This window comes from Pseudomonas sp. P2S-1 (assembly GCF_057197725.1).
The window spans coordinates 734,724-1,196,096 of the sequence record NZ_CM170068.1 but is presented as its reverse complement, the minus strand read 5'-3'; the positions used below and the strand labels follow the sequence as shown (position 1 = coordinate 1,196,096).

The window sequence follows — 461,373 nt, the reverse complement described above, 5'->3', positions numbered from 1 at the left end:
CCTGGTGAGTGTCGGGCATCGGGCGACGTTGGCGGGGTTCCATAGCCATCATCTGATGCTGGATGGGAAAGGTGGGTGGGAGGTGGCTGAAAACTGAGGAGCACATTCGTACTCTTCAGTGTTCTTCAGGGGCCTCATCGCTGGCAAGCCAGCTCCCACAGGGACCGCGTAACCTGTGGGAGCTGGCTTGCCAGCGATGAGGCCCTCAAGCCCTACCCCGGCTGCCGCAGCCACTCGATAAAACAGGCAAACAACTCCGACTGCGAGTTGATCTCCAGCTTCAGGTACAGGTTCTTCCTGTGCATGCGCACCGTCTCCGGCGAGATCCCCAGCTCGATGGCCGTGGATTTCACCGAGTGCCCGCGCAGGATCATATGGGCCACTTCCCGCTCCCGGTCGGTCAGCACCTGGCAACCGAAGCTGTCGAACGCCGCCTGCAACCCGCCCTGCTCCATGCCCGCGCCGGCCGCTGCCAAGCCGTGCCGGCGCAGCAGTTCGCGCACCATGGGTTCGACGGCCCGCAGCAGATCCAGTTGCGCCGCATTCAGCCGGCTGCCGCTGCAGCCCTGGAACAGGCTCAGCGACACCTTGCGGTCCTCACCCAGGTCGGCAATGAAATAGCTGTCTTCACTGCACCCGGTGGCCAGGTAGTAGGTCTTGTAGTAGTCGCTGTCGAAGAAGTGGTCCGGGGCGATTTCGGCCAGGTGATAGAAGCCTTCGGCAAGACCGTTCTCCACCGCCAGGCAGAACGGATCGAGCAGATACCCCGCCGCGAAATAGCGCTGCAGCACGGCATCCCGATGCTGCTCGGGAATGCCCTGCTGGTACAGCAGTTGCGGCGCCCGGCCACGGCATTCGAGGCTGATCATCATCGATTCCACCGAGACCAGCTCGCCGATGGCCAGCGCCAGGTGCGCCAGGGCATCGGCGCTTTCGCTGTGCAGGAAGGCCACCCGCAGCGCGTCGTGCCAGCGCTGCAGGGTGCCGAAGGACAGGGTGACGGGAGTATCGGGAGAGGCCTGGGTCATGCCCGGCAGTCTAGCCTGCCGGGCCTTGTCGCGAACAGCTCCGCGCAGGCTGCTCATAGGCCGTGGTACAGGCCTTCGGCGCGCAGCTCGGCGGCGGTGTCGAGGATGCACTGGCGCAGGATCCCGACGATCTCGTCGACCTGGGCATGGGTGATCACCAGGGGCGGCGACATCACGTTCAGGTGCATGATCGGCCGCACCAGCAAGCCCCGGGCCTGGGCCTTGCGGTGGATACGCTCGCCGATGTTCACCGCATCGTCGAACAGCGCCTTGCTGGTCTTGTCCGCCACGAACTCGACGCAGGCCATCAGCTTCATGCAGCGCACATCTCCCACCAGCGGCAGCTCGCGCAGCGTGTCCAGGCGCTGCTCCAGGTAGCCGCCAACGTCCTGGACATGGGCCAGCAGGTTTTCCCGCTCGATGATCTCGATGTTCTTCAGCGCCGCCGTGCAGCACACCGGATGGCCGCTGTAGGTGAAGCCGTGGGTGAAGCAACGGCCCTTGCCCGGCTCGGCGATGACCTTCCAGATACGGTCGGAGAAGATGCACGCGCCCAGCGGCAGGTAGGCCGAGGTCAGGCCCTTGGCGGTGGTGATGATGTCCGGCTGCACGCCGAACAGCTCCTCGCTGGCGAAGAAGGTGCCGAGGCGGCCGAAGGACGTCACCACTTCATCGGCGACGAAGAGGATGTCGTAGGTCTGGCACAGCTCCCACATGCGCTTGAAATAACCCTGCGGCGGAATGATCACCCCGCCCGAGCCCATGATCGGCTCGGCGAAGAAGGCCGCCACCTTGTCCGGGCCCAGGGAATGGATCTTGTCCTCGAACTCGGCCACCAGGAAGTCGAGGAATTCCGCCTCGTCCATATCGTCCGGGGCGCGGTACGGGTTGGGGTTGGAGACGTGGTGGATCAGCTCGTTGAAGTAGTCGAACTCCGGCACCCGGTCGGCCGCCTTGTTGCCGATCGACATGGTCAGGGTGGTGGAGCCGTGGTAGGCGTTGTAGCGGGCGATGATGTGCTTCTTCTCCGGCTTGCCGCGGCAGTTCTGGTAGTACTGGATCAGGCGGTAGGCGGTATCCACCGCGGTGGAGCCACCGGTGGTGAGGAACACATGGTCGAGGTCGCCCGGGGCCAGTTGCGCGAGCTTCTGGCACAGGTTGATGGCGACATCGTTGGCCATGTCCGAGAACGGGTTGGAATAGGCCAGGCGACGGACCTGGTCGGCGATCGCCAGGGCCATTTCCTCGCGACCCAGGCCGATATTGGTGCACCACATGCCGCCGACGGCATCGAGGAAGCGATTGCCCTCGGTGTCGCGGATGTAGGCGCCCTCCCCGGCGACGATATTCAGCGCACCCTGTTCGGCGTGTTCGTCGAACATATGGTAGCCGTGCATGTAGTGGGCCTTGTCGGCTTCCACCAGGGGATCGCGGGCGAACGCGGGGACTGCTTTGCTGGGCATGCTCATGGGGCAGCTCCTTGCGGTACGGAACGAGAAAGGGAAATCAGTAGCCGGTCTTGACCGTGTTCCACACCCGGGTGATGGCGCGCATATCCCGGGCGGACTGGGTTTTCTGGGCAAACAGGCGCTGGCGCGTGGCGTCGTCGGGGTAGATGGTCGGGTCGTCGCGGATCTCCGCCTTCACCAGCGCGGTCGAGGCGCCATTGCTGTTGGCGTAGTGAATCAGGTTGGTGACCCCGGCCATGTTCTGCGGCTGCAGCAGGAACTCGATGAACTTGTGCGCATTGGCCACATGGGGCGCGTCCTTCGGCAGATACAGGTTGTCGAACCAGATCAGCGAGCCCTCGCTGGGGATGAAGAACTGCAGGCGGATATCCTTCTTCGCTTCCTCGGCGCGGGCCTGGGCGGTGGCGTAGTCGCCGGACCAGGTCAGGGCCAGGCAGACATCGCCGTTGGGCAGGCTGGTCAGGTAGTTCACCGAATCGAACTTGCGGATATAGGGGCGGATATCCAGCAGCAGCTTCTGCGCCGCGTCGAGGTCGGCCTGGGCGGCGCTGCGCGGGTCCTTGCCGAGGTATTGCAGGGCCAGGGGGATGACCTCGCTGGGTGCGTCCATCAGGGTCACGCCGCAGTCGGCAAAGCGCGAGACGATCTTCGGATCGAAGAGCATGGTCAGGGAGCCGATGGGCGCATCGGGCATGCGTGCCTTGATCTTGTCGACGTTATAGGTCACCCCGGAGCTGCCCCAGGTGTAGGGCGCGGAGAATTTCAGGCCGGGATCGTAGCCTTGCAGGTCGGCCAGCACTTTCGGGTCGAGGTTGTTCCAGCTGGGCAGTTGCTGCTTGTCCAGGGGCTGGAACACCCCGGCCTTGATCAGCGGCGGCACCAGGGAGGCGTTGAGCATCACCAGGTCGTAACCGGAGCGGCCGGTGAGCAATTTGGTCTGCACGGTTTCATAGCCGTCGAAGGTGTCGTAGATCACCTTGATGCCGGTGGCCTTCTCGAAATCGGCCAGGGTGGTTTCGCCGATATAGTCGGTCCAGTTGTACAGCCGGAGCGTATTGCCGGTGTCCGCTTCGCCGGCCAGGGCGATGCCCGCCATGCCTGCCAACAGAAGACTGCCGATCACCTTTGGTGCCTTGCCCATAGCAACTCCATCGTGTGACTGCTCGGAATGAGCCGGTGCGTTCACTATCGGGAGATTTGGCGGGCGGGGACATAACCCGAATGGGTGGGGGGTCGTTTTTGGGTATGTCTGGGGGATTGTGGTGGTTGTACCGGCCCAATCGCTGGCAAGCCAGCTCCCACAGGTCCAGCGGTGCACGCGATACCTGTGGGAGCTGGCTTGCCAGCGATTGGGGGCACCTCTATTTCAATGGATACACCGCTCAATCGAGTCGCGATCGAGAGATAAAGCCTTTTCCTGCAAATCACTCAGAACAGTCCTACATACCCCGCCAAATATCCGCCCCATCCTCTGCCGGTCGGCCTGCATACCCTCGGAACAACGGAAGGTCATCGCAGACCCTTACCCGTCATCGAGTACGACTCGATTACCCAGTCCAGAGGAAACGCAGTAATGGATGGACATTTCATACGCCGTGGAGACAAGACCAGTTGCGCATGCATGGGTGGCGACTACATTCTCTACTCTGACGTTCTCTGGAAGAAAACCGACAAAGTCATTTACCTGGGCGAAGCATCGTGAGATCCGTCTGGAACGCCTCAATTTTACTGGCCATCATCACGTCAGGGCTTCGGTTCGCTTCCGAATGGTGGGAAAAAGGCTTCGCCTCTCCCACGGGAGAGGCGCGATCAAGTCCTAATGGGTGCTCCACCCTTCGAGCATCCAAGCCATTCTGGCTTTTACCCAACCTATTTCACCGTGAGTACCCGCCTAACGAGACGGCGTCGCAAAATGGTTTCCTGCATGGGAAGAGCCCGGTTTTTTCCGCTTATATGACAACCACAACGGCCAGATTATCGGAGAGACTGTCATCTACGACCTTGCGTTTTCTGGAGGCGGTCTGGACTGGGATCTTGGTGGAGGAGTCTGGGTTGGAATGACTTATGTCGGCCCAAGCATCCGGGACTGTATCGGGGCCATTGCTGTTGAACACTGATGTAAGCACGCCCAATTGCAAACTCATTTCAGAGGCTACTGATCTGGACGTACAGCCTTGACCTCCATTTGGAAAAAAACAGCTGCCATCGCAGCCTTTAGTTTCGGAGTCTGGTCAGCTTCTGAGTGGTGGGAAAAAGGCCTTGCCTCTCCATCGGGAGAACCCGTTATCAGTCCCGATGGATGCACTCGCGTACAGGCCTTCGAGCCATTCTGGCTACTGCCCGACATATTCCACGTTGAGTACCCTCCGAATGACGATGGCAAAGGTCGATGGTTCTCCTTCTGGGAGGCACCCGGTTTCTTTCGTCTGTATAACCATCAGAGCGGCGAGCTGATTGGTGAGACGGTTATTTACGACCTCGCATTTTCGGGAGGCCCCTTGAGGTGGTACCAGTCCGGAGAGGTCTGGGTCGGGATGACCTATCTGGGAAAGAGGGTCGAAAACTGCTCTTCCGTCCAGCCTGAGCACAAGTAAACAATTCAAAAACTCTTCGCAACAATGATAGTCAAGCTGGCCATCCGGCCAGCTTGACGGAGCCATCTACTTCAACGGATACAACCCCTCATCAAACTGCCCCAACTTCGGAAACTCCAGCGGCAGATCATCCGACAACTGCTCCAGCCTCACCCGATAATCCTCCAGAAACCCCTTGCGCGCCTCGTCGCTGATATACGGCACATGCCAGGCCACGAACGGCGCCAGCACCTCGAAACCGACATAGGCCAGGGTCCCGCGCAGAATCGGCCGCAACATGTCCTCCAGCGGCCCATGGATCGCCCCCTCGCCGAACATATGCTCGCGCCCGCCCAGGGTCACCGTGACCAGCGCCCGCTTGCCCGCCAGCCCGCCCTGGTCATAGAAGCGCTTGCCGCCATAACACACCCCCGACACCAGCACCCGGTCGATCCAGCCCTTGAGCATGGCCGGGGCGGAGAACCAGAAGATCGGGAAGTTGAGCACCAGCAGGTCGGCCCAGAGCAGCTTGTCCAGCTCCTGCTGGATATCCGCGGCGATGGAGCCGCTTTTCACGCCGAGGCGCTGTTCCAGGGCATAGACCAGGTATTCCGGATTCTCCCGGTGACCGAAATCGGCCGCACTGGCCACCGGGTTCCAGCCCATGGCATAGAGGTCGCTGACCTGGACCTCATGGCCCTGGTCGGTAAAGGTCCGCAGCGCCTGGTCACGCAGGGCGGCAGTAAAGGATTGCGGCTCGGGATGAGCATGGACGATCAGTACTTTCATGAAATAACCCTTGAGTCAGACCTGCACGGCCTTGATTTCGACGAATTCCGCCAGCCCTTCCTCGCCCCATTCGCGGCCATTGCCGGACTGCTTGTAGCCGCCAAACGGCGCGCGGTAGCTGAAGCCGGCACCATTGACGAAGCACTGTCCGGCACGCATCTGCCGCGCCAGTTCCAGCCCGCGCTCGCGACTGCCGGCCCAGACCGCGCTGGACAGGCCGAACGGCGAGTCATTGGCCAGGGCGATGCCCTGGGCTTCGTCGGCATAGGGGATCAGGCACAGCACCGGCCCGAAGATTTCCTCCTGGGCAATGCGCATGCGGTTGTCGACCTCGGCGAACACCGTCGGCGCGACATAGAAACCGCGCTCGAAGCCCGGCGCCTGCTGGCCGCCACAGACCAGCCGGGCGCCCTCCACCTCACCAATGCCGATGAACTCGCGCACCGTGCGCCGCTGCGCCGCCGAACACATCGGCCCAAGGAAGCTGGCCGGATCCCGGGGGTCACCCATCACCAGCGCCCGCGCCTCGGCCACGGCGATTTCCACCGCCTCCGCATAACGCTGCGCCGGCAGCAGCATCCGGGTCAGCGCGGTGCAGGTTTGCCCGGAGTTGATCATCACGTCCTGCACGCCATGGCGCACCGCCGCCGCCAGGTCGGCATCGGCGGCGACCAGCAGCGGCGACTTGCCGCCCAGTTCCAGGCACACACGCTTGACCGTCGGTGCTGCCGCTTGAGCCACCCGCACTCCGGCACCGGTAGAACCAGTGAAGGACACCATGTCCACCTGCGGATGCCGGGACAACGCCTCGCCAACTTTCGAGCCCGGCCCGCTGACCAGGTTGAACACCCCCGACGGCAGGCCGATCGCATCGATCATTTCCGCGAGCAGGAAGGCATGCAGTGGCGTTTCCTGACTCGGCTTGACCACCACCGTGCAACCGGCAGCCAGCGCCGGAGCCAGCTTGCCGATCAGCTGGTGCAGCGGGTAATTCCACGGATTGATAAAGGCACAGACCCCGACCGCCTCGCGGTACACCAGCGAATTCCCGACCTCATGCACCCGGTCCATCAGCCCGGCCAGCTCGACATACTGCTCCAGCCCCTCGATCGGCCCTTCCACCTGCACGCTCTGGCACCACTGCACCGGCATGCCCAGCTCGGCGGTGATCACATCGGCCATCTTGCCGGCCCGGGCTTTCAGTTGCTCGGCCAGTGCCCGGATATACCCGGCGCGCACGCTGGAGGCCGTCCGCGACCACTCGGCAAAGGCCCGCCGTGCCGCCATGACGGCACGCTCGACATCCTGCTCGTTGCCCAGCGGCACCCGGCCAATTACGCTTTCACTGGCCGGGTCGATCACCTCGGCCATGCCCTGCCCGCCCGGTGTCTGCCAGGCGCCGTCGATATACAGCCGCGAATACTCACGCATGGGCCTTGTGCTCCACCAATGCTGCGGCGCAGCGCGCGATACGCCGGCAGGCGTCGTCCAGCTTCGCGGCTTCAAGCACCAGCCCGAGACGGATATGCCCCGCCGCACTGGGGCCGAAGGCTTCCCCGGCCAGTACCGACACCCCTTCACTCTCCAGCAGATGACTGGAAAACGCCTGGGCGCTGAGCCCGGTGGCACGGATATCGACCATCACGAACATCCCGCCATCGGGCTTCACCACCTTCAGGCCGGGGCTGGCAGACAACTGATCGCAGACCAGGTCACGGCGCTGCCGATAGGTCTCGCGCATCGCCTCCAGCTCCGGCAGCTCGGTTTCCAGCGCGACCACAGCGGCATCCTGGATAAAGTCCGGCAGGCCATAGAGCATGCACAGCGCCAGGTTCTCCAGATGCCCGGCCAGCTCGCGGGAGCCGACCACCCAGCCAACCCGCCAGCCGGTCATGGCATGGGACTTGGACAGGCTGTTGAGGGTGGCGGTACGTTCAGCCATGCCCGGCAGGTTGGCCGGGCTGATGTGCTCGCCCTGGTAGAGCAGCTCGCTGTAGACCTCGTCGGAGATCAGCCACAGGTCATGGGCGATGCACAGTTCGGCCAGCGCGTCCCAGGTAGCACGTGGCAAAGAGGCGCCGGATGGATTGTGTGGACTGTTCAATGCAAGGGCGCGGGTACGCGGGGTAATGCGCGTGGCGACATCCGCCGGATCGACGCGAAAACCGTTTTCCGCCCGCGCCGGCACGGTGACGATGGTCGCGCCGCAGGCACCGAACACCGCTTCGTAGGTGACATACATCGGCTCGGGCACGATCACTTCGTCTCCCGGCTCCAGCACGCACTGGGCCACGCAGAACAGCGCACACTGGGCGCCGGCCAGCACCGTGACCTGGTCGGCACCCACCACCTGGCCGCTACGCTGCCCGTGGCGCCGGGCGATGGCCTGGCGCAGGGCCTGCTTGCCACGGATATCCGAGTAATGGGTATGCCCGCCGCGCAGGCTGGCGACGGCCGCATCGACCACAGGCCGGGGCGTATCGAAATCCGGATCGCCCACCGACAGCAGCAACACATCCTTGCCCTCGGCCTGCATGGCCAGAGCGCGGTAATGGATCTCCCAGGCCGCGGCACCGTCACCGGCGATGCGCTGGGTCAGACTGGAAAAACGCATGTCGTTCACTCCTTTTCAGCGGGCACAGGCGTGCTTGAGTTCGATCAAGGTCACGCCATTGCGGGCGAACCCGGCGCGCAACGCCACTTGCAACTCGTCCAGGCTCGACGGCTGCGCCACGCTGCAACCGAAGGCGCGGCCAAGGCCGGCGAAATCCGGGTTGCGCGGCAGCACGCCGATGGGCTCGATATCCAGCCCGAGCATGTCGTCGCGGATCTGCCCGAGGGCATCGTTGTTCCACAGCAGCACCACCAGCGGCCGGTCCAGTTCCTCCACGGCAGTAGCCAGTTCCTGGGCGGTATAGAGGAAGCCGCCATCGCCCACCAGCACCAGGCCCGGACGGTCGTCACCGCCGACCATCGCGCCGATTCCCGCCGGCAGGCCGTAGCCGAGGGTGCCGTAGCCGGTCGGGTGCAACCAACTGCGCGGCGCCCGGCTGGCGAAGGCGTAGTTACCGGTATAGGCCAGTTGGGTCATATCGGTACTGATGAAAGCGTTGGCCGGCAGCTCGGCGGCGATGCGGTCGAGGATCGCCTGGTGAATGCCCTGCAGCGCGCCATGGCTCTCGCGAATGGCCTGGCGCAAGCCGGCCACCGCCTCGATGGCCGCTCCCGCTTCGCGGCAGGTATCCGGCAGGTGGTCGAGAATCCCTGCCAGGGTCTGCCGGGCATCGCCATGCAAAGCCAGCGCGCAGGGATAGAAATCGTTGAACTTGCGCGGATCGATATCCACCCGCAGCAGCTCGCCGTTCAGCGGCAGACGTTCGCGCCAGAAGTCGGTATCGGCCATCTCGGTGCCCACCGCCAGGACCACATCGGCCTCGGCGATCAGTTTCCAGCCCGGCTCGACGCACAGGCTGGACCCGGCATTCAGCGGCGCGTCCGGCGGCAGCAGGCCCTTGCCGGCGACGCTGGTGAAGACCGGTGCGGCCAGACGCGTGCTCAGTTGTTCCAGCACTGCCGCCGCCTCGAGGGCCCCACCTCCGGCAATGATCATCGGACGCTTCGCGGCGGCCAAACGCGCGGCGGCTTGATCCAGCAGCTCTCGCGCCGGCACCCCGCGGCCCGGGCGGCGCACGACTTCAGCACTCCAGTCCCGGGCTACAGGCGCTGCCAGTACATCCAGTGGCACGGAAATATGTACCGGCCGTGGCCGCTCGCTATCGAACACCGCCCAGGCCCGGGCGATCAGTTGCGGCAGGTCTTCGGCGCTCAGGGCAACGGCGGAAAACGCGGTGATCGGCGCGGTCATGGCGCGCTGATCCTGGGTTTCATGCAGGCAGCCCCAGCCTTTGCCAAGGCTGGCGGTGTGGTTGACGCTGGAAATCACCAGCATCGGTACCGAGTCGGCGTAGGCCTGGCCAATGGCAGTGGCGGCATTGGTCACGCCGGGGCCGGTGATGACGAAGCATACGCCCGGCTTGCCACTGACCCGGGCATAGCCGTCGGCCATGAAGCCGGCGCCCTGCTCGTGCCGGGTCAGGACATGGCGGATACCACTGCCGGGCAGGCCGCGATACAGCTCCAGGGTGTGTACGCCGGGAATGCCGAATACCGTGTCGACGCCGTAGTTGGCCAGCAAACGGACCAGGGCCTGGCCGCCGGTCAGGGGACGTTCATGCATGTCGATCTCCTTGCTCCTGGCCGAGGCGGATCAGCGCGTCGACCGCGGTGGTGCCTTGGGCACCGACCATCAATGGGTTTACATCCAGCTCCAGCAGGCGCCCGGCGTTTTCGCAGGCGTAGTCGGCCACGGCGCGAATCGCCGCGACCAGGGCGTCGAGGTCTGCGGCGGGACGGCCACGGAAGCCCTGCAACAGCGCAGCGCTGCGCAGGCCGAGCACGGCCTGGCGGATCGCGCCGTCGGTGGTGGGCAGCAGCAGGCTGGTGCTGTCCTTGAGCACTTCCACCAGCACACCACCGGCGCCGATCACCAGGGCCAGGGCGAAATCGTTCTCGCGCTTGATGCCGACGATCAGCTCGGCCAGCGGGGCTTCGGCCATGGGCTCCAGCAACACCTGGTCGAACGCCACGTGCGGGGCGAAGGCCTTGATCCGCTCGCGCATCGCGGCCACGGCGGACTCCACGGAAGCGGCGTCCTTCAGGTTCAAGGCCACGGCCCCAGCCTCGGTCTTGTGCGGGAGTTGCGCGCTGACCGCCTTCAGCACCAGCGGATAGGCGACAGCCTGGTGCGCCGCCCTCTCCGGAGTCGTCAGCACGCCTGCCGGTACCGGCAGACCGAATGCGCGCAAGGCCTGCTTGGAGTGCCACTCATCCAGCACCTGTCCTTCACCATCCAGCGCACGCGGGCACAGCGGCACCAGTGCCGACTCACCCAGCTCCAGCAGCTGTTGCCGGTTCTGCTGCCAGGCGACGATCCGCCCCCAGGCCGCCAGACCGTCCTCGACGCCCTGCAAGGCGGCGATGCCCTGGGCATGCAGGCGCTCGCGGGCATGGGCCGGCAGCAGCTCCGGCAGCGCCGAGGTAACGAAACCGCGCTTGCCGTGACGTTGCAGCGCCGCGCTGAACAGCTCCAGCAACAGGTCGCATTCCTTGCGCTCCCCCGTGAACTCGGCGGGATAGTCCAGCACCAGCATGGCGGCATCGGCCTCGCTGGTGAGGGCGGCGTCGAGCATGGTCCGCAATGCGCTCTCGTCGCCCCAGATGGCGGTGGTGAAATCCAGCGGATTGACCAGGTTGGCGTAGGCCGGCAGCACCTCGCCGAGTTGCGCCACCTGCCCCGCGGTCAGCTTGGGCAGGCCAAGGTGATTGCGTTCGGCGTAGTCGGCGATCAGGCCGGCGTCGCCACCGGAACAGGCCAGGGCTACCAGTCGGTCTCCCGTCGGCAGATGCCCGCAGGCCGCAGCTTTCAGGGTTTCGATAAAGCTCACCGGGCCACTGACCCGGATCACCCCGAGGCGCTGGAACAGGCTGTCGTACAGGGCATCGGAACCGGACAGCGAGCTGGTATGACTGAGCGCCAGTTCAGCGCCGATCTGCGACACACCGGTCTTCAGCGCCACGACCGGAATGCCCTTTTCCAGCGCCTTGTGCGCGGCGCGGGCAAAGCCCGGCACGTTCTTCAGGCCCTCCAGGTGCAGGCCGATGGCGGTGACCCGGGGGTCGTCAAGCAGCACGTCCATCAGTTCGGCCACGCCCAACTGGGCCTGGTTGCCTACCGACGCCATGTAGGCCACCGGCAGCGAGCGGTCGCTCATGGACAGGTTGTAGGCGAAGTTGCCGCTCTGGGTCAGCACCGCCACGCCCTTCTCCACCTTGCGTCCGCCATGGGCCACCGGCCACAGGGCCGAGCCATGCAGGTAGTCGAGCAGGCCGTAGCAGTTGGGCCCGAGCAAAGCCATGTTGCCGGCGGCGTCCAGCAGTTGCCGTTGCAGGCGCTGGCCTTCCTCGCCGGTTTCGGCGAAGCCCGAGGCATAGCAGATCGCGCCGCCGGCGCCGCGGGCGGCCAGCCCGACAACCGCTTGCAGGGTCAGCTCGCGGTTGGTGGCGATGAACACGGCATCGGGGGCACAAGGCAGCTCCGCCACGCTGGCGACACAGGGCACGCCATCGATGTTCGAATACTGCGGATTGACGAGCCACATTTCGCCGGCAAAACCGCCCTCGGCGCAGCGCCGCAGGGCCCGGGCCATGCTGCGCCCGCCGATGAAGGCCAGGTGCCGGGGCGCCAGCAGACGCTTGAGGTTGTCACGAATGGCTTGGGACATGGGACCTCTCCTGGGCGCTCAGCGCAGCAATGGCCGCAGCAGCTCGCGGGAAATGATGTGGCGCTGGATTTCCGAAGTGCCTTCCCAGATCCGCTCGATCCGCGCATTGCGCCAGATCCGCTCAACCGGCCCTTCGTCCATCAGCCCCATGCCACCGAAGATCTGCACCGCCTCGTCGGCCACCTTGCCCAGCACTTCGCTGGCGAACAGCTTGGCCATGCCGGCCTCGCCGTCGGTCATGCTGCCCTGGTCCATCTTCCAGGCGGTGTGCAGGGTCAGCAGTTCGGCGGCGCGGATCTGCGTAGCCATGTCGGCCAGCTTGAACGACACCCCCTGGTAGCTGCCGATGGCCTGGCCGAACTGCTTGCGGTCCGCCGCCCATTGCAGCGACAGGTCCATGGCGCGCTGGGCCTGACCGACGCAGTTGGCGGCAACCATCACCCGCCCGGCAGTGAGCCAGGCATTGGCCACTTCCCAGCCCTTGTCCACTTCACCCAGGACCTTGCTCGCCGGCACCCGGCAGTCGTCGAAGAACAGCTCGTAGGTGTGGTAACCGCGGTTGCTCACGCATTTCGGGCCACGGCGCACGGTCATGCCCGGGGTGCCACGGTCGACCAGGAAGGCGGTGACTGCGTTGCGCTTGCGGCCGTTGTGCTCGTAGGTATCGGTGACGGCGAAGACGATGGCGAAGTCGGCATGCCCGGCATGGCTGATGAAGTGCTTGCTGCCATTGATGACGAAATCGTCGCCCTCACGCACGGCGCGGGTCTTGATCGCGTTGGCATCGGAGCCGGCGCCGGGTTCGGTCAGGGCGAAGCAATCGGTCTTCTCGCCCTGCACGCAAGGGATCAGGTAATCGTCGATCTGTTGGCCCTTGCAGGCCATAAGGATCTTCGACGGCCGGGCGACGAACACATGCAGGGCCCAGGAAACCTTGGACAGCTCGCGCTCGACCAGGGCCTGGGAGAGGTAGTCGAGGCCGCCGCCACCGACTTCCTCGGGCATGTTGAAGGCGTAGAAACCGGCGGCGATGGCCTTGCCACGGATCTGCGCGGCCAGCTCCGGCGACACCGCATCGGCGCGGTCCACTTCTTCCTCATGGGGCAACAGCTCACGGCTGACGAAACTGCGTACCGCATCCACCAACATTTCTTGTTCTTGGGTCAGTTGGAAATTCATTGCGAAACGTCCTGAATAAAGTGATGTAAGTACTTCATTTACCAGCGAATACAGGTGCTCTACGTTCGACCGAAGCGCGCAAGGCTTCCACCCCGTCGGCGCTGCGTCCGCAGAGCAGGCCGGCGGCAAGTTCCTCGTGCAGTTGCTCGGCCAGGGTGCGCTGGGCGCCGTCGCGGATCAGGCGCTTGGTCTGGGCGTAGGCGAAGGTCGGGCCCTGGGCCAGGCGGGCGGCCAGTTCGGCCACGGTGCTTGCCAGTTGCTCGTCGGCCACCACGTCGCCGACCAGCCCGACGGCCAGGGCGCGCTCGGCATTCCAGAGTTCGTCGAGGAACAGCAGGCGCTTGGCCTGCTCGGCGCCGATCAGCCGCGGCAGATGCCAGCTGGCGCCAGCGTCGGGGCTGTAGCCCATGGCGGTGTAGCCGGCCTTGAAACGCGCCGATGCCGCAGCCACGCGCAGGTCGCAGCACAGCGCCAGGTCCATGCCACCGCCGACCGCCGTGCCGTTGACGGCGGCGATGGTGGGTTTGTCGAGGCTGTGCAGGCGCTGCATCAGGGCATGGGCGTTCTCGGTCCAGCCGTAGCTTTCCAGCACGCCACGGGCTTCGGCATCGGCCCACTCGGCAAGGTCGGCACCGGCGCAGAAGCTGCGGCCGCTGCCGGTGAGGACCACCACGCGCACCGCCGGGTCGGCGTTGAGTTCTTCAAGCAAGGCGTGGAAACGCTGGAGGGTCGGGATGTCCAGGGCATTGCGCTGTTCCGGACGGTTGAGGGTGATCCGCGCAACACCGGCTTCGACTTGGCTCAACAGGGACGACGGGCTGGTCATGGGAGGCCTCGGTTTTTGTTGGGGTTGGGGTGAGGTATGAGGGAGATACTAAACGAGTGTTCAACAAGACGACAATCGAGGTGAATATCTGATGTAACAGGTGAAATGAATCACCTATCATATTATTTTTATTGATTTTTATTTCAGTTAAAGGAGATTCTCAGGTGGGGACTGTTACAACTTTGTACAACTCAGAATGGAGGGTGCTTTTGGGGGCCCTATCGCTGGCAAGCCAGCTCCCACAGGGTCGGTGTGGGAGCTGGCTTGCCGGCGATGAGGCCGTCAGCATCAATAGAAATCAGGCGCCAGGCGCACTCGGCAGCAACGCCCCCGACCGCTTGCGGTTCACCACGAAATACGCCGCATAGCACAGCGCAATGAAGCCAAAGCCCCAGTACAGCGAAGGCCGCTGCGTCTCATCCAGCGCCAGGAACACGAACAGCGAGCTGCACAAGGTGATGCACAGCAGCGGCACCAGCGGATACAGCGGCGCGCGGTACTTGAGATCTTCCAGCTTGCCGCCCTCACGCAGAAACGCCTTGCGGAAGCGATACTGGGCCAGGGCGATGACGATCCAGGTCACGGTGCCGGACATGCCGCTCACCGCCATCAGCACCATGAACAGGGTGTCTGCCGCGACGAAACTGGTCATCAGCGAGACCAGGGCAAAGCACAGGGTGATGCACAGCGCCCGCAGCGGCACGCCACGGCTGCTCAGCGGCGACAGGCTGCGCGGCGCCATGCCGGTTTTCGACATGGCCCAGAGGATCCGTGTCGAGGCATACAGCCCGGAGTTGCCCACCGAGAGAATCGCGGTGAGGATCACGAAGTTCATCACGTCGGCGGCAAACGGAATGCCGACCATGTCGAACACCTGCACGAACGGGCTTTCCATCAGCCCGGCCTGCTGCCACGGGACGATGGCCGAGAGCACCAGGATCGCCAGGACATAGAAGATCAGCACACGGAACACCACGTTGCGCACGGCGCGGGGAATGCTCTTCTCCGGCTGGTCGGTCTCGCCGGCCGCCACGCCCATGATTTCGCAGCCCTGGAAGGCATAGACCACGGTCATCATCACCGCGAACACCGCCGACAGGCCGTTGGGGAACAGCGAATCACCGATCAGGTTGTTCAACCCCGGCGCCGGTGCACCGCTGGACAGCGGGATACCACCGAACATCACCAGGACGCCGATCACAATAAAGCCGAGGATGGTCGCCACCTTGATCCCCGAAAACCAATACTCCGCCTCGCCAAAGGCCCGGGTCGCCAGGGCATTGAGACCGAACAGGACCACCACGAACAGCGCCGACCAGTACCAGATCGGCACCTCGGGAAACCAGCGGGTCATCAGCATGCCGGCGGCGGTGAATTCCAGGCCGACGGTGGTGGCCCAGCTCATCCAGTAAACCCAGCCGATCATGAAGCCGGTGGCCGGCCCGATATAGCGCGTGGCGTGGGCCTGGAACGAGCCCGAGACCGGCATCTGCACCGACAGCTCGCCGAGGCAGACCATCACCAGGTACATCAGGAAGCCGGCAACCAGATAGGCGAGCACCGCACCCACCGGCCCGCCCTGGTTGATGGTCACCCCCGAGCCCATGAACAGCCCGGTGCCGATCACCCCGCCGAGGGACAGCATGAAGATATGCCGGCTTTTCAGGGCCCGGGTCAGGTGGATGCCCTGACGCTGCGTGGAATCAGTCATTGCGGCCACCTCGCGGCGAGATGCCCGGGGTGTTCGAATCAGCTTTACGGCCTTTCATTATTGTTATCTCCAATAAGCCTGACGGACCGCGCCATGCACGGTTGCCGTCGATTATTGGAAAGGGATGTAAGGCGCCGTTGTCGGCCAGGATCGAAGATGTAAAAAGTCGTAAGGTTTTTGTACGTCAGCGCTGGATCAGCTGTTTCAGGGTGGTGCGGGCCTGTTCGACCTGCTCGCGCAAGGGGTCGGTCAAGCCGTTCAGGGCGGCTTCATCGTGCTCGCGGGCAGCGGTTTCCAGTTCGCCAAGGACCGCCGCCAGCCCACGGAAACCAAGGGAATCGCTGCTGCCCGCCAGACGGTGGGCCTGATGGGCGATTTCCGTACAGTCACCTGCCTGCAGGGCTTCGCACAAGGTCGGGTAGTGCTGCTCCAACGACTGGCGCAACACACCGAGCAAGCCCTGGACTTTCTGCTCGCCCAGCAAGGCCCGGTGGGTTTCCAGCAGCGACCAGTCCATCTGTGTTTCAGAGCGCTCCTGCACGCCCGCTGGAGACCGGGCCAGCGCCTGCCGCAAGGTTTCAAGCCGCAACGGCTTGGCCAGCACGCCCTGCATGCCAGCCTCCAGATAACACGACACCTGCGCCGGCTGCACCCCGGCAGTCAGCGCGAGCATGCGTGTCTCGCGGTTCGGCCCCGGCGTGGCGCGGATCCGCCGGCACAGTTCGACACCGCTCATGCCTGGCAAGTGAACGTCCAGCAGGATCAGGTCGAAACGCCTCTGCCTGCAGACGGCCATGGCCTGCCCCGCCTCCTCGGCAAAGCTGACCCGATGTCCGTCACGCTCCAGCAGGCCGGCGGCGACCTCGCGGTTCAGGGCCATGTCCTCGACTACCAGGATCTCCAGGCTCTCCCTTGGTGCTTGCGCGGTCGGCACCTCGCGCCCCGCGCCCTCCAGCAACTCCAGTTCGAACCAGAAACAGCTGCCCTGCCCCTCGACGCTGTTCACGCCAATCCGCCCGCCCAGCCGCTCGACCAGATGCTTGCAAATGGCAAGGCCCAACCCGGTGCCGCCATAACGCCGTGCCACGGCCTCGCTGGCCTGGGTGAAGCGCTCGAAGATCCGCGCCTGCACCTGCGGGGCAATGCCGATGCCATCGTCGCTGACCGTGATCCGCAGGCGCTGGCCGCCGGGCAGATCGTCAAGTACCTGAACCTCAAGGGTGACCTCGCCGTGCTCGGTGAACTTGATCGCATTGGCCAGCAGGTTGCTCAGCACCTGTCGCAGATACTGCTCGGCGCCCTGCTGGCCCTCGGCCAGGCGTGGATCGAGGTGGCACACCAACTGGTCATGATTGGCCGTGGCCCGGGGTTCGAGCAGGGTCATGACCTCGCGACACAGCTGCCGCAGGGAGAAATCCACCTGCTCCGGGTGGCTCTCACCTTCCTCCAGGCGGGCGAAGTACAACACTTCCTCAAGAATCGCCAACAGGCCCTCGCCCGCCTTGTACAACGCCTCCAGCCGCTGGCGGTCGCGACCTGCCGGGAGGACGCCGCGCAGCAGCTCGGCCATGCCGAGAATGCCGTTGAGCGGCGTGCGCAGTTCATGGCTCATGGTCGCCAGGAAGCGCGATTTGGCCAGGTTGGCCGCCTCCGCCTCGTCCTTGGCCCGGGCCAGGCTGGCGGTGCGGCGCTCGACCATGGCCTGGAGTTCATCACGCTTGTCCTGCAGGGCCACGCGGTCCAGTTCGCGGCGCTCGATATCCGTGAGAATGGCCCGGCGCATGTCGTCGAGGGCACGGGCCACGGTGTCGATTTCATCGTCGGCAGGACGCCGGTCCAGGCGCAGCGGCTCCTGCCACTGCCCGGCGCCGACACGTCGGGCGAATTCGGCCATGACTTGCAGGTGGCGAGTCACCAGGCGGTAGAACAACCCCGACAGCACCACCGCCAGACCACAGAGGAACACGCCCATCCACAGCAGGCTGGTCAGCCCGGTGGCGAACAGCCGCTGGTGCACCGCGCCGAGATCGATGCTCACCTCCAGCTCACCCAGATGTCGCAGCGGCCCGGACGGAGGCTGATAGTCCAGGGCGAAGCGCTCGATCCGCAGCGGTCCCTTGGGTTCGGCTTCACCGCGCAGCAGGTTGAAGTCGTTGCTGCTCAGACGCACCCGGGCCACATCGGAAAAGTCCACCAGGCCGCGTAACTGGGTATTCAACTGGGCCTCGTCCAGGTCCCACAGGCTGCGTTCCAGGCTCGCCAGGTAACCAACCCGGATCAGCGCCATGCGCGACTCGATATCGCGCATCTCCCGGCGGTATTCGAAATACAGCTGCACCGAGCTGGCCAGTACGGTGAAGCACAGGCTGAACAGCAGGATATACAGCAGCAGCCGGCGCAACAGGCCATCGGCGCGCCAGCGGATCATCGGGCACCTGCCGGCAGGCGGACCATGTCGCGGTAGGTCACTTCGCTTTGCTCCAGCCAGCGCGTGATTTCGCCCGCGTCAGCCATGCGCCTCAGCTCGCGGTCGATATCGGCCATGCGTGCGCTCAACGGCGAGCGACGCGACACCGCGACCCGCAGGTAGTCGACGCTCAGGGCCCGGGGCAAGGCGACGATGTCCTGTGCTCCCGGCAGGTTCTCGACGAACAGTTCGCCGGTACGCCGCTCCTGGACCACGAAATCGATGCGCCCGCGGATCAGCTTGCCGAAGTTCTGCCGGCTGGAAGACACCCATTCGATGTTCTGGTGGCGGGCGACGAAGCGGTCGAAGGCCTGGCCGTAGCTTTCGCCGAACAACAGGCCGCCGCGGTAACTGGCCAGATCGTCGAGACCCTCGAAGTGCAGCGGGCGCTGGCGATTGACGAACACCGCCACTTCCTCGCGCATCACCGGCTCCGTCGAGAAGCGCATGCCGAGGTCGCGCTGGTCGCTGTCGTAGGCCAGCACCACATCCACCCGGCCCTCGGCGGCATCCAGCAGGCAGCGTTTCCAGTTGCCCAGCACGACGATCTCGGTCTCGTAGCCCAGGCGCCGGAACAGCTCGCGCACCACGGTCGGGGCCATGCCACGCACCTGGCGGCCATCGCTCCAGGACACTGGTGGGTACACCGGGTAATCGCAATAGCGCACCGGCTCGGCGGCCATGGCCGGCAGGCCGGCGAGCAGCACAAGCAAGGCCAGCAGCCGGCGCACGGGCTTCAGGCCGCCACGCTGGCGGTGAACAGGTAGCCGGTGCCGTGGATGGTGATGATCAGTTGCGGCTCGGCCGGGTCGTCGTGCAGCTTGCGCCGCAGGCGGCCCACCAGCACATCGATGGAGCGGTCGTTGGGGACCCATTCGCGGTTGCGGATCTGGTCCATCAACTGGTCGCGGGTCAGGGTATGGCCGCTGTTGCGCAGGAACACGCTGAGCAACTGGAACTCGCCATGGGTCAGCAGGGTTTCGCCACCGCGTGGGTCGATCAGGCGGCGGCGGTCACTGTCCAGGGCCCAGTCGGCGAACTGCTTGAGGGCGTGGCTGGTGTTTTTCGGCTGGTTGGCCTGGGCGCAACGGACCCGGCGCACCAGGTTCTTGGCACGGGACACCAGTTCACGGGGATTGAGAGGCTTGATCACATAGTCGTCGGCGCCGCATTCGAGGCCGACGATACGGTCGATATCGTCGTTGCGCCCGGTGATCAGGATGATGCCGACTTCCGAGCGCACCCGCAGTTCACGGGTCAGGGTCAGGCCGTCCTTGCCCGGCAGGCGGATATCCAGCAGCACCAGGTCGACCACATGGCTGCCCAGGAAGGCCTCGGCGCCTTCGGCGGTATCGGCACAGTGGACGTCATAACCTTCCTGGGACAGGTAGGCGTGCAGCAGGTCGCGAATCAACGGATCGTCGTCGACGATCAGTACCCGAGGCGTCATTGCGGTTGTCTCTTGTTATGGCTGTAGGACTTTTCACACGCGCTGGCAGCGTACTCGCTGTTGAACGGGTGATCAACTAGCCTTCGGGCAAGGTGAAGCGTCGGCGTCCGCCGGCTTGCAGGCCGTCGACCCAGGCTTCGCAGATCTGCACGCCCTGCTCCGGGGTGAAGGTCCCGGGGTTCAGCCCGGACTCCAGCCACAAGCCGTCGAGCAAGGCGCTCAGGCTGATGGCCGCGAGGTCGGCGTCGAAGCGTTCCCAGTTGTCTTCCCGGGCCAGTTCGCCCAGTGCGCGGCTGAGGGTGCCGCGGTACTCACCGTAGGAATGATCGTGCACCTGGTTGATTGCCTCGGCGGTCTTCACCGCGCCCCAGAAGGCCAGCCAGGCATCCAGCAGTTGCGGGTCGAGCAGTTCCTCGCAGAAGGACGCCTGGAAGAACGCCGACAAGCGCTCCCGGGCATTCGGCGCAGCCCGGTCCATGGCCTCGCGCAGCAGGCCCATGACCCGGCCGGTCACGGCCAGGTAGGCCTCGGCCACCAATTCGTCCTTCCCCGAATAGTGATGGCTGATCAACCCCACCGAGACGCCGGCCTCGGCGGAAATCTTGCGGATCGACGCCCCCTGGAAGCCATGCTGCTTGAGGCAGGCCAGGGTCGCCTCGACCAGATTGGCCTTGCGGGCTTCGGGGAGCATGCGTTGGTAGCGGGCTTCCTGGTTCATCGGTGCTCTCGTTGTTGTGCCGGACTGAACGACTGTACAGCAAGGCGAACCCCGTGATAAACCGTGCCGGGCAAATGCCCCCACAACGACAAGAAGCGCCTGCCATGACTGACCTGATTCTCCACGCCCTCGACCAGGGTTTGCTGACCCTCACCCTGAACCGCCCCGACAAGCTCAATGCCCTGAATGCCGAGATGTATCGCCAGCTTGGCGAGCGGCTGATGGCGGCTGAGCAGGATCCGCAGATCGAGATCATCCTGATTACCGGCGGCAGCAGTTGTTTCAGTGCTGGCAATGACTTGCATGACTTTCTTGATAGTCCGCCCGAGGATCGCGAGCACCCGGTGTTCCGCCTGATGCGCGTGGTGCTGGGCTTGCGCAAGCCACTGATTGCAGCGGTGAACGGGCCGGCGATCGGGATCGGCACCACCTTGCTGCTGCATTGCGATCAGGTGGTGGTGTCGAAAGGAGCGAAGCTGCGGATGCCGTTTGCGCCATTGGGATTGTGTCCTGAGTTCGGCTCCAGCCTGTTGCTGCCACGTCTGCTCGGGCATGTGCGGGCAGCGCGGCTGCTGCTGGGCAATGAGGCGTTGAATGGCCAGCAGGCGGTGGATTGGGGGCTGGCCAGCGAGGTGCATGAAGATGGCGACGCCTGCCTGGAAGCGGCCCGGGCCCTGGCCAGGCGTTGGCAACGGATGCCGCAGGAGGCGCTGCGGATCAGCAAGGAGTTGCTCAAGGCGGGGGATCGTGAGGTGCTGGCGGCGGTGGTCGAGCGGGAGAGCCGGTGCTTTATCGAGCGGCTGAAGACGGTGGAGGCCCGGGCGGCGTTGCAGGCCTTGGTACAGCGTTGACAGTTCCGGCCCTATCGCCGGCAACGCCGGCTCCCACAAGGACCGCGTGCACCGCAGGACCTGTGGGAGCTGGCTTGCCAGCGATGAGGCCGGGAGCAGCAACCAACGAATCAAGGCAGATCGAACAGCACCGAGCGCCCCTCGACCGAAGGCAGCACACACTCCACCCGATGCCCGCACCCCGGCACCACCAGCATCCGCCGCTGCACCTTCAGCACTTCCCGCTCATAGGCCTGGAACCCCAGCCCGCGCTGTAACCTGAACGGCCCCTGCAGCATCGCCCCGCAGGACTTGTCGAGCACCGGATAGGCCGCGCCCTTGCTCGCGCTGCTGTCCAACCCGCCTTCCAGATAATCCACCCGCGCCGCCGCATATCGCGCCCGGGCCTGCGCGGCATCCCCGGGCAACCAGCCGGGCAAGGCTTCGGTGCCGTATTTCCAGGCGTTGTAGCCCGCGCACACCTCCGTCGGTACGGCCATGACAAAGCCGCTACCCTGTGCCACCGGCCGCAGCGGATCGAAATACAGCCAGCTTCCCGGGTCGGCGATCACATAACGCAAGCCAACCCCGGCCGGCGGCTCGGCGGCAAAAGCAATGCTGTGCTGGAGCATCTGCGCCCCGGCGGAAAACCCGGCCAGCGTGACATTGCGCACCTGCGGAAATTGCCGGACCAGCTCGACCAGCAGAGCATCCAGCGCGGCAAAGGCACTGATCGGATGCGCTCCCAGCGAAGGTTCGCCGGCCAGCCAGCTACCACAGGTCCACAGCGCATCCCCCGGCTGCGCCGGAGGCTCACCCGGCGAGCTGCAATGACGCGCATCCTCGACCTGGTACAGCGGCGCTACCACCAGGGTGTCCTGCAGCCGCCCCGCCATCCGCGCAGCCTGCAAGCCGGCGGCGAAACTGCGACCGGCATCCCGCGGGTGACCATGCATCACCAGCAGCACCGTTCGCACACTGTCATCACCCGCCGGACGCGACGCGTAGTAATGCAGCGCACCCGCCTCATCCGGCAGCTCGAATGTGCGCAGGTCAGCGGCAAGTGCGCCACGGGCGAGGGTCAGCAGGAGGAGCAGGCAAACAGAAAATTTCATCCGGGCTCTCTTGTTGTCATTTGAACATCGATGAACTTGGGTTCATATTCGCAAGCATGCTAAGCAATTGAGCCGATTAAAACCCCTGTCAACATGCGTGCCAGAACAACAACATGAGATTAATTTAATAATTCCCCTCCCGGGCAACTTTCCAGTGGCCTGATTAACTTTATTTCACTGAAATGACGCTGCTGTTTAATTGCCATCCTGGCTTTCCCCGGAGATTATGGCTCGCCCTTGTCACTCCCGTGCAAGGCACATTCCACAAGGCATCCCGCCCATCCACCACGCCCGAGAACCCGCGTGGAGGATAACCGCATGCTGCCAGAAAGTTCGCCGTCATCGACAACCCAGGTTAATCCAGAAGTTCCGGCACGAGGCCTTGAAACATGGGTAACCCACTCTTTGCAGGACACCTGTGACTATGCAAGCCGCTCCTATCGCTATTGAAGAACGCATTCTGCTGACCGGTGCCACCGGATTCCTCGGCGGCTCGGTGACCGCGCAGCTGCTTGCCGAGGGCCTTGGCGACAACCTGTCGTTCCTGGTGCGTGCCGACTCCCGCGAACAGGGCCTTGAGCGCCTGCGCGACAACCTGCGCCAACACGGTGTCGGCGAGTGCGCCCTGCAGTTCCTGCACGCCGAGCAGATCATCTGCGGCGACTTCCTCGATACCACCTGGCTACCCCGGGAAACCCCACGCCTGATGCAGATCGAGCGGGTGATCAACTGCGCTGCCGTGGCCTCGTTCTCGAAGAACCCGACCATCTGGCCGGTCAACGTCGAGGGCACCTTTGCCTTTGCCGAAGTGATGAGCCGCTCCAAGCGGCTCAAGCGTTTCCTGCATGTCGGCACCGCCATGTGCTGCGGTCCGCAGCAGGAATCGCCGATCAGCGAATCCTGGAACTTCCCCGACGGCGCCGAGCAACTGGTGGACTACACCGCCTCCAAGGCGGAAATCGAGCGGCGCATGAGCGAAGACCTGCCGGGCCTGCCGCTGGTGGTGGCGCGCCCGTCCATCGTGGTGGGCCACCGCACCCTGGGTTGCCAGGCTTCGGGCAGCATCTTCTGGGTGTTCCGCATGGGCTTCGCCCTGGAAAGCTTCACCTGCGGCCTGGAAGAGCAGATCGACGTGATCCCGGTGGATTACTGCGCCGAGGCGCTGATCGGCCTGGCCCTGAAGCCGCAACTGCGGCACAACCTCTACCACATTTCCGCCGGTCATCATGCCGCCTGCACGTTCGCCGAGATCGACGAAGCCTTTGCCAGCGCCAACGGCGCCACGCCGGTCGGCGCGCGCTATCGCAAGATCGGCGTGGACGACCTCAAGGAACTGGCCGGCAGCTTCGAATCGCGCATCGGCCCGGCCAACCCGCGCCTGGTCCTGCGTGCCCTGCGCCTGTACAGCGGCTTCGCCGACCTCAACTACCTGTTCGACAACAGCCGCCTGATCGAGGAAGGCATCGCCCTGCCACCGCGTTTCACCGACTACCTGGATGTCTGTGTCAGGTCCTCCAGCGGGGTCAGCATCGCCACGCAAATGCAATGGGATTTCAAATAGTTAGCCTTTCGGCTGATTCGGGCGGCTGGCGGATGAATTGCGCTGGCCGCTGCTGTACCCTCAGCCGCGAAACCCGCCAGATACCGCCGACCTTGAATACTCCAGCACTGACACCCCGTGAGGCTTACCAGATTCTCCGCGACATCGCCCAGGGCATCCGTCCCATGCGGCGAATCGGCGAGCAGGGCTGGAGCGATGTGCGCAATGGACTGCTGACGGTGGAAGTGGATGGCTGGGTCTTCACCCTCTACAACGATGGCGATGCCCTGGGCCATTGCGACCGCTGCTATAGCCCTGAGGGTGCCGCCTATATCTTCGATGCCGGGCATCCCTACGGGACCAATCCCGTGGAGTTCATGAGCCAGTGGGAACGCCAGCGGGTCGAGGAGATGCTTCAGGTTATCTAGATCTTTCAAGGCGCGGCCCGGGTCTCTGGCGGGTGCTGCTGCAAAGAATCTCTCCACCAGGCAACCTTCCACCTATCCTCAGGGTCCATAACTAGATCGAACCTAAATCTGCCAGGGAAATCTCCGATGCGTTTGCCCGACGAACCCCAACGGACACGGCACCTCCTGCAAGGCGCGCAGTTGGGCGACTCCATCGCCGCCCACCTCGACAGCCTCAAGCGCCTGCAAGCCCAGGTCAGCTACATGACCCGCGCGGCAGAACTGCTGGACCTGCACCTGAGCAGCATCGAGAACGACCTCGACCAGGTTCGTGCACAACTCGCCGCCCGCCCGCGACTTTGAGCCCTGCACGGCGATTTATGCGGTAAAGTTCCGCCCTTGCGCCAGGAAGGCAGCAGCTTGGCTGTCTGAATTTTCACTGGTCGGCCTTCAAGTGTCAGCAGAGCACCGATAAATGAACAAACCCGACGAGACGCTACAGGCCCGGACGCCCTACACCTCGCTCCCCTCTTTCCTGGCCTTCCCCATCGTCGGCCTGGGCGCCTCCGCTGGCGGCCTGGCCGCGCTGCTGCATTTTTTCGAGGAAATGCCCAACGAGAGCGGCATGGCCTTCGTGGTGGTGATGCACCTCTCCGCCGAACACGAAAGCAGCGCCGACCGTATCCTGCAGAAAGTCACCGGCATGCCGGTGCAACAGGTGACCAAGCCGACGCCAGTGGAGGCCAACCACGTCTACCTGATTTCCCCGGCCATGCAGCTGGAAATGCTCGACGGCTACCTACGTGTCACCGAACGCCCAAGCGGCCGACCGCGGCATATCGCCATCGATGTGTTCTTCCGCACCATGGCCGATGCCCATCGCCATCGCAGCATCGGCATCGTCCTCTCCGGCGCCGGCAACGACGGCAGCGCCGGACTGGTGCGGGTCAAGGAACAGGGGGGCATGACCCTCGCCCAGTCCCTCGACGACGCCGAATACGAAAGCATGCCGCGCAACGCCATCGCCACCGGCCAGGTGGACTTCGTTCTGCCGGTGGTGGACATGCCGCAGAAGCTGGTGGAACTGTGGGACAACATGCGCAAGATCGAACTGCCCCTGGGCGACGAGATCGAGCCGCCGCTGCACAACCCCGACACCGCCGAGGACGAACGCGCCGCCGATGCCGCCCTGCGGGAAATCATCGTCATCCTGCGCACCCGTACCGGCCACGATTTCAAGCACTACAAGCGCGCCACCGTGCTGCGCCGCATCGAGCGGCGCATGCAGGTCAACCGGGTCAGCGACCTGCCGGCCTATCGCGACTTCCTCAACGCCAACTCCGACGAAGCCAGCGCCCTGCTCGACGACATGCTGATCGGCGTGACCAATTTCTTCCGCGACCGCGAGGCCTTCGAGGCACTGGAACGGGAGATCGTCCCGCGCCTGTTCGAGCTGCCCGGCGAAGGCGACCCCACGGTACGCGCCTGGTCGGCGGGCTGTTCTTCCGGCGAGGAGGCCTATTCCATCGCCATGCTGCTGGCCGACCACCTGGATTTCAGCCACAGCACCCACAAGTTCCAGGTGTTCGCCACCGATATCGACGAGCACGCCATCGGCGTCGGTCGTGCCGGGGTCTATCCCGAGGCAGTGGTCACCGATATTCCGCCGGCCCGCCTGCGGCAGCATTTCGCCAAGGAACAGACGCATTTCCGGGTGAAGAAGGAGATCCGCGAGCGGGTCCTGTTCGCCCTGCACAACCTGCTGCGCGACCCGCCGTTTTCCAAGCTGCACCTGATCAGTTGCCGCAACCTGCTGATCTACCTCGACCGCCAGGTACAGGCGGACATCCTGCAGATGTTCCACTTTGCCCTGGCCCCGGGCGGCTACCTGTTCCTCGGCAGTTCCGAGTCGGCGGACGTGTGCCTGGACCTGTTCACTCCGGTGGACAAGAAGAACCGCATCTACCGGGCCAAGGCCAGTTCCAGCCTCGGGCGGCCGACCCCTACCCTGCCCCTCAACGCCTTCACCGGGTTTTCCCTGCCCAACGTCGAGCGCAACCTGGAGCGGCGCAAGGTGTCCTTCGCCGAGGTCCACCAGCGCGTGCTGGAGCAGTACGGCCCGCCGAGCGTGGTGGTCAACCAGGACTCGGACATCGTGCACATGTCCGACCGCGCCGGGCGTTTCCTGCGCTATGTCGGCGGCGAGCCCTCGCACAACCTGCTGGTGCAGGTCCTGCCGGAGCTGCGCCTGGAGCTACGTACCGCGCTGTTCCAGGCCTTCCAGACCGGCAAGAGCATCGAGGCGCGGCGCGTGCAACTGGAGCGTGACGGGCGCAACTATTACGTGAACATGGTGGCCCGACCGTTCCGTGACCTGGACGCCGACTTCGTCCTGGTGCTCTTCGACGAGGTCGAGGAAACCATGAGCGCCGAGGTCAAGGGGCCGCGCGACAACGGCAAGGACAGCGTGCTGTCGCAGCTCGAAGGCGAGTTGCAACGGACCAAGGAACAGTTGCAGGCCACCGTGGAGCAGTCCGAGACCTCCACCGAGGAACTGAAGGCCTCCAACGAAGAGCTGCAGGCGATCAACGAGGAACTGCGCTCCACCACCGAGGAACTGGAAACCAGCAAGGAAGAGCTGCAGTCGATCAACGAAGAGCTGATCACGGTCAACCAGGAGCTCAAGAGCAAGGTCGAGGAAACCGGCAAGATCAACGACGACCTGCAGAACCTGATCGCCTCCACCGATATCGCCACGGTGTTCGTCGACCGGCGCATGCGCATCAAGTCCTATACCCCGCGGGCCACCGAGATCTTCAGCATCATTCCTTCGGACACCGGGCGCTCGCTGCTGGATATCACCCATCGCCTCGATTACCCGGGCATGGCCGATGACGCCGTGGCCGCCTTCGAGTCGCTGCGCATCATCGAGTGCGAAGTGCCGAGCAACGATGGCCGCTGGTATATCGCCCGGCTGCTGCCGTACCGCACCACCGAGGACCTGATCGATGGCGCGGTGCTGACCTTCATCGACATCAGCGAGCGGCGCCAGGCCGAGGAGCAGGTCCGCGAAGGCGAGGAACGCCTGCGCCTGGCAGCGGAAAGCACCCAGGACTTCATCATCCTGACCATGGACGCTCAAGGCCTGATCACCACCTGGAACCGCGGCGCCGAGCGTACCTTCGGTTACCGCGAGGAGGAAGTGCTGGGCCGCAGCGCCGAACTGATCTTCCTGCCCGAAGACCGCGACAACGACGTGCTCCAGGAAGAATTGCGCCTGGCCCGCCGGGATGGCCGCGCCGACGACGAGCGCTGGTTGCAGCGCAAGGACGGCAGCCGCTTCTTCTGCAGCGGGGTGACCACCGCGCTGCACAACGGCCAGCACGGTTTCGCGAAAATCGGCCGGGATATCACCGACAAGAAACGCCAGGAGTCCGAGCAGGTCTGGCAACTGCAACAGAGCCGCACCAGCAGCAAGCTCAAGGACGAATTCTTTGCGGTCATGTCCCACGAGCTCAAGCACCCGCTCAACCTGATCCAGCTCAACGGCGAGCTGATGACCCGCCTGCCCCAGGTGCGCGGCAATGCCGTGGCCGGGCGCGCAGTGGACACCATCCTCGGCGCGGTGCGCAGCCAGGCGCGGATCATCGATGACCTGCTCGACCTGTCGCGGATCAACACCGGCAAGCTCAAGCTCAACCGCGGGCCGGTGTTGCTGCAGCAACTGCTCGGCGATATCGCCAGCGTGGCCCGGGGCGATGCGGCCAACGAGCAGATCCAGGTCGAACTGGAGCTGCCCGACGACAGCCACGAGCCGCTGGTGATCGATGCCGACCCGGTGCGTGTCGAACAGATCATCTGGAACCTGCTGAACAATGCCCTCAAGTTCACCGATGCCGGCGGACGTGTGTGCCTGCGCCTGGTGGATGAAGGCAACCAGGTGCGCCTCGATGTGCAGGACAACGGCCAGGGCATCGCGGTCGAATCGCTGCCGCTGATCTTCGACATGTTCGGCCAGGTGCCGGAGCACCGGCATGGGCAAAACCGTGGTGGGCTGGGGATCGGCCTGGCCTTGGTACGCGAGTTGGTGGAGGCTCATCACGGCCGGGTCGAGGCGAAATCCGCCGGGCTGGGGCGTGGCGCGACCTTCAGTGTGTGGTTGCCGCACTACAGTCGCGAGCAGGTGCCGGTGATTACCGAACTGGACGAAACGCCGGGGAATTTCCTCGGGCTCAAGGTGCTGATCGTCGATGACTCCGAGGACATCCTCGAGATCATGACGGCGCTGATGGAACTGGAAGGTGCCGAAGTCACCGTGGCCGGCAACGGTGCCCAGGCGCTGGAGCGGCTGGAGGAAGGCGTAGTGTTCGACCTGGTCCTGTCGGACCTGGGCATGCCGGTGATGAATGGCCTGGAGTTGATCGCGCGGTTACGCAGTGACGAGCGTTTCCGCAGCCTGCCGGTGGTGGCCTTGACCGGGTTTGGCGCCAGTCAGGACAAGGCTGAGGCGCTGAAGGCCGGGTTTAACGCCCATGTCGACAAGCCGGTGGCGTTCGAGGTGTTGCAGGAGACGGTGAGGACGGTGCTGGGCCGTTAACCTTGCTGTGTTCTTTAGGGCCCTATCGCTGGCAAGCCAGCTCCCACAGGTATCGCATGCACCGCTGAACCTGTGGGAGCTGGCTTGCCAGCGATAGGGCCATCAGCAGCCCCGATAATCTATGGCTTGGTGGTTTCCGAATGGTCTTTCGGAGTAGTCGGCACCCCACCAGGCCCCGGCACCACCGGATCCACCGCATCCCGGGTGGTAGCGCCCGGCCCTACCGAACTCCCGCCATGGGCCGCAGCCAGCTGGCGAGCCTTCTCCAGATGCGCCTTCAAAGTCGGCAGCGTCTCCTGGGCAAATGCCTTCAGTTCCGCATCCTTGCCATCCTTCGCATAGTCATCGAACAGCTTGATCGCCGCCTCATGGGCATTGACCTGATTGTTGGCATAGGCCTGGTCGAACGACTTGGCCCCGCGCAGTTCCAGGATCATCGCCTTGGCCTTGTCGATCAGGTCGGCATCGGTCGAGACTTCCAGCTTCTTGCTCGCCGCCAGCGCCTTGAGCTTCTCGTTGGCTGCGCCGTGGTCCTTGAGCATCATCGCGGAGAAGGTCTTCACATCCGCCGCCGTGCCTTTCTCCTGCGCCAGTTTGGCCGCTTCCACTTCGGCCACGCCCTTGGCCGAGGCGTCCTCGACGAAGTCGTCGGCATCCTGGGCGGCATGCACCGCGCCCGCCAGGGTGAAGGCCAGGGCAAAGCCCGCGCTACGCAACAGTGTGTTCATCATTGAATCCTCGGGTCAGTTCCGGTTCTGGTGTCACTAGTTGTTCTGAGCCGGGCACCGGGACCGAGGTTCATCTTTTTTGCGAGGAAAGGTTGGCGCTGGTTTAGGAGCTCCTGAAAGAAATCCTGCCTTTGAGGCCTGCACCGTACCCTGTGGGAGCTGGCTTGCCAGCGATGAGGTCGGCACTGGCAATGATGTTGTCAGATAGGGCCAAATCGCTGGCAAGCCAGCTCCCACAGGGGACGATGCAGGGTTTCAATATGGTTCAGGGCAACGGATTGCCCCCCGTCACTCCAAACACCTCCCCGGTGATATAGCTCGACTCCTGCGAAGCCAGCAGCACATACAACGGCGCGCACTCCGCCGGCTGCCCCGGCCGCTTCATCGGTACCTGCTCGCCAAAGTGCGGGATCTTTTCCGAAGGCTGCCCGCCGCTAGGCTGCAGCACCGTCCAGATCGGCCCCGGCGCCACGGCATTGACCCGGATCCCGCGCTCCACCACCTGCTTGGCCAGCGCCTTGGTGAAGGCCACGATCGCCGCCTTGGTGGTCGCATAGTCCAGCAAGGTCGCCGATGGCTGGTACGACTGGATCGAAGCGGTATTGATGATGGTCGCCCCCGCCGGCATCAACGGCACCGCCGCCTGGCACAGCCAGAACAACGCATAGACATTGGTCTTCATGGTCGCGTCGAACTGCTCGCTGCTGACCTGCCCCACGTCCTTGCGCGCCACCTGCTTGCCAGCGACGTTGACCAGGATATCCAGCCCGCCCAGTTGCTCATGGGCCTGGTCCACCAGTTCCTTGCAGAAGCGCTCGTCCTTGAGGTCACCAGGAATGGCGACAGCCCGACGCCCCTCGGCCTCGATCAGTTTCACCACCTCCCGTGCGTCAGCCTGCTCGATGGGCAGGTAGTTGAGCGCGATATCTGCCCCTTCGCGAGCAAAGGCGATGGCCACGGCGCGCCCGATACCCGAGTCGGCACCGGTGATCAGCGCCTTGCGCCCGGCCAGGCGACCGAAGCCCTTGTAGGTGGTCTCACCATGGTCCGGCTCCGGGTTCATGTGCGCATCCAGCCCCGGCGCCGTCTGGCCCTGGGCCGGAAACGGCGGCTGCGGGTACTGGGTCAGCGGGTTCTGCATGCTGAACTGGTCGTGTTTTTTCGTCGACATCGGAACACCTCCACGGAACGGAAAACTTCAGGCTCGTGGAGGTGAGAGAGGATGCGGTCCGGGAAGGTTTGTCCGGGCCGGGCTCAGGGCCGACAGGCGGTCAGTCCGCGGCTTTGCGCCATTCGCGGATCTGGTCGATGGACGCCGTGACACCGCCGCAGACCACTACCAGCACGCGCTGATACTGACGCAGGGCTTCGCTCGGGGCGTAGGCCAGGGCCAGGGCGGCACCGCAGGCCGGCTCCACCAGCACGCGATGGTCGGAGAGAAAACGCTCACAGGCATCCAGCGCCTCGGCATCGCTGACCACATGGCTGACCACGTTCATCTGCTGGCTGATGCGGAAGGCCTCGTCGCAAACGCGTTTGGCCCCAAGCGAGGTGGCCACCGTAGCGATGCTGTCGATGGTGACCAGCTCACCCTCGGCCACCGCCGCCGCCAGCGAGGCTGCTCCCAGGGTCTCCACGGCGAAAACCGGGAGATCAGACCAGCCATTGCGCTGCAGCCCTTGCGCGACGCCCGACAGCAGGCCGCCGCCGCCGACTGCCACGACCACGGCGTCGGGCTTGATCCCGGCCGCAGCCACTTCATCCACCAGGATGGCATGGCCTTGCCATAGCAGCGGATTGTCGAAGGGATGGATGAACGCGTCGTCGGCACCTACCAGCGACAGTGCCAGCTCATTGGCCTCCTGCCACACCTTGCCGTGAACGATAACCTCGGCGTTTTCCTGGCGAATCAACTGGCGTGCGCGTTCGGTGGTGGTTTCCGGAACCACCACAGTGACCGGCAAACCGAGACAGCGCCCGGCATAGGCCACCGCGATACCGGCATTGCCGCCGGAGGACGAGACGAAGCGACGCTTGCCCTGTTGGGCGAAGTGCTCACAGGCCAGGCCGACGCCGCGCAGCTTGAACGAACCGCAAGGCTGCAGGGCGTCCATCTTCAGCCAGACGTCCTGCCCGGTCGCGAGGCTCAGCGGCCGCGACGCCAGCAACGGCGTATCCAGATGCAGGCTCATGCGCGCTCTCCCAGGTACAAGGTGCCGCGCATATACAGCGCACCTCTGCCGCTGATGATCACCCGGCCATTGCCCGGCAGTTCGCAGTGCAACTGGCCACGCCGCGCGCCACCCTGGCGGGCACTCAGGCGGGTCTTGCCAAGGCGCCGGGACCAGTAGGTCGCCAGCGAGGTATGCGCCGAGCCGGTCACCGGATCTTCATTGACCCCGACCTGCGGCCCGAACCAGCGTGAGACGAAGTCGAACTCGCCCGTGCCCGGCGCAGTGACGGCGACACCGCGCACGTCGTAGCGGCTCAGGGCCGCGAAGTCCGGTTGCAGGCCTTCGATCACGGCGGCGCTTTCCACTACGGCGATGTAGTCGTCACTGCGCTGCAGTTCGAGAATCTCGCAGCCCAGGGCTTCGGCCAATCCCTCCGGCATTGGCGCCGGTTGCGGATGCTTGAGCGGGAAGTCCAGCGCCAGGCGTTCGCCATCGCGACTTACCCGCAGCTCACCGCTGCGGGTAAAAAAGCGCAGGGTCTGATCGGTCGCACCGAGCTCGTTGAACAGCACCCAGGCCGACGCCAGGGTGGCATGCCCGCACAGGTCCACTTCCATGCCCGGGGTGAACCAGCGCAGCCGGTAGCCTTCGCCCTCTGCCACGAAATAGGCGGTTTCCGAAAGGTTGTTCTCTTCGGCGATGCGTTGCAGGGTCGCGTCGTCCAGCCAGCTGTCCAGCGGGCACACGGCGGCCGGGTTGCCGCCAAAGATGCCGTCGCTGAAGGCATCGACCTGATAGATCGGAAGTTGCATGGGGGTTCCTCAACCGTTGCGGATTTCTTCGAGATAGTTGTAGACGGTGTAGCGACTCACCCCGAGGGCGGCCGCGGCCTTCTCCACCGCACCCTTGACGATGAACAGGCCGCCGTCGTGCATCTGCCGTACCGCTTCGAGCTTCTGCGCCTTGCCGAAGCGCACGCCCTGGGCGCGGGCGTCCAGCAGGGCACCGTCGATGATGCGGGTCATGAGCTGTTCCAGGTCCGGGGTGGGTTCCGGGGCGGGGGCCGGGGCTTCGGAGGTGGCCAGCAATTGTTCGAGACAGGCCTGGGCGGCAGCGATGCCACTCAGGTCGGTATTGACGCAAAGACTGGCGAACGGCTCGCCGGCCGCATCGCGGAACACGGCGGTGGCGCTGCGGAAGGTTTTGCCGTCGTGGCCCTGGGTCGGGTAGTTGCCGATCACTACCGGGGTCTGGCTGCCCTTCTCCAGCGCAGCGTGGAGCACAGCGTCGAAACCACGGTCATGCCGCAGGCCGGCGAGGATCGGGCTGCCAACCTGGCGGCCGCTGATATGGCCGTTGACGATGGCCAGCACCGAGTGTTCGGGTCGGGTCAGGTCGTGCAGGACCACTTCGGTGTTGCGGCCGAGGACGGTACCGAGCATGCGCACGGTGGCCTGGAGGACGTCGAGGACGAGCTGGCGTTCGGGGGGCATGGGGGCTGTCCGTCAGAATCGGACAGGAAAAATATCAACATAAAGTTGAATATTCAACAGAAAGCCAGATTTCTTGTTGTTCTCTGGTCAGTCATCGCTGGCAAGCCAGCTCTCACAGGGTTCGCGGCGCTGCACAATCCTGTGGGAGCTGGCTTGCCAGCGATGAGGCCCTCAAGGCTGCTCTACATCCAGCGCCTCACCAATGGCATAGAAATGCCCACCCGCCACATAGTGCACGCTGCGCAACGCCGGATCGGCCTTTTCGAACACCCAGTGCCCCTCCTCGAACACGCGCTCGTCCGCCCAGGCAGCCACCACCTCGGCAATGAACAGGTCATAGGTGTTCTGGTTATGCGGTTCGTCGATCACCCGGCACATCAGCCAGGCTGAGCAGCCTGCCACCAGCGGCGCAGGATAGCCCTCGACGCGGAACAGTTCGACGCCAGCCCGGGCCAGCTTGTCCGGCGCTTCCGCCAAGCTGTGGCTGCCAACCTGGTGAGTCAGTTGCAATTGCCCGGCATTGGGCACCTGCAGCACCATCCAGCCGCTGTTTTCCACCAGCGCGCGGGTGCGGGTGATCTTGTCGATGACCACCGTGACCTTGGGCGGGTCGAAATCCAGGGCGCAGGCCCAGGCGGCAGCCATGACGTTGTCGACGCCGGCGTGGCTGGCGGAGACCAGCACGGTCGGGCCATGGTTGAGCAGGCGGTAGGCTTTTTTCAGGTCGACAGGCTTGAAGTGGGGAGACATGGTTACCTCGGGAGTAATGGGGCTGCAAACGCGGCCCCAATACTGACTCACCCGCGGTAGAGAATCACCCGGTCATTGACCGGCCCCGGCGGACGCTACTTCTCCGCTTCGATCACCTGGTTCAGCACTTTCCCGTCGATGGTCAGCGACGCGGTGTTGAACATGTTCTCGACATAGGCCTTGGCCGCCTGCTCCTGGCGCTGGGCGCGCAGGGCATCACGCAGTTGCCCGCGCATTTCGTCGAAGGTCGCCACCCGCGCCGGCAGCAGCTCGGTCAGCTTGATGATGTGCAGCCCCAGCGAGCTTTGCAGCGGCTCGCTGACGTTCCCCACCTTCATCTTCGCCACGGTACCGCGCACTTCCGGCAACAGCTGGTTCAGCGGTTGCAGGCCGGTGTCGCCACCGCGGTTGTTGCTACCGGCGTCCTGCGAGTAGGAGCGCGCCAGTTCGGCGAAGTCCGCATCGCTGGCCTGGGCGCGCTTGGCCAGGCTTTGCGCCTGCTTGCGCACCGACTCCAGGGCACCCTCATCCGGCACGGCGAGGAAGATCTGGCTGACCCGATACAGCGCCGGCACCTGGAAGCCTGCCTTGCCGTTCTCGTAGGCCTGTTTCAGCTCGTCGTCGCTGGGAAAGTCCTTGGGCACTTCGGTCACGCTGTTCAGGTAGCTGCGCAACACGATCTGCTCGGTGGCCGCGCGGGTCTGGGCTTCCACGTCGGGACGCTTGGACCAGCCCTTGGCCTCGGCCTGCTGGTACAGGGCCTTTTCCGCAAGACGGGCACGGATCCAGGTTTCCAGGGCCGAACGGTCGTTACGCAGTTGCTGGCGCGCCTGCACCGGCAGTTGCGCGAACAGCGCCTTGAGCTCGTCGGCATCGACCTTTTGTTCACCGAGGCTGGCCAGGGCGGTACCGCTGGCCGTGGCTTCCGGCACCGCACGGCTGGCCGCGACCGGGTCGGCACCCGGACGCAGGGCCAGCCCTACCGCCACCGCAAGGATGGCCAGCGCACCCGCGCCGGCCCACAGTTTGCGACTCACGAGGCGTTGGCCTCTGCGGCAGCTTGTGCGGCAGCGAGGTTACGGCTGAAGTCGCGCAGGTAGATGACGAACTCCTGCAGCACGCGATCCCACAGGACCAGCGAGCCCAGCAGGTTTTTCGGGCTGACGCCGTCGGCGACCACGACGTCCTGTTCCAGCACCAGGAATTCGCCCTGGGACGACAGGCGCGCGAAGCGACGGGAGATGTTCCACTGGTTGACCAGGTTTTCCGGGATCTCGCCCTGGACACGCAGGGCGCAGCTGTAGGTGAAGTCGAGGAACTCGCCCTGCTCCCTGGCGTGGTTACCGAAGCGTACGGAGTAACCGATGCCCTGGCTGGCGGTCTGCAGCTGAACGACCTGGTTCTGCTCGATGCGGTTGACGCGGCAACCGGCGTCCTGCAGCAGAGTGGTCATGGAATCGGCGGTTACGACTTCGATCAGGGTGGCTTCAGTCATGAATCTACTTCCTTGTGCAGTTAATAGTTTGAAGTACAAGGCAAAATTTGTAGCACATTGATAGTAGCCGGTATAGCGCGTACGCAAACCTTCTTCGCAACGATCGGGCTACCGTTCATCCGTTCCGTGCGCTACTGCCGAGGCGCCTGAGCAGTTCTTCCGCGCTCAGCAGCGGCGCGAAATACCGCCCCTGGCCCAGGGTGCAGCCCATGTCCATCAGCAGCAAATGCTGCTCGGGGCTTTCCACACCGGTCACGGTGATTCCGAGACCCAGGCTGCGGGCGATGCCCAGGCAGCCACGCAAGACCGCACGATGGCGTGGCTGCTGCTCCAGTTCGTGCATGAACCGCGCGCTGGTGCGCACCTCGTTGAACGGCAACTGGCACAGGCGCTGCAGCGAGCCGGCGTGGGAGCCGAATTCGCCGAGGGCCAGGGCGCAACCCAGCAGGCGCAGGCGAACCAGGCTTTCCAGGTGAATGACCGTGGGTTGCACCGGCTCGGCGAAGCTCAGCTCGAAGGCGACGCCCTGCCCCATCGAGCGCTGGAACTGCATCAGCGACTTGATCCGCCGGGTCAGGCCGCGGCGGCCCAGTTGCTCCAGATGCAGGGCAAAGGACATGCGCAGCATCTGGCCGCTGGAGAACAGCTCGCGCTGCAGTTCAAGGCCCTGTTCGAGCAGCGTCAGCAGCAGGTCGTCGAGCAGAGCGGTGTTCTCCAGCACCGGCATGAAGCGGTTCTGCTCGAGCGGGCCAAGGTGCGGATGGTGCCAGCGGGCAAGCACATCGACACCGCGGACTTCGCCATTGCCCAGGTCGCAGCGCGGCAGATAACAGGCAACGAATTCGTTGCAGGCCAACCCGCGGCGGATATCCGCTGCGCTGACCCCGCAGGCCGGGGCCGGCGCCGGCAGCGCCAGGACCACCGGCTGGCGGCTGCCTTCAAGGGCCAGGCGCATGCTGTCCAGGTGCAGCGGCTTGCCGACATCGCCCAGGAACGCGATCCCCAGCCCGTTGACCCATTGCGCCATCGCCCGGCGCACCTCCGCATGCAGGCCGCTGCTGACGATCACCCCGCCGATCAGTGCCGCCCGCGCGGCACGATGAATGAATTCCAGTCCGTCCATACCTTCCATGCGCACGTCGCACACCACTACATCGACCCGGCCGATACGGTCGAGCAAGGCCAGCGCCCCGGTGCCGTCACAGGCTTCGAATACCTCGCGACAGCCCAACTGGCCGAGGATCTTCACTGCAATCGCACGCTGGAACGACTGGTTTTCGAGAATCAATACACGCAAAAACTTGGCAGGCACATCCACTTCCCTCGCAAAGGTCGAAACGTCATGGTGCTACCGCTTCGCTGCGGATAAATCAGGAGACTTCCCAGCCAGCGACGGAATTCTCCGACGGCTACCAGCGGTACTGGCTCAGGCCCGGCAGACCTGCTCCAGGCGCTGGGCCAGGGTCGCCATGGCCAGGCGCAGGTCAGCCACCAGGGGCTCGATGGGCTGCGTCTTGCGCGGCCCGTGAACCGCCTGCTCGATGTTCTCGCAGGCCCGCAGCAGCCAGCGCGCCTTGATGATTCGCGCGCCGCCCTTGACCCGATGGGCCAGGTCGGCCAGCCCGCCGAGGTCCTCGGGGTGCAGCTCGGCCAGGCGCGCGAGGTCGTCGCGGTTGCTCAGCAACAGGTCGCGCAGCAGGTCCTTGATCGCCTGGTCATCGCCGCCGGTGAGCTGGCGCAGGCTGGACAGGTCATGGCCCTCGCCCAGTACGCCAGCAGCGCCGGGCTCGACCGCCAGGCGCTCTTGCGCGCGGGGCGCCAGCCTGGCGGCCAGCGCCGTCAGGTCCAGGGGTTTGAACAGGCAGTCATCCATGCCTGCCCGCAGGCAACGCACGCGCTCCTCGGCCTGGGCGTTGGCCGTGCAGCCGAGCAGCAGCACCGAGGACTTGCCCTTGCGCCGTTCATCCTCGCGTACCGCCCGGGTCAGGGCGTAGCCGTTCATACCGGGCATGTTGCAGTCGGTGATCAGCACATCGAAGTGCTGGCGCAACCAGGTGCGCAGGCCCTCATGGCCGTTGGCCGCAGTGACCACACGATGGCCGAGGTAGCTCAGTTGCTGTTGCAACAGCAGGCGATTGGCCGGGTAGTCATCCACCACCAGGATGTCCAGCGCAGCCATCTCCCCGGCCTCGGGTTGAGGCAGGCTGGCCAGGGTCTCTGCGCAGGGCGTCAGCCGCGGCAGGTCGAGGCGCAATTGCGCCCGCGTGCCGACGCCCAGGGTGCTGTCCAGGTGCATCTCGCCGCCCATCATGGCGCACAGCGCATGGCTGATGCTCAGGCCCAGGCCCGTGCCGCTGCGCGCGCCCTGCAGGTTGTTGCTGGCCTGGCGGAACGGCCGGCCCAGTTGGCTCAGTTCGTCGGCCGGAATACCGACCCCGGTGTCTTCCACGGCCAGGTGCAGGCCAACCCGTTCGGCGCCGAGCTCCAGGCTCAGGGTGACGCATACCAGGCCTTCGTCGGTGAACTTGATGGCATTGCTGATCAGGTTCGACAGCACCTGCTGGAAGCGCAGCGGGTCGAGCAGCACCTGCACCGGCCCGTGGCCCTCCATGTCCAGTTTCAGTTGCAGGCGCTTTTGCCGGGCCTGGCCTTCGAACAGACGCACCGTGCTTTCCACTTCGCGATACAGGTCCACCTGCTGTGGCGCCAGGGTCAAATGGCCTGATTCGATGCGGGTGATATCGAGGATATCGCCGACCAGGTCACGCAGCCCCCGCGCTGCGCCGGAGGCGACCTCCAGGGCCAGGCGGTCGAGCACACCCTCGCCGGACTTGCGCAGGGCCAGCTCGAGCATGCCCAGCAGGGCGTTGAGCGGGTTGCGGATCTCATGGCTCATGGTCGCGAGGAAGTGGGTCTTGGCCCGGTTGGCCGCCTCGGCCTCGTCCTTGGCCTGTTGCAGGGCATGGTAGAGCTGCTGGCGTTCGGAAATGTCGATCCAGCCACCGATCAGGCCCTTCACCGCACCGTCGCTGCCACGATACGGCAGCATCCAGTGATAGATGGTGATGCGCCGGCCGCCGAGCACCAGCTCGCGGTCCTCCACCAGTTTCTGGCCGAGGGCAATGACCTGGCGCGAGGCTTCGCGACAGTGGCGGCTCTGGGCTGCGCCGATCAACCATTCCGGCAGCGCCTGGTCGATCACCGACTCGAAGGTGACGCCCAGGGCATCCAGGTAACTGACATTGCAGGTGATCAGCCGCCCGCGGCGGTCGCGCACGTAGATCGGGTTCGGCGTGCCATCGATCATCACCCGCATGAACTCCACCTGCTCGTTCAGCGCCTTTTCCGCTGTCTGGCGCCGGCGTACCTGGCGGCGCAGACTGCGAATCCAGTACACCGCGAGAAACATCAAGGCCACGGCCATGAGGAAGGTCTGCAGGATCATCCCGCGGTACTTGCGCCAATAGGTGTCGGCGATGATGACCTCGCTGCGCCAGCGACTGGTCAGGTCGTCCATTTCCTGCGGGCTGATGCTCAGCAGCACCTTGTTGAGGATCGACATCAGCTCGCTGGCGTCACGGCGCCCGGCAAAGGCGAAATGCAGGGCCGGCAGGGGCAGCGCGGCGCTGATGTGCAATTGGCCGCGGTAAAAGCGCGCGATGCTGTAGCGCGCGCCGATCAGGCTCACCACTGCGGCATGCGCCTCGCCGCTGACGACCCGCTCCAGGGCTTGCAGCGGGCCGTCGCTCCACAGCGGACGGATACCCGGGTGCTGTTCGCGCAGGTAGTCCTCGATCACGCTGCCCTCGACCAGCGCCAGGCGCTTGCCGTCCAGTTGCTCGAGGCTGTCGAAGCGGACGTTGTCGCGGGTCACCAGGACCAGGCCGTTGCTCAACCAGGAGCGGCTGAAGGCAACCTGTTGCTGACGGTCCTGGCTGAACGGCAGCGCGGCCAGCAGATCGACCTCGTCGGCCTCCAGGCGCCGGGTCATCTCGTTGAAGCCCGCGCGTTCGACAATGTCGAACGCCAGCCCGCTGCGCTGGCTGATGATCTCCAGCAGATCGGCGCTGATGCCGCGGAACGCGCCGTTGTCGTCGCGGTAGGTGACCGGCGGGAACTGCTCGTCGATGGCCACCCTGATTCGCGGATTGCGCTGCAGCCATGCCTCCTCGTCCGGCGTCAGGTCCAGCCGCTGGGGCTCGACGAAACCGGCCCTGCCGGCGTTCCAGCGGCGCAGGATGTCCTGGCGGGTCTGCTCGGGAATCTGTTCCAGGGCCTGGTCGACCAGCGCCTTGAGGCGCCGGTTGGCCGGGCTCAGGGCAAAACCGTAGTGGCCATCCTGGAAGCGTTCGGCGGCGCTCAGTTGCAGGGCGCTCAGATAGCTTTTTTGCAGCAGGTAGCGCGACCCCAGGGCGTCACCGATAAACAGATCGGCCTGGCCGAAGGCCACGGCGCCCAGGGCGTTGAGTACCGACGGGTAGACCACCGGCACGGCCTGGGGAAACAGCTGGTGCACACGCTCGGTGGACAGATAGCCCTCGCGCAGGGCCAGGCGCACACCGGGCTGGTGCGGGTCCGCTGGCGTCGCGCGGTCATTGCGGCTGACCAGTACCGGGAGGTTTTCCGCATAGGGCTGCGACAGCAGCAGGCCGCTGCGCAACGCCTCGTCGGCGTTGGAGGTGCCGAGCAGATCGATTTCGCCGCGGGCCAGGGCGTCCAATGCCGCGTTGCGGCTGGCATAGCGGCGCACCCGCAGGTCCAGGCCGAGCAATTCGCCGAGCAGGCCGGCATAGTCCGCCGTCAGGCCCTCGTAATCGCGCCCGATGGTGGTGATGTCGAACGGCACCCGGTCCGGACGGCTGACCCCCAGCCAGAGCGTGCGCCGCGCCCACAGCCATCGGCGGTCGTCATCCTCGAGCTGCAGCGGCAGTTGGTCGCCGAGGCTGGAGCGGGCCAGCAGGCTCGGCGCCTCGCCCCAGGCCAGGGCGGCGCCCAGCCACAGGCAGGGCCCGAGCAGGAGCAGCAGGCGGACGAGGCGCTTCAGCGGCCAGCGCCGCTCAGATAAGGTCATGACGCCTGGCCAGGTCGGCCAGGTCAACCTGGGAATCGACCCGCAGTTTCTCCAGCAAGCGGGTCTTGTAGGTACTGATGGTCTTGTTGCTCAGCAGCATGGTCTCGCCAATGACCTTGTTGCTCAGGCCACGCGCCAGTTGCTGAAGGATCAGCAGCTCGCGGTCGGTCAGGCGCTCGATGCGCTGCGCCTCGGTGGCCTGGCAGTCGTAGCGGTTCACCGAACTCAGCGACACCTCGGGAAAATAGGTATAGCCCGACAGCACCGCCATGACCGCCTTGCGCAGCTCGGTGAGGTCGTCGTTCTTCGAAACGAAGCCCGAGGCCCCGAGGCGCATGCAACGCATGGAGAAATAACCAGGCACCTGGGAGGTCAGCACGAGCATTTTCATCCGCATGTTCGCCGACTTGACCCGGGTGATGATCTCCAGGCCGTCCATGCGCGGAATGGAAATGTCGAGGATGGCGATATCCGGCTCGTGCTCGCGCATCATGCGCAAGGCATCCACGCCGTTGTCGGCCTCGGCGACGATGTTGATGTTCTCCTGGCGCAGCAGCATGCGCACGCTGGCACGAATGAATGGGTGATCGTCGACGATCAAGGCTGTGTACATGTGTCCCTCACTCTCTGGGTGACATACCTGTCGGCGGGCAGTGCTGAATCGCAACCAGTCGCAATAGCGTCAAAGTGCCACTACCTTGTGGCACGCAGTATCGGTTGCCGGACGGGCACATGTGCATCAGACATTTCCTGTGTCGGCGCAGGAAATTTCCCAGCGTTAGCTTCAACCCTTGATTTCGACGCGTCGTCGCTCTCCTCCCTCGATCAGTTCGAAGCGGTACACCCGCCCTGACAAGCGGGCGAACAGCCGGGAGACGCCGGGGCGGATATGGTGCTTGGTGGCCACGGCACAGTGCTTGCCGCTGCTGTCGCAGTCATTGAAATGATCGAGGACCACGGTGGAGCTGCCCTGGTTGCTGACCCGGAACTGGCCGTCCAGCTCGCTGATCCCGGTGTCGAAGCGGGTGTCCTGTGGGCGGATGAACAGCAGCGAGCCATAGCCGGCAAGGATGTTCACCCCGGCCTTGAGCTCCTGCTCGTAGCGCTCGGCTTCTTCGTCGCTGATGGCGAAGCCGTCACCGTGCTCGGGCAGCACCGGCACGAACCGCAGGCGGAAATAACGTTCACCACCCCGCTCGCCGCGGTACAGCAGGCGCACCGCCTGCATGCCGCCGGCCGGGACGATCAGCCGTGCCGGGCTGGCAATCAGCGGCCGCTCGGCCACCGGCAGGTCATCATGGGACACCTCGCGGGGCGCGCTCTGCCCGTCATGGATCAACTCGACCACGCTGACCTTGACGAAGGCAGTAGTGTCGCCCAGGTTGCGCACGCGCTTGAGCAAGGTGCTGGATCCACCGTCGAGGTAGTCGTAGAGGCCGCCGACATTGATTTGCGGGCCGGCCTGCGCAGTGCCGGCCAACAGGCCCAGGCACAGCGCGAACAACAGGGTTTTCATGGTGCAGCTCCTGAAGAACACTTAGAAATCGGCATCGAATACCACCGTGACATCACCTTCGTAGCGCGCCCCGGGGTAGCGGGTCATTTCACTCACGGCGTGCTTGTCCACCTGGAAATGCAGGCTGCCGCCGCGGTTCAACGCCGGTTGCGTGGCCTCCAGTTCGATGGCGGTAGCCTCGCCAACCGGTAACGGCAGGCGGGTGACCGGTTGACCGTTGTGCAGGATGACGCTGGGCAGGGTCAGGGCGACCTGGACCGGCACCTGGTGGTCATTGGCGTCGTTGCGGATGGCGCACTGGCTGCCCAGCGGGTACTCGCAGCGGGTATGCACGGTGAACGGCCCCGACGACCAGATGCGCAGCGGCAGATCGCGGTACAGGCGCTCGGGCAGGCGCTTGTTGTTCAGCCATTGCGTCCAGCCACCCGGCGGCTCCAGCACCACCCGCTCGGAACCGGCCGGGAAGTCGATAACGAAGGCGTGCACCACGTCCAGTTCGAAGTTGATGGTCAGGTTGCTGGTGTTGAGGTTGCTGACGTCGTTGCCGAAGTCGAAATCGGCACCGGGGCCGACCTGGTAGGTGGTCTGGCCGCGGTACATGCCCTGCTTCATGCGCAGGGGCGACGGGGTTACCAGGCGGTAGGCAACGCCGAAATCACGAGTCTCCACATCGCGTTCCATCCCTGGCGTACCCGGACTACCGATGGGATAGCAGTAATCAGGGTTGCCCGGGCTTTTCACGCTCCACAGGTAGGACGCCCAGGCCCCGGTGCCCAGGGTGTACAGATAGCCGCACCCCCCGCGGACATACAAGGTGTACACCGGGCTGTTGCTGGTCGTGCTTACATACTGGCTGATAGCGAAGATTTCAAAGGTCAGTTGGTAGCTCTCGCCGGTCAGATCGTGGGTCACCGTCACCGTGCGCCGGCCTGGAACCTTGATGTAGAACAGGTCGCGATGGTCCGGCGCACTGTGGGTGGTCTTCTTGCTGTAGGTGATGGGTATGCCCACCGTTTCCACGCCGTTGCAGTAATGCGGCCAGCGTCCGCAAAACGCGGCCTGGGGCGTGGTGTTGATGAACTCGTTGCCACCGCCGCGGTATTCGGCGGTGATGGTGACCTCCTCCGCCACCGCCGGCAGCGACAGGAGCAAGGCCAACAGGGCGAGGCCGATCAGCAGGCTTCGGGTCATGATGATTTCCTTGCGTGGCATCAGGCGTCACCTCCCTGGGTGCGCGGGTGGCGGACGGCGAGGCTGTCCGGCGAGCAGACCTGGTCGCCCACCAGCAGCACATCCTCCTGGCGCTGTACGCCGGGATCGAGGCTGAGCAGGCAGAGGCGCTGGCCGCCCTGGCGGATTTCCAGGGTCGGGGTCGATTCGCTCATTTCCACGGCGAAGAAGCCGTCGGCTTCGCTGACGCTGCGGCTGGCGTGGTTGATGACCATGGCCCCGCGCAGTGGCTGGCCGTTGTGGTCGAGCAGGCGGCCGAGCACGGTGACCGTGCGCATGACCCGCAGCACCCGGTAATCCACGCCCCCGCGGTTGAGGTGATAGGTCAGTGACGACGGCTGGATCACCGCCGCAGGCACACGGCCGTCCTCGAAGTCGAGTTGCACGCTGCCGGACTTGTAGGCGCTCACCGGAATCACGTTGCGCCCCGGGCGCAGCACGCTGGCATGGCCGTCGAGGTCATCGACCCGCAGCTTGAGGTCGGGGTAGTCCGACTCCACGTCGACGATCAGCCCGGCCTCGTACGGCAGGTACTGGCCACTCAGGGCGGCCTTGCCGCCGCCGATGGCCAGGGTGCTTTCCAGGTTGAGGCCGCCGCTGACCTGATTGTTGTACGAGGAGTTCTGCACATAGGCATCGCCATGCAGCGCGCGGTTCTCGAATTGCGCGTTGGCGGCGAACGCCGCGCCATAGCGGTCACCGTTGATAGTGCCACCGACGGTGCGCAGGGTGCTGTCCTCGATATCCTGCTGGTAGGTCAGCGAGGTATTCAGGTCGCGGCCGCCGTCGCGGGAGGTGCGGGTGCCAAGGCTGCCGGACAGGCGCCGGCCCGGCCCGCCGAGGCTCATGCTCAGGCTCAGGTTGACCCCACGGTTGCGCTGGTTGCCGCTGCTGGAGTTGCCGGGGCGATCGAACAGCGCGACCCGCCAGTTGGCATCCGAGCCCATCAACTGGCCGTGTTGCGACCAGCCCAGGTCCAGGGCCACGCCGCTATTGCCGTAGCCGCCATCGCTGTGGCTGAGGCGCAGGGTCGCCGTGCTTTTGCGGGTGATGCGCTGGCTGACCGACAGGGACGACTGACGCATCTCGTGACTGCCGGGCTGCTGGCGGTAGTCGTCATCGTTGTAGTCGTAGCCGTCCAGACGGCGCTGGCGCGGGTATTCGATCCACGAACGGTTGTGGCTGAGGACCACGCTCCCCGACTCATGGTGCCAGACACCTTGCAGGTCATAGCCATTGCCACGCTGGTCGGTATGGAACACATTGCCGAACACCTTGAGGCGGTCCAGGGCATCCCAGTCCAGCGAGGTGCCGTACTGCATCTGCCCGTCGATGCGCTGGGCCGAGGCCCCGGCCACCAGGCGCGGGTGCAGCAGGTAATTGGTGATGACCCCGGCGGCCAGCCCGCCGTAGTCCTCGTCGTCCCAGTTGCTGAGCAGTTCGCTCTGCTTGCCCAGGTACAGGTTGTAGCGCCAGGGTGAGGCGTTGTTGCTCCAATTGTTGGGCTTGTAGATGAACTCTTCGTTGCGCGAAGTGACCTGGCCGTCCTCGATCAGGCGCACCTCCACCTCGTAGATGCCGCCAGGCAGGACCCGGGTGTCGATGGCCTGCAGGCCGGGTTGTACCGGCTGGCTGTTGATCAACTGGCCATTGCGGTAAATCTCGACGAGCCCCGGGCGGTTGGGGGTGACATAGATCGGCGTGGCGCTGGCCTTGCCGTTGTCGATCGCCAGGCTGTCGCTGCTGCCGAACATCAGCCCCAGGGTGGTATCCGGGCTGTTGCCGAGCAGGCGCGGCTGGCGGCTCATGGCCTGGGCGCCAGGGGTGAAATAGCCGAGGCGGAAGAAGTTGTCCTGGTGCACGCGCTCGGCGAACAGCTCGTCGACCCGGTGCCGGGTCTGTGGACGGTCCTCGTTGCTGCGGTCGACCTGGGCCTCCGCCACGGTGGTCCAGTTGCCGACGCTGCCCTGCCCGCGCAAGGCGTAGCGGCCGACGGTTTCCTCGCCGTCACGGCTGAGGTTGAGCTGGTTGCGCAGGATCACGCCCTGGCTGCCCTGCTCGGGCAATGGGTGCCAGGCGGCCTGCTGGTCGCGTTCGGCGTTGCGGGTGAGGATCGACAGTTGCGAGTTGGCCAGGCTGTAGTGCACCGCCAGCAGGTCCTGGGGGCAGGCCTTGATGCAATTGCCCAGGGCCTGGCCGGCCCGCAGCACCTCGCCCCAGCGCTGGCGCACGGTATCCGGCTCCCGGCTTTCGTGGGTATCGGTGAACTCCAGCAGCTGGACCCGCTCGTCACGGCTGAGTACCACCATGGCTTCACCGAGCAGGCGACCGTCGAGGTCGATGCGCACGGCCAGGGGTACGTCGAAAAAGTGCTCGTCGAATTCCTTCGGCAATCCTTCGGCCTGCCGCAGGATGCCAAGCTGACTGGTATTCCCCGTCTCTTCCCTGGCGCTGACCTCGGTCAGCCAGGCGGCGGCCACGCAGCAGCCCACCGCCATTCGTATGGATGTCGCAAGAGACATGTGTGATTGCTCGTCGCGGATGGAGGCAACTCCAACCACCCCCGGCCCGGCATGGGGAGCGCCGGACCGGGGACGATTGGAAAAGGGAGGGACTGGCCCGGATTTACTCGGCGGTGGTTTCGAACATCATGTTGACCACGCCCAGGTAGTTGCCCGGGGTGTAGCCACCGGTGCCTGCGGCCTTGGCGGCCACTTCGAAGCCGACGATGGCGCCGGGGGCGGCCTGTTCCTGGCTGATGACCTCGGCGGAGGTCAGGGTCAGGGACTTGCCGGCGACGCTGACATCGAGGCCGATGGTGTCGGCGCCGCTGGTGATGGTCGCCGGGTTGGTCAGGTAGGCCGAGATCGGTCCGGTGGTGCTGCGTACCTGGAGTTGCTTGCGGATCGGTTGCAGGGTTTGCTGGAACGAGTTCCAGGCCATGTCCTGCGGCTCGTTCATCCAGTTGCCGCCTACCGGCTCGACGTAGAAGCTTTCGGTCGGGATGGTGGCGGTCACGGTGACCTGTTTCTCGATCGGGTCGGCCGCCACGGCGGTACCGGCCGCCATCATCAGTGCCAGTGGGAGTGCGAGAACGCTGTATTTCATGACCAATTTCCTTGTTGGGTGGCAAATTTTCCGGTAGTCCGGCAATGGCGCCGGACGGAGCGGATTATTCGCTAACAGGGGAAATGGCTTACATCAGACATATCCCAGCGAGACGAGGAAATTTCCCACCGTCGTCCGCTGAAAGGTGATTGGAGACTACCCGTGGGGTGGTAGGACATACGGATACCGCGATCCGTGTAGGAGCTGGTTTACCTGCGATGGACCGCGTTAGCGGTCCCAAAACCTGCCACTCCGAGCATCTGGAGGAATGCCATTCGAAAGTTGCTGTGAATCCAGGATTTCACATGACACCGACTCGTGCGGGATGGTTTTGGGACCGCTACGCGGTCCATCGCAGGTAAACCAGCTCCTACACCGACCGAGTGGGATTCAGTTCAGTGTTTTGGCAGGAAGATGCTGAAACGCGCCCCGCCCAGCGCCGACTGCCCGACCGTCAACAGCCCGCCCTGGCTCTCGATCACCCGTCGGCTGATCGCCAGCCCCAGGCCAAAGCCGCCAGTGGCCCGGTCGCGACTGCGATCCAGGCGGTAGAACGGCTGGAAGATCTGCTCGCGCTCCTGCTCGGGAATGCCGATGCCGTCATCCTCCACGGTGATCAGGCAGTTGCCCTGCCCGTCCAGGCTCAGCTCGAGGACCAGGCGCCGGTGGCAATAGCGCATGGCATTGCGGATCAGGTTCTGCACCGCGCGGGCGGTCATGCGTGGATCGAGGGCGAAGCGCTGCTCGCCGCCACCGCGTACTTCCCAGCAGATATCCCGGCTGTCCAGTTCTTCGGCAAAGCTGCCGAGGATGCTGTCGACGAACTCCAGCAGCGACACCTCGACCCGCTCGACGCTCTGTCCCGGCGTCTGCAACCGGCTATAGGACAGCAGCTCGAGTACCAGCTCATCCAGTTCGCGCACATGCCCGACCAGTTGCATCAAACGCTTGCGGCTGGCCGCCGGCAGTTCGTCGTAGAGCAGCACCAGGCCGAAATCCAGGCGGGTCAACGGCGTGCGCAATTCATGGGAGACCGCATTGAGCAGCTCGCGCTGTTGGGTCAGCAAGTGCTCCAGGTCCTGGGCCATGGTGTCGAACACCGCCGCCAGCGCACCGATGTTGGAGCGCGGCGAGATCAGGGTGCGCTCGGAGAGCTGGCCTTGGCCGAGCAGTTGCGCGGTGGCCTTGAGCCGTTGCAGGTCGCGCCAGTGCGGCCACAGCCAGAGCAGCAGGCAGCCGAGCAGCGCAGCACCGATCAGGACAGTGATGCCCCACGACAGCAGGTTGATATCGAACGGATCCGGCGGATTGCGCAAGGCGACCAGCCACTGACCACCGAGGGGCGCAATGGCGGTGTCGTAGTAGCCCCAGTCGCCCAGGCGCACCACGTTGTGACCGGCGTCGAGACGCTCGCGCTCTTCATCGTTCAGGTCCAGTTGCTCGCGGGTGCGCAGTTCGATGGCCAGGGGCGCGAAGTCCGCCGCCAGCGCCTCTGCCACCCGCGGCCATTCATTCTCCGGCGCCTGGCGGAACTGCTTGACGATCAGGCTCTGCACGCCCCGGGCCTGATCGAGGTTGTAGGCCACGTAACGGTCGTTGAACAGATGCAGGATCGCGTCCGGGATCAGGAAGATGCCGCCGGCATAGGCGATGATGGTCAGCAGGTACAGGCGAATCAGGATCTTCAGCATGGCCCGTCCTCAGACTTCCCATTCCACGCGACTGAACAGATAGCCCTTGCCCCACACCGTCTTGATCTTGCGCGCTTCGCCGGCATTGTCGTCGAACTTGCGGCGCAGCTTGGAGATGGCCACGTCCACCGAACGGTCGGTGCCGTTGAACTCGATGCCGCGCAGGTGCTGGAGGATGTGGTCGCGGCTGAGCACCGTGCCGGCGTTCTTCGCCAGCACCACCAGCAGGTTGAACTCGCCGCTGGACAGCTCCACCGGCAGGCCGCGCCAGGTCACAGTGCGTTCGGCCAGGTCGATGGACAACCCGCCGACCAGCAGGCGGTCGCTCTCCAGGTGCGGCTCGGCGATGCTGCTGCGGCGCAGCAAGGTGCGCACCCGGGCCAGCAGAACACGGGGCTCGCAGGGTTTGCTGACGTAATCGTCGGCGCCCATTTCCAGGCCGAGGACCTGGTCATGGCTATCGTCGCGGGCGGTGAGCATCAGGATCGGCAGGGTCTGCGATTCGGCGCGCAACAGCCGGCACACCTGCAATCCATCGAGACCCGGCAGCATCAGGTCGAGGATCACCAGGTCAGGCCTGTCCCGGCGCACCTGCTCCAGCACCTGGTCGCCGCGGGCAATGACGCTCACGGTGAAACCATTGCGTTGCAGGTAGCTGGCAATCAGCTCGGACAGGGCGCAGTCGTCTTCGACCAGAAGGATGTTGGGCATGGTTTGGCTTGATCGGGTGGGCAGGAAAAGTCGGCAGGATATAGAACCCGGAAAGGTAAGAAGTTATTTCTTCACACTTTTTAACAGACGTTCTACAGAGCTTCACAGCCCGATGCCGGGCGGCTGCGTACCATGCGACGGTCATTTATGGAAGATCCCTATGTTTCCTTCAAGTCCCGTCCGTCTGCGCCTGCTGCCCCTCGCCGCCGCCTTTCTCCTGCTTGCCGCCTGTGGTGATGAACAGGCCGGCGAAGAGGCCCAAATGCCCACGCCCAATGTCTCGGTGGAGACCGTGCAGGTCCAGGCGCTGGCGATCAGCAGCGAACTGTCCGGTCGCATCCAGGCGCCGCGTATCGCCGAGGTGCGGGCGCGGGTCGCCGGGGTCGTGCTCAAGCGTGAATACCGTGAAGGCAGCGATGTGAAACAGGGCGACGTGCTGTTCCGCATCGACCCGGCACCCTTCCAGGCCGACTACGACAGTGCCCGCGCGACCTTGGCCAAGGCCGAGGCGACCCGCTACCAGGCGAAGCTGCAGGATGAGCGCTACGCCGAGCTGATCGCGATCAATGCCGTCAGCCGCCAGGACCGCGACAACGCCCGTGCCGCCGCGATGCAAGCGGATGCCGATGTCGCGGCGGCCAAGGCTGCCGTGGAGCGGGCGCGCCTGAACCTCGGCTATGCCACGGTCACCGCGCCGATTTCCGGGCGCATTGGCCGTGCCCTGGTCACCGAGGGCGCACTGGTCGGACAGAACGAAACCACGGCCCTGGCGACCATCCAGCAACTCGACCCTATCCACGCCGACGTGACCCAGTCGACCCGCGAGATCAACGCCCTGCGCCGTTCATTGCGGGCTGGCGAGTTGCAGCAGGTCGGCCGGGACCAGGCCAAGGTCACCCTGATCCAGGATGACGGCACGCCCTACCCGCTGCCCGGCAAGCTGCTGTTCTCGGATATCGCCGTGGACCAGAGCACCGGGCAGATCACCCTGCGCAGCGAGTTCCCCAACCCGGACCTCGACCTGCTGCCAGGCAGCTTTATCCGCGTGCGCGTCGAGCAGGCAGTGCAGCCCAAGGGCATCAGCGTGCCGCAACAGGCGATCCTGCGCGACAGCGCCGGGCAGCCGCGGGTATTGGTGGTGGATGGCGAGCAGCGCATCGTCGAGCGCCCGGTGCTGCTCGGTGCCGCGCAGAACAACCGCTGGATCGTCAGCGACGGCCTGAACCCGGGCGAACGCGTGGTCACCGAGGGCCTGCAACACGTCAAGGCCGGTGATCAGGTGCAGGTCACGCCCGCCGCCGGAGCCCGGCAGCCCATCGTCCAGACTTCCGGCCAGTGAGGGCCTGATCCATGCCACGGTTTTTCATTGATCGCCCGGTGTTCGCCTGGGTGGTCGCCCTGTTCATCCTTCTCGCCGGCGCCCTGGCCCTGCCCAAGCTGCCGGTAGCCCAGTACCCCAACGTTGCGCCGCCGCAGGTGGAAATCTACGCGGTGTACCCCGGCGCTTCGGCGCAAACCATGGACGACAGCGTGGTCAGCCTGATCGAGCAGGAGCTCAACGGTGCCGACCACCTGCTGTATTTCCAGTCCCAGAGCAGCCTGGGCAGCGCCACCATCACCGCCACCTTCGAGCCCGGGACCAACCCGGAACTGGCCCAGGTGGATGTGCAGAACCGCCTGAAGATCGTCGAGTCGCGCCTGCCCCGGGCCGTGACCCAGCAAGGCTTGCAGGTGGAGAAAGTGTCCACCGGCTTCCTCCTGCTGGTGACCCTGGCCTCCGAGGACCCGCGCCTGGACGAAACCGCGCTGAGTGATTTTCTGGCGCGCAACGTGATGAACGAGATCCGCCGCCTGCCCGGCGTCGGCAAGGCGCAGTTGTATGGTTCGGAGCGGGCCATGCGCATCTGGATCGATCCGCAGAAGCTGATTGCGTTCAACCTCACGCCTGAGGACGTCAATACCGCTGTTGCGGCGCAGAACGCCCAGGTCGCTCCGGGCAGCATCGGCGACCTGCCCGGCCGCCCGGGTCAGGAAATCACCGCCAACGTGCTGGTCAAGGGGCAACTGTCGAGCCCGGAAGAGTTCGCCGCCATCGTCCTGCGCGCCAATCCGGACGGTTCCAGCGTGACCATCGGCGATGTCGCCCGGGTCGAGATCGGCGCCCAGGAATACCAGTTCGGCACCCGCCTCAACGGCAAGGCCGCCACCGCCTTCAGCGTGCAACTGGCACCCGGCGCCAACGCCATGCAGACCGCGACCCTGGTCCGCGAGAAGATGGACGACCTGTCGCGCTACTTCCCGCCCGGCGCGAAGTACGACATCCCCTATGACACCTCGCCCTTCGTCAAGGTCTCCATTACCCAGGTGATCCACACCCTGGGCGAGGCCATGGTCCTGGTGTTCCTGGTGATGCTGCTGTTCCTGCAGAACATCCGCTACACCCTGATCCCGACCCTGGTGGTGCCGGTCGCGCTGATGGGCACCTTCGCCGCCATGCTCGCCCTGGGCTTTTCGATCAATGTCCTGACCCTGTTCGGCATGGTCCTGGCCATCGGCATCCTGGTGGACGACGCCATCGTCGTGGTGGAGAACGTCGAGCGGATCATGATGGAGGAAGGCCTCCCGCCGAAAGAAGCCACGCGCAAGGCCATGGGCCAGATCAGCGGCGCCATCGTCGGCATTACCGTGGTGCTGGTGGCGGTATTCCTGCCGATGGCCTTCATGAGCGGTTCGGTGGGGGTGATCTACCAGCAGTTCTCCATGTCCATGGCGGTGTCGATCCTGTTCTCGGCGTTCCTCGCCCTGAGCCTGACCCCGGCCCTGTGCGCCACCCTGCTCAAGCCGGTGGCCAAGGGCGAGCACCATGAACGGCGCGGCCTGTATGGCTGGTTCAACCGCCGCTTCGAGGCGATGAGCAACGGCTACCAGCGCTGGGTGGTGCACGCGATCGCGCGCAGCGGGCGCTACCTGCTGGTCTATGCCGTGCTGTTCGGCGCATTGATCTTCAGCTTTGGCCAGTTGCCGTCGTCGTTCCTGCCGACCGAGGACCAGGGCTACACCATTACCGACGTACAGTTGCCGCCGGGGGCCAGCCGTGAGCGGACCGAACAGGTGGCGGCGCAGATCGAAGAACACAACGCGGCGGAGCCGGGTGTCGGCAATACCACGGTGATCCTTGGCTTCAGCTTCTCCGGTAACGGGCAGAACGCGGCGCTGGTGTTCACCACGCTCAAGGACTGGTCGGAACGGGCCGCCGATGACGCCGCCGCGGCGATTGCCGAGCGCGCCACCATCGCCTTCAGCCAGTTCAAGAACGCCATTGCCTACTCGGTGCTGCCGCCGCCGGTGGACGGCCTGGGCACCTCGACCGGCTTCGAGTTCCGTCTGCAGGACCGTGGCGGCCTGGGCTATGCCCGGCTGATGGCGGCCCGCGACCAGTTGCTCGCCGCTGCGGAAAAAAGCCCGGTGCTGGTCAACGTGCGCGAAAGCGCCCTGGCGGAAAGCCCGCAGGTGCAGCTGGAAATCGACCGCAAGCAGGCCAATGCCCTGGGCGTGTCCTTCGCCGATATCGGCACAGTGCTGAATACCGCAGTGGGTTCCAGCTACGTCAACGACTTCCCCAACCAGGGGCGCATGCAGCGGGTGGTGGTGCAGGCCGAAGGCGACAGCCGCAGCCAGGTCGAGGACCTGCTGAAGATCCATGTGCGCAACAGCAGCGGCAAGATGGTCCCGCTGGCGGCTTTCGCCAAGGCGCAGTGGGTGTCCGGGCCGGTGCAACTGACCCGCTACAACGGCTATCCGGCGATTGCCGTCAGCGGCGAGCCCGCTGCGGGCCACAGCTCGGGTGAAGCCATGACGGAAATCGAGCGCCTGGTAAGTGAGCTGCCATTGGGCTTCGGCCTGGAATGGACCGGTCTGTCCTTGCAGGAGCGTTTGTCCGGCAGCCAGGCGCCGCTGTTGATGGGCCTGTCGTTGCTGGTGGTGTTCCTCTGCCTGGCGGCGCTGTATGAAAGCTGGTCGATCCCGACTTCGGTGCTGCTGGTGGTGCCGCTGGGGATTCTCGGGGCGGTGCTGGCAGTGACTCTGCGCGGCCTGCCTAACGATGTGTTCTTCAAGGTTGGCCTGATCACCTTGATTGGTCTCTCGGCCAAGAACGCCATCCTGATCATCGAGTTCGCCAAGAGCCTGGTGGATGAAGGTCATGACCTGGTGGATGCGACGGTGCGGGCAGCGCGCCTGCGCTTGCGGCCGATCGTGATGACGTCGCTGGCGTTCATTCTCGGCGTGGTGCCGTTGGCCATCGCTACCGGGGCCAGTTCGGCGAGCCAGCAGGCGATTGGTACCGGTGTGGTCGGCGGGATGCTCACTGCGACCCTGGCGGTGGTGTTCGTGCCGGTGTTCTTCGTGGTGGTGATGCGGGTGACCGGGTATCAGAAGAAGAAGGCCGCAGCCGAGGTGAATGCCTGAAAAGGTGAGGCTGGTTGTACCGGCCTCATCGCTGGCAAGCCAGCTCCCACAGGGTCCTGCAGCGACTCGGCCCCTGTGGGAGCTGGCTTGCCAGCGATGAGGCCCTCAAGAACAACACAGTTGAAACCTGCCATCTCCCATGGGATGGTGCCAGCCTTGACCCGCTGGAACTCCTACCCATGAGCAACACCCTCCCCCCCTGCTCCATCCTCATCCTCGCCGGTGGCCGCGGCCAGCGCATGGGCGGGCGGGACAAGGGGTTGCTGGAGTGGCGCGGCGAGCCGATGGTCGCCCATCTGCATCGCACCCTGCGCCCACTGACCGACGACCTGATCATTTCCTGCAACCGCAACCTCGAGGCCTACCGCCCCTACGCCGACACGCTGGTGCAGGATGCCGAAGGCGACTTTCCCGGCCCTTTCGCGGGGGTATTGGCCGGCCTGGCGGTAGCCCGGCATGACTGGCTGCTGGTGCTGGCCTGCGATGCACCGAAGGTCGATCGAGCGTTGCTGGAGTCGCTGCTGAAGCTGGCCAGCGACGCCCATGCTCCGGCCATGGTCCGCCAGGGCAGCCATTGGCAGCCCATGTTCAGCCTGATCCCGCGCACACTCACAGCCACACTTTCAGCCGCCTGGGAAAGTGGCGAACGTAGTCTGTCGTGGGTGTTGCGCGGCGGGCCCTTGCTGGCTCTGGAATGTGCCGAAGACGATCCCCGGCTGGCCAACTTCAATACGCCCGATTACCTGGACGATCCTGCTTCAGCGCAGCCGTGAGCGGATTTGCTGGCAGGTGTCGAGCATCTGCTGCATGTTGCCCGGCTCCAGGCCCAGCTTGCCGTTCATGCAGTCGAGCAGTTGCGCGGCCTCGAGCTTGAGCGCCTTGCCCTTCTCGGTCAGCAGCACCTTGCGCCGGCGCCGGTCGCCGGGGTCGAGGTAGACGGTGATGAAGCCCGCGTCGGTCAGACGACGGATGATCGGCGTCAACGTGCCGAGGTCGAACAGGGTCACCGCACTGAGGGAACTGATGGACATGTCGTCCTCGCCCCAGAGGCCAATCAGCACCAGCAACTGCGGGTAGGTCACGCCATGCCGGCGCAACGGCTCGCCATAATCGCGGACCATGGCATTGGCGGTGGAATACAGGGTGAAGCACAGCATTCTGTCGAAATCGAAGGTTGGTTCTTCCATAGGCGTCTCTCGTGCGGTGCTCATGCAGCCACCGCGGCTTGCTCGTTGCGTGCCCGGTCCTGCGGCAGAGTGCGTGTGCCGGGCATGGTATTTTTCTTCGGTGTCCAAACCCCATACGCAAGCATCGGGCCAGCGCAGCACTTGACCGTAATCAGGCCGTGCGGAGTCAGGAAAATAGTGTTGGAAAGCAGACGGTTCATCCTTGAATACCTGGGGCGCCAGGCCCCGGGATCGGCGTGGCGCCAGTCGCTACGACCTTGCGCACCCGGTACAGGCCTTGGTGGGCGGACAATGGCAGGCGATACGGGAGGTTGTCAGTGACTTCACGGGCCAGATTAGTGCGTAACGAGTCCAGTACAGGGACGCTCTCCATGGGAGCCCTTATTGGTTTGTGCAAAAAGTAAAGAGGCAGTTGGTCGGAAATGTCTTGAAATGTGAACTGCTTCCGGTTTTTGCCAAGATTGCCGTATTCGAACGAATATAGCCAGTTGCTAGTGCGGCGAATAAATGGCGTCAAAAAACGGCAAAATGCCCGTACCAGACGGGCATTTTCAGGGGATCGTGAACGATAGAGGGGAAATGTTGCAGTCTCGGGTTTCAGCCCAAATCATGCCAATTGCGTTTGTCTTTATTCAGCAAATCGTTCGCGGCTGCCGGGCCATCTTCCCCGGCGGCATATTCATGCACCACGCCACCCTCCTTCCAGGCATCGAGGAACGGCTGCACCGCACGCCAGCCGTTTTCGATGTTGTCGGCGCGCTGGAACAGGGTCTGGTCGCCGGTCAGGCAGTCGTAGATCAGGGTTTCGTAACCGGTGGCCGGCTGCATCTTGAAGAAGTCCTTGTAGGCGAAACCCAGGGCGATGGTTTCCATCTCCAGGGCGGGCCCGGGACGCTTGGCCTGCAGGTCGAACCACATGCCTTCGTTGGGCTGGATCTGGATCTTCAGGTAGTTGGGCTTGGGCCGCTCGGCATCGCTGTCGCGGAACTGCGCATACGGCGCCGGCTTGAAGCAGATGGCGATCTCGGTATCGCGCACGCTCATGCGCTTGCCGGTACGCAGGTAGAACGGCACGCCGACCCAGCGCCAGTTGTCGATCATCACCTTGAGCGCGACGTAGGTTTCGGTCTGGCTGTCCGGTTCGACCCGCGGCTCCTGGCGATAGCCCTTGAGCTTCCTGCGGCCCTGCTTGCCCTCGGTGTACTGGCCACGTACCGAGCTCTTCAAGGCCATGGCCTTCGACCAGGGCCGGATCGCACCGATGACCTTGGCCTTCTCGCTGCGCACCGCATCGGCGCCGAATGCGGCCGGTGGCTCCATGGCAACCATCGCCAGCAACTGGAACAGGTGGTTGGGGACCATGTCGCGCAATGCGCCGGTGTGGTCGTAGAAAGCTGCGCGCTCCTCGACGCCGACGGTTTCCGCTGCGGTGATCTGCACATGGTCGATGTAGTGGTTGTTCCAGAACGACTCGAACAGACCGTTGGAAAACCGGCTGACCAGGATGTTCTGCACGGTCTCCTTGCCCAGGTAATGGTCGATCCGGTAGATCTGCTTTTCGCTCATGACCCGCAGCAGGCTGGCGTTGAGCATCTCGGCGCTGGCCAAGTCCGAACCGAACGGCTTTTCGATCACCACCCGCCGAAAACCCTCGGTTTCATTCAACAGGCCGGCTGCGCCGAGACGCTGCACCACGTCGGAGAAAAACCGCGGCGCGGTGGCCAGGTAGAAGATCGCGTTGCCATTGCGTGACCTGCCGATGTGCTTGCCGATGGCCTGGTAGGTGTCGGCGTCGAGGAAATCACCGGTCAGGTAGTCGATGCGCTTGGCCAGGCGTGCCCAGCGCTTCGGGTCGAGGCATGCCGCGCCCTCTGCGGCACCCTTGTCGCGCTCGCGCATGAAGCTTTCCAGGCGCGCGGCAAACTCGGCGCCGGTGGCCTGGTTGTGATCGACCCCGACGATGCGCAGGTTGTTGTCCAGCAGGCCGTCACGGCTGAGGTTGTAAAGCGCCGGCATCAGCAGGCGCTTGACCAGGTCGCCGCTGGCGCCGAACAGGAACAGGGTGCAGGGTGGCGCGGTTTCCACGTTGTATTGATTCATTCGGGACGCTCGACATGGCCGCCGAAACCGAAACGCATGGCCGACAGCAGCTTGTCACCGTAGGTGCCCTGCTGCTCCCGCGAGCGGAAGCGGGCGAACAATGCGCTGCTCAACACCGGCACCGGCACCGCCTGTTCCACGGCGGCGTCGATGGTCCAGCGGCCCTCGCCACTGTCGGCGACGGCGCCGCTGTAATGATTGAGTTGCGGGTCCTGCGCCAGGGCGTCCGCGGTCAGATCCAGCAGCCAGGAGGTGACCACACTGCCGCGCCGCCAGACCTCGGCGATCTGTGCCAGGTCCAGATCAAAGCGCTGGTCCGCCGGTAGTGCGTCGCTGGCCTTGCCACGCAGGATGTCGAAGCCTTCGGCGTAAGCCTGCATCAGGCCATATTCGATGCCGTTGTGGATCATCTTGACGAAGTGTCCGGAACCGGCCGGGCCGGCGTGGATATACCCCTGCTCGGCGCGGCTTGGCTGGCCTTCGCGACCGTGGGTGCGGGGGATGCTGCCGACTCCGGGTGCCAGGCTGGCGAACAGCGGATCGAGGCGCTCGATGATCGCCTGCTCGCCGCCGATCATCATGCAATAGCCGCGTTCCAGGCCCCAGACGCCACCCGAGGTGCCCACGTCGACGTAGTGCAGCTGGCGTTTCTGCAGCTCGCCGGCGCGGCGGATGTCGTCCTTGTAGAAACTGTTGCCACCGTCGATCAGGACGTCGTCGGCGCCCAGCAGGTCGGCCAGTTGCGCCAGGGTCTGCTCGGTCGGTTCGCCGGCCGGCAGCATCACCCAGATCGCCCGGGGCTTGCTCATCTGCTTGACCAGCGCCGGCAGGTCCTTGGCGCCTTGCGCGCCCTCCGCCACCAGCGCGTCGATCGCCGCCTGATTGCGGTCATTCACTACCACTTGATGCCCGTCTCGCATCAAGCGCCTTGCAATATTGCCGCCCATGCGGCCCAGCCCCACGATTCCCAGTTGCATGTGCCGATGCTCCAGTCGATGGAAGAAGTCCTCAAGGTTAGTCCAGTGGACAGGAGCGATGGTTTCACGACGAACGGCGAGACAGTGCCCAATAAAAAAGTTCCCTCCATGGAAAAAAGAATTCAGAATCGCGCCCCGTCAAGCGTCTACGCTTCAGTTGTGTGACACGCCATTAGTGAGGTCCCCTATGCAAACCCTGATCTCGGCAGCCCCGCCCCAGACGCTCTACGTCTCGATCCGCCGCGACGAACTGCAACGCCTGAAGCAGGAGCGCGACCAGCTCCAGGAGCAGGTGGCGCGCCTCAACCTGCTGCTCCAGCAGGCCCAGTTGAACAACCACGAAATGTCCCGCTGATTCAGCCCAGCAATACGCGGCACCAGTAGATCACCCCCACTGCCGCCAGCAGCAACAGCATCCACGCTGACAGCCGCGACACCCACGCCCTGCAGCGTTGCGCCAGGGCGTGACGCATCAGGCCGATGTACAGCGCCAGGATGCCCAGGTCCACCACCAGCCACAGCAGGGCCAGCAGGCCGATACTGGTACCGAAGGACTCGGTCACCGGGATGAACTGTGGAAACAGGGCGACGAAGAACAGGATGTCCTTGGGGTTGGCAATCCCGATCAGGAAACCCTGCCACCAGCCGTTGGCTTTTTTCGCCGTGCCCTCCTCGCCCGCGCCACTGTCGCGCAAGCCACTGAACCCCAGCCAGCCGATGAACAGGCAGCCTGCCAGCGCGCCCCATTGCAGCACCTGCGGGCTCAGCGCCAGCGTCCCGGCCAGCACCGCCGCCGCCGCGGCCACCAGGATCAGCGACGCCGCATTGGCGCCAAGGGCCGTGCGCACGGCGCTCGCGGTACCGGAACGGCTGGCGGCATCCAGGACCAGCAGCACCACCGGCCCCGGGGTAGCGATCAACAGGATGACAGTGCCCAGGTAGGCGATCAGCAGCGGTGTGTTCATTTCTACCCCCTCGAAGCGTTCAGTCCGCGCATTCTGGGGTGTACCTGGCACCTTGAAAAACGCAAAAAGCGCTGGCCTACTATGACTCCAACTCATGATGAGCATGCCCGCCATGGCCGATCGCCTGCCTCCGCTCTATGCCTTGCGCGCCTTCGAGGTCGCCGCTCGCTCCTGTTCCTTTACCCGCGCCGCCGATGAACTGGCCCTGACCCAAAGCGCGATCAGCCGGCATATCCGCAGCCTGGAAAGCCATCTGGGCTGTCGCCTGTTCGAGCGCAATGGACCGCGCCTGCGCCTGACTGATGTCGGGCAGCAGTTGGCCAGGCAACTGAATGCCGGCTTCAGCCTGATCGAACAGGCTTGCCAGCCATTTCGCGAAGGCGCCCGGCAACTGCGCCTGAAAGCCCCGTCGACCCTGACCATGCATTGGCTGCTGGCGTGCCTTGAGCGGTTTTGCCAGGCGCCGGAGAGCATCGCCGTGCAGTTGGCCAGCGTGTGGATGGACCAGGACCATGTGGATTTTTCCAGCGAGCCCTATGACTGCGCCGTGCTGCTGGGCAATGGACAGTTCGGTGAGCAGGTTGAATGCCGCAAGCTGTTCGAGGAGTGGCTGATACCCATCTGTGCGCCGTCGCTGCTGGGGGACGGCAGCTGGGATGCGTCGCGTCTTGCCCGGGTTGCGCTGGTGCATCCCTCTGCCGATCGCCGGGACTGGAAGCGCTGGCTGCAGGGCAGCGGCCTGTCGGGGCAAGTCGAGCTGGACCGGGGCATTTGTTTCGACACTCTGGACCAGGGCATGGGGGCAGCGATGGCCGGGCATGGCGTGTCGATCGGCGATCTGGCGCTGGTTGCCGGGCATGTGCGCGATGGCCGGCTGGCGCTGCCGTTCCGCCAGGCCGTGGCGACCGGTGATGGCTACTACCTGGTCTGGCCGCGAGGGAGTACCTGGGAGCAAGGGGTCGGGCGGCTGGGGGATTTTCTGATGACGCATCGGCCAATGCTGGCACTTCCCGGGATGGATGTTATTCCCCGACACCTCGCGTAAAGTTTTCCTACGCGCTCATGGATTACCGCCCTACCGATGGACAAATACGCCCCCCGCCAGTGGCTCCCCCACGAGAAACCCACCCTGCCCGGCTCGCCCTCGACGCCGCTGCATGCACCGGGCAAGCGCCTGGCTTATGGCGCGGTCGGCCTGCTGGTGGCGATCACCGGCGGCCTGGGCAATGCCCTGGTTACCGCCAACCTGACCTTTCTCCAGGGCGCCCTCGGCGCCACCAGCGCCGAGATGGCCTGGCTGCCCGCCGCCTTCGTCATGACCAACGTGTCGATGAACCTGCTGCTGGTGAAATTCCGCCAGGAATTTGGCCTGCGCGCGTTCACCGAGGTGTTTCTGGTGCTCTACGCGCTGGTCACCTTCGCCCACCTGTTCGTCAACGACCTCAACTCGGCGATCGCGGTGCGCGCCGCCCATGGCATGGTCGGCGCGGCCCTCAGTTCCCTGGGCCTGTATTACATGATCCAGGCCTTTCCGGCGCAGTGGCGGCTCAAGGCCATGGTCCTCGGCCTGGGCGCCTCGCAACTGGCAGTGCCGCTGGCCCGGGTATTCTCCGAAGACCTGCTGCAGATCGCCGAATGGCGCGGCCTGTACCTGTTCGAACTGGGCCTGACCCTGGCTGCGCTGGGCTGCGTATTGATGCTCAAGCTGCCTCCCGGCGATCGTTTCAAGACCTTCGAACCCCTGGATTTCCTGACCTTCTCGCTGATGGCCAGCGGCACCGCCCTGCTCTGCGCGGTGCTGTCCCTCGGGCGTATCGACTGGTGGCTGGATGCGCCGTGGATCGGCGTCGCCCTGGCGTCGTCCATTGCCCTGGTCTGCAGCGGCCTGGCCATCGAGCACAACCGCAGCAACCCGTTGCTGATGACCCGCTGGCTGGGCAGCGGCGCGATTGTGCGCCTGGCCCTGTGCGTGGTGTTGATCCGCATGGTCACCTCGGAGCAGTCCACCGGCGCGGTGGGCTTCCTGCAGGCGCTGAACATGGGCAGCGAGCAGATGCGCCAGTTGTACTGGATCATGCTCCTCGGCGCCGCGGCGGGCCTGGCCACCAGCGCCCTGACCATCAATCCGCAGCATCTGGTCCTGCCGCTGTTCATCTCCCTCGCGGCCATGGCCATCGGGGCCTTCATGGACAGTTCGTCGAGCAACCTGACGCGCCCGGCGCAGATGTATTTCAGCCAGTTCCTCCTGGCCTTCGGCAGCACCTTCTTCCTCGGCCCGAGCATGGCCCTGGGCATCGGCCATGTGCGCGCCAACCCACGCAACCTGGTGAGCTTCTCGGTGATGTTCGGGATCTGCAACAACCTCGGCGGCCTGCTGGGCGCGGCGCTGCTCGGCACGTTCCAGACCGTGCGGGAGAAATTCCACTCCAGTCACCTGGTGGAAAACCTCAGCTACCTGGAACCCCTGGTCAACGCCAGGATCCAGAGTGGGGGCGCCGGCTACGCCGGGGTCATCGCCGACCCGGCCCTGCGCAGCGAAGCCGGCATGCGCCTGCTGGCCAGCGCCGCCACCCGCGAGGCCACTATCCTGGCCTATAACGATGTCTTCATGCTGATCGGCAGCATCGCCGTGCTGACCATGATCTGGATCTTCATCCGCAGCCTGCGCTTGCGCTATCTCGCCCGCCAGGCCGCGGCCACCACCACTCCAAGCGACGCGCCGAGCCGATGACCCAGGAAACGCCCTCGACCACCACCACCGCCATCGCCGAAACCCCGGAAGGCGTCACCCCGCCCAGCGAACCGACCAGCCCGGCACGCACGCGCCGGGTGCACTGGCTGGCAACCCTGAGTTTTGCCGCCGTGGCCATCACCGGGATTCTCGTGGTGCTCTACGCCTGGCGCCTGCCGCCGTTCGGCAGCGCCATCGAAAGCACCGAGAACGCCATGGTGCGTGGTCAGGTGACCATCATCGGCCCGCAACTGGCCGGCTATATCGTCGAAGTGCCGGTGCACGACTTCCAGTTCGTCAAGGCCGGCGACCTGCTGGTGCGCCTCGACGACCGCATCTACACCCAGCGCCTGGCCCAGGCCACGGCGCAGTTGCAACAGCAACGGGCGGCCCTGGCCAACAACCTGCAGCAACGCAACAGTGCCGAAGCGGTGATCGCCCAGCGCCAGGCGGCCATCGACGACGCTGCGGCCCAGGCCACGCGCAACCAGGCCGACCTGCGCCGCAACCAGGCGCTGGCCAGCGATGGTTCGGTCTCCCGTCGCGAGCTGGACCTGAGCCGCGCCAGCCACGCCGCCGCTGTCGCCAGCCTGGCCCAGGCGAAAGCCGCACTGGAGATCGCCCGCCAGGACCGCGAGACGGTGATCGTCAACCGCGCCGCCCTCGAAGCCGCCGTGGAGAACGCCAAGGCTGCGCTGGAACTGGCGCGCATCGACCTGGACAACACCCGGGTCACCGCACCGCGGGACGGCCAGCTCGGGCAGATCGGCACCCGGCTCGGCGCCTACGTCAACTCGGGCGCGCAACTGATGGCGCTGGTGCCGGAGGTCAAATGGGTGATCGCCAACATGAAGGAAACCCAGATGGCCAACGTGCGTATCGGCCAGCCGGTGACCTTCACCGTGGATGCCCTGAACCATCTCAGGCTGCACGGCCATGTACAGCAGATCGCCCCGGCTACCGGCTCGGAGTTCGCCTTGCTGCAGGCTGACAATGCCACGGGCAACTTCGTCAAGATTGCCCAGCGGATTCCGGTGCGGATTACCGTGGACGAGGATCAGCCGGAGGCGCGGCATCTGCGGCCGGGGATGTCGGTGGTGGTGAGTATCGATACCCGCGACGAACGCTGATTCACACGCCCAGGCCGTCCACCAGGGTCTGGGTCAGCTTGCGGATGCGCCGCTCGTGGGCCTCCAGGTCCGGCACATCGTCCTGCACCAGGCGCATGAACAGGGTCGAGCTGTAGTCGTTGAGGAATTCAGCGACGAACGCCACATCGAACGACGCCTTGAGCAACCCGCGCCCCTGCAACTCCCGCAGCAGTTCCGCCACCTCGTCGATCAGCCGCCGGTTCAGGTGCGAGGCGGCCTCCGGTCTCGGGGTCAGCAGCCCCAGCGGCAGCAGTTCGCGCCAGATCGCCGCCGGCAAGGCTTCCAGCTCGCGGCGGATGATCCGCGACTCCAGGTGACACATGGCATCCACGGCATTGTCGAAGGCCGGCATCTGTTCCCGCGAATCGGACAGGGCACGCTGGTCGGCACGCTCCATCAGGGCCAGGAGAATGTCCTGCTTGGTACCGAAGTAGTTGAACACCGTCGGCGTGGAAACCCCCACCTGCCCGGCGATCTGTTCCACCGTGGTGGCGTTGAAGCCTTGCGTCTCGAACAGCCCCAGGGCCGCCTCGAGAATCGCCTCGCGGCGCAGTTCCTTTTGCTTCTGGCGTAGTCCGCTCACTCGTCTTCCTCGGCAGTCTGTGCAAGGTGCTGATTCTAGTAAATTTTCAATTCAAATGAAATATTTTATTTGACTATAAAATTTAACGAATATAAAAACTTGCCATCACCACCGCAGAGAGCAGTTCATGAGCAACGAGTTCACCGAGGCGCTACGCAGTGCCTATCGTGCCGGCAATCCAGCCGCCGTGCCGTTGATGCAGGGGTTTCCACCGCCCCCGGAACAACGGGTGACCTGGCACAACTTCATGACCCCGCCGCACAACCGCTGGGCCTTCCAGAACATGGAGCGGATCCGTCCGGGTATCGTCATCGAACGCGGCAGCCAGCCGGTCAGGGCGCTGCCTGCCGCCGCCAATCACCTGGAGGACTTCAGTTTCGAAAGCGCTTCGGGCGACATCCTGAGCCTGCACGAGCACCTCAAGGCCACCCACACCGATGGCTGGCTGGTGCTCAAGGATGGCCAGTTGGTGCAGGAGCTGTACGCCCTGCACCACCAGCCCCGGCAGCGGCACATCATGTTCTCGGTGACCAAGTCGCTGATCGGGATGCATGCCGAAGAGCTGGTGCAGGGCGGCGTACTGGATGACCGTCTGCCGGCCCTGCATTACGTCCCGGAATTCGCCGGCAGTGCCTTCGCCGATGCCAGCGTGCGCCAACTGATGGATATGGCGGTAGGCATCGACTACGACGAGGTCTACGACGACCCGGACTCCGGCAGCTCGCACTTCGGCTACGCCTGCGGTCTGACCCCGGCGCCCGAAGGTATCCACGTCTGTGCCTCGCTCTATGAATACCTGCCGGGGATGCGCAAGCGCGGCGAGCATGGCGGCTTCTTTCACTACGTCACCGCCGTCACCGAAGCCCTCGGCTGGGTGATGGAACAGGCCAGCGGGCGCAGTTGCGCGCAGATGGTCGAGGCAGTCTGGCGCGAGCTGGGTTGCGAGCGCGACGCGTTCTTCGTCGCCGATCCCTGGGGGCGCAATGTCACCGGCTGCGGCTTCAACGCAACGCTCCGGGACATGGCGCGCTACGGCCAGTTGCTGCTGGACCGCGGCGAGTGCAATGGCCGCCAGCTGATTGCCCCGGCGGCCATCGATGCCGTATTGGCCGGCGCCGACCCGGCGATCTACGCGACCAACGAAGGCTTCGCCCAGTGGAGCCCTGGCGCCACCTACAAGAGCCAGTGGTACGTCTACCCCGACGAGGCGCTGCTTGCCGTGGGGATTCACGGGCAGATCCTCTATGTCGACTTCCAGCGCCGGGTGGTGATGGTCAAGCAGTCCTCGCAGCCGGAGGCCGAGAGCATCCTGGACATCGACACCCTGCGCCTGATCCGCGCCCTTGCTGTCTCACTACAAGAATAAGGACGAGCCATGCACCTTCGACACCTTGCCAGCGCCCTGCTCCTCGGCGGCAGCAGCCTGCTGGCCCAGGCCGACCCTTTGGGCGGCGAGCTGCGCATCTACAACTGGATCGAGTACCTGCCCAAGGATGTCCTGCAGGACTTCCAGCAGCAGACCGGAATCCAGGTCACCTACGACGTCTTCGATAGCCCGCAGACCCTGGAAGCGCGCCTGCTCACCGGCACGGCCGGCTACGACCTGGCCTTCCCGAGCAGCAGCCAGGTGCCCAACCTGATCGGCGCCGGCGCAGTGATCCCGCTGGACCGGGCGAAACTGCCGCACTGGAACCAGCTCGACCCGCTGTTCATGGAAGAACGCGACCGCCTCGATCCCGGCAACCGCTATACGGTGCCCTATCTGTGGGGCAGTACCCTGATCGGCTACAACCAGGCCAAGGTCGAGGCGGTGCTGGGCCAGGGCGTGGACATGCGCAACTACGACCTGCTGTTCAAGCCAGAAAACATCGAGAAGCTCAGCCAGTGCGGCGTGGCGATGCTCGACAGCCCGACCGAAGTGGTGCCGATCGCCCTGCACTACCTGGGCCTCAACCCCGACAGCACACGCCAGGTCGACTACGACAGGGCCGAGGCCCTGCTCAAGTCGATCCGCCCTTACGTGCGCTACTTCAACTCGGCCAAGTACCCGCAGGACCTGGCCAACGGCGATATCTGCGTGGCCCTGGGCTGGTCCGGCGGCATGCTCGCGGCGCGCAACATGGCCCTGGCCGCCGGCAATGGCCAGGACATCCGCCTGGCCCTGCCACGCCAGGGCACCTTGATGTGGTCGGACGACATGGTCATTCCCAAGGGCGCGAAAAACCTCGACCAGGCCCACGCCTTCATCGACTTCCTCCTGCAGCCAGAGGTGATCGCCCGGGTCAGCAACCAGATTGGCTACCCCAACCCGACCCCGGCGAGCAAGGCACTGATCGACCCGCAACTGCTGAACGATCACAACCTGTTCGTCCCTGACGAAGAACGCCGCCTGTTGTTCCAGACCGAGCCGCCACAACGCCAGGTCCTGCGCATGCTCACCCGTATGTGGAACCGCATCCGCTCCAACGTCTGAGCGCCTCTTCACCCTGAATGCCCCGAGGTTCGCCCCGTGCCGAGCCTGCGGCCCCGGCTTGCCCGGAAAACCCATAACAACCAGCAGTACGCAACGCCCTTCTCTGCCAAAGCAATCACAACAATGGAGCAGATGCAATGAAGCAGTTTGCACTTCGTGGCCTGGCCAGCGCCTTGCTCGGCCTGTCCGCCACCGCCCAGGCCCTCGACCTGACCCCGGAAACCTTGCTCGATATCAATATCGGCCTGGCCAGCGACTACCGCGTCGGCGGTTTTTCCCTGAACCAGGATGACGGCCCCGTGCTGCTCACCTCGGCAACCCTGGTACACAAGCTCAGCGGCCTGTATGCCGGGGTGTTCACCGCCAACGTCGACATGGGCACCCAGAGCAATCGGGAATGGGACTACTACGTCGGCATCGCCCGGCCGATCACCGAGAACACCCGGTTCTCACTCTCCTACGTACGTTACGAATACCCCGGTGACAGCTGGATCAACTTCGGCGAGTTCATCGGCACCTTCGGTTATCGCAACGCCACGGTTGGCTTCAAGTACGCCAACGACCTGCGCAACCCGCCGGCCCGGGCGGCGGCGGCGGCCCAGGTGGATCAGCTGATCCAGTGGGGCGTGCTGCCGGCGGATGCGGCCATCAGCAAGCGCGACAGCCACCGGCTGATCAGCTGGGCCGAGTACGACTTCTACCTGCCCTGGCAGACCAAGCTCAACCTGCGCTACGGCCATACCTCGACCCCTGATGAGCAGGCCTGGCTGTCCGCCAGCGGGCACTACCGCAGCGACTACAACGACTGGCAGGTGACGTTGAGCAAGCGGGCATTCGGGCTGGAGTGGAAGGCGGCGTACATCGACACCGACCTGTCCGAGGCGGAGTGCCGCAACAACTTCGGCAAGGGCGGGGACTGCTCGGCGACGGTGGTGTTTTCCGCCAACCGGCGGTTCTGACACCCCGCGCCCCCAGCCCTGCACAGGCCCCTGTGGGAGCTGGCTTGCCAGCGATAGGGCCCGACCAGACAACCACTTTGTTCCTGCTGACCTCATCGCTGCAAGCCAGCTCCCACAGGTCCGCGCAGTGCCATTCAAACGGGATAACCCATGTACTTCAAACACGCGCTATACCTCACCCTGGCCCTCACCCTCGGCGCCTGCGCCACCCCGCCGCCGCCCGAGGGCATGCCCCCTTCCGACCGCAGCTTCCAGCCCTTCTGGGCCAAGCGCGTCACCGGCTACATCAGCGCCGACGACGGCACCGAGCTGCGCTACTCGGTGCTCCTGCCCAAGGGCGAAGGCAGGTTCCCGGTGCTGATCCGCTACAGCGGCTATGACTCCGGCAGCATCGGCGGTTCCGCCTACCTGGAGGACAACGAAACCTTCTCCGTGGCCATGGACAAGGACCTGGTCGAACGCGGTTACGCGGTAATGGGCGTGCAGGCCCGGGGCACCGGTTGCTCCCAGGGCACCTTCGATTTCCTCGGTCGCGAATACGGCACCGACGGGCGCAACGCCGTGGAATTCGCCGCCACACAGCAATGGTCCAATGGCAGCGTCGGCATGTTCGGCTGGTCCTGGGCCGGCATGTCGCAACTGATGACCGCCTCCGAACGCCCGCAAGGCCTCAAGGCCATCGCCCCGGGCATGATCCTCGGCGACGCCTACACCGACAGCTGGTCCCAGGGCGGTGTGCCGAACCAGGAGTTCACCACTACCTGGCACTGGTTCGTCGACCAGCGCTGGGAGGCGGTCAAGGCCAGCGCGAAGAGCGAGGGCGACCAGCGCTGCCTGGCCCAGGTCGCGGAAAACCAGGGTAAGGTCGGCAAGACCTCCCTGATGTACCAGATGCTCCGTCATCCGCAGCACGATGAATGGATGAAGCAGCGCGCGCCAAGGGATCGCGCTGACCAGGTGCAGGTCCCGGTGCTGTCGATGCAGGCCTGGCAGGACGAGGCGGTGCTGGCCCGGGAAGGCTTCTACCAGGAACGTCTCGATCCGCAGCGCCTGTGGATGGTGCAAAGCAGCGGCGGCCACAACCTCTACGAGTCGGAGCGCTTCCGCCAGAAGCTCTATGCCTTCCTCGACCACTTCGTCAAAGGCATCGGCAACGGCTTCGAACGCACGCCGCATCTGGAAATCTGGCAGGAAACCGTGGCCGACCAGCGCGAAGGCCGCCATCAGCCCAACGAAACCGCACGGCCGGGCTGGACCATCGAACGCCACCAGTACCCGCTGCCGGTCAAGCCGGTGAGCTTTGCCTTGAGTGAAGACGGCGAGCTGATCGAAAACGGCCAGGGCACGGGCAAGCCGGACGCCTACCTTTATCCGATCCCCGGACCGGATGTGAACACCTACCTGAAGGACCATGCCTGGGGCTGGCAGCATCCGCTATGGCGCCAGGGCAGCGTGGCCTATACCAGTGCGGCCTTCGAACGGGACTTCCTCAGTTATGGCAGCGCCAGCGCGGATATCTGGCTGTCGACCTTCCTTGCGCCGGACACCGATGTGCAGGTGACCATCACCGAGGTGCGGCCGGACGACAAGGAGGTGTTCGTGCAGCGCGGGTGGTTGCGCATGTCCAACCGGGCACTGGATCAGGGCAAGTCCACGGAACTGCGGCCGGTACAGCTCAACGAGCCGGATGCGCTGCAGCCGATGCAGCCCAATGTGCCGGCACTGGGCCGAGTGGAGATCCCGCCGTTTTCCCATCCGTTCCGCAAGGGTTCGAAGCTGCGGATCTGGATCGATGCGCCGTCGCGGACCGGGGGGTATGGGTTTGCCTATTACGCGCTGCAAAGCCGCAATTCGGTGTTCCACGATGCACAGCATCCGTCGCGGCTGGTGTTGGGGGAGTTGACCGGAGTGACGGTTCCGGAGGATCTGCCGGAGTGCAACTCGGTGCTGAAGCAGCCTTGCCGGCATGATCCGTTGTCTTCGTGGCCGCCGTTTTGACCACTGATCTGTAGTGCCTCTACTGGCCTCATCGCTGGCAAGCCAGCTCCCACAGGTTCAGCGGTGCACGCGATCCCTGTGGGAGCTGGCTTGCCAGCGATGAGGCCGGTAAAAGCACAGAAAGACTATGGCTTAGCGCCGAAACTCCACCGTCCGCTTCTCCCGCTCATCCACCACCAGCGAAAACACATCCGGCCGCGCGTAGTGCCCGACCACATCGAAGTCATACCGCGCCCGCACCAGTTCCTCCAGATCGATCTGCGCCGTCAGCAAACCCTCCTCGCCACGCAGAGGCCCCGCCAGCACCTCGCCCAGCGGCCCGACGATCACGCTGTTGCCCTGGATCAGCGGCCGCTCGCCGTCCCAGTGCGGCACCTCGATCCCCAGCGCCTTCGGCGACGGCTGCACCTGACAGGCACTGACCAGGAACAGGCGCCCCTCATGCGCGATATGGCGCATCGACGCCTGCCACACATCGCGCTCGTCCACCGTCGGCGCACACCAGACCTGCACGCCCTTGGCGTACATCGCCGTGCGCAGCAGCGGCATATGGTTTTCCCAGCAGATCGCCGCGCCGAGCTTGCCCACGGGTGTGTCCAGCACAGGCAAGGTCGAGCCGTCGCCCTGGCCCCAGATCAGGCGCTCGGTGCCGGTGGGCATCAGCTTACGGTGCTTGCCGACCAGGCCCTCTTCTGGCGAGAAGAACAGCGCGGTGCAGAACAGCGTATTGCCCGAGCGCTCGATCACCCCGATCACCAGATGAGCACCGGTGCGCTGGGCCAGGCCGGCCAGTTCATCGGTCTCGGCACCAGGCACATCGATGGCGTTCTCGTAGTAACGCTGGAAGGCCTCGCGGCCCTCGGGCAGGCGGTAGCCGAGGTAGGTGCCGAAGGTCTCGCCTTTCGGGTAGCCGCCCAGCAGGGCCTCGGGCATGACCACCAGGCCGGCGCCGGAGGCCTTGATGCGTTCTTCGTAGGCGAGTACCGCCTCGAGGGTGGCGGCCTTGCCCTCGGGGCGTGAACCGATCTGCAGCGCGGCAACGATGGAAGTTGGCATGGGTCTGTCTCGCTTGTCGTGGGTGGATTGAGGCATAGTCGCCAGCGCCGCGTTATCAATCAATTCAGTGCAGGCACCATCTGATATGAGCCAAATCGATATCTGGTCGCTCGACCTCAACCTGCTGAAAGTCTTCGAGGCCCTGTACGAGGAAGGCGGCGCCGGGCGTGCGGCGATCCGCCTGGGGATTACCCAGTCGGCGGTGAGTGCCGCCCTCGCCCGTTTGCGCCTGGTCTACGGCGACCACCTGTTCGAGCGCACCGGGCGCGGGTTGCGGCCGACGGCGAAGAGCGAGGAACTGCGCCCGATCATTGCCGCCGGGCTGGAGAAGTGCCGGCAGAGCCTGTTGCTGGTCAACGGCGCGGGTGCCGCGTTTCATGGACGGACCGTGGCCCTCGGGCTATCGGACGATCATGAACTGGCCATCGGCCGGGCGTTGATCGACCTGGCCAGGGAGCGTGCGCCCGGCTTGCGCCTGCTGTTCAAGCAGACCCACAGCATGCTCGCGGCGGATGCGTTGATGAGCCGGCAGATCGATCTGGCGCTGACAGCCGGGGCCATTGCTTCCCGGACGCTGGGGCGGCAGGTGCTGGCGAGCGGTGGCTACAGTTGCCTCAGCGCCGTGCCGGGTGAACTGGGGCTTGAGGATTTTCTCCGGCGCGGGCATGTGCTGGTGTCGTCCGGGGGTTATGTCGGGGTGGTGGACGAAGCGCTGGCAGCGCTGGGACAGAGCCGGCGGGTCGAGGCGTCGACCACGCATTTCGCGGCATTGCCGGCGTTGTTGCAGGGGAGCGAGAGCATTGCCACGCTGCCGACCCATGCGGCGCTGGCGTTGGCGCGGTTGTCCGGGTTGGTTTGCCTGCCGTGTCCGATCGGGTTGCCGCGGTATTCCGTGGAATTGGGCTGGCGGGGGGACAGTGCGCGGGATCCGGTGATCCAGGTGGTAATGGAGATGGTGCGTGAGGTGGTCAAGCAGATGGAATGATGCGGATTTTCTTTGCTCTCACGGGCCTCATCGCCGGCAACGCCGGCTCCCACAGGGTGCGGCGGTGCACGCGGACCTTGTGGGAGCCGGCGTTGCCGGCGATGAGGCCAGTAAGGACACTCTATTGCTCGACCCGTGCCATGGCCGCCTGCTCATACCGCGGATACAGATGGCTAACACTGCGAATCAACTCATACTTGCCCAGCTTCACCATCGCGAACCGCTCGGGAATCGGCGTGGCGATCACCTCGTTCATCTCCAGCCCGTTCGCCGCGCTGTCACGCAGCAGGTCATCCAGCCAGCCCAGGTAATCCACCATCTGCTCGAACGGCCCACGATCCTGGCTGGCCGGCCCGTGCCCCGGCACCAGCACCTTCCACGGCAGGCCCTGCAACTGCTGCAGATCATCCACCCACTGCGCCAGCCCCGGACTGTGCGGGGTGGTCAGCGCGCGCTGGTAGAACAGCAGGTCGCCGGCAAACAGCACCCCGGTCTTTTCATCCAGCACCGCCAGGTCGGCGCCGCTGTGCCCGGTGAAGGCCAGCAAGCGCAGCGGGTGTGAACCAAAGGTCTTCACCCCCGGCTCCAGCGTCTGCTCCGGCAAGCGCACCGGGGTCCCGCGCATCCAGTCGCCGACCATGCGGTACATGTTCTCCGCCAGGGCATCGCCCTCCTTCGCCAACTGCGCCTTCGTCCCCGGCAAGGCGCCGATGGGCACATCGGCAAAGGCCTGGCTGCCCAAGGCATGATCAGGATGGTGATGGGTGATCAGCACCTGCACCACCGGTTTGTCGGTGACCTTGCCGATCGCCTCGCGCAGGGCCTGGCCATAGCGCAGCGAAGGACCGCTGTCGATCACCACCACACCGGCCTCGCTGACGATAAACCCGGTATTGACGATATTGCCGCCATTGTCCCGGGAGAAATTCTCGGTGCTGCCCTCCAGCACCCAGGTGTCGGCGGCGATCTGGCGGGGTTCGAGACGGTAGTCCAGGTCGGCCAGGCTCGGCAGACTGACAAGGCTCAACAGGCACAGCAAGGCTCGCATCCGGGACCTCATTCGATGGCGGCGTCGAAGGCATTGCCGTTGTTGTCACGCAGGCTCAGGCGTACCGGGCCCGGGCGGCGCAGATCGAACGACAGGCTGGGGTTTTCGCTCACGGCCGGCCACAGTTCAAGGGTCGCCAGGGACTGGCCAGCGGCGTCGAACAGTTCGGCGTGCTCGATGAAAAATTCCGGAATCCCGGCCATCAGGCCGTTATCCATGGGGTGCGAAACCGACAGGCGCAAGCGGCTGAAGTCCTCGCGGGGGTAGCGCCCGCCCAGCACCTGGCCGAGCCGCTCCTCCCAGCCCGGCTGGCTGCGCACCACGCTGGGCGCGGTACAGCCACCGCCGGCGGCGTCGATCAGGGTCGAACCGACATGCCAGACACCGTCCTCGGTCTGCACGGCGGCCCGCAGCGGCGTGGCCTGTTCGATGCGGATACGGATCGCCAGCCATGGCAGCACCTGCGGCCCCGGGGCGAAGTCGACGATCCGCGGCAGCGGGTTCAACTCGGCCCAGACCAGCATGCGCTTCACCGTACCCGGCAGCTCGCGGGCATCCACCTGCAGCGGCACCTGCCGGGCGTCCTCGGCGAACGGCGGCGCGACGACCTTGACCCGCTGGTCGAAGCGGTAAGGTTCATCGCCAATCCATTGCTTGCGGTAGAACTCCCACATCACCGAGGGCACCGGGTCGGGGCCCGGATCCAGGGCGTAGGCCGGGGCGCCCATGCATAACGCCAGCAACAGCAACGGCACCCGGGTCATGGCATCACTCCGTGACGTGGACGCTGTCCAGGTAGGTGCGCACGGCCCAGAGCGCTTCCTGGCTCAGGTAGTCGGCCATCTTCGGCATGTACACGCGCCCGTCGCGCACCGAGCCGTGGCGGACCCGCTCGACGAACCACTCGTCCCCGGCAGCGCCTTCATCGAGCATGCGCAGGTCCGGGGCGATACCGCCGGACTTGGCTTCCAGGCCGTGGCAGGCCGCGCAGTTCTGGTTGTAGGCCGAAGCGCCGATGGTCACCGCCTCGTCATGCTGCGGGCTGTTGCGGTAGGGGTTTTCGGTGCGCCATTCCTCACCGAGCTTTTCCAGGTTGCCGGTATTGACCGCGGTCGGCGTGACGTTGCCATGGGCCAGGACCGCCCCTGCACTCACCAGGCCAGCCAGGAAAATGGCACTCAGGCAGGCGTTCTTCACTCTTGTCATTGTTTTGCCCTCGACTACTTCAGGTTGCACGATTTGCACGCGAAAACCTCTCTGGAGAAAGGTTCTGCCGGCCATCTTAGGAAGCACCCGGAGCAGTCCCCATGCTGCTTTGGTGGTCGCGGTCTACTCCGTTGGTAGTAGGGCTTGTGGGGCAATGCCAAGTCATGCCCGGCCTGGGAAGTTTTCCCGGCAAGGGCGGGAGTTTTTCCGTATCCGGGGTGAAGCTGGCGTTCCAGTCTATGCAGGCCAAAACCTCCATTGGGAAACACCAACATGACAATAAGATCGTTACCCGCCGCTCTCTCTCCTATCTCCCTGGCTGTGCAGGCCGTGCTGCTGGTCGGCACCCTGGCCATGGCGCCTGCCCATGCCAAGCCGGTGACCTGGGAAGACATCGCCGACGACCACAAGACCACCAACAACGTGCTGCAATACGGCATGGGCACCAATGCCCAGCGCTGGAGCACGCTGAACGCGGTCAACGACAAGAACGTCTTCAAGCTGACCCCGGCCTGGTCGTTCTCCTTCGGCGACGAGAAGCAGCGGGGACAGGAGTCGCAAGCGATCGTCAGCGACGGCGTGGTCTACGTGACCGGTTCCTACTCGCGGGTGTTCGCCCTCGACGCCAAGACCGGCAAGCGCCTGTGGACCTACAACCACCGCCTGCCGGACAACATTCGCCCGTGCTGCGACGTGGTCAACCGCGGTGCGGCGATCTTCGGCGACAAGATCTACTTCGGCACCCTCGACGCCCGCGTAATCGCCCTGAACAAGGACACCGGCAAGGTGGTGTGGAACAAGAAGTTCGGCGATCACTCCGCCGGCTACACCATGACCGGCGCGCCGACCCTGATCAAGGACGGCAAGACCGGCAAGGTCCTGCTGATCCACGGCAGCTCCGGCGACGAATTCGGCGTGGTCGGCCAGCTCTATGCCCGCGACCCGGACACCGGTGAGGAAGTGTGGATGCGTCCGTTCGTGGAAGGCCATATGGGCCGCCTGAACGGCAAGGACAGCACCCCGACCGGCGACGTGAAAGCGCCGTCCTGGCCGGATGATCCGACCACCGAGACCGGCAAGGTCGAGGCCTGGAGCCACGGCGGCGGGGCCCCCTGGCAGAGCGCGAGCTTCGATGCCGAAACCAACACCATCATCGTCGGCGCCGGCAACCCGGGCCCGTGGAACACCTGGGCACGCACCTCGAAGGACGGCAACCCGCACGACTACGACAGCCTCTACACCTCCGGCCAGGTCGGCGTCGACCCGAGCACCGGCGAGGTCAAGTGGTTCTACCAGCACACTCCGAACGATGCCTGGGACTTCTCCGGCAACAACGAACTGGTGCTGTTCGACTACAAGGACAAGGACGGCAAGCAGTACAAGGCCACCGCCCACGCCGACCGCAACGGCTTCTTCTACGTGGTCGACCGCACCAACGGCAAGCTGAAGAACGCCTTCCCGTTCGCCGACAACATCACCTGGGCCAGCCATATCGACCTGAAGACCGGGCGTCCGGTGGAAAACGAAGGCCAGCGTCCGCCCAAGCCTGCCCCGGGTGAAACCAAGGGCAAGTCGGTGGAAGTCTCGCCGCCGTTCCTCGGTGGCAAGAACTGGAACCCGATGGCCTACAGCCAGGACACCGGCCTGTTCTACGTGCCGTCCAACCAATGGAAAGAGGAATACTGGGCCGAGGAGGTCAACTACAAGAAGGGCTCGGCGTACCTGGGCATGGGCTTCCGCATCAAGCGCATGTACGAGGACCACGTCGGTTCGCTGCGGGCCATGGACCCGACCACCGGCAAGATGGTCTGGGAACACAAGGAGCGCCTGCCACTCTGGGCTGGGGTGCTGGCGACCAAGGGCAACCTGGTGTTCACCGGTACTGGTGATGGTTTCTTCAAGGCCTTCAACGCCAAGACCGGCGAAGAACTGTGGAAATTCCAGACCGGCAGCGGCATCGTCTCCCCGCCCATCACCTGGGAACAGGATGGCGAGCAGTACATCGGCGTGACCGTCGGCTACGGCGGCGCGGTACCGCTGTGGGGCGGCGACATGGCCGAGCTGACCAAGCCGGTGGCACAGGGCGGTTCGTTCTGGGTGTTCAAGATCCCGAGCTGGGATACCAAGACTGCGCAGCGTTGATCTGAAACAGGTCAAAGGGGGGTGATAGCCCCTTTGACCTGGCTTGCACAATCCCTGTGGGAGCTGGCTTGCCAGCGATAGGGCCAGACCTCACAACATCACTGTTCCTGCCGGCCTCATCGCTGGCAAGCCAGCTCCCACAGGGTATTGCGCTGACCTCTAATGACGGAGCTATCCATGAAATACCTCCCGCTACTCCTGACCCTCGCCATTACCCCTGCCTTCGCCGTGATCGCCGACGATGGCGACGACCAGCCACTGATCGTCAACGGTTGCGTGATCCAGCCGGAAAGCCAGTGCCCGAATGCCAACCTCGCCGGCGCCGACCTGAACAACCAGGACATGACCAAGATGAACCTGGCCGGTGCCAACCTCAAGGGTGCCGACCTGCGGCATGCCATCCTCGACCTGGCCAACCTGGAAAAGGCCCAGCTGCAAGGTGCCAACCTCAACCGTGCCAGCCTGCAACAGACCAACCTGCGCATCGCTGACCTCACCGGTGCCAGCCTGATTGCTACCCAGGCCTGGGGCATGTTCGCCCAGGGCGCCAAATTCAATGACGCCAACCTGAGCGGCGCCTACCTGGAATTCGCCCGCCTGTCCGGGGCCAAGCTGCACAACAGCAACCTGCAGGCCGCCGACCTGGAAATGACCTGGCTGAGCCGCGCCGACCTGCTCGGGGCGAACCTGTCGGATGCCAACCTGCAGGAAGCCAAGTTCGGTGAAAGCAATCTGGAAAAGGCCGATCTGCGGGGAACCCGCAAGCATTATGCGAATTTCCAGGATGCCAACATGGAGGGGTGTGAGGGCTGTCCCAAGACCTGGGACTGACACCAACTCCTGTAGGAGCGTGGCTTGCCCGCGAAGGACCGCACAGCGGTCCCAAAATCGTGTTGTCGCTGCAAATTTGGGACCGCTGCGCGGTCCTTCGCGGGCAAGCCACGCTCCTACGGGCAAGCTGCGTTCAGGCAGCTATTCGCAGCAACCCCGTCTCGATCGCCAGATGCACCAGCTCCGCATGGGAACTGACCTGCAACTTGCTCTTCAACACCGTCAGGTAGTTCGACACGGTCTTCCCGCTCAAACACAGATGCTCGGCAATCATGCGCATCGGCGTGCCCTTGGCCAGCATCAGGAAGATCTCGGTCTCACGCTGGGTCAGCCCGCCCAAGCGGGCATCCTTGTCCTCGGCCCGGTGTGGCTGGGTGGCCAGTTGCGTGGCCAGCGCCTGCTCGATATAGGCATGCCCCGCCAGCACCCGGCGCACCGCTTCCAGCAGGGTCGCCGCCGCCACCGACTTGGAGAGGAAGCCACAGGCCCCCGCATCCAGCGCCTGGCGCACCAGCCCCAATTCGGTGTGTTCGCTGAAGAACAGCACACGCAACTGCGGCAGGCGCTGGCGCAAGCGCCGGGTGGTCTCCAGCCCGCTGATACCAGGCAGGTCGAAATCCATCAGGACCAAGCCCGGCACCTGCTCCTGCACACGCAACAGGGCTTCTTCACCGGAGGCGGCTTCGCGCACCGGCAGTTCTTCGGCAAGCACGGCGCTCAGGCCCAGGCGCAGCATGGGATGGTCGTCGACCAGCAGGATGTCCATCGGCGTTTTCTCTTTTGTTATCGCCACAGCCCCATGCTAGAGCGCTGCCCAAGCTCTCTGCCTACTACTTTGGTAGCGCTTTTGCTGTCGATGGTCGCATTCACAAAGCCCCGGCACTGACCTGTAATACCGGCATAACAAAAACGAGACTGACGACCATGCTGCCCCGTGTCCTGTCCGCCCTCTCCTGCCTGGCCCTGTCCGGCCTGCTTGCCGGCAATGCCCTGGCCGAAGCGCCGCCGTTTTCCGCCGATGGCTACCGCAACGGCCTGTACCGCAGCCCGACGCCAGCCACTGCCGAATCCGCGAAAACCGTCGATACCGCCCAGGTCCAGGCCTTGCTCCAGCAGCAACCGCCGGCCCTGCTCATCGACGTGTACAAGCGTCAGTTCCTCAATGGCCAATTCATCGCCAGTGAGCCCCACGCCAACCTGCCCGGCAGCCACTGGCTGGCCAATACCGGTGACGGCGAACTGGATGCGCAATGGAACCGGTACTTCAGCCGTCACCTGGAACGCCTGAGCGATGGCAACCGCCAGCGTGCCATCGTCTTCTACTGCCGTTCCGATTGCTGGCTGAGCTGGAACGCGGTCAAGCGCGCCACGGCGCTGGGCTACACGCAGCTGTACTGGTACCGTGATGGTCTCGATGCCTGGGAAAATGCCGGCCTGCCCGTGGTCGCCGCCACCCCCGAAGCCTTTCCCTGAACCAGCTGTTCCTTGCGGTCAAAACCAAAACAATAAGGTGCAAACGCCATGTACAAGATTCTGATCGCCGACGACCATCCGCTGTTTCGTGAAGCCATCCATAACGTCATCAGCGACGGCTTCCCCGGAAGCGAAGTGATGGAAACCGCCGACCTGGACAGCGCCCTGGCGCTGACCGGCGAGCACGACGATCTCGACCTGATCCTGCTCGACCTGAACATGCCCGGCATGCACGGCCTCGGCGGGCTGATCAACCTGCGCAACGAGGCACCGACCATTCCGGTGGTGATCGTCTCCGCCGAGCAGGACAAGCAGATTGTCCTCCAGGCCATCACCTACGGCGCGGTGGGCTTTATCACCAAGTCCTCGCCGCGCTCGCAGATGACCGAGGCCATCGAGCAGATCCTCAATGGCAACGTGTACCTGCCGCCGGACATCATCCGCACCCAGAAGAGCGGCAGCCGCCGCAGCCAGAGCGAGGCCCAGGGCTTTGCGCCCGAGCTGTTGCAGGCCCTGACCCGCAAGCAACTGCTGGTGCTGGAACGCATGACCAAGGGCGAATCCAACAAGCAGATCGCCTACAACCTGGATATCGCCGAGACCACGGTAAAGGCCCACGTGTCGGCGATCCTGCGCAAGCTCAACGTGCATAACCGGGTGCAGGCGATCCTCAGTGCGGGGGATATCGACTTCACGGCCTATCTGCGTCGTTAGGAATAATTAATCGTTACGATGGAAATTAATCGTTGAAACACGCAGTTACGCTGAAGTAAGCTCGAACGCATTCAACTGGAGCAGCACATGAACCACACCACTCACCTCCACGCACAGCAAGCCGGTCGCCCAGCGCGTTCCGTTGCGTCCGTGGCTGCCTGTGGTTCCGTTGCTCCAGCCGCATTTTATTTTGGGTATTGGTTTAGCCACAGGCGCCGCTGATACCCACACCGGCGCCCACTCAACAGGGCCGCCGAACACGAGAACTCTCGAACCCCCGGACGGCCCAGCCCTCCGGGGGTTTTGTTTTTTGCGCCGTCACCACCAGACACCATTGAGGAATCGACACATGAACTACGCCACCTACTACCGCTACCAAAGCTCTGCCTGGCGATTTAGCCACTGCCGTTCGGGCCAGCCAGCCGCCTCCGACCGGTCCGTTGCGGGTGGCATCAACACACATTCAAGTATCTGTCGAACACAACGATAGGGCCGAAGGCGCGGGACAGAACCCGCCTTCCGCCCAGGGAATTCCGAACATGCAAGCGACTACCCAGGCACTGCCACTGAACACCCCTGCCGCAGCCAACACTTGCGTGAGCCTGCGTCTGCCCAGCCCCGTGCAACTCAAGCAGCAGTTGCCGCTCTCTGCGGCCCTCGCGGCCCAGGTCCAGCAGCACCGTGACGCGGTGAAACAGATTCTCGACGGTCACGACCCGCGCCTGCTCGTGGTGGTCGGCCCCTGCTCCCTGCACGACCCGCGCTCCGCCCTCGAATACGCCGACCGCCTGGCCGCACTGGCCCGCGAACTGGATGACCAGTTGCTCCTGGTGATGCGCGCCTACGTGGAAAAGCCCCGCACCACCGTCGGCTGGAAAGGCCTGGCCTACGACCCGCAGCTGGACGGCAGCGACGATATGCACGGTGGCTTGCGCCTGTCCCGGGAACTGATGCTGGGCATGCTCGAACGCGGCCTGCCGGTGGCCACCGAGCTGCTGCAACCCATGGCCGCCGGCTACTTCGATGATGTGCTGAGCTGGGCGGCGATCGGTGCGCGCACCACCGAATCGCAGATCCACCGCGAGATGGTCAGCGGCCTCGGTCTGCCGGTGGGCTTCAAGAACGGTACTGATGGCGGTGTCGGTATCGCCTGTGACGCGATCCGCAGTGCAGCCCATCCGCACCGGCATTTCGGCCTGGACGCCCAGGGCCACCCGGCCATTGTCGAGACCCTTGGCAACCCGGATACCCACCTGGTCCTGCGGGGCGGGCACAAGGGCCCGAACCATGACGCGGACAGTGTCGCCATGGCCCGCCAAGGGCTGGCCAAGGCCGGCATCGCCGCGCGGATCATGGTCGATTGCAGCCATGCCAACAGCGGCAAGGACCCGCTCAAGCAACCGGCGGTGCTGCGCGATGTGATCGATCAGCGGGTCGCGGGTGATCGCTCGCTGGTGGGGGTGATGATCGAGAGCCATCTGTTCGACGGCTGCCAGGTGCTGGGCAAGGGGCCGTTGAAGTACGGGGTGTCGATTACCGATGGTTGCCTGGGCTGGGACGGGACCGAGGCGATGTTGCGTGGGGCGGCTGGTCGGCTGCGCAAGGAGCGGGATTTTTCGTGATCTCTCGGGCCCTATCGCCGGCAACGCCGGCTCCCACAGGATTCGGCGGTGCACGCGGATACTTGTGGGAGCCGGCGTTGCCGGCGATAGGGCCCTCAAGAACACGGCAAACTTCCTACAAGGTTTCAGGAGAAATCACCCACCAATTCCGGTAGGCTCTGGCTTTTCTCAACAGGAGTACGTCCCCATGGCCCGAGCCACTGCCCGCCACATCCTCGTCAGCAGCGAAGACAAGTGCAACGAACTGAAAGCACAGATCGAAGCCGGCGCGGACTTCGCCGAAGTTGCCAAAGCCAACTCCACCTGCCCGTCCAGCCGCCAGGGCGGTGACCTGGGTTCCTTCGGCCCAGGCCAGATGGTCAAGGAATTCGACACCGTGGTGTTCAGCGCCCCGATCAACGTGGTACAGGGTCCGGTCAAGACCCAGTTCGGCTACCACCTGCTGGAAGTCACCAGCCGCCAGGACTGATCGGTCTTGATGCGCAAGGCCATCCTGGTCTTTGGGGGCTGCCTGGCAGCCCTTCTTGGGTTCAGCGCCCAGGCCGCCCCCACCCATGCCCTCACCGTCTACGGCGAGGCGCCACGCTACCCGCAGCACTTCCAGCACTTCCAGTACACCAACCCTGACGCCCCCAAGGGCGGCAGCCTGCGTCGTTCGGCCATCGAGATCGGCCAGTTCGACCATATCCTTCCCTATATCGACAAGGGCATCGGCGTCAGCGAAATCGATGGCTGGCTGTACGCGCCCCTGGCCGTGCGCTCGCTGGACGAGCCCTACACCGTCTACGGCCTGGTCGCCCGGCGCATGGAACGGGCCGACGATGGCCTGTGGCTGCGCTTCTACCTTGACCCCAAGGCACGCTTCGCCGACGGCAAGCCGATCCGCGCCGAAGACGTGCGCTTCACCTACGACCTGCTGCTGCGCGACGGCAGCCTGAAGTACCGCACCCAGTTCGCCGATGTCGCCGACGTGGTGGTCGAATCGCCGACCCAGGTGCGCTTCGACTTCAAGACCAACCAGAACCGCACCCTGCCCCTGGACCTCGCCTCACTGCCGGTGCTCCCGGAACACTGGTGGCGCGGCCGCGATTTCGCCAATGGCGGCGGCTTCGAGGCACCGCTGGGCAGCGGGCCGTACAAGGTCGGGCGGATCGACAACGGTCGCAGCATCACCTTCGAACGCGACCGCGACTGGTGGGGCAAGGACCTGCCGGTCAACCGCGGACGCTACAACTTCGACCAGATGCGCATCGAGTACTTCGGCGACACCGACGTGGCACGCCAGGTGTTGCGCGGCGGCGGCTACGACTACAACCGCGAGTTCTCCGCCACCGGCTACACCATCGGCTACGCCGGGCCCGCCCTTGACGACGGCCGCCTGCAACGCGCCCATCTGGCGAAAGAAGCCCCGCAGAACGCCCAGGGCTACGTGTTCAACCTGCAACGTCCGATGTTCCAGGACCGTCGCGTGCGCCAGGCCATCGCCCTGCTCTGGGACTTCGAATGGAGCAACCGGCGGATGATGCGCGATATGTATATCCGCCAGCAGAGCTACTTCGCCAATAGCCCGTTGGCGGCCCGGGAATTGCCGGATGCCGAAGAGCTGAAGATCCTCGAACCGTTGCGCGGGCAGATCCCCGACGAGGTCTTCACCCAGGTCTTCGAAGCACCGCGTACCGACGGCTCGGGGATCATCCGCGACAAGCAGCTGCACGCCCTGGCCCTGCTGGCCGAAGCCGGCTGGCACCCGGACGGCGATCGCCTGGTCAACGCCCAGGGCGAACCGCTGAGCTTCACCTTCCTCAACGGCCAGAACGGCATGGAGCGCCTGCTGCTGCCGTGGAAGCGCACCCTGGCGCAGATCGGCATCGACATGCAGATCCGCCGGGTCGACTCGGCGCAGTACGTCAACCGCCTGATGGCACGGGACTACGACATGATCGTCACCGGCTACCCGGTCACCACCTCGCCGGGGCTGGAGCTGTACAGCTATTTCGGCTCGGCGGCGGCCAAGGACCCGGGCTCGAACAACTTCATGGCCCTGCAAAGCACGGTGGTGGACCAACTGATCGACGGCCTGGTGCGTGCCGACACCCAGGCCGGCATGCAGCGCCATGCCCATGCGCTGGACCGGGTGCTGCAATGGAATTACTACTGGATTCCCAACTACTACCCGCCAGGCACCTCCAGCGTGTGGTGGAACCGCTTCGGCCTGCCGAAGATCCCGGCGGCCAATGACCCGGCGCTGGACACCTGGTGGGAAATCAGCCCCACCGCGCTGACCAACGACCAGATGGCCGAACGTACCAAGGGCAAGCCATGACCGCCTATATCCTGCGGCGCCTGCTGCTGATCATCCCGACCTTGCTGGTGATCCTGCTGGTCAACTTCGTGATCGTCCAGGCCGCACCGGGTGGACCGGTCGAACAAGCCGTTGCACGCTTGCAAGGTATTGGCGGCGGCGCGCCGGGCGCGTCCTCGATGCAGCTCGATTCCCGAGCCAGCCGCGGCCTCGACCCGGCCCTGCTGGAAACCATCAAGAAACAATACGGCTTCGACAAGTCCGCGCCCGAGCGCCTGTGGCTGATGCTCGGCAACTACGCCCGGCTGGACTTCGGCGAAAGCTTCTTCCGCGGCGCCAAGGTCACCGACCTGATCCTCGACAAACTGCCGGTGACCCTGTCCCTGGGCTTCTGGGCCACCTTCATCACCTACCTGGTGTCGATCCCCCTGGGCATCCGCAAGGCGGTACGCCATGGCAGCGCGTTCGATGCCTGGAGCAGCAGCCTGATCGTGATCGGCTACGCCCTGCCCTCGTTCCTCTTCGCCCTGCTGCTGATCGTGCTGTTCGCCGGCGGCACCTCGCTGAACTGGTTCCCGGTGCGCGGGCTGGTCTCGGAGAACTTCGCCGAGCTGAGCTTCATCGGCAAGGTCGCCGACTATTTCTGGCATCTGGTGCTGCCGGTGGGCGCCCTGGTGATCGGCGGTTTCGCCACCCTGACGTTGCTGACCAAGAACGCCTTCCTCAACGAGATCACCCGCCAGTACGTGGTCACTGCCAAGGCCAAGGGCCTGACCGAGCGCCGGGTGCTCTACGGCCATGTGTTCCGCAACGCCATCCTGCTGGTGGTGGCCGGCCTGCCCCAGGCGCTGATCACGGTGTTCTTCGCCGGCTCGCTGATGATCGAGGTGATCTTCTCCCTCGATGGCCTCGGGCGCATGAGCTATGACGCGGCGGTAAGCCGGGATTATCCGGTGGTGTTCGGCACCCTGTTCATCTTCACCCTGTTCGGCCTGCTGATCCGCCTGGCGGGCGATATCGCCTACACCCTGGTGGACCCCCGCATCGACTTTTCCACGAGGGCGCACTGATGTTCTGCCTGTCGCCCATCAGCCAGCGGCGCTGGCAGCGCTTTCGCAAGAACCGCCGTGGCTGGTTCTCGCTCTGGGCCTTCGCCGCCCTGCTCACCCTGAGCCTCGGCGCCGAGCTGATCGCCAATGACAAGCCGCTGGTCCTGAAGTACGACGGCAGCCTGTATTTCCCGGCGTTCAAGCGCTACACCGAGCAGCAGTTCGGCGGCCAGTTGCCGTTCCAGGCGGACTACCGCAGTCAATACGTGCGCGAGCTGATCGAGGGCAAGGGTGGCTGGATGCTGTTCCCGCCGATTCCGTTCAGCGCCGATACGCCCAACTATGACCTCCAGGTGCCGGCACCGAGCCCGCCGACCGCAAGCAACTGGCTGGGCACCGATGACCAGGCCCGGGATGTGCTGGCCCGGGTGATCTATGGCACCCGGGTCTCGATCCTGTTCGCCCTGGCCCTGACCGTCATCAGCACGATCATCGGCGTCACGGCCGGGGCCCTGCAGGGCTACCACGGCGGCTGGGTCGACCTGATCGGGCAGCGCCTGCTGGAAGTCTGGTCGGGGCTGCCGGTGCTGTACCTGCTGATTATCCTCAGCGGCTTCGTCGAGCCGAACTTCTGGTGGCTGCTGGGGATCATGGCGCTGTTTTCCTGGCTGGCCCTGGTGGACGTGGTACGCGCCGAATTCCTCCGCGGGCGCAACCTGGAGTATGTCCAGGCCGCCCGGGCCATGGGCCTGCCGGACCGCCTAGTGATCGTCCGGCATATCCTGCCCAACGCGATGAACGCCACCCTGACCTACCTGCCGTTCATCCTCACCGGGGCCATCTCCACGCTTACCGCCCTGGACTTCCTCGGCTTCGGCATGCCCGCCGGCAGCGCCTCGCTCGGCGAGCTGGTCAACCAGGGCAAGCAGAACCTGCAGGCGCCCTGGCTGGGCTTTACCGCCTTCTTCGCCCTGGCGCTGATCCTCACCCTGCTGGTGTTCATCGGCGACGCCTTGCGTGAAGCCTTCGACCCCCGGGCCTGACTTTCCCTGACGGAATACCCCATGCAAGACGACAGCCTCAAGGACTACCAGCGGGTGCGCCGCCTGGCGATCAAATCGCTGTTCGAGATCATCGAGCAATCCAGCGAGGGCACGGTGATCGTCGATCGCGAGGCGCGGATCGTCTGGATGAACGAGCGCTATGCCCGGCGCTTCGGCCTGGCCGATGCCAGCGCCGCCATCGGCCAGCCCTGCGAGCAGGTGATCCCCGGCAGCCTGATGCGCGAGGTGGTCAGCCAGGGGCGGCCGATCCTCCTGGACATGCTCGACACGCCCAAGGAACCGCTGGTGGTGATGCGCCTGCCGATCCAGGACGCCGGTGGCGAGGTGATCGGCGCCATCGGCTTCGCCCTGTTCGACGAGTTGCGCAGCCTGTCGCCGCTGCTCAAGCGCTATTCCAGCATGCAGCAGGAACTGGCCTCGACCCGCTCGCTGCTCAAGGCGCGCCAGGCCAAGTACAGCTTCAACCAGTTCATCGGCACCAGCCCGGCCAGCCTGGAAGTGAAGCGCCGGGCGCGGCGTGGGGCGAGCAGTGATTCGCCGGTCCTGTTGCTGGGCGAGACCGGCACCGGCAAGGAGTTGCTGGCCCATGCCATCCATGCCGCTTCGCCACGGGCGCACAAGGCCTTCGTCAGCATCAACAGCGCGGCGATTCCGGAAACCTTGCTGGAGGCCGAGTTCTTCGGGACTGCGCCCGGGGCCTTCACCGGTGCCGAACGCAAGGGCCGCGCTGGCAAGCTGCAACTGGCCGAGGGCGGCACGCTGTTTCTCGACGAGATCGGCGATATGCCCCTGCCCTTGCAAAGCAAGCTGCTGCGGGTGTTGCAGGAGAAGGAATACGAGCCGGTAGGTTCGAACCAGATGCTGCAGAGCGATGTGCGGGTGATTGCCGCGACCTCCCGGGATTTGCAGGCGGCCATGGCCCGCGGGGAGTTTCGTGCCGACCTGTATTACCGGCTGAATGTGCTGCCCATCGAGGTGCCGGCGTTGCGTGAACGGATCGAGGATCTGCCGGCGCTGACCGAGGCGATCCTCGAAGACCTGGGCAGTCGGCATGAGCTGGAGGATGAGGCCCTGGCCCTGCTGGGGCGGCATGCCTGGCCGGGGAATATCCGTGAGTTGAGGAATGTGCTGGAGCGGGCGACCCTGCTGGCGGACCGGGCGCGCTTGGGGCTTGAGGATATTCGCGAGGCGCTGGGGACCTTGATGCCCCGGGCGGTTGAGGAGACCGCGCCGGTCATGGGGTATCGGGAGGCGTGCGAGGCGTTCGAGCGGCAGCTGTTGCGGGAGGCGCTGGAGCGCTGTGGCGGGAATGTGCCGGAAGCGGCGCGGCAGTTGGGGTTGGGGCGGTCGACTCTGTACAAGAAGTTGGTGGCTTTGGGGATTCAGTCTCAATAAAGAGACTTTCATCTTCCAATAGAGATTGTGCTCTTGAGGGCCTCATCGCTGGCAAGCCAGCTCCCACAGGTTCAACGGCGCACGCGATACCTGTGGGAGCTGGCTTGCCAGCGATGAGGCCCTTGAGCTCAACAGAAGTCTCAGATCAGAGACAAAATCGACCAAACAATTCAAATAAACAGAATTTATCCTTGTAAATCAGCCACTTGAGCATTTGGCACAATCCCTGCTATCTCCTTGCCACCAACAAAAACAAGATTCACCAAGGAGACACTCGATGAGTGTGATCATCGCCCTGGCAGCCCTGGCGCTGCTGATGCTCGCCGCCTACCGTGGTTACAGCGTCATTCTGTTTGCCCCCATCGCCGCCCTCGGCGCGGTACTGCTCACCGACCCGTCCGCCGTGGCGCCCGCCTTCACCGGGGTGTTCATGGAAAAAATGGTCGGCTTCATCAAGCTCTACTTCCCGGTGTTCCTGCTCGGTGCGGTGTTCGGCAAGCTGATCGAGCTGTCGGGCTTCTCGCGCTCCATCGTCGCCGCCGCCATCCGCCTGCTCGGCACCCGCCAGGCCATGCTGGTGATCGTGCTGGTCTGCGCCCTGCTGACCTACGGCGGCGTGTCGCTGTTCGTCGTGGTGTTCGCGGTCTACCCATTCGCCGCCGAAATGTTCCGCCAGAGCAACATCCCTAAGCGCCTGATTCCGGCAACCATCGCCCTCGGCGCATTTTCCTTCACCATGGACGCCCTGCCCGGCACCCCGCAGATCCAGAACATCATCCCCAGCACCTTCTTCAACACCACCGCCTGGGCCGCGCCCTGGCTGGGGCTGATCGGCACCCTGTTCGTCTTCTGCACCGGCATGCTCTACCTGCAACGCCAGCGCAACAAGGCCCTGCGCGCCGGCGAAGGCTATGGCACCGAGCTGCGCAACGAGCCGGAAACCGCCGATGACCTGAAACTGCCCAACCCGTGGCTGGCCCTGTCGCCGCTGCTGCTGGTAGGCATCATGAACCTGCTGTTCACCCACTGGATTCCCGAGTGGTACGGCAAGAGCCACAGCCTGCAACTGCCGGGCATGGCCGCGCCGGTGCAGACCGATATCGCCAAGCTCACCGCCATCTGGGCCGTGGAAGCGGCGCTATTGCTGGGCATCCTGCTGGTGCTGGTCAGTGGCTACAGGGCGATCAAGACGCGCCTGGCCGATGGCACCAAGGCCGCCGTCGGCGGCGCCTTGCTGGCGGCAATGAACACCGCTTCGGAATACGGTTTCGGCGCGGTGATCGCCTCGTTGCCGGGCTTCCTGGTGCTGGCCGATGCCCTGCGCGCAATCCCCAATCCACTGGTCAACGAAGCGATCACCGTCACCCTGCTGGCGGGCATCACCGGCTCGGCGTCCGGCGGCATGAGCATCGCCCTGGCGGCCATGTCCGAAACCTTCATCAGCGCGGCCAACGCCGCCAACATCCCGCTGGAAGTGCTGCACCGCGTCGCCGCCATGGCCAGCGGCGGCATGGACACCCTGCCGCACAACGGCGCGGTCATCACCTTGCTGGCCGTCACCGGCCTGACCCACCGTGAGGCCTACAAGGATATTTTCGGTATTACCCTGATCAAGACCCTGGCGGTGTTCGTCGTGATCGCCACCTTCTACGCCACCGGCATCGTTTGAGGATCGGACCTGTATGAAGCTTTCCGGAAAAACCGCACTGATCACCGGCTCCACCAGCGGCATCGGCCTGGGCATCGCCCGGGTCCTGGCCGAGGCCGGTGCCGATATCCTGCTCAACGGCTTCGGCGACCCGGCGGCAGCGCTGGCGGAAGTCGGCCAGTTCGGCGGCAAGGTCGCCCACCATCCTGCCGACCTGGGCGATGTAGCCCAGCTCGACGCCTTGTTCGCCTACGCACAGCGGGAATTCGGCGGGGTCGATATCCTCGTCAACAACGCCGGGATCCAGCATGTGGCGCCGGTGGACGAATTCCCGGTGGAACGCTGGGATTCGATCATCGCCCTGAACCTGTCGGCGGTGTTCCATTGCACGCGCCTTGCCCTGCCGGGAATGAAGCGCAGCGGCTGGGGGCGGATCGTCAATATCGCCTCCGTGCATGGCCAGGTGGGGTCGGTGGGCAAGGCGGCTTACGTGGCGGCCAAGCATGGCGTGATCGGGTTGACCAAAGTGGTCGCGCTGGAGACCGCGACCACGGCGATCACCTGCAACGCCATCTGCCCCGGCTGGGTCCTGACGCCGCTGGTGCAGAAGCAGATCGATGCGCGCATCGCCGAGGGTATAGAGCCGCAGCAGGCGCAGCATGATCTGCTGGCGGAGAAACAGCCTTCGCTGGCGTTCGTTACGCCGGGGCATCTGGGGGAGTTGGTGGCGTTCCTGTGCGGCGAGGCCGGGAGCCAGGTGCGGGGGGCGGCGTGGAATGTGGATGGGGGGTGGCTGGCGCAGTAGATGTGTTGGGTTGCTCATGGCCTCATCGCTGGCAAGCCAGCTCCCACAGGGATCGCGTGGAAAGGGCCATCGGCGGCACCATAAAAGCTAGACTCAGGACATTGACAGACCACCAGGAAGAACCCCGCATGAACGATGTGCTCTGGCGCCCGGACGCGGCGCGTATTCAGGCCAGCCGGATGGAGCGTTTCCGGCATGCGATCAATCAGCGTTTCAACCTCGAACTGACGGACTACGCCGCGCTGCACCAGTGGAGCATCGACCAGCGCCCAGCCTTCTGGCAGGCCCTGGCCGACGAGTTCGAGGTCATCTGGCACACAGCGCCCAGCCGTGTGCTCGAAGAAGGCCCACACATGCCCGATGCGCGCTGGTTCCCTGGCGCGACCCTGAACGTCGCCGAACACCTGCTGCGGCGCCGCGATCAAGGCACCGCCCTGGTCGCAGTCCGCGAGGACGGCCAGCGCCGCACCTTGAGCCATGCCCAGCTGGCCGCCGAGGTAGCCGGGTTGCAACGGGCCTTCAAGGCCGCCGGCATCGGCGTCGGCGACCGGGTTGCCGCGTGCATGCCCAACACCTGGCAAACCCTGGTCGCCATGCTCGCCGCCACCAGCCTGGGCGCGATCTGGTCCAGTTCCTCGCCGGAATTCGGCACCCAGGGCATCGTCGAACGCTTCGGCCAGATCGAGCCGAAGCTGCTGCTGGTCTGCGCCGGCTACCAGTACGCCGGCAAGTCACTGTCCCAGGTCGACAAGATCAACGAAGTGCTGGCCGACCTGCCGACCCTCGATCACCTGTTGGTGGTGCCCCACGGCGACACCCGCACCGACGCCTTCCACACCCCGGCCACCACCTGCCTGTGGGACGATTTCTACCAGCCCGGCGGCGAACCCGAATTCGTCGCCCTGCCTTTCGATCACCCGCTGTACATTCTCTATTCCAGCGGCACCACCGGGGTACCCAAGTGCATCGTCCACAGCGCTGGCGGCGTGCTCCTGCAACACCTCAAGGAACACGGCCTGCACAACGACCTGGGCAAGGACGACTGCCTGTTCTACTACACCACCTGCGGCTGGATGATGTGGAACTGGCTGGTCAGCGGCCTGGCCCTCGGCGCGACCCTAGTGTTGTACGACGGCTCGCCGTTCCATCCCGGCCCCGAGCGCCTGCTGGACCTGATCGACGCCGAAGGCATCAGCGTATTCGGCACCAGTGCCAAGTACCTCGCGGCACTGGAACAGGCCGGCCTGCGACCGCGCCATAGCCACCGCCTGGAGCGCCTGCGCCTGCTGCTGTCCACCGGTTCGCCGCTGTCGCCGCACAGCTACGACTATGTCTATCGCGAGATGAAAAGCGAGGTGTGCCTGGTGTCGATGTCCGGCGGCACCGATATCGTCTCCTGCTTCGTCCTCGGCAACCCGACCCTGCCGGTGCGTCGCGGGGTCATCCAGTGCAAGGGCCTGGGCATGGCCGTCGAGGTGTGGAACGACCAGGGCCGGGCGGTGCTCGAGGAAAAAGGCGAGCTGGTCTGCACCCGGCATTTCCCGGCAATGCCCCTGGGCTTCTGGCACGACCCGGACGGCGAGCGCTTCAGCGCCGCCTATTTCAGCCAGTTTCCCGGTGTCTGGTGCCAGGGCGACTATGCCGAGGCGTTCGCCGACGGCAGCCTGGCGATCCATGGCCGCTCGGATGCCGTGCTCAATCCCGGCGGTGTGCGCATCGGCACCGCAGAGATCTACCGCCAGGTGGAAAAGCTCGGCGAGGTGCTGGACAGCGTCGCCATCGGCCAGCAATGGCAACACGACGTGCGCGTGGTGCTGTTCGTCCGCCTGGCCGACGGCGTGGAACTGGACGATACCCTGCAGGCGCGGATCCGCAAGGTCATCCGCGACAACACCAGCGCCCGCCATGTGCCGGCGGTGATCCTCCAGGTGGCGGACATCCCGCGGACCATCAGCGGCAAGATCGTCGAGCTGGCGGTACGCAACGTGGTGCACGGCTTGCCGGTGAAAAACACCGACGCCCTGGCCAATCCGCAGGCGCTGGAGCATTTTCGTGACCGCATCGAGCTGCGCGATCAGGCATAATCGCCGGCTTTTACCCGCAACCCCGAGGCACCCGCATCATGAAAGCACAGGCCCGTCACATCCTGGTCAAGACCGCCGAAGAGGCCGAGCAGCTCAAGCAGCGTATCGCCAAGGGCGAGGCCTTCGACGTGCTGGCGAAGAAATACTCCACCTGTCCGTCGGGCAAGCGCGGTGGCGATCTGGGCGAGATCCGCCCGGGGCAGATGGTCGGCACGATCGACCAGGTGATCTTCAAGAAACCGCTGCGCACGGTGCATGGGCCGATCAAGAGCAAGTTCGGCTATCACCTGGTGCAGACGTTCTATCGGGATTGAGGATTTGTGTTGCTGCTGAAGGCCTCATCGCTGGCAAGCCAGCTCCCACAGGGTTCAGCAGCGCCGCCGACACTGTGGGAGCTGGCTTGCCAGCGATGAGGCCCTCAAGAACAACCCATGATCTAGCCGGCATCCCGCAACGGCTGCTTATCCAGCAACTCACAACGCAACTTGCTGACCAGGCTGGCGATCGCCCGGCTGTCGAGCTGTTCCGCGCGGATTCCGGTGACCTGCAGGTCGTGATGGGGGGAACCGCGATTGAATAACTGCACGGTCAGTGACTGGTCCGCCGCCTGGGTGCAGCGGCAGCGAACCGGCAAGAAACTCTTCTCGATGATATCGCGCAGTTCCAGCGTAGATAGCATGTCCATGACTCCAGGGCAGTTGAGGGACTGCAGCTCCGTGCTTGCAGTGCGTTCTCAAGCGTAGGCCAGTCGCCGCGAGGCAATAAGATCATTTCCCGATAAGCCGCAAGGTTTTTCTCTGTTCTCGGATCGATAGCTCACGCCCGCCGGGCTGCCAGCAGCCCCAGCCCCGCGCAACTCAGCAACCCCGCACTCACCCGATTGAACAAGCGTCGCGGCCCCGGCTGGTTGAACCAGCGTTGCAGGTACGCGCCGAGCCAGGCGTAGATGGCGATGGCGAACCACTCCAGCAGCAGGAACATCACCCCCAGCCAGAGGAATTGCTCGCCTACCGGCACGGCGCTGTTCATCGAGACGAACTGCGGCAGAAACGCCGTGAATATGAGTATTGCCTTCGGATTTCCTGCAGCTACGAAAAACTCCTGCCGCGCCAGCTTCAGCACCCCGCCCTTGCGCTCGACGACCGCCCCACCCTCGCCCACCGGCGCACGCCAGAGTTGCCAGGCGATATAGAAGAGGTAGAACGCACCGATGACCTTGATCGCCAGGAACAGGTATTCGCTGGTGTGCAGGACCACGGCCAGGCCGAGGGCGGCCAGGAGGATCATCCCGGCGAAGGCGAACAAGCGGCCGATACCGGCCACGCAGGCGGTGCGCAGGCCGTAGCGGCTGGCATTGTTCAGCGACAGCAGGTTGTTCGGACCGGGGGCCATGTTGAGGGCGAAGCAGGCAGGGATGAAGAGTGCGAGGGTGGACAGGTCCATGGCGGGCTCCTTGGGCAAGGAAGCTAGAGTGGGTGGCGGTGGTGGGCGGCGTCAAGATCGATGAATAGTCGGCGCGGCCAAGGGCCTCATCGCTGGCAACGCCAGCTCCCACAGAGTCCGAGTCGGGCATCAACCCTGCTGCTGACTCAGGACCCTGTGGGAGCTGGCGTTGCCAGCGATGAGGCCATCAGCAACAGCAGAAATCCATTGCTGATTCGGGGGTTCGGGCCCCCTTACCAGTCGTGGCTATACCCCACCGTCAACACCGTCCCCGGCGCCGGCAGATGGCTGGTATTGGTACTGCTACGCATCAACTGGCTGTACAGCGGGTAGTAGTCACGGTTGAACAGGTTCTGGATGCCCAGGCTGACCCGGTCATTGGCCGTGACCCGGTACTGGCTGACCAGATCCACCGTGGCATAACCATCCACCTTGCGCCGGCCAAAGCTGGCGACGCCATCCAGGCGATAGTCGTGGCCATCGAACCAGGTGAGCTGGGCACGGTGGCTCCAGTCTTCATCCGGTTTGTATTCCACGTATCCAGTGACCTTGAGCGGCGGGATGCGGTAGCCGGTCATGTCCTGCCAGTCGCCGTTGTCCGGCTTTTCGCGCCCCTTGAGCCAACTGAAGGTACCACCCGCGCCCCAACGCTCATCGACGCTGAGCCAGTCGGCACTGCCCTCGATACCGTAGATGCGCTCCTGGGTACGGGTGAGGATCAGGCCATTGTTGAAGCTCTGCACGTCACCCAGCTTGGAGGTGGTGTAGAACACTGCCAGGGTCGCGAGGGTCTGCTCGCCCACCGCGCCGCGCCAGCCCAGCTCATAGTTGTTGGTTTTCACCGGTTCCAGGTTCGACGAGTCGATATCGAACCCGCGCCGGGCATTGCGCACCTGGACACCGATATCCGGCAACTGGAAGCCCTGGCTGAAGGCCGCATACAGCTCCTGCCCGCTGACCGGCGACCAGGTCAGGCTGATATTCGAGAGCAGCGCATCGTAGTTGACCTCGCCTCCAGCCACGGTTGCGGGTGAGACTGCCGTGGACTCCGACAGCGGCACGAAGTCGTCATAACGCGCCGTGGCGTACTCGTAGCGCACCCCGCCTTCCATCGACCATTGCTCGTTGAAACGGTGCTGTAGCTGGGCAAAACCGCCGAGGCTGCGCGTGGTCAGGTCGGGCATGTAGGTGAGCCGGCCGATCTTGTCGTAGACCCGTCCGCCACTGGCGTCGTACTGGCGCGGGTCGAAGATGTCGATGGGCATGTCGCTGCGTTCCTGGTTGAAGTCCGCGCCCCACAGCAGCTCGGTATCGCCCGCCGTGCCCAGCGGCGTGCGCAGGGTCACGCGGCTGCCGAACACCTCGCTGTTCTGCATCACCTGGTCGACATTGCGTCCGCGGGTGGCCACCCCCCGGGCATCGAACGGGGTGAAACGGGTGAAGTAGTCGCGGTAGTAGAGCTGCGCATTGAGGGAGCTGCCGAACACATCGGCATGCGCATACTCCAGGTTGACCAGGGTGTTCTTGATCTGGTTCTGCTCGTCGAGGGACAACCCCGACAGCGCCTGGGCCGGCACCGATCCCGGCGGCAGGCGGGCGACACTCGGGTCGGAGGTGTAGTCGCTGTCCTGGTCGGCGTTGTAGTGGCTGGCGGAGAGCTGGATGCGTTGCGCGTCGTCGATGCGCAGGCCGAGCTTGCCGCCGATATTGTAGGTATTGGAGTCGAACAGGTCGCCCTGGCTCGGCTCCGGGGCAATGCGATGGCCCTTGGCGTCATAGGAGGCGCCAATATGCCGGGCACCGAAATCGAGGGCGTAGTCGACCTTGCCCTCGGAACCGGAGAAATGCTGCTGCAACTGCCCGCCCAGGCCATCGTTGCCCAGCTTGCTCAGGGGCGATTCGGCCTTGAGGGAGGTCTGCGCACGGTTTTCACCGCCCGCCGGACGGGTGGTGATGGAGATGATCCCGCCGGTAGCGCCAGCGCCGTAGATCGCACTGCTGCCGCGAATCACCTCGACCCGCTCGATCAGCGCCGGGTCGATATTGGCCAGGTTGCGCGAGGAGTCGCGGTTGGTGTTGAGCGGCACACCATCGACCAGCACCAGCATGGTCCGTCCACGCAGGGTCTGGCCGTAGTCGGTGATGGTGCGGCTGGAGTCGGCCATGCCCGGCACGCTCTTGGCCAGCACCGTGGCCAGGCTGTCGGAGCCTTCACGCAACTGTTCCAACTGCTCGCGCTCGATCACATTGACCTGACGGGCCGGCGGCACCAGGTTGCTGCTGGTGCGCGACGAGGTGATTTCCAGGCTGGACAGTTCCATGACCTCGGGCTCGGTAGCCGGCGCCACTGCTGCAGCCGGCACCACCACGAAGGTCTGCTCGCCACGCTCTTCGACACTCAGCCCGCTATTGCCCAGCAACCGTTGCAGGGCCTGCTCCAGGGTGTAGCGGCCTTTCAGCGCCGGCGCCTGCTTGCCGGTGGTGATATCGCTGGCAAAGAGGATCTGCGCCTTGGCCTGACGGGCCAGGGCATTCAGGGATTGTTCAAGCGACGCAGCAGGGACATCGAATTCCTGCGGCGCCGACTGGGCCAGGGCGATCGAACTCGACAGCAGGCCGGCGGCCAGCAACGACAGGGACAACGGGGACTGACTCACGCAAGGCGCTCCATGAAATGAAAGGGTCATGGAGATAGCCGCCCGCCGACCCGCGCAACCCTACCCTGATAGTGAAATTATTTTTTCCCGCGGGGGCTGATCAACACGGCGCCCTCGGCGCCAGTGTTCAACTGCACCGGCAGGATGCTCGGCAGCAACGCCAGCAGACGCTCGACATGGGCGCTGTCGAATACCCCGGACACCGGCAGCGTGCCGAGCCTGGCGTCCTGCAGGCGCACGGGCTTGTCCTGGTAACGCTGGATCACCGCGAGCACTTCGCTGAGCGGTGTCCGTTCGAAGACCAGTTGTCCGCTGCGCCAGGCGCCGACACCGCCGGCATCCACCGCCGTCACGGTGCCGGGCTGACCGTTGCCGAGGCGTACTTGCTGACCCGGCGCCAGCTCACGGTCCGCACCGCCCGCCTTCACCGCCACGCGGCCCTCGGCCACGCTGACCCGAACCTCACCGGCCTGTCGATCGACGTTGAAGCGTGTGCCGACCACCCGGATCGAAGCCTCGCCGGCATCCACCAGGAATGGCCGGTAGACCCGCGGCGCCACCTCGAACAGGGCCTGACCGCCCAGCAGTTCGGTGCGTCGGCTGAACAGATGCCAACTGACGCCGAGTTCGCTGGCACCGTCGAGGGTTACCTGGGAGCCATCGCTCAAGTCCAGGGTCTGTCGCTCGCCGACCTGGGTCCGGTAGTGCTCGCTGCGGTAGGCCGGATCGACCCACACCAAGGTGCCCAGCAGCGCCAGGGACAGCAGCCCCGCAGCCGTCACACCGACGCGCTTCTTGCGCGGCTTCGGCTCGGGCATGGGAAAGCGCTGCTTGAGCTCTTCGCGCAGGCGGGCAATGGCCTGGTCTTCGTCGGCGTATTTGCCGGGCCGTGTAGTGCGTTCGCTCATGCCAGGTACTCGCGGCAGGCGGCCATACCGAGGCGCAGGTGCTTTTCCACGGTTTTCAGGGAGATCCCCAGACGCTCGGCGACCTCGGCCTGGGGCAGTTCGTGGATCTTGTGCATGACGAACACCATCTGGCAGCGCGGCGGCAGGCCTTCGACGGCGCGGACCAGACGTTCGAGCGTCTGGCTGGCATCGAGCTGGCGCTCCTGGCTGGGGATATGCGCCTCCACTTCCGGCAGCTCGGGTACCGCCACGATCCAGCGCTGCCGACGGCGTTCGCCACGGTAGCGGCTGACGGCGTTGTCATGGGTGATCTTGCGCAGCAGGGCCAAGGGCGTGCGTACACCGTCCTTTTCCTGTTTTTCCAGAAGTTGCACGCAGACGTCGTGGACCACCTCGCGGGCGAAGCCGCGCTCACCGAATCGGCGGCGGATATGTTCCACCAGTTCGTCGTAATGACGAACCAGGGTGGACAGCAGCGAGGGCTTCGGAGGATCGGCCTGCACAGTACTCTGCCTGGAAAAGTGCCTGGGAAGGAATGCTGGGGCCGGAGTGTAAATGAGAATCCATTTTATTTGAAACAAGTTTTGATGGCGCTGCAACGGGCCTCATCGCTGCATGGGGATCTACACAACCTGGGCTGAAGGCTGACGCAATTCTGGTAGGAGCGTGGCTTGTCGGACCGCCGAACCGCCGCGAAGGGCCGCGCAGCGGCCCCAAAACCTGCCACGCCGAGCATCTGGAATACAGAAGTCGAGCAGGCGCCGAATCCAGAAAATCGCTCCCCAACTGCTCGTGCTGGATGGTTTTGGGGCCGCTGCGCGGCCCTTCGCGGGCAAGCCACGCTCCTACAGATTCTGCGTTGACCCGCCATCCGAGCCTAGGCGAGAGATGTGCAGATACCCCTACTCATCGCTGGCAAGCCAGCTCCCACAGGGGCCGCGGTGTTCTCGACTCATGGATTCAACCAGGGCGCCTGCGGCTCGAACCGCCCCTCGATCCACTGCTTGAACGCCAGCACCGTCGCCGCCGGGAAGCGTGCCGAAGGCCGCACCAGGTAAACGCCTCCGGTTGGGTCCAGTTGCCATTGCGGCAGCACCCGCACCAGCCGACCCGCAGCCAGGTCCTGGCTCATCAGCCATTCCCCGGCACCGAGAATCCCGGCGCCGGCCCGGGCAGCCGCCAGCAACGATTCGCTGTCATTGGCAGTAAGGTTGCCCTTGGGCGTGACCGTGCACTGCGCTTCCCCTGCGTACAGGCGCCATTGCGGAAAAGACGCCAGGCCACTGAAGCGCAGGCAATTGTGCTGCTGCAGGTCGTGAGGCTGCTGCGGCACACCCCGGCGTTCGAGGTAGTCCGGTGAAGCACAAAGAATCCGCCGGTGATCGCAGAGTTTTTTCGCGATCAGCCGGTTGTCCTCCAGCTCGCCGATACGAATGGCGATGTCGAAGCCTTCGTCGATGATGTCCACCAGCCGTTCGCTGTAGTCGGCAACGATGGATACCTGCGGCCAGGCCTCGAGAAACTCCGGCAGCATGGGCCCGATGCACAGGCGTCCCATCGCCGCCGGCAACGCCAGGCGCAACACCCCGCGCACCTCGGCAGCCCCGGAAATCGCCTGCTGCTCGGCCTCGGCGATCATGCCCAGGGCGGCGCGCAGGCGTTGCTCCAGCCTTTCGCCGGTCGGAGTGACCCGCACCTGACGGGTCGAACGCTCGATCAGGCGCACGCCGAGGCGCTTTTCCATCGCCGCCACGCGCTTGGAAATCACCGTGGGATGGCGCTCCAGCAAGCGCCCGGCGGCGACGAAGGAGCCTTGCGCAGCCACGGCAAGAAAGGCAGCTATTTCATCGCTGTGGGGGTTGTCCAGCAGGTCGAGGTTCATGGTGTGAGAATGATCGCTCCCGAGGATCGTCCGGATTCCAGGTCGGCGTGGGCCAGGGCGGCATCAGCCAGCGGGTAGCGAGCCCAGATGCGCGGACTGATGATACCCGCCTGCAGCGCTCCCAGCACATCCGCGGCACGTGCCTGGTACTCCTCGCTGCTGGCCGTATGGGCCGCGAGCGACGGGCGGGTGATGAACAGCGAGCCCTTGCCATTGAGGGTGGCCATTTCAACCGGCGTCGGGGCACCACTCGAGGCGCCGAAGGACACCATCAGGCCGCGAGGGCGCAGGCTGTCCAGGGACGCTTCGAAGGACGCCTTGCCGATCGGGTCGTAGACCACGTCCACCTTGCGGCCCTGGGTAATCCGCGCAACGTCTGCCGCCAGGGTCTGCGGATCGAACACCAGCACCGCGTCACAGCCCAGGGCACGGGCCTTGTCGACGCTGGACTGGCGCGATACCACGCCGATGACGAAGGCACCAAGATGCTTGGCCCAGGGCGCCATGATCGAGCCCAGCCCGCCCGCCACTCCGTACAGCAGAACGGTGGTTCCCGGCCCTACCGCATAGGTGGAGGTGAGCAGGTACTGGGCGGTGATGCCCTTGAACAACAGCGCCGCAGCGTCTTGCGCACTCACCGAATCCGGCAGCTTCACCAGGCGCTCGGCGGGAAACAGCCGGGCACTGGCATAACCGCCCAAGGGACCTGTGGCGTAGGCGACGCGATCACCCGGGGCGACATTGCTCACCCCTGCCCCCACCCGCACCACCCGACCCGCACCTTCCAGCCCGAGCCCGCCCGGCAAAGGCACGGGTACCGCGCCCTTGCGCTGGGTGATATCGAGGTAGTTGACGCCGATGGCTTCCTGCTCCAGCCAGACTTCGCCGGGACCGGGAGCCAGGTCATCCACGGCCTGCAGCTCGAGGACATCCGGCGCACCGGGTTCGCTGAAACGTATTGCGTGAGCCATTGCCATTCTCCTTGCCTGTTCAGGCAACTGGTTGCGGTATGACCCGCAGTATGGGTATCACCTCCTACACCAACAATACGGGCTATGCGCACTTCACTGCTGCACTAGTTGCAGCAATCTGCTGAATGGATGGACATCACAACCTGGCACCATGGTTCCGTTACGGATTGTCACATCTGTCGCGGTTTGTTATTCATCAAGCACTTGGACATGAATCTGGAAGCCCGTATGTCGTCGCCCGTCAGTGCAGAAGCGGTATGGATCGAAACCCCTTATGGCCAGCTGTTCGCCCGACGCTGGTTTCCGGCGCAGCTGGACAGCACCCGGCCGGTGATCGTGCTGTTCCATGATTCACTCGGTTGCGTGGCGCTCTGGCGGGATTTTCCCGAGCAGTTGTGTGCCCGCACCGGGTTGCAGGTGGTGGCCTATGACCGGCTGGGATTCGGGCAGTCAGCCCCCTGGCCTCGACCCCTGCCGCTGGACTTCATCGAGGACGAGGCGCGGCGTTTCTTCCCGCTGCTGCGCGATGCCTTGGGTATCGGTCGCTTCATTGCCTTTGGCCACAGTGTCGGCGGCGCCATGGCCAGCGCGTGCGCAGCGCACTATGGCGAGGCGTGTCAGGCGCTGATCACCGAATCCGCCCAGGCCTTTGTCGAGGACCGCACGCTGGAAGGCATTCGCACAGCGAAGGCGCAGTTCCGGGAGCCCGCTCAACTGGAGCGCCTGGCCCGTTATCACGGCGACAAGGCCCGCTGGGTACTGGATGCCTGGACCGAGACCTGGCTGTCGGAGGCGTTCGCCCACTGGACGCTGGAGAGCATCGTCGGGCGCCTGCACTGTCCGCTGCTGGCCCTTCACGGTGAGCTGGATGAGTACGGCTCGACCCTGCACCCCCAGCGGATTGCCGCACTGGCCGGGGATCGGGGTGAGGCGGTGATCCTGGAGGGCCATCATCATGTGCCGCACCGGGAGGACGCAGCGCTGGTGCTGGACAAGGTGGCGGATTACCTGAAGCACGCCACGTAACCTGTGGGAGCTGGCTTGCCAGCGATAGCTGTAGTGAATTCACCGACGTCATCGCTGGCAAGCCAGCTCCCACAGGGTACGCCGTCGTTCCTATGTAGCTAGGCAGGCTCCAGCGTCGCCAGATCCAGCAAGGTGAAATGCCCCTTGGTCCAGCCTCCGGTGTCGATGTGCCAGACATTCCCCAACACCTTCACCTCGGTCACCGGGGTATGCCCGACCAGCAACGCCCGCAGGTCCGCTACACCGCTTTCGTTACCGTCCTTCAGGCGCAGTCGCGACCACTGGCATACTTCACGGATCTTCTCCGGTACCGGAGACGCCTCGAGCAAGGGCCGCAGGTCGCGCCAACGGCTCACCGGGCAGTCGGCATGCAGCAGTCCTACAGGTCCGCGTTCGGTCTCGACCTGCAGGGCCAGCGGCAGTCGCTCGAAAACCTCGGCAAAACGCAGTTGTTCAGCGTCCGGCAGATCCAGGAACCAGTCACCCCCTGCCGCGAGGTACATCCGATAGTCGAGCCACTCACCGCGCACATGGGCAATCGCCAACGCCTCATGATTACCCTGCACCGCATGGAACCAGGGCTGGGCCAGCCAGTCCGGCGCTTCTTCGCATTCCGGGCCGCGGTCCACCAGGTCGCCGACGCTGAACAGGCGGTCCCGGGTCGGATCGAACGCCACCCGCTCCAATGCCTCGCGCAGGCGGGAAAAGTGCCCGTGAATATCGCCGACCGCCAGGTCGCGCCCGTGCAGATTGCGGCTCAGATACATCACCTTGCTCATGGCTTCGCTCCTGCTCTGCATTGCGCCTTTGCGGGCGTACAATAGCAATTTGCGCGGTTATCGTTTCCAGAGGTCAATCATGCGCCTGCCCACGAAACTTGCCATCCTTGGTGTGCTTTTCTTCACCAGCGTGGTACAGGCGGCTACCCCAGCCGTCGAGGTCACCTACATCCACCCGGAAAAATTCCGCGATGCCAGCCTGCGCGGTGAGGGGTATGCCCGCGGCGCCGACGAACAGGTGCTCAAGCAGATCCGCGCCTACCTGGAAACCCTCGGCAAACGCTATCTGGGTGAAGGCCAGAGCCTGCACATCGATATCCGCGATATCGACCTGGCCGGGCGCTACGAGCCCTGGCAGCCGCAGGCGAACTCGGTGCGCTTCATGCGCGATATCACCTGGCCGAGCATCGACCTGCACTACCGCCTGGAACAGCGCGGTCAGGTCCTGAAACAGGCCGATGTACGGGTCGACGACAAGTTCTACCTGCAACGCCCGGGACGCCTGGGCAACAACGACTCGCTGTACTCGGAAAAAGCCATGCTCAACGACTGGTTCCGCGAACTGGTAAAACCCTGAGGCAACCGTTCCTTTTTCCAGGCGCTGCTACACTGAAATCGCTTACAGGAGGAACGAGTCATGTCCGACAAAGACATTCAAACCCTGCTCACCCTCATCAACCACCGCCAGGACCGCCTGGCCAGTGCCTGCAAGGACATCGCCGACTGGATCGACAGCCAGGGCGACCTGCCCGCCGCCGGCAGGATCCGCGAAAGCCTGCGGGCGGTGGAGGCCGATGAAGCGCTGGTGAAGCGCACCCTCACCACCCTCAACCTGGACAGGCCGCTACCGCGCTTCCGCCACTAGGCTGGATGTTGAGGATCAGTCGTCCAGATGGTCGTCGTGGTCCTCGTCGTCCAGCACATCCAGGCCGTATTCCTCGTCTTCATCCTCGACGTCATCGAACATCGGGTCGGCGTACTGTTCGCCCTCCTCGTCATCGTGAAATTCGTGGTCAAGAAGATGATCGTGCTCCGGTTCGTGGAGTTCGTCTTCGTCGTGCATGGGCGGTTTCCTGCGTGCTCAAGGGATATGACCGCGCCTGTATAGGGCGTCGTCCGCGCGGCGTCAACGGTCAGAGGCGCTGGTGCATCTGGACCAGGGCTACCCGCTGGCCATTCTGGTCCTGGCGTTCCTCGATGCCGAAGGGCACGAAACCCAGTTTCGGATACAGCAACAGGCCAGCGGTATTGTGGTTGAAGCAGGACACCTTCATCTCCCGGGCCTGATGACGCTGGCGGGCCACCTCCATCATCTGCTCCACCAGATAGCGCGCCACCCCACGGCCTCGGGCGTTGGGCGACACCAGCACATTGCCGAGGGAACAGGTACCGCCCTGCTCCCACTGGTAGAAGTTGGCGAACGCCAGCACCTCGTCGCCCTCCACCACCACGCTGGAATCACTGCGTTGCGCAACGGCGGCGGCCAGTTGCTCCGGGGTCAGCGGCCAGGTGCATTTGGGAAAGAAGAAGAACGCCTCATCTGCAGATTGGGCGAAGGTGCAGACGACGGGAATATCGCCAGGCTGGGCGGTACGGAAACTCAGGGTCACGGGATTCACCTTTACTGGGTGGCGGTCGATCAGTTAACTACACGGACTCCGAGGCCGCAAATGATGCTGGCGCTTTCACCTCGAACGCTCTATCACGGCTCATATAGCGTTAAAGTAAGACTTTGTGCGAATACCATTGGACCTTTTCAAATGATAATATTTCGCAACTCTGAGTCATCGCCCAGGGAAGGGACATGCAGGACAAGTACGAGATCCACTATGTGAAGAACGGCCTGAAGAAGGTCGTGGTGACCAATCGCAACGGCATGAACTGGCTGGAAGCCTGGAAGGCAGCGCTATTGATCGACGGCACCTGTGCCGGCGCGACGGTGGGCCTGCGCTGCATCGACGACGCCATGGCCCGGGCCGGGGAAAGCGGCATCAGCAAGGTGCGCTGGAACAAGGCGAGCCATATCGTCTCCTGGAGCGAGCGGGCCAGGCTGGATGAAAGCCGGTTGCTGGTGACGCAGATCGACTGAAGCTCAGGCCGGCTGGAGATTGCGCAAGGGCACCCAGCCGCTTTTCAACTCAGTGCCAACCTTGTGGGAGCTGGCGTTGCCGGCGATGAGGCCCTCAGGCTCGACACATGAACACCAGACCCAGCCATTCATCTGCCGCGCCCCGAAAACCCTCTGCCCTGAATCCACATCCAGCTCCCGAGCCGTGTAATCCTCCAGCGCCACCCCCTGCCCCGCTGCCAGTATCCTGATCACCTGCCCCGGCACCCAACCGCCCTGCTGTCCGGGCACGTCGCAGAAGTACCAGTTGTCCCAGCCCTCGTCGCCCTCATAGCGCTCGCCCACCGCCAAGGGTGTGTGCTTGACGAAGCTGATGGGCTCGGGAAATTCGCTGCGGTGGGGTTCGATAACCAGATAAAGCATAGGGTGCTCCTTGCATGACCGGGCCGTCTATCCTGAGCAGCAAAGCGTGAGATTGCTACAACGTCGTTATGAAGTGGCAGAAGTCGCGCGGCGGTGGCGGGATCCTGGTCTACCCAAGGCCGAAGCCGAGCAAATTGCCCTGCACCTTGGCGAGGGGCCCGAGACCTTCGAGGTGACCCCGGGTCGCTTGTCGACAGACCGCATGCCGGCCACCAGGCGCAAGCCGACAGATCTTCAGCGTTATCCAGATCGAGCGCCGTGCGGACGGCGCTCGATCTCAAGGGCGCCAGAAAAGTCATGACAAGCACCTGTCAGCCCTGATGCGATCTGCTGACGGGGCTTTAGATACCCACGCTGCGATGAGGCAGCCCTCCCGCCGTACACATTCCCCACAACACCGTCATACAACTCCCCTGCAAGCTGTGCGACAATGCGCGCCAAAATCCGGCCTCACCCCGCCTTCACTCCCCGACAGCCCGGTCCTGACGTGCCTTCCGTGCACGGCGGACGAGCACGTCTGCCCCGGGCTGCAAGGCGTCACCCAAGTTACTGATAGGTAAGCATTTTGATTTCCACCGCGAATATAACCATGCAGTTTGGCGCCAAGCCGCTGTTCGAGAACGTTTCCGTCAAGTTCAACAACGGCAACCGCTACGGCCTGATCGGTGCCAACGGTTGCGGCAAGTCGACCTTCATGAAGATCCTCGGCGGCGATCTGGAGCCGAGCGCCGGGCAGGTCATGCTCGAGCCGAACACCCGCCTCGGCAAGCTGCGCCAGGATCAGTTCGCCTACGAGCAGTTCACCGTGATCGACACGGTGATCATGGGCCACGAGGAGCTGTGGAAGGTCAAGGCCGAGCGCGATCGCATCTATTCGCTGCCGGAAATGACCGAGGAAGACGGCATGGCCGTCGCCGAGCTGGAAACCGAGTTCGCCGAGATGGACGGCTATACCGCCGAATCCCGCGCCGGCGAACTGCTGCTGGGCCTGGGTATCCCGCTGGAACAGCATTTCGGCCCGATGAGCGAAGTCGCTCCCGGCTGGAAACTCCGCGTGCTGCTGGCCCAGGCGCTGTTCTCCGACCCGGAAGTGCTGCTCCTCGACGAGCCGACCAACCACCTGGATATCAACACCATCCGCTGGCTGGAAAACATCCTCACGGCGCGTAACAGCACCATGATCATCATTTCCCACGACCGTCACTTCCTGAACTCGGTCTGCACCCATATGGCCGACCTGGACTACGGCGAGCTGCGCCTGTTCCCGGGCAACTACGACGAGTACATGACCGCCGCGACCCAGTCCCGCGAGCAGTTGCTGGCCGACAACGCCAAGAAGAAAGCCCAGATCGCCGAGCTGCAGACCTTCGTCAGCCGCTTCTCGGCCAACGCCTCGAAAGCCAAGCAGGCCACCTCCCGCGCCAAGCAGATCGACAAGATCCAGCTGGCCGAAGTCAAGCCGTCGAGCCGGGTCAGCCCGTTCATCCGCTTCGAGCAGACCAAGAAGCTGCACCGCCAGGCGGTGACCCTGGAGAAAGTCTCCAAGGGCTTCGAAGACAAGCAACTGTTCAAGAACTTCAGCTTCACCGTCGAAGCCGGCGAGCGCGTCGCGGTGATCGGCCCGAACGGTATCGGCAAGACCACCCTGCTGCGCATGCTGGTCGGCGAAATGGCCGCTGACGCCGGTAGCGTGAAGTGGACCGAAAGCGCCGAGGTCGGTTACTACGCCCAGGACCACGCCCACGACTTCGAGGACGACGTCAGCCTGTTCGACTGGATGGGCCAGTGGACCCAGGGCGAACAGGTGATCCGCGGCACCCTCGGGCGCATGCTGTTCTCCAACGACGAGATCCTCAAGTCGGTGAAGGTGATCTCCGGTGGTGAGCAAGGCCGCATGCTGTTCGGCAAGCTGATCCTGCAAAAGCCCAACGTACTGGTGATGGACGAACCGACCAACCACCTGGACATGGAATCCATCGAGGCGCTCAACCTGGCCCTGGAAAACTACCCGGGCACCCTGATCTTCGTCAGCCACGACCGTGAATTCGTGTCGTCCTTGGCCACCCGCATCATCGAGCTGAGCCCGGATGGCGTGGTGGACTTCAGCGGCACCTACGACGATTACCTGCGTAGCCAGGGCGTCGTGGTCTGATAAACAGGTCGGCCCGGTCCCATATGTTGGGACTGGGCCGGTTGCTGATCGATTAATTCGTTAGCCTGCTTTCTTTTATTTCCGCACGCAGCCATGATGTAAGCCTTCAACCGCTTGCCTGCGAACGAAACCCCATGCCCGCCGCACCCTCCGCTTCGCCCTCGTCGCTGTCTGTCACCCTGCAGATCCTTTCCATCGTCTTCTACACATTCATTGCCTTTATCTGCATCGGCCTGCCGATCGCGGTACTGCCCAGCCATGTGCATGACGTGCTCGGCTACAGCGCAGTGGTGGCGGGCCTGGTGATCGGCATCCAGTACCTCTCGACCCTGCTCAGCCGGCCCATGGCCGGGCGCCTGGCCGACAGCCTGGGGACCCGCCGGACCATCGCCTACGGCCTGTTCGGCATTGCCTTTGCCGGGTTGCTGACCTGGGCGTCAGCCTTGGTGATCAGCCTGCCGCTGCTGAGCCTGATGCTGTTGCTGGTCGGCCGGGTGCTGCTGGGCATCGCCCAGGGCCTGATCGGCGTCGGTACCTTGAGCTGGGGTATCGGCCAGGTGGGCGCCGAACACACCGCGCGGGTGATCAGCTGGAACGGCATCGCGTCCTACGGTGCCATCGCCATCGGTGCGCCGGTCGGGGTGATCCTGGCCGGCGAGACCGGCTTCTGGAGCATCGGCCTGGCCCTGACCGCCCTGGCGGTGATCGCCCTGCTGGTGATCCGCAGCCAGCCATCGCTGCCGGTGGTGCGCGGCGAGCGCCTGCCGTTCTGGGCCGCCTTCGGCCGCGTCGCGCCCTGCGGCCTGGCACTGACCCTGGCCTCCATCGGCTACGGCACCCTGACCACCTTCGTCACCCTGTTCTATCTGGAGCGCGGCTGGAGCGGCGCCGCCTGGTGCCTGACCGCCTTCGGCCTCTGCTTCATCGTCTCGCGCCTGCTATTCGTCAACGCGGTCAACCAATGGGGCGGCTACCGCGTGGCGATCGCCTGCATGGCCGTGGAAACCCTCGGCCTGGCCTTCCTGTGGCTGGCCCCGTCACCGGCCCTGGCCCTGGTCGGTGCCGGACTGACCGGCTTCGGCCTGTCGCTGGTCTATCCGGCACTGGGTGTGGAGGCGATCAAGCAGGTGCCGCCCACCAGTCGCGGGGCCGGGCTCGGTGCCTATGCGGTGTTCTTCGACCTGGCCCTGGCGATCGCCGGGCCGGTGATGGGCTTTGTTGCCGCCCACCTGGGTTACGCCTGGATCTTCTGCGTCGCGGCGCTGTTGTCGCTGGTCGGCGTGGGACTGGTGCTGGTCCTGCTGCGCCGTTCAGTTGCCGGCGGTGTGTAGGCCAGCGCGACTGGACACACCCAATGCCTTGTTGAAGAAGTGCGAGGCTTCCGACTGCAGCGACAGATGGATGCCCAGGCGGTCGACGCCCTCGGCATCGTTGCACAGCGCCGGCATCCGCGCCCGTTGCACGTCATCGCAAGGCGACATGAAGACGAAGTGCCCCGCCCCTTCCAGGCGGCGATAGTTGGGGGTGACCGGCAACTTGCGGGCCAGGGCCTCGGCATTTTTGTCCACGGCCAGCAACTGGTCGTGGTCACCGCTGTAGATCAGCGACGGCACCTTCACATCGGACAATGCCTGACGCCCGAAACTCAGGCTCAAGGGCGCCATCAGCAGCAACGCGCGAATCCGCGGATCAGCTTCCGGCAGCAGGTCGGCGCGATCGGCGACCAGCTCGCCGTGGCGGGTGCAGGCATCGGCGTCCAGCGGGCGTTCCTGGCAGTAACGTCGCAGGCGCTGCAGGTCAGGCCGTGCCCCGGACAGAATCAACGCCGTCTCGGCACCGGCCGAATAGCCGATCATGCCGACCTGCTCGGGGCTGACTTCGGGCGCCAGCAGCGGGTCGTCGAGGGCGGCGGTGATCGCCGCGCTGATCTGCAAGGGACGCCCATACAGATTGCTCAGGGTGCCAAGGCGGCTATGGTCCTTGTTGTTGTCGCCCGGGTGCACCGCCGCGACCACCACGAAACCGCGCCGCGCCAGGGCACTGGCCAGGTCGTGCAGGGCCATCGGCGTGCCGGTATTGCCGTGGGACAGGGCCAGCAGCGGGAAGCGCCCCATCACGACCGGGCCCTCGGCGGCCACATTCAGTCGATAGCCGTCGATGCGCCGGACATGGGGCTGGCCACTGGAGGGATAGAACGCCAGCACCTGCATGGGCTGGCCATCCAGCGGATCGGGGATGCTCATGCGGTGCAGGCCGACGCTCCAGTGCTGCGCGGGCTCGGCCTGCACCAGCAGGCTGCAACCGAGCACCGAAAGCACCAACAATGTCCGTAAGACCCGCATTCTGTTTCACCTTGACCCAAACGGCGATGACCCGCTCCATGCAAAGCATAGAGCGGGCCAAAACGCAGCGGATGAAAGCTGGATGAAACTCCTGACAGCCGGATCAGGCGGCGACGAACAGCTCGTTGGCGATCTGCGCCTGGGCGGCCTGCATCGCGTTGTTGCGCGGTTCTTCGCCATAGGCCAGGCCGTGGGCGCGAACGAACTCGACGTCGGTGATGCCGATGAAGCCGAGGAACACCTTGAGGAAATCTTCATGACCCACGCCGGTCGGCTGGCCAACGTGCAGGCCACCGGCGGTGGACACCACGATCACCTTCTTGTTGCCGCACAGGCCTTCCGGGCCGGCTTCGGTGTAGCGGAAGGTCTTGCCGGCGACGGCGATGCGGTCGATCCAGGCTTTCAGTTGGCTGGCGATGCTGAAGTTGTACATCGGCGCGCCGATGACCACGGCGTCGGCCTCGAGGAACTCTTGCAGGGTTTCGGCGGTGAGCCTGGCTTCATGGGCCAGGGCGGCATCGCGCACCTCTTCCGGGGTGCCGGCGGCCAGCAGGGTCGCCGAAGAGAAGTGGCTGATGGCGTCGGCAGCCAGGTCGCGGTAGATCACTTCAACGCCCGCTTCGGCAGCTTGCCAGGCCTGGACCACTTGCTGGCTCAGTTGGCGCGAAGCCGAGTTGTCGCCGAGGATGCTGGAATCGATATGCAAGAGTTTCATGGGGTTCTCCCTGATTTGAGGACCGCTGGTCGGCGGTGACGATGGGGTGAATCCTACCGATAGGATCAATGAGTGATAAGATCCCGAATTCGCGTTAGTTCGTCCCACTGATGGAACAATCATGCAAGACCTCAATGACCTGTTCTACTTCGCCCGCGTGGTCGAGGCCGGGGGCTTCGCCGCCGCCGGGCGCCAGCTGGGCATTCCCAAGTCGCGGCTGTCGCGGCGCATCGCCGAGCTGGAGGAGCGCCTCGGCACCCGCCTGCTGCAACGCACCACCCGGCAACTGAAGCTGACGGCGGTGGGCGAGCGTTACCTGCGGCACTGCCAGGCCATGTTGCTGGAGGCGGAAATGGCCGACGAGGCCGTGGCCAGCATGACCAGCGAACCTCGCGGGCGCCTGCGGGTATCCAGCCCGGTCGGGCTGGCCCATGCCTTCCTGCCGGTGGTCATCACCCGCTTCCTGGCGCTCTACCCGCAGGTGCAACTGGAGATGGTCCTGGTCAACCGGCGCGTCGACCTGATCAACGAAGGCATCGACGTGGCCCTGCGCGTGCGCGATGTCGGGGACGAAGACCCGGCGCTGGTCACCCGCCGCCTCAACCGGGCGCAGATGCAACTGGTGGCGTCGCCGGATTTTGCCCGTGCGCACCCGCTGCAGCACCCGTCGGAACTGGCCGGGCTGCCGGTGCTGGGCGCGGTGGAGGCTGATCGCCTGGTGCACCTGCGCCTGCTGGATGCCGACGGCAAGCGCGAGGAACTGGCTCTGGAAGCCCGCCTGGCCATCGACGACTTCGTCGTGCGCAAGGCCGCCGCCCTCGCCGGCCTGGGCTTCACCGCGCTGCCCCTGTTGCACTGCGAGGAAGAACTGGCCCGGGGCGAACTGGTCAACCTGTTGCCGGACTGGTCGATGCCCAGCGGCTTCCTGCAGGCGGTCTACCCTCATCGACGCGGTGTGTTGCCGGCGGTGCGGGCGTGGATCGACCATCTGGTGGCATCGTTCGAGGAATGTGGAGAGCGTTATGTCTGAGCGGCAGTTGAATGAAGAACAGGTCGCGGCCTTCTGCCTGGGCTTGCCCGGGGCCCGGGAAGACTACAAATGGGGCGGCGTGCGGGTGTTCTCCGTGGCCGGGAACAAGATGTTCGCGGTGATGGACCTGGCGGGTGCGGGGTTGTCGTTCAAGGTCGACAAGGATCTGTTCGTGGGTTACGTGGATATGCCGGGGATCAGGCCGGCGCCGTATCTGGCGCGGGCGCACTGGATCAGCGTGGCCCGCCCCTATGCCCTGGGGCGCGAGGCGCTGGAGGATCTGTTGCAGCGTTCACACCAGTTGGTGGTGGGCAAGTTGCCGAAGGCACTGCGGGTGGGGTTGTTGCTCGACTGAGGCGCTGGCCTTGTGTGTGGGCTGATGGCCGACGCGGTTCAGGGAGGAGCGTGGCTTGCCCGCGAAGGCATGGGTATCTACATATCTCTCAGTGCCATACTGAGTGCTTTGGCTTTGGCTCTGGCTCTGGCTCTGGCTTTGGCTTTGGCTCTGGCTCTGGCTCTGGCTCTGGCTCTTGATCTTGATCTTGATCTTGATTGTCCCGGCCTTCAGGAGGCTGAGTGGAGCGCTGATGTAGGGGGTGGAGGCCCATGGATGGGCCGGAAAGCGCCATAGGGCAGGAGCCCGTATGGCGCGGCCCCCGGAATCAGTGCGGAAGGAAGGGACCCGGAGCGAAGCGTAGGGCCGGATGCGGGCCGGTGTACGGATCACCCACATGGGTTACAAAAAAGTGCACTCACATAGGTAACACTTGAAGTGTCACATAGCCATCAATGGCATCTCTTTCATCGATCCTCCCAAGGATGATTGGGCCGAAGATAACATCCCAGACTCCATCCCCGACTCGCTCCAGTCCAATGGCCTGATGCTTGAGCACGCAGCCGACATAGATCCTCAGGCCACGACGGTTGACGATGCCTGAACAGTCCGCGTGGAGGCTATCGATATGACTTGGGTAGGTCATCTCCGGTAGCTTCTCAGGATATGGGCGGGTAGAAGGTTTATAGCAGGACGCGGGTGTTTTCTGCTTCAACGCCTCATGTACACGCTCGTGGTTGTAGTGCTGCATAAAGCGATCAAAGTGCTTCTGTTGAGCCTCCCACGCTACTGCTGGTGGCGACGGGAGCGTACTTTTCAACGTTCGATGCATGCGCTCATGTCGACCATTTTGTTCCGGCCTACCTGGAGCTATCCGCTCAGGAATGATCCCGAGACGCAACCACCAGATGGACAACTGTGAGAGCCCGGCTCACCCCTTGCTCGCAAACGGAACACCGTTATCGGTACGAATGCGCTCCGGCAGACCATATTCACGAAACACCTGAGTGAAAACCGCCTGGGTTTCCTGAAAGTTAGTGTTAGCCATGCTGTGGCAGGCAAGTAGGAAGCGACTGGCATGGTCCATGATCGTCAATGGATAGCACCAGACGCCCGAACCTGTCAGGTACTGGCCCTTGTAATCGGCGCTAAACAGCTGGTTGGGCGACTCTGCTTTCTGTAATGGCCTGGGATAAACCGCCACGCGCTGACGCAATCGTCGAGGCTTAACCAGTTCGGCTTTCTTCAGGATGTTGTAGATAGACGTCTTTGATGGCGGCGCCTGGTCAGGGAAACGCTCAAGCAAAGCGGCCTGGATTTTCTTGGGTCCAGGCTCTGTTTCACCCCGGCCGCGCAGTTCAATGATCGCTTCACGGACAGCAAGAGGCACCACCCACTCCTGGGTAAGTCGACGACGACTATGCTCCTCCAGCCCTGCTGGCCCCTCCTTCTCATACCGCTCAACCCATTTATAGCCAGTCTTGCGACTGATCTCATAGGCTTGGCAAAGCGCACTGAAGCTAGGCGGGCCTTTGATGTAGTCCGCGATGAACAGCAGTTTGAGGTCCATAGGTTTTAGCTCTCGCCAAGGCATAGTCAGATCCTCGAAAACCGACCCTGCCAGTTAAAAACTGTTACCTATGTGAGTGAACTGATTTGTAACCCATGTGGGTGAGTCATACCCCCGGGAGGCCTTTTGCTTCCTTTTGGGCCTTTCCAAAAGGGAGTCGCCGTAAGGGCGAAAAGGTGACTAAATGTCACCATCATGAATGGATATGCTCGCAAAATCAGGACCTGAGCACGAAGCGACGGGTGCAGAAATCGGGGGCATATCCATTACACGCAGCGCCCCCGAATCACCCTTCCGCCCTTACGGCGGCTTACTTTTGGAAAAGGCCCAAAAGTAAGCAAAAGGCCTCTGCTCCTGCATCCGGCCCTTCGCTTCGCTACGGGTTCCTTCCTTCCGCACTGCTTCCGGGGGCCGCGCCATACGGGCTCCTGCCCTATGGCGCTTTCCGGCCCATCCATGGCCCTCCACCCCCTACATCAGCGCTCCACTCAGCCTCCTGAAGTCGCGGTAGATCAAAAGCCAGATCAAAAGCAGATCACAAGCAAGAGCAAGAGCAAGAGCAAGAGCAAGAGCAAGAGCAAGAGCAAGAGCAAGAGCAAGAGCAAGAGCAAGAGCAAGAGCAAGAGCAAGAGCAAGAGCAAGAGCAAGAGCAAGAGCAAGAGCAAGAGCAAGAGCAAGAGCGCTCAGCATGGGGCTGAAAGTTGTGTAGATACCTAAGCCGCGAAGGGCCGCGCAGCGGCCCCGAAACCTGCCATTCCAGAGCATCTGGAGTACAGAAATCAAGTTGGCACTGAATCCGGAAGGGCGCTCCCCAACTAGCTCGTGCTGGATGGTTTTGGGGCCGCTTTGCGGCCCTTCGCGGCGGTTCGGCGGCCCGACAAGCCACGCTCAGATCCTGCGTGCCCCGCCCGGGGCTTCAGAAAATGTGCTTCCACTGCCCGAGAAACAGCCAGTCCACCCAGATGGCCTGGTGGATCAGCACGATCATCCAGAACACCAACTGGTAGGAAACCTTGCGCGTCTTGTGCCGCCAGAGCTGTTGCCCCACCAGCGCCCCCGGCCAGCCACCCAGCAGCTCGACCAGGTGCAGCAGCTTTTCCGGGATCCGCTGCCCCTGCACCTGCGCCTGGCGCTTGTCATGCCAATAGAGCCCGGCACACACCAGGCTCATCAGCAGGTAGACCAGCGCCGGCAGCCAGGACTGCCCCGCCAGCCCGACCTTCAGCACGGCGCCTGCAGGCAGCAGGCACAGTACCACGAAGGCCGCCAGCTTCAGGCGCGGGTAACGCATCAACCCTGCGCCACCGACCAGTCGACCCAGCCAAACACCCAGGTCGCGAGGATCAGCAGGCCGAAACCGATGCGGTACCAGGCGAACACCGCGTAGCTATGGCTGGCGATGAACTTGAGCAGGCCGCGCACGGCGATCATGGCGAAGATGAACGAGACCACGAAGCCGATGGCGAAGACCATGAAGTCATCCGGCTGGAACAGGTCCCGGTATTTGTAGCCCGAGTAGACGGCGGCACCGACCATGGTCGGCATGGCGAGGAAGAAGGAGAACTCGGTGGCCGCCTTGCGCGACAGGCCGAACAGCAGGCCGCCGATGATGGTCGAGCCGGATCGGGACGTCCCCGGAATCATCGCCAGGCACTGGGCACAGCCGATCTTCAGGGCGTCGGTCCAGCGCATGTCGTCCACTTCCTGGACGCGGATCACATGCTCGCGGCGCTCGGCCCAGAGCATGATCACCCCGCCCACCACCAGCGCCACGGCCACGGTGATCGGGTTGAACAGGTAATGGTGGATCAGGTCGGCGAAGGCCACGCCGAGGATGACCGCCGGGAAGAAGGCGATCAGCAGGTTGACGGTGAAGCGCTGGGCCTGGCGCTGCCTGGGCAAGCCCACCACCACGTCGAGGATCTTGCGCCGGAACTCCCACACCACCGCCAGGATCGCGCCGAGCTGGATGATGATATTGAAGGCCATTGCCCGCTCACCGCCGAAGTTGATCAGGTCGGCCACGACGATCTGGTGGCCGGTACTGGAGATCGGCAAAAACTCTGTCAGACCCTCGACGATACCGAGAATCACTGCCTGCATGGCGGTCCAAAAATCCATCATTCCCCCCGTGAAGCGATGCTCGCGGCATGCCCCTTTTTAATGTTCATTACTTGGTTTCGAGATCCAGACATGTCGCTGCAGCGCAAATAAAGCCGGCGCGCCCTTCAGGTTTGGCTCAGGAAGGCCGAAATCCTATCAGACCCGTCGGTGAAACGCTGCCCGGTCGTACGCAACGGAGCCTGCCGAATCAATCACTTATCCATTGGTCGAGTAGGTGGAAGCGGCAAAGCGTGCTTGGATGCTCGTGACAATAACAAGAACTCGAGGCCACCTTTATGAAGACTTTACGCGGTATGTCGATCAGTCGGCGCCTGTGGCTCATCCTTGTGCTCGCCGTGGCGATGCTGGTGACCCTCGGACTGCTCATGCTCAACCAGATCCACACCGACCTGTACAAGGCCAAGGCCGAGAAGACCCGCCATGTGGTCGAGACTGCCGCCGGGGTCCTGGCCTATTACCAGGGCCTTGAAAGCGCCGGCAGCCTGAGCCGCGAGGCCGCGCAGCAGCAGGCCCTGAGCGCGGTGCGCGGGCTGCGCTATGACAACAACGATTACTTCTGGATCAACGACCTGGGTCCGAAGATGATCATGCACCCGACCAATCCCAAGCTCGAAGGCCAGGACCTGTCCGCCATCCGCGACCCGGACGGTTTCGCCCTGTTCAACGAAATGGTGCTGCTGGCCAAAGCCAAGGGCGCCGGCAGCATCGACTACCGCTGGCCCAAGCCCGGCGCCAGCGAGCCGGTGGAAAAGACCTCGTATATCCAGCTGTTCCAGCCCTGGGGCTGGGTGATTGGCTCGGGCATCTATATCGATGACATGCAGGCCGAGTTCGCTCGCCAGTTGCGCGATGCCTCGCTGGTCGGCGCCAGCATTGCGCTGGTCCTCGCCCTGCTGGTGATCATGATCGCCCGCAGCATCGTGCGCCCCTTGCGCGAAGCCGAAGACGCCATGGCCACCATCGCCAGCGGCGAGGCCGACCTGACCCGCCGCCTCGACACCCACGGCAATGACGAGATCACCCGCCTCGGCCAGCACTTCAACAGCTTTACCGGGCAGTTGCAGCAGGTGGTCAGCCGCCTGCGCGCCGCCGCCCACGAGCTGGACGGTTCCGCCAGTACGGTGGGCAGCACGGCCGAGCAGACCCGCCAGTGCAGCGAACAGCAATCGCAGCAGATGGAGCAGGTGGCCACGGCGATCAATGAAGTCAGCTACGCGGTGCAGGACGTGGCCAAGCATGCCGAGCAGGCGTCCAGCGAAACCAGCGCCGCCCAGGGCTGCGCGCGCCAGGGCCAGCAAAGCATTCACGGCAGCCTGCGCAAGATCGACCAACTCTCGAGCACGATCGACGAGGCGGTCCAGGTGATCCAGGCCCTGGCCAGCCAGAGCACGCGGATCGGCAGCGTGCTGGAGGTGATCCGCTCCATCGCCGAGCAGACCAACCTGCTGGCCCTCAACGCCGCCATCGAGGCAGCCCGGGCCGGGGAACAGGGCCGTGGTTTCGCCGTGGTCGCCGACGAGGTACGCCTGCTGGCCCAGCGCACCCAGCAGTCCACCGCCGAGATCCAGGCGATGATCGAGCACCTGCAGGGCCAGTCGGAAGCGGCGGTCAAGGCCATCGACGCCAGCAGCCAGGCTTCGCGGGAGACCGTCGAGCAGGCCAGCGAAGCCGGGGCCAGCCTGGATGCCATCAGCCAGGCGCTACACAACCTCACCGCGCTCAATGCGTCGATCGCCAGCGCCACCTTGCAGCAGTCCCATGTGGTGGAAGAGATCAACCGCAATGTCACCGAAACCGCCGGACTGTCCCGCGAGACCGCCCTCGCCGCCCAGCATTCCAGCGAGTCGGGGCGTGCGCTGAATCGGCTGAGTGCGCATCTGGAGCAGGTATTGGGGCAGTTCAGGGTGTGAAAAAAAGCCGCCGATATCCGGGGGATATCGGCGGCACGAGGGTTTCAGATCACTTGAAGTTGCACTGTGCGGCCTCGGCCTGCGCCGCACTGACACCGTTCGGGCGGATCGATTCGATATTCCAGGTGGCCTTGTCCCTGTGCAGCTTGATCAGGCAAGCCGTCTGGCGCCGCATCGAATCATCCTTGGCCCCCCAGTACTCCGCGCCACGCTTGTCCGCTGCCAGGGCTTTCTTCTTGATTTCCGCCATCATCCTGTCGGTCTGGTCGGGGCCAATCTTGCGACCGCAGTCAGTCGGCGTCACTTCCAGCGACATGATCGTCTTGTCACCGTATTCGGCAAACTTGCGCGGCACCCATTTGACCGAGCTGACATATTGCGTGCACTGCGGCGAACCTTCTGGCCCCCAGCCACCGATTTTGCCGTCGTCCGTGAGTGGCGGGTTACAGCCATCCGCCAGGGACTGGTCATGGGAGACTTCGGAACGGACTGGCTCGAGGTTGTATTCGCGTTTGTACCGGACGGGCAGGCCATTTTCCACCAGAGCAATATGACAAACGAACTGGCGTCGTAGCGTACCGTCACGTTGATTCCATTTGCTCGCGCCACCCGGCAAGGCGGTTGCCTTCTGCTTCAGTTCGGCGAACGCCTTGTCAGTCTGGTCCGGGCCTATTTCCCGACCGCAATCGGTCGGAATGACCGAGACCGAATCGACATGGCGACCAAGATAGTAATCCCAGCGATTGATCCAGGTGACTTCCTGGATATAGCTGGCGCATTGCTTCGGATCGTCGCCGGTGCCCCAGCCACCGGCAGCCACCTCGGCGGGACTGGTAGACGGTGACGGTACCGGTGCCGGTCCGGGGGCAGGTTTGGCATCGCAGGAGAAGGTCATCTTGTCGCCCTTGTTTTGCGGGAACCCGACCTGCACGATCGGTACATCCTTGCCGGTGACCTGCTTGTATTCCTGCTGGTTTTTCAACGCAGACTCACGACCCGCAGCATCGGTATAGAAGAACGCCTTGACTGCCGCATTACCACTTTTCGGATTGGTGATCCGAACTTCCGGATAGGTGTTGAAAGCGGTGTTCGAACTCGGATCATCCTGCATGGCCCTGCGTGCCCTGAGGAATTGGAGAAACGCGTCGCTACTCTTCTGGTTGTCCAGTGTCCTCATGTCGAAAGCGCAGGACTTCCCGCCGATGTACTGCGTTTCGCCATTCTTGTAGGGATCGTAGTATTTACCCTTCCAGGTATTGCCATCGATGCCCTGGGCAGCACAGGACGGCCCTTCGTCTTCCGCCGTCTTCGTATTGTCGCCGCAGCCTTGGTCAGAGCGATCGTACGCCCACATGTCGGATGGGGCAGCGCAGGCAGGGAACGACTTGTCCTCGTCGTTGGCAACGTCCCAGGCCGACTCCAGAATGTAGCCATCATTGAAGTTCGTCCATTCGTCGCCCATCACAGTGAAGTCCTTGAACCCTATGTCGGCGCGGACATAGGTGGCTGCGGTGGTACCGACAGCCTGGGCGTTGGGGCTGGTTTGCCAGGGGTAGAACGACCCTGCTGGCTGTCCGAAATGCTCGGGGCGCTTGGTACCCCGCATAACCCAGCCGGAGCAGAACAGGGCTGCTTGCGGTTCGCCATTGGCGCCCGGACACGTGTCCACTACCTTGTTGTAGCTCTGCTCGATCTCCTGCACCGTCTGGTCACAGGTCTCCGCCCCGGCAAGCGTCGTTTGCGCCAACAACGGCAAGGCCATGAGCAGTGTCCAACCTTCGATACGCCTTTTCATCATCCCGTCTCCAGGAACTGCAGAAGCAGTTCATCAATGAGTGATCCGACGCAACAACGACTGGACAGCCACAACAAGACGCCGCACACACAATCTGCCTTCAATTCCTGCGGGGCGAAACTGGCAAAAATGTCAGTTCCGCCCCACAGGCTGCCCCCCCCTCAGTAAGGAACGTTGCAGCGGTGCTTCAGGGACTCTTCATGGGTGACCCAGGAACGGATCGGCTCCAGGTTGAACTCGTGCTTGTCCCTGCCGATGTACGCGCCGTCAACGTAGGAGAGGTGGCACACCAGTTGGCGACGCATGGTCGAGGTGCGGTCGCCCCAGTAGCTGGCGCCGTTCGGCTGGGCCTTGGCCTTGCTTTCCATTTCGGCAAGCATCCTGTCGGTCTGGTCTTCGCCGATCTGCCGGCCGCAATCGGTGGGCACCACCGAGGCGGACCAGATGTCCTTCTTGAAGCCAGGGTCGTAGCGCTTGATCCAGGTGACCGACTGGATGTACTGGGAGCACTGCCGGGAACCACCGGGGCCCCAGCCACCTGCCGCACCGCCCGCGCCCCCTCCCGCAGGGCCGCCCGGCCCGCTGTCGGAGGCCGAGTCACAGCTGAAACTGGCCTGCTGGCGGGGCTGGTCCGGGAACTGGATGCGGATGACCGGTATGTGCTTGCCGGTGGCCTTGAAGAAATCGGCCTGGTTCTTCAAGGCGTCCTCGCGGCTGCTGTCCTTGGTGTAGAAGAACGCCAGGATGGGCAGCTTGCGCGGGTCCTTGGGGTTGTAGTAGCGAACTTCGGTCTGGGTGTTGAACGCGGTCCGGCTGCCCTCGATGGACCTGCGCGCCGCCATGAAGTCCTTGAATGCCTGGGTCCGATCCGCATTGCGCATATCGAAGGTGCACAGCTGGCGGTTTCGCCTTTTGGCAGCTTCCAGCTCGTTCTCATTGAACGGGTCGTACTGCGTCTGCTTCCAGTTGGTCCCGTTGACCCGCGCCTCCTGGCAGGAGGTCTCGACCCTGTCGGCGGTGAAGCTGGAGTCGCCGCAACCCCGGGCGGCGCGCCAGTCGCTCCAGAAATCCAGGGGGCTGGAGCAGGCCAGGTGGAGTTTTTCTTCATCCCCACCCACCTCGTCGATGGGCTTGAGCAGGTAGCCGTTGTCGTGATTGACCCCCGGGTCGGCGTAGTTGATATCCTCGCGCATCCAGGAAGCCGCGGAGGTTCCCAGTTCCTGGGCTTTCGGGCTGGCCTCCCAGACGTTGTAGGCACCCGCTGGCAGCGGCGGCTTTGACTTTTCGGGGCGGGTCGTACCCCTGACGAGCAGCCCGGAACAGTCCGAGGCCGGGTCGCCGTTACACTCCTCGACCTTGTTCTGATAGAGCCGCTGGACCACTTTCAGGGTGTCTGCGCAGGACTCCGCCAGTGCCAGCCCGCCGGGCAGCATCAATGGCAACACCAGCAACGGGATGAATCTATCGCTACGCCGCGTCATCGTCGTGTCTCCTCGACCAGTCAATGGATTGCGTCGACGTAACATCGGCCTGACAGTCACTACTCACCGTCGCACGGCTAATCTGCCTGCAATTGATCTGCGGCGAAACTGACAGAAATACCAGGTCTGGAGCGTTCAAACGCGGGCTGCCTGCCGGTCGCAAGACCCCGGCAGGCAGCCGCAGCGCCTGCCTACCGGCCTGCGTCCGATGGCAATGAGTTGCAGGCATAGGGCAGCGTGGTCGCTGCGGAGAGGGAAAGGTTCACCCGTTTTGGCTCCAGGTTCCATTGCGGCTTGTCGCGCACGGTGATGGCATGGCAGACCAGCTGGGTGTACATGGTGCCGGCCGTGCCACTCTCGTCCCAGCGCGGATCGTTGCCGTATTTCCTGACCAGCTCGCTGTACATTGCCGCGTTGTCGTCTGCGCGGATCTGCCGGCCGCACGCGGTCGGAGTGACGCTCAGGGACCAGATCCTGCCGTAGCCCACTTCGTCCCTTTGCACCCAGGTCGCGCTTTCTATGTACTGGGTGCAGCGCTGCGGGCTGGGGACGGGCACATTGCCGGTGCCGGGCACCTGGCCTTGCTGGACCACGCCTGCGGCCTGCAGCGCCTGGGCTGACTGGGCTTGAGCCGTGGCGCTGGCGGGCGTGCCAACCGGCGTTCCGAAGCCGGGGGTGGGCGCCTTGCCCGCCTTGCAGAAGCCTGGCGAGCGGCTCGAGCCGCGGAAGGCCATCTGCTGATCGTCACAGAAGAGCTGCGCCTTCGTGCCTTGGGTGCGAGGCAACTGGACCCGCACCACCGGGCGGTATTCACCGGTCCTGGCGAGGTAGTCCGCCTGGTTCTTCAGGGCATCGACACGTCCGGAGGCATCGCTGTAGAAAAACGCCAGGATATTCGGGTCGACGTTGTTGGAGACCATCAGCTCGTTGGGTATCTGGAACTCGCTGGCATTGCTCAGGCGACGGGCGTCGAGAAAGTCCTTGAAGGCCTCCGCCCGCCCCGCCTGGCCGCGGCCCCTGGACATATCGAAGCCGCACTGGGTCCGCAGCTGGTTGCCAGCCGCCTTCGCACGGCCACGGAAATCGCTGATCCAGGCCGCTCCGGTCGTGATCCCGAGGTTCTGGCAATGGTCCTCGCGCCCGACGGTTGCCTTATTGTCGCCACAGCCCCGGTCGCCACGCTCCCAGGTCCAGCCATCCTGGGGGAAGGCACATTGGACATAGGACGGCTGCTGGCCCTGGCACAGGTTCTCGGTGGGGGCAATGATGAAGCCGTTGGTGGTCTGGACGGCAAGCGCAGGGAAGTTGATGTCCGCACGCAGGTAGGAATACGACGATGCGCCCTTGGCCACCGTCTGCGGGTTGGGCTTCCATATGTCCCAGCTCTGCCCCAGGGCCGGGTTGGCGCGTTGGGTGCCCCTTAACATGATGCCCGAGCAGCTGGAGGCCGGTTCGCCGCTGGGGCAGACATCGACGGTACGGTTGTAGAGTTCCTGGAGGAACTGCACGGTTTGCCCGCAGGTTTCCGCGCGGGCGGCGGACCAGGGCACCAGAAGCACGGCCAGTGAAAACAGCAAGGTCAATGGCGACAGGGCTTTATCGGTAGAAGTTCGCATGGCAGGGGTCTCCGTGACCTGCGGGGTGGGCTTCACCGGCAACAGGAGAACCGCGAACCACTAACCAGCGCCTCGCCCGAAAGCCTGACAGAAAGCCCGGCAGCCGGTAACTGACAAAAATGCCAGGTCGCGACGGTCACCAGCGCTGTAAGAAAACCGCCACACAGGTACAATCCGCCCCCTCTCTCCCGCCTGTATTAAGGAGCGCCGATGTCCGGCCTCGAATGGCTCGCTGTGGCCTTCAGCGCTTTCTCCGTATGGCTGACCGTCAAACAGAACCTCTGGTGCTGGCCGGTGGGCCTGGTCGGCGTGGTGCTGTTCGGCTGGCTGCTGCGTGATAACCATCTGTATTCGCAGATGGCCCTGCAGGGCGTGTACGCCGTGCTGCAAGTCTATGGCTGGTGGCAATGGACCCGCCCGGACAGCGTGCGCGAGGCGCGCAAGGTCACCCTGCTGGCACCGGCGCAGATCCGCCTTGGCCTGCTGGTGGGCCTGCTGGTGAGTGCCGCCCTCGGTGCCGCCATGAGCACCTGGACCGATGGCGAGCAACCCTGGATCGACGCCACCATCACCGGTTTCAGCCTGGTGGCGCAGTGGTGGATGGCGCAGAAGCGCGTGCAGTGCTGGGCGTTGTGGATAGTGGTCGATCTGGTCAGCCTGTGCCTGTTCCTCTGGCAGGGCCTGTACCTCGCCGCCGGCCTCTACGCCCTGTTCACCCTGCTGGCGATCCAGGGCCTGCGCGAATGGCGGCGTGACCCGGCCTTGGTGGCGGCAGTATGAAGGTCCTGGTACTGGCCGGCCCGGAATCCAGCGGCAAGAGCTGGCTGGGCGCAGAAATCCAGGCGCATTTCGGTGGCGAACTGGTGGGCGAGTATGTCCGCCACTTCATCGATGAACAGCAGCGCGACACCTGCTACGCCGACGTCGCCACCATCGCTGCCGGGCAACTGGCCTGGGAAGACGCTGCCCGGCGCCGCCAACCGCCGCTGCTGATCCTCGACACCCATCTGCTGAGCAACATGCTGTGGAGCCAGGTGCTGTTCCACGACTGCCCGGACTGGATCGAGCCGGCCCTGCTCGCCCGCCGCTACGACCTGCACCTGCTGCTCAGCCCCGATGGCGTGCCGTGGATCGCCGACGGCCAGCGCAGCCAGCCGGCACTGGACGATCGCCGGGTGTTCTTCGACGACAGCCGCCAATGGCTGGAGCAGCACCGGCAACCGCTGCAGATCATCGAGGGCGACTGGTCCAGCCGCCGCGCCACGGTGCTGGCGGCCGTGCAACGCCTGCTCGATGACAAACCGGCAGACTGCGCCACCGAGTGTTAAGCCACTGAAACAACCCGGGGCAGGCCATCCCGCGAAACAGAGCCCGCCCCGCCCTTTCCTCCGCGACTGTTACACCACTGATACATCACCGTCCGATAGGCCCACGGCAGGCCTTCGCGGCTGTTTGCGCGGTGCTCGCCGCGTGCCTGTATCAGCGGCTTAACACCGGTCGCGACAGAATGTCGTCACAGTCAGCCAAGCCCTTGATTCCCCTGAACAAATACAAATTGGCACAGCCCCTGCTATCTCTCTCGCAACGCTGAACAGGGCCAGCGACCAGAAGAAGGGATAGCCGTCATGGGGAATCACAATAAAAGCCTGCTTCACCTCGTGCTAGCCGGATGCGCACTCGGTGCCTCCTTGCTCGCCGCCCAGGCCCAGGCCGAAGGTAACGGCGTCGTGGTGCTGACCCGCGATGTAAAGGCCCGGCCGGCCATACGCCAGGAACGTCCCGACCCCAACCCCACCACCGTGAACACCAACGCCTCGGCCCGCATCGTCGGCCAGACCAGCAACGAACTGAGCGATGGTGATTTCGCCAGCGTAGCAAGCGGTTCGACGGTCAATCGGGTACTGCTGCCGGACGCCGGTGGGGTACGCGGCCTGAACGCCATGCCCAACACACTGCCGGGCGTCGGCGGTGTCAACGGTCTCGGTGGCAGCGCCGGTGGTGCCGGCGCAGGCGCCGGTGCCGGCATCTCCAACCGGGTAGGCGGGGCCATCAGCACCGGACTCGCTCCCCTGCAGATGCTCACCGGGAGTAAATAGGATGAAGGCCAGCCTGCTCTACCTCGCCCTGTTCTGCGCCACCGGAGCCCTTGCCGCCTCGCCAGTTCAGGACAACGCCAGCATCGACAGCAGCGCACAGGGCTACAAGGGCAACCTGTCGATCAACCAGGCAGCCGGCGACCAGCAGCAACAGACCAACAGCCGAGCCATCGCCATCGGCCATGAAGCCCAGGCGACCACCCACATAATCCAGCGCATCGACACGCCAGCCAGCCGCGCGGTCGATGCCAACGCCAGTATCAGTGGCAACGCTTTCAGCAACGGCAACGGCGTATTGGGCATAAACCAGTCCGCAGGCGCCGGCACACAACAAGCCAACGCGGTGCGCATCAGCATCAGCGCCGTACCGCAAAGCATCGATGACAGCGTCCTGCTCCAGCAGAACGTGGCGCTGTCCAACAGCTCCGATCCAACGGGCCCCGCCCCCGGCAGCCGCCAGGTCAGTACCAGTGACCAGGCCTTCAGCGGCAGCCGTGGCGTCGTCCAGTTGAATCAGAGCGCAGGGGTGGGAAACCGAATGGCCAACACCCTTAGCGTACGGGTCGCCGACTGACCCGAAACCGGCAACACAACACTTAACAATCCTATAAAGATAATGCGGAGAAACACCATGAAACCACAAATGGCACTCAAGCCTCTGGTATTCGCACTCGCAGCGGTCATGGCAGTTGCTGCACAAGCGGGCGGACGCGGAAATGACAACCACCACGGCGGTCACGGTGGTCACGACAATGACAACACCAGCTACCTGCTGAGCCTGTTGGTCAACGCCGGCGCCGCAGCCACCGTCATCGACACCCAAAGCAACAGCGGCAACTGGGTGAAAAACGAGGCGACCCGCAACGACGCCAAGATGGACAACTCGGCCAACGGCTCGCAGGGCAACCTGGGCGCCAACACCGCCGCCGGTGACGGCAACCAGCAAGACAACGTCGCCGCCATCGCCACCGCCGACGAGAACTTCATCTTCGGCAGCGCCATGGCTGTCTCCAGTGCTACCCAGAACAACGTGGGCAACACTGTGAAGAACTACTCCACCCGCAACAACGCGACCCTCAACAGCTCGGCCAACGGCAGCTCCGGCAACATCGGCGTCAACGTTACCGCCGGCGACTTCAACCAACAGAAAAACAACCTCGCCATCGCCGTGTCCGGCGGCCGGGTGGCCGTGGCCAGTGCCGCAGCCAACCAGTCCACTACCGGCCTGAAAGTGACCAACGAGGCTGACCGCACCTACGACACCAAAACCCTCCATTCCAGCTTCGCTGCCTACGGCAAGTACGAAGGCAACGGCTGGGGCTATGTGGAAGACGAAAGCAGCAACGGTGGCGGTCATGGTGGCGGTCATGGCAATGACAATGATCGTGGCGGCGGCCGTACCGACAAGGATCCGCTGAAGTTCCACGAGGAAGGCGACTTCGCGCTGTTCGGCGTAGCCTCCTACCAAGTGCTGACCCCAAGCGGCTGGGTCAACCCTGTAACCAACAATGCTTCGCTGACCAACTCGCTGAACGGGGTATCGGGCAACGTCGGTGCCAACGTCTCGGCCGGTTCGGGCAACCAGCAGAGCAACTCGCTGTCCATCGCCGCAGGCTGCCGCGCCTGCACCGGCCTGTAAGGGCCGATTCGATCGGGGCCCTTCGGGGCCCCTTTCCTTGCATTCGAGGGGCCTTCAAGGGGTGGGGAAGATCATGCGCGCGTCCTTGCTGCCACTGTTGCCGCTGCTGATGGTCCTGGGGTTGCACGCTGGCCAGGCCAGTGCCGTACAGCGCATGGCGGTCGCCGCCCTGCCGGGTGGCACGGTGATCTACAAGCCGGTGCAAAGTATCCGCGAGCGTCGCTTCGCCAACATCGTGCAACAGAAGACCGACTTCAGTTGCGGCGCTGCCGCCCTCGCCACCATCCTCAAGCAGGCCTATTGGCTGGATGTAGATGAAGCCCACATCATCGAAGGAATGCTCGACCACTCCGACCAGGACCAGGTCCGTGTCCAGGGCTTTTCCATGCTCGACATGAAACGCTATGTCGAAAGCCTGGGTATGCGTGCCCGCGGCTACCGGATTCCTCCGGAGAGCCTGCAAAGCGTGAGCATCCCGGTGGTAGTGCTGATGGATATCCGCGGTTACAAGCACTTCGTGGTGCTGCAACGCACGGAAAAGGACTGGGTCTACGTCGGCGACCCGGTACTGGGCAACAAGCGCTACAAGTTCGACGACTTCGTCAAAGGCTGGAACGGCATCATTTTCGCCGTCATCGGCCCCGGCTACGACAAGGCCAATGCCCTCCTCGCTCCACCGGAGCCATTGACCGCCAAACGCCGCCTCGACAATTTCCAACCCATCGACGATGCCCAGTTGATGGAGTTCGGTTTCATACAGAGCGACTTCTTCTAATCAAAGAACAGCGAGCATGGAGCTCCAAGGAGCACGCGATGAAGACTTCAAGCTGGCTGGTGGCCCTTTGCGTGGTGGCCAGTCTTCCTCTGCCTGTCTACGCGCAGTTCAAGCCCATCGAGGTCAAGGACCAGGAGCTTGCGCAACTGCGCGGTCGCTATGTGATGCCGGGAAGGATCATCAGCTTCGGCGTGGTCATGAGCAGCACCTGGCAGAACGCCAACGGCGACCGCATCGGAGCCACTGCCTCCCTGCAGGTCCAGCAATCATCCTTCAAGCCGCAGTTCTACGTCTCCACTACCAGCGAAGCCGGTAGCGGCGCCTCCACCGCCCAGGGTTACGGAACCGTCAACGGCGGCGCCGGCCTTGCCAATGGCCAGGGCGTCACCCAGGTAACCCGCGCGGCTGGCGACTACAACGCCTCCTACAACGATGTGCAGATCAACGTCAAGGAAGCCACCCAGGCGCCAGCCATGGACCCTGTACAGGGCCAGGCCCTCCCCGGCGCAGGCGTCATAACCGCCAGCAACAACGCCGGACTGGTGAGCGTTTCATCAGCAGCCGGCGGTATCCAGATGGGCATCCAGGCCGCCAACGGCCAGGGCGCCAGCCTGCAGCGCATTGCCGACGGCGGCGTACTGCAGTCCACTACCCTGCTGGGCGGCAGGAATGCCGTGAGCAACGTGACCCAACTCAATGTCGTGCTGCGCAGCAATATGCCGACCACAGGCCAATTGAACTGCAATCTGGACCAGCTCAAGGGACTTCGTATTTCCGGATATTGATCTACGCTCTGTTTCAACTTATTGCGCAGTTGGAAAGGATGGCTGACCTATGCACCGCTCGTTGTCATTCAATGCCGTTGTTTGTCTGAGCACTTTAGTCCCCTCGTCGCTGCTTTATGCAGCTCAGGATCCCCAGGTAGAGGCACTGAAACAGGAGTTGCAGGCCCTCAAGCAGCGCTACGAACAGCAGCAGCAGGCACTGATGGTGCTCGAGCAGCGCGTACGCCAGGTCGAAGACCAGCCTGCGGCTCCCCAGCCCAAACGCCTGGTGCGTTCGCCGGCGGCCAGGCCGGCGCAACCCCAGGCCGCTGCAGGCGGGCAGGCCGTTGCGGCGGCTGGCAGTTCCTACGGCGAATCGCTGAAGGACGACTCGGAACCGGCGCAAAGCGTCTCCAACCTGTACGACGAAGCCAGCGGCTTCTTCGGTGGCGGCAAGTTCAGCTTCGAGACCGGCCTGACCTACGCCCGCTACGACACCAAGCAACTGACCCTCAATGGCTTCCTCGCGCTGGACTCGATCTTCCTGGGCGATATCAACCTGGACCGGATCAAATCCGATACCTGGACCCTGGACCTGACCGGGCGCTACAACTTCGACCAGCGTTGGCAGGTTGATGTCAACGTACCAGTGGTTTACCGCGAAACCACCTACCAGTCCGGGGGCGCTGGCGGCACACCAGACCCGTCGGGCGGCCCGGCGGGAGGGTCGGCCAGTACCCTGTCGGACAAGACCGTGACCCGCGACCCGACCATCGGTGATATGAGCGTCGGCCTGGCGTACAAGTTCATGGACGAGTCGGAATACGCCCCGGACGCCGTGCTCACCCTGCGGGTCAAGGCGCCTACCGGCAAGGACCCGTTCGGCATCAAACTGCGCCGCGACCCGGTCAACAGCAGCCTGGTCTACCCCGAGAGCCTGCCCACCGGCAATGGCGTATGGTCGATCAGCCCGGGGATTTCGCTGGTGAAAACCTTCGATCCGGCCGTGTTGTTCGGCAGCCTGAGCTACACCTACAACATGGAGGAATCCTTCAGCGACATCAGCTCCGCCGAAGGCCAGAAAGTGGCCGGCAAGGTCAAGCTGGGTGACAGCTTCCAGATAGGCGCGGGTGTGGCTTTCGCCCTCAACGAGAAGATGAGCATGTCGTTCTCGCTCTCCGACCTTATCGTCCGGCGCTCGAAGACCAAGGCCGACGGCGAAGACTGGAGTACCGTGGTCGGCAGCGACGCCAACGCCGCCTACTTCAACGTCGGCATGACCCTGGCCGCCAGCGACAAGCTGACCATCGTGCCGAACCTGTCGATCGGCCTCACCGACGATGCGCCGGACTTTACCTTCAGCCTGAAATTCCCGTACTACTTCTAAAACGCTTGCATAAAGCACTGCGGCCTCTGTGGGAGCGGGTTTATCGGCGATTGCGGTGGTGAGGTCACTACCGCTATCGCTGGCAAGCCAGCTCCCACAGGTTTCTGCAGCGACTCGCAATGAGCTGGCCCGCGATGAGGCCCTGAAGGTCAGAGCAGATCCAGGATCAGAACGCCGCCTTGAACACCGCCTCGATCTCCGCCTGGCTGGCTGGCCGCGGATTGGTCAGACCGCAGGCATCCTTCAGCGCATTGCTCGCCAGGATCGGCACGTCCTCGACCTTGACCCCAAGCACCGCCAGCCCCGGTGGAATCTCGATATCCCGGCTCAACTGCTCGATCGCCGCAATGGCTGCGGCCGCACCCTGCTCCGCGCCCAGCTCACGCACATCGACACCCAGCGCCCCCGCCACATCCCGCAAACGAGCGGCGCTGACCTTGGCGTTGAAGCGCTGCACATGGGGCAACAGCACCGCATTGCACACCCCGTGCGGCAGGTCATAGAAGCCGCCCAACTGGTGCGCCATGGCATGCACGTAACCCAGCGAGGCGTTGTTGAAAGCCATCCCCGCGAGGAACTGGGCATAAGCCATGGCCTCCCGCGCCGGCATGTCCTCACCGTTGGCAACAGCCTGGCGCAGATTGCTGCTGATCAGCTCGATGGCCTTCAACGCGCAGGCATCGGTGATGGGCGTCGCCGCCGTCGACACATAGGCTTCCACCGCATGGGTCAGGGCATCCATGCCCGTGGCCGCGGTCAGCGACTTGGGCATGCCGACCATCAGCGCCGGGTCGTTGACCGACAGAATCGGTGTGACGTTGCGGTCGACGATGGCCATTTTCACGTGCCGCGCCTCGTCAGTGATGATGCAGAAACGGGTCATTTCGCTGGCCGTACCGGCCGTGGTGTTGATCGCCACCAGCGGCAACTGCGGCCTGGACGACCGATCGACGCCTTCATAGTCGGCGATCCTGCCGCCATTGGTGGCGCACAGGGCGATGCCCTTGGCGCAGTCATGGGGCGAACCACCACCGAGGGAGATGACGAAGTCGCACTTCTCCCGCTGCAACAGCGCCAGGCCCTGCTCCACGTTGGCGATGCTCGGGTTGGGTTTGGCCCCGTCGAATATCCGCGAATCGATATCGCGCACGGCCAGTTGCTCGGCGATCCGCTGTGCGACGCCAGCCTTGGCCAGCCCGACGTCGGTCACGATCAGCGCCTTGCGCAAGCCGTAACCGACAATCGCGGTCATGGCCTCGTCGAGGCAGCCGATGCCCATGATGTTCACCGCCGGAATGAAAAACGTGCTGCTCATGGATAATCCCTCAATGGCTCTATCTCGGTGCTTTCAGCATCCGCCCGCCATGGGCCGCACGTGTTGATCCAGGACAACCTCAGCCAAGGAACAGGCGATATGCCGGATTATCGGTCTCGTCCCAGTAGCGATACCCCATCGCATCCAGCAGGCCCGGCAGGTCGGCACGCTCGTCCGCCGGCACTTCCAGGGCGGCGAACACCCGGGCATCGGCGGCGCCGTGGTTGCGGTAGTGGAACAGGCTGATATTCCAGCGCTTGCCCAGGCTCTCCAGGAAGCCCAGCAGCGCCCCCGGCCGCTCGGGGAACTCGAAACGCAGCACGCGCTCCTCCGCGCCAGGCCCGGCATGCCCGCCGACGGTGTGGCGGATATGCAGCTTGGCCAGTTCGTTGTCAGTCAGGTCGAGCACTTCGTAGCCCTGCTCACGCAGGCTGGCGATCAGGGCCTCGCGCGGGTCGGTCACGGGGTGGGTCTGCACGCCGACGAACAGCCTTGCTTCCTTGCCTGGGTAGTAGCGGTAGTTGAACTCGGTGATCTGCCGCCGTCCCAGGGCCTGACAGAAGGCACGGAAGCTGCCCGGACGCTCGGGGATGGTCACGGCGATCACCGCCTCGCGCTGCTCGCCCAGTTCGGCACGTTCGGCGACATGGCGCAGGCGGTCGAAGTTGACGTTGGCCCCGGAATCGATAGCCACCAGGGTCTGGCCCTTGACCCCGCGCGCGGCCACGTACTTCTTGATCCCGGCCACCGCCAGGGCGCCGGAAGGCTCGGTGATGGAACGGGTGTCGTCGTAGATGTCCTTGATCGCCGCGCAGAGTTCGTCGCTGCTGACGGTGATCACTTCATCCACGTAATGCCGGCAGATATCGAAGCAATGGGCGCCGATCTGCGCCACCGCCACGCCGTCGGCGAAGGTCCCGACCTGAGGCAGCACCACGCGCTCGCCGGCGGCCAGCGCGGCTTGCAGGCAGTTGGAATCCTGCGGTTCGACGCCGATCACCTTGACCTCGGGACGCAGGTATTTGACGTAGGCGGCGATCCCCGAGATCAACCCGCCACCGCCCACCGGGACGAAGATCGCGTCCAGCGCACCGGGTTGCTGGCGCAGGATCTCCATGGCCACGGTGCCCTGCCCGGCGATCACATCCGGGTCGTCGAACGGCGGAACGAAGGTCGCACTGTCGCGCTGGGCCATTTGCAGGGCATGGGCCAGGGCGCGGGGGAAGGCGTCGCCATGCAGCACCACATTGCCACCACGGGAGCGCACGCCTTCGACCTTCAGCGCCGGGGTGGTCTCGGGCATGACGATGGTCGCCACGATCCCCAGCTCGCGAGCGGCCAGGGCCACGCCCTGGGCATGGTTGCCGGCGGACGCGGTGATTACCCCACGGGCACGCTGTTCGGGCGTCAGGCGGCTGAGGCGGTTGTAGGCGCCACGGATCTTGAAGGAGAAGGTCGGCTGCAGGTCCTCGCGCTTGAGCAGGACCTGGTTGTCCAGTTGTGCGGACAGGGCGCGGGCGGGTTGCAGCGGGGTCTCAATGGCCAGGTCGTACACCGGTGCGGACAGGATGCGGCGCACGTAGTCCGAGAGCAGGTTCGGGGCGCCGAGGCTGGTATGAGGGCTAACGGTGAGGCTGGTCATCGATGACTCCTGGCTTTTTTGCAAAGGGCCCAGGAGTCGAGAAAGAAAAAACCCGCCTCCAGGGCGGGTTAGGTGCAGCTGCCAGCTAGCCCGCCAATCTGATAATGGCGGTAATAATGCTGTGGGCTGGCAAGTGCAGGAATGTGTTCATGCCAGCGAAACTAGCGAAACGATTCTGGCAAGTCAACGATTGATTCGAAAGATTGCCAGCAGCCTTGCAGATCCCCCGCCCCGAATTGGACAACCCTCCACTCCCCTGCTTGTATCAAGGTCCTGCACCCATGCACGCCCCTGTATGACTCAACCCTCTGAGGGATCGGACCATGAGCCAAGGAATGCCCTACAAAGTCATGATGGTGTTCGGCACCCGCCCGGAAGCGATCAAGATGGCGCCACTGGCCCGGGTCCTGCGTGAATGGCCGGATATCGACCTGAGCATCTGCTCCACCGGCCAGCACCGCGAGATGCTCCAGCAGGTGCTCGACGACTTCGGCCTGCACGTCGACGAAGACCTGCAGGTGATGACCCGGAACCAGACCCTCAACAGCCTGTCCCAGCAACTGCTGGCCCACATCGATGCCGCCTACGAAAGGATCAGGCCACGCATCGTGCTGGTCCATGGCGACACCACCACCAGCTTCATCGCCGCCCTCGCCGCCTTCAACCGGCAGATTCCCATCGCCCATGTCGAGGCCGGCCTGCGCACCGGCAACCTGCGCCAGCCCTGGCCGGAAGAAGCCAACCGGCGCCTCACCGGGGTGATCGCCGACCTGCATTTCCCACCGACCAAGGATTCCCGTGACAACCTGTTGCGCGAGGGCGTACCCCTGGAACACCTGGAGGTCACCGGCAATACGGTGATCGACGCCCTGCTGTGGATGCGCGACCACCTCAAGCACAGCCAGTGGCACCCCGCCCCCGACTCGCCGCTGACGACACTGCGCGACGACCAGCGCCTGATCCTGATTACCGGCCACCGCCGCGAGAACTTCGGCCCCGGCTTCGAGCGCATCTGCCTGGCCCTGGCCGAACTGGCCCTGCGCTACCCGGACGTGCAGTTCGTCTACCCGGTGCACCTCAACCCGCAGGTGCAGCAGGCCGTGTACTCGGTACTGTCCAACCAGCCCAACATCCACCTGATCGCCCCGCAGGACTACCAGCACTTCGTCTGGCTGATGGACCGTGCCTATCTGATCCTCACCGACTCCGGCGGCGTCCAGGAGGAAGCCCCGGCCCTGGGCAAACCGGTCCTGGTACTGCGCAAGGTCACCGAGCGCCCGGCCGTGCTGGAAGGCGGCACGGTGATCCTGGTCGGTACCCAGACCGAACGCATCGTCAAGGAAACCGCGCAGTTGCTCGACGACCCGGCCACCTACCAACGCATGAGCAAGGTGTTCTTCCCGGTGGGTGACGGCCATGCCAGCGAGCGCATCGCCGAACGACTGAGCCGCTGGCTCGAGGACAACGCCAACGGGCGTGACGACTCATGAGCCTGTTCTGGGTCGACGTCCTCACCTACGTCCTCTATGGCCTGAAGTGGCTGGCGATCATCCTCGCCACCCTGATGTTCATCCTCGGCCTGGATGACCTGTTCATCGATATCGTCTACTGGGTGCGCAAGCTGGTGCGCAGCTTCCGGGTCTATGCCAAGCACGAGCATGCCGACGAGAAGCGCCTGTTCGAGGTGCCGGAAAAGCCCCTGGCAATCATGGTCCCGGCCTGGAACGAAGTCGGCGTGGTCGGCGAGATGGCGCGCCTGGCCGCCTCTACCCTCGACTACGAGAACTACCAGATCTTCGTCGGCACCTACCCCAACGACCCGCAGACCCAGGCCGATGTCGACGCCGTGTGCCTGCACTACCCCAACGTGCACAAGGTGGTCTGCGCCCGCCCCGGCCCGACCAGCAAGGCCGACTGCCTGAACAACGTGATCGACGCCATCCTGCGTTTCGAGCGGGACGCGCGCATCGAGTTCGCCGGTTTCATCCTGCATGACGCCGAAGACGTCATCTCGCCCATGGAACTGCGCCTGTTCAACTACCTGTTGCCGGCCAAGGACATGATCCAGATCCCGGTCTATCCCTTCGCCCCGGAGTGGCGCGGCTTCACCGCCGGGCACTATGTCGACGAGTTCGCCGAAAACCACGGCAAGGACGTGATCGTGCGCGAGGCACTGACCGGCCAGGTGCCCAGCGCCGGGGTCGGCACCTGCTTCAGCCGCCGCGCCATCGGCGCCCTGCTGGAAGACGGCGACGGCATCGCCTTCGACGTGCAGAGCCTGACCGAGGACTACGACATCGGCTTCCGCCTCAAGCAGAAAGGCATGAAGTGCATCTTCGCCCGCTACTCCATCAGCGATCCGGAACTGGCCCTGGAGCGGATCTGGGCGCCCGGCATGAGCAAGGCCTTCGCCCAGGTGATCTGCGTGCGCGAGCACTTCCCCCGGGACTGGCAGCACGCGATCCGGCAGAAGTCGCGGTGGATCGTCGGCATCGTCTTCCAGGGCACCAGCAACCTCGGCTGGAGCCGCAAGGGCGCCCTCAACTACTTCCTCTGGCGCGACCGCCGCGGCCTGTTCGCCTACCTGTTGAGCTTCCTGGTCAACCTGCTGTTGCTGGTGCTGCTGACCATGTGGCTGATCACCTGGTTCTTCCCCGAGGCCTGGCGCTTCCCGTCGATCCTCGAAGGCAGCCAGTTGCTCAGCACCCTGCTCTGGCTCAACGGTTTCCTCCTGCTCAACCGCCTGTTCCAGCGTGGCTGGTTCGTCACCCGCTACTACGGGATCTTCGAAGGGCTGCTCTCGGCGCCACGGATGATGTGGAGCAACTTCGTCAACTTCTTCGCCAATATCCGTGCCCTGCGCCAGGTCCTGGAAATGGGCGACTCGCGGCGGGTGGCCTGGGACAAGACCACCCATGAGTTCCCGGCCCTCGCTGCGCCAGCGCGGACCCCGCTGGGCCGGCGCCTGATCGAGAAAGGCCTGATCAGCGAAGAGCAACTGCAAGCCGCGATCACCGCCCCGGAGCGCCGCCGTCTTGGCCGCGAACTGCTGGTGCGCGGGCTGATCAGCAGCGAGCAACTGGTGGAAACCCTCGCCGAACAGCTTGACCTGCCCTGGGCGCCGCTGGACCCGTTCCGCATCGACCCGCACCTGATCGCCCAGTTGCCGCGCAAGATTGCCATGCACTACGGCGTACTGCCGGTGGAAGAGCACGGCCAGACCCTGGTCCTGGCCAGCGAGAGCCCGGTCAGCCAGGTTTCCCTCGGCGCCATCGCCCGTCAACTGAAGCGCCCGGTCAGTTGCCGCCTGGCGCCCCAGGGGCGGGTCACCCTCGGCCTGCGCTACCACTACCCCAGCCCGTGGCAGAAGGAGGAAACCCGGCAGATGCTGGAAATCCTGGAACGGCACAAGGACGATGCCGAGCTGATCGAACGGGTCAGCCATCACCAGGTGCTGCTCGGCACCCTCCTGCAAACCCGCGGCATGGTGCCGGCCACCCTGTTCAACCAGGTGATGATTGACTTCGACCCGGAACAGGCCAGCCTCGGCGACTACCTGATCGAACGCGGGATCATCAGCGAGCAGATCCTCAAGGAAGCCCTGGCCGAACAGGCGAGCGAACAGCAAGCGGCCTTCAACATCGTCCGGGAGGTGGCATGAAGCAGCCCGTTCCATTGCTCCTGACCTGCCTGCTGGCCTGCAGCGCCAGTGTCGCCGCGCCGATGAGCGATTTCGAGCGTTTCCGCAGTTTCCCCTACATGGACCGCAGCTACCGCGAAGCGAAGAACGACAACTGGCCCGAGGTGGAGCGCCTGACCCGCTACCTGCTGGACAAGGTGCCGAACAACGACGAGGCGCGCAGCCTGCTGATCCAGGCCCTGGCCCACCAGAAGCGCTATGAGGAGGCCGAACGGATGGCCGCCGCCCAGGGCAAGGACAGCGACCAGTTACTGGAACTGCGCCTGATCCGCATCGAGGAAAACCCGCCCGAGGCTGCGGTGGTCGAAGGCTGGATGAACGACAGCCAGATCAATCAGCGCATCCGCCTGCGCCAGGCCTACAGCCTGAGCCTGGGCAAGCACTATGGCCCGCAGAAGGCCCTGGACTGGCTGAACCAGCTGCGTCCGGCCGGCGACGACAATATCCTCCGTCAGTCCCGGGCCAACTGGGCCGAGCAGGTCGGCGACTGGGACGAAACCGTGCAACAACTCGCCCCGCTGGCGGCCAGGGGGCAACTCGAGGCCGATGACTGGCAGCGCCTGGCCAACGCCTATGTGCAGCGGCTCGACGAGGCGCCCCTGGAACAACTGCTGCAACAAGCGCCTTCGCCGCAGGCCGCGCACAAGACCCGCCTGGCCATGGTCGATCGCGCCTTCGCCGAGGGTCACGAGCAACAGGCCCGGCGCTGGCTGCAAAGCCTGCCGGAGGCCGACCGCGCCCTGCCGCAGTATCGCCAGCAACTGCTCGAGCTGGCCCGGCAAGGCGACGACGGTGCGCTGGTGCGCGAACTCAGCAACGACCTGAACAAACCCTGCCTGGAAACCGCCGAATGGCTGTCGCGCAACGATCCGCCACATGCCCTGGAACAGTTGCGCCAGTGCCGTGCCGAGGACGACCCGAAAACCTGGCTGATCCTCGCCCAGCGCCTGCACGCCGATGACCTGTTGCAAAACCAGCGCCTGCCCCAGCCCTGGGACAGCCAGCGCCAGCAGCGCCTGCTGGAAGTCTGGCGCGAACAAGGCAAGACCAGGCAGGTCATGGACTGGCTGGCCGCCCAGCCGCAGACCCCGGCGATTCTCCAGCAACGCGCCGGGTTGCTCGGCAAGGGGCGTGATGCCAGCGCCGCCTGGGAAAGCCTCTATCGCCAGACCGGCAGCCTGGATGCGCTGAACCAGGCCACCTACCTGATGCTCAACGCCGGGCGCAAGCGCGAAGCGCTGGGCCTGCTGGAACAGGCTTATGACCGCCATCAGGGCCGTCTTTCCGCCCCGCTGCTGCAACGCCTGGCCGGGCTCTACAGCCAGGCCGATACACCACTGGACAGCCGCCGCGCCGTCGCCCTGATCCCCCGGGTCGATGCCGCCAGCCGTGGCCTGCTGCTGGGGCGCCTGGCCGAGAGCGGCCAGTGCGACGCGGTGCGCGCGGCGATTCCCGGCGACCCGACGGAGCCGGGCCAACTGCGTGCCCTGGGCCGCTGCGCGATGCCCGGGCATCCCGGCGAAGCGGTGGTCTACTACCAGGCCGCCGAGCGCCTTGGCGACCGCGGCAGCCGCCTGCCCCTGGCCTATGCCCTCGAAGCCGGCGGCGATGCAGCCGGCGCCCAGCGGATCTTCGACAGCCTGACGCCTGCCGAATGGACCGACAACGCCCGGCTGACCGCCGCGCAAAGCGCCCTGAACGCCGGCAACCCCGAACGTGCCGAACAGCACTGGAGCCGCGCCGCCCATCCCGCCGCCGATGACTGGGCCCTGGGCGCGACCATCGCCGAACGCCGCGGCGACCTGCCCCAGTCCCTGGAGCGGCGCCGTCAGGCCCTGCAGCACCAGCCTCGCGCCGAGCACTACTACGACGCCTCGATCACCGCGCAGAAAGCCGGCGACATGGCCCAAAGCACCGCCTGGCTGGCCGAAGCCGTGCGCCTGGCCCCGGACCATCCGCGCTACCGCGCCGACTACGGCATGCGCCTGGCCGGCAGCGACGACAAGGCGGTGCGCCGCCAGTCCATCCCCTACCTGGAGCAGGCCACCCGCAGCTTCCCCGAGGACTATCGCCTCGGCGAGACCCTGGCCTGGCGCTACGACGAAGTGGAAAACAGCGCCGCCGCCCGCAAGGAGCTGCGCCGGGTGCTGGATGTGGAGCAGGACCTGGTGGACGGCGACGACGAATACGGCAGCCTGGAAGCGCGCAAATTCCGCCAGCGCCGTGCCCATGAGACCCTGTCGCGGCGCGACACCGTGACCCTGACCAGTACCTGGTCACCGGCCGGCGTCTCGACCAACGACAACTTCCGCAGCGGCGACACGGCACAGCGCCGGGCGCAATCGCAAAACGTGCAAATGGCCATGTGGGACCACGCCCTTGGTGACGAACCAAGCCGCAACGGCAGCAGCTTCTCGGTCTACGGCCGCGTGCTGTTCGGCGGCACCGGGCGCAGCGACTACGCGCAAAGCATGGGCACCGGCGTCGGCCTGCGCTGGAAGCCGCTGGGCGACGCCAACCTCAACCTGTACAGCGAGCTGTATCACCAGCGCCAGATCGACGACAGCCACTACGACGGCCTCAGCCTCGGCCAGTTGTTCAGCCCGTCGAAGGTCGGGCGCAACTGGCGCGACCTGCGCAGCCACGCCGACAGCAGCAACGACCTGCTGCTGCGGGCCACCGCCTCGTTCTTCGACCAGGGCGACTACCGCGCCGACTGGCGGGTCGACGAGGACGACTGGAACGAACGCTTCCTCTACCTCGACGCCGCCTGGTGGACCCGCGCCGGCGATCACCAGTGGCTGTCGCGCTACCAGCAGGGCCACACCTGGAAGCTCGACACCCGTTCGCCGCAGACCGTCATGCCCTACGGCTTCCTCGAGTTCGGCAGCCAGGACCCGGGCAACGACTGGCGCCAGGACCTGCGCGCCGGTATCGGCCTGCGCTGGCAATGGTGGTTCGATGACGACAAGTACAACGCCTACCGTGGTTCGCTGAAAGTACGTACCGAGTACCAGCAGGGCCTGGGTGGCAACCTGTATGAACGCGCCAATGGCGTGTTGCTGGGCGTGGAGCTGACCTTCTGATGCGCCGGATCCTGATCCTCCTCCTGCTGGTGTGCCTGCCGGTCGCTGCCGACCAGCGGGTGATCTATCAACCCCAGAGCCGCGACGCCGTGCTCAGCGCCGGGCAATGGCGCCAGCTGTGGCAAGACACAGTGCGCAATGGCGGCAAGACGTTGATCGTGCAATGGACTCGCTACGGTGATGAACGCTTCGGCGGGACCAAGGGCTGGCTCGCAGCCAGCCTGAAGGAGGCCCATGCCCAAGGGCTGGAGCTGGTGGTCGGCCTGTACCTGGACAGTGCCTATTACACCCGGATCAGCGAACTGGATACCGGCGGGCTGGCGGCCTACTGGAAATCACAGCTGGGTGACTCCCTGGCCCAGCAGCGCGAAGTGCGCCGCTGGGGCCTGCCGGTGGTGGGCTGGTACCTGCCGATGGAGCTGGATGACCTGCATTTCCAGACGGCGGAGCGGCGTGATGCGCTGTTTGTCCAGTTGCAGGAATTCAATCGCAAGCTGGATGCGCCGTTGCACCTGAGTGCGTTCAGCACCGGCAAGCTGGCCCCCGGCGTGCAGGCTGCCTGGTTCGCGGGGCTGGCGGGACTGAATCTGAAGCTGTGGTGGCAGGACGGCAACGGCACCGGGCGTTTGCCGGCGCTGGTGCGCGACAGTTATGCCAAGGCCCTGCCCTGCCAGGTGGGGATCATTCGCGAGGCGTTTCGCCAGGTCAGTGCCGAGGGGCAGCCGTTTCGTGCGGTGCCGCAGCAGCCGTTGATGCAGGACGGCTGTCATGAGCAAGCGGTGTTTGCCTTGAATTACCGGCCTTGGGCCAAGATCCTGCCCAGTGCACCTTGATTTCCTTGTTGCTCTTGAGGGCCCTATCGCTGGCAAGCCTGCTCCCACAGATGCTGCGGTGCACGCGATCCCTGTGGGAGCTGGCTTGCCAGCGATAGGGCCCTGACGACCACCACAAAAAGCCAGGCCATGTACAAAACCATCGAAAACCAGATCCGCCACCACCCGCCGCCGCAATCGGTGCGCGCCGAATTCCGCCAGCACGACTTCGAGCGCCTGCGGCATTTCTGCATCCTGGTGTTCTGGCTCAGCATCGGCATCTGGATCCTCTTCGACGTGCTGGTCAGCTTCATCGGCCACCAGGGTTTTTCCTGGCGCTCGATGGTACTGATCTGCGCCATGGCCATCCTCGCGGTGATCCTGCTGTTTGTGCGCAAGGCCGAGCATTTCAGCTGGCTCAACCTGCTGTTCGTCAGCCTGATGGCCTTCGCCGTGCGCCTGGTGGTCGACGGCACGCCGGAGGACCATCAGCCGGCCTGGCTGATCATGGCGGCCTCGAGCACCCTTTACTCCGTGTCGATCCTGCCGGTGCGGCGCTGGTCGTTCTTTGCCTCGGCACTGATCACCTGGCTGCTGCTCAACCCCTTCCAGGCCGAGGGCACCGAGCTCTTCGACCTGCGCGGCTGCATGATCATCAGCTACGCCGCCTTCATCACCGGCCTGACCTTCTACAGCTACATCGTCCAGCGCCAGGCCAAATTGCAGAATTTCCACATGTCGCGCCTGCTGCTGGACCAGGCCTATATCGATGTACTCACCGAAATCCCCAACCGCCGCTCGTTCGTGGCCCAGGCCGAGCGGCATATGCACGACGACAATTCAGGTGCGGGACGCTACCTGGCGATGATCGACGTGGACAATTTCAAGAAGGTCAACGACCAGTACGGCCACGACAGCGGCGACGTGGTGCTCAAGCGCATCGCCGCCAATATCCGCGCCAGCATGGGTGAGTTCGTGTATGCGCGGCTGGGTGGCGAGGAGTTCGTGATCTACCTGTGGGGGCTGGACCAGGCCGCCACCGAGGCGCGGGTCGCAGCGCTGTGCACGCTGGTGCGGGAAACGCCCGGGGAGCATCCGGTAACGGTGAGCATCGGCCTGACCCGCATGGACGCCGCGGACAGCCTGGGCAATGCCCTGGGGCGAGCGGATGCGGCGCTGTACGAGGCCAAGCGGACGGGGAAGGATCGGTATGTGCTTTGGCAGCCGACACAGTCCGTGTAGGGGCGTGGCAATTTAACCCAGACCACCAAACCGCTTGTAGAACCCCTCACTGACTGCCGGCAACGGCCCGTCCGCGGTTTCCATTGCCGCTTCCAGCCATTGCTCTGCTGGCCCCTGGACCAGCCGATAGATATTGCGGCACAACTGCCGCGCCGCCCGCCCTTCCCAATCCCCCGGGAGCAATTCGTCCGGCAGTTGCGGGTCACGCAGCAGCAGCTTGCGGTATTCGTGGATCAACAGCACCCGCGCCAGGAAGCAGGCCTTGGGGTCCAGTTGTGCCTGCTCCTTGAGGCTCTGCCATAAAGGCCGGAACAGCTGGATGAACTCGCTGTAGTGAGCCGCCAGTTCATCGATCTTCCAGCTTTCGCGCACCTGCATGCGCAACGCCTTGGAAGCCAGCACATCCTGGGCGGTGGTTTCGAAGAGGATGGTTTCCTCCAGGGCACCCAGGTCCTGCAGGGTGGCGTTGATGTCGGCACGATCGCAGCGCGGGCAACCGAGCACGCCCGGGGAGATGGCGCCGAAGCCCTGCCATTCCAGCTCTTCACGGACCTGCTTGCGCTTGTCCTGGGGCAACTGGGTCAGCACCGCCAGGCACCAGGAACCGTCCCAGGCCGGTGGGTTGGCCGCATAGACACGCTTGAACGCCTTCTCGAAACGCCGCCGGCCGGTGCCGGTCAGGCTGTAGTAGCTGCGCCGCCCGACCTTTTCCGCGGTCAGCCAGTTTTCCTTGGTCAGGCGGAAGATCGAGGTGCGGATCAGCCGCTCGTTGATGCCCATGGGCTCCAGCAACTGGATCAGGCTGCCAAGCCAGACGGTACCGCCGCGGGGTTCGATGGCGTCGCCGTAGAGGGTGATGATCAGGGAACTGGCGCGGATCGGGGTCTGCTGCTGGAAACGCTCGATCAGGTGGTCCAGGGGAGTGAGGGACGACATAGGCGATCCGCTTGAAAAAGAAAGGAATATACCCGCGCGCCCGCAGCATGACCATGCTCCGGGCGCGCCCACAGGCTCAGGCGCCACCGGGCAGTTTCGGGCGGACGGCATCGTCACGATAACGGCCACGACCGGCTTCGATCCCGGTCAGTGGCTGGCACTCGTGCATGGTTTCCAGGCAGCGCCGGGTCAGTTGCTGGTAGGCACGGGTACCGGTCTGCTTCCAGGAAACCTCGTCATCGCTCAGGCGCCGGGTGACTTTCGCCGGCGAGCCGAGCACCAGGGACTGTGCCTCGCACTGGAAGCCGGCCTTGACCAGGGCCCCGGCCGACACGATACAGCGCGGCGCGATCCGCGCATTGTCGAGAATCACCGCATTCATGCCGATCAGCGCATCCTCGCCGACCACGCAGCCATGCAGCACCGCACCGTGGCCGACATGGCCGTTGCGCTCGACCACCGTGTCGCTGGCGGGAAAGCCGTGCATCACGCAGGTGTCCTGCAGGTTGGCGCCCTCCTCCAGGACGATCCGCCCGAAATCACCGCGCAAGGCGGCCAAAGGCCCGACATAGCAGTGCGGGCCGATGATCACGTCGCCGATCAGAACCGCCGAGGGATGCACATAGGCGGTCGGATCAATCACCGGGGTCAGGCCATCGATACTGTAACAAGTCATGACGATTTTCCTCGAAAACGATACGCATCAGGCAAGCAGGAAGAATTCCGTATCACTGGTAAAACCCAGTAAACACGGTGCACCGGCACAAACACACCGATTTATTAGACACATTTATTATTCGACAGTGTTGTTTTTCTGTATCGCATTATGCCTATACTTTGGCGAAAGGGCCAACGAGCCCGTCCAATAAAAAACGCCGGCCCCCGAGGCCAGGCGAGCCTTGCGAGGATCGACGTCATGCCGCACACCCTTGAGGTGCAGGCGCATCAGGCGGTAACCCTGATCACCCTGCATCGTCCGCAAGCACTGAATGCCCTGACCACCGAGCTGCTGGGCGAGCTGGCGGCAGAATTGCAGCGCTGCGCTGCGGATTCGGCCGTGCGCGCCGTGGTCATCACCGGCAGCCGCAAGGCCTTCGCCGCAGGCGCCGACCTCAACGAGATGGCCGAGCGCGACCTGGTCGGCATGCTCGACGACCCGCGCCAGCAGCACTGGCAACGGATCACCCGCTTCCCCAAACCACTGATTGCCGCCGTCAACGGCTATGCCCTGGGCGGCGGCTGCGAACTGGCGATGCATGCCGACATCCTGATCGCCGGCAACGACGCCCAGTTCGGCCAGCCGGAAATCAACCTCGGGATCATGCCCGGCGCCGGCGGTACCCAGCGCCTGCTGCATGCCGTGGGCAAGTCGCTGGCGATGCAGATGGTCCTGGCCGGCGAAGCCATCAGCGCCCGCCGCGCCCTCGAGGCCGGACTGGTCAGCGAGATCACCCAACCGGAATTCACCGTCGAGCGCGCTTTGCAGATTGCCCAACGCATCGCCGACAAGGCGCCGCTGGCGGTGCGCCTGGCCAAGGAAGCCGTGCTCAAGGCCCAGGACCTCGACCTTGCCAGCGGCCTGCGCTTCGAACGTCACGCTTTCACCCTGCTGGCCGGCACCGCCGACCGCAACGAAGGCATCCGCGCCTTCCAGGAAAAACGCCGCGCCGACTTCCACGGCCGCTAAGCCCTTTCGCCACCGAGGACAGCCCCATGAGCTTCCAGCACATCCTGTTTTCCATCGAGGCCGGGGTCGCCACCCTGTGCCTGAACCGCCCCGAGCAACTGAACAGCTTCAACACCCTGATGCACCAGGAAGTGCGCGAGGCGCTGAAGATCGTGCAGAACGATGCCGCTGTCCGCGTCCTGCTGCTGACCGGCGAAGGCCGCGGCTTCTGCGCCGGCCAGGACCTCAGCGACCGCAATGTCGCCCCCGGCGCCGAGATGCCCGACCTGGGCCTGTCCATCGAGCGCTTCTACAACCCGCTGATCCGCACCCTGCGCGAACTGCCGATCCCGGTGATCTGCGCGGTCAATGGCGTGGCCGCCGGGGCCGGAGCGAATATCCCGCTGGCCTGCGACCTGGTCCTCGCCGCCCGCTCCGCCAGTTTTATCCAGGCCTTCTGCAAGATTGGCCTGATCCCCGATTCCGCCGGCACCTGGGCATTGCCACGCCTGGTCGGCATGGCCCGGGCCAAGGCCCTGACCCTGCTGGGCGAGCGCCTGAGCGCCGAGCAGGCGCTGGAATGGGGCCTGATCTACAAGGTGGTGGACGACGCCGAACTGCGCGACCAGGCCATCGCCCTCGCCCGCCAGCTGGCGACCCAGCCCACCTACGGCCTGGGCCTGATCAAGCGCAGCCTGCACGCCAGCCTGGACAACCGCTTCGAGGAGCAACTGACCCTGGAGCGCGACCTGCAACGCCTGGCCGGGCGCAGCGAGGATTACCGCGAGGGCGTCGCCGCCTTCATGGAAAAACGCACGCCGGCGTTCAAGGGGTACTGAGGCGATGAGCGCATTGAACAAGAACATCACCGTGGCAGTGATCGGCGCCGGGGCCATGGGCGCCGGAATCGCCCAGGTCGCGGCGAGTGCCGGGCACCGGGTCTGGCTGCATGACAACCGTCCGGGCGCCGCCGCCCAGGCCATCGAAGGCATCGGCAGGCAACTGGGCAAGCGCGTCGCCAACGGCAAGCTCAGCGCCGAGGCCCGGGAGGCCTGCCTGTCCGCCCTGCTGCCGGCCGACAGCCTGGAACAACTGGCGGACGCCGGACTGGTGATCGAAGCCATCGTCGAGAACCTGGAGATCAAGCAGGCGCTGCTGACCCAGCTGGAAGCCCTGTGCGCTCCGGACTGCATTCTCGCCAGCAACACCTCGTCGCTCTCCATCACCCGCCTCGGCGCAGGGATGCAGCGACCTGAGCGGCTGGTCGGCATGCACTTCTTCAACCCGGCACCGGTGATGCAACTGGTGGAAGTGATCCAGGGCCTGGCCAGTGACGCCAATGTGGTCGCCACGGTGCTCGCCACCGCCCAGGCCTGGGGCAAGCAGCCAGTGCTGGCGCGCTCGACGCCCGGTTTCATCGTCAATCGCGTGGCCCGGCCTTTCTATGCCGAAAGCCTGCGCCTGCTGCAGGAAGGCGCCGCCGATTGCGCCAGCCTCGACGCCCTGCTGCGCGAGGCCGGCGGTTTCGCCATGGGCGCCTTCGAGCTGACCGACCTGATCGGCCATGACGTCAACTACGCGGTGACCTGCTCGGTGTTCGACGCCTATTACCAGGACATGCGCTTCCAGCCCTCGCAGATCCAGAAGGAGCTGGTGGATGCCGGGCACTTCGGGCGCAAGAGCGGGCGCGGCTTCTATGACTACCGCGAAGGCGCGCAGCGGCCGCAGCCGGTGAGCCTGGGCAGCACGTCAACTGTGCCGGAGGTGATCGTCGAAGGCGATGCCGGGTTGTTGCAGCCATTGCTGGAGCGTTTGGCCGAACACCAGGTGAAGATCCATCGGCGTGCCGGTCGTGGCCTGCTGCGCATCGGCGAGGCCACGGTGGCCTTGAGCGACGGTCGCCTGGCCAGCCAGCGCAGTGCCGACGAAGGACTGGGCCAACTGGTGCTGCTGGACCTGGCGCTGGACTATCGCACCTGCAGTCGGCTCGCCATTAGCTGGTCGGCCGGCACCTCACGCGAGGCGGTGAGCCCGATCGTCGCGCTGCTGAACAAAGCCGGCATCGCCGTCACCCCGCTGCGCGACAGCCCGGCCCTGTGCGTGCTGCGCACCGTGGCCATGCTCGCCAACGAAGCCGCCGATGCCCTGCTGCAAGGCGTGGCCTCGGCGGCGGATATCGACCTGGCGATGCGCGCCGGGGTCAATTACCCGCTGGGGCCGCTGGCCTGGGCCGACCAGCTGGGCGCCGCCACCCTGGTGCGGGTCCTCGACCACCTGCAAGCCGCCTATGGCGAAGAACGCTACCGCCCTTCCCTGCAACTGCGTCGGCAACTGGCCGAAGGAGTGCCTTTTCATGAATGACCGTCTGGATCTGGCCAGCCGCTGCGCCCAGGCCCTGTATGACCGTGACGCCGCCAGCCAGGGCCTGTGCATGCGCCTGCTGGCCAGCGGGCCGGGCAGCGCCACGGTGGGCATGAGCGTGCGCGCCGATATGCTCCAGGGCCACGCCACCTGCCACGGCGGCTTCCTGTTCGCCCTGGCCGATTCGGCCTTCGCCTTCGCCTGCAACAGCCATAACGACGCCACCGTCGCCCAGGGCTGCAGCATCGACTACCTCGCCCCGGCCCTTGCCGGCGACACCCTGACCGCCACCTGCAACGAACTGAGCCGGGGCAAGCGCACCGGGGTCTACGACGTGCGCATCGAAAACCAGCACGGCAAGCTGATCGCCGTGTTTCGCGGCAAGTCCTACCAGATACGCGGCAGCGTGCTGCCCGAGGAAACCCTGAAATGAAAGATGCCCTGATCATCGATGCCGTGCGCACGCCCATTGGCCGTTATGCCGGCGCCCTGAGCGGCGTGCGTGCCGACGACCTCGGCGCCATCCCCCTGCGCGCCTTGATGGAACGCCATCCGCAGGTGGACTGGAGCCAGGTCGACGAAGTGGTCTACGGCTGCGCCAACCAGGCCGGCGAGGACAACCGCAACGTGGCGCGCATGTCCTCGCTGCTGGCCGGGCTGCCGGTCAGCGTGCCCGGGGTCACCCTCAACCGTCTCTGCGCTTCCGGGCTGGAAGCGGTGGGCGCGGCGGCGCGGGCGATCCGTTGCGGCGAGGCCGGGCTGGTGCTGGCCGGCGGCGTCGAATCCATGTCCCGGGCGCCGCTGGTCATGGGCAAGGCCGAGACTGCGTTTTCCCGTCAGGCCGAGCTGTTCGACACCACCATCGGCTGGCGCTTCGTCAATCCGCTGATGCAGCGCGCATACGGCATCGACAGCATGCCGGAGACCGCCGAGAACGTCGCCGAGCAGTTCAACATCAGCCGCGCCGACCAGGACACCTTTGCCCTGCGCAGCCAGCAGCGTGCCGGCGCAGCCCAGGCCAATGGGCGTCTGGCCGAGGAAATCGTTGCGGTGCGGATTGCCCAGCGCAAGGGGCCGGACAAGGTGGTCGAGCAGGACGAGCACCCGCGTGGCGATACCACCCTGGAACAGTTGCAACGCCTGGGCACGCCGTTCCGTGAGGGCGGCAGCATCACCGCCGGCAATGCCTCGGGCGTCAACGACGGCGCCTGCGCCCTGCTCCTGGCCAGCCCGGAAGCCGCCAAGCGCTACGGTCTGAAAGCCCGTGGTCGGGTCGTGGGCATGGCCAGCGCCGGGGTCGAGCCGCGGATCATGGGCATCGGCCCGGTGCCGGCGACGCGCAAGGTCCTGGAACTGACCGGCCTGGCCCTGGCCGACATGGACGTGATCGAACTCAACGAAGCCTTCGCCGCCCAGGGCCTGGCCGTGCTGCGGGAACTGGGGCTGGCCGACGACGATGCGCGGGTCAACCCCAATGGCGGCGCCATCGCCCTCGGCCACCCGCTGGGCATGAGCGGCGCGCGCCTGGTCACCACCGCGCTGCACGAACTGGAACGGCGCCAGGGGCGTTACGCCCTGTGCACCCTGTGCATCGGGGTCGGCCAGGGCCTGGCGCTGATCATCGAACGACTCGACCACTGAATACAGAACGCTCAGCGGCGCCGGGTTATGCTTGGCGCCATGCACTCACAAGAACAACATGCAGAGTGAACCCATGAACATGCAGCTTGCCCCCGCCTCCGTGCTCGACCCGATGGAAACCGCTAGCATCGACCAACTCCGCGCCCATCAGCTGGAGCGTCTGCGCTGGAGCCTGGACCATGCCTATCAGAACGTGCCGATGTACCGCCAGCGCTTCGACGAGCTGGGCGTACATCCGTCCGACCTGAAGGATTTCGCCGACCTGGCGAAATTCCCCTTCACCGTGAAGAACGACTTGCGCGACAACTACCCCTTCGGCCTGTTCGCCGTGCCCCAGCACGACATCGTGCGCCTGCATGCCTCCAGCGGCACCACCGGCAAACCTACGGTGGTCGGCTACACGCAGAAGGACATCGACACCTGGGCCGACCTGGTGGCCCGCTCGATCCGCGCGGCCGGCGGGCGCAAGGGCGACAAGGTGCATGTGTCCTATGGCTACGGCCTGTTCACCGGCGGGCTGGGTGCGCACTACGGTGCCGAGCGCCTGGGCTGCACGGTGATCCCCATGTCCGGCGGGCAGACCGAGAAGCAGGTGCAACTGATCCGTGATTTCCAGCCGGACATCATCATGGTCACGCCGTCGTACATGCTCAACCTGGCCGACGAGATCGAGCGCCAGGGCATCGACCCGCACAAACTGGCCCTGCGCCTGGGGATCTTCGGTGCCGAGCCATGGACCCCGGAGCTGCGCGCCTCGATCGAAGCGCGCATGGGCATCACCGCCCTGGACATCTATGGGCTCTCGGAAATCATGGGGCCGGGCGTGGCCATGGAGTGCGCGGAAAGCCGCGACGGGCCGACGGTGTGGGAAGACCATTTCTTCCCGGAAATCATCGATCCGGTGACGGGTGAAGTGCTGCCGGATGGCGAGCTGGGCGAACTGGTGTTCACCACCCTCAGCAAGGAAGCGCTGCCGATGGTGCGCTACCGCACCCGCGACCTGACCCGCCTGCTGCCGGGCACGGCGCGGCCGATGCGGCGTATCGACAAGATCACCGGGCGCAGCGACGACATGCTGATCATCCGCGGGGTCAACGTGTTCCCGACCCAGGTCGAGGAGCAGGTGCTCAAGGTCAAGCAGCTCGCTGAATGCTACGAGATCCACCTGTACCGCAATGGCAACCTGGACAGCATCGATATCCATGTCGAGCTACGCGGCGAGCACCAGCAGTTGGGAGAGGCGCAGCAGAAAGACGTGTGCTCGGAGCTGAGCCGGCATATCAAGACCCATATCGGCATCAGCTCGCGGATCGTGTTGCAGCCGGCGTATTCGATCAAAAGGTCGGAGGGGAAGGCTTGTCATGTGTATGACAAGAGAAAGCAGGCTGTTTGAAGACTGAGGCCTGTCTTTCGGGCCTCATCGCTGGCAAGCCAGCGATTGGCCCTCACTGGCGATGAAACTCTCAGCTCCTGCTCACCAGACTCACAATCAGCTCGAACAACTCCCCCCGCGCCTGCTCATCCCCGATCTCCCCGGCCACCGCCGCGCCGGACAGGGCATCGGCGGCCCCGAGCATCCCCCATAACCCCGCCGTCGACAGCGCCCCGGCAAAGGGCCCGAGCACCGCCCGGCATTTGCCCAGGAACTCCAGCTGACACTCGCGCTTCAACCGCGCCAGCTCCGGCGAGCCCTCAAGCGCTGCCAGCACACCGGGAATCTCCCGCCCCTCAGCCAACACACAATCCACATAACTCTCGGCAATCGCCCGCGCCTTGCCCTCCAGCGTGGCCTCGCCCGCCGCCATCGCGCCGTCGATCAACAGGTTCTGCCGCACCTCGAAATCCCGGTACAACGCCGTCAGCAACCCTTCCCGGGTGCCGAAATGGTCATACACCGTCGGCTTGGTGATCCCCGCCGCTTCCGCCAGGCGCCCGAGGCTCAGGGCATCGGTGCCCTCTTCGGCAATCACTCGCCGGGCCACCTCCAGCAATTGCTCCAGGCGTTGCTCGCGGGTCAGCCGCTTGCGGGTATCACTCATGCCTCAGGTCCTCTTGGCGAACAGCTCGCGACCCAGGCGCCGTGCCGTCTCGATATGCCCCTGGGGGAAATCCTCGTCGGCCTGGGTCAAAAGCACCGAGGATGCCACCCGCGCGCCGCAATAGCCAAAGATCCCGTGCTCGATCTGCGTATGCATGGCCACCGAGTAGCCGTGCTTGTCGTAGGTGCGCGGGCCGGCGCCGGCAAGTGCCACGAGGTGAATCGGCAGGCGCTGCAGCAGTCCTTGCTCGGCCTGGTCATAGGCCCAGCCGCCACTGAAGACCCGGTCGATCCAGCCCTTGAGCAGACCGGGGAACGACCACCAGTACACCGGGAACACCAGCACCAGCGCGTCGGCGCGGTCGATGCGCGCCTGCTCGGCAAGCACGTCTGCCGGGACCGGGGACTGATCGCGGAACAGCGCCAGGTCATCCGGATTGAAGCGCGGATCGAACCCTTCGGCGTGCAGATCGGCGATCTCGAAGCCATGGGGCTGGCTGATATTCGCCGCCAGCTCGGCGGCGACACGCTGGGTCAGGGACTGCGGGTCCGGATGGGAAACCACGATCAAGGCATGCATGGAACGAGCTCCTGCGAGGGCTAAGTTGATGTACCAAAGGTATATACTATTGGTACATCTGACAATCCCCCACCCGTCACCGCGCAATGCGATACAAAAACCAATTGCGACACGTATTTTTGTGTTTGATATTTGGTTTTGTATCACTTATAACTGTGTCCACGCCCCAAAGCCCCCACGACAAAAAGGCGGGAGACACACATGTACGCACAATTGGTCGAAACCGGCGTCAAGCGCCTGAAGACCCAGGACGAGATGTCTGAACAGGAACGCGCCTTCCAGGAACGCATCGATGCCGAGATCAAGATCGAGGCCAGGAACTGGATGCCGGAAGCCTATCGGCAAACGCTGATCCGGCAGATTTCCCAGCACGCCCACTCCGAGATCGTCGGCATGCTGCCGGAAGGCAACTGGGTCACCCGCGCCCCGTCGCTCAAGCGCAAGCTGCAACTGATGGCGAAGATCCAGGACGAAGCCGGGCACGGTCTGTACCTGTACAGCGCCATGGAAACCCTGGGCGCTGATCGTGATACGGAAATAGACAAACTACACAGCGGAAAAGCAAAATATTCCAGCATCTTCAACTACCCGACCCTGAGCTGGGCCGATGTCGGCGCGGTGGGCTGGCTGGTGGATGGTGCAGCGATCGTCAACCAGGTGGTGCTCCAGCGCACCAGCTACGGCCCGTACTCGCGGGCGATGATCCGCATCTGCAAGGAAGAAAGTTTTCACCAGCGCCAGGGCTACGAAATCCTCCTGACCATGATGCGCGAGGGCAACCAGGCGCAGAAGGACATGGTCCAGGACGCGATCAACCGCCTGTGGTGGCCGTCGCTGATGATGTTCGGCCCGAGCGACGAGCACTCGCCCAACAGCGCCCAGTCCATGGCCTGGAAGATCAAGCGCCAGAGCAACGACGAACTGCGCCAGCGCTTCATCGACCAGACCGTGCCGCAACTGGAACTGCTCGGCTGCACCGCCCCGGACCCTGAGCTGAAGTGGAACGCCGAGCGCGGCCACTACGACTTCGGCCAGATCCAGTGGGACGAGTTCTACGAAGTGCTCAAGGGCAATGGCCCGTGCAACCAGGAGCGCGTCGCGACTCGCCGCCAGGCCATCGAGGACGGTGCCTGGGTGCGCGCGGCCGCGGTCGCCCACGCCAAGAAAAAAGCCAATAAAAACGCCGCCTGAGCGCCGCCCGAGGAGATATCGCCATGTCCGAATGGACCCTGTTCGAAGTGTTCGTGCGCAGCAAGCACGGGCTCAACCACAAGCATGTCGGCAGCGTGCATGCCGCCGACGCCGCCATGGCCATCGAGAATGCCCGCGAGCTGTACACCCGGCGCAACGAGGGCGTGAGCCTGTGGGTGGTGCCCTCGGCGCTGATCACCGCCTCTTCGCCCGACGAGAAGGACCCGCTGTTCGCCCCGTCGGAAGACAAGATCTACCGCCACGCCAGCTTCTACGAGCTGCCGGCTGAAGTGGGGCACATGTAATGAACCAGGATCTGATCCAGTACCTGCTGCGCCTGGGCGACAGTGCCATGGTCCAGGCCCAGCGCCTGTGCCAGTGGTGCGGCCGTGCCCCGGCGCTGGAAGAAGAGCTGGCGCTGATGAACGTCGGCCTCGACCTGGTCGGCCAGGCGCGCAACTGGCTGGAATACGCGGCGGAGCTTGCCGATGACGGCCGCGACGCCGATCACCTGGCCTTCCGCCGTGACGAACGCGCCTACCGCAACCTGCTGCTGGTGGAGCAACCCAACGGCGACTACGCGGTGACCATCCTCAAGCAGTTCTTCTACGACGCCTGGCATTTCGCCGTGCTGCAAGGCCTGGTCCGTTCCAGCGACGCGCGTATCCAGGGCATCGCGGCCAAGGCGCTGAAGGAAGTCACCTATCACCTGCGCCGTTCCGGCGAGTGGGTTGAGCGCCTGGGCGACGGCACCGAGGAAAGCCGCCAGCGCATGATCGCCGCCCTGCCCCTGGTCTGGCGCTACACCGTCGAGCTGGTGGATGCCGATGCCGTCGAGCAGCGCCTGTTCCAGGCCGGGGTGATCGGCAATCCGCAGCAGATCGCGCTGGACTGGCAGGCGCAGGTCGAAGCCACCTTCGAGCGCGCCACCCTGCCGGTACCGCAAGCGGCCAGCCACTTCTATCTCAGCGGACGCCAGGGCGTGCACAGCGAACACCTGGGCCTGCTGCTGGCGGAGATGCAATCCCTGCCGCGAGCCTATCCCGATGCGACCTGGTGAGCTGATCGCCAGCGACCGCGGCGCCCGCGCTTCGCGGCCCGATGACCTGCGCCAGGCCTGGACGGTGCTGGAACAGGTCATGGACCCGGAGGTGCCGGTGGTCAGCGTGGTCGACCTGGGCATCGTGCGCGGGCTGGGCTGGGCCGACGGGCACCTGCAGGTGACGGTGACCCCGACCTACTCCGGCTGCCCGGCCACCGAGGTGATCGAGCAGGACATCCGCGCCGCCCTGGAGCAAGCCGGTTTCCCGGCTCCGGCGCTGAACCGCCAGCTCAGCCCGGCCTGGACCACCGACTGGATCAGCGCCACCGGCCGCGAACGCCTGCGCGCCTATGGCATCGCCGCGCCGCTGGGCAGCACGAACAAGCGCAGCCTGCTGGGCGAGCCCGACGTGATCGCCTGCCCGCAATGCGGCAGTACCCACACCGAAGTGCTCAGCGAGTTCGGCTCCACTGCGTGCAAGGCCCTGTACCGCTGCTGCGACTGCCGCGAGCCCTTCGATTATTTCAAGTGCATCTGAGCGCTTGCTGGAGATTTCCCATGAGCCAGTTCCATAGCCTGACCGTCAAGCAAGTGCGCAATGAAACCCGCGATGCCGTGTCGATCCTCTTCGATGTGCCGCGGGAGCTGGGCGAGACCTTCCGTTTCACCCAGGGCCAGTACCTGGTGCTGCGCACCCATCTGGATGATGAAGAAGTGCGCCGCTCCTACTCGATCTGCACCGGGGTCAACGACGGTGAACTGCGGGTAGCGGTGAAGAAAGTCCTCGGCGGGCGTTTTTCCGCGTTCGCCAACGAGGTGCTGGCGGCCGGTGACGTGATCGACGTGATGCCGCCGTCCGGCAGCTTCCATACCGCGCTGGACCCGGCGCGTCACGCTCACTACCTGTCGGTGGCGGCCGGCAGCGGCATCACGCCGATCCTGTCCATCGTCAAGACCACCCTGGAAGCCGAGCCGAACAGCCGCTTCACCCTCCTCTACGGCAACCGCGCCAGTGGTTCGGCGCTGTTTCGCGAGCAACTGGAAGACCTGAAGAACCGCTACCTGCAGCGTCTCAACCTGATCTTCGTGTTCAGCCGCGAGCAGCAGGACATCGACCTGTACAACGGGCGTATCGATGCCGGCAAATGCGAGCAACTGTTCAGCCGCTGGCTGCAGGTGCCGCAACTGGAGGCGGCGTTTATCTGTGGCCCGCAGGCGATGACCGAGACCGTGCGCGATGCCCTGAAGGCCCGCGGGATGGCGGCGGAAAAGATCCACTTCGAACTGTTTGCCGCCGCCGGCAGCGACGAGCGCCGCCAGGCCCGGGAAGCGGCGCGCCAGGTGGACTCGGCGACCAGCCAGATCACCGTGATCAGCGATGGCCGGGCGCTGTCCTTCGAGCTGCCGCGCAATACCCGGAGCGTGCTGGATGCCGGCAATGCCATCGGCGCCGAACTGCCCTACTCGTGCAAGGCCGGGGTCTGCTCGACCTGCAAGTGCAAGGTGATCGAGGGCGAGGTGGAAATGGACAGCAATCATACCCTGGAGGACTACGAGGTGGCGGCCGGGTATGTGCTGTCGTGCCAGAGCTATCCGCTGAGTGAGCGGGTGGTGCTCGATTTCGATCAACTCTAAGGAATTTTTCGCCTGTACCGGCCCTATCGCTGGCAAGCCAGCTCCCACAGGGTCGGCGTCGATCAGCGGATCCAGGTTTGACACAAAAACCTGTGGGAGCTGGCTTGCCAGCGATAGGGCCCTGAATGACACCCACAGGCCCGGCGGTACAGGCGATCCCTGTGGGAGCTGGCTTGCCAGCGATGAGGCCCGAAAGAACACAGCAACACCCCAAGCGTGAACGACACAACAACTACAACAAGATCAAGAGAGCGCCCACCCATGACCCCCAGTCATATCGAATCCATCAGCAACCACCCCGACTTCCAGCAACTGGTGCGGCGCAAGCGCCGTCTCAACGGCAGCCTCACCGCCGCCATGCTGGTGATCTACTACGGCTTCGTCCTGCTCGTGGCCTTTTCCCCCAGCACCCTCGGCCAGTCCCTCAGCGGCGGGGTGACCAGCGTCGGCATGCTGGTGGGCGTGCTGATCGTGCTGCTGTCCTTTGCCCTCACCGGCATCTACGTGTACCGCGCCAACAACGTTCTCGATCCGCTCAACGACAAGGTCAAGCAGGAGTGCGCAGAATGAACTGGACCGCCATCGGCATGTTCCTGCTGTTCGTCGTCTTCACCCTCGGGGTCACCCGCTGGGCCGCCCTGCGCACCCGCTCGGCCAGCGATTTCTATACCGCCGGCGGCGGCCTGACCGGGATGCAGAATGGCCTGGCGATCGCCGGCGACATGATCAGCGCCGCGTCCTTCCTCGGCATCTCGGCGATGATGTTCCTCAACGGCTACGACGGCCTGCTCTACGCCCTGGGCGTCCTGGCCGGCTGGCCGATCATCCTGTTCCTGATCGCCGAGCGCCTGCGCAACCTGGGCAAGTACACCTTCGCCGACGTGGTCTCCTACCGCCTGGCACAAACCCCGGTGCGCCTGACCTCGGCCTTCGGCACCCTGACCGTGGCCCTGCTCTACCTGGTGGCGCAGATGGTCGGCGCCGGCAAGCTGATCGAGCTGCTGTTCGGCATCAGCTACCTGTACGCAGTAATGCTGGTTGGCGTGCTGATGGTGTTCTACGTGACCTTCGGCGGCATGCTCGCCACCACCTGGGTACAGATCATCAAGGCGGTGATGCTGCTGTCGGGCACCACCTTCATGGCCTTCATGGTGCTCAAGCACTTCGGCTTCAGCACCGAGGCGATGTTCGCCAGCGCGGCCGCCGTGCACGCCAAGGGCACGGCGATCATGGCCCCGGGCGGCCTGCTGTCGAACCCGGTGGATGCGATTTCCCTCGGCCTGGGCATGATGTTCGGCACCGCCGGCCTGCCCCATATCCTGATGCGCTTCTTCACCGTCAGCGATGCCAAGGAAGCGCGTAAATCGGTGTTCTACGCCACCGGCTTCATCGGCTACTTCTACCTGCTGCTGATCGTCATCGGCTTCGGCGCCATCGTCATGGTCGGCACCGAGCCGGCGTACCGAGATGCAAGCGGCGCGATCATCGGCGGCGGCAACATGATCGCCGTGCACCTGGCCCAGGCCGTGGGCGGCAACCTGTTCCTCGGCTTCATCTCGGCCGTGGCCTTCGCCACCATCCTTGCAGTGGTTGCCGGCCTGGCCCTGTCCGGCGCCTCGGCGGTGTCCCATGACATCTATGCCTGCGTGGTGCGCAAGGGCAAGGCGAGCGAGCAGGAGGAGATCCGCGTATCCCGCGTCGCCACCCTGGTGATCGGCGTGCTGGCGATCATCCTCGGCCTGATGTTCGAGTCGCAGAACATCGCCTTCCTCTCCGGCCTGGTGCTGGCCATCGCCGCCTCGGTCAACTTCCCGGTGCTGTTCCTTTCCATGTTCTGGAAAGGCCTGACCACTCGCGGCGCCGTGGCCGGCAGCCTGGCCGGCCTGGCCTCGGCGGTGATCCTGCTGGTGCTGAGCCCGGTGGTGTGGGTCAACGTGCTGCATCACGACAAGGCGCTGTTCCCCTACTCCAACCCGGCGCTGTTCTCCATGAGCGCGGCCTTCCTGGCGGCCTGGGCGTTCTCGGTCACCGACCGCTCGGCCCAGGCCAGCGAGGAGCGCGGCCGCTACCTGGCCCAGTTCATCCGCTCCATGACCGGAATCGGCGCTGCCGGCGCCAGCAAACACTAATCACGCAAACGACGACTCGGGAATAACAACAATGAACCCCATTCGCCTTCTGGCCGGACTCACCCTGCCCCTCGCCTGCACCCCGGCCCTGGCCGGCTTCATCGAGGACAGCCACGCCAAGATCGAACTGCGCAACCACTACATCAACCGCGATTTCCGCCAGGACAACGCGCCGCAATCCAAGGCCGAGGAATGGGCCCAGGGCTTCACCGCCAAGCTGGAGTCCGGCTTTACCGACGGCACCCTGGGCTTCGGCGTCGATGCCATGGGCCAGCTGGGCATCAAGCTGGACTCCAGCCGCGACCGCCGCAACACCGGCCTGCTGCCCTATGGCCGCAACAGCCTGGAGCCGGCGGACGACTACAGCGAACTGGGCGTGACCGCCAAGGTACGCCTGTCGAAAAGCGTGCTGCGCCTCGGCACCCTGCAACCGCTGCTGCCGGTGGTCACCTACAACGACACTCGCCTGTTGGCGTCCACCTTCAAGGGCGGCCTGCTGACCAGTCAGGATATCGACGGCCTGACCGTGAACGGCGGGCGCCTGACCAAGGCCAACCTGCGCGACTCGTCGAGCAACGACGATATCGGCTACGGCGCGGCCACCAGCGACCACTTCGATTTCGGCGGCGGCACTTATGCCTTCAACCCGCAACTGGCGGTGAGTTACTACTACGCCAAGCTCGAAGACATCTATCGCCAGCAATACGTCGGCCTGGTCCACACCCTGCCGCTGGCCGAGGGCATGAGCCTGCGCAGCGACCTGCGCTGGTTCGACAGCCGTGGCGACGGTGCCGAGCGCGCCGGACGCATCGACAACCGCAACTTCAACGGCATGTTCACCCTGGCAGTGGGCGCGCACAAGTTCAGCGGCACCTTCCAGCAGATGTCCGGCGACAGCGCCTTCCCCTTCCTCAACGGCGGCGACCCGTACACCGTCAACCTGGTGACCTACAACACCTTCACCCGCGCCGGGCTGGATTCCTGGCAGGCGCGCTACGACTACGACTTCGCCGCCCTGGGCATCCCCGGCCTGAGCTTCATGACCCGCTACACCGACGGTCGCCACGCCAAGGCGGCGGGCATCGACAACGGCCGCGAGCGTGAACGCGACACCGATATCGCCTACGTGATCCAGAGCGGCCCGCTGAAGAACGTCAGCCTGCGCTGGCGCAACGTCACCTTCCGTTCCGGCAATGGCCTGACCAATGCCCTGGACGAGAACCGCCTGATCGTCGGCTACACCCTGGCGCTGTGGTAACAGCGCCTCTTACAAGAATTGGAGGACACACCGATGTCTGCTGCCCCTACCTTGCAAAGCTTTATCGCCGGTCGCTGGATCGGCCAGCACGGCGCCCAGTCCCTGCGCAGCGCCATCGACGGCCATGTGCTCGGCTACAGCCATGAAGAGCGCCCGGACTTCGCCGAGGCCCTGGCCTGGGGTCGCCAGCAGGGCCGCGCCGGCCTGATGGCCCTGGACTTCCAGCAGCGCGCCGCGCGGCTCAAGGCCCTGGCCCTGTACCTCGCCGAGCGCAAGGAGCAGCTCTACGCCCTGTCCCACCACAGCGGCGCGACCCGTGCCGACAGCTGGATCGATATCGAGGGCGGCAATGCCACGCTGTTCTCCTACGCCGGCATCGGCGCCCGGGAATTGCCCTCGGGCAACCTGGTGCACGAAGGCCCGGCGATCCCGCTGGGCAAGCAGGGCCGTTTTGCCGGCAGCCATATCCTCGTGCCCCGGGCCGGGGTCGCGGTGCATATCAACGCCTTCAACTTCCCGATCTGGGGGATGCTGGAGAAGTTCGCCCCGACCTTCCTCGCCGGCATGCCGTGCATCGTCAAGCCGGCTACCGCCACCAGCTACCTGACCGAAGCCGTGGTACGCCTGATCGATGAATCCGGCCTGCTGCCGCCGGGTGCCCTGCAACTGGTGATCGGCGGTACTGGCGACCTGCTGGAGCGCCTGGATGGCCAGGACCTGGTGACCTTCACCGGCTCGGCGGATACCGCCGCGAAACTGCGGGTTACGCCGAACCTGATCCGCAACTCGGTGCCCTTCACCGCCGAGGCCGACTCGTTGAACTGCTCGATCCTCGGCCCGGACGTCAGCCCGGACAGCGAGGAGTTCGAGTTGTATATCAAGGAAGTCGCCCGGGAAATGACCACCAAGGCCGGGCAGAAATGCACGGCGATTCGCCGGGCCATCGTGCCGGCCAAGCATCTGGATGCGGTGGCAACCCGGCTGCGGGATCGCCTGAACAAGGTGGTGGTGGGTGATCCCTCGGTGGAAGGCGTGCGCATGGGCGCGTTGGCGTCCCATGCGCAGCAGGCGGATGTCGGCGAGCGGGTCGAGCAACTACTGCAAAGCTGCGACCTGCTGTTCGGCGCCCGTGACGGTTTCGAGCCGCGAGGCGAAGGTGTCGCCAACGGTGCCTTCTTCGCCCCGACCCTGCTGCTGGCCCGGGATGCCCATGCCGAAGGTGGCGCCCACGATATAGAGGCGTTCGGACCGGTCAGCACCTTGATGACCTATGAAGACCTGGATGAAGCGCTGGACCTGGCCGCGCGCGGCAAGGGCAGCCTGGTGGCGAGCCTGATCACCGCTGACCGCGCCGTTGCGGCCAAGGCCGTGCCGGTCGCGGCGGCCTGGCATGGCCGGCTGCTGGTGCTGGATGCCGAAGCCGCCGCCGAATCCACCGGCCATGGCTCGCCATTGCCGCAACTCAAGCACGGCGGCCCGGGTCGGGCTGGCGGCGGCGAGGAACTGGGCGGGCTGCGTGCCGTGAAGCACTACCTGCAACGTGCTGCGGTGCAGGGCTCGCCCAGCATGCTGATGGCGGTGACCGGCGAGTATGTGCGCGGCGCCGAGGTGATCGAAACCGAAGTGCACCCGTTCCGCCGGCATTTCGAAGAGCTGCGCATTGGCGAGTCGCTGCTGACTCATCGGCGCACGGTGACCGAAGCGGACCTGGTCAACTTCGGCTGTCTGTCCGGGGATCACTTCTATATGCACTTCGACGAGATCGCCGCGCGGGAGTCGCAGTTCGGCAAGCGGATTGCCCACGGGTATTTCGTGCTGTCGGCGGCGGCGGGGTTGTTCGTCAGCCCGGCACCGGGGCCGGTGTTGGCCAACTACGGGCTGGATAATTTGCGCTTTATCAATCCGGTGGGAATTGGTGACACCATCCAGGCGCGGCTGACCTGCAAACGCAAGATCGACCAGGGCAAGAAGAGCCCGCAGGGGATCCCGCAAGGGGTGGTGGCCTGGGATGTGGAGGTGACCAACCAGCTTGGGGAGTTGGTGGCGAGTTATGACATCCTGACCCTGGTGGTCAAAAAAGAGGGCTGACGCCTTCGTTGCGCTTGCCGGCCTCATCGCCGGCAACGCCGCTGACCGCTTGGCAGCCGCTCACTTGTCACGCCCCTCCAGCGCCAGCCAGCGCACCCCATACAGGTAGCCCCCGACGATCAGCGGCAGCGCCAGCACTCGGTTCCAGTACCACGGCGACTCCGGTTGCATGTCCCCGCTCCAGAACAGCATCACCAGGCCGAAACCCGTGGCGAGGCACAGCAGCACTAGAAGCACCCAGCGAACCGTGCTGAGGAGCTCCGGCGAACCACGCTCAACCTGGGTGTCCGCTGCAGGCCGACCGTCGACTTTTCTCATGGTTGTTGTCCCGACGAAAATTTCCAGGCCCGCACAGTAAAACATCCGACTTGTGGAATTCGAGTCTCAAACCCACGAAAGGAAGTTTCCCCACAACTTTGCGAAACTTCCGAGCCCAAAGGTTATGCCTTGGTTAGCCGGAAGCCTCGCCACTGCTGCCTGCGCAACCATTGCTGCTGTAGCAACAGGGATTCACCAGCCCCCTGCTGCCTGCCTAGCACAGCCGCCCTGTGAAATCCGCTTTTCCAAGCAAAATCAACCACTTGAAAACATGGCACAAACCCTGCTCTAGCCCTGTATCTGCAACGCTCGGGGAGAAGCAGCATGTTCCAGATCAATCCAATCACCAGGGGCATCGGCCTCAGTCTTCTATTGGCCGGCCAGTATCAGTTGGCTCACGCCGATGACGACACCAGCACCACGCCCGCCCTGAAAACCGTGACCGTCACCGCCCAGCACCGGGAAGAAACCCTGCAAGAGGTTCCGGTGGCCGTTTCGGCGGTCCAGGGCACCAGCCTGACCGCCGACGGCGTGCGCGCCATGGGCGATATCACCACCTTCATTCCCAACGCCTCGGCGAAGAACCCGGACGGCGACGGCCGCCCGCGCTGGTATATCCGCGGCCTGGGTACCGGGGATACCGGCGCGGCTACCGTGTACCCGGTGGGCATCTATGCCGACGACGTTTACCTCAACGCCCCGGTGGCCGGCGGCGGGCCGCTGTTCGACCTGGAGCGCATCGAGATCCTGCGGGGCCCGCAAGGCACCCTGTACGGCAAGAACACCACCGCCGGCGCGGTCAACGTGATCTCGAAGAAGCCGACCTTCGATACCGACGGCTACGGCACCATCGGCTTCGGTAGCAAGAGCGAACGCATCCTCAACGGCGCCATCGGCGGCTCGCTGGTGGACGATCGCCTGGCCGGCCGGGTGTCGCTGTATTCCGAGGAGCGTGACGGTTTCACCCATAACCTGAGCAACGACCAGACCTACGGCGACGTGAACAAGAAGGCCGTGCGCGTGCAGTTCCTGGCCAAGCTCAACGAGGATCTGGAAGCCCTGCTGAAGATCCACGGCCGCGAGTTCAAGGGCGATGGCAGCAGCGGCTCGCTGACCCTGGGGCGCTATTACAACGTTGGCTACCAGCGTCCGGCCGGCCGCAAGATCGAACTCAATACCGACGAGGACTACAAGCTCGACCACAGCGGCACCTCGCTGACCCTGAACTGGAACCTCGGTGACTACACCCTCACGTCGATCACCGCCTACGACCATATCCGCAACCAGTCGCTGACCGACGCCGACTACACGCCCTACGAGGTCAACGGCGCCAGCGACAACGACAGCCTCTACGACCAGTACTCCCAGGAGTTCCGCCTGGCCTCCTCGCCCCAGGAAACCCTGCGCTGGATGCTCGGCACCCATTACTTCCACGAGACCCTGGACAACAGCACGGTACGCAGCATCATCCCGGGCCCGACGCCCAATGGCACCGGCTCCAACCAGACCGGTGGCGCCGTGGATTATCGTAACCTCGACTACACCCACCGCACTGATAGCTACGCGCTGTTCGGCAACCTGGCCTATGACTTCACCGATAACCTGACGGTCACCGGCGGCCTGCGCTGGACCACCGAGAAGAAGGATATCGACCTCGACCTGACCCAACTGACCCGCGCCACCGCCAACGGCCCGCTGATCCCGCTGGCCGCCGCCGGCAGCAACGGCAACCGCGAGGAAAGCAAGCGCTGGGATGCCTGGACCTACGACCTGACGCCGGAATACCGGATCAACGACAATCTGCGGGTGTTCTTCCGCTACGCCCACGGCTTCCGCTCCGGCGGCTTCAACACCGGGTTGTCCACCAGCCTGGCGCAGTTGACCACGGTGGATCCGGAAGAACTGGATGCCTATGAGCTGGGCCTGAAGTCGGAGTGGTTCGACCATCGCCTGACGGTCAACGCCAACGTCTTCTACTACGACTACCAGGACATCCAGGTGAACCTGCTGACGGTCAACAGCGGCATCCTCACCACCGCCCTGACCAACGGCGCCAAGGGCAAGGTCAAGGGTGCGGAACTGGAGATCGAGGGCCAGCCCACCGATCGCCTGCACCTGCGCGGCGCGCTGTCGTTCCTCGATACCGAATACACCGACTTCAAGAACACCAACCCCAACACCGGTGCGGTCACCGCCGACTACAGCGGCAACAGCTTCGTGCGTTCGCCGCGCTACGTGGTGTCCCTCGGCGCCGACTACACCTTGCCGCTGGATATCCCCGGCAAGCTGGTGGCCGGTGGCGATGTCAGCTTCCGCGACAAGGAATATTTCCTCGCCGACCGTCAAAGCAGCGCCGATGCGCCGCTCAACCAGCCCCACTACACCCTGGCCAACAGCCGCCTGACCTGGTTCAGCGCCGACGAAAAACTCAGCGTCACCGGCTTCGTCAACAACCTCACCGATCGCCGCTACCAGGTCCACGGCCGGCCCAACGGCACCGCCGGGCAGTACGTGATCACCTATGGCGACCCACGCACCGTCGGCCTGAGCGTTACCAGCCGGTTCTGACCCCCGTTTTCCGGCGATCCAGCGGGTCGCCGGCCCCTCTTGCGTGTTACAGGAGTAGTCCCCCATGTTCCGTCCCGATCCCTTGGCCGGCGCCATCGCGCTGGTCATCGGCAGCCTTGCCGTGCCCGTCGTCCAGGCCCAGGAGCCCGCCAGTGGCGCCGCTGCGAAGAACGACAAACTCGATACCGTGGTCGTGGTCGGCACCCGCCGCAGCGATGTCACCGCCCTGGAAAGCGCCGCGCCGGTCGATGTGCTCAGCGCCGAGAAGCTTGAGGAAACCGGAGCCAAGGACCTGTCTGGTGCCCTCACCGCCCTGTCGCCATCGTTCAGCTTCCCGCAGTCGCCCCAGGGCGCCTTCGCCGGTTCCATTGCCCAGGGCGCTTCATTGCGCGGCCTGGCATCGGACCAGGTGCTGGTGCTGGTCAATGGCAAGCGCCGCCACAGCAGCGCCAACGTCACCCGCCAGAGCCTGGCCAATGGCCGTGGCGCAGCGGCAGTGGACCTGAGCCTGATTCCGCTGAGCGCGGTGTCGCGGGTGGAAATCCTGCGTGACGGCGCCGCCGCCCAGTACGGCTCGGATGCGATTGCCGGGGTGATCAATATCGTCCTCAAGGAAAACGACGACGGCGGCAGCATCGGCTACCGCTTCGGCGGCTACGACAAGGGCGACGGCCTGCAGCGCAAGCTCAGTGGCTGGAAGGGCTTTGCCCTGCCCAACGACGGCTTCCTGACCCTGTCCTTCGACGCCGGCAACCAGGACCCGGCCAGCGATACCCGCCCGGACAACCGCATCTTCTATCCCGGCGACACCAGCGTGAACACGCCCCGCGAGCAGAACAACCGCTACCGTACCTGGAACTGGGGCTCGGGCGCGGTCAGCGACCAATACAACCTGGTGGCCAACAGCGAAATCGGCGTCGGCGACGGCCTGACCGCCTACGGCTTCGCCACCTACTCGCACAAGAACACCGATGCCGAAGGTTTCTTCGATCCGCCCACCACCCTGCGCAGCAACTACGGCAGCGTGGCCCTGTCGCGCTACCCGGACGGACGCCTGCCGATCACCCGCTATGCCCTGGAGGACTACGCGGTTACCGGCGGCGTGCGTTACGAAGACGAGCAACTGGGCAAGTTCGACCTGGCGGCCAACTACGGCAATGACACGCTGAAATCCACCGATCGCGACGCGATCAACCCGAGTTGGGGCGTAAACAGCCCGTACAACATCTACACAGGCGAAAGGGAGAACGAGCAGACCAACCTGACCCTGGACTGGGTCCGCGACTTCCCCACCGACCTGCTGGCCAAGCCGCTGACCGTTTCGGCAGGCCTGGCCTGGCGCAAGGAAAACTACACCCTGACCGCTGGCGAAGCGGCGGGCTGGCAGAACGGTGCGCTGTTCAACACCCTTGATCCGCTCACCGGGCGTCGTCTGCCCGGCTATTACTCGGGGATCACCAACGTCGACGCCGCCTCGCTGGAGCGCAAGGTATTCGGCGCCTACCTGGACCTCGAAGGGCAGATCACCGACAAGTTCCAGGCCGGCCTGGCAGTGCGTTCCGAGCACTATTCGGACTTTGGCGACACCACCAACGGCAAGCTCTCGCTGCGCTATGACTTCACCCCGCAGATCGCTGCGCGAGGCAGTATCAGCAGTGGCTACCGGGCGCCGTCGCTGGTGCAGAGCGGCTTGTCGTCGTTCAGCGTGCAGGTGGTGGAGCAGCCATCGGGCAGTGGCAACTGGGTCGAGGTGCAGCAGCGCACCCTGCGTGCCGACAGCCCGGAAGCGGCGCTGCTGGGTGGTCGGGCGCTGAAGCCGGAGGAGTCGACCAATTACTCCCTGGGGCTGGTCTGGCGGCCATTGACCAATGCCTCGCTGAGCATCGACGCCTACCGCATCGATATCGACAACCGCATCACCCTCTCCGACCAGTTGCCGTCCAGCGTGGTCGGGCCGATCTTCGCCGGCACGCCCTACGCCACTATCCAGAGCGCGGCGTTCTACACCAATATCGCCGACACCCGCACCGATGGCATCGAGCTGAGCGGCCAGTATCAACTGGACCTGGCGGCCTATGGCCGGCTGGACCTGAATGCCGGTTTCGCCAAGACCCGCACGCGGATCACCGACCTGCGGGATGTCGGCGGGATCAGTGGCGAACAGATCGTCGGGCGCGCGACCCAGGGCCTGATCGAGCACGGCACGCCGGACAACAAGCTGACCTTCAGCGCCAACTGGCTGTATGAGAACTGGGGGCTGACCGTCACCCAACGCCGCTATGGCGAATGGAAAAGCCTGAACGCCAGCAACCCGGCGCTGGACCAGACCTTCAGCCCGCAATGGGTCACCGATCTGGACCTGAGCTATCGTTTCGACCTGGGGCTGAAGCTGTCGGTGGGCGCGATCAACCTGTTCGACAGCCATCCGGACAAGCTGAAAGGCGCGCAGTTGTATGGGGTGCCGAAGTATTCGATCACGTCGCCTGAGGGGGCGCAGGGGGCGTTTTATTACACCAGTGTGAGTTACGACTTTTAAACGAGGATGATCGAGAGCCGCGCTTGCGGCTCTTCTTGGCTGTCTCTGTCACATCTGCCTCAATCCTGGGGGCTGTGGCATAAGTCGCCATGCCTCTCGAGCCAAGCAGGACATCCATGGTCACTCGCAGAACCATCATTCCCGACCCGGTCGAGAACTCCATCGAAGAGCTGCAGCCCAGGCAACTGGACGCACTACGTGCCAGCACCTTGATCGGTGTCATGCAACTCGATGCTGGGGAGTTTGATGAAGTCGACCTTGAAGACCTGGAGCACTACCTGAGAGGGCTGTGAAATCATGTATTGATGTGGCGCACCAGTTGTCACACCAATAGCATAAACGACGCGGACCCTGTGGGAGCTGGCTTGCCAGCGATGAGGCCAGACCTGACAACATCGTTGTCAATGCCGACCAAATCGCTGGCAAGCCAGCTCCCACAGGGTTCGCGTCGTTCTCTCGCCTGCCTGGTGACTGCCAGGGGCGTAGGGGCCATTAACCAATAAGGGGCCGCTCAGTTACGCCGTCCCGGCACAGGCCTGGCCCCTGCCCTCGAGCGCCCCGGGGCCGGGGCTGGCTCAGGTTCGTCGTATTCAGCTTCGTGGGCCCACTTGTCTTTGGGCGCGACGAACAACATATGCAACGTCGCCACCAGGTTCTTCGCGCCATAGCAACGCAAGGTGAACTCGCCATGGACATGGCGCACGACGACGATGCCGGTGAACCAGCCGAAGCGGTACTCGACCGAGACGATATCGGCCGTCGGGATATGCACTTCGCTGACATCCCCCACCGCTACCCGGTTGATCATGTTGGCGCCGAACCAGAGCAGGTCCTCGGTGACTTCAAGTGTGCCACCGACCCACTGCGCCGTGCCCATGGGCACGATGCCGTTGACCGGGCCGCCGAACGTGGAGGCGCTGTAGAGGTAGCCGTTGGCGAATTTGCGGATGCGAAGTGGCTGCATGTCGTCCCTGATAGTGCTTGAATGCGGAGGTCGACATCATATTGCCATACCACAAAAAACAAAACGACGCGGACCTTGTGGGAGCGGGTTCACCCGCGATTACGATAGTGAATGCACCATCGCAATCGCGGGTGAACCCGCTCCCACAAGGTCCGCGTCGCTGCTTACGCTTACTTAGTAGTAGGCGTTTTCTTTCTGGGTGTGGTCGGTCACGTCACGCACGCCCTTCAGCTCCGGAATGCGCTCGAGCAGGGTGCGCTCGATGCCGTCCTTCAGGGTCACGTCGGCCTGGCCGCAGCCCTGGCAGCCGCCGCCGAACTGCAGCACGGCGATGCCGTCCTCGACCACGTCGATCAGGCTGACCTGGCCGCCGTGGCTGGCGAGGCCCGGGTTGATCTCGGTTTGCAGGTAGTAGTTGATGCGCTCGTTGATCGGGCTGTCATCGTTGACCATCGGCACCTTGGCGTTCGGCGCCTTGATGGTCAGCTGGCCGCCCATGCGGTCGGTGGCGTAGTCGACGACGGCGTCATCGAGAAAGGGTTCGCTCACGGCATCGATGTAGGCGGTAAAGCTTTTCAGACCCAGCGCGGTATCTTCCGGCTTTTCTTCACCTGGCTTGCAGTAGGCAATGCAGGTCTCGGCATATTGGGTGCCGGGTTGGGTGATGAAAACGCGAATACCGATACCCGGGGTGTTCTGCTTGGAGAGCAGATCGGCCAGGTAATCGTGCGCGGCGTCGGTAATGGTTATGGCGCTCATGGAATTTCCTCACAGACTTGTCCGCAGTCTACGCCATGCGCGGCGGCGAACAAAGTCCTAGCAATTAGGTCGGGATAGAAAAGCCACAAGCTTCAAGCTTTAAGCGGCAAGAGAAAGCAGTCTGCGGCGGCCCCGCCCTTTCTTGCAGCTTGAAGCTTATGGCTTGCGGCTCTAAAGGTTCTCGTAGCGGTTCATATCCAGCACCCCAGCCTCCACCGGCTCGGTCTCCTTGATGTAGCTGTTCAGGTCATGGAAGTACTGCCAGAACTGCGGATGACTGCGCCGCACGCCCCAGCGCATGACGATGCGCTCGAAGCGCGCCTTGTCGTCCCGCGCCGCTTCCATGTCCTCGACGAACTCCGGCACATCGCTGGCCGGAACGTTGAACATGAAGTTCGGATAGCTGCTCATCACTCCCGGATAAAGGGTCAGGGTGTCCAGCCCCGGCTGGTAGCGGTACGCCTCGCCGAGCATGAAGGCGACGTTACTGTGCGCGCGGTTGCGCAGCATGCTGTAGACCTGCCGTTTGCCATCCTGCCCTTCGATGCGCAGCATGGTCGCCTCGGGCAACTGGCCGATCACCTTGAGCCCCGCCGCCGGCCGCGACGCCAGGCGGCTCAGCGACTGCTCGACATCGCGGAACTCTTCGTTCATCTGCGGCCGCGAGCAGTAGGCGCCCGTGCAGCGGTTGATCGGGTCGGGTGCTGCATTCAGGCTGCCGCTGCGCTCGATCAGCTTGAGGCCGAAATCCCGCACCGAATGATGCGGATCGAGCTTGAGCGCGCTCGGTGTGTCGGTGTCGATGTCCTCGTAGTCCATCCACATCTTCACCTTGCCGCTGTTCTGGTACCAGTTGCTGAGGATCGCGCCACGCTTGTCCGCCGGCATCAGGCGCAGGAAGTTGACCTCGGCGCCGTTGCGGATCAGGTCGAAGTACAGGCGGGTCTGGGCCTGGTGCGAGACGTTGCCATACACGTCGAAGTTGACCGCCAACTGGTAATAGGTGCGCTCCAGCAGCGGGTAGTCGAACAGCCACATGGTCAGCGGCACGTCGCCGATCAGGCCCTTGGTCACCGAGGCGCTGTCGAAGTGGCGGAAGATGCTCAGCAGCGCGTTGTCATTGCCGGCCCAGAGGGTCGACCAGCTCGGCGGCGGCATCTCGGCATAGGTGTCGCGGCGCAGGCTTTCATAGTCGTTGCGCTTGTCGCGGTAGGCATGCCAGAGGCTGAGGATGCTGCCGACGTCGTCGATCTGCCCGGGCATGGCCAGCAGCGGCGTGGCCTCGGCGCGGTATTTGGCATCGGTGATATAGCGATCGTGGGCCGGCTCCTGGAACAGCGCCCAGAAGTTGTCGCGGATCACGTCGGTGGCGATCTGGCCACGGCACACCGGGCCGCGGATGAAGGTGCGGACGAAGTATTCGGCGTTATCCAGCATGAACTGGTAGCGCGCCACCGCCGGGATCGCTTCGAAGGTCTCGAACGGGTTGGAACGGTGGCGCGGGCCGTAGCCCGGCAGCGAGGTGGCGTGCCAGTCACCGCTGTAGAACAGCTGCTTGACCCGCTTGAGCTTGTTGGGCCCCATCGGGTAGGTGATGTGGGTCTTGTGCACGATCACGCCCTGCACCGGCAACAGGCGGTAATAGAAGTCGGTGCCGGGCGGGTCGTTGGGGCGGCGGGTGGCGATCAGGTCGATCGGCTGGCCGCTTGGCGTGCGCGAACGCACCCACTGGAAGAAATGCCCCGGCTCGCCGCCGACGAAATGCACATGGGCGAGGAACAGGTGCTCGTACAGCCAGCGCCCCACCAGGGCTTCGCTGGAGCCGGGACGGTTGAGCAGCGCTTCCCAGTCGGCGATCTGCGCCGCTTCATTGGCGCTCGGCCTGATCGGGTTCTGCTCCACCGGCGCGCCCTGGGCCAGCCAGCGTTGCAGGGTCCGGTACTGGGCATCGGTCAGCCCGGTGACCGCCAGCGGCATGCCTTCCTGCGGATGGGCCTTGGCATAGGCATCGAATTCGCCGGGCAGCGGGCACATGTTCTCGCGGTTCAGGCCGAGGACGATGTTGTCGGGGATCTTCTCGTTGGGCACCAGTGGCTTGGCGTGGCCCAGCTCCAGCATCCGTGCCATGAGCGCGGCCTGGCTGCCACGGCTGTCCAGCACCGAGCTGAAGCCCAGCTTGTTCCACGCGGCAGGGCCGCTGGCGTCGTAGAACAGCCGGGTCGGGGCCACCGCCTGGCTGCGGTCGCCCTGGTAGACGGGAATTTTCGAGGCGCCGCGGCTGGCGCCCTCGGCGCTGCCGAGGTTGAGCTGGCAGGCGGCGTCGTTGCAGGCGTGGCAGGCCACGCATTTCTCGGTGAAGATCGGCTGGATGTCCCGGGTATAGGAGATCGCTGCAGTGTTCTGGGGTCCCTGCCCCAACGCCGCGCCACTGATGAACAGTGCGAAGGCGGCGGCAATCAAGCGATGCACCATGTGCCGTATGTCCTGGTTTCAAAAGGCTTTTCACAGTCTACCGGTGGGCCGCGGTGCCAACATGAATGAAATTCATGCAAATGTGCCACGCATCAAAAAACCGCGCAGCTTTGTTATCATCCCGCAACTTTCGTCTTTGTCTGACCCAGGTAGTTCCAATGTCTGACCGCAGCGCTCGTTTACAAGCACTTCAGCAAGCACTCAAAGAGCGCATCCTGATTCTAGATGGCGGCATGGGTACTATGATCCAAAGCTACCGTCTGGAGGAAGGCGACTATCGTGGCACGCGCTTCGCCGACTGGCCGAGCGACGTCAAGGGCAACAACGACCTGCTCCTGCTCAGCCGTCCGGACGTGATCGCAGCCATCGAAAAGGCCTACCTGGACGCCGGCGCCGACATTCTCGAAACCAACACTTTCAACGCCACGCAGATTTCCCAGGCCGACTACGGCATGGAAGAACTGGTCTACGAGCTGAACGTCGAAGGCGCACGCATCGCCCGCCAGGTGGCCGACGCCAAGACCCTGGAAACCCCGGACAAGCCGCGCTTTGTTGCTGGCGTGCTCGGCCCGACCAGCCGGACCTGCTCGATCTCCCCGGACGTCAACGATCCCGGCTACCGCAACGTCACCTTCGACGAACTGGTGGAAAACTACATCGAGGCGACCCGCGGCCTGATCGAAGGCGGCGCCGACCTGATCCTGATCGAGACCATCTTCGACACCCTCAACGCCAAGGCGGCGATCTTCGCCGTACAGCAGGTGTTCGAGGACGACGGCATTGAACTGCCGATCATGATCTCCGGGACCATCACCGACGCCTCCGGCCGTACCCTGTCGGGCCAGACCACCGAAGCCTTCTGGAACTCGGTGCGCCACGCCAACCCGATCTCCGTCGGCCTGAACTGCGCCCTGGGTGCCAAGGACCTGCGTCCGTACCTGGAAGAGCTGTCGAACAAGGCCGGCACCCACGTGTCCGCCCACCCCAACGCCGGCCTGCCCAACGCCTTCGGCGAATACGACGAGACCCCGGCGGAAATGGCCGTGGTGGTCGAGGAGTTCGCCGCCAGCGGTTTCCTCAACATCATCGGCGGCTGCTGCGGTACCACCCCGGGGCATATCCAGGCGATCGCCGAGGCGGTGGCCAAGTACAAGCCGCGGGCGATTCCGGACATTCCGAAAGCCTGCCGCCTGTCCGGTCTCGAGCCGTTCACCATCGATCGCCAGTCGCTGTTCGTCAACGTCGGCGAGCGCACCAACATCACCGGCTCGGCCAAGTTCGCCCGGCTGATCCGCGAAGAGAACTACACCGAAGCCCTGGAAGTCGCCCTGCAGCAGGTCGAGGCCGGCGCCCAGGTGATCGACATCAACATGGACGAAGGGATGCTCGACTCCCAGGCCGCCATGGTCCGCTTCCTCAACCTGATCGCCGGCGAGCCGGACATTTCCCGGGTGCCGATCATGATCGACTCCTCCAAGTGGGAAGTGATCGAGGCCGGCCTGAAGTGCATCCAGGGCAAGGGCATCGTCAACTCGATCTCGATGAAGGAAGGCGTCGAGGCCTTCAAGCATCACGCCAAGCTGTGCAAGCGCTACGGCGCCGCCGTGGTGGTGATGGCCTTCGACGAGGTCGGCCAGGCCGATACCGCCGCGCGCAAACGCGAAATCTGCCAGCGCAGCTACGACATCCTGGTCAATGAAGTGGGCTTCCCGCCGGAAGACATCATCTTCGACCCGAACATCTTCGCCGTCGCCACCGGTATCGAAGAGCACAACAACTATGCCGTGGACTTCATCGAAGCCTGCGCCTATATCCGCGACCACCTGCCCTATGCCCTGTCGAGCGGCGGCGTGTCCAACGTGTCGTTCTCCTTCCGTGGCAACAACCCGGTGCGCGAGGCGATCCACTCGGTCTTCCTTTATCACGCGATCCAGAACGGCCTGACCATGGGTATCGTCAACGCCGGCCAGCTGGAGATCTATGACGAGATCCCGGCCGCGCTGCGCGAGAAGGTCGAGGACGTGGTGCTCAACCGCACCCCGGAAGGCACCGACGCCCTCCTCGCCATCGCCGACGACTACAAGGGTGGCGGCGCGACCAAGGAAGTGGAAAACGAAGAATGGCGCTCGCTGCCGGTGGAAAAACGCCTGGAGCATGCGCTGGTCAAGGGCATCACCGCCTATATCGTCGAGGACACCGAGCTGTGCCGCCAGCAATGCGCGCGGCCGATCGAAGTCATCGAAGGCCCGCTGATGAGCGGCATGAACGTGGTCGGCGACCTGTTCGGCGCGGGCAAGATGTTCCTGCCGCAAGTGGTCAAGTCGGCGCGGGTGATGAAGCAGGCCGTGGCCCACCTGATTCCCTTCATCGAGGAAGAGAAAGGCGACAAGCCGGAAGCCAAGGGCAAGATCCTCATGGCCACGGTCAAGGGCGACGTGCACGACATCGGCAAGAACATCGTCGGCGTGGTCCTGGGCTGTAACGGCTATGACATCGTCGACCTCGGCGTGATGGTCCCGGCGGAGAAGATCCTCCAGGTCGCCCGCGACGAGAAATGCGACATCATCGGCCTGTCCGGGCTGATCACCCCGTCGCTGGACGAAATGGTCCATGTCGCCCGCGAGATGCAGCGCCAGGACTTCCACCTGCCGCTGATGATCGGTGGCGCGACCACCTCCAAGGCGCACACGGCGGTGAAGATCGAGCCGCGCTACAGCAACGATGCGGTGGTCTACGTGACCGATGCCTCCCGTGCGGTGGGCGTGGCCACGCAATTGCTGTCGAAGGAGCTGAAGCCAGGCTTCGTCGAGAGGACCCGTGCCGACTACGTCGAAGTGCGTGAGCGCACCGCCAACCGCAGTGCCCGCACCGAGCGCCTGAGCTATGCCCAGGCCATCGCCGCCAAGCCGCAGTACGACTGGGCGAACTATCAGGCTGCGGTACCGAGCTTCACCGGCGTGAAAGTGCTGGAGAACATCGACCTCAAGGTGCTGGCCGAGTACATCGACTGGACGCCGTTCTTCATTTCCTGGGACCTGGCCGGCAAGTTCCCGCGCATCCTCAGCGACGAAGTCGTGGGTGAAGCGGCGACCGCGCTGTACCAGGACGCCCAGGAAATGCTCGCCAAACTGATCGACGAGAAGCTGATCAGCGCCCGCGCGGTGTTCGGCTTCTGGCCGGCCAACCAGGTGGCGGACGACGATATCGAGGTCTACGGTGACGACGGTAAGCCGCTGGCGCGCCTGCATCACCTGCGCCAGCAGACCATCAAGCCGGACAACAAGCCGAACTTCTCCCTGGCCGACTTCGTCGCGCCGAAGGACAGCGGCGTCACCGACTATGTCGGCGGCTTCATCACCACCGCCGGCATCGGCGCCGAGGAAGTGGCCAAGGCCTACCAGGACAAGGGCGACGACTACAGCTCGATCATGGTCAAGGCCCTGGCCGACCGTCTGGCCGAGGCCTGTGCCGAATGGCTGCACGAGCAGGTGCGTAAAGAGCACTGGGGCTATGCCAAGGACGAGCACCTGGACAACGAGGCGCTGATCAAGGAGCAGTACGCGGGTATCCGCCCTGCCCCGGGCTATCCGGCGTGCCCGGACCACACCGAGAAGGCCACGCTGTTCCGCCTGCTCGATGGCACCGCGATCGGCGAGACCGGGCCGAGCGGCGTGTTCCTCACCGAGCACTTCGCCATGTTCCCGGCGGCGGCGGTCAGCGGCTGGTACTTCGCCCATCCGCAGGCGCAGTACTTTGCCGTGGGCAAGGTGGAGAAGGACCAGATCCAGAGCTACAGCGCGCGTAAAGAGCAGGATGTGGCGGTGAGCGAGCGGTGGTTGGCGCCTAACCTCGGGTACGAGAACTGAGATCGGCTTAGCGGCTGAAGGCCTCATCGCTGGCAAGCCAGCTCCCACAGGTACTGCACATGCCTCAAGATATGCAGTGACCCTGTGGGAGCTGGCTTGCCAGCGATAAGGCCAGTACAAGCAACCTCATAACCACAGGCTAGACTCTGGGACACAACCACCCGGAGAGCCCAGCCCATGGAAGACCCTCAAGGCAAGCCCCCGACCTTCTGGCAGCTCCTGCACAGCGTCCTCGCCGCCGCCTTCGGCGTGCAGTCCGGGAAGAACCGCGCCCGCGACTTCACCCACGGCAAGCCCTCGCATTTCATTGCCATGGGCACCGCCTTCACCCTGGTGTTCATCCTGATCCTCTACGGGCTGGTGCAACTGGCCATGCACTTAACAGCACGCTGAAAACAAAACCGCCCGCGGGGTCCATGCCGCGGGCGGTTTCGTTGATTGCTGATCACGGTATTTTCAGCCACTGCGCTCCGTCACTGATGGCTGACCCAGTACACGGCGGTTACGACCACGAGCACGATCAGGCAGAGGATTGCCCACGCGTCGACACTGCTGTCGGTCTTGCCGGTTTTGGTCGGGTTTCCCATTGCATCGCCTCTTTTGTAGTGGTTATGGGAATGCACACCTCCAGCAGTTAAGTCGAGCAATGCCCATTGCTCAAGCAGGGACTTTTACCGCCCGGCGGATGGTCAAATCCGCTTACAAACGACAGCCAGTCTCACTTAGTCCGTTTCGTTCTTTTCATATGCAAAAACATCACTTTTTCACATAAATACAACCTGCTATCTTTCCCCGGCTCCGCATCCGGAGTGCGCGGCCGTGCGCGCGATTAGCTGCAAGCAGCTTGAGAACAGGACCCCTATGTACGTATACGACGAGTACGATCAGCGGATCATCGAGGACCGCGTCAAGCAGTTCCGGGATCAGACCCGCCGCTACCTGGCCGGCGAGCTGAGCGAAGAAGAATTCCGCCCTCTGCGCCTGCAGAACGGCCTCTATATCCAACGTTTTGCCCCGATGCTGCGTGTCGCCGTGCCGTATGGCCAGCTGACCTCGCGCCAGACCCGCATGCTGGCCAAGATCGCGCGCGACTACGACAAGGGCTACGCGCACATCAGCACCCGGCAGAACGTGCAGTACAACTGGCCGGCTCTGGAAGACATCCCGGAGATCCTCGCCGAACTGGCCACCGTGCAGATGCACGCGATCCAGACCAGCGGCAACTGCCTGCGCAACGTGACCACCGACCAGTTCGCCGGCGTCGCCGCCGATGAGCTGATCGATCCGCGCCCATGGTGCGAGATCGTCCGCCAGTGGACCACCTTCCACCCGGAATTCGCCTACCTGCCGCGCAAGTTCAAGATCGCCATCAACGGCTCGAAGAGCGACCGTGCGGCCATCGAAGTGCACGATATCGGCCTGGAGCCGGTGCACAACGAAGCCGGCGAACTGGGCTTCCGCGTCCTGGTCGGTGGCGGCCTGGGCCGTACCCCGGTGGTCGGCGCCTTCATCAACGAGTTCCTGCCCTGGCAGGACCTGCTCAGCTACCTGGACGCCATCCTGCGCGTGTACAACCGTTACGGTCGCCGTGACAACAAGTACAAGGCGCGGATCAAGATCCTGGTCAAGGCACTGACCCCTGAAGTCTTCGCCGAGAAGGTCGAGGCCGAGATGGTCCACCTGCGCGGCGGCCAGACCACCCTGACCGACGCCGAAGTGCAGCGCGTTGCCAAGCACTTCGTCGACCCGGACTACAAGGCCCTGGACAACCTCGACGGGCAACTGGCCGAGCTCGACCAGCAGCACCCGGGCTTCGCCCGCTGGCGCGTGCGCAACACCCTGGCGCACAAGAAGCCGGGCTACGTCGCCGTGACCCTGTCGCTCAAGCCCACCGGCGTCGCCCCGGGCGACCTGACCGACAAGCAACTGGACAAGGTCGCCGACCTCGCCGAGCGCTACAGCTTCGGCCAGCTGCGCACCTCCCACGAGCAGAACATCATCCTCGCCGACGTCGAGCAGAGCGAGTTGCACGCGCTCTGGCTGGAACTGCGCGAGCATGGCTTCGCCACCCCGAACATCGGCCTGCTGACCGACATCATCTGCTGCCCTGGCGGTGATTTCTGCTCCCTGGCCAACGCCAAGTCGATCCCGATCGCCGAATCCATCCAGCGCCGTTTCGACGACCTGGACTACCTGTTCGACATCGGCGAACTGGACCTGAACATCTCGGGTTGCATGAACGCCTGCGGTCACCACCACGTCGGCCACATCGGCATTCTCGGCGTGGACAAGAAGGGTGAAGAGTTCTACCAGGTCTCCCTGGGTGGCAGCGCCAGCCGCGACGCCAGCCTCGGCAAGATCCTCGGCCCGTCCTTCGCCCAGGACGCCATGCCGGACGTGATCGAGAAGCTGATCTCCGTGTACGTGGAAAAGCGTACCGAAGACGAGCGTTTCATCGACACCTACCAGCGTATCGGCATCGACCCCTTCAAGGAGCGCGTCTATGCAGCGAATCATTAAGAACAACCAGATCGTCGACGAAACCTGGCACCTGCTGCCCAAGGAAGTCACCCTCGACGAGCTGACCAACTGCGACGACTACATCGTGCCGCTGCAACTCTGGCGCGAACACGCCCATGCCCTGAAAGCCCGTGATGGCGGCCTGGGCGTGTGGCTGGACAGCGACGAGGAAGCCGAGGAAATCGGTGAAGACGTCGCGCATTTCCAGGTCATCGCCCTGAACTTCCCGGCCTTCACCGACGGGCGCAACTACTCCAATGCGCGCCTGCTGCGTGACCGCTACAAGTTCACCGGCGAGCTGCGTGCCATTGGCGACGTGCTGCGCGACCAGCTGTTCTACATGGCCCGTTGCGGTTTCGACGCCTTCGCCATCCGGGCCGACAAGAGCCCGGAAGACGCGCTGGAAAGCCTGAAGGACTTCTCGGTGACGTACCAGGCGGCGACTGACGAGCCGCTGCCGTTGTTCCGTCGGCGTTGATCGTTCGACCGCTGAAATGAAAAAGCCCCGTCAATCTGACGGGGCTTTTTCGTTCTTGAGGGCCCTATCGCTGCATAGGTATCTACACAACTCCCATCATGGTCTATAAAAGAACCGCATGGATTCGAAATGACCGGGCTCGATGCCCGACTGATCAAGCGGTACGACGAGTTAGTGATGGGACATACCAACGCACTGGCGGGCTTGGCCGCCGGAATGAAGGCCCTGCCGCGTAGCGACAGGGCCTTTTCGCAAACACAGGCCATGTGGCGGTTTCTGGGAAACGACCGGGTTAAACCCAGTGATCTGGTGAAACCCTTGCTGGCATTGGCTCATGAGGGATGCAGCGAGGATTGCGATGAGTACGCACTGGTCATGCATGACTGGTCGCGTATCAATTTCATGCACCACCACAGCAAGACTGATCGCCTGCAGATGACCCATAAGGGCGATGTCGGTTACGAACTGCAAAGCAGCCTGCTGGTGAGTGATCGTGATGGATCACCCATCTGCACACCCGCTCAAAACCTGTCGTTCAAGGATGGAATACTCAGCACCCGGACTGATGAACTCATTGCTCATGGCAAGCACATGGACGAGTTGGTGGACCGTGCTGCATGGCTTGAACAGCAAGGCTTTGCCAAACCTTTGGTGCATATCGTCGATCGAGAAGCAGACTCGGTGGGGCATCTGAGGCAACTGCAAGCTGGCAACCATCTTTGGCTGGTGCGAGCCAGGATGAACTCCACGGCTAAGTACCAGGATCGATCGCGCTCAGTGAAGCTCATCGCTGAAGACCTGTCCTTTAGAGCCGCTCGGGACGTCGTTTTCAAGGGAAAGCCGGCGATACAGTGGGTCGCAGAAACAGACGTAGTGCTGACCCGAAAAGCCCAACCAACTGCCAAAAGCAGGGCAGAACGATTCAAGCTCCGCCAGCCAGGAGATCCTCTTCCTGCGCGCCTGGTTGTCAGCCGGGTCATGAGCGAATCGGGAGAACTCTTAGCCACTTGGTATCTGCTGAGCAATGTGGGCGGGAAAGCCAGTGCTGAGCAGATTGCGCTTTGGTACTACTGGCGGTGGCGAATCGAGTCCTACTTCAAACTGCTCAAGGAAGGTGGGCAACAGCTGGAAAGCTGGCAGCAGGAAAGTGGTGAGGCTGTGTTCAAACGACTGCTTATCGCAAGTCAGGCCTGTGCAGTGGCTTGGCGATTGATGCGTGCCGAGGGTCAGTTTGCCGAGCAAACCCGAACATTCCTGGTGCGATTATCTGGCCGCCAGATGAAACGATCCCAGCCTGTGACTGCTTCAGCGTTATTGGCAGGGCTGTACATGCTGTTAGCCATGACAGAAACGCTGGAGCAGTACAGTCCTCAGGAGCTTGCCGCGTTTGCAAATGAAGCTGTTGGCTGGCTACCGAGGCAAAGGCGTTAGAGATGTGTAGATACCCATGCCTATCGCTGGCAAGCCAGCTCCCACAGGGTTAGCGGTGCACGCGGACCTTGTGGGAGCTGGCTTGCCAGCGATGAGGCCCGAAAGGTCACCGCCAACGACTGATCCTGCTCCAGATCCCCAGCACGGTATTCTCCACCGCCCCACTGGCCGCCAGCCCTACCCGCTCCTGCAAACTCTTGCGCTCGGCAAAATGCAGGTGATACAGGTTCGACTCCCGGGCTCGCTCGCTCAGGTATTCATCACTGGTCTTCAGTTCATCCACCAGTTGCTTGTTCAATGCCGCCACACCCAACCACACCTCGCCGGTCGCCACATCATCGATATGCAACTGCGGCCGATAGCGCGAAACGAAGTCCTTGAACAGCTGGTGAGTCACGTCCAGGTCTTCCTGGAACTTCTCCCGGCCCTTCTCGGTGTTTTCGCCGAACACCGTCAGGGTGCGCTTGTACTCACCGGCGGTCAGCACCTCGAAATCGATATCGTGCTTCTTCAGCAGCCGGTTGACGTTGGGCAACTGCGCCACCACGCCGATCGAACCAAGAATGGCGAACGGCGCACTGACGATACGCTCGCCGATGCAGGCCATCATGTAGCCGCCGCTGGCCGCGACCTTGTCGATGCACACGGTCAGCGGCACACCGGCCTGGCGAATGCGCGCCAGTTGCGAAGCGGCCAGGCCATAGCTGTGAACCATGCCGCCACCGCTTTCCAGACGCAGTACCACTTCGTCACGCGGGGTCGCCAGGGTCAGCAGCGCGGTGATCTCGTTACGCAGGCTCTCGGTGGCCGAGGCCTTGATATCGCCGTCGAAATCCAGCACGAAGACCCGCGGTTTTTCATCGGCGGGCGCCTTCTTCAGCTTCTTCTGCTCCTTGGCCTGCTGCTTGCGCAGGGCCTTGAGCTGGTGCTTTTCCAGCAGCCCCGACTCCAGGCGCTCGCGCAGGTCCTTGTAGAACTCGTTGAGCCGGGTGACCTGCAACTGCCCACCGGCCTTGCGCCGGCCCTTGCCGCGCATGCCGGCGATGGCCGACAGCACGACCAGCACGGCGATCACCAGGGTGGCGGTCTTGGCGAGAAAGCTTGCGTACTCTGCAAGGAACTCCACGATTACTCCTTCTTGGACTGCGCATCAGGCGCTAAAAAAACGAAAGTGAAGCATACCGGCGTCAATCCGCTGTCGCCAGCGTAGGAAATGTCTGGCACCACAGTTCAAACGCTCTTTTCAAACGCTTGTATGTTTTTTCGTTGACACCGAAAGGATGGCAACCTAACCTCGCCAGATCCAATTTCCCGGGCAGACGACGTGGGCAGCATCTACCTGATACGACATGGCCAGGCCTCTTTCGGTTGCGACGACTACGACGTACTTTCGTCGGTCGGCATGCGCCAGAGCGAAGCCCTCGGCGCCCACCTGGTCCAGCTCGGGCTCAAGCTCGACCGTTGCGTCGCCGGCGACCTGCGCCGCCAGCAGGACACGGCTTTCCTGACCCTCGGCGCCATGCAGGCCAGTGGCGTGAAGGTCCCGGATGTGGAAACCGACGCCGCCTTCAATGAATTCGACGCCGACGCCGTCATCCGCGCCCTGCTCCCCGCGCTGCTCCCGGAAGAACCCGAAGCCCTGAACGTGCTGCGCAATGCCCGCGAACACCGTGCCGAATTCCAGCGCCTGTTCGCCCTGCTGGTCGAGCGCTGGCACGGCGGCCAGCACGATCGCGACGGCATCGAGAGCTGGGCGGCCTTTGTCCAGCGTACCGGCGAAGGCCTGCAGCGCGTCCTGGAGCAAGCCGCCGGCGGCGACAATATCGCCATCTTCACCTCGGGCGGTACCATCACCGCCCTGCTCCACCGCATCACCGGCATCAGCCCCAGCCAGGCCTTCGAGCTGAACTGGCAGATCATCAACACCTCGCTCAGCCAGCTGAAATTCCGCGGCAGCGAGGTGACCCTGGCCTCCTTCAACAGCCAAGCCCATGTGCGGCTGCTGAGGGTGCCGGAACTCGTCACCTGGCGATGAATCCGGCGCATAACGACCCTGCGTAACCGAAACCACTCAATAAGGAAAACACCATGAGCGAAGTCGCCAAAGCCGTTGAAGCCATGAAAGCCAAATTCAACCCAAGCGCCGCCGCCGGCCTGGACCTGATCTTCGGTTTCAACATCACCGACGAAAACAAGCACTACGCGCTGATCGTCAAGGATGGCACCTGCGACCTGCAGGAAGGTGAAAACGCCGACGCCAACTGCACCCTGGTGATGGACAGCGAAACCCTGAAAGGCATCGTCAGTGGCGAGACCGACGGCATGCAGGCCTTCATGGGCGGCAAGCTGCGCGTCGAAGGCGACATGATGCTGTCGATGAAGCTCAGCGAGCTGTTCCCGGCGTAATTTCCGCGCCCGTGACGAAGAAACCGAAGCGTTTGTCCGCTTCGGTTTTTTTTCGCCCGCAGCCGGCATCAGGAGCGCTTATCGACCCGCAACACCCGCGCCAATAAGGCATGGCAGTGCTTGGCAGGTCTGCATGCGATCATTAGATTAGCCAATGTTCCATGGCTACCAAAATAAGGAAAAGGCATGTCGCTCACCGATCAGTCCACCCAGGTCCGCCCCGGCGAGGAGCTCGACTCCGCCCTGATCGACCCGTACCTCAAGGCGCATATCGCCGGCCTCGAGGGCACGCCGGTGATCAGCCAGTTCCCGGGCGGCGCCTCGAACCTGACCTACCTGGTCAGCTACCCGCAGCGCGAGTTCGTCCTGCGTCGCCCACCCTTCGGCAGCAAAGCCAGGTCCGCCCATGACATGGGCCGCGAATTCCGCATCCTCAACCAGCTGAATGCCGGCTTCCCCTACTGCCCCAAGGCCTACGTGCATTGCACCGACGAGTCGCTGATCGGCGGCGAGTTCTACGTGATGGAGCGGGTCAAGGGCATCATCCTGCGCTCTGACCTGCCACCGGAGCTGGGCTTCGACGCGGCGCGCACCGAGGCCCTGTGCAAGAGCTTCATCGACCGCCTGGTGGAACTGCACCAGGTCGACTACCACGCCGTCGGCCTGGCCGACCTGGGCAAGCCGGACGGCTACGTGCAGCGGCAGATCGAAGGCTGGGCCGGGCGCTACGAGAAAGCCCTGACCCCGGACGCGCCGCGCTGGGAAGCGGTGATCGCCTGGCTGCGCGAGAAGATGCCGGCGGACCACCCACGCCCGGGCATCATCCATAACGACTACCGCTTCGACAACGTGATCCTCGATGCGGAAAACCCGATGCGCATCATCGGCGTGCTGGACTGGGAAATGACCACCATCGGCGACCCGCTGATGGACCTGGGCAACACCCTCGCCTACTGGATCGAGGCAGCGGACCCTGCGCCGGTGCAACTGATGCGCCGCCAGCCGTCCAACGCCCCGGGCATGCTTACCCGCCGCCAGTTCGTCGACTACTACGCCGAGCGCTCCGGGATCGAGATCGCCAATTTCGACTTCTACTACACCTACGGCCTGTTTCGCCTGGCCGGGATCGTCCAGCAGATCTACTACCGCTTCTACCACGGCCAGACCCAGGACAAGCGCTTCGCCCAGTTCATCCACATGAACACGCTGCTGGAGCGCATGAGCCTCAAGGTCATCGACGCGTCCAGTCTCTGAAACTACAAAAGGAACCTGCCATGCCCAAGACCCAACTGTTCGACCTCGACGGCAAGATCGCCTTCGTTTCCGGGGCCAGCCGCGGTATCGGCGAGGCCATCGCCCACCTGCTGGCCCAGCAGGGTGCCCATGTGATCGTCTCCAGCCGCAAGCTGGACGGCTGCCAGCAGGTCGCCGACGCCATTGTCGCGGCCGGCGGCAAGGCCACGGCGGTTGCCTGCCATATTGGCGAGATGGAGCAGATCACTGCGGTCTTCGCGCGCATCCGCGAAGAGTTCGGGCGCCTGGACATCCTGGTCAACAACGCCGCGACCAACCCGCAGTTCTGCAATGTGCTGGATACCGACCTGGGCGCGTTCCAGAAGACCGTGGACGTGAATATCCGCGGCTACTTCTTCATGTCGGTGGAAGCCGGCAAGCTGATGCGCGAGCACGGTGGCGGCAGCATCATCAACGTGGCGTCGATCAACGGGGTCTCGCCGGGCGTGTTCCAGGGCATCTACTCGGTGACCAAGGCGGCGGTGATCAACATGACCAAGGTCTTCGCCAAGGAATGCGCGGCGTTCGGCATTCGCTGCAACGCGCTGTTGCCGGGGCTGACCGACACCAAGTTCGCCTCGGCGCTGGTGAAGAACGATGCGATCCTGAACACCGCCCTGCAGCAGATCCCGCTGAAGCGGGTGGCCGATCCGAAGGAAATGGCGGGGGCCGTGCTGTACCTGGCCAGCGATGCGTCCAGCTATACCACCGGAGTGGCGTTGAATGTGGATGGGGGCTTCCTGTCCTGATTCTCCGCTGAACTTGAGGCCTCATCGCTGGCAAGCCAGCTCCCACAGGTCCGGCGGTGCACGCGATCACTGTGGGAGCTGGCTTGCCAGCGATGAGGCCCTCAAGAAACACACAAATCCCGACGACAGGCGTACCATATCCCGCTTCCGGCGAGCCCTTCTCGCCAGCCCCTGTCGCACAAGAAATCCCCCATGCCTTTCGAACTCAGCGTTGACCTCACCACCCTCGCCATCCTCGCCGCGGTTGCCTTCGTCGCCGGTTTCATCGATGCCATCGCCGGTGGCGGCGGCCTGCTGACCACCCCAGCCCTGCTCACCGCCGGGATGCCGCCCCACCTGGTCCTGGGCACCAACAAGCTCAGTTCCACCTTCGGCTCGGCCACCGCCGGCTTCACCTACTACCGGCGCAAGCTGTTCCACCCGGCGCAGTGGAAACACGCGCTGGTCGGCACCCTGGTCGGCGCCCTGATCGGCGCGGTGGTCGCCCACTACCTGCCAGCGGAATGGCTGAACAAGATGCTCCCGGTGATCGTCTTCGCCTGCGGCGTCTACCTGCTGTTCGGCGGCACGCCCAAGGCACCGCTGGACGCCGACGTACCGATCAAGAAGAAATGGCAGTTCCCCCAGGGCTTCACCCTCGGCTTCTACGACGGCGTCGCCGGGCCCGGCACCGGCGCCTTCTGGACGGTCAGCACCCTGCTGATCTACCCCATCGACCTGGTCAAGGCCAGCGGCGTGGCACGCAGCATGAACTTCGTCAGCAACGCCGCAGCGCTGACGGTGTTCATCTTCTCGGGTCAGGTGGATTGGCTGGTCGGCCTGTCGATGGGTTCGGCCTTGATGGTCGGCGCCTTCTTCGGCGCCCGAACCGCCATCAGCGGCGGTTCGAAGTTCATTCGCCCGGTGTTCATCACCGTGGTCCTGGCGCTGACCGTGCGCCTAGCGTGGCAGCACTGGTTCGGCCAGGCCTAAACGGCGCGCCACGTACAGGTCGATCAGGTAACGGGCGATGGAACGCCCGGCGGGCAGCGGCGGCAAGGCGTCGACGCGGAACCACTGGGCATCCTCGATCTCGTCCGGCTGCATGACGATCTCCCCACCCGCGTACTCGGCATGGAAGCCGAGCATCATCGAATGCGGGAACGGCCAGCACTGGCTGCCGACGTACTGGATGTTCTGCACCTCCAGGGCCACCTCCTCGCGCACCTCCCGGACCAGGCAATCCTCCGCCGACTCCCCCGGCTCGGCAAAGCCCGCCAGGGTGCTGTAGACGCCGGTGACGAAGCGCGGTGAACGGGCCAGGAGGATCTCGTCGCCACGGGTGATCAGCACGATCATGCTCGGCGAGATGCGCGGGTAGCTGCGCAGGTCGCAGGGCTGGCAGTACATCGCCCGCTCCCGCGGCACCTGGGTCATCGCCTGGCCGCAGCTGCCGCAGAAGCGGTGCTCACGGGCCCAGGTGGCGATCTGCGCGGCATAGCCGAGGATCTTGTAGGTGTCGTAATCCCCTTCCAGCATGAACTGGCGCAGCCCGCGCCAGCTGCAGCCCGGCAGCGCCTGGGCGCCGTGCAGCTCGATCAGGTAGACCGGCTGCCCGTCGTAGTGACCGATGCCGTGCTCGAAGCGGATATCCGGCTCCTGGCGCTTGAACCAGTCGCGAGGGAACAGCGCGCCATTGGCGTCCACCATGAATCCTTCGGCGCTGCGCACGACCACCAGGCCGCCGCTGACATTCGTATCCAGTACCGCAGTGGTCCAACGCGCTGACATGTCCCTTTCCTTAGCGGAGCTTCGTGACGCTCAGTCGGCGAACTCCGGCTTCTGTTTGCTCATATGGGCGGCCACAGCCACCCGCAGATCGGTGGATTGCAGCATGGCGGCGTTCCAGGTGGCGATGTACTCGAGCCCGTCGTCGATCCGGTGATCGCGCATGTAGCTGAGCATCTCCTTGGTGCCGGCCACGGCAATCGGGGATTTTCCCGCAATTTCGGCTGCGATGGCAAAGACTCCGTCGAGCAGCGCGCCGTGGTCGTCGTAGCTACGGTTGACCAGGCCGATGCGCTGCGCCTCTTCGGCACCGATGGTGCGCCCGGTATAGGCCAGTTCGCGCAGCACGCCGTCGCCGATGATACGCGGCAGACGTTGCAATGTGCCGACGTCGGCGGCCATGCCCATGTCGATTTCCTTGATCGAGAACTGTGCGTCGCTGGCCGCGTAGCGCATGTCACAGGCGGCGATCAGGTCGATGGCGCCGCCGATGCAGTAGCCCTGGATCGCCGCCAGTACCGGCTTGCGGCAGTTGTCCACGGCATTGAACGAGGCTTGCATCTCGAGGATCTTGCGCCGCAGCAGGCGCGCATTGCGCCCGACGTCCTTGCCCAGTTCGTTGGCCAGCGACGCCAGCATCATCAGGTCGATGCCCGAGGAGAAATGCTTGCCGGCACCGCTGATCACCACCACCCGCGCTTCGTCGGTCTCGTCGATCCACTGGAAGATCTCGACGATCTCGCGCCAGAACGCAGCGTTCATGGCGTTGATCTTTTCCGGGCGGTTGATCTGCACGTGGGCGATATGGTTCGACAGCTCGACCTTGAACGCGGTGTAGTCGGTCACGGCGACACTCCTTGAGCGGCGGATGTAGGAAGCTTCGGACTATATCCCACCCGGCACACCGTGCTTGTGCCAAAAGCGGGACTGGCGCTGTTGATCTTATGGGGCACTTGCGGCACCGTGCGCAGGCCCTTGAATCATTAGGAAACATTTCATGCCCCGCTCCCTGCCCGGCGCCCTGATTCACAACTTCCTTGGCCAGTCCCCACGCTGGTACAAGGCCACGGTCGGCCTGTTCCTTGTCCTCAACCCACTGCTGCTGGCAACCCTTGGCCCGGTGGTCACCGGCTGGGTGCTGGTGGTGCAGTTCATCTTCTTCCTCGGCATGGCCCTCAAGTGCTATCCGTTGATGCCCGGCGGCCTGCTGCTGGTCGAGGCCCTGCTGCTGGGGCTGACCACTCCTCAAGCGCTTTATGAAGAACTGCAGCACAACTTCCCGGTGATCCTGCTGCTGATGTTCATGGTGGCGGGGATCTACTTCATGAAGGACCTGCTGCTGTTTTCCTTCTCGCGTATCTTGTTAGGAATTCGATCCAAGGCTGTGTTATCACTGGCTTTTTGCTTTCTGTCCGCCTTCCTGTCGGCGTTCCTCGATGCCTTGACCGTGACCGCCGTGATCATCAGTGCAGCGGTTGGCTTCTATGGTGTCTATCACCGCGTCGCCTCCGGCAGCGACCCGCGCAGCGAGACACAGATCGACACCGACCACCAGCTTCCCGACCTGGCGCGGGAAGACCTCAACCAGTTCCGCGCCTTCCTGCGCAGCCTGCTGATGCATGGCGCCGTGGGCACCGCCCTGGGCGGCGTCTGCACCCTGGTGGGCGAGCCGCAGAACCTGCTGATCGGCCATGAGATGGGCTGGCACTTCCAGGACTTCTTCCTCAAGGTCGCCCCGGTGTCGCTGCCGGTGCTGGTAGCCGGCCTGGTCACCTGCATGTTGCTGGAGAAGCTGCGCTGGTTCGGCTACGGCACCCTGCTGCCGGACAACGTGCGCCGGGTGCTGGCCGCCTACAGCGCCGAGGACGACGCCCAGCGCACTGCGCAGCAGCGTGCAGCGCTAATGGTGCAGGGCATCGCCGCGCTGATCCTGATCGTCTGCCTGGGGCTGCATGTAGCCGAGGTGGGGCTGATCGGGCTGATGGTGATCGTGCTGATCACCTCGTTCACCGGGATCACCGACGAGCACCGACTGGGCCGGGCGTTCCAGGACGCCATGCCGTTTACCTCGCTGCTGGTGGTGTTCTTCGCCGTGGTCGCGGTGATTCACCAGCAGCAGCTGTTCACCCCGCTGATCCAGTGGGTGCTGGCCCTGCCGGCGGAGCAGCAGCCGGGGATGCTGTTCATTGCCAACGGTTTGCTGTCGGCGATCAGCGACAACGTGTTCGTCGCCACCATCTACATCACCGAAGTGAAGCAGGCGTTCCTCAATGGCGGGATGAGCCGTGAGCATTTCGAGACGCTGGCGGTGGCGATCAATACCGGGACCAATCTGCCGAGCGTGGCGACGCCCAATGGGCAGGCGGCGTTCCTGTTCCTGCTGACCTCGGCGATTGCGCCGTTGGTGCGGTTGTCCTATGGGCGGATGGTGTGGATGGCGTTGCCTTACACCGTGGTCATGGGTGGATTGGGGTGGTGGGCAGTGACCTACTGGCTGTGAAACCCTGATGGCCTCATCGCTGGCAAGCCAGCTCCCACAGGGTACGCAGCGCCTGTGGGAGCTGGCTTGCCAGCGATAGGGCCCTCACTGCCCGCGCAAATCCTCGAAGAACGCCTTCTTCCCATCAACCTGCACCGAAGCCCTCGGCTGCCCCGCCTGCTCCGCCCCCGGCTTCTCCACATGCCAGTAGCAGTACCGCACCGCCCGGGTAATCGCCACATAAGCCAGACGCAGGATCTCCTCCTTCTGCGCCGTATCGAACGCCTCCGGATCCCCGCTCTTGCCCAGCCCGGCCAGGCGATACACCTGGTTCTTGTACGGCGAACGGGTCACGTACTGGCAATCCCCAAGCATGAACACGGCATCCGCCTGCAGCCCCTTGGCACTGTGATAGGTCAGTTGCTTCAGCCGCCGCTGCCCGGAAGGCAAGCTAGAATCCACATTAACAACGGAATGAATATGTTCTGAAATCAGTGACTTATCGACACTTCTTCGAAACAGGATCATGACCGAATCACCCCGGTTGTAATGCTCGATCACTTGCTGGGCCAGCGCCGCCTCATCCCGCTCCTGCACCTGCACCGGCCAGCACTCCTCGGCCACCGGCCCCATCGCCTTGGCCTTCTTCCCGGCAATCGACGGCGCCGAGCGGACAATATGCTCCGCCGCGTCGATGATGTGCTGGTGGCTGCGGTAGTTGTCGGTGAGCATCACCCGGGTGGTCGATGGCGCGACAAAGGCCTTGGCGAACTCCATGAAGTACTTCGGCGAACTGCCCCGCCAGCCATAGATCGACTGCCAGTCATCGCCCACGCAGAGCAGCGAGGAATGCTGCGCCGCACGGCCGACATGCATGTCCGAGCCGCGACGACGGATCTCCCGCAGGCTGGCGCGGATCCACGAGACGATCTGCGGCGAGACATCCTGGAACTCGTCGATCATCAGGTGCGCCATGGGCCGCAGCAGCGGGTCCGGAAGCAGGCGCAGGTTCTCCGGGTTGTTCTCGCCGAACAGGGCGAACATGCGGTTGTAGGTCATCACCGGCGGTGACTGGTCCAGCATGTGCTCCTCCAGGGCCTTCCAGTACAGGCTCAGGGCCTCGAAGAACAGCGCGTCGGTATCGCCCTGCGGGAAGCTCATGCCCTTCACCGCGACGCTGACATCCAGCCCGAGGTTCTCGATAAAGCCCGCCGCACCGACAAAGGCATCCAGCAACGGCATAGCCGCCAGCTCGCCCTTGACCTTGTAGTCGAAGCCCGGGCCGGCCACCGCGTCGCCAGCCAGGGAAGCGGTGAGACGTCTTGCCTCTGCATAATTTCCCAGCCAGATCACAGGTTTATCGCAGAAAGCTTGAAACAGGGTGCGCTTGATCACCCACTCCGCCCACACCGGCAGCTTGGCCCCGGGGCGCTTGTAGTTCTGGTTCTCGCCCGGGTCGAAGCCAAGCACCACCCAGGCATCCAGCTCGGCGATATGGCCGTGGAAATGGAATTGGCTGCCATTGATCTCGACGGTCTCGCGGCTCGGCTCGATGCCCTTGATCGGCCAGGCGCCGGCCCTGAACCACAGGTCCTCGATGGTATCGCAGAGCTCTTCGTCCCTCGTGGCGGAGAGCTGGGTCACGGCGACACGCTTCTGCACGTCGGGGTGATCCTTCTCCAGTGCCTTGAGCTGCACCGCCTCGCGGCGCAGGCCGCCGATCAGCTCGGCGAAGCGCGGACTGGCGCGCAGCAGGTCGCGGTAGCAGAGGTTGAGCTGCTGGCGCTGGGCGTCGTTGATGCGCAGGTCGAAGGGGTTGCTCTCGGCATCGGCCTCCGCCCCCGCCGGCAACTCGCTGCCCAGGGTCTCGAAGGCCCGTACCTGGATGAAGCCCGGCAGGCTGCGCACCAGCGGCAGGATCCGCGAGTGGAAGGTGCGTACCAGATCCCGCGCCTGCACCGGGGTCAGCGGCACCTGCCACTGGCTGAACACCTGCAACAGCCGATTGATGAAGTCCTTGCGCGACTCGCGGGTGAAGGTCACCACGGTCATGGCGTCCAGCTCGTAGCCCAGGTACTGGCGCAGCAGGAGGATGCGCAGCACCAGCGAGGTCGACTTGCCCGCCCCTGCACCGGCGATCACGCAGGTGGACGGGGTCTCGCTGAAGATCATCTTCCACTGCGCTGCACTTGGCTGGGCATGGGCCGGCAGGCGCTGGGCTACGTCGGCCTTGAAGCGTTTCTTCAGCTCCGCCGTCAGTGGCAGGCGCCAGTCGTCGAACAGGGCGTCGTCGAGGCCCGGCACGCCGTGCTCCTCGGCGCGGGTATCGCGGATCACCAGGACCTGGCGGCCAGCCTCGTAACCCAGCGCATGGCCCTCATCGAAGCCTTCGCGCAGGCCCTCGGCATGGCCGGTACGCTGGCCGGTGGCGTGGCCGAGGAACCAGGAATCACGATGCTGCGCCCGCAGGCGGTTCAGACCACGACCGAGCAGACGCGCGGTCAGACGCCTGAGCCATGGAAGCTGGGCGGGCGGGGTAAGGTCCTGGGGTTGCGGGGGAAGCTTGTCTGACACACCGACTCCGGCTGAACGAACACACAAGCCGGAAGTTGTACCCCATTCGAGCCTGATGGGACAGGGCTGATTGTCTGTTGAATCAGAGGATTAGCGCACACAGCGGAGAAACCCCGACAGATCAGGCGCGGCCCTTGAGCAAGCCGTGGTTGACCAGCAGGGTACGCACGGCATTGCGCGTGATACCGAGCAGTTCGGCGGTGCGCAGCTGGTTGAAGCCACAGTGGGCAAAGGCCTCGCGCACGATCAGGTCTTCGATATCGTTGAGCAGCGAATCGCCAGGCGTTTCGAACAGCCTCAACAGCTGTTCGCGGATCACTTCCTGCGGCAGTTTGTTCACGCTGCCTGATGCAGCGGACAAGGCGCTGAGCCCCGCCGAGAACTTCAGGTGCTCGGGGCGGATCGGCTTGTCACCGGCCACCAGCAAGGCCAGGTGCACGACGTTTTCCAGCTCGCGGATGTTCCCCGGCCACGGATAGTCCAGCAGCGCCTGGGCCGCAGACTCCGAGAGCATCGGTTCGGCGATCTTCAGGCGTGCGCTATAAAGGGCGCGGAAGTGCTCCACCAGCGGCAGGATGTCCAGTGGCCGCTCACGCAGCGGCAGCACCGCGACCTGGGCGACATTGATGCGGTAGAACAGGTCAAGGCGGAAATTCCCTGCCTCCACCGCCTGCTCCAGGTTGACGTTGGTGGCCGTGACCAGGCGGATATCGATCTTCACCGGCTTGCGCGAGCCGACCCGGACCACCTCCTGCTCCTGAAGCACTCGCAGCAGCTTGACCTGCAACGGCAAGGGCAGGTCGCCGATCTCGTCGAGGAACAGGGTGCCGCCGTCCGCCTCCTCGAACCAGCCAGCGCGGCGGCCCGTGGCACCGGAGAAGGACCCGGACTCGTGACCGAAGAATTCGCTTTCGGCAAGGGTTTCGCTGATGGCCCCGCAATTCACCGCGACGAAGGCGCCGCTGCGCCCGCTGGCAGCATGGATGTAGCGTGCGACCAGTTCCTTGCCGGTACCCGTCTCGCCATTGATCAACACCGGCGCCTCGCTCGGGCCGACCCGCTGCAGGTACTCCAGCAACTGGCGCGAGCGCGGGTCAGCGAAGACCAGCGCCTTGGCGCGGATCGACAGCGGGTCCTTGGCGCCATTGGGCAAGGTCAGAATCGGGTTCGGCTGTCCCTGAAAACCACTCATGGCAAATACGTCCCGGTGTCGGCAGTGAGAAAGCCATCACTCTACCGTTCGCTCGCTTATAGCCAGAAATATTAAAAAAGCATTAGAAAATAACCGTTTATCCAGAATGCTGGTTCTGCAACAACCTGCTCGGGCCACTGCTGGATATCCACCGCAACACAGGTGCAGCGCGCGCCAGCTGTCACGAAAGCGTAATAAATCCGGGCGTTTCGAGTGATGGCACAACGCTTGCTATCGCCCTGCCTGCTTACTCTTCACAGAGCGGCCCTTATTCGCATTTTCCAAGGGACACCCGCCATGCGCACAACACTTCGCAACAGCCTTCCATTCGGTCGTCACGCCTTGTTCGCCAGCGCCTCGTTGCTGGCCAGCGCCGTCGCCCAGGCCGCCGAACAACCCACCACGGCCCTGGCCTCGGTCACCGTCACCGCCCAGCGCCACGAGGAATCGGCCCAGGACATCGGTCTCGCCGTCACCGCACTCAGCGGTGAAGCCCTGCAGGAAAAAGGCGTGACCAACGTCAACCAGTTGCAGAACTACGTCCCCAACCTGGATATCGCGCCGCAGTACGGCAGCGGCAACCCGCTGTTCCGCATCCGCGGTGTGGGCCTCAAGGACTACGGCAGCAACAACACCTCCACCGTCGGCGTGTACCTCGACCAGGTGGCGCTGCCCTACCCGATCCAGACCCAGGGCCAGCTCTTCGACCTGGAGCGGGTCGAGGTGCTGCGCGGTCCGCAGGGCACCCTGTACGGGCGCAACAGCACCGCCGGAGCGATAAATTTCATCACCAACAAGCCGACCCGCGAGCTGCATGGCGGCATCACCACCAACTACGGTTCCTATGACGCCGGCAGCGTCGAAGGCTTCATCTCCGGCCCCTTCAGCGACACCCTGCGCGGGCGCCTGGCCTTCATCACCGAACAAGGCGGCGCCTGGCAGGACAACCGCGACACCGGGCAAAGCCTCGGCGACAAGGACACCACCTCGCTGCGCGGCCAGCTGGACTGGGACGCAAGCGACGCGATCAACTTCAACCTCAGCGTACATGGCGGCAAGGATCAGTCCGACAGCCGCGGCTCGTACCTGTACCAGGGCCTCAAGCCCAACGCCACCTATGGCTCGCGCTACAGCACCATCGCCCCGGAGAGCAACGGCAAGAACACCGGCTGGGGCCTGACCCAGGGCTTCGCCAACCTCACCGGCCTGTCGCTCAAGGACAAGCCGCACCGCGACAACGACAACACCGGCTTCGCCCTCACCGGCACCTTCGACCTGGATGATCACCTGAGCATCACCAGCATCACCTCATCGGACCACTTCCGCCGCCGCGAATACATCGACTGGGACGCCTCGGTGATCCCGCAATCCGACGAGTATTTCGACTCCCAGGTCGAGGTGTTCTCCCAGGAACTGCGCCTGGCTTCCCACGACAACGAGCGTTTCAACTGGCAGACCGGCCTGTACTTCGCCAAGGACCGGCTCGACGAGGAGTTCTATTCCGACTTCAGTGCCAACCTCGGCTACGGCACCTACACCTCCTACCAGCAGCGTTCGCAGACCTGGGGTGTGTTCGCCCAGGGCGACTATCGCCTGACCGACGACCTCAAGCTGATCGTCGGCCTGCGCCAGGAAAAGGAAAAGCGCGAGCTGGATGACTTCAGCACCCGGCGCATCCTGGTCAACAACGGCGCCTACAGCCTTGGCGCCAACACCTTCCCCGCTGCCGACAGCGACCTGGACAGCAACTCCACCTCGTGGAAGCTGGGCCTCGAGTACCAGCTGACGCCATCGACCCTGCTCTACTCGACGGTCAGCCGCGGTATCAAGTCGGGTGGCTTCACCGCCTACAACTCCAGCTACGTCGAGCAGATCGCCCCGGTCAAGCCGGAGAAACTGCTGGCCTACGAAGTGGGCTTCAAGAGCGACCTGAGCGACACCCTGCGCCTCAACGCAGCGGCCTTCTACTACGACTACCGCGACCAGCAGTACCAGTCCCAGGTATGGATCAGCCAGCAGGTCGGCAACGTCGGGCGCCTGGTCAACATTCCCAAGTCGAAGATCTACGGCTACGAGCTGGAGCTGCAATGGCAGCCACTTGCCGGCCTGACCATCGGCCAGTACTTCGGGACCAAGAAGGGCAAGTACATCGACTACCAGGGCCTGAACAGCACCGCCACCCGCGCCGTGGGCTTCGCCTATCCGGTGTACACCGACTTTTCCGGTTCCAGCCTGACCAACTTCCCCGAGACCAGCTACGGCGGCCAAGTCGAATATGCCTGGGAGATTCCCGGCTTCGTCCTCAGTGCGCAGAGCGACTACTCCTACCACGACAGCATCGCCGGCAGTAACGGCACCACCACCGAAGCCTACTGGCTGGCCAACGCCCGTCTCGGCCTGACCCCGGTGAATGGCAACTGGTCGGTGGCGCTGTGGGCACGCAACCTGTTCGACAAGAAATACGACCTGTACCACGGCTCGTTCCTCTCCAACGCCCAGATGGCTACGCCCGGCGACCCGCGTACCGTGGGCGTCCAGGCCAGCTACAAGTTCTGAGGAGCGCCCATGACCTCCGACTTCAACCGCCGTCAGGCCCTGCGCCTGCTGGCGGGTGTAGCCGCAGCGCCGCTGCTGCTGCGCTACGGCCGCGCCCTGGGCGCAATCGCCACGCCCTTCCTGCTCGGGGTCGCCAGCGGCGATCCCTGGCCAGACGGTTTCGTTATCTGGACCCGGCTCAGTGCCGGCCTGCCTTACCCCGGCCATGAGCTGGAACTGCCAGCCAGCGTGCCGGTGGACTGGGAAGTCGGCCTCGACCCGGGCTTTCGGCGTATCGCCCAGCGCGGCCGCACCCAGGCCCTGGCCGTCAATGGCCATGCCGTGCACGTGGAACTGCGGGGCCTGGCCCCCGGCCGTGAGTACTGGTACCGCTTCATCGCCCTGGGCGAGCGCAGCGAAGCCGGACGCAGCCTGACCCTGCCGGCGCTCTACGCCCGCCCGGAGCGCCTGCGCCTTGGCGTCGCCTCCTGCGCCCACTACGAGCGTGGCCTGTTCAGCGCTTACCGGCATATGGCGGACGAGCATCCGGACCTGGTGCTGTTTCTTGGCGACTACATCTACGAATACAGCAATGCCCCGGACACCCCGGGGCTGGCCCGTGCCTACAACGCTCCGGAAGCCACCGACCTGGCCGGCTACCGCTACCGTTACGCCCTGCACCGCACCGACCCGGACCTGCGCCGCCTGCATGCCGCCGCCCCGTGGATCGCCACCTGGGATGACCATGAGGTACAGGACGACTATTCCCAGGTCTATTCCAAGGATCCGAAGATCAGCGTCGAGCGCTTTCGCCTGCGCCGGGCAGCAGCCTACCAGGCCTTCCTGGAAAACATGCCGCTGCGCCGCCCGCACATGGGCAGCAATGGCGGACCGCAGATCTACCGGCGCTTCCGTTATGGCGACCTCGCCGCGCTACCGGTGCTGGACGGTCGTCAATACCGCTCCAGGCAGCCCTGCTACCAGGCGCCGGTGTTCGGCAAGGGGCATATGGAAGGGGAAAGCTGCGTCGACCTGCGTGACCCGAAGCGTACCCTGCTCGGTTTCGAGCAGGAGCGCTGGCTCTACGACGGGCTGCGCCGTGGTGACAGCCGCTGGAACCTGATCGCCCAGGACCTGCTGGTCGCACCGTTGCGGGCGCAACGTCCCGGTGACGACGAGGCCCGCTACTGGACCGACACCTGGGACGGCTACCAGGCGGCCCGCGGGCGCCTGCTGGATAACCTGCGTGACAGCCGGGTGGCCAATCCGGTGGTTCTCAGTGGCGACTACCACTCCTTCTGGGCCAATCACCTGCACGAGCGGCCCGAGGACCCGGACTCGCAGTTGGTAGCAGCGGAGTTCGTCGGGACCTCCATCACCTCCAACGGTCCGAGCTATGAAGCGGTGCAATCGATCCTGCCGGACAACCCGCAGATCCGCTTCTATGACAGTCGTCCGCGCGGGTACCTGGCGCTGGATCTGCAGAGGGACCGGCTGGAGGTACGGATGCAGGCGATCTCGGACCGGATGGACCCGGCGGCCAGTGTGTCGACCTTGAAGCGCCTGGTGGTGGAGAGTGGGAGTTCGCGGATCCAGGAAGCCTGAGGACCTCGCGGCATGGGTATCTACACATCTTTTGAGGTAAGAAGGTCCGGTAAATCGCATCAGGGCTGGCAGGTGCTTGTCATGCCTTTTTCGGCGCCCTTGAGATCGAGCGCCGCCCGCGCGGCGCATCGCTGTGCATGACGATGTTCTTGCAGCGGCCTCAAGATCGAGCGCCGCCCGCGCGGCGCATCGCTGGCAAGCCAGCTCCCACATTTGTTGCAACGTGCCTATGCCTGTCAGGCCATGGTTGACCGCCTTGTTCGGACGCCGCGATACCGCGTCGAGCCCAACAGCCTCCCCGCAGTAGATCGCCGAACATCCAAAGGCTAGCAACGGATATTTCATAGGCCATGGCACGTTGCAACAAATGTGGGAGCTGGCTTGCCAGCGATGCGCCGCGCGGGCGGCGCTCGATCTCAAGGTCGCTGAAGATCTCCCGGCTTGCACCTGGCGGCCATAACGCGGTTCTATGACGGGCAGTCACCTAGATCACCGGCGCAGACTCAAACGTCCTCAACCCTGCCACCAGCCCCTCGAACGCCGCCAACACCTCCTGCGGTTTCTCCAGCATCAACTGATGCCCACACCGCGCCAGCACCCGGAACTGCGCCTGTGGCAGCTGCCGGGCCAGTTCCTCGCCGCCGCTGGCCGGGGTCAGGCCGTCGCGGTCCCCGGCCAGCACCGAGATCGGCACTTCCAGCCGCGCCAATGCCGCGGCGTCCGGCCATTGCGCATGGGCAACCAGGGCCTTGAACACCTGCAACGAGTTCCCCTGGGCCAGCCCGTCTTCATAGTCCACCAGCGCCGGGTCCGCCTCGGGATGCCAGGCCGCCTCGCGGAAACCCCGAGCCAGGCGCGGCCTCAACAATTCCAGGACCCATACCGGCAGGTTCAACAGGCCCTTGCGCTTCAACGGCCGGTGCAACTGGCTGCCCAGCAGCAGGGCCGCGTCGACCCTCACCGCAGGCCCCGCCAACAGTGCGCTCAAGGCCAGCCCGGTGCCGAACGAATGGGCAACGATGATATTGCGCGCCCCGCCGAATCGCCGCAGGACCTCCAGCTCATCCGCCACCAGTTCGTCCCACGCGTAGGCCCGGGCATCCCGGGGCCAGTCACTGGCACCATGCCCCAGCAGGTCCCAGGCCACCAGGCTGTAGCCTCGCGCCCCCAGGTCCCGCCACAGCTCGCGCCATTGGTCCTTGTTGCCACCGCCGCCATGCCCGAAAAACACCACGGTATCGCCGCCGGCCTGGTAGGCCACGCTCAGATGCCGGCCCGGACGGATCTCCAGGCGTTCGCCACGCACTCGCGGCAGTTGGGAAAAGTCAGCCATGGGCCGTCTGTACCTCTGTTGATTGCGAAGGAACGGGGCGGGAAAGCCCCAGGTGATCACGCAGGGTCCGCCCCTGATAGCTGCGACGGAACAGTCCACGACGTTGCAACTCGGGGACCACCCGCTCGACGAAGGCGTCCAGCCCGCCAGGCAGGTACGGCGGCATGACATTGAAGCCATCCGCCGCCCCCTCGACGTACCACTGCTCGAGGCAATCGGCGATACACTGCGCATCGCCGACCACCACCAGATGCCCGCGCGCGGCGGCCATGCGCAGGTACAGCTGGCGGATGCTCAGGCCTTCACGGCGGGCCACGGCGATCAGCAGGTCGCGCCGGCTGACCCCGGAGTTGGTCGCCGGCAACTGCGGCAGCGGGCCGTCCAGCGGATACCCGGACAGATCCGTACCGCCCGCGATATCCGCCAGCAACGACAAGCCCACCTCGGGCTGCACCAGCGCCTGCAACCGCTCGAACAGCGCCTCGGCCTCGGCGTTGCTGGCTGCCACGACGGGCAGCACTCCCGGCATGATCTTCAGTTGATCCGGACGACGTCCGTAGCGCGGCAGCAGGCCTTTCAGCTCGCGGTAGAACGCCTTGGCCCCGGCCAGCTCGGGCTGCGCGGTAAACACCATGTCGGCATGGGCCGCCGCCAGCTCGCAGCCGGCGTTCGAGGCGCCGGCCAGGACCTGCACCGGCGCCACGCCGCTGGCCGCCCAGCGCGCCCTGACCTGTTCCAGGAAACCCCGTGCCAGCCCATAGCGCCGGGCATGTTCGAAGTGGGTTTCCCGGCCGAAATTGAAGGCTTCCCCGGCATTGCTCGAGGTCACCAGGTTCCAGCCCGTGCGTCCGCCACTCAGGCGCTCCAGCGAGGTGAAGGCCCGAGCCACGCTGTCGACACTGTTGTAGGAAGTGGTCGCGGTCGCCACCAGACCGATCCGCTCGGTCACCGCCGCAAGCCCGGCCAGCAAGGTCAGCGGTTCGAAATGCTCGGTGCGCGACATCCGGCCCAGGGCTTCCAGGCTGCCGGGCAGCATGGCCAGGGTGTCGGACAGGAAGATCGCATCGAAACAACCGCGCTCGGCGGTCTGCGCCAGTTGCCGGTAATGCTGGAAATCCAGGCCGCCATCGGCCTGGGCGTCGGGATGACGCCAGCCGGCCACATGATGACCGGTGGCCATGAGGAAGGCGTTGAGGCTCAGCATGCCGCCACCTCCGCCGCCGACGCCGAACTGCGTCTGAAGCCGCCAAGCAGCCTGCGGGTATAGGGATGTTGCGGCTGGTCGAGCACCTGCGCCGTCTCGCCGGTCTCCACGACCTGGCCGCCTTTCATCACAGCGATGCGGTCACACAGCCGTGCGGCCACCCGCAGGTCGTGGGTGATGAACACGATGCTCAGTTTCAGCCGGCGCTGCAGCGACTCCAGCAATTCCAGGATCTGCACCTGGATCAGCGCATCCAGGGCCGAGACGCATTCATCAGCGATCAGGATCCTTGGCCGCACCGCCAGGGCCCGGGCGATGCCGATGCGCTGGCGCTGGCCGCCGGAAAACTCATGGGGAAAACGCTGCAATGCCGTGGCCGGCAGGCCCACCAGTTCCAGCACCTCCCGCGCCCGCCGCGCCGCTTCCTCGCGCTCGACGCCTTGGGCCAGCGGCCCGGTCATAAGCTGGGTCTCGATGCGCTGGCGCGGGTTCAGTGAAGCGAACGGGTCCTGGAAGATCATCTGCACCGCACCGCGCAAACCTCGCAGGCGCGACTGGGACAACCCGGCCACCTCGCGGCCCTGCCACTGGATGCTGCCGCCATCCACCGCGAGCAGGCGCACCAGGGCCCGACCCAAGGTGGACTTGCCCGACCCCGACTCGCCGACGATTCCCAGGGTCTCGCCTTCGACCAGGCGCAGGTCGACCTGGTCCAGCGCCTGCGTACTGCGTCGCCCCCACCAACCGGCGCGGCGGCTGAAGCTTTTGGCCAACTGACGTGCCTCCAGCACGGCCTCGCGCCCGTGCAACGCCGGGCGCGGATGCAGGGCGCTGGCGCTGACCGCCGCGAGCAATTGCCGGGTGTAGTCCTGCTGGGGCTGCTGCAATACCTGCTGCGCACTGCCCTGCTCCACCAGATGGCCCTTTTCCAGGACCAGCACGCGGTCGGCAATGGCTTCGACCACCGCGAAATCATGGGTGATGAACAGCATGGCCATGCCCTTTTCCCGCTGGATCCGCCGCAACAGCGCGAGGATCTGTGCCTGGGTGGTAACGTCCAGCGCCGAGGTCGGCTCGTCGGCGATCAGCAGGAGCGGATCGAAGGCCAGGGCCATGGCGATCACCACCCGCTGGCGCTGGCCGCCGGACAGTTCGAACGGCAGCGCATGCTGCAGGCGCCCGGGATCGGGCAGGCCGACATAGCCAAGCAGATCGAGGATCCGCTGGCGCCGTTGCTCCCTGCCCCTGACGCCATGGGCCTGCAGCGTCTCGTCGATCTGCCGGCCGACGCTGAGCAGCGGGTTGAGCGCGCTCATCGGCTCCTGAAAGACCATGCTGACAGCACGACCACGCAACTGGCGCATCGCCTCCTCCCCCAGTCCGGCCAGGTCCTCGCCACGGAAGCGGATACGCCCGCCCTCCACCCGTGGCCCGGCCGGCAACAGGCGCAACAGGGCCTTGGCCAGCATGGACTTGCCCGAGCCGGACTCGCCGACCACGCACAGGCATTGCCCGGCCTCCAGGGTCAGCGACAGGTCATGCAGGGCATGGCTGCGGTCGGCACCGGCCGGCAAGGCGATGCGCAGGTGTTCGATATTCAACAAGGCACTCATAGGGAATCTCCTGGTCGGCGGGCCGCATCGAAGGCAACCCGCAGGCCTTCACCGACGCGGTTGACCGCCAGCACGCTAAACAGGATCGCCAGGCCCGGCAGCAGGCCCATCCACCAGGTGTCGCGCAACAGGCCACGGGAGGCGTTGATCATGTAGCCCCAGCTCATCGCATCCGGATCGCCGAGGCCGAGGAAGGCCAGGGCGGCCTCGGTGAGGATCGCCGTGGCCATGACGAAGGTCAGGATCACCAACAGTGGCGCCAGGGCATTGGGCAGGATCTGCCGGAAGACGATGGCCAGCGGCGATTGCCCGAGCACCCGGGCAGCCTGGACGAACTCGCGCTGGCGCAGGCTGAGGAACTCGGCGCGCACCAGGCGTGCCACCGCCGGCCAGGCCACCAGGGCGATGGCCAGCACGATGGAGAACAGCGAAGGCTCAAGGATCGCCACCAGTATTACCGCCAGTACCAATTGCGGAATGATCTGGAAGAACTCGGCGATGCGCATCAGCAGGCCGTCCAGCCAGCCGCCGAAGTAACCGGCGATGGCGCCGACCAGCAGGCCGGTAAACAGGGTCGCGAGGCTGGCGAGCAGCGCCACCGACAGGGACACCCGGGCCCCGTACACCAGGCCGGCGCCGAGGTCACGGCCGAGCAGGTCGGTGCCCAGCCAGTGGTTGCCATCCTGCAGGGGCCCGAGCAGCGGCTGCGCGGCCATTTCCCAGGGGTCGCCCTGGCTGAGCCACGGCGCGGCCAGGGCCAGTAGACCCAACAGCAGCAGCCATATCAGGCCGAGCAACGCCGAGCGCTGGGCAAGAAAACGTCGCCATGGGGAAAAAGCTCTCATGCGCCCTGCCCTCCGGCACCGATCCGCGGGTCCAGCCAGCGGCACAGCAGATCGGTGAGCAGGTTGAAGCCCACCACCAACAGCGAGATCAGCAGGAAGCCGCCCATCAGCACGCCGTAGTCCCGTTGCGCCAGGGCGTCGTACATCAGCCGGCCGATACCGGGCCAGGAATACACCACCTCCACCAGCAAGGCCCCGCTGGCCAGCTGGCCCAGTTGCAGCCCGGCGAAGGTCACCACCGGCAGCAAGGCATTGCGCAGCACATGGCCGAACAGGATGCGCCGCGCACGCAAGCCCTTGGCCCGGGCGGTGTAGACGTATTCCTGGTGCAGGGCTTCAAGGGTGGCGGCGCGGGTCAGGTGGATATACAGGGCCAGGAACAGGAAGCTCAGGGACAGGCACGGCAGCAGCAAGTGCCGCAGGCGGTCACCCAGCCAGGCCGCGCCGTGCAGGTCGAGGGCAACGCTCTCCATGCCGAACGCCGGCAACCAGTCCAGATGCACCGAGAACAGCAGGATCAGCAGCATCGCCAGCCAGAAGGTCGGCACGGCGTAGAGCAGCAGCGCGCCCTGGGAAATCACCCCGTCCAGCCAGTGCCGGCGCTGCCGCGCACGGGCGGCGATCACCCCGAGGGTGATCCCCAGCAGCGACGAGAGCACGAAGGCCGAGCCCATCAGGCTCAGGGTCGCCGGCAGGCGCTCGGCCAGCAGCGCCCAGACGCTGGTCTGGTTGCGATAGGAGTAGCCCAGGTCCAGGTGCGCCACCTGGCCGAGGTAGCGCAGCAACTGCTGGAGCAGCGGCTGGTCCAGGCCCATCTGCTGGCGCAGGTTGGCGATAAAGGCCGGATCGTCGACCCCGGCCTCCCCGGCCATCAGCAGCGCCGGATCACCCGGCGCCAGGCGGATCAGCAGGAAGCTCAGGACCAGCACCCCGATCACCATCAGGCCGGCACGCCCCAGGCGCGCACCGAGGAACACCAGGCCATTCATGGCGTCGGTGCGTCGAGGTAGACGCTCTCGTAGTCTTCATTGAGGCTGGTGGCGGTGCGCAGCAGGTTGTGCACCTGCTTGTGGTACAGGGTCGGATAACGCATCTCGAAGATCGGCGCGATCGGCAGATCCTGGTTCAGCAGGTTTTCCAGTTCGCTGTAGAGCTTCTGCCGCTGCGGACCTTCGGCGGTGTCGGCGACCTGGTTCCACAGGCGGTCGGCCTCGGGATTGTTGTAGCCACTGACATTGGCGAAGGGCGAGGTCTTGAGGATGTAGTCGGAGCGGTACAGGTAGGCGTTGGTCAGGTACGGATCGCCGATCTGGAAGATGAAGTTGTAGGTCAGGTCGAAGTCCCAGTCGCTGACCCGCTGGAACCAGGTCGCGGCGTCCGAGGTGACTACCTGGACCTTGAAGCCCAGTGGCTGCAGGGCCTGCTTGGTGTATTCGGCCAGGCGCTCCCAGGCGCCGCCCTTCTCACCGTTGAGCAGGCGGATGCGCACTGCGCTGACGTCCACCCCGGATTCGGCGATCAGCGCCTTGGCCTTCTTCAGGTCGTAGGCGTACTGCGGCAGCTGCGGGTCGTGGTACGGCGAACTGGACACGAACGGCCCCTGGGACACCCGCCCGGCGCCGAAGAAGATGTTGTCGACGATGAACTGGCGGTTCAGCGCCGTGAGGATGGCCTGGCGTACCTTGGGGTTGTCCAGCGGCGGCTTGCGCGTATTGATCTGCAGGAAGGCCAGCCCGGCATACAGTTCGTAGCCCTGCTCCGAGGCCACCACGTCAGGCAGCGCGCCGAGGCGCTTGAGGTCGGAGTAGTCGGCATCGCCAGCGCGCAGCACCTGCACGTCGTTGCGTTCGAAGGCGGCGGAGCGGGACGAACCGTCGGGGATCACGTGGAAGATCACTCCGTCCAGGTGCGGCAGGCCCTGTTTCCAGTAGTGCGGGTTCTTCGCCAGCTTGATGTAGGCGCCGCGTTTCCACTCCTGGAAGACGAAGGGCCCGGTGCCGACCGGCTTGAGGTTGTAGGGGTTGGCACGGAAATCACTGCCCTCGTACAGGTGCTTCGGCACGATCGGCCGCAACCCGCTGCCCAGGGACGACAACAACGGCGCGAAGGGTTTCTTCAGGTGGAACGTGACCTGCAGCGGCTTGCTCGAATCGATGGCGGCGACGAACTGTTCGAAGATCGAACCGATGCGCTTGTCCACCTCGGGATAGAAGGTGTTGAAGCTGAACAGCACGTCCTGTTCGGTGAAAGGCTTGCCGTCGTGCCAGGTCACACCCGGTTGCAGGTCGAACGTGTAGGTCAGGCCGTCAGGAGAGACGGTCCAGCTCTTCGCCAGCACCGGCTGCGGCTTGAGGTCGGTATCGAAGGTCAGCAGCCCTTGCAGGACCTTGCCGCTGACGTATTGGGTGGACACATGGGTGACGACCCCGTGCATCAAGGATGGCGGCTCGGGCTGGGCGATCAGGCTGAGGATGCCGCCGTCCTGCGGCGCGGCCTGGGCGGTGCTGCCGAACAGCGCTGCACAGGTGAGCACGGCGAGTCCCAGCCTTTTCAAAGCGTGACGCGGGGGGTGTTGGGGCGCTGGCATGGTGACTCCTTGGCAAATGGTCTGCCGGGGATTTTGCAAGCGCTATGCCATGGGTCTGCTGCACCGTGTATACGGGGGCGAGGCGCAGGAATACCGGCCGTGGCTGGTGAAAAAGCCACAGCGCGGTGGCGGGAATGTGGAAAAAGCAGCAGCGGGATCAAGGCCATGGCCCGCTTTCAGGGGCTGCGCGGCGCTGGCACAGGGTTTGCCCTCCAATGCTCAACACGCTCATTCGACCTTTTCGCGGACTGTTCCCATGCCCCTTGACTACCTCGGCAACCCTCTCGACACCGACGACCAGCACGCCCGCCAAGGCCTGGACGATTTCATCGGCGGCTTCATCGGTTACCACCCTCGCGCCGAAGCCATCCTGCCGACCGCCGACCGCCATCCACAATCGGCACTGAGCAACGCCCTGGCGGGGATCCTGCTGATGTTCAGCGAATCCCCCGAAGGCCCGCTGCTGGCCGGAAAATACCGACAACGTGCCGCCGCGGTCGCCACCCGCCACCCCCGGGCCGCACTCTACCTGGCCTTGCTCGATGCCTGGATCGACGACGACCTGGACCGGGCCCTGACCCTGGGCGAGCAGCTCCTCAAGGCTTATCCGCGCGACCTGTTCGCCGCCAAGCTGACCCAGTACATCGAATTCAACCGTGGTAACTGGCCGGCCCTGCTGCGCATCGGCCTCAAGGCCGTCGAAGCGGCCCCGGAGATCGCCCAGAGCCACGCCATGCTGGCTTTCGCCTACGAGCAATGCCATCTGCTGGAAGAAGCCGAAGCCAGTGCGCGCCAGGCCCTGGTGATCCAGGCCGACGAGCCCTGGGCCCAGCACGCCCTGGCCCACGTGATGCTGACCGAAGGCCGGATCGAGGAAGGCATCGCCTTCCTGCAGGAGGTCAGCGGGCACTGGGACGGCCTGAACTCGTTCATGTACACCCACAACTGGTGGCACCTGGCGCTGTTCCACCTGGCCCGGGGCGACGAGGCGCGGGTGCTGGAAATCTACGACCGGCATGTGTGGGGGATCCTGCCGCAGTACTCCCAGGACCAGATCGGCGCGGTATCGCTACTGGCCCGCCTGGAGGTCGCCGGGGTCGATGTCGGACAGCGCTGGCAGGCCCTGGCGCCGTACCTGCAGCTGCGCCAGGGCGATACCGTGCAACCGTTCCTCAGCCTGCAATACCTGTACGGCCTGGCGCGCGCCGACAAACTCGAAGCGAATCTGCTGTTCGCCGCCCTCGTCGAACGCAGCCAGCAGGCTCCGGACTTCAGCCGCGCCGTCTGGGCCGAGGTCACCCTGCCCCTGGCCGAAGGCTTGCTGGCCCACGCCCGCGGCGAGCACCCCCGCGCGGCACGCCTGCTGGCCGCCAGCCTGCCCCGCCTGAACGAGATCGGCGGCAGCCATGCGCAGCGCGACCTGTTCGCCCAGATCGAACTGGATGCGCGGCTACGCAGCGGGGATTGGGCGGTCGCCCAGCAGTTGCTGGAACTGCGCCGGCGCTACGACGGCCTGGATGTGCCGAGCAACCGCCATCTGCAACGGGTGTATGCCGAACTGGGCCTGCCGGACCTGGCACGGCAGGCCGGACAGCGGGTCGAACAGGTGCTGCTCAACCGCGCGCAGCGTGCACACCCCGGGCAATAGCCCGGGCCACGCAATCGGCGGCAGCGGAACCGATGCTGCCGATACTGACCTGGCGCCGGGCACCAGCGCCCAGCTCCACCGTTCCGGTGGCCAGGGCGAACACGCTATCGCCATCGAACGGCAGATGCGCCGGACGCACCGCCCGGGCAATGCCGTCCTGGGCCATGATCGCCACGCGCTTGCACTCGGCGGTGCTCAGTTGCGCGGTACTGGCAACCACGACCAGGGTGGTGTTGGCCCCGGCCTGCAGGCGCCCCATGGAGTCCAGGCGCGACAGTTCGGGGATCGGATCGCTGCAATCCTGGTCGCCGGTCGGCCGCGCGCCGCCGAACTCCCCGGCGATCTCCCAGGGCCAGGCCCAGAAGGTGCGGCCATCAGGCATGTACACCGAGCCGATGGGGTTGGCCACCACGAGCGCGGCGACCAGCAGGCCGTCGCCAAGATCCAGCGATGCCGTTCCCAGCCCGCCCTTGAGTACCCCGGCCATGGCCCCGCGACCGGCACCGACCGCGCCCTGGGCGATGTCCGTGCCGGCATTGGCCAGGGCCTCGAAGCCAAGGCGCCGGTAAGGCGGCTCCAGGCCCCACTGCTTGTCGCCGCCGTTGGCCAGGTCATGCAGCACCGCCGAGGGCACGATGGGGATCGCCGGGGCGCCAGCCTTCAGGTGCAGGCCGACACCCTCGGCGGACAGCGCCGCCGCCACGGCATCGGCAGCGCCCAGGCCGAACACCGAACCGCCGGCAAAGACCAGGGCATGCAACTGGCCGACCATGTTCTCCGGCTCCAGCGCCGCCGACTCGCGCCCGCCGGGGCCGCCGCCGCGGATATCGACGCTGGCGGTACAGACGCGGGCAGCGCGGATCACCGTGACCCCGGTATCGACCCGGGGATCGGTGGCATGGCCGACGGTCAGGCCGGGGATATCGGTAAGGGCGTTGCGGGGACCGGGGAGCGGCATACGGGTAATCCTGGTGGGTGGTGGTACGGGGTGGTCAGCAAGTGATGTGCCAGGCAGATGATTGATGTGGGTTTTCATGGCCTTATCGCTGGCAAGCCAGCTCCCACAGGGTCCACAGCGACTTGCCAGCGGTTGGGCCGGCAAAACCACCGCCGCCCCGACTGTAGAAAAACCAGCAGCCTGCCCCCGGCATCGCTGAAAAATCACCAGCCAACTCCGCCACCAAGCTCCAACCCACTGTTTTGAAAGCCTTTTCGCGCCTGGCACAGGCCTTGCTCTTATCCCTACACCAGAGCTTGCCCCAACAAGCCGACCCTCTACCGACCTTTCCGGAGTAAGCCCTTATGCGTTCCTCGATCCGCACGGCCTTGCGGCCCCCACACAAAGCCTTTGCCTACAGCCTGCTGTTTCTCGCCTTGGCCGAAGCGGCACCGGTGCTGGCCGCCGACAACCCGCTGGACACCGTGGTGGTCATCGGCAACCGCGGCCAGGCCCGGACCCTGGCGGAAAGCCCGGCGCCAGTCGATGTGATCTCGTCGAAGCAACTGCTCGCCACCGGCCAGGGCGACCTGACCCGGGCCCTGAGCCGGGTCCTGCCCTCCCTCAACCAGCCAGCCTCGTCCGGCTTCGGCTCGACCTCGGTGGTGCGCCCCATCAGCCTGCGCGGCCTCAACGGCGACCAGGTACTGGTGCTGGTCAACGGCAAGCGCCGGCACAACAGCGCCCTGCTCAACAACGGCACCTACCTCAACTCCGGCTCGCAGCCGGTGGACCTGGACATGATCCCCACCGCCCTGGTGGACCATGTCGAAGTCCTGCGCGACGGCGCCTCGGCCCAGTACGGCTCCGATGCCATCGGTGGCGTGGTCAACATCGTGCTGAAGCAGACCGACCATGGCGGCAGCGTCTCCACCACCTACGGCCAGAACTATGAAAACGGTGACGGCGAGACCAACCGCCAGACCGGCAACATCGGCCTGGCCCTGCCCAACGACGGGTTCATCAACCTGGCCCTGGACGTCAAGCAGCAGAAGGTCTCCGATCGCTCCGACAAGGCGCCGTACACCGACAGTGCCGGCAACACCAGCCTGCAGCACACCTACTACGGCACCGGCCTTCCGGAAGCACGTAACTTCAGCCTCGGCTACAACGCTGAACTGCCGGTCAACGACAGCCTGAGCCTTTATTCCTTCTCCACCTACACCCGGCGCAATTCCGAAAAACCCCTGGCCTTCCACCAGCCGGCCAGCTTCGACGGCATCGCCACGCCCTTCCCGGAAGGCGTGGAAGACACCCTGCGCTTTATCGAAAACGACTTCCAGGTGGCCTTCGGTGGCAAGGGCACGGCACTGGGCTGGGACTATGACCTGTCCACCACCTACGGCCAGGACCATGCCGAGGCGACCCTGCGCCACACCTACAACCTCAGCTACGGTGCCGACTCGCCGACCTCGGTGGACACCGGGGTGAAGACCTTCAGCCAGTGGACCAACAACCTCGACCTGACCCGTGCCTTCGACCTCGGCCTGACCAGGCCGACCCAGGTTTCCTGGGGTCTCGAGCAGCGCTACGAGAACTACAAGATCGGCAAGGGCGACTACGCCTCCTACGCCAGCGGCCCCTTCACCACCGGGGCCAGCGGCAACCCGATCGCGCCGGGGACCATCTCCGGCGCCGGCACCACCCCGGCCGACGCCGCCGAAAAAGGCCGTACCAGCGTCGGCGCCTACGCGGAAATCGGCCAGGACCTTACCGAGAAGTGGCACGTGGACCTCGCCGGACGCTACGAGGACTACAACGATGGCTCCGGCACCACCAGCAACGGCAAGTTCTCCACCCGCTACCAGTTGACCCCGATCCTCGCCGTGCGCGGTACCTTCAGCACCGGCTTCCGCGCGCCGTCCCTGGCCCAGCAGATCTACAGCTCGACCTCACAGAGCAATGTCAACGGCAACCTGATCGACTACCGCAACGTCGCGGTGGACTCGGCCGTGGCCAAGGCCCTCGGTGCCACCACCCTGAAACCGGAGAAATCCACCAACTTCGGTCTCGGCCTGACCCTGCAACCGAGCGACAACACCTCGATCACCCTCGATGCGTACCAGATCAAGATCAAGGATCGCATCGCCCAGACCGGCTACCTCGGCGGCACCCCGCAGATCAACGCGATCCTCGCTGCCGCAGGCCTGGCCACCAACCAGTCAGTGACCTACTTCACCAACGCCCTCGACACCACCACCCGCGGCATCGACCTGGTCGGCGACTACCGCCAGGACCTCGGCGCCTGGGGTGGCGTGCGCTACAACCTGGGCTTCAACTGGAACACCACCGAGATCGACGATATCCACGCCTCCTCCGTGGCCCAGCAAGCCCTCGGCCCGACCGGCGGCTACGACCGCCAGCGTCAGGGCAACCTCAAGCATGGCCTGCCGGAATCCAAGCTGCTGCTCGGCGCCACCTGGACCTTCCAGCAACTGGAGCTGAGCCTGAACCTGACCCGCTACGGCGAGTACACCCAGTACGGCACCCTGGAAACCTACGACCGCACCTTCTCCCCGGCCTGGATCACCGACCTCAACCTGGACTACCACCTGACCAAGGACCTGACCCTCACCGCCGGGGCCAACAACCTGTTCAACAAGTACCCGGAGCGCACCCACCTGGCGAGCACCTCGGGTGGCTTCCCCTATGGCAACTTCTCGCCCTACGGCACCACCGGCGGTTACTGGTACACCGGCCTGAGCTACAACTTCTGACCCGCGGCCCTGCCGGCCGCGTGGCTGGCAGGGCTTTCGCCTGACCTACGGGAGTACTGTCCATGACCCGTCGCACCGATCAACTCAAGCTGGGGGCCTTTCTCGCCAACAGCGGTCACCATGTCGCCGCCTGGCGTCACCCCCTGGCCCAGGCCGATGCCAGCCTGGACTTCGAGCATTTCAAGGCGATTGCCCGCAGCGCCGAGCGCGGCCGCTTCGATGCGCTGTTCGTCGCCGATGTGGTCGCCCTCTGGGGCCATCACCTCGACGCCCTGAGCCGCACCGCCCGCGGCGAGCATTTCGAGCCGCTGACCCTGATGGCTGCCCTGGCGGCGGTGACCGAGCACATCGGCCTGATCGCCACCGCCACCACCAGTTACAACGAGCCGTACCATATCGCCCGCAAGTTTGCCTCCCTCGACCACCTGTCCAAAGGCCGCGCGGCGTGGAACCTGGTGACCTCGGTGGTTTCGGACGAAGCCTGGAACTTCGGCCGCGAAAGCCATATCGAGCATGCCGACCGCTACCAGCGCGCCGAAGAGTTCCACGATGTGGTCAAGGGCCTGTGGGACAGCTGGGACGACGACGCCTTCCCCCGGGACAAGGCCAGCGGCCAGTACTTCGACCCGGACAAGCTGCATACCCTGAACCACCGCGGCCAGCACTTCGCCGTACGCGGCCCGCTGAACGTGGCCCGTCCGCCCCAGGGCCATCCGGTGCTGGTTCAGGCCGGCGCCTCGGAGCCGGGCAAGGCCCTGGCGGCACGGGTCGCCGAAGTGATCTTCGCCTCGCACCACGAACTGCCGGCGGCCCAGGCTTTCTACCAGGACATCAAGCAACGCGCCGCCGCCCTCGGCCGCGACCCGGACCATATCAAGATCCTCCCCGGCGTCACGCCCTTCATCGGGGAAACCCGCGAGCAGGCCCAGGCGTTGTTCGACGAGTTCCAGGCGCTGATCGACCCGGTATTGGGCCTGCGCCTGCTGGCCGACACCCTGGGCGAGGATATCGACCTGTCCGGCCACGACCTCGACGGCCCGCTGCCGGAAACGCCGGCGGGCCAGCGGGGCAGCCGTCGCGACCAGGTCCTGGAAGTGGCCCGACGCGACAACCTGAGCATCCGCCAGCTGTACCTGCGCCTGGCCGGCGGCAACCCGGTGATCGGTACGCCGGAGGACATCGCCGACACCTTCGAAGCCTGGTTCCAGGGGCGTGCCTGCGACGGGTTCAACGTGTTCTTCCCGTATTTCCCGGGTTCCATCGACACCTTCGTCGACCAAGTGATCCCGCTGCTGCAGGCGCGCGGGCTGTTCCGCCGTGAGTACGAGGGCCGCACCCTGCGCGAAAACCTCGGCCTGCCGCGTCCGGCCAACCGCTTCAGCGCCAGGGAGGAGGCCCGCGCATGAAGACATTGCCCGGCCTGCTCCTGGCCCTGGGCTGCCTGGCCGCCAGCCCGGCCTTTGCCCTGAACATCCTGCTGAGCAACGACGACGGCTACCAGCATCCGAATATCCGTGCGCTCTACACCACCCTCAAAGCGGCCGGGCACGAAGTGAGGATCGCCGCACCGCAAAGCGAACAAAGTGCCCGTGGCGGCGCCTTCCTCTATGGTCGCGAAGTCAAGATAGGACGCGACAGCGACCCGGCCTACCCCGACAGCTATTACATAAGCACCCATGAAACCGGCGTGTGCAGCAGCCCGGCCTGCGCCGGCCAGCCGGTGCAGATCGAGATCAGCGGCACGCCGGTCATGGCCTTGCTGATGGGTCTGAAAAAGGTCCAGCCGAACCCGGACCTGGTCATCGTCGGGCCCAACCCCGGCAACAACGTCGGCGCCATCAACAGCGCGTCGGGCACCTTCAATGCCGCCAGCTTCGCCGTGCGCGCCGGCTATCCGACCCTGGCGGTGAGTACCGACCTCAAGGACAAGGACCCGCAACGCATCGCCCGCCAGGTGCTGGGCCTGGTGGACGCCCTCGACCGGCATCGCCAGCCCGATGGCAGGCTATTGCCCGCCGGCCTCGGCCTGAACATCAACTTCCCCGCCGACAGCGCCGCACTCAAGGGCGTGCGCCTGACCCGCATCGGCAGCTACGTCGGCTTCGACACCCTGTACACCGACGATCTCGGCCCGCTGTTCCCGGCCCAGGCCGGCAAGCCGGGGATCAGCTTCCAGCACAGCGCCCCGGCAACGCCGGCGCAACAGGACGATGAAGCCGTGTGGCTGGCCAAGGGTTACCTGACCATCAGCCCGTTCAACGGCCAGCTGCAATCCAGCGACCAGGCCGGCGCCGCCCGTGCCCTGACCGCCCTGCCCCTGATCAGCGAGGACAAACGACCATGAGCGGCGGATTCTCCCTCGGCTTTCTCAGCCGGGTGTACCAGACCGAGTACAACCCCCGGGTCTACCGGGAAACCCTGGAGCTGTTCGAAGCCGCCGAGGCACTGGGCTTCGACACGGGCTGGGTGGCGCAGCATCACTTCGCCAGCGAACAGGGCCGCCTGCCCTCGCCGTTGGTGCTGCTCTCGGCGATCGCCCAGCGCACCCGGCGCATCGGCCTGGGCAGCGGAATCATCGTGCTGCCGCAGGAGCCGGCCCTGCGCCTGGCGGAAGACGCCGCAGTGCTCGACCTGCTGAGCAACGGGCGCCTGGAACTGGGGCTGGGCGCAGGATTCGACCCGGACACCTTCAACGCCTTCGGCCTGGCCCACGACCAGCGCCATCGCGACTACGAGAGCAACCTGCAACGTCTGCAGACCGCTCTTGGCAACGGCCCCCTGAACCACGACGGCCTGCGCCTGCAGCCACTGGCACCGGGCCTGGGCGGGCGTCTCTGGGAAGCCACCTCGCGGGTGGAACTGGTGGCGGCCCGGGGTAACGGCCTGATCATGGCGCCCAATCCACACCTGCCACCCCAGGCCGGCATCGAGCTGGTCCAGCGCTACCGCGACGCCTGGACCGGCGACAACGGCACCCCGGCGCGTATCGCCCGGGTCCAGGGCGTGTTTCCCCTGGCCCACACGGCGGCCTTGCGCGAGGACATCCAGCGCTACCTCGCACGGCAGAAAAGCATCGGGGTCTACCAGGGCCCATTGGACGGCGACTTCGAGGACACCCTGCGACGCCTCGGTGTGCTGCATGGCGCGCCCGAAACGATCATCGAAGGCCTGGGGGACGGGCCGCGCCTGGGTCGTCACGACCACCTGATCGTCCAGGTACAGAGCGCCAGCACGCCGCTGCGCGACGCCATCCGCGCCCTGCAGATCATCGCCGAAGACGTGGCCCCGGCCCTGGGCTGGCGCCCTGCCCTGGCCCGCACCGCGAAGGAGTTTTCCCTGTCATGAGCACTGCCACTTCCCGCCCGCCGTTCAAACTGGGTTTTCTCACCCACGCGTTCGGCGAGGACGCGCAACAGACCTACCGTGACCTGCTGGAGCAGTTCGAAGTCGCCGAAGCCCTCGGCTTCGACGGTGGCTGGATCGCCCAGCATCACCTGAGCAACGGTTTCGGCCGCCTGCCCTCGCCGCTGCTGGCCCTGGCCGCAGTGGCCGAGCGCACCCGGCATATCGGGCTGGGCACGGCGGTGACCGTACTGCCCTTCGAGGACCCGGTGCGCCTGGCCGAGGATGCCAGCGTGCTCGATCAGCTAAGCGGTGGTCGGGTGCAACTGGGCCTGGGCAGCGGTGGCGCCAACCTGGACAGTTTCACGGTGTTCGAACGGGACGCCGGGCAACGTCAGCAACGCTTCACCGAGGACCAGCAGCGCCTGCAGGGGCTGCTCAACGGTGACGCGCTGTTCCCCGGCAGCGCACTGACCCTGCAACCGCCTGCCCCCGGCCTGGCCCGCCGTCTCTGGCATTCGCACGGCAGCCTGGAGGGCGCACGCTATACCGCCAGCCAGGGCAACGGTTTTCTCCTCGGTACCGCGACCCATGATCCGCTGACCGTGCAGAAGCCCTTGGCCGAGGCCTATCTCGCGGCCTGGAAACACCCGACGGAGCCGCCGCGCATCGGCGTGGTCCGTGCCGTCTTCCCCGCCGCCGACCGCGCCACCGCGCAGGCCGAGCTGGCGGTGGATATCGAGCGCCATGTGCCACGCCTGCAACGGGAGGGCCTGATCGAACAGGCGATCGACCTGGAAGAACACCTGCGCCTGCTCAATGTCCATCACGGCCATCCCGACGAGGTCATCCGCGGCCTGCGCGAGGATCCCTCGCTGCTGCCCTATGCCGACTACCTGATCGTGGTGGTGCAGGCCGAGAGTTCGAGCCAGGAGCAGGTCCTGCAGCGCCTGCGCATCGTCGCCGAAACCATCGCCCCGGCCCTCGGCTGGCGGCCCCGGCCTGTCCAGCCGGAGGCGGCGGTGGGATGATGGTCTTTCCCCTGTTCGTACTCGCTGCGGAGCCTGTACATGGCCCTTGAACTCAGTTGGCAATTGCCGCTTTGCACCCCGACGCCCACGCCGGGCCAGTGGATCCAGCTGGCCCAGGCCGTGGAATACGCAGGGCTCGACGGCCTGTGGATCCCCGGCGGTGCGCCCTGCGCCGACAGCCTCGGGGTAGCCGCCGCGCTCTGTGCCCATACCCGGCACCTGCGCCTGAATATCAGCGTACCGCCGGAAGTGGTACTGCCCGCCGCACTGGCCAGCACCCTGCAAAGCCTGCAGTCGATCAGTGCCAACCGGGTCCGCCTGCACCTGCCCGATGGCGACCGCGACAGCTTGCGCCAGGCGTTCGGCGAATGGCTCAACCGCGACCAGCGCAACGAACGTATCGGCGAATACCTGGAGATCCTGCAACGCCTGCTGCGAGGAGAAGACGGCGGTTTCAACTACACCGGCCGCTATTTCCAACTGGAAAATGCCGGCTTCGCCCGCCGCGCCTTGCCCGCCCCGCCGCTGATCCTCGACGACAGCCACGACGCCAGCCTGATCGCCGGCCATGCCGACCTGTGCCTGCTACGGTCGGCGCCTCCGGCCTGGCTGGAGCAGGAAATCCGCCGCCTGCAAGGGCGCACGGGCTTCGTCTGCAGTTTCGGCCTGATCCTCGGCGACACCGAGGAACTGGCCTGGGAGGCCGCCGCACGGCGTTTCCCGGCGCCTGCCGAGCCCTTCGCCAATGCGGCGGTACGGCGCCTGACCCGTGACCGCCAGTTGGAGGTCCATCCCAACCTGCTGCAACCGGGGCCCGGGCAGCCGCTGTACCTGGTGGGCAACGCGCAGCAGATCGCCACCCGCCTCGGCGAGCTGCATGGCCTGGGCATCGAGCATATCGTGATCCAGGATCAGCCGGCGGTAGCCGAAGTCCTGCGGTTCGGTGAACGGATACTACCCCTGCTCCAGGAGCTGGGCCTGCGCAAGGAGCGCCAGCGTCATGCCCGCTGAACCGCGTCATCCCATCGAACTGAACTGGTTCCTGCCCACCAATGGCGACGGCCATCACCTGACCAGCAGCGGCCTGCCCAAGGTCGGCCTGTTCCAGCAGGGCGAGCGCGAGCCGAACCTCGACTACCTGCGGCAGATCGTGCGGGCCGCCGAACTGTCGAACTTCGACGGCATCATGGTGCCCACCGCCAGCGGCTTCGAAGACCCCTGGCTGATCACGGCGGTACTGGCCCAGGAAGTGCGGCGCCTGCGTTTTCTCCTCACCCTGCGCCCCGGCCTCGAACTGCCGGCCTGGAGCGCTCATCGCGCAGCGACCTTGCAACTGCTCAGCGACAACCGTCTGGACCTCCACATGGTCAGCGGCTCCAGCCGTTTCGAACAGCGTTCGCTGGGGGATTACCTGGAACATGACGAACGCTATGCGCGCACCGGGGAATTTCTCGAAGCCTTCCAGGCGGTGTGGTCGGGGCGGCGCCAGCCTCATCACGGACGCTACTACCGCTGCGCCGGGGAGACGCCGATCGACACGCGGGCACGGATGCCGGCGATCTACTTCGGCGGGGCGTCCAGCGCTGCCGAGCAGGTCGGTGCGGCCCATGCCCAGACCTGCCTGATGTGGTGCGAGCCTCCGGCGATGATTGCCGAGCGGATCCAGCGCATGCGCGAACTGGCGGCGGCGCGGGGGCGGACCTTGCGCTTCGGTTTGCGCGTCCATGTGTTCGCGGCGGCCACCGATGATGCGGCCTGGAGCCATGTGCAGCGTTTGCTGGACGAGATCCCCAAGGACGCCATCGAGCGTGCGCAATCGCAACTGGCCAGTTATGAGTCGGTGGGGCAATCGCGGCAGAGCGGGCTGGTCAAAGGACGTGGCCGGCAGGCGCGGGAGCTGGAGGTGTCGGCCAATCTCTGGGCCGGGGTGGGCCTGGTCCGTGGCGGGGCCGGGACGGCGCTGGTGGGGAGCTACCAGCAGGTGGCGGAGCGGGTCGAGGAGTATTACCAGCTTGGGGTGGACTGCTTCATTCTTTCCGGGTTTCCCCATCTGGAGGAAGCGATTCATCTGGGCGCGGAGTTGTTGCCGCAGTTGCGCCGGCTGGGGCGCGAGGATCCGGGGCAGGCCCAGGATACCTATCTTTCCTGAGGGCCTCATCGCTGGCAAGCCAGCTCCCACAGGTCCGGCGGTGTACGCGGTCACTGTGGGAGCTGGCTTGCCAGCGATGAGGCCCTCAAGCCATCAGGCGATCGCCTTGTCCACCAGTTCCTGTGCCTCGCCCACCAGACGCTGCAGATGCGCATCGTCGATAAAGCTCTCGGCGTAGATCTTGTAGATGTCCTCGGTGCCCGACGGCCGCGCGGCGAACCAGCCGTTGGCGGTCATGACCTTCAAGCCACCGATGGCCTGGTCGTTACCCGGCGCATGGCTGAGGATCTGCTGGATCGGCTCGCCGGCCAGCTCGGTGGACTTCACCTGCTCCGGCGCCAGCTTGCTCAACAGCGCCTTCTGCTGTGGATTGGCCTTGGCCTCGACGCGGGTGGCGAACGGTTCGCCCAGCTCGGCGGTCAGGGCCGCATAGGCTTCTGCCGGGTTGCGACCGGTGCGGGCGGTCATTTCAGCGGCCAACAGCGCCGGAATCAGGCCGTCCTTGTCGGTGGCCCAGACGCTGCCATCCAGACGCAGGAAGGACGCACCGGCACTCTCCTCGCCGCCAAAGCCCAGGGAGCCGTCAAACAGACCGTCGGCGAAGAACTTGAAGCCCACCGGCACTTCGTACAGGCGACGGCCCAGACGCGCGGTGACGCGGTCGATCAGGCCGCTGCTGACCACGGTCTTGCCCACGGCGGCATCGGCGCGCCATTGCGGACGGTTCTGGAACAGGTAGTCGATGGCCACCGCCAGGTAGTTGTTCGGCGCCAGCAGGCCGGACGGGGTGACGATGCCGTGGCGGTCATGGTCCGGGTCGCAGGCGAAGGCCACGTCGAAACGCTCGCGCAGGCCGATCAGGCCCTGCATGGCATACGGCGACGATGGGTCCATGCGGATCTGGCCGTCCCAGTCCACCGACATGAAGCGGAAGGTCGGATCGACCTCGCTGTTGACCACTTCCAGGTTGAGCTTGTAGTGCTCGGCAATCGCCGACCAGTAGCGCACCCCGGCGCCGCCCAGCGGGTCCACGCCCAGGCGCAGGTTGGCGCCGCGAATGGCGTCGAAGTCGATGACGTTGACCAGGTCGGCGACATAGGTGCCGACGTAGTCATGGCGATGGGTGGTGGCAGCCTTCAGCGCCTGCTCGTACGGCATGCGCTTGATGCCCTTGAGGCCCTCGGCCAGCAGTTCGTTGGCCTTGGCCTCGATCCACTTGGTCACATGGCTGTCGGCCGGGCCGCCATTGGGCGGGTTGTACTTGAAGCCACCGCTTTGCGGCGGGTTGTGCGACGGGGTGATGACGATGCCGTCAGCCAGGCCCGAGGTGCGGCCACGGTTGTAGCAGAGGATGGCGTGGGACACCGCCGGGGTCGGGGTGTACTCGTCGTCCTTCGACAGCATCACCTCGACGCCGTTGGCCGCCAGCACTTCCAGGGCGCTGGCCAGGGCCGGGGTGGACAGGGCGTGGGTGTCGGCGCCGATGAACAGCGGGCCGTCGATGCCCTGGGCCTGGCGGTACAGGCAGATGGCCTGGCTGATGGCGAGGACATGGTGCTCGTTGAAACTCAGGTCCAGGGAACTGCCGCGATGCCCGGAGGTGCCGAAGGCCACACGCTGGGTGGCGACGGCAGCATCGGGCTGGCCGGTGTAGTAGGCGGTCAGCAGGCGCGGAATATCGACCAGGATGGAGGCCGGGGCCGGTTTGCCTGCCAGAGGACTGAGCTTCATGCAAAACCTCAAGAATTGAGTTTCAGGGTGATGAAAACACGACAGTTTACTGGCACTTCGACTGTCTGGCGATGACGAAGATTCCCGCGCCTGGCTAATTGCTTTCCGGTGCCCACCAGCTTGGAAACATGCGGCGCACCCGGTCTTCGGCGAAGCGGTCGTCGATCAGCATGACCGTACCGCGGTCTTCGGTGCCGCGGATCACCCGCCCCGCTGCCTGGATCACCTTGCGCACGCCAGGGTAGAGATAGGTGTAGTCAAAGCCGGCGCTGAACAAGGCGCCCATGCGCTGCTTGAGCTGTTCGTTGACCGGATTGACCTGGGGCAAGCCAAGGGTGGCGATGAAGGCACCGATCAAGCGCGTGCCCGGCAGGTCGACCCCTTCGGCAAACGCACCGCCCAGCACGGCGAAGCCGACACCCTGCCCGCCCTCGACGAAACGCTCGAGAAAGCCCTGGCGCTGCTCTTCGTCCATCCCCGGCGATTGCGACCACTGGACGATGTCCGGATAACGCTCGACCAGCAGTGCAGACACCTGCTGCTGGTAATCGAAGCTGCTGAAAAACGCCAGATAGTTGCCCGGCTGCTCGTGGTATTGCCCGGCGATCAGCTCGACGATGGGTGCCAGCGAGGCCTGGCGGTGCTGATAGCGGGTGGAGACCCGGCTAACGATGCGCACCCGCAATTGCTCGGCCACGAACGGCGACTGCACTTCCAGCCAGGCGGTGTCGGCCGGCATGCCCAGCAGGTCGGCGTAGAAATGCCGGGGGTTGAGGGTCGCGGAAAACAGCGTGACGCTGCGCGCCGCCGCCATGCGCGGGCCGATCAGCGGTGCCGGCACCACATTGCGCAGGCACAGGCTGGCCAGGCGCTTGCGCCCTGCCCCGCGCAGGCTGATATCGAACAGGAAGTGCTCATCGAACACCTCGCTCAGGCGCACGAACTGCAAGGCCTGGAAGAAGAACTGCAACAGCGGCGGGTCCACGGCTTGTGGGGTACGGTTCATCAGGTCCTGGACCAGCCCGACCACCCGCAGCAGCGCCTTGATAAAGGCGGCCGGCAACTCGCTGCTGGCTTGATAAGGTGCCAACTGATCCTTGTACAGGCGGTTCCACTCACGGTTGAGGCCTTGCAGGGCACTGGCCATGCCGGCCGGCGGCTCCCGACGCAGGGCCTGCAACTGGAACTGGTCGAGGCTGGCGCTGTACATCTGCCGCGCCCGCTCCACCAGGTTGTGCGCCTCGTCCACCGCCACGGCCAGGCGCCACTGATCGGTCTGGGCCAGGCCAAAGAGCAAGGCGTTCTGGTCGAAGTAGTAGTTGTAGTCCGCCACCAGCACATCGACCCAGCGCGCCAGCTCCTGGGCCAGGTAATACGGGCAGACCTGGTGGGCCAGGGCCAGCTCGCGGACCTGCGCCTTGTCCAGCATCGGCACCTGCATTGCCGCCGCCCGGGCTGCCGGCAGGCGATCGTAGAAACCCTTCGCCAGGGGACAGGCCTCGCCATGGCAGGCCGTGCCGGGGTATTCGCAGGCCTTGTCGCGGGCCACCAGTTCCAGGCTGCGCAGGGCCAGCTCGGGGATGGCGGTCATGACCTGGCGCAGTGCATCGAGCGCCAGGCCACGCCCGGGAGTCTTGGCGGTGAGAAAGAGGATCTTGTCCAACGGCTGCTTCGCCATGGCCTTGAGCAGGGGAAACAGGGTGCCGAGGGTCTTGCCGATGCCGGTGGTGGCCTGGGCCATCAGGCAGCGCCCGGTACTGACCGCCTTGTACACGGTTTCCGCCAGTTCGCGCTGGCCCTTGCGAAAGGATGGCCAGGGGAAGGCCAACGCACCCAGGCCCGCATCGCGCAGGCTCAAGCGCCGGGATTGCGCCTCGGCCCATTGCATGAAGCGGCCGCATTGCTCGTCGAAGTACGCCTCAAGCTCGGCAGCGCTGGCAGTGATCTCGAAACGGGTTTCCTGGTCGCTGTCGACATCCAGGTAGACCAGCGCCAGGTTGATCGACGCCAGCCCGCGCTGCTGGCACATCAGCCAGCCATAGACCTTCGCCTGCGCCCAGTGCAGTTGCCGATGGTTGTCCGGCTGGCTGGCCAGGTCGCCGCGGTGGGTCTTGATCTCTTCCAGGCAGTTGCGCGCCGGGAGATAGCCGTCGGCGCGACCGCGCACCTCCAGTTCACCGAATCGCCCTTCCAGCGCCACTTCCGCCTCGTAGCCCTCGCCCCGCCGCGAGACCACCCGCCGGTGCCCGGCAATACCCTCCTGGGCCGTGGGTGACGGGGTGAAGCGCAGGTCAAGGTCGCCGACCTTGGCGGTGAACTCGCACAGGGTGCGCACCGCGACCTTGTAGCTCATGCCGCGGCCCATTGCACATGGCAGACATCCACGGGCAAGCCGTGAAGGGTGCAGAACTCAATCCAGCGCAGTTGGTTGTCCTGCAGGCGGTCACCGGGGCCCTTCACCTCGATCATCCGGTAGCGCTTTTCTGTCGGCCAGAACTGGATCAGGTCGGGCATGCCGGCGCGGTTGGCCTGGATATCTTCCAGCAGGCGCAGGAAACACTGCTTCAGGTGCTCGGGGGGCAGGCAATCGATGGCCAGCTCCAGCAGTTCCGGGCTGAGCAGCTCCCAGTACACGAAGGGCGATTGCAGGCCGTGCTTGGCGGTGTAGGTTTCGCGCAGGGTCTGGCGGTAGCGGCCGTCGTCGAGCTGACCCAGGCACTCGGCAAACAGCTCGGCGCGGCGGTTATGGAAGCCAGCGTCGAGCAGGTCCTGCGGGCCGCTCTGGAACGGGTGAAAGAAGGCGCCCGGCAGCGGCGCGAAGATCGCCTGCCAGCACAACAGCCCGAACAGACTGTTGAACAGGGTGTTCTCGACGTAATGCACCGGGGCATCGGTGCTTTCAAAATGCACCAGCACCGCCTGTTCGACGCCGAGGGCAGACCAGTCGGCCGGCAAGGTCAGGTCGAGACGGCTGATGGCCTGGGCCTTGCGCCGGGACTGGGGCGGGCCACCGAGCTTGCGTTTCAGGCGCGGCAGGATGCGACCCAGGGCCTGGGCTTCGGCAGCATTGCCGGGGCGTTCGGCGGCCTGGGTCGCCAGGTCGAAGGCCGACTGGTACTCGCCGCTGTTCTCCAGCACGCGGATATGCCGCTCGCGGGCCTGGGGGTGGGCGCAGGCGGAATAGATCGACAGCGCCCGATCCAGGTGGCCGGCCCGCTCGCACAGGTAGGCGAGCTGGTAATGCAGCTTGGCCCGGCGCCGTTGCAGCCAAGGGTTCTCGGTATTCAGGCCGTCCAGCCGGGCGAGCAGCAGATCGACGTCCACCTCGCCTTCCAGTTGCTCGGCGCAGGCATGCAGGGCCAGGCACAACTCGATGTCGCCGCGCTCGCGCAGGGCCCGGGAGTCGGCGCTGAACTCCACCTGTTCATAGCGCAGCAGGCCGAGGTCGGCGAGGACGAATTCCGACCAGTCCTGGTACAGGTTGCCGAAGAACAGCAGGCGCAAGCGGTCGCACACCGCCTGCTGGCGCAGGGCGTAGATCGGTTCGGGGGACTCGGGCCACCACTCGTGCAGCGTGCGGGCCTCCGGGAACAGCTCGCTCAATTGCTCGTAAAGCTCGTGCTTGGCGGCTTTCGGGTGGGTCAGGTGGGTGGCGAAGCAGCGGGCGATCTCGTCCTTGAGGAGGATCTGGAACAGCTCGTCGAGGGCCAGCGGCGCCTCGCTGTCGACCCAGCCCAGTTCCAGCAGGGGTGCCATGGCCGGCAGCGTCGGGCCGATCTCGGCATAGCTCAGGCGCCGCTCGCGGAACAGCAGGCCCTTGCGCATCACCATGCGCACCAGCAGCGCCTGGCTCGGCTGGGGCAGCAGGCGGAAGCCCTCGATGAAACCCCGTTCCTCGGCGTCCAGCAGATCGGCGTAGCGCAGGTGCAGCCAGTCCAGTACCTGGCGGAAGTTGTGCAGGTAGTAGAAGGGGTCGTTGCGGGAGTCGGCGATCACGGGCGGGCAATACCTGGGGAAATCTGGCACTGGTTATACATACAGATAGTAGCGGCTGGCAATCACCGTGGATCGGATCGAGGCAAGCCCATGCCCATTCGGTGCCTCTACTGGCCCTATCGCTGGCAAGCCAGCTCCCACAGGTTCTGTGTGCGCCGCGAACCCTGTGGGAGCTGGCTTGCCAGCGATAGGGCCAGCAGGCGCAATGAAGAACCTGCGACGAGCGCCATGTCCATTACAGCTTCGTTAACAAACCTTAAACAAATAACTGCCATTTTCTTTCAGCCCGTCCACCAAGGATCCGCCCCACTCCATGCCCGTCCTCGTCACCGGCGCTGCCGGCTTCATCGGTTTCCATCTGGCCCGTCGCCTGTGCGAAGCGGGTCTGGAGGTGTTCGGCATCGACAACCTCACCCCCTATTACAGCGTCGAACTCAAGCAGGCGCGCCTGCAGCAGTTGGCGCAGTACCCGGCTTTTCGCTTCCAGCCGCTGGACATCGCCAACCCGACGGAACTGCTGGCCCTGTTCGCCAGGTTCAACTTCAGCGAGGTCTTCCACCTGGCCGCCCAGGCCGGGGTGCGTTACTCGCTGGACAACCCCGGCGCCTACGGCCAGGCCAACCTGGTCGGCTTCCTCAACATCCTCGAAGCCTGCCGCCAGCACCCGCCACAGCATCTGGTCTACGCCTCCAGCAGCTCGGTCTACGGCGCCAACGCCAAGCTGCCGTTCGCCGAGGCAGACCCGGTGGAGCAACCGGTGTCCCTGTACGCCGCGAGCAAGCGCGCCAACGAACTGATGGCCCACAGCTACGCCCATCTCTATGGCCTGCCGATGACCGGCCTGCGCTTCTTCACCGTCTATGGCCCCTGGGGCCGTCCGGACATGGCGCTGTTCAAGTTCACCGAAGCGATGCTCGCCGGCCGCCCCATCGATATCTACAACCATGGCCTGATGGGCCGCGACTTCACCTATATCGACGATATCGTCGAGAGCCTGCTGCGCCTGCGCCTGAAGCCGCCAATCGCCAGGGCCGGCGAAGCGCCTTGGCAACTGTTCAATATCGGCCGCGGCCAGCCGGTGCGCCTGCTGGAGTTCGTCGACTGCCTGGAAAACGCCCTGGGTATCGAGGCCCGGCGCAATTACCTGCCACTGCAACCCGGCGATGTCCTGGAGACCTGGGCGGACGTGTCGTCCCTGGCGCGCTGGATCGATTTCTCCCCAGGCATTTCCCTCGAGCACGGCGTCAGCCGGTTCGTCAGCTGGTACCGCGGGTTCTACCGCGCCCAGCCCACCCCAACAGCCTTCAGGTAGCCCCGATGATCGATCTTTCGGTACTGATTCCGGCGAAGAACGAAGCCGAAAACCTGCCGTCCCTGCTCAGCGAGATCCGCAACGCCCTCACCGACCAACGCTATGAAGTGCTGGTGGTCGACGATGGCAGCGACGACCAGACCCTGGCCGTGCTGCAGCGCCTCAAGGCCCAGGGTTTCGAGCAGTTGCGCATCCTTCACCACGACCGCTCCCTCGGCCAGAGCACCTCGCTCTGGCACGCCGCGCAGGCGGCCCGTGGCCAATGGCTGGCGACCCTGGACGGCGACGGCCAGAACGACCCGGCGGATATCCCCGGCATGCTCCGCCTGGTCCGCGCCACCCCCGGCCTGCAACTGGTAGCCGGGCACCGGGTCAACCGCCGCGACAGCGCCAGCAAGCGCTGGGCCTCGCGCCTCGCCAACGGCCTGCGCCGGCGCCTGCTCAAGGACGCCACCCCGGACACCGGCTGCGGCCTCAAGCTGATCGAGCGCGCCGCCTTCCTGCGCCTGCCCTACTTCGACCATATGCACCGCTATATCCCGGCGCTGATCCTGCGCCACAACGGGCGCATGCAGGTGCACCCGGTCAACCACCGGCACCGCCAGGCCGGCACGTCCAAGTACGGCAATATCGACCGCGCCCTGGTCGGCATCCTCGACCTGGTCGGGGTCTGGTGGCTGATCCGCCGGACCCGCCTGAACACCCTGCCCCAGGAGATCGAAGGATGACCCGGGAAACCCTCTGGCTGATCGTCGGCTTCGCCGGCCAGGCGGTGTTCACCGGCCGCTTCGTCCTGCAATGGCTGTACAGCGAGTTCAAGCGGCGCAGCGTGATCCCGGTGGGCTTCTGGTACCTGAGCATGCTCGGCAGCGCCCTGCTGCTGGCCTACGCCATCTACCGCGAAGACCCGGTATTCATCATCGGCCAGTCCTTCGGTTTCCTGGTCTACCTGCGCAACCTGCAGTTGATCGCACGCAACAAGCCGCAGGAGCAATAGCCGATGTTCAGGTTCGCAAGCGCCAGGCGCGAAGGCCTGGCCCTGGTTGTCCTCGCCGTACTGCTGGTGGCCGCCGGGATCGGCTGGCGCCAGCCGATGAACGTCGACGAAGAACGGTTCCTCGGCGTCGCCCTGGAAATGCTGCAGAACGGCAACTGGTTCATCCCCCACCGTGCCGGGGAGATCTACGGCGACAAGCCGCCGTTGTTCATGTGGACGGTGGCGTTGTTCACGGTACTGACCGGGCTGCCCAAGGTCGCCCTGTATATCCCCGGCCTGCTCTCGGCGGCGACCATCACCGCGGTGCTCTACGACCTTGGCCGGCGCCTGTGGAACCGCCGCGTGGGGCGGATCGCCGCGCTGCTGTTCCTTGCCACCTACCAGACCTACAGCATCCTGCGGACCGGACAGATCGACAGCTTTCTCTGTCTCTGGGTCGCGCTGGGCTTCTACGGGCTGATCCGCCATCTGCTGCTGGGGCCCGCGTGGGGCTGGTTCTATGCCGGCTGTGCGGCGATGGGACTGGGCATCATCAGCAAGGGCGTGGGTTTCCTGCCGGCACTGATGCTGCTGCCCTATGCCTGGGCCGTGCATCGACGCTGGTCCGACGTGGCCGTCATGCCGGGCCAGGGCTGGCGCTGGAGCCTGGGACTGCTCTGCGTGCTGGCAGGATGCGCCTTCTGGCTGCTGCCGCTGCTTGTGTCGATTGCCCATGGCGGCGGCGCGGCGGAGATCGCCTACCTCAAGGAAATCCTCCTGCGCCAGACCGCCGCCCGCTACACCAACGCCTGGGACCATCGCGAGCCATTCTGGTACTTCTTCAGCGACGTGATCCCCAAGTACTGGCTGCCGCTGCTGCTGGTCCTGCCGTGGATGGTGCCGGCGTGGCGGCGTCAGTTGCGCAAGCAGGACGGGCGTTTCCTTGTCCTGCTCGGCTGGGTAGCGCTGGTGCTGCTGTTCTTCAGCATCAGCAGCGGCAAGCGCAAGCTGTACATCTTCCCCGCCCTGCCCGGCCTGGTGCTGGCCATCGCGCCGTTGCTGCCGTGGTTGCTCAAACGCTGGTTCCTGGCACGTCCGCTCCGGCGCAAGGTGTTCTTTGCGGTGGCGGTGGTGTGGTTCAGCCTGTGGTTCGTGCGCGGGGTGGTCGAGCCCTTCAAGGAGGGTCGCAACCCCCATGAGACCCTGATGGCCGAGGCGGCGGAGGCTACCGGCGGTGCCGACCTGGCCTTGGTGCAATGGCGCGAAGGCCACTGGCTGTTCGCCCGCCAGCCGATCGTGCATTTCGGTTTTTCCCGCTCCAACACCAGCGATGCGCTGTTCTGGATGCGCCAGCACCCGGGGACCTTCGCCCTGGTGCCGGAGACCGAGCTGGAGCGCTGTTTCGATGCCGGCAGGGCGCGCAAGCTGGGGGATACCTCGCGGGCGGAGTGGTATGTGGTGGGAGCGGATGCGGATAACGGGAAATGCGAGGCCAGGACCCCGGATCGAGTCTATCGGTTCGCCTGGAACTGAACGGCCGACACGACCACCGTGGAGAGCCGTCTCACCCGCTTCCCACCGTCCACATCCCAAGTGCTATCGAGCACCACCCAACAATGGCGAACGCCGGTACAACGCTTGCAAGCTTTCCATCGGCAAGCCCGTGGTCCCGGTCAGCCATTGCTTCACCGGGTCGGTCGCCGACTGCCCCTGCAACGCCTTGTGCAGGTACGGCAGGGCCACCAGCATGCCCGGGTGGCACCGGCGCAGGAAGTCCTCCAGGCGCCGGCCCTGCTCGATGATCGGGGCAAACAGCAGGCTGACCAGTTGCGCCTCGCTGATGCCCCAGGCCTGGGACGCGAAGTCTCCGGCCAGGCGGCGCACCTGCTGCAGGTCCTCTCCCCCTTGCCAGGGCCCAAGCAAATGCTCGCGCAGGACCGCTGGCAGCGCGTCGGCCTGCATGCCCGCCTCGCTGCGCTGCAAGCAGAGCGCCAGGCCGTCCTGGTAGCTGCCGTCCTCGATGAATTCCCGGCGCAGCCCGAACAGGTGCGCGCGCAGCATGGGATTGCCGACCTCGCAGCGGGAGAAGCCGAAGGCCCAAGGGTCATGCTCGAAGCGCAGCAGCTCGGCGAGCAGGCTGGTGTGACCGCAGACCGGGTCGTAGGTCAGGTCGTCGATGGCGATAAAGCGCGGCATGCGCAGACGCGTGTCGAAACCCTTGCTCTCGGCCGTACTGTCCTGTGGCTGGGGCATGCGGTACTCGTCGCGGATCGCCGCGACCACCTCGAACAGCGCCTGGGGAAACGCTTCGACCGGCCGCACCCGCGGTATCCCCGCCGCCCGCATCATGCGCAGGGCGGTAGCCATGAAGCGCTTGCGCTGGCGCCCCGGCTCGCCACTGATCAGGACGTCCACCCCACCGTTCCAGGCAGCACCGAGGCGATGCAGATCGGCAAGGTCCAGATAGTGCCGGTGGCCCAGGGCCATGCGCACGTCGCCGCCGGTCAGGTGCCCGGCCATCAGCACGGCATGCCGGTCGGCCTGCTGCTGGGCGCGGCAGATCGGCTGACGCACATCGAAGTCACGAACCTGGCCATCTTCCAGCATCAGCAACTCGACCCGGGGATCGTCATGCACCACCAATCCCGCAAAGGCGCGCTCGATATTGCTCAGCACCACCGCCGGCATATCGCTGTGCCGCGCAGTGGCGACGCGCAGGTTGAAGGTCGCGGGCGACCGCGCGGCCAGGGTCAGTTGCGCGGCGCGGAGAAAAGCCAGGCTCTGGGTGCTGTCCGGGCTTCCCGTGTGCACCAGCATCACCTTGAGCCCGCTGATGCACTCCAGGCCACCGGCGATCACCAGCAAGCGCTGGATCAGCAACTGCAAGGAAGCGCGCTGACCCTGGGTCATGCGCTCCAGCACCCGCTGCAGCACCTGCTGATAGACATATTGCATGGCCTGGTCGTGAATCGCGCCCATATTCAATTCCCTGATAATTATCGCAACCATTGAAAACTTGATGCCCGCCCATAAAAGTGCACATGCGAAGTTCTCTCGAAGTTCTGCATGGACATCACGGACGAAGCAGCGTCTATATTGAAGGAAACTTCCTACATACTTACCGCATCACTTCACAAGTTGTGAGGCGCCACGGCGCAGGCGTCCAGCCAACGGCTGCCGGCCTTGTGGCCGGGGCGTCGGTCCGACCGGGTATTTCGACGTACATATCTCGCTCCTTGAGACGACAACAGGAAGAACACTTTTCTGGTAGGCGGAGAAGTACAAGCCAGGCAGAGACCGGAGATTTCCGCACCGCTCCAGGTAACGCTACAGACGCTGCAGTACCTTTATTCCGACAGCAACAACATAGCCCATGCGATGTCCTTAGTCCCCATAAGACTAATAGGAAATTTCTGAAATTTAAGAAGGTAAAATTCACAAAAAAGCCCGAGCGATCGCTCGGGCCTGGCAGGAGGGCACAGCAGTGGTGATCAGGCGTCCGGCAATTGCAACACGACACGTCCGCCACAAGGACATTCGTCCATATGTCGGTGCGCCTCCACCACCTGCTCGAACGGATAGACCTGGATGATCTGGGTCTGCAACTGGCGATCAGCCGTGAACTGGTTGATATCGCGCAAGGCACGGTGCAGGGCGACCTGGTCCTGGGTGATGCCCAGCTCCGGCTTGCCGGTGAAGTTGCTGATGCAGTGCACGAAGAACTGGATGTTCTTCTGGAACGCCGCGCAAGCCGGGAACGGTGTCTGGTTACCGCCCTGCAAGCCGTACAGCACCAGGCTGCCGCGGGGCGCCAGGACATCGCCGAGCAGCGACATCTGCGGCCCGCCGAGCCCGTCGAGGACCATATCGACGCCACGGTTGTCGGTGTACTTGTTGATCTGCATGAGCAGATCCTGCTCCTCGGTGACGATCACCTTGTCGGCGCCCAGCTTGAGCAGCGGCTCACGCTCGTCGGCCTCGCGGGTCGCGGCGATCACCTTCAGCCCCAGGGCCTTGCCCAGTTGCACGAAGGACGGCCCGGCGCAGTGGCTGGCGTCGGTGATCAGCGCGGTCTGCCCGGCCTTGGCCCGGGCCAGGTCGACATAGGCAAAGTAGGCCATGAGGAACGGCGTGTAGTGCACGCTGGCCTCGACCGGGCTGAGGATATCCGGGTAACGGGTCAGCGCCGTGCGTGGCAGCACGATGATCTCGCCGTAGACGGGATGGTCGTTGGGACTGGTGGCCGGGAAGCTGGCGACCTTGTCGCCGACGGCCAGGTCATCGACGCCCTCGCCCAAGGCCGTCACCACGCCCGCCATCTCGTGGCCGATACCGGCCGGCAGGCGCGCCTGGGACGGTGCCAGATTCTGCCGCCAGAGCACGTCGTACCAACTGACGCCAATCGCCTGGACACGAATCTGCACTTCCCCGGCAGCCGGCGCAGGCGTAGGCAGCTCCTCTATCTTGAGCACCTCGGACTGGCCGAACTTGTGGAAACGGATCATGCGGGACATCGCAAACCTCGCCTAGTGAACCTCTAATGCCCTGAACTCTATCGGGGCTTTCAGTGTTAGACCATCAGTGGTCATTAATAGTCGACATGCTTGTCATCGATTGGGCTCATGCTACGGGGCTTGCCGTAGAATGGCACGCAGCCATAATCTGTGCCGCAGGGTAACAGCCTTTACCCGCAAGAATCACCCCTCGCCCCACCCGCCAACGAAGCGAAGCCCGATGAACCGAAACGACCTGCGCCGCGTCGATCTCAATCTGTTGATCGTCTTCGAGACCCTGATGCACGAACGTAGCGTCACCCGGGCGGCGGAAAAGCTGTTTCTCGGGCAGCCAGCGATCAGTGCGGCGTTGTCGCGGTTGCGCACGCTGTTCGATGACCCGCTGTTCGTGCGGACCGGACGCAGCATGGAGCCTTCGGCGCGGGCGACGGAGATCTTTGCCCTGCTCTCGCCGGCACTGGACTCCATCTCTACTGCGGTCAGTCGGGCTGCGGATTTCGATCCGGCGACCAGTACTTCGGTGTTTCGGATCGGGCTGTCCGACGACGCGGAGTTCGCCTTGCTGCCCCTGCTGCTCAAGCGCGTGCGCGCCGAAGCCCCGGGGGTGGTGCTGGTGGTACGGCGGGTCAACTACCTGTTGATGCCGGGTTTGCTCGCCTCCGGGGAAATCTCGGTTGGCGTCAGCTACACCGACGACCTGCCGGCCAATGCCAAGCGCAAGGTGCTGCGGCGCAGCAAGCCGAAGCTGCTGCGAGCGGACAGCGTACCGGGCTCGTTGAGCCTGGATGACTTCTGCAAGCGGCCCCATGCGCTGGTGTCGTTTGCCGGGGATCTGAGCGGGTTTATCGATGAGGAGCTGGCGAAGCTTGGGCGGGAAAGGCATGTGGTGCTGGCGGTGCCGCAGTTCAATGGGTTGGGGAGTTTGTTGACGGGGACGGATATTGTGGCGACGGTGCCGGACTATACCGCCGATATCCTGACGGCTGCTGGGGGATTGCGGGCTGAAGAGTTGCCGCTGGAGACCAGGACGTTCGAGCTGCATATGGCCTGGCGGGGGGCGCAGGATAATGATCCGGGGGAGAAATGGTTGCGGTCGAGGATCAGTATGTTCTTTGGCGACCCTGAGAGCCTATGATCCACGCGTCGAGACCATAATTGTTATGTATCTAAAACAATCCCTCTCGGCATTCACCTGCAGGTGTCGGCCGCCGTCATCCCCCTTCGCACCACGGTGTGAAGACCTGTTATCGTAGCCCGCATGCAATCCATTCGCCCGGTCCTGCCATGACAATCCTCTATTCCACCGCTGAACTCGGCGCCAGGGAACGCTTCGACTACTGGCAGGATGTCGTCGGCGCAAACTTCGTCCCCACGGCCAACCGGCAACTGAGCGACGACTGGTTCGACGGTTCGCTCAGCACGGTCGCAAAAGGCAGCGTGTCATTCTCGCGGATTCGCTCACTCCCCATCGAGTACACCCGCGAGCGGCGGGACGCCGAGATCGACCAGTTCTTCATTTCCCTGAGCTTCTGCACCGAAGCCCACGTGCAGCAAGGCAACCTGCTGTCCCGACAGGGCCCTGGCGACATCGTGCTGTACGACGGCGCCCGCCCCTTCACTGCGTCCTTTCCCAAGGGCGACGATCAAATCGTGTTGAGCGTGCCACGGGCGCTGGTGCTGCGCCACCTGCCGCAGGTGGAGCGCTACCTCAACCGGACGCTCGAAAGCCAGACGCCCCTCGGCAGTCTGGCCCGCACCCTGCTGATGGAAACCTGCACCAGCCCGGCAATGCCGGCCCCGATCAGCGAGCGTCTCAACGGCGCCTTGCTCGACGTGTTGTCGGGTGCCTATGAAGCGGCCTTCGGCAGCAAAGGCCCAGCGACCGAACTGCGCCGCGAACAGCAGGTGGAGCGGGTCAAGCGCTACCTGCTGGCGAACCTCGCACGGACCGATCTGACGGTCGACAGCATCGCCGCAGCGACCCACCTGTCCGCGAGAACCCTGAGCCGGATCTTCTCCGCCGAAGACTCGACGGTCATGCGCTGGCTCTGGCAACAGCGCCTCGCCGCCTGCCATGAGGGGCTGGCCAGCGGACGGTTCCAACAGGTCAGCGTGGCGGCGTTGACGTTCGGTTTCAGCAACCTCTCGCACTTCAGCAAGGCCTTCAGACAGGCCTACGGCATCGCGCCGCAACAGTTGCTGCGTAACGCCTGATCCTCGACTGGCGTACGCGGCACATCACCTGGCGAGACCAGCAAAGCAGCCTCCTCCTTCACGGCGCAGCATGAACTGCCCGTGCCCGCGCCTGTACCTCCCATAAAAACCAGCACTCGCCGGGGCGGGGTCGTATTCCTTTCGTAGCTGCCATAACACCAACAATCGAGGTCCGACCATGAACCGAGGCTACGTCTACGTATTGCTTTGCTATCTCCTTATCGGCATCAGCTACCCCATTGCCAAGGACGCCATGACCCAGATTCCGATCTGGCTGTTCACCTGCATCACCTTCGCCATCGCCTTCACGCTGCTCATGCCCTTCGTTCATTTTGGCGACAAGCTCGCCCTGCACCGCCTCGGCCTGCGCGCCTGGCTGGCGATCTGCACGCAGGCGCTGCTGGGGGCGGTGCTCTACACGGTGTTCCTGCTCTACGGCTTCGCCTCGGCCACGGCGATTGTCGCGTCGGTGTTCAGCAGCCTGGCGCCGGCCGCCGTGCTCACCCTCGCCTCGCTGGTGCTCAAGGAAAGGCTGAGCGCCCGAAAAGTCCTGGCGATCCTCCTGGCCATCGCCGGGGTGCTGGTGCTGACCCTGCCCGCCTCCGACGACAGTGGCCATACCACCCTGGCCGGCGTGGTGTTCCTGCTGCTGTCGACGCTGTCCACCGCCGGCGCGGTCGTCGCCGCGAAGAAGATCGATGTCGATCTTCCGCCCGCGACGCTGGCGGCCGGCGTCTGCCTGGCCGGCACCCTGTTCACCCTGCCGATGGCCGTGGACCAAGGGCTGAGCTTCGACTGGCCTCAACTGGGCCTGAGCAACGGCCTGGTGATGCTCTATTACGGCGCCCTGGTCTGGGCGGTGCCTTACCTGCTTTATTTCAAAGGCGTGCCGCGCATCCCCGCAAGTGCGACAGGGATGGCGATTGCAGTCATCCCGATCGCCGCCAGCTTCTTTTCGATCCTGTTCTACGGCGAGCGAATGCACCTCAGCGATGCGCTCGCCCTGATTCTCGTGACCCTGTCGATCATTGCCGCCGAAGCCCGCGAGACGCGCAAGGCGGTGCAGGCAAGCCCCGCCTGACGAACCGTTAACCCCCAAACCGATGGTGACTTGATGAGCACTGCCCACGACAAAACCCTGCGCCTGCTGTTTCCCCAATGGCAGGGCGGCAACAACCCACCCTACTTCTTCGGCGCACAACTGCTCGCCTGGCTGGCGCCTGCCGCCCAGGGGCCGGTCGAGGAAGTACCGGTGATCGAACCCGACGGCCAGCCGCTGCCCCTTGAAGACGGCATCGTTGGGCGCGCGGCGTTGCTCCGGCAACTGCGCGGCGCCCGCCAACTGATCGACAAACACCAACCTGACCGCCTCGTCGTGCTGGGCGGCGACTGCCTCGTGGACCTGGCACCCTTCGCCTACCTGAACGAGCGCTATGACGGGGACCTGGCGGTGCTGTGGGTCGATGCTCACCCGGACGTCATGACCCCGGACGATTTCCGCCATGCTCACGCCATGGTGCTGGGCAACCTGCTGGGCGAAGGCGACCGCGACTTTGCCGACACCGTGCCGGTGCCGCTGAAACCGTCGAACGTCATGTACGCCGGGTTGCAGCAAACCCTGGCGGTGGAAACCGCGACCTTGCAGCGCCTTGGCCTGCGCAGCGCAGGGCCTGCCGAACTGGCCACCACCAGCGAGCCAGTCCTGCAATGGCTGCGCGAGACGGGCGCCAAGCGTCTGGCCATCCACCTCGACCTCGATGTACTGGACCCAACCCTGTTCCGTTCGTTGCTGTTCGCCGAGCCCAACATCGCCCCCGACACCTACGACGGTGTGGCCCAAGGGAAGATGAGCCTGGACCAGGTCATTCGCCTGCTGACCGATGTCGCCGGGGTCGTCGATGTGGTGGGCATCGGCATTGCCGAGCACCTGCCGTGGGATGCCCTGGCGATGAAGAACATGCTGGCGAAACTGCCGCTGCTCGGTAACCCGCAGGGCTGATCCCCTACCTCACCCTTCCCTTCGAGCGCTCTCGGGTTGATCCGCGAGCGCTTTGCTGTTTTCACCTGCCTGGATCTGAACCATGAAAGCACTCGTAGCGACCCGCTTCGGCACACACCCCGAAATGGCGATCGAAGATCGCCCCATGCCCACGCTCAAACCCGGCCACAGCCTTGTAAATATCCACGCCGCGACCGTCAACCCGCTCTCCCATCAGGTACGCTCGGGCATCGTTGCGGCCGCGCGAGCACCGCGGGTGTTGAGCAATGATGGCGCGGGCACCGTCGAAGCCAGCACGACCTTCGCACGCGGTACGCGAGTCGCCCTGTACGGCGGCGCCCAGCTGGGCATCAGCGAAGACGGCCTGCAACAACAATGGGTGGTCGTGGAAGACAAGCGCTTGATCGAACTGCCGCAGCAGCTCGACCTCGACGAGGGCGCGGCGCTGCCCATCAATTACGTCACCGCGTATCAGGCACTGACGCGCGTCGGCCAGGTGGTCGCGGGCCAGCGGGTATTGGTCTCGGGCGCCTCGGGAGCGCTGGGCCACGCACTGATCCAGACCGCCCTGGCATTGGGCGCGGTGCCCATCGGTGTCGTTTCCAGTAGCCGGAAAGTGGAATTCGCCCGGCGCTCCGGGGCGGTCGAGGTCATCGACCTCGCCACGCAGCCGCTGAAGGAAAGGGTGTTGGCAATTACCGACGGCAAGGGCGCGGACCTGGCCTTCGATCCGGTGGGTGGCGAACTGTTGGGGCATCTGGTTGGCGCATTGCGCACCCGCGGGGCACTGGTGTCGATCGGCTTCGTGGGCGGTACCTCGGCCCGCATTGACGTCACGGATGTGGTGATCGAGGAAAAACGCATCCTCGGCTATGACGCCTGGCTGGAAACGGACGCCGATGTGGCGGCGGCCTTTGCGGCGATTCGCGGCTTCATCGGCAAAGGGCTGCTGCGACCGGTCATCGACAGCAGCTACTCGATCGAAGAACACGCGAGTGCCTATGCACGCCTCGCCTCTCGTGAAGCGACGGGCAGCATCCTGCTGCGGCCTTGAGGCGCCTCACGCCTCGACGACGGTGTGCGCGTTCACGGCCAGGGTCACCATGCTGGAGAAATCGATGAAGCGCTCACTGTCCTCGACGACCGCGACCCGCTGGGTAGTAAACACCGCATCCGCTTCGCAATGGTAGGTGTAGATCGACAGCGCGTCGTAGGTCGTGGCGCCGGCGTTGCAGACAATGCCGCCGACATCGGCGACGGCGCGGGTCGGGTACTGCACATAGCTGACCAGCCCGCGAGACTCGCGGGTCATGACCTCGCGGTGGGCTTCGTACAAGGCGTCGAAGGTTTCACGGCTGAGGCCCGGCTTGCGGCGGAACATGAAGGCGACGGTAAACATGGCTGCACTCTCCAACAGGTAGATCGGAATGCAAGACGCCGCCGGCTGGCGGGGGCGCCTTGCAGCGGTCAGAAGGCGTGAACGAATCGAACCCTGGCGCCTCGGGTTTCGAAAGCGTTATCCACCTTGATGTCCTGGATGTACTCGACCTGCACCTGGTCCTGCCGGGTCACCTGCTTGGCGAGCCCGAAGGCCAGGGTCTGGACCTTCGACTTGTCGTTCTGGCTGACCTCGCCCAACTCCGTCTCGCCGCCGCTGGCCCAGGTGTACTTGGCCGAGGCCCAGAGCGTCGGGGTAAGGTTGTAGGCGTAGATGGCCTGGGCGCTCCAGACCTTGTCTTTCTTCTGGGTCTGGCCGAAGTAGTCGTCGTTGCGGCCGAAGAAATCGACCGCGGCAATCAGGTCGAGGGTGGTGTTCTCGCCAAAGCCCTTGGTCATGCCGAACTCGGCGGTGTAGCTCCAGCGGTTGCTGCCCAGGCTGGTGCCGGGACGTTCGTCGTTGTAGTTGCCGGTGGGCACCGTGACGTAGGGCGTGAAGGCGATCCAGGTCTTGTTGGCCGGGTCGTTCACGAACCAGAACGAGCTGAGCAGGATCATGTCGCCCATGCTGCTGCGCCGGTCATCCACGGCGCCGGGCAGGTTCACGTTCAACTGGCCCATGGGCAGGATGATCTGCGGGTCGATGATCATGCCGCCGACTTCCATGAAGTGGACGTAGCGGGCCACCAGCAGGTCGGACGAGAAGTCCGCGCCGATGTCCTTGCCATTGGCAACATAGGTGTTGGCCTGCTTGTGGGTGTAGTAACCGACGGCGAGGTCCACGCCCGCCGGGGCGGCGATGTAGTCCCGGGCCATGGCGTCGCCAGCGGCCTGGGCGTGAATGGACAGGGACAGCGACAGCGCGAGCGTGGAGATCTGGAGGAACGTCTTGGTCATAGGGCACTTTTATTGTTTTTGAGGTAAGCCGTCGCCCTGGCGGGCACCGCAGTGCCAACCTTCCGGGCAAATGAATGAACGATCTGAGGTAGTGCGCCGGGCGTCAGGTCTCGGCCTGGCCGGAAGCGAAGGTGGCGCGCGCCGAGGCGCTGCGTTTGCGCCGGTGGTCGTACAGCCAGGCGCCGGCGAAGAACACCACGACGACCAGCGGCAGGAAGGACGCCGTGTGGAAGATCGATCCCGCCGCATCGACCATGACCTGGTTATGCGCCGCCGTCCCCTCCTTGAGCGCTTCGAACGCCGCGCTGCCGCCCGCACTGGCGATCTTGGCCTGGTCGAACAGCTTGCCGAACGCCGGCATCAGCACGTAGGTGGAGAGCATTCCGGCGGAAGCGGTGATGCCGATCGCCAGCGACCCGCCCTGCGGAAAGCGCTCCGAGGTGCTCGCCAGCATGGTCGGCCACAGCACACTGGTGCCCATCCCGAACAGCAAGGCGGCGAACAAGCCCGACCCCGGGCTCGTCGCCTGGCTGAGCAGCGCAAGCCCAACGAAGGAGAACAGGCAGCCGAAGAACAGAATGCCGCTGGAACCGATGTGGCGGTACATCACCCCCGTGAACAGCCGCACGACGATCTGCACCGTATAGATGAACGCCACCAGCCAGAAGCCCTGGATGCCCACGATGCGGGTCAGGGTAAGGTCGATCCAGCTACTGGGCACCAGCTCCGTGGCCGACGTGAGGAACATCGCGCACAGGAACAGATAGAACGCCGGCCGGGTCAGGGTGTGGCGGAACATGCCGGAGAACGACACGCCCTGGGCTACCCGCTCGCTGGGCGGATACTTGACCTGGGCGATCATCACCAGCGCCAGCGTCGCCGGAATCGCGACCAGCACCAGTTGAGGCTTCCAGCCCAGCGCAAGCTTTTCCACCATCACACAGGCCGGCGCTGCGACCAGCATGCCCAGCGCGAACGCAGCATGGAACAGGTTGAGCCTGTGCACCTTTCGCGTCGGATAGATCGATACCACCAGCGGATTGAGCGCTGCCTCGATGGAGCCCCAGGCCAGGCCCTGGAGTAGCGAACCGCCCCACAGCAACTGATAGGCCCAGGGGGACTCGGGAGACGCCGACGTCACCGTGAACGTACCCACCAGGTACACCAGGATGCTCAGCACGTGGGTGCGGCGCAGGCCGATGGCGTCCACCAGCGGGGCCATGAAGAAGTTGGCGATGGCAAAGCCTAGGAACAGCACCCCCAGCACTTCGCCGATCATGGCGCCGGAAGTCAGCGGGTTGGTGGCATCGAAAAAGTCATGCTTGATCGAACTAGCGGCATTGAGCCGCAGCAGCACCTCGAAGCCCATGCAGAACTGGGTGATGAAGGCGGCAATGAAAATCCGCGTGACGGGGATGCCTTGCAGGTAGGCGGGCAGGCCCGCAGGTGTTTTTTGCATGATGCTGTGCTCCTTCACCGACGCGATGCGGTGAATGCAGGTTGTTGTTTTTATCTGTCTGGATCGAAGCGGTTGGCAAGGCGTGCTGGTCGGTGATGAAATTCCTCGATTAGTGTCTGTCGTGCCGGAACGGACGCTGTGGGAGCGGCTTCAGCCACCATTACAGCGGTGAATTCACCAACTGATCGTGGTCAAGCCCGCGCCCGCAAAGCCCGCCGATCAACGCACCTGGGCCTCGCGGATGAACGCCGCCGCGCGCTCGGCGATCATCACCGTCGGCGCCGTGGTGTTGCCGCGCACGATCACCGGCATCACGGAGGCGTCGGCGATCCGCAAACCGTCGATGCCCCGCACCCGCAACTGCGGATCGACCACCGCATCGGGCCCTGTGCCCATCGCGCAGGTGCCGACCGGGTGAAACGCGTTCTGCGCATGGCCGCGCACGTAGGCTTCCAGCGACGCGTCGTCATCCCCCACTGCCCTGCCCGGCATCAGCTCGCCGTCGACGAAGCGCGCCAGCGACGGTGCCCGCAGAAAACGCCGGGCGACCCGCACGCCATTCATCAGGTTGCGCACATCGCGCGGATCGCTGAGGAAGTTGGCATTGATCAGCGGCGCGTCTTCGGGGTCCCGGCTGCGCAGGCGAATCTGCCCTCGGGAGTGGCTGGTCAGGCAGCACGGCGCAACGGAGTAACCGTGGGACGGTTCGCCGTCCGCCAGCTTGCCCCAGGCGGTGGAGGCCATCGCCAGGGTGTGAATCTGGACTTCGGGACGACCATCGCCGTCCAGGTCCATGAAGCCGCCTGCCTCCACCAGGCAGGAGCTGAGAATGCCGCTACGGAAAAGACTCCACTCCAGGCCGTGACGCAGGGCATTCAGGCCTTTGTCCTGGCCCAACAGGCTGATCGGGGCCTTGAGCTTGCCGTCTACCGGTGCAACCAGGTGGTCCTGGAAGTTCTCGCCCACGCCGGGCAAGTCCACTTGCGGCTCGATGCCATGCTCGCGCAGATGCGCCGCCGGCCCGATGCCGGACAGCATCAGCAACTTGGGCGTGACCAGGGTGCCGGCGCACAGGATCACCTCCCGGCGCGCGCGGATGACCTGCTCCTTGCCCCCGCGACGGACGACGATACCGGTTGCCCGCGCGCCCTCGATCACCACGCGCGACACCCGTGCGCTGGTCTGGACGGTCAGGTTGGAGCGGTGTTGCGCCGCCTTCAGGTAGGTGCGGGCCGAACTGCCCCGCTCGCCGCGCTGGCTGGTGATCTGGTAGTAGCCGAAGCCATGCTGCCGTTCGCCGTTGAAGTCGTCGTTGTAGCCGAACAGATTGCCGTCATCGTCACGAGTCTCCTGGGCGGCCTTCACGAAGGCTTCGCTGAGTGCATCGCGATGAGGGTTGTCGGACACCACCAGCGGACCGTCGTTGCCATGCAGCGGCCCCGCGAAACGTCGATTGCCCTCGGCCTTGCGAAAGTACGGCAACACCTCGTCGAACGACCAGCCGTCGCAGCCGGCAGCTGCCCAGCCATCGTAGTCCTCGCGCTGGCCACGGACATAGAGCATGGCGTTGATCGAATGCCCGCCACCGAGGGTTTTGGCCTGCATGATCTGGATCGGCCGCCCCGCCACATGGGCGCACGGCTCGGCGTGGTAAGTGCGGGTGCGCTCGCTGCCCATCATCCTGAAGTAGCCGCCATTCATGCGGATGAACAGGTTCTGGTCGTCAGGCCCTTCTTCGACGAGCAGCACGTTGTTGCGGGAATCTTCACTGAGGCGCGCAGCCATTACACAGCCACCTGCGCCGCCACCAACGACTATGTAGTCGTAAGCCTGGGTACTCATGTCATCACCGTATCGCTGTTGTATTTGTTGGAAGCGGTCGATGACATGCTAGGTTTTCGCGCCCCGCCCTGACTTGGACGGTGGCGCCAGTGTTTGGCCTGCTCGCGCCAGTGTCGCGCCTACTGGCGCAGCAATTGGTTGGGCGTGACCCCGTAGGCTTTCTTGAAGGTGCGGCTGAAGTGGGACAAGTCGTTGAAGCCACAGTCCAGCGCGGCCTCGCTGACTTGCCGGACGCTTTTCCCGGTCAATGCCTTGTAGCTGGCTTCGAGCCGTTGCTGCCAGAGCCAGCGGTTGGCGCTGAGCCCTTCGGCGGCGAACAGCCGATTGAGCGTGCGCAAGGAGACGTTGTGCTTGCTGGCCACCTCGCCCAGCGACAACTCCGGATCGCCCAGGTGCGTGTGCATGTAGCGCTTGATCTGCTCCAGCGGACTCCGGCGTGGGCTGCCGGCGCTCAGGCCCGCCGCGTTCTCGAAGGCGAAGCACATGACGTCGAGCATGCCACTGGGCAGGCGTGCATCATCGGCGCCGCCCCTCTCCAGGCTCCAGGCCAGCGACTCGCGCATCATGCTGCCGAGCATCGCGCCGAACGGCGAGCTGGCCTTCAGCGACAGGGCCAGCGCCTGCTCGTCACAGGCAATACGGCTGAGCACGCTGGCCCGTGGAATCTTCACCGCGATCGTTCTGGAACCGCCCGGATAGGCGATGGAAGACGGCGCCGTCGCGGTGTAGAGCGCCACGTCGCCAGGCAGCATCACCGCTTGCCGGCCGTGCTGCTGCAACAGGCCGGTGCCGCAGACTTGCAACACCAGCTGAAAGTGCTCCTCGTGGTGCAATTTCAATTGGGAAAGCTCACGGCGGTATTCCATCGGCGGGGAAACCACGTCGATCAGGTCCAGCCCGCCCAGGTGACACCCCTTCATTTCACCGTGGAAATCACTGCCAGGCTGCTGCCGGCAATCGACTGCCAGGAAGGTCTCACAGATGGCTTCGGTCCAGTAGGCAAGGCGCTGGAGCTGGTCAATCGAGGACGTGTTGAAGGCATTGAACATGGTCTGCGGCCTCGCGATCGGTGATTTGTCGTTATTTTATTAACAAGTTAACTACCGCCCTTTTTGCCGTCAACGCGCCTGCCGCTTCCATTCGTCGATTGGCGCGCCCGATCCAATCGCTGGCGCGCCGAACCAAGCGTGACAACAGCGGCCTTCGTAGCCTGTGAGCAAGCACAAAAACAACAAGGCGTTTTCGATATGCACATTGCCAATGGTCCTGCCGGCCAGAACAGTTTCGACTACATCGTGGTGGGAGGTGGTGCGGCGGGTTGCGTGGTCGCTGCCCGGCTCAGCGAAGACCCCGCCAACCGTGTACTGCTGCTCGAAGCCGGCCCTCACGCACGTCATCCATTGATCAAGATGGCGGGGGGCTACTTCAAGATCCACGGTACCGCACGCACCTACCTCTTCAAGAGCGAGCCGACGCCCGGTGCCAATGGCCGGCAAATGCCGCTGCTGCAAGGCAAGACCCTCGGCGGCGGCACCGCCATCAACGCCATGTGCTACAGCCGTGGACAGAAAGAGGACTACGACGGCTGGGCAGCGGCCGGCTGCACCGGCTGGAGCTATGACGAGGTGCTGCCGTTCTTCAAACGCGCGGAGCACAACAGCCGCCTTGCCGGCAAATACCACGGCACCGAAGGGCCCCTGCGAGTATCGGACGGTGTCCACCGCCATCCGCTCAGTGATGCCTTCGTCGTGGCCGCACAGCAAGCGGCCGGCGCACCGGGTCTGCCCGCCGCGTTCAACCACGACTTCAACGGCGACAAACAGGCGGGCGTGGGCTTCTACCAGACCATGAGCTATCGCGGCGAGCGCAGCAGCAGCTACATCGCCTACATCGAGAAGGCGCAGAAACGCCCCAACCTGACGGTCTGGACCGACGCGGCCGTGCTCAAGGTGCTGCTCGACGGCACCCGCGCCACCGGTGTTCGCGTTCGCCAGGACGGCCAGGCACGGGAGGTGAGTGCCGCGCGGGAAGTCATTCTCTCGGCAGGCGCCTTCATGTCGCCCAAGTTGCTCATGCTCTCCGGCATCGGCCCCGCCGCGCACCTGCGCGAGCACGGCATCGAGCCGGTCGTGGACCTGCCCGGCGTCGGCGAAAATTACCAGGACCATGTGCTGGTCCCGGTGGATGCCGATCTCAAGCAACCCATCAGCTTGATGGGGCAGGATCGTGGCTGGCGCGCGGTCTCCAATGGCCTGCAATGGATGCTGTTTCGCAGCGGCGTGCTGACCTCGAACATCGTCGAGTGCGGCGCCTTTTTCGACACCGACGGCGATGGCCGCTCGGAGATCCAGCTCAACGCACTGGCGGCGTCCTCCTGCGGCTGGGGCGATCCGATTCCCCAGGTCCACCGTTTCTCCCTCGCACCACTTTGTAACACCTGCCATTCACGCGGGCAGGTGCGCCTGCGCAGTGCCGATCCCGACGACATGCCACGCGTACTCGGTAACTACCTGGGGGCCCAGGAGGACGTGGACAACCTGGTCAAAGGCATCCGCCTCGCCCGCAAGATCATGGCGGCGCCGGCACTGGCGACGCTGCTCAAGGGCGAGTCGCTGCCAGGTCCGAGCGTCGGTGACAGCGATGCCGAACTGGAAGCCTATGTGCGTGCCCGCACCGGTACGGCGCTGCACCCCGTCGGCACCTGCGCGATGGGCGACGGCGCCGAGGCCGTGGTGGACACCCAGTTGCGGGTCCACGGCATCCAGGGCCTGCGGGTCGCGGACGCCTCGATCATGCCGACCATCGTGCGCGGCAACACCGCGGCGCCGACGATCATGATCGCCGAGCGCGCCGCCGAGTTCATTCGTCAGCAAACCGCCGTCGTGCCACAGCAAGCGTCGGCCTAGAGGTCCAGCATGAGCCAGATATTCCAGCCACTGACCCTGCGCGGGGTCACCTTGAAAAACCGCATCGTCATGGCGCCGATGCTGATGTACGCGGGCCAGGAGGACGGCAAGGTCAACGACCTGCACCTGGCCCACTACGCTGCCCGGGCGCTGGGCGGGGTCGGCCTGATTACCTCGGAAGTGGTGGCGGTATTGCCACAAGGTCGCATCAGCCATACCGACCTGGGGCTCTGGGAGGATGTGCAGATCGCCGGCCTCGCACGGCTGGCGCAGATGATCCGGACCTGCGGCGCGCACAGCACGCTGCAACTGGCCCACGCCGGGCGCAAATCGATGGTGCAAGGCACGATCGTCGCGCCTTCAGCGCTGCCCCACAGTGAACAACAACGCACCCCCGAAGCGCTGACGCTCGCCCAGATCGAAACGATCGTGCAGGCATTCGCCCGCGCCGCCGAGCGGGCCATCGACACCGGTTTCGACTGCCTGGAAATCCATGCCGCCCACGGCTACCTGCTCCACGAATTCCTCTCGCCGTTAAGCAACCACCGGACAGACCGCTACGGCGGCTCCGAGGAGAATCGCAGCCGCCTGCTGCTGGAAATCGTCGAGGTCGTCAGGCAGGTCTGGCCGCAGGACCGGCCCCTGATCGTGCGCCTGTCGGCCGAAGACAAGGCTGGCCCTGGCGGCAACCATGTGGAAGTCACCGAGCGTCTGGCGGTGAAGCTCAAGGCATTGGGCGTCGACCTGCTGGGCATCTCCGCCGGCGGCCTGTCGCCCACCTTCGAGGGCGAAATCGTACCGGGCTACCAGGTGCCCTACGCCGCCCGCATCCGCGAGCAGGTCTGCATTGCGGTCGGCTGCAACGGCTCGATCACCTCCAGCGAGCTGGCCGAGTCCATCCTGTTTTCCGGCGCCGCCGATCTGATCTATATCGGTCGCGAGCTGCTGCGCAACCCGTTCTGGCTGCTGGACGTGGCCCGCCGTGCCGGTGTCGAGCCAGCGCTGGCGATCCCCACCTACGCCCGCGCGACGGGGCCTTATGTCCGTGGCCACTGATAACCGGAGCACCCCGATGTTCAACGACTTGCAACAACAAGCCGCTCGGCACGAAATCCTGCAACGCCTACACGAATACTGCTGGGGCTATGACAGCAACGACATGGCCCTGCTGGGCAGTGTCTTCACCGAACAGGCCAGCAGCGGCGGCATCGTCGCCGACACCAACCTGTCGTGGGGCACTTGGCACGGCAAAGCGGCCATCGTCGAGGCCCTCTCGGCAATTCGCGACTCGCAGCCCGACCGACGCCGCCATGTCATCGACACCTGCGTCTTCGAGCAACTCGACGCTAGCCAAGCCAGCGCACGGGTCTACGTCAACATCTTCTCCTACGCCAACGGCAGGCCGCCGCACCTGGTCACCGTCGGCGAATACAGCTTGAGCGCTCGCCACGGCAACGACGGCTGGCGCCTCGATCGCCTCGACGAAGTGCTGGACAGCGCGTTCTGAGCCCCTCTTCCGACCCAAGGAACTCACCCCATGAACACCTCAAACGACGGATTCGACTGGAGCCAGGCGCAAGCCGTTCTCGACACCCTGCACCGCTATGGGTGGGGCTATGACAGCTTCGACATGGAACTGATGGGCGCAGCCTTCGCCGAAGACGCGACCACAGGTGGCGTTGTCAGCAACTCCACCAGCGGCTGGGGCCCCTGGACGGGCCGCGCGGCCATCGTCGCCGGGCTGTCGGCGATCCATGCAAGCCAGCCCGACCGGCGCCGCCATGTGATCACCACCCCGATGTTCCTCAGCCTCACCCCTGAGCAGGCGGAGCTCAAGGCGTTGCTGACCTGCTATTCCATCCTGCCGGGCGCGCAACCGGTACTGGCGACCACCGGCGAGTACCACGCCCGACTCTCGCGCACGAACGGCAACTGGGCCATCGACCGACTCGATGCCGTCCTCGACGGCGAATTCTGAGAGACCACCATGACTGCATTACTTGAACGCTACCGCCTGGGCGACCTGGAGTTGCCCAACCGCCTCATCATGTCGCCCCTGACCCGTGCCCGCGCCACTGCCGAGGGCGTGCCGACCGCGCTGATGGCCGAGTACTACGGGCAGCGGGCGTCCGCCGGCCTGCTGGTGTCCGAGGCTACCAACGTCAGCCCGCTATCCTGCCCGTTCGAGCGCGCTCCCGGCCTGTACACCGCCGGGCAGGTCGAGGGTTGGAAACAAGTGACCCAGCGCGTCCACCACGCCGGCGGACGAATCTTCGCCCAGCTCTGGCATGGCGGACGCATTGGTGCCATGGGCACCCTGAACTGGGCCGAACCGCTGTCGCCGTCAGGCTTCAACGACGACGTCGACCACCTCCACGTCTGGGCACTGCTGCACAACCACAACTACGTGCGCATCAGCGCAACGCCGTCACGGGCCATGACCCTGGACGAAGTCCGGGGCACCATCGCCGAGTACCGCGAAGCGGCACGCAATGCGATCGCTGCCGGTTTCGACGGGGTCGAGATTCATGCTGCCAACGGCTACCTGCCGCATCAGTTCCTGTCGGCGCGGGTCAATCACCGCACCGACGAATACGGCGGCTCCATCGCCAACCGGGCGCGCTTTCTCGAAGAGATCATCGACGCCGTTGCCGAAGAGATGCCGCTCAATCGGGTGGGCGTACGCCTCTCGCCCTTCACCACCTACAACAACGCCAACGACGACTTCGCCGCCGACACCTATGCCTGGGTCGGACGGATGTTGCAGGACAAGGGGGTAGGTTACATCCATATCGCCGACGTCAACGGCTGGTTCGGCGCCCCCGATCTGGAGCGGATACTGGAGATTTTCGAGGGCAACTTTGAAGGCGCCCTGATCGCCAACGGCGGGCTCGATATTCCACGAGCGCAGACACTGGTCCGCGAAGGACGCGTGCCGCTAGTGGGCTTCGGGCGATACTTTATGGCCAACCCTGACCTGGCCGAGCGCATCCGCGACAACGCCCCGCTCAACGCGCTGGCAGAGCGTGGTCAGTACGCAGGAGGTGAAGAGGGTTACACTGATTATCCACGGTATCGCTGACGGGGTGATCCCACGCTGTTTGACCACAGGTTGCGGGGACGCTGCCCTCTCAATTGCATTGAAAGAGTCGCTCCCCGTTATCGGAGCCCCGCGCAGGGCAAATATCAAAGAATTGCTCAGCCCAGAAAGTCGTTATGGCTAGCGTGGCGGCGAAAGCCTGGTGATTCAGTTCCACCAGGCGCAGCCGCCCTAGCTGCTGCTTACATGCATTGCCTGTATTCGAAGTCGTGCTTTAAGCGCTACAGAGCCCTCGCCCCGCCTATGCTTGATCAGTATAAAGCCAAGAACCAAGTGAAGATTGTTCCTTACTATTCATTCAACATATCCGGGGGAAAGCTCATGCCTGCCATCCACGAAATCGCCACGTTGACCTCGAAGGGGCAAGTCACACTGCCCAAATCCGTTCGCCAGCTGCTGGGCATTGACACCGGTGGCAAGATTGCATTCGAAGTACGCGGGGGTGAAATCGTAGTCAGCCGCGTAGAAACCACCCACGAGGACCCTGCCATCGGTGCATTCCTGGGTTTGCTGGAGGCTGATTTCCGAAGCGGCCGCAACCTCACCACCCTACCGGAAGGCTTGGCGCAAACCATGCTCGCCAACGCAAACCACCCTGTAAACCTGGACGAAGATATCGACGGCGAGGTCGCGATCTGATGGTGCGATATGGCTAGACACCTTTCTTCCATGAAGGTGTGACTCTACAGCTACACAAACTGCAAGAAGCCGCCGCCCGAGCCGAGCAGAACGACTCGCAAAGTTTTTAGAGCAACGCCAACGTCAAGCTATTTCGGGCATTGAGTCATCTGATCATAGAGGCTGTGCCTGCCGACCCGGGCCGTGATGAGTTGCACCAAGGCAACACCCTGGGCACCACCTACCGACACTGGCGGCGGGCAAAAATCGGCAGGAGCTTTCGGCTGTTCTTTCGCTACGACTCAAAATCCAAGATCATCGTCTATGCATGGGTCAACGACGAAAATACCTTACGATCCGCAGGCATCAAATCCGATCCCTACGCCGTATTCGAGAAGATGCTGGGCCGCAGCAACCCTCTTGATGACTGGGATGCGCTGACGGCTGCGACGCGTAGCGACTGGGACAGGCCCAAAGCATAAGCTGCGCGACTGGGTGAGGGATTGCACGTTTGAAACCGCCCCCTCGTTGCGTCCACTGAAGTCCACTCGTAGCTGCTGTTAAAAGGGGTACATCTGGGGGTACAAAACCAATTCCCCATTCATAACCTTTTGATTTATATGAATGCCCAAATGTTCTTTGGTGATCCCGATAGCCTGTGAAGATTGAGGTCTCTTAATGCCTGCCCTGCCCTCTTTGCGGACTACCGCCATGACGTACAATCCCCCGACCACTCCCCCCGAGGTCCAGGATGCCCCACCACTCCCTCTCCCCCAACACCCTGCCCGACTACAGCCGAGCCCTCCTCTACACCCTCGCGCTCTCCTTCCCCGGCAAGGGCAAAACCTCGCTGCTCAAACTCCTGCGAACCATGGGCGTCTGTGACGAAAGCGACAAGCTGCTTGACGTCACTACATTGCCCGTCTTGCTGGAATCGCTACAGGCGCAGGGCTGGGTCGAGACGGAGCAGCGCAGGGAGGGACAATACTTAGTCGTCCCTGCACAGCGCCGCAACAGCGTGCTGCTCAGCCTGCTGCACGCCCCCGACGGCATGCTGCGCCTGCAACAGATCAACGACAGCCTGCCTGCACTCAACCAGTGGCAAGCCCCCAGCAAGCCTAGGGCGCTGCAGGAGCTCTGGCTGAACGTGCTGGGCAGCACCGGCGAGCGAGTGGAGTATTTCCTGCGCGACACGGGCAGATTGTTCAGCACGAATGACTGGGCGCCCCAGCACCCCATGCAACTGCTGCAATCCGACCCGGACGGCCTGAAAGTGTTTGGCCAACTGAGCCCGGACGTCCGCGAAGTCCTGCTGGAAGATCATCTGTGCCTGAGCAACTGCCTGCCTGGCCCGATGAGCACGAGTTACGACCTGGCGTTGGGCCAGATGGGGCACCGCCCGTCCCGGGCACTGGGCCAGCAGTTGCTGGAACAAGCCCTGTGGCGGGGTGACTGGGAAACGCTGGAGCTGTGTGGCGAATTTGCCCCACTGACTGTCGGGCTTCTGCATTTGATGCTGCACGGTGAGATCGACGAGGCCCTGGTGGTCTTGCGCAGCTGGCTCACCGAACAGCGCAGGCAAACCAAAAAGCGCAAGATCGACCCGCCGCCACTACTAAACGCCCTGCACTGCCTGGCGCTTATCGCTGAAAACGACAGCCAGCACCACGCGGCGCTGAAGCAGGCGCTGGTGCTCGGCGGCAAGGAAAACTACGGCGGAGCTTATTACGTCCTCAATAAACTGTACGAGCGACTGCAAGGCAATGCACCGGACCTGTCTGACCTGAGAGCCAGGGAACCGGTTGGTCTTGATGGCCTGCTCCATGCTCTCGCCGTGTACTGGCTGGATGCTCCGTTCGCACGGGAGCAGGCGTGGTGCACGATGCTGCAGGACTACCGGACCCAACTCCATCAATGGGGTTACGCCTGGCTGGCCGCCGAGTTCGATGCCTTGATCAGTGCGCAATTCGGTGTGCCACGGCACCTGCCCGATCTGCACCAGGAGACAGGGCTGAAACCACTATTCGAGCTGCGCCAGCGCCGGGAAGCCTGGCAGCACGCACTCGATGCACTGAGCCAGCTCAAGACCACCAGCGCGCCGGCCAGCCCCGCGGCCAAGAAGAGCTCTCGCCTGGCCTGGCTCTTGAACCCCCACCACTGGTCCACCCAACTTGAGCCGCGCGAGCAGAAATTGGGGGCCAAGGGACAGTGGAGCAAAGGTCGTCCGGTCGCGCTTCGGCGCCTCATGGATGAGGTCGACAGCCTGGACTTTCTCTGTGAACAGGACCGGCAAGCGATCAGCCTGATCCAGGAAAGCCAGTCCTACTATTCCCACGCCGAGTACCAGTTGCCTTTTGGTGTAGCCCTGCAGAAGCTGGTCGGCCATCCGGCGCTGTTCTGGCACGACGCCACGGACGTGCGCCTGGAGCTTGAGTCCGGCCACGCCAGCCTGCACCTCGAAGCTGGAGACGGGCAGATTCAACTGCGCCTCGAACCGCAGGGCATCGGCCCTGACGACACCTACTACTTGGACCGGCAGACGCCCACCCGCCTGCAGATATTTTCGGTCAACGCCGACCTGCGCCAGATCGCCAGGATCATCGGCAAAGGCCTGAGCGTACCGCAGTCAGGCAAGGCGCAACTGCTTGAGGCCATCAGCGCTATCGCCCCGCTGGTGCCTGTCCATTCGGACCTGCCCGAACTGGCGGCACAAGTCGACCACGAACAGGCCGATACCCGCCTGTACGCCCACTTGCTGCCACTTGCCGAAGGCTTACGCCTGCAATTGCTGGTGCGTCCCCTGGCCGAAAGCAGCTGGTTCCGCCCGGGCCACGGCGCCCAGAACGTACTCGGCGAACGCGATGGCAAGCCGTTGCAGGTATCCCGTGACCTGGCCGGCGAGCGCCAGGCCCTGCAACAGGTGCTGATGGCCTGCCCCGGCTTGGCCGCCGCCAACAGCGATGGCCAGGAATGGCAACTCGATCAGCCTCAGGACGCCTTGCAGGTACTCGGCGAATTGCAGGCGCTGGACGGCAACCAGTTGCACTGCGTGTGGCCGGAAGGCGAACGTATGCGCCTCAAAGGCCGGCTGGACCTGAACGGACTCAAGCTGGGCGTGCGCAAACAGGGCGAATGGTTCGTCCTGCAGGGCGAGGTGGCGTTCGATGACGGCAAGGTGCTGCAACTGCGCCAGCTTCTGGAACTGATCAAGGCCAGCCCCGGACGTTTCCTCAAGCTCGACGAACGCGACTGGCTGGCGCTCGACGATACCTTGCGCAAGCGCTTGGATGAGCTGGCGCACCTGGCTGACAAGGTCACGGACCAGGGCCTGCGCCTCAGCCCGTTGACCGCACCGATACTGGCCGGCCTGGCAGCAGAAGTCGGCGAATTCACGGCCGATAAAAACTGGCAGACACTCCTGAAAAAGCTGCAATCGCTGCGCGATTACCAGCCGCAACTGCCGCGTACCCTGCAAGCCGATCTGCGCGCCTATCAGCATGAGGGCTTCATCTGGTTGTCGCGCCTGGCGCAATGGGGTGTCGGTGCCTGCCTGGCCGACGACATGGGGCTGGGCAAGACGGTGCAGATCCTGGCCCTGCTGCTGCAGCGCGCCGCCGAGGGTCCGCAACTGGTCGTGGCGCCGACGTCGGTCACCCTTAACTGGCAAGCGGAAAGCCGGCGCTTCGCTCCTCAGTTGAAGCTGCGCCTGTACCATCAGGAGCGCAACCTCGATGACCTCGGCCCCGGCGACCTGGTCATCACCAGCTACGGCCTCCTGCAGCAGGACAGCGCCGCCTTCGCCGCGCGCCACTGGCACAGCGTCGTGCTGGACGAAGCCCAGGCCATCAAGAATGCCCAGACCAAACGGGCCCAGGCAGTCATGGCGCTGCAGGCGGATTTCCGTGTAGTCGCCACCGGCACGCCATTGGAAAACCACCTGGGCGAGTTGTGGAGCCTGTTCCACTTTATCAACCCGAGCCTGCTCGGCAGCCAGGAAAGCTTCACCAAGCGCTTCACCAACCCTATCGAGCAGGGCGATGCGGCAGCCCGGCGGTCGTTAAAGGCCCTGATCCAGCCCTTCATCCTGCGCCGCCTGAAGAGCCAGGTGCTCGACGAGTTGCCTGCCCGCACCGAGATTACCTACAAGGTCCCGCTGTCCGAGGAAGAAGCTCACCTCTACGAAGCCCTGCGCCAGGAAGCGGTGAGCAACGTTTCCGACTCGGCGCCGGGAGCCGCCAGGTCATTCCGGATACTCACGGAAATCACCCGCTTGCGCCGTTTCTGCTGCCACCCAAGCCTGGTCATGCCGGAATCGACCCTGCCGGGGAGCAAGCTCCAGGCCTTCACCTCCTTGGTCGAAGAACTGCTGGAGAATGGACACAGAGCCCTGGTGTTCAGCCAGTACGTCGATCACCTGAGCATCGTGCGTACCTTGCTCGATGAAAAGCGCATCGCCTACCAGTACCTCGACGGCAGCGTCCCCGCCAAGGAGCGGGAGCACCGGGTGAATGCCTTCCAGGCGGGCATCGGCGAGATCTTCCTGATCAGCCTGAAGGCCGGCGGCAGCGGCCTGAACCTGACCGCCGCCGACTATGTGATCCACCTGGACCCGTGGTGGAACCCGGCGGTGGAAGACCAGGCCAGTGACCGGGCCTACCGCATCGGTCAGCAGCGCCCGGTGACCATCTACCGGCTGGTCGCCGAAAACAGCATCGAAGAGCAGATCGTCGGCTTGCACGCGCGCAAGCGGGACCTGGCCGACAGCCTGCTGGAAGGCGGTGAAGTAAGCGCCAAGCTGGATGCCGACGCACTACTGGCCCTGCTGGGTGGCGGAGCGCCCTGACAGCCACGCGGTTGCGGGTCTCCCGGCCCGCATGATAGCTTCACGAGATTTTCCAGCCCAATCACCAGCTCCAAGTCACAAGCCGTTGGTACTCAAAGCTTTTTGTCAGCGTTGTGGCCTGGATGCGCCGTGCGCCCGTTCCTACCCCGCCCCACCTGATAAGAAGCAATTACGCCCAGGAAGGCTTTTGAAGTGCGACCCTCACCATGAAAACCGTCTATCTGCTGAACAACGTCCAGAACGGTGGGAAAACCTACCTGGAATACCTGGTGCCCGCCCTGAACGCTCTCCGCCACCGATACGAGTGCAGGGTCCTCAATACGAAGATCACCGGCGTGAGCCGGGCCGAAGCGGAACAGGCGCTGGGCTACCCGGTCGAGGACGTCGAGGTGGACTTCATCGTCGGCCTGCGCTCGCAAGTCATCATCTCCAACGATGCCTTCATCGGCCGGGCGATCGACGAGTCCAACTTTGCGGTGTTCATCGCCCACGGCAACGTCGGCATGCCAGTCCGGGACAGGCACTACACCTCCAGCCTGGTGTCGCTGTTCGATGCGATCGTCGCACCCTCCCGCTCGTACTTCGCCCTGCTGAAAAACGGCATGCAACTGTACCGGCAGGAGCGCCATGAGTCCCTGCCCTTCCCGTTCGCGACCTTACGCTCGGACCTGCGCCGCACCAGTGCGATCTCCACCCTGCCGGTGAAGATCCCGGCGATCCTGGACACCCCACCCGACTTCCCGCGCAGCCCCGACCGCTACGTCGTCGGCATCCTCCCGACGCAGAAAGGCATCTGCCCGGACGGCGCGTCGCTGTTCGAGAACATGGTGGAGGTCATCAATGCGGTGAAGACCCAGGTGCCCCACGCGAGCATTCTCCTGCGCCCGTACATGACCGACTTCGAACATCCCTTCATCCAGGAGATGTGCGAACAGCTCGCGCGCTACCCGTGGATCACGATTGACGAAACCAAGGGCCGCAGCGACGACTTCTACCGGCGCTGCGACACGATCATCACCGACGCCTCGAGCGGCGGTGTTTCGTTCATGCTCAATACCTGCCGCCTGCCGGTCTATTACGTGCCGGCCGACAGCGCCAGCCATCCGGTGGTCAACGCCTGGTTGCAGCAGATGGAAAACCACCTGCCCATCGCCCGCAACGGCGAGGAACTCAAGGAGCTGCTGCACGGCTTCTCGCTGCTGACCCCGGATCAGCATTACGCCATCTACCGCAAGTTCCATGAGTCCGAATTCGGCGGCTTCCAGCACCCCGAGGAAGTCTTCCAGGAACTCGTGGAAATGCAGCACGACTCCAGGTTCCGCTATTTTGAAATGGCAGCCGACGGCGCAGTCGTCGAGGGCCCGACGACACCTGCAGCGAGTCACTCATGAGCCTTGCATGGACAGCGCCGGCATGAACATTGAAAACACCGGACACGTAGTGTGGATCACCGGGTTGTCGGGTGCGGGAAAATCCACCCTGGCCCGGGAATTCGCCGACGGGCTCAGGCGCCAGGGTCGCCCGGTCATCCTGCTGGACGGGGATGAGCTGCGCGAGGTGTTCGGCACCACCAGCGACCAGCCGCTCAACTACGGCCGGGACGGTCGCTTGAGCCTGGCCATGCGCTACGCGCACCTGTGCCACGTCATCGCGGCCCAGGGGCATACCGTGGTGATCGCCACCATCTCGCTGTTTCACGAAGTCCATGCCTGGAACCGCGCGAACCTGCCGGGCTACTTCGAAATCTACCTGAAGGTGCCGCTGGAAGAACTGCGTCGCCGGGACCCGAAACACCTCTATAAACGCTTCGACGCGGGTGAGTTGCACAACGTCGCAGGGCTCGACCTGCCGATAGATGAACCGGACGCCCCCGACTGGGTGGTGGAATTCGAACCCGAGCGCTCGGCAAGGACGTTGGCTGACGACTTGCTGCACCGTTTTAATCAAAGGAAACCCGCATGAAAACCGAATGGGACTACACCATCCTGGCTGACGCTTACCTGAAGCGTCCCGACTACGCCGATGCGGCAATCGACGCTATGCTGTCCATCGCCGGCGCCGAGCAAGGCGACCGTTTCTGCGACGTCGGCGCGGGCGTGGCGCACCTGACCCTGATGCTGGCCGCGCGCGGCCTGGACGTCATGGCCGTGGAACCCAACGACGCCATGCGCGGCAATGGCATCAAGCGCACCGCCGACCTGGGCAACGTCGCCTGGTACGAAGGCACCGGCGAGGCCACCGGGCAGGCCGCCGAAGCCTTCGACATGGTCACCTTCGGCAGTTCCTTCAATGTCTGCGACCGCCAGCAGGCGCTCAAGGAAACCGCACGCATCCTCAAACCCCGCGGCTGGTTCGCCTGCATGTGGAACCATCGCCATCTCGATGATCCGATCCAGGCGCGGATCGAAGCCATCATCAAGGAACGTGTCGAGGGCTATGGCTACGGCACCCGCCGCGAAGACCAGACCGCCGTCATCGACGCCAGCGGCCTGTTCGGCCCGGTGGTGCATCTCGATGCCCGTGTCACCCACGAGCAGACCCTCGCGGAGTGCCTGGAAGCCTGGCGCTCCCACGCGACGCTCGAACGTCAGGCCGGGGCGAAATTCGCCGAGGTAATCAGTGCCATCGACGAGTACCTGCAAAGCCTCGGCACGCCGTCGATCAAGGTGCCGTACTCGACCAATATCTGGGTGGCCCAACTGAGATAACGCCGATGGCGCTGCATTTCTCCACCAAGGCGGGAACCCTGGCCAGCCTGCAGGGCCGTCTCGGCTCGGCGTGCATCGCGCCCCTGCTGTCGTTCACCGTGGGCGACTGGCAGGCAGGGCGGCAAGCGTGCTTGCGCGATACCCGTGGGCGACTCGGCGACGCTCCCTGGATCGTGCGCTCCAGTTGCCTGCGTGAAGACGGTACGCACACCTCGGGGGCCGGGGCCTTCCTGTCGCTCGCCGATGTCGACGAGGCGGGCCTGGAGTCCGCAATCGAACAGGTGATTGCCAGCTACGGCGATGCACAGCCGGCGGACGAGGTGCTGATCCAGCCGATGCTGCAGAATGTGCTGCGCGCCGGCGTGGCCTTTTCCCACGACCCGAATACCTGTGCGCCGTACCGGGTGGTCAACTGGTCCGAAGGCGGCGACACCGCCTCCGTCACCGGCGGCATGGGCGGACGCTTGTGGCAGCAGGCGGCGCTTAGCGAAGTTCAGCCTCCGCCACACCTCGCGCCCATCGTCGGGCTGCTGGAAGAGTTGCTGGCGCTGTTCGGCGCCATGCCGGTCGATTGCGAGTTCGCCGTCACCCGGGAAGCCGAGGGTGAAACCCTGTGGTTACTGCAGGCACGACCGCTGATCCTGCCAGCGGCGGCAGAGCCCGAAGCGGACCAGGCCGCCCGGCTGGACACCATCCAGCGCAAGGTGGCCAGGGGCATGCAACCGCACCCTTTCCTGATGGGCCAGCGCACTGTCTATGGCGTGATGCCGGACTGGAACCCCGCCGAGATCATCGGCGTACGTCCCAAGCCCCTGGCCCTCTCGCTGTATCGTGAGCTGGTGACCGATTCGATCTGGGCCTACCAGCGTCACAACTACGGTTATCGCAACCTGCGCAGCTTCCCGTTGATGCCGCATTTCTTCGGGCTGCCCTATATCGATGTGCGCCTGTCGTTCAACTCGTTCATCCCGGCGGACCTCGACGAGGGCCTGGCCGGGCGACTGGTCGACCATTACATCGACCGGCTGCTGGCCGAACCGGCCCTCCACGACAAGGTGGAGTTCGAGGTGGTGTTCTCCTGCTACACCCTGGACCTGGCGCAACGCCTGGAGCGCCTGGCCGATGCCGGTTTCCAGGCGCACGAACTGGAAGCCATCAGCAGCAGCCTGCGCACCCTGACCAACCGCATCGTCCATCCCAAGGACGGGCTGTGGCGGGCCGATGCCGCCAAGCTGGAAACGCTCCAGGCACGCCGTGAAGAGCTGCTGGCGTCCAACGCCGATCCGCTGGAGCGCATCTACTGGCTCCTGGAGGATGCCAAGCGCTATGGCACCCTGCCCTTCGCTGGCCTGGCGCGGGCCGGCTTCGTCGCGGTGCAGATGCTCAAGTCGCTGGTCACGGTCGGGGTGTTCTCCCAGGCCGACTACGACTGTTTCATGGGCGGTGTCTCGACCGTCAGTGGCCAGTTGGCGCGGGATCGCGCCACCCTGGACAAGGCGACCTTCCTGGCCCGCTACGGCCACCTGCGTCCGGGCACCTATGACATCCTCTCGCCACGCTACGACGAGGCGCCGGAGCAGTATTTCGACTGGAGCCAGCGCCCTGCCGTGCCCGAGCCAGCCAAACCCTTCTCGCTGACCCTGCCGCAGATGCGCGAAATCGTCCGGCAACTGGAGGCACACGGGCTACAGCCCGACCCGGTCGGCCTGCTGGACTTCATGCAAAGCGGGATAGAACTGCGCGAGCTGGCCAAGTTCCACTTCACCCGCAACCTCTCCGACGCCCTGGCGCTGATTGCCGAAGTAGGCGCCCAGCACGGTATCAGCCGTGAAGACATGGCCTATTGCGACATCAATGCGCTGAAGGAAATGCACGTCGCGGCAACGGACCCCAAGGCGCTGCTGTTGCACAGCATCGAGCAGGGCAAGGACCGTTACCAACGGACCCTCAGGCTGTCGCTGCCCCCCGTGATTACCTGTCCGGAAGACATCTGGTCCTTCGAATGGCCGGAAACCGCGCCCAATTTCATCACCCAGAAGCAGGTGACCGCGCACGTGGTCGGCAGTGATGACCGGGACAAGCTGGCCGGGGCGATTGTCTGCATCCCCAACGCCGATCCCGGATTCGACTGGTTGTTCGCCTACCCGATCGCCGGCCTGGTCACCGCCTGGGGCGGCGCCAACTCGCATATGGCGATCCGTGCGGGCGAACTGGGCCTGCCGGCAGTCATTGGTACCGGCGAAGTCCTTTATCGCCGCTGCTCGGCAGCACAACGCCTGCACCTGGACTGCGCCGGGCGCCTGGTGGAGGTACTGGCGTGAAGGTGGTCGCGGTCAGCCAGCGCGTGGATGTGCTTGCCGAGCGCGGCGAAACCCGCGACGCACTCGACCAGCGCTTGGTGGACTTCCTCCTGACGGGCGGGTTCCTGCCGGTGCCGGTACCCAATACCCTGTCCGCAACAGCGGATGCCCTGCAGACCTGGCTCGACCGCCTGGCACCGCAGGCCATCGTGCTGTCGGGCGGCAATGACCTTGGCGAGCAGCCGGCTCGAGACATGACCGAAGCCCGGTTGCTCGAGCATGCCCGGGCCAACCATCTGCCGGTCCTCGGCATTTGCCGGGGCATGCAGATGCTCGGGCACTGGGCCGGCAGCCGCCTGAAACCGGTGAGCGGCCATGTCCGCACCCGGCATCGGCTGTCAGGCCGGATCGTCGCCGAAGTGAACAGCTATCATGGCCTTGCCTTGGCCGATTGCCCGGAGGATTTCGACGTGCTGGCCCGCAGCGAAGACGGTGAAATCGAAGCCATCGGCCACCGCAGCCTGCCCTGGGAAGGCTGGATGTGGCACCCCGAACGGGAACAGGTGTTCGCCGTCCATGACCTCGCCCGACTGCGAGCCCTGTTCGGCGAATGAAGATCCCCGGGCGTACCCTGCGCTCATTCGAATTTCACGAGGTGAAACAGCTGTGAAAGCCATTATCCTGGCTGCCGGACGAGGCAGCCGCATGAAAAGCCTCACCGACGAACGCCCCAAGTGCATGGTCGAGCTGCGTGGCCAGACATTGCTGGCGTGGCAGCTTGCAGCGCTGCGCGAGGCGGGGATCGACGAAATCGCCATCGTCACCGGCTACAAACGCGAATTGCTGGCGGACCAGGGCCTGCTGGAGTTCCACAACCCGCGCTGGGCACAGACCAACATGGTCTCGTCCCTGGCCTGCGCCGAATCCTGGCTGCAGCACGAACCCTGCATCGTCAGCTACTCCGACATCTTCTACAGCCCGGCGGCGGTGCGCTCGCTGATGGACAGTAGCGACGCCCTGGCAATTACCTACGACCCGAACTGGCTGGCCCTGTGGACCGAGCGCTTCGGCGATCCCTTGCTCGATGCCGAGACCTTCCGCCTGACGCCTGCCGGCCACCTGGCCGAGATCGGCAACAAGCCGGTCTCGGTAGACGACGTCCAGGGCCAGTACATGGGCCTGCTGCGCTTCACCCCCGAAGGCTGGGCGGAAATCACCCGGCTACGTGCCGCCCTGCCCCCGGAACTACGGGACAAGGCGCACATGACCGGCACCCTGCAGCAAGTGCTGGATGCCGGACGGGTGCCGGTGCGGGCGTTCGCCTATACCGGCGAATGGGGCGAGGTGGACTCTGGCGAGGATTTGCACCTTTACCAATAGAGCCACTCAGCCCTGCCTGAGCTCCTCGATGCTGATCTCGCGCATCCGGAACTTCTGCACCTTCCCCGTCACCGTCATCGGGAACTCCTCGACGAAGCGGAAATAGCGCGGCGTCTTGAAGTGGGCAATGCGGCTCTTGCACCAGGCCTGCAGCTCCACATCGGTGGCGCTGTGCCCCGGATGGAACTTGATCCAGGCGACGATCTCCTCGCCGTAGCGCTCGTCGGGAATACCGATCACCTGCACATCCGCCACCGCCGGGTGGGTGAAGAAGAACTCCTCCAGCTCCCGCGGATAGATGTTCTCGCCGCCACGAATGATCATGTCCTTGTTGCGCCCGGCGATGCACACGTAGCCCTGCCCGTCCATGCTCGCCAGGTCGCCGGTGTGCATCCAGCCCGCCGGGTCGATGGCTTCGGCGGTCGCGGAAGGATTGCCCCAGTAACCGAGCATCACGCTGTAGCCCCGGGTGCACAGCTCGCCGATCTGCCCGCGCGGGACCACGCAGCCATGCTCGTCGACGATCTTGCTTTCCAGTTGCGGCTGGGTCCGCCCGACGGTGGTCACGCGCAGCTCCAGTTCGTCGTCCGGGCCGGTCTGCAGCGATACCGGGCTGGTCTCGGTCATGCCGTAGGCGATCTGCACTTCGCTCATGTGCAGCTCGCTGATCACCCGGCGCATCACCTCAATCGGGCAAATGGCCCCGGCCATGATCCCGGTGCGCAGGCACGACAGGTCATAGTCGGCACGCTGCGGCTGGTCGAGCACGGCGATGAACATGGTCGGCACGCCATACAACGCGGTGGCGCGTTCCTCGGCCACGGCCTGCAGGGTCAGGGCCGGGTCGAAGGCGTCGTTGGGGTAGATCATGGTGCTGCCATGGGTCATGCAGCCAAGGTTGCCCATGACCATGCCGAAGCAGTGGTACAGCGGCACCGGGATCACCATGCGGTCATGCTCGGTGAGGCCCAGGCTCTCGCCGACCATGTAGCCGTTGTTGAGGATGTTGTAGTGGCTGAGGGTGGCGCCCTTGGGGAAGCCGGTGGTGCCGGAGGTGTACTGGATATTCACCGCCTGGTCGAACTGCAGGCTGCTCTGCCGGGCGTGATAGTCGTCGGCTCCGACCTTGTCGCCCCACTCCCCCAGTCCGTCCCAGGCAAGGAAGCCCGCTGGCGGCGCGCTGGCCAGGCTGATCACCCCGCGCAGGTCCGGCAGGCGCTCGCAGTTGAACTGCCCCGGCGCCTGGTGCGCCATCTCCGGCAGGAGCTCGGCGAGCATGGCGTGGTAATCCGAACTCTTGAAAGCTCCGGCACAGATCAGCCACTGGCAGCCGGACTGCTTGAGCGCGTATTCCAGCTCGCTGGTGCGATAGGCCGGGTTGATATTGACCAGGATGATCCCGGCCTTGGCGCTGGCGAACTGGGCAATGCACCACTGCGCACAGTTGGGCGCCCAGATGCCGAGACGGTCGCCGCTCTTCAGGCCCAGGGCCATGAAAGCGCGGGCATGCAGGTCGACGGCGGCAGCCAGTTCGGCCCAGGTGTAGCGCAGCTGCTGATGGCGGACCACCAGCGCCTCGCGCTCGCCGAAGCGCGCCACGGTACGGTCGAAGGCCTGGCCGATGGTCATGGCCAGCAAGGGCTTGTCCTGGCGACCCTGGGTGTAGCTCGGTTGATTCATGGCGTTCCCTTTTTGTGTTTGTTCTGGGAGCTGATCGGGGCGGGAACTACTCTCGCCTAAATTAACGTTAACGTAAAGGTCACCTTGACGATTGACAGGCCACCAGCGCAGGTTTACGTTAACGTAAAGGTGAAATACACAGTGCGGCTAGAATCACTGGTCGCCACCCCTGCTACTCCGCCCCATCCAAGAACAAACAATAGAAGGTGCCCGAGCATGCTTTATCCCTCCCTGAACTTCGCCCTTGGTGAAACCATCGACATGCTGCGCGAGCAGGTGCAGGCCTTCGTCGCCAGCGAACTGGCGCCCCGCGCCGCGCAGATCGACCACGACAACCTGTTCCCCGCCGACATGTGGCGCAAGTTCGGCGACATGGGCCTGCTCGGCGTGACCGTCAGCGAAGAATACGGCGGTGCCGGCCTGGGCTACCTGGCCCACGTAGTGGCGATGGAAGAAATCAGCCGTGGCTCGGCCTCGGTCGCCCTCTCCTACGGCGCCCATTCCAACCTCTGCGTGAACCAGATCAACCGCAACGGCACCCATGAACAGAAAGCCAAATACCTGCCGAAACTGATCAGCGGCGAGCATATCGGCGCCCTGGCCATGAGCGAGCCGAATGCCGGCTCCGACGTAGTCTCGATGAAGCTGCGCGCCGACAAGCGTGGCGACCGCTTCGTCCTCAATGGCAGCAAGACCTGGATCACCAACGGTCCGGACGCCAACACCTACGTGATCTACGCCAAGACCGACCTGGAGAAAGGCCCCCACGGCATCACCGCCTTTATCGTCGAGCGTGACTGGAAGGGCTTCAGCCGCAGCAACAAGTTCGACAAGCTGGGCATGCGCGGTTCCAACACCTGCGAGCTGTTCTTCGACGATGTCGAGGTGCCGGAAGAGAACATCCTCGGCAAGCTCAATGGCGGCGTGAAGGTGCTGATGAGCGGCCTGGACTACGAGCGTGTGGTGCTCTCCGGCGGCCCTACCGGGATCATGCAATCCTGCATGGACCTCGTCGTGCCCTATATCCACGACCGCAAGCAGTTCGGCCAGAGCATCGGCGAGTTCCAGCTGATCCAGGGCAAGATCGCCGACATGTACACCCAGCTCAACGCCAGCCGCGCCTACCTGTACGCCGTGGCCCAGGCTTGCGACCGTGGCGAGACCACGCGCAAGGACGCCGCCGGGGTGATCCTCTACACCGCCGAGCGCGCCACGCAGATGGCCCTGGAAGCGATCCAGATCCTCGGCGGCAACGGCTACATCAACGAATTCCCGGCCGGCCGCCTGCTGCGTGACGCCAAGCTCTACGAGATCGGCGCCGGCACCAGCGAGATCCGTCGCATGCTGATCGGCCGCGAACTGTTCAACGAGACCCGCTAGGGGCAGCTGCAAGCTTCAAGCGCCAAGCTGCAAGAAAAAAGCGGCTTGCATCCGATCCACTCTTGCAGCTTGAAGCTTATGGCTTGAAGCTGCCAAAGGACCTCCGATGATTCTGAAGTCTCAGTTGAACACCCGCGCGCCGGATTTTGCCGTCAACAGCGCGACCATGCTGGAACAGGTCAACAGCCTGCGCAGCCTCCTCGCCCAGGTGCACCAGGGTGGCGGAGCCAAGGCCCAGGAACGCCACACCTCGCGCGGCAAGCTGCTGCCCCGCGATCGTATCGATCGCCTGCTCGACCCGGGCTCGCCTTTCCTGGAGATCGGCCAACTGGCCGCCCATGAGGTCTACGGCGAAGACGTCCCCGCCGCTGGCGTGATCGCCGGTATCGGTCGGGTCGAAGGTGTCGAATGCATGATCGTGGCCAACGATGCCACGGTGAAAGGCGGCTCCTACTACCCGCTGACCGTGAAAAAGCACCTGCGCGCCCAGGCCATCGCCCAGCAGAACCGCCTGCCCTGCCTGTACCTGGTGGACTCCGGCGGCGCCAACCTGCCGCGCCAGGACGAAGTCTTCCCCGACCGCGAGCACTTCGGGCGGATCTTCTTCAACCAGGCCAACATGAGCGCCCAGGGCATCCCGCAGATCGCCGTGGTCATGGGCTCGTGCACCGCTGGCGGCGCCTATGTGCCGGCGATGTCCGACGAGACCATCATGGTCCGCCAGCAGGCCACCATCTTCCTCGCCGGCCCGCCGCTGGTGAAGGCCGCCACCGGTGAAGTGGTCAGCGCCGAGGACCTGGGCGGTGCCGATGTGCACTGCAAGACCAGCGGCGTGGCCGACCATTACGCCGACAACGACGAGCACGCCCTGGCCATCGCCCGGCGCTGCGTCGCCAACCTGAACTGGCACAAGCAGGGCGAGCTGCAACTGCGCACGCCGATCGCCCCGCTGTACGACACCGACGAGCTGTACGGCGTGGTCCCGGCCGATGCCAAGCAGCCGTTCGATGTGCGCGAGATCATCGCCCGGCTGGTGGACGGCTCGGTGTTCGATGAATTCAAGGCGCTGTTCGGCACCACCCTGGTGTGCGGCTTTGCCCACCTGCATGGCTACCCGATCGCGATCCTGGCCAACAACGGTATCCTCTTCGCCGAAGCCGCGCAGAAAGGCGCGCACTTCATCGAACTGGCCTGTCAGCGCGGCATTCCGTTGCTGTTCCTGCAGAACATCACCGGCTTCATGGTCGGGCAGAAATACGAAGCCGGTGGCATCGCCAAGCACGGCGCCAAGCTGGTCACCGCGGTGGCCTGCGCCAAGGTGCCGAAATTCACCGTGATCATCGGCGGCAGCTTCGGCGCCGGTAACTATGGGATGTGCGGGCGCGCCTATGACCCGCGCTTCCTGTGGATGTGGCCGAACGCGCGGATCGGCGTGATGGGCGCCGAACAGGCTGCCGGGGTGCTGGCCCAGGTCAAGCGCGAGCAGAGCGAGCGCAGCGGCCAGGCCTTCAGCGCCGAGGACGAAGCGAAGCTCAAGCAGCCGATTCTCGACCAGTACGAGCACCAGGGTCACCCCTACTATTCCAGCGCCCGGCTCTGGGACGACGGCGTCATCGACCCGGCGCAGACCCGCGAGATCCTCGGCCTGGCCCTGTCCGCTTCGCTCAACGCACCGATCGAAGCTACCCGCTTCGGCATTTTCCGGATGTGACCGATGACCGACTTCAGCACCCTCGAACTGATCAAGGATCCCCGCGGCTTCGCCACCCTGTGGTTGAGCCGTGCGGACAAGAACAACGCCTTCAACGCCGAAATGATCCGCGAGCTGATCGTTGCCCTCGATGAACTGGCGGCCGATACCCGCCTGCGCTTCGTCATCCTGCGTGGCCGTGGCCGGCATTTCAGCGCCGGTGCAGACCTGGCCTGGATGCAGCAGAGCGCGGCGCTCGACTTGCAGAGCAACCTGGACGACGCCCACGAGCTGGCGAAGCTGATGTACAACCTGGCGCAGCTCCGCCTGCCGACCCTGGCCGTGGTCCAGGGCGCGGCCTTCGGTGGCGCCCTCGGCCTGATCGCCTGCTGCGACATGGCGATCGGCGCCGAAGATGCCCAGCTGTGCCTGTCGGAAGTGCGCATCGGCCTGGCCCCGGCGGTGATCAGCCCGTTCGTGGTACAGGCCATGGGCGAACGTGCCGCGCGTCGCTATGCCCTGACCGCCGAGCGTTTCAGCGGCCTGCGGGCCCGCGAGCTGGGGATGCTGGCGGAGGCTTACCCGGCGGCGGAACTGGAGCAGCGCCTGGAAGACTGGATCGCCAACCTGCTGCAGAACAGCCCGCAAGCCATGTGCGCCAGCAAGGAACTGCTGCGTGAAGTCGGCGCGGGAGAACCGACCGCAGCCATCCGCAGCTACTGCGAGAACGCCATTGCCCGCATCCGCGTCAGCGCGGAAGGCCAGGAGGGCCTGCATGCCTTCCTGGAAAAACGCCAACCGGCCTGGCTGGCCGACTCGTCCAACAAGGAACCTCGCCCATGAGCCGTCCCGAGCTGACCACCCTGCTGGTCGCCAACCGTGGCGAGATCGCCTGCCGGGTGATGCGCACCGCCAAATCCCTGGGCCTGACCACCGTCGCCGTGCACAGTGCGGTGGACCGTGAGGCACGCCATAGTCGTGAAGCCGATATCCGTGTCGACCTGGGCGGCGCCAAGCCGGCCGAGAGCTACCTGGTCATCGACAAGCTGATCGCTGCGGCCAAGGCCAGCGGCGCCCAGGCGATCCACCCGGGCTATGGCTTCCTGTCCGAGAACGCCGGTTTCGCCAAGGCCATCGAGGACGCCGGGCTGATCTTTCTCGGCCCGCCGGCCAGCGCCATCGAGGCCATGGGCAGCAAGTCGGCGGCCAAGGCCCTGATGGAAACCGCCGGGGTGCCGCTGGTACCGGGTTACCACGGCGAGGCCCAGGACCTGGAGACCTTCCGCGCCGCCGCCGAGAAGATCGGCTATCCGGTACTGCTCAAGGCCACTGCTGGTGGTGGTGGCAAGGGCATGAAGGTGGTCGAGCAGGAAAGCCAGCTGGGTGAAGCCCTGGCCTCGGCGCAGCGTGAAGCGCAATCCTCGTTCGGCGACTCGCGGATGCTGGTGGAAAAGTACGTCCTCAAGCCGCGCCATGTGGAGATCCAGGTGTTCGCCGACCAGCACGGCAACTGCCTGTACCTCAACGAGCGCGACTGCTCGATCCAGCGCCGGCACCAGAAGGTGGTCGAGGAAGCGCCGGCACCGGGGCTGAGCGTCGAACAGCGCCGGGCCATGGGTGAAGCCGCGGTGCGTGCGGCCCAGGCCATCGGCTATGTCGGCGCCGGCACCGTGGAATTCCTGCTCGATGCCCGTGGCGAGTTCTTCTTCATGGAGATGAACACGCGCCTGCAGGTCGAGCACCCGGTCACCGAGGCGATCACCGGGCTGGACCTGGTGGCCTGGCAGATCCGCGTGGCCCGTGGCGAAGCCTTGCCGATCACCCAGGAGCAGGTGCCGCTGATCGGCCATGCCATCGAGGTGCGGCTGTATGCGGAAGATCCGGCCAATGACTTTCTGCCGGCGACCGGCAAGCTGGCGCTGTATCGGGAAAGCACTGCAGGCGACGGGCGTCGGGTCGACAGCGGGGTGGCCGAGGGCGACGAGGTGTCGCCGTTCTACGACCCGATGCTGGGCAAGCTGATCGCCTGGGGCGAAGACCGTGAACAGGCGCGTCTGCGGCTGCTGGCGATGCTCGATGAATTCGCCATTGGTGGGGTGAAGACCAATATCAGCTTCCTGCGGCGCATCCTCGCCCATCCGGCGTTTGCGGCCGCAGAGCTGGATACCGGCTTTATCCCGCGCTACCACGACGAACTGCTGCCGGCGCCGAGCGCCCTGCCCGCCGGATTCTGGCAAGCGGCGGCGCAAGCGTGGATACAAGGCCTGCCCCTGGCCTCGCGCGGCGACGATGCCGCCTCGCCCTGGGCTTCGCGCCAAGGCTTCCGGGCAGGGCTGCCAGCGCATATCAGCCTGCATCTGAGCAGCAACGGCGAGCAGCAGGCACTGAGCCTGGAGCGTTGCGCGCAATCAGCGTTCAGGCTGGACGGGGAAATGCTGCGGGTCGATGACAATGGCGTGCGTCATCAGCATCAGGCGATCCGTCGTGGTGACAGCCTCTATCTGCGCTGGAACGGCGAACTGCATGCCGTCACGGCATTCGACCCGATCGCCGAAGCCGAAGCCGGCCACGGCCATCAGGGCGGCCTGACGGCGCCCATGAACGGCAGCATCGTGCGGGTGCTGGTGGAACCGGGCCAGGTGGTCGAGGCCGGGACCCAGCTGGTGGTGCTGGAGGCGATGAAGATGGAACACAGCATCCGTGCGCCCCATGCCGGGACAGTTTCGGCGCTGTACTGCCAGGAAGGTGAGATGGTCAGCGAAGGGAGTGTGCTGGTGGCGCTGGAGGAGTGAGCTCCAAGCTTTAAGCTTCAAGCTGCAAGAAACAGCAGGTTGCGTCGCTGCCGCTTTTTCTTGTGGCTTGCAGCTTGCGGCTTGAAGCTGAAAAACAGAAACGGCGCCCTCGGGCGCCGTTTTTAGTTGGTATGGGCTCAGAAACGAATCCCGGCCTGGATAGCCACCCCAAGCAACTCGCAGTCCTCACCGCAGAGCATGATCGGGTAGGTCGGATTGAGTGGTTTGAGAAAGCGCTGCCCGCCCTCCACCACCAACTGCCGCAACAGGCCCTGGGGATTACCCGGCACCCGGGCCAGCACCAGGCGCCCGACCTCGGCCTCGACGCCAGGATCGACCAGGACCAGCATACCGGCGGAAATGCTCAAACCGCTCGGCGCGGTCATCGCATCGCCCTCGATCCGCAGCCAGAAGGCCTTGCCCAGCGCCTTGTAGTCGGTGATCTCCTCGGCACCCTCCGCATCATCAGCGAAGTCCGTCAGCGCCACCCAGTCCGACAAGGGATAGCGGAAGGTCGTGGGCAGGCCATAGTTGGCCGGCTCCTCCTCGGTGTCCGGAGTAGGCTTCATGCTCATGTGCGGCAGCTCCAGGCATACCAGCACATGATTCATGCGCGTCAGGGTGAGCTCGCGCTCGCCACGCAGCCACAAACCGACGCAGCCCTGGGTCACCCCGACACGTTCGGCCAGTTTCTCTTGCGTGAGCTTGAGCTCACCCATCCGTCTTTTGACTAGTGCGATCCATTTTTCCATCGCAGGCACGATACGGACTGCTCATTCTCGCTCAATACACAAATTGTAGTATTTAAAATCCTGAAAGAAATACGCTAGGTACTATATTTCCCCATGCCTCTCAACTGCCCTCAGGGAAGACCCTCTACATGACTGCAAGCACCTCCAGCCACCTGCACAGCGACTCCGTACAACGTGCTCTCGACCACTACTTCAACCCGGCGCCGGAGCACTCCCCCGGGCTGAAAGACATGCAACTGGTGGTCGCCCGCGACGATCTTTCGCCCCAGGCCGCCGCCGAACAGGCCATCTGGCTGCTGCGCTGCGCTTCGTCCACCGCCTACGAGGCGGCGCAACACTTGCGCGACAAGACCCAGGACCAGGTGCTGGTGAGCATGCACCTGATCAATCTCGCGCGCGCGATGCTTGACCGCAGCCACAGCCAGGTCAGGAAAGACGAGGAAAACGCAGGGAAGAAATGAACGTCAGGAAGGAATAACAACAGCGTGAAGGCCCGGACTGCCTGGGTTCCAGGCACGGGAAGAAAGAATTTTCGTAAAATTACCGAAAATTCATTTGACTTGAAAATGAGAACGATTATTATTGATCGCAACTGGTCGCGAGACTGGTTGGATAACCCGGAGCCCTTAGGTCGGACTCCAGATTATCTCCTCATCAGGCTAATCACGGTTTTTGACCCGGCTTTTTGCCGGGTCTTTTTTTTGGGCTCTTCAGGCTAATGAAGGCGGTGTGTTACTTAATGTGGCAATGATATCAAAGGACTATCGTCGCCGTAACCCCGTAACAAAGCTTTGCTGAAATTAGCACTTGAGAATCAATCTCGTTACGATTAAGCTCTCAACCGCGTCAAGGAAGATGCCCCCTACTCGCCTCCTCCGTTTCCACCGCAAGGAGCTGGAACCATGACCCGTCTGTTGCTGCCGCTGGACCATCGCGCCGACGCTGCCGACGCCGCCGAACTGGCGCTGCTGCACCGCCTGAAAGAGCTGCCGCGCCGGGTACAACAGGTGTTCCTGCTCAATCGCCTCGATCAACTCACCCTTGCCGTCATCGCCAAGCGCCTGGACCTGCCCGACGCCACGGTCGAGCGGCAGATGAACCAGGTACTGCAAGCGTCCCTGCCCTCTTCCACCCCGCTCGCCCGTGCCGCCGGCCAATGGTATGTGCGCCTGCAAAGCCCGCAGATCACCGCCAGCGAACGCATCGACTTCCGCCGCTGGCTGGACGCCGACCCGGAGCACCTGGCGGCCTTCCACGCCACCGAACTGCGCTGGCGCAGCCTGCTGGCCCCGGCCCGGGTACTGGGCGAAAACCTCTGGTACCGGCAGAGCCGCGCCGCCTTCTCCCTGGGCGGCTGCACCGTGGCCATGGGCCTGGGTCTTGCCGCATTGCTGGCGTTGGGTTTCTGGTCCTGACCGGGTTGTGTAGAGTTGTCGCCCATAACAACTCTGCACAGGACCCAGGCCATGACCGCATTGAGCATCGACTGCGACTTCGACTCCGGCAACATCCTCGTTCGGGATGCCAGCAATCCCGCCCAGGTGCGCCTGGCGATCCGCCCCGACACGGCCAGCGCTCATTTCCAGTGGTTCCACTTCAAGGCCAGCGGCCTGACACCCGGCCAGACCCACACCTTCACCCTGGAGAATGCCGGCGAGTCTTCCTACAACAAGGCCTGGGACGGCTATCACGCCGTGGCCTCCTACGACCAGCAGAACTGGTTCCGCGTGCCCTCCCGCTTCGATGGCAAGGCCCTGCACTTCAGCCTTGAAGCCAGCGAGCCGCAAGCCTGGTTCGCCTATTTCGAGCCCTACTCCCGTGCCCGCCACAATCAGTTGATCGAACGTGCCCGGCACCTGCCCGGCGTGACCCTGCTGGCCACCGGGCGTAGCGTGGAAGGGCGCGATATTCCGCTGCTGCGGGTCGGTGACGGCGCGGCAGGCAAGCGCAAGGTGTGGATCATTGCCCAGCAGCATCCCGGCGAGCATATGGCCGAGTGGTTCATGGAAGGCGTGATCGAGCGCATCGAAGGCAACGACGCCACGCTGCAGCAACTGCTGGCAGCCGCCGACCTGTACCTGATCCCCAACATGAACCCCGATGGCGCCTTCCGCGGCCACCTGCGCACCAACGCCAGGGGCTTCGACCTGAATCGTGCCTGGCAGGATGCGAGCAGCGAGCAGACTCCGGAAGTGCTGTTCGCCCAGCAGCAGATGAAGCTGCATGGCGTCGACCTGTTCCTCGATGCCCATGGCGACGAGGAGATTCCCCATGTGTTCACCGCTGCCTGCGAAGGCAACCCGGGCTATACACCGCGCATTGCCGGGCTTGAGGAGCGCTTCCGCAAGACCCTCTGCGGGCTGACCCGGGACTTCCAGGATGTCCACGGCTACCCGCGCAGCGCCCCGAGCCAGGCCAACATGACCCTGGCCTGCAATGCCGTCGGCCAGGCCCATGACTGCCTGTCGCTGACCCTGGAGATGCCGTTCAAGGACCATGACGATGCACCGAATCCGGCGACCGGGTGGTCGGGCAAGCGCTCGAAGGAACTGGCCTCGGCGGTGCTGGATACGATTGGGCAGATGGTCAACGAATTGCGCTGATCCAAAGCACGACACAAACCTTGTGGGAGCTGGCTTGCCAGCGATGAGGCCGGCAGGAGCAATGATGTTGTCCGGTCGGGCCTAATCGCTGGCAAGCCAGCTCCCACAGGGGTCAGCGTCGTTCTAGAAGGCCACATCCAGGATCACACTGTCCTGATAAGCCCCCGCCGGCGGCGTGGCCTGGTCGGTGTAGACCCTGGCGTTGTAGTTGAACACCTGGCTCCCGGTCCCGGTGCCGTTCCCCGGATTGATGTCCGCATCACTGCTCGCACGCCGCGCCGTGGTCAACGAGCCCCAGCGCACCGCTCCCGCGCTTTTGAAAATGTCGTAGGCCAGGTAGTTGTTGGCCGCCGACTTCATCCGCCGCCGCCCGCCCGACACATACAAACCATCATTCAAGCCCACGGTATAGGCACTGCCCTTGGTGCAACTGAGGCTGACGCTCTGGCTCACCGTGGAGAAACCGCTGACCACCGGCGCCGTGCCGAAGTTGATCGTCGGCGTGGTGATCTGGCAGTCGGCGGTGACCGTCAGGGTCACGGTCATGGTGGTGCTGCCGCTGGTGGTCTGGCGCCCGAGGCACAAGCCACCGACACCGATGCCATAGCAGTAGTCCCAGTTCCAGAACACGGTGAAGGTTTCCGAGTAGTTGCCGGCGGCGACGTTGCTGCCGGTCAGGGTGCGTACATACACCGGGATGGTCGCGGGTACCACGCTGCCGAGAAGCCCCAGCAGATCGATGATGCCATTGCGCGCGAAGTCGAAGGGCTGGCCGCGGGTGATCGGGTGTGAGGTGGTGTTGTCGGCATACAGCGTGTACTGGATAACGTCGCCGGTGGGCCCGACCAGCCCGGTGGTGTTTCCGGTCGGGGTGAAGGTGGCCTTGAAGAAGTCATCGCTGCGCAGCAAGGTCAGCAGCGACCCGCTGCAGCGCAGGCCGGCGTTGCCGCTGGAAGAGGTCTGCACGGTGGAGGCCACCGTGGTCGACGCCACGCTGCCGAACGCCGCATTGGTCGCCTGTACTACCGCGCACTGCGCCTCTACCCGCTGGGCGACGAACGCCAGCATCAGCACCAGAAACAGGCGCTTCATTTGCACACCAGCGGGCCAAGCAGCGGCACATCGTCCTGCCCGGCTTCGAGGCTGAACTGGACCATGCATTTGCCAGCGTTGGCGATCTGCACTTCCAGGGTGTTCTGCTCGGCCAGCCCTTCGATGTAGACCAGGCCATCCCAGCCCACCACCGCTGCGCTACCGGTCTGCAGATGGCGGACCTGACTGCCCAGGGGCAGGTCCTTGTGGCTGGCATCGACCAGCTCGATGCTCGCCGCCCGTACCCGATTCAGGGAAAAGTTCAGCAGATACCCGGCGCCGCGGCGTACCGCGACGCGCTGCTCGACATTGTCCGAACGTACGTTGGCCGGCAATTCCAGGGTGTCGATCTCGTACTTGGCGCGGTAATAGGCGCTGCTCCAGGGCACCAGCAGATGGCCCTTGCTGTCGGTCCGTCCGACCATCTGGTTCTCGTAGCGCACCGGTACATCGGCGAAGCCGTCGGTGCTGACCACGACGAAGGCATCATCGATGCGGTTGGCGGCGAACACCCCGGCGTCCATCCACACCAGCGAGCCGCTGGCATCGGCCCAGCGGGTCATGGCCTGGCTGGTGCCGTAGGTGCCGGCCTGCAGTTGTACCGATTGCAGGCGCCAGGTCAGGTCGGCCTGGCGATAGGCGTCCTGGTCGCCGCCGGTGGCATAGCCGAGGTTGTAGCCCAGCCCGCCATCGCTGGGCACGGCGCGGCTGTAGTTGACCCGCTGGATATTCTCGCCGGTCTGGTTGCGCTCGGTGCTCAGGCTGAGGGTGCCGTGCAGGTCGAAGGGGATCACCAGTTGCGCCTGGGCCGCCCACTGCTCGCCGCCAATCTCCCGGTTGGCCGAGAGGTACAGGCTGGTATTGGCCCACAGCGACTTGCTCCAGCTCAGGTTGACCAGCCGGGTGCGCGAATTGTCGCCGGCACGCACGTCGAAATAACCGGCGCCAAGGCTGCCGTAGCGCTCCATGTTGAGGCTGACCGTGACCTGCTCGCTGCGCTGGCTGAGGCGCAGGTAGGGGCTCTCCAGCAGCGAGGCGTCGGCATAGTCGCCGTAACGTTCCAGGCGCTGGTAATTGAAGCCGATGCGCTGGCTGTTGTACTGGTAGCCGAGGCTTAGTTGCTGGCCGCTGCGGCTGTCGAAGCTGCTCTGGCTGACCGCCGCGTTGACCACGCCGAAGGTGCCCACCAGCAGGTTGCCGCCAACGCCACCGAGGGCCAGGGACTCGGCCGCCTCGCCGTGGGTCTCCAGGGTGAAGCTGTCGCTGACGCCGTAACGCAGGCTGGCCGAGGTCAGGCCCTTGCCGTAGGAAAAGTCGCTGATCCCGTAGTTGCGGCGCAGGGCACCGGCGGCCACGGAGAAATCACTCATGCCCTTCTGCAACAGGGTGCTGGTGACATAGAACGGCAGCGTGGTGGACACCTGCCGGCCCAGTGCATCGGTGGTCACTACCACCGCGTCCCCGGCGCCGTTGATATAGGGCACGTTGGTCAGGGTGTAGGGCCCGGGTTGCAGGTCGGCACTGGCGCTCTTGTAGCCGTTGATGAACAGGTCCACCGAGGACGGCACCGCCGCCTCGCCGGCAAAGGCCGGCAGCGGATAGGTGACCAGGTCCGGGCGTACCGAGAAGTCCCGCGAGACCAGGACGCCGCCCAGGCGCACCGAGCTGGTCCAGGGCAGCGCACCGCTGATCACGTCACCCGCCTCGAAGGTCAGCAGGCGCTCTTCGTCGGTGTAGCGGAAGGTGGTGTCGTAGCGCAGGAACCCGCGCTGGTTTTCCGCGTAGTTGCGCCCGCTGATCTGCTGGCGCCACTGCCCGGTGGTGGAAAAGGTGCCCCAACTGTCGAACACCCGCAGCTCGTTCCACACCGACAGGCTGCTGCCGATATCGTCGGTGTCGTTGAGGTAGGCATCGTAGTTGAGCAAGGCCCCGAAGCTGCTGTGGGCCTCGCCGCCCGGGCCCAGGGCGCGGTTGCCGATGCGCTGGTTCGGCAGCCAGCCCGGCGGCACCTGCAGGTTCAGGCGCTGGGCCTGGCTGTCGTAGTCGCTGTGCAGGCCGCTGACGCTGTCGAGGGGCACCTCTTCCGGTACCGCCACGGGAAACTCGATACCCACCGCACGCAGGTCGCTGGCGGCCACATAGAAACGACCGGAGCGCTGGTGCACGACCACCACGTTACCGCTGCTCATCTGGTTGACCACCAGTTCCAGGTACAACTCTGCATCGCTGATCGCCTCCTGCCCGGAGGGCGGCGGCGGCAGTTCGCCCGCCCACAGCGGGCTGACCACGAACAACGCCATGCCGCCCGCCAACACCAGCGGACAGGTACCGTAGAGAAATCCCTTCACGCACCGTGTCCCACCATCGTCGGGTCCTCCCTGGCCCCTGGTTCATCCTTTATCCGTTCAGCTCATTGGCCCTGACCTATGGTCTGCGCCGTGTCGCCGCCATTGATTCGTCCCTTCAACACCGTCCCGGCCGAGGCCTGCAATGGCGCCGGCCAGCGCATGGTCGCCCCCGGCAACACATAGCCGAGCAAACCCTCCACCACCGGACGGTTCTGCCCGCCCTGCTGCATCACCACATCGGTCAGGCGCGCATGCACCGGGCCGGTGTTGCGGATTTCCACGTAGTTGCGCCCTTGCGCCGAGACCTGGCGCCAGCTCAGTTGCGGCTTGCCGACCCCGGCATCGCTGCGCTGTCCGGTGGGATCGACCTTGCCCCACAGGCCCTGGCCATAGACGAACAGCGGCACCGAATAACGCATCTGGAAGCGCACCGCCGCCTGCGGCTTGTCGGCGTTGTCCGGCGGCAGGGCCGGCGGGATCTCGTCGATGATGATGCGGTAGGCCTGTTCCTGGCCGACCGGCGAGGTGCCGGTACGGGTCAGGCGAATCAACTGTTTCTGCCCCGGGGCGATCTTCGCCAGCGGCGGGCTGCCGATGATCTCGCGCTGGTTCTGGTACTGGTCGTCGAACTCGCCCTGGCGCCAGGCGAAAATGCGGATCTGCAGGTTCGCCTCTTCATCACCGCGGTTTTCCAGCCACAGTGCGCCGGCCTTCTGCTCGGCCTCGATCACCGGATCGATCGGCCAGATCAGCACCGATGTCGCCGCCTGCGTCACTCCGGCCCACAGCAGCAATGCCGCCAACGCCAGCTTCGCCCTGTCCCTGACCATGCAGCTCTCCTTCATGGTGTTTTTGTTATTGCGGCCTTTACGCCGTCAAAAGGTCAACGTCACTTGCAGTACGTCGCTGTAGTTCCCCGCCGGCAGCGTCCCGGTCAGTTGTGCCCGGGCATACACTGGCAACTTGATCGCCGTGGGATCGGAGTAGCTGACGGTCACCGTCTGGTCGATGCCCAGTACCTGACTGAAGGCGGCGTCGCTGTACAGTTGGTAGGCCACCAGGTTGCTGCCGGTGCTGCGCTTGAGGTTGCGCACGCCGTTGTTGTTCTGCCCGCCACCGATCTTCATGCTCAGGGCCACCCCCGGCGTGCATTGCAGGGTCACCGTGGTGCCGCTCAACTGGGTGGTCACGGCAGACGTCGACAGGGCCGAGAAGGTACCGAACGCCAGGTTGCCGTAGGTGGTCACCCCGCCCACCACCAGGCACCCCGCCTGGATCGTCGCATTGACCAGGAAGGTGCTGGTGGTGGCCGCATCCAGCGGCACCGGCGCTGCTGCCGCGAGCAGCGCCAGGCCTAGTGCCAGGCGCACGTGCATGGCTCAGAAACTCAGCTCGACCGCCACGATATCGGTGTAGGTACCCGGCGGCAGCCCGGCCTTGCCCGTTGCCTTACCGTAAAGATTCACGGTTTGCGCAGCGCCGGTACTGGTCGGCAAGGTGATGGTGCCGTTGATCGGGATCACCGTGGTGAGCCCGGAGTCGGAATAGAAGTCGTAGGGCACCGAGTTGCCGGAGCCATCGGCCAAGGCCCGGGTGCCGCCAGCGGACGCTCCGTCATGGGCGCCAGCGCCGATCTTGATCACCGGGATCGCGCCATTGGAGCAAAGGATGCTCATGGCCCCGCCACCGCCCGCCAGCACCTGGGCGCCGGCCGTGGTGAACAGCGCGGTCTGGGTACCGAAGTTCAAGGCACCGAAGTTGGCCCCGGTGGTGGCCGTGGAGCCATTGACCTGGCAACTGGAGATCAGCACCAGCGAGGCGTTGATGGTTCCGGTGACCGTGGCCGCCTGGGCCTGGGATGCCAGCAACAGCCCTACGCTGGCGAAGAGGAAACGGGAGAGAGTCGGTTTCATGGGTTCACTCCTTGATGGCTGTTACCAGTCCAGCGTCACCGTCAGGGTGTCGCGATAAACGCCCGCAGGCAGGGCTTTGGGGTTGGCTACGACAACGCCGTAGATGGGGATGGGGATCTGCTGCGCGCTGCTCACGGTGAAGTTGAGCTGCTGGCCGATCCCGTAGTTGCTGCGGCCGGCCGGGTCGGTGGAGAGCTGATAGGGAATCAGCACGCCGCCGTTGCTCAGCCGGCGGGTGGCACCGTCGGGGTTGGCGCCGCCATTGATGGTCACGGTGAAGGCGCGCACCTGGGGGTTGCAACTGATCTGCAGGTTGCCGCTGCCGCCCGGATCGTCGATGGCGGCGCGCAGGGTCTGGTTCCACAGCGGGCCCTGCTGGCCGAAGTCGAGGACGCCGCCGCCTTCAGCCGGAGCGGTGACGCTCGGGTCGTTGCTGATCTGGCACGCCGAGGTGATCACCAGGCGTGCCTCGATGTGTCCGCTGACCGCGCCGTCTACGGCGGGGCTGAGCAGGAGCGGTCCCAGGCTCAACAGAAGAATGCGTGATGTCTGCATGTTGCTCGCTCCCTAAGCAATGCTACCTTCGGCCGTCACCAGGTGACGGTCACCTTCACCAAGTCCGAATAGCGCCCCGTCCGTGGAAGCTCGGTCTGTGTGTCGATACGTGCGTACAAGGGAAGTTCCACTGTTCCGCTGTCCGGTACCCGGGCGTGCTGGGCGATGTTCACCGACAGCGGCACGCGCCAGGCGGGATCCTGGAACAGGCGGTAGGGAATGGGTTTGGCTCGCGGATCGCTGGATACCAGGTAGCGCACATCACCCGTGCCGCCATGCAGGCCGCCATCGACCTGGACCTGGTAGGCAGTGTCCGGGTTGCATTCCAGCCGGGGTGGCCGCTGGGCGAGCAACTGGCTGCTCAGCGGACCGGCGGGGTCGTCCAGGCGCGGGCTCTGGCCAAAATCCAGCACGCCCAAAGCCTCAGCGGCCGCCGAGCGAGGCTCGTGAATCAGCAGGCAGCCGCGCTGTACGTCGATGCGCACTTCGACGAGGAAATCCGTGGCAGCAACGCCTTGGGCCGCGCAGAGCCCGAACAGCGCTACCAGTGATCGTCCCTTCACCTTCCCTCCCTGTCCTTGCAGGAATTGACCTGGAGTTCAGGGTAGCAGCCGAGGAAAATGCTGCCAGCTGATCAGGAAATGTACAGCTCCTGTACAGGAATTTTCCGACGAACACGGAAGTCTCGACTGGCAGCGCTTTTCACTATCTGGTTAATATTGCCGCCGCTCGTCGCCTGCCTGTCATGAGGAACACCGCTTGCCTGCCTGGATCCGCTCGCCCCTGCGCGCCTTGCGCCAACACCTGACCGCCGCCCCTGCTCCGCAGCCCGGTGTCGCCAGCGGGATCCAGCGCTTCTTCGCCGACAAGGCGCGGCAGCAGGGCTACACCCTCAGCCAGGGCCAGCAGCGGGTGATCACAGCCATGGCCGAACAGGCTGCCCGGCTGCAAGGCGGCCAGGCGCGCAGCCTGTACCTGTACGGCGAGGTCGGGCGCGGCAAGAGCTGGCTGCTCGATGGGTTCTTCAACGCGCTGGACAATATTCCCAAGCGCCGCCTGCACTTTCACGATTTCTTCGCCCGTCTGCACCAAGGCATGTTCGAACACCGCCGGGAAGAAGATGCCCTCGCGGTGACCCTCGACGGGTTGCTCGGTGATTGTCAGGTGCTGTGCTTCGATGAATTCCATGTTCACGATATCGGCGACGCCATGCTTCTCACGCGGTTGTACAAGGCGTTGTTCGCGCGCGGCATCTTCGTCCTCGTCACCTCCAACTACCCGCCCAGGGGGCTGTTGCCCAATCCGCTCTATCACCAGCGTTTCGAGCCGGTGATCCACCTGATCGAGGCGCGCATGGAGGTGCTCGAGGTCGGCGGCGAGCAGGACTACCGCGCCCTCCCCGACGCCGGCCGCCAGCAGCGTTTTACCCAGGGGCACTATGTCTGGCCCGGGACGGCGGAGCAGTTGCAGCGACTGGGCTTTGCCACGGCGAGCCACGAAGAAGTGCTGGAGGTGAACAAGCGGGAGTTGCCTGCCCGGGTGCGGGATGAGCGCAGCGTGGTGTTCGACTTTGCTGCCATCTGCGAGCAGGCCACCGCGGTGATCGACTATCTGGAACTGATCCAGCGATTTGAACATTGGACCATCGAAGGCCTGCCGGACCTGGAAGACTGCACCATCGCCGCCCAGCAGCGCTTTATCAACCTGATCGACGTGCTGTATGACCGCGACAAACAGCTGCTGCTGGTCGGCGAGCGACCATTGGCAGAGAGCCTGAACGGCAGTGTTGCCGATCTGGCGAGGACGCGGAGCCGGTTGGGGCAGCTTCAGCAGGTTGGGCCTGAGTGATGTGTTGTTGCTGATGGCCTCATCGCTGGCAAGCCAGCTCCCACAGGTATCGCGTAACCTGTGGGATCTGGCTTGCCAGCGATGAGGCCGGCAAAGCCAACCACTACCTGTCAGGCACTCCTGGCAAGCCCAGCCAACACCTCCTCGATCTCCACCAGCACCGCCGGATCATCCAGGGTCGACGGCGCCACATACGGCTGTTGGTCGGCGATCTTGCGCAACACCGCGCGCAAGATCTTCCCCGATCGCGTCTTGGGCAAGCGCTTGACCACCCGCACCCGGTTGAAACAGGCCAGCGCGCCGATCTGCTCGCGCACCGTGGCCACCAGTTCGGCCTGCAACTGCGCCTCGCTGCTGTCCACGCCATCCTTCAGCACCAGCAACGCCAGCGGCACCTGGCCCTTGATCTCGTCGCGCACACCCACCACGGCGCATTCCGCCACCGCCGGATGCCGCGCCACCAGGTCTTCCATTTCCCCCGTGGACAGGCGATGCCCGGAGACGTTTATCACATCGTCGGTACGCCCCATGATGTAGACGAAGCCATCCTCGTCCAGATAGCCGCCGTCCCCGGTGTGGTAATACCCCGGATAGGCTTGCAGGTACGATTCCAGATAGCGCGGATGATCGCCCCACAGGGTCTGGCTGCACCCCGGCGGCAACGGCAGGGCAATCACGATCGCGCCCTGCTGGTCGGCCCCGAGTACCTGCCCGTCCTCATCCAGCACCTGCACGTGGTAACCCGGGACTGCGCGGTTGCTCGAGCCCGCACGCCCGCCACTGCCCTGCAGGCCAAGGCACGGCGCAGTCACCGGCCAGCCGGTTTCGGTCTGCCACCAGTGATCGTGGACAGTCTTGCCGCTGACGCTTTCCAGCCATTGATGGGTACTGGAATCGAGACGCTCGCCGGCAAGGAACAACTGGCGCAGCGAGCTCAGGTCGTAGCGGCGCAGCAACAGCCCATCCGGGTCTTCCTTGCGGATCGCGCGCATCGCGGTCGGTGCGCAGAACAGGCCATTGACCCGGTACTGCTCGACCACGCGCCAATAGGCCCCGGCATCCGGGGTGCGAATCGGCTTGCCCTCGTAGAACACCGTGGTGCAGCCATTCATCAGCGGGCCGTAGACGATCAGCGAATGGCCCACTACCCAGCCGACATCGGAAATGCCCCACCACACGTCCCCAGCCTGCATGCCATAGATGTTCTTCATCGCAAAGCGCAGGGCCACGGCATTGCCGCCGTTCTCGCGGACAATGCCCTTGGGTTTGCCGGTGGTTCCGGAGGTGTACATGATGTACAGCGGATCGGCGGCGCGCAGCTCCACCGGCGGCACCGGCGTGGCGTTTTCCAGCGCGGCCTGCCAGTCGAGGTCACGGCCTTCTACCAGGCTGGCGCGGGCCTGCGGCCGTTGCAGGACGAGGACCTTGCGCGGCTGATGGTTGGCCTGTTCCAGGGCCCGGTCGACCAGCGGCTTGTACTCGATGACCTTGTCGAATTCCAGGCCGCAGGAGGCGGTGAGCAGCAGGGTCGGCCGCGCATCGTCGATACGCAGGGCCAGCTCGTGCGGGGCGAAGCCGCCGAACACCACCGAATGCACCGCGCCGATCCGCGCGCAGGCAAGCATGGCCATCGCCGCCTGGGGCACCATTGGCATGTAGATCACCACGCCGTCGCCCTGCTCGACCCCAAGCTCGCGCAACAGCCCGGCGAGGCGCGCCACTTCGTCGTGCATCTGCTTGAAGGTGAAGGTCTGCTGGCTGCCGGTGACCGGCGAATCGTAGATCAGGGCGGGCTGGTCACCGCGGCCCTCCTCGATCTGCAGGTCGAGGGCCAGGTAGCAGCTGTTCAGGCGGCCGTCGGCGAACCACTGGTGAGTGCCGTCGGGATTGTTGCGCAGGATTTCCGTGGGCTTGTGGAACCACGCCAGCTCGGCGGCCTGCTCGGCCCAGAAATCGGCGGGCGCGGCGATGGAGCGGTCATAGCACTGCTGATAACTCATCGATGGATAACCCTGTGTTTGTTGTTATTAAGAGGGCGAACATCGAGTATGGCCCGTCGCAGCCGGCCCGCTATCGAACTTAAGTCGCATGGGCGGCGGGCTTTGCCGCTATCATGGCGGCCTTTTTTTCCACGGCAGCGCCTATGCATTCTCTCGACGACCTCAAGGCCGGCCGCCTGGCAGGCACCGCACGCCTCGACCTGGCCTGCGGCCTTGAGCGGTTCCCGGCGGAAATCTTCGACCTGGCCGACAGCCTCGAAGTGCTCAACCTCACCGGCAACCAACTGACCAGCCTGCCCGACGACCTCGGGCGCCTGTACAAGCTGAAAGTGCTGTTCTGTTCGGAGAATCGCTTAAGCGAATTGCCGGTGGGCGTCGGTAGCTGCGCGCAATTGCAGGTGGTCGGGGTCAAGAGCAACTGCATCACCCGGGTTCCCGCCGCCGCCCTGCCACCGCGCCTGCGCTCCCTGGTGCTGACCGACAACCTGATCGAGGAACTGCCCGAGGCCCTCGGCGACTGTGCCGGGCTGCAAAAGCTCATGCTGTCCGGCAACCGCCTGCGCCGTCTGCCGGACAGCCTGCAACGCTGCGAGAAGCTGGAACTGCTGCGCATGGCCGCTAACCGTCTCGAACGGTTGCCCGAGTGGCTGCTGCGCATGCCCAACCTGGCGTGGCTGGCCTATGCCGGCAATCCGCTGCCCGAGGGCCTGCGCACACCGCCAGCGCCATCGTCCTTCACGCGCATTGCCTGGGCCGATCTCCAGCTTGGGCAACGTCTTGGCCAGGGTGCTTCGGGCGTTATCCATCGGGCCCATGTCGCCGGTCGCGAGGAGGCGGTGGCGATCAAGCTGTACAAGGGCGAGATCACCAGCGATGGCACGCCACTGGATGAAATGACCGCGTGCATGCTGGCCGGCAACCATGGGCACCTGATCCCGCTGCTCGGGCGGGTCGATGATCATCCCCAGGGCATTCCGGCACTGGTCATGGAACTGATCGACCCGGCCTGGTTCAACCTTGCCGGGCCGCCGAGCCTGGACAGTTGCACCCGGGATATCTACCCCGCCGAACGCACGCTGGACGCTGCCGGTGTGCAGCGCCTGGCGCGGTCCATTGCCGAAGTCGCGGCGCATCTGCATGGGCAGGGGCTCAGCCATGGCGATTTGTACGGGCACAACATTCTGTGCGATGAGCGCGGACACAGCTTGCTCGGGGACTTTGGCGCGGCGTCGTTCCATCCGCGGGATGGGGGTGTCGAGGCGCGGTTGCTGGAGCGCATCGAGGTGCGGGCGTTCGGGGTGCTGCTGGGGGAATTGCTGGAGCGGTGCGGGGAGGAATTGGTGGGGATGAGGGGGTTGCAGCAGGCTTGTGTGCGGGCCGAGGTGCTGGAGAGGCCGAGGTTTGGTGAGATCCTGAATCTTCTGTGATGCTGATGGCCTCATCGCTGGCAAGCCAGCTCCCACAGGTATCGCGTAACCTGTGGGAGCTGGCTTGCCAGCGATGAGGCCGGAACAGACACCCAAAAAAGAAAGGGACCGCATGCGGTCCCTTCTTCACATCAGTCGCTATCAGCCCGCCAGGCCCACATAGACGTTCTGCACGTCATCATGCCCGTCGATGGCATCGAGGAAGGCTTCGACCTCGGCCAGCTCCTCGGCGCTCAGGCTCGCCGCGCTGACCGGGTTCTTCGGGGTGTAGCCGATCTTCGCCGAGGTCACGGTGAAGCCTTGGGCCGGCAGGGCCTTCTGCACGCTGTCCAGGTCGGTGGTTTCAGTGATGAACAGGGTCGCGCCCTCTTCAGCCGGCTCGAAGTCCTGGGCACCGGCTTCGATCGCTGCCAGTTCCGGGTCGGCATCGGCGCTGTCCGGGGTGGCTTCGATCAGGCCGACGTGGTTGAAGTCCCACGACACCGAACCCTCGGCGCCCAACTGGCCCTTGCGGAACAGCACGCGGACTTCGGCGACGGTGCGGTTGACGTTGTCGGTCAGGCACTCGACGATCAGCGGCACCTGGTTCGGGGCGAAGCCTTCGTACTTCACCGCGTGGTACTGCACCTGGTCGCCCAGCAGGCCGGCGCCCTTCTTGATGGCGCGTTCGAGAGTCTCACGGGTCATGGAGGCCTTCTTGGCCTGCTCGACCACCAGGCGCAGACGCGGGTTCATGTCCGGGTCGGCACCGCTGCGCGCGGCGATCTGAATTTCCTTGGCCAGCTTGCCCATGATCTTGCCCTTGGCGTTGCTGGCTGCTTCTTTATGCTTGGCTTTCCACTGTGCGCCCATTTCGACTCTCTTGTTTCAGGTGCCGGTTCAGGAAGCGACCGACAAAGTGGCAGGCAGTTTATACGCGCCGGGGCGGGCAATCGACAAAAAATGTCAAAAGGCCCCCGGGGGCTCGGGAAGGGCAGTTTTCTTCAATACCGGGCCAGGACTGCATCGATACAGTCCTGCCCTCGTTCCCCTGCAAGAGAAACACCCATGAGCCTGACCCTGTCCATGGCCGCCTTCGCGCTGGCCGCCTCCATTTCCCCCGGCCCGGTCAACCTGGTCGCCCTCGCCGCCGGCGCGCGCCATGGCCTGCGCCCGGCGCTGCGACATGTCACCGGGGCAACCCTGGGTTTCTGCCTGCTGCTGATGCTGGTCGGCCTCGGCCTGCATGCGGTCATGCTGCGCTGGCCGGGCCTGACCGAAGCGCTGCGCTGGGCCGGGATCCTGTTCCTGCTGTACATGGCCTGGAAACTGGCCGCCGACAACGGCCGCCTGAGCGACGGCGATGCGCACAAGGCTCCGGGCTTTTTCTACGGCGCGCTGATGCAGTGGCTCAACCCCAAGGCCTGGCTGGCCTGCGTCGCCGGGGTCGGGGCCTTCGTTGGCGAGGGCGAAACCGCGCTGCTGTGGCGCTTCACCCTGATCTACCTGGTGATCTGCTACCTGTCGGTGGGCTGCTGGGCCTGGGCCGGCACGGTGATCCGCCGCCATCTCGAAGAGCCGCGACGCATGCGCCTGTTCAATCGCGCCCTGGCTGCGCTGCTGGCCGCCAGCGCCGGCTACCTGCTACTGGGCTGAGCGGTAATGCCCGGGGGTCGCCGCCAGGTGCTGCTTGAACGCCCGTTGCAGATGGGCCTGATCGGCGAAACCGGCCTCGTGGGCGACCTCGGCGATCAACCGGCCGCGGCGCAACTGCGCGCGGGCATAGCGCACCCGCTGATCGAGCAGGTAACCGTGGGGCGTCAGGCCGAAGTGTTGCTTGAAGGCGCGGATCAGGTAGGACGTCGATAAACCCGCCGCGACGCCGATATCCTCAAGTTTGAGCGGTTCGGTGCAGTGTCGGCGGATGTAGTCCGCCGCCCGCTGCAAGCGCTCGCTGCCCTGCCCCGCGGTCTGCGGAGCCACTTCGATCTGCTCGCGCAACTGGCCGAAAAAGACTTCGGCGGCAAGGCGTTTGTCGTCGCTGGCGCAACCGCTGTCGGTCAGGCGCTGGTACAGCGCCAGCAAGGCGCGATACAGCCCCGGCGAGGTGCTCAGGGTCTGCGCCAGCGGCTCGAAACCCTGCGCCCGCAGCCACGGCATATCGACGTAGAGCATCAGGTAGGACCAGGGCTGGTCGGCGATCGGGTTGCAGGCATGCACCACCCCCGGGTTCATCATCACCACGGTGCCGGCATCCACCTCGTGCCAGCGTTGTCCGTCGAAGTAGGTGCTGCGCCCGGCGGTGATCGCACCGATGGAAAAGCCCTCGTGGGAATGTCGCGAATAACAGACCTTGCGTCCGTCGGCGACACCCCGGGCCTCGATGAACCCCAGCGCCGGATCGCGCCAGAAAGTCGAACCAGTGTTCATCGATAATTCTCCCGGGGTTGTGCGGAAACGATGACGAGCCTATCACCCACCGGGAGCCGCTGCCAGTCGCTGGTCGCTGGTCGCTGGGCAGATCGCGGTCGAGCACGGGCTGGAGCAAGGCCATCAGGTCCTGGTACAGGGCCAGCGGCCCAGCGTTGCGGCTACGGTCGAACAGCGCCAGCAACCGAGCGCCGACGCTGCCCTCGGCCAGCGGCTCGTAGCGCGCCGCCAGGTACAGGGTCTCGAACAGCGAATGGTAGCCATTGCGCAGCCAGAAGGCGCTGTTGGCCAACTGGAAACGCCAGTAGTCCGGCAGCGTCGGCAGGCCGTCGAAGAGCTGGGGCAGGTCGCGGCACAAGGCTTCGGTGGTGACGCTGATACCGCCGATGAAAGGCGCGTCCAGGTCGTCCATGTAGGCCGTGGCCGGATGCTGCGGATCGGGGGCCCATTGATGGGCGCCACGGTACTTGTCCTCGGCGATCAGCCAGCGATTGTCGCCACCCGCCAGCCACTGCGGGCGGGCATTGAGGATCAGCCAGGGATCGGGACGGGACAGCGCATTGCCCGCACGCAACGAATGCGCATGGACTTCGCCATGGCCGCCACCGAGCTGACCGGCGCGGATCCACAACACCTGGAACAGCACCTGCCGACGCAGGCTGCGGGGTGCTTCGTGCTCGGCGAGCAGCCACTTGAGCAAGCGCAGATCACGGGCGCGATGGGGCATCGGCTCCAGTTCGTCAGCCCGGAGTTGCGCTGCCTGGGCCAAGGTAGCCTGCAGGTAGGGATCATCCAGCAGCTTCTGCACGCCACCAAGCGCGTGCAGGCGCAAGGCCATGTCCGAAAGCAGCGTATCGAGCGCCGGCCATTGCCAGATACGCTCGGCGAACGCCCGCTCCCACCGCACCTTGCCCAAGGCATTGCCCTGGCCGTCGCGCTGGCTGTCCCGCGGCCTGTCCGGCACCGCCAGCAAGGCCCCCGGCGTGAGGTGATTGCGGTCCAGCAAGCGTTGCCAGTGAGCCAGGAACAGCGTGCGCTCGCGCGGGCTGTTGAGCCACGGACAGCCCCCTTCGCCCTGCTCGCGCAAGGCTTCCAATTGCGCGAAAAACGCCGACTCATGTGTCCAGACCCGCTGCACTTCGCTGGCACACAGATGCCGGCTGCCCTGCCCGTCCACCACGGCGAACGGCGTTGCCGCCAGGTACTTGCCGGCATGGGGCAGTTCCAGCAGGTACAGGTGCTCGCCAAAGCCGAGGCTGCGCTCCAGCTCGCGGATACTGACGAAGCGGCCGTCGCGGTCCGGGTCGTAGTGGCTGCTGGCGTAGCTGTCCAGGGCGATGGTCTGGAAACTGTCGATGTCGGCGTAGCGATTGAGCAAATCGTCCAGGCGTCGCGGCAGGTCAACCTGGCGCACCTTGCCCAGCGCATTGGGTTCGTCGAAGGCCTCGATGCCGATCTGGTTGCACACCTTGCGATCGACATTGATCACCCGCAACCGCGAGCCGTCCTCCATCACCCGCACCAGGAACCCGTCGCGCAAGGTGTGCTCGGAGACCAGCCACTGGCCCAGGAAGTCTTCGACGAAGGCGCTGCGCACCAGCACCGAGCGGATCGGCGCGAAGGTCGGCGAACGGCCCGGCTCGTGCTTGAGGCGATAATGCTGCTGCCAGGCCAGGGAGCGGGCCGCGGTGCCGAAGGAGAAGTTCATCAGGCTGCGGGTCCCGGTCACCAGCTGGCCGTGCTCGAGGTGCAGGTCCTTGTAGCGTCCGTCGAAGCTCGGATCGACCAGCGCTACGTTCATCCGCACATGGCCGGGGCGTTCCTCCATCAGCAGCAACGACAGGTTGACCGGTAGCCCATCGGAAGCCGGTGGTATCTCCTCGAAGGTCACCGGCTTGCCCTCGAGCAGCGCCCGGTAGCGCCCGACAACCGCCTGCCAGCCTTGCTGGCGGGCGAATGGTGTGACCCGACGCGTGCCACCTTCAGCGTCGATCTTGCGTTGCAGCAGGTCGATCATCCGTTGCAGGCGTTGCAGCAGACCGGCGCAGGGCTTGCGCAGTCCGTCTCCCGCCCGGATCAGGCGCAACGCCTTGCGCCAGGCGCCTTCGAAGCCGTGCATGGCGGCCTGCTGGCGGCTGTAGAGGTGGATATCGCGATCCAGCGCCTGACGGTAAGGGCTCTCGCTGTCGAGTGCTTCGCGCTGGCGACGCAGCAACGCCAGGTGCTCGTCGATAGTCTGCGGATTGTCTTCCAGGCTGAAATGCTGCGCCGCCAGCACGCTCAGGGTGGTGCGCTGGATCTCCAGCAGGCGCGCATCGACCTCGGCGAGGTAGTCGGCACGCTCACCGGGATCGAGGTGAAACCAGGGGCTGCGTTTCGGCGCGGTGGCGATGCGCTGGTCGATCAGGGTATTGAGCAGGCGGGAGTAATCCCGCGAGGGCTGGAGCATGGCGGTCATCCTTGAGGGCCGGGTGGAATCGCGATGCTAGTCGCGGTCCCGGCCCAAGGGCGCCGGCAAGGCCTACCCGGCGTCGTGCACCACCACCAGCAACTGCGCCGGTCCGTCGCCCAGGGAGCGCAGGCGGTGGGGGGTTTGCGCGTTGAAATACAGGGCGTCGCCCCGTTCGAGAATGACCCGCTCGTTCATGAAGTCCACCTCGACCTGCCCTTCATGGACAAACAGGAACTCCTCGCCAAGGTGCTCCTTGAAAGTGGAGTCGCTGAAGTCCATCGGCGGATTGATCAGGAACGGCAACAGGCTGCGCTGGCCGATCTGGTTGGCCAGTACGGCATAACCCGCTCCCCCGGCCAGCGACTGGCGCTCGCCACTGCGTACCAGGCTGTAGCGCGTCGGGTTCGGTGCATCCTCGGCGAACAACTCCTCGACATTCACATTCAGCGCGCGCGCCAGCTTCAGCGCAGCGGCAATCGATGGCGTATTCAGACCGCGTTCGACCTTGGACAGGTAGCTCTTGGTCATCCCGGAATTCTCGGCCAGCACCTCAAGGGTGATGCCAAGTTTTTTTCTCAGCAATTTCAAACGGATAGACATGCGCTACGGTGTTTTCCGGTCAGTGAGGAAACTTTTCACTTGCTCATGACACTTTGTGTCATATAGCCTTGTTTGTGTCACAGGACAAACCGCCCCGTTCGTTTTCCAGGCAACCGGGGCGGGCTTCACTCACTTCACCGAGGAGCACTCGATGACCGACACAATGACACTGTCCAAGGACCAGCTGGTCCGGCAGGCACTGGCGCGGATGCAAGGTTCGCTTGCGGATAATACGTGGACTGTCAGGGAAAAGCTGGCCCTGACCTGCCGCATTCTGTTTGACCGGGGTCACGATTCCGGCCTGGCCGGGCAGATCAGCGCCCGTGGCCCGCAACCGGGGACCTTCTACACCCAGCAACTGGGCCTGGGTTTCGACGAGATCAGCGCCAGCAACCTGCTGCTGGTCAACGAAGACCTGGAGGTGCTCGAAGGCGATGGCATGGCCAACCCGGCCAACCGTTTCCACAGCTGGCTGTACCGCGCCCGCCCGGACGTCAACTGCATCATCCACACCCACCCGACCCATGTCGCGGCGCTGTCGATGCTCGAGGTGCCGCTGCAGGTGTCGCATATGGACGTCTGCCCGCTGTACGACGACTGCGCGTTCCTCGAAGCCTGGCCGGGGGTGCCGGTGGGCAACGAGGAAGGCGAGATCATCGCTGCGGCCCTGGGCGACAAACGTGCGATCCTGCTCACCCACCATGGCCAGCTCTCCACCGGCGCCGATATCGAACAGGCCTGCGTTACCGCCAACCTGATCGAACGGGCAGCGCAACTGCAACTGCTGGCGATGTCCGCCGGGACCATCAAGCCCATCGACCCGGCCCTGGGCCGCGAAGCCCACGACTGGATCGACCGGCCCAAGCGCCACGGCGCTGCCTTCAACTATTTCGCCCGGCAAAGCCTGCGCAAGCACGCCGACTGCCTGAACTGACCTTTGCTGGAGCACAGACCATGAGCAACCTCTTCCACGGCATCATCGGCTACACCGTCACCCCTTTCAGCGGCAACGATGGCGAGCACCTCGACCTCGCCGCCCTGGGCCAGTCCATCGACCGCCTGATCGACGGCGGCGTACAGGTCATCGCACCGCTGGGCAGCACCGGCGAAGGCGCCTACCTGAGCGACCGTGAATGGAGCCAGGTGGCCGAATTCAGCCTGTCGCATATCGCCAAGCGGGTGCCAACCATCGTCAGCGTCTCCGACCTGACCACCGCCAACGCCATCCGTCGCGCACGTTTTGCCGAAGAACAGGGCGCCGATGCGGTGATGGTGCTGCCCGCCGCCTACTGGAAGCTGAGCGAGGCGGAAATCCTCCGGCACTACCAGCGCATCGGCGACAGCATCGGCATCCCGATCATGCTCTACAACAACCCGGCCACCAGCGGCACAGACATGTCGGTGCAGTTGATTCTGCGCATCGTCAAGGCGGTGGAGAACGTGACCATGGTCAAGGAGAGCACCGGCGACATCCAGCGCATGCATGCCCTGCAGCAGTTGGGTGAGGGCCAGGTGCCGTTCTACAACGGCTGCAACCCGCTGGCTCTGGAAGCCTTCGTGGCCGGGGCGACGGGCTGGTGCACGGCGGCGGCCAACCTGATTCCGGTGCTCAACCAGCAGCTCTATCGCGCGGTGACCGGCAACGACCTGGAGCGGGCGCGGGAGCTGTTTTACCGGCAGTTGCCATTGCTCGAGTTCATTCTCAAGGGTGGGCTGCCGGCAACCGTGAAGGCCGGGTTGAAGCTGACCGGGATCGATTGCGGCGTGCCGCGGGCGCCGGTGTTCCCGCTGGATGAGGTTGGGCGGGAGAAGTTGCAAGGCTTGATCCAGCAACTGGGTTGATACGACCGGCCTCATCGCCGAACCCTGTGGGAGCTGGCTTGCCAGCGATGAGGCCATCAGCACCACCAGAGATTTGTGCCCCAGCAGCAAAAATCTTGTGCCCCACTCCCCATTTTTCCTCTGCCCCCGCCTCGGGATACTACCCTCATCCCACCCCACTCGATGAGGACATCCCATGACACGTTCCATGACACTGCCCCTGCTCGGCCTCGGCACTTTCCGCCTCAAGGACCAGGTGGTCATCGACTCGGTGAGCCAGGCCCTGGCGCTGGGCTACCGGGCCATCGACACGGCGCAGATCTACGGCAACGAGGCTGAAGTCGGCCAGGCCATCGCCGCCAGCGGCGTGCCCCGCGACCAGCTCTACCTGACCAGCAAGATCTGGACCGAGAACCTCGGTGCCGACCGCCTGATCCCCAGCCTCAAGGAAAGCCTGAACAAGCTGCGCACCGACCATCTGGACCTGACCCTGATCCACTGGCCTTCGCCAAATGGCGCCGTCCCGGTCAGCGAATTCATGGGTGCACTGATGGAGGCCAGGGCCCAGGGCCTGACCCGGGAAATCGGTGTGTCCAACTTCACCATCGACCTGCTGCGCCAGGCCATTGCCGTGACCGGCCCGGGCCAGATCGCCACGAACCAGATCGAACTGCACCCGTACCTGCAGAACCGCCGCCTGGTGGACTTCATGCACGCCCAGAAGATCGCCGTGACCTCCTACATGACCCTCGGCTACGGCAAGGTCCTGCAGGATCCAGTGATCCAGGCAATCGCCGCGCAGCACAACGCCACCCCGGCGCAGGTCACCCTGGCCTGGGCCATGCAACTGGGCTACGCGGTGATCCCGTCGTCGACCAGGCGCGAAAACCTGGCCGGCAATCTCAAGGCCGTCGACCTGCGCCTGAGCGAAGCGGACATGGCCCGCATCGCGGCGCTGGACAGCGGCCTGCGCATCACCGACCCGGCGGGGCTGGCACCGCAGTGGGACTGAGTCAGCCCTGGTCGGAGCACTCCTCTGCCAGTTTCAGGTAGTGCAATTGATGCTGCTGGCCGTGGGAGTCGAGGTAGGTCATGGTCGCCTTGACCACCTGGCATTGGTGGTCGCTCGACGGCTCGCGCAGGTCGAGGACCCTGGCGACATCCAGAGGCATGCCGTAGTGGTATTGCGGGATGCCGTCCTGGGTGGCATGGGCGGCACCCGGCAGCAACAGGACGAGAGGCAAGAGCAAACGCAATTTCATGGCGGAACTCCTTCGTAAAAGGTAGGCACCGAGCTGCGATCACATCACCTTTGAGTGTGGATTCACCTGGTTGACTCCGTAGTTCGGGCGGATCAACGGCAGTCCGATCGGTTAATCTGACGAACTGCTTCCTCGCCCCGGAATCCTGCTTCATGGAACTGCATATCACCCTGCACGGCCGCAAGCATCTGGCCGACCAGCTTTACCGGCAATTGCGCGACGCTATCGACAGCGGCCGCCTCGCCGCCGGCAGCCAGTTGCCGCCGACCCGGCTGCTGGCGGAGCAGCTCGGGGTGTCGCGCAAGACCGTGGCCGAGGCCTATTCGCGGCTGACCAGTGACAACCTGCTCAGCGGCCAGGTAGGACGCGGAACCTTCATCACCCCGCAGCCGCTGGCGCAAGCGCCCAACGCCCGTGACACCCCGCTGGCCAGCGCCGACACCCTCGCCCGCTGGCGTGCCCGTGGCATCCCCTTGGGCCGCCCCGCCCTCGCCCAGCCCTCGCGCTACGACTTCGTCGGCGGCGCTTCGAGCAAGGTGCATTTCCCTTTCGATGCCTGGCGCCAATGCGCGCAACACGCCCTGCGTCAATGCCAGCGTACCGACACCCGCTACAGCCATGCCCAGGGCCTGCCGGAGTTGCGCGAGGCCATCGCCCGGCATATCGCCTTCGCCCGCGGCGTGCGCTGCACGGCGGCGGATGTGCAGGTGTGCAACGGTGCCCAGCAAGCGCTGGACCTGATCGCCCGGGTGCTGATCGAACCGGGCTGCACGGTGGCCATGGAAGACCCCGGCTACCCGCCGGCCCGGCACCTGTTCGAAGCCCTCGGCGCGCGAATCCGCCATGTGCCGGTGGATGCCCAAGGGATTCGCGTCGACCTGATCGAGGATGGCGTGCGGCTGATCTATGTAACGCCTTCCCACCAGTTTCCCCTGGGCATGGCCATGAGCCTGGAGCGTCGCCACGCCCTGCTGGCCCGTGCCGCGCAACTGGGCGCGGTGATCATCGAGGACGACTACGACAGCGAATTCCGCTACGCCAGCCGCCCCACCGACGCCCTGCAAAGCCTCGACGAACATGGCCTGGTGGCCTATGTCGGGACCTTCTCCAAGACCGTGCTGCCGGAGCTGCGCCTGGGCTATGCGATCCTGCCGCCCGCCTTGCAGGAGCCGGTGCGCATCGCCAAGCAGTTGAGCGACTGGCATACCTCGACCCTGAGCCAGTGGACGCTGGCGCGGTTTATCAGCGAGGGCCATCTGCTCAAGCACATTCGCCGCTGCCACGCGCTGTACGCCGCGCGGCGCGAGCGCATCCTGCAACGCCTGGCGGGAGACCTGAGCCCGTGGTTCGAAGCGGTGCCGACCAGCGCCGGCTACCACCTCAGCGCACTGGCCAGGGGCGAGCTGGATGTGGAGTTCGTCATCGCCCTGGCGCGCAAGGTGGAGGTGGGGTTGTACTCGCTGGCGCCGTTCTACAGCGAAGTGACGCCCAAACCCGGCCTGCTCCTGGGCTTCGGCGCCATCGAGCTGCTGGATATCGACCCGGCGCTGGACCGCCTGCGCGATACCTTGCAGTCCCTCAGCTGACTGCCCGGGCCGGCTCGGCGCGATCGGCCATGGCCGTGCCGTAGCCCTTCGGTGCAAAGCGCCCGGTCACCAGCAGCATCAGCACCACGGTCACCGTCAGCAGGGTCCAGGAAGCCTGGAAGTCGCCGCTGATATCCCGCAGCCAGCCGGTCAGGTACGGCACCAGGCCGGTGATGATGAAGCCGATCCCCTGGACGAAGGCCGCCAGCCCGCCGGCATGGCGCGGCTCCTTGAGGTGTTCGAGGGTCAGGGTCAGGCTCAGGCTGAAGCAGGCACCCAGGCCGAAGCCGATCAGGCCCACCCACAGGCCGGGGGACAAGGCCGGGTCCAGCAGCAGGCCGGCGAAACCGATCAACTGCGAGGTCAGCGCCAGCCACAATCCGGGACGCCGGTCGGCCATCCCGCGTAGCAACAGCGGCAGCCCCAGGGCGCCGACCACCTGGAAGATGGTCATCACCCCTACCAGCTCGCCACCGGCCCGGGCACTGCCGCCGACTTGCTGATAGTAGGCCGGCAGCCAGGCCACCATGCTGGTGTAGCCGCCGTTGATCAGGCCGAAATACACCGCCAGCAGCCAGGCCCGGCGATTGCCGAAGAAGTGCCCGCCGCCGCTGCCGCCACGCCCGGCGGCGGCTTCCAGCTTCGGCCCCACCAGCCCAAGCAGCAGCAGGGCGAACAACACTGGCAACAGCCACACCCCCAACCCCGCCTGCCAGTGACCGAAGTGCTCGGCAACCCGGGGCCCGAGCACCGCCGCCACCCCGCCGCCACTCATCAGCGCCGCCGAATACACACCCATGGCCAGCGCCAGGCGACGGGAAAACCAGCGATTGACCAGCCCTGGCATCAGCGCCTGGACGAAGGCCACGCCCAGTCCGGCCAGTACCGCACTGGCGATCAGTGCCGTGCCGCTACCCAGCAGCAGGCGCCACAGGCAGGCCAGACCGATGGCGCCCAGGCCCAGCAGCAAACCGCCCTGCTCGCTCAACCAGCGCCGCAGCCAGGGCTGCAACAACGGCACCAGGCCCATGCACAGCACCGGCAATGCGGTAAGCAGGGCGGCCTCCTGATAACCGATGCCGGTGCCGCTGCGAATATCTTCCAGCAGCGGCCCGATGCTGGTCAGGATCGGCCGCAGGTTGACCGTCACCGCGATCACCAGCGCCATCAGCGCCGCGCCACGCCAGCGCGAATCAGCCGGGGTCATGTCGGCCGCACCTGCTGCCACTGGGCATACAGCCCCTCTTCACCGACCGGTTTAAACGGACGCAGCGGCAGCGACTGCTGCTGCGGCGGCCGGGTCATCTGTTCGTACACCGCCGCAGTGGACAAGCCGTAAGGCTCGCCTTCGGCATTGTCATAAGCGAACCACGCCCGCTCGATCCCGCACAGGTGCATCGCCGCCAGGCACATCGGGCACGGGTGGCCGCTGGCGTAGATCTCGCAGCCGTCCAGGCGCGGGCGACCCAGCACCCGGCTGGCCTGGCGAATCGCCTGCAGCTCGGCATGAGTGGTGGGATCGTTGCTGCTGTGGATCTCGTTGACCGCCCGGGCGATCACCTGGCCCTGATGGACCAGCACCGCGCCAAAGGGCCGGCCGCCGGCCCGGATGTTGTCCCGGGCCAGGGCCACGGCTTCACGCATGAAGGCTTCGTTAGCCATCTCGACTCCTCGCTGACGAATGAAGGGCGATTATCCCGGGCGGCGGGTGTAGCATGAAATTAATTGATTTCATGCATACCAGTGGATTTACGCATGCTTGACCCGCTCCTGCTCCGCGCCTTCGTCACCGTGGTCGAAACCGGCAACTTCACCCGTGCCGGCGAGCGCCTGCATTTGACCCAATCCACTGTCAGCCAGCAGATCATCCGCCTGGAGCAAAGCCTGGGCGCGCGCCTGCTGGATCGCAGCCAGCGCCAGGTCTGGCCCACCGAGGCCGGCGAGCGCCTGCTCGGTTATGCCCGGCGCATCCTGCGCCTGGAAGAGGAAGCGCGGCAGGCACTGACGCCGGCAAAGACCGAAACAGCCCTGCGCCTGGGAGCGCCGGAGGACCTGGCCGGGGAACTGCTGACCGAGGCGTTGCGCGGCTTTATCGGCGAGCGCCCGCACCTGCGCCTGGAAGTGGAAAGCGGGCTGAGCAACCCGCTGCTGCACCTGTATCGCAATGGCGAGCTGGATATCCTGCTGGTCAAGCAATGGGGTGCGGACCGGGATGCCCATGCCTGCTGGCCTGAGCCACTCTCGTGGGTATGCAGTGCGCGGGGCATGGTGGCCGATGATCCGTTGCCGCTGGTGGTGTTTCCGGTGGGGGCGCTGTATCGGCAGGAGATGATCCATGCCCTGGAAAGCAGCGGGCGGCCGTGGCGGATCAGCTATTCCAGCACCAGCCTGGCCGGGCTAGGGGCGGCGGTGAGTGCCGGGTTGGGGGTGAGCCTGGTGCCGAGTCGCTGTGTGCTGGAGGGGCATCGGGTGCTGGGGGTGGAGGATGGTTTTCCGCCGGTCGAGGGGCTGGCGCTGGCCCTGTATGCCAGGGCCGGGCTGGATGAGGATGGGGTGGCGTTGCGGGGGTTGCTAGAAACCCTATGTACAACGCGATCAAGGTAGGAGCGTGGCTTGCCCGCGAAGGAGTGCGAAGCGCTCCCAAAATGGTGCTGACTGCGAGAATCTGGGACCGCTCCGCAGTCCTTCGCGGGCAAGCCACGCTCCTACACAGGGCTATACCAACCGGTAAACCGCGATCTGAACCTGCTCCGTCGATGGATAGGTAACCCGTCCGATAAAGCACTCCTCCCGCAACCACCCCAGCCGCCCCTCGGCCACCTGGAACCGCGGTGAACAGCTACAACGATAGCGCTCCTCCGCCAACGGCCACTGCCCCTCGGCCTCCAGCCGCTTGCCTTCCTCATCCAGCACCAGCAAGCCGAGGTTATGGATATTGATCCGCTCCCCCCTATCGCTGAGCAGGCTGTAGCGGGCATCCAGCTCTCCTACCCCGTCAGGCCGCAGCAGATACTGGTCGGCCCCACCGGGCAGGACCCCGCCGACCAGGCCCGGCCCTTCGAAATCTCCTCCCAGGATCGGATAGTTGGTCCGCGCTCCATCCACGCAACGGCCCAGTTCCTCTCCCGGGCCAATCCGCACGCGCAAGGTCATCACCCACGTCAGTCCGTTCATTCAGCGATTGCTCTTGATGGTGGTCCAGGTCCGGGTGCGCACGCGCTCCACCGCATTGGGCAGCGGTTCCAGGGCGAATAGCGTGCTGCGCGCCGGCTCCGGGATGTACATGTTCGGGTCGTTGCGGATCACCTGGTCGACCAGGGCGGTGGCGTCCTTGTTCGGGTTGGGGTAGCCGATTTTATTGCTGATCTGCGCAATGACCTCAGGCCGCAGGATGTAGTCGATAAAGGCATGGGCCTCCTTGGCGTGGGGCGCATTGACCGGGATCGCCATCACATCCGCCCACATCGGCGCGCCTTCCTTCGGCAAGGCCATGGCCACCTTCACGCCCTTGCCCGCCGCATTGGCCAGGGTCCGCGCCAGGGCGATGCCGCCCGACCAGCCCACCGCCGCGCAGATATCGCCATTGGCCAGGTCCATGCCGTAGCGTGACGAGTTGAAGTAGCTGATGTTCGGCCGGGCCTGGAGCATCAGGGCCTGGGCTTTCTTGTAGTCGGCGGGGTTTTCGCTATTGGGGTTCAGGCCCTGGTAATGCAGGGCGATGGGCAGGATCTCCCCGGCGGCATCGAGGAAGCCCACGCCGCAGCCGGCCAGGCGCGAGAGGTTTTCCGGCTTGAAGATCAGATCCCAGGTGTCCAGCTTTGCGTCCGGCCCAAGGGCTTCACGCACCTTGTCGACGTTGTAGCCGATCAGCGTGGTGCCCCACAGGTAGGGCACGGTATAGCGGTTGCCGCTGTCGCCCACCGCTTCCAGGCTGGTCATGAAGGCCGGATCCAGGTGGCTCCAGTTGGGCAGTTGCGCCCGGTCCAGCGGCTGTACTGCGCCGGCCTGGATCAGCTTGCCGATATTGGAGGTGCCGGGGAACACCACGTCGTAACCGGAGTTGCCGGTGAGCAGCTTGGATTCCAGGGTCTCGACGCTGTCGAACACGTCGTAGACCGGGCGGATGCCGGTGTCGCGCTCGAAGTCCTTGAGGATCTCCGGGGGCAGGTATTCGATCCAGTTGTAGATGCGCACTTCGGGTTGGGCGAGGCAGAGGGTGCTGGCGAGCAGGGAAGCAGCGGCCAGGGCGCTACGCAAGAAAAGCTTGGACATTACAGAAACTCCATCATTTGCTGATTCGACGCGGACCCTGTGGGAGCTGGCTTGCCAGCGATTGCTGTAGTGAATTCACCATCGCAATCGCTGGCAAGCCAGCTCCCACAGGGTTTGCGGTGCTCTTTTGGTCAGTAGCGGTAGGTGAAATAGGCTTCTACAGCACTGAATCGCTGGTCATCACCAAACACCTGGCGCGCCGCTGACCTGGCACTGACCCAGTTGTACGAAAGCGAGGTATACAGCCGCGGTGTCGGCGTCCAGTCCAGATAGATCACCGTCTCGTCGGCAAACCGCCGGCTGTCCACCGGCATGCCCTGGTAGTTCTTTTCATCGAGCCAGAACTGGTAGTGGATAGTGCCCAGGCTGAGGGTTTCACTGAGCCGGGTCTTGAGCGAGAACTGCTGGACATTCTCGTTGCTGTTGAACAGCAGGTAGTTGCCGGTGATATCCCCGACCAGCCAGGTACTCCAGTCGATAAAGCCCTTGCTCAGGGCATCCCAGTTCTTCTGGCGCTTGTCGCCAAGGTCGTCGTCGCCGGAGAAGTGCGCGTAGCGATAGCCCAGCACCGGGCTCAGCGGCAGATCCTCGAAGGCATAGTCGGCCTGGGCGTACCAGGCGTTGGCGTCGTAATCCACCCCATCGCCGCTGCCGCGCTGCACGGCATATTCGGCATTCAGGGTCAGGGCCGGCACACCCGGTACCTTGCCGTGCAGGGCCCGCAGGTTGTAGACCTGCATGCCGTCGCGCGCCGCTCGGGCCGTGCGGTTGCTGGCCAGGGCATCGACCTGCATGGCCATGGCGCCCAGGGTCACCTGGCCGTCGAGGTCGTAGTCGAGGTTGATGCCGTTGAGGCGGTAGTCGCCCAGGTGATCGTCGGTGCGCAGGCTGAAGCCCTGGACCTGCAACGGCCCGCCGTCCCAGGCGAGCAAGGCGGAATCGCGAAACGCCGTGCGCGGGCCCAGCCAATAGGCGCCATCGCCGAACATGTCGAGATTGCCATCCATCACGATAAAGCCGTTGCCCACCAGGTAGTTCTGGCGCCCGGCGGTGAACTTCAGGCTCCCCGCACGAAACCCGGCCCAGGCCTCCTCCACCGTGGCGCGGCCGTCGGCGCTGTTGCTGTAGCCGCCCGGATCGCCATCGCCGAAGGTAGTCGCCGCTACCATGGAACCGCCTGCAAGCAGGCTGAAATCCGGATTCAGTCGATAGTCCAGGGTGATCCCCGGCTTGAGGTAGAACTCCTGCCAGTCGGCGCTTTCACCCGTGTTGTGGCCGCTGCGCAGGTCCGTGCGCCCGGCACCGAAATTGACATTGCGCGCGCTGAGCGTGGCGCCGCCGGCACTGAGTGTCAGCTCGCCCTTGAGGTCCCCTTCTTCGAAAACGTAGCCGGCCAGCGCCACCTGACTGGCCGACGCCAGGCCGAACGCCAGCGCCACGCCGGCATAACGCGGAGTGCGATGCATATGAAGCTCCTGTGCATTTGTTGTTGTATTACAGGGCAGTGGAAGCAGCGCAGAACGCCGCCAATCTCCGGCACGCCAGAGGCGGACGCCGGGTCAGCGGCATCCGCAGTTTCTTGTAATCAGCCGCGCAGGCCGGCCGCGATGGCCCGCAGCATGCGCACGCTGTCGGCATCCTGTTCGCCTACCGCCTCCGGCAGCGAGGATTGCTTGACCATCACCGTGCGCGACGGCACGTCGATGAACAGGTACTGGCCGTGGATTCCGCCGGCCATCAAGGCCTGGCTGTGGTCGTTGAACACGTACCACTGGCTGCGGTAGGAAGCGCCGGGGGTCCAGTGGGAGAAATCGGCGTTGTTGGCATAGATCGCCGGATCGGCGCCGCCGAGGATGCGGGCGATGGCGTCGGCGGCGATCAACTGTTCGCCATCCTGTTGCCCGCCATCCAGCAGCAACTGGCCGAAGCGCGCCATGTCCCGGGCCGTCGCGCTGAAGCCGGCTCCGGCCACGCCACGACCCCAGGGATCGGCCATGAAATAACCATCGCGCTCGCAACCGAGGGCGCTCCACACCTGCTCCAGCAACGTGCTGCAGGCTTCGCCGCCGGCGCGCTCCATCACCCAGGCCAGGGCTTCGGTGGTGGCAGTGACGTAATGGAAGAAACCGCCATGCTCGCCGCGTTTGCGCAGGGACGGCAGGTACTGGTACAGCGACTCGAACTGCCGGTACGCCTCGGGCGCCGGCTGGAAACCGCAGGCGTAGCCGTATTGCGAACTCTCCGAGGCGGGATCGTCGTAGACCTCGCTGTAGGCGATGCCCACGGCCATATCGAACAGTTGCCGCACCGTGGCGTCGCCGAAGGCGCTGCCTTCGAGCTCGGGCACGTAGTGGCGGGCGAGGGCCTGCGGATCCAGCTTGCCGAGGGAGACCAGATGCTCGCCCAGGGTGCCGATCAGCGACTTGGTCACCGAGAACATGATGTGCCGGTCATGGGGCTGCTGGCCGTTGAAGTAGCGCTCGTACACCACCTTGCCCTCCTGCAGGACCAGGAAGGCATCGGTGTTGCTGGCCTCCAGGTGCCCGGCAACGCTCACCGAGGGGCCACCGACGCTGTCGAAACTCCACTGCTCCAGTGCCTGCGGGGCACTTTCGAATTCACGTACCGCCCTGCCCCCGGCAGGTACATCGATGCTGGGCCGCAACCGCGCCAGGTTGCGAAAACTCCAGCGATTGAACGGCGGACGCATCCAGTTGGCCCAGGTGACGCGCTGGTCTTGCGGTGCGGGGAAACCCTGCATCAGCGGGGCGGTGGTGACGATAAGGCTCATGGGTCGATCCTGAGAAATGACTCTGCGTCGGAGCAGATGCCATTAAAGAATTAACCCTGTAAAAACCTTTAGTCAATAAAATGTTTTACCGATACAAGCCTGAGAGGTATTCTCTGCCCACCGATGCAAAGCCAGGGAGCCAGCGTGAGCGGACTGCGGGAACTTCAGAAGGAAAAGCGCCGACAGGCGATCGCCGACGCGGCCATCGCCCTGTTCCAGAGCCAGGGCTTCGAGGCCACCACGGTGGAGCAGATCGCCCGGGAGGCCGGGGTGTCGGCGCCGACGGTATTCAAGTACTTCAACAGCAAGCAGGAAATCCTCCTGGAGATGATCCGCGAGGCGGACAGCCACGCGCTGCTGGACTTGCGGGAGCAGATCGGCCGTTTCGAGGACCCGGTGGATGCACTGTGTCATCTGGAGTCGCTGCTGATCGGCTACTCGCTGGAGGTGCTGCCGGCGCCGCTGTGGCGCGAGCTGCTGCCGCTGATCCTGAGCAACGAGCGCGAGGGACTGCCGCAGGCGTACCGGGAGATGAATGCGGCGCTGCAGGGGCAGATCGCCCAGGTGCTGGTGGACCTGCGGGACCAGGGCAAGCTGCGCGCGGACCTGGACGTGGAGCTGACGGCGTTTCTGCTCAATGACTACTCGCACCTGCAATTGCTGCGGCTGGTGAGTTCGGCGGAACCGGATCGGGAGGCGCATGCGCGGCAGGTGCGGTTGACAACCCGCCTGGTATTCGAGGGGATGCGGCCGGTCTGATCGACGACCAGCCGACAACAGGCCCGCATCAACTGCCATCGCGTAAATCGTCGAGCGGTTCAAGGCTCCAGTAGCCGACACATAACCCTGTGGGAGCAAGCCAGCTCCCACAGGTCGGTATCGAACGCTCGACAGTGCTCAGCGCACCAGGCACGGCCGCTTGTTATCGAAGGTCCATCCCTGCACCAGGTACTGCATCGCCACCGCATCATCCCGGGCACCCAGGCCCATGTTGCGGTAGGTCTCATGGGCCTGCATCAAGGCATCCCAATCCAGCTCGACCCCCAGCCCCGGCTTGGCCGGCACCTGCACCAGCCCGCCTTCGATCTTCAACGGCTCGCGGGTCAGGCGCTGGCCGTCCTGCCAGATCCAGTGGGTGTCGATCGCCGTGACATTGCCCGGCGCCGCCGCCGCGACATGGGTGAACATCGCCAGGGAAATATCGAAGTGGTTGTTGGAGTGCGAGCCCCAGGTCAGCCCCCAGTCATTGCACATCTGCGCTACCCGTACCGAACCCTGCATGGTCCAGAAATGCGGGTCCGCCAGCGGGATATCCACCGACTGCAACTGGATCGCATGGCCCATCTGCCGCCAGTCGGTGGCGATCATGTTGGTCGCGGTGCGCAGGCCGGTGGCACGGCGGAACTCGGCCATCACTTCACGGCCGCTGTAGCCGTTCTCGGCACCGCACGGGTCTTCGGCATAGGCCAGCACTTGATGCTGGTCCCGGCACAGGGCGATGGCTTCCTTGAGTGACCAGGCACCATTCGGGTCAAGGGTGATACGCGCCTCGGGGAAACGCTCGGCCAGGGCCGTGACCGCTTCGATCTCCTCTGCGCCACGCAGCACGCCGCCCTTGAGCTTGAAGTCCTTGAAGCCATAGCGCTCGTAGGCGGCCTCGGCCAGGCGCACCACGCGCTCCGGGGTCAGGGCTTCTTCATTGCGCACGCGGAACCAGGCGTTGTCGGCATCGGCTTCGCTGCGGTACGGCAGGTCGGTGCGCTGGCGGTCACCGACGTAGAACAGGTAGCCAAGCATCTCCACGGCATCGCGTTGCTGCCCTTCCCCCAGCAGCGCCGCGACCGGCACTTCAAGGTGCTGGCCAAGCAGGTCGAGCAGCGCGGACTCCAGCGCGGTGACGGCGTGCACGGTAATGCGCAGGTCGAAGGTCTGCAGGCCCCGGCCACCAGAATCGCGATCGGCAAAGGCGTGGCGCACCTTGTTCAGCAGGCCCTGGTAGTTGCCGATGGACTGGCCGATGAGTAGCTCGCGGGCATCCTCGAGGGTCTTGCGGATGGATTCGCCACCCGGCACCTCGCCGACGCCGGTGCGCCCGGCGTTGTCCTTGAGGATCAGCACGTTGCGGGTGAAGTACGGGCCATGGGCGCCGCTGAGGTTGAGCAGCATGCTGTCGTGGCCGGCCACCGGCACCACCTGCAGTTCGGTGATCAGCGGTGTGCCCTGGGCAGCCTGGGTCATTGCGTTCATTGGCATTTCCTTGTGGTCTTGTTGTAGGCGGAGTTCAACGGGAGGTCGCGACGGCGTCAGGCGCCGGGGTGGATTCGGGCAGGCCATGCAGTTCGATACGCTTGATATCACCGACCACGAACAGGTAGCTGATGGCAGCGATCAGGGCGTTGATGCCAATGAACACCAGGGCCATCTTGAAAGAGCCGGTGGCGGCGATGATGTAGCCGATGACGATGGGCGTGGAGATGGAGGACAGGTTGCCGATGGTGTTGAACAGCCCGCCCGCCAGCCCGGCGATCTGCTTGGGCGAGGTGTCCGACACCACCGCCCAGCCCAGGGCGCCGACGCCCTTGCCGAAGAACGCCAGGGCCATGAAGGCCACCACGATCCAGTCGGCTTCGACGTAGTTGCACACGATCATCGACATGGACAGGACCATGCCCAGCACGATCGGCGTCTTGCGCGCCACGCTCAGGGAGTTGCCGCGGCGCAGCAGCCAGTCGGAGAACACCCCGCCGAGAATGCCGCCGAGGAAACCGCAGATCGCCGGCAACGAAGCGATGATCCCGGCCTTGAGGATGGTCATGCCGCGTTCCTGCACCAGGTACACCGGGAACCAGGTGAGGAAAAAATACGTCAGCGAGTTGATGCAGAACTGCCCCAGGTAGACCCCGGCCATCATGCGGTTACTGAGCAGTTGGCGGATATACGCCCATTTCGGGCCTGCGCGGCGCGCCTGTTTCTGCTCATCGAGATCGACCAGCCCACCGTTGTCGGCGATGTACTGCACCTCGGCGGCGTTGGCCAGCGGGTGCTTGCGCGGGCTGTGGATGACCTTGAGCCAGACCAGCGAGAACAGCATGCCAAGCACGCCCATCATGATGAACACATGCTCCCAGCCGAAGCGATAGACGATCCAGCCCATCAGCGGCGCGAACAGCGCGGTGGCGAAGTACTGCGCGGAGTTGAACACCGCCGAGGCCGTGCCGCGTTCCTTGGTCGGGAACCAGGAGGCGACGATTCGCGAATTGCCGGGGAACGACGGCGCTTCCGCCAGCCCCACCGACAGGCGCAGCAGCACCAGCAGGACCACCGCCGTGCTGGCGCCGAACTCGCCGACGTAGCCCTGCAGGAAGGTGAAGAACGACCAGGTGAAGATGCTCGCCGCGTAGACCCGCTTCGAGCCGAAGCGGTCGAGCAGCCAGCCGCCGGGGATCTGCCCGAGCACGTAGGCCCAGCCGAAGGCGGAGAAGATGTAGCCGAGGGTGATGGCGTCGACGCCGAGCTCTTTCTGGATGCTCGAGCCGGCAATGGAAATGGTCGCGCGGTCGGCGAAGTTGATCGTCGTGACCAGGAACAGCATCAGCAGAATCAGGTAGCGGACGCGGGTCGGCTTGGCAGCCGGTTGGGCCTGTTGCATGGGTAACGCTCCCACGGATTTATTGTTGTGCGGGTAGTCGGGTTGCTCGCCGTGGACGTATGTCGTCGTACAACGATAACGTTATCATGATATGGATAACGTTATCATTCAAGCACCAGGAAGGGCTTTTTGTCGGACAAGCGGATTTTCAGGTGCTGGCGCGTTCGATCAGGCGGAATCCGGTATCGTGCCGTTCCACTGCCTTGCCGCCGGCCAGGCGACGCAGCAGGGCCTCGGCCACGGTGCGGCCCATGGCGGCGGAATTGACGCTGATGGTGGACAGCGCCGGATGGGCGTGCTGGCTGTCGACGGTGTCGCCGAAGCCGAGCACGGCGATGTCTTCGGGGACGCGCAGGCCTTGTGCGGCGGCCTCTGCGAGGACACCGAGGGCCACGCTGTCGGAGCTGCAGAAGACCAGTTGCGGGCGTGGATCACGTTGCAGCAGGCGGCGCAGCCCTTCCCTGCCGACCGACCAGGTGGACGGTAGGGGCAGCACTTCGACCGGTACATCGTCGATACCGAGTTCGGTCAGGCGCCGGGTCATGCCGTCGCAGCGGCGGATGCCGCGAGGGTCGTCGACGGTGATCACGGCGAAGCGCTGGTAGCCTTTGGCATGGAAATGCGCGGCAACCAGTTGTCCTACCTCTTCATGGGAAAAGCCGACCTGCATATCCAGGGCGTGCTCGCTCAGGTCCCAGGCCTCGACCACCGGGATGCCTGCCGAGGCCAGGCGTGCGCGGCTGCCATCGGTGTGCAGGGTGCCGGTTAGCACGATGGCGTCCGGGCGGCGACCGAGGATCGCCTCCAGCAGCGCCTCTTCCTTCTCCGGCGAATAGCCGGTCGGGCCGAGCAGCGAATGATAGCCCGCCTCGGTCAGGCGCTCCATGACCGACTGGACCAGGGTGGCGAAGATCGAGTTGGCCAGGGTTGGCAGGAGGATCGCCACCAGGCGGCTCTTGCTGGAGGCCAGGCTGCCGGCCAGCAGATTCGGCACGTAGCCCATCTCGCGGACCACTTCCAGCACCCGTTCGCGGGTGGCTTCGCTGACCCGCTCCGGACGGTGCAGGGCTCGCGAAACCGTGATCGGCGAAACGCCTGCCACCCGGGCTACGTCGATGACGGTGACCGGGATCTCGCCTTGTTCGGCGAGGGCCAGTTCTCTTCTGGATTTTCGTGCCACGGGGGTCTTCCGGCGCTGGTGATTGCTGGGGGGCGAGCTTAGCAAAAACGACGGGGAGGCTGGCAGGGGCAAAGAGGTTGTCTGGTCCGGCCTCATCGCTGGCAAGCCAGCTCCCACAGGGTCCGCGTGCGCCGCAGAACCTGTGGGAGCTGGCTTGCCAGCGATGAGGCCGGCAGGGCCAACAATCAGCCTTGGGATTGCAGGTGAATCCCAAGCCCCTCCTCCCCCGGCGCCAGCTCGGGCCTGAGGGTCAACTCGGGAATCAGATAATCCCCGCCATTCTGCCGGCGGAACGCAATCGGCGCATCACTCCACAACCCGTCCAGCCGTTGCTCAAGTTCCCCGCAAGCCGCCGCAAACCCAGCCTCATCGACCCGACTGGTGCGATGCAGCACATACGGCGGCAGCACCTCGAACCCCGGATAGAACAGGATCCCGTGCTGGATCGGAAACAGTATCGCCTCCATCGGCCCATTGATCCCCCGCGGCGCATAATGCGATTCCCAGCCCCCGGTACTGACCATCAACATCGCCCGCTTGCCGCTCATGCTGCCCTCGCCATAGCGGTCGCCCCAATGCGTATCGGAATGCTCGCCCACCCCGTAGGCAAAGCCATAGGCATATACCCGATCGACCCAGCCCTTGAGGATCGCCGGCAAACCGAACCACCACAGCGGGAACTGCAGGATCACCGCATCGGCCCAGCGCAGCTTGTCCTGCTCCAGGGCGATATCGGCGCTCTGGGTACCGTCGGCGTAGGCCTGGCGGGAATCCTCCGAAGCCCGGAAACGCACGCCCGGCTGACCTTCGGTATTGTCGTCGGCATCGATCTGCGCCTTGAAATTCATCGCGTAAAGGTCCGAGACCTGCACGCTATGGCCCTGGCGCTGCAAGTGCGCGACCGCATGGTCCTTGAGCGCACCATTGAGTGAGCGTGGTTCGGGGTGGGCATAGACAATCAGTACATTCATTGTAAGGCTCCACAAGGTGATGGAGCGCATCATGGCGAGCGACACGGTATAGTTGAAATGAATATCCAATATGCCAGGTATTGCCATGCATGATGCCTTGCGGCGCCTCGACCTCAACCTGCTGGTAACCCTCGACGCCCTGCTCACCGAGCTCAATGTGACCCGCGCCGCGGAGCGCCTGCATCTGGCGCAACCAACGGTGAGCGTGCAACTGGGCCGGCTGCGCGACCTGCTCGACGATCCGCTGCTGCTCCCTGGCCCGCGTGGCATGCGCCCCACGGCGCGGGCCGAAGCGCTACGTGCGCCGTTGCGCCAGGCACTGGAGGCGTTGCATCTGGCGGTCGCCCCTGCGCAGCCCTTCGATCCCGCCACTGCCACGCACACCTGGCGGGTGGCAGCCACCGACTATGGCGCCTCGACCATCCTCCTTCCCGCCCTCGCCGGCATTCGTGCCGCCGCACCGGCGACCCGCATCGCCGTGCTCGATCTGCAGCCGTCCGCCATGGTCCGCCTGGCCGAGAACGGCGAGATCGACATGGCCTTCCATATCGCCGAAGCCGCTCCGGCGGAGCTGCGCCAGCGTTCGCTGTTCGTCGAGCGTTATGTGCTGGTGGGCCGGGTCGATCATCCGAAACTCAAGCGCAAGCCGACGTTGAAGCAGTTCTGTGCGCTGGAGCAGGTGATCGTCTCGCCGGATGGCGGCGGCTTCCACGGGCCGACCGATGCAGCGCTGGCGGAGCAGGGTTTGAGTCGGAAGGTGGTGCTGTCGGTACCGCATTTCATGTTGCTGGCGGCGGTGCTGGCCGGGTCGGACCTGGTGGCGATGGTGCCGCAGCGGCTGGTGCTGGCGGACCCGCGCTTGAAGGTGATGGAGGCACCGCTGGCGGTGCGCGGCTTCGAGATGCTGATGCTGTGGCCGGAGCGGGTGCATCGGGATCCGGGACATCGGTGGTTGCGGCAGATGATCGTTAACAGCTTGGGAAGCTGATGCCGACTGTGTCCGCGTCGAGCTTGATTTCCGCTGGCGATCCAATAGGGTGGAGGCCTTTGAAACTGCCAAGGACGCATCCTTTCATGGACCTCCACACCCGCCTGCACAACCGCCGCTTCACCGTCGCCGCCAATGCCAGCGGGCTCTCCGGCAGCGGCACAGTGTTCCACTACCTGCTCGACGGCGACGGTATTTCCAGCACCTACCAGGGTGGCCGGATTCGCGTCGGCAACCAGGTCGGCCGGGTGACCGGGCCGGACAGTATCGAGTTGCTGTTCCAGTGCCTGACCAATGACGGCGAGATGCTTGCCGGGTGGTCGCGGGGGACGGTGGGCGTGGATGAAGCCGGGCGGACGACCCTGGCCTTTGTCTGGGGCTGGCTGTCGGGGGCCAGTGGGGGTGGTGAGTCGAGCTATGTGGAACTGGTTGAATAATGAGTTGCTGCTGAGGGCCTCATCGCTGGCAACGCCAGCTCCCACAGGGATCGGCGGCGCTCAAAATCCTGTGGGAGCCGGCGTTGCCGGCGATGAGGCCAGCAGCAACACCCTCAAATGCTGCGAGTCACCCCACCATCCACCTTCAGATTCTGCCCGGTGATATACCCGGCACCCTCGCTAGCCAGAAACGCAATGGTCGCCGCAATCTCCTCACTGGTCCCATAGCGCTTCAGCGGCACACTGTCACGACGCTGATCGGTCGACGGCAGGCTGTCGATCCAGCCCGGCAGCACATTGTTCATCCGCACATTATCGCCGGCATAGGTATCGGCAAAGATCTTGGTAAACGCCGCCAGCCCGGCGCGGAACACCGCCGAAGTCGGGAACAGATCGATCGGCTCGAAGGCCCAGGCCGAGGAAATATTGATCACCACCCCACCCTTCTGCCGCTGCATGATTGGCGCCACCAGGCGGGTCGGGCGGATGACGTTGAGCAGGTAGGTGTCCATGCCCTTGTGCCAGTCCTCGTCGCTGATCTCGAGGATCTGCGCCCGAGGCCCGTGGCCGGCGCTGTTGACCAGCACATCGACCCGGCCCCACTGCTCCATCACCGCGTCCACCAGGCGTTGCAGGTCTTCCACCGACTGGTTGCTGCCGGTCACCCCGACCCCGCCCAGCTCCTTGGCCAGCGCCTCGCCCTTGCCGGACGACGACAGGATCCCGACCTTGTACCCATCGGCCGCCAGCCGCCGCGCGGTGGCCGCGCCCATGCCGCTGCCGGCGGCGGTTATGATCGCTACTTTTTCGACTGCCATATTGCCTCCTGGGGTTCGGACTCTGGATGTTTCGAGTCCCTACACCCTAGCAGCCGGTTCACAGGCCAGGGAGGCAGTGATGCTTTGCAGAGGCAGTAGCTCAGCTATCGGCTGCCTGTTCCTTCAGCCACTGCTTGACCACCTGCAACAGTGGTGACTGCTGCGCCTTGCGCGGCCAGACCAGATAGAAGGCCTTGTCCAGGCGCAGGTCTTGGGTGAACACCTGGGCCAGGCGGCCGGCCACGATATCGTCCTTGACGAAGGCATGGCTGGCCAGCGCGATGCCCTGCCCGCCGATGGCCGCCTCGATAGCCAGGGAGGTCTGGTTGAAGCGCAGGTTTCTGGCACTCGGCGAAGGGTGGCCGGGGAACAGCGCGGCGACGAACAGCGGCCAGTAGTGGTGGGCATCATGCAGTGCGACAAAGCCCTGCAGCGTGTCGAAAGTGTCCGGCGTGCCCTTCTCCGCCAGCAAGGTCGGACTCGCCACGGCCACTACCCGCTGCTCCATCAACAATTCGGCGTTCAAGCCACCCCCGAAAGGCGGCTGGCCGTAGCGCACGGCGATATCGACACCATCGGTGTGGAAATGGGACAGGCGATCGGTCGCCAGCAGGCGCAGGTCGATCTCCGGATTGCGTTCGGCAAAGCCGCCCAGGCGCGGGATCAACCATTTCGAGGCGAAGGTCGGGGTCACGCTGACGGTCAGGTGGGAGGACTCTGGGCGCAGCAGGCGGGTCGCCTCGTCGATCATCGCCAGGGCGCTGCGGATGCTGGCGCTGTAGGCGCGGCCGGCGTCGGTCAACCCCAGGCCCCGGGGCAGGCGCTCGAACAGGCGGATCTCCAGGCTCGCCTCCAGCCCGCGGATCTGCTGGGCCACGGCGGCCTGGGTCAGGCCCAGTTCCTCGGCGGCGAGGCGAAAGTTCAGATGCCGCGCCACCACTTCGAACATGCGCAGGGCGTTGAGGGAGGGCAAAGCGGGGAAGCCTGCTGACATGGCGATGGATTTTCTACTGGAATGGGAAAGTTTGGCTGTCTCTCTGGGTGCGCTGCGGGCTTGCTAGCCTGCGCTGGCATCAAGGACTGCTGGACTCGAGGCTACCCGCCGCATCACCGGATGGAAACCCCGGCCAGTAGAAAAACCATCCGCTCAGCCAAAGGCCCCGCCATGAAAAAGCCTGCCATCGCCGCCTTCGTCTTCCTCGGCGTTATCTGGGGCAGCAACTTCGTCTTCGTCAAGTCCGCTGCCCAGTACATCTCGCCCTTGCAGATCACCCTGTTGCGGGTGCTGTTCGGCTTCGTCCCGGTGCTGGTGTATGCCCTGCTCAGCGGCGCGCTGCGGCGTGAGCACTGGCGGCACGCGCGGCACTTCCTGGTGATGTCGCTGCTGGCGACGGCGGTCTACTACTTCGCCTTCGCCAAGGGCACGGCGCTGCTGGATACGAGCATTGCCGGGATGCTTGGCGGGGCGATTCCGCTGTTCACCTTTCTCTGTGCGTGGGTGTTCCTGCGCAGCGAGCCGCTCAGTGGCGTGAAGGTGATCGGGGTCGGGCTGGGGTTTCTCGGCATTCTGCTGGTGGCGCGGCCCTGGTCGGCGCAGGGCGCGATCGATCCGCTGGGGGTGCTTTACATGATTCTCGGGTCGTGCAGCGTGGGGTGTTCGTTCGTGTATGCGAAGCGCTACATCAGCCCGCTGGGGCTGCCGGCGGTGGCGTTGGTGACCTATCAGATCGGGTTGGCGCTGGTGATGTTGCTGGTGGTCAGGCCGGTGCAGGGGATCGAGGCGGTGTTCGCCGACACCGGGGCCTGGGTGGGGTTGGTGTTCGGGCTGGGGCTGTTGGGGACGGGGGCGGCGTATCTGGCGTATTACCTGATTGTCGCGGCGTTCGGGGCGGTGGCGGCTTCGGCGGTGACCTATATTCCGCCGGTGGTAGCGCTGGTGATCGGGGCGTGGTTGGGGGAGCCGGTGACGGGGAGTTCGTGGGTGGCGGTGGGGTTGATTCTGGGTGGAGTTGGGTTGGTGCAGATGCGGGTGGTTGGGTGGCGGGGAGTTCGCCGTGCCAGATACAAAATTTTTTGATATCCAGACTCATCGCTGGCAAGCCAGCTCCCACAATGCGCCGAGAAAAGCGCCCGTGTGCGCTTTGCGGAGCACGGCTTACACACAAATACCGACCCCTGAATTCCAAGCGGAGCAACGACCATGAAATACGACGAAGCCCTGATTGACGAAGCTGTTCTTGCCCTGCTGGCAGCCTTCAGCACGGATACCGGGAATACATGGAAAGGTTTCGACTTTGGCGTGATGAACCGCTTGCATGAGCAGGAACTCATCGACGACCCGGTCAACAAGAACAAGTCTGTCTGGTTGACACCTGAGGGGCTCGAACGAGGCAGGCAAATAGCCGAGCGCCTGTTCGCCAGAAAAGACTGACCAGAATACGACGCGGACCCTGTGGGAGCTGGCTTGCCAGCGATGAGGCCATCAGCAACACAGCTGAAACCAGCCCCACCACCCAGTTCTCTGAGGCAACACAAACCCATGTGGGAGCGGGTTCACCCGCGATGACGCCAGTGAATCCACCAGCAAACCCGCGCACCTGGCAAGAGCTGCACCAGACCCGGATAATCCTCTCCAGTTGAAGTACTTCATCGCAAACGGAGTGGACAATGGACTTCCCCGACAGACTCTGGGAATGGTACGGACAAGACGAATTCAAGCGGATACTTGCCGTGTGCCTGGCCATCCCGGCACTCGACTTCCTGGCAGCCTCGGCAGAGGTGCAACGCTACTCGATTCCCTCCTGCCCGGCCTGTGAGACCTGGTCGGAGAAGATGCTGCCGGTCAACGAGGTGCTGGAGGTCGTGAGCAAGGCCCTGCCGATGGCCGTGCGGTTGGCACTGGAAAAGGTCTGGCAGCTAAGCAACGACCTGTCCGAAGCTGCCTTTCACTGTGGAAACCAGCACATGTACATTCATGAGGAATGGCAGCCACTGCGGGACACTGCAGCCCAGGCTCTGGACTTGCTCGGCGCGAAGGAACTGGCGCCGCATCTGGACGAACTGACACTGGATTGCCGAAATACGATTCTGGGAATAAAGCCGAAGTGATGGAGATCGAACAGGCAGGGTAGGAGCGAGGCTTGCCCGCGAAGGACCGCGCAGCGGTCCCAAAACCATCCATTCCAGTGTGTCAGCCCAGCTGCAACCTCATATTCCCCAACGGTTCCACGACCTCCTGCCAGCCACCAATCCAAAGCACGACACGCCACCTGTGGGAGCTGGCTTGCCAGCGATTACGCCAGTAAATCCACCACCCTCATCACTACAGAATCATCAGCATCCGCCTACAACAGCTCCGCCTCGCTCGGATTTCCTGCTGCTGGTTTCCAGAGCATGCTTTTCCTCCTGCTGAGATTCCATGGCAACTGCACACAGAGCGCCTTCGGGTGCGCCGGTCCGCCTGAGCCGGTCTACCACACTATGTGCAGTTGCCACCCTCCTTCACACACTCAGACCTCAAATCCATCCTCACGCGACTCACCTCACAGCTTCTGCTCAAAAATCCAGCTAAAAGCGCCGCAAGATCCTACAAAGCCTCTTCTATTTCCGACTTTCATGTAGGCAATTTCCCAAGCATACTTTTCCGCCTCTTCAGCCGTTGCACATCTGGAAATGGTTACCTAGTCTTCGCCAGTCGCTGCGGTTTGGCGGCTCGGGTTTGGTAGCCTGACTTCTTCCCTTCGGACGTGCATTCGTCATCAGTTCAGCCGGTTTCCTGCCGGCTGATTTGTGTTATGGCGGCTGTACGCTGGGCGCCTTCGGGTGCGCCGGGGCTCCGAAGTCCGGTCTACCAACCTGCGTACGGTCGCCACCCAATCGTTTGGTAGCGCTTGCGTGTCGGCTCCATGTCCCTTCGGAGATCAAAACGATGAAGAAAAACGTTCCAGATCCACCCGCCCCACCCCGCCGTAAAACCGCCAACGTCCACTTCGGTACCTGCGCCGGCGCCCATCCCCATATCTTCGCCGTATGCCCGGATGCCGATATCGAAGACGCCCTGGCTCACCTCTCGGCTGCGATCACCTCAGCCTTCGAATCCAACGCCCAACTCTGCGACATGCTCTCCCGCCCCTTGGCGGACAAGGCATGGGCCACCTGGCAATCGCTGGAAATCTGTCAGGCGCTGACCGAGGCGCTGCGCAAAGGAGCGGCCTGCCCGCAAATCGAAAGCTGAGAGGTTCATCGCTTAACGGGCCGCACATGCGGCCCTACAGATCCATGCTTGATGGCAACTGCGCGTAAGGGCGCCTTCAGGCGCGCCGGGTTTTCTCTGTGGACCGGTCCGTCAACCTCACACGCAGTTGCCACCCTCCTCTCCTGCTGTATTCACTCAGAGATATGAACTTACAGTGTCCTCCAGCATGGAAACCAACTCAGGATCCATGTAACGAAAGTCATCCGGAATATCCAGCACATGGACCCGCTTGTGCTCCAGCAAGCGCGCGTACTCTGCCTGCAACCGTTGCAGATGCTTTCGCTCCATCACAAAGATGATGTCGGCCCACCGAATATCGGCGGGCCCAACCGACTTGCGAGCATTCGGACTGGTGCCCGCCGAACGAGCACTGAAACCGGCCCGCCGACGCCACATGGCCTCAGCGGTGGGGCTGCGCCACTGGTTGCGGCTGCAAACGAAAAGGAGATTGGTCACGGTCTATCCGGTCGAAGAATGAATGTCGCCGATGCGAAAACCAACAGCATATGGCCTCTCGACATCATGGTTCCAGCACTGCGACACTACGGCTTGCTTCAGTAATGCCCTCGCAAAGGAACTGCGTCATGGAAAGCACGCCCGTCCTCAAGACAGCCCGCCTGCTGCTCACCCCGCTCCAGCTGAGCGACGCCCCGGCTATTCAAGAGCTGTTCCCCCATTGGGAGGTCGTCCGTTACCTCGACAGCCGCGTGCCCTGGCCCTATCCCGACGATGGCGCGCTGACCTATGTGCGTGATAGCGCTCTCCCGGCGATTGCTGCAGGGCACGAATGGCATTGGATGATCGCCCTCACCTCGGACCCCTCCCGAAAAATCGGCAGCATCAGCCTTTACAAGCAACCCGGAAACAATCGGGGCTTTTGGCTTTCGCCACAGTGGCAAGGCCAGGGTTACATTCGGGAAGCTTGCACCGTGGTCAATGCTTACTGGTTTGAGACCTTGCACCAGGCGGCCATGCAAGTGCCGAAAGCGAGCGAAAACGATGCTTCACGAAAAGTCTCGGTGCGCGAGGGCATGCGCCTGGTTGACACTCAGCCCGGAAGTTTCGTGTCCGGGCGGATGCAGAAGGAAATCTGGGAGATGACTCGAGATGAGTGGCTTCGTACGCTCGATAAATAACCTGCTGACATTTGTACCGACCGATCATAATCCTAGTCTCAAATCATGACCCCAATGAAAAAACCACCACGACCTTTCATCCTGATCATCGCGCTGCATATCGCCTGTAGCGCGCTGTATGTCCTCGACGCCGTGCAATCGAAAGACCTGACACCGGCATTGCTCGGTGTGATGCTGTCTCTACTGGCACTCCATGGAAGCGTAGTCGCCTGCAAAATCATGATAATCGTGTGTGCCTACTCAGCTCACAGCGCTTTCAACAGCGCAGTTGAAACATGGAGTGCCAGCCCCGCCTGGAGTGCGGCCTTGTTCGCTACTGCAGCACTGATGGCTGCAAGCGCCAACTATTTGCTATCCAGCAAGAAAATCAAAGAATTTCAAGACTCAAAAACCGGCTCGAGTCACGCACTATGAGTTTCAGCCCTGAACGTACATGTCTTCTCACCACCCCCCCACCACCGAATCCGCCCTTGGCTCCGCCCCCCCCCAAAGCACCCCACTCCCCCCATCCCGCAAAATAATCTGCCCCCGCCCATAATCCGTAGAATCACTAACCACCACCACCTCATGCCCCCGCCGCACCAGCGCGTTGATCAGATCCCGAGAAGCCCCCTGCTCCACCCCAACCTTCATCCCCCCCAACCACTGCCACCTCGGCGCATCCAGCGCAGCCTGCGGATTCAACCCAAAATCCACCATATTCATCACCATCTGCACATGCCCCTGGGGTTGCATATACCCCCCCATCACCCCAAACGGCCCCAGCGCTTCCCCATCCTTGGTCAAAAAACCCGGAATGATCGTATGGAACGTCCTCTTCCCCGGCAGAAGACAATTGGCATGCGAAGCATCCAGACTGAACTCCTGCCCCCGATTCTGCAGCGCAATCCCGCTGTCAGGCAGCACCACCCCCGACCCAAACCCGTGATAGTTACTCTGAATAAACGAAACCATATTCCCTTCAGCATCCGCCGTAGCCAGGTACACCGTGCCACTGGCCAGAGGATCCCCATGCACCGGCGGCTGCGCCATCTCCCCAATCTCCCCCCGCCGCCGCGCCGCATATTCATCACTGAGCAAATCCGCCACCGCCACCCGCATATGCTCCGGATCGGTGATGTAGTGCAGCCCATCGCTATACGCCAGCTTCATGGCCTCCAACTGCCGGTGCCAGGTCAGCTGGCTATCCCGATGATCGAAGTCAAACCCTTCCAGGATCTTCAGCGCCATCAACGCCACCAACCCCTGCCCGCTCGGCGGAATCTCCCACACATCCACCCCGCGATAGTTGATCGAAATCGGATCGACCCACTGCGCCCGATACCCTTCCAGATCACTGGCCCGCAGGTACCCGCCAGTCGCCCGTGAATGCGCATCCAGCCGCTGGGCAATCCCGCCACGGTAGAAACTCTCGCACCGAGTCGCGGCCAGCTCTTCCAGGGTCTCCGCCTGCGCAGGATTGAAGAACATCTCCCCCGCCCTCGGCGCCCGCCCTTCAATCAGGAAGGTATCGAACCACGTCTGCAACACCCCATCCCGATGCGGCGCGAACTCCTTCAGCGCAATCTCCCACTGATGCGCCACCACCGGCGACACTGGAAACCCGTCCCGCGCCAGGCTGATCGCTGGCTTCAGCAACTCCGCAAACGGCAACCGCCCAAAGCGCTCCGATAACACCGCCCAGGCCGACGGACACCCCGGCACCGTGACCGGCGTCCACCCGTACAGCGGCATCTCCGAGTGCCCGGCCGCCTTGACCGCCTCCAGCGACAACGCCGCCGGCGCCTGCCCGTTGCCATTGAGCCCGTGCAACTGCCCCTTGACCCACACCAGCGCAAACGCATCCCCGCCAATCCCGTTGCCAGTGGGCTCGACCACGGTCAAGGCCGCCGCCGTGGCGATCGCGGCATCGATGGCATTGCCGCCCTTCTGCATGATCTCGATGCCGGCCTGCGCAGCCAGCGGTTGGGAAGCTGCGACCATCCCGCGCCGGGCAAACACGCTCTGGCGCTGGGACGGATACGGATACTCATGGGCAGATAGTTTCAACATGACTAGGCACTCTCTGATTCAGGAATTCATTGACCGGACTTGATCCGGTTCCACTCGCGGGTGATCAGGCGCTGGATGGCATCGGGCAGGTCGGCGGAGACGAAGGTGTGTTCGACCACCTCGTCACCGGGGTAGATGCCGGGATCGCTGCTGACCTTGGGGTCCATCAGGGCGGTGGCGTCCTTGTTGGGGTTGGCGTAGCCGACGTAGTCGCTGATCGGGGCAATCACCTCCGGGCGCAGCAGGTAGTCGACCAGGGCGTGGGCATTGCCGGCGTTGGCGGCGTCCTTGGGGATGGCGAGCATGTCGAACCAGAGGTTCACGCCTTCCTTGGGAATGAGGTAGCGGATGTCCACCGGCTTGCCGCTTTCCTTCGCCCGGCTGCGGGCCTGCATGACGTCGCCGGAGTAGCCGATGGCGACGCAGATATCACCGTTGGCAAGGTCCGCGGTGTACTTCGAGGAGTTGAAGTAGGTGACCGAGGGCCGCAGTTGCATCAGGCGTTTCGAGGCCTGTTTGTAGTCCTCGGGCCTGGTGCTGTTGGGGTCGAGGCCGAGGTAGAGCATGACCTGGGGGATGATCTTGATCGGCGCGTCGAGGAAGGCGACGCCGCAAGTCTTGAGCTTTTCCAGGTTGCCAGGCTCGAAGACCATGGCCCAGGAGTCGAGCACCGCGTCCTTGCCGAGCACGGCGCGGACCTTTTCCTCGTTGTAGCCGATGCCCACCGTGCCCCACATGTAAGGCACGGCGTAGCGGTTGCCGGGGTCTGCGGCTTCGAGGCGCTGCATCAGGCGCGGGTCGAGGTGCTTCCAGTTGCCGAGCAAGGCCTTGTCCAGCGGCTGGTAGGCGCCGGCACGGATCTGCTTGGAGAGGAACTGGCTGGACGGCACCACCAGGTCATAGCCGGAGTGCCCGGAGAGCAGCTTGGCTTCGAGCATTTCATTGGTGTCGAACACGTCGTAGCGGACCTTGATGCCACTGGCCTTTTCGAAGTTGGCCAGGGTGTCCGGGGCGATGTAGTCGGACCAGTTGTAGACCTTGACCTCGCCCCCGGCAGCCTGGGCCAAGGGCATTACGGCGGCGCAGCAGAGCGCTGCGAACAAGCTCGTTGAACGCATGACGGTATTCCTTGTGCGAAAGGTCAGAGCACGCGGCTGAGAAAGGCCCGGGTACGTGGGTGGGTCGGGTGGTTGAAGATCTGTTCCGGCGGGCCCTGTTCGATCAGCTCGCCCTGGTCGAGCACCACCACGCGGTCGGCGACCTCCTTGGCGAAGCCCATTTCATGGGTGACCACGACCATGGTCATGCCCTCCTCGGCCAGCTCCTTCATGACTTGCAGCACCTCACCGACGATCTCCGGGTCAAGGGCGCTGGTGGGTTCGTCGAAGAGCATGGCCTGGGGTTTCATCGCCAGGGCGCGGGCGATGGCGACCCGCTGTTGCTGGCCGCCGGAAAGCATCGACGGGTAGTGACTGCCCTTGTCCGCCAGGCCGACCCGGGCGAGGAGTTTCTTGGCCTGTTCCAGCGCTTCGGCCCTGGACACGCCGAGCACCTGCACCGGCGCTTCGATGATGTTCTCCAGCGCGGTCATGTGCGGGAACAGGTTGAAACGCTGGAAGACCATGCCGATGTCCCGGCGCTGGCGGGCGATATTGCGCTCGGAGTCGCGCACCAGGCTGCCGTCGGGGCGTTCGCGGTAGCCCATGGCGTGGCCGTTGACGCGGATGCGTCCGCCCTGGATGTCTTCCAGCAGGTTGATGCAGCGGATGAAGGTGGTCTTGCCCGAGCCCGAGGCGCCAATCAGCACCACCACTTCGCCGCGCTTCACCTGCAGCGACACGCCCTTGAGGATCTGCAAGGCCCCGAAGGACTTGTGGATGTCCAGCGCCTCGATCACCAGTTCTTCGCTTTTCTGCGCCATGGCTCAGCGTCCTCTCAGCAGTGTCAGGGTGCCGCGGCCGAACATGCGGCTGGCGGCCGGGGGCGGCGAACTGGGGCGGTCGGACTGGCCGAAGCGGTTTTCCAGCCAGCGCTGGAAGAAACCCCACAGGGTGGTGAGCAGCAGGAAGTAGATAGCGACCACCAGGTACAGCTCGAACACGCGGAAGGTCGCCGAGGTGACCATCTGCGTGCTGAGCAGCAGCTCCTGCACGCCGATCACGCTGACCAGGGTGGTGTTCTTGAGCATCACGTTGAATTCGTTGCCGATCGGCGGAACGATCACGCGGAACGCCTGGGGCAGCACGATGCGGCGCATCAGCTTGCCGAAGGTCATGCCCAGGGAACGCCCGGCTTCATATTGCCCTTTATCCACGGCGCCGATGCCGGCGCGGATGATCTCGGCCATGTAGGCGCCTTCATTGAGGCCCAGGGCGATGATCGCCGCCTGGATATTGCCGGGGACTACCAGGCCCAGCAGTTCGATGTCCTCGAAGCGGAAGATCCCGCCCGCCGCCAGCGCGGTGTAGAGGAAGACGATCTGCACCAGCAGCGGCGTGCCGCGCATCAGCCACACGTAGAAACGCACCGGCCATTGCAGCAGCGGGTTGCTCGACAGGCGCATCAGTGCCGCCGCCAGACCCAGGGCGCAGCCCAGGGCCATGGCCAGCACGGCGATCAGGCAGGTCAGCCACAGCCCGGTGAGGTACACGCCGCTGGGTTGCAGCAGGTATTGCCAGAACACATCCCAATTGAAGTTCATGCGTCATGGCCCTCAATCGAGCGTGTCGCTGCTGACATGCCAGGTGCTCAGCAATTTCGCGTAGCTGCCGTCGGCGCGCATGTCGTCGATGATCTGCTGCACGGCAGCGGTGAGTTGCGGGTCGTCCTTGCGCAGGCCCAGCCCGGTGAGGATGCGGCTGAACGCCGGCACGCCCTCTTCGAACAGGTCCGGGGCCATGGCAGCGTAGTAGCCGGCGGTTTCCACCGTGGTGCCATAGGCATCGACCTGGTTGATGCGCAGGGCCTGGAAGGCGTCGGTGTCGGTGTTGTAGACCACCACTTTCATCGGTGGCTTGCCGGCCTTGGCGAGGGTTTCGTTATGGGCGTCGAGCAGGGTCTTGATGGTCGAGCCGTTGAGCACGGCGACCTTGTGCGCGGACAGGTCGTCGAGGGTCTTCAGGGCCTTGGGATTGCCCTTGGGCACCACCACCGCCTGGCTGGAATACATGTAGTTGACGATATCGATCACCTGGCGCCGTTCGGGCTTGTCGAACAGCTGGTCGACGATCATGTCGCACTGCCCGGCGAGTAGCGCCGGGACCAGGCCGGAGAACGGGATCACCCGCCATTGCACGTCCTTGTTGCCCAGGCGCTTGGCGATTTCCAGGCCGAGGTCGACGGTCAGCCCACGGGGCTTTTGCGCGGCGTCGAAGGAGACCAGGGGCGGCGAGTCCATCCCCGAGCAGTAGGTGAGTTTTTCGACCGTTTTCAGGCGCTCCGGCACCTGGGGCGCGGCGGCGGCCCATTGCGTGCACATAGCGAGGGAAACAGCCACCAGCAAGGCGCGGCGTAAATGCATGACCAGACACTCCACTTCGTTGGACAACGGCAGGATTCAAAGTCAAAACACGGGCGGGTTCGGACCCGCCTCTATTTTTCCGATTGCAGGAACTGGATCAGCGCCGGGACCGTGCCTTCGATATGGTCGCGGACCACGGCTTCGGCCTTGTCGGCATCGCCGGCGCGGATGGCCTCGAGGATCACCGCGTGCTCCTCGCGGGCGCTCAAGGGTTTGTCGCCGTGCTGCAGCCACAGGCGCATGGGCGCCTCGACCAGCGAGTACAGCGCGGAAATCTGCTTCATCAGGCGCGGGCGGCCGCTGAGGCTGCACAGGTATTCGTGGAAGGCGCGGTGCCGGCGCACCCACTGGGCGCTCTCATCGCGGTAGTCGTCCATCTCGTCGAGCATGCGTTCCAGGGCCGCCAGCTGGCGTTCGCCGATATGCGCGACGGCCACGCGCACGGCCAGGCCTTCGAGGGCGCTGCGCATTTCGAAGACTTCGTGCAGTTCCTCGATATCCAGGCCGCTGACCACGGCGCCGCGGTTGGGGCGCAAGGTCACCAGACCCTGGGCGTCAAGGCGGCGGAAGGCTTCGCGCACCGGCATGCGGCTCATGCCGATCTCGCTGGCGATGTCCTCGGCGATCAGCCGGTCACCCTTGCGGTAGCGGCCGCAGCAGATGGTTTCGAGAAGGAAGTTGTAGGCCTCCTCCTCGGCGGTCTGCGGCTGACGGTCAACGTAAGCGGGGGCGAATTGCATGGGGGATCACCTTTTGTATTTTTGTATCCAATTATCCATGGATACGAAAAAGCAGGATGTGTGCCAGGTTATTCGAATGGGAGGTAAAGGATTGATTTGGATGGGAATGGTGGGTTTGGGGGCAAAGGTGGGTTGGGGAACAGTGCTACCTAATGGCTCAGTGTGTGCCCCGGAATCGTGCACCCCAGTAACAACGCGCCCCCTGTAGGAGCTGGCTTGCCTGCGATGGACCGCGCAGCGGTCCCAAAACCTGTCACCTCTGTACATCTGGGATGAACACCATCAACCAGGCGCCGAATCCGGGATTTCATACAGCCTAAGTTTCGTGCTGGATGGTTTTGGGAGCGCTGCGCACTCCATCGCAGGCAAGCCAGCTCCTACAAGGTGCGCGGTGCTGCCCAGCGGCTACGCTAAACCCGAGGGTTCAGGTCGGATTTTCACATTCGACCAATGAACTATCTGGTTAATTAGCTAGCTAAGCGTATAATCGCCTCCGCATTCACACAGCGAGATACCCGGCATGACCCCTCAACCTCAGGCCTCCGGCCTAAGCAAATTCATCCTGATCGGGCTGGGCACAGTGATCGCCCTGCTCGGCCTGGCCCTGGCTGCAGGCGGTATCCGCCTGACCACCCTGGGCGGCAGTTGGTACTTCCTGATCGGCGGCCTGGCCATGACCGTCGCCGGCATCCTCATCGCCCTGCGCAAGCCGGCCGGCGCCTGGTTGTTCGCGGCGTTCCTGGTGGCCACGGCGATCTGGGCCCTAGTCGACACCGACCGGACCTTCTGGCCAATGTTCTCCCGCCTGTTCATGTTCAGCGTCATCGGCCTGGTGGTCGCGCTGGTCTACCCGATGCTCAAGCGTGCCTCCGGCGCGAGCGGCGGCCGTGGTGCCTACGGCATCGCCGGCGTGCTGGCGATCGCCGTGGTCTGGGCCGTGGGCAACATGTTCGTGCCGCACCCGACCGTCGAAGCCCAGGGCAGCGGCCCGGCCCTGACCCCGGTGGATCCGGCCAAGGCGCAGAAAGACTGGGCGCACTACGGCAACACCGAGGGCGGCAGCCGCTTCGCTGCGCTGGACCAGATCAACCGCAGCAATATCGACAAGCTCAAGGTGGCCTGGACCTACCACACCGGCGACGTCGCCATCAGCGACGGCAACGGCGCGGAAGACCAGTTGACCCCGCTGCAGGTCGGCAACAAGGTGTTCATCTGCACCCCGCACAACAACCTGATCGCCCTCGATGCCGATAGCGGCAAGGAACTGTGGCGCAACGATATCAACGCCCAGTCCAAGGTCTGGCAGCGTTGCCGTGGCATGGCCTACTTCGATGCCACTCAGCCTGTCGCACAGCCGACCCAGCCGGACAGCATCCCGGTGATCGCCGCCAGCGTCCCGGCCGGTGCCGCCTGCCAGCGTCGCCTGCTGACCAACACCATCGACGCCCGCCTGATCGCGGTCGACGCCGATACCGGCGCCTTCTGCGAAGACTTCGGCAACAAGGGCCAGGTCGACCTGAAGGCCGGCCTCGGTGATGTGCCGGACTCCTACTACCAGTTGTCCTCTGCCCCGCTGATGGCCGGTACCACCGTGGTGGTCGGCGGTCGGGTCGCGGATAACGTGCAAACCGACATGCCTGGCGGCGTGATCCGCGGCTTCGACGTAATCACCGGCGCCATGCGCTGGGCCTTCGACCCGGGCAATCCGCAAGACAAGCAAGCCCCGGCCGACGGCAGCACCTACGTGCGCAGCACGCCGAACAGCTGGGCGCCAATGTCCTACGACGCGGCGATGAACACCGTGTTCCTGCCGATGGGCAGTTCGTCCACCGACATCTATGGTGTCGAGCGGACCGAGCTGAACCACAAGTACGGCGCTTCGGTGGTCGCCCTGGACGCCAGCACCGGCGCCGAGAAGTGGGTCTACCAGACCGTGCACAACGATCTGTGGGACTTCGACCTGCCGATGCAGCCGAGCCTGATCGACTTCACCAAGGCCGATGGCAGCAGCGTTCCAGCCGTCGTGATCGGCACCAAGGCCGGGCAGATCTTCGTCCTTGACCGCGCCACCGGCCAGCCGCTGACCAAGGTCGAAGACGTGCCGGTCAAGCCGTCCAACATCCCCAACGAGCCGTACTCGCCGACCCAGCCGAAATCCACCGGAATGCCGCAGATCGGCGCACAGACCCTGACCGAGTCGGACATGTGGGGCGCGACCCCGTATGACCAGTTGCTGTGCCGCATCGACTTCAAGAAGATGCGCTACGACGGCCTGTACACCGCGCCGGGCACCGACCTGTCGCTGAGCTTCCCGGGCTCGCTGGGCGGGATGAACTGGGGCAGCCTGTCGACCGACCCGGTCAACGGCTTCATCTTCGTCAACGACATGCGCCTGGGCCTGTGGATCCAGATGATCCCGTCGGCCAACAAGGGCCAGGCCGCTGGCGGTGGTGAAGCACTGAACACCGGCATGGGCGCGGTACCGCTCAAAGGCACGCCGTATGCGGTGAACAAGAACCGCTTCCTGTCGGTCGCCGGCATTCCGTGCCAGGCCCCGCCGTACGGCACCCTGACCGCCATCGACATGAAGACCCAGAAAGTCGCCTGGCAGGTTCCGGTCGGCACCGTGGAAGACACCGGCCCGCTGGGTATCCGCATGCACCTGCCGCTGCCGATCGGCCTGCCGACCCTTGGCGGCACCCTGTCGACCCAGGGCGGCCTGGTGTTCATCGCCGGCACCCAGGACTTCTACCTGCGCGCCTTCGATAGCGGCAACGGCAAGGAAATCTGGAAAGCCCGCCTGCCTGTCGGCAGCCAGGGTGGCCCTATGACCTACGTGTCGCCGAAGACCGGCAAGCAATACGTGGTCATCACCGCTGGCGGCGCACGCCAGTCCACCGACCGCGGCGACTACGTGATCGCCTACGCCCTGCCTTGATCCCCCCGGCGCCCGCCTCCATGGCGGGCGCCCGCTTTATCCTGGAATGACCGAAATGCTTTCTTCCCCGCGTTACCTTCCCGCCGCCTTGCTGGGCGCTTGCCTGTTGCCCTCGTTTGCCTTCGCCGACTCGACCCTGACCGGCGACTGGGGCGGCCTGCGCAGCCAGATGGACGCCGACGGCATCCGCTTCACCGGCGACTACAGTGGCGAGACCGTCTACAACACCCACGGCGGCCTCAAGCGTTCGGCGCGCTACTCGCAGAACCTCAAGCTCGGCGTGCGGTTCGACCTGGACAAGCTGCTCCAGGCCGAGAATGCCGGCGTGGTGCAACTGACCCTCAACGACCGCCGCGGCAACGACGGCTCCGGCGACCTGGTCGGCAACCGCCTGCCCTTGCAGGAAAACTACGGTGGCCTGTACACCCGCCTCACCGAACTGAGCTACGAGCGCACCCTGTTCACCCCGGACCTGGACGTGAAGCTCGGCTACATGGCCATGGGCAATGACCTCGGCGGGCTCGACAGCGGCATCCTCTGCAACTTCATGAACGCCGGTTTCTGCGGGCATCCGCTGAACATGTCCGGTGGCAGTGGCTGGACCAACTACCCGAATGCGCGCCTTGGCGTGCGGGTGAAATACAGCTTCGACCCGGCCTGGCAACTGCGCGTGGCCGCCTTTGCCGTGGATCCGGAAAGCAACGGCAACTCCAGCCGCGCCTGGAACATCACGCCCAAGCACAAGACCGGGACCGTGGTGCCGGTGGAGCTGGTGTACAAGAAGCTCAATGGCCTGCCTGGCGAATACAAGGTGGGTTGGTACTACGACAGTTCCGATGCCAAGCGCATTGGCAGCGACGAGGAAGTGGCCGGGCGTGGCGGACATTACGTGCTGCTGGACCAGGCGGTATGGCAGGCGAATGACCTGGCGGGCCAGACCCTGCATGTGTTCGGGCAGGCCGCGGCGGCCAGCTCGGCGGCGTCGCCGTTCAGCAAGTGGTACAGCGTCGGCGTGGTGCTCAAGCAACCGTTCGCCAGCCGCCCGAACGACACCCTGGCACTGGGCTTCGGCCGTGCCGTACCGAACCCCCGCAGCCGCGAGGTGCAGGAGCAGAACGCGCTGGCCAATGGTGACGACTTCCCGAGCCTGGGCAGTGCCGAGCGCTTGATCGAGCTGAGCTATGGCTATCAGGCGACGCCGTGGCTGACGCTGCGCCCGGATGTGCAGTACGTCATGGAGCCGGGAGCGTTTTCCGGGGCTAATATCGACAATGCGCTGGTGGTGGGCCTGCAGGTGAAGGCTGCCCTGTAATCTGCAGCACTGCTGATGGCCAGCCGTCTCCCGCCAAAGGTGGGTGGTGCGGCACCGGCCCCGTGGCCGTCAGCAGCACCTCCAGTCCGGGGAACATCCCCCGTGGCGCGATCGTCTACAGTTGCCTGAAGCCCTCTCCCAGCGAGCCCACATGGCATTCCACAAACTGGCCCGGACCCATCCCCGCCTCTCCCTCGCCGCGGCACTCGGGGTGCTCGGCGGCCTGTTCATTCCCGCCGGCGACAAGGTCCAGCACATCCTCGCCGGCTGGAACATCGCCGTCTGGATCTACCTGGTACTGATCCTGCTCCTGACCTTCAAGGCCGGCGCTCCGCGGGTCCGGCAGATCGCCGAAGAAGAAGACGAAAACGCCGTGCTGGTGCTCTTCGTGGTCAGCATCGCCGCCGTCGCCAGCCTCGCCGCGGTCACCCTGCAACTGGCCGGCAGCAAGGACCTGCAAGGCCAGGCGCTGGTCCTGCACTACGCCTACACCGGGCTGACCGTGGCCGGCTCGTGGCTGTTGATCGGCACCATCTTCAGCCTGCACTACGCGCGCCTGTTCTATACCTGCGACGGCAAGGAGCCGCTACTGCGCTTCGCCGACGGCGAATGCCATCCCGACTTCTGGGACTTCCACTACTTCTCTTTCACCATCAGCGTCGCCGTGCAGACCTCCGACGTCGGCATCGGCGGCAAGCAGATGCGCAGGGTCGTGCTGGTGCACTCGCTGATCGGCTTCCTGTTCAACACGGCAATCCTCGGTTTCACCGTGAATATCGCCGCCGGCTTGCTGAGCTGAAAGCCGGTCACGCCGCCGGTCGGAAACCCTCGACCCCGTTCGCGCCGACCGTCCGCCAGCGCGCCCGTGCAGGCCGGGTACAGGTGGCGGAGAAAACGTTTGCGCAAAAAATCGCCAGGTCGATGGAGTGTGACGGCTGTCATGGAACCGTAAAAAGCACCGGGAATTATTCCTTTTCACCCCGGGCAATGCTGCTATGGTTAGCCTCTGGCCGGAAAAGGCCTACTACTTTGGTCGAATTCATTCAGGGTTGTCGTCGCGCGGTACAAGGAGGCCTGCATGAACAAATTCACCTTCCCCGGCGCCTGCCAGATGATGCGCTGGCATTTTCATCCGCTCGGCTTCGAAGCAAGCATGGATGCGCCGCGCAGCATGGTCGCCCGGCTGTTCGACCGGGCCACCGGCGAAACCCTGCTGGCCATTGCCGGCATCCCTTGCTCCACCGTCATGGCCGCCCACGATGTCGAGCGGATCATCGAGGCGGTGGAAGACGAACTGGAAGCCTTCCAGCCGTCCTGCGCCCTCAAGCGCTCGGCCTGACCGCCTGGGCCACCCTCACCCGCTCTATATCCTGCAGAAAACGCTCGGGCGGCACCGGTTGCCCGAGCAGATAGCCTTGCAATGAATCGCAGCCCAGCCGGGTCAGGAAGTCCTGCTGGCGGTCGGTTTCCACCCCTTCGGCCACGATACGCAGGCCCAGCGCCTGGCCCAGGGCGACGATGGCCGAGACGATCGCCGCATCGTCGCTGTCCTGCTCCAGGTCACGGACGAAACCGCGGTCGATCTTCAGTTCGTTGGCCGGCAGGCGCTTGAGGTACATCAGGCTGGAGTAGCCAGTGCCGAAGTCGTCGATGGACAGGTCCACGCCCATGTCCGACAGGCGTTGCAGCACGTCCATGCTGGCATCGGCATCGCGCATGGCGGTGGTTTCGGTGATTTCCAGGGTCAGGCTGTTGGGCGCGAGGTCGTTGCGGCGCAGGGCGGCAGCGACGCTGTCCACCAGCCCGGCATGACAGAACTGGATAGCCGAGAGGTTCACCGCGATACGCCAGTCGGCATAGCCCTGGTCGATCCAGACGCGCATCTGCCGGCAGGCCTCTTCCAGCACCCACTCGCCGATGGGAATGATCAGCCCGGTCTTTTCCGCCAGGGTGATGAAGCGGTCTGGCAGCAACAGGCCGTGGACCGGGTGTTCCCAGCGCACCAGCGCCTCGGCGCCGATGGGGTGGCGACCAATGGCGTCGTACTTGGGCTGGTAATGCAGGCGGAACTGCTTTTCCTCGACCGCGGTGCGCAGGTCCTGCAGCAACTGCAACTGCAGGCGTGCGTTGCTGTTCATCGACACGTCGAAGAAGCTGTAGCCGTTCTTGCCGGCGCTCTTGGCGTGATACATCGCGGCGTCGGCGTTGCGTAGCAATTCGTGCTGGTCCGCCCCGTTGCCGGGGTACAGGACGATGCCGATGCTCGCGGAAATCTGCAGGTTCTGTTCGGCCAGGCGGAACGCCCGGGACACCAGGTTGACCTGCTTGGCGGCGACGTTGACCGCATCGTCAGGGTCGTCCAGTTCCACCAGCAGGACGAATTCGTCGCCACCGATCCGCGCGAGGGTGTCCTGGCTGTGCAGATGACCGCGCAGGCGCAGGGCCACTTCCTTGAGCAACTGGTCGCCGGTGTGGTGGCCGTAGGCATCGTTGACCGGCTTGAAGCCATCCAGGTCGATGAACATCAGCGCGAACTGGCCGCCGTGCTCGGCCACCTTGCTCATGGCCTGGTCGATACGGTCGGCCAGCAGGGTCCGGTTGGGCAGCCCGGTGAGGGTGTCGTGCAGGGCCAACTGGGTCAGCTCCTGGTTGGCCAGGGTCAGGGAACGCGCGAGGTCGGCGGTGCGGGCTTCGAGGCGGGCATCGAGGACCGAGGTCAGCAGCGCTACCGACAGCACTGCCAGTGTGGTGATCAGCACCAGGTAATCGAGGCCATCACCGTTGAAACCGCTCTCGAAGGCGCCACAGAAGCTGCCTTCGGGGAAGTTGGCAGCCGCCATGCCGGTATAGTGCATGCCGACGATGGCAACCCCCATGACCACGGCCGCGCCAGCGCGTACCTGGCGCACATAGGGGGTGTTGCGGCGCAGGCGGAAAGCGATCCACAGCGCCGCCATCGAGGCGCCGACCGCAATCAGCAGGGACAGGCCGAACAGCAGTGGGTCGTACTGGATGCCGGGCTGCATGCGCATCGCCGCCATGCCGGTGTAGTGCATGCAGGCGATGCCGGCGCCCATGATGCCGGCGCCGAGCAGCAGCATGCGCAGCGGCAGGCTGCGCTGGCTGACCAGCCATAGCGCAAAGCCCGATGACAACACGGCGATGACCAGCGAGAGGATGGTCAGGGTGACGTCATAGCCCAACTGGATCGGCAGGCTGAAGGCGAGCATGCCGATAAAGTGCATCGACCAGATACCCATGCCCATGGCCAGCGCGCCGCCGGTCATCCACAGATACACTGCACGGCCCTTTGCCGTGGCCAGGCGGCCAGTCAGATCGAGGGCGGTATAGGAAGCGAGGATCGCCACGCACAGGGAAATCACGACCAGGGAGGGGGAATAACTGCCGTTCAGCATCGAGCAATCCAGGACGGAAAAAGGCGCGGGCAATGTGCCAGCCCAAAAAACCGATGATTGTACTCAAGCTTTCGGGAAACGCACGGAGTTTTACTGGGCGGGCGCCCAGTGGCAGGCTTGCCAGCGATTACGATGGTGGCCTTGATCCCGCAATCGCTGGCAAGCCAGCTCCCACAGTGTCCGCGTCGAACACAAAACCTGCGGCTGGCCGAGCAACCTGTGGGAGCTGGCTTGCCAGCGATTGCGGCAGGCCTCAGCATCGCAATCGCTGGTAAACCCCCACAGTGACCGCGTCGAACACATAACCTGCGGCTGGCCGAGCAATCTGTGGGAGCTGGCTTGCCAGCGATTGCAGTAGTGGCCTCAGCATCGCAATCGCGGGTAAACCCGCTCCCACAGTGACCGCGTCGAACACAGAACCTGCGGCTGGCCGAGTAACCTGTGGGAGCTGGCTTGCCAGCGATTGCAGTAGTGGCCTCAGCATCGCAATCGCGGGTAAACCCGCTCCCACAGTGACCGCGTCGAACACAGAACCTGCGGCTGGCCGAGCAACCTGTGGGAGCTGGCTTGCCAGCGATTGCAGTAGTGGCCTCAGCATCGCAATCGCGGGTAAACCCGCTCCCACAGTGACCGCGTCGAACACAGAACCTGCGGCTGGCCGAGTAACCTGTGGGAGCTGGCTTGCCAGCGATTGCAGTAGTGGCCTCAGCATCGCAATCGCGGGTAAACCCCCACAGTGACCGCGTCGAACACAAAACCTGCGGCTGGCCGAGCAACCTGTGGGAGCGGGTTCACCCGCGATTGCGATAGCGGCTTCACTACCGCAATCGCTGGCAAGCCAGCTCCCACAGTGTCCGCGTCGTGTCCAGCAGCGCAGGTTGGGTGCGCTGCCGGACTTGCAGCCCTGAGGTCATTCCACAATCGAATGAACCACCCTCACCCCATCCACTGTCGGCCGGTTGATGAACAGGCAGTCAAGCAACGGACTGTCCGACTGCAACTGCGCATTCCAGTTGGCCGAACGATGGATGTAGCGGCGCCGCAACAAGGCCATCTCTTCAGTCTCCAGCCCGCGCCCGGCCAGCAGTTTCTCTGCGATGCCCTGCAATGCCTCGGGCAATCCCCGCTCGGGTGCAGTCAGCGGGACGCCAGCGCGCCGCGCCAGTTCGTGCATCATCCACAGGTAAACCCACGACAGATCGGCCGAGACCTCCCGCTCACCCTCGATCCACACCCGCACGCGCTTTTCCCGCTGGATATCGCGCTTGGGCACAAACGGCTGGTCGACGGTCTGGCTTTGCAGGCGCACGCCAAGCCCCAGCGCCGCCCATTCCTCCTGGCGCCGCTGCAAACACTGGCTCGCCTGCTGCCAGGCCCTGGTGCTTTCCAGTGGCACATGGGCCCACTCGATGCTGCTGAACGGGCGCTCCAGCACCGCATGCTCCACGCCGTCCCGATAGCCGCCGCCGATATCGCAGTGATCCCCCGGCACGACCCAGTCATCCGGCCCGGCCACCAGAGGAAAATTCAGCCGTCGCTCGTCCGCAGCCACCAGGTGCACCACCCGCCGTGCCTGGCCGGCACGCAAGCCCAGGCGCAACCCGTCGAAATCGGCATTGGCCGCGCTGAAATTGCCCTTGAGCGGGGCAATGATGCTGGCAACGGTATCGAACAGGCCGATGAAGTTCACACTCAGCGGAATGTCGCCGCAGGCACTGCGCAGTCCCTGCAGATCATTACCGAGGTGACGTGCGGCCGCCGCGCCGCGGCTGAAACCGAACAGATCGAGCTTGATGTGCGAGACCGCCACCGTCGGGTTGTCCACCAAAAAACCCTGCAGCAGCGCTTCGAGCTGCCTGGGCACCTGCGCCACCCGCGCCGCCACGCCGGAGGCGCCGCGTCCGGTGGCCTGCTCGATCAGGGCATCGGCTTCGCCACGCCGGGTGCCGATACCCTCGATGTACAGCGCCAGCGCAGCCTGCCGGGCGTCACCGGCGAGCTGCTGGCAGTGCGGATAAAGGGCATACAACCGCGCCACATTGCTCTTGCCCAGGGCATAGCTGCCGGCGCCACCCTGCTCGCTGTTGTGCAGGTTCATGCCGGTGCCGTCGAAAAACAGGCCGAGGTGAAGGGTGATGTCGCGGGTACGGGGAGGGAGTGTCGGATTCATGACGGTTCCTGTGTCGTGAGAACAAGGAACCGATCGGATCACCCCGCGAAATCGCGGGGTATAAGGGAAATCGACTCAACGCGTACGAATCGGCTGAAGCTCAGGCCAACAATTCCTGAATCTGCTCGCGCAGGCTATCCAGGTCGAAAGGCTTGGCCAGGATCGGCGCGCGGAAGGCTATCGGGCTGCCGGACTCGCGGATTTCCGCCGGGTAGCCGCTGATGAAGATGACCTTGAGGTCCGGTCGCAGCTTGACCGCCGGCTCGGCGATATCCACGCCGGAAATTCCGCCGGGCAGGCGGAAGTCCGTAACCATCAGGTCCAGGTGCGGCTTGCTGGCGAGGATCTCGAACGCCTGGGCACCGTCTTCGGCGAGCAGGACGCGGTAGCCCTCGCCCGAGAGGTAATCATTGAGGACCATACGGATAACCGGCTCGTCTTCGACGACCAGTACTACATCTTGCGCATCTACGCTCATGCCAACGCCTTGATTCTATTCATTCGGGTGATGATGACCATACAGACCCCGGTCTTACGCAGAGGTTGCTTCGGAGCGACCACTTTCATTCTTTCGTTCATGCATATCGCATACCAGCGGCAGGTGGACGCGGAACGTCGCCCCTTCGCCCTCGGCACTGCTCACTGAAATCCGCCCGCCATGGGCCAGGACGATCTGCTCGGAGATATACAGCCCCAGGCCCAGCCCGGCGACGCTGTGGTTGGACGCCACGCGCTCGAACTGCTGGAAGATCCGTTGCTGGTTCTGCGGGCTGATGCCGATGCCCTGGTCGCGCACTTCCACGCAGGCCATGCCGTCATCCTCCAGTACCCGTACCTGCACCGGCCGTTTCGCCCCGTAACGCAGGGCGTTACTCAGCAGGTTGGCGATCACCTGTTCGATACGGAACTCATCCCATATTCCTTCCAGTACGCCGCTGCCCTCCAGCTCGATGACCGAGCCGGCCGCCGCAGCCTGGGCGGCGAAGTTTTCCACCAGGCGCCCGGCCAGTTGCCCGAGGTCGAAGCGTGATGGGCTGATGGACAGCTTGCCGGTGCGGATCCGCGAGACATCGAGCATGTCCTCGATCAGGCGGATGAGGCTGTTGATCTGGCGCTCGTCGCGCTCGACCATGGCGCGCATCTTGTCCAGGGTGAAGGCATCGGCGTTGTCCCGGGCCAGGTGCAGCTTGCGCAGCTGGGTTTCCAGGATCAGCCCGTTGAGCGGCGTGCGCACCTCATGGGAAACGATGGACATGAAGTCGTCGCGCATGCGCACCGCCCGCTCCAGTTCGCCGCGGGCCACCTGCAACTGCTCGAGCAATTGCTGCTGTTCCTGCTGGCTGCGCGCCAAGGCCTGGACCTGATGGTCGAGGGCCTTGCGCTGGCGATACAGCTCGACGAAGACCTTGACCTTGCTCTTCACTGCCAGGGTGTCCAGCGGCTTGTGCAGGAAATCCACCGCGCCGCTCTCATAGCCCTTGAACGCATAATTCATCTCGCGCCCGGCGGCGCTGACGAAAACGATCGGAATGTGCTTGGTCTTCTCCATTCCGCGCATCAGTTCGGCCAGCTCGAAACCGTTCATGCCGGGCATCTGCACATCGAGAATGGCCAGGGCAAATTCGTGCTCCAGCAGCAGCGACAGGGCCTGGTCGGCGGAGCCCGCCTGGTAGACCGCACGATCATCCGCCTTGATCAGCGCTTCGAGCGCCAGCAGGTTCTCCGGAAGATCGTCGACGATCAGCAGTTTGGCTTGGATGTGGCTCAGCATTCTTGTGATTCCAGCTTGGCGAGCAAATGCCCGATGCCATTCAAAGGGAGTATGTGGTCAGGCCGATGCAGGGCCAGCGCGGCCGCCGGCATGGCCGAGACCTGGGCCTGGGCCGGGTCCTGGACGATGCTCAGACCACCGTACTCACTGATTCGTGCCAGACCGGCGGCACCATCTTCATTGGCCCCGGTCAGCAGCACCCCGGCCAGCGCCGCCCCGTAGCAGTCGGAGGCGGACTCGAAGAGCACGTCGATCGATGGCCGGGAGTAGTGCACGCGGTCTTCCTGGCTCAGGGACAGGCTGCGGTCACGCTCCACCGACAGGTGATAACCGGGCCCGGCGACATAGATCATGCCCGGCTCGATGCTCTCCTTGTCCCGCGCCTCGCGCACCGGCCGCCCCAGCTTGCGCGAGAACACCTCGGCGAGCTGGCTGTCGTGGTCGTCCGGCAGGTGCAGCACGCAGATCAGCGGGATGGCAAAGTCCTTCGGCAGGCAGGCCATCACCGAAAGCAACGCGCTGACCCCGCCGGCCGAAGCACCCATGACGATCGCATCGATGCGCTTCATAGCTTGCGGTAGATCCGCTCGGGCTTGACCAGCGGCTCGAAGCGGTTGGCATAGGCGGAGAAGTCCAGGGTCTCCTTGCTGCCCAGGACCAGGAAGCCGCGGTGGCACAGGGACTCGTGGAACAACCCGAAGGAGCGGTCCTGCAGGCCCTTGTTGAAATAGATCAGCACGTTGCGGCACGACACCAGCTGGGTCTCGGAGAACACGCTGTCGGTGGCCAGGCTGTGGTCGGCGAAGGTCACGTTCTCGCGCAGGCTGCCGTCCATGATGGCGTTGCCGTAGGCGCAGGTGTAGTAGCTGGCGAACTCCCGGGTGCCACCGGCGGCCTGGTAGTTGCGCTCGTAGTTGCGCATGGCGTCCATGCTGTAGATGCCCTGCTTGGCCTTCTCCAGGGAGTTGGGGTTGATGTCGGTGGCGTAGATGATGGTGCGCTCCAGCAGGCCTTCCTCACGCAGCAGGATGGCCATGGAATACACCTCTTCGCCGGTGCTGCAGCCGGCGATCCAGATCTTGATCGACGGCCAGGTCTTCAGGTGCGGCACCACCTCCCGGCGCAGGGCGAGGAAGTGGCTGGGGTCGCGAAACATCTCGCTGACCGGAATGGTCAGGTACTGCAGCAACTGCATGAAGATGCCCGGGTCATGCAGCACCTTTTCCTGCAGCCCGGTGACCGTGGCGCAGTCGAACTGGCGCACGGCATGCAGGATGCGGCGCTTGATCGAAGCGCCGGAGTAGTCGCGGAAATCGTAGCTGTACTTGAGGTAGATGGCCTCGATCAGCAGTCGGATCTCGATGTCGGTATTGCGCTCGCTATTCAAATTCGCTCCAGTTGCGGCAGCCACACGCGGATCAGGGAGAACAGCCGGTCGAGGTCGATCGGCTTGGCCAGGTAGTCATTGGCCCCGGCCTGCAGGCAGCGTTCCTGATCGTCTTTCATTGCCTTGGCGGTGACGGCGATGATCGGCAGCTTGCGCCAGCGCGGATCCTTGCGGATCAGGCGGGTCGCCTCGAAGCCATCCATCTCCGGCATCATCACGTCCATCAGCACCAGATCGATATCACTGCCCTGCTCCAGGCGCTCGATGGATTCGCGGCCATTGCGCGCGATCTCCACCAGGGCGCCCTTGTGCTCCAGGGCACTGGTCAGGGCGAAGATGTTGCGCACATCGTCGTCCACCAGGAGGATCTTGCGCCCCTCGAAGACCTTGTCGCGGCTGCGCGCGGTGCGCAGCATGCGTTGCCTTTCATGGGACAGCGTCGATTCGACTTTGTGCAGGAACAGTGTCACTTCATCCAGCAGGCGCTCCGGCGAGCGTGCGCCCTTGATGATGATCGAGCGGGAATACTTGAGCAGCTCGGCCTCTTCGTCGCGGCTCAGGTTGCGCCCGGTATAGACGATCACCGGCGGGAAGGACTGGATCTCGTCCACGGTCATGCGCTTGAGCAGCTCGTTGCCCGGCATGTCCGGCAGCTTGAAGTCGATCACCATGCAGTCGTAGACATGCGCCTTGAGCAGGTCCAGGGCTTGCTGGGCGGTGCCCACGGCGGTGATCTGCACGTCATCGTCACCGATCAGGCGGGCGATGCTCTCGCGCTGCAGGTCGTCGTCCTCGACCAGGAGGATGTGCTTGAGCTTCTGGGTCAGCTTTTCTTCCAGGCGGGCGAAGACGGTCTTCAGTTCCTCGCGGCTGGTGGGCTTGACCACATAACCCACGGCGCCCATGTGCAGGGCGGTCTCGATACGGTCCTCGACGGAAATCACGTGCACCGGGATATGCCGGGTGGCGGCCTGTTCTTTAAGGCGCTGGAGCACGGTCAGGCCGGAATGGTCGGGCAGGCGCATGTCCAGCAGGATGGCATCCGGGACGAAGCGCTCGGCCAGCTCGAATCCGTCGTCGGCGGCATGCGCCACCAGGCAGTTGTAGCCGAGCTCGTGGGCCAGGTCGAAGAGGATGCGGGCGAAGTTCGGCTCGTCCTCGATTACCAGGATGCAGCGCTGGCTGAACGGCGCCTTGTGCCGGTCATCCTCGAAGGCCAGGCGGCGCACCGGGCCTTCGGCCAGGGGCACGCTTGGCACTTCCGGCAGTGCTGCCGGCAGGCTTTGCGCCAGCGGCTGCGGACGGCTGAGGGTGGACGGCTGCAACTGGTCGACGATCGGCTCGTAGCTTTCCGGCAGGCTCAGGCTGAACACGCTGCCCTGGCCCGGCGCGCTCTGCACCTGGATCTCGCCACCGAGCAGGCGGGCCAGGTCACGGGAAATCGACAGGCCCAGGCCAGTGCCGCCGTAACGGCGGTTGGTGGTGCCATCGGCCTGGTGGAAGGCCTCGAAGATCGCCTCCTGCTGGTCGGCGGCGATGCCAATGCCGCTGTCACGCACCAGGAACACGATACCGCCGCCTGCCTGCGGGGCCAGGGTCAGGCTGACCTGGCCTTGCTCGGTGAACTTCAGGGCGTTGGACAGCAGGTTCTTGAGGATCTGCTCAAGACGCTGGCGGTCGGTGTAGAGGGTCGCCGGGACCTGTGGCTCGACGCTGACGCCGAAGCTCAGGCCCTTGTCCGCCGCCAGCGGCTCGAACAGCCCGCGCAGGCCATCGGCCAGGCGCGCCACCTGCAGCGTTTCGGCGCGCACATCGAGCTTGCCGGCTTCGACCTTGGCGATATCGAGAATGTCGTTGATCAGGCTGAGCAGGTCGTTGCCCGCGGAATAAATCGACTCGGCGAACTTGACCTGTTCGTCGCTGAGATTGTCCTGCGGGTTTTCCGCCAGCAGCTTGGCCAGGATCAGCGTGCTGTTGAGCGGCGTACGCAGTTCATGGGACATGTTGGCGAGGAATTCGGATTTGTACTTGCTCGAGCGCTGCAGTTCCTCGGCGCGCTGCTGCAACTGCACCTGGGCCTCGTTGAGCTCGGTGTTCTTGACATCCAGAGCGTCGCGCTGGGAAGCCAGGGCATCGGTGCGTTCGGCCAGTTGCTCGTTGGTCTGCTCCAGCTCCGCGCGCTGGGTTTCCAGATGGGCCTGGGACTCCTTGAGCACCCGCGACTGTTCCTCCAGTTCCTCGTTGGCGGTTTTCAGTTCTTCCTGCTGGACCTGCAGTTCTTCGTTGAGCTGCTGGGTCTGGGCCAGGACTTCCTGCAGGCGCTGGCGGTAGCGGGCACTTTCGATGGAGGTGCCGAGGTTGCCGGCGACCCGCTCCAGCAGCTCACCGTCACGTGCGCTCAGGGGACGCAGGAAGCCCAGTTCAAGGACGCCGTTGATCTGCCCGTCATTGGTCGCCGGCATCAGCATCACGCTGCGCGGCAGGCCTTCGCCCAGGCCCGAGCTGACCTTGAAGTAGTCTTCCGGCACCTCTTCCAGGGTCAGCAGGCGATTCTGTGCCAGGGCCTGGCCGACCAGGCCCTCGTGGGGGCTGATGACCTGGTCGCGGGCATCCTGCTCGCGGGAGAAGCCGTAGCTGGCGACCCGATGCAGGTTGTCATGCTCGTCGCGCACGTACAGGGCGGCGACCACACTGCCCAGGTAATTGGAGAAGAACTGCAGGATGTTGTGGCCGAGGGTCGGCAGGGTCTGCTGGCCCAGGACCTGCTGTGCCAGCTGGTTCTGCCCGTTGCGGATCCAGCCCTGCTGCTCCAGGCGCTCGGTGGAGCGCTCCTGGGCCTCGATATTGGCCTGGTAGCTGCGCGACAGGTTAAGCAGGTCGCGGCGCCCGACCCAGGCCAGCAGGCCGCTGACCACGATGACGAACAGCAGGTACAGGGAAATCGACACCCAGGTGGTGGTGCTCACGGTTTCGTTGCGCTTGGCCCGCAGTTGCTGCTCCAGCCCGACGAAGTCCTCGTATTCCTTGCGGATCTGGTCGGTCAGGCGCTTGCCGCGGCCGGCCTGGATATCGGAGCGGTAATCGCCGCTGGTGCGCCGGGCCTCGATCATCTCCCGGCCAAAGTCGTTCCATTCGGCCTGCAGAGCATCCAGGCGGGTCAGGCGATCGAGCTGGATCGGGTTGTCCGCCACCAGTTCGCGCAAGGTCTGCATCTGTGCGGCGATGCGTGGCTTGGCCAGCTCATAGGGGTCGAGGAAGTGCGCTTCGCCGGTCAGCAGGTAACCGCGCATGCCGGTTTCCTTGTCGATCGACAGCTTGAGCGACTCGTTGGCGTTGTTGATCACCCGGTCGGTGTGGCCGACCCACTGGATCACCGACAGCAGGTACGCAATCACGGCGATGAACACCACGGCACTCAGCAGCCCCACTCCCAGGGGCAGGCTGATATTGCGCACCAGCAGCTTCTGGAAGCGCTGCTGGTCGATAGGGTTTGACTGATTCATCTGTTGGTCCATGCGGCAGAGTGTGGCGATTGTTTTTTTGGCTTATGGATCAGGCGGGTGGTGCCTGACTGACGCTGATGTCCCAGTCTATCCGTCTTCGCGGCTGTTCGCAGGGCACAAAGCCAGTATTTGAGGCATGACGTTTGGATTCGTTCCGTGCATTATCGCGCCCCGCTATGCTCATCATCGTCGATGCCGGGAACTTCCGGCGGCGCGCTGCTTACAGAGTGAGTAACAATCATTGCCGCAGGAGTTACCCATGCCCGCCACCGCCCCACTTCTGGTCGTTGAAGACGACAACATCGTGCGCATGCTGATGGTCGACGTCCTTGAGGAACTGGGATACGAGGTCAGGGAGGCCGAGGACGCGGAACAAGCCCTGGAATTGCTTGGCAATCCGGACCAGCATTTCGCCCTGATGCTCACCGACGTCGGCCTGCCGGGCATCGACGGCAAGGAACTGGCCCGCCAGACCCGGGAACTGCGGCCAATGCTGCCAATTTTGTTCGCCAGCGGGTATGGGCAGAGCATCGATGTGCCGGAGGGGATGCATATGATCAGCAAGCCGTTCGGGATCGATCAGCTCAGGGACAAGATGAAGGCCATTCTGGGCTAGAGCCTCACTTTCAAGGCCAGCTTGGCCCCCTGTGGGAGCTGGCTTGCCAGCGATGAGGCCGGCACTGACAAAGAGGTTGTCAGGCCGGGCCAAATCGCTGGCAAGCCAGCTCCCACAGGTTCATTTGCCCGCCCGGAAGTTCCTGACCAGGCACCCCGACACCACCCACCTGTCTTCATTCTGAAATGTGACCAACGGGTCACCGCTTATTCCATCCCTCTCCTACACTCCTCAATCCTGCCTGTCGTCCGCCTGCAAGCATCTCCCAAAAAAGTTTGAACCTTGTGGGAACCCGGCCAGTCAGGAATTCAAGCAGGTCATCGTTTCCGGCGTTCCCGGACGCAACCGGCCCATCCCTACACTTCGTCACCTCGTCAACGGCAGGAGCGCCGGTTGGCGCAGCGCTTGCACGGACCACAGGGAAGCAACACCGCTCGCAGAGAAAGAGAGAACAGATACAGGCATCGCATTCGGGCGAATCGCCCAAAGCACAAGGGACGGAGAGAAGTTAAATGATCAGTGCCGCTGTCGAACCGCATTTCAATCCAGACAACAGCGCCCCCGTGGGCAACGAGATCGTCGATACCGGCGGCCTTGGCTTCGTCGGCGACAACAGGCAGAACCGGCACAAACGCAAAGTCTTGTTCGTTACCTCGGAAATCGCCGACCTGGTCAAGACCGGCGGCCTCGGCGACGTCTCCGCCGCCCTGCCCCGGGCCCTGCGCCACCTGCACGATGTTCGCGTGCTGATCCCCGGTTACCCGCAAGTGATGGACAGCGACTCCCCGATCCATGTGGTCGGCGAACTTGGTGGCCATGCCGCCCTGCCTCCCTGCCAGATCGGCCGCATGGACCTGCCTGACGGCCTGGTCATCTACGTGCTGATCTGCCCTGAGCTGTACCAGCGCGAAGGCACGCCCTACGGCGCCAACAACGGTCGCGACTGGCCTGACAACCACATCCGCTTCGCCCGCCTGGGCCTGGCCGCCGCGGAAATCGCCGCCGGTGAAGGCATGGTCCACTGGACCCCGGAACTGATCCACGCCCATGACTGGCCCGCGGGCCTGGCCCCGGCCTACATGCACTGGCGCGGCCTGAACACGCCGACCCTGTTCACCATCCACAACCTCGCCTACCAGGGCGTGCACAGCCTGGCCTGCACCCCGGAGCTGGCCATCCCCGAACATGCCCTGCAACAGGAAGGCATGGAGTTCTACGGCAAGCTGTCGTTCCTCAAGGCCGGCCTGGCCTACTCCAGCCATATCACCACGGTCAGCGCCACCTACGCCGAGGAGATCACCACCCCGGCGTTCGGCTGCGGCCTTGACGGCTTCCTCGCCAGCAAGGCCCAGCAAGGCCTGTTGAGCGGCATTCCCAATGGCATCGACGAGAGCTGGAACTCGGCCACCGACAGCCATCTGCAACACAACTTCGGCCTGAACGACTGGGAAGGCAAGGCGGCCAACGCCACCCAGGTGCGCGAGCTGTTCGGCCTGGAGCCGTCCACCGGCCCGCTGTTCGCCGTGGTGTCGCGGCTGGTCTACCAGAAAGGCCTGGACCTGACCCTGGGCGTGGCCGAGTACATCGTCCAGCAAGGCGGCCAGCTCGCGGTGATCGGCCGTGGCGAGCCGGAAGAGGAACAGGCCATGCGCGAGCTGGCCCTGCGCTTCCCCGGCCGGATCGGCGTGCGCATCGGTTTCAACGAGACCGATGCACGGCGCATGTTCGCCGGCAGTGACTTCCTGCTGATGCCGTCGCGCTACGAGCCCTGCGGCCTGAGCCAGATGTACGCTCAGCGCTTCGGCTCGCTGCCGATCGCCCGCAATACCGGCGGGCTGGCGGACACCATCGAGAACGGGGTGACCGGCTTCCTCTTCGACGAATCCACCGTGGACAGCTACCGCGAAGCGCTGAGCCGGGCCTTCTACGTGTTCGAGAAGAAAAACCTGCTCAACGCCATGCGCTGCCTGGCCATGACCCAACCTTTCAACTGGTGCCAGGCGGTGGAACCGTACGCCCGGCTGTACGAGGACCTGGTCGTTCGCGCCGCTTGCGTGCGGGGGTGATCCATGGCGGCACTGCCCCTGCGCTTCACCCATGGGGCGCTGGTCGAAGACGGCCAGCGCACCTGTTTTTCCCTGTGGGCGCCTGACGCCCGTACTGTCGAACTGGAGCTGGACGGCGCTACCTTCGCCATGGCCCCCGAGGCCGATGGCTGGTTCCGTCTGCATCGGCGCTGCCCGCAGGGCGCGCTGTACCGCTATCGCATCGATGGCGAGCTGTCGGTGCCTGATCCGGCCTCGCGTTTCCAGCCCCAGGGCGTGCATGGCCCGAGCCAGGTGGTGGCGCCGCAGCGTTACCCCTGGCGCAACACCGAGTGGCGCGGCCGGCCATGGACCGAGGCGGTCATCCAGGAAGTGCATGTCGGCCTGCTCGGCGGCTATGCCGGGGTCATGCGCGAACTGCCGCGCCTGGCCGAACTGGGCATCACCGCCATCGAACTGATGCCGATCCACCAGTTTCCCGGCGAGCGCAACTGGGGCTACGACGGCGTGCTGCCGTTCGCCCCGCAGCACAGTTACGGCACGCCGGACGAACTCATGGCGCTGATCGACCAGGCCCATGGCCTGGGGCTGATGGTCATGCTCGATGTGGTCTACAACCACTTCGGCCCGGACGGCAACTACCTGCACCGCTATGCCGAGCGCTTCTTTCGCGAGGACAAGCACACGCCCTGGGGCGCGGCGATCGACTTCCGCCGCGCGGAAGTGCGCGACTTCTTTATCGAAAACGCCCTGATGTGGCTGAGCGACTACCGCTTCGACGGCCTGCGCCTGGACGCCGTGCATGCCATCGAGGACCCGGACTTCCTCCGCGCCCTGTCCAGTGCGGTGCGCCAGCATTGCGGCGAGAACCGCCATTGCTGGCTGGTGCTGGAGAACGAGGCGAACCAGGCCAGCCTGCTGGAGAGCGCCTTCGACGGGCAATGGAACGACGACGGCCACAACACCCTGCACGTCATGCTCACCGGCGAAAAGGAAGGCTATTACGCCGACTTCCAGGAGCCGACAGCGCGTCTGGCCCGCTGCCTGGGCGAAGGCTTCGTCTACCAGGGCGAAACCAGCCACCACGGCACGCCCCGGGGCGAACCCAGCGCGCACCTGCCGCCGAGCGCGTTCGTGCTGTTCCTGCAGAACCACGACCAGACCGGCAACCGCGCCCTTGGCGAGCGCCTGCCGGCCCTGTGTTCGCCCCAGGCCCTGCGTGCAGCAACCACCCTCCTCCTGCTGTCACCGATGATCCCGCTGCTGTTCATGGGCGATGAATGGGCCAGCGAGTCGCCATTCTTGTTCTTCACCGATCACCACGATGAGCTGGCCGACGCCGTGCGCGAGGGTCGCCGCGGCGAGTTCAAGGGCTTCGCTGCCTTCGCCGACCCCGAGCAACGCGCACGCATTCCCGACCCCAACGCCGTGCAGACATTCCTCGACTCACGTCCCAAGCGCAACGCCCACAGCGCCAGTTGGGAGGACTTCTACCGCCACCTGCTAGAGCTGCGCCGCCAGCACCTCGTCCCCCACCTCGCCGGCACCCGTGCCCTCGGTGCCGAAGTGCTCGGCGACAGGGCAGTCAGCGCCCGCTGGCAACTGGGCGATGGCCGCGAACTGCGCATCGACCTCAACCTCGGCCCGGGCCCGGTGCAGTCGCACCTGCCGGACACCCATCAACCGCTGTTCAACTGCACTGAAGCAGTGCACCAACCCGGCACGCTGCCCCCGTACAGCGCCCTGGTCAGTCTGAATTCCCACGCCGCAGCGGAGCCTGCCCCATGAGTGACCTGCAACTGCACCATCTGGCCCGACGCGCTGGCGTCGCCGTGGACTGGATCGACGCCAACGGCCGTGCACAACAGGTCAGCGAAGCCAATCTACGCCGGGTACTCGGCGCCCTTGGCCACCCTGCCGACGACGCAGACAGCATCGCCAGCAGCCTGGCCGCGCTGGAAGAGGCCGAGGACGAGCAGCACCTGCCGCCTTTGCTGACAGTGGATATCGACACAACCCTGGACCTGTCGCGCTGGTTCGACGGCGGCAGCCTGGTGCACGCCGCCCTCGAGGACGGCAGCGAACAGGCCCTGCGCCTGGACCCCAAGGGCAAGCTGCCGGGCGGCCTGCCCCTCGGCTATCACCGCCTGAATATCAATGGCCAGGGCTTCACCGTCGCCGTGGCGCCGCTGCGCTGCTTCACCCTGGCTGACGCAAAACACCAGGCCACGGCCCGGGCCTGGGGCATCAGCGCCCAGCTCTACAGCCTGCGCCGCCCCGGCGATGGCGGCTTCGGCGACTGCCAGGCCCTCGAAGCCCTGGCCCGCAGTGCCGCCGAGCGCGGCGCCGATGCCCTGGCGATCAGCCCGATGCATGCGATGTTCGCCAACAACGCCCACACCTTCAGTCCTTATTCGCCGTCCAGCCGGCTGTTCTTCAATGCCCTGTATGCCAGCCCGGAACTGCTGCTAGGCGAGCGCGTGGTGCGGGTCGCCAAGGAATCCCTTGAACAACCGTTCGACGAACTGGAGCAACTGCCACTGATCGACTGGCCGCTGGCCGCCGCCGCCAAGCAGAAACTGCTGCGCGCCCTGTACCGCGACTTCAGCCGGGGCGAGCATCCGCTGCGCGAGGATTTCGACAGTTTCCGCAAGGCCGGTGGCCACGCCCTCGAAGATCACTGCCGCTACGAAGCCCTGCTCGACGCCGCGGCCAGCCGTGGCGTAACCGCCGACTGGCGCAACTGGCATGACGGCTGGCGCGACCCGGGCAGCCTTGAAGTGGCGCAGTTCGCCGAGAACTACCCGGCTGCCATCGAGTACTACGTGTTCTGCCAATGGCTGGTGACCCGTGGCCTGCAACGGGTGCAGCAAGCCGCGCGCGGCCAGGGCATGGCCGTGGGCCTGATCGCCGACCTCGCCGTGGGTGCCGATGGTGCCGGCAGCCAGGCCTGGGCCCGCCAGGACGAACTGCTGGCCGAGGTGCATGTCGGTGCCCCGCCAGACATCCTCAACCGCGCCGGACAGAACTGGGGCATCACCGCCTTCTCCCCGCAAGGCCTGAAGCGCAACGGTTTCCGCGCCTTCATCGAGATGCTGCGGGCCAACCTCGCCCATGCCGGCGGCCTGCGCATCGACCATGTGATGGGCCTGTACCGCCTGTGGCTGATCCCGGCCGGGGCGACCGCGCCGGAAGGCGCCTACCTGCATTACCCGATCGACGACCTGCTGCGCCTGCTGGCCCTGGAGTCGGTGCGCAACCGCGCAATCATCCTCGGCGAAGACCTCGGCACCGTGCCCGAGGGCCTGCGGGAAAAGCTCGCGGCGCGGGGCATCCTCGGCATGCGTGTGTTGCTGTTCGAGCAGGACCCGCCCGGGCGCTTCAAGCCGATCCTCGACTGGCCGGACAGCGCCCTGGCCACCACCAGCACCCACGACCTGCCGCCCCTGGCCGGCTGGCTGGCGTCGCGGGATATCGACTGGAACCAGCGCCTGAAACTGATCGACGCCATTACCGAACGGGACTGGCGGGAAACCCGACAAACCGAAATCAAGGGACTGCGCCAATTGCTGGAAAGCAACTATCACCACCCGCTCAACGATGCCGACGCCGTGATCGACGCCAGCGTGCGCCTGCTCGGCCATACTCGCGCGCCCCTGGTGCTGCTGCCGCTGGAGGACCTGCTCGGGGTCGATGAACAACCCAACCTGCCCGGGACCATCGACGGTCATCCCAACTGGCAGCGGCGCTTCGCCGCCCCGGCCCGCGAGCTGCTCGACGATGTGGACGCCGCACGGCGCCTGGAACTGCTGGCGCAATCCCGTGAGCAAGCCTGGGAGCGCGATCAATGAAAGCCATGACCGCGACCCTGCGCCTGCAATTCCACGCCGGTTTCACCCTCGACGATGCGGTGCCGCTGGTGCCCTACTTCGCCCGTCTCGGTATCAGCCATGTGTACGCCTCGCCGCTGCTGGAGGCCCGCCCCGGCTCGATGCATGGTTACGACGTGGTCGATCCGACCAAGGTCAGCCCGGAGCTGGGTGGCGAGGCGGCGCTGGAGCGTCTGGTGGCCGCCTTGCGCCAGCACGGCATGGGCCTGCTGCTGGACATCGTCTCCAACCATATGGCCGTCGGCGGTGAACATAATCGCTGGTGGCAGGACCTGCTGGCCTGGGGCCGGCGCAGCCGCTACGCCGAATTCTTCGATATCCAGTGGCACTCGCCGGACCCGCTGCTCGAAGGCCAGTTGCTGCTGCCGTTCCTTGCCGACGACTACGGCAAGGTTTTGCAGGACGGCGCCGCACCGCTGCGCTTCGACGCCGCCAGCGGGCATTTCCTGGTGCATCACCATGACCACCGCTTCCCCATCAGCCCGCCGGACTACGCCCTGATCCTCGCCGGCAGCCAGCTGACCGACCTGCGCGACCTGGCCGGGCGCTTCGCCGCCTGCAAGGATGCCGACGAGGCCGAGCCGCTGCTGCGGGTGCTCGCCAGCCTGGCCTGCCATGCCCAGCACGCGGTGGATATCGAGCGTCTGCTGGAAGGCTTCAATTCGCGCAGTGACGAAGGCTTCAAGCGCCTGCACGCCCTGCTGGAGCGCCAGCACTACCGCCTGGCCAGCTGGCGCACGGCGGCAGACGATATCAACTGGCGGCGCTTCTTCGACGTCAACGAGCTGGGCGGGCTGCGGGTGGAGAAGCCGGCGGTGTTCGAGGCGACCCACGGCAAGCTGTTCGAGCTGATCGGCCGGGGGCTGGTGGACGGGCTGCGTATCGACCATATCGACGGCCTCGCCGACCCGCGTGGCTACTGCCGCAAGCTGCGTCGGAGGGCTACCGCGCTGCTCGCCGAGCGGCCGCTGAATGCCGCGCTGGAGCACCTGCCGATCTATGTCGAGAAGATCCTCGGCCCCGGCGAAAGCCTGCACCGCGACTGGCAGGTGGATGGCACCACCGGTTACGAATTCATGAACCAGGTGTCGCTGCTGCAACATGACCCGGCCGGTGAAGCTGCACTGACCGAGTTGTGGCATGACCTCAGTGAGCGCCCGGCGTTTGCCGACGAGATCCGCCAAGCCCGCCAACTGGTGCTGCAAGGCACGCTTGCCGGCGACTTCGAATCGGTGGCCCAGGCGTTGTTGCAGGTGGCGCGCAACGATGTGATGAGCCGCGACCTGACCCTCGGTGCGATCCGCCGTGCGCTGCAGGCGCTGGTCGAGCACTATCCGGTCTATCGCACCTATATCAACGCCTGTGGCCGTCCTGCCGAAGATGAAGCCTTCTTCCAGCAGGCCCTGGAACAAGCCCGTATCAGCCTCGGCGATGCCGACGCCAACGTGCTTGACTACCTGCAACGCTGGCTCGGCGGCGAGCGCTGGCGCAGCCTGCCGCCGGGCCGGGCGCGAAAGCAGTTGCGCCATGCCTGCGTGCGCTTTCAGCAACTGACCTCGCCCACCGCTGCCAAGGCCGTGGAAGACACCACTTTCTATCGCTCGGCGGTGCTGCTGTCGCGCAACGATGTCGGCTTCGATGCCGAGCGTTTCAGCGCGCCGCCCTCGGCCTTCCACGACAGTTGCCTGCAACGCCTGGCCGCGTTCCCGGACAACCTGCTGGCCACCGCCACCCACGACCACAAGCGTGGCGAGGACATGCGTGCCCGGCTGGCGGTGATCAGCGAGCGTCCCGACTGGTACGCCCAGCGCATCGAACACTGGCGCGAACTCGCCGAGCCACTGCGCCAGGAGCTTCCGGACGGCCCCGCACCGAGTGCCGGCGATGAACTGATGCTCTACCAGACCCTGCTCGGTAGTTGGCCGCTGGACCTTGGTCCGGACGACGACCTGGGCCTGCGCGCCTACGCCGAGCGCCTGCGCCAGTGGCAGGTCAAGGCGCTGCGCGAGGCCAAGTTGCGCAGCAGCTGGAGCGCCAGCAACGAGCCTTACGAGACGGCCTGCGCGGCCTTCCTCGACGCCATCCTGCTGGACCGCCAATGCCAGCAACTGCGCCATTCCATCGCCGAAGCCGCCCTCGCCCTGGCCTGCCCCGGTGCGCTGAACAGCCTGGTACAGACGCTCTTGCGCATGACCGCCCCGGGCATCCCGGACCTGTACCAGGGCGCCGAGTTCTGGGACTTCAGCCTGGTCGACCCGGACAACCGCCGCCCGGTGGACTTCCCCGCCCGCCGCCAGGCCCTGGCCGAGGACCTGCCGGTCGCCGAACTGCTCGGCCAGTGGCGCGACGGCCGAATCAAGCAGGCGCTGATCGGCCAGGTGCTGGAGCGCCGTCAGCGCTTCCCCGAACTGTTCCTGCGCGGCGACTACGTGCCGCTGCAGGTGCTCGGCAAACATGCCCAGCGGGTGCTGGCCTTCGCCCGTATCCACGATGACCAGCACGCGGTGGTCATCGTCCCGCGCCTGGCGGCCGGCCTGCTTGGCGGACAGGCGCAACCGCTGATCCCGGCGCAGAACTGGGACGACACGCGGGTGCTGTTGCCGTTCGACCTGCCCACTGCCAACTGCTCGGGACTTTTCGAACAGCGCGCAGTCACACACAACAGAGAGCTGTGGCTGAGCAGCGCGCTGGAACACCTTCCCGTGAATCTCTTTATCGATCACATCGAGTCATCAGGAGCCTAGCCATGAGTGTCGAGGAAAAACGCATACGCGAATTCGCGTACCAGATCTGGGAATCGGAAGGCAAACCCGAAGGCCAGGAATCACGCCACTGGGACATGGCGCGCAAGCTGGCCGAGGCCGAAGCCCTGGCGCCGCAGGCCAAGTCCGCGAGCAAGGCAGCGAGCAAGCCCAAGGCCGCCGCCAAACCCAAGGCCGCGCCTGCCGCGACCCTTGGCAGCAAGCCTCCCGCGGCCAAGCCGGCCGTCGCGAAAAAGCCTCGCGCGCCGAAGAAACCTGCCCCGCTCTAAGCCCGGCACCACCACTGTATTTCCGCCACACGCGACAGCCCTCGGGCTGTCGTGCAGGCCTCCTGTCCCCCTAAGAACGCTTCAGGTGACCCATGAGCCGTAAAGAAGAAACCGCAGAAACCGTACACACCGAACCCTCGCGCATCCGGGAAGGCCTGCCCTTCCCGCTGGGTGCGACCTGGGATGGCCTGGGGGTCAACTTCGCCATTTTCTCGGCCAATGCCACCAAGGTGGAACTGTGCCTGTTCGACGCCAGCGGCGAGACCGAGATCGAGCGCATCGAACTGCCCGAGTACACCGACGAGATCTTCCACGGCTACCTGCCCGACGCCCATCCGGGGCTGATCTACGGCTACCGTGTGCATGGCCCCTACGAGCCGCAGAACGGCCATCGCTTCAACCCCAACAAGCTGCTGATCGACCCCTATGCCAAGCAGTTGGTGGGCCAGTTGAAATGGTCGGAAGCGCTGTTCGGCTACACCATCGGGCACCCGGACGGCGACCTCAGCTTCGACGAGCGCGACAGCGCGCCCTACGTGCCCAAATGCAAGGTGATCGACCCGGCCTACACCTGGGGCCGCGACCGCCGCGTTGGCACGCCATGGGAAAAGACCATCGTCTACGAAGCCCATGTGCGCGGCATCAGCATGCGTCACCCGTCGGTGCCTGACGCGGCCCGCGGCACCTTCGCCGGCCTGATGAACGACGACCTGCTCGGGCATATCAAGGACCTTGGCGTCACCGCCATCGAACTGCTGCCGATCCACGCCTTCGTCAACGACCAGCACCTGCTGCAAAAGGGCCTGAACAACTACTGGGGCTACAACAGCATCGCCTTCTTCGCCCCGCACCCGCGTTACCTGGCCAAGGGCAAGATCGCCGAGTTCAAGGAAATGGTCGCGCACCTGCACGACGCCGGCCTGGAGGTGATCCTCGACGTGGTCTACAACCACACCGCCGAGGGCAACGAGCTGGGCCCGACCCTGTCCATGCGCGGCATCGACAATGCCTCCTACTACCGCCTGATGCCGGACGACAAGCGCTACTACATCAACGACTCCGGCACCGGCAACACCCTCGACCTCAGCCACCCGTGCGTCCTGCAACTGGTCACCGACTCGCTGCGCTACTGGGCCGGCGAGATGCATGTGGACGGCTTCCGTTTCGACCTGGCGACCATTCTCGGGCGTTACCACGAGGGCTTCGACGAGCGTCACAGCTTCCTCGTCGCCTGCCGCCAGGACCCGCTGCTGCGCCAGGTCAAACTGATCGCCGAGCCCTGGGACTGTGGCCCGGGCGGCTACCAGGTGGGCAACTTCGCCCCCGGCTGGGCCGAATGGAACGACCGCTTCCGCGACACCGTCCGCGCCTTCTGGAAAGGCGACGAAGGCCAGTTGGCCGACTTCGCTGCGCGCCTGACCGCCTCGGGCGAGATGTTCAACCGTCGTGGCCGTCGCCCTTATGCCTCGGTCAACTTCATTACCGCCCATGACGGTTTCACCTTGCGTGACCTGGTCTCGTACAACGACAAGCACAACGAGGACAACGACGAAAACAACCAGGACGGCAGCAACAACAACCTGTCGTGGAACCACGGTGCCGAAGGCCCGACGGACGACCCGGAAATCAACGCCCTGCGCCTGCGCCAGATGCGCAACCTGTTCGCCACGTTGCTGCTGGCGCAGGGCACGCCGATGATCGTCGCGGGTGACGAATTCAGCCGTACCCAGCACGGCAACAACAACGCCTACTGCCAGGACAGCGAGATCGGCTGGATCAACTGGGACCTGGACGAGGACGGCGCCGAGCTGATGACCTTCGTCAAGCGCCTGACCCGCTTGCGCCGTAGCTACCCGATCCTGCGCCGGGCGCGCTTCCTGGTGGGTGATTACAACGAAGCGATCGGGGTCAAGGACGTCACCTGGCTGGCGCCGGATGCCAATGAAATGAGTGTGGAGCAGTGGGAGGATGGCAATGGCCGCTGCCTGGGCATGCTCATGGATGGGCGGGCGCAGGTCAGCGGGATTCTCAAGCCGGGGGCGGATGCCACCTTGCTGCTGATCGTCAATGCGCACCATGACACCGTGCCGTTCACCTTGCCGGAGGTGCCGCAGGGTGAGTACTGGAGCGCGCTGATCGACACCGACCAGCCGAAGCGGCGCAAATCGCCGAAGCTGGAGTTTGGTGGGCAGTATGAAGTGACGGGGCGCAGCCTGGTGCTGTTGGAGCTGGTGCGGGACGAGGAGGCTTGATCCGACCTCGCGGCTAACAGAGAACCCTGTGGGAGCTGGCTTGCCAGCGATGAGGCCGGCACTGACAACATCTTTGTCAGTGCCGGCCTCATCGCTATATGGCTATCTACACATCTCGGCTTGATGGCCAACGCGGTCCAGGTAGGAGCGTGGCTTGCCCGCGAAGGGCCGCAAAGCGGCCCCAAAACCATCCACCTCAGTGTGTCAGGCAAGACGCGGACTCAGGTTTTTGCGACGGCTTCGCCGCCGTTCGCGACGGTTCGGCGCTCCGACAAGCTCCCACAGTGATCGCGGCGCGGCTCAATAACTGTTCTCTGCGCGACAGCGCAGCCTGCAAGGCTGGGCGGACTCCCACAGGGTACGCGCTTGACCATCCTGCCTCGATGCCTAGCAATCATTCGAAATAGCCAACCCCTCTGAAAGACCCTACTTTTCTATAGAATGCAGAACCCCTTTTGCTTTCAAGCACTTGCCCCCTCGCACAATCCCCTAACACCCTTTTCACACAATCTTGACGCCCCGCCCCCGTTCTCCTTGACTGAACCCTAGCAGCATCACTCCACACTCAATCCGGGCCTCTAGCCTGCGCTTTCCAGCGCGCGGGACGGGCTCCGTTTTGCTGGTTTGGGTCGCCCCTCCTCGAGCCGTGACATCAGGCCAGATCCCTGGCTGTTCGCTATGAGGAGATTCACCATGAAAACAGCGTCCACCCCCACCAGCCTCGAATCGTTTTTCTTCGCCGTGTCCGCTTCCCTGCTGCTGGCGACCCCGGCAGATGCCCTGGAACGCGAGGAATTCGACCCGTCCCAGGCCTTCCATATGCCGACCCTGAGCCTGCAACCGGTGAATTTCACCGGCCTGGGTCGCGAGACGCTGAGTGCCTTCTCCGAACGCCGCGCCGAACGTGATGCCTTGCTGGCCCCGGACATGTTGCACAGCCAATGGGCGCAGTTCTTCCCGAGCGCAGCACCGTCCAGCCAGCATCCCCTGGAAATGCCCGGCAACCAACTGCGCATGAGCCCCGACCTGTTCGTCCGCGAGACCGCCGGCGGCAACGTCCATAGCGCCGGGATCTTCGTCGGACGCAGCGACCTGCAAGGCGGCTTCCCGCAGACCGGCGACAAGAACGCCCCGGTGCGCCTGCAGGGGGAAAGCGTCGGCATGTACTGGAGCCTGCGCAATGAACAGGGCTGGCATGTGGACGCGGTGGCCATGGGCACCCGCTTCGACGCCAGCGGGCGCAATGTAGATGGCGCGCGGATCGATGGCGATGGGCATGCCCTGACCTTCTCGGTGGAAGGCGGCTTTCCCATTGGCCTGGGCAAGAACTGGGTGATCGAACCCCAGGCGCAACTGGTCAACCAGCAGTACTTCGCCGCCAACCAGGCCCAGGCCGATGCCCTGCAATCCCTCGACGGGCAGCCGAGCTGGAGTGGCCGGGTCGGGGCGAAACTGTCCGGGCATTATGTGGTGAGCGGCATGCCCATCGAGCCGTTCCTGCGGACCAACGTGTGGTACGACTTCTCCAATGCCGACACGGTCAGCCTGGACAAGGTCGACAAGATCAGCAGCGGGCGCAATTCGGCCACGGTGGAACTGGGGCTGGGGTTGGTGGCGAGGGTGACGCCGAAGGTGGCGCTGTTTGTCAGTGCCGATTACAGCAGTGATGTGGATGACAATGATCTGAATGGGTTGATCGGGAATCTCGGGGTGCGGGTTCGCTGGTGATTTTGGGTTGGGGCTGATGGCCCTATCGCTGGCAAGCCAGCTCCCACAGGGTACGCGGTGCCTGTGGGAGCTGGCTTGCCAGCGATGAGGCCATCAGCTTCATCCTCAATTATCCTGCTGCCCCCGCACCGCCAGCACATTGCAAGGCAGATGCTGCAACACATGCTCGGTAGTGCTCCCCAGCACCCCCGCCGCCCCGCGCCGCTGGCTGCTGCCCATGACGATCACATCCGCCCGGTGCTGCCCGGCATATTCGGCGATCGCATGGGTCGCCGGCCCCGTCACGAAATGCCGATGACTCTCCGCCACCCCATGGGCCTCGGCCAGATGCTCGAAAGCCAGTTGCGCCGACCGTCTCACCTCACTGTTGAAACCCGGCATGGTCACCGCCCCCGCACCAAAGTCGGCGAACTGGGTCTGCGCCACATCCCAGGCATGCAACAGATGCAACTCGGCATCGCACTGAATCGCCAGGGCATTGGCCTCGCGAATCACCCGATCGCTGATCCGCGTGTGCTGGCTGTCCGGATGCAGGGTATCCACCGCCGCAATCACCACCTTCGGCAACGGACAACGCATATCGCTGACCAGATGCAACGGCGCCGCGCAATCGCGCAGCAACTGCCAGTCCGGCGGGGTAAGAAAGACCCGGCGCAAGGCCGATTCATGGTGCACGTCCTTGATCACCAGGTCCGGCTGCATCTCTTCGACATGCTCGAGCATGTCCGCCATCACGTGCCGGCTCACCTGCACTTCGCAACTGACCTCCAGCCCGTCATGGCGCAACTGCGCGGCCTCGTCGCGCAGCCAGGTCCAGGCGTCCTGCTCCATCGACTGGCGCAGCGCCGAACCCGCAGCCATGCGCCCGAGCAGGTCACCTTCTTCGAGAAATACCGCGATGTGCAGGGCCGCGTCGGTGGCCCTGGCGATCGCCACCGCACGTTCCATGGCCGGGGTGTGGCGCAGGCTCGGCGAAGCGATCATGAACAGGCGTTGATACGGGCGCATAAGACACCTCCTGACGGGTTGTCCGATTGCCGCGAAAAGGAATCAACGCACTCCGGTCAGGACGACCGAAGCGACGATACCGGCACAACGCCGGTATCGTTGCCTGAGTATAAGCCGCAGATCAGAGACAGGTAGCCAGGGCCGCCATACGGCGTTGCGCCAGGGCATCGTCCTTCTGCGCGTAGAACTTGACCACGCTGCCACCGCCGGCCTGGGAGATATCGGTGAAGTATTCGCCGCCACGGGTCGAAACCGTGATGCCCTGGGCCGTGCGCTCCAGGTAGCCGCTGGCGTCCACGCCAAACACTGCCTCATCCTGCCAGCTGAACTGCACGCACTCGGCGACCTTCTGTGCTTCTTTGGTCGAATTGATAATCCTGTCCGGTTGGCCAGATCTGGCGGTGTTCATCGCCGACGAGGCGCAGCCTGCCAGCAGAGTGGCGGCGAGCAAAGCCAGGGCAATACGCATGTTCAACCTCTTCGACGGAAAAAAGGAGCGACTTTAGCACCGCCGCGCCTAACCCAGAAAACCCTTCTTTTTATGTGCCAATAGATGACATCGATCAATTGATTGTCACTGTCGATTAGTCACACAAAAGATATGGACATAGACTCCCCGCGAATGCGCTGCCCAGACCCTCGAAAGAATGGGTCGGGCCGCCTTTCCTGCCTGCTTTGGCCTGAAGACCACCGCCCGATTCCGCCGCTTTGACCGGCGCGCACGCCTGTGCGCGGCTGTCGCGTCGGCTCGGCCGCAACAAGGAGATGATCATGGGACTGGGTAGACGACAGTTCTTCAAACTGTGCACCGTGGGCGCCGCCACCGCGACCTGCGCCACCCTGGGTTTCGCCCCGGGCATGGCCCAGGCGACCCAGTCGCGCCAGTACAAACTGCTGCGGGCCAAGGAAACCCGCAACAACTGCACCTACTGCTCGGTGGGCTGCGGCCTGCTGATGTACAGCCTCGGCGACGGCGCGAAGAACGCCAAGGCGCGGATCTTCCATATCGAAGGCGACCCGGACCACCCGGTCAGCCGCGGCTCGCTGTGCCCGAAAGGCGCGGGCCTGGTGGACTACATCCACAGCGACCAGCGCCTGCTCTTCCCCGAATACCGCGCCCCTGGCTCGGATAAATGGCAGCGGGTCAGCTGGGAGCATGCCATCGAGCGCATCGCCCGCCTGATGAAGGACGACCGCGACGCCAACTTCATCGAGAAAAACGCCAAGGGCACCACGGTCAACCGCTGGCTCAGCACCGGCATGCTCTGCTCCTCGGCGGCCAGCAGCGAGACCGGCTCCCTCGACCAGCGTTTCACCCGTGCCCTGGGCATCCTCGGCACCGACAGCCAGGCGCGGGTTTGCCACGCGCCGACCGTGGCCGCCCTGGCACCGACCTTCGGGCGGGGCGCGATGACCAACAACTGGGTCGATATCAAGAACGCCAACGTGGTCATGATCATGGGCGGCAACCCCGCCGAAGCGCACCCGGTGGGCTTCAAGTGGGTGATCGAAGCGAAGATCCGCAACGGCGCCAAGGTCATCGTGGTCGACCCGCGCTTCAACCGCAGCGCCGCCGTGGCCGACATCTACTCGCCGATCCGCGCCGGCTCCGACGTGACCTTCCTGATGGGCATGGTCAACTGGCTGATCACCCACGACAAGGTCCAGCACGAGTACGTGCGCGCCTACACCAACGCCAGCCTGATCGTGCGCGAGGACTACCACTTCGACGAAGGCCTGTTCAGCGGCTACGACGCCAGCAAGCGCAGCTACGACCGCGCCTCGTGGAACTACGAGCTGGATGAGAACGGCTTCGCCAGGCGCGACCTTAGCCTCAGCCATCCGCGCTGCGTATGGAACCTGCTCAAGCAGCACGTCTCGCGCTACACCCCGGAAATGGTCAGCAACGTCTGCGGCACCCCGCAGGACGACTTCCTGAAGATCTGCGCGATCATTGGCGAGACCAGCGCCCCGGACAAGACCGCCACCTTCCTCTACGCCCTCGGCTGGACCCACCACACCAACGGCGCGCAGATGATCCGCGGCTCCGGCATGCTGCAACTGCTGCTGGGCAATATCGGCATGGCTGGCGGCGGCGTGAACGCCCTGCGCGGCCACTCCAACATCCAGGGCTACACCGACCTCGGCCTGCTTTCCCTGCGCCTGCCGGGCTACATGAACCTGCCGTCCGACGCGCAGACCGACCTCGCCACCTACCTCAAGCAGACCACCCCGAGCGCGGTGCAGGCCGACCAGGTCAACTACTACAAGAACACCCCGAAATTCTTCGTCAGCATGATGAAGAGCTTCTGGGGCGACAAGGCCACGAAAGACAACGACTGGGGCTTCGACTGGCTGCCGAAATGGGATGACAGCTACGACGTCATCAACTTCACCAACCGCATGTACGAAGGCAAGGTCAACGGCTACATCGCCCAGGGTTTCAACCCGGTGGCGGCCTTCCCGGACAAGAACAAGGCCCAGGCCGCGCTGGCCAAGCTCAAGTTCCTGGTGATCATCGACCCGCTGGCCACCGAGACCTCGAGCTTCTGGAAGAACCACGGCGAAGAGCACAACGTCGACACCGCCGCGATCCAGACCGAAGTGTTCCGCCTGCCCTCCTCCTGCTTCGCCGAGGAAGACGGCTCCATCGTCAACTCCTCGCGCTGGCTGCAATGGCACTGGGCGGGCGCCGCGCCACCCGGCGAGGCCTGGCACGACGGCAAGATCCTTGGCCACCTGTTCATGAAGATTCGTGAACTCTATGAAAAGGAAGGTGGCGCCAACCCCGCGCCGATCCTCAACATGGCGTGGGACTACGCCGACCCGCTCGACCCGAAACCGGAAGAAGTCGCCAAGGAATCCAACGGCCGCGCGCTGGTCGACCTCAAGGACGACCAGGGCAACCTGATCCTGCGCAAGGGCCAGTTGCTCAACGACTTCGGCCAGTTGCGCGACGACGGCAGCACGGTGTGCTTCAACTGGATCTTCGCCGGTTCCTGGACCGAACAGGGCAACCAGATGGCCCGCCGCGACAACACCGACGTGGGCCTCGGCAACACGCCCGGCTGGGCCTGGGCCTGGCCGCAGAACCGCCGCGTCCTCTACAACCGCGCCTCGGCGGACCCGGCGGGCAAGCCCTGGGACCCGAAACGCCAGCTGATCGCCTGGGACGGCGCGCGCTGGAGCGGCATCGACGTGCCCGACTTCGCCCCGACCATCGCCCCCGGCAGCGCCACCAGCCCGTTCATCATGCTGCCGGAAGGCGTGGGCCGGCTGTTCTCGGTGGGCGCGCTCAACGACGGCCCGTTCCCCGAGCACTACGAACCGACCGAAAGCCCGCTGGCCAGCAACCCGCTGCACCCCAAGGTCACCTACTGCCCCACCGCGCGCATCTACGACCACGACCGCTCGCGGATGGGCAAGCGCGAGGACTTCCCCTACGTCGCCACCACCTACTCGATCACCGAGCTGTTCCGCCACTGGACCAAGCACTCGAGGCTCAACGCGATCATCCAGCCGGAGCAGTTCGTCGAGATCGGTGAAAAGCTCGCCGCGGACAAGGGCATCGCCCATGGCGACCGGGTCAAGGTCAGCACCCAGCGTGGCTACATCAAGGCCAAGGCCGTGGTGACCAAGCGCATCCAGCGCCTGACCATCGACGGCCAGGCCGTTGACACCATCGGCATCCCCTGCCACTGGGGCTACGAAGGCGCCACGCGCAAGGGCTTCCTCGCCAACACCCTGACGCCCGGGGTCGGCGACTCCAATACGCACACGCCGGAATACAAGGCGTTTCTCGTGAACGTGGAAAAGGTCTGAGGGAGCACTCATGTCATACCAATCCCAGGACATCATCAAACGCTCGGCCACCAGCTCGCTGACCCCGCCGCCGCAGGCGCGCAATCACCAGGCCGAGGTCGCCAAGCTGATCGACGTGAGCATCTGCATCGGCTGCAAGGCCTGCCAGGTGGCGTGCAACGAATGGAACGACCTGCGTGACGAGGTCGGCCACAACGTCGGTGTCTACGACAACCCTGCCGACCTCTCGGCGGAGACGTGGACGCTGATGCGCTTCGACGAAGTGGAAAACGAAAGCGGCCGCCTCGAATGGCTGATCCGCAAGGACGGCTGCATGCACTGCGCCGACCCCGGCTGCCTCAAGGCCTGCCCGCAGCCGGGAGCGATCATCCAGTACGCCAACGGCATCGTCGATTTCCAGTCCGAGCACTGCATCGGTTGCGGCTACTGCATCGCCGGCTGCCCCTTCGACGTGCCGCGGATCAGCCAGAAAGACAACAAGGCGTACAAATGTACTCTTTGCGTTGATCGCGTCTCGGTCGGCCAGGAACCCGCCTGCGTCAAGACCTGCCCCACCGGCGCCATCAACTTCGGCGCCAAGACTGAAATGCAGCATCTGGCCGCCCAGCGCGTCGACGAACTACATGGCCGCGGCTTCGCCGGCGCCGGCCTCTACGACCCGCAAGGCGTCGGCGGCACCCACGTCATGTACGTGCTGCAGCACGCCGACAAACCGCACCTCTACCACAAGCTCCCCACCGACCCGCGCATCAGCACCGCGGTGCAGGGCTGGAAAGGCTGGCTCAAACCTGCGGCGGCGGTGGCCTTCTTCGCCACCCTCGCGGGCACGATGTTCCACTACGTCGGCGTTGGCCCGAACGAAGTGGACGAGGACGAAACCCACGACGAGGAGACCCACGCATGAACAAGGACAAGATGATCCTGCGCACGCGCTTCATCGAGCGCGCCAGCCACTGGCTGATGGTGATCTGCTTCTTCACCGTCGCGCTGTCGGGGCTGTCGTGGTTCTTCCCCTCGCTCAACGGCCTCAATGCGGTGTTCGGCACGCCGCAGATGGCGCGGATTCTTCACCCGTTCTTCGGGGTGGTGGTGTTCCTGTTGCTGGTTTTTCTGTTCATCCGCTTCGTGCGCTACAACCTGCCGGAGCCGGAGGACCGGATCTGGTTCAGGAACGTGCCCCAGGTACTCGCCGGCAAGCATGAACCGGCGCTGCAGATCGGCAAGTACAACGCCGGACAGAAGGTGCTGTTCTGGGGAATCATGGGGTTGATCAGCCTGCTGCTGGTCAGTGGCGTGGTGATCTGGCGGCCGTACTTTGCGCCGCTGTTTTCCATTCCCGTCATTCGCATCGGCTTGCTGGTGCATGCCCTGGCCGGGATCGGCCTGATCCTGCTGGTGATCGGCCATGCGTACCTGGCGTTCTGGGTGAAGGGCTCGATTCGCGGGATGGTCACGGGGTATGTGAGTCATCGCTGGGCGAAGACGCACCATGATCGGTGGTATCGGCAGATCAGTGCCAAGCAGGATGGGAAAGTGAAATGAACAGCAGTATTCGGATGAGCCCGCTGGACGCCGGGCAGGTGGCGGTCGGGGAAATTGCGCCGGTGTTGTTGCCTTCGCGGGAGGGGAACTATGCGCGGCGGGCGGCGCGGTTGCGGGAGTTGGCGGTGGGGCATCCCATGGCGGATTACCTGGACTTTGTCGCGGGGGTGGTGGAGAGCCAGGAGTTGTTGCTCAAGCAGCGGCCTCTGCCCTCCTCCGTGCTGGCCGGGTTGAAGGCGTCGTTGGGTGAGGAAGGTGCGCCGCTGGATTGTCGGCGGCATGTGCGGCATGGGCATTGGCTGGTGCTGTTGCGGGGGCTTGGGGAGACGGTGGAGCATCCGGCGCTGGAAGAGTTGCTGGTGCAGGAGGATTGGCGGTTGGAGGCTTATGCCGATTCGCTGTTGCGCGGGGATTTTCACGAGGTGCATAGCGGGGAGGCGCTGTTTGTGTGGGCGGCGCTGTCGTTGTACTTCGGGCAGTTGGCGGCGCATTTGCCGGCTGTGGGGAAGGCTCGGGGGGAAGAGCGGCAGTTTTGTCCGGTGTGTGCGAGTGCTCCGGTGGCGAGCAGTGTGATGACCGGGGCGCAGGCGGGGTTGCGGTATTTGCAGTGTGGGTTGTGTGAGAGTCGCTGGCATATGGTGCGGCTCAAGTGCAGCAACTGTGAGGCTACCGGGGGGCTGGATTATTGGTCGCTTGGGGAGGTTAAGGCTGCGGTCAAAGCAGAGAGCTGTGGAGAATGCCGAAGCTACTTGAAGGTGTTTTATCCGGAGCATGAGCGCGGGCTGGAAGTGGTGGCGGATGATCTGGCTACGCTGGGGCTGGATGCGGAGGTTGAGCGGGAGGGGTTTGGGCGGAGTGGGGTTAGTCCGTTTTTGTTTCCGGGGTGATGGGTGGGGTGGTGGCGGGCTCGGAACCTTCAGCCAGCCTTTCGAACGGCGCTGTCGAACAGGGACCAGTTCTTCAGCTCAGCGCGGGCGAGCTTGCCCGTGAAGGACCGCGCAGCGGTCCCAAACCCTGTCATGCGAGTACATCTGGGTAAATGCGATCAACTGGATACCGAGTCCAGAACCGCAAGCACAGGCGTATGTGCTGGACGGTTTTAGTAGCGCTTTGCAGCCTAGGAACCAGTGACCACCATCGCCCCATAGCTGCCCTCGGCGTAGATCAGCAAACGGACAGAAGCGTGATCGAGAGCTGTATAAAAATCATCCGATATTTATCGAGCCCCACCTGTTTATGAAAGCAGAAATCGAATTTGTTAGACATACAAATCGTTTTTAGATAGCTTCCACCTATCAATGGACGTGAATTTCGGTGGCGTAATGAAACGAAAGCTACAAGTCTTTATTTCCAGTACTTATCTTGATTTGATTGAAGAGCGCCAAGCCGCAGTTGGTGCAATATTAAAGGCTGGGCATATTCCTGCGGGCATGGAGCTTTTTACAGCTGGCGATCGCTCCCAGCTTGACACCATTAACTCGTGGATAGATGAGTCTGATGTATACATGCTTATTCTTGGCGGGCGATATGGGGCAGTAGAGCCAGTTTCTAATGTCAGTTATACAGAGCTAGAGTTCGATTACGCGGCGACTCAGAACAAACCTATGTTTGCGGTTGTAATTAAGGATGAAGCATTAGAGAAAAAAATCAGAGCCAACGGCACGAGCTATTCAGAGAAAGAAAACCCAAAGGAACTAAGGCTATTTCGTGAAAAAGTTCTCAGTCGAATATCCTCTTTCTTCGAAGACGTGAAAGACATTAAGCTCTGCGTGCACGAAAGCCTGGCGGATTACTCAGCAAATAGAGAGCTTTCCGGCTGGATTTCTGGAAATGAAATAACAGATCCTAAGCCTCTAATTGAGGAAATAAATAAGCTATCTGGCGAAAATACTGAGCTAAAAGAAAAAATTAACCAGCTCGAGCATCGACTGGCTAAAACACCCCCACCATCCAACGCTGCCGCTGAGAAATTCGTCAAACTAAAGGAAATTCTTGAAAAAACAAAAATCAACCTACCCAGAACACTTTCAGAACAGGATGAGGACGTTGAAATAACATTACTTAGAGCCTTCGATGTAGCTCAGGAAGATCTTGTTATAGGCGTCACCAACAAGATTGGAATGAGTGACTATGATCAGTTCATCTTTTTCAATATAAGCCCAAAACTCCAGATTCACGGCCTAGTAGATAACGAAAAGGTTTCGGGCGTTCAGTATCGTCGCGTATATGTAACTCCCTTTGGGCTAAGCTTTTTGGCATATTTAGAAAAGTCAAAACTGGATAATGTTATGCAGTAAAACGGGGAGCAGCTCTTCAGCTCGGCGCGGATCTTTGTGGGAGCGAGCTTGTCGATGCGCCACGCCGTCGCGAAGGACCCGCACAACGGTCCCAAAACCTGCCATGCGAGTGCATCTGGATAAATGTGATCAACTGGAAATCGAGTCCAGAATCACAAGTACATGCCGTTCATACTGGGCAGTTTTGATTCAGGGCGCAGCAACACAGCGTGTATTCCCGCGAGCAAATTAATAGATCGCTTACTCAGGCGTCCCCGTCACAGTGTGCCTTTCACGCATTGCACAAGGCGTGTCGAGCCCTTCTTGGTCGAGGTGTTCGCATTTCTTCAGCAGAGTACAGATTTATTTTCAAGCATTTAGTAAAAATAAATCTATCTCGTTTTTCGCTGTCCCGTTTTTCGATCGGTTTAAAGCCGTCTGCTCCTTCGCAGATTTAACGACTAGAGAGGATGGATGATTACCTAAAGAAAACAGCGGGAGGTATCAATCATAAATGTAAGCACCCTGGACTCGAACCAGGAACTCCTCCTTCCCAATGACCTCTGCACCAAAGGTCATTGAGAATATTCTCGGGGTGTGTTACCAATTACACCAATGCCTAACTCAGAAAGTACCACACTATGATCTCAAATTCAAAATCTTTTTCTGTCTTAAAAAAGCAAATTCAATCTACTATTGATTTTTCCGTGCTGTGTTGTCATGCGGTGCCATCTCTAAATGCCTACATCAAAGCAGTTGAGCATAGCAAAGCGCCGAAGCTTCCTGACGCCGATCACTTCAAAGGCAACCCAAATTTTGACCAGCTAAGAGGCTACATACCGGAGTACCGTAAGAATCTTGGTAAATTGATGTTCATAAACTCATTCAGTTATTTTGAAGCATACTTCAAATCTCTGATATCCGAAATTATTGACTTTCACGGCGGCCACGACGATTTTGTACAGAAATCTCTAATGCGGCAGCGCGATCATTTGTTGTTTGCCGATAGGGAACCTGCAAAAAGTTCCGCAAACAAACTTCGGGAATACTCAAAGCCCAGCCACAAGCAAAAATATGACAAGCACACGACAAAACTTAACCATACAGACTTTCGTTTTCCGTCAGAATTATTTGCAACCTTCGGGATCATGGAGCTCAGCAGCAACTATAGGGATCTAAAAGCCTCACAAATCCCATATGTAGCCAAGTGGTGCTTCGGCGTTGAATTAACTGAAGCCGAGCTAGAACAATTCTCTACCTATAGAATATTACGCAACAATGTGGCACATGGAAAAACAATGACCGTAGAATTCAATGAGGCGAACGCTGCAAACAGATTCCTTAGAAGTTTCGCCTTGAAAATCGACATGCATGTAGCGAAGCACTTTTTTGTTATTGAATCCTAAAACCGCCGACAAATGCACTTTCAGTGATACGACACTGCTCACTCGACTCACCGCGACTTTTGAGAGGCCTGAGCACCTCTCTAACTTGATCTTTAAAAAATCAATGAAAACCAGTAAATATATTTATCTTAGCGTTATAAAATCTTAAAATCCTTAGCCTTGCCACTAGGTTCTGTCTGAAATTGAGCGAAACCGAACTTCAGTGCCGCGAACGCTGAGATTTTTGTAAGGTTTTCAGCCATCTATGGAAAGGAATCCAGTGATGGCTAAGCGCTACGAACTTTCGGATGAAGCATGGAATCTGGTCGCAGATCTGTTCACCTCAACCCACACCAGAGGCAGGCCGCGATCAAGTGATCGCCTGATGCTCAATGGCGTGCTGTGGCTGCTGCGCTCCGGTGCTCCCTGGCGCGACATGCCCGAGTGCTTTGGCCCTTGGCGAACGGTTTATCACCGCTTCCGGCTTTGGCGAAACCGGGGAACCTTCGAGCAGATGCTCAAGCGATTGCATCTGAAACTTAATGATCAAGGGCTCATCGACCTGCAAACCTGGATAATCGATTCAACTGCTGTTCGGGCCACCCGCGCCTCATCAGGTGCAGGTAAAAAAGGGGGCTTGATGAACCCGCAGATCACGCTTTAGGCCGCAGTCGAGGTGGGCTCACCACCAAGATTCATATGCTCTGCGACGCTAACGGCGTGCCTTTGCGCTTCCTGCTTTCTGGCGGTCAAGCCAGCGATATCAGCTACGCAGAGCCATTGCTGGACGATGTCTGCATCCCGACGAGCAAGCGCGGCCGACCTCGCAAGCGCTGCCGCTGGCTTCTGGCCGACAAGGGCTACGATGCTGATGCACTACGCCGTTACTGTGACCGGTATCGAATGCAGCCGGTCATTCCTCTGCGTGCGATGAAGCGCAAACCCAAGCCTGGGTTACCCCGCCTGTTTGATCGCCTCAAATACCGCCAACGGAATGTGATTGAGCGTATGTTCGGCTGGCTGAAAGAGAACCGCCGAATCGTGACTCGCTTCGACAAGCTCGCAAAAAGTTATGGCGCGATGGTCTCGCTGGCTTGTGTCATGCGGTGTCTGCGACACCTGTTTTCAGACAGAACCTAGCAACAAAACGGGGACATATTTATTTTCAAGCATAATTAAGAAATTAAATTTGTCCCGTTTTTTTCGTCTCGTCTTTTCCCAACGACCGTCTGGCGGGCCCAAGATCTGCCATGCGTGTATATCTGAATAAATACAATCAACTGGATATAGAGTAAAAACCGCAGGTACATACCGTTCGTGCTGGGCGGTTTAAGTATTGTTGTGCTTTAGGAACCAATGACCACTACCGAACCAAAGCTACCCCTCATAGAGGGCAGCTTTCGGCTAGAAACAGTCACTCGCTCCTTACCTTTATATTCTGAAGGAACATCGGTAGGTCGAGTTTCCGCCATCAGTTATCCGCTGAGTAAATAAAGCCTGTTACTGGACGCCTGGTCTCGCATACATCACACGGCAGAAATGACCGACTCGACCAGCGGGCTTGGATAAAATGTTCGACCCTCCGATACCTTTTTAATCCAAGCTTCAGATAGTGCTGAAGACACATTCACCTCTGCGACATTATTAAATAAATTCGCATCGTATCTGGCTGCTTCGTCATCCTCATCTTTTCCTGCGTGATACAAACTTGCCGAATACAACCGCTGGAATATCAGTACCGCAGTGTGCCCCCGACACAATCGAGCACAAATTTCACTATCTGTATTTTCTACTACGGACAGGAATTGCTCGTATCGCTCAACAAAAGCCTCTGTAAATTCATTTTGCATCGGCTCACGACGAAGCCCGAGATCGACACAACTGCCATTCAATGAGATGCCTTCCCACTTGACGATATTAGAAGGGTAATTTGCGCAGTTTAACTCTCTAGCCGCGAGAGTTATAGCGGCAATTTTCTTTATTGCGTCATCAAAGATTTCGCAAAAAATCTTCAATGCAGCGGATTTGCTTCCAGAACCGCTGAGATATCGAAACCCTTCACTAAGCATGAAAGGGCTCAAAAAATAATTTTCAATTGAGTGCCCCATCGTCCAAGATAGATTCCCATCGACCTCATGAGACTCACAATGATCTACGATCTCTTGGTCGATAACAAAATTTCTAAACTCACGATCGCAAAGAAAGAACAACTTCCGATGGCTCTTCTCGATCTTGCATAAAAAATGAATCCTTTCTATTTTTGCCCGATTATTGTTACGCGTTTCGCGACACTCGCCTGATATATCTATAGCAATATCAACTTTCAGCTTAACCTTCGGAGCCAATACCTTCATAAGATTCAAAATATGTCCCCTATCGTCCTTCCCTTCCACCAAGACCCTTATTTTTGAGCTCATCCTCGACATAGCAATGTATTCGGAAATATCATATTTTAGCTCCATCAGAGGATCTCCTCATCATCATCCGCATCAGGTTGGGACGATAGGGATGCAGAAAGCACAGGTACAACTTCTATCATATAGTCCCGATAGTCTGAGGCAATCGAAGGAGAATGAGTACACACAATAATTTGACGCTCTCCCAACTGCGCCATCATTTTTCCTAACAGCTCCTCCTGCCAGTCGATATGAAGAGACAACTCCGGCTCATCAATGAGCACAAGTGTATCGCTACTCATCTTTGTTACCGCATAAAGCATAGTTAATAACTGGCGCTCGCCAGAGGACATCACCCTAATGGTACTCCAGGCACCATCCTTAAACTTTAATCCAATTTTTGGAATCCTTCGCGTGGAATCCGGAACATAGTGAAGTTCTTTATGCTCCAAAAAAGCATTTACAGCATCGAAATACTTATCAATTTTAGCAAAAATAGTCGCCTGAAAATCCCTTCGTTCTTTCAGTGCATTTCGATAAACAGTTAATGCACCTGTGGCAGAGCTAGCAAGCTCTTTCGACTCTCGACTTTTCCCCACTAAATTCTGTAGCTGGACGTAGGTTTGCGAAGGCCCCTCTAAATTCGCCAGTTTATTAAGTGCCGTTTCAGTCGTGAGTTCGGAAATCTCTTCGAGCAGCCTTTCTGCCTCCTGTGCAGTTCCCTCTTCATCACTAAGAATTGCCGAAAACACTTTCACGAAAGAATCCGAAAAAACGGAGCTTTCATATCTTGCAATCTTTAAGTGCGCATCTCTAATTTCTTCGCGTAAATTATTTTCAATGCTTAGTGGTGACGGATAATTTATAACGGGCAGGAACTCGCCGAACAGATTTCTAGCAAATGCAGTTATTTTCTGAGCAGGGAGTGCGTGAGCCCCGTTTCGGCTATACCGCCTAGCCTCCTCCTCAAACTGACTGGACCAAGCCTCGAGCATAGTCCGAAACGCAGGGAAGTAGGATGCCTTTATTCTAGGAATACCTGTTTTTTCGATGAATACAGCCAGGCGTGCTTGCAGCTCACTTACATATTCTTTGCTGGAGTATCTTTCATCATTCGATTGAGCGATACTCTTAAGAGCCTCCTCGTAATAAAACGTAAAGCCGGGATCAAACAAAGTCTTTAGGTTTTTTATTCGAAAGGTGCTTCCATTTTCATTTCGAGAGATCTGTATCGATAAATCGCTAGAATAATCAATCGTGACGGTCTTGAACTCTAGATATACAAATCTAAAAAAATCGCAATTAGCCACGTTAGCCAATATATGTATAAGCGTTGATTTGCCAGTACCATTCTGCCCATGCAAAACATTCAAACTATTATGAAAGCTCAGCTTGAGATCATATCGCTGATGAATCCCTTCTAACTCTATTCGCTTGATTGTTACAGTACTCATTCAACCCATCCCATGGAAGAAAAATGCGTGCGAAAAATTATTTGCCATCAATCCCTGCGATACTATCGACAGTGAAGCGCACAATCAATATTTGGAAAATACGTATTTATTATCACCTTGGCATATTGAGTTGACATAGGGAAAAGTGGCTCCATAAACCCTAGCATTCATAGAATGAGACAACTATTCTGCCAGCTGATTTGTCGTCGACTTTCAAAACTTTGGCATCGGAACATCACTTTTGCTCTTCTTTGATTGCGATGTTTTCGTCTTTGTACCGCCGATGATAAGGTCGTCTCTTTCTGCCTCTAGTCCATGACATCAAAAGAAGGCACCCCATAGTCTTCGGTATCATTATAAATAGTTGGGTATAGTTGATTGTTGCGCATTTCAAATGCCGGAAGTCCGTAGGAGTTTATTTCGTTATAGACTGTTGGATATAATGCACCCCCGCGTATCTCATAGGCAGGCAAGCCGTACGTATTGAGGTTATTGTAAGCCGTTGGGTAAACTTGACCTCCACGAATTTCATAGGCAGGCAGTCCGTACGAGCAGGTTTTACAATACACCGTAGGGTGAAGAGTACTCATAATTTTCTCCGCAAATTAATTGTCTGCCCTAGAGCTCGCCTAAGACTTTATGAGCGAGTGCGCGGACATTCTAGGTATCTATTACTAAGCAGATTCTAATTTCACTGCTGATCCTTTATGCTCTGACATGGGCGTTTTCGACGTATTGACCCGCATCACTCGTTCCTAAAAGCGGATGTTTCTCTAGCTTGCAGATCGGCGAAGCCGTAGGGGTGATGGTCAGCCGACTGGCTTTGAGTCAAGAAAAAGCTCACATCGTAAGTTAGAGGTGTACCCATGGTCATAGGAACAATGAATGCCGCCTGATCCTTACCTTGAGCGGTAATTCTTGTCTTGGGTGGATAGAATGACGGAGTAGCTTTAATTCCAACTACATTCGGTGTAACGCAGAACAGAGGCGCGTCTGCTGGAGCCTTGTTGCTTGGTTTGGAGATACTAATAGACTCTAGGCTATACCTGCCTTGTTGGGTTTTGACGATGGAAACCCCTTCACGTTCCGGCTGATAAGGTTTCATTTCCATGGCTGCACAGCCAGCGAGGATGTCGTAATACCGCAAATACGCAAGATTGAGGAGAAAATCATGAAGGTCCATCTCCAGCTCCGAGAAGCTCGAAAGTATCAAATTGCCAGCTGCCGGGTCTACTAGGTTCTGTCTGAAAACAGGTGTCGCAGGCATCGCATGAGACAAGCCAGCGAGACCATCGCGCCATAAATTTTGCGAGCTTGTCGAAGCGAGTCACGATTCGGCGGTTCTCTTTCAGCCAGCTGAACATACGCTCGATCACATTCCGTTAGCGGTATTTGGGGCGATCAAACAGGCGTGGCAACCCAGGCTTGGGTTTGCGCTTCATCGCGCGCAAAGGAATAACTGGTTGCATGCGATATCGGTCACAGTAGCGTCGCAGTGCATTAGCATCGTAGCCCGTGTCGGCCAGAAGCCAGCGGCAGTGTTTGCGACGCCGACCGCGTTTGCTAGTCGGGATACAGACATCATCCACCAATGGCTCTGCGTAACTGATATCGCTGGCTTGACCGCCAGAGAGCAGGAAGCGCAAAGGCACGCCGTTGGCGTCGCAGAGCATATGAATCTTGGTGGTGAGACCGCCCCGACTGCGGCCTAAAGCGTGATCTGCGGGTAATTTCTACCCACCTGTGAAGAGCAGCTATTGGCCGCTTGCTGTCCTTCTTGAAGGGCGCCTATGGGTCGAAAGCAGCCTCTCACCCCGCCTCTGATGATGTGTAACTAGCCAACGCCCTCCCCTACATCCGATGATGCCCCACCAAAAAATCCACAAACAACCGCACCCGCGCCGGCATCGCCGGCCCCCCCGCAAAAACCGCATGAATCGGCTCCCGGTCCCCCGGATTCCACGCGTCCAACAGCGATACAAGATCCCCCCGTCGCAAGTCCTCGCTAACAGTGAACTCCCCGATCCGCGCAATGCCCGCACCGACCCGCGCGAATTGGGCCAGCGCTTCACCACTGCTGCACTCGATATTGCCGCTGACATTGAGAGAGAACTCCTTACCCTCGCGCGCAAACGGCCAGTTGGGCTCGGCCCGCCGAAAGTTGAAGCGCAGGCAGTTGTGCCGTAGCAGGTCTTCCGGTTCCTGAGGGGTGCCGTGGCGCTGCAGGTACACGGGCGATGCCACCACCACCTGGCCAGTGTCGCCGATCCTCCGCGCGCTCAGCGGGCTATCAGGCAGGTAACCAAAACGTATAGCCACATCAGCCTGCCCGCCAAGAATGTCGACCACTTCATCGCCCAAGGTGAGGTCGACGACGATGTTCGGGTACTGCTCGCTGAAGGCCGCAACCAGGGGAACGATGGACAGACGCCCATGGCCAAGGGCAGCGCTGACCCGCAATCGCCCCCTGGGTACGCCCTGGTCGGCAATGGCTTCCTCGACCTCATCCATGTCGGCCAGGATGCGCCGGGCGCCGCGCAGAAATGCCTCCCCCTCGGCGGTGAAGGTGATCGCCCGCGTGGTGCGCAACAGCAGCCGGGTACCCAGGCGCTGTTCGGCACGGGCGATGATTCGACTCACCGCCGAGGGCGTGAGCCCCAACGCACGCGCGGCGGCCGACAGGCTGCCTTCCTGCGCCACGGTGGCGAACACGAACATTTCACCCGATCTGCCGTTGAAGTCCATTTGTGCCTCTTGCGCAAAGGTGATTACCAAAAATGCCATCTACCGCCTTGTAACTCCGGATCGTAGCATTGGCAGCATAGATAAGGAGCCTTTCATGCGTATCAATCCACCCCTTGTTGCACTCGCCATAGGTGCCTTTGGCATCGGCGTGACCGAGTTCGCCCCCATGGGCATGTTGCCGGGCATCGCTGCGGACCTCGGCGTTTCGATTCCCGCCGCGGGCCTGCTGGTCAGTGCCTACGCCCTGGGCGTACTGCTTGGCGCGCCACTGATGACCCTGACCACCGGCAGGATTCCCCGGCGCTATCTGCTGATCGGCCTCATGGCGATTTTCACCCTGGGTAACCTGATGTCCGCGCTGGCGACCGACTACTACAGCCTGATGATTGCCAGGGTGGTGACCTCGCTGAACCACGGCGCATTCTTTGGCGTCGGCTCCATCGTCGCCGCCAGCGTGGTGGCCCCTGAAAAACGTGCTGGCGCGGTAGCGGCCATGTTCATGGGCCTCACCCTCGCAACAATTGGCGGTGTGCCACTGGCCGCCTGGTTTGGCGAGCTGTTCGGGTGGCGCACTGCCTTCTGGGGCATTACAGGCCTCGGCGTGGTGACCATGGCCGCGTTGTGGTTCGCCCTGCCTGACCTCAAGGCGCCGGCGAGTGGCGGTGTCATGGCCGAAATCCGGGTACTGGGCCGTGCCCCGGTGCTGGCCGCGCTGGCCCTGACCGTTGTCGGCTCGGGCGCCATGTTCACCGTCTTCACCTACATCGCACCGATCCTCAGCAACGAGACCCACGCCTCCCCCGCCTTCATCACCGCCATGCTGGTGCTGTTCGGCGTAGGGCTGACACTGGGCAACATGTGGGGCGGCAAAGCCGCCGACCGCTCGATCGACCGCACCCTGATCATCTCGCTGAGTGTGCTCATCCTGGTGCTGCTGGCGTTCACCGTACTGATGCGCTGGCCGCTGCCGGCCGCCATAGCCATCCTGATCTGGGGTATTGCCAGCTTCGCCCTGGTGCCGCCGCTGCAGATGCGTGTCATGGAAGCCGCCAAGGACGCGCCTAACCTCGCCTCGGCGGTGAACATTGGTGCGTTCAACTTTGGCAACGCGATTGGCGCGGCTCTGGGTGGCGCGGTGATCAATGCGGGGCTGGGTTTCCCGGCGATTTCCTTGGCGGGGGCGGCAATGGCCGGGTTGGGGTTGTTGATGGTGTTGGGGTTTGCGTGGCGGTCGAGGGCGTCGGAGGCGGTGGCGGTTTGAGGAAAATTGGGGCTGCTTTGCAGCCCTTCGCGAGCAAGCTCGCTCCCACAGGATTGCGCACACTTTGTGGGAGCGAGCTTGCTCGCGAAGGGCCGCAACGCGGCCCCAAAACCTGCTACACCAGAGCATCTGGAGCTCTGAGGTCAAGCAGGCGCTGAATCCAGAAAACCATTCACCAGCCAGTTCGTGCTGGATGGTTCTGGGACCGCTTTGCGGCCCTTCGCGGGCAAGCCACGCTCCTACCTGACTCGCGCTAGATACCCATGCTCATCAATGCGACGACACAAATGGCGACACCGCCTTCGGCGCAGGCAACGCATAAGCTCTTTTCATCCACGCAACCTCCGCCAACGGCGTACGCCCAAACAGCCGCTTGAAATCACGACTGAATTGCGAAGCACTTTCATACCCCACCAGAAACGCCGATTTGGCGGCCGTCAAATCGTTACGCAACATCAGCAACCGCGCCTGATGCAGCCGGGTCGACTTGAGGTATTGCATCGGCGAACTGTCGGTCACCTTGCGAAAATGCAGGTGAAAATTGGGCACGCTCATCTGCGCCTCCCGGGCCAGGGTTTCCACGTCCAGCGGCTCGTGATAGCAGCGGTGAATCCGGTGAATGGCCCGCGTCACCTTGCCGAACTGGCCCTGCTGGGCCATGGCCGCACGCAGCGTGCCGCCTTGTTCGCCGCTGAGGATGCGGTAGTAGAGCTCGCGCAGCAGGGCCGGACCGAGGATCTGCGCATCGCTGCTGTCACTCATCACTTCAAGAAAACGCAGGGTCGACTGCCGCAGTGGCTCGTCCATCGGCGAGGCGTACATGCCCATCGGCTCGGCCGTTGAGAATCCGCGCACCTCGTCCACCTGCTGGATCAGCTCGCCAGCCAGGGTGAAGTCCAGGCGCAGGTACACCGCCAGCATCGGCTCGGCTTCACTGGCATCGGTCTCCATGGTGAAGGGCACCGGGACCGATACCACCAGATAATGCTGCGCGTCGTAGACGTAGACATCGTCCCCCAGGTAGCCGCGTTTCCGACCCTGGCAGAGGATGACGATGCCGGGCTCATAGAGCACCGGCGTGCGCGTGAGAGGACGGTTGGAGCGCAGAAAACGCACATCGTCCAGGGGACTGAGGTTGTAACCCTCCAGCGGTGCCAACTGGCTCATCAACTGCACCATGCGCGCGCGGGTCGGGTCTTTGCTGTTAGCCACTGCTCTCCCTCTCTACAGCTCAGCCATCGGTTGAACGGCTGAGCGCCTGCCATTGCTCAATACTCTCGGCCGTGCGCTGCAGTTTGTCACGCACCAGGGCCAGGGCATCGCTACCCAGCAGCAGGTGCGCCGGCGGGTTGGGGCTGGCGATCAGCGTCAGCATGGCGCGGGCGGCTTTCTGCGGGTCGCCCAATTGATTGCCGCTTTTTTCCTCGCGGGCCTTGCGCACCGGGTCGAAAGTGGCGTCGTAATCGCTGATGCTGCGCGGCGTGCGCTGCATCGAGCGGCCGGCCCAGTCGGTGCGAAACGAGCCCGGCGCCACGGCGGTCACGAAGATATTGAACGGCGCCAGCTCCTGGCTCAGGGTGTCGGAGATGCCTTCCAGGGCAAATTTGCTGCCGCAGTAATAGGCGATGCCCGGCATGGTGATATGCCCGCCCATGGAGGTGATATTGACGATGTGCCCCGCCCGCCGCTGGCGGAAATACGGGACAAAGGCCTTGGTCACCGCCACCGCGCCAAACACATTCACCTCGAACTGCCGACGCATCTCCTCCAGCGACGACTCTTCAAACACGCCTTCATGGCCATAGCCGGCGTTATTCACCAGCACATCCACCGGACCGTACTGAGCCTCCACCGCCGCAACCAACGGGTCGATGGCCTCGAAGTCGGTCACATCGAGCACCACCCCGTGGGCCCGCTCCGCTACCAATGCTTCGAAGGTCGCCCGTGCGGACTCACTGCGAACCGTACCGATCACCCGATGCCCGTCCGCCAACGCTTCCTGGGCCAGAGCCTGGCCGAAGCCGCTGCTGACACCGGTGATAAACAGGGTTTTGACTGCATTCATGGTTCGCGCTCCTGAACAGATAGGGTGCGGCCATGCTAGGACGATGGGTGCTCAGGCACTATGCCGGATCGGATCACAACCTTGCCTGTTCCTATCAATTCGCCCGCGCACCCTGCCTGCGCAAATACACCACCTGCGCCGTAACACCGAGCACCAGGGCCAGCAACAGACCAAGCTGGGTGCCGACCAGCAGCGGCGCCTGCAGGTCCGTGACAATGGGATGGCCATCCGGCACACGACGCAACACTTCAGAAACGGTGGGCAACATCAGCAGGAACGCGGTCACGCTGAGCAGGATGGTTTCCAGATACACGCCAGCTCGTCCCAGCACGCGGATGCGTCCAACGCCATAGCCGGCCAGCAATATGATCAATGTAAGCAGCGCAATCGCATTACTCACTGGCTGCCTGGCAATCATGAACACCGAGCCAGCCCCCATCAGCATGAATCCCAGGTACGCCAGGCCAGCCCTGGAGCGGGGAACGATACGGCCATGGCGCGCGAACATGTAGGCGGCCAGCGGAATGGCCGGCAGGCTACCCAGCGTATGGACCCAGCCAAGGGCAGAGATTCCGAACATGGAGAACTTCCTTCTGATTGGATGAACGGCATAGTTTGTCGCGCTTCTGAATACGCACGACGGTGGGCTATGCTCGAGGCTCCAATCTGATCGGAACGCGGCCAGTCCTACATGACCGATTCACCGGAACACTTGACCATTCTTCCGGAAATGCAGCTGGAAGGTTTCGCCAGCGGCGACCTGCTGTCCCAGGTGCTCGCGCAGATGCGCCTGACCGGCGACCGCGTCTACTCCGCTACCGTCGAACCCGGCGAGCGCTTGATGCTCGACTGCAACAGTGCACACGTCTGCATGCTGCAAGCCGGCCAGTTGCGGATTCAGCGCAACGAGCACCCCGCCACGCTGATTGAACCTGGCGATGTCTTCCTCCTGCCCCACACCTTGGACGACCTGAGCCTCAGCGCCGGCGACAGCCCCACCACGGTCGCGGTCTGCCGCTTCTGGTTCGATGCCGGCAGCTTCCGCGCGATGTTGTTCGCCCTGCCCTGGCTGATTCATATCCGGCAGGCCGATGCGGCGCCGTGGTCCGAAGGGCTTTTGCATTTCATGCTGCTGGAAGCCCACGACGTACAGCCGGGCGGTGCCTTGATGGTGTCGCGGTTGATTGACCTCGCGGTGATTCGCGTTCTGCGCACCTGGGTGCAGCAAGGCGCGGCGTCCGGTTGGCTGGGTGGTTTGTCCGATGCGCGCATCGCCCGGGTGCTCAGGGCGATTCACGAACAGCCCCGTCAACAGTGGCGCATCGAGGCGCTGGCGAAGTTGGCGGGGATGTCACGCTCCAGTTTCTGCGAGCGTTTCAGTGCTCTGGTCGGACGAGCGCCACTGCGCTATCAGAACGAATGGCGGCTCACCCTGGCCAAGACAATGTTGGCCACGCAGACCAGCCGTATCGGCGATGTGGGTTTTGCCGTGGGTTATGAATCCGAGGCGGCGTTTAGTCGTGCCTATAAGGCGTTTTTTGGTCGCTCTCCCAGAGAGGATCACAGCAGCCGTGGCGTAGGAGGTACATTTGGGGTGGTTTAAATCGCTCTCTGGGACGGCGCTCCGCTGCTTTTAACCGAACGTTATGTAAATAAGGGAATGTATGCGTTTAGTTTTAGTTATTCTCCTCTTTCTGCTTCCAAGCCTTTCGTCAGCAGACACTGAGCTTGACAACATGATCGAAAGCTACGAATTACAAAAAAGCGGTGATTATCTAAATAACCAAGAGCTAGCTTCTTTGAGCCACGAAATTGGCATACGTCTTTTGGCGAATAAAAAATACGGTTCCGCCATCACTTACTTCAAAACCGCATTGGAGATCGCCCAAAATATTGACATAAACGACCCCTACCTCGGAGGACGCTGGACATATTTAGGCCAGGCATACACGTTCGATGGCCAGATAAATAATGGCCTTCAGTCACTCCAGCGCGCCCTTCAGATAGATGAGCAGCACTACCCTAGCGGGCACCTGTATATTGGAATTTCACACGGAAATTTAGGCTGGGCTTTAATTCGCTCTCGAAACTACCGGATGGCAAATGAGCATTTAAAAATAGCTTGCGCGATTTTTTCGACAGAACTTGGCGAAAACCACCCCCAAACTTTAGACTGCGACAAGAAGATGAGCGTTACTCTCAAGCACCTGAACAGCAAGCAACAGTAGAGGTACACGAGTACAAACAAGCATCGACCGCCACAAGATTGATGATTTGCTTTACGAGTACTGCAAGGCCGCTTCTAGCCACACGTTATTGCTGGCTCGCAAAAGGCAGCTTTCGACCCAGAGGTGCCGGTCGCGACAACCAGCTGACGGCCAAGACCGGACGTTCGACTGGGTTCACCAGGGCTGCTTGGACGCCCCGAAAAAGCGAATAACAGCGTCATAAAAATGTGCTTGTACGCAGCACTCAGTCCAGCGCTGAATTCCTGCCCAAGCCCGCAGTCTTAAAACCACACCGCCACAGAGAACCAACCATGATCCGGATAGCCTTGCGCCTATGTGTCGTCGGGGGGCTGTTGGGCCTGTTGCTGGGCTGTTCACCTCTGAAGGTTCTGAACCTCCTCACCCCGGAAGACACCTTCACCAAGGCATCTGACCTGAAGTACGGCAACGACCCGAGGAACCGGCTGGATGTCTACACGCCGGCCAATCTCGCAGCCGCCGCACCAGTGGTGGTGTTCTTTTATGGCGGCAGCTGGAACAGCGGATCACGCAGTGACTACAGCTTTGTCGGCGAGGCACTGGCCGCACGAGGTATCGTCGCGGTGATCGCCGATTATCGGCTTTATCCGCAGGTGCACTATCAGGGTTTTCTGGAAGACAGTGCACGAGCGGTGGGCTGGACCCGTGAACACATCCGCCAATACGGCGGCGATCCAGCGCGACTCTATGTGATGGGCCATAGCGCCGGCGGCTACAACGCAGCGATGGTTGCGCTAGACCCCAAATGGCTGTCCGCGATGAACATGAAGCCTTCGATGCTCAGCGGCTGGATCGGTCTGGCCGGGCCGTACGACTTCCTGCCCATCGAGAATCCGGAGGTGAAACCGGTTTTCTTCTTCCCGAATTCACCACCCGACTCCCAGCCGATCAACCACGTCAGCGCCACGTCGCCCCCTGCTCTGTTGATAGCCGCGAAGGACGACACACTGGTCAACCCCGAGCGCAACACCGGGGGCATGGCCCGGCGTTTGCGGGAACTGGGTGTGCCCGTGCGCGAGCTGTATTTCTCCAGGCCGGGCCATGGGACGTTGATTGCAGCATTCGCCTGCCCTATGCGATGGCTGGCGCCGGTGCTGGATGAGGTGGTGGCGTTCGTTCATGGGCGAGATCCGGCATCGGGAATCTCTCATGACAGATGAAGCGATTCGGCGCTGACGAATGACGCTGGCAGACCCCGTCAGAGGTTGAACCGCGGGCAGCCGCCCCCGCACCGAAGTGCGGCGTTGGTTTGCCTTATGACTTGAAGCATGGGTATCTACGCATCTTTTGAGGTGAGAAGGCCCGTCAGTAGATCGCATCAGGGCTGACAGGTGCTTGGCACGACTTCTCTAGCGCCCTTTAGATCGAGCGCCGCCCGCGCGGCGCATCGCTGTGTATGACGATGTTCTTGCAGCGCCCTCAAGATCGAGCGCCGTCCGCACGGCGCATCGCTGGCAAGCCAGCTCCCACATTTGTTGCAACGTACCTATGCCTGACAGGCCATAGTGATCGCCTTGTTAGTACGACGCGATACCGCGTCGTACCCAACAGCCTCCCCGCTATATATCGCCGGACATCCAAAGGCTGGCAGCGGAGATCTCACAGGCCATGGCGCGTTGCAACAAATGTGGGAGCTGCGGTTCGGCGGTCCGACTTGCCAGCGATGCGCCGCGCGGGCGGCGCTCGATCTGGAGAACGCTGGAGATCCATCGGCATGCGCCTGGCGGCCATCATGCGATCTCTCGACAAGCGCCCCGGGGTCATCACTGATCTTCGGAAAAGATGTGTAGATACCCCTAGATCAGGAAGGGAACAGCGTGCTTAGGCAGCCGAGCTTCTTCTTGTAGGAACGCCGGGCTTGCAGCGCCTCGTCCAGTGTCACAGCGATAAAGCGCGCCTTCTGGTTAGGTTGCATCTGGCCGATCAGGTCGAGGTCGGCGCTGATCACCGTGCCGATCATCGCGTAGCCGCCGCCAGACACCGCATCGCGGTGCAGCACGATGGGCTCGAGCCCGGCCGGCACCTGGATCGAGCCGATCGGGTAGCAGCTGTCGACGATGTTCGACGGATCGGAGCCGGCGCCGAACGGCTGCTCGCGCGGCTGGAAGCTCAGCGGGCTGCCACCTTTGAAGCGATAGCCGATGCGATCCGCCTCCGAACCGACGGTCCAGGCTTCGGCAAAGAAGCTGTCCGCCGCCGCCGCAGTCAACCGCTCGTAGTACAGCCCCGGCACCACCCGCAGGACGATCTCCCCGCCCAGCGACTGACGCAACGCCATCGGCAGGCTCGCCCCGACACGCCCCTTGCCGCTGGCGACGCCTACCGGCAGTTCATCTCCAGCCGCCAGCCGGCGCCCCTGAAAACCACCCAGCGCCCCCAGTGCGTAGGTGGACCGACTGCCGAGCACCAGCGGCACATCGATACCGCCGGCCACTGCCAGATACGCCCGCGCCCCGGCCTTGGGGAAATCGAAGCGCAGCACTTGCCCGGCCTTCACCTCGAAGGCGGTGTCCTGGTGCATGTCCACGCCATCGACCTTCGGGGTCATCTGAGCGCCACAGACCGCCACCAGCGCATCCTCCTGGAACTCCAGCTCCGGCCCGAGCAACGTGCACTCCAGCGCCGCCGAATTGGCCGGATTGCCGACCAGCTGGTTGGCGGCGCTCAGGGCGTACTGGTCCAGCGCCCCGGAAGGCGGGATGCCCAGGTGGTAGTAGCCTTCGCGGCCGAGGTCCTGCACCGAGGTGGCCAGGCCGGGTTTGAGTACCTTGATCATGCCAGCACCTCTTGCAGCGACTTGGGATAACCGACCGGGTCGGCAAGGAACGCATCGAGCGAGAACTCCACCGCACGGATGCGCAGGTCGAAGCGCCCGGCTTCGACCTCGGCGACAGCGTGGTCATAGGCTTCGCGGTCCATCGGCTTGAACTGCACGATGTCGCCGGGACGGAAGAACACCATGTGTTCCTTCAGGTACGCCAGGTGCTGCTGCGGGTCGTAGATCGGCGCCGGGGTGACGCCGAACATCTGGTAGCCACCGGCGCCACGCACCGAGTAGATGCAACCGAAGCAGCCGCCATGGCCCAGGGTCAATTTCGGTGTGTCGGTACGCGGCCGCAGGTACTTGGGCACCTGCAACTGGCGTTCGCGCTCGACCATCTGGAACATGAACGGCAGGCCCGCGACGAAGCCCACCATCGACACGAACCACGGCGCGCCACTGTGGGCGGCGATGAACGCCTCGACGTCGGCCAGGCCGTTGATGCGCGCGGCGTACTCCAGGTCCGTGGCGCTCGGGTCCTGGTGGCGGTCGCGAAAGCGCATCAGGGTTTCGTGGGTCCAGGGATCGTTGTAGAGCACCGGAATCTCGATGATCCGCGTGTGCAGGGTGCGCTCGGCCACGGCTTCGGCCTCGGCGCCCTTCACCGCTTCAAGCAGATCGGCCGGCGCGATGCGATCCGGATCGAAACGGATCTGGAACGAGGCGTTGGCCAGGCACACGTCGAGCACGCCATCGAGGGCCAGACGCTCCACCGCACGGGTCACCGCCATGCCCTTGAAGAAGGCTTCAAGGGACATGCTGTCGCTGACCTCGGCAAACAGATGTTCGTCGGCGCCAAAGCTGTAGCGAATCGGACTGCTCATGCTTCACCTCCGCTGCGGCGCTCGGCCAGCCAGGTTTCCAGGGTGCCGGTGTGGAAGTCGGCGCTGTGCAACCAGGGTTGCTCCAGCAGTTCGCCGTGCAAGGCCAGGGTGCTGGCCATGCCGCTGAGCGTGGTCTGCTCGACCGCCAGTTGCGCACGGGCCAAGGCTTCGCTGCGATCACGGCCATGGACGATCAGCTTGGCCAGCAGCGAGTCATAGTACGGCGGCACGCGGTAGCCTTCATACAGATGGCTGTCGACCCGCACGCCCTCGCCTTGCGGCCAGTTCAGCGCTTGCACGAGCCCCGGGCTGGGGAAGAAATCCCGCGCCGGGTCTTCGGCATTCAGGCGCATCTGCAGGGCGGCGCCGTTGAGCCTGATATCGCTTTGCTTGAGCCCCAGTGGCTCGCCGCCCGCAATACGCAACATGGCCTGGACCAGATCGATGCCGGTGATCAGCTCGCTGACCGGATGTTCTACCTGGATCCGCGTGTTCATTTCGATGAAGAAAAACTCGCCGGTGGCGTCGTCGTACAGGTACTCAAGGGTGCCGGCGCCCTGATAGCCCAGCGCCTCGGTCAGGCGCACGGCACTCGCACACAGGGCCTCGCGCTGTTGCGCATCGAGGACCGGCGACGGCGCCTCTTCGAAGATCTTCTGTCGACGGCGTTGCAGCGAACACTCGCGCTCGAACAGGTGCACCGCCTGCTTGCCGTCGCCCAGCACCTGCACTTCGATGTGCCGGGCCTTGCCGATGAAGCGCTCCAGATACACCGCGCCATTGCCGAAGGCGGCCTGGGCTTCGCGCTGGGAGCGGGGGAACTCTTCGCTCAACTGCTGCGGGTTTTCCGCCAGGCGGATGCCGCGTCCACCGCCGCCAGCCGAGGCCTTGATCAACAGCGGGAAGCCGACCGATTCGGCGGCCTTGAGCGCCGCTTGCACATCGAACAGTTCACCGGGGGAGCCGGGCACCACTGGCACGCCCTCGGCTTGCGCGGTGCGCCGGGCTTCGGCCTTGTCGCCCATGCGCCGGATGGTCTCGGGGGACGGTCCGACGAAGATCGCCCCGGCGGCCAGCACCGCCTCGGCGAACTCGGCGTTTTCCGAAAGAAAGCCGTAGCCAGGGTGGACCGCGTCGGCCCCGGTGGCCTTCAGGGCACCGAGCAAGGCCTCGACATTGAGGTAGCTCTTGTCGGCGCGGGCCGGGCCGAGGATATGTACTTCATCGGCCATGCGCGCGGCCTGGGAATCCACGTCTGCTTCGCTGCACGCCGCCACGGTGGGGATGCCCAGCGCTTTTGCGGCACGGATGATGCGCACGGCGATCTCGCCACGGTTGGCGACCAGCAATTTACCAATGCCTTGAGTCATGCTCATGCCCTCACGCGTCTTGAAGTGTGGCGATGACCTGACCCGGCTCCACCGGTTCACCGTCCTCGACCAGGAACGCGTCCAGGCGCCCTGCCGTGCCGGCGGTCAGTTCGGAAAACTGCTTCATGACCTCGACCAGACCGATCACCGTGTCGGCCCTGACTTCGGCACCGGCCTCGACGTAGTTCGGCGAATCCGGGGTGGCCTTGCGGTAGAACGTGCCCGGCAACGGGGTGATGACTGTGTGCTGCGCCATGTCTGTTCCTCTTGGAATAGTTGTAGAAAGGCAGGCAAAAAAAATCGGTGTATCGGGTAAACCCTGGCGTCTGTGTGCCAGGTGTCTTCGCTTGCGTTATCGCGGTGCGCGCACCTTGATCCCCGCGCCATCGAGCGCTGTGCGGGTGGCCTCGACCAGCGCCAGGGCGCCGGGTGTATCGCTGTGCAGACAGATGGAATCGAAGGCGATCGGCAGGTCCTCGCCCTCCACCGTGCGCACCACCCCTTCCTGGCAGGCACGCAGCACCCGCGCCGCGACCTGCGCCGGGTCGTAGCCACGCACATTGCGGGTGAAGACGATGGAGCCGCTAAGGTCGTATTCGCGGTCGGCGTAGAACTCGCGGATCACCGGTTGCCCGAGCTCCGTGGCGATCCGCCAGATCACCGAACCGGGCATGCAATACAGCAGCAGTTCGGGCTCCAGGCGCTGCAGGTTTTCCACCAGCAAACGCGCGGTTTCCTCGTCCCGGGCCAGGTGCATGTACAGCGCACCGTGGGGCTTGATGTGCTGCAGGGCCACGCCTTGAACCCGGGCGAGTTCACGCAGAGCGCCCAACTGATAGAGCATGTCGTCCACCAGCTCCTGGGCCGGTGCATTGATATGGCGGCGACCGAACCCGACCAGGTCGCGAAAGCCCGGATGGGCACCGACGGCCACGCCCAGGCGCTTGGCCTGCTCGACCGTGCGGCGCATGGTGCCGGGGTCGCCGGCATGGAAACCGGTGGCGATGTTGGCCGAACTGATAAAGCCCATCAGCTCATTGTCCACACCGTCGCCGATGGTCCACGGACCGAAGCCTTCGCCCATGTCCGAGTTGAAATCTACTGCCTGCATGACACTTGCTCCTGACGCTTGTGACTTCATGCGGACCACGTTAGATTCCGGCCACCCCCTTGGGAAGATCTATTATCAGAGGGTGTATCTTCTGAAAAACAGATACCCCGTCATATGGAGTCTGCATGTCACTGACCTTGCGCCAGGTTCGCTATTTCGTCGCCACGGCGGAGATCGGGCAGATATCCCAGGCGGCGATTCATCTGAATATTTCCCAGTCCGCGGTGACCACCGCGATCAAGGAGCTGGAGGGCCTGCTCGGCGCGCTGCTGTTCCAGCGCTCGGCCCAGGGCATGAGCCTGACCGATGCCGGGCGGCATTTTCTCAACCGGGCCTACGTGATCCTGCGCAGCGTCGACGACGCCCTCAACAGCCCGCTGCCGGATGTTCGCGCCAACGGCCTGTTGCGCGTCGCGGCCAGCTACACGGTGATCGGCTACTTCCTGCCGCACCACCTGCAACGCCTGGAGCACTGGTACCCGGATGTGACCATCGACGTGCACGAACGGGAGCGCCAGGCCATCGAGCAAGGCTTGCTGGAAAGCGAATTCGACATGGCGGTGGTGCTCACCTCGAACCTCACCCACCCGGACATCGTCTCGGAAACCCTGTTCAACTCCGAACGCCGGCTATGGCTGCCCAGCCACCACCCGCTGTGCGAACGCTCGGCGGTGAGCCTGGCCGATGTCACCCGCGAGCCGTTCATCCTGCTGACCGTCGACGAAGCCGAACAAAGCGCCATGCGCTACTGGGAACATGCCCACCAGCAGCCCAACGTGCGGGTCCGCACCAGCTCGGTGGAAGCGGTGCGCAGCATGGTGGCCAACGGCAGCGGCGTGGCGATCCTCTCCGACCTGGTGCACCGGCCGTGGTCGCTGGAGGGCAAGCGCATCGAAACCGTGACCATCACCGACAAGGTCACCCCCATGAGCGTCGGCCTTGCCTGGCATCGCGAGCGGGAATTCACGCCGGCGATGCATGCGTTCCGCAATTACTTCCACGACGCGTTCCTGGCGCCGCAGCAGCTTTCTGCTCGGCGCTGAGGGCACAACGGTCAGTCCGGTCGAACGGGGCGTTCAAGCGCTCTTGAAGGTATTGGGGTGGACATCACGATTGAGGTTCGCGTTTCTCCGTAGAGGTTGATCTTTTCGATCAGCCGCTCGAGGTCGCCCATGCTGGCGGCGACTATGCGGAAGATGTAGGAGTCGGCTCCGGTGATGTGGTGGCATTCCAGGACTTCCGGGATCGACTGCAGGAGCTTGAGGAATTTGGCTTTGGCAGGCTGGGGGACGGTCATGGCCAGCATTGCGCTGACCTGGTAGCCCGCCGCCACTGGGTTGATGCGGGCTGCGTAGCCCTCGATTACACCCTCCTCCTCCAGGCGCTTGACGCGTTCGGTGACGGCTGGCACCGAGAGATGCACATGGCGGGCAAGCTCGGTGTAGGTCATACGGCCGTTGCCTTGGAGGCGTCCGAGGATTTTCCAGTCGATATCGTCCATATGCCTTAGTTCCTTAGGTAAAGCTTGAATATTCCTTGGAAAACGCATTCTGCGCAATCGGGCGGCCATCTACCATTTTCCCGACACCAAATGGGTATTATCGGGAGAGGGTTATGTTGTTCGCTAAATCGCTTGTTATTGGGTTTTCAATTGCTGCACCTGTGGGGCCGATTGGGTTGCTCTGTGTTCAGCGCTGCCTGAAGCGGGGGTTTCGCTCGGGGCTGGCGACGGGGCTTGGGGCTGCTAGTGCGGATACGGTTTATGGGTTTCTGGGGGCGGTTGGGGTTACCGGGGTTGCCGCTGCTGCGCCTTCGTTGGCGGTGTTTCTCAAGGTGGTTGGGGGGGCGTTTCTGGTGTGGCTGGCGTGGAGCATTGCGCGGGATGCCTTGAAGCCCAAGCAGGCGGCGGAGGTGGCAGCAACGGCGGCGGTTACCCGTGATTTTTTGACGGCCTTTGGTTTAACGCTGTCCAACCCGATGACCATATTGGCGTTCATTGCCATCTTTGCTGCGCTGGATCCATTGTCCGCTGGGCAACAGTTGGAAGGCAGGGAACTGTGGTTTGCCACGCTGCCGATGCTTGCCGGGGTGTTTTTGGGGTCTGCTGCGTGGTGGGTGTGTTTGAGTGGGGTTACGGCGGTGTTGCGCAAGAGGATTTCTGTTTCGTTGATGCGGGGGATCTCTGGGGTTTCTGCTGTGGTTATTGGGACCTTTGGTTTGGTCCAGGTTTTCGCAGGGTTGCGCGACATCTTCTAGCCGACGCGGTCCGGGTAGGAGCTGGCTTGCCTGCGATGGACCGCAAGGCGGTCCCAAAACCTGCCACACCGAACTGTCTGGATTGATGCGATCTACCAAGCGCCTGTCGCACTCCAGCAACCTAAGCATGTTCAAATCCCGCCCAAGCCACCGCGTCATTGAAGACAATATCCAGCCTCGGGAACTTGTAATGAAAGGACTCCTCAACCTGCTCGCCCTAGCGTCGCTGCTGTCAGCCAGCGGTCTCTCACAGGCAACCACACCCACCCCTGATCAGGACGCCCTCGCCCAGGACATTCTCGCCAATCTCGAACTCAATACATTCCCGAACTCACTGCGCCCAATGAACTTCCCGGACGGCACGACACTCGGTCAGACGCCCCACCATATCGTCGAAAAAGTCCAGACGGAACAAACCACCTGGCGTGCCGTGGACGATGAAAGAAGCTGGATGTATGCGGTCACCATCATCAAATCGGGGTCCGAGGGCGTCACGATCTGTTTTCAGGGATCGCAGCTTTGTGGGCAGCTATCGGGCTACTGCGCCGTTGGTGGTGAAGAGGAGCGCCAATGGGCATTATCTGGTGGTAGAGGAATTGTCGGATCAGCCGGGGTGTCCGCAGACCAAGGGTTAAAAGAGGATCAGTTGTTCACCGCCCTAGGAGCTGACTTACCTGTGATAGAACGCTCAAAAGCTTTCGGAGTCCGCAGAAGAACTGAAACAGCGAAAATAGAAAAAAGAACGGACTTATTTCCACCAGGAAAATAAATCTGTGCGAATTTTTCTGTTCCAGTTTTCCCAACAGAGCATGAAAGAGCCGTTTTACCCCCTAAAGGCTCTAGGCTGCATTCCCACGCAACGCATGGGAATGAACAACTTCCTAAGTTAGTGCCTGGCGAATCAGCAAAGCTAAATACTTACTTCCAAAATATTATCGGGAGTTAATATACTCGGAAGCTTTAGCTCTTTCCAAACCTCATAAAACGACGATTCCACCCCGCTCAGGTCTGGAAGCTTAAGCAATCCAAACATAAAGCAGTTGAGATCTGCTCCGTTTTCCAGCAAGCGCAAAATATCTGCTGGAATTTCCTCTTGAGGTAAGTTAGTGATAGACACCCAGTCGTCACCAACATCTTTTGTAGCTAAGTTTTTGGTTAGTTCCTCAGTCTCCGAGTCTGCGAGCTTGGCGAAATCGTACTTACTTAAAAAAATCCATCCAGTACATTTAACACCTTCAGTGGAACCCAAATTTTTTGCGCGAACATAGTGCGATTCCAAGCGAGCAACATTGAGCAGATTTATCGCGCGCCGGACAGAATCGCCCTGCTTTTCCATTTCGAAGGCGGATATATACCCATAGCTCTCTTCCGATATAACCTGGGGGGACTTATAAAACAAGCCTCGCCGTAGGGATTGCTTTGTGAAATCAACTATGGTGTATCCACACTTGCTTAAATCAAACCCCTTAAATAGAGGTGTAGCAGTGTTGTTTTTGAATAGATAGCCAGAACTTCTAAATAAAAAATTCTGACTTGGCTTGATGGATTTTTTATCTATTTTTTTATGCCTCTTAAAATAGGACTTTAACTCAGATACGCTATTGCATATATGCTTCCTTATCATATCAAGCGATATTTTATTTATTGCGTAATATTCATCACCCAAAAATCCATTCCTCTGGAGATTTAGGGGGAGAACGGCATCATTGTCAATATACAAAATTTCATAAGAATGGCTGTGATGCTCTAATATTGCGCCATCAAGAGTTATTTTTGGGGAGCTTATTGTTGGTATAACGACGCCATTACAGAATATGTGAGGATGCTCAGCATGTCTCCAGAATGATGAGACAGAGCTACCTGTACTCACGAAATTCCAATCATTTGCAATAGACTCTTTTCTTATAAGGTAGCTGTTCGGGAGACTCTCTTCGATTTGCTCATCACTAATTATTTTAAACTCAAGCTGTGGTGTATCTAGGTAATACCAACGCCATTCATCTGCCTTGGAAGGTGTGAGATAACGAGAGAACTTCCTTTCGTGAATCTCATGCTTGGTGTATCTTTTTATTACTTTAATAGCATGGTCATTCAATGATATCTTTATGGTTGTTCCTATTTCTTGCTTAGGACGGTATTGAAGTTGGATATTCTGACTAGAAGGGGAGATTTCGAATTTTAGTGCTCGACTTTCTTCTTGATTGTATCTTCTGGTATGGACCTGAATTTTATCGCCGAGCAGGAACCCCGCTAGAACTCCAATACCAAATCTGCCAGTTCTGGGAACTAAAGAGCTGTCGCCCTTTTGAAAAGTATCCTGCCAGTTTTTAGAGTAGCGATATGAAGAGCCTATTTTGAGAAAGTACTCAGAAATTATCTCTATATCCATACCCGTCCCCTGATCCTCAATGGATAGCTCGGCAGCCGGTATATCTATTTTTATACTTATGCTGTGCGGGACCTTGCTATGTATTGGGTTTTCACCGGTCTCATGCGCAAGTCTTTCGTTACACGCATCTACGGCGTTTTGAATTAGCTCTCTCAGCCCAACAAGTGGCTCATCACCATATAGCGGCTTGGTCAATAACGGATAAAGTCGCTCATCATTTGTTTTGAATCCTAATAGGATCGGATGAAATTCTTTATAGTGCCTCTCCACGTAGTCGATAGGATCATCTATAGATGAACGTATTCTCCTCAATGCGATACCGAGCGAACTTTTTTCACCATAACGGCTGTACAACTCGCCCATTGCAGCCCAAAAACCATCAAGTTCACGCTGTAAGCCCTGAGTAAGTTTCATAATTCCGTTCAGGGTTACAGCATCCTCTGGACTGGCATCTATAAAAAGCAATTCACTATCATTATGATAATGATGGGTATTCAGTATTGCTATTTGCTTCTTCCATTCCATTATCGACACGGGGCTACAAAAAGCTCGAATCTGGAAGCACGACTTAGGGGTGCGTTTATTTTCGAATTGAATATAGTCCGATATTCTCAACACGCCCATAATAAAAGCTAGATGGGTATTTTTAGGAAACCGGGCATTATCGGCACCGAGTAAATCTATTGCTTGCCGAAGGGATATGTTATGGCTTCTTGCGGCGAACCCCGCGAGTTCGTTTAAGTTGATAAGTTGCTTGTCGAATAAATTGAATGGACCGTTTGCTGTCGGAAGCCCGTGCAGAGCAATAACCTGAGCGATTCTAGCATGGTGCTTCCTTAAAAACTCTCCTACGATGACAAACTGCTTCTCTGAAAGTTCTTTCTTTAAATTTGGAAACTGAACTACCGAGTCATCCGAAAAGAAATTATACCAGTCCTTCTCTGTGTATTTAGATACTTCCCCCTCAAAAGATGCCCACTCCTCGGAAAAAGACTTTTCGATCCTATAACCAAATAAGCTACTACTATAAAGATCATTACCAAGCAGCTCTATCATCCCCGCCTTATCAATGTGCATTGCGCAGTCATGTAGCAGAATCGATGATGTAAGAACATAAATATCTTCTGGAGTGACTAGCTTCAAAGCCTCTTGGGTAATGAGCTTTTCCGCTGTATTAAGTACACTCTGCACATGGGCAATACCATGATCTGTGTACTCCGGAAAAAAAGTCAAACGATTTTCATATAGCCACTCAGAAAACTTAGATAGTAGTATTTTTATAGACCCGCTCAGCTTTTGATTTACTTCAATCACCGAATTGAATTTTTCTGGAAGCGTTATTTCAAACATATCATTTCCACTGTGAATTTATGAGAGATTATTTAGCTTTTACAACAGAACAGTAAAAACTCAACAGACACAGTCCCTTCTTACTGCCGAAAATAAGATTTTGAAATTAAGAGCCACCGTCCAATTGGGCTAGAACCCAAGCTAATCATATATTCCCTTATTATTGAGACTATTACTCGCGGGGCGCGAGAGCCATGGCCCATAGCCACTACAGCTTTCGACCTTAGCCAATACTGGGCGGTTTGCGCAAGCTATCCATGCAATGGACCGATGCCGAAGGGATAAAAAGGGGAACCAGAGCGCATACCAGCCATACGGGAGGTTTCGTTGATCTCAGACATCGAGGGCGTCATCCCAGGCCGCGTAGTGGACGTATTACCATCTTGGATCAATCCGTGACCACCTGCTCATCGACCGCTTTTGACCGACATCTATCTGTTCCGACCGGCTACAGGTCGCCATCGAAAGCTAATGAGAAGGCTTAGCCAGCTCCGAAGATCTTATCGACTAAAGATCGTGGTGGTCGGATTGAGGACTTGATACAGCAAGCCCATAGCTCTCTATTTTCAACCCCGAGACGTATAAAGCTACGAATCTTCAGCCACCTCCGCCTTTCACGTAGGCAATTTCCCAATCATACTTCCACCCCGCTTTCACCCATTGCGCCCCATGGAGCCGACACCTACCCTCCCCCGGTCGCTGCCAAATCAGCGATCAGGTTTGGTCGCCTGTCGGTACTAAGGCGCGTAAGCGCCGTTCCAATTCTGTTGGCGCTGTGATGTGTTCGCTGCCTGTTTTATGGCGGCTGTGCGCAGGGCGCCTTCGGGTGCGCCGGGTTGCCTTGGTCCCCGGTCGACCAGCCTGTGCACAGTCGCCACCCATCGTCTGGTCGCGTGCGTGGTGACTCCGATTGATTAAGGAGTTTTGCCATGAAGAAAATCGTTCCTGATCCGCCTGCCCTGCCCCAACGCCCCACCACCGCCCACACCCATTTCGGCTCCTGCAACAACACCCATCCCCACCTGTTCAGCGTCTGTGCTGGCATCAGCATGGAAGATGCCCTGGCGCATCTGGCCATGACGCTGGTGGCGGCCAGTGAAACCAATTTCCAGGTTTGTGAGTTGGCGGGGACGCGGGTGCGATCGCTGGCCTGGACTACTCAGCATTCGTTGGAGATGTGTCAGGCGTTGGTTGATTCGTTGTTGAGGGGGGAAGGTGGGGGTGGGTTGGAGGGTGGAGGATTCTGATCCGTTCTCGAGTTGCTTGCCGGTTCGACAGGGCTTGCCTTGCCTGAGACACCGGAGTGGATGGTTTTGGGGCCGCTTTGCGGCCCTTCGCGAGCAAGCTCGCTCCCACAGTGATCGCGGTGTGGTTCGATAACTGTTTTCTGCGCGACTGCGCGTGTCAGCCATGAGATCCAGGGTTCCGGGTTTGTCTGGCAGATTCGGGACTCTGGTTTTGTGGCCGCTTTGCGGCCAATCGCGGATGAATCCGCTCCCACATTGATCGGGTTGGTCCGGGACTATCGGGGTCAGTCTTGATGCCTGTGTCTGGGTGAGGCCTGGGTGGCTAGACAGCTGACCAGTGAGGGTGTCTGGTCGGGCCTCATCGCTGCATAGGTATCTACACATCTCTCGTTCGGGCCCGGATGCTGGGCTTGCGCTGGATTTGTAGGAGCGTGGCTTGCCCGCGAAGGGCCGCAGAGCGGCCCCAAAACCTGCCACACCGAATATCTGGGGCGCTGAGGCCAAGCAGGCGCTGAATCCAAAACAGGTTCCCCCACCTAGCTCGTGCTGGATGGTTTTGGGGCCGCTCTGCGGCCCTTCGCGGGCAAGCCACGCTCCTACCTGAAACCGCGTCGGTCGAAGATCTGCGCATCGACGCGAGATATGTAGATACCCATGCTCATCGCTGGCAAGCCAGCTCCCACAGGGGTCTTTGGTGGCCGCTGGATTGCGGGGTGGCGTGGGCCTTTCGTGGGGGTTTGGTCGGGTTTGCAGTGGTGAATTTGCCACCGTAATCGCGGGTGAATCCGCTCCCACATGGGGGCGATGTGGTCCTGAACTTCTGCACTCGATCATGAGGATGTCATTTGACATCCATCCAGGATGATGAATAACATCCACGCCAGCACCACCCCACCCAGCCACCCACCAAAGGCCCGAGATCCATGAATCTCCAATCCGTCTTCGACTACCGCAGCCCCTACGCCTACCTCGCCAACACCCGCCTGCCCAGCCTCGACCACCCCGTCGACCACCTCCCCATCGACATCCTCACCGTGATGAAGCAGGTCAACAACCAACCCTCCCCCGCCTGCCCACCGAAACTCCGCTACTCCGGCATCGACGCCACCCGCTGGGCCGCGCTGTACCAGGTCCCCTTCGCCCCCAACAGCGCCCTGCTCCAGGCCATGGGCGAAGGCCAGTTCGACGGTGCCCTGCTGGTCCGCCTGGCCATCGCCGCCCAACAAACCGGCGCCTTCGAAACCCTCCACCCCGCCTTGTTCAAAGCCCTCTGGGCCAGCACCACCGACCTCACCACCCCACGCGCCCGCGAAACCTTCCTGCAATCCCTGAACCTCGACCCCACCCTCTGGCACCTCGCCGACACCCCGCAAGTCCACGCCCAACTCGCCGCCAACAACGCCCTCGCCATCGAGCGCGGCGTGTTCGGCGTGCCCACCTTCTTCTGCGACAACGAGATGTTCTTCGGCAACGACCGCCTCGATTTCGTCCGCGCCGCAATCCAGCAAGCCAAAGGAGCCTGAAACCATGACCACTAAAAAACTTGCGATCGTCACCGGCGTCGGCCCAGGCACCGGGGCTTCCATCGTTCGCCGCCTTCTCGACGACGGCTACCGCGTAGCCATGCTCGCCCGCAACGCCGAACGCCTCGCCGCGCTGCAGGAGGAACTGCCCGACACCCACGCCTTCCCGGTGGATGTCAGCGATACCGCGCAACTGGAACAGACCCTTGACCAGATCAAGGCCCAACTGGGCGACGCCGATGTGCTCGTCCACAACGCCGTGGGTGCGACCTTCGGCAATTTCCGCGAGATCGACCCGCAGGCCCTGGAAACCAACTTCCACACCAACGTCATGGCCCTGCTCCATCTGGCCCGCACGCTGTCCCCGGCGATGGTGGGCAAGGGCCAGGGCGCGATCATCGTGACCGGCAATACCTCGGCCCTGCGCGGCAAAGGCCATTTCGCCGCCTTCGCGCCGACCAAGGCGGCCCAGCGCATCCTGAGCGAGTCCATCGCCCGGGATCTGGGGCCGAAAGGCGTGCACGTGGCCTATCTGGTGATCGATGCGGTGATTGATATGCAGTGGACCCGCGAGATGCACCCGACCAAGCCGGACGACTTCTTTATCCAGCCGGACGATATCGCCGCCGAAGTCGGCCATCTGATCCAGCAACCCCGCAGCGCCTGGACCTTCCTGACCGAAGTGCGGCCCTTCGGCGAGACCTGGTAAGCCGCGCCGCCAGCCGGGGGCCGGTGCTATGATCCGCCCCCGGACCACGCAGGAGACCGCCACCATGGGCCATTCCCAAGCCAGCAAGCAGAGCACCCACGAACGCATCGTCGCCATCGCCGCCGAGCGCTTCTGCGAGCTGGGCCTCGACGGCCTGAGCATTGCCAACCTGATGAAGGAAGCCGGCCTGACCCACGGCGGCTTCTACAAGCATTTCGAGTCCCGCGACCAGCTTGTCGCGGAAGCCCTGGACACCGCCTTCAAACGCTCGGAAACCCCGCAACGCAAGGACTTCAACACCTTGGTCGGCGACTACCTGAGCCCCGCACACCGCGATGGCGTCGGTACCGGTTGCGCAGTCGGCGCACTGGTCAGCGATATCGGCCGGGTCGAGGGTGAAGCCCGCGAGCTGTACACCAACAAGCTGCGCGCCAACTTCAAGGGCATCGCTCATTTGCTGGGCGGTGCGGACGGCGAAAAACGCAAACAGGCAATGATCGCCTTTAGCGCCATGGTCGGCGCCCTGGGCCTGGCCCGGGCCTGCGCGGATGAGGAGATGTCGCGGGAGATTCTGGCGACCGTGCAGGAATTCCTCACAGCCAGCTTCGGCGAAGACTGACGCCCACCTCTACACTCTTCTGACAATCACCAGGAGAGCGTGGCATGAATGACACAGAAGTCCTGATCATCGGCGCCGGCCCCACAGGCCTGGTGCTCGCCCTGTGGTTGAGCAAGCTGGGCGTCAAGGTGCGTATCGTCGACAAGGCGAGCGGACCGGGCACCACCTCCCGCGCCCTGGCCGTGCAGGCGCGGACCCTGGAGCTGTATCGCCAGCTCGATCTGGCCGACACCGTGGTCGAGCGCGGCCATCAGGTCCCGGCGGCCAATCTCTGGGTGCGCGGCCAGCCGGCGGCCAAGCTCTCCCTGCAGAATATCGGCGCCGGCCTGACGCCCTACCCCTTCCTGGAAATCTACCCGCAGGACGAACACGAAAAGCTGCTGATCGAGCGCCTGCAAGGCTTCGGCATCGAGGTGGAGTGGAATACCGAACTGCTGGAGCTGAGCCAGGACGATCACCAGACCGTGGCCCGCCTGCGTCTGGCCAACGGTGGCGAAGAAGACTGCATAGCCTCGTATCTCGCCGGCTGCGACGGCGCCCGCTCGGTGGTGCGCAAGGCCCTGGGCATCGGCTTTCCCGGCGGGACCTATGGGCAGGTGTTCTATGTCGCGGATGTGCAGGCGTCGGGTCCGGCCATCGATGGCGAATTGCATGTGGACCTGGATGAGGCGGACTTCGTCGCAGTCTTTCCCCTCGCTGGCGAAGGCCGTGTACGACTGATCGGCACGGTGCGCGATGAACGCGCCGAACACCCGGAAAAGCTGACCTTCGCCGACGTCGGCAACCGCGCCATCGAGCAGATGCAGATCCAGGTGGAGACCGTGAACTGGTTTTCCACCTACCGCGTGCATCATCGCGTGGCCCAACAGTTCCGCCGCCATCGCGCCTTCCTCCTCGGCGACGCCGCCCACGTGCACAGCCCGGCCGGCGGCCAGGGCATGAATACCGGGATAGGCGATGCCATCAACCTGGCCTGGAAACTGGCTGCGGTGCTGCATGGCAAGGCCACCGATGAGTTGCTGGTCAGCTATGAAATCGAGCGCAAGGCCTTTGCCGAACGCCTTGTAGCGACCACCGACCAGGTCTTCAACTTCATCAGCGCCAACGGGCGTGTCGCCAATCTGCTGCGCACGCGGCTGGCACCGGTGCTGCTGTCGCGGCTGGTGGCGATGGGCAAGGTGCGTTCGTTCATGTTCCGCACGGTGTCGCAGATCGGCCTCAACTACCGGCTGATGCCGCTGAGTTTCGGCACGGCCGGGCATGTGCATGGTGGCGACCGGCTGCCCTGGGCGCATGATGAAACGGCAGACAATTTCGCCGAACTGGCGCGGCCCTGCTGGCAGGTGCATGTCTACGGGCTTGCCGGCAAGGACCTGACCGGCTGGTGCGCAGCGCGGCAGATTCCGCTGCATGTGTTCGCCTGGAGCCCGGCCCACGAGGCGGCCGGGCTGGCGCGCAATGCCTTCTACCTGATTCGCCCGGACAGCTACGTGGCGCTGGCCGAGGCGTCGTCCTCCACCTCGGCGCTGGAACGTTACTTCACCGAACGCTCGCTGAGACCCTGCTGAATCCCGAAGAACCGCCAGGTGGCGTACAGGCACAGGAGCAGGCCGGCCACGGCGAGGGAACCGCCGACGCCACCGATATACGACAGCCCCACCTGACTCACCACGATGCTGCCCAGCAGCGCCCCGCCGCCGATACCGACGTTGTACAGCCCGGAGAACATGGCCATGGCCACGTCCGTGGCGTCCGACGCCAGTTGCAGGACCTTGGACTGCAAGGCCAGGCTGAAACACATGATCGCCATACCCCACAGCGCACACAGGGCGCAGAGCAACCACGGCACCCCGGCAAACGGCAGGAGCAATGTCAGGGACACGCCCAGCGCGGCGATCGCGGCGATCAGGAAGCCGCGCGGGAAGCGCTCGCTGAAGTGACTGAACAGGAACGAGCCGAAGATCCCCGCGCCACCGAACACCAGCAGCAACACCGTGGTCATTTCACTGCTCAGCGCCGCGACTTCCCGGGCGAACGGCTCGATATAGCTGTAGCCGGTGAATTGCGCGGTGATCACCAGCACCACCAGGGCATACACCGACATCAGCGCCGGGCGCTTGAGCAGGATCGGCAGGCTGCGCAGCGAGCCGGAGTTTTGACTTGGCAGCAGCGGCAGCGAACGCAGCAGCCAGAGCAGGGTCGCCACCGAGACCACGGCGATCCCGAGGAAAGTGGTACGCCAGCCCAGGGCTTCACCCACGACCCGGCCCAGCGGGATGCCGAGGACCATCGCCAGGGTGGTGCCGGTCGCCAGCAAGCCGAGGGCCTTGGCCTGCTTGCCCGGCGGTGCCACGCGCACCGCCAGCGAGGCGGTGATCGACCAGAACACCGCGTGGGCCAGGGCGATCCCTACCCGGCTGACCAGGAGCATGCCGAAGCTGGTGGCCATGCTCGACATCACGTGGCTGACGCTGAACAGCACGAACAACAGGCCCAGCAGGCGCCGGCGCTCGATATTACGGGTCAGCAGCATCATCGGCAGCGAGGTCAGCGACACCACCCAGGCGTACACCGTGAGCATCAGCCCGACCTGGGACGCCGGCATCTCGAAACTGCGCCCGATATCGCTGAGCAACGCCACCGGCACGAACTCGGTGGTGTTGAAGATAAAGGCACCCAGGGCCAGGGCGAAGACACTGAGCCAGCTGCCGCTACGGGCGTCGACGGGGCTATTCATGCGAGGGATACAGCTCCTGAACAGTACAAATCGCACGCGTGACAAAGGCATCCGTGACCCTGGGGGGTCGGATGTGCCATGCGGTCTTTGTAGGAATAATTGCGCCGGAGTCTACGACAGCCCCTGCCCCGCCGCAAACGCTTGGCGCGTGGTTTGGGAATCGGGCGCCAGATTAACGTCAGGAGCCTGGCTGCTCCGCGAAATCTTTCAATCGCGGCTGCGAAGCCCGTGATAGAGCGAGAGCGTTGAATTTCACACATTTTGATACAACTGGCCCGCTGGGTTTTTGACGGGATGGCAAATTGCTGCGCTATACATGAAAAAAAGTTCATTTTCTTGACACAGCCTGCTCCGGAGGCTTTATGCGCGCACTCACTGCCCTGACCGTCCAACTCAAGCGCAAGGGACTGCGCCGCACCCTTCTCACCCTGTGGCGCCGCCATGTGTTCTTCCACTGGGAGCTGTTGTGGATGGAGCGTGACCTGACGACGCCGGTCGGCCCGCATAGCCTCAAGGACCACCCGCCGGTGCGCCTGGAGACCATCACCGAAGCCAATGCCGATGCCTTCGCCCGCCATTTCGGCGATCGCGTCGGGACCATGCGCGAACTGGCCCGCGAAGGGCATGTCGGGCACATGTACCTGGATGACGCGGGCGACGCGGTGGCCTTTATCTGGGCCAGTACCCGCGATTATCACGACCGTCATTACTACGGCTGCACCTTCCCGGTGGCGCCGGGGGACTTCTTCGAATTCGGCGGGGAAATGATCCCCGCCTATTTTGGCACCTGGCTCTCGGTGGATGCCCAGGTTAGCCTGTGGCAAGCCATGCAGGCACGTGGCTGCAGCCGGGTGGTGGATGTGGTGGAAACCCACAACGTGCCGGCCCTCAAGCTGCACCTGCGCATGGGTTACCAGGAGCAAGGCCGGGTAATGCACGTGTACGGGCTGTTCGGGCGCTGGAAGCTGTTTCGCCAGAGCCGCTACAGCGGCTCGCGGCTGGTGCCGCTGTGCACGACAAGGGCGCAGCCGGTGAAGGTGGAGATGGCCTGACAGATGATTTCAGGTGATCCCTGTGGGAGCTGAGCTCACTTCAGGAATTGTGCAACCCGCTCCGCCGGCAGCCAGTTCAGTGTTCCGGCCAATGCCAAGTTCCAATTGAAGGTAGCGGTGGATACCGCTTACCTGTGCGGGTACCGCGACTGATCAGCGGCTTGCACAAATCACTGTGGGAGCTGGCTTGCCAGCGATAGGGCCGGCAAGGGCAGTGATGTTGCCTGATCTGGCCTCATCGCTGGCAAGCCAGCTCCCACAGGGCCTGCAGTGTTCTTTGGATCAGCGACCCAACGCCTCGCGCAGCCTGCAAGGGCATTTACCGCCCCATCATTCCAGGGTGATTTTCCCCGCCTCGATCACCTCGCCCCAGCGCTTGCCATCCTCGGCGATCAATTCGGCGAATCCGGCAGGCGTGCCCTGTTCGACGCTGATGCCGTTCTGGGCGAAGCGCTCGGCGGTTTGTGGTGACCTGGCGATGACGCCAATGGCCCCGCTCAACTTTTCCACCAGTTCCGGCGCCGCGCCCTTGGGCAATACGATGCCGAACCAGCCCGAGGCGACGAACCCCGGCAACCCGGCTTCGGTGGCGCTGGGCACGCCGGGCAGCAGCGGCGAGCGCTCGGCGCTGCTGAGCACCAGGCCCTTGAGCTTGCCGGCCTGGATCTGCGGGGCGAGGACGGTGAGGGTATCCACCGCCACGTCCACTTCGCCACCGAGCAGGCCGGTCACTGCCGGAGCGCTGCCCTTGTAGGGCACATGCAGCAGGTCGGTGCCGGACAGGTGCTTGAGCAGCTCGCCGGAGAGATGGCAAAGCGTGCCATTGCCGCACGACGAGTAGCTCAACGCCCCCGGCCTGGCCTTGGCCTCGGCGATCAGCGCCGGCAGCGAGTCGATCTTGCTCGACGCCTGCACCGCCACCACGTTCGGCACCGAGGCCACCACCGCCACCGGCGCGAAGTCCTTGACCGGGTCGTAGCGCAGGTCCTTTTGCAGGTTCGGCAGGATGGCCAGTTGTCCGGCCGTGGCCAGGGACAGGGTGTAGCCATCGGGCCTGGCCTTGGCCACCGCTTCGGCGGCGATCGCCGTGCCGGCGCCGGGCTTGTTGTCCACCACCACCGGCTGGCCCAGCGAGGCGGAAAGCTGCTCGGCGTAATAACGGCCGATGGTGTCTGCCGCTCCACCGGGCGGGAATGGCACCACCAGGGTCAGCGGTCGACTCGGGTAATTGTCGGCCTGGGCCAGGCCGGTAATGCCCAGGGCCAGAGCGGCCAGGACGAAGGTGACGGAACGGGCAAGTTTCATGGGGCAATTCCTGGACGAGTGGGAGAAGAAAGTCAGTCTTCGCTGAAGGCCACCTGGCGGGTGGCGCGCAAGCGTGGCGAGCACATCAACAGCACCACCAATGCAGTGACGATCAGCAGGGTCAGGCTCAAGGGCCGGGTGAAGAACACCGTGGGATCGCCACGGGACAGCAGCATCGCCCGGCGCAGGTTCTCTTCCATCAGCGGGCCGAGCAGGTAGCCCAGCAGCAGCGGTGCCGGCTCGCAGCGCAGCTTGATGAACAGGTAGCCGAGCAAGCCGAAGGCCACGGTCAGCAGCACATCGAACAGGCTGTTGTTGACGCTGTACACGCCAATGCAGCAGAACAGCAGGATCGACGGGTACAGCAGGCGGTACGGCACCGCCAGCAGGCGCACCCAGATGCCCACCAGCGGCAGGTTGAGCACCAGCAGCAGCAGGTTGCCCAGCCACATGCTGACGATCAGGCCCCAGAACAGCTCGGGGCGCTCGTCGATCACCTGGGGGCCGGGGACGATACCGTGGATCATCATGGCCCCGGCCATCAGCGCCATCACCGCGTTGGACGGCAGGCCCAGCACCAGCATGGGGATGAAGGACGTCTGCGCCCCGGCATTGTTGGCCGACTCGGGCCCGGCAACCCCTTCGATGGCGCCCTGGCCGAAGCGCTCCGGCTCCCTGGCCAGGCGCTTTTCGATCATGTACGAGGCGAAGGAGCCGAGCATCGCCCCGCCGCCGGGCAAGACGCCCAGCAGCGAACCGAGCCCGGTGCCCCGCAGGATCGGTTTCCAACTGCGTCGATAGTCATCCCGCGACGGCATCAGGCTGCCGACCCGGGCCACCTGGGTCTTGCCGCCGTGATCGCGCTCGAGGTTGGCGATGATCTCGGCGATACCGAAGATGCCCATGGAGATCACCACGAAGCTGATGCCGTCGCTCAACTCGGGAATGCCGAAGGTGAAGCGCTCGACACCGGAGTTCACATCGGTGCCGACCAGCCCGAGCAGCAGCCCGAGCAAGGTCATGGCGATGGCCTTGAGCACGTCGCCCTGGGCCAGGACGATGGCCGCCACCAAGCCCAGCAGCATTAGCGAAAAATATTCCGCAGGGCCGAATTTCAAGGCGGCTTCCGCCAATGGCGTGGCGGCGGCGGCCAGCAGCAGGATCGCCAGGCTGCCGGCAACGAACGAACCGATCGCCGCGATGGCCAGCGCCGCTCCCGCCCTGCCCTTGCGCGCCATGGCATGGCCGTCGAGGCAGGTCACCACCGAGGAGGACTCGCCGGGCAGGTTGACCAGGATCGCCGTGGTCGAGCCTCCGTACTGGGCGCCGTAGTAGATGCCGGAGAGCATGATCAGCGCCGCCGACGGGGTCAGGCCGTAGGTGATCGGCAGCAGCATGGCGATGGTCGCCACCGGCCCCAGCCCCGGCAGGACGCCGACCAGGGTGCCGAGGGTGACGCCGACGAAGCAGTACAGCAGGTTGTTCAGGGTAAAGGCCGCTTGCAGGCCGATCGCCAGGTGATCGAGCAGTTCCATGGCGCGCCCTCAGACCGGCCAGGCCGGCAGGTTGAGGCCCAGGCCCCAGGCAAACACCGCCACGCTGAACAGCCCCAGCACACAACCGAGCACGGTCAGTTCGCCAAGGTGGGCGCGGCGCCGGGCCAGGCCGCTGAGCAGGGTCATGAGCAAGGTTGACAGGGCCAGGCCCAGGCTTGGCAGCGACAGGGCGAAGGCCACCACGCTGCCGCCTATGGACAGCCCGGGCCGGGCCTGGAACAGCTCGCCCAGCGCCACCCTTTCCCGCGACAGCGCCAGGCCGCGTACCAGCAGGACCACGCCTAGGACACACAGCGCCAGGCTGACCAACCAGGGGAAGTAACCGGCGCCCATGCGCATGGCAGTACCGCTGGCGTAGTCGCGGCCGATCAACAGGCCGGCCAGGCCGAAGCCGAGAAACAGCAGGCCGGCCAGCAATTCGCGGGCATCGGGAATCAGTCGGGTACGCACGGGGCTCTCCAGGTGCCAGTGTCCGGCACTGTGGTTGACGATCCGCGCGTGCGGTCTCGTGGGGGCTGAATGGAATGGATCAGGCCAGTCGGGCAGCGACCTTGGCCCGGGTCAGCGGCAGCAGTTCGCGGCCATAGTCCTCAGCATCGACCACCGGGTCGAAGCCACGGATAAGGAAGGTTTTCACGCCCAGGTCGTAGTAGGCCAGCAAGGCATCGGCCACCTGCTCGGGGGTGCCCACCAGCGCGGTGGAGTTGTGCCCGCCGCCGACCAGCCCGGCGATTCCGGTCCATAGCCGTTCATCGACCCGCTCGCCCTTGGCCACGGTGTCGAGCAGGCGCTGGGCGCCGACGCTCTGCGGCTTGTTGGCGATCACTGGGCCAGAGCGCTCGATACGCTGGCGCGCCGTGCCAAGAATGCTTTCGGCCTTGGCCCAGGCGGCCTCCTCGGTGGCGGCGATGATCGGCCGGAACGACACGCTGAACTCGATCTCGCGACCATGGCGAGCCGCCTCGGCACGCACTGCGGCGATGGTCTCGCGGGTCTGCTCCAGCGACTCGCCCCACAGGGCGAAGACATCGGCATGCTTGCCGGCGACCTGCAGCGCGGCCGCCGAGGAGCCGCCGAAATACACCGGCAAGTGGGGTTTCTGCAGGGGCTTGATCGCCGAGAAGGCCTTTTCTGCCTGGTAGTAGGTACCCGCGTGGTCGAATGGACGTTCCTCGGTCCATACCTTGCGCACCACCTCGAGGAACTCGTCGGTGCGGGCGTAGCGCTGGTCGTGCTCGAGGTAGTCGCCGTCCTTGCGCTGCTCGACGTCGTTGCCGCCGCTGATCACATGCAGGGCCAGGCGCCCGTCGAGCAGGTGCTCAAGGGTCGCCAGCTTGCGTGCGGCCAGGGTCGGGGCGACGAAACCCGGGCGGTGGGCAAGCAGGAAATGGATCCTGGACGTCGCCAGCCCGGCCAGGGCGGTGACCAGGAAACCGTCCGGCTGATCAGACCAATAGCCCACCAGGACACGGTCGAAACCCGCCTCTTCATGTACCTGGGCGAAACGGGTGATGTACGCCTTGTCGAAGATCGGGCCGCTGGCGTCGATGGTTTCCGATGACAGCCGATGGCCGATCATGCCGATGAATTGCACGCTCATGCTGGATCTCCCTGAAGGCGGACGGTTATAGGAACGGGGATGTTCAAAACGATCGCTTATAAGCTAACGGTCGCACCGTCCGCTGTGAAATTCTTTTCCGGCATAAGCTAATTCAAAAAATAAAGAATAATCTTTTATCTTTAAAATTCTTTTTTCGCATATTAGCTTATGCGGAATTCGAATTTTGAGAATGATCCTGCCGTTGCTAGGGTTCCTTGAAACCGCAGCCTGAGCCTTGAAAAATGACCCATCCCCTACGTCTCGACCGCCTGCGCCGGTTCATCGGCGACCTGGCCGAACTGCTGGAGCAGGAACACGAAGAAGCCGCCATCCTCGATCGCGGGCAGAACCTGTTGCAGCAATTGGTAGCCCATGATGACTGGCTGCCACCGGAGCTGGCCCAACCCAGCCCCGAGCGCTACCAGCAATTCCTCCTCCACGCCGACTCGCGCCAGCGCTTCTCGGTGGTGAGCTTCGTCTGGGGTCCCGGCCAGCGCACGCCGATCCACGACCATCGGGTCTGGGGCCTGATCGGCATGCTGCGTGGCGCCGAGTATTCCCAGGGCTTCGCCCGCACCGACAGCGGTGCGCTGATCCCGGCTGGCGATGCCGTGCGCCTGTCACCCGGCCAGGTCGAGGCGGTGTCGCCGCGCATCGGCGATATCCATGAAGTGCGCAATGCCCACGACGACCAGGTGTCCATCAGCATCCACGTCTACGGCGCCAATATCGGTGCAGTGAAGCGCGCCGTGTACCTCGCCGACGGTAGCGAGAAACCCTTTATCTCCGGCTATTCCAACACCCGCTTGCCCAATATCTGGGACCTGTCCAAAGAGAACCCCGCCCCATGAGCACCGCGACTACCCGCTCCTATGCCGAGCTGCGCCAGCACCTGCTGGCCAAGGATGAACTGGCCCTGATCGATGTGCGCGAGGAAGCGCCCTTCGCCCTGGAGCACCCGCTTTTCGCGGCCAATATCCCGCTGTCGAAACTGGAAATCGAGATCTACGCCCGGGTGCCCCGCCGGGATACCCAGGTGACCGTGTATGACGATGGCGAAGGGCTCGCCAAGCGTGCCGCCGAGCGCCTGCGCGAGCTGGGCTACAGCGATGTGGCCTTGCTCGAAGGTAGCCTGGCCGGCTGGCGTGACGCCGGCGGCGAGCTGTTCCGTGACGTCAATGTACCGAGCAAGGCTTTTGGCGAACTGGTCGAAGCCAAGCGCCACACGCCGTCGCTGGCGGCCGAGGAAGTCCAGCAGCTGCTGGATGACAAGGCCAACGTGGTAGTACTCGACGCCCGCCGCTTCGACGAATACCAGACCATGAGCATCCCCGGCGGCATCAGCGTGCCGGGGGCGGAACTGGTGTTGCGCGTGGCGGAACTGGCGCCGGACCCGCAGACCCGGGTCATCGTCAACTGCGCCGGGCGTACCCGCAGCATCATCGGCACCCAGTCGCTGGTCAATGCCGGGATTCCCAACCCGGTCTCGGCCCTGCGCAACGGCACCATCGGCTGGACCCTGGCCGGACAGCAACTGGCCCATGGGCAGGCGCAGCGCTTTGTCGAAGTCAGCGCTGAAACCCGCGACAACGCCGCACGCCAGGCCCGGGCCGTGGCGGACAAGGCCGGGGTGGCGCGTATTTCCAAAAGTGAACTGGCGACCTGGCAGGCTGAGGCTAACCGCACTACCTATCTGTTCGATGTGCGCACCCCGGAGGAATACGCCAAGGGCCACCTGCCCGGTAGTCGCTCCACCCCGGGCGGCCAACTGGTCCAGGAGACCGATCACAACGCCAGCGTGCGCGGTGCGCGGATCGTGCTGTTGGATGACGAAGGCGTGCGGGCCAATATGAGCGCGTCGTGGCTGGCACAGATGGGCTGGCAGGTGGCGGTGCTCGATGGACTCGATGCCAGCGACTTCAGCGAGACCGGCGACTGGCAGGCACCGCTGCCCGAACTGCCGCAACCACCGTCGATCCAGGGTGAGCAGTTGCAGCAATGGCTGGAAGCCGGCGACACCGTGCTGCTGGATTTCACCACCAGCGCCAACTATGTGCAGCGACATATCCCCGGCGCGCACTGGGCGATCCGTGCGCAACTGGCGCAAGCGCTGGAGAAGCTGCCGGTGGCCGAGCGCTATGTGGTGACGTGTGGCAGCAGCCTGCTGGCGCGTTTTGCGGCAGTGGACCTGCAGACGCTGACGCGCAAGCCGGTGTTTCTGCTGGAAGGCGGCACCGGGCGCTGGATTGCCGAAGGGCGGGCGCTGGAGCACGGCGAGACGAATCTGGCGGTGCCGCGCAGCGACCGTTATCGCCGGCCGTATGAGGGGACGGATAACCCGCGGGAGGCGATGCAGGGGTATCTGGACTGGGAGTTCGGGTTGGTGGAGCAGTTGGGGCGGGATGGGACGCATGGTTTCCATGTGATCTGACACACCACTTTTCCAAACCCCGACAACAATCCCTGTGGGAGCTGGCTTGCCAGCGATGAGGCCATCAAGAACACCGGTGTTCTTCAGGGCCCTATCGCTGGCAAGCCAGCTCCCACAGGGTTTTGTGCAACTGACTAAAAATCATTTTTATGCATATTTATCAAAATTAATAATTCCCAAAAAGAATAATATTGATATTCCAAAAAAGAATTTCCACTCAATTTCTTATAAAAATAAGATCATCCCCAGACGATCTCGTCACCCCTTCACCACACCCCAGGCAATCCACCTGCACCCACACCCCGGGCCAGTGCCAGCTTTGACGGACCAAGCCCGCCCATGCCCCAGCACTTCCCTATCAGCGCCCTGACCGCCGCCCTGCTCTTCGCCGGCCTCGCCCCGAGCACACAGGCTGCGAGCAACGACACCCACCTGGACACCGTGACCGTGATCTCCACCGGCATCCGCGGCCAGGAACGCACGGTGGCCGACAGCCCGGCGCCGATCGATGTGATCAACAGCGAACAACTGCTCAAGACCGGCCGCGCCGAGCTTTCCGAAGCCATCTCGCGCCTGCTGCCGTCGTTCAACTTCGGCACCAATATCGCCGGCTACAACTCGGTCACCCGCCCCCTGAGCAACCGCAGCCTGGGCCCGGCCTACACCCTGGTGCTGGTCAACGGCAAACGCCGGCATAACGGCGCGGTGGGCCAGCGCGGCAATATCGACAACAGCGGCGCCAACGCAGTGGATATCGACCTGATCCCGGTCAGCGCCGTGGACCATATCGAAGTGCTCAAGGACAGCGCCGCCGCCCAGTACGGCTCGGACGCCGTGGCCGGGGTGATCAATATCATCCTCAAGTCCAACGCCTCCGGCGGCCATGTCGAGAGCAGCTACGGCAAGCTCTATTCCGGCCAGGGCGAGACCCTCAAGGTGGCCGGCGACCAAGGCTTCAAGCTGGGTGAAAGCGGCTTCCTGCACCTCTCCGCCGATGCCCGCAAGCGCGGCGATGCGGCGTGGAACGGCAAGGCCGACAGCAGCGTGCGCGCCTTCGCCGACCCGGTGAAGGAAGCCGCCTGGGACCGCGTGGCGATCAAGAACGGCGACCCCGAGATCAATGCCTTCAACGTCGCCTACAACGCCGAGCTGCCGCTGGACGCCCTGACCCTGTATTCCTACGCCACCTACGGCGAACGCGAGGCCGAGGCCTACAACTATTTCCGCCTGCCCACCGGCACCGCCGCCGTACCCGAGCTGTTCCCCGACGGCTACTACCCGCTGAACAACATCAAGGACCGCGACTACCAGTTCCTGTTTGGCGGCAAGGGCGAACGCGCCGACTGGCACTGGGACCTGAGCACCACCTACGGGCGCAACAACATCCACCACTCCAGCGACTTCAATATCAACCCGTCCCTCGGCACCGCGACCCCGACCAGCTTCGACAACCTGGCAACCTTCCGCTTCGAGCAGTGGGTCAACAACTTCGACCTGACCCGGCGCTACGACAGCCTGTTCGGCCTGACCTCGCCGGTACAGGTCTCGGCCGGCCTGGAACATCGCTGGGAGCGCTTCAGCACCTTCGCCGGCGACCCCGAGGCCTATATCACCGGCAGCTACCCCGCCGCCTCCGGCGCCCAGGCCGCCGTAACGCTGCGCCCGGAAGACGAGGTCAGCCTGATCCGCAACAACTACGCGGCCTACCTCGACCTCGGCTTCGACCTCACCGAGCGCTGGTTCCTCGACCTGGCCGGGCGCGTCGAGCACTACGACGACGATTCCGGCAACACCTTCGGCCTCAAGCTCAACTCACGCTACGAACTGACCGACCAGTGGGCCGTGCGTGGCACCGTCGGCACCGGCTTCCGCGCGCCGTCCCTGACCCAGATCGGCTACACCGTGGCCGACAACCGCGTGGCTACCGACGTCAACGGCAACGTGGTCCCGGCCGTGACCCGCCTGACTCCGTCCGACAGCAGCCTGGCCGCGGCCCTCGGTGGCGACAAGCTCAAGCCGGAGAAATCCCGCAACCTCGGTTTCGGCGTGACCTGGCAACCGGCGCCGCGCACCAGCATCACCGCCGACGCCTACCTGATCGATATCGACGACCGCATCACCCTGACCAGCAACATCTACGACCAGGGCAACGGCGTCATCACCAACATCCTGCAAAGCCAGGGCGTCGCTCCGGGCACCTGGGTCAACTACTACACCAACGCCTACGACACCCGCACCAAGGGCCTGGACATCGTCGCCGATCACAGCACCGACTTCGGCGCCTGGGGCGATGTGCGCTGGAGCCTGGCCTTCAACTGGAACAAGACCAGCATCGAGGATGTGCGCGATACCCCGGCGTCCCTGGCCGGCTCCGGCATCACCCTGGTGGGCCGCGACCGCGAAGGCGACCTGACCGTGGCCAGCCCGGAGACCAAGTGGATCCTCGGCGCCAACTGGAAGGTCGACGACCTCGCGGTCAACCTGCAGACCACCCGCTACGGCAGCGTCAAGACCCTCGCGGTCAACCCCAGCGGCGACCGCAGCTTCGGCGCCAAGTGGATCACCGACCTGGACGTGGCCTACACCTTCTTCGACCAGCTGACCGTCAGCGTCGGCGCCACCAACCTGTTCGACGTGCGCCCGGACAAGCACGCGGTGTACAGCCCGCTGGGCCTGGCGCCCTACGGCAACCCGCCGTTCCACCCCGGTGGCGGCTACTGGTACAGCAAGATCGCTTACGATTTCTGACCCATCCGGCCGCGCTGCCAGGATGCAGCGCGGCCTTTCGACGAGGAACGCCCATGAGACTGCAACGAACCTTCGCCAGCGCGGCCATCCTGCTCGCCCTGGGCCTCTCGGGTTGCTCGCCCTCGCAACCGGACGCCCAGGCGGCGAGCACCCTGAAGATCGCCTTCTTCAATGACAACACCCAACTGGTCAGCATCGACCCGTTCCAGGTCTATTGGCTGGAACACCGGGTGGTGCTGCGCAACGTGGTCGAGGCCCTGACCGACCAGGACCCGCAGACCGGGCAGATCATCCCGTGGCTGGCCGAGCGCTGGGAGATCAGCCCGGATGCCCGGGAATACACGTTCTACCTGCGCAAGGACGTGACCTTCAGCAATGGCGAGCCCTTCGACGCGCAGGCGGTGAAGACCGCCTTCGACAGCAACAAGGCCTTCGCCGCCGAGCTGCCCAGCACCTTCGGCGCCACTTATCTGGCCGGCTACGACCACGCCGAGATCCTCGACCCGCACAGCATCAAGCTGGTGCTGAGCAAGCCCAACGCCGGTTTCCTCCAGGCCACCTCCACCACCAACCTGTCGATCCTCGCCCCCGCGTCCTACCGCAAGACGGCCAAGGAGCGCTCCCTCGGCGCGGTGATCGGCAGCGGCCCGTTCAAGATCGAACACTACACCCCGGAAACCGGCCTGCGCCTGGTGCGTCGCGAGGGCTATGCCTGGGCTTCAGCCAACGTGCAGAACAAGGGCGATGCGCACCTGTCGGCCATCGAGGTCAGCTATGTGCCGGAGGAAAGCGTACGCAACGGCCTGTTCCTGCAGGGCAAGGTGGATATCCTCTGGCCGCGGGTGCCGTTCTCCGAGGTCGACCTGCAACTGTTCCAGCGCAATGACGCGACCATCCAGAGCCGCTCCCTGCCCGGCCCTGCGCTGAACCTCTACCCGAACACCCGGGGCAACCGCATCCTCGCCGACCAGAAGGTGCGCCAGGCCCTGCTCAAGGCCATCGACCGCAAGAGCTACGCCAGCACCGTCTACAACGACGCCTTCCCGGTGGTGGACGGCGTCTACGACGTGACCACCCCGTATTTCCGCAGCCAGGGCGACAAGCTCGCCTACGACCCGCAAGGCGCGGCGAAGCTGCTGGACGCCGCCGGCTGGACCCTCGGCCAGGACAGCTACCGCTACAAGGACGGCAAGCGCCTGGCCCTGCAATACAACCTGCCCGGCAAGGAAACCGCAGGCGATGTGCTGATCCAGGACCAACTGCGCAAGGTCGGCATCGAGCTCAAGCTCAAGGTGCAAACCACTGCCGAATGGGCCGCCGCCAACGCCGCCGGCGCCTACGACCTGACCTACAGCTACATGACCCGGGCCGACCCGATCATCCTGCAGACCATCCTCGACCCGCGCAGCGCCAACAGCTCGACCCTGGCCACCAACACCTACGAACCCAACGTGCTGCCCCTGGCGCAGACCCTGTTCGACGCTGGCCTCACCGCTACCGCTTCCGAGCAACGCGCCGATGCCTACGGCCAGTTGCAGGACCTGCTGATCGACCAGGGCTCGGCGATCCCGGTGTACGAGCGGGTCTGGCAGGCCGCAACCTCCAAGCGCGTGCAGAACTTCCGCTGGAGCGCCGAGGGCTTCGCCTTCCTCAATGACATCGAGGTCAAGCCATGAGCCGCTACCTGCTCGGCCGTATCGCCCAGGCCGCGCTGGTGTTGTGGGGCGCGTACAGCATCACCTACTTCATCCTCTACCTGCTGCCGGGGGATCCGCTGAGCATCATGCTCAGTGCCTCAGGCATGGAGATCGATGCGCTGTCGCCGGAGCAACTGGCCAAGGCCAAGGCCTACTACGGGCTGGACCAGGGCTTGCTGGAGCGCTACGTCGACCTGCTGCTCGGCGTCTTGCAGGGTGATCTGGGCCAGTCCCTGACCCTGAATCGCCCGGTCACCGAGATCCTCGCCGAGCGCCTGCCGCAGACCCTGGCCCTGGCGGGGTTCGCTATCGTCCTGTCGCTGATCGGCGGTGTGGGCCTGGCGTACCTGGCTGCCTACGTGCGCTGGCAGCCGCTGAAAACCGCGTTGTCGCGCCTGCCGGCCCTGGGCTTTTCCGTGCCGGTGTTCTGGATGGGCCTGCTGCTGATCCAGATATTCGCCTTCGGCCTGGGCTGGTTCCCGGCCACCGGCAGCGTCGGTTTCGACAGCCTGGTGCTGCCGGCGGTGACCCTGGCGATCCCCAGCGCGGCGGTGTACGCCCAGGTGCTGCAGCGGGGCTTCCAGGATGTCTGGCGCGAGCCCTACATCGTCACCGCCTACGCCAAGGGCCTGAGCCGTGCCCAGGTCCAGGCCCGCCATGGCCTGCGCAACGCCGCCCTGCCGCTGCTGACCCTGATCGGCCTGCAGGTGGGCAATACCGTGTCCGGCGCGGTGCTGGTGGAAACCATCTTCGCCCGCAACGGCGTCGGCCGCCTGGTCCAGGAGGCCGTGCTGCGCCAGGACATCCCGCTGGTGCTGGCGGTGGTCACGGTGTCCGCCGCCGCCTTCGTGCTGGTCAACCTGCTGGTGGACCTGCTCTACCCCATCCTCGATCCGCGCATCACCCATGCGCCCAAGGTGAGCTGAGATGACCGTACTGCAACGTCTGATTCCCGTGACCCGCGATGTGGCCCACTGGCGTCCGCGCCGGCGCCTGCAACGGCTGCTCGACCAGGCCGGGCCGCTGCTGCGCCGGCCGGGGTTCGTGGTGGCGCTGATCCTGGTGCTGTTCACCCTGCTCGCCGCGCTCTGGCCGGCGTTGTTCACCCAGGTCGATCCCTACGCGACACAGCCGTCGGCCAAGCTGTTGCCGCCGAGTGCCGTGCACTGGTTCGGCACCGATGAGCTGGGGCGCGATCTGTATACCCGGGTGCTGTATGGCGCGCGGCTGTCGGTCGAAGCAGCGTTGCTCGCGGTGGGACTGGCGCTGGTCAGCGGCCTGGGCCTGGGCATCGTCTCGGGCTTTATCGGTGGGCGTGTCGACAACCTGATCATGCGTCTGGTGGACGTGCTGCTGGCCCTGCCCGGCCTGCTGCTGGCGCTGGCCATCGTCACCGCCATCGGCTTCGGCACCATTCCGGTGGCGATCGCCGTAGGCGTCGGCATCATCCCCGGCTTTGCCCGCACCACCCGCGCCGAGGTGCTGCGGATCAAGACCCTGCCTTATGTCGAAGCCGCACGCCTGGGCGGTGCGAGCTGGGGCCGGACCCTGCTGCGCCATGTGTTGCCCAACGCCTGGGGCCCTGTGGCGGTGCTGGCGACCCTGGATATCGGCGCGGCGATCCTCGCCACAGCCGGCCTCAGTTTCCTCGGCTTCGGCGCCGCGCCACCGGCGGCCGAGTGGGGCACGCTGATCGCCAACGGCCGCCACTTCCTCATCACCGCGCCCTGGGTCTCGCTGTTGCCGGGGCTGTTCCTGGTGCTGGTGGTGTTCAGCCTCAACCATATCGCCCGAACCTTCGAGGAGATCCAGCGATGAGCCGCCTGATCGATGTGCAGGACCTGCGGGTCAGCTACCACAGTGGCGGCCGCGTCACCGAGGCGGTGCGCGGGGTGAGTTTTCATCTCGATCCGGGGGAAACCCTGGCCATCGTCGGTGAGTCGGGCTCGGGCAAGACCACGATCGCCAGCGCCCTGCTCGGCCTGCTGCCGGCGACGGCGCGGATTGACGGCGGCGTGCTGAAGATCACCGATCACGATATCAGCCACGCCAGCGAGCGCAGCAAACAGCAACTGCGCGGCCGGGTGGTCGGGCTGGTGCCGCAGGACCCGATGGTCAGCCTCAATCCGACCCTGAGCATTGGCAAGCAGATCGGCGAAAGCCTGGTCCTGCGCCATGGCAAGCGCTATCCGGGGCTGGATGCGGATGTGCTGGAACTGCTGGAACAGGTCGGCCTGGATAACCCCGTCCTGCGTGCGGCCCAGTATCCCCATGAACTGTCTGGCGGCATGCGCCAGCGGGTGCTGATCGCCATTGCCCTGGCCGGCGAGCCGCAACTGATCATCGCCGACGAGCCCACCAGTGCCCTGGATGTGACGGTGCAGAAGCGCATCCTCGATCATCTGGAGCAACTGGTTAAGGCGCGGGGGATTGCCCTGGTGATCATCACCCATGACCTGGGCGTGGCGGCGGACCGGGCCGACCGGGTGCTGGTGATGCGCCAGGGCGAGGTGGTGGAAAGCGGTGTGGCGGGTGAAGTGCTTTCAAATCCGGCCCATGGCTATACCCGCGACCTGCTCGCCGCTGCGCCGGCCTTTGGCGAAACGCCGCGGCCGGTGCCGGTATCGATCCTTGGCGCACAGCCACTGCTGGAGTTCGAAGGGGTCGGCAAGCGCTTCCAGTTACCGCGCGGGCAACATTTCCAGGCCTTGCAGGACCTGAGCCTGGCGGTCTATCCGGGGCAGACGCTGGCCATCGTTGGCGAATCCGGTTCGGGCAAGAGCACCAGCCTGCGGATTGCCCTGGGGCTGGAGCAACCGAGCACGGGCCGGGTGCGGTTTGCCGGGCAGGATATCGGCGGGCTGAGCTGGAAGGCGTTCCGGCCACTACGCCAGCGTATGCAACTGGTCCAGCAGAATCCCTTCGCCGCCCTGGATCCGAAGTTCAGCATCTACCAGAGCGTGGTCGAGCCGCTGGTGTCCTTTGGTCTGCTCAAGGGGCGGGAGCTGGAGCAGGCGGCGCGGCGCTTGATGGAGCAGGTGCAGTTGCCGGCCAGTTACCTGGACCGGCTGCCCCGGGAGCTTTCTGGCGGACAGCGGCAGCGGGTCGCGATTGCCCGGGCGCTGGCGTTGCAGCCGGACCTGTTGCTGCTGGACGAGCCGGTGTCGGCGCTGGATGTGTCGGTGCAGGCGCAGATCCTCGACCTGCTGCGGGAGTTGCAGGCGGAACTGGGGGTGGCCTATGTGCTGGTGTCCCATGACCTGGCGGTGGTCGCCAGCCTGGCGCACCAGGTGGTGGTGCTGAAACAGGGACAGGTGGTGGAGCAAGGGGAGGCAGGTCAGGTGCTGGGGCAGCCGCAGGCCAGCTATACCCGGGAGTTGCTGGAGGCGGTGCCTGGGCGGAGGCTGGCAGTGGCCTGATTCTCTGGCGTCCTCCAGGGTCTCATCGCTGGCAAGCCAGCTCCCACAGGGATCTGAGCTGCGCCCCAAATGTTGGACACTTTTGTCTAAGGCTACGCGGCCTGAGTTCTGTAGGCTACAGGACTCAGGCCGTTGAGTTTCATCTTGATACGTTCGTTGTTGTAGTAACGGATGTATTCATCTATCCCGGCGCGTAGCTGGTCGACGCTTTCAACCTTTTCACGGTAAAAGTACTCCGACTTCAGTGTGCCGAAAAAGCTTTCCATCGCCGCGTTGTCCAGGCAGTTGCCCTTGCGCGACATGCTTTGCTCCAAACCTGCTTCTTTCAGGCGCTGGCGGTAATCCGGGTAGCGATAGTGCCATCCCTGATCCGAGTGCAGCATCGGTTTGCTGTCAACTGGCAGCCTCTCTAGCGCCCGTTCAAGCATCGCTCCTACAAGGGCATAGCGCGGCCGAGCATCCATCTGATAGGCCACAATCTCCCCGTTGTACAAGTCCAGAACTGGCGATAGATAAAGCTTCTCTCCAGCCACCTTGAACTCTGTAACGTCTGTCACCCACTTCTGATTCGGCTGATCAGCAGCGAACTTCCGGTTCATGGTATTCGGCGATGCTTCGTCCATCAGCCCTCTATATGACTTGTATTTCTTGGGCCGCACCGTGCACTTGAGGTCCAGCTCGCCCATGAGGCGGCGCACTTTCTTGCCATTGATCACGTGTCCTTCCTGGCGAAGTGCGGCTGTCATGCGACGATAGCCATACCGGCCCTTGTGGTGCTCCTGAATGCCCCGCATCGCCTGTTTCAGTGGGGCGCACTTATCCTCGGCGCCCTCGTCCCCGAAGTAGGTGTAGTAAGTGCTACGAGGCAAGCCCGCCACGACCAGCAGGTATTTCAGCCTGAACTGGCGGCGCAGCGTGGTGATCAGCTGGGCTTTTTCCTCGCTGCCTGGCTCTGCCTGAGCTTCGCCTCCTCTAATTCCTCGAGCTTTTTTAGGTAGGCGTTCTCCGCTTCAAGCATGCGGACTTTTTCGAGTAACTCTTTAGGCGAGAGGTCCTCGTTACGCATGGTCAGGAGTTGAGTTAGCTTGGCAGGTCGCTTGGACATGAGGCGGGAAGATCTCTTTGCAGGAGGCTGGGCTACAAGAGGGTCACTGTAATACTGCCGCAGCCATCTGCCCAGCTGACTCGAGTTGCCCAGGTTGAACAGCGCTGCTGCTGCACGCTGGGACAACCGGTCGTTGATCATGCGGTGCAGCACGGCGGTCTTGAATTCGGCGCTGTGGTGCTGGTGGCGGCGCTCAAGACTCGCCTCTCCATGTTGTTGGTAAGCCATGACCCAGCGACGGAGTAAGGTGGGGTCTATCTGGAACTGGTTCGCCACATGGCGGAAGCCTCGACCCCGTTTGAGAAAGGCTTCGATCGCGGATAATTTGAACTGCTTTGAGTACTTGCTCATGTAAAACACCCCGGAGTTGGATTTTTTGTCCAACATCCGGGGCGCAGCTCAATCTGCAGCGACGCGGACACTGTGGGAGCTGGCTTGCCAGCGATGAGGCCCGCAAAACCAACAAAAAATCCCGGCCAGATGACCGGGATTTTCATGTCCACACAAACCTTATTTGATCACCCCACAAGCAAACCGGGCCGCCCCGCCACCCAACGGTGCCGGATGATCCGAGTGGTTATCGCCACCGGCATGCACCATCAACGCATGCCCTTTCAGCTCGTCCAGCGTCTTGATCTTCGGTGCCAGCAGCGGCTGCGAAGCCTTGCCATCGGCGGTGACGATCAGGGCCGGCAGGTCGCCCAGATGGCCGTCATCCTCCCACGGGAAGTTGTGCTTGCCGGTGTTCTTCGGATCCCAGTGACCACCGGCGCCACCGGCCGGTACCGGCTTGCCATCGGCCTCGGTCGGCGCGCAGCTGGGGTTGGCATGCACGTGGAACCCATGCACGCCCGGCGCCACGCCGGTCAGTTCAGGGGTGAACACCGCGCCGTACCGGCTTTCGGTGATGGTGACGAAGCCGACGCTCTTGCCTTCGCCTTGGGCGGTGGCTTCCTTGAGTTCGACCTTGATCGAGTCGGCGGCCTGCACCGCGGCGCTGGCACACAGGGCAACTGACAGGGCAATCCACTTTTTCATTGGGCGCGTTCCTTATTTCGCAGAAAAAATCGCTTGAGAGCTTAGACAAGAACCGGCGGAAGGTTCGAATGAAAATCACTTCCAGCAATATCAGGCAACAGCTCTGGCACAACAGTTCCGCAGGCAACCTGAAATCACCCTCGTCCCCTTCACCCGATCATGGCAATATGGCATCAATGCATCGCCACCAAGGAACGGTATGAGCTTCTTCAATCGTTTGTTCAGATTTCGCGAAAAAGAAACCCACGCACCTGTCGAAGACTTCCTGACCGAACTGCTGGCCGAGTGGCTGAGGCAGGCAACCAGCGCTGGCAAGATTCGCCACGTACTGACTGACCTGTTCGGACTGCCAGCCGAGCGCCTGCCGCCAGGCGGAAACCTGAGCGACCTGGTCTGGGAAACCCAACATGTCATCGGCCCCGGCCATCGCGGCGAGGGCAAGCGTCCTGACCTTATTGGCCGCGGGCCAGCGTTTTTCCTGATCGTCGAAAACAAGATCGCTGCCGACTTCACCCGGCATGAGGACGACGAAGGCGAGATCGACCAGCTCGGCTTGTACGACTCCTATCGCAACGACCGCAGCGAGCCCTTCGGCGGCATCATCCTGCTGACCCAATCCACCCTGCCGCCCCAAGGCTGGACTGAACGCACACGCTACTGGAGCACGGTGGACAAGTATTTGCGGACGAGATTCGCCGCCGAACACTGCACCGACAGAGACTCCTCCCTGCATTACTTCACCCGGCAACTCACCCTGTTTCTTGGAGAACACGGCATGAACGGCACACGGATCGCCCTCGCGGATATCACCAGTTACCCGGCTTACCTGCGCTTGATGGAAGGCTTGTCCAAGCTCGGGCGGATCGGTGCGAACCGGCTGAGCCTGCAACTGCAGGGCGCCAACCTGCAACATCTGAGGACGCCTCGCGGCGGGAGCAGCGGTGACTTCGTCTGGCCGACCTTCCATGGGGTCAACCTGAGCGAGGGCGGAGCTCGCTGCCATGACGCACAGTTCATATTCTGGAGCGGCGTGGTGGCCGACAGCATCTATGAGCACATCGCACCGGCAACCGAGGGCATTCCTGATCTTTCCGTAGGTATCGGCCTCTGGTTCTGGGAGCCCAGCGGTAAAGGCGAGGCGATCATGAGCCAGATGCTCGAACGCCTGAAGGAAGAGACCGGGACGCCCTGGCAGTTCAGCCGGCACCTGCGTGACAACCGTGGACCGGTGGCCCTGCTGTGGACACGGCGATCATTGATCGACCTGCATGTGCAGGCCGAAGGAGGAGATCTGGATGACTACGCCAAGGACTTTTTCGAGATGCATTGCCGTGCCTTGATCCAGGCGCTGGACGAACGCTGCGAAGATGGCGATAGCCAGGAAAGCCATCTGCTGAAACTCGCCCAAGGCAACATCGCCCAGAAGGCTCCAGTCCTCGAGCCCGGGCAACCAGCCTGACGCCTCGGCTTCGCCGGGACGACAACCCGTCCCGGCGAACATTCACTCCGGCACCGGCAAACGCGTCACCGCCTTGACCTCGCGCAACGACAGGCTCGACTGGATCGACGCAATCCCCGGCTGGCGCCGCAGCACGTCCTCGACGAAGCGCCCGTAGCTCTCCAGGTCCGTCGCCACCACCGTCAGCATGTAGTCCGCCTCCCCCGTGACCTTGTGGCACGAGAGCACCTGGGGCAGTGCCTTGATCGCCCGTTCGAACTGGTCCGGCGCATTGTCGGAGACATTACCGAAACGCACCTGGGCGAAGGCCATGACGTCATAGCCCAGTTTCCGGCGATCCAGGTTGGCCTGGTAATCACGGATGATGCCCAGGTCCTCCAGGCGTTTGCGCCGCCGCCAGCACGGGGTCACCGACATCGACAGGCGCTCGCCCAGGGCGGCACTGGACAGGGTGCCGTCCTCCTGCAACAGCCCCAGCAAGGTACGGTCGACACCATCCAGCGACTCGAAAGAACTGTCTTTGCTCACATCACCCACCTCTTGAAATGACTTTGCTCACTTAACCGGATTCCTCGGAAATAAAGCAAAACAATTTCCCGACGCCAGCGCGAAAATCGTCTTCACAACAACACCCCAGTGAGGACACTCCCGTGCTGACCGTTTTCAGTTCCAGCCACCGCCTGCACCACGGCACCGAGCTCAAGGATGGCGCGCTGACGCCGTCCTTCGAAAAACCGCAACGGGCCGAGACCGTCCTGGCCCGGGTGCGCAGCAGCGGCCTGGGCGAGGTGATCGGCGAGCAGCGCCATGACCGCGCCTGCTACGTTGCCGCCCATAGCGAGCGCTATGTGAGTTTCCTGGAAAATGCCTGGAGCGAGTGGTCGGCCACCGGCAAGACCCACGACGCCCTGCCCCTGGTCTGGCCGGTTCGCGACCTGGCCAGCGCCCCGGAACCCGGCTTTATCGACGGCAAGCTGGGCTTCTACGCCATGGACGCCGGCTCGCCGATCACCGCCGGCACCTGGGAAGCGGTGCGCGCCAGCGCCGACGTGGCCCTGACCGCGATGGACAAGGTGCTCGACGGCCATCACAGCGCCTTCGCCCTGTGCCGACCGCCAGGACACCACGCCGCCCGCGAATACATGGGCGGCTATTGCTACCTGAACAACGCCGCCATTGCCGCCGAACGCTGCCTGGCCCAGGGCTCGAAACGGGTCGCCATCCTCGATGTGGACTTCCACCACGGTAACGGCACGCAGAACATCTTCTACGACCGCCCGGACGTGTTCTTCGCCTCGATCCACGGCGACCCGCACGTGTCCTACCCGTACTTCTCCGGCTATGCCGAGGAAACCGGCACCGGTGCAGGCGAAGGCTGCAACGCCAACTACCCGCTGGCCCGCGGCACGACGTGGAGCCGCTTCAGCGAAGCGCTGGACCACGCCCTGGCGCGGATCGTCGCCTACCGCCCGGAGCAACTGATCATCTCCCTCGGCGTCGACACCTTCGAGGACGACCCCATCAGCCATTTCCGCCTGACCAGCGAGGACTTCCTGCGCATGGGCCAGCGCATCGCCGGGGCCGGGCTGCCGACCCTGTTCGTGATGGAAGGCGGCTACATGGTCGACGAGATCGGCATCAACGCGGTGAACACCCTGCAGGGCTTCGAAGCCAACACCTGACGTACCCGCCCCGCCCGCGCCGCGGGGCTTCAACGACCTACTAGAACAACAAAAGAGGTTCGACCAATGCACACGTCATCCGCACGCCCGGAGGCTGCCGGGCATCTGCAACGCACCCTGGAAAACCGCCATATCCAGCTGATCTCCATCGGCGGGGCGATCGGCACCGGGCTGTTCATGGGCTCTGGCAAGATCATCGCCCTGGCTGGCACCTCGATCATCCTGGTCTACGCGATCATCGGCTTCTTCCTGTATTTCGTGATGCGCGCCATGGGCGAGCTGTTGCTCAGCGACCTGCGCTTCAAATCCTTCGCCGATATCGTCGCCGCCTACCTCGGGCCACGGGCCGGCTTCGTCCTCAGTTGGTCGTACTGGCTGAGCTGGAGCGTCGCGGTGGTCGGCGACGTGGTGGTGGTCGCCGGTTTCATGCAGTACTGGTACCCGGACCTGCCAGCGTGGATGCCGGCGTTCTTCACCCTGTTCCTCCTGCTCGGCCTGAACATGCTGGCGGTGCGGATCTTCGGCGAGGTGGAATTCTGGTTCGCGATCATCAAGATCATCGCCATCGTCGCCCTGATCCTCACCGCGCTGGTGATGATCGCCACCGGTTTCACTTCGCCCAACGGCGTGCAGGCGTCACTCGGGCATATGGCAACCCCGGGGGCGATCTTTCCCCACGGCCTGAGCGGCTTCTTCGCCGGCTTCCAGATCGCCGTATTCTCCTTCGCCGGCACCGAGCTGATCGGCACCACTGCCGCCGAAGCCAAGAACCCGGAGCGCACCCTGCCCAAGGCGATCAACACCATCCCGGCGCGGATCCTGCTGTTCTACATCCTTGCGCTGGTGTGCATCATCAGCGTGGTGTCCTGGGCCGAAGTGCCGGCCAACCGCAGCCCCTTCGTCGAGCTGTTCCTGCTCGCCGGCTTCCCTGCCGCCGCCGGGATGATCAACTTCGTGGTGCTGACCTCGGCGGCGTCTTCGGCCAACAGCGGCGTGTATTCCGGCTGCCGGATGCTCTTCGGCCTGGCCGAGCGGCGCAACGCTCCGGGGATCTTCGGGCGCCTGTCCACGCTCAGTGTGCCGGTGTACAGCCTGCTGTTCTCGGGGGTGTGCATGCTGGTGGGCCTGACCCTGCTGTTCGTGATTCCCGAGGTGATGACGGTGTTCACCCTGATCTCCACGGTGTCGGCGGTGCTGGTGCTGTTTACCTGGTCGATGATCCTGATCGCCTATATCGCCTATCGCCGGGCCAATCCGGCGGCGCACCAGCGCTCCCGTTTCAAGCTGCCGGGCGGCGTGCCGATGGCCGTAGCGACCCTGGGCTTCCTGCTGTTCGTCCTGTCGCTGCTGGCCCTGGAAGCCGATACCCGCGCGGCGCTGCTGGCCATGCCGTTCTGGTTCGTGTTCCTGCTGCTGATGTATCGCCGGCGCAGCAGCAAAAGCGCGGCCGGGCAGTTGAACAACGCCTGAGCCCGACCTGCGACATTTCGCCCGGGTCACAGGACGTGACCCGCTGGCGAGCCGTGGTTGTCTCCCTCTTTACGACAACAATCACAACAACACGGCTGACCCCATGCATCCGCAACGCACTGCCTTGCACAACGAGCTGCACGCCCGCCCGTCGCTGTATTTCGACGCGCCGGCCCATGTCTTCCACCTGGCCTTCGTCGGCACCGCGCAGCAGTGCGACGCCCTGCTCCGCCGCTGCTGCCCGGATGCGGGCAATACCGATGCGGTTCAGGGCATTACCCGCTTCGATGGCTGCCCATTCAAGTGGGAGCGGCATTCCGAGTTCTTTACCCTGACCCTGGTGCGTCCGGCCGACAGCAGCGCGCCGGACTGGAGCGAACTGCCCGCCGCCCTCGCCGAAGCCATCGCCCCCTGGCGTGACCTGATCATCAATGCCATGCAGGTGCTGGTGCGCGAGGAAGACGGGCTGCAACTGGCCCGGTATGGCTTCAAGGACCCGGCCGGTTCCAGCGTCGGCGGCGGCGATGCCGTGGCGTGGAGCGACTTTCGCCTCGACGAACAGGGCAATAATCGCCTGCTGTTCGTCAATCGCCGCCTGAATGCCTACCGCCTGGGCCGGATGATCCGCCGCCTGCTGGAAATCGAGACCTACCGGATGATGGCGTCACTGGCGTTGAGCACGGCCAAGGAGCTGGGCCCGCAACTGGATGGCTTCGACCGTACGCTGGTGTACCTGTCGCAGCGCAACGCCGGGGCCAGCGGGGTACAAGCCAAGGTGTTGCTGGAGGATATCGCCGAGCTGTCACGCCAGGTGGTGGCCGGGACGGTGAAGAGCCGGCATCGCTTCAGCGCGACCCAGGCCTATGCGCAACTGGTGTTCGAGCGGTTGGCGGAGTTGCGTGAAGGGCATGTGGATGATTGCCAGCGCCTGGGCATCTTCATCGAGCGGCGCTTCAAGCCGACGGTGCGCTATTGCGCGGCGACGGAACAGCGCCTGGATCACCTGGCCAAGGGCGTGGCCAACCTCGGCGACCTGCTGCAGGCGCGGGTGCAGGTGGAGATGGAGGAACAGAACGTGGAGATCCTGCGCGGGCTGAATGCCCGGGCGGAGTCGCAGATCAAGATCCAGCGGGCGGTTGAAGGCTTGTCGATCATTGCGATCACCTATTACTTGCTGAGCCTGTTCAAGCTGCTGTATGCGGGGCTGGATACCCTTGGGGCGCATATTGCGCCGAAGGATGCCCTGGTGGGGCTGGCGCCGGTGGTGGGGTTGATCCTGGGGGTGATCCTGTTGCGGATCAGGAAGGCCAAGCAGCATTGAAATCTCAAGGCTGATGGAAAACCCTGTGGGAGCTGGCTTGCCAGCGATTTGGCCGGCACTGACGAAGATGTTGTCAGGTCGGGCCTCATCGCTGGCAAGCCAGCTCCCACAGGGTCAGCGGCGCCTAAGCGATCAGGCAGCAGCCTGCTTCAGGGCGCGCTGGTGCACGATCACACCGATCAGCGCCACGACAATCGCCGCCACGCCGGTGGACACCACCAGCACCTGGTACTCCTCGACGAACGCCATGGTCACCAGGCAGCCGACGATGAACACGATGCTCAGGTAGGTCAGCCACGGGAACAGCCACATTTTCAGGCGGATCTGCTTGCCTTCGGCTTCCAGCTTGCGGCGCATCTTCAGTTGCGAGCAGGCGATCACCAGGTAGACGAGCATGGCGATCATGCCGGTGGTGTTCATCAGGGTGTCCAGCACGTCCTTCGGACGCAGGGCCTCGTTGAAGTTGATCAGGGCGCAGATGATCGCGATCGAGCACGAGCCGATGATGGCGAATACCGGTACGCCGGTGCCGGCACGGGTCATCTTGAAGATCTTCGGCGCGTCGCCACGGGTGGCCAGGGAGAACAGCATGCGCGACGCGGTGTAGTGGGCCGAGATCAGGCAGCTGCTGACCGAGGTCAGGACCACGAAGTTCATCACGAACTCGGCGCCCGGGATGCCCAGCAGTTCCAGGGTACGGCGGTACGAGCCATAGCCCGAGGTGCCCATCAGCGGGTCGTTCCACGGTACCAGGCAGACGATCAGGAAGATCGAGCCGATGTAGAACAGGCACACGCGCCAGACAACGGAGTTGGTCGCTTTGACGATCTGACCAGCCGGGTCTTTCGACTCGGAAGCGGCGATGGTGACGATTTCCGCACCGAGGAAGGCGAACATCGCCCCGAGCATCGCCACCACCACCGACTCGATGCCGTTGGGCATGAAGCCGCCATGGGCAGTCAGGTTGGCCATGCCGCTGACTTCACCGGTTGGCCAGAAGTTCATCACTGCCGCCGTGCACACCACCAGGAAGCAGACGATCGCCACCACCTTGATCAGGGCGAACCAGAACTCGAACTCGCCGTAATGCTTGACGTTGAAGAAGTTGACGCAGATCAGCGCCAGGGTCGCCATCAGGACGAAACTGTTGATGCTGACCGAGGGGAACCAGCCATGCAGGATCTTGCCGGCGACGTAGGCTTCCCAGGCCATCAGGATCACCCAGTAACCCCAGTACAACCAGCCGATGGTGAAGCCCGCCCAGCGCCCGATGGCACGTTCGGCATAGGTGGAGAAGGAGCCGGTGTCCGGCGAGGAGGTCGCCATCTCACCGAGCATGCGCATGATCAGCACCACCAGGATACCGCCGGCGAGGTACGCCAGCACTGCAGCCGGGCCGGCGCTGTGGATCACGCTGCCGGAACCGACGAACAGTGCGCCGCCGATGACCCCGGCGATCGACATCATGGTCAGGTGGCGCGATTTGAGCGAAGCCGCCAGCTTGCTCTCGTTCTCCGACTTCGCTGCCGAAGTCGATGTGGATGTTGCGTCCATCAGTGGTCTACCCCGTGTTCTTTTTATCCAAGGAAACTCGACAGGGGCGCGACCTGAGGTCGCACCCCTTGTTGCATCAGCTGCTCTGATTTGACGTGCACGACGCTGCCGGAGCCGACGAACGGCTATGTGCTGGCAGCTTGTTGTCGCGCCCGGGCTCGTCCGCTAAGCCCGGAAAGTTACTGCGAAGACACTGCGCACGGCCCTTGCGGGCAACGGCAACAGCGGGTGAGACGCGGAGAATGATCCCCGCCTCGGGAATTTGTGGTCCGACGAGCGGTTGTTCATGAAGCTTCACGGCTTTGATCTAGCGGTAACTGATACCTAATGTAAAAATGTCCGGCCTCAAGAGCCATGCACAGTGCCCACTGATTGTCACTGCACTGTACAGGTCGTCATTGCAATACAGCGCATGCGCGGCCGGCGTTACGCTCACCCAAGGCACCGTTTTCCCATGTTCGAACTCCGCCCCGACGCCTCGCCTCCCCTGGTCAACCAGATCATCAACGGACTGCGCGACGCGATCGAGAACCAGACCCTCAAGCCCGGCGCCAAGGTGCCGTCGATCCGCGCGTTCGCGGCGAAATACTCGGTGAGCACCTTCACCGTGGTGGAAGCCTACGACCGCCTGGTGGCCCAGGGCCTGCTGGTCAGCCGCGGCACCGCCGGGTTCTTCGTCAACCGCGCCGCCGGCGACCTGCTGGAGGCCCAGGCCAGCGAGCCGGACACGGCCAAGCCGGCGTTCAACTCCGAGTGGTACCTGCAACAGATCTTCGAGAGCCGGCAACTGGCGTTCAAGCCAGGCTGCGGCTGGCTGCCCAACGACTGGATGTTCGAGGACGGCCTGCGCCGCGGGCTGCGCCAGGTCGCCAGCAGCGTGCTGGAACTGAGCGGCTACGGCGACCCCATGGGCCTGGCCGAACTGCGCACCCTGACCGCGCAGAACCTGCAGCAGGACCTGCGCATCGTCGTGCCGCCCAACCAGCTGATGCTCACCCACGGCGCCAGCCAGGCCCTCGACCTCGCGGTGCGGACCCTGGTGCGCCCCGGGGACGTGGTGCTGGTGGATGACCCCGGTTACCCCAACCTGATGAGCATCCTGCGTTTCCAGGGCGCGACCCTGGTCGGCGTGCCGCGCACGCCCAACGGCTACGACCTCGATCACCTGGAGCGCCTGCTCGACCAATACCGGCCGACGGTGTTCTTCACCCAGCCGCACCTGCACAGCCCGACCTGCACCCGCACGCCGCTGGTACAGCTGCACCGCCTGCTGCAACTGGCGACCCAGCATGGTTTCCGCCTGGTGGAGAACAACCTCTACGCCGACATGATCGAGGAGCCCCTGCCCTGCCTGACCAGCCTCGACCACCTGCAGCAGGTGGTGTACGTCGGCAGCTACTCGAAAAGCATCTCGCCCAACGTGCGGGTCGGCTACATGCTGGCCAACCCGGAGCTGATGCAGCAGTTGCTGCAACTGAAGATGCGTTCGGGGCTGACCACCTCCCAGGTGATGGAACGGGTGGTGTATGCGGCGATCACCGACGGGCGCTGGCGCAAGCACCTCAAGCGCCTGCGCCAGCGTCTGGCCGAAGCGCACCAGGAAGTGGGCCGGCAACTGGCGCGGCTGGGTTTCGAGCGCTTTATCGACAGCGACGAAGGCATGTACATCTGGACCCGCCACCCGGCCATCCCCGACAGCGCCGCGCTGCTCGACGACGCGCTGGACCAGGGCATCATGCTCGGGCCAGGGCAGTTGTTCATGGTCGATAGCCAGGCGACCGGGTGGATGCGGTTCAATGTGGCGTTCAGTACCGATCCGGCGTTGTGGGAGCAGTTGGAGAAGCTGCTGGTCAAGCATATTCGAGCGGTGAAAGACCGCTAGACCTTCTTCGCTTGGTCCGGCCTCATCGCTGGCAAGCCAGCTCCCACAGGGTTCGGCAGCGCCGCGGACACTGTGGGAGCTGGCTTGCCAGCGATGAGGCCCTCCAGAGCAACAGATGATCCGGCAGGTGGTCTACCTTTCTCCAAGGCCCCGACACAGACCGCCCCCATGTCCCGATCCTCCTACAACCGCACCACCACCGCCCTCGGCATGGCCGCGCTGATCCTGGCCTCGGCCCTGCTCGGCCTGCCCTACTGGCGCGAGGAGTTCGCCATGGCCGACCTCAGCACCGGCAGCGGCGAGACCCATAGCGAACGGCTCGCCGACGGCAGCCAGCTGACGTTGTCCGCCGACTCCTCGGTTACCCTGCAATTCAGCGAAGATCCCCACCAGATCCACCTGATCGCCGGCCAGATCCTCCTGGAAGCCGGCTCCTCTCCGCTCCAGGTCATCACCCCGCAAACCCGCATCGACACCCATGACGCCCACCTGCAGATCGAATATTTGCAAGGCACCACCCGCATCCGCCAGCTTGCCGGCAGCAGCCGGATCGGCGATCAGCTGACCCTGAACGCCCACCAGCAGGTGCAGGTGACCGACGCCGGCATCGAGCCGGTGCAGGCGACCTCGTCGCAATAAGTGCAGTTCCTGTCGCCGGGGGCAGAAAAAGGTCGAATGTCCGCTTGCGAAAGCGCGCGCTAGGATCGGCGGATCCAAAAAGAAAGACAGAGGCCGGTTTCATGACAAGCGCGACATTCAAGGATCATTTCTCCAGCGGCTCGGCCGGTTACGCGGCCTATCGTCCGAGCTACCCGCTGGAACTGATCGACGAACTGACCAGCATCAGTCCCGGCACCGGCCGGGTGCTGGACTGCGGTTGCGGCACCGGGCAACTGTCGGTGCTGCTGGCCGAGCGTTTCGACGAGGTCATCGCCACCGACGCCAGCGCCGCGCAGATTGCTGCCGCCGAGCCCCGCGAAGGCGTGGTCTACCGCACCGCCCTGGCCGAAGACAGCGGCCTGGCGGACGCCAGCGTCGACCTGATCACCGTGGCCCAGGCCGCCCACTGGCTGGATCTGGACAAGTTCTACGCCGAAGCCCGGCGCATCGCCCGGCCACAGGCGGCCGTGGCCCTGATCACCTATGGCGTGCTGCACCTGGAAGGCGGGCTGGACCGGCACCTGCACGATTTCTACTACCAGGCCATCGCGCCCTACTGGCCGGCGGAGCGCCGCCATGTGGAAACCGGCTACCGCGACCTGCCCTTCCCCTTTACACCCATCGAGGTGCCGCCCCAGGTGATCGAGATGCGCTGGACCTTGCCGCAACTGGTGGGCTACCTGAATACCTGGTCGGCGGTGAAGGCAGCGCAGCGGGCGCTGGGAGTCAATCCGGTGGACGCCCTGGCCAAGGCGCTGGGTGAGGAATGGGGTGATCCGGCAACGCGGCGGCTGGTGACCTGGCCGCTGACCCTCCGCGCTGGACGCCTCCACGACTAACCTGTGGGAGCTGCGGTTCGGCGCTCCGACTTGCCAGCGATTTGGCCGGTACTGACAAAGGTGTTGTCAGGTCTGACCTCATCGCTGGCAAGTCGGAGCGCCGAACCGCAGCTCCCACAGGGTTCTCGGCAATCCGCAGAAATGTGAACAAAATCTCCTCTTCCCCCACGGAACCATTTGCACAGCGCAATGATCCGAGTTCAATTCCCACGGATACTGGCAATCCGCCCAGCACTTTTTCCCAAGGCAGTGCTACTGTCCAAAAGCCGGCACACACAGAGAACCGGCCATCATTCCCAGGAGCAACACGCACATGGCAGCACTCAGTTCCAGCACGCTCGACGCGATCAAGGCCCAGCGCACCCAACTGCTCGGGGAATGGACCCGGGACCTGGAGGACAAGGGCGCCACGCGCAACCTCAAGGAACAGGACCTGCAGCAACAGACCAGCGAATTCCTCCAATTGCTGATCAGCAGCATGGAAACCAGGACCGGCGAGAACATCAACACCACCGGCTGGGACGAGATCCGCCAGTTCCTCGAAAAACTCTCCAACAGCCGCGCCCTGCTCGGCCACGACTCGCACCAGACCGCCTATTTCATCTTCGCCCTCAAGGGCCCGCTGTTCGCCCTGCTGCAAAAGCACTTCAGCGACGAACCGGCAACCCTGGCCGAACAGCTCTGGGCGATCTCGGAACTGCTCGACTCCCTGGGCATGCACACCATCCGCACCTTCCAGCGCTCGCGCGAGGCGGTGATCAAGCGCCAGCAGGAAGAACTGCTGGAGCTCTCGACCCCGGTGGTCAAGCTCTGGGATGGCATCCTCGCCCTGCCGATGATCGGCACCCTCGACTCCCAGCGCACCCAGGTGGTGATGGAGTCGCTGCTGCAACGCATCGTCGATACCGGCGCGGAAATCGCCATCGTCGATATCACCGGCGTGCCGACCGTCGACACCCTGGTGGCCCAGCACCTGCTCAAAACCGTCACCGCCATCCGCCTGATGGGTGCGGACTGCATCATCAGCGGCGTGCGTCCGCAGATCGCCCAGACCATCGTCCACCTCGGCCTCGACCTGCAGGGCGTGACCACCAAGGCCAACCTGGCCGACGCCCTCAAGCTCGCGCTGTCGCGCCTCGGCGTCAGCGCCGTGAAAGCGGGCTGAAGCCATGGAACGCATCCCGATCCTGCAAATGGGCGAGTACCTGCTGGTGACCATCCAGGTCGACATGCATGACCAGCTCGCCCTCACCCTCCAGGAAGACCTGGCCGAACGCATCAGCCGCACGTCGGCCAAGGGCGTGCTCATCGATATTTCCGCGCTGGACATGGTCGATTCCTTTATCGGCCGGATGATCGGCACCATCTCCGGGCTGTCGCGGATCATGGACGCGCAGACCGTGCTGGTGGGCATGCAGCCTTCGGTGGCGATCACCCTGGTGGAACTGGGCATGACCCTGCCGGGGGTGAGCACCGCGCTCAACGTCGAGCGCGGCATGCAGAAACTTCGCGACCGGATAGCACACTCATGAACCTGCGCAGCAGCGGCACCCAGGCAGTGCGCCTGGAGCAGGACGTGGTCCTGGCCCGGCAGACCGCACGCAAGCTGGCCACCGAGTGCGGCATGCGCCTGATCGACCAGACCAAGCTGGTCACCGCGGTCAGCGAGCTGGCGCGCAACACCGTGGTCTATGGCGGCGGTGGCGATATGGACTGGCAAGTGCTGGAAGACATCGGCCGGGTCGGCCTGCGCCTGAGCTTCCGCGACCAGGGCCCGGGCATTGCCGATATCCGCCTGGCCATGACCGACGGCTGGACCTCCGGCGGCGGCCTCGGCCTGGGCCTGACCGGCGCCAAGCGCCTGGTAGACGAATTCGACCTGCAAACCGCGCCCGGCGAGGGCACCTGCGTGACGATTACCCGATGGACTTGAGCTTTGATGGATCGCCAACCCAGGTGTTGGCAATCGAAGATGATTCACAGGTTGGCCATGCCCGGCGCACCGCGCAGCAACTGGTGCAACTGCATCGCTTCAATGATACCGATGCCGGTCGGGTAGCACTGGTGGTGACCGAGTTGGCGAGCAATCTGCTCAAGCACGCCGGCAGCGGCGAACTGCACCTGCGCATGCTGCCGCGACCTGGCGCCACCGGCTTCGAGGTGCTGTCCGTTGATCGGGCCAGCGGCTTCGACCGCGACGCCTGCATGATCGACGGCTTCTCCACCGGCGGCACCCAGGGCATCGGTCTGGGCGCGGTAGCCCGGCAGTCCGATGTGTTCGACATGCACACCGACGAGCGTGGCACCGTATTGCTGGCGCGGATATTCCGCTCCAACGACCGGGACGCGGATATTCCCTACGGCATCAGCCAGCATTCCTTGTACAACGACCCACGTTGCGGCGATAGCTGGTTCCTGGCCTTCGCCGACCATCGAATCAGCGCCATGGTGGTAGACGGCCTGGGTCACGGGGTAGAAGCGGAACACGCCGCGTTGCACGGCCGCGAGGCGTTCGCGCTGCAACCATTCATGGCACCCGAGCGCCTCATGGAAGAGATGCACGAGGCCATGCGCGGCACTCGCGGCGGAGCGGTGGCCTTCGCCCAGTTCGACGATGCGCACGACCAGATCCGCTTTACCGGCATTGGCAATATCAACGCCAGCCTGGTCAATCCGGAGAAAGCCCGCGGCCTGACCTCCCACGCCGGCATCGTCGGCGCCCAGTACCGCAAGGTGCAGACCTTCGACTACGCTGGCGTGAGGGGCAACCTGCTGATCCTGCACAGCGACGGCCTGCAATCGCGCTGGAACCTGCGCGACTACCCCGGCCTGCTGCAACGCCACCCGGCGGTGATCGCCACGGTGCTGCACCGCGATTTCAACCGGGGTCGCGACGATGTGACCGTGCTGGTGGTAGCCCTGGAGACCGTCGATGACTGATTTGTCCAACCTCACTGCCGAGCAGCGCGCCCTGTTCGAGCGCCTGCAGGGCGAAACCGATGCCCTGCGCGCCGAACTCGACGAAACCAACCAGGGCGTGCTGGCCCTGTATTCCGAGCTGGACATGCAGGCCGAGCAACTGCGCCAGGCTTCCGACCTGAAAAGCCGCTTCCTGTCCTACATGAGCCATGAATTCCGCACCCCGCTGGGCTCGATCCTGAGCATCACCAGCCTGCTCGCCGACGAACTGGACGGCCCGCTGAGCCCCGAGCAGCACAAGCAGGTGGCTTTCGTCAGCAATGCCACCCGCGAGCTCAGCGACATGGTCGACGACCTGCTGGACCTCGCCAAGATCGAGGCCGGGCGCATCACCATCTCGCCGGGCTGGTTCGACATGCTCGACCTGTTCGCCGCCCTGCGCGGCATGTTCCGGCCGATCGTCAACAGCGCCAACGTGGACCTGATCTTCGAGGAACCCACCGGCCTGCCGCGGCTCTATACCGATGACAAGAAGCTGGCGCAGATCCTGCGCAACTTCATTTCCAACTCGCTGAAGTTCACCACCAGCGGCGAGGTGCGGGTCTCGGCCAGCCTGGAAGACCGCGACCGGATCCGCTTTGCGGTGACCGATACCGGCATCGGCATCGCCCCGGAACTGCACGGGGCGCTGTTCGAGGACTTTTCCCAGGTCGATTCGCCACTGCAGAAGCGCCTGCGTGGCACGGGCCTGGGCCTGTCGCTGTGCAAACGCTTCGCCGAGCTGCTGGGCGGTGAAGTCGGGGTGAGCAGCGAACCCGGGGTCGGCTCGACCTTCTTCGTGATCATCCCCCTGGCCATGGCCACGGAGGCCGTCGATGAAACGTGATCTGCGCCTGCTGATCGTCGATGACAACATTGCCACACGCTATGCCCTGCGCCGTCGCCTCGACCGCCAGGGCTACACGGTGCTGGAGGCCGGTACCGGCGGAGAAGGCCTGGCGCTGATCGAGAACGAACGCCTCGATGCGCTGATCCTCGACGTCAACCTGCCGGACATGAGCGGCTTCGATATCGTCCGCACCCTGCGTGCCGACCCGCGCACGGCCTTGCTGCCGGTGATCCACGTCTCGGCGGCGTCGATCCAGACCGGCGATATCATCACCGGCCTGGATGCCGGCGCCGACGCCTACCTGATCCACCCGGTCGATGCCGATGTATTGCTCGCCACCCTGCGCACCCTGCTGCGGGTGCGCGACACGGAAAACGCCCTGCGCGAGAGCGAATTGCGCTTTCGCGAGATCTTCGCCAACGTCTCGGCTCCGATCGCCGTGCTTGACGCCAACCTGACCATCCACGAATGCAACCAGGCGTTCGCCCAGCTGCTCGAAGGCGTCAGCGACCCGCAGACCCCACGGGAATGCCTGGATGACAACGAGCCTTCGGTGATCGGTGAACTGCGCCTGCGCCTGGCCGATGGCGAGCGCTGGAAAGGCACGCTGAACATGCGGGTCAAGGGTGAACTGCGCGAGACCGAATGGCAGATCTCGCCTTACCGCACCCCGGGCTCCAGCCTGGTCTTCGTCGAGGACGTCACCGAGCACCGCCATCGCGAGCGCTCGCACCAGGCCCAGCTCGACGATGCCAACAGCCAGCTGGCCAAGGAAGTGGCGGTGCGCGCGCGCACCGAAGAGCAACTGCTCCAGGCGCAGAAAATGGACGCCCTGGGCAAGCTTACCGGCGGTATCGCCCACGACTTCAACAACATGCTCACCGGGATCATCACCAGCCTGGAACTGATCGGCAAACAGGCCGGTGTCCAGGCTTCGCCGAAACTGCAGATCTACGCCGAGGCCGCGCTCGCCTCGGCCACCAGCGCGGCGTCCCTGACCCACCGCCTGCTCGCCTTCGCCCGCCAGCAGCCGCTGGACACCCGCCCGGTGGACATCAACGAACACGTACGCTCGCTGGAAGACCTGCTGATCCGCACCATCGGCGAACGTATCGTGCTCAAGCTGGAGTTGACCAACCAGCCGGCCATCGCCCTGGTCGACCCAGTGCAACTGGAAAGTGCCGTGCTCAACCTGGCGATCAACGCCCGCGACGCCCTGCCCCAGGGAGGGCATATCTGGATCAGCACCTATGCCGCGTACTCCCGCGGCAACCCGAAGATGCAGGATGGTGCCTATGTCTCGCTGTCGGTACGCGACGACGGTATCGGCATCGACCACAGCGTGATCGACAAGGTCTTCGAACCCTTCTTCACCACCAAGCCGCTGGGCCAGGGCACCGGGCTGGGGCTCTCGACCATCTACGGCTTCGCCCGCCAGTCTGGCGGCGATGCGCATATCCGCAGCGTGATGGGCCGGGGCACCGAAGTGACCCTGCTGCTGCCGGCGGCCAACGAAGTGCCGGGGTCGCCGCCGGAGCCCCAGGGCAACGTCGATCCGCAGGGCCAGGGCGAACATATCCTGATCGTCGAGGACATGGCCTCGGTGCGCCTGTTCGTCAGCGAAGTGCTGCTCGATGCCGGTTATCGCTGTACCACGGTGGAAAGCATCGAACTGGCCCTGGAGCATCTGCAAAAGGATGCGTCCATCGACCTGCTGCTGACCGATGTCGGCCTGCCGCGCATGAGCGGGCGGGAACTGGCGGACGTGGCCCGGGGCTGGCGGGCGGGACTGCCGGTGCTGTTCATGACCGGGTATGCGCAAACCGCACTGAATCGCCAGGCGTTCCTGGCGCCGGGGATGGACATGCTGTTCAAGCCGTTCCAGATCGGCGAGTTGCTGGAGAAGGTGCGGCGGGTGCTGGAGGGCTAGGTTGCCTGCTCGGACCTCATCGCTGGCAAGCCAGCTCCCACAGGGATCGCATGCACCGCTAACCCTGTGGGAGCTGGCTCGCCAGCGATAGGGCCCTTCAATCCTCCGGCAATTCTTCCAGCAACCACCCCCGAAACGCCTCCAGCGCCGGCAACGCCCGGTTCCTCGCTGGATACACCAGGTAATACCCCCGCGCACTGGCATAAGGCAGCACCGGACTGACCAGCTTGCCCTCGGCCAGCTCATCGGTGATCAGGATGCGCGGCACCAGGCCAATCCCGATATCCGCCCGCACCGCCTGGATCAGGTGTGAAGTCAGCTCGAAACTCGGCCCCAGGCGCATCGCCTGATGGGCAACGCCATGGTGAGTGAACCAGTCCCCCCAGGCGTTGGGGTTGTTGGTGACGCTGAGCAGCGTCTGCCGGCTGATGTCCTGCGGCGTCCATTCGCTGCGGGTCGCCGCCAGGGCCGGCGAGAGGATCACCACCAGTTCCTCGGCATGCAGCCGGTGACAGACCAGCCCCGGCTGATCGCCACTGGCAACCACTATAGCGGCATCGATGCCGCTGGTGGCGAAGTCCACCGGTTCGATCCGCGAGTTGATATGCACCAGCACCTCGGGATGCCGCCGGTAGAACTCGTGCAAGCGCGGCAACAGCCATTTCGAGCCGAAGGTCGGCAGGGTCGCCAGGCGCAGGCTGCCGCCGCCGCCCTGGTGGGCGATGGCATGCAGGGTGGCGCTGCGGATCCGTCCCAGCGCCTCGCTGATCTCGCGCTGGTACAGGCGCCCGACCTCGGTGAGCTTGACCGTGCGCCCTTCACGGCGGAACAGGATGACCCCCAACTGCTGCTCCAGGGTCTGCACCTGGCGGCTCACCGCGCTCTGGGTCAGGGACAGTTCCTCGGCGGCGCGGGTGTAGCTTTCATGCCGGGCGGCGGCCTCGAAGGCCAGGAGCAACGACATCGACGGGGTCAGGTTGCGGTAATTCATTCATAAAACTCATCAAAGACTGTGTCATTTTCCGTTTGTGCCCGGCGCGACACTACGGAATCATTGGCATCATCCACTACCTGAGCGAGCCATGACCATACCCTCAGCTCAGGTATTCATGATTAGCCCAAATTAAAAGAGGCCATCCGCCGATGATCGCCCAACTCCCGGTGAGCGCACCCGCCACCGATTACGCCGCCTTCCTCGATGCCCTGCGCGCCGCCGGTTTCCGTGGCCAGTTCAGCACCGACTACGGCACCCGTACCGTGCTCGCCACCGACAACTCGATCTACCAGCGCCTGCCCCAGGCCGCAGTGTTCCCGCTGGATGCCGACGATGTGGCGAAGGTCGCCGCGCTGATGGCCGAGCCACGCTTCCGCCAGATCAAGCTGACCCCGCGCGGCGGCGGCACTGGCACCAATGGCCAGTCGCTGACCGACGGCATCGTCGTCGACCTGTCGCGGCATATGAACACCATCCTCGAAATCAACGTCGAGGAGCGCTGGGTAAGGGTCCAGGCCGGGGTGGTCAAGGACCAGCTCAACGCCGCGCTCAAGCCCCACGGGCTGTTCTTCGCCCCCGAGCTGTCCACCTCCAACCGCGCCACCGTCGGCGGCATGATCAACACCGACGCCAGCGGCCAGGGCAGTTGCACCTACGGCAAGACCCGCGACCACGTGCTGGAGCTGCACAGCGTGCTGCTCGGTGGCGAGCGCCTGCACAGCCTGCCGGTGGATGACGCCACCCTCGACGCCGCCTGCGCCCTGCCCGGCCGGGTCGGCGAGGTGTACCGCATGGCCCGGGAGATCCAGGAAACCCAGGGCGAACTGATCGAAAGCACCTTCCCCAAGCTCAACCGCTGCCTGACCGGCTACGACCTCGCCCACCTGCGCGACGACGACGGCCGCTTCAATCTGAACAGCGTGCTGTGCGGCGCCGAAGGCTCGCTGGGCTACGTGGTGGAAGCCAAGCTCAACGTGCTGCCGATTCCGAAATACGCGGTGCTGGTCAACGTACGCTACACCAGCTTCATGGACGCCCTGCGCGACGCCAATGCGCTGATGGCGCACAAGCCGCTGTCGATCGAGACGGTGGACTCGCGGGTGCTGATGCTGGCGATGCAGGATATCGTCTGGCACAGCGTCGCCGAGTACTTCCCGGCCGACCCGGAGAAGCCGACCCTGGGCATCAACCTGGTGGAGTTCTGCGGCGACGAGCCGGACGAAGTCAACGCCCGGGTCGCAGCCTTTATCCAGCATCTGCAGCAGGACACCAGCGTCGAGCGCCTGGGCCACACCCTGGCCGAAGGCTCGGCGGCGGTGACCCGCGTCTACACCATGCGCAAGCGCTCGGTGGGCCTGCTCGGCAACGTCGAGGGCGAGGTGCGCCCGCAGCCGTTCGTCGAGGACACCGCAGTACCGCCGGAGCAACTGGCCGATTACATCGCCGAGTTCCGCGCCCTGCTCGACGGCTACGGCCTGACCTACGGCATGTTCGGCCATGTCGATGCCGGCGTGCTGCATGTGCGCCCGGCCCTGGACATGAAGGACCCGGCCCAGGCGGCGCTGGTCAAGCCGATCTCCGATGCCGTCGCCGCCCTGACCCAGCGCTACGGTGGCCTGCTCTGGGGCGAACACGGCAAGGGCCTGCGTTCGGAATACGTGCCGGACTATTTTGGCGAACTGTACCCGGCGCTGCAGCGCCTGAAAGGCGCCTTCGACCCGCACAACCAGCTCAACCCGGGCAAGATCTGCACCCCGCCGGACAGCACCGAGGGCCTGATCAAGGTCAACGAAGCACCGCTGCGTGGCGAGCATGACCGGCAGATCGACGAGCGCGTATGGCAAAGCTTCGGCAGCGCCGTGCACTGCAACGGCAACGGCGCCTGCTACAACTACGACCCCGACGACGCCATGTGCCCGTCGTGGAAAGCCACCCGCCAGCGCCAGCACTCGCCCAAGGGCCGTGCCTCGCTGATCCGCGAATGGCTGCGCCTGCAAGGGGCGGCGAATATCGATGTGCTGGCGCCGAACAAGGTGTCCTGGCTCAAGGGCCTGCCCCAGCGCCTGCGCAATGTACGCGCGCAGAAACAGGGCCAGGCCGACTTCTCCCACGAGGTCTACGACGCAATGGCCGGCTGCCTGGCGTGCAAGTCCTGCGCCGGGCAGTGCCCGATCAAGGTCAACGTGCCAGACTTCCGCTCGCGCTTCCTCGAGCTGTACCACAACCGCTACCAGCGTCCGCTGCGTGACTACCTGATCGGCTCGCTGGAGTTCACCATCCCGTACCTGGCCCACGCGCCGGGGCTGTACAACGCGGTGATGGGATCGAAGTTCGTCAGCGGCCTGCTGGCCGATCGCATCGGCATGGTCGACAGCCCGCTGATCAGCCGCTTCAACTTCCAGGCCACCCTGAAGCGCTGCGGCGTGCGTGCGGCCAGCGTCCCGGCCCTGCGCGAGCTGACCCCGGCGCAGCGCGAGCGCAGTATCGTGCTGGTCCAGGATGCCTTTACCCGCTACTTCGAAACGCCGCTGCTGGCGTCGTTCATCGACCTGGCCCATCGCCTGGGCCACAAGATCTTCCTCGCGCCGTACAGCGCCAACGGCAAGCCGCTGCATGTGCAGGGCTTCCTTGGCGCCTTCGCCAAGGCGGCGATCCGCAACGGCACCCAGCTCAAGGCCCTGGCCGACTGCGGCGTGCCGCTGGTGGGGCTGGACCCGGCGATGACCCTGGTCTATCGCCAGGAGTACCAGAAGGTCCCGGGCCTGGAAGGCAGCCCGAACGTGCTGTTGCCGCAGGAATGGCTGATGGAGGTACTGCCGGAGCAAGCCAGCAAGGGCGGCAATTTCCGCCTGCTGGCGCACTGCACCGAGAAGACCAATGTGCCGGCCAGTACCAGGCAATGGGAGCAGGTGTTCTCGCGCCTGGGCCTGAAGCTGGTGACCGAGGCCACTGGCTGCTGCGGGATGTCCGGGACCTACGGGCATGAAGCGCGCAACCAGGAAACCTCGAAGACCCTCTTCGAGCAGTCCTGGGCCGGCAAGCTGGACAAGGACGGCGAGCCGCTGGCGACCGGCTATTCCTGCCGCAGCCAGGTCAAGCGCATGGCCGACCGCAAGCTGCGGCATCCGCTGGAAGTGGTGTTGCAGGCGGTGATTGGCTGATTCGGCAGGCCCTTAAGATCCTTGGTGTCTTTCAGGGCCTCATCGCTGGCAAGCCAGCTCCCACAGGTATCGCGAGCGCCGCCAAAACCTGTGGGAGCTGGCTTGCCAGCGATGAGGCCGGCTCAGTCAGCACAAATCACTCGGCTTTCTTCGCCTTGCCGCCCTTCACCAACCCATAGCGAATCTCCTTAGACGGCCCATAGCCGTAGAACGAGGTGTAGCACTTGCTGAAGTGGCTGGGCGAAACGAATCCGCAAGCCAGCGCCACATCGATCAGCAACAGGTCGGAGTGCTGCAACAGCCTGCGGCTTTCAGTGATGCGCAGTTCCAGGTAATACCGCACCGGGGTGGTACCCAGTTGGGTCATGAACAAGCGCCCGATCTGCCGCTTCGAACGCCCCACATAGTGGGCCAGTTGATCCTGGCTCAACGGCTCCTCGATATTCGCGCTCATCAGGTTGATGGCTTCGCGCAGCGGCTCGCTCATCTTCTCGTGCAATGTCGGCCGCGCCCGGCGGTAACGCGACTCCTCGAAGGCGAGGATATCCACCACCGCATCCACCAGCCCACGGCCGCAGCGGCTGTTGATCCACTCCAGCACCAGATGGAAGCCCCCCGCCGGACTCGCAGCGGTGAGCCGGTCACGGTCGACCATATAGCTTTCGCTGGTGACCTGGCTGTCCTTGGCAATTTCCGCCACGGCACCGCGATGCTCCGGGTGCACGGCGCAGCGGTAGCCATCCAGCAACCCGGCCTGGCCGAGGAACCAGGCGCCGTTCCACAGCGCGCCCAACGCCACATGCCGTTCCGCCGCCTTGTGCAGGATCTGGTTCAGCTCCGGGATCGGCCGCAGCACGGTGCGCAAGCCGCCGCAGACCACCAGCAGGTCGAGATCATCCAGCGCGGCGGCATTGAGCGGCGCATCCGGGCAGATCACCAGCCCAAGATCACTGACCCGCGAGCCGCCATCCAGGGTAAAGGTGCGATAGGTAAAGGACGCCGCCTGGATCAGGTTGGCGGTGACCACCGTGTCCAGGGCCTGGGTGAAGGCCGGCAGGGAGAAGTGTTCGAGCAGAATGAAACCGACCCTGCCCTGCCCGCCCGGGGCCTGCTTTTCGCCCGTGAAGCGCAGGTTCGAACCCTGCATGGCATCACTGAACTGCCTTCTTTCAACCACGTTATCTGTCTTCCGATCTTGTTCTGGGAATCCGAAGCGCCGAAACCGCTACGCCGGCATGCATCGTCGAATGATGCACGCCGGCGTGGCGGTGTCCAACTTTCCTTCGGAAATTTCTGATTAAGTTGCGGCTCGAATCCTACGGCCTTGCAAGGCTCCGCGAGAGAGACGGTCCAGCAACAGGGCCACGGCGACGATGGCCAGGCCCGCACGCAGGCCAAGGCCCATTTCCATCCGGGTCAGGCCGCGGGTCACTTCCGCGCCCAGCCCGCCCGCCCCCACCAGCCCGGCCAGCACGACCATGGCCAGGGACAGCAGGATGCATTGGTTCAAGCCCACCAGCAGGGTCGGCATGGCCGTGGGCAGCTCGATCTTCAGCAGGATCGCCCGGGGCGGCGCGCCCATGGCCTTGCCCAGTTCCAGCAGGTCACGGGGCACCTGGTTGAACGCCAGGGTGGTCAGACGCAGCATCGGCGGGATGCCATAGATGATGGTGGCGAGGATCGCCGGGACCTTGCCCAGGCTGAACACCATCACCGCAGGGATCAGGTACACCCACGGCGGCACGGTCTGCATGACGTTGAGGATCGGGCTGAGCACCGCGTCCAGGCGCTTGACCCGCGAGGCCGCGACACCGATGGGGAAGGCCACGGTCACCGAGATCAGCACCGCCACCGTGACCAGGGCGATGGTCTGCATCGACGCTACCCAGAACCCGGAGATCAGGCAGAAGCCGAGCATCACCACGGCGAGGATCGCCGCCCGCAGGTTGACCAGGAAGAATGCCGCCACCGCTACCAGCGCAATCATGCCGTAGGGCGGGATCACCAGCAGCAGGCCTTCGATCCCGCCGAGGACGGTTTCGATAAAGCGGCTGATCAGGGCGAACAGGCCGTGCAGGTTGGCGTTCAGCCAATCCACCGACGGCGCCAGCCAGGCGCCCGGGGAGAACGTGATATCAGGATTCATGTGCAGCCCTCCGGCCGAGACGGGTGGCACTCTGGGCCATGCGGTCGAGGATCAGGGTCAGGATGACGATGGCGATGGCAGCGTTGATCGACATGGCGATATCCAGGGTACGGATCGCGCCGTAGATCACTTCACCCAGCCCGCCGGAACCGACGATACCGGCGATCACCACCATGCCGAAGGCCATCATCAGGCCCTGGTTGACCCCGGCCATGATGCTCGGCAGGGCGAACGGCAGGCGGATCTTGAAGAACTGCTGCCAGCCCGTGGTGCCGGTGGCCTGCCCCAGTTCGATGAACACCTTGGGCGTCATGCGGATGCCCAGGGAGGTCAGGCGTACCACCGGTGGCACGGCGACGATGAAGGTGGCCACCAGTGCGGTGCCCGGGCCGTAGCCGAGCAAGGCGATCGCCGGCAGCAGGTAGATGTAGGGCGGCAGGGTCTGGATCAGGTCCAGCACCGGCTCGCTGACCCGGTCCAGGGACGGCATCAGGCCGGCCGCGACACCCAGCGGGATGCCGATGACCAGCGCCATGCTGGTCGCCGACAGCACCAGCGCCAGGGTGCTCATGGTCTGCGGCCACAGGCCCATGGCCACGCACAGCACCAGGCCGAGCATGGCCCCGACGGCGAAGCGCCAGCTGGCGGTCAGGCGCCAGCCGAGCGCGCCGAAAGCCAGGATCACGGCCCAGAACGGCAGCAGGGTCAGGCCGCTGTAAATGGCCTGGTAACCGGCGTGCAGCACATCGTTCAGCCCGTCGAAGAACCAGGCGCCGTTGTCCGACAGCCATTCCAGCCGGGCATCGACGAACTCGTCGAAGGCCGCGGCAAATTCCACGGGGCTCATAGCGCGTGCTCCGCTTGCGCGACTGGCTGCTCGGCGGCCGGTGCGCCCTGCACGCCACGCAGCAGGTCCTGCTGGGTGATCACCCCAAGCACCTGACCACCTTCCACTATCGCCAGGGCATCGCCATTGGAACTGATCATCAGGTTGATCAGGGCATCGAGGTCGGCTTGCGGGCCGGCGCTCGGCAGCGAGCCGGGGTTGAGGTGCGGATGCGCAGAGACTGGCGACATGATCGAGTGCGCCTTGACCAGGTGCAGGCGCGAAATGCCGGCGACGAATTCCGCCACATAGTCATCGGCAGGCTTGAGCACGATGTCCTCGGCGGTGCCCTCCTGGATGATCACCCCGTCCTTCATGATCGCAATGCGATCGCCGATGCGGATGGCTTCTTCCAGGTCGTGGGTAATAAAGACGGCGGACTTGCCGAGGGATTTGGTCAACTGGCGGAACTCGTCCTGCAGTTGGCGGCGGATCAGCGGGTCGAGAGCACTGAAGGGTTCGTCCATGAGGATCACTTCCGGATCCGAGGTGATCGCCCGGGCCAGGCCGACGCGCTGCTGCATGCCGCCGGACAGCTCGTCCGGGTAGCGCTGTGCCCAGTCGCTCAGGCCGACCTTGGCCAGGGCCTGCTCGGCCACCTTGTGCCGCTCGGCCTTGGACACGCCGCGCACTTCGAGGCCGAAGGCGGCGTTTTCCAGCACGGTGCGGTGCGGCAGCAGGGCCACGCTCTGGAACACCATGCCGATGTGCCGTGCGCGGGTTTCGCGCAAGGCCGCCGCATCGAGGCTGGCGAGGTCCTTGCCCTTGATCAGGATCTGCCCGGAGGTGGGATCGATCAGGCGGTTGAACATGCGGATCAGGGTCGACTTGCCGCTGCCGGACAAGCCCATGATGCAGTAGATCTCACCACGCCTGACCTTGAGGCTGACGTTCGAGACGCCGACAACACAGCCATGGTCCTGAAGAATCTGCTTCTTCGACAAACCACGCTCTTTATAAGCACGCATGGCGGTATCGGCGTTCTTGCCAAAAATCTTCCAGACCGATTGGCACTCTACCAATACGTCTTCAGCTACTTCGCTTGCTGTGTTCATCTCGCACCCGTCGAACCAGGAATCTGGTTGGCTTTTTTATTACGTTCAGTTCGGCAGTGGTAAAGGCGTTGTCCGCGGTTCAGGCCGGACAACGCGGTACGTCGTAATCAGTATTTCTTGATGTTTTCCCAGCGCTTCACGAGGTCAGCGTTTTTCGTGGTCCATTCCTGCACGGCCTGCTCCACGGTCTTGCCGTCCTTCATTTCGCCGTTGATAGCGGTGATGTCGGCCAGTGGCAGGTAAACCCCGGCGATCAGCTCACGCGCTTGCGGGTACTCGGCGGAAAAGCCCTTCTGGCCGATCCAGTAGTAGCCCTGCGGCGGGGCGAAGGAGCCTTTCGGATCCTTGAGGAATTTCACGTCGAACTTCTGGCTCATCCACGACGGCTCCCAGGTGGTCACCGCAATCCACTCCTTGCGGTCCACGGCAGACTTGAGGGCGGCGGTCATGGCGGCGGTACTGCCTTCCAGGAGGTTGAGCTTGAGGCCGTAGTCGGTCACGGCCTTGGCCGCATCGCTCATCAGGCCCGAACCCGGCTCGATGCCGACGATCTTGTTGCCGAACTTGTCGGCGTTGGCGTTGAGCTCTTCCAGCGAATCGATGGTCACGTACTTCGGTACGGCGATGGCCTGGTAGAGGCCGTGGGAAACCGGGGAGATCTTCTCCAGACGGTTCTTGTTCTTCTTCCAGTAGTCCTGGGCAGCGTAGTCGATCTGCGAGGCCAGCAACTGGATGTCACCTTTGCCGAGGGCGGCGTAGGCGATGCCCCATTCGGAGAAGTTGGTCACCTTGACGGTGTAGCCGGCGTCTTCGAGGACCTTCTTGGTGACGGTGGTGATCGGAGTGAGGTCTTCCCACGAGAGGGTGCCCATGGTGATGGTCTTTTCCTCGGCCTGGGCCTGGAATACGGTCAGACCGACCATGGCGAGGGTACAGAGCGCTTTCCGGAAGCCTTTCATTGTTGTTCGTCTCCTGGGTTGTGGTGCTGGCCGGACGCGTTGACCGCGCCCGTTGCTTGTTTTTGGTTTTTTTCGCACTGCGTCTTGCACAACTTTCTGGCGGGGGTTTTCTGGCGCCCGGCAAGGCCTGCCAAAGGGCGAAAGACCCCGCGAACACTGGCCTTGGAGCGAGATTCGCACGGGTTCCAGAGGCGGTCAACGGAATTGTATTCTTTGTGTATACCCAAGGAATTCCAAAAGAATTCATCAGAAGTGCTATTTTCCCCAGTGTTTTCGGGGCTCTGCGGGTAGTGGAGCCTCGGAAAAAGCTGTCGTGGGTGGATATGGCGATGGCGGGATTTGATAAGAGTGTGTCTCGTGGATGCCATAGAGAGCTGAGATTCCCGTCGCCTGTCATGGCCTCATCGCTGGCAAGCCAGCTCCCACAGGTACGGTGTACACCGGTCCTTGTGGGAGCTGGCTTGCCAGCGATGAGGCCCTCAAGAACAACACAAAACCCAATAAAACCGGGGGTCAGACCCTGTCACAGATACCCAGATAAGCAGCGAAAACCGCTCGTCGAAATATCTGTAGACACATTGTCTAATCCTCCCCTATAGTCGTTATACAAATTGTAGACACAACCTGATGAGTACAAAAAAGGCTCCCATGAAAGCCACCGCGGCTGTCTCCTCCACCCCTGCCGATGCCTCCCCGGATCGCAAGGCGCTTCTCGCCGAAGCGCTGCGCCGGCGCATCCTGAGCATGGAGCTGGCGCCCGGAGCGGTGGTGGATGAACTGGCGTTGTGCGACGAATTCGGTCTGTCCCGGCCGCCAGTGCGCGAGCTGCTGCGCCAGATCGCCGCCGAAGGCTATATCGAGCTGGAGGCCAACCGCGCGCCCCGCGTCGCGGCCATGAGTCATGAGTCATTGCGTGCGTTCTTCCTTGCCGCACCGCTGGTGTACATCGCGACCACGCAACTGGCAGCGACCCGCGCCACCGCGAGCGAAATCGAAGAGCTGCGCCGGATCCAGGCCTTGTTCCGCCAGGCGATCCAGGAGCAGCACGTAGAAAACCGCGTCATCTACAACGACGAGTTCCACCTCGAGATCGGCAAGATGGCGCACAACGATTACCTGATGCCGAGCCTGCGCCGTGTGCTCATCGACCATGCGCGACTGGGCAAGATTTTCTACCGCCACCCGACCACCGTGGACATGCAGAAGGACCTCGAACTGGCCTGCGACCAGCACGACCAGATCATCGAGGCCATCGCCCGCCACGACACCGAGGCAGCGGGACAACTGATTCGCGAGCATATGGAACTGTCGCGCCGGCGCATGGCGGAATACGCCGCACCGGAAGGCATGGAGGTATCGCTCGCGTTTTGAAAGGCCCCGGAGCATGAGGATGTAGCGAGGTTTCGCTAGTCATTTCGGCCTGGGTGGCAACACCGGATCAAACAAGAACAGCCAGGTCCCTGAAATGACAAAAGTAACCTCGTTGCCGGCCGACGACAGTTCGTGCGGTTGGTATCACCTGAGCCCGAAGCGCACGCCGCGTCCTGCTCATTCCGGCACCCGCCAGGCCCGTTGGGTGGTGCTGGGCGCAGGCTATGTCGGCCTTGCCGCCGCACGCCAGCTCGCACTGAACTTCCCCGATGAACAGATCCTCCTGGTCGAAGCCCAGGAAGTCGGTTTCGGCACCGCCGGCCGCAATGCCGGCTTCGCCATCGACCTGCCCCACGATATCGGCGCCGACGACTATATCGGCGACATCGATATCGCCAAGACCTGCCTGCGCCTGAACCTCACCGGCCAGAACTACCTCAAGGACCTGGTCGCCGAGCACAACATCGACGCCCAGATGAAGTTCTGCGGCAAGTACCAGGCCGCCGTGGAAGACCGCGGTATCGCCGTGCTCGACGCCTACCGTCGCGGCCTGGAAAAGCTCGGCCAGCCCTTCGAAGTCATCGAAGGCGCGGACCTGCCCGACCATATCGGCACCCACTTCTACCGCAAGGCGCTGTTCACCCCCGGCACCGCGCTGATCCAGCCCTCGGCCATGGTCAAGGGCCTGGCGGAAAGCCTGCCGGCCAACGTCACCCTCTACGAAAACACCCCGATCCTCGACGTCGAGTACGGCAGCAAGACCGTGCTGCGCCATGCCCGCGGCAGCATCACTGCCGACAAGCTGGTGCTGGCCAACAACGCCTTCGGCGGTCACTTCGGCTTCCTCAAGGGCGCCATGCTGCCGATCTTCACCTACGCCAGCCTGACCCGGCCGATGACCGAGCAGGAACAGGCGCGCCTGGGCGGCAAGCCATACTGGGGCGTGATCCCGGCGGACCCGTTCGGCACCACGGTGCGGCGCACCCCGGACAACCGCCTGCTGATCCGCAACAGCTTCAGCTTCAACCCGGACGGCCGCGCCAATCCCAAGTACCTGCAGCGCTACGTCGCCCGGCACAAGGCCTCCTTCGCCCGGCGCTTCCCGATGCTGCCGGACGTCGGTATCGAATACACCTGGGGCGGTGCCCTGGCCATGTCGCGCAACCACGAAAGCTTCTTCGGCCAACTGGCGCCGAACGTCTATGGCGCACTGTGCTGCAACGGCCTTGGCGTAACCCGTGGCACGGCCACCGGCAAGTTGCTGGCGGACTGGCTGGCGGGCGAAAAGAACGACCTGATCGACTTCCTCCTGAAGTCCCCGGGCCCGAATGCCAACCCGCCGCAGCCGTTCCTGTCGCTTGGCGTCAACGCCAACCTGACCTGGGGCCAGATGCGCGCCGGCAAGGAAAGCTAAGCCCTTGCTCTTGTAGGAGCGTGGCTTGCCCGCGAAGGACCGCGCAGCGGTCCCAAAGATCACTCGGCTAGTTGAAGTAGAGCAGTAACAAACAGTGTCGCGCCGGCCAGGCGCCAACCCCCGGACTGAAGTTCCCATTCAGATCCGCGGACCCGCTCGGCCGGAAAACAGGTTCGATAGTGCAGGAAACAATAATGACAACTTCCAATCAATCCGTTGAAGACGTACCCCTCAATCGCTTCCACCAGTTGCTCACCGCCCGTTCCGGTGGCGGCTCCTTCGTCGACGGCTATGTGCTCAGCATCATTGGCGTGGCCATGGTGCAGATGTCCGCAGGCCTGGGCCTGAGCGCCTTCTGGCAGGGCATGATCGCCGCCTCGGCGCTGATCGGCATCTTCTTCGGCGGCTTCCTCGGCGGCGCGCTGACCGACCACTTCGGGCGCAAGCGCATCTTCTTCGTCGGCCCTACCCTGTTCATCCTCGGTTCCCTCGCCCAGTTCTGGGTCGACTCGGGCCCCATGCTGTTCGCCCTGCGTTTCCTGATCGGTGTCGCGGTGGGCATCGAATACCCGGTGGCCACCGCGCTGCTGGTGGAATTCCTGCCGAAGAAATACCGCGGCCCACGCCTGGCCACCCTGACCATCCTCTGGTTCGCCGGTGCCGCCTTCGCCTATATCGTCGGCCACTTCCTCCTCGCCTCCGGCGACGAGAACGCCTGGCGCCTGGTGCTGGCAAGCCCCGTGGTGATCGGCGCGATCCTCTTCGGCCTGCGCATGGGCACCCCGGAATCGCCCCGCTGGCTGCTGAACAAGGGCCGCGCGGCGGAAGCCGAGGCGATCATCAAGCAGGTCTACGGCAATGCCTTCTCGCTGAAGAACCTGCCGGAGCAGGCCAAGGAACAGAAAGCCTCGCTGCTCAGCCTGCTGCACTCGGGCTACGGCAAACGCATGCTGTTCGTCAGCATGTTCTGGTCGTGCTCGGTGATCCCGGTGTTCGCCGTCTACTCCTTCGCCCCGAAGGTCCTTGAAGCGCTGCACCTGAAAGGTGACTGGGCGTCGTTCGGCTCGGTGGCGATCACCCTGCTGTTCGTGGTCGGTTGCATCATCGCCACCCGCCTGATCAACAGCATGGGCCGGCGCAGCATGCTGATCCACAGCTTCCTCTGGTCCGGCCTGGCCCTGCTCGGCCTGGCGGCGATGCACGACGGCTCGCCGATGCTGGTGCTGGTGCTGTTCGGTGCCTACGCCCTGTTCATCGGCGGCGCCCAGGTGCTGCAACTGGTGTACCCGAACGAGCTGTTCCCAACCGAGATCCGCGCCGTCGCGGTCGGCATCGGCACCTCGCTGTCGCGTATCGGCGCAGCGGTCGGCACCTGGCTGGTACCGATGTCGCTGCAGTCCCTGGGCATCGCCCAGACCATGTACGCCGCCGCCATCGTCACCCTGGTCGGCCTGCTGTTCGCCTGGGCCCTGGCCCCGGAAACCCGTTCCCTGACTCTGCAACAAGCCGCCTCGCTGAACTGAGCGCGGTCTGACATTCCTTGCGTCCCACTGGAGAGAAAAGCATGAAATTCGCAGGCATCTACACCCCCGCCGTCACCCCGCTGAACGCCGACGGCAGCATCGACAAGGCCGGCTTCGCCGCCGTCCTCGACTACCTGGTGGAGTCGAAGATCCACGGCATCATCATCGGCGGCTCCACCGGCGAGTACTACGCCCACACCGCCCAGGAGCGCATCGACCTGGCCGCCCAGGCCAAGGACGTGATCAACGGCCGCCTGCCGCTGATCATCGGTACCGGCGCGATCCGCACCGAAGACTCGGTGGCCTTCGCCAAGCACGCCAGGGAAATCAAGGCTGACGCGCTGCTGGTCGGCACCCCGCCCTACGCGCTGCCGACCCAGCAGGAAATCGCCGTGCACGTCAAAGCCGTGGACGCCGCCGCCGACCTGCCGATCATGCTCTACAACTACCCGGGCCGCATGAGCGTGAGCATGGGCCCTGAGTTCTTCGATGCCGTGGCCGATGTGAAGAACATCGTCGCGATCAAGGAAAGCTCGGGCGACATGAACCAGCTGCACCGCCTGGCCACCAAGTACCCACATATCTCCCTGTCCTGCGGCTGGGACGATCAGGCCCTGGAATTCTTCGCCTGGGGCGCCCAGAGCTGGGTCTGCGCCGGCTCCAACTTCATCCCGCGCGAGCACGTGGCCCTTTACGAGGCCTGCGTGATCGAGAAGGACTTCAACAAGGGCCGGCGCATCATGGCGGAAATGATGCCGCTGATGGACTTCCTCGAGGGCGGCAAGTTCGTCCAGTCGATCAAGCATGGCGTCAGCCTCAACGGCCTGAGCACCGGCGGCGTGCGCGCCCCGCTGCAAGGCCTGGACGCTGCCGAGCAGGCCGAACTGGCCACTGTGGTCGCCACCCTGAAGCGCAATATCGCTGCCATCGTCGAGGGCAAATAACATGGCCGAACTGCTGAGCAAAGCCGAATACCAGGCCCTGGCCGCGAAGCTGCAACCGCGCAACCAGGCCTTTATCGACGGCGAATTCCGCGACGCGATCAGCGGTCGTACCTTCGTCACCACCAACCCGGCCACCGGCGAGAAGCTGGCTGAAGTGGCGGCCTGCGATGTGCAGGACGTCAACGTCGCCGTCGCTGCCGCCAAGGCGGCCTTCGAAGACGGCCGCTGGAGTGCGCTGACCCCGGGTGCCCGGAAAAAGGTCCTGCTGAAGTTCGCCCAGCTGCTGGAAGACAACTCCCACGAACTGGCGGTACTGGAAGCCCTGGACAGCGGCAAACCCGTCAGCGAATGCCAGAACGTCGACGTGCCGGAGACCATCCACACCCTGCGCTGGCACGCCGAGCTGATCGACAAGATCTACGATGCCACCGCCCCGACCGGTTCCGCGGCGGTGACCATGGTCGTGCGCGAAGCCATCGGTGTTGTCGGCCTGGTCCTGCCGTGGAACTTCCCGCTGCTGATGCTGGCCTGGAAGATCGGTCCGTCCCTGGCCGCCGGTTGCTCCATCGTGGTCAAGCCGGCCAAGGAAACCACCCTGACCGCCCTGCGCGTGGCCGAACTGGCCCACGAAGCGGGTATTCCGGCAGGCGTGTTCAATATCGTGCCTGGCGGCGGTCGTGAGGCCGGCGAGGCCATCGGTCGTCATATGGACGTGGCCATGGTCAGCTTCACCGGTTCCACCGATACCGGTCGCCTGTTCCTCAAGTACGCCTCCGAGTCCAACCTCAAGCGCGTGGTCCTGGAGCTGGGTGGCAAGAACCCGGCCGTGGTCATGAACGACTGCGAGGACCTGGACTCCGTGGCCCAGTTCGTCACCGCCGGTGCCTTCTGGAACATGGGCGAGAACTGCTCCGCGTCGTCGCGCCTGATCGTGCACAAGGATGTGAAGGACGAGCTGCTGAGCCTGATCTCCAAGCATGTGAAGGACTGGAAACTCGGCGACCCGCTGGACCCGGACAACCGTCTCGGTGCCATGGTCAGCAAGGCGCATTTCGAGAAAGTCCGTTCCTACCTGGAATACGCCGCCGAGCAGAAGCTCACCGTCGCCCTGGGTGGCGAGACCCAGGATGGCGTGTTCGTGCAGCCGACCATCGTCGATGGCGTGGCCCGCGACAGCCGCCTGTTCGTCGAGGAAATCTTCGGGCCGGTGCTCAGCGTCACCACCTTCGAGACCCTCGACGAAGCCATCGAACTGGCCAACGACACCATCTACGGCCTGGCGGCGTCGGCCTACACCGGCAGCCTGCGCAATGCCCTGCGCCTGTCGCGGGAAATCCGCGCCGGTGTGGTCACGGTCAACTGCTTCGGCGAAGGCGATGCCTCGACGCCGTTCGGAGGCTACAAAGAGTCCGGATTTGGCGGTCGCGACAAATCGATCTGGGCGCATGATCAGTACACGGAGCTGAAGACCATCTGGATCGACGCTTCGTGAGCTGAAACCCGGGTGCTGTTCTGACGGAGTTCGGTACCTGACCCGGCCACCGCCCCACGCAGGCGGTGGCCACCCCCGTTTCCTTTCGCAGTACGGCGAACGAGCAGCACGGCCCGTGCAGGCCACTACAACGCTGCGGCGCTGAAGGCTCCCGGATTTCTTCCCGGGCGGCCACACAATCCAACTACCCAAAAACCCGTCCGCACGACCGCCGGAGAGCGCTCGCGTGCGAACACATGCACAGACTTTTCTACTGCCCATGCTCGCTTCGAACGTTTCAACCCATAGCTCCACTCTCGGTCACCGCAATGCGCTGATCGTGGCCCACATCGCCGCCGTGCTGTTCGGTCTGACCGGCATTCTCGGCGCCCTTATCCACTCGTCCGCCTCGGTCATCACCTTCGGTCGCGCCGCTTTTGCCGTGCTTGCCCTGGGTGCGGTGGCGCAATTGCAGAAACGTGGCGTGTTCCACCACCTGACCTGGCGCAAATTCGGGGTCATGGCCCTGAGCGGGGTGATGCTGACCTCGCACTGGGTCAGTTTCTTCATCGCCATCAAGGTCGGTGGCGTGGCCGTGGCGACCCTCGGTTTCGCCAGTTTCCCGGCGTTTATCGCGGTGCTTGACCTGCTGGTATTCCGCGAGCGCATTCGTGCCGCCGAGGGCATGCTGTTGCTGCTGGTCAGCCTCGGCCTGGTGCTGGTGGTGCCGTCCTTCGACCTGCTCGACCAGGGTACGGTCGGCTTGCTCTGGGGCCTGGGTTCGGGCCTGTCCTTCGCCCTGCTGGCGATCATCAACCGCCGGGGCCTGCAAGGGATGAACGCGGTGCAGGTGGCGTTCTGGCAGAACCTTACGGTGGCCGTGCTGGTGGCGCCGTTCGCCTTCGACACCCTGCTGGTGCAGGGGCTGAGTCACAGCGACTGGCTGTTCCTGGCGATCCTCGGGATCTTCTGCACCGGGTTGTCCCAGTACCTGTTCGTCAAGAGCCTGGAAGGGCTGGAGGCGCGCAGCGCGGGGATGATCATTGCGCTGGAGCCTGTGTATGCGATCGCCTGCGCCTGGTGGCTGTTCGGTGAACAGCCGTCGCTGCGGATGGTGGCGGGTGCGGCGTTGATCATCCTGGCCACGGTGTTGTCGGCCTGGGGGAAGCTGACGGCGGAGCAGGTGCACTGATAGGTTCCTGAGACCGACACCGCACCCTGTGGGAGCTGGCTTGCCAGCGATTTGGCCCGACCTGACAACCTCTTTGTCATTGCCGGCCTCATCGCTGGCAAGCCAGCTCCCACAGGTCCTGCACCCACAGGAAGATTGGTTTAGAGAGGCAAGCTCCTGCGCACCACCTCGGCAAAATACTCCGCCCCGGTCTTCAGAATCCCGTCATTGAAGTCATAACAAGCGTTATGCAACGGCGTCCCGCCCGTCTCGCCATTGGCCCCATTGCCGATAAACACGAAGTTCCCCGGCACCTGCTGGAGGAACGCGCCGAAGTCCTCGGAAATCATCATCGGCATCACCTCCCCGTCCACCGCCGCCTCGCCGACCACGGCCCTTGCTGCCTCGACTACCAACGCTGTGTTCTCCGCCCAGTTCACCGTCGGCGCAAACTCATGGGTGTACTCGAACTCGCAACTCGCCCCGTTCGCCGCACAGATGCCCATGCAGATCTCGCGCATGCGGGTTTCCAGGAGCTTCTGCACCTCGGGGCTGTAGCTGCGGGTATCGCCCTTGATGGTCACATGGGTCGGAATCGCGTTGCGGATGCCATCGGTCAGGAACTCCGTGCACGACACCACCGCCGACAACCCCGGATCGACATTGCGCGCCACCACTGTCTGCAGGGCGACGACGATCTGCGCCCCGGTCACCAGCGGGTCCACCCCCATATGCGGCCGCGCCGCGTGGGTACCCCGGCCCTGGATGCGGATGACGAAATTGTCTTCGCTCGCCATGATCCCGCCCGCACGGGTAGCGATATGCCCGGCCGGCATCCCCGGCATATTGTGCGCGCCATAGATGGCATCCACCGGGAAGCGCTGGAACAGCCCGTCGGCCATCATCGCCTTGGCCCCGCAGCCATGCTCCTCGGCCGGCTGGAAGATAAAGCGCACGGTGCCGTTGAAGTCGCGGCGCTCGCAGAGCAACTGGGCCGCGCCGAGGATCATCGCCATATGCCCGTCATGCCCGCAGGCGTGCATCTTGCCGTCGATCCGCGAAGCATGCTCGCGCTCCGGTACCTGCTCGGTGATGTTCAGCGCGTCCATGTCGGCGCGCAGGCCGATCACCCCGTCGCCCTCACCCACCGTCAGGCTGGCCACCAGCCCGGTGCCGCCGATTCCGCGATGCACCTCCAGGCCCAGGCCTTCGAGAATCCCGGCCACCCGTGCCGAGGTGTCGACTTCCTCGAAGCCGGTTTCCGGGTGACGGTGGAAGGCGTGGCGCCAGTCTTTCAGGCGTTGTTCGAATGGCGTGCTCATGCTCGCTGTCCCTCGGGGAATGAAGAAGTGGATACGGTCTCGCTCGGGGCTTCACGCCACATCGCGCTCTCTTGCAGATAGCGGGTGCGGTAGCCGCTGCAGACTCCGGCGTAGTAGAAAGCCAGGGCCAGCAGCGCCACCACCAGCATGTCCCAGCCCGACGGAATCAGGCCGATACCGCCGAAGTCGCTGCTGCCCAGCCAGGACACCAGGGCCATGGCCGGCAGGAAGCCGATCAGCCACAGCGCCGCGTACAGGTCCTTGGCAAAACCCGTCCAGCCGGCCTTGGCCTGGAACCAGAAGAAAATCGGCAAGGCGCCCACCACCAGCAGGATCACCTGCCCGGTCAGCGGCCAGCGCGCCCAGTACAGCACCAGCGAGGCGCAGACGAAGGCGAACGGCGCGATCACCCGCATGCCCTTGATCACCAGCGGCCGCGGCACGTCGGCGGCGGTGGTGCGCAGGGTCATCAGGCTCACCGGGCCGGTGAGGAAGGAGATGATCACCGCCACCGAAATCACCGCCGCCAGCGCACCCCAGCCACGGAAGAAGAACAGGAAGACGAAGGACACCGCCAGGTTCAGCCACATGGCTTCGCGAGGAATACCATACAGCGGGTGCAGGCGGCCGAAGATCTTCGGCATGGTGTTGTTGCGTTCCATGGCGTAGATCATTCGCGCCGTGGTGGCGGTGTAGATCGAGCCGGTGCCGGAGGGGCTGACGAAGGCATCCAGGTACAGGAGCATGGCCAGCCAGTTGAGGTTCAGGGCCAGGGCCAGTTGCGCCAACGGAGAATCGAAGCTCAGGCTGTGCCAGCCGGCGGCGATGCTCTCGGGGCTGACGGCACCGATAAAGGCCACTTGCAGCAGTACGTAGATCACCAGGGCGATCAGTACCGAAGTAATCAGCGCAAAGGGAATGCTGCGCCCCGGATCACGCGCCTCGCCGGCCAGGCTGACCGGGCTCTGGAAGCCGTTGAAGCTGAACACGATGCCGCTGGCGGCCACGGCGGTGAACACGGCGGACCAACCATACGGCGCGAAGCTGGCCTCGCTGCCGTCACCGAAGTTGGCGCCGTTGAAGCCGGCCCAGATCAGCGCCACGCCGGTCAGCGCCGGGACCACCAGCTTGAACAGTGTGATCGCGGTATTGGTGCGTACGAACAGCTTCACACCCCAGTAGTTGAGGCCGAAATAGACCATGACCAGCGCCGCGCTGGCCCACAGGCCGGGGGTGGTCAGTTCGCCGTTGGCGACCATGGCCCGGGCCCAGGGGTAATCCCAGGAGGCCATATACTGGACCGAGGCGATGGCTTCGATGGGGATCACCGAGACAATGGAAATCCAGTTGGCCCAGGCCGCCATGAAGCCCACCAGCGAGCCGTGGGAATATCGCGCATAGCGCACCATGCCGCCGGACTCGGGGAACATCGCGCCCATTTCCGCATAGGTCAGGGCAATGGCCAGGACCACCACGGCGCCGATCACCCAGGCCAGGATCGCGGCCGGGCCGGCGATGGCCGAAGCGTGCCAGGCGCCAAACAGCCAGCCTGAGCCGATGATGGAGCCCAGGCCGGTCAGCATCAGCGACCAGGGTCCGATATTGCGTTTGGTGGTGTGCATCTGAGTCTCCGTTGTTGTTTTTTTAGAGGAGTGGAATCCGTTCTTGTGGCTGATGGAGAACCCTGTGGGAGCTGGCTTGCCAGCGATAGGGCCCTATCTGGCATCAGAGGTGCCCTTGCCGGCCTCATCGCTGGCAAGCCAGCTCCCACAGGGACCGCGCCGGGTCGGGGAATTATTGTCAGGCCCGGGCCAGCCACTCGCGCTGGCGGGCCAGGACCGACTCGGCGGACTCGCCGACCAGTTCGGCATACACACCCGGCGCCGTGGCACCTTCAGTGCTGATCAGCAGCACCCGGGAATCCTTGTCCAGCCCCAGCTCGGCAGCCTGTTGCGGTGCCTTCGCCAGGCGCTGCAAGGCCGCCAGCCCGGCCACCGCCGACTCGCCGGACGCCAGCGGAATATCCCGCTCGCTGCCGGCCGCCAGGCGCCGCATCGCCAGCAGCGCCTCGTCGTCATGCAGGGTCATGAAGAAATCGACGCTGTTCTCCAGGAATTTCCACGCCAGCGGCGAGGTTTCCCCACAGGCCAGCCCCGCCATCACCGAGTCCACCGAGCCACTGGCATTCGCCGCGCGCCCGGCCAGGGCGCTCTGGTACAGGCAGTCGGCCTGTGCCGGCTCGACCATGACCAAGGTCGGCCGCTGTGCACCCTGCAGCTCCCACAGGTAACTGGCGATCCCGGCCGCCAGGCCACCGACGCCACCCTGCAGGAAGACATGGGTAAAGCCCTGGTCATAGGCCTCGACGATCTCCGCCGCGATGGTGCCGTAGCCCTGCATCACGTCCCGGGGAATCTCCTCGTAGCCGTCATAGGAGGTGTCGGACACCACCAGCCAGCCATTGCGGAAGGCCAGGGCCGCAGCCTCTTCCACCGACTCGTCGTAGTTGCCGCTGATGCGCACGATCTCGGCGTCATAGGCGGCGATCGCCGCTTCCCGTTCAACGCTGACATTGGCATGCAGCACGATCACGCAGCGGCAACCCAGGGTCTGTGCCGCAGCCGCCAGGGCACGGCCGTGGTTGCCGTCGGTGGCGCTGATCACGGTGAAACCGGCCAGGGTTTCGGCGTACTCACCAGCGAGCAAGGCCCGGACATTGAAATTGTGCTCGGGGAAGCGCCGCAGGATCAGGCGCACCAGGGCAATCGGCGCACCCAGGGCCTTGAAGCTGCCCAACTGCGAGCGCTGCGACTCGTCCTTGACCAGCAACTGGCCCACGCCCAGCTCGGCGGCCAGGTCCGGCAGGCTGTACAGCGGCGTGGCGCCACGGTTGAGGCCAGCCCAGTGCGCAAGCCAGTCACGGCTCTGGCCGGCCCTGGCGATGCTCATGATCTCGCGCAGGTCTTCGGGGTACGGGATACGGCGGGCGTTGCGGTTGGCTAGCAGCATTGCGGTCTCCATCAGGCAAAGGGGTGCCGTCACCGATGGCGTGGGGCATCGGCGTTGGCGTTGGCAAAGGGGTCAGGCGAGTCGGCGGGCGACCACGTCCAGCAGGACTTCGGCGCCCATCACCAGTTGCGCGTCATCGGTGTGCTCGCGGGGGTTGTGGCTGATGCCGCCACGGCTGGGCACGAAGATCATCGCCGCCGGGGCGATACGGGCGATCATCTGCGCGTCGTGGCCGGCACCGGAGGTCATGCGCCGGTGGCTCAGGCCCAGGCGCACGGCGCTGGCTTCGATCTGGTCGGCCAGGGTGGCGTCGAAGATCACCGGTTCGAAACGCACCAGGCGCTCGCTGGAAATCTTCACGCCCTCCTCTGCGGCGATCCGCTCGAGGAAGTCGGCGAAACGCTGTTCGGCCTGTTGCAAGCGGGCTTCATCGGGGTCACGCAGGTCGACGGTGAACACCGCCTTGCGCGGAATCACGTTGATCACGTTGGGTTCGAAGGCGATGCAGCCGGTGGTGGCCAGGGTGGTGCCGGCTGAATCTCGAGCGATGGCGCGGGCCTCGGCTACAGCGGCACAAGCCACGTAGCCGGCGTCATGGCGCAGGCGGGTCGGGGTGGTGCCGGCATGGTTGGCATTGCCCTGCACCGTCACCTGCTGCCAGGAAATGCCCTGGAGGTTTTCCACCACGCCGATCTGGATGCCCTCGGCCTCGAGGATCGGGCCCTGCTCGATATGCAGCTCGAGGTATTCATGCGGCACGATGGCGCCGGGTTGCAGGTCGCCGGCATAACCGATGCGCGCCAGCTCGTCGCCAAGGCGGGTGCCGTCGGTGCCAAGGGTATCCAGCGCCACCTGCACCTCAAGACCACCGGCATAGACCAGCGAACCCATCATGTCCGGCTGATAGCGCACGCCCTCCTCGTTGGTGAAGGCACCAACCGTGATCGGCCGCGCCGGCAGCACGCCGGCGTCACGGTAGGCACGGATCACTGCGAGGCCGGCGAGCACGCCGTAGCAGCCATCGAGGGCGCCGGCATTGGTCACGGTGTCGATATGCGAGCCCATCATCAATGGCGCCAGATCTTCGCCGGAGGCGGCCGGCAAGGTGCCGAAGATATTGCCGATGCGGTCGATGCGCACCTCCAGGTCCAGCGCCTTCATCCAGGCCACCACCTGGTCGCGCCCGGCCTTTTCGGCATCGGTCAGGGCGATCCGGGTACGACCGCCCTGCACCGGGTCGGCGCCCAGTTCGCCAAGGATGCGGATCTGCTCCAGCAGCAGAGCGCCGTCGAGTTGAAGGTTCATCCAGGTACTCCAAGGGGTGTTCGTCGATGAGGTAAATGCTATTTCAATGCGATGGAGTTATTTCTTGATTTTCGCCCCGGAAATGAATTTTTATTCCGCATTCGCCTTCACTCAGGAAATCCGCCGTCATGAGTCTGGATCCGTTCGACCTCGCCCTGCTCGACGCCGTGCAGCAGGACGCCACCACCTCGCAGCAGGACCTCGGCGCCCGGGTCAATCTCTCCCCCGCAGCGGTCAATCGTCGCCTGAAGAAGCTCAATGCCGATGGCGTGGTGCGCAAGACCGTGTCGTTGGTGGACCCGGTAGCGGTGGGCTACGGCCTGACGGTGATCACCGAAGTGGAAGTCGAGAACGAACGCCTCGACCTGCTCGACGCCATGAAGCGCACCTTCCTCGCTTGCCCGCAGGTGCAGCAGTGCTACTACGTGGCCGGGGAATGCGACTTCGTGCTGATCATGGCGGTGCGCAACATGGAGCAGTACACCGAGCTGACGCGGACGCTGTTCTTCGAAAGCAACAACGTCAAGCGCTTCAAGACCCTGGTGTCGATGAGCAATGTGAAGGTGGGGCTGGATGTACCGGTTGCCTAGATGAAGTGCGGCAGGGACTGGGCGATCAGCAGGATGCCGGCCAGTCCCAACAGCCCCAGGACCACGCGACGGAACGCGACATCACTGAAATGCCGGTACAGGCGCACGCCAAGCAGGGTCGGCAGCAGCACGCTGAGAATCACCACGGGGAACAGGCTCAGGGCCTCGGTGGTAATGGTCCCGGCCACCACGTAGGTCATCATCGTCAGCAGTTGCATGGCCAGGTTGAAGCCCTGGATCACCGAGCGCTGGGTATCCCGGTCCCAGCCCTTGAGCACCGCCCACAATGCCGTGGCCGGGCCGGTCAGGCCGCCGAGGCCGCCCATGACTCCACCAACCACACCCACTAGCGCATCCGCCCCGGCGCCGCCGCTGCGAACGCGCGGCAAGCTGGACGAGAACAGCATCAGCGGGCACCACAGGGCCAGGACGATGCCCACCAGCAGGCGGAACAGCAGCGGGTCGATCTGGTGCAGCAGGAGGACGCCCACGGGCACGCCGATCAGGCCGCCGATCACCATGGGCAGCAGGTGCTCGCGTTTCAGGCCGCGGCGCAGGGTGCGAGCGGCGAGCAACTGGCCGGTGAGCGAGCCACAGACCACCAGCGGGCCGGTCAGGGCTGGCGGTACGGCCCAGGCCCACAAGGCCATGGCCACCAGGCCGAAGTTGGAGCCGGACAGGCCCTGGACGAAGCCGGCCAGGATGGCGCCGAAGATGATGATGAGCCAGAGGGAGTCCATGGGTGCCCAAGAGGTGCAAAAGGACGGGAGGATAGGCTGTTGGGGGTGGTTGATAAAGGTCCAATCGGGGGCTGTGTGAGAGGGCCAAATCGGTGCCTGGCTTTCGGGCCCCATCGCTGGCAAGCCAGCTCCCACAGGGTCAGCACAAAGCCCAGGACCTGCGCTGTACCTGTGGGAGCTGGCTTGCCAGCGATTGCTGTGGTGAATTCACCACAGCAACTTCGGCCGGACCTTACTTAAAAGCCCTGCGGCATCTCCCCCCGCGCCAGTCGCGCATTGATGTCCTCGATCACCGCCGGCAATTCGGCAATGGTGTCGATCAGGTAATGCGGCCGCGAGCCTTCGAACATCCGCCCGATCCGCGCCCGCTCGGCTTCCAGCTGGTCAGCCGGCAGCGCCTTGTACTGCTCATACGTCAGCCCCAGCGCATTCCCCGAGCAGGTCAGCGCCACCGTCCACATCCCGGCGCTGCGCCCTTCGAGAATCCCCGGCCAGGTGTCGTCGACCTTGACGCAGGCCGCCACATCGTCGATGCCCAATGCAATCACGTTGGCCAGGGACTGCGCCGGATACGGCCGGCCATTGGGCACTTCATCGGTGGCCACCACATGGTCCGGGCTGTAGCCATTGGCCGCCGCCAGCTCCACCACCCTGGCCATGACCACCTTCGGGTAGCCGGAACAGGTACCGATCTTCAACCCCTTTTCACGCAATTCGGCAATCGCCTCCAGCGCCCCCGGAATCAGCGCCGAGTGCAGGCCGATCTTGTCGATCTGCAGCGGCATGAAGCGTTCGTAGATGGCGGTGACATCCTCGTCGCTCGGCGCCCGGCCAAAGCGCGCCCGGTAACGCTCGGCAATCGCCGGCTGGTCGCACAGGGTGCGGATATGGTCCCACTTGCCCATGCCCATCGGGCCGCGGGCTTCTTCCAGGGACACTTCGACACCGAATTCGCCAAAGGCCTCGACGAAGATCTGGGTCGGGGCAAAGGAGCCGAAGTCGACGACGGTGCCGGCCCAGTCAAGGATGACAGCTTGCAGGCGTTTGGGTTGCTGGTAGTTCATGGTGGATCTCCAGTGGCAGGTCAGAAAAATCAGGGTTCAGGCCGGCGCGTCGAACAACTCGGCGATCATCGCGCGGTTGCGTCGCAGCGCCAGACAGCACAGGTGGTAGTCGATATGGAACGGGTGGTCGACGAAGGTGATCGGCCGGGTTCCCGGGGTCTCCGCGTACTCCACGGCCGAGACGAAACCGATGCCGATACCCCGGGCGATCGCGTGGACGATGGCTTCGCGGCTGTTCAGTTGCATGGCGCAGTCCAGCTCGATCCCGGCATGCCGGCAGGTTTCCTCGACCAGTTGCCGGGTGCGTGACGACGGCTCGCGCAGCACCAGGCGCTCACCGCGCAACTGCTCGATATGCACCTGGTCCTGCTGCGCCCAGGGATGGTCGTCGCGGACCACGGCGATGATCGGGTAGCGCCGGTACAGCCGGGTATGCAGGCGCTGGTCGAACTCCGACAGGGCGAGGATCGCCAGGTCGATATCGAAGCTGTACAAGCGCTCCAGGGTCTCGTGCGCCGGGGAGAACGAGGTTTCCAGCTTGATATCCGGGTACTGCTGCATCAGTTCGTAGGTGAGGTTCATGGCGATCGGCGGCGACACCGCGCCGATGCGCAGCAGCCCCGCCTTGCGTTCGCGGAAGCTGTGCAGCAACTGGATCGCCTCGTCTTCCTGGCCGAACAGGCCCTGGGTAATGGCATACAACTGCCGCCCCGCCGCGCTCATCTCGACAGAGCGCCCGCGGCGGTGGAACAGCTCCACGGCAAACATCTGCTCCAGCGCCCCGACCTGCTCGCTGACGGTCGGCTGGCCCACGCTGAGGTACTCGGCCGCCAGGGTGAAACTGCCGGTTTGGGCAACCGCGTGAAAGGAGCGCAGCCATTTGTGGTACTGGTACATGGGTTTGCCTTATCCAGGGTCAGTGGAAGTTCAACGGCGCACGAACATCGCCACCACGGCGCTGCACAGGCAGGCGCTGGCGACCACGATGAAGATCAGCGAGGTATTGCCGGTGCTGTCCAGCAGGCTGCCGATCAGCGGTTCGCAGAGTCCGGCGAACAGGTACGAAGAGAAGTTCATCACCCCGGTGGCGGTGCCGGCACGGCGTGCGCCGACCAGGTCCGGGCACAGCGCCCAGAAGCTCGAGGCCGGGCCGTAGACGAAGAAGCCACAGAGGAACAGCGCGGCCAGGCCGATGCCGCTGTGGGCCGGCAGGCTCCACATCCACAGGCTGGTGGCGGCGCCGAGGACCATGTAGAGCATGATCGCCAGGTAGCGTTTCGAGCCGAACAGCCTGTCCGAGATCCAGCCATTGCTCAGCGCGCCCACGGCCATGCCCACCGGCAGGGCCACGGTGATCCACTTGGGATCGATCCAGCCATCGCCATGCTTCCAGTCGGCGCCGAGGAAATGCACCGGGACCCAGACGATCAGGCCGTAGCGCGCAGCATTCTGGAAGCCCAGGGACACGGCGGCGATCAGCAGGCGCACGTTCTTCAGCACTGCCTTGTAGCGTTGCGCGGCGCTTTCCTGGGCGTCGCTGGCGACTTCATGGCCCTTGTCATCGGCATTGGCCACACCGGTGTCGGCCAGGGGCTCGAAGCCGAGGTCCTGCGGGCGGTCACGGGCGATCAGGTAGAACAGGATGCCGCCGGCCAGCATCAGCAGCACCGGCAGGCGGAAGATCCAGCGCCATTCCAGGTGCAGCACCTCCAGCACCACCATCGAGGTGACGTAGGACAGGATCGACGCACAGCCGGCAGCGAAGACATAGAAGCCGTAGACCTTGCCTCGCTCGGACACGCCCCACCAGTTCGACAGCAAGCGACTGCCCGGCGCCCAGCCCAGGGCCTGGAGATAACCGTTCAGGGCCCAGGGCAGGATCAGGCTGGTGAAGCCGGCGGCGAAGCTGGTGAGCCAGTTGGCTGCGCAGGACAGCACCGCGCCGAGGCTCATGATGCGCCTGCCGCCGTAGCTGTCGGCGAGGCTGCCATTGATCGCCTGGCCGATGGCATAGGCCCAGAGCATGGCGGCGGAGATCCAGCCGAGGGTTTCCTTGCTCAGGCCGAATTCGGCCTGGATCCCGGGAATGGCGAAACCGAAGGTCTGTCGACCGGTATAGAAGAACAGGTAGCAGAACATCGCGGCCAGGAGCATGCGCCACTGGGCCAGGCGAAAGGTCGAATGGGAGGGCACGGCGAGACCAGACAGGGATTGCGCACGGTTCATGAGGCTTTTTCCTTCTTGTTATGCGCTCGCGGCGTCGCCGCCGCAAGCAGGCATTCTCGTGGGTGCGACGAAAGCAACAGAAATGGCGGTCAGGCGGCTTGCGAACCGATGAAGTTCTTGCCCCGGGCGCCCTGCAGGGCATGGCGAATCATGGCCTGGGCCTGCTCCTCGCTGATCCCGTAGTCGGTGAACTCGGTCTTGACCCCGAGGCTGTGGAGGAAGTCGCGCAAGCGCGCCTGGGCCTGGTCGAGGTCGGCGCCGAAGACCCGCTGCAGGGTCTGGTCCCGTGCCGCATCGCGGCCCCAGGCCAGGCCCAGGACATGGGGCAAGGTGAAGGAACAGGCGATGCCGTGGGGCAGGCCGTGGCGCAGGGTCATCTCGTAGGAGATGGAATGGGCCAGCGCGGTCTTGGTGTTGGAAAAGGCCATCCCCGCCTTCAGCGCAGCCAGGGCCATGCGCGCGCGCAGATCAGGGTTCTCCAGGTCGCCACGCAGGCGCGGCAGGCAGTCGAGGATGTCCTCGATGGCGGAGATGGCAAAGGTGTCGGAAAGCGGGTTGGCGTTGACGTTCCAGATCGCTTCAAGGGCATGGGACAGAGCATCGAGACCGGTGGACACGGTGACCCCGGCCGGCACCGTGAGCATCAGTTCCGGGTCGATCAGGGCGGCCCGCGGCCAGGTGCAGTCCAGGTGCAGGGAGTATTTCTTCTGCGCGCCGGCGTCCCAGATCGTCGCCCAGGGCGTCACTTCGCTGCCGGTGCCGGCGGTGGTCGGCGCGGCGATCAGGGTCTTGCAGCGTGGCGGGGTGAACGGCTTGCCGGCGGCCAGCAGGCCGAGCAGTTCGTCGAAACGGCCGGAACCGGTGCCGACCATCAACGCCTTGGCCGTGTCGATGGCGCTGCCGCCACCCACCGCCAGCACGGTTTCGCAGTCGGCGGCTTCACGCCAGAAGGTTTCGTAGGTGGCGCGCAGATGGGCCACGTCCGGGTTCGGCTGGACATCCTCGACGACATGCACCAGACGCTCCCCCAGCAGCGCTTCGATCCGCGCCAGCAGGCCGAGGGCGCGGGCCTCGGGGAAGATCACCAGGGCCACGCGCTGGCCCTCGGTCAGGTCGACGATGCGGTTCAGGCTGCCGGCGCCGAAGTGGCTGGCGACCGGGTTGTGGAAGTAGGCAGGCATGGTATCTCCGTTCTTGTTGTTGGCACCTGGGCGCATCTTCAGTGCGCGGCGGGACCGACTCCAATCGATTGATCCTGGGTCAGCATCGGCTGAACCGATAACGGCTGCGGCTCAGTGCCTGCCGTTATCCTGGATGGCCCGGCGCAGGCGGCTGGACAGCAGGTCGGCGGCGATCACCATCAGGGTGATGACGATGATGCAGGTGGCGGTTTCCGGGTACTTGAACAGCTTCAGGCTGCTGACCAGCTCGAAACCCAGGCCACCGGCGCCGACCATGCCCAGCACCGTGGCCGAACGCAGGTTGACCTCGAAGCGGTACAGCACCACGGCGATCCAGGCGGTGATCACCTGGGGCAGCACGCCGAAGACGATCACCTGCAACGGCCGCGCCCCGGTGGCACGCAGGGCTTCCAGCGGGCCCTGGTCGATCTCCTCGATGCTCTCGGCGAAGAACTTGCCGAGCATGCCCACGCCATGCACTGCCAACGCCAGTACGCCGGGGAACGGCCCCAGGCCGACGGCGGAGACGAAGACCAGGGCAAGAATCAGCTCGTTGATGCTGCGAATCACGTTCAGGCCCTGGCGGGTGCCCTGGTACAGCCAGCGGTTGCCGTGCAGGTTGCGCGCGGCCAGGAATGCCAGGGGCACGGCGCAGAGGATCGCCAGCAAGGTGCCCCAGATGGCGATCTGCACGGTTTCCAGGGCCGGCGCCAGCAGGCGCGGCAGGATCGCCGGATCCGGCGGCAGCGAACGGCTGATGAAGTCGCCGATCTGCGGCAGCCCCGCCGCCAGTTCGCCCCAGCTGAGCTGGGCACCGCCGGCGCTCCAGTGCAGCAGGACCAGCAGCGCCAGCAGCAGCCCGGCTCTCAGGGCCCAGCCGCGCAGGCTGTTCGGGGTGTCGACCATCCAGCGGTAATCTCGGGTCGCCATTTCAACCTCCCAGGCCAGTGGCGTAGTGCAGGCTGGCCGGGGCGGCAAGACTGTTCGAGTCGCCCTCCTCCGTCGCCGGATAGATACGTTGCAGCGCTGCGTCATCAAGACCGCCGGCATCACCGTCGTAGACGAGCCGGCCATGGGCCAGGCCGACGATGCGGTCGCCGAATTCCCGGGCGAAATCCACCTGGTGCAGGTTGCACACCACGGTGATGCCCAGCTCGCGGCTGGCGTCGCGCAGGTATTGCATGACCAGCCGCGCCGTCTTCGGGTCGAGGCTTGCCACCGGTTCGTCGGCGAGAATCACCCGTGGCTGCTGGGCCAGGGCCCGGGCGATGCCGACCCGCTGCATCTGCCCGCCGGAGAGCGAGTCGGTGCGGGCCGAGGCCTTGTGCCCCAGTCCGACCCGGGCCAGGCATTGCCGCGCCAGGTCCACATCAGCGCGACTGAACAGTTGCAGGATCGACGCGAGGGTCGAGACGGCACCGAGACGCCCGGTCAGCACGTTCTTCAGCACCGACAGGCGCGGCACCACGTTGTGATGCTGGAAGATCATCGCCACCTGGCGGCGCAGTGCGCGCTCGTCGCGGGGCTGCATCGCATCGATGCCGGCCACCTGCAACTCGCCGCCATCGGCCCGGGCCAGACGGTTCATGCAGCGCAGCAGGGTCGATTTGCCGGCGCCGGACTGGCCCAGCACCACGACGAACTCGCCGGCGCCGATATCCAGGTCGATGCCGCGCAGCACCGGGTTGTCGCCGTACTGCTTGGTGAGCTGGCGGACGCGGATCATTTCATCTTGCCCAGGTCGAGATCGAGCACCGTGGCAGTGTCGCGGACCACGTCGTAGGCGGCGTCGGTGGTGGGCTGGAAGCCGTTGAGCATGCCCTGGTCGCCCCAGGGCACGTCCTTGACGTTGGCCAGGGCGGCGGCCAGTTTCTGCTTCAGCACCGGGTCCAGGTCCTTGCGCCAGACCATGGGCGACTCGGGGATATCCGGGGAGGTCCAGACCACTTGCAACTCGTCCTGCTTGACCGAGCCCTGGGCTACGGCGGTGGCGAGGATGCGGTCGGCGACGGCGGCGGCGTCCACCTTGCGGTTGGCCACAGCGAGGATGCTGGCGTCATGGGAGCCGGAGAAGATCATCCGCGAGAAGGTCGATTCCGGTTTGTACCCGGCCTGTTCCAGGCCGGCCTTGGGGAACAGGTGGCCGGAGGCCGAGCTCGGGTCGACGAAGGCGAAGGTATGGCCTTTCAGGTCGGCCAGGCTTTTGATCGGGCTGTCGGCGCGGCTGATGATCAGGCTGTGGTAGGCGCTCTTGCCGGTCTTGCGGGTGACTGCCACGGCGAAGGCCTCGGCGCCGGCGACCTTGTTCGCCAGCACATAGGAGAACGGGCCGAGGTAGGCGACATCCAGCTTTTTCGAGCGCAGCGCCTCGATCACCCCGTTGTAGTCGGTGGCGACGAAGGGTTTGACCGGCATGCCCAGTTGCGCCTGCAACTGGTCGAGCACCTGCTTGCTGCTCTCGATCATCGACTGGGCGTCCTCGGACGGGATCAGGCCGATGCGCAGCGCCTCTTCGGCCTGGGCGGCAACACTGGTGAACAACGGCAGGGAAAGACTGGCGGCACACAGCAACTGGCGAAGGCGATTCATGGCAGTTCCGGATTGTGGTTGGAGTGCGCCCATCCTCGCTTCGTCATGTGACGGTCATACCATCGATTCAATATGGCTTTTCTCGAAAAAGTATTGAAAGGATCTATATGTCAAACAGCAAGCTGCGCGCCTTTCTCGCCGTCGCCCGGCATGGCAGCTTCAGCGCCGGGGCCCGGGCCCTGGGGCTGAGCCAGCCGACCATCACCACCCAGGTGCAGGCGCTGGAGCGTTCGCACAACCTGGAGCTGTTTCATCGGCGCGGACGACGGGCGGAGTTGTCGACGGTGGGCCGGCAGTTGTTGCCGATTGCCCAGCAGTTGCTGGCCCTGGAGGCCGAAGCCGAGGGGCTGCTGAAGGACTCCGGCAGCCTGGTGCGCGGGCAGTTGCGCCTGGGCGCGGTGGGGCCGTTCCATGTGATCGAGATGGTCGATGCCTACCAGCGCGAGTACCCGCAGATCGAACTGTCGATCCGCGTCGGCAACTCGGCCTCGGTGCTGGCGGACCTGGAGAACTATGTGATCGATATCGGTGTGCTGGCGGGGCTGCATGAAGATCCGGCGTTTCATGCGACCTTGTATGCGCGGCATCCGGTGATCGTCTTCGCCCATCACCAGCATCCCCTGGCCAGGCGCGACAGCGTGCGCCTGGAGGAGCTCCAGGGGCAGCCGATGCTGCGCCGGGAACAGGGCTCGACCACGCGACTGAACTTCGAAAAAGCCCTGGCCGAGCGCGAGGTGACACCGCGGATGCTGATGGAGATCGGCAGCCGCGAAGCCCTGCGCGAAGCGGTGGTGCGCGGGATCGGGCTGGGGGTGGTGTCGGAGGCGGAGTTCATTCCGGGGCCGCAGTTGAAGGCGATCAGGATCGAGGGGGATCCGGTGTTTACCGAGACCTACCTGTATTGCCTGGCGGAGCGGCGGACGAGCCAGGTGGTGGAGACATTCCTGGGGTGTGCGGATCAGGCTCGGCTCAGGAGATGATGTTGCCTGTCAGGGCCTCATCGCTGGCAAGCCAGCTCCCACAGGGTCCGAGTCGCTGCAAGACCCTGTGGGAGCTGGCTTGCCAGCGATAGGGCCCTGACTGACAAGAGCAAATCCGGCTAGGCTGCCAATCTCGAAATCCCCCAACCTGTGCTCATCGCAAGCCACACCACCGGTACCCCAGATGCCCACCTCCTACACCGCCCGCTTCACCGCCGTCCTCGCCTATATCGACGCCAATCTCGAAGGCGACCTGTCGGTGAAGACCCTGAGCCAGGTGGCGCATTTCTCGACCTACCATTTCCATCGCCAGTTCAGCGCCTTCGTCGGTGTGCCGGTTGCCCGCTATGTGCAACTGATGCGCCTGCGCCGCGCAGCACGGCGGCTGGCGGGTCAGGCGGAGTATGCAGTGCTGGAGGCGGCGCTGGACGCCGGGTTCGACAGCCCCGAAGCCTTCAGCCGGGCCTTTCGCCGGGACTTCGGCAGCAGCCCCAGCGCCTTTCGCCAGCACCCGGAATGGCAGGTGTGGAATGCGGTATTCGCCATCCCCCACTTTTCGAGGAATATCAGCATGCAAGTGAAGATCGTCGAGTTCGCCGAAGTCCGCGTCGCCGCCCTGGAACACCAGGGCCCGCCCGGCCTGGTCCAGGAAACCGTGCGCCGCTTCATCGACTGGCGGATGCACAGCGGCCAGTCACCGGTGGCGTCGAGCCGCACCTTCGGCATCCCCTTCAACAACCCCGATACCACGCCAGCGGAAGACTTCCGCTTCGCCGTCTGCGGCGAGATCGAGGAAGCCGTGAAGCCCAACGATACCGGCGTCGGCGAACTGCGCATCGCCGGCGGCCGCTATGCCGTAGTCCGCCATCACGGCTCGCCCGACCATATCGGCGAGACCATCTACCCGGTGTACCGCGACTGGCTGCCGGCCAGCGGCGAGGAACTGCGCGACCAGCCGCTGTTCTTCCACTACCTCAGCGTATTCCCGCAGACCCCGCTGGACGAATGGGAAACCGATATCTACGTGCCATTGCAGTAGTGTCACCTGCCTGCCACGCAGCGGGCCTAACATCGGTCGTCACAACATCTGACGAGGCCCATCATGGTGATGACCGATGAATCCCTGATCCAGCGCATCTACGACGAGCTGGTCGACCATAGCGACGAAGAACTCGAACTGGAACTGGCCGAAGACGTCGCCAACCTCGACGAGCTGTTCGACGAGCACGCCCCGGACAGCCCGGAGAAGGAAGCGCGGCGCCGCTACTTCCGTGAACTGTTCCGCCTCCAGGGCGAACTGGTGAAGCTGCAGAGCTGGGTGGTCAAGACCGGGCAGAAGATCGTGATCATCTTCGAAGGCCGCGATGCTGCCGGCAAGGGTGGCGTGATCAAGCGCATCACCCAGCGCCTCAATCCGCGGGTGTGCCGCGTGGTCGCGCTGCCGGCGCCGAACGACCGCGAGCAGACCCAGTGGTACTTTCAGCGCTACGTGCCGCACCTGCCGGCGGCGGGTGAGATCGCCCTGTTCGACCGCAGCTGGTACAACCGCGCCGGGGTCGAGCGGGTCATGGGCTTCTGTAACGACGAGCAGTACGAGGAGTTCTTCCGCAGCGTGCCGGAGTTCGAGCGCATGCTGGTGCGTTCCGGGATCAAGGTGATCAAGTACTGGTTCTCGATCTCCGACCAGGAGCAGAACCTGCGCTTCCTCAGCCGCATCCACGACCCGCTCAAGCAGTGGAAGCTCAGCCCCATGGACCTGGAATCGCGGCGGCGCTGGGAGGCCTACACCAAGGCCAAGGAAATCATGCTCGAGCGCACCCATATCGACGAAGCGCGCTGGTGGGTGGTACAGGCTGACGACAAGAAAAAGGCGCGGCTGAACTGCATCAACCATCTGCTCAAGCAGGTGCCTTACGAGGAAGTGGAGGCGCCGATGGTTTCGCTGCCGCAACGGGTGCGCCAGGCCGACTACAGCCGCACGCCGACGCCGGACGGCTTGATCGTGCCGGAGATCTACTGAGTGCCGTCGGGCCTCATCGCTGCGATGAGGCCCGACAGTGCGGCACTAGACCCACGGCAACTGATGCGTCACACAATGGATCCCGCCGCCGCCCGCCGCAATCGCGTCGATATCCACGGCCACCACCTCTCGATCCGGATACAACGCCTCCAGCAACGCCCGCGCCTTGCGGTCCGCCGGCCCATCGCCGAACTGCGGCATGATCACCGCGCCATTGATCACGAAATAATTGATATACCCCGCGGCAAAATCCGGATTGTCCCGATTGAACCGACTGCGGCGCGGCTTCAGCGGCGGCGACAGTACATGCACCTTGAGCTTGCGCCCGTCGGCATCCGTGGCGTTCTGCAGGATCTCCAGATGCCGCCGGGTCACCTCATGGTCATAGGACTCGGGATCGGTATCCAGGTTGGCCACCACCACCCCAGGGCTGACGAAGCGCGCATAGAAATCCACATGGGCATCGGTGATGTCCTTGCCGCGAATCCCCGGTAGCCAGATGATCTTGCGCAAGCCCAGACAGGCCTTGAGCTCCTCTTCCACCTGCGCCCGGCTCCAGCCCGGGTTGCGATTGGCATTGACCCAGCAACTCTCGGTCATGATCGCGGTGCCGTGGCCGTCCACCTCGATACCACCGCCCTCGCCCACCAATTCGCTGCGCACATGCCGCGCCCCGACAACCCGGGCCATCAACGCCGCGATCCGCGCATCGCTGGCATGCTGTTGCTTGTTGCCCCAGCCATTGAAGTTGAAGTCCATCGCGGTCAGTCCGGCGCCGTCCTCGGTGACGAGGAAGTTGGCGCCGATATCGCGCATCCAGATATCGTCCAGCTCGGTCTCGATAAGGCGCACATTGCTGGCGCCGCACAGTTCCTCCGCCAGTTCCCGTTCCTCGGCCCGGCACAGCACGGTGAGCGGCTGGAACCGCGCAATGGCGCGGGCGATGCGGCCGAGGGCCTCCTGCACATCACCTGTGAAGTCCTCCCAGATCGCGTCCTGGGCGCCGAAGGCCATCCAGGCATGGCGCTGGCGTTCGCCCTCGTCAGGCATGAACCACTCCTCTTCACCGGCGGCGAAGGCACGCAAGGGATTCAGCCCGGTACTGGCGATCAGGCCGAGGCTGCCGGCAATGGAAAGCTGCCGGATAAACTGGCGGCGGGTTGGCATATTCAAAGCACTCTTTAACTGGCGGTCTTGAACTTGGTCCAGGCACGCATCCGCGCGCGCATGGCCGACTGGGGGATGTCCTTGCCCGGGATCAACCGGGCAAAGGCACTTTCATCAGGATAGATATCCGGGTTGTCACGCATCTTCGGGTCGACCTGCGGTCGTGCCTTGGCGCTCGACGTCGGGTAGCCGGTGAAGTTGCTGATCGCTGCCATGTTCTCCGGGCGCATGACGAAGTTGATGAAGGCGTAGGCATATTCCGGGTGCTTGGCGTCCACCGGGATCGCCATGTTGTCCATCCATACCGTGGTGCCCTCGCGGGGGATGCGGTACTGGAAACTCACCGGCTTGCCGGCGCCATCCGCAGCGCGCTGGGCCTGGGTCATGTCGCCGCTGTAGCCGAGGGACAGGCACAGGTTGCCGTTGACCAGGTCGGTGACCGGCTGCGACTGGAACTTGCGGATATACGGGCGCACCTTCATCAGCAGTTCGCTGGCGGCGGCCAGGTCCTCGGGCCTGGCGCTGCGCGGCTCGCGGCCGAGGTAGTTGAGCACCACCGCCAGCACCTCGTCCGGCGAGTCGATCACCGAGATCCCGCAGTCGGCGAACTTCGCCGCATACTCCGGGTTGAACAGCAGGTCGAGGCTGTTGACCGGCGCGTCGGGCATGCGCTTGCGGATCATCTCGTCGTTGTAGGTCAGGCCGATGCTGCCCCAGGTATAGGGCACGGTGGCCGCCGCCGAATGCGGATAGTGCTCGCGCAACTGGCGCAGGCCCGGTTCGATATCCGCCAGCGCGGTGATCTTCGCCGGATCGAGCCGCTGCAGGCTGCCGGCACGCATCAGCCGTTCGGCCACGGTGTCGCCGGGGAAGATCAGGTCGTAGCCGCTGCCGGAGGTCATCAGCTTGGCCTCCAGCACCTCGCTGCCGTCCATCACGTCGTAGATCACCTTGATCCCGGTCTCGGCGGTGAAGCGCGCGAGGGTGTCCTCGGCGAAATAGTCGGACCAGTTGTACAGGCGCAGCAGCTTGTCCTGGTCGTCGGCCTGGACCGTGCCGAGGCACAGGGACAGGCTGATCACGCTAATCAGGCGCTTCATCTCACACCTCCCGGGCCGGGCGCCAGACGCTGGTCGAACCACCGTCGAGGCTGAGCAGGGTGCCGTACATTTCCGGCCGGCGGTCGCGGAAGATGCCCCAGGTCAGGCGCTCTTCGCGCATGGCCTTCAGGTCGAGGGTGCGCATCAGCACGCCGGGGGTATCACGGTCGGCCTCGGCCAGCAGCTTGCCCTTGTGGTCACTGATGAAGGACGAGCCGTAGAAATCCATATGCAGCTCAGGGTCGCCGGTCGCCACCTCGCGACCGATGCGGTTGGCCGCCACCACCGGCAGCAGGTTGGCCGCCGCGTGGCCGCGCATGGTCATCTGCCAGTGGTCGCGGGAATCGAAGGCGGCAGCGCCCGGCTCGGAACCGATCGCCGTGGGGAACAGCAACACCTCGGCGCCCATCAGCGCCAGGCTGCGCGCCGTTTCCGGGAACCACTGGTCCCAGCAGATACCGATGCCGAGGCGGCCGAACGCGGTGTCCCAGACACGAAAGCCGGTATCGCCGGGGCTGAAATATTCCTTCTCCTGGTAGCCGATGGCGTTGGGGATGTGGGTCTTGCGGTAGACGCCCAGCAGGCGGCCATCGGCATCGGCGACGCTGAGGGAGTTGAAGAAGGCATTGCCGGCCTTCTCGTACCAGCTCAGCGGCAGCACCACGCCCAGCTCCCGGGCCAGCGCGGCGAAGCGCTGGAGCACGCGGCTATGGGCATATTCCTCGGCCAGGGCGAGGTGCTTGTGGTCCTGCTCGATGCAGAAATACGGGGTGGCGAACAGCTCCTGCAAGAGGATCACCTGGGCGCCCTGGGCGGCGGCATCGCGGACCAGTTGCTCGGCGCGATCGAGGTTGGCCGGCAGGTCCCAGGTGCACGGCATCTGGGTGGTGGCAACGGTGAAAAATGTCATGCTGCTTGCCCCTTCAGTGGCCAGGCCGGTTGTTGTTGGGTGATGCAGTGCACGCCGCCGCCCCCGTGGGCCAGGTGCTCGATGCGTACCGGCACCACTTCGCGACCGGGGAAGGCACCGGCCAGCACGCTGGCCGCTTCACGGTCGGCCTCGATGCCGTAGGCCGGCATGATGATCGCGCCGTTGGCGATGTAGAAATTGGTGTACGAGGCGCAGAACACCTCGGCGTCCGGGTCTACGGCAGCGCTGGCTTCGTACAGGTCGATCAGTTCGAAGCTGCGGCCCTGGGCATCCCGGGCCAGGGACAGGGCGCGACGGTTTTCCCGCACCACTTCGGCGTACACCGAATCGCGGTCGTGGGTCGCGTCCACCAGCAGCAAACCCGGGCGGGCGAAGGCGCAGACGCCATCGACATGGCCGTCGGTCATGTCGCCGGTGACGTACTGTGGATCGCCGGGCAGCCAGATGGTTTTCTTCACGCCCAGCAGGCGGGCGAAGATGGCCTCGGCATCGGCCTTGTCCAGCCCCGGGTTGCGGTTGGGATTGAGCAATACCGATTCGGTGGTGATCAGGGTGCCTTCGCCATCGACATGAATGGCCCCGCCTTCGTTGGCCAGCCAGGTGCCGAAGCAGTCCAGGCCCAGGCCATTGAGCACACGCCGCGCCAGGCCCTCGTCCAGCCCGTGGGCCGACTTGCCGCCCCAGGCGTTGAAGCGCCAACTGACGCCGGCCAGGCCGTGCTGCGGATGGCAGACGAAGGTCGGTCCGGAATCGCGGCACCAGCTGTCGTCCACCGGCTGCTCGATCAGCTCGATGTTCGCGCCACACAGCTCGGCGGCACGGGCCCGGGCGTCGGGGGCGACCACCAGTTTCACCGGCTCGAAGCGGGCGATGGCGTTGGCGACCCGAGCGAAATCCTCCTGCACCTGCTCCAGGCGCACGCTCCATGTGCTCTCCCACAAGGCCCGGTTATGCGGCCAGACCATCCAGGTCGCTGCATGGGGCGCCCACTCCGCGGGCATCATCCAACCACTGCTTCGATCACCGTTGCACACCATGTTCACTCCACCTTCAGTTAAGTATTTTTTATGACTGAAATCCGCCGTTGCGGAATGGATGTCATGCTATGGCGTCACCCGAGCGGCAACAAACGATGGATTTAACCGACAACTGATTAGCGAGACTTATCGATCATGCTGAAACACTGGCCACCCCTGAATGCCCTGCGCGGCTTCGAAGCCGCCGCGCGCCTGGGCAGTTTCCACAAGGCTGCCGAGGAACTGCACCTGACCCAATCGGCGATCAGCCAGCAGATCCGCAGCCTGGAGACCTTTCTCGAACAGCCGCTGTTCTATCGCAGCGGGCGCAGCGTCAGCCTGACCGATGCCGGGCACGACCTGCACAGCACCACCCAGGCCATGCTGCAGCAGTTGTCGGTGGGGATCCGCCGCCTCGACCAGTACCGCAAGCCCAACCAGTTGGTGGTCAACACCACCCCGGCCTTTGCCCGGCACTGGTTGCTGCCGCGACTGGGGGATTTCCATCGGCTGCATCCGGAGGTAGATTTGTGGCTGTTCACCACCTACGAGGCACCGGACATGGCCAGCCAGACGGTGGACCTGTGCCTGCGGGATGACCTGGAGCAGCAGGCCGAATGCAGCTACGAGGTGCTGCTGGAAGACCGGCTGTACCCGGCCTGTCACCCTGACCTGATCGACCGGCCGGCGGCGCAGCGCACCACCTTGCATGGCGAGCGGGAGATGGACTGGAGTCGCTGGTCGGTGCAGGGTGGCGAGGATGTCGGGCAACGCACCCACGGGCTGAATTTTTCCGATCCGGGGTTGCTGCTGGATGCCGCGTGCGAGGGGCACGGGGTGGCGCTGGTCAGCCAGTTGCTGGCGGCGCGGGCGGTGGAAAAAGGCGTGCTGCAGCCGCTGAGCGAGCGGCGGGTGACCGGGATGAGCTGGGTGTGCCTGGTGCATCAGGACAGTGAGAAGAGTCCGCTGACCCGGTCATTCCTGGAGTGGTTGCGAGCGTGCCTTTAGAAAGGCTGTGCGATCAGCAGGATTGCGGTGCCATGGGCAGCAACTGTCGCAATCACCCCATAACGCAGCCTGATCAAGGCACAGGTCACACCCTCGAGCAAGGTGAACAGCAACACCGGCCAGCCCGCCTGGGTGACGGTGTAGGCAAGAAACACATGGCAAGCCGCAAAGGCCAGCGCACTGCCCAGGGCGGCCCGCAGCGGCGAGGCATGCTGTTCCAGATAGCCCTGCAACACCCCGCGAAACAGCACTTCCTCAAGTGCATTGCCGCCATAGGCAAGCACTAGCAAACCGACGAACCAGAGAGTGAAGCCACTGAACTCGGTGCCCTGGTACAGGCGTAGAGGAAGACCAATGGCGCAACCCGCCAACAGGCCGAGGGCCAGCCCCTTAGGGAGATGGCCCTTGCGCCAGACAATCAGTCTGCAAAGCTCCGGCGCCAGCCGCTGCAAGGCCGCAATCAGCCCCAGCGACATCAGCCCCAGCGCAGCGAGCACCAGTGGATTGGCGATGAAGCCGATACGCACCTGGCCGTCCAGGGCCCACAGGCCGGTGGGGGTCATGGCGTCGCGCAGGAGGATGAAGGTCAGCAGCAGGATGGCGATGCGCAGGCCGGCCTGGGCTTTCGGGGTGAACGCGAACCACAGCAGGCAGAGGATCAGGCCGGGGGTGATGTGCAGGAGGTAGGTGGCGAGGTGGGCGAGTCCGTCCTGGAGCATTGCAGGGGTCCGTCTGCGGCTGGGGGTCAGCAGTCTATCCGAGGATTTGCTGTGGGTCTTCAGGGCCTCATCGCTGGCAAGCCAGCTCCCACAAGGACCGCTGCACCGCCGAACCTGTGGGAGCTGGCTTGCCAGCGATGAGGCCCGCAAGACCACCAGAAGATCAGGAAGCCAACGCCAAGCCCGCCAGATACCCGAACACCATCCCCGGCCCGAGGGTGATCCCGCCACTGGGGTAGTACCCGCCCATGACGCTGTTCATGTCATTCCCCACCGCATGCAGCCCCGGAATCACCTGCCCGTCCCGATCCAGCACCCGCGCCGCCGCATCGGTCTTCAACCCGGCAAAAGTCCCAAGGCTCCCGGCCACCAGCCGCACCGCATACAAGCGCCCCTGCAATGGCCTCAACGACGGATTCGGCCTGTTCAATGCATCCCCGGAAGCCCGGTTGTAGGCCGACTGTCCCCGCCCGAAATCCGGGTCATGCCCGAGTCGCGCATGCTCGTTGAAACGCTCGATCGTTGCCTGCAATTGCTCGGGATCCAGTCCACAACGCTGCGCCAGTTCCCGCGCATCCCGCCCCTCGCGCAGGTACCCGCAACGCCGGTAATACCCCAGCGGAAACGGCCACGGCTTGGCCCAGCCGATCCCGAAGCGCCGTTGCGCCTGATGGTCGCAGATCATCCAGGCCTCAGGCTCCTGCCCCTTCGGCGTGCGGGCAAACAGATCATTCATGAAGTCGTGATAACAGTCGGCCTCGTTGGTAAACCGCCGGCCATCCGCCCCCACCGCGATAAACCCGGGCTTGCCGCGATCCACCAGATGCGGGAAGCGTCCCGGCGGCCCATCACGCCGGGGCACCAAAGAAACCGGCGCCCAGGCCGCATCATGGGCCAGATCGTCGCCGAGCAGGCCACCCACGGCCTCCCCCAGCCGCAGCCCATCGCCGCTGTTGTCCAGCGGCGCGGCGCAGTGATGTCGATGCCCGAGACGCTGCTCCAGCCGCTGCGGATCATGGGCGAAACCGCCACAGGCCAGTACCACGCCGCGCCGGGCCAGCACCCGGCGACCGTCCAGCTGCGCCCCGCTCACCCGCTCGCCGTCACGCAGCAAACCCAGTGCCGGGCTTTGCGTCAGCAACTGCACCTCCCGGTCCAGCGCACTGCGCACCAGCCGCGCCACCAGGGCATTGCCATTGACCAGGTGCATGCCGCGCCGGTAACGCAGCAGGTCGAGCATATGCCGCCCAAGGCGCTTGCCCACATGCCAGGCGGCCTTGAACGAATGCCGGGCATTGAAGAACGCGCCCATATCCGCGCCACCGGCGATGCCCATGCCGAACAGGCTGACGATGTCCAGCGGCGGGCGCAGATGCTCGAGCCACGGCCCCAGTTCGCGACCATCGAACGGCTGCGCGCACAGCGAACGGCCACCCGACGCCGAACCCTCGCCATCACGCATATCCGGCATGACGCTGCCCGGATAGAACTGCACCGCCGTATGGTTATGGAAAAACTCGACCATCTCCGGGCCACGTTGCAAGTACGCCCGCTGTTGCTCGCTCAGGGCAGTTGCGTGGACCTGCGCCAGCAAGTAACGCTCCGGCGCATCGTCGGTTTCGACCCGCCCCAGCGGATTGCGCGGCACCCACAACCAGCCACCGGACCAGGCACTGGTACCGCCCAGCCAGCGGCTCTTTTCCGCGACGATCACCCTCAGGCCCTGGCTGGCAGCGGTCACCGCCGCCGCCAGTCCAGAAGCGCCCGAGCCGATCACCAGTACGTCGCATTCCAGCGTCTGCATCGGTGCCTGACTCATTTCAGCGGCGAGAAACCGGTCGGCCGCAGCAGCCGCGACTCCAGTTTCAGCACCGCGCCCAGTTCCTTGTTCTTGCGCCCGAACTCGGCCCAGCGCGGGTCGGCCGCCATGCTGGCACGGCGCGCTGCACGGTCGTCGAGGCTTTCATAGGCCCAGATATGCACCACTTGGTTGGCTTCGCCGAACTCGGTGGTGAAGAAGCCCATCAGGTTGCCCAGGTGTTCGGTCTGCACCGCCAGGGCGTCGCTCTGGTACAGCGCCAGCCAGTCGGCCATGCGGGTCGGGCTCAGGGTGTAGGTGCGCAGTTCGTAGTACATGGTCATTTCTCCAGGGTGATCGAGAGGGTGTGCGCCAGCCGCTCGGCGGCATGGCCGGCGGCGAGCCAGCCGAAGGTCAGGCCCGGGCCGATGGTGATGCCCGGCCCCGGGTAGGTGCCGTCCATCAGCGAGTTCATATCGTTGCCGGCGGCATACAGGCCGGGGATCGGCGCACCGCTGGCATCCAGCACCCGGGCCTGGCCGTCGGTGGCAAGACCACGGGCCGAACCAAGGTCGCCGGTATGCAGGCGGACCGCGTACCACGGCGCCTTGAGCAGCGGTGCATTGCACGGGCTCGGCAGGTGCTCGGGGTCGCCCATGTAGCGGTTGTAGCTGTTGCCGCCCTTGCCGAAGGCGCGGTCGACACCGTCACGGGCATCGCGGTTGTAGGCCTCCAGGGTGCGCCGCAGACCTTGGGGATCGACGCCGATCAGTGCCGCCAGTTGCTCGGCACTGTCGGCGCGATGCAGGTAGCCGGCGTCGATCAGCGCCTGGTTGTCCACCGGCTTGGGCCGGGCCAGGCCGAGGCCGTATTGGTTCAACGCCTGGGCATCGCAGACCAGCCAGCACGGCGTGCTGCCGGTGGCGAACATGCGCTGGACGAAGTGGTGGTAGGAGTCGGATTCGTTGACGAAACGCTCGCCTGCCGCGTTGACCGCGATCACCCCAGGCTTGGCGCGGTCGGTGACCAGATGCGGGAAGCGTTCGCGCTCGCCGTTCTTGTGGGTGACTTCGGAAACCGGCGCCCAGAAGAAGTTGGCCGCCAGCCCCTGCCCCAGCACCGCGCCGGTTGCCTGGGCCAGGCGCAGGCCGTCACCGGTATTACCCGGCGGCGACATGCTCAGGTGTTCGCTGCCGGTCTCCGGACGCTGCGCAGCCGCTTGCGGCGCAGCGGCGAAACCTCCGGTGGCGCAGACCACACCACCACGGGACAGCACGCGCTGCCGGCGACCTTCGCGAGTGATGACCGCCCCCACCACGGCGCCGTTCTCGACGATCAGTTCCTCGGTGCAGCTGTTCAGCCACAGGCTCAGGCCATGCTCGAAGGCACTGGTCGCCAACCGTGCGATCAGGGCGTTGCCCGTGGTCAGCCGGGTGCCACGGGGGTGACTGATACGATCGACGGCATAACGCCCCATCAGCTTCAGGCAATGCAGCAAGGAACGCGGTGAGCGCCGGAAGCTGAGGAAATGCTGGATATCCACGCGATTGACCATCATCCCGCCGAACAGCAGCATGCCCGCCGGCGGCATCTTCAGGTCCTTGAAGTGCTCACCGAGACGACGCCCGTCGTACTCCAGCATCTCCAGCGCCCGCCCGCGATCGGTGGCGCCCTCCTCGTCCGGGTAGTAATCCGGCGACAGCGGGCGCAGGGCGTATTTCAGCTCGGTATTGGCTTCCAGCCAGCGCAGCGCCTGGTGGCCTTGCTCGATATAGGCGTCCACCAGCGCGGCGTTGTAGCCGGGGCCGATGGTCTTGTGCAGGTAGCGGCGCATGGCTTCTGCGCTGTCCACAACACCGGCGGCGCAAGCCTGATCCGTGCCATAGAGCCACACCGCACCACCGGAAATCGCCGAGGTGCCGCCGAACTGCGCGGCCTTTTCCACCAGCAGTACCTTGAGGCCCTTGCGCGTCGCAGTGGCGGCCGCGGCAAAGCCCGCGGCACCGCTGCCGAGCACGATCAGGTCGAACTGCGCTTCGCCCCCGGGCGGGAAACGGGTTGCCGTATTCATCCCGCGCTCCTCACAACTGCAAGGGCGTGACGCCCATGAAATGGCCGAGGTTGCCGAGCTGGGCGAAGGCCATCTGCGGACCGGTCTGGATCGCGCAGCCGCGTTCACGGGCGGCGGCCAGCAAGGGGGTGATTTCCGGCGAGGTGACCACATCGGCGACCAGGGTGCTGCTGCGCAGGCTGTCCAGTTGCGCCAGGGGCAGCGGCAACTCGCCGGTGCCGCCCATGCCCGCCGGGGTGGCGTTGACCAGCAAGTCGAAGCTGTCCAGGGATTCGTAGCCGATCTCGATAAGCACCTTGCCGAACGCCTTGCCCAGCAACGCGGCCAGGTTCCGGCAACGTTCGGCACTGGCATCGCTGAGTACCAGCGATTCGGCGCCGGCCTGGCACAGCGACCAGGCGATCGCGCTGCCCACCCCACCGGCCCCGATCACCAGCGCGCGCTTGCCACGGGCCTGGAAACCGTTGAGACAGGCGGCATTGAGGAAGCCCTCGCCATCGACGTTGTCCCCCAGCAGACGGCCGTCAGCCTGACGGCGGATCACGTTCACCGAGCCCAGCGCCCCGGCCCGCTCGCTGACTTCATCGAGGCGCCCGGCCAGCACCTGCTTGTACGGCACGGTGACTACCACGCCGCGCAGGTTCTGCCAGCCGCGCAGGGTGGCGAGAAACGCATCGAGGGCGTCCTCGCGGATATCGATGGGCAGCATCGCCAGGTTCTGGCTGTTGGCCTGGAACCAGCGATTGAAGTTTTCCGGGGATTTGACCTGGGTGATGGGCGACCCGACGATCGCCACCAGTTCGGTGGATCCGTGCAGCATGCTGACCTCCAGAGGGTCGGTGTTGTTGTGCTGCAAGGGTGCTGCCTGGCGCTGGCCGGGCCAATGGCGTGGATCGCCAATCTGCTTGTTATTCGCTGCAAGGTTGCGATAATCGCAGTCTTTTGCGAAATCAGCGGAGCGCCTGAAGATGGCCCAGCCCGAGATCCATCCCCGTGACCTGATCGTCGGCCTGCAGAAGGGGCTGGCGTTGATGCAGCTGTTCAGCGTCGACCAGCCGAAGCTCAGCGTGCCCGAGGCGGCACGCTTGTCGGGGCTGACACCGAGTGCGGCGCGGCGTTTTCTGCTGACCCTGGTGCACGAGGCGTTTCTCGAAACCGATGGCCGCCATTACTGGCTGACGCCCAAGGCGCTGCGGATCGGCCAGGCCTATGTGGATTCGGCGCAACTGCCACGGATGCTGCGGCCGGTGGTGGAACAGGTAGCGCGCACCACCCAGGAGCATGTGTCGGTGGGCACGCGGGATGGCGACGAGATCGTGCATATCGTGCGCAGTCGCTACAGCCACATCGCCTCGCTGTCGATCCGGCCAGGGTCGCGCTTGCCGCTGTATTGCACGGCGGGTGGGCGGATCTGGCTGGCGTCGCTGGCGGAGGAGGAACTGGCGGCGTATTTCGGGCGGGTCACGTTGCGCGGGCTGACGCCGCATACCTGTGTCGATGAGCAGGCCTTGCGCGAGGAACTGCGCCGGGTGGCGACCCAGGGGTATGCCGAGGTGGACCAGGAATTCGAGGTGGGGATGCGCGTGCTGGGAGTGCCGCTGGTGGATCGGCATGGGGTGTTGCGGTCGACGTTGACCATTACCACCCATGCATCAAGGATCAGCCTGGAGGAGATGCGGCGGCGGTATCTGATGCCGCTGTATGAGGCGCAGGCGTTGCTGAAGCCTGTTATGGAGGCCTGAAGGACTTGTGCTGTCTGGACGGGCCTCATCGCTGGCAAGCCAGCTCCCACAGTGACCGCGTGCACCGCTGACCCTGTGGGAGCTGGCTTGCCAGCGATGAGGCCCGGGAGATCACCTTGAAGCTTGAGGGGCACACCACTCCCGCAATAACCCCGCAAACACCTGCGCCGCTTCCGACAACGACCGGTCCGTCGGCGTGGTCAGGCCGATCGGCGCCCGCAGCAAGGTACTGCTGAACGGCAACGCCTTGACGATCCCCAACCTCAGGTCCAGATCCACCACCCCGCGCTGGACGAACCACACCCCGTCGTAATCCTGCACATACACCCGCGAGAACGTCTCGCTCAGCGACTCCTGGATTGCAAAGTCCTCCCCCGCTCCACTGGACAGGAGGAAGTTGTCGACACT

At 64.1% G+C, this 461,373-nt stretch carries 390 protein-coding genes and 8 pseudogenes (2 of these 398 running past the window's edge); 207 read left to right on the top strand and 191 right to left on the bottom strand.

Annotated features, from left to right (window positions below; all coding sequences use genetic code 11):
* A protein-coding gene (locus AC2CQI_RS05445) for an ABC transporter ATP-binding protein/permease (protein ID WP_484579435.1) crosses the window boundary here: on the top strand, positions 1-97 show its 3' end. 1,697 nt of this gene lie to the left of the window's left edge; only the last 97 of its 1,794 coding nucleotides appear in the window; its start codon lies beyond the left edge, outside the window; it ends in the stop codon at positions 95-97.
* 115 nt (positions 98-212) lie between these two features.
* On the opposite strand, the gene AC2CQI_RS05440 is transcribed toward AC2CQI_RS05445, so the two are convergent.
* The 15 genes from AC2CQI_RS05440 to AC2CQI_RS05370 form a co-directional block, all read right to left on the bottom strand.
* Complete coding sequence (locus AC2CQI_RS05440; RefSeq protein WP_484579434.1) at positions 213-1,028, bottom strand: helix-turn-helix transcriptional regulator; 816 nt, start codon at positions 1,026-1,028, stop codon at positions 213-215.
* A 53-nt stretch (positions 1,029-1,081) separates the two neighbouring features.
* Complete coding sequence (locus tag AC2CQI_RS05435; RefSeq protein ID WP_484579433.1) at positions 1,082-2,497, bottom strand: aminotransferase; 1,416 nt, start codon at positions 2,495-2,497, stop codon at positions 1,082-1,084.
* 37 nt (positions 2,498-2,534) lie between these two features.
* Entirely contained in the window at positions 2,535-3,638 is a 1,104-nt protein-coding gene (locus AC2CQI_RS05430) for a polyamine ABC transporter substrate-binding protein (protein WP_484579432.1), read from the bottom strand.
* Positions 3,639-5,157: 1,519 nt separating this feature from the next.
* Entirely contained in the window at positions 5,158-5,859 is a 702-nt protein-coding gene (locus tag AC2CQI_RS05425) for an NAD(P)H-dependent oxidoreductase (RefSeq protein ID WP_075805645.1), read from the bottom strand.
* Between the two features lie 15 nt (positions 5,860-5,874).
* Positions 5,875-7,290 carry an aldehyde dehydrogenase family protein gene (locus AC2CQI_RS05420; RefSeq protein WP_484579431.1) on the bottom strand — a complete coding sequence of 472 codons (1,416 nt, stop codon included), beginning with the start codon at positions 7,288-7,290 and terminating at the stop codon, positions 5,875-5,877.
* Positions 7,283-8,473, bottom strand: coding sequence for a pyridoxal phosphate-dependent aminotransferase (locus AC2CQI_RS05415; RefSeq protein ID WP_484579430.1), 1,191 nt, complete (start codon positions 8,471-8,473; stop codon positions 7,283-7,285). Before AC2CQI_RS05415 ends, AC2CQI_RS05420 begins: the two co-directional genes overlap by 8 nt.
* Positions 8,474-8,488: 15 nt before the next feature.
* Positions 8,489-10,096, bottom strand: coding sequence for a 5-guanidino-2-oxopentanoate decarboxylase (locus tag AC2CQI_RS05410; protein ID WP_484579429.1), 1,608 nt, complete (start codon positions 10,094-10,096; stop codon positions 8,489-8,491).
* Positions 10,089-12,200 carry an acetate--CoA ligase family protein gene (locus AC2CQI_RS05405; RefSeq protein WP_484579428.1) on the bottom strand — a complete coding sequence of 704 codons (2,112 nt, stop codon included), beginning with the start codon at positions 12,198-12,200 and terminating at the stop codon, positions 10,089-10,091. Before AC2CQI_RS05405 ends, AC2CQI_RS05410 begins: the two co-directional genes overlap by 8 nt.
* An 18-nt stretch (positions 12,201-12,218) precedes the next feature.
* Positions 12,219-13,379, bottom strand: a complete 1,161-nt coding sequence (locus AC2CQI_RS05400; RefSeq protein ID WP_075805650.1) for an acyl-CoA dehydrogenase family protein — start codon at positions 13,377-13,379, stop codon at positions 12,219-12,221.
* Between the two features lie 34 nt (positions 13,380-13,413).
* Positions 13,414-14,205 (bottom strand): enoyl-CoA hydratase/isomerase family protein, encoded by a 792-nt coding sequence (locus AC2CQI_RS05395; protein WP_484579427.1) that lies wholly within the window; start codon positions 14,203-14,205, stop codon positions 13,414-13,416.
* A 298-nt stretch (positions 14,206-14,503) separates the two neighbouring features.
* The gene (locus AC2CQI_RS05390) at positions 14,504-15,916 is read right to left on the bottom strand and encodes an amino acid permease (RefSeq protein ID WP_075805652.1); all 1,413 of its coding nucleotides are present in this window, start codon (positions 15,914-15,916) and stop codon (positions 14,504-14,506) included.
* A 184-nt stretch (positions 15,917-16,100) separates the two neighbouring features.
* Positions 16,101-18,344 (bottom strand): ATP-binding protein, encoded by a 2,244-nt coding sequence (locus tag AC2CQI_RS05385; protein WP_484579426.1) that lies wholly within the window; start codon positions 18,342-18,344, stop codon positions 16,101-16,103.
* The gene (locus tag AC2CQI_RS05380) at positions 18,341-19,066 is read right to left on the bottom strand and encodes a substrate-binding periplasmic protein (protein ID WP_484580586.1); all 726 of its coding nucleotides are present in this window, start codon (positions 19,064-19,066) and stop codon (positions 18,341-18,343) included. Before AC2CQI_RS05380 ends, AC2CQI_RS05385 begins: the two co-directional genes overlap by 4 nt.
* Positions 19,067-19,119: 53 nt before the next feature.
* Positions 19,120-19,833: a response regulator gene (locus AC2CQI_RS05375; RefSeq protein WP_075805654.1), complete on the bottom strand. Its 714-nt coding sequence runs from the start codon at positions 19,831-19,833 to the stop codon at positions 19,120-19,122.
* A 76-nt stretch (positions 19,834-19,909) separates the two neighbouring features.
* A complete protein-coding gene (locus AC2CQI_RS05370) occupies positions 19,910-20,551 on the bottom strand; it encodes a TetR family transcriptional regulator C-terminal domain-containing protein (RefSeq protein WP_075805655.1) in 642 nt (213 codons plus the stop codon).
* A gap of 104 nt (positions 20,552-20,655) precedes the next feature.
* Here AC2CQI_RS05370 and AC2CQI_RS05365 point away from each other — a divergent pair, with 104 nt between their 5' ends.
* Positions 20,656-21,402 carry an enoyl-CoA hydratase-related protein gene (locus tag AC2CQI_RS05365; RefSeq protein ID WP_484579425.1) on the top strand — a complete coding sequence of 249 codons (747 nt, stop codon included), beginning with the start codon at positions 20,656-20,658 and terminating at the stop codon, positions 21,400-21,402.
* 110 nt (positions 21,403-21,512) lie between these two features.
* Here the strand turns inward: AC2CQI_RS05365 and AC2CQI_RS05360 are convergent, their stop codons facing one another.
* Positions 21,513-22,496: an alpha/beta hydrolase family protein gene (locus AC2CQI_RS05360; RefSeq protein WP_484579424.1), complete on the bottom strand. Its 984-nt coding sequence runs from the start codon at positions 22,494-22,496 to the stop codon at positions 21,513-21,515.
* A gap of 424 nt (positions 22,497-22,920) precedes the next feature.
* Here AC2CQI_RS05360 and cprA point away from each other — a divergent pair, with 424 nt between their 5' ends.
* The 4 genes from cprA to AC2CQI_RS05340 all read left to right on the top strand — a co-directional run bounded on the left by cprA (position 22,921) and on the right by AC2CQI_RS05340 (position 29,040).
* The gene (cprA, locus tag AC2CQI_RS05355; RefSeq protein ID WP_484579423.1) at positions 22,921-24,057 is read left to right on the top strand and encodes a cationic peptide resistance protein CprA; all 1,137 of its coding nucleotides are present in this window, start codon (positions 22,921-22,923) and stop codon (positions 24,055-24,057) included.
* A 92-nt stretch (positions 24,058-24,149) separates the two neighbouring features.
* A complete protein-coding gene (locus AC2CQI_RS05350) occupies positions 24,150-24,464 on the top strand; it encodes a DUF7693 family protein (protein WP_075803582.1) in 315 nt (104 codons plus the stop codon).
* 126 nt (positions 24,465-24,590) lie between these two features.
* Entirely contained in the window at positions 24,591-24,806 is a 216-nt protein-coding gene (locus tag AC2CQI_RS05345) for a hypothetical protein (RefSeq protein WP_075803583.1), read from the top strand.
* Positions 24,807-24,918: 112 nt separating this feature from the next.
* Entirely contained in the window at positions 24,919-29,040 is a 4,122-nt protein-coding gene (locus tag AC2CQI_RS05340; RefSeq protein ID WP_484579422.1) for a CheR family methyltransferase, read from the top strand.
* 224 nt (positions 29,041-29,264) lie between these two features.
* Here the strand turns inward: AC2CQI_RS05340 and AC2CQI_RS05335 are convergent.
* The 17 genes and pseudogenes from AC2CQI_RS05335 to AC2CQI_RS05255 all read right to left on the bottom strand — a co-directional run.
* Positions 29,265-29,768 (bottom strand): annotated as a pseudogene (locus tag AC2CQI_RS05335) (DUF4142 domain-containing protein); the annotation flags it as partial.
* Between the two features lie 265 nt (positions 29,769-30,033).
* Positions 30,034-30,939 (bottom strand): SDR family oxidoreductase, encoded by a 906-nt coding sequence (locus AC2CQI_RS05330; protein ID WP_484579421.1) that lies wholly within the window; start codon positions 30,937-30,939, stop codon positions 30,034-30,036.
* A gap of 100 nt (positions 30,940-31,039) precedes the next feature.
* Positions 31,040-31,960, bottom strand: coding sequence for a pyridoxal-phosphate dependent enzyme (locus AC2CQI_RS05325; protein ID WP_484579420.1), 921 nt, complete (start codon positions 31,958-31,960; stop codon positions 31,040-31,042).
* The gene (locus AC2CQI_RS05320) at positions 31,957-32,754 is read right to left on the bottom strand and encodes a PhzF family phenazine biosynthesis protein (RefSeq protein ID WP_484579419.1); all 798 of its coding nucleotides are present in this window, start codon (positions 32,752-32,754) and stop codon (positions 31,957-31,959) included. Before AC2CQI_RS05320 ends, AC2CQI_RS05325 begins: the two co-directional genes overlap by 4 nt.
* 9 nt (positions 32,755-32,763) lie before the next feature.
* Positions 32,764-33,435: a helix-turn-helix transcriptional regulator gene (locus AC2CQI_RS05315; protein ID WP_484579418.1), complete on the bottom strand. Its 672-nt coding sequence runs from the start codon at positions 33,433-33,435 to the stop codon at positions 32,764-32,766.
* Positions 33,436-33,606: 171 nt separating this feature from the next.
* A complete protein-coding gene (locus AC2CQI_RS05310; protein ID WP_484579417.1) occupies positions 33,607-34,185 on the bottom strand; it encodes a flavin reductase family protein in 579 nt (192 codons plus the stop codon).
* Between the two features lie 95 nt (positions 34,186-34,280).
* A complete protein-coding gene (locus tag AC2CQI_RS05305) occupies positions 34,281-35,222 on the bottom strand; it encodes a peptidylprolyl isomerase (protein WP_075803591.1) in 942 nt (313 codons plus the stop codon).
* Positions 35,219-35,680, bottom strand: a complete 462-nt coding sequence (locus tag AC2CQI_RS05300) for a YbjN domain-containing protein (protein ID WP_075803592.1) — start codon at positions 35,678-35,680, stop codon at positions 35,219-35,221. Before AC2CQI_RS05300 ends, AC2CQI_RS05305 begins: the two co-directional genes overlap by 4 nt.
* 115 nt (positions 35,681-35,795) lie before the next feature.
* On the bottom strand, positions 35,796-36,992 hold the full coding sequence (locus AC2CQI_RS05295; RefSeq protein ID WP_484579416.1) for an EAL domain-containing response regulator: 1,197 nt from the start codon (positions 36,990-36,992) through the stop codon (positions 35,796-35,798).
* Positions 36,993-37,106: 114 nt separating this feature from the next.
* Positions 37,107-40,751: a transporter substrate-binding domain-containing protein gene (locus AC2CQI_RS05290; protein ID WP_484579415.1), complete on the bottom strand. Its 3,645-nt coding sequence runs from the start codon at positions 40,749-40,751 to the stop codon at positions 37,107-37,109.
* Entirely contained in the window at positions 40,738-41,364 is a 627-nt protein-coding gene (locus AC2CQI_RS05285; RefSeq protein WP_075803594.1) for a response regulator transcription factor, read from the bottom strand. The genes AC2CQI_RS05290 and AC2CQI_RS05285 overlap by 14 nt, the downstream gene beginning before the upstream one ends.
* A 171-nt stretch (positions 41,365-41,535) precedes the next feature.
* Positions 41,536-42,267 carry a molecular chaperone gene (locus AC2CQI_RS05280; protein WP_484579414.1) on the bottom strand — a complete coding sequence of 244 codons (732 nt, stop codon included), beginning with the start codon at positions 42,265-42,267 and terminating at the stop codon, positions 41,536-41,538.
* Between the two features lie 21 nt (positions 42,268-42,288).
* On the bottom strand, positions 42,289-43,458 hold the full coding sequence (locus AC2CQI_RS05275; protein WP_484579413.1) for a hypothetical protein: 1,170 nt from the start codon (positions 43,456-43,458) through the stop codon (positions 42,289-42,291).
* A gap of 20 nt (positions 43,459-43,478) precedes the next feature.
* Complete coding sequence (locus tag AC2CQI_RS05270) at positions 43,479-46,019, bottom strand: TcfC E-set like domain-containing protein (protein ID WP_075803596.1); 2,541 nt, start codon at positions 46,017-46,019, stop codon at positions 43,479-43,481.
* Between the two features lie 103 nt (positions 46,020-46,122).
* Entirely contained in the window at positions 46,123-46,605 is a 483-nt protein-coding gene (locus AC2CQI_RS05265) for a CS1 type fimbrial major subunit (RefSeq protein ID WP_484579412.1), read from the bottom strand.
* A gap of 395 nt (positions 46,606-47,000) precedes the next feature.
* Positions 47,001-48,296 carry an ATP-binding protein gene (locus AC2CQI_RS05260; RefSeq protein ID WP_484579411.1) on the bottom strand — a complete coding sequence of 432 codons (1,296 nt, stop codon included), beginning with the start codon at positions 48,294-48,296 and terminating at the stop codon, positions 47,001-47,003.
* A 9-nt stretch (positions 48,297-48,305) separates the two neighbouring features.
* Positions 48,306-49,007: a response regulator gene (locus tag AC2CQI_RS05255; protein ID WP_075803599.1), complete on the bottom strand. Its 702-nt coding sequence runs from the start codon at positions 49,005-49,007 to the stop codon at positions 48,306-48,308.
* A gap of 160 nt (positions 49,008-49,167) precedes the next feature.
* Between AC2CQI_RS05255 and AC2CQI_RS05250 the strand changes: the two genes are divergently transcribed.
* From AC2CQI_RS05250 to mobA, 3 genes are all read left to right on the top strand, one after another.
* Positions 49,168-50,346 (top strand): efflux RND transporter periplasmic adaptor subunit, encoded by a 1,179-nt coding sequence (locus tag AC2CQI_RS05250; RefSeq protein ID WP_484579410.1) that lies wholly within the window; start codon positions 49,168-49,170, stop codon positions 50,344-50,346.
* A gap of 11 nt (positions 50,347-50,357) precedes the next feature.
* Positions 50,358-53,474, top strand: coding sequence for an efflux RND transporter permease subunit (locus AC2CQI_RS05245; RefSeq protein WP_484579409.1), 3,117 nt, complete (start codon positions 50,358-50,360; stop codon positions 53,472-53,474).
* 179 nt (positions 53,475-53,653) lie between these two features.
* Positions 53,654-54,247 (top strand): molybdenum cofactor guanylyltransferase MobA, encoded by a 594-nt coding sequence (gene mobA, locus AC2CQI_RS05240; protein ID WP_075803601.1) that lies wholly within the window; start codon positions 53,654-53,656, stop codon positions 54,245-54,247.
* Here mobA and AC2CQI_RS05235 read toward each other — a convergent pair.
* The 4 genes from AC2CQI_RS05235 to gnd form a co-directional block, all read right to left on the bottom strand.
* Positions 54,233-54,661 carry a MarR family winged helix-turn-helix transcriptional regulator gene (locus AC2CQI_RS05235; RefSeq protein ID WP_075803602.1) on the bottom strand — a complete coding sequence of 143 codons (429 nt, stop codon included), beginning with the start codon at positions 54,659-54,661 and terminating at the stop codon, positions 54,233-54,235. The genes mobA and AC2CQI_RS05235 overlap by 15 nt on opposite strands.
* Positions 54,662-54,681: 20 nt before the next feature.
* Positions 54,682-54,861, bottom strand: coding sequence for a hypothetical protein (locus AC2CQI_RS05230; protein WP_484579408.1), 180 nt, complete (start codon positions 54,859-54,861; stop codon positions 54,682-54,684).
* 397 nt (positions 54,862-55,258) lie between these two features.
* On the bottom strand, positions 55,259-56,761 hold the full coding sequence (gene zwf, locus AC2CQI_RS05225) for a glucose-6-phosphate dehydrogenase (protein WP_484579407.1): 1,503 nt from the start codon (positions 56,759-56,761) through the stop codon (positions 55,259-55,261).
* On the bottom strand, positions 56,758-57,738 hold the full coding sequence (gene gnd / locus AC2CQI_RS05220) for a phosphogluconate dehydrogenase (NAD(+)-dependent, decarboxylating) (protein WP_484579406.1): 981 nt from the start codon (positions 57,736-57,738) through the stop codon (positions 56,758-56,760). The genes zwf and gnd overlap by 4 nt, the downstream gene beginning before the upstream one ends.
* A 187-nt stretch (positions 57,739-57,925) precedes the next feature.
* Between gnd and AC2CQI_RS05215 the strand changes: the two genes are divergently transcribed.
* Positions 57,926-58,093, top strand: coding sequence for a DUF6026 family protein (locus AC2CQI_RS05215; protein ID WP_178391999.1), 168 nt, complete (start codon positions 57,926-57,928; stop codon positions 58,091-58,093).
* A gap of 1 nt (position 58,094) precedes the next feature.
* Here the strand turns inward: AC2CQI_RS05215 and AC2CQI_RS05210 are convergent, their stop codons facing one another.
* On the bottom strand, positions 58,095-58,703 hold the full coding sequence (locus AC2CQI_RS05210) for a LysE family translocator (protein ID WP_075803605.1): 609 nt from the start codon (positions 58,701-58,703) through the stop codon (positions 58,095-58,097).
* A gap of 112 nt (positions 58,704-58,815) precedes the next feature.
* Between AC2CQI_RS05210 and AC2CQI_RS05205 the strand changes: the two genes are divergently transcribed.
* The 3 genes from AC2CQI_RS05205 to AC2CQI_RS05195 are packed head-to-tail and all read left to right on the top strand — an operon-like array spanning position 58,816 to position 62,564.
* Positions 58,816-59,748 (top strand): LysR substrate-binding domain-containing protein, encoded by a 933-nt coding sequence (locus tag AC2CQI_RS05205; protein ID WP_484580585.1) that lies wholly within the window; start codon positions 58,816-58,818, stop codon positions 59,746-59,748.
* A gap of 36 nt (positions 59,749-59,784) precedes the next feature.
* On the top strand, positions 59,785-61,434 hold the full coding sequence (locus tag AC2CQI_RS05200; protein WP_484579405.1) for an MFS transporter: 1,650 nt from the start codon (positions 59,785-59,787) through the stop codon (positions 61,432-61,434).
* A complete protein-coding gene (locus tag AC2CQI_RS05195; protein ID WP_484579404.1) occupies positions 61,431-62,564 on the top strand; it encodes an HlyD family secretion protein in 1,134 nt (377 codons plus the stop codon). The genes AC2CQI_RS05200 and AC2CQI_RS05195 overlap by 4 nt, the downstream gene beginning before the upstream one ends.
* A 1-nt stretch (position 62,565) precedes the next feature.
* Here the strand turns inward: AC2CQI_RS05195 and AC2CQI_RS05190 are convergent, their stop codons facing one another.
* On the bottom strand, positions 62,566-63,168 hold the full coding sequence (locus AC2CQI_RS05190; RefSeq protein WP_075803608.1) for a TetR/AcrR family transcriptional regulator: 603 nt from the start codon (positions 63,166-63,168) through the stop codon (positions 62,566-62,568).
* A 127-nt stretch (positions 63,169-63,295) separates the two neighbouring features.
* Here AC2CQI_RS05190 and AC2CQI_RS05185 point away from each other — a divergent pair, with 127 nt between their 5' ends.
* The 4 genes from AC2CQI_RS05185 (at position 63,296) to AC2CQI_RS05170 (ending at position 68,598) form a co-directional block, all read left to right on the top strand.
* The gene (locus AC2CQI_RS05185; RefSeq protein ID WP_484579403.1) at positions 63,296-64,534 is read left to right on the top strand and encodes a serine hydrolase domain-containing protein; all 1,239 of its coding nucleotides are present in this window, start codon (positions 63,296-63,298) and stop codon (positions 64,532-64,534) included.
* A gap of 9 nt (positions 64,535-64,543) precedes the next feature.
* Positions 64,544-65,641 carry a polyamine ABC transporter substrate-binding protein gene (locus AC2CQI_RS05180; protein WP_484579402.1) on the top strand — a complete coding sequence of 366 codons (1,098 nt, stop codon included), beginning with the start codon at positions 64,544-64,546 and terminating at the stop codon, positions 65,639-65,641.
* Positions 65,642-65,778: 137 nt separating this feature from the next.
* On the top strand, positions 65,779-66,600 hold the full coding sequence (locus AC2CQI_RS05175; RefSeq protein ID WP_484579401.1) for a TorF family putative porin: 822 nt from the start codon (positions 65,779-65,781) through the stop codon (positions 66,598-66,600).
* A 150-nt stretch (positions 66,601-66,750) separates the two neighbouring features.
* Positions 66,751-68,598, top strand: coding sequence for a CocE/NonD family hydrolase (locus AC2CQI_RS05170; protein WP_075803612.1), 1,848 nt, complete (start codon positions 66,751-66,753; stop codon positions 68,596-68,598).
* A 132-nt stretch (positions 68,599-68,730) separates the two neighbouring features.
* Here the strand turns inward: AC2CQI_RS05170 and AC2CQI_RS05165 are convergent, their stop codons facing one another.
* Positions 68,731-69,654: a carbon-nitrogen hydrolase family protein gene (locus AC2CQI_RS05165; protein ID WP_484579400.1), complete on the bottom strand. Its 924-nt coding sequence runs from the start codon at positions 69,652-69,654 to the stop codon at positions 68,731-68,733.
* A gap of 85 nt (positions 69,655-69,739) precedes the next feature.
* Here AC2CQI_RS05165 and AC2CQI_RS05160 point away from each other — a divergent pair, with 85 nt between their 5' ends.
* Positions 69,740-70,639 (top strand): LysR family transcriptional regulator, encoded by a 900-nt coding sequence (locus tag AC2CQI_RS05160; protein WP_484579399.1) that lies wholly within the window; start codon positions 69,740-69,742, stop codon positions 70,637-70,639.
* 121 nt (positions 70,640-70,760) lie between these two features.
* On the opposite strand, the gene AC2CQI_RS05155 is transcribed toward AC2CQI_RS05160, so the two are convergent.
* Genes AC2CQI_RS05155 through pedF form a run of 3 tightly spaced genes read right to left on the bottom strand, consistent with a single transcriptional unit; the run spans position 70,761 to position 72,893 of the window.
* Positions 70,761-71,687, bottom strand: coding sequence for a quinoprotein relay system zinc metallohydrolase 1 (locus tag AC2CQI_RS05155; RefSeq protein WP_484579398.1), 927 nt, complete (start codon positions 71,685-71,687; stop codon positions 70,761-70,763).
* Between the two features lie 8 nt (positions 71,688-71,695).
* On the bottom strand, positions 71,696-72,451 hold the full coding sequence (locus AC2CQI_RS05150; RefSeq protein ID WP_484579397.1) for a quinoprotein dehydrogenase-associated SoxYZ-like carrier: 756 nt from the start codon (positions 72,449-72,451) through the stop codon (positions 71,696-71,698).
* 4 nt (positions 72,452-72,455) lie between these two features.
* Positions 72,456-72,893: a cytochrome c-550 PedF gene (gene pedF / locus AC2CQI_RS05145; protein ID WP_075803617.1), complete on the bottom strand. Its 438-nt coding sequence runs from the start codon at positions 72,891-72,893 to the stop codon at positions 72,456-72,458.
* Positions 72,894-73,247: 354 nt separating this feature from the next.
* On the opposite strand from pedF, the gene exaA reads away from it, so the two are divergent.
* Positions 73,248-75,035: a quinoprotein ethanol dehydrogenase gene (gene exaA, locus AC2CQI_RS05140; RefSeq protein WP_484580584.1), complete on the top strand. Its 1,788-nt coding sequence runs from the start codon at positions 73,248-73,250 to the stop codon at positions 75,033-75,035.
* Positions 75,036-75,212: 177 nt separating this feature from the next.
* Entirely contained in the window at positions 75,213-75,866 is a 654-nt protein-coding gene (locus AC2CQI_RS05135; RefSeq protein ID WP_075803619.1) for a pentapeptide repeat-containing protein, read from the top strand.
* Positions 75,867-75,999: 133 nt separating this feature from the next.
* Here AC2CQI_RS05135 and AC2CQI_RS05130 read toward each other — a convergent pair whose 3' ends face one another.
* A complete protein-coding gene (locus AC2CQI_RS05130) occupies positions 76,000-76,632 on the bottom strand; it encodes a response regulator (protein ID WP_075803620.1) in 633 nt (210 codons plus the stop codon).
* A 158-nt stretch (positions 76,633-76,790) separates the two neighbouring features.
* On the opposite strand from AC2CQI_RS05130, the gene AC2CQI_RS05125 reads away from it, so the two are divergent.
* The 12 genes from AC2CQI_RS05125 (at position 76,791) to AC2CQI_RS05070 (ending at position 90,336) form a co-directional block, all read left to right on the top strand.
* Positions 76,791-77,339 carry a PQQ-dependent catabolism-associated CXXCW motif protein gene (locus tag AC2CQI_RS05125; protein WP_484579396.1) on the top strand — a complete coding sequence of 183 codons (549 nt, stop codon included), beginning with the start codon at positions 76,791-76,793 and terminating at the stop codon, positions 77,337-77,339.
* 48 nt (positions 77,340-77,387) lie between these two features.
* Positions 77,388-78,053 (top strand): response regulator, encoded by a 666-nt coding sequence (locus tag AC2CQI_RS05120; protein WP_075803622.1) that lies wholly within the window; start codon positions 77,388-77,390, stop codon positions 78,051-78,053.
* A gap of 539 nt (positions 78,054-78,592) precedes the next feature.
* Positions 78,593-79,675, top strand: coding sequence for a 3-deoxy-7-phosphoheptulonate synthase (locus AC2CQI_RS05115; RefSeq protein ID WP_484579395.1), 1,083 nt, complete (start codon positions 78,593-78,595; stop codon positions 79,673-79,675).
* A gap of 187 nt (positions 79,676-79,862) precedes the next feature.
* Positions 79,863-80,144 (top strand): peptidylprolyl isomerase, encoded by a 282-nt coding sequence (locus tag AC2CQI_RS05110; RefSeq protein WP_064304619.1) that lies wholly within the window; start codon positions 79,863-79,865, stop codon positions 80,142-80,144.
* Positions 80,145-80,153: 9 nt separating this feature from the next.
* Positions 80,154-81,998, top strand: coding sequence for an extracellular solute-binding protein (locus tag AC2CQI_RS05105; protein ID WP_484579394.1), 1,845 nt, complete (start codon positions 80,154-80,156; stop codon positions 81,996-81,998).
* The gene (locus AC2CQI_RS05100) at positions 81,995-83,047 is read left to right on the top strand and encodes a microcin C ABC transporter permease YejB (protein WP_484579393.1); all 1,053 of its coding nucleotides are present in this window, start codon (positions 81,995-81,997) and stop codon (positions 83,045-83,047) included. The genes AC2CQI_RS05105 and AC2CQI_RS05100 overlap by 4 nt, the downstream gene beginning before the upstream one ends.
* The gene (locus tag AC2CQI_RS05095) at positions 83,047-84,069 is read left to right on the top strand and encodes an ABC transporter permease (protein ID WP_484579392.1); all 1,023 of its coding nucleotides are present in this window, start codon (positions 83,047-83,049) and stop codon (positions 84,067-84,069) included. Before AC2CQI_RS05100 ends, AC2CQI_RS05095 begins: the two co-directional genes overlap by 1 nt.
* 21 nt (positions 84,070-84,090) lie before the next feature.
* Entirely contained in the window at positions 84,091-85,485 is a 1,395-nt protein-coding gene (locus tag AC2CQI_RS05090) for a sigma-54 interaction domain-containing protein (protein ID WP_484579391.1), read from the top strand.
* Positions 85,486-85,762: 277 nt separating this feature from the next.
* Entirely contained in the window at positions 85,763-87,154 is a 1,392-nt protein-coding gene (locus AC2CQI_RS05085; protein WP_484579390.1) for a GntP family permease, read from the top strand.
* 13 nt (positions 87,155-87,167) lie between these two features.
* The gene (gene hbdH / locus AC2CQI_RS05080; RefSeq protein ID WP_484579389.1) at positions 87,168-87,938 is read left to right on the top strand and encodes a 3-hydroxybutyrate dehydrogenase; all 771 of its coding nucleotides are present in this window, start codon (positions 87,168-87,170) and stop codon (positions 87,936-87,938) included.
* A 128-nt stretch (positions 87,939-88,066) separates the two neighbouring features.
* The gene (locus AC2CQI_RS05075; RefSeq protein WP_484579388.1) at positions 88,067-90,022 is read left to right on the top strand and encodes an acetoacetate--CoA ligase; all 1,956 of its coding nucleotides are present in this window, start codon (positions 88,067-88,069) and stop codon (positions 90,020-90,022) included.
* 38 nt (positions 90,023-90,060) lie between these two features.
* Positions 90,061-90,336 (top strand): peptidylprolyl isomerase, encoded by a 276-nt coding sequence (locus AC2CQI_RS05070; protein ID WP_484579387.1) that lies wholly within the window; start codon positions 90,061-90,063, stop codon positions 90,334-90,336.
* A 122-nt stretch (positions 90,337-90,458) separates the two neighbouring features.
* Here the strand turns inward: AC2CQI_RS05070 and AC2CQI_RS05065 are convergent, their stop codons facing one another.
* The 7 genes from AC2CQI_RS05065 to AC2CQI_RS05035 form a co-directional block, all read right to left on the bottom strand.
* The gene (locus tag AC2CQI_RS05065; protein WP_372239120.1) at positions 90,459-90,701 is read right to left on the bottom strand and encodes a DUF1652 domain-containing protein; all 243 of its coding nucleotides are present in this window, start codon (positions 90,699-90,701) and stop codon (positions 90,459-90,461) included.
* 137 nt (positions 90,702-90,838) lie between these two features.
* Positions 90,839-91,465, bottom strand: a complete 627-nt coding sequence (locus AC2CQI_RS05060) for a LysE family translocator (RefSeq protein WP_484579386.1) — start codon at positions 91,463-91,465, stop codon at positions 90,839-90,841.
* 233 nt (positions 91,466-91,698) lie between these two features.
* Positions 91,699-94,152 carry a TonB-dependent receptor gene (locus AC2CQI_RS05055; protein ID WP_484579385.1) on the bottom strand — a complete coding sequence of 818 codons (2,454 nt, stop codon included), beginning with the start codon at positions 94,150-94,152 and terminating at the stop codon, positions 91,699-91,701.
* A gap of 47 nt (positions 94,153-94,199) precedes the next feature.
* Positions 94,200-95,030 (bottom strand): FecR family protein, encoded by an 831-nt coding sequence (locus tag AC2CQI_RS05050; RefSeq protein ID WP_484579384.1) that lies wholly within the window; start codon positions 95,028-95,030, stop codon positions 94,200-94,202.
* The gene (locus tag AC2CQI_RS05045) at positions 95,027-95,533 is read right to left on the bottom strand and encodes an RNA polymerase sigma factor (protein WP_484579383.1); all 507 of its coding nucleotides are present in this window, start codon (positions 95,531-95,533) and stop codon (positions 95,027-95,029) included. Before AC2CQI_RS05045 ends, AC2CQI_RS05050 begins: the two co-directional genes overlap by 4 nt.
* A 449-nt stretch (positions 95,534-95,982) precedes the next feature.
* Positions 95,983-96,912: a LysR family transcriptional regulator gene (locus AC2CQI_RS05040; RefSeq protein ID WP_075803636.1), complete on the bottom strand. Its 930-nt coding sequence runs from the start codon at positions 96,910-96,912 to the stop codon at positions 95,983-95,985.
* The gene (locus AC2CQI_RS05035; protein ID WP_484579382.1) at positions 96,909-97,883 is read right to left on the bottom strand and encodes a quinone oxidoreductase family protein; all 975 of its coding nucleotides are present in this window, start codon (positions 97,881-97,883) and stop codon (positions 96,909-96,911) included. The genes AC2CQI_RS05040 and AC2CQI_RS05035 overlap by 4 nt, the downstream gene beginning before the upstream one ends.
* 228 nt (positions 97,884-98,111) lie before the next feature.
* On the opposite strand from AC2CQI_RS05035, the gene AC2CQI_RS05030 reads away from it, so the two are divergent.
* Positions 98,112-98,909 (top strand): alpha/beta fold hydrolase, encoded by a 798-nt coding sequence (locus AC2CQI_RS05030; protein WP_484579381.1) that lies wholly within the window; start codon positions 98,112-98,114, stop codon positions 98,907-98,909.
* A 98-nt stretch (positions 98,910-99,007) separates the two neighbouring features.
* Here the strand turns inward: AC2CQI_RS05030 and AC2CQI_RS05025 are convergent, their stop codons facing one another.
* The gene (locus tag AC2CQI_RS05025; protein ID WP_075803639.1) at positions 99,008-99,688 is read right to left on the bottom strand and encodes a metallophosphoesterase; all 681 of its coding nucleotides are present in this window, start codon (positions 99,686-99,688) and stop codon (positions 99,008-99,010) included.
* Positions 99,689-99,767: 79 nt separating this feature from the next.
* Between AC2CQI_RS05025 and AC2CQI_RS05020 the strand changes: the two genes are divergently transcribed.
* Positions 99,768-100,265 carry a DUF3016 domain-containing protein gene (locus AC2CQI_RS05020; protein WP_484579380.1) on the top strand — a complete coding sequence of 166 codons (498 nt, stop codon included), beginning with the start codon at positions 99,768-99,770 and terminating at the stop codon, positions 100,263-100,265.
* Between the two features lie 60 nt (positions 100,266-100,325).
* A complete protein-coding gene (locus AC2CQI_RS05015) occupies positions 100,326-100,553 on the top strand; it encodes a hypothetical protein (protein WP_075803641.1) in 228 nt (75 codons plus the stop codon).
* Positions 100,554-100,568: 15 nt separating this feature from the next.
* Here AC2CQI_RS05015 and AC2CQI_RS05010 read toward each other — a convergent pair whose 3' ends face one another.
* Both AC2CQI_RS05010 and AC2CQI_RS05005 read right to left on the bottom strand, forming a co-directional pair.
* The gene (locus AC2CQI_RS05010; RefSeq protein WP_075803642.1) at positions 100,569-100,751 is read right to left on the bottom strand and encodes a hypothetical protein; all 183 of its coding nucleotides are present in this window, start codon (positions 100,749-100,751) and stop codon (positions 100,569-100,571) included.
* A 70-nt stretch (positions 100,752-100,821) separates the two neighbouring features.
* On the bottom strand, positions 100,822-101,298 hold the full coding sequence (locus AC2CQI_RS05005) for a GNAT family N-acetyltransferase (RefSeq protein WP_484579379.1): 477 nt from the start codon (positions 101,296-101,298) through the stop codon (positions 100,822-100,824).
* Between the two features lie 194 nt (positions 101,299-101,492).
* On the opposite strand from AC2CQI_RS05005, the gene AC2CQI_RS05000 reads away from it, so the two are divergent.
* Positions 101,493-101,777: a hypothetical protein gene (locus AC2CQI_RS05000; protein WP_075803644.1), complete on the top strand. Its 285-nt coding sequence runs from the start codon at positions 101,493-101,495 to the stop codon at positions 101,775-101,777.
* A gap of 3 nt (positions 101,778-101,780) precedes the next feature.
* On the opposite strand, the gene AC2CQI_RS04995 is transcribed toward AC2CQI_RS05000, so the two are convergent.
* Positions 101,781-102,179, bottom strand: a complete 399-nt coding sequence (locus tag AC2CQI_RS04995) for an SH3 domain-containing protein (RefSeq protein WP_484579378.1) — start codon at positions 102,177-102,179, stop codon at positions 101,781-101,783.
* Positions 102,180-102,744: 565 nt separating this feature from the next.
* On the opposite strand from AC2CQI_RS04995, the gene AC2CQI_RS04990 reads away from it, so the two are divergent.
* Positions 102,745-104,331, top strand: a complete 1,587-nt coding sequence (locus tag AC2CQI_RS04990; protein WP_075803646.1) for an ABC-F family ATPase — start codon at positions 102,745-102,747, stop codon at positions 104,329-104,331.
* Positions 104,332-104,465: 134 nt separating this feature from the next.
* On the top strand, positions 104,466-105,662 hold the full coding sequence (locus AC2CQI_RS04985; RefSeq protein ID WP_484579377.1) for an MFS transporter: 1,197 nt from the start codon (positions 104,466-104,468) through the stop codon (positions 105,660-105,662).
* On the opposite strand, the gene AC2CQI_RS04980 is transcribed toward AC2CQI_RS04985, so the two are convergent.
* Positions 105,642-106,673, bottom strand: a complete 1,032-nt coding sequence (locus AC2CQI_RS04980) for an alpha/beta hydrolase family protein (protein WP_484579376.1) — start codon at positions 106,671-106,673, stop codon at positions 105,642-105,644. The two genes, AC2CQI_RS04985 and AC2CQI_RS04980, sit on opposite strands and share 21 nt — an antisense overlap.
* Positions 106,674-106,776: 103 nt before the next feature.
* A complete protein-coding gene (locus AC2CQI_RS04975; RefSeq protein ID WP_484579375.1) occupies positions 106,777-107,388 on the bottom strand; it encodes an FMN-dependent NADH-azoreductase in 612 nt (203 codons plus the stop codon).
* A gap of 121 nt (positions 107,389-107,509) precedes the next feature.
* Here AC2CQI_RS04975 and AC2CQI_RS04970 point away from each other — a divergent pair, with 121 nt between their 5' ends.
* Both AC2CQI_RS04970 and AC2CQI_RS04965 read left to right on the top strand, forming a co-directional pair.
* The gene (locus AC2CQI_RS04970; RefSeq protein WP_075803650.1) at positions 107,510-108,418 is read left to right on the top strand and encodes a LysR substrate-binding domain-containing protein; all 909 of its coding nucleotides are present in this window, start codon (positions 107,510-107,512) and stop codon (positions 108,416-108,418) included.
* Positions 108,411-108,773, top strand: a complete 363-nt coding sequence (locus tag AC2CQI_RS04965; RefSeq protein ID WP_075803651.1) for an MmcQ/YjbR family DNA-binding protein — start codon at positions 108,411-108,413, stop codon at positions 108,771-108,773. Before AC2CQI_RS04970 ends, AC2CQI_RS04965 begins: the two co-directional genes overlap by 8 nt.
* Positions 108,774-109,170: 397 nt before the next feature.
* On the opposite strand, the pseudogene AC2CQI_RS04960 reads toward AC2CQI_RS04965, so the two are convergent.
* From AC2CQI_RS04960 to AC2CQI_RS04945, 4 genes and pseudogenes are all read right to left on the bottom strand, one after another.
* Positions 109,171-110,346 (bottom strand): annotated as a pseudogene (locus AC2CQI_RS04960) (integrase core domain-containing protein).
* Between the two features lie 447 nt (positions 110,347-110,793).
* A complete protein-coding gene (locus tag AC2CQI_RS04955) occupies positions 110,794-111,012 on the bottom strand; it encodes a hypothetical protein (RefSeq protein ID WP_484579374.1) in 219 nt (72 codons plus the stop codon).
* A 226-nt stretch (positions 111,013-111,238) separates the two neighbouring features.
* Positions 111,239-111,613 (bottom strand): DUF1294 domain-containing protein, encoded by a 375-nt coding sequence (locus tag AC2CQI_RS04950; protein WP_075804162.1) that lies wholly within the window; start codon positions 111,611-111,613, stop codon positions 111,239-111,241.
* Entirely contained in the window at positions 111,613-112,443 is an 831-nt protein-coding gene (locus AC2CQI_RS04945) for an undecaprenyl-diphosphate phosphatase (RefSeq protein ID WP_075804164.1), read from the bottom strand. Before AC2CQI_RS04945 ends, AC2CQI_RS04950 begins: the two co-directional genes overlap by 1 nt.
* A 278-nt stretch (positions 112,444-112,721) precedes the next feature.
* Here AC2CQI_RS04945 and AC2CQI_RS04940 point away from each other — a divergent pair.
* Both AC2CQI_RS04940 and AC2CQI_RS04935 read left to right on the top strand, forming a co-directional pair.
* Positions 112,722-113,453: pseudogene (locus AC2CQI_RS04940) on the top strand (cache domain-containing protein); the annotation flags it as partial.
* 168 nt (positions 113,454-113,621) lie between these two features.
* Entirely contained in the window at positions 113,622-114,356 is a 735-nt protein-coding gene (locus tag AC2CQI_RS04935; RefSeq protein ID WP_484580583.1) for a methyl-accepting chemotaxis protein, read from the top strand.
* 49 nt (positions 114,357-114,405) lie between these two features.
* Here the strand turns inward: AC2CQI_RS04935 and AC2CQI_RS04930 are convergent, their stop codons facing one another.
* The 3 genes from AC2CQI_RS04930 to AC2CQI_RS04920 form a co-directional block, all read right to left on the bottom strand.
* On the bottom strand, positions 114,406-116,151 hold the full coding sequence (locus AC2CQI_RS04930) for a DUF2599 domain-containing protein (RefSeq protein WP_484579373.1): 1,746 nt from the start codon (positions 116,149-116,151) through the stop codon (positions 114,406-114,408).
* A gap of 161 nt (positions 116,152-116,312) precedes the next feature.
* Entirely contained in the window at positions 116,313-117,632 is a 1,320-nt protein-coding gene (locus tag AC2CQI_RS04925) for a DUF2599 domain-containing protein (protein WP_484579372.1), read from the bottom strand.
* A 191-nt stretch (positions 117,633-117,823) separates the two neighbouring features.
* Positions 117,824-119,248 carry a DUF2599 domain-containing protein gene (locus AC2CQI_RS04920; protein ID WP_484579371.1) on the bottom strand — a complete coding sequence of 475 codons (1,425 nt, stop codon included), beginning with the start codon at positions 119,246-119,248 and terminating at the stop codon, positions 117,824-117,826.
* Between the two features lie 210 nt (positions 119,249-119,458).
* Here AC2CQI_RS04920 and pnuC point away from each other — a divergent pair, with 210 nt between their 5' ends.
* The 8 genes from pnuC (at position 119,459) to AC2CQI_RS04880 (ending at position 125,909) form a co-directional block, all read left to right on the top strand.
* Positions 119,459-120,028 (top strand): nicotinamide riboside transporter PnuC, encoded by a 570-nt coding sequence (gene pnuC / locus AC2CQI_RS04915; RefSeq protein ID WP_484579370.1) that lies wholly within the window; start codon positions 119,459-119,461, stop codon positions 120,026-120,028.
* On the top strand, positions 120,025-120,576 hold the full coding sequence (locus AC2CQI_RS04910) for an AAA family ATPase (protein WP_075804156.1): 552 nt from the start codon (positions 120,025-120,027) through the stop codon (positions 120,574-120,576). The genes pnuC and AC2CQI_RS04910 overlap by 4 nt, the downstream gene beginning before the upstream one ends.
* 360 nt (positions 120,577-120,936) lie before the next feature.
* Positions 120,937-121,344, top strand: coding sequence for a hypothetical protein (locus AC2CQI_RS04905; RefSeq protein ID WP_256721151.1), 408 nt, complete (start codon positions 120,937-120,939; stop codon positions 121,342-121,344).
* A gap of 1 nt (position 121,345) precedes the next feature.
* Positions 121,346-121,918: an adhesin gene (locus AC2CQI_RS04900; RefSeq protein WP_484579369.1), complete on the top strand. Its 573-nt coding sequence runs from the start codon at positions 121,346-121,348 to the stop codon at positions 121,916-121,918.
* Between the two features lie 57 nt (positions 121,919-121,975).
* Positions 121,976-122,983, top strand: a complete 1,008-nt coding sequence (locus AC2CQI_RS04895) for a heme utilization protein (protein WP_075804153.1) — start codon at positions 121,976-121,978, stop codon at positions 122,981-122,983.
* Between the two features lie 73 nt (positions 122,984-123,056).
* Positions 123,057-123,758: a C39 family peptidase gene (locus AC2CQI_RS04890; RefSeq protein ID WP_075804152.1), complete on the top strand. Its 702-nt coding sequence runs from the start codon at positions 123,057-123,059 to the stop codon at positions 123,756-123,758.
* 38 nt (positions 123,759-123,796) lie between these two features.
* A complete protein-coding gene (locus tag AC2CQI_RS04885) occupies positions 123,797-124,543 on the top strand; it encodes a hypothetical protein (protein ID WP_484579368.1) in 747 nt (248 codons plus the stop codon).
* Positions 124,544-124,592: 49 nt separating this feature from the next.
* Positions 124,593-125,909, top strand: a complete 1,317-nt coding sequence (locus AC2CQI_RS04880; protein WP_075804150.1) for a transporter — start codon at positions 124,593-124,595, stop codon at positions 125,907-125,909.
* Positions 125,910-126,075: 166 nt separating this feature from the next.
* Here the strand turns inward: AC2CQI_RS04880 and yiaY are convergent, their stop codons facing one another.
* Together yiaY and ilvA are read right to left on the bottom strand one after the other, a co-directional pair.
* Positions 126,076-127,224 carry an L-threonine dehydrogenase gene (gene yiaY / locus AC2CQI_RS04875; RefSeq protein WP_484579367.1) on the bottom strand — a complete coding sequence of 383 codons (1,149 nt, stop codon included), beginning with the start codon at positions 127,222-127,224 and terminating at the stop codon, positions 126,076-126,078.
* Positions 127,225-127,303: 79 nt separating this feature from the next.
* Positions 127,304-128,866, bottom strand: a complete 1,563-nt coding sequence (gene ilvA / locus AC2CQI_RS04870) for a threonine ammonia-lyase, biosynthetic (RefSeq protein WP_484579366.1) — start codon at positions 128,864-128,866, stop codon at positions 127,304-127,306.
* A 335-nt stretch (positions 128,867-129,201) separates the two neighbouring features.
* On the opposite strand from ilvA, the gene wecB reads away from it, so the two are divergent.
* The 5 genes from wecB to AC2CQI_RS04845 all read left to right on the top strand — a co-directional run bounded on the left by wecB (position 129,202) and on the right by AC2CQI_RS04845 (position 137,706).
* The gene (wecB, locus tag AC2CQI_RS04865; protein WP_484579365.1) at positions 129,202-130,356 is read left to right on the top strand and encodes a non-hydrolyzing UDP-N-acetylglucosamine 2-epimerase; all 1,155 of its coding nucleotides are present in this window, start codon (positions 129,202-129,204) and stop codon (positions 130,354-130,356) included.
* A complete protein-coding gene (gene nfrB, locus AC2CQI_RS04860; RefSeq protein ID WP_484579364.1) occupies positions 130,353-132,527 on the top strand; it encodes a cyclic di-3',5'-guanylate-activated glycosyltransferase NfrB in 2,175 nt (724 codons plus the stop codon). The genes wecB and nfrB overlap by 4 nt, the downstream gene beginning before the upstream one ends.
* Positions 132,524-135,652 (top strand): NfrA family protein, encoded by a 3,129-nt coding sequence (locus AC2CQI_RS04855; protein ID WP_484579363.1) that lies wholly within the window; start codon positions 132,524-132,526, stop codon positions 135,650-135,652. Before nfrB ends, AC2CQI_RS04855 begins: the two co-directional genes overlap by 4 nt.
* Complete coding sequence (locus AC2CQI_RS04850) at positions 135,652-136,485, top strand: DUF4434 domain-containing protein (RefSeq protein ID WP_484579362.1); 834 nt, start codon at positions 135,652-135,654, stop codon at positions 136,483-136,485. The genes AC2CQI_RS04855 and AC2CQI_RS04850 overlap by 1 nt, the downstream gene beginning before the upstream one ends.
* Before the next feature lie 129 nt (positions 136,486-136,614).
* Entirely contained in the window at positions 136,615-137,706 is a 1,092-nt protein-coding gene (locus AC2CQI_RS04845) for a GGDEF domain-containing protein (protein ID WP_484579361.1), read from the top strand.
* Between the two features lie 12 nt (positions 137,707-137,718).
* Here AC2CQI_RS04845 and paaX read toward each other — a convergent pair whose 3' ends face one another.
* Both paaX and paaY read right to left on the bottom strand, forming a co-directional pair.
* Entirely contained in the window at positions 137,719-138,642 is a 924-nt protein-coding gene (paaX, locus tag AC2CQI_RS04840) for a phenylacetic acid degradation operon negative regulatory protein PaaX (protein ID WP_484579360.1), read from the bottom strand.
* A 76-nt stretch (positions 138,643-138,718) separates the two neighbouring features.
* On the bottom strand, positions 138,719-139,318 hold the full coding sequence (gene paaY, locus AC2CQI_RS04835; protein WP_484579359.1) for a phenylacetic acid degradation protein PaaY: 600 nt from the start codon (positions 139,316-139,318) through the stop codon (positions 138,719-138,721).
* Between the two features lie 240 nt (positions 139,319-139,558).
* On the opposite strand from paaY, the gene paaF reads away from it, so the two are divergent.
* From paaF to paaK, 6 genes are all read left to right on the top strand, one after another.
* Complete coding sequence (gene paaF / locus AC2CQI_RS04830; protein ID WP_075804140.1) at positions 139,559-140,329, top strand: 2,3-dehydroadipyl-CoA hydratase PaaF; 771 nt, start codon at positions 139,559-139,561, stop codon at positions 140,327-140,329.
* A 26-nt stretch (positions 140,330-140,355) separates the two neighbouring features.
* Positions 140,356-141,147: a 2-(1,2-epoxy-1,2-dihydrophenyl)acetyl-CoA isomerase PaaG gene (gene paaG / locus AC2CQI_RS04825; protein WP_484579358.1), complete on the top strand. Its 792-nt coding sequence runs from the start codon at positions 140,356-140,358 to the stop codon at positions 141,145-141,147.
* 4 nt (positions 141,148-141,151) lie between these two features.
* The gene (gene paaH, locus AC2CQI_RS04820) at positions 141,152-142,669 is read left to right on the top strand and encodes a 3-hydroxyacyl-CoA dehydrogenase PaaH (protein WP_484579357.1); all 1,518 of its coding nucleotides are present in this window, start codon (positions 141,152-141,154) and stop codon (positions 142,667-142,669) included.
* On the top strand, positions 142,662-143,102 hold the full coding sequence (paaI, locus tag AC2CQI_RS04815) for a hydroxyphenylacetyl-CoA thioesterase PaaI (protein ID WP_484579356.1): 441 nt from the start codon (positions 142,662-142,664) through the stop codon (positions 143,100-143,102). Before paaH ends, paaI begins: the two co-directional genes overlap by 8 nt.
* Positions 143,099-144,310 (top strand): 3-oxoadipyl-CoA thiolase, encoded by a 1,212-nt coding sequence (gene pcaF / locus AC2CQI_RS04810; protein WP_484579355.1) that lies wholly within the window; start codon positions 143,099-143,101, stop codon positions 144,308-144,310. Before paaI ends, pcaF begins: the two co-directional genes overlap by 4 nt.
* A gap of 73 nt (positions 144,311-144,383) precedes the next feature.
* Positions 144,384-145,703: a phenylacetate--CoA ligase PaaK gene (paaK, locus tag AC2CQI_RS04805; protein ID WP_484579354.1), complete on the top strand. Its 1,320-nt coding sequence runs from the start codon at positions 144,384-144,386 to the stop codon at positions 145,701-145,703.
* Between the two features lie 70 nt (positions 145,704-145,773).
* Here paaK and AC2CQI_RS04800 read toward each other — a convergent pair whose 3' ends face one another.
* Positions 145,774-146,349: a TetR/AcrR family transcriptional regulator gene (locus tag AC2CQI_RS04800; protein ID WP_484579353.1), complete on the bottom strand. Its 576-nt coding sequence runs from the start codon at positions 146,347-146,349 to the stop codon at positions 145,774-145,776.
* Positions 146,350-146,352: 3 nt separating this feature from the next.
* On the bottom strand, positions 146,353-146,928 hold the full coding sequence (locus AC2CQI_RS04795) for an NAD(P)H-dependent oxidoreductase (RefSeq protein ID WP_484579352.1): 576 nt from the start codon (positions 146,926-146,928) through the stop codon (positions 146,353-146,355).
* 201 nt (positions 146,929-147,129) lie between these two features.
* Between AC2CQI_RS04795 and paaA the strand changes: the two genes are divergently transcribed.
* The 9 genes and pseudogenes from paaA to paaZ all read left to right on the top strand — a co-directional run bounded on the left by paaA (position 147,130) and on the right by paaZ (position 156,271).
* A complete protein-coding gene (gene paaA / locus AC2CQI_RS04790; protein WP_484579351.1) occupies positions 147,130-148,119 on the top strand; it encodes a 1,2-phenylacetyl-CoA epoxidase subunit PaaA in 990 nt (329 codons plus the stop codon).
* Positions 148,120-148,142: 23 nt separating this feature from the next.
* The gene (gene paaB, locus AC2CQI_RS04785; protein WP_075804132.1) at positions 148,143-148,424 is read left to right on the top strand and encodes a 1,2-phenylacetyl-CoA epoxidase subunit PaaB; all 282 of its coding nucleotides are present in this window, start codon (positions 148,143-148,145) and stop codon (positions 148,422-148,424) included.
* A complete protein-coding gene (gene paaC / locus AC2CQI_RS04780) occupies positions 148,424-149,179 on the top strand; it encodes a 1,2-phenylacetyl-CoA epoxidase subunit PaaC (RefSeq protein ID WP_484579350.1) in 756 nt (251 codons plus the stop codon). The genes paaB and paaC overlap by 1 nt, the downstream gene beginning before the upstream one ends.
* A complete protein-coding gene (paaD, locus tag AC2CQI_RS04775) occupies positions 149,166-149,699 on the top strand; it encodes a 1,2-phenylacetyl-CoA epoxidase subunit PaaD (protein ID WP_484579349.1) in 534 nt (177 codons plus the stop codon). Before paaC ends, paaD begins: the two co-directional genes overlap by 14 nt.
* Before the next feature lie 20 nt (positions 149,700-149,719).
* Positions 149,720-150,796, top strand: coding sequence for a 1,2-phenylacetyl-CoA epoxidase subunit PaaE (gene paaE / locus AC2CQI_RS04770; RefSeq protein WP_484579348.1), 1,077 nt, complete (start codon positions 149,720-149,722; stop codon positions 150,794-150,796).
* Between the two features lie 261 nt (positions 150,797-151,057).
* A complete protein-coding gene (locus AC2CQI_RS04765) occupies positions 151,058-151,366 on the top strand; it encodes a DUF485 domain-containing protein (RefSeq protein WP_484579347.1) in 309 nt (102 codons plus the stop codon).
* Positions 151,357-152,925, top strand: a pseudogene (locus AC2CQI_RS04760) (cation acetate symporter); the annotation flags it as partial. The gene AC2CQI_RS04765 and the pseudogene AC2CQI_RS04760, both read left to right, overlap by 10 nt.
* 31 nt (positions 152,926-152,956) lie before the next feature.
* Complete coding sequence (locus AC2CQI_RS04755; protein WP_075804126.1) at positions 152,957-154,183, top strand: OprD family porin; 1,227 nt, start codon at positions 152,957-152,959, stop codon at positions 154,181-154,183.
* Positions 154,184-154,216: 33 nt separating this feature from the next.
* Positions 154,217-156,271 carry a phenylacetic acid degradation bifunctional protein PaaZ gene (paaZ, locus tag AC2CQI_RS04750; protein WP_484579346.1) on the top strand — a complete coding sequence of 685 codons (2,055 nt, stop codon included), beginning with the start codon at positions 154,217-154,219 and terminating at the stop codon, positions 156,269-156,271.
* Positions 156,272-156,331: 60 nt separating this feature from the next.
* Here paaZ and AC2CQI_RS04745 read toward each other — a convergent pair whose 3' ends face one another.
* The gene (locus tag AC2CQI_RS04745) at positions 156,332-156,589 is read right to left on the bottom strand and encodes a hypothetical protein (RefSeq protein WP_144443587.1); all 258 of its coding nucleotides are present in this window, start codon (positions 156,587-156,589) and stop codon (positions 156,332-156,334) included.
* A 324-nt stretch (positions 156,590-156,913) separates the two neighbouring features.
* Here AC2CQI_RS04745 and AC2CQI_RS04740 point away from each other — a divergent pair, with 324 nt between their 5' ends.
* From AC2CQI_RS04740 to AC2CQI_RS04730, 3 genes are all read left to right on the top strand, one after another.
* Positions 156,914-159,157: a TonB-dependent receptor gene (locus AC2CQI_RS04740; RefSeq protein WP_484579345.1), complete on the top strand. Its 2,244-nt coding sequence runs from the start codon at positions 156,914-156,916 to the stop codon at positions 159,155-159,157.
* A 64-nt stretch (positions 159,158-159,221) separates the two neighbouring features.
* Positions 159,222-161,693 carry a TonB-dependent receptor plug domain-containing protein gene (locus AC2CQI_RS04735; protein WP_484579344.1) on the top strand — a complete coding sequence of 824 codons (2,472 nt, stop codon included), beginning with the start codon at positions 159,222-159,224 and terminating at the stop codon, positions 161,691-161,693.
* A gap of 116 nt (positions 161,694-161,809) precedes the next feature.
* On the top strand, positions 161,810-161,986 hold the full coding sequence (locus tag AC2CQI_RS04730) for a hypothetical protein (protein WP_178392012.1): 177 nt from the start codon (positions 161,810-161,812) through the stop codon (positions 161,984-161,986).
* A gap of 218 nt (positions 161,987-162,204) precedes the next feature.
* On the opposite strand, the gene AC2CQI_RS04725 is transcribed toward AC2CQI_RS04730, so the two are convergent.
* From AC2CQI_RS04725 to AC2CQI_RS04715, 3 genes are all read right to left on the bottom strand, one after another.
* Positions 162,205-162,657, bottom strand: a complete 453-nt coding sequence (locus tag AC2CQI_RS04725) for a hypothetical protein (protein WP_484579343.1) — start codon at positions 162,655-162,657, stop codon at positions 162,205-162,207.
* Between the two features lie 174 nt (positions 162,658-162,831).
* On the bottom strand, positions 162,832-163,416 hold the full coding sequence (gene nfuA, locus AC2CQI_RS04720; protein ID WP_075804120.1) for a Fe-S biogenesis protein NfuA: 585 nt from the start codon (positions 163,414-163,416) through the stop codon (positions 162,832-162,834).
* Between the two features lie 171 nt (positions 163,417-163,587).
* On the bottom strand, positions 163,588-165,888 hold the full coding sequence (locus tag AC2CQI_RS04715; protein WP_484579342.1) for a fatty acid cis/trans isomerase: 2,301 nt from the start codon (positions 165,886-165,888) through the stop codon (positions 163,588-163,590).
* A 158-nt stretch (positions 165,889-166,046) separates the two neighbouring features.
* On the opposite strand from AC2CQI_RS04715, the gene metH reads away from it, so the two are divergent.
* The 5 genes from metH (at position 166,047) to AC2CQI_RS04690 (ending at position 174,183) form a co-directional block, all read left to right on the top strand.
* Entirely contained in the window at positions 166,047-169,754 is a 3,708-nt protein-coding gene (gene metH / locus AC2CQI_RS04710; protein WP_484579341.1) for a methionine synthase, read from the top strand.
* Between the two features lie 177 nt (positions 169,755-169,931).
* Positions 169,932-170,147 carry a DUF2970 domain-containing protein gene (locus tag AC2CQI_RS04705; RefSeq protein WP_075804117.1) on the top strand — a complete coding sequence of 72 codons (216 nt, stop codon included), beginning with the start codon at positions 169,932-169,934 and terminating at the stop codon, positions 170,145-170,147.
* A gap of 468 nt (positions 170,148-170,615) precedes the next feature.
* Complete coding sequence (locus tag AC2CQI_RS04700; protein WP_075804116.1) at positions 170,616-172,274, top strand: nitrite/sulfite reductase; 1,659 nt, start codon at positions 170,616-170,618, stop codon at positions 172,272-172,274.
* A complete protein-coding gene (locus AC2CQI_RS04695; protein WP_075804115.1) occupies positions 172,258-172,752 on the top strand; it encodes a DUF934 domain-containing protein in 495 nt (164 codons plus the stop codon). The genes AC2CQI_RS04700 and AC2CQI_RS04695 overlap by 17 nt, the downstream gene beginning before the upstream one ends.
* A gap of 129 nt (positions 172,753-172,881) precedes the next feature.
* The gene (locus AC2CQI_RS04690; protein ID WP_484578524.1) at positions 172,882-174,183 is read left to right on the top strand and encodes a transposase; all 1,302 of its coding nucleotides are present in this window, start codon (positions 172,882-172,884) and stop codon (positions 174,181-174,183) included.
* Positions 174,184-174,289: 106 nt separating this feature from the next.
* On the opposite strand, the gene sohB is transcribed toward AC2CQI_RS04690, so the two are convergent.
* Positions 174,290-175,309, bottom strand: a complete 1,020-nt coding sequence (sohB, locus tag AC2CQI_RS04685) for a protease SohB (RefSeq protein WP_484579340.1) — start codon at positions 175,307-175,309, stop codon at positions 174,290-174,292.
* A 198-nt stretch (positions 175,310-175,507) separates the two neighbouring features.
* Here sohB and AC2CQI_RS04680 point away from each other — a divergent pair, with 198 nt between their 5' ends.
* From AC2CQI_RS04680 to AC2CQI_RS04660, 5 genes are all read left to right on the top strand, one after another.
* Complete coding sequence (locus tag AC2CQI_RS04680; protein ID WP_484579339.1) at positions 175,508-176,218, top strand: histidine phosphatase family protein; 711 nt, start codon at positions 175,508-175,510, stop codon at positions 176,216-176,218.
* Positions 176,219-176,271: 53 nt separating this feature from the next.
* Positions 176,272-176,589, top strand: a complete 318-nt coding sequence (locus tag AC2CQI_RS04675) for an SCP2 sterol-binding domain-containing protein (protein WP_009406999.1) — start codon at positions 176,272-176,274, stop codon at positions 176,587-176,589.
* A gap of 186 nt (positions 176,590-176,775) precedes the next feature.
* The gene (locus AC2CQI_RS04670; RefSeq protein WP_075804112.1) at positions 176,776-177,843 is read left to right on the top strand and encodes a phosphotransferase family protein; all 1,068 of its coding nucleotides are present in this window, start codon (positions 176,776-176,778) and stop codon (positions 177,841-177,843) included.
* 20 nt (positions 177,844-177,863) lie between these two features.
* Positions 177,864-178,631, top strand: a complete 768-nt coding sequence (locus tag AC2CQI_RS04665) for an SDR family oxidoreductase (RefSeq protein ID WP_484579338.1) — start codon at positions 177,864-177,866, stop codon at positions 178,629-178,631.
* A gap of 192 nt (positions 178,632-178,823) precedes the next feature.
* Entirely contained in the window at positions 178,824-179,603 is a 780-nt protein-coding gene (locus AC2CQI_RS04660) for a TSUP family transporter (protein WP_484579337.1), read from the top strand.
* On the opposite strand, the gene nudC is transcribed toward AC2CQI_RS04660, so the two are convergent.
* Together nudC and AC2CQI_RS04650 are read right to left on the bottom strand one after the other, a co-directional pair.
* Positions 179,571-180,401: an NAD(+) diphosphatase gene (gene nudC / locus AC2CQI_RS04655; protein WP_075804109.1), complete on the bottom strand. Its 831-nt coding sequence runs from the start codon at positions 180,399-180,401 to the stop codon at positions 179,571-179,573. The genes AC2CQI_RS04660 and nudC overlap by 33 nt on opposite strands.
* Before the next feature lie 30 nt (positions 180,402-180,431).
* The gene (locus tag AC2CQI_RS04650; protein ID WP_075804108.1) at positions 180,432-181,244 is read right to left on the bottom strand and encodes a crotonase/enoyl-CoA hydratase family protein; all 813 of its coding nucleotides are present in this window, start codon (positions 181,242-181,244) and stop codon (positions 180,432-180,434) included.
* Positions 181,245-181,395: 151 nt separating this feature from the next.
* Here AC2CQI_RS04650 and nhaB point away from each other — a divergent pair, with 151 nt between their 5' ends.
* Entirely contained in the window at positions 181,396-182,898 is a 1,503-nt protein-coding gene (nhaB, locus tag AC2CQI_RS04645) for a sodium/proton antiporter NhaB (protein ID WP_484579336.1), read from the top strand.
* An 84-nt stretch (positions 182,899-182,982) separates the two neighbouring features.
* Here the strand turns inward: nhaB and AC2CQI_RS04640 are convergent, their stop codons facing one another.
* Both AC2CQI_RS04640 and AC2CQI_RS04635 read right to left on the bottom strand, forming a co-directional pair.
* Positions 182,983-185,451 (bottom strand): UvrD-helicase domain-containing protein, encoded by a 2,469-nt coding sequence (locus tag AC2CQI_RS04640; protein ID WP_484579335.1) that lies wholly within the window; start codon positions 185,449-185,451, stop codon positions 182,983-182,985.
* 121 nt (positions 185,452-185,572) lie between these two features.
* Positions 185,573-186,643 carry a sigma-54 interaction domain-containing protein gene (locus tag AC2CQI_RS04635; protein ID WP_075804105.1) on the bottom strand — a complete coding sequence of 357 codons (1,071 nt, stop codon included), beginning with the start codon at positions 186,641-186,643 and terminating at the stop codon, positions 185,573-185,575.
* Between the two features lie 297 nt (positions 186,644-186,940).
* Between AC2CQI_RS04635 and AC2CQI_RS04630 the strand changes: the two genes are divergently transcribed.
* Positions 186,941-189,199, top strand: coding sequence for a TonB-dependent receptor (locus tag AC2CQI_RS04630; protein ID WP_484579334.1), 2,259 nt, complete (start codon positions 186,941-186,943; stop codon positions 189,197-189,199).
* A 9-nt stretch (positions 189,200-189,208) separates the two neighbouring features.
* Positions 189,209-190,783: an alkaline phosphatase D family protein gene (locus tag AC2CQI_RS04625; protein WP_484579333.1), complete on the top strand. Its 1,575-nt coding sequence runs from the start codon at positions 189,209-189,211 to the stop codon at positions 190,781-190,783.
* A 484-nt stretch (positions 190,784-191,267) separates the two neighbouring features.
* On the opposite strand, the gene AC2CQI_RS04620 is transcribed toward AC2CQI_RS04625, so the two are convergent.
* The 7 genes and pseudogenes from AC2CQI_RS04620 to AC2CQI_RS04590 all read right to left on the bottom strand — a co-directional run bounded on the left by AC2CQI_RS04620 (position 191,268) and on the right by AC2CQI_RS04590 (position 198,365).
* On the bottom strand, positions 191,268-192,116 hold the full coding sequence (locus AC2CQI_RS04620) for an alpha/beta fold hydrolase (RefSeq protein ID WP_484579332.1): 849 nt from the start codon (positions 192,114-192,116) through the stop codon (positions 191,268-191,270).
* Entirely contained in the window at positions 192,109-193,320 is a 1,212-nt protein-coding gene (locus AC2CQI_RS04615) for an LLM class flavin-dependent oxidoreductase (protein WP_484579331.1), read from the bottom strand. Before AC2CQI_RS04615 ends, AC2CQI_RS04620 begins: the two co-directional genes overlap by 8 nt.
* Positions 193,314-194,111, bottom strand: coding sequence for an ABC transporter ATP-binding protein (locus tag AC2CQI_RS04610; protein ID WP_484580582.1), 798 nt, complete (start codon positions 194,109-194,111; stop codon positions 193,314-193,316). The genes AC2CQI_RS04615 and AC2CQI_RS04610 overlap by 7 nt, the downstream gene beginning before the upstream one ends.
* A 105-nt stretch (positions 194,112-194,216) precedes the next feature.
* A pseudogene (locus tag AC2CQI_RS04605) lies at positions 194,217-194,933 on the bottom strand (ATP-binding cassette domain-containing protein); the annotation flags it as partial.
* Complete coding sequence (locus AC2CQI_RS04600; protein ID WP_484579330.1) at positions 194,930-195,778, bottom strand: ABC transporter permease; 849 nt, start codon at positions 195,776-195,778, stop codon at positions 194,930-194,932. The pseudogene AC2CQI_RS04605 and the gene AC2CQI_RS04600, both read right to left, overlap by 4 nt.
* Entirely contained in the window at positions 195,775-196,767 is a 993-nt protein-coding gene (locus AC2CQI_RS04595) for an ABC transporter permease (protein WP_075803116.1), read from the bottom strand. Before AC2CQI_RS04595 ends, AC2CQI_RS04600 begins: the two co-directional genes overlap by 4 nt.
* Entirely contained in the window at positions 196,764-198,365 is a 1,602-nt protein-coding gene (locus AC2CQI_RS04590) for an ABC transporter substrate-binding protein (RefSeq protein WP_484579329.1), read from the bottom strand. The genes AC2CQI_RS04595 and AC2CQI_RS04590 overlap by 4 nt, the downstream gene beginning before the upstream one ends.
* Positions 198,366-198,621: 256 nt before the next feature.
* On the opposite strand from AC2CQI_RS04590, the gene AC2CQI_RS04585 reads away from it, so the two are divergent.
* Positions 198,622-200,013 (top strand): tetratricopeptide repeat protein, encoded by a 1,392-nt coding sequence (locus AC2CQI_RS04585; RefSeq protein ID WP_484579328.1) that lies wholly within the window; start codon positions 198,622-198,624, stop codon positions 200,011-200,013.
* Here AC2CQI_RS04585 and AC2CQI_RS04580 read toward each other — a convergent pair.
* Complete coding sequence (locus tag AC2CQI_RS04580; protein WP_484579327.1) at positions 199,979-200,971, bottom strand: P1 family peptidase; 993 nt, start codon at positions 200,969-200,971, stop codon at positions 199,979-199,981. The genes AC2CQI_RS04585 and AC2CQI_RS04580 overlap by 35 nt on opposite strands.
* Before the next feature lie 344 nt (positions 200,972-201,315).
* On the opposite strand from AC2CQI_RS04580, the gene AC2CQI_RS04575 reads away from it, so the two are divergent.
* The 7 genes from AC2CQI_RS04575 to AC2CQI_RS04545 all read left to right on the top strand — a co-directional run bounded on the left by AC2CQI_RS04575 (position 201,316) and on the right by AC2CQI_RS04545 (position 210,249).
* Positions 201,316-203,727 carry a TonB-dependent receptor plug domain-containing protein gene (locus AC2CQI_RS04575; protein ID WP_484579326.1) on the top strand — a complete coding sequence of 804 codons (2,412 nt, stop codon included), beginning with the start codon at positions 201,316-201,318 and terminating at the stop codon, positions 203,725-203,727.
* A gap of 62 nt (positions 203,728-203,789) precedes the next feature.
* Complete coding sequence (locus AC2CQI_RS04570; RefSeq protein WP_075803121.1) at positions 203,790-205,133, top strand: LLM class flavin-dependent oxidoreductase; 1,344 nt, start codon at positions 203,790-203,792, stop codon at positions 205,131-205,133.
* Entirely contained in the window at positions 205,130-206,071 is a 942-nt protein-coding gene (locus AC2CQI_RS04565) for a 5'/3'-nucleotidase SurE (protein WP_484579325.1), read from the top strand. The genes AC2CQI_RS04570 and AC2CQI_RS04565 overlap by 4 nt, the downstream gene beginning before the upstream one ends.
* A complete protein-coding gene (locus AC2CQI_RS04560) occupies positions 206,068-207,072 on the top strand; it encodes an LLM class flavin-dependent oxidoreductase (RefSeq protein ID WP_484579324.1) in 1,005 nt (334 codons plus the stop codon). Before AC2CQI_RS04565 ends, AC2CQI_RS04560 begins: the two co-directional genes overlap by 4 nt.
* Positions 207,069-208,100, top strand: coding sequence for an LLM class flavin-dependent oxidoreductase (locus AC2CQI_RS04555; protein WP_484579323.1), 1,032 nt, complete (start codon positions 207,069-207,071; stop codon positions 208,098-208,100). Before AC2CQI_RS04560 ends, AC2CQI_RS04555 begins: the two co-directional genes overlap by 4 nt.
* 39 nt (positions 208,101-208,139) lie before the next feature.
* Positions 208,140-209,111 carry an LLM class flavin-dependent oxidoreductase gene (locus tag AC2CQI_RS04550; protein ID WP_484579322.1) on the top strand — a complete coding sequence of 324 codons (972 nt, stop codon included), beginning with the start codon at positions 208,140-208,142 and terminating at the stop codon, positions 209,109-209,111.
* Positions 209,101-210,249, top strand: coding sequence for an LLM class flavin-dependent oxidoreductase (locus tag AC2CQI_RS04545; RefSeq protein ID WP_484579321.1), 1,149 nt, complete (start codon positions 209,101-209,103; stop codon positions 210,247-210,249). Before AC2CQI_RS04550 ends, AC2CQI_RS04545 begins: the two co-directional genes overlap by 11 nt.
* Before the next feature lie 93 nt (positions 210,250-210,342).
* On the opposite strand, the gene pgm is transcribed toward AC2CQI_RS04545, so the two are convergent.
* The 3 genes from pgm to AC2CQI_RS04530 all read right to left on the bottom strand — a co-directional run bounded on the left by pgm (position 210,343) and on the right by AC2CQI_RS04530 (position 215,976).
* The gene (pgm, locus tag AC2CQI_RS04540; RefSeq protein ID WP_075803127.1) at positions 210,343-211,980 is read right to left on the bottom strand and encodes a phosphoglucomutase (alpha-D-glucose-1,6-bisphosphate-dependent); all 1,638 of its coding nucleotides are present in this window, start codon (positions 211,978-211,980) and stop codon (positions 210,343-210,345) included.
* A 94-nt stretch (positions 211,981-212,074) separates the two neighbouring features.
* Positions 212,075-214,333, bottom strand: a complete 2,259-nt coding sequence (locus AC2CQI_RS04535; RefSeq protein ID WP_484579320.1) for an ATP-dependent DNA helicase — start codon at positions 214,331-214,333, stop codon at positions 212,075-212,077.
* Positions 214,330-215,976, bottom strand: a complete 1,647-nt coding sequence (locus AC2CQI_RS04530; protein WP_484579319.1) for a VRR-NUC domain-containing protein — start codon at positions 215,974-215,976, stop codon at positions 214,330-214,332. Before AC2CQI_RS04530 ends, AC2CQI_RS04535 begins: the two co-directional genes overlap by 4 nt.
* Positions 215,977-216,289: 313 nt before the next feature.
* Here AC2CQI_RS04530 and AC2CQI_RS04525 point away from each other — a divergent pair, with 313 nt between their 5' ends.
* From AC2CQI_RS04525 to AC2CQI_RS04510, 4 genes are read left to right on the top strand one after another with little or no spacing between them, the layout of a single operon-like run.
* A complete protein-coding gene (locus AC2CQI_RS04525) occupies positions 216,290-217,288 on the top strand; it encodes an NAD-dependent epimerase (protein WP_484579318.1) in 999 nt (332 codons plus the stop codon).
* 5 nt (positions 217,289-217,293) lie between these two features.
* A complete protein-coding gene (locus AC2CQI_RS04520) occupies positions 217,294-218,016 on the top strand; it encodes a glycosyltransferase family 2 protein (protein ID WP_484579317.1) in 723 nt (240 codons plus the stop codon).
* Positions 218,013-218,285, top strand: coding sequence for a lipid-A-disaccharide synthase N-terminal domain-containing protein (locus AC2CQI_RS04515; RefSeq protein ID WP_075803131.1), 273 nt, complete (start codon positions 218,013-218,015; stop codon positions 218,283-218,285). The genes AC2CQI_RS04520 and AC2CQI_RS04515 overlap by 4 nt, the downstream gene beginning before the upstream one ends.
* 3 nt (positions 218,286-218,288) lie before the next feature.
* Positions 218,289-219,797, top strand: a complete 1,509-nt coding sequence (locus tag AC2CQI_RS04510; protein ID WP_484579316.1) for an ArnT family glycosyltransferase — start codon at positions 218,289-218,291, stop codon at positions 219,795-219,797.
* 63 nt (positions 219,798-219,860) lie between these two features.
* Here the strand turns inward: AC2CQI_RS04510 and AC2CQI_RS04505 are convergent, their stop codons facing one another.
* Together AC2CQI_RS04505 and AC2CQI_RS04500 are read right to left on the bottom strand one after the other, a co-directional pair.
* The gene (locus tag AC2CQI_RS04505; protein ID WP_484579315.1) at positions 219,861-221,243 is read right to left on the bottom strand and encodes a hypothetical protein; all 1,383 of its coding nucleotides are present in this window, start codon (positions 221,241-221,243) and stop codon (positions 219,861-219,863) included.
* A 512-nt stretch (positions 221,244-221,755) separates the two neighbouring features.
* Positions 221,756-222,778, bottom strand: a complete 1,023-nt coding sequence (locus AC2CQI_RS04500) for a zinc-dependent alcohol dehydrogenase family protein (protein ID WP_075803134.1) — start codon at positions 222,776-222,778, stop codon at positions 221,756-221,758.
* Positions 222,779-222,998: 220 nt separating this feature from the next.
* On the opposite strand from AC2CQI_RS04500, the gene AC2CQI_RS04495 reads away from it, so the two are divergent.
* The 5 genes from AC2CQI_RS04495 to AC2CQI_RS04475 all read left to right on the top strand — a co-directional run bounded on the left by AC2CQI_RS04495 (position 222,999) and on the right by AC2CQI_RS04475 (position 228,045).
* Positions 222,999-223,913, top strand: a complete 915-nt coding sequence (locus AC2CQI_RS04495; protein WP_075803135.1) for a LysR family transcriptional regulator — start codon at positions 222,999-223,001, stop codon at positions 223,911-223,913.
* A 149-nt stretch (positions 223,914-224,062) separates the two neighbouring features.
* On the top strand, positions 224,063-224,992 hold the full coding sequence (locus AC2CQI_RS04490) for a helix-turn-helix domain-containing protein (protein ID WP_075803136.1): 930 nt from the start codon (positions 224,063-224,065) through the stop codon (positions 224,990-224,992).
* A 178-nt stretch (positions 224,993-225,170) separates the two neighbouring features.
* Complete coding sequence (locus AC2CQI_RS04485) at positions 225,171-226,073, top strand: DMT family transporter (RefSeq protein ID WP_075803137.1); 903 nt, start codon at positions 225,171-225,173, stop codon at positions 226,071-226,073.
* 33 nt (positions 226,074-226,106) lie between these two features.
* Complete coding sequence (locus AC2CQI_RS04480) at positions 226,107-226,991, top strand: arginase family protein (RefSeq protein ID WP_484579314.1); 885 nt, start codon at positions 226,107-226,109, stop codon at positions 226,989-226,991.
* 82 nt (positions 226,992-227,073) lie between these two features.
* Complete coding sequence (locus AC2CQI_RS04475; RefSeq protein ID WP_484579313.1) at positions 227,074-228,045, top strand: quinone oxidoreductase family protein; 972 nt, start codon at positions 227,074-227,076, stop codon at positions 228,043-228,045.
* A gap of 6 nt (positions 228,046-228,051) precedes the next feature.
* Here the strand turns inward: AC2CQI_RS04475 and AC2CQI_RS04470 are convergent, their stop codons facing one another.
* The 5 genes from AC2CQI_RS04470 to AC2CQI_RS04450 all read right to left on the bottom strand — a co-directional run bounded on the left by AC2CQI_RS04470 (position 228,052) and on the right by AC2CQI_RS04450 (position 233,675).
* A complete protein-coding gene (locus tag AC2CQI_RS04470) occupies positions 228,052-228,390 on the bottom strand; it encodes an EthD domain-containing protein (protein ID WP_075803140.1) in 339 nt (112 codons plus the stop codon).
* A 68-nt stretch (positions 228,391-228,458) separates the two neighbouring features.
* Entirely contained in the window at positions 228,459-229,325 is an 867-nt protein-coding gene (locus AC2CQI_RS04465) for a transporter (protein WP_075803141.1), read from the bottom strand.
* A gap of 103 nt (positions 229,326-229,428) precedes the next feature.
* Positions 229,429-230,784, bottom strand: a complete 1,356-nt coding sequence (locus tag AC2CQI_RS04460) for an MFS transporter (protein WP_484579312.1) — start codon at positions 230,782-230,784, stop codon at positions 229,429-229,431.
* A 219-nt stretch (positions 230,785-231,003) separates the two neighbouring features.
* Positions 231,004-232,626, bottom strand: coding sequence for a GMC family oxidoreductase (locus AC2CQI_RS04455; RefSeq protein WP_484579311.1), 1,623 nt, complete (start codon positions 232,624-232,626; stop codon positions 231,004-231,006).
* A gap of 119 nt (positions 232,627-232,745) precedes the next feature.
* Positions 232,746-233,675 (bottom strand): helix-turn-helix domain-containing protein, encoded by a 930-nt coding sequence (locus tag AC2CQI_RS04450; RefSeq protein ID WP_075803144.1) that lies wholly within the window; start codon positions 233,673-233,675, stop codon positions 232,746-232,748.
* Between the two features lie 198 nt (positions 233,676-233,873).
* On the opposite strand from AC2CQI_RS04450, the gene AC2CQI_RS04445 reads away from it, so the two are divergent.
* The 14 genes and pseudogenes from AC2CQI_RS04445 to AC2CQI_RS04380 all read left to right on the top strand — a co-directional run bounded on the left by AC2CQI_RS04445 (position 233,874) and on the right by AC2CQI_RS04380 (position 250,481).
* On the top strand, positions 233,874-235,532 hold the full coding sequence (locus AC2CQI_RS04445) for a GMC family oxidoreductase (protein WP_075803145.1): 1,659 nt from the start codon (positions 233,874-233,876) through the stop codon (positions 235,530-235,532).
* Positions 235,533-235,541: 9 nt separating this feature from the next.
* Positions 235,542-236,588: an NADH:flavin oxidoreductase/NADH oxidase gene (locus AC2CQI_RS04440; protein ID WP_075803146.1), complete on the top strand. Its 1,047-nt coding sequence runs from the start codon at positions 235,542-235,544 to the stop codon at positions 236,586-236,588.
* A 16-nt stretch (positions 236,589-236,604) separates the two neighbouring features.
* Positions 236,605-237,039, top strand: a complete 435-nt coding sequence (locus tag AC2CQI_RS04435; protein WP_075803147.1) for a nuclear transport factor 2 family protein — start codon at positions 236,605-236,607, stop codon at positions 237,037-237,039.
* Between the two features lie 30 nt (positions 237,040-237,069).
* Complete coding sequence (locus tag AC2CQI_RS04430) at positions 237,070-237,510, top strand: nuclear transport factor 2 family protein (protein WP_075803148.1); 441 nt, start codon at positions 237,070-237,072, stop codon at positions 237,508-237,510.
* 9 nt (positions 237,511-237,519) lie between these two features.
* Complete coding sequence (locus AC2CQI_RS04425) at positions 237,520-238,614, top strand: alkene reductase (protein ID WP_484579310.1); 1,095 nt, start codon at positions 237,520-237,522, stop codon at positions 238,612-238,614.
* 339 nt (positions 238,615-238,953) lie between these two features.
* Positions 238,954-239,271, top strand: coding sequence for a type II toxin-antitoxin system PrlF family antitoxin (locus AC2CQI_RS04420; protein WP_075803150.1), 318 nt, complete (start codon positions 238,954-238,956; stop codon positions 239,269-239,271).
* Positions 239,272-239,309: 38 nt separating this feature from the next.
* A pseudogene (locus AC2CQI_RS04415) lies at positions 239,310-239,732 on the top strand (type II toxin-antitoxin system YhaV family toxin).
* A gap of 269 nt (positions 239,733-240,001) precedes the next feature.
* Entirely contained in the window at positions 240,002-244,093 is a 4,092-nt protein-coding gene (locus tag AC2CQI_RS04410; protein WP_484579309.1) for an SNF2-related protein, read from the top strand.
* A 206-nt stretch (positions 244,094-244,299) separates the two neighbouring features.
* Positions 244,300-245,484 (top strand): hypothetical protein, encoded by a 1,185-nt coding sequence (locus AC2CQI_RS04405; protein ID WP_484579308.1) that lies wholly within the window; start codon positions 244,300-244,302, stop codon positions 245,482-245,484.
* 22 nt (positions 245,485-245,506) lie between these two features.
* On the top strand, positions 245,507-246,055 hold the full coding sequence (locus AC2CQI_RS04400; protein WP_075803206.1) for an adenylyl-sulfate kinase: 549 nt from the start codon (positions 245,507-245,509) through the stop codon (positions 246,053-246,055).
* Positions 246,052-246,801, top strand: coding sequence for a class I SAM-dependent methyltransferase (locus tag AC2CQI_RS04395; protein ID WP_484579307.1), 750 nt, complete (start codon positions 246,052-246,054; stop codon positions 246,799-246,801). The genes AC2CQI_RS04400 and AC2CQI_RS04395 overlap by 4 nt, the downstream gene beginning before the upstream one ends.
* Positions 246,802-246,806: 5 nt before the next feature.
* Positions 246,807-249,122 carry a PEP-utilizing enzyme gene (locus tag AC2CQI_RS04390; RefSeq protein WP_484579306.1) on the top strand — a complete coding sequence of 772 codons (2,316 nt, stop codon included), beginning with the start codon at positions 246,807-246,809 and terminating at the stop codon, positions 249,120-249,122.
* The gene (locus AC2CQI_RS04385; RefSeq protein WP_484579305.1) at positions 249,119-249,715 is read left to right on the top strand and encodes a gamma-glutamyl-gamma-aminobutyrate hydrolase family protein; all 597 of its coding nucleotides are present in this window, start codon (positions 249,119-249,121) and stop codon (positions 249,713-249,715) included. The genes AC2CQI_RS04390 and AC2CQI_RS04385 overlap by 4 nt, the downstream gene beginning before the upstream one ends.
* Before the next feature lie 91 nt (positions 249,716-249,806).
* The gene (locus tag AC2CQI_RS04380; RefSeq protein WP_484579304.1) at positions 249,807-250,481 is read left to right on the top strand and encodes a phosphocholine cytidylyltransferase family protein; all 675 of its coding nucleotides are present in this window, start codon (positions 249,807-249,809) and stop codon (positions 250,479-250,481) included.
* Between the two features lie 6 nt (positions 250,482-250,487).
* Here the strand turns inward: AC2CQI_RS04380 and AC2CQI_RS04375 are convergent, their stop codons facing one another.
* The gene (locus tag AC2CQI_RS04375) at positions 250,488-252,161 is read right to left on the bottom strand and encodes an AMP-binding protein (protein WP_484579303.1); all 1,674 of its coding nucleotides are present in this window, start codon (positions 252,159-252,161) and stop codon (positions 250,488-250,490) included.
* 216 nt (positions 252,162-252,377) lie between these two features.
* Between AC2CQI_RS04375 and AC2CQI_RS04370 the strand changes: the two genes are divergently transcribed.
* From AC2CQI_RS04370 to AC2CQI_RS04355, 4 genes are all read left to right on the top strand, one after another.
* On the top strand, positions 252,378-253,541 hold the full coding sequence (locus tag AC2CQI_RS04370) for an isovaleryl-CoA dehydrogenase (RefSeq protein ID WP_484579302.1): 1,164 nt from the start codon (positions 252,378-252,380) through the stop codon (positions 253,539-253,541).
* Positions 253,542-253,647: 106 nt separating this feature from the next.
* The gene (locus AC2CQI_RS04365) at positions 253,648-255,252 is read left to right on the top strand and encodes a carboxyl transferase domain-containing protein (protein WP_075803159.1); all 1,605 of its coding nucleotides are present in this window, start codon (positions 253,648-253,650) and stop codon (positions 255,250-255,252) included.
* A gap of 3 nt (positions 255,253-255,255) precedes the next feature.
* The gene (locus AC2CQI_RS04360; RefSeq protein WP_075803160.1) at positions 255,256-256,074 is read left to right on the top strand and encodes a gamma-carboxygeranoyl-CoA hydratase; all 819 of its coding nucleotides are present in this window, start codon (positions 255,256-255,258) and stop codon (positions 256,072-256,074) included.
* Positions 256,071-258,023 carry an acetyl/propionyl/methylcrotonyl-CoA carboxylase subunit alpha gene (locus AC2CQI_RS04355; protein ID WP_484579301.1) on the top strand — a complete coding sequence of 651 codons (1,953 nt, stop codon included), beginning with the start codon at positions 256,071-256,073 and terminating at the stop codon, positions 258,021-258,023. Before AC2CQI_RS04360 ends, AC2CQI_RS04355 begins: the two co-directional genes overlap by 4 nt.
* Before the next feature lie 137 nt (positions 258,024-258,160).
* On the opposite strand, the gene AC2CQI_RS04350 is transcribed toward AC2CQI_RS04355, so the two are convergent.
* A complete protein-coding gene (locus tag AC2CQI_RS04350; protein ID WP_256721093.1) occupies positions 258,161-258,742 on the bottom strand; it encodes a LexA family protein in 582 nt (193 codons plus the stop codon).
* Positions 258,743-258,903: 161 nt separating this feature from the next.
* Between AC2CQI_RS04350 and AC2CQI_RS04345 the strand changes: the two genes are divergently transcribed.
* The 3 genes from AC2CQI_RS04345 to AC2CQI_RS04335 all read left to right on the top strand — a co-directional run bounded on the left by AC2CQI_RS04345 (position 258,904) and on the right by AC2CQI_RS04335 (position 261,378).
* Positions 258,904-259,236 carry a hypothetical protein gene (locus tag AC2CQI_RS04345; RefSeq protein ID WP_075803163.1) on the top strand — a complete coding sequence of 111 codons (333 nt, stop codon included), beginning with the start codon at positions 258,904-258,906 and terminating at the stop codon, positions 259,234-259,236.
* Positions 259,237-259,677: 441 nt separating this feature from the next.
* Entirely contained in the window at positions 259,678-260,190 is a 513-nt protein-coding gene (locus AC2CQI_RS04340; RefSeq protein WP_484579300.1) for a DUF4880 domain-containing protein, read from the top strand.
* Between the two features lie 51 nt (positions 260,191-260,241).
* Positions 260,242-261,378, top strand: a complete 1,137-nt coding sequence (locus AC2CQI_RS04335; RefSeq protein WP_484579299.1) for a M14 family metallopeptidase — start codon at positions 260,242-260,244, stop codon at positions 261,376-261,378.
* A 123-nt stretch (positions 261,379-261,501) separates the two neighbouring features.
* Here AC2CQI_RS04335 and AC2CQI_RS04330 read toward each other — a convergent pair whose 3' ends face one another.
* The 7 genes from AC2CQI_RS04330 to AC2CQI_RS04300 all read right to left on the bottom strand — a co-directional run bounded on the left by AC2CQI_RS04330 (position 261,502) and on the right by AC2CQI_RS04300 (position 267,849).
* The gene (locus tag AC2CQI_RS04330; protein ID WP_484579298.1) at positions 261,502-262,470 is read right to left on the bottom strand and encodes a Csu type fimbrial protein; all 969 of its coding nucleotides are present in this window, start codon (positions 262,468-262,470) and stop codon (positions 261,502-261,504) included.
* A complete protein-coding gene (locus AC2CQI_RS04325; protein WP_484580581.1) occupies positions 262,467-264,770 on the bottom strand; it encodes a fimbria/pilus outer membrane usher protein in 2,304 nt (767 codons plus the stop codon). Before AC2CQI_RS04325 ends, AC2CQI_RS04330 begins: the two co-directional genes overlap by 4 nt.
* A gap of 110 nt (positions 264,771-264,880) precedes the next feature.
* Positions 264,881-265,648 (bottom strand): fimbrial biogenesis chaperone, encoded by a 768-nt coding sequence (locus AC2CQI_RS04320; RefSeq protein WP_075803167.1) that lies wholly within the window; start codon positions 265,646-265,648, stop codon positions 264,881-264,883.
* A gap of 45 nt (positions 265,649-265,693) precedes the next feature.
* On the bottom strand, positions 265,694-266,194 hold the full coding sequence (locus tag AC2CQI_RS04315; protein WP_075803168.1) for a Csu type fimbrial protein: 501 nt from the start codon (positions 266,192-266,194) through the stop codon (positions 265,694-265,696).
* Between the two features lie 3 nt (positions 266,195-266,197).
* Positions 266,198-266,731, bottom strand: coding sequence for a Csu type fimbrial protein (locus AC2CQI_RS04310; protein WP_484579297.1), 534 nt, complete (start codon positions 266,729-266,731; stop codon positions 266,198-266,200).
* Between the two features lie 21 nt (positions 266,732-266,752).
* Positions 266,753-267,286 carry a Csu type fimbrial protein gene (locus tag AC2CQI_RS04305; RefSeq protein ID WP_075803170.1) on the bottom strand — a complete coding sequence of 178 codons (534 nt, stop codon included), beginning with the start codon at positions 267,284-267,286 and terminating at the stop codon, positions 266,753-266,755.
* Between the two features lie 35 nt (positions 267,287-267,321).
* Complete coding sequence (locus AC2CQI_RS04300) at positions 267,322-267,849, bottom strand: Csu type fimbrial protein (protein WP_484579296.1); 528 nt, start codon at positions 267,847-267,849, stop codon at positions 267,322-267,324.
* A 196-nt stretch (positions 267,850-268,045) separates the two neighbouring features.
* Here AC2CQI_RS04300 and zapE point away from each other — a divergent pair, with 196 nt between their 5' ends.
* Positions 268,046-269,134: a cell division protein ZapE gene (zapE, locus tag AC2CQI_RS04295; protein WP_484579295.1), complete on the top strand. Its 1,089-nt coding sequence runs from the start codon at positions 268,046-268,048 to the stop codon at positions 269,132-269,134.
* Between the two features lie 110 nt (positions 269,135-269,244).
* Here zapE and AC2CQI_RS04290 read toward each other — a convergent pair whose 3' ends face one another.
* A complete protein-coding gene (locus tag AC2CQI_RS04290) occupies positions 269,245-271,134 on the bottom strand; it encodes a propionyl-CoA synthetase (protein ID WP_484579294.1) in 1,890 nt (629 codons plus the stop codon).
* Positions 271,135-271,277: 143 nt separating this feature from the next.
* Between AC2CQI_RS04290 and AC2CQI_RS04285 the strand changes: the two genes are divergently transcribed.
* Positions 271,278-272,561, top strand: a complete 1,284-nt coding sequence (locus tag AC2CQI_RS04285; protein WP_484579293.1) for a leucine-rich repeat domain-containing protein — start codon at positions 271,278-271,280, stop codon at positions 272,559-272,561.
* A gap of 141 nt (positions 272,562-272,702) precedes the next feature.
* Here the strand turns inward: AC2CQI_RS04285 and AC2CQI_RS04280 are convergent, their stop codons facing one another.
* On the bottom strand, positions 272,703-273,413 hold the full coding sequence (locus AC2CQI_RS04280; RefSeq protein ID WP_484579292.1) for a YebC/PmpR family DNA-binding transcriptional regulator: 711 nt from the start codon (positions 273,411-273,413) through the stop codon (positions 272,703-272,705).
* A 195-nt stretch (positions 273,414-273,608) separates the two neighbouring features.
* Here AC2CQI_RS04280 and AC2CQI_RS04275 point away from each other — a divergent pair, with 195 nt between their 5' ends.
* Positions 273,609-274,196 carry a LysE family translocator gene (locus tag AC2CQI_RS04275; protein WP_075803174.1) on the top strand — a complete coding sequence of 196 codons (588 nt, stop codon included), beginning with the start codon at positions 273,609-273,611 and terminating at the stop codon, positions 274,194-274,196.
* Here the strand turns inward: AC2CQI_RS04275 and AC2CQI_RS04270 are convergent.
* Both AC2CQI_RS04270 and AC2CQI_RS04265 read right to left on the bottom strand, forming a co-directional pair.
* Positions 274,185-274,970, bottom strand: a complete 786-nt coding sequence (locus AC2CQI_RS04270) for an AraC family transcriptional regulator (protein WP_075803175.1) — start codon at positions 274,968-274,970, stop codon at positions 274,185-274,187. The two genes, AC2CQI_RS04275 and AC2CQI_RS04270, sit on opposite strands and share 12 nt — an antisense overlap.
* A 2,521-nt stretch (positions 274,971-277,491) precedes the next feature.
* Positions 277,492-278,022: a helix-turn-helix domain-containing protein gene (locus tag AC2CQI_RS04265; protein WP_075803177.1), complete on the bottom strand. Its 531-nt coding sequence runs from the start codon at positions 278,020-278,022 to the stop codon at positions 277,492-277,494.
* 151 nt (positions 278,023-278,173) lie between these two features.
* On the opposite strand from AC2CQI_RS04265, the gene AC2CQI_RS04260 reads away from it, so the two are divergent.
* The 3 genes from AC2CQI_RS04260 to dkgB all read left to right on the top strand — a co-directional run bounded on the left by AC2CQI_RS04260 (position 278,174) and on the right by dkgB (position 280,855).
* Complete coding sequence (locus AC2CQI_RS04260; RefSeq protein ID WP_484579291.1) at positions 278,174-278,956, top strand: aldolase; 783 nt, start codon at positions 278,174-278,176, stop codon at positions 278,954-278,956.
* 20 nt (positions 278,957-278,976) lie between these two features.
* Positions 278,977-279,864 (top strand): dihydrodipicolinate synthase family protein, encoded by an 888-nt coding sequence (locus AC2CQI_RS04255; RefSeq protein WP_075803179.1) that lies wholly within the window; start codon positions 278,977-278,979, stop codon positions 279,862-279,864.
* 187 nt (positions 279,865-280,051) lie between these two features.
* Complete coding sequence (gene dkgB / locus AC2CQI_RS04250; RefSeq protein ID WP_484580580.1) at positions 280,052-280,855, top strand: 2,5-didehydrogluconate reductase DkgB; 804 nt, start codon at positions 280,052-280,054, stop codon at positions 280,853-280,855.
* A 1-nt stretch (position 280,856) separates the two neighbouring features.
* Here the strand turns inward: dkgB and AC2CQI_RS04245 are convergent, their stop codons facing one another.
* Positions 280,857-281,105 (bottom strand): DUF2790 domain-containing protein, encoded by a 249-nt coding sequence (locus tag AC2CQI_RS04245; RefSeq protein WP_075803181.1) that lies wholly within the window; start codon positions 281,103-281,105, stop codon positions 280,857-280,859.
* A 152-nt stretch (positions 281,106-281,257) separates the two neighbouring features.
* On the opposite strand from AC2CQI_RS04245, the gene pdxR reads away from it, so the two are divergent.
* Positions 281,258-282,691 carry a MocR-like pyridoxine biosynthesis transcription factor PdxR gene (gene pdxR, locus AC2CQI_RS04240; RefSeq protein WP_484579290.1) on the top strand — a complete coding sequence of 478 codons (1,434 nt, stop codon included), beginning with the start codon at positions 281,258-281,260 and terminating at the stop codon, positions 282,689-282,691.
* Here pdxR and AC2CQI_RS04235 read toward each other — a convergent pair.
* Entirely contained in the window at positions 282,684-283,898 is a 1,215-nt protein-coding gene (locus tag AC2CQI_RS04235) for a CynX/NimT family MFS transporter (protein ID WP_484579289.1), read from the bottom strand. The two genes, pdxR and AC2CQI_RS04235, sit on opposite strands and share 8 nt — an antisense overlap.
* Positions 283,895-284,353, bottom strand: coding sequence for a nucleoside deaminase (locus AC2CQI_RS04230; protein WP_075803184.1), 459 nt, complete (start codon positions 284,351-284,353; stop codon positions 283,895-283,897). The genes AC2CQI_RS04235 and AC2CQI_RS04230 overlap by 4 nt, the downstream gene beginning before the upstream one ends.
* Before the next feature lie 93 nt (positions 284,354-284,446).
* Here AC2CQI_RS04230 and AC2CQI_RS04225 point away from each other — a divergent pair, with 93 nt between their 5' ends.
* Positions 284,447-285,295, top strand: coding sequence for a LysR substrate-binding domain-containing protein (locus tag AC2CQI_RS04225; RefSeq protein ID WP_484579288.1), 849 nt, complete (start codon positions 284,447-284,449; stop codon positions 285,293-285,295).
* Between the two features lie 111 nt (positions 285,296-285,406).
* Here the strand turns inward: AC2CQI_RS04225 and AC2CQI_RS04220 are convergent, their stop codons facing one another.
* From AC2CQI_RS04220 to AC2CQI_RS04205, 4 genes are all read right to left on the bottom strand, one after another.
* Positions 285,407-285,865: a DUF3237 domain-containing protein gene (locus tag AC2CQI_RS04220; RefSeq protein WP_484579287.1), complete on the bottom strand. Its 459-nt coding sequence runs from the start codon at positions 285,863-285,865 to the stop codon at positions 285,407-285,409.
* A complete protein-coding gene (locus tag AC2CQI_RS04215) occupies positions 285,866-286,963 on the bottom strand; it encodes a polyamine ABC transporter substrate-binding protein (RefSeq protein WP_484579286.1) in 1,098 nt (365 codons plus the stop codon).
* Between the two features lie 131 nt (positions 286,964-287,094).
* The gene (locus AC2CQI_RS04210; protein WP_484579285.1) at positions 287,095-288,429 is read right to left on the bottom strand and encodes an alginate export family protein; all 1,335 of its coding nucleotides are present in this window, start codon (positions 288,427-288,429) and stop codon (positions 287,095-287,097) included.
* A gap of 119 nt (positions 288,430-288,548) precedes the next feature.
* Entirely contained in the window at positions 288,549-289,754 is a 1,206-nt protein-coding gene (locus AC2CQI_RS04205; protein ID WP_484579284.1) for a serine hydrolase domain-containing protein, read from the bottom strand.
* 144 nt (positions 289,755-289,898) lie between these two features.
* Between AC2CQI_RS04205 and AC2CQI_RS04200 the strand changes: the two genes are divergently transcribed.
* The gene (locus AC2CQI_RS04200) at positions 289,899-290,513 is read left to right on the top strand and encodes a TetR/AcrR family transcriptional regulator (protein WP_075803190.1); all 615 of its coding nucleotides are present in this window, start codon (positions 289,899-289,901) and stop codon (positions 290,511-290,513) included.
* Between the two features lie 138 nt (positions 290,514-290,651).
* On the opposite strand, the gene gudD is transcribed toward AC2CQI_RS04200, so the two are convergent.
* The 4 genes from gudD to AC2CQI_RS04180 form a co-directional block, all read right to left on the bottom strand.
* Positions 290,652-292,001: a glucarate dehydratase gene (gudD, locus tag AC2CQI_RS04195; protein WP_484579283.1), complete on the bottom strand. Its 1,350-nt coding sequence runs from the start codon at positions 291,999-292,001 to the stop codon at positions 290,652-290,654.
* 34 nt (positions 292,002-292,035) lie between these two features.
* Complete coding sequence (locus AC2CQI_RS04190) at positions 292,036-293,403, bottom strand: MFS transporter (protein ID WP_075803192.1); 1,368 nt, start codon at positions 293,401-293,403, stop codon at positions 292,036-292,038.
* A 148-nt stretch (positions 293,404-293,551) separates the two neighbouring features.
* A complete protein-coding gene (locus tag AC2CQI_RS04185) occupies positions 293,552-294,583 on the bottom strand; it encodes a LacI family DNA-binding transcriptional regulator (RefSeq protein ID WP_484579282.1) in 1,032 nt (343 codons plus the stop codon).
* Positions 294,584-294,768: 185 nt separating this feature from the next.
* Positions 294,769-295,554, bottom strand: coding sequence for an NAD(P)H-dependent oxidoreductase (locus tag AC2CQI_RS04180; protein WP_484579281.1), 786 nt, complete (start codon positions 295,552-295,554; stop codon positions 294,769-294,771).
* A gap of 85 nt (positions 295,555-295,639) precedes the next feature.
* Between AC2CQI_RS04180 and AC2CQI_RS04175 the strand changes: the two genes are divergently transcribed.
* Entirely contained in the window at positions 295,640-296,542 is a 903-nt protein-coding gene (locus AC2CQI_RS04175) for a LysR family transcriptional regulator (protein ID WP_075803209.1), read from the top strand.
* Positions 296,543-296,628: 86 nt separating this feature from the next.
* The gene (locus tag AC2CQI_RS04170) at positions 296,629-296,979 is read left to right on the top strand and encodes an avidin-fold protein (protein ID WP_075803194.1); all 351 of its coding nucleotides are present in this window, start codon (positions 296,629-296,631) and stop codon (positions 296,977-296,979) included.
* A 113-nt stretch (positions 296,980-297,092) separates the two neighbouring features.
* Here the strand turns inward: AC2CQI_RS04170 and AC2CQI_RS04165 are convergent, their stop codons facing one another.
* Positions 297,093-297,797, bottom strand: coding sequence for an SDR family oxidoreductase (locus AC2CQI_RS04165; RefSeq protein ID WP_075803195.1), 705 nt, complete (start codon positions 297,795-297,797; stop codon positions 297,093-297,095).
* 100 nt (positions 297,798-297,897) lie between these two features.
* Positions 297,898-298,791, bottom strand: coding sequence for a LysR substrate-binding domain-containing protein (locus tag AC2CQI_RS04160; protein ID WP_484579280.1), 894 nt, complete (start codon positions 298,789-298,791; stop codon positions 297,898-297,900).
* A gap of 171 nt (positions 298,792-298,962) precedes the next feature.
* On the opposite strand from AC2CQI_RS04160, the gene AC2CQI_RS04155 reads away from it, so the two are divergent.
* From AC2CQI_RS04155 to AC2CQI_RS04140, 4 genes are all read left to right on the top strand, one after another.
* Entirely contained in the window at positions 298,963-299,874 is a 912-nt protein-coding gene (locus AC2CQI_RS04155; protein ID WP_484579279.1) for a DMT family transporter, read from the top strand.
* A 123-nt stretch (positions 299,875-299,997) separates the two neighbouring features.
* Positions 299,998-300,228 (top strand): DUF6429 family protein, encoded by a 231-nt coding sequence (locus tag AC2CQI_RS04150; RefSeq protein WP_484579278.1) that lies wholly within the window; start codon positions 299,998-300,000, stop codon positions 300,226-300,228.
* Positions 300,229-300,464: 236 nt separating this feature from the next.
* Positions 300,465-300,905 carry a hypothetical protein gene (locus AC2CQI_RS04145; protein WP_484579277.1) on the top strand — a complete coding sequence of 147 codons (441 nt, stop codon included), beginning with the start codon at positions 300,465-300,467 and terminating at the stop codon, positions 300,903-300,905.
* Between the two features lie 820 nt (positions 300,906-301,725).
* A complete protein-coding gene (locus AC2CQI_RS04140) occupies positions 301,726-302,031 on the top strand; it encodes a hypothetical protein (RefSeq protein WP_484579276.1) in 306 nt (101 codons plus the stop codon).
* A 156-nt stretch (positions 302,032-302,187) separates the two neighbouring features.
* Here the strand turns inward: AC2CQI_RS04140 and AC2CQI_RS04135 are convergent, their stop codons facing one another.
* Positions 302,188-302,508 carry a low molecular weight protein tyrosine phosphatase family protein gene (locus AC2CQI_RS04135; protein WP_484579275.1) on the bottom strand — a complete coding sequence of 107 codons (321 nt, stop codon included), beginning with the start codon at positions 302,506-302,508 and terminating at the stop codon, positions 302,188-302,190.
* A gap of 128 nt (positions 302,509-302,636) precedes the next feature.
* Here AC2CQI_RS04135 and AC2CQI_RS04130 point away from each other — a divergent pair, with 128 nt between their 5' ends.
* On the top strand, positions 302,637-303,188 hold the full coding sequence (locus AC2CQI_RS04130; protein ID WP_484579274.1) for a GNAT family N-acetyltransferase: 552 nt from the start codon (positions 302,637-302,639) through the stop codon (positions 303,186-303,188).
* A 45-nt stretch (positions 303,189-303,233) separates the two neighbouring features.
* Positions 303,234-303,602 (top strand): hypothetical protein, encoded by a 369-nt coding sequence (locus AC2CQI_RS04125; RefSeq protein WP_144443566.1) that lies wholly within the window; start codon positions 303,234-303,236, stop codon positions 303,600-303,602.
* A gap of 27 nt (positions 303,603-303,629) precedes the next feature.
* On the opposite strand, the gene AC2CQI_RS04120 is transcribed toward AC2CQI_RS04125, so the two are convergent.
* From AC2CQI_RS04120 to AC2CQI_RS04095, 6 genes are all read right to left on the bottom strand, one after another.
* Positions 303,630-305,240 carry a gamma-glutamyltransferase family protein gene (locus AC2CQI_RS04120; protein ID WP_484579273.1) on the bottom strand — a complete coding sequence of 537 codons (1,611 nt, stop codon included), beginning with the start codon at positions 305,238-305,240 and terminating at the stop codon, positions 303,630-303,632.
* Between the two features lie 26 nt (positions 305,241-305,266).
* Entirely contained in the window at positions 305,267-306,358 is a 1,092-nt protein-coding gene (locus AC2CQI_RS04115) for a polyamine ABC transporter substrate-binding protein (RefSeq protein WP_484579272.1), read from the bottom strand.
* Positions 306,359-306,381: 23 nt separating this feature from the next.
* The gene (locus AC2CQI_RS04110; protein ID WP_075805729.1) at positions 306,382-307,161 is read right to left on the bottom strand and encodes an amino acid ABC transporter ATP-binding protein; all 780 of its coding nucleotides are present in this window, start codon (positions 307,159-307,161) and stop codon (positions 306,382-306,384) included.
* Positions 307,162-307,164: 3 nt separating this feature from the next.
* Positions 307,165-307,941: an amino acid ABC transporter permease gene (locus AC2CQI_RS04105; protein ID WP_484579271.1), complete on the bottom strand. Its 777-nt coding sequence runs from the start codon at positions 307,939-307,941 to the stop codon at positions 307,165-307,167.
* A gap of 12 nt (positions 307,942-307,953) precedes the next feature.
* Positions 307,954-308,760: an ABC transporter substrate-binding protein gene (locus AC2CQI_RS04100; protein ID WP_484579270.1), complete on the bottom strand. Its 807-nt coding sequence runs from the start codon at positions 308,758-308,760 to the stop codon at positions 307,954-307,956.
* Positions 308,761-308,831: 71 nt separating this feature from the next.
* Positions 308,832-309,500: a GntR family transcriptional regulator gene (locus AC2CQI_RS04095; protein WP_484579269.1), complete on the bottom strand. Its 669-nt coding sequence runs from the start codon at positions 309,498-309,500 to the stop codon at positions 308,832-308,834.
* A 520-nt stretch (positions 309,501-310,020) separates the two neighbouring features.
* Between AC2CQI_RS04095 and AC2CQI_RS04090 the strand changes: the two genes are divergently transcribed.
* The 4 genes from AC2CQI_RS04090 to AC2CQI_RS04075 all read left to right on the top strand — a co-directional run bounded on the left by AC2CQI_RS04090 (position 310,021) and on the right by AC2CQI_RS04075 (position 315,089).
* Positions 310,021-312,438 (top strand): glucose/quinate/shikimate family membrane-bound PQQ-dependent dehydrogenase, encoded by a 2,418-nt coding sequence (locus AC2CQI_RS04090; RefSeq protein ID WP_484579268.1) that lies wholly within the window; start codon positions 310,021-310,023, stop codon positions 312,436-312,438.
* 55 nt (positions 312,439-312,493) lie between these two features.
* Positions 312,494-313,750 (top strand): carbohydrate porin, encoded by a 1,257-nt coding sequence (locus AC2CQI_RS04085; RefSeq protein ID WP_484579267.1) that lies wholly within the window; start codon positions 312,494-312,496, stop codon positions 313,748-313,750.
* A gap of 151 nt (positions 313,751-313,901) precedes the next feature.
* Positions 313,902-314,549 carry a DUF1345 domain-containing protein gene (locus AC2CQI_RS04080; RefSeq protein WP_075805723.1) on the top strand — a complete coding sequence of 216 codons (648 nt, stop codon included), beginning with the start codon at positions 313,902-313,904 and terminating at the stop codon, positions 314,547-314,549.
* Positions 314,550-314,828: 279 nt separating this feature from the next.
* Positions 314,829-315,089 (top strand): DUF1652 domain-containing protein, encoded by a 261-nt coding sequence (locus AC2CQI_RS04075; protein ID WP_075805722.1) that lies wholly within the window; start codon positions 314,829-314,831, stop codon positions 315,087-315,089.
* On the opposite strand, the gene AC2CQI_RS04070 is transcribed toward AC2CQI_RS04075, so the two are convergent.
* From AC2CQI_RS04070 to AC2CQI_RS04040, 7 genes are all read right to left on the bottom strand, one after another.
* Positions 315,073-317,166, bottom strand: coding sequence for a putative bifunctional diguanylate cyclase/phosphodiesterase (locus AC2CQI_RS04070; protein ID WP_075805721.1), 2,094 nt, complete (start codon positions 317,164-317,166; stop codon positions 315,073-315,075). The genes AC2CQI_RS04075 and AC2CQI_RS04070 overlap by 17 nt on opposite strands.
* A gap of 910 nt (positions 317,167-318,076) precedes the next feature.
* Positions 318,077-319,336, bottom strand: coding sequence for a T6SS phospholipase effector Tle1-like catalytic domain-containing protein (locus AC2CQI_RS04065; RefSeq protein WP_484579266.1), 1,260 nt, complete (start codon positions 319,334-319,336; stop codon positions 318,077-318,079).
* Between the two features lie 100 nt (positions 319,337-319,436).
* A complete protein-coding gene (locus AC2CQI_RS04060; protein WP_075805717.1) occupies positions 319,437-319,814 on the bottom strand; it encodes a response regulator in 378 nt (125 codons plus the stop codon).
* A 54-nt stretch (positions 319,815-319,868) separates the two neighbouring features.
* Positions 319,869-321,107: a hybrid sensor histidine kinase/response regulator gene (locus tag AC2CQI_RS04055; protein WP_484579265.1), complete on the bottom strand. Its 1,239-nt coding sequence runs from the start codon at positions 321,105-321,107 to the stop codon at positions 319,869-319,871.
* Positions 321,101-321,676, bottom strand: a complete 576-nt coding sequence (locus tag AC2CQI_RS04050) for a chemotaxis protein CheB (RefSeq protein ID WP_484579264.1) — start codon at positions 321,674-321,676, stop codon at positions 321,101-321,103. The genes AC2CQI_RS04055 and AC2CQI_RS04050 overlap by 7 nt, the downstream gene beginning before the upstream one ends.
* The gene (locus AC2CQI_RS04045) at positions 321,673-322,494 is read right to left on the bottom strand and encodes a CheR family methyltransferase (RefSeq protein ID WP_075805714.1); all 822 of its coding nucleotides are present in this window, start codon (positions 322,492-322,494) and stop codon (positions 321,673-321,675) included. The genes AC2CQI_RS04050 and AC2CQI_RS04045 overlap by 4 nt, the downstream gene beginning before the upstream one ends.
* Positions 322,491-325,997 carry a response regulator gene (locus AC2CQI_RS04040; RefSeq protein WP_484579263.1) on the bottom strand — a complete coding sequence of 1,169 codons (3,507 nt, stop codon included), beginning with the start codon at positions 325,995-325,997 and terminating at the stop codon, positions 322,491-322,493. Before AC2CQI_RS04040 ends, AC2CQI_RS04045 begins: the two co-directional genes overlap by 4 nt.
* Positions 325,998-326,256: 259 nt before the next feature.
* On the opposite strand from AC2CQI_RS04040, the gene AC2CQI_RS04035 reads away from it, so the two are divergent.
* From AC2CQI_RS04035 to AC2CQI_RS04000, 8 genes are all read left to right on the top strand, one after another.
* Positions 326,257-326,613, top strand: coding sequence for a response regulator (locus tag AC2CQI_RS04035; protein ID WP_075805712.1), 357 nt, complete (start codon positions 326,257-326,259; stop codon positions 326,611-326,613).
* Between the two features lie 512 nt (positions 326,614-327,125).
* Positions 327,126-328,679, top strand: a complete 1,554-nt coding sequence (glgA, locus tag AC2CQI_RS04030) for a glycogen synthase GlgA (protein WP_484579262.1) — start codon at positions 327,126-327,128, stop codon at positions 328,677-328,679.
* A 3-nt stretch (positions 328,680-328,682) separates the two neighbouring features.
* Positions 328,683-330,446, top strand: coding sequence for a malto-oligosyltrehalose trehalohydrolase (treZ, locus tag AC2CQI_RS04025; protein ID WP_484579261.1), 1,764 nt, complete (start codon positions 328,683-328,685; stop codon positions 330,444-330,446).
* Positions 330,443-332,509, top strand: a complete 2,067-nt coding sequence (gene malQ, locus AC2CQI_RS04020) for a 4-alpha-glucanotransferase (protein WP_484579260.1) — start codon at positions 330,443-330,445, stop codon at positions 332,507-332,509. The genes treZ and malQ overlap by 4 nt, the downstream gene beginning before the upstream one ends.
* The gene (locus AC2CQI_RS04015) at positions 332,506-335,292 is read left to right on the top strand and encodes a malto-oligosyltrehalose synthase (protein ID WP_484579259.1); all 2,787 of its coding nucleotides are present in this window, start codon (positions 332,506-332,508) and stop codon (positions 335,290-335,292) included. The genes malQ and AC2CQI_RS04015 overlap by 4 nt, the downstream gene beginning before the upstream one ends.
* Before the next feature lie 2 nt (positions 335,293-335,294).
* Positions 335,295-335,579, top strand: a complete 285-nt coding sequence (locus tag AC2CQI_RS04010) for a DUF2934 domain-containing protein (RefSeq protein WP_484579258.1) — start codon at positions 335,295-335,297, stop codon at positions 335,577-335,579.
* 92 nt (positions 335,580-335,671) lie between these two features.
* The gene (gene glgX, locus AC2CQI_RS04005; RefSeq protein WP_484579257.1) at positions 335,672-337,831 is read left to right on the top strand and encodes a glycogen debranching protein GlgX; all 2,160 of its coding nucleotides are present in this window, start codon (positions 335,672-335,674) and stop codon (positions 337,829-337,831) included.
* Between the two features lie 693 nt (positions 337,832-338,524).
* Positions 338,525-339,559: an autotransporter domain-containing protein gene (locus AC2CQI_RS04000; protein ID WP_484579256.1), complete on the top strand. Its 1,035-nt coding sequence runs from the start codon at positions 338,525-338,527 to the stop codon at positions 339,557-339,559.
* Positions 339,560-339,664: 105 nt separating this feature from the next.
* On the opposite strand, the gene AC2CQI_RS03995 is transcribed toward AC2CQI_RS04000, so the two are convergent.
* Together AC2CQI_RS03995 and AC2CQI_RS03990 are read right to left on the bottom strand one after the other, a co-directional pair.
* Complete coding sequence (locus AC2CQI_RS03995; RefSeq protein WP_484579255.1) at positions 339,665-340,567, bottom strand: universal stress protein; 903 nt, start codon at positions 340,565-340,567, stop codon at positions 339,665-339,667.
* Positions 340,568-340,688: 121 nt separating this feature from the next.
* Entirely contained in the window at positions 340,689-341,036 is a 348-nt protein-coding gene (locus AC2CQI_RS03990; RefSeq protein WP_484579254.1) for a hypothetical protein, read from the bottom strand.
* Between the two features lie 302 nt (positions 341,037-341,338).
* On the opposite strand from AC2CQI_RS03990, the gene fdnG reads away from it, so the two are divergent.
* The 7 genes from fdnG (at position 341,339) to AC2CQI_RS03955 (ending at position 350,732) form a co-directional block, all read left to right on the top strand.
* Positions 341,339-344,389 (top strand): formate dehydrogenase-N subunit alpha, encoded by a 3,051-nt coding sequence (gene fdnG / locus AC2CQI_RS03985; protein WP_484579253.1) that lies wholly within the window; start codon positions 341,339-341,341, stop codon positions 344,387-344,389.
* 10 nt (positions 344,390-344,399) lie between these two features.
* Positions 344,400-345,293, top strand: coding sequence for a formate dehydrogenase subunit beta (gene fdxH / locus AC2CQI_RS03980; protein ID WP_484579252.1), 894 nt, complete (start codon positions 344,400-344,402; stop codon positions 345,291-345,293).
* Entirely contained in the window at positions 345,290-345,931 is a 642-nt protein-coding gene (locus AC2CQI_RS03975) for a formate dehydrogenase subunit gamma (protein ID WP_075805295.1), read from the top strand. The genes fdxH and AC2CQI_RS03975 overlap by 4 nt, the downstream gene beginning before the upstream one ends.
* Complete coding sequence (fdhE, locus tag AC2CQI_RS03970; RefSeq protein WP_484579251.1) at positions 345,928-346,818, top strand: formate dehydrogenase accessory protein FdhE; 891 nt, start codon at positions 345,928-345,930, stop codon at positions 346,816-346,818. Before AC2CQI_RS03975 ends, fdhE begins: the two co-directional genes overlap by 4 nt.
* A gap of 435 nt (positions 346,819-347,253) precedes the next feature.
* Positions 347,254-348,228, top strand: coding sequence for a DUF4062 domain-containing protein (locus AC2CQI_RS03965; RefSeq protein WP_484579250.1), 975 nt, complete (start codon positions 347,254-347,256; stop codon positions 348,226-348,228).
* 620 nt (positions 348,229-348,848) lie between these two features.
* Complete coding sequence (locus AC2CQI_RS03960; RefSeq protein WP_484579249.1) at positions 348,849-349,613, top strand: HEPN domain-containing protein; 765 nt, start codon at positions 348,849-348,851, stop codon at positions 349,611-349,613.
* Positions 349,614-349,875: 262 nt separating this feature from the next.
* Positions 349,876-350,732, top strand: a protein-coding gene (locus AC2CQI_RS03955) for an IS5 family transposase (RefSeq protein ID WP_484579248.1) whose coding sequence is annotated in 2 segments (ribosomal slippage) — positions 349,876-350,230 and positions 350,230-350,732 — 858 coding nt in all. Because the reading frame shifts where the segments join, the coding sequence is not laid out codon by codon here.
* 386 nt (positions 350,733-351,118) lie between these two features.
* On the opposite strand, the gene AC2CQI_RS03950 is transcribed toward AC2CQI_RS03955, so the two are convergent.
* From AC2CQI_RS03950 to AC2CQI_RS03930, 5 genes and pseudogenes are all read right to left on the bottom strand, one after another.
* Positions 351,119-352,054, bottom strand: a complete 936-nt coding sequence (locus AC2CQI_RS03950) for a hypothetical protein (protein ID WP_484579247.1) — start codon at positions 352,052-352,054, stop codon at positions 351,119-351,121.
* Positions 352,054-353,442 (bottom strand): AAA family ATPase, encoded by a 1,389-nt coding sequence (locus tag AC2CQI_RS03945; protein WP_484579246.1) that lies wholly within the window; start codon positions 353,440-353,442, stop codon positions 352,054-352,056. Before AC2CQI_RS03945 ends, AC2CQI_RS03950 begins: the two co-directional genes overlap by 1 nt.
* 745 nt (positions 353,443-354,187) lie before the next feature.
* Positions 354,188-354,625 (bottom strand): hypothetical protein, encoded by a 438-nt coding sequence (locus AC2CQI_RS03940; RefSeq protein WP_484579245.1) that lies wholly within the window; start codon positions 354,623-354,625, stop codon positions 354,188-354,190.
* 50 nt (positions 354,626-354,675) lie between these two features.
* A pseudogene (locus tag AC2CQI_RS03935) lies at positions 354,676-355,169 on the bottom strand (IS5 family transposase); the annotation flags it as partial.
* Between the two features lie 124 nt (positions 355,170-355,293).
* Positions 355,294-356,187 carry a LysR family transcriptional regulator gene (locus AC2CQI_RS03930; protein WP_484579244.1) on the bottom strand — a complete coding sequence of 298 codons (894 nt, stop codon included), beginning with the start codon at positions 356,185-356,187 and terminating at the stop codon, positions 355,294-355,296.
* Positions 356,188-356,281: 94 nt separating this feature from the next.
* Here AC2CQI_RS03930 and AC2CQI_RS03925 point away from each other — a divergent pair, with 94 nt between their 5' ends.
* Entirely contained in the window at positions 356,282-357,448 is a 1,167-nt protein-coding gene (locus AC2CQI_RS03925; RefSeq protein WP_484579243.1) for an MFS transporter, read from the top strand.
* A 270-nt stretch (positions 357,449-357,718) separates the two neighbouring features.
* Here the strand turns inward: AC2CQI_RS03925 and AC2CQI_RS03920 are convergent, their stop codons facing one another.
* The 3 genes from AC2CQI_RS03920 to AC2CQI_RS03910 form a co-directional block, all read right to left on the bottom strand.
* Positions 357,719-358,627 (bottom strand): AraC family transcriptional regulator, encoded by a 909-nt coding sequence (locus AC2CQI_RS03920; protein ID WP_484580579.1) that lies wholly within the window; start codon positions 358,625-358,627, stop codon positions 357,719-357,721.
* A gap of 52 nt (positions 358,628-358,679) precedes the next feature.
* Positions 358,680-359,513 carry an oxidoreductase gene (locus AC2CQI_RS03915; protein ID WP_484579242.1) on the bottom strand — a complete coding sequence of 278 codons (834 nt, stop codon included), beginning with the start codon at positions 359,511-359,513 and terminating at the stop codon, positions 358,680-358,682.
* Positions 359,514-359,607: 94 nt separating this feature from the next.
* On the bottom strand, positions 359,608-360,093 hold the full coding sequence (locus tag AC2CQI_RS03910; RefSeq protein ID WP_484579241.1) for a hypothetical protein: 486 nt from the start codon (positions 360,091-360,093) through the stop codon (positions 359,608-359,610).
* 111 nt (positions 360,094-360,204) lie between these two features.
* On the opposite strand from AC2CQI_RS03910, the gene AC2CQI_RS03905 reads away from it, so the two are divergent.
* The 3 genes from AC2CQI_RS03905 (at position 360,205) to AC2CQI_RS03895 (ending at position 362,940) form a co-directional block, all read left to right on the top strand.
* Positions 360,205-361,116, top strand: a complete 912-nt coding sequence (locus tag AC2CQI_RS03905) for an AraC family transcriptional regulator (RefSeq protein WP_484579240.1) — start codon at positions 360,205-360,207, stop codon at positions 361,114-361,116.
* Between the two features lie 133 nt (positions 361,117-361,249).
* On the top strand, positions 361,250-361,741 hold the full coding sequence (locus tag AC2CQI_RS03900) for a tetratricopeptide repeat protein (protein WP_484579239.1): 492 nt from the start codon (positions 361,250-361,252) through the stop codon (positions 361,739-361,741).
* 311 nt (positions 361,742-362,052) lie between these two features.
* Positions 362,053-362,940, top strand: a complete 888-nt coding sequence (locus tag AC2CQI_RS03895) for an alpha/beta hydrolase (RefSeq protein WP_484579238.1) — start codon at positions 362,053-362,055, stop codon at positions 362,938-362,940.
* Positions 362,941-363,581: 641 nt separating this feature from the next.
* Here AC2CQI_RS03895 and AC2CQI_RS03890 read toward each other — a convergent pair.
* The 5 genes from AC2CQI_RS03890 to AC2CQI_RS03870 form a co-directional block, all read right to left on the bottom strand.
* The gene (locus tag AC2CQI_RS03890) at positions 363,582-364,556 is read right to left on the bottom strand and encodes a 5-oxoprolinase subunit C family protein (protein WP_484579237.1); all 975 of its coding nucleotides are present in this window, start codon (positions 364,554-364,556) and stop codon (positions 363,582-363,584) included.
* Entirely contained in the window at positions 364,553-365,425 is an 873-nt protein-coding gene (locus AC2CQI_RS03885) for a 5-oxoprolinase subunit B family protein (protein ID WP_075805304.1), read from the bottom strand. Before AC2CQI_RS03885 ends, AC2CQI_RS03890 begins: the two co-directional genes overlap by 4 nt.
* Positions 365,422-366,795 (bottom strand): acetyl-CoA carboxylase biotin carboxylase subunit, encoded by a 1,374-nt coding sequence (locus tag AC2CQI_RS03880; protein ID WP_484580578.1) that lies wholly within the window; start codon positions 366,793-366,795, stop codon positions 365,422-365,424. Before AC2CQI_RS03880 ends, AC2CQI_RS03885 begins: the two co-directional genes overlap by 4 nt.
* A 10-nt stretch (positions 366,796-366,805) precedes the next feature.
* Positions 366,806-367,051 carry an acetyl-CoA carboxylase gene (locus tag AC2CQI_RS03875; RefSeq protein WP_484579236.1) on the bottom strand — a complete coding sequence of 82 codons (246 nt, stop codon included), beginning with the start codon at positions 367,049-367,051 and terminating at the stop codon, positions 366,806-366,808.
* A 96-nt stretch (positions 367,052-367,147) separates the two neighbouring features.
* On the bottom strand, positions 367,148-367,906 hold the full coding sequence (locus AC2CQI_RS03870) for a 5-oxoprolinase subunit PxpA (protein WP_075805306.1): 759 nt from the start codon (positions 367,904-367,906) through the stop codon (positions 367,148-367,150).
* 125 nt (positions 367,907-368,031) lie between these two features.
* On the opposite strand from AC2CQI_RS03870, the gene AC2CQI_RS03865 reads away from it, so the two are divergent.
* Positions 368,032-368,949, top strand: coding sequence for a LysR family transcriptional regulator (locus AC2CQI_RS03865; protein WP_484579235.1), 918 nt, complete (start codon positions 368,032-368,034; stop codon positions 368,947-368,949).
* A gap of 11 nt (positions 368,950-368,960) precedes the next feature.
* Here the strand turns inward: AC2CQI_RS03865 and AC2CQI_RS03860 are convergent, their stop codons facing one another.
* Positions 368,961-369,407 (bottom strand): Lrp/AsnC family transcriptional regulator, encoded by a 447-nt coding sequence (locus tag AC2CQI_RS03860; RefSeq protein ID WP_484579234.1) that lies wholly within the window; start codon positions 369,405-369,407, stop codon positions 368,961-368,963.
* Between the two features lie 113 nt (positions 369,408-369,520).
* Between AC2CQI_RS03860 and AC2CQI_RS03855 the strand changes: the two genes are divergently transcribed.
* On the top strand, positions 369,521-370,162 hold the full coding sequence (locus tag AC2CQI_RS03855; RefSeq protein ID WP_484579233.1) for a LysE family translocator: 642 nt from the start codon (positions 369,521-369,523) through the stop codon (positions 370,160-370,162).
* 127 nt (positions 370,163-370,289) lie between these two features.
* A complete protein-coding gene (locus AC2CQI_RS03850; protein WP_484579232.1) occupies positions 370,290-370,931 on the top strand; it encodes a hypothetical protein in 642 nt (213 codons plus the stop codon).
* A 141-nt stretch (positions 370,932-371,072) separates the two neighbouring features.
* On the opposite strand, the gene AC2CQI_RS03845 is transcribed toward AC2CQI_RS03850, so the two are convergent.
* Complete coding sequence (locus tag AC2CQI_RS03845; protein WP_484579231.1) at positions 371,073-373,901, bottom strand: HD domain-containing protein; 2,829 nt, start codon at positions 373,899-373,901, stop codon at positions 371,073-371,075.
* Positions 373,902-374,830: 929 nt separating this feature from the next.
* On the opposite strand from AC2CQI_RS03845, the gene AC2CQI_RS03840 reads away from it, so the two are divergent.
* The 5 genes from AC2CQI_RS03840 to AC2CQI_RS03820 all read left to right on the top strand — a co-directional run bounded on the left by AC2CQI_RS03840 (position 374,831) and on the right by AC2CQI_RS03820 (position 379,567).
* Complete coding sequence (locus AC2CQI_RS03840; RefSeq protein ID WP_484579230.1) at positions 374,831-375,148, top strand: DUF3077 domain-containing protein; 318 nt, start codon at positions 374,831-374,833, stop codon at positions 375,146-375,148.
* 923 nt (positions 375,149-376,071) lie between these two features.
* Positions 376,072-376,671, top strand: a complete 600-nt coding sequence (locus AC2CQI_RS03835; protein ID WP_484579229.1) for a DsbA family protein — start codon at positions 376,072-376,074, stop codon at positions 376,669-376,671.
* A gap of 4 nt (positions 376,672-376,675) precedes the next feature.
* The gene (locus AC2CQI_RS03830) at positions 376,676-377,380 is read left to right on the top strand and encodes an SDR family NAD(P)-dependent oxidoreductase (protein WP_484579228.1); all 705 of its coding nucleotides are present in this window, start codon (positions 376,676-376,678) and stop codon (positions 377,378-377,380) included.
* A 64-nt stretch (positions 377,381-377,444) separates the two neighbouring features.
* Positions 377,445-377,999 carry a TetR/AcrR family transcriptional regulator gene (locus AC2CQI_RS03825; protein ID WP_484579227.1) on the top strand — a complete coding sequence of 185 codons (555 nt, stop codon included), beginning with the start codon at positions 377,445-377,447 and terminating at the stop codon, positions 377,997-377,999.
* Positions 378,000-378,043: 44 nt separating this feature from the next.
* A complete protein-coding gene (locus AC2CQI_RS03820; protein WP_484579226.1) occupies positions 378,044-379,567 on the top strand; it encodes an FAD-dependent oxidoreductase in 1,524 nt (507 codons plus the stop codon).
* On the opposite strand, the gene AC2CQI_RS03815 is transcribed toward AC2CQI_RS03820, so the two are convergent.
* On the bottom strand, positions 379,534-380,736 hold the full coding sequence (locus tag AC2CQI_RS03815; protein WP_484579225.1) for a sugar transporter: 1,203 nt from the start codon (positions 380,734-380,736) through the stop codon (positions 379,534-379,536). The genes AC2CQI_RS03820 and AC2CQI_RS03815 overlap by 34 nt on opposite strands.
* A gap of 362 nt (positions 380,737-381,098) precedes the next feature.
* Between AC2CQI_RS03815 and AC2CQI_RS03810 the strand changes: the two genes are divergently transcribed.
* Positions 381,099-381,788, top strand: a complete 690-nt coding sequence (locus AC2CQI_RS03810) for a GNAT family N-acetyltransferase (protein ID WP_075801834.1) — start codon at positions 381,099-381,101, stop codon at positions 381,786-381,788.
* A 60-nt stretch (positions 381,789-381,848) separates the two neighbouring features.
* Positions 381,849-381,941 (top strand): annotated as a pseudogene (locus AC2CQI_RS03805) (pyrimidine/purine nucleoside phosphorylase); the annotation flags it as partial.
* Positions 381,942-382,118: 177 nt separating this feature from the next.
* Here AC2CQI_RS03805 and AC2CQI_RS03800 read toward each other — a convergent pair.
* The 4 genes from AC2CQI_RS03800 to AC2CQI_RS03785 form a co-directional block, all read right to left on the bottom strand.
* On the bottom strand, positions 382,119-383,093 hold the full coding sequence (locus AC2CQI_RS03800) for a Bug family tripartite tricarboxylate transporter substrate binding protein (protein ID WP_484579224.1): 975 nt from the start codon (positions 383,091-383,093) through the stop codon (positions 382,119-382,121).
* Positions 383,094-383,125: 32 nt separating this feature from the next.
* Positions 383,126-384,628: a tripartite tricarboxylate transporter permease gene (locus tag AC2CQI_RS03795; RefSeq protein ID WP_484579223.1), complete on the bottom strand. Its 1,503-nt coding sequence runs from the start codon at positions 384,626-384,628 to the stop codon at positions 383,126-383,128.
* 9 nt (positions 384,629-384,637) lie between these two features.
* Positions 384,638-385,099, bottom strand: coding sequence for a tripartite tricarboxylate transporter TctB family protein (locus AC2CQI_RS03790; RefSeq protein ID WP_484579222.1), 462 nt, complete (start codon positions 385,097-385,099; stop codon positions 384,638-384,640).
* Positions 385,100-385,178: 79 nt separating this feature from the next.
* The gene (locus tag AC2CQI_RS03785; RefSeq protein WP_064303471.1) at positions 385,179-386,249 is read right to left on the bottom strand and encodes an LLM class flavin-dependent oxidoreductase; all 1,071 of its coding nucleotides are present in this window, start codon (positions 386,247-386,249) and stop codon (positions 385,179-385,181) included.
* Between the two features lie 242 nt (positions 386,250-386,491).
* Between AC2CQI_RS03785 and AC2CQI_RS03780 the strand changes: the two genes are divergently transcribed.
* The 7 genes from AC2CQI_RS03780 to AC2CQI_RS03750 all read left to right on the top strand — a co-directional run bounded on the left by AC2CQI_RS03780 (position 386,492) and on the right by AC2CQI_RS03750 (position 396,544).
* The gene (locus AC2CQI_RS03780; RefSeq protein ID WP_484579221.1) at positions 386,492-387,100 is read left to right on the top strand and encodes a cysteine dioxygenase family protein; all 609 of its coding nucleotides are present in this window, start codon (positions 386,492-386,494) and stop codon (positions 387,098-387,100) included.
* A complete protein-coding gene (locus AC2CQI_RS03775; RefSeq protein WP_484579220.1) occupies positions 387,097-388,680 on the top strand; it encodes a rhodanese-related sulfurtransferase in 1,584 nt (527 codons plus the stop codon). Before AC2CQI_RS03780 ends, AC2CQI_RS03775 begins: the two co-directional genes overlap by 4 nt.
* A gap of 339 nt (positions 388,681-389,019) precedes the next feature.
* Positions 389,020-391,428 carry a TonB-dependent receptor plug domain-containing protein gene (locus AC2CQI_RS03770; RefSeq protein WP_484579219.1) on the top strand — a complete coding sequence of 803 codons (2,409 nt, stop codon included), beginning with the start codon at positions 389,020-389,022 and terminating at the stop codon, positions 391,426-391,428.
* Positions 391,429-391,481: 53 nt separating this feature from the next.
* The gene (locus tag AC2CQI_RS03765; RefSeq protein ID WP_484579218.1) at positions 391,482-393,104 is read left to right on the top strand and encodes an ABC transporter substrate-binding protein; all 1,623 of its coding nucleotides are present in this window, start codon (positions 391,482-391,484) and stop codon (positions 393,102-393,104) included.
* Positions 393,101-394,051, top strand: a complete 951-nt coding sequence (locus AC2CQI_RS03760; RefSeq protein WP_075801841.1) for an ABC transporter permease — start codon at positions 393,101-393,103, stop codon at positions 394,049-394,051. Before AC2CQI_RS03765 ends, AC2CQI_RS03760 begins: the two co-directional genes overlap by 4 nt.
* Before the next feature lies 1 nt (position 394,052).
* Positions 394,053-394,943 carry an ABC transporter permease gene (locus tag AC2CQI_RS03755; protein ID WP_484579217.1) on the top strand — a complete coding sequence of 297 codons (891 nt, stop codon included), beginning with the start codon at positions 394,053-394,055 and terminating at the stop codon, positions 394,941-394,943.
* Positions 394,940-396,544, top strand: a complete 1,605-nt coding sequence (locus AC2CQI_RS03750) for a dipeptide ABC transporter ATP-binding protein (RefSeq protein WP_484579216.1) — start codon at positions 394,940-394,942, stop codon at positions 396,542-396,544. Before AC2CQI_RS03755 ends, AC2CQI_RS03750 begins: the two co-directional genes overlap by 4 nt.
* A gap of 92 nt (positions 396,545-396,636) precedes the next feature.
* On the opposite strand, the gene AC2CQI_RS03745 is transcribed toward AC2CQI_RS03750, so the two are convergent.
* Both AC2CQI_RS03745 and sodC read right to left on the bottom strand, forming a co-directional pair.
* Positions 396,637-398,000, bottom strand: a protein-coding gene (locus AC2CQI_RS03745) for an IS3 family transposase (protein ID WP_484579215.1) whose coding sequence is annotated in 2 segments (ribosomal slippage) — positions 396,637-397,512 and positions 397,515-398,000 — 1,362 coding nt in all. Because the reading frame shifts where the segments join, the coding sequence is not laid out codon by codon here.
* Positions 398,001-398,159: 159 nt separating this feature from the next.
* Positions 398,160-398,687 (bottom strand): superoxide dismutase [Cu-Zn] SodC, encoded by a 528-nt coding sequence (gene sodC, locus AC2CQI_RS03740; protein ID WP_484579214.1) that lies wholly within the window; start codon positions 398,685-398,687, stop codon positions 398,160-398,162.
* Between the two features lie 199 nt (positions 398,688-398,886).
* Between sodC and AC2CQI_RS03735 the strand changes: the two genes are divergently transcribed.
* Positions 398,887-400,146 (top strand): hypothetical protein, encoded by a 1,260-nt coding sequence (locus AC2CQI_RS03735; RefSeq protein WP_484579213.1) that lies wholly within the window; start codon positions 398,887-398,889, stop codon positions 400,144-400,146.
* 42 nt (positions 400,147-400,188) lie between these two features.
* On the opposite strand, the gene AC2CQI_RS03730 is transcribed toward AC2CQI_RS03735, so the two are convergent.
* The gene (locus tag AC2CQI_RS03730; protein WP_075801845.1) at positions 400,189-400,674 is read right to left on the bottom strand and encodes an Lrp/AsnC family transcriptional regulator; all 486 of its coding nucleotides are present in this window, start codon (positions 400,672-400,674) and stop codon (positions 400,189-400,191) included.
* Positions 400,675-400,796: 122 nt separating this feature from the next.
* Here AC2CQI_RS03730 and AC2CQI_RS03725 point away from each other — a divergent pair, with 122 nt between their 5' ends.
* From AC2CQI_RS03725 to AC2CQI_RS03715, 3 genes are all read left to right on the top strand, one after another.
* Positions 400,797-401,828 (top strand): histone deacetylase family protein, encoded by a 1,032-nt coding sequence (locus AC2CQI_RS03725; protein ID WP_075801846.1) that lies wholly within the window; start codon positions 400,797-400,799, stop codon positions 401,826-401,828.
* A 66-nt stretch (positions 401,829-401,894) separates the two neighbouring features.
* Positions 401,895-403,298, top strand: a complete 1,404-nt coding sequence (locus AC2CQI_RS03720) for an amino acid permease (RefSeq protein ID WP_484579212.1) — start codon at positions 401,895-401,897, stop codon at positions 403,296-403,298.
* 103 nt (positions 403,299-403,401) lie between these two features.
* Entirely contained in the window at positions 403,402-404,619 is a 1,218-nt protein-coding gene (locus AC2CQI_RS03715) for a DUF3422 domain-containing protein (protein ID WP_484579211.1), read from the top strand.
* A 132-nt stretch (positions 404,620-404,751) separates the two neighbouring features.
* Here AC2CQI_RS03715 and AC2CQI_RS03710 read toward each other — a convergent pair whose 3' ends face one another.
* Positions 404,752-406,173 carry an amino acid permease gene (locus AC2CQI_RS03710; RefSeq protein WP_075801849.1) on the bottom strand — a complete coding sequence of 474 codons (1,422 nt, stop codon included), beginning with the start codon at positions 406,171-406,173 and terminating at the stop codon, positions 404,752-404,754.
* 454 nt (positions 406,174-406,627) lie between these two features.
* Between AC2CQI_RS03710 and AC2CQI_RS03705 the strand changes: the two genes are divergently transcribed.
* From AC2CQI_RS03705 to AC2CQI_RS03665, 9 genes are all read left to right on the top strand, one after another.
* Complete coding sequence (locus AC2CQI_RS03705) at positions 406,628-408,055, top strand: aminotransferase-like domain-containing protein (protein WP_075801850.1); 1,428 nt, start codon at positions 406,628-406,630, stop codon at positions 408,053-408,055.
* A 168-nt stretch (positions 408,056-408,223) separates the two neighbouring features.
* Positions 408,224-408,694 carry a FecR domain-containing protein gene (locus AC2CQI_RS03700; RefSeq protein WP_075801851.1) on the top strand — a complete coding sequence of 157 codons (471 nt, stop codon included), beginning with the start codon at positions 408,224-408,226 and terminating at the stop codon, positions 408,692-408,694.
* Between the two features lie 101 nt (positions 408,695-408,795).
* The gene (locus AC2CQI_RS03695; RefSeq protein WP_484579210.1) at positions 408,796-409,554 is read left to right on the top strand and encodes a class I SAM-dependent methyltransferase; all 759 of its coding nucleotides are present in this window, start codon (positions 408,796-408,798) and stop codon (positions 409,552-409,554) included.
* A gap of 313 nt (positions 409,555-409,867) precedes the next feature.
* Entirely contained in the window at positions 409,868-410,719 is an 852-nt protein-coding gene (locus AC2CQI_RS03690) for an STAS domain-containing protein (RefSeq protein ID WP_075801853.1), read from the top strand.
* Positions 410,720-410,723: 4 nt separating this feature from the next.
* Positions 410,724-411,086 (top strand): STAS domain-containing protein, encoded by a 363-nt coding sequence (locus AC2CQI_RS03685; RefSeq protein WP_075801854.1) that lies wholly within the window; start codon positions 410,724-410,726, stop codon positions 411,084-411,086.
* A complete protein-coding gene (locus AC2CQI_RS03680) occupies positions 411,083-411,487 on the top strand; it encodes an anti-sigma regulatory factor (RefSeq protein WP_075801855.1) in 405 nt (134 codons plus the stop codon). The genes AC2CQI_RS03685 and AC2CQI_RS03680 overlap by 4 nt, the downstream gene beginning before the upstream one ends.
* Positions 411,478-412,494: an ATP-binding protein gene (locus tag AC2CQI_RS03675; protein ID WP_178391962.1), complete on the top strand. Its 1,017-nt coding sequence runs from the start codon at positions 411,478-411,480 to the stop codon at positions 412,492-412,494. The genes AC2CQI_RS03680 and AC2CQI_RS03675 overlap by 10 nt, the downstream gene beginning before the upstream one ends.
* Positions 412,487-413,359, top strand: a complete 873-nt coding sequence (locus AC2CQI_RS03670) for a sensor histidine kinase (protein WP_075801856.1) — start codon at positions 412,487-412,489, stop codon at positions 413,357-413,359. Before AC2CQI_RS03675 ends, AC2CQI_RS03670 begins: the two co-directional genes overlap by 8 nt.
* Positions 413,349-415,292, top strand: a complete 1,944-nt coding sequence (locus AC2CQI_RS03665; RefSeq protein WP_075801857.1) for a response regulator — start codon at positions 413,349-413,351, stop codon at positions 415,290-415,292. The genes AC2CQI_RS03670 and AC2CQI_RS03665 overlap by 11 nt, the downstream gene beginning before the upstream one ends.
* Positions 415,293-415,389: 97 nt before the next feature.
* On the opposite strand, the gene AC2CQI_RS03660 is transcribed toward AC2CQI_RS03665, so the two are convergent.
* Positions 415,390-416,283, bottom strand: a complete 894-nt coding sequence (locus AC2CQI_RS03660; RefSeq protein ID WP_484579209.1) for a LysR substrate-binding domain-containing protein — start codon at positions 416,281-416,283, stop codon at positions 415,390-415,392.
* Positions 416,284-416,435: 152 nt separating this feature from the next.
* Between AC2CQI_RS03660 and ydiJ the strand changes: the two genes are divergently transcribed.
* Positions 416,436-419,447 carry a D-2-hydroxyglutarate dehydrogenase YdiJ gene (gene ydiJ, locus AC2CQI_RS03655; protein ID WP_484579208.1) on the top strand — a complete coding sequence of 1,004 codons (3,012 nt, stop codon included), beginning with the start codon at positions 416,436-416,438 and terminating at the stop codon, positions 419,445-419,447.
* 136 nt (positions 419,448-419,583) lie between these two features.
* On the opposite strand, the gene AC2CQI_RS03650 is transcribed toward ydiJ, so the two are convergent.
* The 5 genes from AC2CQI_RS03650 to AC2CQI_RS03630 all read right to left on the bottom strand — a co-directional run bounded on the left by AC2CQI_RS03650 (position 419,584) and on the right by AC2CQI_RS03630 (position 424,493).
* Complete coding sequence (locus AC2CQI_RS03650; RefSeq protein WP_178391963.1) at positions 419,584-420,594, bottom strand: GlxA family transcriptional regulator; 1,011 nt, start codon at positions 420,592-420,594, stop codon at positions 419,584-419,586.
* A gap of 150 nt (positions 420,595-420,744) precedes the next feature.
* Positions 420,745-421,593 carry an ABC transporter permease gene (locus AC2CQI_RS03645; protein WP_484579207.1) on the bottom strand — a complete coding sequence of 283 codons (849 nt, stop codon included), beginning with the start codon at positions 421,591-421,593 and terminating at the stop codon, positions 420,745-420,747.
* Positions 421,583-422,440 carry an ABC transporter permease gene (locus AC2CQI_RS03640; RefSeq protein ID WP_075801864.1) on the bottom strand — a complete coding sequence of 286 codons (858 nt, stop codon included), beginning with the start codon at positions 422,438-422,440 and terminating at the stop codon, positions 421,583-421,585. Before AC2CQI_RS03640 ends, AC2CQI_RS03645 begins: the two co-directional genes overlap by 11 nt.
* The gene (locus tag AC2CQI_RS03635) at positions 422,437-423,534 is read right to left on the bottom strand and encodes a quaternary amine ABC transporter ATP-binding protein (RefSeq protein ID WP_484579206.1); all 1,098 of its coding nucleotides are present in this window, start codon (positions 423,532-423,534) and stop codon (positions 422,437-422,439) included. The genes AC2CQI_RS03640 and AC2CQI_RS03635 overlap by 4 nt, the downstream gene beginning before the upstream one ends.
* 107 nt (positions 423,535-423,641) lie before the next feature.
* Positions 423,642-424,493 carry a glycine betaine ABC transporter substrate-binding protein gene (locus AC2CQI_RS03630; protein WP_075801866.1) on the bottom strand — a complete coding sequence of 284 codons (852 nt, stop codon included), beginning with the start codon at positions 424,491-424,493 and terminating at the stop codon, positions 423,642-423,644.
* Positions 424,494-425,141: 648 nt separating this feature from the next.
* Here AC2CQI_RS03630 and AC2CQI_RS03625 point away from each other — a divergent pair.
* The 6 genes from AC2CQI_RS03625 (at position 425,142) to AC2CQI_RS03600 (ending at position 432,408) form a co-directional block, all read left to right on the top strand.
* Positions 425,142-425,864: a GntR family transcriptional regulator gene (locus AC2CQI_RS03625; RefSeq protein WP_484579205.1), complete on the top strand. Its 723-nt coding sequence runs from the start codon at positions 425,142-425,144 to the stop codon at positions 425,862-425,864.
* A gap of 94 nt (positions 425,865-425,958) precedes the next feature.
* Positions 425,959-427,278 (top strand): NAD(P)/FAD-dependent oxidoreductase, encoded by a 1,320-nt coding sequence (locus tag AC2CQI_RS03620; protein ID WP_484579204.1) that lies wholly within the window; start codon positions 425,959-425,961, stop codon positions 427,276-427,278.
* Positions 427,279-427,472: 194 nt separating this feature from the next.
* A complete protein-coding gene (locus tag AC2CQI_RS03615) occupies positions 427,473-428,801 on the top strand; it encodes an MFS transporter (RefSeq protein ID WP_075801869.1) in 1,329 nt (442 codons plus the stop codon).
* Between the two features lie 41 nt (positions 428,802-428,842).
* The gene (locus tag AC2CQI_RS03610; protein ID WP_484579203.1) at positions 428,843-429,745 is read left to right on the top strand and encodes a dihydrodipicolinate synthase family protein; all 903 of its coding nucleotides are present in this window, start codon (positions 428,843-428,845) and stop codon (positions 429,743-429,745) included.
* Between the two features lies 1 nt (position 429,746).
* Positions 429,747-431,237 (top strand): aldehyde dehydrogenase, encoded by a 1,491-nt coding sequence (locus AC2CQI_RS03605; protein WP_484579202.1) that lies wholly within the window; start codon positions 429,747-429,749, stop codon positions 431,235-431,237.
* Between the two features lie 259 nt (positions 431,238-431,496).
* The gene (locus tag AC2CQI_RS03600; protein WP_484580577.1) at positions 431,497-432,408 is read left to right on the top strand and encodes a DMT family transporter; all 912 of its coding nucleotides are present in this window, start codon (positions 431,497-431,499) and stop codon (positions 432,406-432,408) included.
* A gap of 140 nt (positions 432,409-432,548) precedes the next feature.
* On the opposite strand, the gene AC2CQI_RS03595 is transcribed toward AC2CQI_RS03600, so the two are convergent.
* From AC2CQI_RS03595 to AC2CQI_RS03580, 4 genes are all read right to left on the bottom strand, one after another.
* Positions 432,549-433,709, bottom strand: a complete 1,161-nt coding sequence (locus tag AC2CQI_RS03595) for a M20 aminoacylase family protein (protein WP_484579201.1) — start codon at positions 433,707-433,709, stop codon at positions 432,549-432,551.
* Positions 433,706-435,331 (bottom strand): APC family permease, encoded by a 1,626-nt coding sequence (locus AC2CQI_RS03590; protein WP_484579200.1) that lies wholly within the window; start codon positions 435,329-435,331, stop codon positions 433,706-433,708. Before AC2CQI_RS03590 ends, AC2CQI_RS03595 begins: the two co-directional genes overlap by 4 nt.
* Before the next feature lie 178 nt (positions 435,332-435,509).
* Positions 435,510-436,718, bottom strand: a complete 1,209-nt coding sequence (locus AC2CQI_RS03585) for a diaminopropionate ammonia-lyase (protein WP_484579199.1) — start codon at positions 436,716-436,718, stop codon at positions 435,510-435,512.
* A gap of 72 nt (positions 436,719-436,790) precedes the next feature.
* Entirely contained in the window at positions 436,791-438,023 is a 1,233-nt protein-coding gene (locus AC2CQI_RS03580; RefSeq protein ID WP_484579198.1) for an allantoate amidohydrolase, read from the bottom strand.
* Between the two features lie 128 nt (positions 438,024-438,151).
* On the opposite strand from AC2CQI_RS03580, the gene AC2CQI_RS03575 reads away from it, so the two are divergent.
* On the top strand, positions 438,152-438,613 hold the full coding sequence (locus tag AC2CQI_RS03575; protein ID WP_484579197.1) for an Lrp/AsnC family transcriptional regulator: 462 nt from the start codon (positions 438,152-438,154) through the stop codon (positions 438,611-438,613).
* On the opposite strand, the gene AC2CQI_RS03570 is transcribed toward AC2CQI_RS03575, so the two are convergent.
* The 8 genes from AC2CQI_RS03570 to phnD form a co-directional block, all read right to left on the bottom strand.
* The gene (locus AC2CQI_RS03570) at positions 438,610-439,353 is read right to left on the bottom strand and encodes a sulfite exporter TauE/SafE family protein (RefSeq protein ID WP_484579196.1); all 744 of its coding nucleotides are present in this window, start codon (positions 439,351-439,353) and stop codon (positions 438,610-438,612) included. The two genes, AC2CQI_RS03575 and AC2CQI_RS03570, sit on opposite strands and share 4 nt — an antisense overlap.
* Positions 439,354-439,589: 236 nt before the next feature.
* On the bottom strand, positions 439,590-440,417 hold the full coding sequence (gene phnX / locus AC2CQI_RS03565) for a phosphonoacetaldehyde hydrolase (protein WP_075801879.1): 828 nt from the start codon (positions 440,415-440,417) through the stop codon (positions 439,590-439,592).
* 36 nt (positions 440,418-440,453) lie between these two features.
* Positions 440,454-441,314 carry a LysR substrate-binding domain-containing protein gene (locus tag AC2CQI_RS03560; protein ID WP_484579195.1) on the bottom strand — a complete coding sequence of 287 codons (861 nt, stop codon included), beginning with the start codon at positions 441,312-441,314 and terminating at the stop codon, positions 440,454-440,456.
* 30 nt (positions 441,315-441,344) lie between these two features.
* Complete coding sequence (locus AC2CQI_RS03555; protein WP_075801881.1) at positions 441,345-442,643, bottom strand: MFS transporter; 1,299 nt, start codon at positions 442,641-442,643, stop codon at positions 441,345-441,347.
* Between the two features lie 89 nt (positions 442,644-442,732).
* Positions 442,733-443,824 (bottom strand): iron-containing alcohol dehydrogenase PsrA, encoded by a 1,092-nt coding sequence (psrA, locus tag AC2CQI_RS03550; protein ID WP_484579194.1) that lies wholly within the window; start codon positions 443,822-443,824, stop codon positions 442,733-442,735.
* 111 nt (positions 443,825-443,935) lie between these two features.
* The gene (phnE, locus tag AC2CQI_RS03545) at positions 443,936-444,754 is read right to left on the bottom strand and encodes a phosphonate ABC transporter, permease protein PhnE (RefSeq protein ID WP_075801883.1); all 819 of its coding nucleotides are present in this window, start codon (positions 444,752-444,754) and stop codon (positions 443,936-443,938) included.
* A gap of 1 nt (position 444,755) precedes the next feature.
* Positions 444,756-445,550, bottom strand: a complete 795-nt coding sequence (gene phnC, locus AC2CQI_RS03540; protein WP_075801884.1) for a phosphonate ABC transporter ATP-binding protein — start codon at positions 445,548-445,550, stop codon at positions 444,756-444,758.
* Positions 445,547-446,413 (bottom strand): phosphonate ABC transporter substrate-binding protein, encoded by an 867-nt coding sequence (gene phnD, locus AC2CQI_RS03535; RefSeq protein WP_484579193.1) that lies wholly within the window; start codon positions 446,411-446,413, stop codon positions 445,547-445,549. The genes phnC and phnD overlap by 4 nt, the downstream gene beginning before the upstream one ends.
* Positions 446,414-446,520: 107 nt before the next feature.
* Between phnD and AC2CQI_RS03530 the strand changes: the two genes are divergently transcribed.
* From AC2CQI_RS03530 to ppk2, 3 genes are all read left to right on the top strand, one after another.
* The gene (locus AC2CQI_RS03530) at positions 446,521-447,393 is read left to right on the top strand and encodes a LysR substrate-binding domain-containing protein (protein ID WP_075801886.1); all 873 of its coding nucleotides are present in this window, start codon (positions 446,521-446,523) and stop codon (positions 447,391-447,393) included.
* 184 nt (positions 447,394-447,577) lie between these two features.
* Positions 447,578-448,432: an AraC family transcriptional regulator gene (locus AC2CQI_RS03525; protein ID WP_484579192.1), complete on the top strand. Its 855-nt coding sequence runs from the start codon at positions 447,578-447,580 to the stop codon at positions 448,430-448,432.
* Between the two features lie 69 nt (positions 448,433-448,501).
* Complete coding sequence (gene ppk2, locus AC2CQI_RS03520) at positions 448,502-449,413, top strand: polyphosphate kinase 2 (RefSeq protein WP_256720970.1); 912 nt, start codon at positions 448,502-448,504, stop codon at positions 449,411-449,413.
* A gap of 45 nt (positions 449,414-449,458) precedes the next feature.
* On the opposite strand, the gene AC2CQI_RS03515 is transcribed toward ppk2, so the two are convergent.
* From AC2CQI_RS03515 to AC2CQI_RS03500, 4 genes are read right to left on the bottom strand one after another with little or no spacing between them, the layout of a single operon-like run.
* Positions 449,459-450,580, bottom strand: coding sequence for an agmatine deiminase family protein (locus AC2CQI_RS03515; RefSeq protein WP_484579191.1), 1,122 nt, complete (start codon positions 450,578-450,580; stop codon positions 449,459-449,461).
* Positions 450,581-450,594: 14 nt separating this feature from the next.
* Entirely contained in the window at positions 450,595-451,680 is a 1,086-nt protein-coding gene (locus AC2CQI_RS03510; protein WP_484579190.1) for an extracellular solute-binding protein, read from the bottom strand.
* Between the two features lies 1 nt (position 451,681).
* Entirely contained in the window at positions 451,682-452,590 is a 909-nt protein-coding gene (gene aguB, locus AC2CQI_RS03505; protein WP_484579189.1) for an N-carbamoylputrescine amidase, read from the bottom strand.
* Entirely contained in the window at positions 452,587-453,648 is a 1,062-nt protein-coding gene (locus AC2CQI_RS03500) for an agmatine deiminase family protein (RefSeq protein ID WP_484579188.1), read from the bottom strand. Before AC2CQI_RS03500 ends, aguB begins: the two co-directional genes overlap by 4 nt.
* Before the next feature lie 135 nt (positions 453,649-453,783).
* Between AC2CQI_RS03500 and AC2CQI_RS03495 the strand changes: the two genes are divergently transcribed.
* Positions 453,784-454,635, top strand: coding sequence for a LysR substrate-binding domain-containing protein (locus AC2CQI_RS03495; protein ID WP_075801891.1), 852 nt, complete (start codon positions 453,784-453,786; stop codon positions 454,633-454,635).
* On the opposite strand, the gene AC2CQI_RS03490 is transcribed toward AC2CQI_RS03495, so the two are convergent.
* From AC2CQI_RS03490 to AC2CQI_RS03470, 5 genes are all read right to left on the bottom strand, one after another.
* A complete protein-coding gene (locus AC2CQI_RS03490) occupies positions 454,632-455,354 on the bottom strand; it encodes a CPBP family intramembrane glutamic endopeptidase (RefSeq protein WP_484579187.1) in 723 nt (240 codons plus the stop codon). The genes AC2CQI_RS03495 and AC2CQI_RS03490 overlap by 4 nt on opposite strands.
* A gap of 163 nt (positions 455,355-455,517) precedes the next feature.
* Positions 455,518-457,158 carry an FAD-dependent oxidoreductase gene (locus AC2CQI_RS03485; protein WP_484579186.1) on the bottom strand — a complete coding sequence of 547 codons (1,641 nt, stop codon included), beginning with the start codon at positions 457,156-457,158 and terminating at the stop codon, positions 455,518-455,520.
* An 11-nt stretch (positions 457,159-457,169) separates the two neighbouring features.
* Positions 457,170-457,490 (bottom strand): NIPSNAP family protein, encoded by a 321-nt coding sequence (locus tag AC2CQI_RS03480; protein ID WP_484579185.1) that lies wholly within the window; start codon positions 457,488-457,490, stop codon positions 457,170-457,172.
* Positions 457,491-457,492: 2 nt separating this feature from the next.
* Positions 457,493-459,223: an FAD-dependent oxidoreductase gene (locus AC2CQI_RS03475; RefSeq protein WP_484579184.1), complete on the bottom strand. Its 1,731-nt coding sequence runs from the start codon at positions 459,221-459,223 to the stop codon at positions 457,493-457,495.
* A 10-nt stretch (positions 459,224-459,233) separates the two neighbouring features.
* On the bottom strand, positions 459,234-460,043 hold the full coding sequence (locus AC2CQI_RS03470) for a shikimate dehydrogenase family protein (RefSeq protein ID WP_484579183.1): 810 nt from the start codon (positions 460,041-460,043) through the stop codon (positions 459,234-459,236).
* Positions 460,044-460,191: 148 nt separating this feature from the next.
* On the opposite strand from AC2CQI_RS03470, the gene AC2CQI_RS03465 reads away from it, so the two are divergent.
* Positions 460,192-460,965, top strand: a complete 774-nt coding sequence (locus AC2CQI_RS03465; protein ID WP_484579182.1) for an IclR family transcriptional regulator domain-containing protein — start codon at positions 460,192-460,194, stop codon at positions 460,963-460,965.
* A 111-nt stretch (positions 460,966-461,076) separates the two neighbouring features.
* Here the strand turns inward: AC2CQI_RS03465 and AC2CQI_RS03460 are convergent, their stop codons facing one another.
* On the bottom strand, positions 461,077-461,373 hold the 3' end of the coding sequence (locus tag AC2CQI_RS03460; RefSeq protein WP_484579181.1) for a LysR substrate-binding domain-containing protein. 621 nt of this gene lie beyond the right edge of the window; the window shows 297 of its 918 coding nt (coding positions 622-918); the start codon falls outside the window, past its right edge; it ends in the stop codon at positions 461,077-461,079.

Bases quoted from the DNA above. Each gene is read 5' to 3' on its own strand.
- AC2CQI_RS03480 (WP_484579185.1), bottom strand. From the start codon at position 457,490: ATGTACTACGAACTGCGCACCTACACCCTGAGCCCGACCCGCATGGCC.
- AC2CQI_RS04360 (WP_075803160.1), top strand. From the start codon at position 255,256: ATGACCGACTTCAGCACCCTCGAACTGATCAAGGATCCCCGCGGCTTC.
- dkgB (WP_484580580.1), top strand. From the start codon at position 280,052: ATGACACTGCCCCTGCTCGGCCTCGGCACTTTCCGCCTCAAGGACCAG.
- AC2CQI_RS04440 (WP_075803146.1), top strand. From the start codon at position 235,542: ATGAGCCAGATATTCCAGCCACTGACCCTGCGCGGGGTCACCTTGAAA.
- AC2CQI_RS04850 (WP_484579362.1), top strand. From the start codon at position 135,652: ATGCGCCGGATCCTGATCCTCCTCCTGCTGGTGTGCCTGCCGGTCGCT.
- AC2CQI_RS05090 (WP_484579391.1), top strand. From the start codon at position 84,091: ATGCAAGACGACAGCCTCAAGGACTACCAGCGGGTGCGCCGCCTGGCG.
- AC2CQI_RS05415 (WP_484579430.1), bottom strand. From the start codon at position 8,473: ATGCGTTTTTCCAGTCTGACCCAGCGCATCGCCGGTGACGGTGCCGCG.
- AC2CQI_RS05060 (WP_484579386.1), bottom strand. From the start codon at position 91,465: ATGGACCTGTCCACCCTCGCACTCTTCATCCCTGCCTGCTTCGCCCTC.
- AC2CQI_RS03810 (WP_075801834.1), top strand. From the start codon at position 381,099: ATGCGCGCACTCACTGCCCTGACCGTCCAACTCAAGCGCAAGGGACTG.
- AC2CQI_RS05330 (WP_484579421.1), bottom strand. From the start codon at position 30,939: ATGTCGACGAAAAAACACGACCAGTTCAGCATGCAGAACCCGCTGACC.
- AC2CQI_RS03940 (WP_484579245.1), bottom strand. From the start codon at position 354,625: ATGGACCTTCATGATTTTCTCCTCAATCTTGCGTATTTGCGGTATTAC.
- AC2CQI_RS04270 (WP_075803175.1), bottom strand. From the start codon at position 274,970: ATGAACACTGGTTCGACTTTCTGGCGCGATCCGGCGCTGGGGTTCATC.
- glgA (WP_484579262.1), top strand. From the start codon at position 327,126: ATGATCAGTGCCGCTGTCGAACCGCATTTCAATCCAGACAACAGCGCC.
- AC2CQI_RS04230 (WP_075803184.1), bottom strand. From the start codon at position 284,353: ATGGCTAACGAAGCCTTCATGCGTGAAGCCGTGGCCCTGGCCCGGGAC.
- AC2CQI_RS05175 (WP_484579401.1), top strand. From the start codon at position 65,779: ATGAAGCAGTTTGCACTTCGTGGCCTGGCCAGCGCCTTGCTCGGCCTG.
- paaX (WP_484579360.1), bottom strand. From the start codon at position 138,642: ATGTCGTCCCTCACTCCCCTGGACCACCTGATCGAGCGTTTCCAGCAG.
- AC2CQI_RS04695 (WP_075804115.1), top strand. From the start codon at position 172,258: ATGCAGCGAATCATTAAGAACAACCAGATCGTCGACGAAACCTGGCAC.
- AC2CQI_RS04145 (WP_484579277.1), top strand. From the start codon at position 300,465: ATGGACTTCCCCGACAGACTCTGGGAATGGTACGGACAAGACGAATTC.
- AC2CQI_RS05270 (WP_075803596.1), bottom strand. From the start codon at position 46,019: ATGTCTCTTGCGACATCCATACGAATGGCGGTGGGCTGCTGCGTGGCC.
- AC2CQI_RS03870 (WP_075805306.1), bottom strand. From the start codon at position 367,906: ATGCAGGCAGTAGATTTCAACTCGGACATGGGCGAAGGCTTCGGTCCG.
- AC2CQI_RS04050 (WP_484579264.1), bottom strand. From the start codon at position 321,676: ATGAAGCGCATCGATGCGATCGTCATGGGTGCTTCGGCCGGCGGGGTC.
- gnd (WP_484579406.1), bottom strand. From the start codon at position 57,738: ATGCAACTGGGAATCGTGGGGCTGGGCCGCATGGGCGGCAATATTGCA.
- AC2CQI_RS05280 (WP_484579414.1), bottom strand. From the start codon at position 42,267: ATGAAAACCCTGTTGTTCGCGCTGTGCCTGGGCCTGTTGGCCGGCACT.
- AC2CQI_RS05375 (WP_075805654.1), bottom strand. From the start codon at position 19,833: ATGACGCCTCGGGTACTGATCGTCGACGACGATCCGTTGATTCGCGAC.
- AC2CQI_RS04995 (WP_484579378.1), bottom strand. From the start codon at position 102,179: ATGCTTTATCTGGTTATCGAACCCCACCGCAGCGAATTTCCCGAGCCC.
- AC2CQI_RS03975 (WP_075805295.1), top strand. From the start codon at position 345,290: ATGAACAAGGACAAGATGATCCTGCGCACGCGCTTCATCGAGCGCGCC.
- AC2CQI_RS04470 (WP_075803140.1), bottom strand. From the start codon at position 228,390: ATGTTTACCGTCGCCTTCATGTTCCGCCGCAAGCCGGGCCTCAGCCGT.
- AC2CQI_RS03850 (WP_484579232.1), top strand. From the start codon at position 370,290: ATGTTCAAATCCCGCCCAAGCCACCGCGTCATTGAAGACAATATCCAG.
- AC2CQI_RS03650 (WP_178391963.1), bottom strand. From the start codon at position 420,594: ATGCAGGGTTCGAACCTGCGCTTCACGGGCGAAAAGCAGGCCCCGGGC.
- AC2CQI_RS03900 (WP_484579239.1), top strand. From the start codon at position 361,250: ATGATCGAAAGCTACGAATTACAAAAAAGCGGTGATTATCTAAATAAC.
- AC2CQI_RS03670 (WP_075801856.1), top strand. From the start codon at position 412,487: ATGACTGATTTGTCCAACCTCACTGCCGAGCAGCGCGCCCTGTTCGAG.
- AC2CQI_RS04510 (WP_484579316.1), top strand. From the start codon at position 218,289: ATGTTCAGGTTCGCAAGCGCCAGGCGCGAAGGCCTGGCCCTGGTTGTC.
- AC2CQI_RS04890 (WP_075804152.1), top strand. From the start codon at position 123,057: ATGCGCGCGTCCTTGCTGCCACTGTTGCCGCTGCTGATGGTCCTGGGG.
- AC2CQI_RS05040 (WP_075803636.1), bottom strand. From the start codon at position 96,912: ATGAACCTCGACCTGCTGGACAACCCCCACAGCGATGAAATAGCTGCC.
- AC2CQI_RS05290 (WP_484579415.1), bottom strand. From the start codon at position 40,751: ATGACCTTATCTGAGCGGCGCTGGCCGCTGAAGCGCCTCGTCCGCCTG.
- zwf (WP_484579407.1), bottom strand. From the start codon at position 56,761: ATGAATCAATACAACGTGGAAACCGCGCCACCCTGCACCCTGTTCCTG.
- cprA (WP_484579423.1), top strand. From the start codon at position 22,921: ATGCAAGCCGCTCCTATCGCTATTGAAGAACGCATTCTGCTGACCGGT.
- AC2CQI_RS04595 (WP_075803116.1), bottom strand. From the start codon at position 196,767: ATGAATGGCCTGGTGTTCCTCGGTGCGCGCCTGGGGCGTGCCGGCCTG.
- AC2CQI_RS05075 (WP_484579388.1), top strand. From the start codon at position 88,067: ATGAACGATGTGCTCTGGCGCCCGGACGCGGCGCGTATTCAGGCCAGC.
- AC2CQI_RS03945 (WP_484579246.1), bottom strand. From the start codon at position 353,442: ATGAGTACTGTAACAATCAAGCGAATAGAGTTAGAAGGGATTCATCAG.
- AC2CQI_RS04055 (WP_484579265.1), bottom strand. From the start codon at position 321,107: ATGCTGAGCCACATCCAAGCCAAACTGCTGATCGTCGACGATCTTCCG.
- AC2CQI_RS03915 (WP_484579242.1), bottom strand. From the start codon at position 359,513: ATGAATGCAGTCAAAACCCTGTTTATCACCGGTGTCAGCAGCGGCTTC.
- AC2CQI_RS04485 (WP_075803137.1), top strand. From the start codon at position 225,171: ATGAACCGAGGCTACGTCTACGTATTGCTTTGCTATCTCCTTATCGGC.
- AC2CQI_RS04345 (WP_075803163.1), top strand. From the start codon at position 258,904: ATGACTGCAAGCACCTCCAGCCACCTGCACAGCGACTCCGTACAACGT.
- AC2CQI_RS05245 (WP_484579409.1), top strand. From the start codon at position 50,358: ATGCCACGGTTTTTCATTGATCGCCCGGTGTTCGCCTGGGTGGTCGCC.
- pdxR (WP_484579290.1), top strand. From the start codon at position 281,258: ATGGAACTGCATATCACCCTGCACGGCCGCAAGCATCTGGCCGACCAG.
- AC2CQI_RS03485 (WP_484579186.1), bottom strand. From the start codon at position 457,158: ATGCAGACGCTGGAATGCGACGTACTGGTGATCGGCTCGGGCGCTTCT.
- AC2CQI_RS03465 (WP_484579182.1), top strand. From the start codon at position 460,192: ATGGCCCAGCCCGAGATCCATCCCCGTGACCTGATCGTCGGCCTGCAG.
- AC2CQI_RS04245 (WP_075803181.1), bottom strand. From the start codon at position 281,105: ATGAAATTGCGTTTGCTCTTGCCTCTCGTCCTGTTGCTGCCGGGTGCC.
- AC2CQI_RS04180 (WP_484579281.1), bottom strand. From the start codon at position 295,554: ATGAATGTACTGATTGTCTATGCCCACCCCGAACCACGCTCACTCAAT.
- AC2CQI_RS04565 (WP_484579325.1), top strand. From the start codon at position 205,130: ATGAAGACATTGCCCGGCCTGCTCCTGGCCCTGGGCTGCCTGGCCGCC.
- AC2CQI_RS04255 (WP_075803179.1), top strand. From the start codon at position 278,977: ATGAGCAACCTCTTCCACGGCATCATCGGCTACACCGTCACCCCTTTC.
- AC2CQI_RS05405 (WP_484579428.1), bottom strand. From the start codon at position 12,200: ATGTCCCAAGCCATTCGTGACAACCTCAAGCGTCTGCTGGCGCCCCGG.
- ilvA (WP_484579366.1), bottom strand. From the start codon at position 128,866: ATGACCAGCCTCACCGTTAGCCCTCATACCAGCCTCGGCGCCCCGAAC.
- AC2CQI_RS05250 (WP_484579410.1), top strand. From the start codon at position 49,168: ATGTTTCCTTCAAGTCCCGTCCGTCTGCGCCTGCTGCCCCTCGCCGCC.
- AC2CQI_RS03690 (WP_075801853.1), top strand. From the start codon at position 409,868: ATGGCAGCACTCAGTTCCAGCACGCTCGACGCGATCAAGGCCCAGCGC.
- AC2CQI_RS04880 (WP_075804150.1), top strand. From the start codon at position 124,593: ATGCACCGCTCGTTGTCATTCAATGCCGTTGTTTGTCTGAGCACTTTA.
- AC2CQI_RS04265 (WP_075803177.1), bottom strand. From the start codon at position 278,022: ATGTCTATCCGTTTGAAATTGCTGAGAAAAAAACTTGGCATCACCCTT.
- AC2CQI_RS04465 (WP_075803141.1), bottom strand. From the start codon at position 229,325: ATGACCAAGACGTTCCTCCAGATCTCCACGCTCGCGCTGTCGCTGTCC.
- AC2CQI_RS05340 (WP_484579422.1), top strand. From the start codon at position 24,919: ATGAACAAACCCGACGAGACGCTACAGGCCCGGACGCCCTACACCTCG.
- paaB (WP_075804132.1), top strand. From the start codon at position 148,143: ATGTCCGAATGGACCCTGTTCGAAGTGTTCGTGCGCAGCAAGCACGGG.
- AC2CQI_RS03995 (WP_484579255.1), bottom strand. From the start codon at position 340,567: ATGCGCCCGTATCAACGCCTGTTCATGATCGCTTCGCCGAGCCTGCGC.
- AC2CQI_RS03575 (WP_484579197.1), top strand. From the start codon at position 438,152: ATGAGTCTGGATCCGTTCGACCTCGCCCTGCTCGACGCCGTGCAGCAG.
- AC2CQI_RS05105 (WP_484579394.1), top strand. From the start codon at position 80,154: ATGCGCAAGGCCATCCTGGTCTTTGGGGGCTGCCTGGCAGCCCTTCTT.
- AC2CQI_RS05020 (WP_484579380.1), top strand. From the start codon at position 99,768: ATGCGCCTGCCCACGAAACTTGCCATCCTTGGTGTGCTTTTCTTCACC.
- AC2CQI_RS03775 (WP_484579220.1), top strand. From the start codon at position 387,097: ATGAGCACCGCGACTACCCGCTCCTATGCCGAGCTGCGCCAGCACCTG.
- AC2CQI_RS05025 (WP_075803639.1), bottom strand. From the start codon at position 99,688: ATGAGCAAGGTGATGTATCTGAGCCGCAATCTGCACGGGCGCGACCTG.
- AC2CQI_RS04155 (WP_484579279.1), top strand. From the start codon at position 298,963: ATGAAAAAGCCTGCCATCGCCGCCTTCGTCTTCCTCGGCGTTATCTGG.
- AC2CQI_RS03895 (WP_484579238.1), top strand. From the start codon at position 362,053: ATGATCCGGATAGCCTTGCGCCTATGTGTCGTCGGGGGGCTGTTGGGC.
- ppk2 (WP_256720970.1), top strand. From the start codon at position 448,502: ATGACCGATGAATCCCTGATCCAGCGCATCTACGACGAGCTGGTCGAC.
- AC2CQI_RS03910 (WP_484579241.1), bottom strand. From the start codon at position 360,093: ATGTTCGGAATCTCTGCCCTTGGCTGGGTCCATACGCTGGGTAGCCTG.
- AC2CQI_RS04365 (WP_075803159.1), top strand. From the start codon at position 253,648: ATGATTCTGAAGTCTCAGTTGAACACCCGCGCGCCGGATTTTGCCGTC.
- AC2CQI_RS04380 (WP_484579304.1), top strand. From the start codon at position 249,807: ATGAAAAGCCTCACCGACGAACGCCCCAAGTGCATGGTCGAGCTGCGT.
- glgX (WP_484579257.1), top strand. From the start codon at position 335,672: ATGAGCCGTAAAGAAGAAACCGCAGAAACCGTACACACCGAACCCTCG.
- AC2CQI_RS05065 (WP_372239120.1), bottom strand. From the start codon at position 90,701: ATGCTATCTACGCTGGAACTGCGCGATATCATCGAGAAGAGTTTCTTG.
- AC2CQI_RS03830 (WP_484579228.1), top strand. From the start codon at position 376,676: ATGACCACTAAAAAACTTGCGATCGTCACCGGCGTCGGCCCAGGCACC.
- paaZ (WP_484579346.1), top strand. From the start codon at position 154,217: ATGTCTGCTGCCCCTACCTTGCAAAGCTTTATCGCCGGTCGCTGGATC.
- AC2CQI_RS04320 (WP_075803167.1), bottom strand. From the start codon at position 265,648: ATGGTCAGGGACAGGGCGAAGCTGGCGTTGGCGGCATTGCTGCTGTGG.
- AC2CQI_RS04495 (WP_075803135.1), top strand. From the start codon at position 222,999: ATGAACCGAAACGACCTGCGCCGCGTCGATCTCAATCTGTTGATCGTC.
- AC2CQI_RS04480 (WP_484579314.1), top strand. From the start codon at position 226,107: ATGAGCACTGCCCACGACAAAACCCTGCGCCTGCTGTTTCCCCAATGG.
- AC2CQI_RS04460 (WP_484579312.1), bottom strand. From the start codon at position 230,784: ATGCAAAAAACACCTGCGGGCCTGCCCGCCTACCTGCAAGGCATCCCC.
- AC2CQI_RS04170 (WP_075803194.1), top strand. From the start codon at position 296,629: ATGGACCTCCACACCCGCCTGCACAACCGCCGCTTCACCGTCGCCGCC.
- AC2CQI_RS05265 (WP_484579412.1), bottom strand. From the start codon at position 46,605: ATGAAATACAGCGTTCTCGCACTCCCACTGGCACTGATGATGGCGGCC.
- phnX (WP_075801879.1), bottom strand. From the start codon at position 440,417: ATGAACTACCAGCAACCCAAACGCCTGCAAGCTGTCATCCTTGACTGG.
- AC2CQI_RS04885 (WP_484579368.1), top strand. From the start codon at position 123,797: ATGAAGACTTCAAGCTGGCTGGTGGCCCTTTGCGTGGTGGCCAGTCTT.
- AC2CQI_RS04490 (WP_075803136.1), top strand. From the start codon at position 224,063: ATGACAATCCTCTATTCCACCGCTGAACTCGGCGCCAGGGAACGCTTC.
- paaI (WP_484579356.1), top strand. From the start codon at position 142,662: ATGAATGACCGTCTGGATCTGGCCAGCCGCTGCGCCCAGGCCCTGTAT.
- AC2CQI_RS04945 (WP_075804164.1), bottom strand. From the start codon at position 112,443: ATGGATTTTTGGACCGCCATGCAGGCAGTGATTCTCGGTATCGTCGAG.
- AC2CQI_RS04755 (WP_075804126.1), top strand. From the start codon at position 152,957: ATGAACCCCATTCGCCTTCTGGCCGGACTCACCCTGCCCCTCGCCTGC.
- AC2CQI_RS05015 (WP_075803641.1), top strand. From the start codon at position 100,326: ATGTCCGACAAAGACATTCAAACCCTGCTCACCCTCATCAACCACCGC.
- AC2CQI_RS04400 (WP_075803206.1), top strand. From the start codon at position 245,507: ATGAACATTGAAAACACCGGACACGTAGTGTGGATCACCGGGTTGTCG.
- AC2CQI_RS03605 (WP_484579202.1), top strand. From the start codon at position 429,747: ATGGCCGAACTGCTGAGCAAAGCCGAATACCAGGCCCTGGCCGCGAAG.
- AC2CQI_RS04140 (WP_484579276.1), top strand. From the start codon at position 301,726: ATGAAGAAAAACGTTCCAGATCCACCCGCCCCACCCCGCCGTAAAACC.
- AC2CQI_RS04590 (WP_484579329.1), bottom strand. From the start codon at position 198,365: ATGCCAGCGCCCCAACACCCCCCGCGTCACGCTTTGAAAAGGCTGGGA.
- AC2CQI_RS05035 (WP_484579382.1), bottom strand. From the start codon at position 97,883: ATGGCTCACGCAATACGTTTCAGCGAACCCGGTGCGCCGGATGTCCTC.
- pgm (WP_075803127.1), bottom strand. From the start codon at position 211,980: ATGAAGCTCAGTCCTCTGGCAGGCAAACCGGCCCCGGCCTCCATCCTG.
- AC2CQI_RS04150 (WP_484579278.1), top strand. From the start codon at position 299,998: ATGAAATACGACGAAGCCCTGATTGACGAAGCTGTTCTTGCCCTGCTG.
- AC2CQI_RS03610 (WP_484579203.1), top strand. From the start codon at position 428,843: ATGAAATTCGCAGGCATCTACACCCCCGCCGTCACCCCGCTGAACGCC.
- AC2CQI_RS04580 (WP_484579327.1), bottom strand. From the start codon at position 200,971: ATGCCGCTCCCCGGTCCCCGCAACGCCCTTACCGATATCCCCGGCCTG.
- AC2CQI_RS05120 (WP_075803622.1), top strand. From the start codon at position 77,388: ATGTACAAGATTCTGATCGCCGACGACCATCCGCTGTTTCGTGAAGCC.
- AC2CQI_RS04425 (WP_484579310.1), top strand. From the start codon at position 237,520: ATGACTGCATTACTTGAACGCTACCGCCTGGGCGACCTGGAGTTGCCC.
- AC2CQI_RS03780 (WP_484579221.1), top strand. From the start codon at position 386,492: ATGACCCATCCCCTACGTCTCGACCGCCTGCGCCGGTTCATCGGCGAC.
- AC2CQI_RS05395 (WP_484579427.1), bottom strand. From the start codon at position 14,205: ATGACCAGCCCGTCGTCCCTGTTGAGCCAAGTCGAAGCCGGTGTTGCG.
- AC2CQI_RS05115 (WP_484579395.1), top strand. From the start codon at position 78,593: ATGCAAGCGACTACCCAGGCACTGCCACTGAACACCCCTGCCGCAGCC.
- AC2CQI_RS03625 (WP_484579205.1), top strand. From the start codon at position 425,142: ATGAAAGCCACCGCGGCTGTCTCCTCCACCCCTGCCGATGCCTCCCCG.
- AC2CQI_RS04100 (WP_484579270.1), bottom strand. From the start codon at position 308,760: ATGCATTTACGCCGCGCCTTGCTGGTGGCTGTTTCCCTCGCTATGTGC.
- AC2CQI_RS03875 (WP_484579236.1), bottom strand. From the start codon at position 367,051: ATGGCGCAGCACACAGTCATCACCCCGTTGCCGGGCACGTTCTACCGC.
- AC2CQI_RS04955 (WP_484579374.1), bottom strand. From the start codon at position 111,012: ATGCTGAGCGCTCTTGCTCTTGCTCTTGCTCTTGCTCTTGCTCTTGCT.
- AC2CQI_RS04285 (WP_484579293.1), top strand. From the start codon at position 271,278: ATGCATTCTCTCGACGACCTCAAGGCCGGCCGCCTGGCAGGCACCGCA.
- AC2CQI_RS03855 (WP_484579233.1), top strand. From the start codon at position 369,521: ATGTTGTTCGCTAAATCGCTTGTTATTGGGTTTTCAATTGCTGCACCT.
- AC2CQI_RS03735 (WP_484579213.1), top strand. From the start codon at position 398,887: ATGAGCTTCTTCAATCGTTTGTTCAGATTTCGCGAAAAAGAAACCCAC.
- AC2CQI_RS03640 (WP_075801864.1), bottom strand. From the start codon at position 422,440: ATGAGCCCCGTGGAATTTGCCGCGGCCTTCGACGAGTTCGTCGATGCC.
- AC2CQI_RS05435 (WP_484579433.1), bottom strand. From the start codon at position 2,497: ATGAGCATGCCCAGCAAAGCAGTCCCCGCGTTCGCCCGCGATCCCCTG.
- AC2CQI_RS04225 (WP_484579288.1), top strand. From the start codon at position 284,447: ATGCTTGACCCGCTCCTGCTCCGCGCCTTCGTCACCGTGGTCGAAACC.
- fdnG (WP_484579253.1), top strand. From the start codon at position 341,339: ATGGGACTGGGTAGACGACAGTTCTTCAAACTGTGCACCGTGGGCGCC.
- AC2CQI_RS04280 (WP_484579292.1), bottom strand. From the start codon at position 273,413: ATGGGCGCACAGTGGAAAGCCAAGCATAAAGAAGCAGCCAGCAACGCC.
- AC2CQI_RS04670 (WP_075804112.1), top strand. From the start codon at position 176,776: ATGTCGCTCACCGATCAGTCCACCCAGGTCCGCCCCGGCGAGGAGCTC.
- AC2CQI_RS03705 (WP_075801850.1), top strand. From the start codon at position 406,628: ATGTTCGAACTCCGCCCCGACGCCTCGCCTCCCCTGGTCAACCAGATC.
- AC2CQI_RS05170 (WP_075803612.1), top strand. From the start codon at position 66,751: ATGTACTTCAAACACGCGCTATACCTCACCCTGGCCCTCACCCTCGGC.
- AC2CQI_RS03905 (WP_484579240.1), top strand. From the start codon at position 360,205: ATGACCGATTCACCGGAACACTTGACCATTCTTCCGGAAATGCAGCTG.
- AC2CQI_RS04115 (WP_484579272.1), bottom strand. From the start codon at position 306,358: ATGCGTTCAACGAGCTTGTTCGCAGCGCTCTGCTGCGCCGCCGTAATG.
- AC2CQI_RS03470 (WP_484579183.1), bottom strand. From the start codon at position 460,043: ATGCTGCACGGATCCACCGAACTGGTGGCGATCGTCGGGTCGCCCATC.
- AC2CQI_RS04010 (WP_484579258.1), top strand. From the start codon at position 335,295: ATGAGTGTCGAGGAAAAACGCATACGCGAATTCGCGTACCAGATCTGG.
- AC2CQI_RS05385 (WP_484579426.1), bottom strand. From the start codon at position 18,344: ATGATCCGCTGGCGCGCCGATGGCCTGTTGCGCCGGCTGCTGCTGTAT.
- AC2CQI_RS04965 (WP_075803651.1), top strand. From the start codon at position 108,411: ATGTCTGAGCGGCAGTTGAATGAAGAACAGGTCGCGGCCTTCTGCCTG.
- psrA (WP_484579194.1), bottom strand. From the start codon at position 443,824: ATGCCTGCCTACTTCCACAACCCGGTCGCCAGCCACTTCGGCGCCGGC.
- AC2CQI_RS05300 (WP_075803592.1), bottom strand. From the start codon at position 35,680: ATGACTGAAGCCACCCTGATCGAAGTCGTAACCGCCGATTCCATGACC.
- AC2CQI_RS04500 (WP_075803134.1), bottom strand. From the start codon at position 222,778: ATGTCCCGCATGATCCGTTTCCACAAGTTCGGCCAGTCCGAGGTGCTC.
- AC2CQI_RS04130 (WP_484579274.1), top strand. From the start codon at position 302,637: ATGGAAAGCACGCCCGTCCTCAAGACAGCCCGCCTGCTGCTCACCCCG.
- AC2CQI_RS03615 (WP_075801869.1), top strand. From the start codon at position 427,473: ATGACAACTTCCAATCAATCCGTTGAAGACGTACCCCTCAATCGCTTC.
- AC2CQI_RS03890 (WP_484579237.1), bottom strand. From the start codon at position 364,556: ATGATCAAGGTACTCAAACCCGGCCTGGCCACCTCGGTGCAGGACCTC.
- AC2CQI_RS03795 (WP_484579223.1), bottom strand. From the start codon at position 384,628: ATGGAACTGCTCGATCACCTGGCGATCGGCCTGCAAGCGGCCTTTACC.
- AC2CQI_RS05320 (WP_484579419.1), bottom strand. From the start codon at position 32,754: ATGCAACTTCCGATCTATCAGGTCGATGCCTTCAGCGACGGCATCTTT.
- AC2CQI_RS04660 (WP_484579337.1), top strand. From the start codon at position 178,824: ATGCCTTTCGAACTCAGCGTTGACCTCACCACCCTCGCCATCCTCGCC.
- paaH (WP_484579357.1), top strand. From the start codon at position 141,152: ATGAGCGCATTGAACAAGAACATCACCGTGGCAGTGATCGGCGCCGGG.
- AC2CQI_RS04065 (WP_484579266.1), bottom strand. From the start codon at position 319,336: ATGAATCCGACACTCCCTCCCCGTACCCGCGACATCACCCTTCACCTC.
- AC2CQI_RS03840 (WP_484579230.1), top strand. From the start codon at position 374,831: ATGAAGAAAATCGTTCCTGATCCGCCTGCCCTGCCCCAACGCCCCACC.
- AC2CQI_RS05440 (WP_484579434.1), bottom strand. From the start codon at position 1,028: ATGACCCAGGCCTCTCCCGATACTCCCGTCACCCTGTCCTTCGGCACC.
- AC2CQI_RS05180 (WP_484579402.1), top strand. From the start codon at position 64,544: ATGCACCTTCGACACCTTGCCAGCGCCCTGCTCCTCGGCGGCAGCAGC.
- AC2CQI_RS04800 (WP_484579353.1), bottom strand. From the start codon at position 146,349: ATGAGTGATACCCGCAAGCGGCTGACCCGCGAGCAACGCCTGGAGCAA.
- AC2CQI_RS05095 (WP_484579392.1), top strand. From the start codon at position 83,047: ATGTTCTGCCTGTCGCCCATCAGCCAGCGGCGCTGGCAGCGCTTTCGC.
- AC2CQI_RS04355 (WP_484579301.1), top strand. From the start codon at position 256,071: ATGAGCCGTCCCGAGCTGACCACCCTGCTGGTCGCCAACCGTGGCGAG.
- AC2CQI_RS03500 (WP_484579188.1), bottom strand. From the start codon at position 453,648: ATGGTGTGCAACGGTGATCGAAGCAGTGGTTGGATGATGCCCGCGGAG.
- AC2CQI_RS05255 (WP_075803599.1), bottom strand. From the start codon at position 49,007: ATGCCCAACATCCTTCTGGTCGAAGACGACTGCGCCCTGTCCGAGCTG.
- AC2CQI_RS04950 (WP_075804162.1), bottom strand. From the start codon at position 111,613: ATGCGTTACCCGCGCCTGAAGCTGGCGGCCTTCGTGGTACTGTGCCTG.
- AC2CQI_RS04555 (WP_484579323.1), top strand. From the start codon at position 207,069: ATGAGCACTGCCACTTCCCGCCCGCCGTTCAAACTGGGTTTTCTCACC.
- AC2CQI_RS04705 (WP_075804117.1), top strand. From the start codon at position 169,932: ATGGAAGACCCTCAAGGCAAGCCCCCGACCTTCTGGCAGCTCCTGCAC.
- AC2CQI_RS04075 (WP_075805722.1), top strand. From the start codon at position 314,829: ATGAACAAATTCACCTTCCCCGGCGCCTGCCAGATGATGCGCTGGCAT.
- aguB (WP_484579189.1), bottom strand. From the start codon at position 452,590: ATGACATTTTTCACCGTTGCCACCACCCAGATGCCGTGCACCTGGGAC.
- AC2CQI_RS03695 (WP_484579210.1), top strand. From the start codon at position 408,796: ATGACAAGCGCGACATTCAAGGATCATTTCTCCAGCGGCTCGGCCGGT.
- exaA (WP_484580584.1), top strand. From the start codon at position 73,248: ATGGCGCCTGCCCATGCCAAGCCGGTGACCTGGGAAGACATCGCCGAC.
- AC2CQI_RS04000 (WP_484579256.1), top strand. From the start codon at position 338,525: ATGAAAACAGCGTCCACCCCCACCAGCCTCGAATCGTTTTTCTTCGCC.
- AC2CQI_RS05160 (WP_484579399.1), top strand. From the start codon at position 69,740: ATGAGCCAAATCGATATCTGGTCGCTCGACCTCAACCTGCTGAAAGTC.
- AC2CQI_RS04970 (WP_075803650.1), top strand. From the start codon at position 107,510: ATGCAAGACCTCAATGACCTGTTCTACTTCGCCCGCGTGGTCGAGGCC.
- AC2CQI_RS03930 (WP_484579244.1), bottom strand. From the start codon at position 356,187: ATGGACTTCAACGGCAGATCGGGTGAAATGTTCGTGTTCGCCACCGTG.
- AC2CQI_RS04690 (WP_484578524.1), top strand. From the start codon at position 172,882: ATGACCGGGCTCGATGCCCGACTGATCAAGCGGTACGACGAGTTAGTG.
- AC2CQI_RS04085 (WP_484579267.1), top strand. From the start codon at position 312,494: ATGCTTTCTTCCCCGCGTTACCTTCCCGCCGCCTTGCTGGGCGCTTGC.
- AC2CQI_RS03645 (WP_484579207.1), bottom strand. From the start codon at position 421,593: ATGAATCCTGATATCACGTTCTCCCCGGGCGCCTGGCTGGCGCCGTCG.
- AC2CQI_RS03620 (WP_484579204.1), top strand. From the start codon at position 425,959: ATGACAAAAGTAACCTCGTTGCCGGCCGACGACAGTTCGTGCGGTTGG.
- AC2CQI_RS04325 (WP_484580581.1), bottom strand. From the start codon at position 264,770: ATGGCGTTGTTCGTGGTCAGCCCGCTGTGGGCGGGCGAACTGCCGCCG.
- AC2CQI_RS03760 (WP_075801841.1), top strand. From the start codon at position 393,101: ATGAGCCGCTACCTGCTCGGCCGTATCGCCCAGGCCGCGCTGGTGTTG.
- AC2CQI_RS04635 (WP_075804105.1), bottom strand. From the start codon at position 186,643: ATGAGTGGTTTTCAGGGACAGCCGAACCCGATTCTGACCTTGCCCAAT.
- AC2CQI_RS04845 (WP_484579361.1), top strand. From the start codon at position 136,615: ATGTACAAAACCATCGAAAACCAGATCCGCCACCACCCGCCGCCGCAA.
- paaD (WP_484579349.1), top strand. From the start codon at position 149,166: ATGCGACCTGGTGAGCTGATCGCCAGCGACCGCGGCGCCCGCGCTTCG.
- AC2CQI_RS03825 (WP_484579227.1), top strand. From the start codon at position 377,445: ATGGGCCATTCCCAAGCCAGCAAGCAGAGCACCCACGAACGCATCGTC.
- AC2CQI_RS04665 (WP_484579338.1), top strand. From the start codon at position 177,864: ATGCCCAAGACCCAACTGTTCGACCTCGACGGCAAGATCGCCTTCGTT.
- AC2CQI_RS04275 (WP_075803174.1), top strand. From the start codon at position 273,609: ATGAGCCTGACCCTGTCCATGGCCGCCTTCGCGCTGGCCGCCTCCATT.
- AC2CQI_RS04600 (WP_484579330.1), bottom strand. From the start codon at position 195,778: ATGAGAGCTTTTTCCCCATGGCGACGTTTTCTTGCCCAGCGCTCGGCG.
- AC2CQI_RS03510 (WP_484579190.1), bottom strand. From the start codon at position 451,680: ATGAAGCGCCTGATTAGCGTGATCAGCCTGTCCCTGTGCCTCGGCACG.
- AC2CQI_RS04765 (WP_484579347.1), top strand. From the start codon at position 151,058: ATGACCCCCAGTCATATCGAATCCATCAGCAACCACCCCGACTTCCAG.
- AC2CQI_RS04445 (WP_075803145.1), top strand. From the start codon at position 233,874: ATGCACATTGCCAATGGTCCTGCCGGCCAGAACAGTTTCGACTACATC.
- AC2CQI_RS03660 (WP_484579209.1), bottom strand. From the start codon at position 416,283: ATGAATTACCGCAACCTGACCCCGTCGATGTCGTTGCTCCTGGCCTTC.
- AC2CQI_RS04040 (WP_484579263.1), bottom strand. From the start codon at position 325,997: ATGAATCAGTCAAACCCTATCGACCAGCAGCGCTTCCAGAAGCTGCTG.
- AC2CQI_RS04070 (WP_075805721.1), bottom strand. From the start codon at position 317,166: ATGCTGAACGGCAGTTATTCCCCCTCCCTGGTCGTGATTTCCCTGTGC.
- AC2CQI_RS04620 (WP_484579332.1), bottom strand. From the start codon at position 192,116: ATGGCTGACTTTTCCCAACTGCCGCGAGTGCGTGGCGAACGCCTGGAG.
- AC2CQI_RS04290 (WP_484579294.1), bottom strand. From the start codon at position 271,134: ATGAGTTATCAGCAGTGCTATGACCGCTCCATCGCCGCGCCCGCCGAT.
- AC2CQI_RS05010 (WP_075803642.1), bottom strand. From the start codon at position 100,751: ATGCACGACGAAGACGAACTCCACGAACCGGAGCACGATCATCTTCTT.
- AC2CQI_RS04160 (WP_484579280.1), bottom strand. From the start codon at position 298,791: ATGTCAGCAGGCTTCCCCGCTTTGCCCTCCCTCAACGCCCTGCGCATG.
- AC2CQI_RS04525 (WP_484579318.1), top strand. From the start codon at position 216,290: ATGCCCGTCCTCGTCACCGGCGCTGCCGGCTTCATCGGTTTCCATCTG.
- AC2CQI_RS05215 (WP_178391999.1), top strand. From the start codon at position 57,926: ATGCAAACCCTGATCTCGGCAGCCCCGCCCCAGACGCTCTACGTCTCG.
- AC2CQI_RS03555 (WP_075801881.1), bottom strand. From the start codon at position 442,643: ATGAACCGTGCGCAATCCCTGTCTGGTCTCGCCGTGCCCTCCCATTCG.
- AC2CQI_RS04855 (WP_484579363.1), top strand. From the start codon at position 132,524: ATGAAGCAGCCCGTTCCATTGCTCCTGACCTGCCTGCTGGCCTGCAGC.
- AC2CQI_RS05410 (WP_484579429.1), bottom strand. From the start codon at position 10,096: ATGCATGAACGTCCCCTGACCGGCGGCCAGGCCCTGGTCCGTTTGCTG.
- ydiJ (WP_484579208.1), top strand. From the start codon at position 416,436: ATGATCGCCCAACTCCCGGTGAGCGCACCCGCCACCGATTACGCCGCC.
- nfuA (WP_075804120.1), bottom strand. From the start codon at position 163,416: ATGAGCGCCATAACCATTACCGACGCCGCGCACGATTACCTGGCCGAT.
- AC2CQI_RS04405 (WP_484579308.1), top strand. From the start codon at position 244,300: ATGAAAACCGTCTATCTGCTGAACAACGTCCAGAACGGTGGGAAAACC.
- AC2CQI_RS04935 (WP_484580583.1), top strand. From the start codon at position 113,622: ATGGAGCAGGTGGCCACGGCGATCAATGAAGTCAGCTACGCGGTGCAG.
- AC2CQI_RS05030 (WP_484579381.1), top strand. From the start codon at position 98,112: ATGTCGTCGCCCGTCAGTGCAGAAGCGGTATGGATCGAAACCCCTTAT.
- phnD (WP_484579193.1), bottom strand. From the start codon at position 446,413: ATGAATCGCCTTCGCCAGTTGCTGTGTGCCGCCAGTCTTTCCCTGCCG.
- AC2CQI_RS03715 (WP_484579211.1), top strand. From the start codon at position 403,402: ATGCATCCGCAACGCACTGCCTTGCACAACGAGCTGCACGCCCGCCCG.
- AC2CQI_RS03590 (WP_484579200.1), bottom strand. From the start codon at position 435,331: ATGCACACCACCAAACGCAATATCGGACCCTGGTCGCTGATGCTGACC.
- pcaF (WP_484579355.1), top strand. From the start codon at position 143,099: ATGAAAGATGCCCTGATCATCGATGCCGTGCGCACGCCCATTGGCCGT.
- AC2CQI_RS04900 (WP_484579369.1), top strand. From the start codon at position 121,346: ATGAAGGCCAGCCTGCTCTACCTCGCCCTGTTCTGCGCCACCGGAGCC.
- AC2CQI_RS03845 (WP_484579231.1), bottom strand. From the start codon at position 373,901: ATGTTTGAAATAACGCTTCCAGAAAAATTCAATTCGGTGATTGAAGTA.
- AC2CQI_RS03675 (WP_178391962.1), top strand. From the start codon at position 411,478: ATGGACTTGAGCTTTGATGGATCGCCAACCCAGGTGTTGGCAATCGAA.
- AC2CQI_RS05380 (WP_484580586.1), bottom strand. From the start codon at position 19,066: ATGGCCGCCGAGCCGGTGCGCTATTGCGATTACCCGGTGTACCCACCA.
- AC2CQI_RS03785 (WP_064303471.1), bottom strand. From the start codon at position 386,249: ATGAGCGTGCAATTCATCGGCATGATCGGCCATCGGCTGTCATCGGAA.
- malQ (WP_484579260.1), top strand. From the start codon at position 330,443: ATGAGTGACCTGCAACTGCACCATCTGGCCCGACGCGCTGGCGTCGCC.
- AC2CQI_RS04215 (WP_484579286.1), bottom strand. From the start codon at position 286,963: ATGTCCAAGCTTTTCTTGCGTAGCGCCCTGGCCGCTGCTTCCCTGCTC.
- AC2CQI_RS03950 (WP_484579247.1), bottom strand. From the start codon at position 352,054: ATGGAGCTAAAATATGATATTTCCGAATACATTGCTATGTCGAGGATG.
- AC2CQI_RS03665 (WP_075801857.1), top strand. From the start codon at position 413,349: ATGAAACGTGATCTGCGCCTGCTGATCGTCGATGACAACATTGCCACA.
- AC2CQI_RS04795 (WP_484579352.1), bottom strand. From the start codon at position 146,928: ATGCATGCCTTGATCGTGGTTTCCCATCCGGACCCGCAGTCCCTGACC.
- sodC (WP_484579214.1), bottom strand. From the start codon at position 398,687: ATGAAAAAGTGGATTGCCCTGTCAGTTGCCCTGTGTGCCAGCGCCGCG.
- AC2CQI_RS05070 (WP_484579387.1), top strand. From the start codon at position 90,061: ATGAAAGCACAGGCCCGTCACATCCTGGTCAAGACCGCCGAAGAGGCC.
- AC2CQI_RS05150 (WP_484579397.1), bottom strand. From the start codon at position 72,451: ATGACCCGGGTGCCGTTGCTGTTGCTGGCGTTATGCATGGGCGCCCCG.
- AC2CQI_RS04560 (WP_484579324.1), top strand. From the start codon at position 206,068: ATGAGCGGCGGATTCTCCCTCGGCTTTCTCAGCCGGGTGTACCAGACC.
- AC2CQI_RS03815 (WP_484579225.1), bottom strand. From the start codon at position 380,736: ATGAATAGCCCCGTCGACGCCCGTAGCGGCAGCTGGCTCAGTGTCTTC.
- AC2CQI_RS05400 (WP_075805650.1), bottom strand. From the start codon at position 13,379: ATGAATTTCCAACTGACCCAAGAACAAGAAATGTTGGTGGATGCGGTA.
- AC2CQI_RS04745 (WP_144443587.1), bottom strand. From the start codon at position 156,589: ATGAGAAAAGTCGACGGTCGGCCTGCAGCGGACACCCAGGTTGAGCGT.
- AC2CQI_RS03580 (WP_484579198.1), bottom strand. From the start codon at position 438,023: ATGAACCTTCAACTCGACGGCGCTCTGCTGCTGGAGCAGATCCGCATC.
- AC2CQI_RS05155 (WP_484579398.1), bottom strand. From the start codon at position 71,687: ATGCGAGCCTTGCTGTGCCTGTTGAGCCTTGTCAGTCTGCCGAGCCTG.
- AC2CQI_RS04910 (WP_075804156.1), top strand. From the start codon at position 120,025: ATGAAGGTCCTGGTACTGGCCGGCCCGGAATCCAGCGGCAAGAGCTGG.
- AC2CQI_RS03710 (WP_075801849.1), bottom strand. From the start codon at position 406,173: ATGGACGCAACATCCACATCGACTTCGGCAGCGAAGTCGGAGAACGAG.
- AC2CQI_RS04895 (WP_075804153.1), top strand. From the start codon at position 121,976: ATGAAACCACAAATGGCACTCAAGCCTCTGGTATTCGCACTCGCAGCG.
- AC2CQI_RS04220 (WP_484579287.1), bottom strand. From the start codon at position 285,865: ATGAACGGACTGACGTGGGTGATGACCTTGCGCGTGCGGATTGGCCCG.
- AC2CQI_RS05230 (WP_484579408.1), bottom strand. From the start codon at position 54,861: ATGAACCGTCTGCTTTCCAACACTATTTTCCTGACTCCGCACGGCCTG.
- AC2CQI_RS05315 (WP_484579418.1), bottom strand. From the start codon at position 33,435: ATGCCCCCCGAACGCCAGCTCGTCCTCGACGTCCTCCAGGCCACCGTG.
- AC2CQI_RS03965 (WP_484579250.1), top strand. From the start codon at position 347,254: ATGAAACGAAAGCTACAAGTCTTTATTTCCAGTACTTATCTTGATTTG.
- AC2CQI_RS04505 (WP_484579315.1), bottom strand. From the start codon at position 221,243: ATGGGCGCGATTCACGACCAGGCCATGCAATATGTCTATCAGCAGGTG.
- AC2CQI_RS05420 (WP_484579431.1), bottom strand. From the start codon at position 7,290: ATGCGTGAGTATTCGCGGCTGTATATCGACGGCGCCTGGCAGACACCG.
- gudD (WP_484579283.1), bottom strand. From the start codon at position 292,001: ATGAACGCAATGACCCAGGCTGCCCAGGGCACACCGCTGATCACCGAA.
- AC2CQI_RS04585 (WP_484579328.1), top strand. From the start codon at position 198,622: ATGCCCCTTGACTACCTCGGCAACCCTCTCGACACCGACGACCAGCAC.
- AC2CQI_RS04410 (WP_484579309.1), top strand. From the start codon at position 240,002: ATGCCCCACCACTCCCTCTCCCCCAACACCCTGCCCGACTACAGCCGA.
- AC2CQI_RS05390 (WP_075805652.1), bottom strand. From the start codon at position 15,916: ATGACTGATTCCACGCAGCGTCAGGGCATCCACCTGACCCGGGCCCTG.
- AC2CQI_RS04925 (WP_484579372.1), bottom strand. From the start codon at position 117,632: ATGACGCGGCGTAGCGATAGATTCATCCCGTTGCTGGTGTTGCCATTG.
- hbdH (WP_484579389.1), top strand. From the start codon at position 87,168: ATGAAGCTTTCCGGAAAAACCGCACTGATCACCGGCTCCACCAGCGGC.
- AC2CQI_RS05425 (WP_075805645.1), bottom strand. From the start codon at position 5,859: ATGAAAGTACTGATCGTCCATGCTCATCCCGAGCCGCAATCCTTTACT.
- AC2CQI_RS04545 (WP_484579321.1), top strand. From the start codon at position 209,101: ATGCCCGCTGAACCGCGTCATCCCATCGAACTGAACTGGTTCCTGCCC.
- AC2CQI_RS04625 (WP_484579333.1), top strand. From the start codon at position 189,209: ATGACCTCCGACTTCAACCGCCGTCAGGCCCTGCGCCTGCTGGCGGGT.
- nhaB (WP_484579336.1), top strand. From the start codon at position 181,396: ATGCCCCGCTCCCTGCCCGGCGCCCTGATTCACAACTTCCTTGGCCAG.
- AC2CQI_RS04735 (WP_484579344.1), top strand. From the start codon at position 159,222: ATGTTCCGTCCCGATCCCTTGGCCGGCGCCATCGCGCTGGTCATCGGC.
- AC2CQI_RS04305 (WP_075803170.1), bottom strand. From the start codon at position 267,286: ATGCAGACATCACGCATTCTTCTGTTGAGCCTGGGACCGCTCCTGCTC.
- AC2CQI_RS03960 (WP_484579249.1), top strand. From the start codon at position 348,849: ATGATCTCAAATTCAAAATCTTTTTCTGTCTTAAAAAAGCAAATTCAA.
- AC2CQI_RS05345 (WP_075803583.1), top strand. From the start codon at position 24,591: ATGCGTTTGCCCGACGAACCCCAACGGACACGGCACCTCCTGCAAGGC.
- phnC (WP_075801884.1), bottom strand. From the start codon at position 445,550: ATGATCCGCGTCCGCCAGCTCACCAAGCAGTACGGCGACAACCCGGTG.
- treZ (WP_484579261.1), top strand. From the start codon at position 328,683: ATGGCGGCACTGCCCCTGCGCTTCACCCATGGGGCGCTGGTCGAAGAC.
- AC2CQI_RS04515 (WP_075803131.1), top strand. From the start codon at position 218,013: ATGACCCGGGAAACCCTCTGGCTGATCGTCGGCTTCGCCGGCCAGGCG.
- AC2CQI_RS04475 (WP_484579313.1), top strand. From the start codon at position 227,074: ATGAAAGCACTCGTAGCGACCCGCTTCGGCACACACCCCGAAATGGCG.
- AC2CQI_RS04455 (WP_484579311.1), bottom strand. From the start codon at position 232,626: ATGAGTACCCAGGCTTACGACTACATAGTCGTTGGTGGCGGCGCAGGT.
- AC2CQI_RS05275 (WP_484579413.1), bottom strand. From the start codon at position 43,458: ATGACCCGAAGCCTGCTGATCGGCCTCGCCCTGTTGGCCTTGCTCCTG.
- AC2CQI_RS05055 (WP_484579385.1), bottom strand. From the start codon at position 94,152: ATGACCCTTTCATTTCATGGAGCGCCTTGCGTGAGTCAGTCCCCGTTG.
- AC2CQI_RS04730 (WP_178392012.1), top strand. From the start codon at position 161,810: ATGGTCACTCGCAGAACCATCATTCCCGACCCGGTCGAGAACTCCATC.
- AC2CQI_RS03700 (WP_075801851.1), top strand. From the start codon at position 408,224: ATGTCCCGATCCTCCTACAACCGCACCACCACCGCCCTCGGCATGGCC.
- AC2CQI_RS05050 (WP_484579384.1), bottom strand. From the start codon at position 95,030: ATGAGCGAACGCACTACACGGCCCGGCAAATACGCCGACGAAGACCAG.
- AC2CQI_RS04095 (WP_484579269.1), bottom strand. From the start codon at position 309,500: ATGCAATTCGCCCCCGCTTACGTTGACCGTCAGCCGCAGACCGCCGAG.
- AC2CQI_RS04205 (WP_484579284.1), bottom strand. From the start codon at position 289,754: ATGAGCCTTATCGTCACCACCGCCCCGCTGATGCAGGGTTTCCCCGCA.
- AC2CQI_RS03925 (WP_484579243.1), top strand. From the start codon at position 356,282: ATGCGTATCAATCCACCCCTTGTTGCACTCGCCATAGGTGCCTTTGGC.
- AC2CQI_RS04035 (WP_075805712.1), top strand. From the start codon at position 326,257: ATGCCCGCCACCGCCCCACTTCTGGTCGTTGAAGACGACAACATCGTG.
- AC2CQI_RS03860 (WP_484579234.1), bottom strand. From the start codon at position 369,407: ATGGACGATATCGACTGGAAAATCCTCGGACGCCTCCAAGGCAACGGC.
- AC2CQI_RS04535 (WP_484579320.1), bottom strand. From the start codon at position 214,333: ATGAGCTACAAGGTCGCGGTGCGCACCCTGTGCGAGTTCACCGCCAAG.
- paaG (WP_484579358.1), top strand. From the start codon at position 140,356: ATGAGCTTCCAGCACATCCTGTTTTCCATCGAGGCCGGGGTCGCCACC.
- AC2CQI_RS04985 (WP_484579377.1), top strand. From the start codon at position 104,466: ATGCCCGCCGCACCCTCCGCTTCGCCCTCGTCGCTGTCTGTCACCCTG.
- AC2CQI_RS04570 (WP_075803121.1), top strand. From the start codon at position 203,790: ATGACCCGTCGCACCGATCAACTCAAGCTGGGGGCCTTTCTCGCCAAC.
- AC2CQI_RS05135 (WP_075803619.1), top strand. From the start codon at position 75,213: ATGAAATACCTCCCGCTACTCCTGACCCTCGCCATTACCCCTGCCTTC.
- AC2CQI_RS05260 (WP_484579411.1), bottom strand. From the start codon at position 48,296: ATGCTGAAGATCCTGATTCGCCTGTACCTGCTGACCATCATCGCCTAT.
- yiaY (WP_484579367.1), bottom strand. From the start codon at position 127,224: ATGAGCAGCACGTTTTTCATTCCGGCGGTGAACATCATGGGCATCGGC.
- AC2CQI_RS04725 (WP_484579343.1), bottom strand. From the start codon at position 162,657: ATGCAGCCACTTCGCATCCGCAAATTCGCCAACGGCTACCTCTACAGC.
- AC2CQI_RS04340 (WP_484579300.1), top strand. From the start codon at position 259,678: ATGACCCGTCTGTTGCTGCCGCTGGACCATCGCGCCGACGCTGCCGAC.
- AC2CQI_RS04330 (WP_484579298.1), bottom strand. From the start codon at position 262,470: ATGAAGCGCCTGTTTCTGGTGCTGATGCTGGCGTTCGTCGCCCAGCGG.
- AC2CQI_RS04550 (WP_484579322.1), top strand. From the start codon at position 208,140: ATGGCCCTTGAACTCAGTTGGCAATTGCCGCTTTGCACCCCGACGCCC.
- AC2CQI_RS04615 (WP_484579331.1), bottom strand. From the start codon at position 193,320: ATGCTGAGCCTCAACGCCTTCCTCATGGCCACCGGTCATCATGTGGCC.
- AC2CQI_RS03820 (WP_484579226.1), top strand. From the start codon at position 378,044: ATGAATGACACAGAAGTCCTGATCATCGGCGCCGGCCCCACAGGCCTG.
- AC2CQI_RS03495 (WP_075801891.1), top strand. From the start codon at position 453,784: ATGCTGAAACACTGGCCACCCCTGAATGCCCTGCGCGGCTTCGAAGCC.
- mobA (WP_075803601.1), top strand. From the start codon at position 53,654: ATGAGCAACACCCTCCCCCCCTGCTCCATCCTCATCCTCGCCGGTGGC.
- AC2CQI_RS05325 (WP_484579420.1), bottom strand. From the start codon at position 31,960: ATGAGCCTGCATCTGGATACGCCGTTGCTGGCGTCGCGGCCGCTGAGC.
- AC2CQI_RS04015 (WP_484579259.1), top strand. From the start codon at position 332,506: ATGAAAGCCATGACCGCGACCCTGCGCCTGCAATTCCACGCCGGTTTC.
- AC2CQI_RS03865 (WP_484579235.1), top strand. From the start codon at position 368,032: ATGTCACTGACCTTGCGCCAGGTTCGCTATTTCGTCGCCACGGCGGAG.
- fdxH (WP_484579252.1), top strand. From the start codon at position 344,400: ATGTCATACCAATCCCAGGACATCATCAAACGCTCGGCCACCAGCTCG.
- paaY (WP_484579359.1), bottom strand. From the start codon at position 139,318: ATGACTTGTTACAGTATCGATGGCCTGACCCCGGTGATTGATCCGACC.
- AC2CQI_RS03770 (WP_484579219.1), top strand. From the start codon at position 389,020: ATGCCCCAGCACTTCCCTATCAGCGCCCTGACCGCCGCCCTGCTCTTC.
- nudC (WP_075804109.1), bottom strand. From the start codon at position 180,401: ATGTCAGCGCGTTGGACCACTGCGGTACTGGATACGAATGTCAGCGGC.
- AC2CQI_RS04920 (WP_484579371.1), bottom strand. From the start codon at position 119,248: ATGCGAACTTCTACCGATAAAGCCCTGTCGCCATTGACCTTGCTGTTT.
- AC2CQI_RS04335 (WP_484579299.1), top strand. From the start codon at position 260,242: ATGACCGCATTGAGCATCGACTGCGACTTCGACTCCGGCAACATCCTC.
- AC2CQI_RS05100 (WP_484579393.1), top strand. From the start codon at position 81,995: ATGACCGCCTATATCCTGCGGCGCCTGCTGCTGATCATCCCGACCTTG.
- AC2CQI_RS04370 (WP_484579302.1), top strand. From the start codon at position 252,378: ATGCTTTATCCCTCCCTGAACTTCGCCCTTGGTGAAACCATCGACATG.
- AC2CQI_RS04190 (WP_075803192.1), bottom strand. From the start codon at position 293,403: ATGCAACAGGCCCAACCGGCTGCCAAGCCGACCCGCGTCCGCTACCTG.
- AC2CQI_RS04715 (WP_484579342.1), bottom strand. From the start codon at position 165,888: ATGGTGCATCGCTTGATTGCCGCCGCCTTCGCACTGTTCATCAGTGGC.
- AC2CQI_RS03525 (WP_484579192.1), top strand. From the start codon at position 447,578: ATGCCCACCTCCTACACCGCCCGCTTCACCGCCGTCCTCGCCTATATC.
- AC2CQI_RS04520 (WP_484579317.1), top strand. From the start codon at position 217,294: ATGATCGATCTTTCGGTACTGATTCCGGCGAAGAACGAAGCCGAAAAC.
- AC2CQI_RS03800 (WP_484579224.1), bottom strand. From the start codon at position 383,093: ATGAAACTTGCCCGTTCCGTCACCTTCGTCCTGGCCGCTCTGGCCCTG.
- AC2CQI_RS03585 (WP_484579199.1), bottom strand. From the start codon at position 436,718: ATGCTGCTAGCCAACCGCAACGCCCGCCGTATCCCGTACCCCGAAGAC.
- nfrB (WP_484579364.1), top strand. From the start codon at position 130,353: ATGAGCCTGTTCTGGGTCGACGTCCTCACCTACGTCCTCTATGGCCTG.
- AC2CQI_RS05200 (WP_484579405.1), top strand. From the start codon at position 59,785: ATGGACAAATACGCCCCCCGCCAGTGGCTCCCCCACGAGAAACCCACC.
- AC2CQI_RS03630 (WP_075801866.1), bottom strand. From the start codon at position 424,493: ATGAAAGGCTTCCGGAAAGCGCTCTGTACCCTCGCCATGGTCGGTCTG.
- AC2CQI_RS03885 (WP_075805304.1), bottom strand. From the start codon at position 365,425: ATGAGCAGTCCGATTCGCTACAGCTTTGGCGCCGACGAACATCTGTTT.
- pedF (WP_075803617.1), bottom strand. From the start codon at position 72,893: ATGACAAGAGTGAAGAACGCCTGCCTGAGTGCCATTTTCCTGGCTGGC.
- AC2CQI_RS04450 (WP_075803144.1), bottom strand. From the start codon at position 233,675: ATGTTCAATGCCTTCAACACGTCCTCGATTGACCAGCTCCAGCGCCTT.
- phnE (WP_075801883.1), bottom strand. From the start codon at position 444,754: ATGGCGACCCGAGATTACCGCTGGATGGTCGACACCCCGAACAGCCTG.
- AC2CQI_RS04930 (WP_484579373.1), bottom strand. From the start codon at position 116,151: ATGAAAAGGCGTATCGAAGGTTGGACACTGCTCATGGCCTTGCCGTTG.
- paaC (WP_484579350.1), top strand. From the start codon at position 148,424: ATGAACCAGGATCTGATCCAGTACCTGCTGCGCCTGGGCGACAGTGCC.
- AC2CQI_RS03490 (WP_484579187.1), bottom strand. From the start codon at position 455,354: ATGCTCCAGGACGGACTCGCCCACCTCGCCACCTACCTCCTGCACATC.
- AC2CQI_RS03515 (WP_484579191.1), bottom strand. From the start codon at position 450,580: ATGCCAACCCGCCGCCAGTTTATCCGGCAGCTTTCCATTGCCGGCAGC.
- AC2CQI_RS05110 (WP_064304619.1), top strand. From the start codon at position 79,863: ATGGCCCGAGCCACTGCCCGCCACATCCTCGTCAGCAGCGAAGACAAG.
- AC2CQI_RS03880 (WP_484580578.1), bottom strand. From the start codon at position 366,795: ATGACTCAAGGCATTGGTAAATTGCTGGTCGCCAACCGTGGCGAGATC.
- AC2CQI_RS05430 (WP_484579432.1), bottom strand. From the start codon at position 3,638: ATGGGCAAGGCACCAAAGGTGATCGGCAGTCTTCTGTTGGCAGGCATG.
- AC2CQI_RS04105 (WP_484579271.1), bottom strand. From the start codon at position 307,941: ATGAACTTCAATTGGGATGTGTTCTGGCAATACCTGCTGCAACCCAGC.
- AC2CQI_RS04125 (WP_144443566.1), top strand. From the start codon at position 303,234: ATGACCCCAATGAAAAAACCACCACGACCTTTCATCCTGATCATCGCG.
- AC2CQI_RS04675 (WP_009406999.1), top strand. From the start codon at position 176,272: ATGAGCGAAGTCGCCAAAGCCGTTGAAGCCATGAAAGCCAAATTCAAC.
- AC2CQI_RS05365 (WP_484579425.1), top strand. From the start codon at position 20,656: ATGACTGACCTGATTCTCCACGCCCTCGACCAGGGTTTGCTGACCCTC.
- AC2CQI_RS03920 (WP_484580579.1), bottom strand. From the start codon at position 358,627: ATGGTGCAGTTGATGAGCCAGTTGGCACCGCTGGAGGGTTACAACCTC.
- AC2CQI_RS04110 (WP_075805729.1), bottom strand. From the start codon at position 307,161: ATGGCGCAGAAAAGCGAAGAACTGGTGATCGAGGCGCTGGACATCCAC.
- AC2CQI_RS03600 (WP_484580577.1), top strand. From the start codon at position 431,497: ATGCTCGCTTCGAACGTTTCAACCCATAGCTCCACTCTCGGTCACCGC.
- AC2CQI_RS04310 (WP_484579297.1), bottom strand. From the start codon at position 266,731: ATGAAACCGACTCTCTCCCGTTTCCTCTTCGCCAGCGTAGGGCTGTTG.
- AC2CQI_RS04090 (WP_484579268.1), top strand. From the start codon at position 310,021: ATGACCCCTCAACCTCAGGCCTCCGGCCTAAGCAAATTCATCCTGATC.
- paaA (WP_484579351.1), top strand. From the start codon at position 147,130: ATGTACGCACAATTGGTCGAAACCGGCGTCAAGCGCCTGAAGACCCAG.
- AC2CQI_RS05085 (WP_484579390.1), top strand. From the start codon at position 85,763: ATGAGTGTGATCATCGCCCTGGCAGCCCTGGCGCTGCTGATGCTCGCC.
- AC2CQI_RS03560 (WP_484579195.1), bottom strand. From the start codon at position 441,314: ATGTACCAGTACCACAAATGGCTGCGCTCCTTTCACGCGGTTGCCCAA.
- wecB (WP_484579365.1), top strand. From the start codon at position 129,202: ATGCCCTACAAAGTCATGATGGTGTTCGGCACCCGCCCGGAAGCGATC.
- pnuC (WP_484579370.1), top strand. From the start codon at position 119,459: ATGTCCGGCCTCGAATGGCTCGCTGTGGCCTTCAGCGCTTTCTCCGTA.
- AC2CQI_RS05165 (WP_484579400.1), bottom strand. From the start codon at position 69,654: ATGCCAACTTCCATCGTTGCCGCGCTGCAGATCGGTTCACGCCCCGAG.
- metH (WP_484579341.1), top strand. From the start codon at position 166,047: ATGTCTGACCGCAGCGCTCGTTTACAAGCACTTCAGCAAGCACTCAAA.
- AC2CQI_RS04390 (WP_484579306.1), top strand. From the start codon at position 246,807: ATGGCGCTGCATTTCTCCACCAAGGCGGGAACCCTGGCCAGCCTGCAG.
- AC2CQI_RS04350 (WP_256721093.1), bottom strand. From the start codon at position 258,742: ATGGGTGAGCTCAAGCTCACGCAAGAGAAACTGGCCGAACGTGTCGGG.
- AC2CQI_RS04435 (WP_075803147.1), top strand. From the start codon at position 236,605: ATGTTCAACGACTTGCAACAACAAGCCGCTCGGCACGAAATCCTGCAA.
- AC2CQI_RS05185 (WP_484579403.1), top strand. From the start codon at position 63,296: ATGAGCAACGAGTTCACCGAGGCGCTACGCAGTGCCTATCGTGCCGGC.
- AC2CQI_RS05205 (WP_484580585.1), top strand. From the start codon at position 58,816: ATGGCCGATCGCCTGCCTCCGCTCTATGCCTTGCGCGCCTTCGAGGTC.
- AC2CQI_RS05000 (WP_075803644.1), top strand. From the start codon at position 101,493: ATGCAGGACAAGTACGAGATCCACTATGTGAAGAACGGCCTGAAGAAG.
- AC2CQI_RS03720 (WP_484579212.1), top strand. From the start codon at position 401,895: ATGCACACGTCATCCGCACGCCCGGAGGCTGCCGGGCATCTGCAACGC.
- AC2CQI_RS04175 (WP_075803209.1), top strand. From the start codon at position 295,640: ATGCATGATGCCTTGCGGCGCCTCGACCTCAACCTGCTGGTAACCCTC.
- AC2CQI_RS04315 (WP_075803168.1), bottom strand. From the start codon at position 266,194: ATGCACGTGCGCCTGGCACTAGGCCTGGCGCTGCTCGCGGCAGCAGCG.
- AC2CQI_RS05195 (WP_484579404.1), top strand. From the start codon at position 61,431: ATGACCCAGGAAACGCCCTCGACCACCACCACCGCCATCGCCGAAACC.
- paaK (WP_484579354.1), top strand. From the start codon at position 144,384: ATGAACATGCAGCTTGCCCCCGCCTCCGTGCTCGACCCGATGGAAACC.
- paaF (WP_075804140.1), top strand. From the start codon at position 139,559: ATGCCGCACACCCTTGAGGTGCAGGCGCATCAGGCGGTAACCCTGATC.
- AC2CQI_RS04060 (WP_075805717.1), bottom strand. From the start codon at position 319,814: ATGAGCGTAGATGCGCAAGATGTAGTACTGGTCGTCGAAGACGAGCCG.
- AC2CQI_RS04260 (WP_484579291.1), top strand. From the start codon at position 278,174: ATGACCGACACAATGACACTGTCCAAGGACCAGCTGGTCCGGCAGGCA.
- AC2CQI_RS05130 (WP_075803620.1), bottom strand. From the start codon at position 76,632: ATGGACATCCTGCTGGTCGACGACCATCCCATGCTGCGCCTGGGCCTG.
- AC2CQI_RS03750 (WP_484579216.1), top strand. From the start codon at position 394,940: ATGAGCCGCCTGATCGATGTGCAGGACCTGCGGGTCAGCTACCACAGT.
- AC2CQI_RS04210 (WP_484579285.1), bottom strand. From the start codon at position 288,429: ATGCATCGCACTCCGCGTTATGCCGGCGTGGCGCTGGCGTTCGGCCTG.
- AC2CQI_RS03990 (WP_484579254.1), bottom strand. From the start codon at position 341,036: ATGCGTATTGCCCTGGCTTTGCTCGCCGCCACTCTGCTGGCAGGCTGC.
- AC2CQI_RS05360 (WP_484579424.1), bottom strand. From the start codon at position 22,496: ATGAAATTTTCTGTTTGCCTGCTCCTCCTGCTGACCCTCGCCCGTGGC.
- AC2CQI_RS04630 (WP_484579334.1), top strand. From the start codon at position 186,941: ATGCGCACAACACTTCGCAACAGCCTTCCATTCGGTCGTCACGCCTTG.
- AC2CQI_RS03635 (WP_484579206.1), bottom strand. From the start codon at position 423,534: ATGAACACAGCAAGCGAAGTAGCTGAAGACGTATTGGTAGAGTGCCAA.
- AC2CQI_RS05370 (WP_075805655.1), bottom strand. From the start codon at position 20,551: ATGAACCAGGAAGCCCGCTACCAACGCATGCTCCCCGAAGCCCGCAAG.
- AC2CQI_RS04430 (WP_075803148.1), top strand. From the start codon at position 237,070: ATGAACACCTCAAACGACGGATTCGACTGGAGCCAGGCGCAAGCCGTT.
- AC2CQI_RS04395 (WP_484579307.1), top strand. From the start codon at position 246,052: ATGAAAACCGAATGGGACTACACCATCCTGGCTGACGCTTACCTGAAG.
- AC2CQI_RS03680 (WP_075801855.1), top strand. From the start codon at position 411,083: ATGAACCTGCGCAGCAGCGGCACCCAGGCAGTGCGCCTGGAGCAGGAC.
- AC2CQI_RS04975 (WP_484579375.1), bottom strand. From the start codon at position 107,388: ATGAAACTCTTGCATATCGATTCCAGCATCCTCGGCGACAACTCGGCT.
- AC2CQI_RS03835 (WP_484579229.1), top strand. From the start codon at position 376,072: ATGAATCTCCAATCCGTCTTCGACTACCGCAGCCCCTACGCCTACCTC.
- AC2CQI_RS05235 (WP_075803602.1), bottom strand. From the start codon at position 54,661: ATGGAAGAACCAACCTTCGATTTCGACAGAATGCTGTGCTTCACCCTG.
- AC2CQI_RS04165 (WP_075803195.1), bottom strand. From the start codon at position 297,797: ATGGCAGTCGAAAAAGTAGCGATCATAACCGCCGCCGGCAGCGGCATG.
- AC2CQI_RS05125 (WP_484579396.1), top strand. From the start codon at position 76,791: ATGCTGCCCCGTGTCCTGTCCGCCCTCTCCTGCCTGGCCCTGTCCGGC.
- AC2CQI_RS05310 (WP_484579417.1), bottom strand. From the start codon at position 34,185: ATGTCTCCCCACTTCAAGCCTGTCGACCTGAAAAAAGCCTACCGCCTG.
- AC2CQI_RS04120 (WP_484579273.1), bottom strand. From the start codon at position 305,240: ATGTTGAAACTATCTGCCCATGAGTATCCGTATCCGTCCCAGCGCCAG.
- AC2CQI_RS04420 (WP_075803150.1), top strand. From the start codon at position 238,954: ATGCCTGCCATCCACGAAATCGCCACGTTGACCTCGAAGGGGCAAGTC.
- AC2CQI_RS04575 (WP_484579326.1), top strand. From the start codon at position 201,316: ATGCGTTCCTCGATCCGCACGGCCTTGCGGCCCCCACACAAAGCCTTT.
- AC2CQI_RS05285 (WP_075803594.1), bottom strand. From the start codon at position 41,364: ATGTACACAGCCTTGATCGTCGACGATCACCCATTCATTCGTGCCAGC.
- AC2CQI_RS03530 (WP_075801886.1), top strand. From the start codon at position 446,521: ATGTCAAACAGCAAGCTGCGCGCCTTTCTCGCCGTCGCCCGGCATGGC.
- AC2CQI_RS03765 (WP_484579218.1), top strand. From the start codon at position 391,482: ATGAGACTGCAACGAACCTTCGCCAGCGCGGCCATCCTGCTCGCCCTG.
- paaE (WP_484579348.1), top strand. From the start codon at position 149,720: ATGAGCCAGTTCCATAGCCTGACCGTCAAGCAAGTGCGCAATGAAACC.
- AC2CQI_RS04700 (WP_075804116.1), top strand. From the start codon at position 170,616: ATGTACGTATACGACGAGTACGATCAGCGGATCATCGAGGACCGCGTC.
- AC2CQI_RS04375 (WP_484579303.1), bottom strand. From the start codon at position 252,161: ATGAATCAACCGAGCTACACCCAGGGTCGCCAGGACAAGCCCTTGCTG.
- AC2CQI_RS03755 (WP_484579217.1), top strand. From the start codon at position 394,053: ATGACCGTACTGCAACGTCTGATTCCCGTGACCCGCGATGTGGCCCAC.
- AC2CQI_RS03475 (WP_484579184.1), bottom strand. From the start codon at position 459,223: ATGAATACGGCAACCCGTTTCCCGCCCGGGGGCGAAGCGCAGTTCGAC.
- AC2CQI_RS04740 (WP_484579345.1), top strand. From the start codon at position 156,914: ATGTTCCAGATCAATCCAATCACCAGGGGCATCGGCCTCAGTCTTCTA.
- AC2CQI_RS03570 (WP_484579196.1), bottom strand. From the start codon at position 439,353: ATGGACTCCCTCTGGCTCATCATCATCTTCGGCGCCATCCTGGCCGGC.
- fdhE (WP_484579251.1), top strand. From the start codon at position 345,928: ATGAACAGCAGTATTCGGATGAGCCCGCTGGACGCCGGGCAGGTGGCG.
- AC2CQI_RS05210 (WP_075803605.1), bottom strand. From the start codon at position 58,703: ATGAACACACCGCTGCTGATCGCCTACCTGGGCACTGTCATCCTGTTG.
- AC2CQI_RS04080 (WP_075805723.1), top strand. From the start codon at position 313,902: ATGGCATTCCACAAACTGGCCCGGACCCATCCCCGCCTCTCCCTCGCC.
- AC2CQI_RS04235 (WP_484579289.1), bottom strand. From the start codon at position 283,898: ATGACCCCGGCTGATTCGCGCTGGCGTGGCGCGGCGCTGATGGCGCTG.
- AC2CQI_RS04980 (WP_484579376.1), bottom strand. From the start codon at position 106,673: ATGCGGGTCTTACGGACATTGTTGGTGCTTTCGGTGCTCGGTTGCAGC.
- AC2CQI_RS03595 (WP_484579201.1), bottom strand. From the start codon at position 433,709: ATGAGCACGCCATTCGAACAACGCCTGAAAGACTGGCGCCACGCCTTC.
- AC2CQI_RS03685 (WP_075801854.1), top strand. From the start codon at position 410,724: ATGGAACGCATCCCGATCCTGCAAATGGGCGAGTACCTGCTGGTGACC.